Source organism: Burkholderia sp. MSMB0856, from assembly GCF_001524645.2.
GTDB classification, from domain to species: domain Bacteria; phylum Pseudomonadota; class Gammaproteobacteria; order Burkholderiales; family Burkholderiaceae; genus Burkholderia; species Burkholderia diffusa.
In genome coordinates, this window is the sequence record NZ_CP013427.1 from 1,140,273 (window position 1) to 1,597,394 (window position 457,122).

The window sequence follows — 457,122 nt, forward strand, 5'->3', positions numbered from 1 at the left end:
TGCACGGCAACCTGCGCACCAACGCGGCGGGCGCGAACCTGAACCGCGAGTGGATGGCGCCCGATGCCGAGCGCAGCCCCGAAGTGCTGGCCGTGCGCGATGCGATCCATTCGATCGGCTGCGACATGTTCTTCGACATTCATGGTGACGAGGATCTGCCGTACGTGTTCGTCGCGGGTTCGGAAATGCTGCCGAGCTTCACGGAGCAGCAGGGCAAGGAGCAAACCGCATTCATCGATGCGTTCAAGGTCGCGAGCCCGGATTTCCAGACCGAGCACGGTTATGCGGCGAGCAAGTACAAGGAGGACGCGCTCAAGCTTGCGTCGAAGTACATCGGCCATCAATTCGGCTGCTTGTCACTGACGCTCGAGATGCCGTTCAAGGACAATGCGAACCTTCCGGACGAACGGGTCGGCTGGAACGGCGAGCGGAGCGCCGCGCTCGGCGCGGCGATGCTGGCGGCAATCCTGGTGCACGTCGAGACGTTCGCATAAGCGTACCGTCGTCGATATGAAAAAGCCGGCGCATCGTGCGATGCGCCGGCTTTTTTGCTTCTGTCGTTGCCGCTCCGTCGGATCAGGACTTCTTCGCGGTTTTCTTCTTCACGGCTTTCTTCTGGCCGCTTGATTTCTGCGTTGCGACGGCTTTCTTGCCGGTGCGGCCGGATGCCTTGGCCTTGACCTTGCCGCGGTGCGACTTGCCCTTGAACTTCTTCGTCGACGACGACGGGCGTTCGACACGCGGCTTCAGTGGCGGCACCGGATCGTTCCAGCTGAACGCCAGCATTTGCTGGCCGACATAGCCGCAGCGGAATTTCAGCGGTGTCGGGTCGCTGCCGTCGCTGTGGACGCCGAGGCCGTCCACGGTGACGATGTTGTCGACTTTCACGCGCTGCTTGCCCTGATCGAACGAATCGTTCCACGGCGTAATCGTCGCGTTGCCGCTTTCGAACGCGTTCGGCGCGAAGTCGACGCGGTCGAAGGCCGTCGATGTGCTGGCGATGAAGCTTCCGTGCGCCGCACAATCGGCGACGATCGGATCGGCATGCATCTCGTTGACGAATTTGTTGATCAGTTCGGAGCGCTGGTCGAGGAGGTCGGCGAATACCGGTGCCGGAAGCGCAAGCGACAGGCCCGCGACACAGGCTGCCAGCTTGCCGAACGCCCGGAAGATCCGGAGCGAGGCAGGTGAGCTGTCCATCTGGTTATTGGTGAGGAGCGAATGAGACATCGGGCACGTATAGATGCCCGATGAAGATCAGGAGTTCAATCTTAGCGTAAAAAAGTTGTGCGGCAGTAGATGTCGCACTCTCCCGCGCTGCGGAAGCGGATCGTCACGCGCGCCGATCGCACCGGGACCGGCACGTTCAAGCGCGCGGACCGCCGAGGCGATAGCGCCGAACGTCGAACGTCGTGACCCACGCCGGACGATAGACGGCGATGAGCGCGGTGGCCATGCCGGTGAACCACGCTTCGCCGAGCGCGAGCAGCGCAGTGTTCAGCAGATAGCCTGCTGGAATGACGACGGGAACGCCGTCCGCGAGAGCGAGCTGGACTCCGGCTGCGGCCGCTGCGACTGCGACGATCGCGATGGCCGGTGACAGGAATCCCTGGCCGGTGATGAACGACGCGAGATTGTGCGGGAGCCACGCGATCGCGGCGCGTTGCAGCAACGCGGACACGGCGACCGGTAGCGCACCGTAGATCAGATAGGTCACGCCGACGCCTTGCCACGGCGCATCGAAGACGATAGCGGCGACGGCTGTGACGGCACCCATCGCGATCAGCGCAAGCGTCCAGTCGAACAGCGTGACGAGCAGCGTCGCGCCGAGCAGGTGCATGACGATGCCGTCCTCGAGCCACGCATTCGAGGCCCAGAGCACCGTGATCGCGGTGACGAGCGCGAGCCACACGTGCTGGAGCGTTGCGTCCTGGAGACGGACGAAGGGACGATTCCAGAGCGCGAGCGCGAGCAACGCCACGGTGGCGATCCAGCCACCGATGCCAACCCAGAGCGGAAGCGGTGTGAAAAGAAAACCCATGCGTTCATATTACTCGTTGAGCATCGAAGGTGGGAATCCGCACATGTCGACCGTCGCAATATCGATACTGTCCGATCAGCGCTCGCGCCGAAACCGCGCTGGCGGTTCGGCCGCGAGCGGCAGGTCCCGGGTATCGGTGTTCGCGGCGGGCAGCGGGTATGGGCGGTCGTTCCGTTGCATGCGCAGCGGAACCGGGCCGCGTTCGCCGATGACGGGCTTGCTTGCACGATCACGGTTTGCCAGCAACACCTCGAGATGCGGCGACAGCCATCCGTTGTAGATCGCGACTGCGGCGGCGCGGTTTGCCGCGCCCAGCTGCTGGAAGATGCTGGCGAGGTGGATCTTTACGGTGCCTTCGCTGATGCCGAGCGTGCGAGCGATCATCTTGTTGGTGCTGCCCATATGGACGAACCGCATGATCTGCGCCTGTCTGGGCGACAGGAGACCACTTGGCGGGCGGCGCGGCAGCGATCCGGCGAGCGTCTGGAAATGGGCGTCGTGGCATACCGCGGCAGTGGAGGGCAGCAGGCTGAGTGCGATGGGCGGGATGTAATGGCCGCCCAGCAGAACCATTTCGAGCGCCCGCACGATCAGGTGCGGCCGTGTGGAGTGCGGGATCACACCCGCGACGCCATAGTTGTAGAAGCGCTGGATGGCTTCCGGCGTGGATTCGTCGATCAGTACCGCGACGGGCGTTGGCGAGCAGGCGCTGCAGAGCGCCTGGAGTTCGCAGAGGCGGCCGACGTCCAGCCAGTCGATGGCAACGAGGTCGAAGCGCTGGGTGCGCAGCAGCCGGCGCGCCTGGAAGCCATCGGGCGCATCGTTGATGCTGGCGTGACGGTCGATCTGCCGCAGCAGGGCCTTCAGTCCGTCACGCCGTTCGGCGTCTGAGTTCAGCACCAGGAACCGCATATTCAACCTCCGTAAGGTGAGTCATTGAGCTGCCGTTGGCATGCGTTGGATCCGATAATGACAAAAACCTTACACGAAGTCTGCTTGGCTGAAAGGCTTAGGAGAAGTCTGAAATTTCGAATGACGGAAATGCAGACCAAAAAAAGCCGCTCCGGCTGGAACCGGGAGCGGCTTCGTCGGGCAGGCGCTGCGGGCCTGCGGTGTACGATCAGTGAAAGTGCGGTTGGGCGGGCGAGGCGTCTTCTGGCATTTCCGCGTGGACAATTTCGCCGAGCGGATCCGCATAGAGCGGCACGCCGCAGTCGTCGCAATATTCCGGCTCGAAGCGGCCCGCGTGCCGGCGGACGTCGGTTACGCCGCATTCCTTCAGCAGACTCACTATCTCCTCGAGCGGCCCTTCGATCGGTGCTTCGCCTTCGAGCGTCGCGCTGTCGATCGACACGTCGCCGTTTTCGCGGCCGTAGAGCGGCCACACGACACCATAGATCACGTCGTTGCTGGCGCGTCGCGTGAAGCCGACGCGATACTCGTCGATCCGTCGCTCGCCGAAGCCTGCGACCACGGCGCGCAGCTCTTGCGGTGCCGTACCAAGTGTGTCGAAAAGATAACGGATCGCCGTTCGGACCGTGTGCGGACGGATGCGCTCGTCCGCATCACGGCAGGCCGAATAGTATGCGTCCGGGAGCAGGCATTCGAACTCGCAGCCGGGGAGAGCAATCGACAGGTTCGGACCGCCCTGCGCGGTCCATTGCTCGAGACACTGGCCGCGTTCGATCCGATTGCCGTGCTCTTCTTCCTGCCAGCGGAACAGCGGAGCGCCGGCTGGCGCGGCGACGACGGCGAGGAGAAAGCGTGGGTCTGCCAGGATCGGCGAGGTTTCGGGCAAGTCTCCGAAGCTGAGCTTGGCGGCGTGCTGGCCGAGCGCCGCGTGCGCGAGCTGCTGGGCGAGCCGGTAGGTCTCGACGTGGTGGCGCGGCAGTTGGTCGATGCTGTACAGGAACGGGGCGAGGCCGACCAGCGTGCCGGTGGCGAGCACGTGCGCTTGCAGGTGCGTGCGCAGTGCGTCGGCGACGTCGCCTTTCAGCGGGCCCGACGGAATCATGTAGCGCGTCCAGGCAAGAACGGGAACGGCGACCAGCAGCGCATCGTACGGCTGGCCGTCGTGCTCGATCACCATCGATTCACTATGCGTCTCGGCCATGTCGGCGAGCGCGCCATAGGCATCAGGGTGGTTCTGCTGCAGATGGTCGAGTGCCGCGTCGAGCGTGGTCTGGTTGCCGTTGCGAACGATCTTGGCGAGTAGCGCATCGAGCTTCGCTTCCCAGAAGCGATCCTCGATGCGGCTGCCCGAGGCGAAGAGCGCAAGCGACAGGCCGACCAGTTTGTCGGCGTCGGGGGGGAGGCGTTTGGCGATTCGCTGGCGCATATTAAATACGTATAGAAAGGGGCGAAGAACCTCACATTCTAGTCCGTTCTTTGCACCATAAGCGGTCTCGTGCTCCGGCATGGCCGGAAGGCTGAATCGGCGAGGATGAAGAAAAATCCATCAAACCCTTGCGCGATCGCCGGGAGCTGCTTAGAATCACGCCTCTTTCGCGCTAACGGAAACGCAGCGCGGAGGAAGAAGGGAAGCGGTGCAGTCGAGGGTAGGTTGTGGAACCCCGGCGCACACGAAGTTGAACCCCCGCCGTCGCAACGAAGCAGTTCGGAAAGTTGTTGACGAGCTGAAAAAGACGGTTCATAATCTCGCTTCTCTGCTGCTGAAAACGCAGCGCTGCTGGGAAACTTCAGGTTTCTCGCAGAAATGCTCTTTAAAAATTAACAGCCGATAAGTGTGGGCGCTTGATGGCCGCGAGCTGATCTTCGGATCAGAAAGCGAAAGTATCAAGAGTCTCACACTAAAGTAAGTCAGGTTTATGAAGTGATTCATATACCTGTCAGCTTTGAGTGAGCGACCGGTTCTTAACGGAACCGAAAACAGTAACAGGTTTAAACTGAAGAGTTTGATCCTGGCTCAGATTGAACGCTGGCGGCATGCCTTACACATGCAAGTCGAACGGCAGCACGGGTGCTTGCACCTGGTGGCGAGTGGCGAACGGGTGAGTAATACATCGGAACATGTCCTGTAGTGGGGGATAGCCCGGCGAAAGCCGGATTAATACCGCATACGATCTACGGATGAAAGCGGGGGACCTTCGGGCCTCGCGCTATAGGGTTGGCCGATGGCTGATTAGCTAGTTGGTGGGGTAAAGGCCTACCAAGGCGACGATCAGTAGCTGGTCTGAGAGGACGACCAGCCACACTGGGACTGAGACACGGCCCAGACTCCTACGGGAGGCAGCAGTGGGGAATTTTGGACAATGGGCGAAAGCCTGATCCAGCAATGCCGCGTGTGTGAAGAAGGCCTTCGGGTTGTAAAGCACTTTTGTCCGGAAAGAAATCCTTGGTCCTAATATGGCCGGGGGATGACGGTACCGGAAGAATAAGCACCGGCTAACTACGTGCCAGCAGCCGCGGTAATACGTAGGGTGCAAGCGTTAATCGGAATTACTGGGCGTAAAGCGTGCGCAGGCGGTTTGCTAAGACCGATGTGAAATCCCCGGGCTCAACCTGGGAACTGCATTGGTGACTGGCAGGCTAGAGTATGGCAGAGGGGGGTAGAATTCCACGTGTAGCAGTGAAATGCGTAGAGATGTGGAGGAATACCGATGGCGAAGGCAGCCCCCTGGGCCAATACTGACGCTCATGCACGAAAGCGTGGGGAGCAAACAGGATTAGATACCCTGGTAGTCCACGCCCTAAACGATGTCAACTAGTTGTTGGGGATTCATTTCCTTAGTAACGTAGCTAACGCGTGAAGTTGACCGCCTGGGGAGTACGGTCGCAAGATTAAAACTCAAAGGAATTGACGGGGACCCGCACAAGCGGTGGATGATGTGGATTAATTCGATGCAACGCGAAAAACCTTACCTACCCTTGACATGGTCGGAATCCTGCTGAGAGGCGGGAGTGCTCGAAAGAGAACCGGCGCACAGGTGCTGCATGGCTGTCGTCAGCTCGTGTCGTGAGATGTTGGGTTAAGTCCCGCAACGAGCGCAACCCTTGTCCTTAGTTGCTACGCAAGAGCACTCTAAGGAGACTGCCGGTGACAAACCGGAGGAAGGTGGGGATGACGTCAAGTCCTCATGGCCCTTATGGGTAGGGCTTCACACGTCATACAATGGTCGGAACAGAGGGTTGCCAACCCGCGAGGGGGAGCTAATCCCAGAAAACCGATCGTAGTCCGGATTGCACTCTGCAACTCGAGTGCATGAAGCTGGAATCGCTAGTAATCGCGGATCAGCATGCCGCGGTGAATACGTTCCCGGGTCTTGTACACACCGCCCGTCACACCATGGGAGTGGGTTTTACCAGAAGTGGCTAGTCTAACCGCAAGGAGGACGGTCACCACGGTAGGATTCATGACTGGGGTGAAGTCGTAACAAGGTAGCCGTATCGGAAGGTGCGGCTGGATCACCTCCTTTCCAGAGCTATCTCGCAAAATTGAGCGCTCACGCTTATCGGCTGTAAATTTAAAGACAGACTCAGGGGTCTGTAGCTCAGTCGGTTAGAGCACCGTCTTGATAAGGCGGGGGTCGTTGGTTCGAATCCAACCAGACCCACCATTGTCTGGCGGTAGGTACCTGAGGCAAATCTGTACTCATGGGGGCATAGCTCAGCTGGGAGAGCACCTGCTTTGCAAGCAGGGGGTCGTCGGTTCGATCCCGTCTGCCTCCACCAATCTTCAATGACAAGCGTTCGAGGTGCTCGAGTGTTTGTCATTGGCGATTGAGCCAGTCAGAGCGGTACGGAGTATGTATCGGCTGTCGTTCTTTAACAATCTGGAAGAAGTAAGTAATTTGGATAGCGGAAGCGTCTTGAGATGGACGTGGAAACTATCCGGGTTGTGATTGTATCGATGTATCTCAAGATGATTCGAACTCTATGTTTGACTCAATTGGAATGCGGCACAACGCGAGAACTCAACCTGTAACGAGACAGACTCGTTATAGGGTCAAGCGAACAAGTGCATGTGGTGGATGCCTTGGCGATCACAGGCGATGAAGGACGCGGTAGCCTGCGAAAAGCTACGGGGAGCTGGCAAACGAGCTTTGATCCGTAGATGTCCGAATGGGGAAACCCACTCCTTTTGGAGTATCCATGGCTGAATACATAGGCCATGCGAAGCGAACGCGGTGAACTGAAACATCTAAGTAACCGCAGGAAAAGAAATCAACCGAGATTCCCAAAGTAGTGGCGAGCGAAATGGGATGAGCCTTGCACTCTTTATTTGTATTGTTAGCCGAACGCTCTGGAAAGTGCGGCCATAGCAGGTGATAGCCCTGTAGGCGAAAACAGTATGAAAGAACTAGGTGTGCGACAAGTAGGGCGGGACACGTGAAATCCTGTCTGAAGATGGGGGGACCATCCTCCAAGGCTAAATACTCGTGATCGACCGATAGTGAACCAGTACCGTGAGGGAAAGGCGAAAAGAACCCCGGGAGGGGAGTGAAATAGATCCTGAAACCGCATGCATACAAACAGTCGGAGCCTCGTAAGGGGTGACGGCGTACCTTTTGTATAATGGGTCAGCGACTTACGTTCAGTAGCAAGCTTAACCGTATAGGGCAGGCGTAGCGAAAGCGAGTCCGAATAGGGCGTTCAGTTGCTGGGCGTAGACCCGAAACCAGGTGATCTATCCATGGCCAGGATGAAGGTGCGGTAACACGTACTGGAGGTCCGAACCCACTAACGTTGAAAAGTTAGGGGATGAGCTGTGGATAGGGGTGAAAGGCTAAACAAACCTGGAAATAGCTGGTTCTCTCCGAAAACTATTTAGGTAGTGCCTCGTGTCTCACCTTCGGGGGTAGAGCACTGTCATGGTTGGGGGGTCTATTGCAGATTACCCCGCCATAGCAAACTCCGAATACCGAAGAGTGCAATCACGGGAGACAGACATCGGGTGCTAACGTCCGGTGTCAAGAGGGAAACAACCCAGACCGCCAGCTAAGGTCCCCAAATATAGCTAAGTGGGAAACGAAGTGGGAAGGCTAAAACAGTCAGGAGGTTGGCTTAGAAGCAGCCACCCTTTAAAGAAAGCGTAATAGCTCACTGATCGAGTCGTCCTGCGCGGAAGATGTAACGGGGCTAAGCTATATACCGAAGCTGCGGATGCGTGCTTTGCACGCATGGTAGGAGAGCGTTCCGTAAGCCTGCGAAGGTGCCTTGTAAAGGGTGCTGGAGGTATCGGAAGTGCGAATGCTGACATGAGTAGCGATAAAGGGGGTGAAAGGCCCCCTCGCCGTAAGCCCAAGGTTTCCTACGCAACGTTCATCGGCGTAGGGTGAGTCGGCCCCTAAGGCGAGGCAGAAATGCGTAGCTGATGGGAAGCAGGTCAATATTCCTGCACCATTGTTAGATGCGATGGGGGGACGGATCGCGGAAGGTTGTCCGGGTGTTGGAAGTCCCGGTCGCTGCATTGGAGAAGGCGCTTAGGCAAATCCGGGCGCAGGATTCAAGGGTGTGGCGCGAGCTCCTTAGGGAGCGAAGCAATTGGAAGTGGTTCCAAGAAAAGCCTCTAAGCTTCAGTCTAACGATGACCGTACCGCAAACCGACACAGGTGGGCGAGATGAGTATTCTAAGGCGCTTGAGAGAACTCGGGAGAAGGAACTCGGCAAATTGGTACCGTAACTTCGGGATAAGGTACGCCCTTGTAGCTTGACTGGCCTGCGCCAGGAGGGTGAAGGGGTTGCAATAAACTGGTGGCTGCGACTGTTTAATAAAAACACAGCACTCTGCAAACACGAAAGTGGACGTATAGGGTGTGACGCCTGCCCGGTGCCGGAAGATTAAATGATGGGGTGCAAGCTCTTGATTGAAGTCCCGGTAAACGGCGGCCGTAACTATAACGGTCCTAAGGTAGCGAAATTCCTTGTCGGGTAAGTTCCGACCTGCACGAATGGCGTAACGATGGCCACACTGTCTCCTCCCGAGACTCAGCGAAGTTGAAGTGTTTGTGATGATGCAATCTACCCGCGGCTAGACGGAAAGACCCCATGAACCTTTACTGTAGCTTTGCATTGGACTTTGAACCGATCTGTGTAGGATAGGTGGGAGGCTATGAAACCGGAACGCTAGTTTCGGTGGAGCCGTCCTTGAAATACCACCCTGGTTTGTTTGAGGTTCTAACCTTGGCCCGTGATCCGGGTCGGGGACAGTGCATGGTAGGCAGTTTGACTGGGGCGGTCTCCTCCCAAAGCGTAACGGAGGAGTACGAAGGTACGCTAGGTACGGTCGGAAATCGTGCTGATAGTGCAATGGCATAAGCGTGCTTAACTGCGAGACCGACAAGTCGAGCAGGTGCGAAAGCAGGTCATAGTGATCCGGTGGTTCTGTATGGAAGGGCCATCGCTCAACGGATAAAAGGTACTCTGGGGATAACAGGCTGATACCGCCCAAGAGTTCATATCGACGGCGGTGTTTGGCACCTCGATGTCGGCTCATCTCATCCTGGGGCTGTAGCCGGTCCCAAGGGTATGGCTGTTCGCCATTTAAAGAGGTACGTGAGCTGGGTTTAAAACGTCGTGAGACAGTTTGGTCCCTATCTGCCGTGGGCGTTGGATATTTGAAGGGGGCTGCTCCTAGTACGAGAGGACCGGAGTGGACGAACCTCTGGTGTACCGGTTGTCACGCCAGTGGCATCGCCGGGTAGCTATGTTCGGAAGAGATAACCGCTGAAAGCATCTAAGCGGGAAACTCGCCTTAAGATGAGATATCCCTGGGGACTAGATCCCCTTGAAGGGTCGTTCGAGACCAGGACGTTGATAGGTCAGGTGTGTAAGCGCAGTAATGCGTTCAGCTAACTGATACTAATTGCCCGTAAGGCTTGATCCTATAACAAGTCTGTCTCGCGCTGACTACAGCGCGTCGGACTGGTTGATTCTCGTGTGTGATACACACAACTCAAAATTACTGCTTCTTCCCAGATTGGTTCTGTTGGCCACGCCAGCAGGACAACCCCCTTTGCCTGATGACCATAGCGAGTCGGTCCCACCCCTTCCCATCCCGAACAGGACCGTGAAACGACTCTACGCCGATGATAGTGCGGATTCCCGTGTGAAAGTAGGTAATCGTCAGGCTCCCTCAAGCCAAGAACCCCCGCCCGACAAGGCGGGGGTTTTTGCATTGGCGCGGCGGAAATGCGCGAGATGACAGAGAACCGTCCACATCTTGCAAACTGCATGCTCTCCCGAGCTGGCAGATCTCGCCGCAACTTACCTCAATAAAATCATCTGGATTGCCGTCGATTCCGTCGTCACCGCCCGCGCCGGAACGAAATCTCCCGATTTGATACGATAGAAGCGTCGTCGACGGGTTGCTTGCCTCGACGTTCATGTTCGAACCAGTGCTTGATGGAGAGAGAGGGCAGCGAATGAATATCGGCGACGCGTCGCGCGAATCCGGCGTCAGCGCAAAAATGATCCGATACTACGAACAGGTTGGTCTTCTTGCGCCCAGCAAGCGTAGCGACGCTGGATACCGGATCTACGGTTCGGACGAAGTCCATATCCTGCGCTTCATCCGCCAGGCGCGGCGGCTCGGTTTTCTCGTCGAGGATATCCGCAAACTGCTGATGCTTTGGCAGGACCGCGCCCGCGCCAGTGTCGAAGTGAAGTCAATCGCCCTCGAACACGTGGCTGAACTCGACAAACGCATCGCGGAATTGAGCGATATGCGCAATACGCTCGCCGATCTCGCCGCGCACTGCCATGGTGACGAACGACCTGAATGCCCGATCTTGGCGCGCCTGGCCGAACCGATCGGTGAACCAGATTAGTGCATACTCTCCAGGCCGAAAAGTGGCCACGACTCGATATTCATAAAAATCAATGAGTTAAAGCGGATATTTCACAAGCCATTCCAAAACGGAATGGTTGCCATGCAAGCATTTCACTAGCATCTTGGTGCGGCATCGCTATAATTCGGGATAACCCTATACGGGAAATCCCTGAATCTCGATTCGCCAGGGGTCCCCCTTCCTTGGAGAACATCATGATCGCCTACATCGTTGAAAAGCTGAGCAACTGGTTCGAATCCGCAGAACGTGAGCGCCGTGAGGCATACCTCGCCACGTCGTCGGACATCGTCCAGCTCGAGAGCCGCATCCGCTCGCTCGAAACCAACGGCTACTCGCTGTAATCGGAGTCACCGTCAGGTGCCGTGTGGCACCGAACGAAAAGCAAGCCCCGTGTTGACGGGGCTTTGTTTTTTGTGCGCTTGATCTGGCGAAATCGTCGGCGCGGCGCTATGGTATGGGCCTGTTTTTAACCGGAAGAATACGACCATGCGCTTGCGTCTCGATGTGCGTCACGTTTCTCGCGTGCGTCTCGTTCTGGGGGCTGTCGTGCTCGCTCACGGCGTGGCGGCCGGGGCGGCGACGTCGTCCAAGCCGCTGATTCTCGATACACAACGTGGGATCCAGGATGGCAAGGGCGGCCTGGTGTTGCAAACGGCTCCGTTATCGTCCGAGCCGATCGTCGAGCCCGCAGGCATGCGAGCGCCGGCCGGGCAGGGGTCGAATTCATCGATCCCGCTGTTTGTCGCGCCGTATATCAATGTGCCCGGTTGGGGCGTGTCGCCAGCCAATCAGCAGAGACCCACGCCCAGACCGCAGCCATAACGGCAAGACGTCCGCTCAGTTCCCGCGCTGCTCGATCTGGCACCGGGCGCCACTATCCTGCCCCAGGCGTTCGACGAGATAGGGCAGCGCTTCGTTCATGCTCTGCGCGAGTGTGTACGGCGGATTCAGGATGAACATTCCGCTGCCGTAAAGGCCCAGGCCGTCTGCCGGCGGATTCGATACCGTCAGCGTGAGGTGCAGCCAGTTGTTCGGTTGCAGGCGCTTGAGCTGCTCCGGAAAACGCTGCGATTCCACCCGTGCAACCTGCGGATACCAGATCGCGTAACAGCCGGTCGCGAAACGTTTGAGGCATTCCGTTACGCAAGTCACCGTGCGCGCGTAGTCCTTCTTGTCCTCATAGGACGGATCGATCAGCACCAGCGCGCGTCGCGGCGGCGGCGGCAGCAGCGCCTTGATGCCCTCGAAGCCGTCACCGGCGAAAATCATTGCACGGCGCCCCGCATCGCGGAAGTTGTGACGCAGCACGTCGATTTCCGTCGTATGCATTTCGAACAGGCGCATTCGATCCTGCTCGCGCATCGATCGCCATGCGAGATACGGCGAGCCCGGATAGTAGCGAAGCTCGCCGTCGTCGTTCAGCGCGCGCACCTCGTCGACGTAATCACCGAGCGCCTCGGGCAGGTTCTTTTCGTTCCATAGCGGCCCAATGCCGGTGTCGAATTCCCCTGTCTTGGCGGCATAACCGTCGCGCAGCGAATACACGCCGGCGCCGGCGTGCGTGTCAATGTACCAGTACGACTTGTCTTTCTTGTTCAGGTAGCGCAGCAGCTGGACGACGACGGCGTGCTTGAGCACATCCGCGTGGTTGCCTGCATGAAAACCGTGACGATAACTGAGCATGGCGGGCTGCCTGAAACGAAGGAGGAATCGATGAAAACGGACGATTGCGCGTGGCCGTCGGGCCGCGCGCCAATGCGGCCGCGTATTGTACGCGAGTGGGCGTGAGTCGCCTTACTCGAATGCGTCGCCGACGGCCTCCTCGATACGTTGCTTGACCTCCGGCGTCAGCTTCGCGGCGACGTCGAGCGCGCGCATGTTGTCGCCGATCTGCTCGATCCGCGACGCGCCCGTAATGACAGAGCTCACGCGCGGATTCGCGAGTATCCATGCGATCGCCAGTTGGGCGGTGCTGCAGCCGAATTCGGCCGCGATCGCGCCGAGCCGTTCGACCACGTCGTTGCTGGCCGAATCCGTCAGCCGGGCGCGGAGCCAGTCGTAGCCCGGCAGTTGCGCGCGGCTACCCGGCGGTACCCCGTTCCGGTACTTGCCGGTGAGCAGCCCCGATGCCAGCGGGCTCCAGGTCGTCAGGCCGAGGCCGTAGTCTTCATAGAGCCGCGCGTATTCCTGCTCGACCCGGGTACGATGGAACAGGTTGTACTGAGGCTGCTCGACGACCGGCTTGTGCAGATGGTGCCGCTCGGCAATTTCGTACGCGGCGCGGATCTCGTCGGCGCTCCATTCGGACGTGCCCCAGTACAGCGCCTTACCGCGTACGATCATGTCGCTCATCGCCCAGACGGTTTCCTCGATCGGCGTGTTCGGGTCGGGGCGATGGCAGTAGACGAGGTCGACATAGTCGAGCTGCAGCCGGCGCAGCGAGCCGTCGATCGCATTCAGCAGATATTTCCGGTTTAGCGTGTGGTATTGGTTCGGCGCTTCCGCGAGTCCCCAGAAGAACTTGGTGGACACGAGATAGCTGACGCGCGGCCAGCCGAGCGACTTGAGCGCCTGGCCCATGATTTCCTCCGATTTGCCGCCCGCATAGACCTCGGCGTTGTCGAAGAAATTGACGCCCGCATCGCGGGCCGCCGCAAGGCATTCACGGGCAACCCGCTGGTCGACCTGGTTGCCGTAGGTGACCCACGAGCCGAGCGAAAGCGCGCTGATCTGCAGGCCGGAGCGGCCTAGTCGTCGATAGTGCATGGGCGTCTCCCGCGACTCGGAACCGACCTTAAGCTTAGACGTTTTGCGCGCGAACGGCGGGGCCGATCGTGCACAATAGCGGCTGGCCTGTCTGCACGACCGCGCGACGAAAGCGGATGCAGCGGGGCGCGCTTTTTCGATCCGATAACGGAAGGAGACGGACATGGCAGCAGATCTGAGCGGCAAGACCGCAGTCGTCACGGGCGCCGCAAGCGGCATCGGCAAGGAAATCGCACTGGAGCTGGCCAAGGCGGGCGCCGCGGTCGCGATCGCCGACCTGAACCAGGACGGCGCAAACGCGGTTGCCGACGAGATCAACAAGGCAGGCGGCAAGGCGATCGGCGTCGCGATGGACGTGACCAGCGAAGAAGCGGTCAACAGCGGCATCGACAAGGTGGCGGAAACGTTCGGCTCGGTCGACATCCTCGTGTCGAACGCGGGCATCCAGATCGTCAATCCGATCGAGAACTACTCGTTCGCCGACTGGAAGAAGATGCAGGCGATCCACGTCGACGGCGCGTTCCTGACGACCAAGGCCGCGCTCAAGCACATGTATAAGGACGATCGCGGCGGCGTCGTGATCTACATGGGTTCGGTGCACTCGCACGAGGCGTCGCCGCTGAAATCGGCGTACGTGACGGCCAAGCACGGGCTGCTCGGCTTGGCACGTGTGCTGGCGAAGGAAGGCGCGAAGCACAACGTGCGCTCGCACGTCGTGTGTCCGGGCTTCGTGCGCACGCCGCTGGTCGACAAGCAGATTCCGGAGCAGGCGAAGGAGCTCGGGATCAGCGAAGAGGAAGTGGTGAAGAAGGTGATGCTCGGCAACACGGTCGACGGCGTGTTCACGACGGTGCAGGACGTCGCGCAGACGGTGCTGTTCCTGTCGGCGTTCCCGAGCGCCGCGCTCACGGGCCAGTCGGTCGTCGTCAGCCACGGCTGGTTCATGCAGTAACGGTAACGGCCTTCGGTACGGGCGGCCGCGCCGCTCGTGCTGCAGGGAGCATTCGCCGGCAGTGAAGCGGCATAAAAAAACGCGCTCCAAGGAGCGCGTTTTTTGCTTCGGCAGGGCGGGCTGCTGCCGCCGACGCCGGCTTACTTCAGGACCGCCGCGACCGCATTGGCGACCGCATCGAGGTTGCGCGTGTTCAGCGCCGCAACGCAGATCCGGCCGGTGCCGACCGCGTAGATGCCGAACTCTTCGCGCAGGCGATCGACTTGCGCCGAGGTCAGGCCCGAATACGAGAACATCCCGCGCTGCGCGTTGATGAAGCTGAAGTCGCGATCGACGCCGCTCGCCTTCAGGCGCTCGACGAGGCCGTTGCGCATCGCGCGGATGCGATCGCGCATTTCGCCGAGTTCCTGCACCCACGACGCGTGCAGTTCCGGCGACGCGAGCACGGCCGCGACGACGGCGCCGCCATGGGTCGGCGGGTTCGAGTAGTTCGTGCGGATCACGCGCTTCAGTTGCGACAGCACGCGCGTCGCTTCTTCCTTGCTCGACGTGATGATCGACAGCGCGCCGACGCGCTCGCCGTAAAGCGAGAACGACTTCGAGAACGACGACGACACGAACGCATTCAGGTCGGCAGCGGCAAACAGACGCACCGCGGCGGCATCGGCCTCGATGTTCTCGCCGAAGCCCTGGTAGGCCATGTCGAGGAACGGCACGAGGTTGCGCGCCTTGACGACCTCGACGACCTGCTGCCATTGCGCTTCGGTCAGGTCGACGCCGGTCGGGTTGTGGCAGCATGCGTGCAGCACGACGATCGTGCCCGCCGCATAGCCGTTCAGCGCCGACAGCATGCCTTCGAAGTTCACGCCGTTGGTGGCGGCGTCGTAGTACGGGTATGCGACGACTTCGAAGCCGGCCGCTTCGAACAGTGCGCGGTGGTTTTCCCAGCTCGGATCGCTGATCGCGACCTTTGCGTTCGGGTTCACGGTGCGCAGGAAATCGGCGCCGATCTTCAGTGCGCCCGTGCCGCCCAGTGCCTGCGCCGTGACGACGCGGCCCGCGGCGATCAGCGGCGAATCGTTGCCGAGCAGCAGCTTCTGCACTGCTGCGTCATACGCGGCGATCCCGTCGATCGGCAGGTAGCCGCGCGGCAGGCCGGCGTCGACACGCGCCTTTTCCGCTTCGCGAACGGCGCGCAGCAGCGGAATCTTGCCTTCTTCGTTCGTGTACACACCGACGCCGAGGTTGACCTTGGTCGGACGCGTATCGGCGTTGAAGGCTTCGTTCAGGCCCAGGATCGGGTCGCGGGGAGCAAGCTGGACAGCGGAGAAGAGCGACATGATGATTCGGCAGTAGTGAAAAGAGGGTCAGGCTTTCAGCCGGCGGGGCGGGCGCAGCAGACCGCGCGCCAACGGGCACGGCGCCGGAAAGCGCAGCAGCGTGACATTGTAGCGAATTCACGCTGCCGAAGGCGGCGATCGAACGGCGAATTGCGATTTCGGGCGGTTGCTGCGCGTCAGGAGCCGTCAGCGGTTCGCAACGCCGCGAAGCGCTAGAATAGTTTTTTTGCCCTCGCTCCGGCCGCACTCCATGTCCGAACATCACGCCGAAGTCGGCGACGCGCTCGACGAATCGAAATTCGTGACCTTCGAAGGGTCGCCGTTCCAGTTGTACCAACCGTATCCGCCCGCAGGCGACCAGCCGACCGCGATCGAAACGCTCGTCGAAGGTGTCGGCGACGGCCTCGCATTCCAGACGCTGCTCGGCGTCACCGGTTCGGGCAAGACCTTCACGATGGCCAACACGATCGCGCGGCTCGGCCGCCCGGCAATCGTGTTCGCGCCGAACAAGACGCTCGCGGCGCAGCTCTACTCGGAATTCCGCGAGTTCTTCCCGCGCAACGCGGTCGAGTATTTCGTGTCGTACTACGACTATTACCAGCCGGAAGCGTACGTGCCGCAGCGCGATCTGTTCATCGAGAAGGATTCGTCGATCAACGAGCACATCGAGCAGATGCGGCTGTCGGCGACGAAGAGCCTGATGGAGCGCCGCGACGTGGTGATCGTCGCGACGGTGTCGGCGATCTACGGTATCGGCAACCCGTCCGAATATCACCAGATGATCCTGACGCTGCGCACCGGCGACAAGCTCGGCCAGCGCGACGTGATCGCGCGGTTGATCGCGATGCAGTACTCGCGCAACGAACAGGACTTCCAGCGCGGCACGTTCCGCGTGCGCGGCGACACGATCGACATCTTCCCGGCCGAGCACGCGGAGTTGGCCGTGCGCGTCGAGCTGTTCGACGACGAAGTCGAGACGCTGCAGCTGTTCGACCCGCTGACCGGGCGCGTGCGCCAGAAGATCCCGCGCTTCACCGTGTATCCGTCGTCGCACTACGTGACGCCGCGCGACACCGTGATGCGGGCGGTCGAGACGATCAAGGACGAATTGCGCGAGCGCCTCGAGTTCTTCCACCGCGACGGCAAGCTCGTCGAGGCGCAGCGCCTCGAGCAGCGCACGCGCTTCGACCTCGAGATGCTGCAGGAGCTCGGCTTCTGCAAGGGCATCGAGAACTACTCGCGGCACTTCTCGGGCGCCGCGCCCGGCGAGCCGCCGCCGACGCTCGTCGACTACCTGCCGCCCGACGCGCTGATGCTGCTCGACGAATCTCACGTGCTGATCGGCCAGTTGAACGGCATGTACAACGGCGACCGCGCGCGCAAGGAAAACCTCGTCAACTATGGCTTCCGGCTGCCGTCGGCGCTGGACAACCGACCGCTCAAGTTTCCTGAGTTCGAACGCAAGATGCGCCAGGTGGTGTTCGTGTCGGCGACGCCGGCCGACTACGAGCAGCGCGTGACGGGGCAGGTCGCCGAGCAGGTGGTGCGGCCGACCGGGCTCGTCGATCCGGAAATCGAAGTGCGCCCGGCAAGCTCGCAGGTCGACGACGTGCTGACCGAAATCAACGCGCGCGTGAACGCCGGCGAACGCGTGCTGATCACCGTGCTGACGAAGCGGATGGCCGAGCAGCTCACCGAGTTCCTGGCCGACCACGGCGTCAAGGTCCGCTACCTGCACAGCGACATCGACACGGTGGAGCGGGTCGAGATCATCCGCGACCTGCGGCTCGGCACGTTCGACGTGCTGGTCGGGATCAACCTGCTGCGCGAAGGCCTCGACATTCCGGAGGTGTCGCTCGTCGCGATTCTCGACGCGGACAAGGAGGGCTTCCTGCGCGCCGAGCGCTCGCTGATCCAGACGATCGGCCGCGCGGCGCGCAACGTGAACGGCAAGGCGATCCTCTATGCCGACAACATGACCGAGTCGATGAAGCGCGCGATCGGCGAGACCGAGCGGCGCCGCGCGAAGCAGATCGCGCACAACGAGAAGATGGGCATCACGCCGCGCGGCGTCGTGAAGCGCATCAAGGACATCATCGACGGCGTGTACAACGCCGACGACGCGCGCGCCGAGCTGAAGGAAGCACAGCAACGCGCGAAGTTCGAGGACATGTCGGAAAAGCAGATCGCGAAAGAGATCAAGCGTCTCGAGAAGCAGATGGCCGACTACGCGAAGAACCTCGAGTTCGAAAAAGCCGCGGCCACGCGCGACCAGCTTGCGTTGCTGCGTGAGCGCGTGTTCGGCGCGAACGTGGGCGACCACGTCAACGGCGTCCGGTAAATCTTTCCAAACGTCACTGAAATCTTCCGGTAACACCGTTGTAAGCCTTGTTGGATCAGGGGTTTACACGGTGTCTCGTTTGTTCCGAAGCCGGTTCGGTGCTAAACTCCACAAGTATTGAGAATAGTTCGCATTAACGTTATTCGTTGCGTTAGTGTTTCCAGCACGCGGTTCTGATGGACGGCGCGCAAGTCACCAGACAAATAACAAGGAGTGTCCATGTTGGGTTCTTCGTTCATCCGCACGTCGGTTGCGGTAGCGGCGGCGCTTGCCGCGATGTCGGCTTCGGCGGCCGAATATCCGATCGGCAAGCAGCAGATCCAGGGCGGCATGGAAATCGGCGCGGTGTACCTGCAGCCGATCACGATGGATCCGGAAGGGATGATGCGCAAGGCGTCGGATTCCGATATCCACCTTGAGGCGGACATCCACGCGGTCAAGAACAACCCGACGGGTTTCGCGGAAGGCGACTGGATGCCGTACCTGCAGGTCACGTACAAGCTGACGAAGCAGGGCGACACGAAGTGGAAGGCCGAAGGCGACCTGATGGGCATGGTCGCGAGCGACGGCCCGCACTATGGCGACAACGTGAAGCTGGCCGGCCCGGGCAAGTATCACCTGACGATGACCGTCAAGCCGCCGATGCAGTCGGGCCACATGGCGTTCGGCCGTCACGTCGACAAGGAAACGGGCGTGGGCGCATGGTTCAAGCCCATCACCCTCGAATATGACTTCCCGTTCGCCGGCATCGGCAAGAAGGGCGGGTACTGATTGGTGGCATCACGGACGGCGCGCTTCGGCGCGCCGTCGGCGCAGAGAACCCAGAATGAAATTTCCCCAGAAAATCGTCGCCGCAGCCGCCGCGCTGTGGCTCGCCGGCGCGGCGCATGCCGCCGATCTGCCGACGTTCAAGCTCGAAATGACGGACGGCAAGCTGAACCCCGCCCGCATCGAAGTGCCGGCCGGCCAGCGCTTCAAGATCGAGATCAGGAATACCGGCAAGGGCGCCGCCGAATTCGAGAGCGTGCAGTTGCGCAAGGAGAAGGTGCTCGCGCCGGGCGCCGATTCGTTCGTGGTCGTCGCCCCGCTGTCGCCGGGCGAATACAAGTTTTTCGATGATTTCCACCAGCAGGCGCAGGGCGTGATCGTCGCGAAGTAATGCGTTTTATCTGCGTGCGGGCGTACGAGTGTCTTGCCCCGCGCGTCAGGAGGATTCAATGGGTCAGATCTTGTTCATCGTCTGGCGGGAGAGCGTCGAAGCGCTGCTCGTCGTCGGCATCCTCTATGCATGGCTGAAGAACGGCGACGACGACGCGCGCCGCGGCCTGCCGTTTCTGTGGACGGGCGTGGCAGTCGGTCTGCTGATGGCGATCGGTCTCGGTGCCGCGCTCGTCGGCTTCACCGAAGTGCTGTCCGGCGACGCGCAGGACTATTTCCAGACGGCGATGGTGCTGATCGCGTGCGTGCTGATCGTGCAGATGGTGCTGTGGATGCGCCGGCACGGCCGCACGCTGAAACGTGACATGGAGCAGTCGCTGCAGCAGAGCACGCGCGATTCGAACTGGTGGGGCGTCGCCGTGCTGGTCGCGCTCGCGATCGCTCGCGAAGGCAGCGAGACGGTGATCTTCCTGTACGGCCTCGGTTTCGGTCAGTCGGGGCACGTGGACGCCAGCCAGATGCTCGCGGTCGTGATCGGCCTGGGCCTTGCGTTCTTCACGTTCTATCTGCTGCAGCTCGGCGGCAAGTACTTCTCGTGGCGGCATTTCTTCCGCGTCACCGAAGTGATGCTGCTGTTCCTCGGTGCAGGCCTGTTCCAGACCGGTGTCGACAAGCTGATCGACAAGGAAATCCTGCCGCTCGGCATTTCGCAGGTGTGGGATACGTCGTCGATTCTCGACGACTCCGGCACGTTCGGTTCGCTCGTCGCGACGCTGACGGGCTACCGCGCGCACCCGGCGCTGACCAACCTGATCGCCTATGCGGTGTACTGGGCGGTGGTCTGGCTGCTGATGAAGCGCGCGAGCCGTCGTCCGGTCGTCCCTGCAGGTCGCGCGGCATGAGTGTTGTGGCCGCAGCCAAGCCGGGCTGGCTCGCGCAGGCCGGTCAGTGGATGCAGCGCCACGGCGCGGTGATCCGCGGCATCCAGTGGGTCGTCGTCGCCGTCTACGCGTTCCTGATCATCGTGCCCGCGGTATTGCCGCTGCCGGACGATTCCGCGCATCTGTGGAGCAATCTCACGCTGATCGCGCAGTTCGTGTTCTGGGGCATCTGGTGGCCGTTCGTGCTGCTGTCGATGGTGATGCTCGGCCGCGTCTGGTGCGGCGTGCTGTGCCCGGAAGGCGCGCTGACCGAATATGCGAGCAAGTTCGGCCGCGGCGGCGCGATTCCGCGCTGGATGCGGTGGGGCGGTTGGCCGTTCGTCGCATTCGGGCTCACGACGATCTACGGGCAGATGGTGAGCGTGTACCAGTACCCGCTCGCCGTGCTGTTCGTGCTCGGCGGCTCGACCGTCGGCGCGATCGTGATCGGCGTGCTGTACGGCCGCGAGAAGCGCGTGTGGTGCAAGTACCTGTGCCCGGTCAACGGTGTGTTCGGGCTGCTCGCGCGGCTCGCGCCGATGCGCTACAAGGTCGATGAGGATGCCTGGCGTCGCTCGTACAAGAACGGCGAGCACGGGCATCGCGTGATTCCGATCAATTGCGCGCCGCTCGTGCCGTTGCGCAACATGAAGGGCGCCGCCGCATGCCATATGTGCGGCCGTTGCAGCGGGCACCGCGACGCAATCGCGCTGTCGTGGCGCTCGCCCTCCGACGAGGTCGTGAGCCTCGGCGCGCAGCAGGCGAATCCGTGGGACACGGCGCTGATCCTGTACGGCCTGCTCGGCGTCGCGATCGGTGCGTTCCACTGGACCGTCAGCCCGTGGTTCGTGCAGATCAAGCAATGGCTCGCGGGCTGGCTCATCGATCGCGACATCACGTGGCCGCTCGAGACGAATGCACCGTGGTTCCTGCTCACGCACTATCCGGATCGCAACGACGTGTTCTCGTGGCTCGACGGCGGGCTGATCGTCAGCTACATCGTCGGCACGGGGCTTGTGTATGGCACCGCGCTGCTCGTGCTGCTGGCCGGCGCGACGCTGATGCTCGGCCGTTTCGACCGCGTGCGTCTCCATCATCTCGCACAGGCGCTGATCCCGATTGCGGGAGCCGGCGTATTCCTCGGGCTATCGGCGACGACGCTGTCGCTGCTGCGGGCCGAGCACGTGCCGCTCGGCTGGGCGACCGACGTTCGCATCGCGATTCTGGTCGGCGCGAACGCATGGAGCGCCTGGCTCGCATGGAAGGTGACGGGGCGCTATGCGGCATGGCCGCGTCGACTGGCGGCATTCGCGTGGTTCGCGGCAGGCCTGGCCGTGGTCGACAGCGCATGGTGGTTGATGTTCTGGGGTTTCTGACGCGGTCTTGACGGCCTTGTGGCCGGGCTCCGGAGCAGCAGGCGAGCGTATTTCGCTGTCGGGCTCCGGAACCCGCCGAAGCTGAAGTGCCGACAGCCGCGATGTCTTTCTCTTTGCATCCAGACGCCCCAACAAAAAAGCGACACGTCGAAGGACGTGTCGCTTTTTTTCTTCCTTGTGCGAGAACCAAAAAAGTGGCTTGGCTTGCTGCAACGGCTGCTTGAGTGTGTTTGCACGAAGGGGTCTAGATCTCGCGTGCAAGCCGTTACGCTGGCTACTGCCCAACACCTCTCAGGGAGGTGGTCCCCACAATACTCTGTCGTTACTTCGTCAGGATCAGCTTGCCGAGCCGCGTGGCACGCAACTGATACGTCTCTCCGTTATGCGCGATGCTGATGTGGCTGTGGCCTTGCAGCAGCGCATCGCTGCTGAGGGTCCGGGTGCCGGCATCGCGGCTGCCGGCAGGTTTCGCCGGCGTCGTGACCGCTGCCGTCTTCTGACGGTTGGCGCTTGCGGTGCCGGTCGTGCGGCGCAAGCTCAGCGTGGTCGGGCGCGTGGTGTCGGTCATTCGGTTGATCGGTGACTGTCGATACGATGGAATGAATTCTAAATGATAACTATTCCCATTTACAAAAACTCTTTATCGATCAGTATGACAAATTCGATAGCTTGAATCAAAGGGGCGGCCCGCAGGCCGCCGCCGACGTCAGTGGAGCGGATCGGGGTCCTTGCGTCCCTGTGCGTATTCGCGGATCAGGCGCACCGTGTCGATGTCCGACGTGCGATACGCTTCCTTGACGATGCCGTGCGTCTGGCGTGCTTCCTCGCTGTCGTCCGTCACGGTCAGCGTCGTGTGGTACTCGAAGCGCAGGAACAACTCGTGGTCGTCGCGTTCCTCGATCGTCATCGTCAGCGAGCCGCCGATTTCGCCGCCGGCCGCATGGATGTCGTAGCGCACTTGCTGGTTCGGGGTGAACGTCACGCGGTCGCGCACGGTTGCATGCCCGTAGTGCAGCTCGCGTTCGAGCGTGGTGTCCGTCCGTTCATGGACAACACAGCTGTCGAGGCCGATCACGAACAGCTGCGGCTGTTCGGCGCGCAGCACGAGGCCTTCCCAGAGCTGGTCGCGGGTGAGGGACGGCACGGCCGGATCGTCGGAGTTGATCTGGATCAGATGTTCGAAGTTCAAGGGGACGGGTTCCTTCTGGTGGCGGGCGGCCACATGGTTCAAGAAGTTATTGTGACGCAAAACGCGCGGTTTCGCGGTCCCTGCGGCCCCGTTCGGACGTCATGCGTCGATGCAGCCCATGCGGCCGGTCTGGTAGTCGACGACGGCCTGCCGGATCTCTTCCTCGGTATTCATCACGAACGGGCCATAGCGGACGATCGGCTCGTTGAGCGGCACGCCGCCGATCAGCAGCAACTCGAGCGGCGTATCGCCGGCTTCGAACGTCACCGCGTCGCCATCGTCACCGTAGACGATCATCTGCCGTGCGTCGACTTGCTGCCTGTCGGGCCCGTAGCGGCCGGCTCCGTCGAGCGGATAGGCGAACACGCGATAACCTGCCGGCACCGGCTGGGTGACCGTTGCGCCCGGTTGCAGCGTGAAATGCTGGTAGAGGATCGGCGTGCGTGTCTCGATCGCCGCGCGTACCCCGAACGCTTCGCCGGCGATCACGCGGACCTGCGCCCGGCCGTCGGGCGACGTCGCGGTCGGGATGCGGGCGGCCGGGATCTCCTGGTAGCGCGGTGCGATCAGCTTGTCGCGCCGCGGCAGGTTGACCCACAGCTGAAAGCCGTGCGAACGTCCGCCAGCCTGCGCGAACGCGGGATCCGGCATTTCGCTGTGCACGACGCCCGCGCCGGCCGTCATCCACTGCACGTCGCCGGGGCCGAGCGTGCCGGCATGGCCGGCCGAGTCGCGATGACGAAAGCGCCCGTCGAGCACATAGGTGACGGTCTCGAAGCCGCGATGCGGATGGTCGGGCGCACCCTTGGCTTCGCCAGGGGCATAGTCGACGGGGCCCATTTCGTCGAGCAGCAGGAACGGATCGAAATCCATCAGCAGCCGGGTCGGGAACGGGCGGTGAACCACGAAGCCGCCGCCTTCGGTCGTGCGAAGCGCGGGGTACGTGCGGTCAGGCGAGCGAGCAGTCGTCATGCAGAAGCCCTCGGCATCATCGGAATAGCGTCATTTTTGAAACATAGCGCTATTATATTGGGCGTTTTACGGTCCGATTTGCGGCGGTTCGCAATGGATTGTTCTGAAATTGGAACGATGACATGAACATCGATGCACACAACCTGAACGACCTCATGTACTTTTCGCAGGTCGTCGAACACGGCGGTTTCTCGGCTGCGGAACGCGTGCTCGGTATCTCGAAATCGCGCCTGTCGCGGCGCCTGACCGAACTCGAGGCGGCGCTCGGCGTGCGCCTGCTGCAGCGCTCGACGCGCAAGCTCGCGCTGACCGAGGCGGGGGAGCTGTTCTACCAGCATTGCCAGGCGATGCTCGCCGAAGCCCAGGCCGCGATGAACGCCGTGCAGCAACTGCGCGCGTCGCCGCGCGGCTCGGTGCGCGTGAGCGTCCCGGTGACGTTGTCGCAGACGATGCTGTCGCGCATCCTCCCCGAATTCCTCCACCGCTATCCCGAGGTGAAGGTGCACATTCGTGTGACGAATCGCGTGATCGACCTGTTCGAGGATTCGGTCGACGTTGCGTTGCGCGTGCGCTCGGAGCCGCCGCAGAACGCGAACATCGTGGTGCGGCCGCTGTGGCGGACCGAGCAGATGCTGGTCGGCGCGCCGAGCCTGCTGAACCAGAATGCGCCGCCGCTCGTGCCGGACGATCTGGCGCACTTCGAGACGCTCGATACGCCGAGCGTCGACGGACGGCACGTGTTCAACCTGATCGCGCCGGACGGCACGCGGCATTTGCACGAGCACGATCCGCGGCTCGTGACGGCCGATCTGATGACGATCCGCGAGGCCGTGCTCGACGGCCTCGGCATCGCGGCGCTGCCCGAGATGATGTACGGCAATGCGTTGCGTGCGGGGCAGTTGTCGCCGGTGATGCCCGGCTGGACGCTGCCGGTGCCGCAACTCTATGCGGTGTTCGTGTCGCGGCAGGGCATGCCGCCCGCGGTGCGCGCGTTCGTCGACTATCTGGTCGAGAAGCTCGACCACGGCGAATACAAGCAACCGGGGTGCCCTGAGCGCGCGAAGCAGGACGCGACGGCGGCCGATGCTTCGGCCACCTGAATGCAAGATGCGCGTCGTGGCAAATTTGTTTTGTCATTGAAGCGCCGCCGGCAATCGCAAGTTTCAATCGCCGGGACCTTGAATGCATACGCGGGCAGGCCTATATTGAAATCCCATTTCGCGAAGGAAGTTCTGAGCGGAATCAGGTGGTCGCATATGTTGCGAGCCAGATAGGGCAGAACGCGCAGTCCGTGCAGACCACGGTAGCCGCATTTGCGTTGCTCGAGGCGCAACCGATACCGCCGAAGAGCCCGCCGCCCGAAGGCGCCCGCGTGCGCATGAAAAAAGGCCTTCATCTGGCGATGAAGGCCTTTTACTTTGTGCGCGGCCGGCTAGGTGCGGCCGGCTAGGTGCGGCCGGCTAGGTGCGGCCGGCGAGGTGCGGCCGGCGAGGTGCGGCCGGCGAGACAACCGCGCGTGCGTTACTTCGCCTTCGCAGTCGGCTCCGTCACGAAGCCGAGCTTCGTCAGGCCGCCGGCCTGCGCATCGGACATCACTTCGGCCACACGCTCATACGCAACCTTGCGGTCGGCACGCAGGTGCAACTCCGGTTGCGGCTGATGCTGTGCCGCTTCCGCGATGTGCGCCTGCAACTGCTCGCGCGTGACCGTCTGGTCGTTCCACAGGATCGTGCCGTTGCCCTGGATCGCGACGTCGACCGTCTGCGGCTTTTCGTCGACGGGCTGGCTGCTCGCGTGCGGCAGGTCGATCTTCACCGCGTGCTGCATCGCCGGGATCGTCACGAGGAAAATGATCAGGAGTACGAGCATGACGTCGACGAGCGGCGTCATGTTGATCTCGCTCATCACGCCATCGTCGTCGTCATCGCTGAAGCCGGTGTTCATTGCCATGGTTCACCCCGTCTCAGCTGGCGCGCGAAGCAAGGCGCAGGCCGTCGCGGGCCGACGACGACGCGAGGCGCGCACCCGTCACGAAGTATGCGTGCAGGCCGTGCGCGAAGCGGCGCAGCTTGCTGACGACACCCTTGTTCGCACGGGTCAGTGCGTTGTAGCCGAGCACGGCGGGAATCGCGACGAACAGGCCGAAGGCCGTCATGATCAGCGACTCGCCGACCGGGCCCGCGACCTGGTCGATCGACGTCTGGCCGGTTGCGCCGATCGCGAGCAGCGCGTGGTAGATGCCCCAGACCGTGCCGAACAGGCCGACGAACGGCGCCGTGCTGCCGATCGACGCGAGGATCGCGAGACCGGCCTGCATGCGCGAGATGCCTTCGTCCATCGTGTCCTTCAGGCAGCGCGTGACCCAGTCCGACACGTCCATGCGGTCGTGCAGGTGCGGTTGCGTCTGATGGTGGTGATCGGCGGCTTCCTTGCCCGACAGCGCGAGCGCGAGGAACGGGTTGTCGCTCGGCGTCGATGCGGCGAGTCCGAGCTTCTTGATGCCGTCGTCGAAATCGTCCGAATGCCAGAACGCCTGCTCGGCATTCTTCGTGAGACGGTTCAGGCGAACCACGTTCCAGCCCTTGACGATGATCACAATCCAGGACAGGACCGACATCACGAGCAGCGTGATCGCGATGGCGCGCGTGACGAAATCACCTTGCGCCCAGACGTGCGCGATACCGTAGCTTTGCATTTTTGTTTCCTTTGAATCTTTCGAATGAGGCGGGTTAATCGTCGAGCGTGAAGTTGAAGGGCAGCGTATGGGCGGCGCGGATCGCTTGCCCGTTCTCGAGGTATGGCGGGCACGTGCTGGCGCGTGTCGCATCCAGCGCTGCCTCGTCGAGGCGCGGGTAGCCGCTGCTCTTTTGCAACTCGACACTTTCGATCTTGCCCGTCAAGCCGATGACGAAGTGAACATAGGCCGTGCCCGTTTCGCCGCGGCGACGCGACATCGACGGATAGGTGGGCTTCACGAAACTGCACTTGAGCGCCGATACGTTCTTCGGCGCGCTGACTTGCATCGTCTCACGGGCCGGACCGGGCGTGGCCGCCGGCGCGGCGGGTGCGGCGGCGGGTGTGGTGGGCGCGGGTGACGGATCGGCTGCGGGGGCGGGCGTCGGAGACGGCGATTGTGCGACCGGCTGAGGCGTCGGCTTGACTGCTTTCTGTACCGGTTTCGGTTCGACCTTCGGCTTGACGCGCGGCGTGGGCTTCGGTGGCGCGGGTTGCGCAACCGATTCGACCGCAACCGGCTGAGCGGCCGGCGCAGGCGGGATCAACTGCGCGGTGATCGACTGGACTTCGACCGTCTTCGGCGGCGGCGCGTTGCGATGGAGCCACGCGGCCGTCAGCATGATCGCATGTGCGGCAAGCACACCGACCGCGACGGTGATGACCCGGGGATTCATACGTGGGGCAGCCGGCAGGACGCCGGCAGGAGCGGATTGCGAAGCCTGCATGTTAGCTTGAAAGAACGACGTCGCACCCGGGGCGCGGCGGGTGAATCGGTATTACTTGCGGAAGATCAGCAGCGAGATGCACACGGTGGTCACAAATCCGATCAGCAATTCCATGACAGGCTCCTTGGCAGGTAAGCCGCTGGCTCGCGCGGAAGGTGGCTTGCTGACGGTCGGACATCAAATGCGGCCGCAGCCGCACAGGTACGCTCGGCGCCGCTCAGGCGGCCTTGCGGTCGTAGAACGTCACCGGAATCGGATGAGCGTGATGCTCGACGCCGCACCGGCTCGCGCAGACGCCTTGCTCGGCCATGAGGTCGCGGACGGAATCCTCGCACTTGCCGCAGCACGTGGCCACGCCGAGTTCGAACTGGAGTTCATCGAAAGAACTCACGCCCTCGGCGAGGGACGCGCGAATCTTGCGGTCGGAAACAGACTTGCACACGCAGACGATCATGATGAGTTGCGATAGCTAACGTTAATGCGAATTATTATCATTAAATTTGCGGGCGTTGACAAGCCTGGTTCGGCTTTTTTTAAGGTCATCGGACCCTTGAACCGGGAAGCGGAGCGGGAGAGAACGAACCGGCGGCGTGCCGGCCCGCGTCAGACGGTCGCGCAGGCGCGCGCGTTCGGCGAGGAAATGGTGACGGATTCGACCGGCGCGTCGATGCCGAGCAGCGACGACGCGAGGGCGCGCAGTTGCAGGCCGTCGCTCGTCGAGCAGAAGCGTGGCGGCGCGGCACGCGTGCCGGCCGGCGCGCGCAGGCCGCGTTCGTCGAGCACCCGCGCGAGTTGCCGGGCGATGGCATCGCTCGTATCGACGATCGTCAGCCGGTCGCCGACAAGGTCACGGATCGTTTCTGTGAAGAACGGGTAATGCGTGCAGCCGAGCACCAGCGTATCGGCACCGTCGTCGAGCATCGGCTGCAGGTAGCGCGCGAGCAACGCGCGCAACGCGGGTGAGTTCGTGTCGCCGCGTTCGATCGCTTCGACGAGCCCGTGGCCGGGCTGGCAGATGAAGCGCCGGCCCGCGCCGTAGCGGTCGAGCAGTGCCTGGAAGCGCGGGCTGTTCAGCGTCGATTGCGTGGCGAGCACGCCCGCGACGCCGGTCGCGGACAGCGCGGCGGCCGGCTTGATGCCCGGCTCGACGCCGACGAGCGGTATCGACAGGCGCTCGCGGATGGCCGCGATCGCGCGCGCCGTCGCGGTGTTGCACGCGATCACGAGCGCTTTCGCGCCTTCGCGGGCGAGCCACTCGCCGATGGCCAGCGTGCGCTCCGTAATGAATGCTTCGTCGCGTGGACCATACGGTGCATGGTGCGAATCGGCGACATAGACGAACGACTCGCCGGGCAGGTGCGCGCGCACGGCACGCAGCACCGACAGGCCGCCGAGCCCCGAATCGAAGATGCCGACGGGGGCGGCGGGGCGGACCGCGGAAGCGGCTGGCGGGTTCGTCGTCGTCATGCAGAAGGCGAGGTGGCGATCGTGGCGGGCGTGGCGATTACTCGGGCGAACCCATCATCGTCTGCTGGTAGTTCTGCAGGCCGACCTTGCCGATCAGGTCGATCTGCGTCTCCAGCCAGTCGATGTGCTCTTCGGTGTCGTCGAGGATCTTTTCGAAGATCTCGCGCGACACGTAGTCACGCACCGATTCGCAGTAAGCGATCGCTTCCTTGCACGTGGATTGCGAGATCTGCTCGAGCTTCAGGTCGCACTTCAGGATCTCTTCGGTTTCCTCGCCGATCAGCAGCTTGTGCAGGTCCTGCAGGTTCGGCAGGCCGTCGAGCATGAACACGCGCTCGATCAGCCAGTCGGCATGCTTCATTTCGCCGATCGATTCGTCGTATTCGTGCTTGCCGAGCCTTTCGAGGCCCCAGTGCTTGTACATGCGCGCATGCAGGAAGTATTGGTTGATCGCCGTGAGTTCGTTCTTCAGTTGGGCGTTCAGGTATTCGATGACTTTCTTGTCGCCTTGCATGGCTGTTCCTTGTTCAGTGGGGCTTCAGAAACCGAACGATAATCGCTCGAACGAGAAAAGCCAAGCCTCGAAGCCTTGTCGGGCCTGCCTTTTGCGTGTAATGAGAATCGGCCCCGGATAGCGGGCCGAGCGCGATAACGAGAATGAGAAGTAAAAAGGCCGGACATCCGTCCGGCCTTTCGTGCGAGCGCGCTTAAGCGGTTGCGACCGGGATCTTGCCGATCTTCGCCTGCCACTCCTTCGGACCAGTCTGGTGCACCGACGTGCCCGACGAATCGACCGCCACCGTCACCGGCATGTCCTGCACGTCGAACTCGTAGATCGCTTCCATGCCGAGATCTTCGAATGCGAGCACCTTCGCGCCGCGGATCGCCTTCGACACGAGGTAAGCCGCACCGCCGACTGCCATCAGGTACGCCGCCTTGTGCTTCTTGATCGCGTCGATCGCGACCGGGCCACGTTCGGCCTTGCCGACCATCGAGATCAGACCCGTCTGGGCGAGCATCGTTTCGGTGAACTTGTCCATCCGCGTGGCCGTCGTCGGGCCTGCCGGGCCGACCACTTCGTCACGCACCGGATCGACCGGGCCGACGTAGTAGATCACGCGGTTCGTGAAGTCGACCGGCAGCTTCTCGTCCTTCGCGAGCATGTCGGCGATGCGCTTGTGCGCGGCGTCGCGGCCCGTGAGCATCTTGCCCGACAGCAGCAGCGTCTGGCCCGGCGTCCAGCTCGCGACTTCTTCCGGCGTCAGCGTGTTCAGGTCGACGCGCTTGCTCGTTTCCGTGTTCGGTTCCCACTGGACCTTCGGCCACGCGTCGAGCGACGGCGCCTCGAGCTTCGCGGGGCCCGAGCCGTCGAGCACGAAGTGCGCGTGGCGCGTGGCCGCGCAGTTCGGGATCAGTGCGACCGGCTTCGACGCCGCGTGCGTCGGTGCGGCCATGATCTTCACGTCGAGCACGGTCGCGAGGCCGCCGAGGCCCTGCGCGCCGATGCCGAGCGCGTTGACCTTCTCGTGCAGTTCGACGCGCAGTTCCTCGACCCAGTCCTTCGGGCCGCGCGCGATGATTTCCTGGATGTCGATCGGCTCCATCAGCGATTCCTTCGCCATCAGCATCGCCTTTTCGGCGGTGCCGCCGATGCCGATCCCGAGCATGCCCGGCGGGCACCAGCCCGCGCCCATCGTCGGGACCGTCTTCAGCACCCAGTCGACGATCGAGTCGGACGGGTTCAGCATCACGAACTTCGACTTGTTCTCCGAGCCGCCGCCCTTCGCCGCGACCTGCACGTCGACCTTGTCGCCCGGCACGATCTCGTAGTGGATCACGGCCGGGGTGTTGTCCTTCGTGTTCTTGCGGGCGCCTTCCGGCGGATTGACGATCGATGCACGCAGCACGTTGTCCGGGTGCGTGTAACCGCGGCGCACGCCTTCGTTGATCATGTCGGTGAGACCCATCGTCGCGCCGTCCCAGCGCACGTCCATGCCGACCTTCACGAAGATCGTGACGATGCCGGTGTCCTGGCAGATCGGGCGCTTGCCTTCCGCGCACATGCGGCTGTTCGTGAGGATCTGCGCGATCGCGTCCTTCGCGGCCGGGCTCTCTTCCAGCTCGTACGCGCGGCCGAGGGCCTGGATGTAGTCGAGCGGGTGGTAGTAGCTGATGTACTGCAGCGAATCCGCGATGCTCTGGATCAGGTCTTCCTGTTTGATGACGGTCATGGCTGAGACTCTGTGAGGACTGAGGGGAATACGTTTATGCGTTGGCGGCGGCTTCGACCGATTTGCGGGACACGGCCGGGGCGGGCACATGCGTCTCGTGGAAATGGGCCGGGTGCGTGTGGGTCGTCAGGCGGTCGACCCACGCCATCACGAGCGCCGACACGAGGAACGACACGTGGATGATCACCTGCCACATGATCGCGTGCGTTGTGTGCTGGTCGGGGTTGATGAAGGTCTTCAGCAGGTGGATCGACGAAATGCTGATCAGCGCCATCGACAGCTTGACCTTCAGCACGCCCGCGTTCACGTGGTCGAGCCACTCGGGCTCGTCGGGATGGCCCTCGATGCCAAGACGCGACACGAACGTCTCGTAGCCGCCGACGATCACCATGATCAGCAGGTTCGAGATCATCACGACGTCGATCAGGCCGAGCACTGCAAGCATCACGCTGATCTCGTCGAGGCTCGTCGCGTGCGACAGCAGGTGCCAGACTTCCTTCAGGAACAGGAACACATAGACGGCCTGCGCGACGATCAGGCCCAGATAAAGCGGAACCTGGAGCCAGCGGCTCATGAAGATCAGCGCGGGCAGCGGGCGCAGGGGACGACGGGTGGAGCCGGGCGAATGCGGGGCAGACATGGTGGAGGGTCGGGCGCTGGGCGCAGGTATCGGGGGTAATCTTGAAAAGGCGCGCTATTGTAACGCGTCGGCCGGCGCGACTGCAGCGACGCGCCGGGGCTGCCGGGGACGGATCAGGACGCGGCGGCCGGCACGCGCTTCACGCGCAGGCTCGCGAGCACGATGCCGGTGACGACGCATGCGAGCGCGATGCCGTGCGCGAGCGTCGGGCGTTCGCCGAGGAACGCGATGCCGTACGCGGCGGCCGCGACCGGCAGCACCGCGCTGAACACGCCGGCGAGGCTGCCCGGCACGTGCCGGATACCTTTCATCCACAGCCAGAACGAGAAGATGCTGGCCGACAGCCCGTACCAGACGACGAGCGCCCACGTACCGGCCGGCACGCTCGCGTAATCGAAATGCCACAACGCCGTCGCGCCGAGCGGCAGCATCAGGCACAGGCCGAACAGATGCGTGTATGCGCAGATGTCGATCGGCGCGAGTGTCTGCGTGAGCCGGCGCGACAGGATCACGTAGATCGATTCGCAGCACACGGCGCCGAGGATCAGCAGGTTGCCGGTCAGCGAGCCGGCCGAGGTGCCGCCGGCACCGTGCGCGGACGCGCTGCCTGCGCTGCCGTTGGCGAGGTTGATCGTCACGACGCCGGCGATCGCGAGCGCGATCGACACCAGCGCACGGCCGTTCGGTTTTTCACGCAGGATCAGCCACGCGAACAGCGCGACGATCGCCGGGATGGTGCTCGTGATCACGCCGGCCGCGACCGCGCTCGTGCGCTGCACGCCATTGAGCATCAGCAGCGTAAACATGAAGGTGCCGAAGAACGCCTGCAGGAACAGGTTCAGCCATTCCGCGCGCCGGACGGCACGCATCTTCACCGGGCTGAACAGCGGCCACAGCACGGCGATCGCGATCACGAAGCGCAGCGTGGCGAGGATGGCGACCGGGACGAAGACGACGATGGATTTGCCGATACCGACGTTGCTGCCGACAAACAGCATCGACAGGATGAGGAAGAGGGCGTAGCGATTCAAGCTGGAATCCGGGAGGCGAGTTCAGTTAGGATTGTAGGGTCGCGGTTGTAACAGCGTAAAGCAGACCGCAAGGCGCCGCCGCGCGGCGTGCGGAACGGCGGTGTCGCGTAAGTGACGGGTAAGTTCGAGCGCTTATCGTGGATATCGCCGGGCCGTACATCCACCGTCTTGTGACGTGGTGCGGCGCAGCATCGCGCGCAGCCTTCGGGCCGCGCGCGGGTGAGTGGGAGACAGCGGCGCGCAAGCGCCGGCCAAGACGCGGCGCGCACGATCGCGCCGCCATGCAGAGGATTCATGTTCACCAAGGGGTAGTCGATGTCTGCGATTGAATCGGTTCTTCACGAAACCCGTCAGTTTGCGCCGCCCGAGGCGCTCGAGAAGGCGGCGACCATTTCCGGCATGCCGGCCTACCGCGCGCTGGCCGCCGAAGCCGAGCAGGATTACGAAGGCTTCTGGGCGCGTCTCGCGCGCGAGGGCCTCAGCTGGCACAAGCCGTTCACCAAGGTGCTCGACGAGAGCAATGCGCCGTTCTACAAGTGGTTCGACGACGGCGAACTCAACGCGTCGTACAACTGCCTCGACCGTCACGTCGAAGCCGGCAACGGCGAGCGCGTCGCGGTGATCTTCGAGGCCGACGACGGCACCGTCACGCGCGTCACCTATGCCGATCTGCTCGCGCGCGTGTCGCGCTTCGCGAATGCGCTGAAGAAACGCGGAATCGGCAAGGGCGATCGCGTCGTCATCTACATTCCGATGTCGATCGAAGGCATCGTCGCGATGCAGGCCTGCGCGCGCATCGGCGCCACGCACTCGGTCGTGTTCGGCGGCTTCTCCGCGAAATCGCTGAACGAGCGGCTCGTCGACGTCGGCGCGGTCGCGCTCATCACCGCCGACGAGCAGGCGCGCGGCGGCAAGACGCTGCCGCTCAAGAGCATCGCCGACGAGGCGCTCGCGATGGGCGGCTGCGAAGCCGTCAAGAGCGTGATCGTCTATCGCCGCACCGGCGGCACGATCGACTGGCACGCCGGGCGCGACCTGTGGATGCACGAGATCGCCGACAGCGAATCCGACACGTGCGCACCGGAATGGGTCGGCGCCGAGCATCCGCTGTTCATCCTGTATACGTCGGGCTCGACCGGCAAGCCGAAGGGCGTGCAGCACAGCACCGGCGGCTATCTGCTGTGGGCCGCGCAGACGATGAAGTGGACCTTCGACTGGAAGCCCACCGACGTGTTCTGGTGCACGGCCGACATCGGCTGGGTCACGGGCCACACGTACATCACCTACGGCCCGCTCGCGTGCGGCGGCACGCAGGTCGTGTTCGAAGGCGTGCCGACCTACCCGGACGCAGGCCGCTTCTGGAAGATGATCAACGATCACAAGGTCACGGTGTTCTACACCGCGCCGACCGCGATCCGCTCGCTGATCAAGGCCGCCGAGGCCGACGACAAGGTTCATCCGAAGAGTTACGACCTGTCGAGCCTGCGCATCATCGGCACGGTCGGCGAACCGATCAATCCGGAAGCGTGGATGTGGTACCACAAGCACGTCGGCCAGGAACGCTGCCCGATCGTCGACACGTGGTGGCAGACCGAAACCGGCGGCCACATGATCACGCCGCTGCCGGGCGCGACGCCGACGGTGCCGGGTTCGTGCACGCTGCCGCTGCCGGGCATCATGGCCGCGGTGGTCGACGAGACGGGGCAGGACGTACCGAACGGGCAAGGCGGCATTCTCGTCGTCAAGCGTCCGTGGCCGGCGATGATCCGCACGATCTGGGGCGACCCGGAGCGCTTCAAGAAGAGTTACTACCCGGAAGAACTCGGCGGCACGCTCTACCTCGCCGGCGACGGCACGGTGCGCGACAAGGACACCGGCTACTTCACGATCATGGGCCGCATCGACGACGTGCTGAACGTGTCGGGTCACCGGCTCGGCACGATGGAGATCGAGTCGGCGCTGGTTTCGCACGAGCTGGTTGCGGAAGCGGCGGTGGTCGGCCGTCCGGACGACACGACGGGCGAGGCGGTGGTCGCGTTCGTGGTGCTGAAGCGTTCGCGTCCGGAGGGCGAGGAGGCAGCGGCGCTCGCGAAGACGCTGCGCGACTGGGTCGGCAAGCAGATCGGGCCGATCGCGAAGCCGAAGGACATCCGCTTCGGCGACAACCTGCCGAAGACGCGCTCGGGCAAGATCATGCGGCGCCTGTTGCGCTCGCTCGCCAAGGGCGAGGCGATCACGCAGGACACGTCCACGCTCGAGAACCCGGCGATCCTCGAGCAGCTCGCCGAAGTGCGCTGACCGCGCCTGTTGCGCACGTTGCGCGCACGAGCCCCTGCGCGGCAATCCCGATTGCCCGCGCAGGGGCTTTTTGCTAAATAACGGCATGACCGTTCCGTCCCGTCCGGCGCCCGCCGCGCCGCCGCCCGTTCCCGAGACGCTCGCGCGTGCCCATGCGCGCTATTGGCGTTTCAACGTCGTGCTGATCGTGGTGCTGATGGCGATCGGCTTCACGGTGTCGTTCGTCGTGCCGTTCTTCGCGCCCGCGCTCGCGGGCATCCGCTTCGCCGGTTTCAGCCTGCCGTTCTATGTCGGCGCGCAGGGCGCGATTCTCGTGTATCTCGTGCTGATCGTCGTCTACATCGGCCTGATGCAGCGCGCGGACCGCGTGCTGCGGCGCGCGTACGACGAACATGCGGCGCAGGCGGGCAATGCGCACCATGCCGCTGATCCATGCTGACGCATCGACTGATTCGCGCGTACGCGCTTTACACGCTCGGCTTTCTCGGGTTCGTGCTGCTGCTGTGGCGGATCGAGCGCGCGACCGGTTCCGGCGTGTGGATCGGCTACGTGTTCCTGTTCGTGCCGATTGCCGTGTATGCGGTGATCGGGCTGCTGTCGCGCACGTCCGATCTCGTCGAATACTACGTGGCGGGGCGGCGCGTGCCGTCCGCGTTCAACGGGATGGCGACGGCGGCCGACTGGCTGTCGGCGGCGTCGTTCATCGGTCTCGCCGGCTCGCTCTACGCGACCGGCTACGATGCGCTCGCGTACGTGATGGGGTGGACGGGCGGGTTCTGCCTCGTCGCGTTCCTGCTCGCGCCGTACGTGCGCAAGCTCGCGCGCTACACGATTCCCGATTTCCTCGGCACGCGCTTTTCGAGCACCGCAGTGCGCGCGCTCGCGGCCGGCGCCGCGATCTTGTGCTCGTTCGTCTACCTGGTCGCGCAGATTCAGGGGATCGGGCTGATCGCGACGCGCTTCATCGGCGTCGACTTCGCGATCGGGATCTTCTGCGGGCTCGCGGGCATTCTCGTGTGCTCGTTTCTCGGCGGGATGCGCGCGGTCACGTGGACGCAAGTCGCGCAGTACATCATCCTGATCAGCGCAATCCTGATTCCCGTGTCACTGATCGCGATGAAGAACGGCCTCGGACCGGTGCCGCAATTCAATTACGGCAGGCTGATGGAGCGCGTGGCGGCGCGCGAGGCGCAACTGCGCGACGCGGCCGAGGAGCAGCAGGTGCGCGATGCGTATCGCCGGCAGGCCGCGGTCGTGCAGGCGCAGCTCGATCGCTTGCCCGCATCGTATGCGGACGCTCGCCGGCAACTCGTCGACCAGCTCGCGGACCTGCGGCGCCACAACGGGCCGCTGCGCGAGATCAACCAGCGCGAGCGCGAGCTGGCCGACTTCCCGCGCGACCCGACGGCGGCGCGCGTGACCTGGACCCAGGCGCGCGACGATCTGCTGGCACGCGCCGAGCCACCCGTGCCGATGCACGAGCCGTTTCCCGCGGCGAACGACGACGACCGCAAGCCGCGCGAGCGGAATTTCCTCGCGCTGCTGCTGTGCCTGTCGCTTGGCACTGCGAGCCTGCCGCATATCCTCACGCGCTACAACACGACGACGTCGGTCGCATCGGCCCGGCGTTCGGTCGGCTGGACGCTGTTCTTCATCGCGCTGTTCTACCTGAGCGTGCCGGTGCTCGCGGTGATGATCAAGTACGAGATTCTCACCAGCCTCGTCGGGCGGCCGATCGCCGAGCTGCCCGCATGGGTCACGCAGTGGCACCACTTCGAACCGGACCTGATCAGCGTCGTCGAGGTGATTCGCGACGGCATCGTGCACTGGTCGGAAATCCAGATGCAGCCGGACATGGTCGTGCTGGCCGCGCCGGAGATCGCGGGGCTGCCGTATGTCGTATCGGGGCTGATCGCGGCCGGAGCGCTGGCCGCGGCGCTGTCGACCGCGGACGGGTTGCTGCTGACGATCGCGAATGCGTTGTCGCACGACGTCTATTACTGCATGGTCGCGCCGAATGCGTCGAGCCAGCGGCGCGTGACGATCTCGAAGGTCTTGCTGCTTGGTGTCGCGCTGTTCGCGTCGTATGTCGCGTCGCTCAATACGGGGAAGATTCTGTTTCTGGTCGGGGCGGCGTTTTCGCTCGCGGCGTCGAGCTTCTTTCCGGTGCTGGTGCTCGGGGTGTTCTGGAAGCGCACGACGACGCGCGGGGCGATCGCCGGGATGGTGACGGGGTTGGCGGTGTGCGTGTACTACATCGTGTCGACGTATCCGTACTTCACGCAGCTGACGGGGTTCGCCGGGCGGACGTGGTTCGGGATCGAGCCGATCAGTTCAGGCGTGTTCGGCGTGCCGGCGGGGTTCGCGGTGGCGATCGCGGTGAGTTTGCTTGATCGACAGCCGGATGAGTATACGAGGGCGTTGGTGGATTACATTCGGCATCCGTGAGGGGCAGGCAGCCGTTAGGCCGCGTTCGTTATCAATGGCTCCGCTTGATGCGCGTACATTCCATAGAGCGTTATAGTGTCCGTTAATGAATAGAAGGCCTTCGAATAGAGGGCAAGAAATGATCGGGGGAAGTCATGGAACCAGTACAGGGGCAAGTCGCGTCTGCGGCAGGTGAAGATCAATCCATTTTCCAGAGTAACTTGCCGCTCACCGAAAAACTGGAGCGAGCTCGGGTCGAGTTACTCGATTTGTCTGCGCGCAACCGTCTGCTTAATGTGCCACGGGGTGCGCGAGGAGGCCGTTTCATCGAAATCATCGATGAGAAAGTCGGTGAGGTATTTCGGTTGCTCGTCCGAGAGGGGAAAACTTTCACTTTTTTGGCGGGACGCGTCGCAGAGACCAAGAATCCAGAATCTGACGAGGCTTCGAAACAAATACTAGTCGAACCCGATGAAATTGAGGAGTTGGCCCAACCAGAAGATGACAGCATAGACGAACGAGGTGTTTTGCGACGACACTCTGATACTCGCCTGCAAACCCGTTTGACAAGCAAGGGCCTTCAGAAGCGTCTCTTGGAACTTTATCTCGATGCACGCACGCTGGAGGAGGAGCAGGGTGTCAACGTGCTCTTCTTGGCGTTGGGTGCCCTGAAATGGGTCGATCCCAATAATGCGGAGAACACTCGTTACGCGCCGCTCCTACTCGTCCCTGTTCAGCTTGACCGGGGCAATGCCGGTGAGCGCTTCAATTTGAAGGCAAGGCAGGAGGACTTTGCGTCCAACCTTTCCCTTGAAGCCTACCTCGATAGAGTGCATGCGCTCCGTATGCCGGTCTTTGAGGCGAGCGACATATTCAATCCGCTCGACTATATAGAGTCGGTTCGGCAAAGTGTTGAGACGAAGGATGGGTGGGAGGTATTCCCCGACCAGATGTCGCTGGGATTCTTTTCCTTTGCAAAGTTCTTGATGTATCGGGATTTGGATCTAGAGGTTTGGCCTAAAGGCGCCGCGATAGGTGACCACCCGTTGGTTCGTTCGTTGCTGGCAGAGGGATTTGACGGTGGCGAGGATCTCGCACACGAGGACGCTAACATCGATGCGTTGATCCCTCCATCCGAAATGATCCATATTCTGGATTGCGACAGCTCGCAGGCACTGGCGATCCATGAAGTGCGGCGGGGCAAGAACCTAGTCATCCAAGGGCCACCTGGTACAGGCAAGAGCCAGACGATCGCCAACATCATCGCCGCCGCAGTCAAGGACGGAAAGAGCGTGCTTTTTGTGGCCGAAAAGATGGCCGCATTGGATGTGGTAAAACGCCGGCTCGATGACAAAGGTGTCGGCGACGCTTGCTTGGAGCTGCACAGTAACAAAGCGAACAAGCGCGCGGTGTTGGATGAATTGCGGCGCACGTGGGAATTGGGTGCTCCCAAGCTTGCGGACTCGAGAACCCTTTTCACGCGGCTGACTGAGGCGCGCGACGGTCTCAATACCCATGCAAGAAATTTGCATACCGTCGATTCGAAATCGGAGCTCTCTCCGTTCCAGGTAATTGGTCACTTGGTCCGCCTGCGCGAGCAGGGGGAGCGTCCGAATGATATTCAACTAGAGAGTCCGGAGCAGTGGGGTAAGGATGGCTTCGCTGCTCGACAGGATTTGCTGGCAGATTTGGCAAGCCGTGTGACGGAGATTGGTCGGCCGGCCGATCATGCTTGGGTGGGTGTGGGATTGGCTGCGATCTCACCGATGGATGCTGAGCGTTTGGTTACGCGTGTCGAGCAGCTACTCGAACAAGTCACCGCGGAGCAGCAGCAGTTCAACGCTGTCGCAGAACTCTTGGAACTCGAACCGCCGCTTCGATTGTCCGACCTTCCTCCGATGGTGGAATTGCTCCAGCGCGTTGCAACGGCACCCAAACTATCCGCGTCGGCCTTGGGAAATGACAGTTGGGAGACCCCGGATCCCATCTTGCATTTGCTTGAGTTGGGTCAACGGTATGAGGTACAACGACAGACCCTGACCGGACGAGTTGTCGAGGACGCATGGGATACCAGCCTCGATGATGCTCGCGGCGCCTTCACAGAGCTTCCCGAGACTTTTGGTGTGGAGCAGTTTCAACGTCTCGCCCGGGTATCCGAAGAACTGCCCCGCTTGCTGACTGAGGCGGCGGCGCTCGCTCGCCAATTGGGACGGGAGTCGGGATCCACGTTGGAAGACTTCCGGACGCTGGCCCGTATCGGTGAGCGAGTGGCGTCTGCGCCGCCTGCCAGCCCGGAAACTTTCGCTGCGGATCTCTGGGATGGCGGTGTCGAGCATGCAGGAGAGGTCGCTCAAGCCGTTGCAGACTTGGAAGCTGCCAAAGCCGCTGTTGGAGTTCAACTGACCGAGATGGCATGGTCTCTCAGCCTGACGCCCGCACGTGCGACATTGGCATCGCGTGGCACGAGCATTTTTCGTTTTTTGAGCGGTGAATGGCGTGCGGCCAATCGATTGGTCGGATCCGTTCTCGCGACTCCTAATCAGCCGCTTCCCGTTGTATTGGGATTGCTGGATGCGCTGGCTAAGGGGCAGGACGCGAAGAAGATCATTGAGACGGATGATGCTTTCGGGCGTAGTGCGTTTGGCGATGACTGGCGTGGGACGAAGTCACGGTCAGCGCCGCTCTTGGCGTTAGTCGAATGGATGCGGTCCTTGAAAGGGCTGGGCGCTGAGCCGAGATTGATTGCTGCACGCAGCCCGGAAAAGACGGAGGTGGCGGCGCGTGCCAAGCAACTGTCGTCTGTCTGCCAGGAGGTCGAACGTGGGCTAATTGAGGTATGGGCGGATCTCGGGGTAGCCCGGGATGCAGTATTTGGCGAAATCGCAGCGGTGGAGCGTGCTGACTTAAGTTCGCTGCTCCAGCTCGCGGTGAGATATACGGGCGCGTATTCGACTACACGTGCGCTGATCCTTGATGGAGTCGCCAACGTTGGTGAAATCCGCGCTGTCTTGGAGGTGCTGGTCACCGGTCAATGCGATCGCGAGGCCGTGCGCGCGGGATTAACGCAAGGGCGGGCCGCCTTTGATGGCGAGTGGCAAGCGGAACAGTCGAATTGGACGAGGCTGCACTCGGCTGCGGACTGGATTGGACGGAACCCCGACATCCGAGCTTTAGCTGGCCGGATTGGCGAACGAGAGAGTCTGGCGCTTCGCGCAGAGGCATTGGCGGCATCGCAGGCGCTCATCCAGACAAGATTTAAGTCATTGGCTGATGAACTCCAATTGGACTTGGAGGCTTCAATTGGCGGCGCGATCCTAGATGCAAGGCTTGATGTCCTTGTTTGGCGACTGCGACGCTGGAGCGAGGAGCATGAACAGCTCTTCCGCTGGGTGAACTACCGGGATCGCTCGGCGCGGGCCCGGGCTCAGGGTTGCAGCGATTTAGTGGCGCGTCTGGATGATGGCCGACTTGCACCGGAAGCGCTGGCTTGCACGTTCGAGATGGCCTATTTTGAGGCGACTTATGCGCGCATGGTTCGCCTTCAACCCGATCTTGCCCGGTTTGATGGGGCTAGTCATGGACGCCTTGTTCAGGAGTTTGTCGCCCTGGATCGGCAGCGGATTGTTGCCGCAAGTGCGGAAGTCGTGCGGGCACATTACCAGAACGTTCCGCCGCGGGATGGTGGCGCTCTGGGCCCGCTTGGGGTGCTGAGGGGAGAGATTCAAAAAAAGAAGGGGCATATATCGCTGCGCAAGCTCGTGGAGAGAGCCGGTCCAGCCCTGCGGGCGCTCAAGCCGGTATTCATGATGAGTCCGCTCTCGGTGGCGCAGTTCCTTGTACCGGGCGCTATGGAGTTCGATTTGCTGGTGATGGATGAGGCCAGTCAGATTCAGCCGGTTGACGCCTTGGGAGCGATCGCGCGCTCAAGACAGGTCGTTGTGGTTGGTGATCCAAAGCAGCTTGTAGTGGTCTAATGAATCCGGACACTGATTTAGGCGAGAATGTTCGCCATGAAGAGGTGTCTGATGAGCAAGCAACGACGTACGTTTTCCCCGGAGTTCAAACAGCAAGCCGCCTGTCTGGTGCTCGACCAGGGTTATAGTCATATGGAAGCAAGCCGCTCGGTCGGCGTCGGCGAGACGGTGCTGCGCCGCTGGGTGAAGCAACTTCAGATGGAACGCCAGGGCGTCACGCCGCAGGGCAAGGCAATCACGCCGGATCAACAGCGTATTCAGGAACTCGAGGCGCGTATCGAACGCCTCGAGCGTGAGAAGGCCATTTTAAAAAAGGCTACCGCGCTCTTGATGTCGGAAGGCATCGAACGTACGAAGTAATTGATCAGATTGGCGCAAGCGAATCGGTCGAGCTGATCTGCGCGGTATTCGACGTGTCGCGGTCTTGCCTGTATGCCCACCGAGGGCGAGCCCGACGCGTTGATGCCGAGCGCATGGCACTGCGTAGCCGGGTACACGAGCTGTTCATCGAGAGTCGAAGCTCTGCTGGCAGTCGCAGCATCATGGGCATGATGCGCGAGGAAGGTACGGCGATTGGCCGCTTCAAGGTCAGCCGCTTGATGGAAGAACTCGGGTTGATCTGCAAGCAGCCGGGCCGCCATGCCTACAAGCAGGCCACGGTCGAGCGGATCGATATCCCGAACCATCTCAATCGCGAATTCGAGGTTGGTAGGCCGAATCAGGTGTGGTGTGGTGACATCACGTATGTCTGGGCGCAGGGACGTTGGCATTATCTGGCCGTAGTACTCGACCTGTTCACGCGTCGGGTTGTTGGCTGGGCGTTCTCGACACGCCCTGATGCCGATCTGGTCGTGCAGGCGTTGGAGATGGCCTATGAGCAACGTGGCCGACCGCAAGGCTTGCTGTTTCACTCGGATCAAGGCGGCCAATATGCAAGCCGGAAATTCCGTCAGCGCCTCTGGCGCTATCGGATACAGCAGAGCATGAGCCGTCGAGGAAATTGTTGGGATAACTCCCCGATGGAGAGGCTGTTCCGCAGCTTCAAGACCGAATGGCTACCGTCAGTGGGCTACATGTCGGCGCAGGAGGCACACCGGGACATCAGCCACTACCTGATGCACCGGTACAACTGGATACGGCCGCATCAGTTCAATGACGGACTGGCTCCGGCGGTTGCGGAAGAAAAACTTAACGCAGTGTCCGGGATTAGTTGACCACTACAGCTACCGCCCACCGCCTTCTTTGCCAAGATGACCTCAAGCAGCGAAGACGAGGATGACGAAGGAGCGACTGCGGTCGCCGATATCGAGAGCATCCTCGGCCTATTCACCGCTCGTGGTCTGCCTACCAGGATGTTGCGCTGGCACTATCGCAGCCGCCACCAGTCTTTGATTGCGGTCAGTAATCGCCAGTTTTACGAGAACAAGCTTTATATCGTGCCGAGTCCCTACACCGCGCAAGGTGGGCGAGGGTTGCGATTTCACCATATTCACGAGGGACTGTTCGACGCGGGAAACAAGCGTACTAACACGATCGAAGCGAAGGCGGTGGCGCAGGCGATCGTTGCCCACGCGCGCACGTACCCAAAGCTCTCCCTGGGCGTAGCAGCCTTCTCTGCCGCACAGCGTCGCGCCATCATTGACGAGCTTGAGCTTTTGCGCCGCGGGTTGTCCCCGGAGGTTGAGGAGTTCTTCAAGGCGCATCGCTCGGAGCCGTTCTTCGTTAAGAACCTGGAAAACGTCCAGGGTGACGAGCGGGATGTAATTTTCATTTCTGTCGGATACGGTCGATCTGTGCCTAACGGTCGCGTACCGATGCGCTTTGGCCCGTTGGGTACAGCGGGTGGCGAGCGACGCCTGAATGTTTTGATTAGTCGCGCCAAGCAGCGATGCGACGTGTTTGCGTCCATGACAGACGAGGACATCGACCCGGCCTATGCGGCGGAGCGAGCGGGGGTCAACGCGTTCCGAATATTCCTTCAGTATGCCCGCACGGGACGCCTGCCAATGGCGGAGGTCACGGGGCGCGACCATGACAGCATTTTCGAAGCGCAGGTGGCCAACGCGCTCCGAGCGAGAGGTTACGAGGTTCAGGCGCAAGTGGGTCTGGCTGGTTTCTTCATTGATCTGGCTGTCCTTGATGCTGAGCGACCGGGACGATTTTTGTTGGGTATCGAATGTGATGGCGCGGCTTACCACAGTGCACGCTCGGCTCGAGATCGCGACCGACTGCGGCGTATGCGGTCTTTTAACGACGCCCATCAGAGGTTGGGAGTGGCAGGCATGCTCCATGGCATGAGGGCGGCATAGTCGTCGGCGGTTGCGGCGAGCGGCAACCTGGTGAACAGCCAGACCAGATAGCGATACGGCTCGACGCCGTTCGCCTTGCACGTCTCGACGAGGGAGTACAGGTTGGCGCTGGCCTGCGCGCCAGCGACAGTATCGGAGAACAGCCAGCCCTTGCGGCCGACGACGAACGGCCGGATCGCGTTCTCGCACAGGTTGTTCGAGATCGGCCAGTTGCCGTTACCGACGTATCGGACCAGCTTGGGCCACTGTCCGCTCATGTACTGCAATGCCTTGCCGAGCAGACTCGACGGCACGACGCCCGGCAGATGCTCAACCAGCATGCGCTCGATGATGGCGAGCACGCGGGCGCTGTACCGAGCGCGCAGTCGTTGCCGACGTTCAGACTTCCACTTCGCGCTGCGCACCTCGGCCGCGAACAGCTTGCCGATCAGCACGACGAAGCGCGTGGCCAGCAGATCCGGCGAGCGTGCCGCCTTCGGCACCGACTCCTCGGCCTTGATGAAGCTGCGGCGCACGTGTGCCCAGCATCCGAGATGCACGAGCTGGTGATCGTGGGCGATTCCGTTGTAGAGCTCGTACCCGTCAGTCATCAGCACGGTGCCAGGCTGCACGCCAGCATAGAGCTTCTGCGCATGCTGGGCGCCGCGCCCCGGCGAGTACGAGAACATCCGTACTGGTGGCCCCGAGCCGTTGACCTGCGCCCACAGGTAACTCTTCGCCTGCGGCCTTCGTCCCGGTTCCTTCAGCACCTGGAACGTTGTCTCGTCGCCGTAGATCAGGTCCGACTCGAGCAGCGCGTCGCGCATCAGGTTGATCACCGGCTGCGTGGCCAGTCCCACCCGCACCACGCTGGCGGCCAGCGTGTTGGACGAGATGTCGCCGCCGAAGCGACGCAGCAGCGTGGCTTGGCGATACAGTGGCATACCGTACTGGTACTTGCCAGTGATGATCCACGCCAGCGCGGATTCCGTGAGCAACCCGCGCGGGATGATACGCGCTGGCGCCGGCGTGACCTTGATGCCGAGATCACAGCACGGGCACGCGTACTTGACGCGCTGGTGCTGAACGACGCGGACCTGCTCGGGAATCACGTCAAGCTGTTCGCTCGTCTCGACGCCGATCTCGACGAGAGCCTGGCCATCATGCGCGCAGAATCGTTCAGACTCGGGTAGTTCGTGCCGCACGACCTCGCGCGGCAAGTTCGGATCGAGTGGTTTGCGTCCGCGCTTGCCTCGCGTGTGGGCGGCGACAGACGTGCCGGGCGCGTCCTCGCGCGCGGGCGCATCGGTAGTGGTGGCCAATGCTTCAGCTTCGTTGAACAGGCCGAGTTGGTCGGCATGGCGCGCCTCGCTAGAGGCACCGAACAGTTCGTGCTTGTAGGCCCGCAGCTTCTCTTCGGCCAGATCGCGCTGGGCCGTCACGAGTCGAAGCTCACCGCGCAGCGCGTCGCGTTCGGCGCTCGCGGCAATCAGCGCTTCGTATTCCTCCGCGCTCAACATGACGGGGCTATTCGGCATGGCCGATTAGACCATGCCATCTGCGTAGTGTTCAGCTCATCCGCGCGTAATATCGCTGGGGATGCTTCTGGATCACGGCCAGGTCGATGCCGTCGAGCAGCCAGTGCAACTGCTCAGTGCTGAGCGTGATCGTGTCGCCGCCGTTCGGCCAGACGAAGCGGTCGGCTTCGAGTCGCTTGAGCAGCAACCAGAAGCCGTTGCCGCCCCAGCCGAGGATCTTGACTCGATCACGACGGCGGTTGCCGAAGACGAACAGCGCCGAGGTCATTGAGTTCAGGCGCATCGCCTGTTCGACCAGGATCGACAGCCCGTTGATGCCCATGCGGAAGTCGACGGGATCGCGATGCAGGTAGACCTTCAGCCCTTCGTCGAACCGGAACACGGCAGCCTCCCGAGCATCTGGATCACCGTGGCCAGCTCATCGACACTCGCCTCGCCGAGATCGAATTCGACACCATTGGACAAGCGCACATGTAACGAGAGCGCCATCAACGACGGGGCTGGTGGCAATACTGGGGAAGCGGCAGGCACAGTCGACGCAGTCGTGACGACAGGAACGAATGCTCGCGCTTCACTCATTGGAACCCGATGTGCAGTGCCCGGAATGTCGATCGATACGCCGTCGATCACCAGCGGGTCCGGCCTCGTCGGGGTTTGCAGCGTATGCTGCTGATGGCGCGAGATCCAGCGACGCAACTGGTTCGGATTAACGTCATGGTCCATGGCCGCCCGGGCGATCGATACCCCCGGCCTCAGGCAAAACTCGACCAGCTCCCGCACGGCATCTTCATCAAATTCCCGCCGGCCATCCCGTCTGCGGCCAACCACCAGTCTGCTTCGAAGGTCCTGTTTCTCTGTCATCACGGTCTGAGTGCATGTGTCCACGCGGACACTTAGCATCTGACCTTCTGCCTACCATTGGTAGGGCGTCGTTTATTGACGGCTTACACTGCGGCAGACAATCTTGGAGGAGCACGGTTGGACTATCCACCGGATTTGGAGTACGGACTGGTTTCAGCGCCCGACCGAGCAATTGGACGCATTGATTCGCCGTATTGAGGCTATCAAGGTCGACTTCGATGAGTTGCAGGAGGACGTTGCGCTAGCGGAGCAGTTGGATGCGGAGGCGCCCTACGTGGAGCGTGAGGCCGTGACCGACGCAGAGGACGCCGCCGGTTTTGCGCCATATGAAGAAGTGACGTTGGTGCGTCCAAGTCATCTCGTCGGAGAACTCCACGAGGCGCCACAGGGAGCGTTGACGGAATTAGTAGTCCAGGCTGTCCAAGTTGAGGGGCCAGTACATCGAGATCACATCGTCACTCGGATGCGAGAGGCGTGGGGCTTGAAGCGGACCGGCGGTCGAATTGAAGACGTGGTCGGGCGGTCTATTGACATTGCAACGAAGACGGGGCGCATCACTCGATCGGGAGAGTTCCTGTCAACGCCTAATAGTGTACCCGTGCCTCGTGATCGTTCGGGGGTAAATGCCATCGCCCTTCGTCGAGCCGACATGCTGCCGCCAGCGGAGATCGAAGCTGCCGCCCTTCAACTGATTGAAAGAAGTTTTGGTGCGACGCGAGATCAGGTTATTCAGGCCGTGTCGCGTGGATTCGGCATCCGCAACACGAGCAATCAGGTACGAAGTGTGCTGGAACAGGCGGTCGATGCCCTGATTTCTCGACAGCAATTGAAGGAGGTTGCAGGGGTACTGACCACCACGGATGAATCGAGGCGGTCAATTCAATAACGAACGAGGGGGTATTTCAGCGTACCGGGCTAATCGCGGGGGAATCGGTTCAATCCGCCGCGGTTGCTTTACGGCAGACATATGGTTTTTGTGGAGTTCGCATGCCAACGCTAGGGGTCTCTGTGAACTCGCTGACATCGAACCTCTGAATCGCCGTCCGGAAGTCCTCGCGAGACTCGCGCGTCGTTTGCTGGGCCGGGAATGTTGGGGCAGTTTACAAGCAACATGACCGCGGCATTTGGGGCACGAGGCCGAACTGGCTATGTCAGGGCGCGATATGGCGACGCCATAGATGTCCGTCTCTGGCGGGACGAAAGGAAACCGTGAGGAATGTTGTCGTTTTCGACGGGTGTCGTCTGAGCATCGACAGTCACGCCGATGACTGCGCGGGCTCTTTGGTCAGATAGAACGAAAAACGGGCCGAGAGCCCGTTTTTTACTACTAGTGTCCTGGCGGAGAGAGGGGGATTCGAACCCCCGATAGGCGATTAACCTATACACGCTTTCCAGGCGTGCGACTTAAACCACTCATCCATCTCTCCGGAAGAGCGAGAGTATATCAAACTCTGGCGGATGGTCGCCACCCCCTTTGGCGATCCGCCAAAATCGGCCGGGAAGCCGCCTCCCGCGGCTCGCACGGCGGCCCTGCGTCGTTTCGAATGCGGCCGTGCAGAAGGACCGCGCCCCCATTCACGCCCGTGCCGGGACCCACGGCCGCGCGAGTCTGCTATCTTCCCGGGCATTCCATCGCTTTCCCGCCTCTCCATGACCGACCGCATCGTCGCCGCATTCGATTTCGACGGCACCATCACCACCACCGACAGCTTTCGCCATTTCGTCCGCTACGCGGTCGGCACGCCGCGTTTCGCATGGGCCGGGCTGCGCGCGCTGCCGTGGATCGTCGCGATGAAGGCGGGCCTGTTGTCGCGCGGCGATGCGAAAGCGAAGTTCGCGTGGTTTGCGCTCGGGCCGATCCGCGAGGACGCGCTCGACGGATTGGCGCGCAGCTTCGTCGACGGCTACCTGCCGAACCTCGTGCGCCCGGACATGCTGGAACGGGTGCGCGAGCATCAGGCGCGCGGGCATGAAGTCGTGCTGGTCAGCGCATCGCCGTCGCTGTATCTGGAGAAATGGGCGAAGACGGCCGGTATCGACACGGTGCTCGCGACGCGCCTCGCATTCGAGCGCGGCACGTTCACCGGACGGCTGAACGGCGAGAACTGCTGGGGCCCGCAGAAGGTCGTGCGCTTGCGCGGCTGGTGGGGCAACCGGCTGCCCGCGAAGCTGTTCGCCTACGGCGACAGCCGCGGCGACAAGGAAATGGCCGAACTCGCGAACTGGGCGTGGATCCGTGGGCAGGGGCCGATGCCGCCGATCGGCGACTGATGGACTGACGGGACCGGCGCGGCGAGCGACGCCGCGCGCTGCCGTCAAGCGTCGGCCCGCCGCGTGCCGCGCACACCGCGAACCGGACGATACGCGCCCCACCGATTCGCACGCCTGAACGTACCGACGTCGTTGAACCGCACGCCGACTTCACGCAGTGCCTGATGCGCGGTGCGCGCGGTGAGCTGCCGGATGTAGAACGGATCGCGCACCACGAAGTGATGGATCGCGTGCGTGCTGCCGAAGTTGAAGCAGAACAGCTGGAACGGCAGCATCCACCATGGATTCAGCACCTGCGTCTGCTGGATCACGTTGCGCGAATCGATGTCGCCGAAGTAATGCATGTTCGAGCTGACGAAATTGATGCAGAAGCTGCGCACGAAGTTCGGCTCGAGCCACACGACCGCGAGGAAATCGACGACGTGCATCACGCGCTCGACGACGGCCGGCACGGTCACCGCATAGCCGAGCGCATGCAGCGCGAACAGGCCGGCGTGATAGACGATGAACGCGTGCCACAGCGCGTAGTACACGTGACCGATCGGCATGTAGGACGACACCTGCTCGATGCGCAGTTGCACGCGTTCGGCCGCATCCTGCACCGGCTGCGCGGCCACGTACTGCTTGACCTTGCGGCGCATCGCATCCGGCCGCAGCACGACCGCGAGCATCCCGTCCGCAATCATCAGCAGCCGCTTCACGCCCCAGCGTTCGCCGTTGGTGATGCCGAATTCCTCGAGATCCGAGTCGCCGCCCGACACCTTGTGGTGATGCAGGTGCATGCGCCGGCGCGTCCACGGGTTGATCGTGCCCGGCCGCGTGAGCCAGCACAGCGCCATCATCAGATGATAGGCCCACGGCGTCTTCTTGAAGTACATCAGGTGGATCAGGTCGTGCTCGAGCTCGTGGATCAGCGACGTGACGAACGCGGCGAGCGGCAGCGCGACGTACCACGCGATCGCGCCGCGCGCATACAGCCAGGCGATCGCGAGCATCGCGCTCACCGACACGGCCATCACGGTCGCGCCGACGAGGTTCTGGTTGTCGAGCAGCGGAAAGCGCACGCGGATCGCGTCGCTCGCGGCGTTGACCTCGCGGCGGACGTACGCGACCTTGTCGGCGTCGTGGCGAAAGACGGTTCGTGCAGATTGGCTCATCGACCGGAATCCGTGCGGAAAGAGTGGGGCGCAATGCCGATGTGACAAGCATAGGTGCGCGTCGTGGCGCATGCGAGGGCCGCCGGTGCCATTGATGGTGTCATTTCGGGCCACATGGGCCCGCCCGCCGGCGCGCGATGCGGCGGCATGCGGCTAGAGTGCCGCCGTGGTGTCATTGCGGGCCAGCGACGCTACAATCCGCCGAAACCGCTCCGGAGTCCGCCGCATGGCCCTGTCCGTCCCGGATGCCGCGCGCCAGCTGAACAAGGCGACGGTATCGTCCGCGTATGCGCTGTTCATGCTGATGCTCGCCGAGGAGCGCGGCATCGACGGCGGCCGGATTCTCGCCGGGTCGGGCGTCGAGCGCGACCGGCTTGCCCGGCCCGACGCGCGCATCACGCCGCTGCAGCAGGCGGCGATCGTGTTCAACCTGCTCGAGGCGACGGACGATCCTTCGATCGCGATCGAGATCGGCCTGCGCAGCAGTCTCACGAAATCCGGGCTGATCGGCTTCGGGCTGATGAGCTGCGCGACGCTCGGCGAGGCGATCTCGCTCGGGATCCGCTATCTGCCGACGCGTGTGCCGTTTTTTTCGGTGCGACTCGCGCAGCTCGACGGGATCGTCGATATCGACGTGCTCGAGGCGTTTCCGCTCGGCCGGCTGCGCCAGTTCGCGGTGGAAAATTTCCTGGTCGAGACGGCGATCCTGTTCAACTCGCTGCTCGATCCCGCGCCGGGTCGCACGCTGCAGTCGCGCGCGGAGCTGCATTTCGAATGGCCCGAACCACCGTGGTTCGAGCGCTATCGCGCGCGGCTGCCGCGCTGTCATTTCGACGCGAGCGCGAACCGCATCCGCTGCGACGCCGCGCTGCTCGACGAGCCGATCGGCACCGCGAACGCGCAGACCGCGCAGATGATCGTCCAGCAATGCGAGGCCGAGCTCGCGCGGCTCGGCTATGCGGAAAGCATCGTCGAGCGCGTGCGCAACCTGCTGATCTGCGGCGACGCCGGTTATCCGTCGGTGGACGAAGTCGCGCGCGAGCTGCACGTGTCGGCGCGCACGCTGAAACGCAAGCTCGCGGAATTCGGCGCGACCTATTCGGCGCTGCTCGACGAGATCCGGCTGCGCGATGCGCTCCGGTTGCTCGAGGGCACGCGCCTGCCGGTCGACGAGATCGCGGCGCGGGTCGGCTATACCGACCGCGCCAATTTCACGCGTGCGTTCAAGCGCTGGACCGGCGTCGCGCCGAGCGAGCGGCGCTGAGGGCGCGCAGGGCGGCGCGGGCCGGTGTCGGTCGTGCGCCCTGCGTCGATCCATCGATCATTCGACCCGTCAGACGATCGCAACCCAGTTCGCGCCGCGACCGCCCGGCACGCGCGCATGCAACGACAGCGTGCCGTCGTCTGGCTCGATCGCGTAGACCGACACGTATGCCGACTGCTCGCCGCATGCGACGAGCCAGCGTCCCGACGGATCGATCGCGAAGCCGCGCGGCTGCGTTTCGGTGGCCGTCGCGTGCGCGGGTTCGAAGGTGCCGTCCGCATGGCGGCGATAGCAGAGCAACTGGCTCGACGTGCGTTCGCTGACATACGCGAAGCGCTCGTCGGGCGTCAGGTGGAGATCGGCGGCCCACACGGCGGGTTCGGTCGGCGCGGGCGGGCGCGCATGGCCTTGCGCGAGGTCGGCGACGGCCGGGTGACGCGCGCTGACCTGTGCGTCGCCGAGGCGGCCGCTGTCGACGTCGCGCGGGAAGGCCGCGAGCGTGGCCTGGAATTCGCTGACCGCGACGAGCGTGCGGCCGTCGCGCGCGAAGCGCAGGTGACGCGGGCCGAAGCCGCCCGGCACGCGCGTTTCGCCGTGCTCGACCGCGCGCAGGCCGCCGGCATTCTCGACCAGCGCGAACGTGAAGATCCGGTCCGAGCCGAGCGAGCTCACGTATGCGAACCGATTGTCCGGCGATACGACGACGGCATGCGCGTTCGCGATGCCGTCCGCGACCTGCAGCGGCTCGCCGTCGCCGTCGCGCACGCGCGCGGCGTCGTAGAGGCTCAGCGCGTTGCCGCCGTACGACGCGCCGAGCAGCCAGCGGCCGCTGCGATCGAGCGACAGGTACGCATGGCTCGCGTCGATCGCGGTCGCGCCGATGCGGGCGAGCGCGCCGGTGCCCGTCGCGACGCGGAATGCGACGATCGTCGGTTCTGCGCCGCGCGTCGCGACGTACAGCCGCGCGCGATCGGGCTGCACGGCGACCGGCATCGCGACGTCGCCGGCCGGGTAGCGGGCGAGCGGCGCGAGCGTGCCGTCGGACGTGAGCGAGAACGTGGCGAGGTCGCCGTCGACGGCATTCGAGACGACGACGGTCAGGCGGTCAGTGTTCGGCATGACGGAGCATGGTGGTGTTCGTGAAGGACTCGTCGGCCGGCAGGCCGCGCGGCGGATCGCTGCGCCGGTGCGTGCGGGCGAACAGCGCGGCGACCGCGGCGACGAGGGAGGCGATCGCAAGCGCATACAGGCCGCCCGTGATCGAACCCGTATGTTGCTTCAGATAGCCGAAGGCCGTTGGCGCGACGAAGCCGCCGAGGTTGCCGACAGAGTTGATCAGCGCGATCACGGCCGCGGCCACGCGTGTGTCGAGGTAGCCCTGCGGGATCGGCCAGAACAGCGACGCCGCGGCCTTGAAGCCAAGCGCGGCGAAGCAGATCGACGCGAACGACCAGACGGGATCGTGCGACGTCGACGCGAACAGCCCGCACGCTGCGAGCACGAGCGCGAACGACAGCCAGCGCTGCGGATGCTTCCACTTCGCGGACAGCACCGCGAAGCCGTACATCGCGCCGATCGCGATCATCCACGGAATCGTGTTGTAGAGGCCGACCTGGAAATCGGTGAGGCCGCCCATCTTGCGGATGATGGTCGGCAGCCAGAAGGTGGCCGCGTAGATCGTCAGCTGGATCGCGAAATACAGGAAGCAGAACAGCATGATCTGCGGGTCGCGCAGCAGCGTGGCGGCGGATACGTGCACTTTCGAGCGCACGTCGCGGGTCGCGCGTTCTTCATCGAGCGCGTTCTGGAGCGCCGCGCGTTCGTCGGCGGTGAGCCACGTCGCGTCGCGGATGTGCGACTTCAGCAGCAGCCAGCTCGCGCCGCACAGTGCGACCGAGAACATCCCTTCGATCAGGAACATCCACTGCCAGCCTTGGAGGCCGAAGCCGTGGATCGACAGCAGCGCGCCGGTGATGGGCCCGGACAGCACCGACGCGAACGCGGAGCCGCCGAGGAAGATCGCCATCGCCTTGCCGCGCTCCTGTGGCGGCAGCCATTGCGACAGGTACAGCACGACGCCGGGGAAGAAGCCGGCCTCGGCCGCGCCGAGCAGGAAGCGCAGCACGTAGAACGACGTGTCGTTCCACACGAACGCCATCGCGGCGGCGACGATGCCCCACGTCGCCATGATCCGCGCGAGCCAGATGCGCGCGCCGTAGCGCTGCATCAGCAGGTTGGACGGCACTTCGAACAGCGCGTAGCCGACGAAGAACAGGCCGGCACCGAGCCCGTACGCGGCCGCGCCGATACCGATCGACGCTTCGAGGTGGCGATCGACGAAGCCGACGTTCACGCGGTCGATGTAGTTCGCGATGAACATGATCAGCACGAGCGGCAGCACGTGCCATTTCACTTTCGAGACGGCGGACGCGAGCGGGTCGCGGCCGGGCAGGGCAGGCGTGGTCAAGGGAGTCTCCGGTCGGGCGGCGGACGAGGGCGGCGGCCCGCGTCGGCGTCGGGTGGTGATCTAAGTAGTATGTCGTCGTATGACATGGTACGCCTGAGATTCTGCGATGGCGTCGCGGGTTTACCCGGAAAATGCGCAAATATTGGGCGATATCATGAGGATCTCATCAGCCCTCATCACATCCGATGACGTATGACATGGGTGGCGGCTAGACGAACGACAACCGGCGCTCGGCGGGCTGCTTCGCACCGCCAGCGGCGTCACCCCGGGGGCGGCGCCGCTACGCCATCGACACGACGCTGTTCAGCAGCATTTTCACGAGCACGGCCTGGCGCGTGGCGCCCGTCTTCGCGAAGATGCCGCGCAGGTGCGCGCGGGCGGTGTTCTTCGTGATGCCGGTGGCGGCGGCCGCTTCGTCGAGTGTCAGGCCGTCGACGAGCAGCAGCGCGATCTCGGTTTCCATCGGCGTGAGGCGAAACAGCCGGTGCAGCATGTCGCGCGAGGTCTGCGGCGACGACGCCGGATCGCGGACGAACACCGCGACGGCCGGCCGATGCTGGCGGTCCTCCGCGCCGCGATAGGGCGCGAGCGGGCGCAGCAGCACGTTCAACGGCATCGCGCCGCCGGGGCGCGACAGCGTGGTGGCCTCGATGCGCCCGAGCGCGCCCGTGCGGAAATGCTCGAGCGCGGCCTGCAGCGCCTTCTGCAGCCGGCGCTCGTCGAGCGGGCACGACGCGTGGAGCCGCTCTTGGCGCAGGCACAGTCCGTCCTGCTGCGCGATCAGCCGTTCGGCGATGCGGTTGTGCTTGATCACGCGGCCGTCCTCGTCGAGGATCGCGGTGCCGACGTCGAGCCGGTCGACGGTGCCCGCGTACAGCGCGCGCTCGGCGTCGAGCACGTCGAGCGCCGCATGCAGCTCGACCGCGCGCTGCAGGTGGGGCAGCAGCGTCGCGACCTGCGCGCGTTCGGCCGCGTCGAAATCGCGGGCATGATGCGCGCGGCTCACGAAGAATGCGCACTCGACGCCGCGCTCGCCGCGCAGGTTCGCGCCGAGAATGAAGCGCAGGTCGAGCGGCTGCAGGTACTGCCGGTAGAAATCGTGCGCGCGCCAGCGGGCGGCGCCGAACAGCCCGTCGGCCGTGAACACCAGGCCGGGCGTCTGGTCGAGAAACGGGCACAGCGCATAGAACTGCTCGCTGTACGACGGCTCGCCGGGCAGCAGCGGGCCGTCGGCCGATGCGTTGATGATGAGCCCGCGCCGCGAGCCGCCGGGGTTGCGCAGCACGAGCGTCGTGAAGCGCGCGTCGAGCCGCACGCGGATCGCTTCGAGAAAGCCCGCCCACGGCGTCGTTTCGGACAGGCCCTGATAGACGAGCCCGAGCCACGCGCTGAGTTCGCGGGCCGTCCATGCCGCGTCGTCGAAACCGTCGTGCGCGGCCGTGTCGTCGGGCGCCAGCGCGATCCGCATGCTCGAGTTCTCCTGGGGCGGGGTGAATGCTTCCGGCCCAGCATACCGGCCGGCCGGCGGCCCGCGTCATCCGAACGGAGTAGACGACGCGGGCCGTGCCCGTGCGACGCGGCCGGCGAGGGTCAGGCGACGCGCTCGCGCAGCAGGTACGCGACGATGCGGTCCGCCGCCGCTTGCGGCGACTCGGCCACCGTGTCGATGCGCAGTTCCGGCTGCGCGGGCGGCTCGTACGGCGAGTCGATGCCCGTGAAGTGTTTCAGTTCGCCCTTGCGCGCCTTCTTGTACAGCCCCTTCGGATCGCGTTCCTCGGCAACCGCGAGCGGCGTGTCGACGAACACCTCGACGAACTCGTCGGCACCGACCAGCGCGCGCGCCATGTCGCGTTCCGCGCGGAACGGCGAGATGAACGACACGAGCGTGATGAGCCCGGCGTCGAGCATCAGCCGCGCGACTTCGGCCACGCGCCGGATGTTCTCCACGCGATCGGCCTCGGTGAAGCCGAGATCGCGGTTGAGCCCGTGCCGCACGTTGTCGCCGTCGAGCAGGTACGTGTGATTGCCGAGCGCATGCAGCCGCTGCTCGACGAGGTTCGCGATCGTCGACTTGCCCGCGCCGGACAGCCCGGTCAGCCATACGATGCGCGGTGTCTGCGACTTCTGCGTCGCGCGCGCGTCGCGGTCTACGTCGACGGCCTGCCAGTGCACGTTGTGCGCGCGGCGCAGCGCGAAGTGCAGCATCCCGGCGCCGACCGTGTCGTTGGTGAAGCGGTCGATCACGATGAAGCCGCCCGTGTGACGGTTCCGGTCGTACGGATCGAACGCGACGGGCCGGTCGAAGCTCAGGTTGCACACGCCGATCTCGTTCAGCGCGAGCGTGCGCGCGGCGAGGTGCTCGCGCGTGTTCACGTCGATCTTGTACTTCGGCGTCGCGCAGGTCGCGCCGACCGTCTGCGTGCCGAGCTTCACGAGATACGGCCGGCCGGGCAGCAGCGGTTCGTCGTGCATCCACACGAGCGTCGCCTCGAACTGATCGGCCACCTCCGGCGGCGCGTCGGCGCGCGCGATCATGTCGCCGCGGCTGATGTCGATTTCGTCGGCGAGCGTGAGCGTCACCGCTTCGCCGGCACGCGCGACGTCGGCTTCGCCGGCCGGCGTGATCACCGACGCGACGCGGCTTTCCCGGCCGGACGGCAGCACGCGCACGCGTTCGCCGACGCGCACTTCGCCGGACGCGATGCTGCCGGCATAGCCGCGGAAGTTCAGATGCGGACGGTTGACCCATTGCACCGGCAGGCGGAACGGTTCGTCGCGCGTCACGCGCTCGACGAGCGGCAGCGTGTCGAGATGCTGCATCAGCGGCGGGCCCGCGTACCACGGCATCCGCGTGCTCGACGCGATCACGTTGTCGCCGCGCAGCGCGGACATCGGAATGCTGACGATCCCGTCGAGACCGAGCTCGGCCGCGAACGCGCGATAGTCGGCGTCGATGCGCTCGAACACCGCGCGGTCGTAGTCGACCAGATCCATCTTGTTGATCGCGAGCACGACGCGCCTGATACCGATCAGCGCGACGAGATGGCTGTGGCGGCGCGTCTGCGTGAGCACGCCCTTGCGCGCGTCGATCAGGATCACCGCGAGGTCGGCGGTCGACGCGCCGGTGATCATGTTGCGCGTGTATTGCTCGTGGCCGGGCGTATCGGCGACGATGAACTTGCGTCGCGCGGTCGCGAAGAAGCGGTACGCGACGTCGATCGTGATGCCCTGTTCGCGCTCGGCCGACAGGCCGTCGACGAGCAGCGCGAAATCGAGGTCGCCGCCTTGCGTGCCGACTTTCTTCGAATCGGCTTCGAGCTGGGTCAGCTGGTCGTCGAACAGCATGTTCGATTCGTAGAGCAGGCGGCCGATCAGCGTGCTCTTGCCGTCGTCGACGCTGCCGCACGTGATGAAGCGCAGCAGGTCTTTCGTCCGGGCATCGTCGGCGTGCGGGACGGGAGTCGGGTGCGCGAGCGCCTCGGGCGCGGTGAGAGCGTGTGCCATCAGAAATATCCCTCCTGTTTCTTCTTTTCCATCGAACCGGCCGAATCGCTGTCGATCAGGCGTCCCTGGCGCTCGGACGAGCGCGTGTCGCGCATCTCCTGCAGGATCTCGGCGAGCGAGCTCGCGTCGCTGTCGATCGCGCCCGTGAGCGGATAGCAGCCGAGTGTGCGAAAGCGCACCTTGCGCAACTGCGGCACTTCGCCATCGCGCAGCGGCAGGCGTTCGTCGTCGACCATGATCAGCGCGCCGTCGCGCTCGACCACCGGCCGCTCCTTCGCGTAGTAGAGCGGCACGATCGGAATGTCGTGCAGCCGGATGTATTGCCAGACGTCGAGCTCGGTCCAGTTGGAAATCGGAAACACGCGCAGGCTTTCGCCGCGGCGCTTGCGCGCGTTGTACAGCGACCAGAGTTCGGGCCGCTGGCGCTTCGGGTCCCAGCGGTGCTGCGCCGAGCGCAGCGACACGATGCGCTCCTTCGCGCGCGATTTCTCCTCGTCGCGGCGCGCGCCGCCGAACGCGGCGTCGAAGCCGAAGTGGTCGAGCGCCTGCTTGAGCCCTTGCGTCTTCCACACGTCGGTGTGCACGGCCGAGCCGTGCGTGAACGGATTGATGTCGTTCGCCACGCCGTCGGGGTTCACGTGCACGCGCAGGTCGAGGCCGAGACGCTCGGCGGTCGCGTCGCGAAACGCGATCATCTCGCGGAACTTCCACGTCGTATCGACGTGCAGCAGCGGAAAGGGCGGCTTCGCCGGGTAGAACGCCTTCATCGCGAGATGCAGCATGACCGAGCTGTCCTTGCCGATCGAATAGAGCATCACCGGGTTTTCGCTTTCCGCGACCACCTCGCGCATGATGTGGATGCTTTCGGCCTCCAGTCGCTCCAAGTGGGTCAACATCGTTCGTCTCCTTGTTGCATGCCGGCGCCGCGCGACATGTGCGGCGTTTCGTGCATGACGCCAACGGTATCGAGCGACGGCGGTGCCGCTCTTCGTCCGGGTGGACTAAACCGCGGCACGGCGGCGCAGCGGATCTTTCCTTAGTCCACCCGGACGAAGTGGCGCGTGGAGCGCTCGCTTAAGGTGAGCGCTCGACCACCGGCGGAGACGACACATGACGGACGACACACGTGCCACGCAACTGCTTTCGGGCCAGACCTGGGCCGATTTCTGCGACACCCTGAAACGCAGCGGACAGCAGATCCTGCGCGCCGAGGCGCCGGGCGATCCGCTCACGCGCGCGGAAGGGTTCCGCTACCTGAGCCGGCTGTTGCGCATCGCGCTCGAAATGCACGTCGAGTTCGCGGACGGCGCATGGCCCGGCTTCTTCTCGCCGTCGCACGAGACCGCGAAGATCGGCGCCGACAATCCCGACAACCTGTACCAGTACGCGCGCCTCGACGGCCGCTGCGACTATCGCGTGACGGGGCGGCGCGGCACGGTCGCGTACCTGAGCTTCGGCACGCAGAAGGGCGGCTACGAGACGGACGGCAAGATGCTGCAGACCGGGTTTCTCGATGCGAAGCAGCTCGAGATCGCGCCGGACGGCAGCTTCGAGATCGTGCTGAGCGCGACGCCGCGCGCGGGCAACTGGGTACGCATGGAGCCGGATACGAACGCGCTGCTGGTGCGCCAGACCTTCCTCGACCGGCGCGCCGAGACGCCCGCGCAACTGAAGATCGAGCGCATCGGCGCGCACGAGCGCCCGGCGCCGCTCGACCCGCTCGTGCTGCAGGGCGGCCTCATGCGCGCCGCGCGGTTCGTCGAGCAGACGTCGAAGCTGTTCGCTGACTGGGCCGCGAGCTACGGGGCGCACGTGAACGCGCTGCCGCCCGCGGACCAGGCGCTGTGCCAGTCGGTCGGCGGCGATCCGAACATCTACTACTACCACTCGTGCTGGTCGCTGGCCGACGACGAGGCGCTCGTGATCGACGTCGACACGGTGCCCGACTGCGACTTCTGGAACGTGCAGCTCAACAACTACTGGATGGAGTCGCTCGACTACCGGCACTTCGACATCTGTGTGAACAAGCACGGCGCGCGCTTGAATGCCGACGGCGGCGTGACGGTGGTGGTCGCCGCGTCGCGGCCGGGCGACGCGAACTGGCTCGATACGGCCGGGCATCGCACCGGCACGATCTGCTGGCGCTGGGTCGGCGCCGCGCGGCCGGTGCATCCGCGCACGCGCGTCGTCAAGCTCGCCGCGCTGAAGGAGGCCGCATGAACGCGCCGCTCGACCGGATCCGCACGCTGCTCGATGCCGACGGGCTGATCGCCGAGGCCGTGTCGCGCACGGGCGGCCTCGCCGCGTTCGGCGACGGCCCGTATCGCGAGGCGCTCGACGTGATGTGCGCATCGCTGATCGACGAGGCGCAGCTCTCCGCGCGCGGCGCGGAGATGATGCGCGAGAAGCTCGTCGGCCAGCTCGCGAACCGGCTCGTCGTCGAGGATTACTGCCGTCGTCATCCGGAGATCGCCGACATCGAGATCGACGATCCGCTCGTGATCGTCGGGCTGCCGCGCACCGGCACGACGCTGCTGCAGCGGCTGCTCGCGGTCGACACGCGCTTTCATTCGGCCGCGTGGTGGGAAACGCGTTATCCGGCGCCGCTCGCTGGCGAGACGCTCGACGCGCCGACCGTGCGCATCGCGCGCGCGCAGGCCGAGGTCGCGACGATGATCGACTGCATTCCGCAGATCCTGACGATCCATCCGCTCGACGCGATGCTCGCCGACGAGGAGTTCATGCTGATGGAGCATTCGTTCGTGTGTGCGATGGATTCGTACGCGAACGTGCCGGGCTATACGGCGTGGCTCGCGAAGCAGGACCTGACGCCCGTCTATACGTATCTGAAGCGGATGCTGCAGTTCCTGCAGTGGCAGAAGGCGCGGCGCGGCGTCGCGCCGGCCGAGCGCTGGCTGCTGAAGACGCCGCAGCACCTGCATGCGCTCGACGTGCTGTGCCGCGTGTTTCCGCGCGCGCAGGTGGTGCTCACGCATCGCGATCCGGCGCAGACGATTCCGTCGATGGCGAGCATGGCACACACGCTGTGGCGGATGTACGCGGACGACCCGGATCCGCGCACGGTCGGCGCGCAGTGGAACGCGGGGATGGCGCGCGCGATCGGCGCGGCGATGGCGGCGCGCGACGCGCTGCCGCCCGAGCGGTTTCTCGACGTGCGTTTCGAGGACACCGTGTCGAATCCGCTCGGCGTCGCGCAAGCCGTGTACCGCTTCGCCGGCATGCCGCTCGATGCACGGCAGCGCGCGGCGATGACGGACTGGATCGCGCGCAACGGCCGCGACAAGCGCGCCGCGCACGACTATTCGATCGCGCGCTTTGGCTTCACCGATGCGCAACTGGCGCACGACTTCGCCGCGTATCGCGCGCGGCACCTGCGGGCGGCCGGCTGACGGCGCACCCGTGAGACCAACGATAACCAGGAGACAACTCATGTTGCTGAAGGACAAGATCGTCGTGATTTCCGGAATCGGGCCGGGGCTCGGCGTGAAGCTCGCCGTCGAGGCGGCGCGCGAGGGCGCGCGCGGCGTGGTCGTCGCGGCACGCACGATGGAAAAGCTCGACGACGCGGAAACGCGGATCCGCGCACTCGGCGTCGCGTGCGACGTGCTGAAGGTGCGAACCGACATCGCCGAGCGCGCGCAGTGCCGGCAGCTCGCGACGCAGGCGGTCGAGCGCTTCGGCCGGATCGACGCGCTCGTGAACAGCGCCTTCGTGCACGGCACGTTTCCGGAGGCGGTCGAGGAAGCCGATCTCGATGGCTGGCGCGCGGTGTTCGACACCAACGTGTTCGGCACGATGACGCTCACGCAGGAAATCGTCCCGCACATGAAGCGGCAGAAACGCGGCGCGATCGTGATGATCAACACGCAGGCGACCCGCAAGCCGTTTGCAGGGGAATCGGGCTACGCTATGTCGAAGGGCGCGCTCGCGGTTGCGGCAAAATACCTGGCACGCGAGCTCGGCGTGCACGGGATCCGCGCGAACAGCATCCACATGGGCTGGATGTGGGGCGTGCCGACGCAGACGTATTTCCGGCAGGCGGCAGCCGAGTACGGGATGACGGAGGAGGAGATCATCGCGCCGATTGCATCGAACATCGCGCTCGCGAAGTTGCCGACCGACGACGACTGCGCGCGCGCGGCGCTGTTCCTCGCGTCGGATTACGCGAATGCGGTGACCGGCGCGACGCTGGACGCGAACGGCGGCGACTTCATGCCCTGAGGACGGAGCGACGGATGATGCAGGAACGGCAACCCCGGCGGGGACGACATTTCTTCGCGTTCAACGGCGACGCGGACGGCCTGTGCGCGCTGCAGCAACTGCGGCTCGCGGAGGGCGAACGCGGCACGCTCGTGACCGGCGTGAAGCGCGACATCAGGCTGCTCGAGCGAATCGACGCGCGAGCCGGCGACCGCGTGACCGTGCTCGACGTGTCGCACGACCAGAACCGCGACGCCTGCGCGCGGCTGCTGCGCGACGGCGCGGCGGTCCGCTACTTCGACCATCACTTCGCGGGCGAGCTGCCGGGCGATCCGCGCTTCGACGCGTATATCGATACGGCCGCCGACGTCTGCACGAGCGCGCTCGTGAATCGCCATCTCGGCGGCCGCCATGTGCGCTGGGCGATCGTCGCGGCGTTCGGCGACGAACTGCCGGCGCTCGGCGACGCGCTTGCGCGCGAATACGCGCTCGACGAGGCCGAGCGCGGCACGCTCGCCGAACTCGGGCTCTACCTGAACTACAACGCATACGGCGACTGCGTCGACGACCTGCATTTCGATCCGGCCGTGCTGGCCGATGCGATGCTGCCGTGCACGGATCCGCTCGACTTCGTGCGCGGTACGCCGGTGTTCGCCGCGCTGCGCGACGGCTATCGCGACGACATGGCGCGTGCATGCGCGCTCGCGCCGCTGCGCGACGTGCCGGGCGCGACGCTGATCAGGATGCCGGATCATCCGTGGGCGCGGCGCGCGACGGGGATGCTCGCGAACGAGCGGATGCGCAATGCACCGCATGCGGCGCTCGCAGTGCTGTCGCCGCGTGCGCAGGGCGGGCTCGTCGTCAGCGTGCGCGTGCCCGACGGCCGGCCGCTCGGCGCCGACGAATTCTGCCGCGGTTTCCCGACCGGCGGCGGACGCAAGCGCGCGGGCGGCATCAACCATCTGCCGGAAAGCGAGTTCGACGCGTTCGCCGAGCGTTTCGAGGCGGCCTTCCGTCTCGACTGAACGCGGGGGCCTGGACGCGCGCGCCGTGCAGCGACGCCACGGCGCGCGCGGACATCGGCCGTTCTCCGTCACGCGCTTTTGCGCCGACGTGACGCGTACAGCGCTTCCGCGCGCCGCTTCACGTCGCGCGCGCACTGGTCGAACCCCTGTTTCACCCAGCCGCCGTGCTCGCGCATGATCGTTTCCGCGTTGATGCCGAGAAACTGATCGGTCGTGAAGTAGCGGCAGCGTTCGGCGCCGTCGGCTGCGACGTACTGGTCGCGGCGCGCGGCGTCCTTGTTGTCGTCGGTCGGGCGCTGCTCCCACGACAGCAGACGCTCGGGCTCGCACGCGACGAGGATTTCGTTGACGGGAATCACCGTCTCCGTGCCCGGGATGCGCACCTGCATGTACACGAAGTCGCCGATCCGGCCGGTCGTTTCGAGGCCGACGCAGAAGGTGTTCCATTCGCCGTAGCGCGGGAAGTCGGTCAACACTTCCCAGACGACGGCAGCGGGGGCGTCGATCGCGACGGTGATCGAGGTGACGAGATTGGCGGGTTTGGTCATGGCGGGTATCGGGTGAGATTGACGGTGAGGACGGAGCCGCGGGCGCGCCCGGGCGGATGCGTCGCGCGGTGCGCGTGGCCGACCGGCGGCTGGCGCGTGCCGCGCATCGCGGCGAACCCGACATCGAGCGTAGGCCGGCGCGTGCGGCGAAGAATCGTCGGAATGGACTAAGGCGTTTCACCGGGCTCGCGATCCGGCGGGGCGTCGTCGTCGGTACGCGACGCGTTTGCGCGCGCCGTCTGCGCGTCGGACATCGACATCGCGCGACCGTGCCGCGACAATACCGGTCACTTTTCCGTTTCCTGCCCCGAGGTGCCCGTGCCAGCGAAGTCGTCCGTTGCTCCTGCCGTCGTGTGGTTCCGCGACGATCTGCGCGTGACCGACCAGCCCGCGCTGACGCGCGCGGTCGCGTCGGGCCGGCCGCTCGTGTGCGTGTACGTCGACGACACCGGCGAAAGCGCGGGGCGCGCGCTCGGCGGCGCGGCGCGCTGGTGGCTGCACGGGGCGCTCGCCGGACTCGACGCGGCGCTCGCGCGTCATGGCGGCCGCCTGCTGCTGCTGCGCGGCGATGCGCCGCGCGAGATCGAGCGCGTCGTGCACGACACGGGCGCGGCGGCGGTGTACTGGAACCGACGCTACGCGCTGCCGCAGCGCGATGCCGATGCGGCGTTGAAGGCGTCGCTGAAGGCGCGCGGCCTTGAGGTCGAGAGCAGCAACGGCAGCCTGCTGAACGAGCCGTGGGACGTGCTGACGGGCGCCGGCACGCCGTTCCAGGTGTTCACCGCATACTGGCGCGCGGTGCGGCGCGATCGCACGGTGGCGGCGCCGTTGCCGGAGCCCGAAAGGATCGCCTTTCACCCGTGGCCGGCCGGTGTGCGTGAACGTGCGCTGGCGCTCGACGCGCTCGCGTTGCGTCCGGACGCGCCGGACTGGGCGAGCGGCCTGCGCGACGCATGGCCGGCACCCGACGAGGCCGGCGCGCATGCGCGGCTCGACGCGTTTTCAGTCGAGTCGCTGGCCGGCTACGCCGATACGCGCGACCGGCCCGACCGGCCGGCGACGAGCCGGCTGTCGCCGTTCCTGCGCTTCGGCAACGTGTCGCCGCGCCAAGTGTGGCATGCGGTGCAGGGGGCCGCGCAGGCGGGCGGCGCAGCCTGCGCGGCCGGCGCCGAGAAATTCCTGAGCGAGCTCGGCTGGCGCGAATTCAGCCACGTGCTGCTGTATCACTTCCCGGCGCTCGCGACCGACAACTTCCGCGCGCAGTTCGACGCGATGCCGTGGCGCGACGATCCCGCCGCGCTGCGCGCCTGGCAGCGCGGGCTGACCGGCTATCCGCTCGTCGACGCGGGGATGCGCGAGCTGTGGGCGACCGGCTGGATGCACAACCGGGTGCGGATGGTCGTCGCATCGTTTCTCGTCAAGCATCTGCTGATCGACTGGCGGGCCGGCGAGCGCTGGTTTTACGACACGCTCGTCGACACGGACGTCGCGAACAACCCGGCGAACTGGCAATGGGTCGCCGGCTGCGGCGCCGACGCCGCGCCGTATTTCCGCATCTTCAATCCGGTGACGCAGGGCCGGAAGTTCGATCCGCAGGGCGCCTACGTGCGCCGCTGGGTGCCGGAACTCGCGGGCCTCGACGCGGCGACGATCCATGCGCCGTGGGAGGCGTCGCCGGTGGAACTCGCGGCGGCCGGCGTGCGGCTCGGTGTCGACTTTCCGGCGCCGATCGTCGATCACGACGGCGCGCGGCGGCGTGCGCTCGATGCGCTGGCCACGCTGCCGAAGCGTCACTAGACGTCGCGGGGCGCAGCCGTCACACCCGTGCGCGCGGTGCGGCTTGCCATGTCAGTCGCAGAACGCCGCGTGCTCGAGCAGTGCAAGCGCGACGCCCGCATCGAAGTAGGCCGCGCCGCACCAGGCGACGAACGCGAGCGCGCCGACGGCCAGCGCCGCGCGCATCACGCCCACGCGGCCTTGCCCGGCACCGGACGCGCGATGCGCGCGTCGTCGATCGGCAGGTGCAGCAGCGCGGCCAGCACGCCGAGCGCGATCGAGCCGATCCACAGCGGCAGATACGAATGCGTCGCGTCGTAGACGAGCGCGCCGAGCCATACACCGAAGAAGCTGCCGAGCTGGTGCCCGAAGAAGACGAAGCCGAACAGCGTCGCGATGTAGCGCACGCCGAACACCTGCGAGATCACGCCGTTGGTCAGCGGCACGGTGCCGAGCCACGTGAAGCCCATCACGGCCGCGAACACATAGACGCTCGCGGGCGACAACGGCGCGGCGACGAACGCGGCCATCGCCAGCGCGCGGACGAGATACAGGACGGACAGCACATACTTGCGCCGCAGCAGGCCGCCGAGATGGCCGCATGCGTAGGTGCCGGCCACGTTGGTCAACGCGATCAGCGCGAGCGCGACGCTGGCATGGCGCGCCGGCAGACCGTGATCGAGCAGGTAGGAGGGCAGGTGGGTCGCGATGAACGCGAGCTGGAACCCGCAGGCGAAGAACCCCGCGTTCAGCAGCCAGAAGCCGCGATGCGTGAACGCTTCGCGCACCGCCGCGCCGATCGACTGGTCGGGGCCGTCCGCGCGACTCGCGGCCTGCGCGGGCCGGTCGCGCACCAGCACGGCGAGCGGCGCGAGCAGCCCGGTGACGAGCGCGAGCGCGACGAATGCATGCTGCCAGCCGATGCCGCCGATCAGCACCTGCGCGACCGGCACCATGCAGAACTGGCCGAGCCCGCCGATCGCGCCGGCGACACCGAGCGCCCAGCCGCGCCGGTCGGGCGGAAACAGCCGGCTCAGCGCGCCGTAGATCGACGCGAAGGCCGACCCCGACAGCGCGACGCCGATCACGAGTCCCGAGCCGACCGTGAACACGCCGGCCGACCCGGCGAACGCCATCGTGACGAGCCCGGCCGCATACAGCAGCATGCCGGCGACGATCACGCGCACCGACCCGAAGCGGTCGGCGATCATCCCGGTGAACGGCTGCGCGATGCCCCAGATCAGGTTCTGCAGCGCGAGCGCGAGGCCGAACGCTTCGCGCGACCAGCCGTGGTCGAGCGTGACGGGAGAGAGGAACAGCCCCTGCACGTGGCGGATGCCGAGCGCGGCGCCCATGATGAGGCCGCCCGCGAGCACCGGCAGCCAGCGGCGCCCGGTGTCTTGTTCGATCGGGGTCATGCGGGTCTCCGGATGAATGCGTGCGGCACGACGCCGCGTTCGATCCGATTAGACGATCCGGTCGCGGCGCGCTCAAGCGATCATTCGGTCGCGTTCGCATGCGCGTGGGGAATGCGGTGCTGATGACGAGGGTGGCGTGGGCCGGAGGGTGGAGCATATGAGACACATGCAGCCGGCGTGACTCGCGGCCGATGCAGCGGAGTCGGGGCGCCAGTGCGTCGCCTGCGGCGGCGCGATTCCGCGCGCAACGGCGTGCCGGCATCGGCTCGATGCGGAAATTCGCTCGCCGCTTACCGCTGCGCCACGTCGTACGCGCGCATCGCCGCGTCGCATTCGGCCGCTTCCGCGAGAATCCAGTCGCGCACGTCGGCGACTTCGCGGCGCGGCGCCGGATCGTGCCGGAACAGCCAGTAGCCGTACGCATCCGACAACGCCTGCGAGTGCGGGCCGAGCACCGCGAGCCGGCCGTCCGCGAGCATCGGCGCGACGAGCGCGAGCCGCCCGAGCGCGACGCCCTGGCCGGCGATCGCGGCGTGGATCACCTGGTCGTACTGGTTGAAGCGCAGCACGCCCTTCGGGCGCGCGTCGCCGAGCCCGGCCGCGTGCAGGTGCGCGCGCCATTGCAGTGGCGTTTGCGGCGGCCCGTCGAATTCGAGCAGCACGTGGTCGGCGATCGCGGCCGCGTCGGTGACGGGCCGCGCGGCCAGCGCCGGGTGCGCGACCGGCGCGACGACTTCGTCGAACAGGTGCAGCGCGCCGGCCGGCGCGCGCTCGCGCGGGCAGTAGCGGATTCCGAGGTCGATGCCTTCCGCGCGCAAATCGAGTACCTTGTCGTTCGCGGCCACGCGCAAGTCGACGTCGGGCAGGCGCGCCTGCAGGCGTCCGAGCCGCGGCAGCAACCACAGCGCGGTGACGCCGATGCTCGCGGTGATCGTGACGGGCTGGCGCTCGCGCGCGGCGGCGAGCGACGCGACGGTGTCCTGCAGGGTGAGCAGCGCCGCGTCGGCGGCGCGAAACAGCCGCTCGCCTTCCGGCGTGAACGCGATCTTGCGATAACCGCGCTGCAGCAGCGCGACGCCGAGGTGCGCCTCGAGTGCGTGCACCTGGCGGCTGACCGCCGACTGCGTGACGCACAGGTCCTGCGCGGCGAGCGTGATGCTCATGCGGCGGCCGACGGCGACGAAGCCGCGCACGAGGTCCAGCGACGGGAGACGGACGAGCGGCGTTGACATGCGTAGGGCTCATGCGAACGGAGCAGCAAGATTGGTTGAGAACGCCGGGCGCGTCAAGTTCAATGGGGGCTGGCCGATCGGGCGGGCGCCGGATGACGCGGCGCCGCACAGGAGACAGGATGACGATTTCGAACGAAGCAGCCGGGGCGGATCAGGCGGCCGGGCGCGCGGCGGGTGCGTTGCCGCCGGAGGCCGTGACGCTGACCGCGGCCGACGGTTACCAACTGCGCGGCTACGTGTGGCGGCATCGCGGCGGCGCCGCCGCGCGGCCCGTGACGGTCGTCAATTGCGCGACGTCGGTGCGCTGCGACTATTACTTCCGCTTCGCGGCCTGGCTGTTCGCGCAAGGGCGTGACGTGCTCGTCTACGACTATCGCGGGATCGGCGGCTCGCGCCCCGCGCGGCTCGCGAAGCTGCGCGCGAACTGGCTCGACTGGGGGCGGCTCGATTGCGAGGCCGCGCTGCAGTATGCGCGCGACGCGTTTCCCGGCCAGCCGCTCGACGTGGTCGCGCACAGCATCGGCGGCTGCGTGCTCGGGCTGGCGGCGTCGAACGCGTACGTGCGTCACGCGGTGACCGTCGGCGCGCAGTATGCGTACTGGCGCGACTATCGGCCGGAAGAGCGGCGGCGCATGTGGTGGAAGTGGCACGTCGCGATGCCGGCGCTCGCGGCCGTGTTCGGCTACGTGCCCGCGAAGCGGCTTGGCTGGATGGAGGATACGCCGCGTGGCATCGCGCTGTCGTGGGTGCGTTCGCAGGCGCGCTTCGAGGATGCCTACACGCATGGCCCGCTCGCCGAAACCGCCGCGAGTCGCGCCGCGCTGCCGGCGCGCTTCGCGCGGCTGCCGGCGCCGATGCTCGCGATCGGCCTCGACGACGACGGGTTCGGCACGGTCGACGCGATCGAGCGGCTGGTCGGCTACTACACGGGCAGCGACGTCACGCATCTGCGGATCGCGCCGCGCGACATCGGCGTCGACGCGATCGGTCACTTCGCGTTCTTCCACAGCCGTTTCACCGACACGCTCTGGCCCGTTGCGCTGTACTGGCTGCAGCATGGCGCGTTGCCGGCCGATGCGCCGGGCCGCGTCCACGCGCGCCATCCGGCGCAGCGCGCGCGGCTGGCGGCGAGCGGCGCGCCGGGTGTCGTCGCGCACGGGTGATCGCGCACGCGCGTGCGACCCGGCCGTCGCGTCGATGCGGCGGCCGCGCCGCGTCGGCCTCCGCGCCGCACGATCGATTAACATCGGACGTTTCATTCGACTGGCTGCCCCGTGCCGATGTCCATTCCGCCCGATTCCGAGATTCCCGCCGACCTGTCCCGCGCGTGGCGCATGCACCTGCTCGACGTGCCGCCGGCCGCGTCGCGGGCCGGCGTGCAGGTCGCGCGCATCGATTTCGACTGGCACGTGCCGCTCGCGTCGCCCGCCTATGCGGCGCTGAGCGATGCAGAGCGCGCGCGTGCCGGGCGCTACCTGCGGCATGAGGATGCGGTGCGCAGCGCCGCGACGCGCGCCGCGCTGCGCGATGTGCTCGGCGCGACGCTCGACGTGGCGCCGAAGGACATCGCGATCGTCGTCGACGAATCGGGACGGCCGTCGCTCGACCCCGCGCATCGTGCATCGCTGGATTTCAACGTGTCGCACGCGGGCGATCACGCGCTCATCGCGTGGACCGGGGCAGGCCGTGTCGGCGTCGATATCGAAAGCTGCAATCGGTCGACCGACTGGCGTGCGCTGACACGCGAGGTGTGCGCGACCGCCGAGGCCGCGTATCTCGACGGCCTGCCGCTCGCCGCGCGTGCCGACGCGTTCATGCGCGTGTGGTCCGCGAAGGAGGCGTTGCTGAAGGCGCTCGGCACCGGCATCGTCGGCGGGCTGCGCGCGTTCGCGGTCGTGCCGCCGCGCGATGCCGCGACGCCCGCGACGACGATCGTCGATCCGGCCGCGCCCGCCGCCGGCGTGGCCGCGTTCGACGCGGGCTGGCTCGACGCGGCCCCCGGCTACGCGGCGTGCGTCGCGTGGACGCGCTGAACCCGTTTCAGCACGCGACGCTCACTCGAGCGGCACGTCGTTCGGCGCCGCGTAGCGCGCCTTGATCACGTCGCTCATCGGGAAGTCGAACGCGAGCCCTTTCGGCGGCACCGGCTTCATGAACCACTTGTCGTACAGCGCGTTGATCTCGCCGCTCTTCATCAACTGCACGAGCACGCCGTCGACGAGCGCCTTGAACTGCGGATCGTCCTTGCGCAGCATGAACCCGTACGCTTCCGACGACTGCGGCGTGCCGACGATCGTCCAGTCGGCCGGCTTCGCCGCGAGCTGGCGCACGCCGGCGAGCAGCACGTCGTCCATCATGTAGGCGGCCGCGCGGCCCGATTCGAGCGTGAGGCGTCCTTCGCCGTAGTCCTTCGCGCTGATGATCTGCATGTTCATCTTCTTCTCCTCGTTCATCTTGCGCAGCAGGCGTTCGGACGTCGTGCCCTGGTTCGTCACGACCGTCTTGCCGGCCAGATCGGGGAAGTCGCGGATGCCCGAGCTCGTGCGCGTGAGCAGGCGCGTCGTCGCGACGAAGAAGGTGGTCGAGAACGCGACCTGCGCGTGACGCGCGGCGAGGTTGGTGGTCACCCCGCATTCGAGATCGACCGTGCCGTTCTGCACCAGCGGGATGCGGTTCTGCGACGTGACCGGGACGAAGCGCACCTGCAGGTCGGGCTTGCCGGTGCGCGCCTTCACGGCGGCGATCACGCGGTCGCACAGGTCCTGCGAGAAGCCGATCACCTTGCCGCTCGCGTCGACGTAGGAGAACGGCACCGACGTCTCGCGATGGCCGATCGAGATCAGGCCGCCTTGCCGGATCTTTTCGAGCGTGCCGGACAGCGGTTCCGCGGCGAGCGACGCGCCGCACGCGAGCGCGCATGCGGCGACGAGCAGGCTGCGGCCGAGGAGGGCGGTCAACCGGGGCGGGATGGTCATGGCAGGTCTCCGTGGACGGATCGTGGGAAAGCGTCGATTCGTATGTTGCCAAATACAAAATAATTGCAACATATGTTAATTACGGAGTCTGTCGGGCAACGGCGGCGGGCCGCGCCGGACATCAGGGAAACTCCCGAGTCGAAATCGTGAAAAACGGGGTTGTCTAGACAAGTTGCGATGGCTACACTGCAATCCATCACGAACTTGTCTAGACAGGATTGCTCACATGATTACGTTGACCCCCGGCCACCTGACCCTTCCGCAACTGCGCAAGATCGCTCGCGAATCCGTGCAGCTCAAGCTCGACCCGGCGAGCTTCGCGAAGATCGACGCAGGCGCGAAAGCCGTCGCCGACATCGCGGCAAAGGGCGAGCCGGCATACGGCATCAACACGGGCTTCGGCCGTCTGGCCAGCACGCACATCCCGCACGACCAGCTCGAACTGCTGCAGAAGAACCTGGTGCTGTCGCACGCGGTCGGCGTCGGCGAGCCGATGGCGCGCTCGTCGGTGCGCCTGCTGATGGCGCTGAAGCTGTCGAGCCTCGGCCGCGGCCACTCGGGCATCCGCCGCGAGGTGATGGACGCGCTGATCACGCTGTTCAACGCTGACGTGCTGCCGCTGATCCCGGTGAAGGGCTCGGTCGGCGCATCGGGCGACCTCGCGCCGCTCGCGCACATGTCGGCCGTGCTGCTGGGCGTTGGTGAAGTGTTCATTCGCGGCGAGCGCGCCAGCGCGCTCGACGGTCTGCGCGTCGCGGGCCTCGCTCCGCTGACGCTGCAGGCGAAGGAAGGCCTCGCGCTGCTGAACGGCACGCAGGCCTCGACGGCGCTGGCGCTCGACAACATGTTCGCGATCGAAGACCTGTACCGCACCGCGCTCGTCGCGGGTGCGCTGTCGGTCGATGCGGCCGCCGGCTCGGTGAAGCCGTTCGACGCCCGCATCCACGAACTGCGCGGCCATCAAGGCCAGATCGACGCGGCCGCGTCGTACCGCGACCTGCTCGAAGGCTCGCCGATCAACCAGTCGCACCGCGACTGCGACAAGGTGCAGGATCCGTACAGCCTGCGCTGCCAGCCGCAGGTGATGGGCGCGTGCCTGGACCAGATGCGCCACGCGGCCGACGTGCTGCTGGTCGAAGCGAACGCCGTGTCGGACAACCCGCTGATCTTCCCGGATACCGGCGAAGTGCTGTCGGGCGGCAACTTCCACGCCGAACCCGTCGCATTCGCGGCCGACAACCTCGCGCTCGCCGCATCGGAAATCGGCGCGCTGGCCGAGCGCCGCATCGCACTGCTGATCGACGCGACGCTGTCGGGCCTGCCCCCGTTCCTCGTGAAGGACGGCGGCGTGAACTCGGGCTTCATGATCGCCCACGTGACGGCAGCCGCCCTGGCTTCGGAAAACAAGACGCTCGCGCATCCGGCGTCGGTCGACTCGCTGCCGACCTCGGCGAACCAGGAAGACCACGTGTCGATGGCGACGTTCGCCGCGCGCAAGCTCGCCGACATCGCGGACAACACGAAGCACATCCTCGCGATCGAACTGCTGGCCGCCGCCCAGGGCGTCGACCTGCGCGCGCCGCACCACACGAGCCCGAAGCTCGCGCCGGTGATGGAAACGATCCGCAGCAAGGTCGCGCACTACGAACTCGACCACTACTTCGCGCCGGACATCGCCGTGATCGCGAAGCTCGTCGGCGAGCGTGCGTTCGCGAAGATCGCGCCGTTCTCGTTCGCATCGGAACAGTAAGCCCATGAGCGCGCCGGTCTACCAGGAGATCAAGGATTTCATCCTGGGCCGCATTCACGCCGGCGAGTGGGCGGAGGGCGATCAGGTGCCCTCCGAGAACGAACTGGCCCGTGAGTTCAAGGTCGCGCGCATGACCGTCAACCGCGCGTTGCGCGAGTTGACGGCCGAGCAGGTGCTGACGCGCATGAAGGGCGCCGGCACCTACGTCGCGCGGCCGAAGTACGAGTCGACGCTCGTCGCGATTCGCAGCATCTCGGAGGAGGTCGACGCGCGCGGGCATGCGTACCGCGCCAGCGTGCTCGGCCTCGAGACGATCCGCGCCGACGAGGCGCTCGCCGACGAGATGCAGATGACCGTGCGCGCGAAGCTGTTTTATTCGCAGGTGTTGCACTTCGAGAATGACGAACCCGTCCAGCTCGAAGAACGGTGGGTGAATCCGGCGGTCGCGCCGGATTATGCCGAGCAGGATTTCACGAACACGACGCCGAACCTGTATCTGATGCGCGCGGCACCGCTGCAGCGCGTCGAGTACCGGATCGAAGCGGCGGCCCCGGCGCCCGAGCGGCGCGAGCAGCTGCGGATGGACGACGTCGAGCCGTGTCTGGTTTTACATCGGCGCACCTGGTCGCAGGGCGTCGTCGCCTCGGTGGCGAATCTGTGGCACCCCGGCAGCCGTTATCGCTTCACCGGGCATTTCTGATTCCTATTTGAATATTCACTTTCCCTCGGGAGCAGCCGTCATGAACCATCCGAAACACATCGATCCCCGTCTCGATCCGACGCGCACGATCCGCGCGCCGCGCGGCAGCGAGAAGGTCTGCAAGACCTGGCTGGCCGAAGCGGCCTACCGGATGATCCAGAACAACCTGGATCCGGAAGTCGCCGAGCATCCGCACGCGCTCGTCGTGTACGGCGGCATCGGCCGGGCGGCGCGCAACTGGGAATGCTACGACCAGATCCTCGCGTCGCTGAAGGAGCTCGGCGAAGACGAGACGCTGCTCGTGCAATCGGGCAAGCCGGTCGGCGTGTTTCGCACGCACAAGGATGCGCCGCGCGTGCTGCTCGCGAACTCGAACCTGGTGCCGCACTGGGCGACCTGGGAGCACTTCAACGAGCTCGATCGCAAGGGTCTGATGATGTACGGCCAGATGACGGCCGGCAGCTGGATCTACATCGGCAGCCAGGGCATCGTGCAGGGCACCTATGAAACGTTCTTCTCGGTCGCGAACCAGCACTTCAACGGCGACCCGTCGGGCCGCTGGATCCTGACGGGCGGTCTCGGCGGCATGGGCGGCGCGCAGCCGCTGGCGGCGACGATGGCCGGCTTCTCGATGATCGCGGTCGAGTGCGACGAGACGCGCATCGACTTCCGCCTGAAGACGCGCTACGTCGACAAGAAGGCGACGACGCTCGACGAGGCGCTCGGCATGATCGAGGAAGCGAAGCGCACCGGCAAGCCGGTGTCGATCGGCCTGCTCGGCAATGCGGCCGACGTGTTCACGGAGTGCGTCGAGCGCGGCATCACGCCGGACTGCGTGACCGACCAGACGAGCGCGCACGACCCGATCAACGGCTACCTGCCGCAAGGCTGGAGCGTCGCGCAATGGCGCGAGACGCAGAAGGTCGATCCGGAAGGCATCGTGCATCCGGCGAAGCAGTCGATGGCCGTGCAGGTGCGCGCGATGCTGACGCTGCAGGAGCGCGGCGCGGCCACGCTCGACTACGGCAACAACATCCGCCAGATGGCGCTGGAAATGGGCGTCGAGAACGCGTTCGACTTCCCGGGCTTCGTGCCGGCTTATATCCGCCCGCTGTTCTGCGAAGGCAAGGGTCCGTTCCGCTGGGTCGCGCTGTCGGGCGATCCGGAAGACATCTACAAGACCGACCAGAAGGTGAAGGAGCTGATCCCCGACGATCCGCACCTGCACAACTGGCTCGACATGGCACGTGAGCGCATCGCGTTCCAGGGCCTGCCGGCACGGATCTGCTGGGTCGGCGTGAAGGATCGCTATCGCCTCGGCCAGGCGTTCAACGAGATGGTGAAGAACGGCGAACTGAAGGCCCCGATCGTGATCGGCCGCGACCACCTCGACACCGGTTCGGTCGCGAGTCCGAACCGCGAGACGGAATCGATGAAGGACGGCTCGGACGCCGTGAGCGACTGGCCGCTGCTGAACGCACTGCTGAACACCGCGGGCGGCGCATCGTGGGTGTCGCTGCATCACGGCGGCGGCGTCGGGATGGGCTTCTCGCAGCACTCGGGCGTCGTGATCGTCGCCGACGGTACCGCCGACGCGCACGAGCGTCTCGGCCGCGTGCTGCTGAACGACCCGGCCACGGGCGTGATGCGCCATGCGGATGCCGGCTACGAACTCGCGCAGCAGACGGCCCGCGAAGCCGGCCTGAAGCTGCCGATGCTCGGCCGCTGAGCATGACGGCGCTCGATCAGGCGCCGGTGCACGCAACGATGATCCGCGCGGCGGATCTCGTTGCGACGCCGTGGAAGAACGGCGGCGGGGTGACGCGCGAAATCGGCGCGTTTCCGCCGGGCGCCGCGCTCGACGCGTTCGCCTGGCGCGTGAGCGTCGCGGACGTCGGCGCGGCCGGGCCGTTCTCGCGTTTCGACGGCATCGACCGCACGCTCGTGTTGCTGTCCGGTGCGGGCATGACGCTCGCGGAAGCGGGCGGCGCGCGCCACGTGCTCGACGCGCCGCTCGCCCGCGCGGATTTCGCCGGCGAAACGGCGATCGACGCGACGCTGCACGACGGCGCCACGCGCGACTTCAACCTGATGACGCGCCGTTCGGCCGCGCGCGGGACGGTCGACGTGTGGCCCGAAGGCACGCACCGCGTCGAGCGCGCCGATACTGTGCTGCTGTTCTGCGCGACCGGCGCCGTCGGCATCGACATCGACATCGACGGCGCGCACTATGCACTGCAGGAAATGGACACGCTGCGGCTCGACGGGCCGCGGCGTGCGTTTGACGTCGTCGTGAGCGGAGGCGGCGCGCTGCTCGCCGTGTCGCTCGCCGTCGGCGAACGAGACTGAACGCATGAAACCGATTGTCTGGCATCACCTGAGGCTGTGTCCGCACGGCCATCCCGACGAAACGATCGACGACGCGGCGATCGCCGTCGACGAAACCGGCACGATCGTGTGGCTCGGCGCGTTTTCCGCGCTGCCGCACGGTTATGCGCACTGGCGGCGGGAAGACCTGCACGGCGCGTGGGTGACGCCGGGCCTCGTCGACTGCCATACGCACCTCGTGTACGGCGGCACGCGCGCCGACGAGTTCGCGCAGCGTCTCGCGGGCGTCAGCTACGAGGAGATCGCGCGGCAGGGCGGCGGGATCGTGTCGACGGTGCGCGCCACGCGCGCGGCCGACGAGACGGCGCTGTTCGTGCAGGCGGCCGCACGCCTGCAGCCGCTGCTCGCCGAAGGCGTGACCGCGATCGAGATCAAGTCGGGCTACGGGCTCGACCTCGCGAGCGAGCGCAAGATGCTGCGCGTCGCGCGCCAGCTCGGCGAGCGCTTTCCGGTCACGGTGTACACCACGTTCCTCGGCGCGCACGCGCTGCCGCCGGAATACGCGGGCCGCGCGGATGACTACATCGACGAAGTGTGCGGACGGATGCTGCCGGCGCTCGCCGACGAAGGCCTCGTCGATGCGGTCGACGTATTTTGCGAGCGCATCGGCTTCTCGCTCGCGCAGACCGAGCGCGTGTTCGAGGCCGCGACGCGGCGCGGCCTGCCGGTGAAGCTGCACGCGGAGCAGTTGTCGAACGCGGGCGGCACCGCGCTTGCCGCGCGGTATCGCGCGCTGTCCGCCGACCACCTCGAATTTCTCGACGAAACCGGCATCGAGGCAATGAAGGCGGCCGGCACGGTCGCCGTGCTGTTGCCCGGCGCGTATTACTTCATTCGCGAAACGCAATTGCCGCCGATCGAGCTGCTGCGCAAGCACGGCGTGCCGATCGCGCTCGCGACCGACCACAACCCCGGCACGTCGCCGCTCGAATCGCTGCTGCTGACGATGAACATGGGCTGCACGCTGTTCCGCATGACGGTGCCCGAGGTGCTGCAGGGCGTGACGCGCCATGCGGCCGCGGCGCTCGGCCGCGCGGATCGTCACGGCGCGCTCGAGGTCGGTCGCCAGGCCGATTTCGCGGCCTGGTCGGTCGGCTCGCTGTCGGAGCTCGCTTACTGGATCGGCCGGCCGCTGTGCGAGCAGGTCGTGCGCGGCGGTACGACGGTGTTTCGCCGGATCAACGGCTAGCCTTGCAACAGACGAGACTCACGATGACCGAAATGACGCTGTTCGCGGACCATGCCCGGCTGCCCGATGGCTGGCGCCGCAACGTGCTGCTGCGCTGGGACGCGGCCGGCACGCTGACCGACGTGACGCCCGATGCCGACGCGCCGGCCGGCGTCGCGCGCGCGGCAGGGCCCGTGCTGCCCGGCATGCCGAACCTGCATTCGCACGCGTTCCAGCGCGCGATGGCGGGGCTCACCGAATACCGCGCGAATCCTGCCGACAGCTTCTGGAGCTGGCGCGACCTGATGTACCGTTTCGCGCTGAAGATCACGCCCGACGCGCTCGCGGCGATCGCGCGCTGGCTGTACGTCGAGATGCTGAAGTGCGGCTACACGTCGGTGTGCGAATTCCACTACGTGCATCACGCGCAGGACGGCTCGCGCTATCCGCAGATCGCGGAACTCGGCACGCGCGTGATCGACGCGGCCCGCTCGGCCGGCATCGGCATCACGATGCTGCCCGTGTCGTACCAGTTCGCCGGCTTCGGCAACAAGCCGCCGCGCGACGACCAGCGCCGCTTCATCAACACGCCGGACGGGCTGCTCGAACTGCTCGACGCGATGCGCCGCGTCGCGCCCGAGCATGGCGGACTGCGCTACGGCGTCGCGCCGCACTCGCTGCGCGCGGTGTCCGAGAGCGGATTGCGCGTGCTGCTCGACGGCCTGCCCGACGACGCGTCCGTGCATATCCATATCGCCGAACAGACGGCCGAAGTCGACGATTGCGTGCGTGCTTACGGCACGCGTCCCGTGCAGTGGCTGCTCGATCGCTTCGACGTCGATGCGCGCTGGTGCCTCGTGCACGCGACGCACGTCGATGCGGCCGAAACGGCCGCGCTCGCGAAGCGTCGCGCGGTGGCCGGCCTGTGCCTGACCACCGAGGCGAACCTCGGCGACGGCGTGTTCCCGGCCGTCGACTATCTCGCGCAGGGCGGCGTGATCGGCGTCGGCTCGGACAGCCATGCGTCGGTCGACTGGCGCTCGGAGCTGCGTCTGCTCGAATACGGGCAGCGGCTCGTGCATCGCGCGCGCAACGTGCTCGCGAGCGACACGCAGGCGCATGTCGCCGACCGGCTGTTCGACGCGTCGCTCGCGGGCGGCGCGCAGGCCAGCGGGCGGCGCATCGGCGCACTGCGTGAAGGCTGCCGCGCCGACTGGCTCGTGCTCGATCCCCATCATCCGGCGATCGCCGAACACGACAGCACGGCGTGGCTGTCGGGCGCGGTGTTCGCCGAGCATGGCGACACGCCGGTGCTCGACGTCTACACCGGCGGCGAACGCGTCGTGAGCGGGCGCCGCCATCGCGACGAAGCCGTCGCGTATGCCGACTACCGCGCCGCGCTGGCGCAACTGCTGCGCTGAACGCGCGGCACCCGGCGCGCCGCGTGCGCGCGCCGGCAGACTCTTACGGTGATGCGACATGACTGAACAACCGGCTGTTTTCACGCTGAAGCAGGGCACGCTGCCGCTGCTGATCTCGATTCCGCACGCAGGCACCCACATTCCCGACGACATCGCCGCGACGATGACGCCCGATGCGCGCTTCGTCGACGATTGCGACTGGCACCTCGAGCGGCTGTACGGGTTCGCGGCGACGCTCGGCGCGTCGATCCTCGTGCCGTCGCACGCGCGTTACGTCGTCGACCTGAACCGTCCGCCCGACAACGAGAACCTGTACCCGGGGCAGGACACGACCGGGCTCGTGCCGGTCGACACGTTCGACAAGGCGCCGCTGTATCCGGCGAACGCGCTGCCCGGCAACGACGAGATCATGCGCCGTCGCGACCGCTACTGGCGCCCGTATCACGACGCGCTGCAAGGCGAGATCGCGCGCCTGAAGCGCGAGCACGGCCGCGTGCTCGTGTGGGAAGCGCATTCGATCCGCTCGCACGTGCCGCGCTTCTTCGAAGGCCGCCTGCCGGACTTCAACTTCGGTACGTCGGGCGGCGCGAGCGCCGCGCCCGGCCTCGCCGAGGCGCTGGCGGCATGCGTGAGCGCGCACGGCGGCTATACGGCCGTCGCGAACGGGCGTTTCAAGGGCGGTTACATCACGCGTCATTACGGCGTGCCCGCCACCGGCGTCGAAGCCGTGCAGCTCGAGCTGTCGCAGATCACCTATATGGAAGAGACGCGTCCGTACGCGTACGACGAAGCGCGTGCCGCGCGGATCGTGCCGCTGCTGCAGACGCTCGTCGAAACAGCCCTCGCGCATCGCTGAGCCGCCGGCGCGCGTGGCGTGCGGCGGCGCGGTGCCGCCTCGCGTCACGGCCTGTCAGCGGGCACTGCACGCGCCGACGCAGCGCACAAAACGGCATCGACCGGTCGGGTCGATGCCGTTTTTTTTCGTCTGATCGATGTCGGGATCGATACCTGAAAATTTGACGCAATTTTTAGGTGATATAAGCTGAATGTCAGGAAGTCGTCACGCGCGCCGGCCGCGACGGCGTCGATCAGCGCCGCACCGCGCCGGAATCCGTTGCGAAACACCTTGCCGACGTGTCGCCGCGCGGCATTGCCGCCTCCGCTTCATCGCGACACGTGTCCTGTCTTCACCAGTCAGTCGAGTACGATCGTGAAAGCCGCCAGCCCTTCGATATGCCGGACCCGAAGTCCGTCGGCGGGCGCGTCGCCTCAGGCCGGGCCGATCCGGCATGCTGATCGCGGCACGCGCGCCGCCCTCATACGCGAGCCTCGTCTCTTCGCTGTGTCCCATCGCGGCCTGCGCCGCTTCAACCTCGTGACCGCGCACGTGTTCAGCGCGGTGCAGTGCGACGGCAGCGCTTCATTGTTGCCCTAGCGTCCGTTTCCGCTTTCGCATCGGGTCGCACCGTCCGTTGCCGCGCCGTTCGCCCGGCAGGATCGCGCATGGGCGCGTGCGGCGCGACCGCGCGTGGCCATCGCCCCGCGCGGATGCCCGCGTCGCACGTTCATCCTGGAGGCGATCATGCGACCGCGCCCGCTCGTAGCCGTCACCGCCGACCGCGTGATGCGCGGCGCCCATCCGAACCACACGGCCGGCGAGAAGTATCTCGTCGCGCTGGTCGATGGTGCCGGCGCGCTCGCCGTCGTGCTGCCCGCGCTCGGCACGCGCCAGCCGGTCGACGCGATCGTCGCGTCCATCGACGGGCTGCTGCTGACCGGCAGCTATTCGAACGTCGAGCCGCATCACTACGGCGGCCCGGCGAGCATGCCCGACACGCTGCACGATCCCGCGCGCGATGCGACCGCGCTGCCGCTGATCCGCGCGGCGATCGACGCGGGCGTGCCCGTGCTCGCGATCTGCCGCGGCATGCAGGAGCTGAACGTCGCGTATGGCGGCACGCTGCATCAGCGGCTGCATGCGAGCGCGGGCTTCCACGATCATCGCGAGCGCGACGGCGATCCGCTCGAGCGGCAGTACGGCCCCGCGCACCGCGTGCAGCTCGCGCCGGGCGGCCTGCTGCAACGGGTCGCGCGCGGCGCGCATGACGCGATGGTCAATTCGCTGCACGACCAGGGCATCGCGCGGCTCGGTGCGGGGCTCGCGGTCGAAGCGAGCGCGCCCGACGGGCTGATCGAGGCCGTCAGCGTGCGCGGCGCGCGCGCGTTCGCGCTCGGCGTGCAGTGGCATCCGGAATGGCGCTTCGCGGAACAGCCGCTGTCGCGCGACATCTTCGCGGCATTCGGCGCGGCGTGCCGCGCGCGCATGACGCACCGTATTCATGCGGCCGGCGGCACCATGCCGTCGCCGGCCGCATCCGACATCGACTGAACGAGGCCGATCATGCAACCCGAACTGAGCGAATTCCTGCGTCAGCACCGCATCACCGAAGTCGAGGCGATCATTCCCGACATGGCCGGCATCGCGCGCGGCAAGATCATTCCGCGCAACAAGTTCGAGTCCGGCGAATCGATGCGCCTGCCGCAGGCCGTGATGGTGCAGACCGTCACCGGCGACTATCCGGAAGACGGTTCGCTGACCGGCGTGACCGATCCCGACATGGTGTGCGTGCCCGATCCGTCGACGATATGCCTGATTCCGTGGGCCGTCGATCCGACCGCGCAGGTGATTCACGATTGCGTGCATTTCGACGGCTCGCCGGTCGAGATTTCGCCGCGCTACGTGCTGCGCCGCGTGCTCGACCTGTACAAGGCGAAGGGCTGGAAGCCGGTCGTCGCGCCCGAACTCGAGTTTTATCTGGTCGACATGAACGCCGACCCGGACCTGCCGTTGCGTCCGCCGGTCGGGCGCACGGGCCGCGCGGAGACGGGGCGTCAGTCGTATTCGATCGAGGCCGTCAACGAGTTCGATCCGCTGTTCGAGGACATCTACGAATACTGCGAAATGCAGGGCCTCGACATCGAGACGCTGATTCACGAGGTCGGCGCCGCGCAGATGGAGATCAACTTCGTGCACGGCGACGCGCTGTCGCTCGCCGACCAGGTGTTCCTGTTCAAGCGCACGGTGCGCGAGGCCGCGCTGCGTCACAACATGTACGCGACGTTCATGGCCAAGCCGATGGAAAACGAGCCAGGCTCCGCGATGCATATCCACCAGAGCCTCGCCGATGCGCGCACCGGCCACAACCTGTTCGCCGACGAGGGCGGCGTCGTCTCGCCGATGTTCCACAGCTATCTCGCGGGGCTGCAGAAATACACGCCCGCATTGATGCCGATCTTCGCGCCGTACATCAACTCGTACCGCCGGCTGTCGCGCTTCATGGCCGCGCCGATCAACGTGCAGTGGGGCTACGACAACCGCACCGTCGGCTTTCGCATCCCGCAGTCCACGCCGGTCGCGCGGCGCATCGAGAACCGGATTCCGGGCGTCGACTGCAATCCGTACCTCGCATTCGCGGCGACGCTCGCGGCCGGATATCTCGGTCTCACGCAGCAGCTCGCGCCGACCGAACCGATCGCGTCCGACGGCTACGACCTGCCGTACCAGTTGCCGCGCAATCTCGAGGAGGGCATCTCGCTGATGGCCGCGTGTGCGCCGCTCGCCGACATTCTCGGCAACAAGTTCGTGAAGGCGTATCTGGCGCTGAAGGAAACCGAATACGAAGCGTTTTTCCGCGTGATCAGCTCGTGGGAACGTCGCCATCTCCTGCTGCACGTGTGAGCGTGCGGCACCGACCTGCGGAGGCAACATGACAGAACGAAGCGAAGCCGTCGCCGCGCGCTCGACCGCCGAATACCGCGCGCTCGACGCCGCGCACCACATTCACCCGTTCTCCGACATGGGCGCACTCAACCGCGCGGGCAGCCGCGTGATCGTGAAGGCCGACGGCGTCTACCTGTGGGACTCGGACGGCAACAAGGTCATCGACGGCATGGCCGGCCTCTGGTGCGTGAACGTCGGCTACGGCCGCCAGGAACTCGCCGACGCCGCGTATCGCCAGCTCCAGGAACTGCCGTTCTACAACACGTTCTTCAAGACCACGCACCCGCCGGTGATCGAACTGTCGGCGATGCTCGCCGAAGTCACGCCCGCCGGCTTCAACCACTTCTTCTATTGCAACAGCGGCTCGGAAGGCAACGACACCGTGCTGCGTCTCGTGCACCAGTACTGGCGTGTGCAGGGCAAGCCGCAGAAGAAGGTCGTGATCTCGCGCAAGAACGGCTATCACGGCTCGACGATCGCGGGCGGCACGCTCGGCGGGATGGGCTACATGCACGAGCAGATGCCGTCGAAGGTCGAGAACATCGTGCACATCGACCAGCCGTATTTCTTCGGCGAAGCGCAGGCCGGCGAGACGCCCGAAGCGTTCGGCCTCGCACGCGCGCAGCAGCTCGAGGCGAAGATCCTCGAACTCGGCGCGGAAAACGTCGCGGCATTCATCGGCGAGCCGTTCCAGGGCGCCGGCGGCGTGATCTTCCCGCCGTCGACGTACTGGCCGGAAATCCAGCGGATCTGCCGCAAGTACGACATCCTGCTCGTTGCCGACGAAGTGATCGGCGGCTTCGGTCGCACCGGCGAATGGTTCGCGCATCAGCACTTCGGCTTCGAGCCGGACCTGATCACGATGGCCAAGGGCCTGACGTCGGGCTACGTGCCGATGGGCGCGGTGGGCATCCACGAACGCATCGCGCGCCCGATCATCGACAACGGCGAATTCAATCACGGCCTCACGTACTCGGGCCATCCGGTCGCGGCGGCGGTGGCGGTCGCGAACCTGAAGCTGCTGCGCGACGAGGGGATCGTCGAGCGCGTGAAGCACGACATCGGGCCGTATTTCCAGCGTCGGTTGCGGGAAGCGCTCGGCGATCATCCGATCGTTGGCGAGATCGCCGGGGCGGGGCTGGTCGCGGGTGTCCAGCTCGCGCGCGATCGCGCGCGGCGCGAGCGGTTCGACGCCAGCGTCGATATCGGCACGATTTGCCGCGACTTCTGCTTCAACGGCAATCTGATCATGCGCGCGACCGGCGACCGGATGCTGCTGTCGCCGCCGCTGGTGATCCGGGAGGTGGAGATCGACGAGATCGTCGACAAGGCGAAGCGCGCGTTCGATGCGACGGCGGAGCGGGTGGGGCGGGCAGGGTAGTCAGTCGTCGCGGCGCTGCGATTGCATGTGGTCGGAGCGTCGTTGCCCGTCGAACGGGTTCGCGAGCGCAAGGAAGCGTGCAGGGGAGACGGGCCGCAGCAGAAAGGCGGCCGCAAAACGAAAAGGGCCTGCGTCGTGAGACGCAGGCCCTTGAATTCTTTGGTGGGCGGTACTGGGATCGAACCAGTGACCCCTGCCGTGTGAAGGCAGTGCTCTACCGCTGAGCTAACCGCCCAAAGAAGCTGAAATTATGTCAGAGCTTTTCGGGTTCGTAAAGCACTTTCTTCAAATATTTTTCAGCCGGTGCAAAAGATTCGTCAGCCGGCCGTCGACGGCTCGACGAGATCGAGGATCGAGCCGTCGCGCTTGAGCGTCGCGAGCACGATGCTCGAATTGATCGACATCACGCCCGTCGCGCGGTGCAGGCGGTTGATCACGAAGTCGGAATAGTGGTCGAGGTCGCGCGCCCGCACCGTCAGCACGTAGTTCGAGCCGCCCGTCACGATCTGCGCGGCGATGACTTCCGGCCACTGCTGGATCGCCTCCACGAACCGGTCGTGCCATTCGGGCACGTCCGGCCGCATCGACACGTGCACGAGCGCCTCGAATGCGACGCCGACCTTCTTCGGATCGATCGTGCAGCGGTAGCCCGAAATGGCGCCGCGTTCCTCGAGCAGCTTCACGCGCCGCAGGCACGCCGACGGCGACAGCGCGACCGCATTCGCGAGGTCCTGATTGCTGATGCGTCCGTCCCGCTCGAGATGCCGGAGGATCCGCATATCGGTTCGATCCAGATTCATTTCGCAGAATCCCATATTTTTTGAGATGACAAGCGCAGACTCTACTGCAATGGCGGCGATTCGTCATCGAAAAGTGAAGCTCATTCTATTTCGTCCTCGATAACATGCGCCCCATGCCTCGACCGCACGGCCTGACGCGCTGTCACGCCGCCGGTCGACTCGCCGCCTTCAACTTCCAGCGTCATTCCGCCATGTACGAACACATTCCCGCCTATCCGGGCGACCCGATCCTGTCGCTGTTCCAGGCGTTCCAGCAGGATGCCCATCCGCACAAGGTCAACCTCAGCATCGGTCTCTACTACGACGAAGCGGGCCGCATTCCCGTGCTGGAGAGCACGCGTCTCGCGGCCGAGCGAGTGCGCGAAGCCGGCGCGCCGCATACGTATCTGCCGATGGAAGGGCTCGCCGCGTATCGGCAGGGCGTGCAGCGCCTCGTATTCGGCGCCGACTGCGCGGCGCTCGCGCAAGGGCGCATCGCGACGCTGCAGACGCTCGGCGGCTCGGGCGCGCTGCGGCTCGGCGCGGAGTTCGTGAAGCGCTATTTCCCCGACAGCGCGATCTGGATCAGCGATCCGACGTGGGACAACCATCGCGTGATCTTCGCGGCGGCCGGCCTCGACGTGCACACGTATCCGTACTACGACGAAGCGCGCAACGACCTGCGCGTCGACGCGATGCTCGCAGCCCTCGACGCGCTGCCCGCGCGCAGCATCGTGCTGCTGCAGCCGTGCTGCCACAACCCGACGGGCCTCGACCTCGGCCGCGACGCATGGCGCGCGGTGATCGACGTGCTCGCGCGCCGCGGGCTGATTCCGTTCCTCGACATGGCGTACCAGGGCTTCGGCGACGGACTCGACGACGACGCATGGGCCGTGCGCGCGATCGTCGAAGCGGGACTGCCGGCGATCGTCAGCAACTCGTTCTCGAAGAACTTCTCGCTGTACGGCGAGCGCGTGGGCGGCCTGTCGATCGTCTGCGCGAGCGCGGGCGAAGCGGCGACGGTGTTGAGCCAGTTGCAGGCCGGCGTGCGCCGCACCTATTCGAGCCCGCCGCTGTTCGGCGCGCAGCTCGTGTCGGCCGTGCTGAACGACGACGTCCTGCGGTCGTGCTGGGAAGACGAGGTGGCCGAGGTGCGCACGCGCATCAAGCGCATGCGCGGCGCGCTGAAGGCGCGGCTCGACGCGCGCCTGCCGGCGAGCGCGTTCGATGCGCTCGTCACGCAGCGCGGCATGTTCAGCTACACGGGCATCGCCGCGACCGACGTGGACCGGCTGCGCGCGTCGCACGGCGTCTACCTGCTGCGCTCGGGCCGCATGTGCATCGCGGGCCTGAACGACGCGAACGTCGACCACGTCGCGAACGCGATCGCCGACGTGCTCGGCGGCACGTCGCGCCAGGCCGCCTGAGCGGCCGGTCCCGAACCGAAGGAGGACACGATGGCAGACACGATCCCGGTCGACTTGCCGCAACTCGCGCAGCCGTTCTCGTGGGCGACCCGCGCGAGCGGGCTGATGTTTACCGGCCACGGGCCGGTCGATGCGTCCGGCGCGATCGCCGGCGATACGATGACCGAGCAGGCGCGCATCACGCTCGGCAATCTCGCGAAGGCCGTCGCGGCGGCCGGCGCGACGATGGACGACGTCGCGCAGGTGCTCGTCTATCTGTCCGACGTGAAGGCGATGCCCGAATTCGACGCCGAATACCGGCGCCACTTTCACGAACCGTACCCGAACCGCACGTGCGTGGGCGTGCAGGGCTTCGCGCACCCGGACATGCGCGTCGAACTCGTCGCGTACGTCGCGCTGCCGGCGGCACGCGGCTAGCCGGCACGCGACTTCGCGACGATCGCAGCACCCACGATTAACGACAAGCATCAACCCCCCCCGACGAACATCAAATATTCAGACAAGGATGGAGACGAAGATGAGGCGTATCACTCGATTCGCAGTACCGACGATGGCGGGCCTGCTCGCCGCGAGCGGCGCGATGGCGCAGAGCAGCGTGACGCTGTACGGCATCGTCGACCAGAGCATTCGCTATACGACGCACGCGAACGCGTCGAACGACGCGAGCGTGCAGATGACCAACGGCGCGATCACCAACAGCCGCTGGGGCCTGAAGGGCAGCGAAGCGCTCGGCGGCGGGCTGAAGGCGATCTTCCAGCTCGAAAGCGGCTTCGAGCCGCAGAACGGGCAGCTCGACGGCGCGCTGTTCGGCCGCTACGCGTATGTCGGCCTGGCGAGCGACTGGGGCACCGTGAAGCTCGGCCGGCAGGCGACCGAGGCGTTCAACCTGTTCGGCGATCTCGATCCGCTGACGGTCGGCAACTATACGGCCAACATGTGGCCGTACTTCCTCACGCAGGGCCGCGCGAGCAACGTCGTCAGCTACGACGGCACGTTCGGCGGGCTGAACGTCGGCGCGAGCTACGGCTTCGGCGGCGTCGCGGGCAGCCTCGGCGCGAATGCGTACTGGGGCACGCACGTGTCGTACACGCTCGGCGGGCTGATGGTCGGCGCGACCTACCAGCAGGCGCGCGACCTGAACAGCCGTGCGCAGCAAGCATGGGGCGCGGGCGCACGCTACGCGTTCGGCGCGGCGACGCTGTACGCGGGCTACCTCGGCGGCATCGACCGCACGGGCATGCTCGACCGGCAACTGCTGAACGCGCCGGGCCGCGACGTGACCTACGGTTCGTTCGCCGACAATCCGCGCCGCGACGCGATCTTCTATACCGGCGCGAGCGTGAAGGTCACGCCGGCGGTGTCGGTGACGGGCGTCGCGTACTACGACGACATCCGCAACGTCAACGGCGTCGCAGGTAGCGGCGGGAAGCGCTATACGGGCGTGCTCGAGGCCGAGTACGCTCTGTCGAAGGCGACGCAGGTCTACGCGACGGTCGACTACAACCGGGTGACCGGCGGCGCGTTCACCGAAATGCCCGGACGCGGCAACCAGACGGGTATCGCGGCCGGCTTGCGCCACATGTTCTGAGCACGCGGCGCGCGGTGGCCGGTGCGGTCCGGCACCGGTCCGTGCGCCGTCGATGTTTCGACCGGACACACGTTTTCGAACGAGGTCATTCGATGCAACCAGAAGGACAATTCCAGCACATCGCGGCGCGCGAGCAGGGTCTGCGCCGCACGCTTTCCGCACGGCAGATGGCGATGATCGCGATCGGCGGTGCGATCGGCACGGGTCTCTTTCTCGGCAGCGGGTTCGCGATCGGCTTTGCCGGCCCGAGCGTGCTCGTCAGCTACGCGATCGGCGCGTTCATCTCGCTGCTGCTGATGGGCTGTCTCGCGGAGATGACGGTCGCGCACCCGACTTCCGGGTCGTTCGGCGCGTACGCCGAACATTACGTGAGCCCGTGGGCCGGGTTCCTCGTGCGCTATGCGTACTGGGCGTGCATCGTGCTCGCGGTCGGCACCGAAGTCACCGCGATCGCGCTGTACATGAAGTACTGGTTCCCGGGCGTGCCGGGCTGGCTGTGGATCGTCGGCTTCTCGGCGCTGCTCGTGTTCGTCAACGCGCGCAGCGTCGACGTGTTCGGCGCGGTCGAATACGGCTTCTCGGTCGTGAAGATCGCCGCGATCGTCGGCTTCATCGTGCTGGGCGCGTACGTCGTGTTCGGCAATCCGGCGCTGGTCGGCGACGGCGCGGCGCGCGCGGGTTTCCATCATTACACCGATCACGGCGGCTTCTTTCCGAAGGGCATGTGGGGGATGTGGGTCGCGGTGATCGTGTCGATCTTCAGCTACCTGAGCATCGAGATGATCGCGGTCGCGGCGGGCGAGGCGGAAGATCCCGAGCGCGCGGTGACGCGCGCGTTCCGCTCGACGATCGTGCGGCTCGTGCTGTTCTACCTCGTCACGCTCGCGCTGATGCTCGCGATCGTGCCGTGGACGGCGGCGGGGCGCGACGAAAGCCCGTTCGTGAAGGTGATGGAGGCGATCCACCTGCCGGGCGCGGCCGGGCTGATCAACTTCGTCGTGCTGATCGCCGCGCTGTCCGCGATGAACAGCCAGCTCTACATCACGACGCGGATGATGTTCAGCCTGTCGCGCGCGGGTCATGCGCCGAAGGCGCTCGGCGAGGTGAACGCGCGTGGCGTGCCGTTCGGCGCGCTGATGCTGTCGACGCTCGGCATCGCGCTCGCGACGGTCCTGAGCGTGCTGTATCCGGACGCGTCGTTCACGATCATGATGTCGGTGTCGATGTTCGGCGCGCTGTTCACGTGGATGATGATCTTCGTCACGCATTACTGCTTCCGGCGGCGTCGCGCGGCGCTCGGCCTGCCGGCGCCCGCGTTCCGGATGCGCGGCTTCCCGCTGCTGACGCTGCTCGGCGCGGCGCTGATGCTCGCGGTGATGGTGACGACGTACTTCACGGCCGAATTCCACATGACGCTGATCTTCGGCATTCCGTTCTTGGCCGCGCTGTCCGTTGTGTATGCGGTGTGGTATCGGCGCGCGCAGCCGGTGCTGCAGCCGGAAGCGAAATAGCGGGGAAGTAGCGGCGCGGCGTACCGGCGCGCCGGCTCAGCCCGCGAGCGCGGGCAGCGCGTCGATCGACGCGCGCACGTAGTCGGCGAAGCGCAGCGCGACCGGTTCGGCGGTGCCGCTGCGCTTCAGCTCCAGCGTGCGCGATTCCAGCGACGCATCCTTCAGCGGCCGGAACGCGAGCCGGTCGCTCTTCACCTGCTGCAGCACGCGCGGCACCAGCGCGATGCCCATCCCGAATTCGATCATCGACAGGATCGTCTGCCAGAGCCGCGCCTCGTGACGGATCAGCGGGCTGAATCCCGCGTTCACGCATTGCGCGATGATCAGGTCGTGATAATGCGGCGCCGCGTCGCGCGGAAACAGGATGAACGGTTCCGCGGCCAGCGCGGCGAGTGCGACCTGCCGGCGCCGCGCGAGCGGATGCGCGGCCGGCAGGCAGCACACGAACGGTTCCGCGTAGACGGGCGTCGATTCGACCTCGGGCGGGCAGTGGCCCCAGTGCGCGTAGCCGAGATCGATCTGGCCGCGCTGGATCGCCTGCACCTGCGCCTGCGTGTTCATCTCGCTCAGCACGATCTCGACGCCAGGATAATCGGCCTCGAAGCGTCGCACGGCGTCGGGCAGCCCGCGATACAGCATCGAATGGACGAAGCCGATCCGCAGCCGTCCCGCGAGACCGGACGCCGAGCGCACCGTGAGCCGCTCGGCCTCGGCCGCCTGCAGCAGCAGCCGGCGCGCTTCGCCGAGCAGCACCGCGCCCGCGTTGGTCAGCGCGACCGTCTTGTTGGTGCGGGAAAAAAGCTGCACGCCGAGCGCATCCTCGAACTTGCGGATGTCGAAGCTCAGCGCCGGCTGCGAGATGAACAGACGCTTCGCCGCGCGCCCGAAATGCAGTTCCTCGGCGACCGCCACGAAGTAGCGCAACTGCCTCAGTTCCATGGTGCGTCCTCCCCGCATCGGCATCGATAAGCATCGTCTATCGTACCGGATAAATCCTGTATTGGACGCTTATCGATCGCGCGCCTACGCTCTGCTGAACGCCTGGCACCAGCCGGCCGCGCCGCCACGGCGTGGGCACCGGCCGGCAGCCGGGCCACCATGGAGACGCATGCATGAACGACACCGCTCGCACGCCGGACACAGGCGCGGCCAACAACATCCCCGATAGCCGGGGCATCAACTTCTTCACGACCGATCCCGATCTCGGCGCGTTGCTGAAACTGCATCTCGGCGCGACCCGCTACGCGGAACTCGAACCGCAGCTGCACGCGCTCGGCGCGCGCGTGTCGGGCGAACTCGACGCGTGGGCGTCGCGCGCGGACAAGCATCCGCCCGTGCTCGAGCATCGCAACCGGCGCGGCGAAGCCGTGCAGCGGATCGACAAGGATCCCGCGTATGTCGCGCTCGAACGGGTCGCCTACTCGGAACTCGGGCTCGCGGCGCTGAGCCACCAGCCCGAGGCGGTGGCGCCGCTCGTCAAGTACGCGCTGACGTTCCTGTTCGTGCAGGCGGAATTCGGGTTGTGCTGCCCGGTCAGCATGACCGATTCGCTGACGCGCACGCTGCGTCGTTTCGGCGACCCGGCGCTCGTCGAACACTATCTGCCGAGGCTCGCGTCGCGCGATTTCGATACGCTGTTCCAGGGCGCGATGTTCATGACCGAGCAGGCGGCCGGCTCCGACGTCGGCCGCATCGCGACGCGCGCGGTGCGCGAAACCGACGCGCAGGGCGGGGCGGTGTGGCGCCTGTACGGCGACAAGTGGTTCTGCTCGAACGCGGACGCCGACCTGGCGATGGTGCTCGCGCGGCCCGACGGCGCGCCGGACGGCATCAAGGGCCTCGCGCTGTTCCTGCTGCCGAAGACGCTGCCGGACGGCACGCGCAATCGCTACCGGATCGTGCGGCTGAAGGACAAGCTCGGCAGCCGTTCGATGGCGAGCGGCGAGATCGCGCTCGAAGGCGCGCAGGCCTGGTTGATCGGCGAGATCGGGCGCGGCTTTCACCAGATGGCCGACATGATCAACATGTCGCGGCTGTCGAACGGCGTGCGCGCGGCGGGCCTGATGCGGCGCGCGCTGAACGAGTCGCTGCACGTGGCCGCGCATCGCGCCGCGTTCGGCCGCAAGCTGATCGAGATGCCGCTGATGCAGCGTCAGTTGATGAAGATGCTGCTGCCCGCCGAGGCCGCGCGCGCGATGTTCATGCAGATCGCGCTGCTGCTGCCGCAAGCGGACGCGGGCGACGAGCAGGCCGCGCGCTGCGTGCGCATCCTGACGCCGCTGATCAAGTTCCGCGCGTGCCGCGATGCGCGCCGCGTGACGGGCGACGCGATGGAGGTGCGCGGCGGCACCGGCTACATCGAGGAATGGAGCGATGCGCGGCTCGTGCGCGACGCGCATCTCGGCTCGATCTGGGAAGGCACCAGCAACATCGTCGCGCTCGACGTCGCGCGCGCCGCGCAGCGCGAGCAGGCGCTCGACGCGCTGCGCACGTTCCTCGGCGACCGGCTCGGCGCGGCGCCGCTGCCCGACGCGAGCCGCGCGGCGCTACGGCGCATTCTCGCGCGCGCGTGCGATGCGCTCGCGCGGGTCGCGGCGGAAGGCGACGACGCGCGCGTGCGGCAGGCCGCGTCGGCGCTTTACTACGCGAGCGCGGCCGTGCTGATGGCGTGCGAGGGCGCACAGCTCGCACCCGATTACCGTCGCCTCGCGCTCGCGCACCTGGTCGTGCGTCACAAGCTGCTGCCGGTCGACCCGCTCGCACCGGCGTCGCGCGACGACGAAGCGGCGGCGTTCGACGCGCTGCTGCGCGGCACACCGGTGCCGCTCGACATGGCGCTCGACCTGCTGCCGGAGGTCGAGCGATGAGCGCGACGGAAGCGATGAACGCGCCGCGCGGCGCACTTGACGGGCTCAAGGTGGTCGACCTGAGCCGCGTGCTCGGCGGTCCGTACTGCACGCAGGCGCTCGCCGATCACGGCGCGACCGTGATCAAGATCGAGCCGCCGGACGGCGACGAGACGCGCGGCTGGGGGCCGCCGTTCCTCGGCGACACCGCGTGGTATTTCATGGGCGTGAACCGCAACAAGGAGGGGCTCGCGCTCGACCTGTCCCGCGACGAAGGGCGCGCGATCCTGTGGCGCCTGCTGGAGGACGCCGACGTGCTCGTCGAGAATTTCAAGCCCGGCACGCTCGCGCGCTGGGGCATGGACTATGCGCGCGACCTGCAGTCGCGTTTCCCGCGCCTGATCCACTGCGCGGTGACGGGCTTCGGCGAGGACGGCCCGCTCGGCGGGCTGCCCGGCTACGACGCGGTGATCCAGGCGATGGCCGGGCTGATGAGCGTCAACGGCGAGCGCGACGGCGACGCGATGCGTATCGGATTGCCGATCGTCGACATGGTCACGGGGCTCAACGCGCTTGCCGGCATCCTGCTGGCGCTCGCGGAGCGCGAGAAGAGCGGGCAGGGGCAGTCGATCGACATCGCGCTGTACGACTGCGGCGTGTCGCTGCTGCATCCGCACCTGCCGAACTTCTTCGGCTCGGGGCGCGTGCCCGAACGCAGCGGCAACGCGCATCCGAACATCGCGCCGTACGACAGCTATCGCACGGCGACGGTGCCGATCTTCCTCGCGGTCGGCAACGACCGGCAGTTCGCGCGCCTCGTCGCGCATCTTGGGGCGCCGGCGCTCGCGGGCGATCCGCGCTTCGCGGACAACCGCAGCCGCTGCGCGCACCGGCCCGAACTGAAGGCCGAGCTCGAGGTACGGCTCGCCGCCCATCCGTGCGAGCCGCTGGCGCGCGACCTGATGGCGGTGGGCGTGCCGTGCGGGCCGGTGCGCACGGTCGCCGACGTCGCGCGCGACCCGCATGCGCTGCACCGCGAATTGTTCGTCGAGATCGGCGCATATCGCGGCACGGCATCGCCGGTGAAGCTGTCGCGCACGCCGGCGACCTATCGTTCGCCGCCGCCCGCGCTCGGCCGCGACACACGCGCGGTGCTCGACCGCCTCGGCGTCGATCCCGCGCTCCAGCAACGATTGCTCGATGCCGGCGTGCTGAAGGTCGCGCCGGACCCGGCGTGACCGGCCGAGTGGTGCTCGCACGCGAGCATCCTCGGCCGGCGCATCGCAGGGATAAGACCCTCAACGCAAGGCAATGAAAGCGACGTAAAGCGACGTAAAGCACCACCGCCAGCCGGCGGCGCAAGGCCGGCCATCCGGCAAGGCGCGCGACAGTCGCGCCGCCGATCACAAACATGGAGACATCGATGAGCCGTCCGCAATCCCCGTCCGCCGCGCAGCCGCGGCCCGGCCGCGCCGCCCTCGCGGCGTTCGTCGGCACCACGATCGAGTGGTACGACTTCTACATCTACGGCACCGCCGCCGCGCTCGTATTCGGCAAGGTGTTCTTTTCGAGCACGATGGATCCCGGCGTCGCGACGCTGCTTGCATTCGTCACGTTCTGGGCCGGCTTCGCCGCGCGGCCGCTCGGCGGAATCGTGTTCGGACATCTCGGCGATCGCGTCGGCCGAAAGACCGCGCTCGTGATCACGCTGGTGATGATGGGGCTGGCCACGACGGGCATCGGCCTGCTGCCCGGCTATGCGTCGATCGGTGTGTGGGCGCCGGCGGGCCTCGTCGTGCTGCGCGTGTTGCAGGGCATCGCGGTCGGCGGCGAGTGGGGCGGCGCGGTGCTGATCGCGAGCGAGAACGCGCCGAAGCATCGCAGCATCCTGTACGCGGCGTTCGCGCAGCAGGGTTCGCCCACCGGCAACCTGCTCGCCACCGCCGCCTTCTTCGCGCTGAGCGCGCTGCCGACGCCGTCGTTCCTGATGTGGGGCTGGCGCATTCCGTTCCTGCTGTCGGCGGTGCTCGTGATCATCGGGATGGTGATCCGGCTGCGGCTCGAGGAATCGATCGACATGCAGCGCGTGCTCGCGCGCAAGCGCACGGTGAAGCTGCCGCTGCGCGACGTCGTGCGCGACCACTGGCCCGTCGTGCTGCTCGCGGCCGGCACGCTGCCGGTGATCAACGTCACGTATTTCCGCAGCACGTTCGCGCTGTCGTGGGCGACGAAGGAGCTCGGCTATGCGCAGGGCACGTTTCTCGGCATCCTGTCGATCTCGCTCGTCGTGCAGTTCCTGATGCAGCCGGTCGGCGCGTGGTTCGTGTCGAAGGTCGACATGCGACGCGCGATGTGCTGGATCCTGATTCCCGAGATCGTGCTGATGCCGGTGATGTTCCATGCGCTCGCGACGCGTTCGTACTGGATCGCCGTCGCCGGGATGTGCATCTCGACGATCCCGTCGGCGATGTTCTACGGCGCGGTCGGCGGCGTGCTCGCGCGCGTGTTTCCGGCCAACATCCGTTACACGGGCCTGTCGCTCGCGTATCAGTTGAGCGCGCTCGTCGTCGGCGGCGGCACGCCGGTGCTCGCGCAGGCGATCCTGAACGCGACCGGCAGCATCGTCGGCGTCGCGATCGCGTCGGGGCTGTACGCGCTCGTGTCGCTTGCGTGCATGCTCGCGCTGCTGAATCGCACCGGCTACCGCGCGGACGAGTTGTCGACGGCCGAGCGCAGCGATGCGGCCGAATGGGGTGCCGAAGGCGCGAGCGCTGAAAGTGCGACCGGCGAGACCGCGCAGGCGGGCGACCGCGGTGCGTTGAATCCGGCGGGTTGAATCCGCCGGGCCGGCGCGACTTGCCGATTCGGCGGCAGCGCACGCGCCGGCCGGATCGCATCGACCCGATTCCGCCCTCCCAAAAGCAAACGGCACCGTGCGATACACGGTGCCGTTTGCCTTGCTTCGCTTCGCAACGCGGCCGGCGCGACCGGCCCGCGCGATTCGCGGTGCTTCAGCCTTCCGTCGGCGGCACGTAGCCGGACGCCTGGTCCGCGCCGTCGCCGAAGAAGTACTTCTCCGTCTGCTTCATCAGGTACTGGCGCGCGCGCGGGTCGGCCATGTTCAGGCGGTTCTCGTTGATCAGCATCGTCTGCTGCTTGAGCCAGCCTTGCCACGCTTCCTTCGACACGCTTTCGTAGATGCGCTTGCCGAGTTCGCCCGGCAGCGGCGGGAAATCGAGACCTTCGGCTTCCTTGCCGAGCTTCGCGCATTGGATCATTCGAGCCATCGTGTACTTCTCCTGTAATCGGTCTGGGGGAGGGCAGTCGTGCCTGCGCTCAGAGCTGCTTCATCAGCACGAGCGACTTGCGCTGCCAGTTATAGAGTTTGCGGCGGTCTTCCGGCAGGTCGTCGACGCTGACCTTGACGAAGCCGCGCTTGAGGAACCAGTGCTCGGTGCGCGTCGTGAGCACGAAGATGTGCGTGAGGCCGCGCGCGCGGGCGCGCTGCTCGATGCGCTTGAGCAGGCGTTCGCCGTCGCCCGAGCCTTGCGCTTCCGGCGCGACCGTCAGGCACGCCATCTCGCCGATCTTCTCCTGCTGATACGGATACAGCGCCGCGCAGCCGAACAGCACGCCATCGTGCTCGATCACCGAGAAGTGGTCGATGTCGCGTTCGATCTGGTGGCGGCCGCGCCGCACCAGCGTGCCGTCCGACTCGAGCGGCTCGATCAGCGACAGGATGCCGCCGACGTCGTCCGGCGTCGCTTCGCGCAGGCTCTCGAGGTTCTCGTACGAGATCATCGTGCCGACGCCGTCGTGCAGGAACAGTTCGAGCAGCATGCTGCCGTCGAGCGACTGCGGAATCAGGTGGGCCCGGGTCACGCCGCCGCGGCAGGCGCGGATCGAGTGCTTCAGGAAGAACGCGTCGTCGCCCTGGATGTTGCCCGAATCGAGCAGCTCGGCGGCCGCGTCGAGCGACATTTCGCGGATCAGGCCGCCTTCGTCGTCGACGATGCCGGGCGCCTCGGTCAGGAAGATGATCTTGTCGGCGCGCAGCGCGATCGCGGCGGCCGACGCGACGTCTTCCATCGACAGGTTGAACGCCTCGCCGGTCGGCGAGAAGCCGAGCGGCGACAGCAGCACGAGCTTGCGGCTCGCGAGCGAATGACGGATCGATTCGGCGTCGATCTTGCGCACGATGCCCGTGTGCGCGAAATCGACCCCGTCGAGAATCCCCACCGGCCGGGCGGTCACGAAGTTGCCGGACACGACGCTGATGTGCGCGTGCGCCATCGGCGAGTTCGGCAGACCCTGGCTGATCGCGGCCTCGATGTCGAGACGCACTTCGCCGGCCGCTTCCTTCGCGGATTCGAGCGCGCGCGCATCGGTGATGCGCAGCCCGTGCGAAAACTCGGATTCGACACCATGCAGGCTCAGCTGCTCCTCGACCTGCGGCCGCGAGCCGTGCACGAGCACGATCTGGATGCCCATCGCCTGCAGCAGCGCGATGTCGGACACGAGCGCGTTCAGCAGCCCCTGCTGCACCACCTCGCCGCCGAACCCCACGACGAACGTGCTGTTGCGGAACTTGTGGATGTAGGGCGCGACGGAGCGCATCCAGTCGACGAACTGCGCGTGGCTGGCGGCCGAATCGTCGGCGGCCGGCGGCGTCGCGGCGCCGGTCTGGGCGGGTGGGAGGTCGGTTTGGGAATTCATGGGCGGGATTATAATGCGCCCCCATGTCGAATGTACCTAAAAGTCCCGCGCCGACGCGGGCCAAAGCGCCGTCGGCCCGGCACCCGGAGGGGGCGGCCGATGCGCGTCAGCAGCAGGGCCAGCCGCCGCGCCAGCAGCAACAGCAGGCGGGTCAGCCGCCGCGCGGGCCGCGCGGCGACGAGCGGCGCCGCGAGCCGGGCCAGCCGGCCGCGCAGGGCGCGCCCCAGGCCGCCGGCGAGCGCGCGCCGCGCCGCGAACGTCCGCCGCGCGCGGCCGTCACGCCCAATCCCGTTCCGCCGATCACCTACCCCGAAAGCCTGCCCGTGTCGGGCAAGCGCGACGAAATCGCGCGCGCGATCGCCGGTCATCAGGTCGTCATCGTCTGCGGTGAAACGGGTTCGGGCAAGACCACCCAGCTGCCGAAGATCTGTCTCGATCTCGGCCGCGGCCTCGGCGCCGGCGGCACGGGCCTGATCGGCCATACGCAGCCGCGGCGCCTGGCCGCGTCGTCGACCGGCCGGCGCATCGCCGAGGAGCTCGGCACGCCGTTCGGCGAGGTGGTCGGCTACAAGGTGCGCTTCACCGACAATCTCGCGCCGGGCGCATCCGTCAAGCTGATGACGGACGGCATCCTGCTCGCCGAGACGCAGACCGATCCGCTGCTGAAGGCGTACGACACGCTGATCATCGACGAGGCGCACGAACGCAGCCTGAACATCGACTTCCTGCTTGGCTACCTGAAGGAAATCCTGCCGAGGCGGCCGGACCTGAAGCTGATCGTCACGTCCGCGACGATCGACGCCGATCGCTTCGCGCGCCATTTCGGCACCGACGCGCGCCCGGCGCCCGTGATCGAGGTGAGCGGGCGGCTGTATCCGGTCGAGATGCGCTATCGCCCGGTGGCCGAGGATCGCCCGGCCGTGAAGAACGCCGAAGGCACGGGCGGCCGCGATCGCGTGAAGACCGCGCGTGAGGCCGAACGCGACCTGATGGACGCGATCGTCGACGCGGTCGACGAACTGTGCCGCGAAGGCCCCGGCGACGTGCTGGTGTTCCTGCCCGGCGAGCGCGAGATCCGCGAGGCGGCCGAGGCGCTGCGCAAGCATCATCCGCCGCATACCGAGATCCTGCCGCTGTTCGCGCGGCTGTCGGCGGCCGACCAGGACAAGGTGTTCAAGGCGTCGAACGCACGCCGCATCGTGCTTGCGACCAACGTGGCCGAAACGTCGCTGACGGTGCCGGGCATCCGCTACGTCGTCGACACCGGGCTCGCGCGCGTGAAGCGCTATTCGTACCGGAACAAGGTCGAGCAGCTGCAGGTCGAGTCGATCTCGCAGGCCGCCGCGAACCAGCGCGCGGGTCGCTGCGGCCGGGTGGCCGACGGCGTCTGCATCCGCTTGTACGAGGAAAGCGACTACCAGGCGCGCGCGCGTTTCACCGATCCGGAAATCCTGCGCTCGTCGCTCGCGTCGGTGATCCTGCGGATGAAGTCGCTGCACCTGACCGCGATCGAATCGTTCCCGTTCCTCGAGCCGCCGCCCGGCCGCGCGATCGCGGACGGCTATCAGCTGCTCAACGAACTCGGCGCGGTCGACGACGACAACGCGCTGACGCCGCTCGGCCGCGAACTCGCGCGGCTGCCGCTCGATCCGCGCGTCGGCCGGATGATTCTCGCCGCGCGCGACCAGCAGTCGCTGCGCGAGGTGCTGATCATCGCGAGCGCGCTGTCCGTGCAGGATCCGCGCGACCGTCCGATCGAGGCGCAGGAGCAGGCCGACCAGGCGCACCGCCGGTTCGCCGACGAGCGCTCCGAATTCCTGCAGTGGCTGAAGATCTGGGCGTGGTTCGAGGAAGCCGTCGCGCACAAGAAGTCGAACCGCCAGCTGATCGACGCGTGCCGGCAGAACTTCCTGTCGCACCTGCGGCTGCGCGAATGGCGCGACGTCCATTCGCAGCTGCTGACGGTCGTGCGCGAGCACGGCTGGCGCCTCAACGAGGTCGAGGCGACCTACGAGCAGGTCCATCTGGCCCTGTTGACGGGCCTGCTCGGCAACCTCGGCATGAAGGCCGACGACGATCCGCACTACCTCGGTGCGCGCGGGATCAAGTTTTACCTGTGGCCGGGCTCGGCGCTCGCGAAGAAGGCCGGCCGCTGGGTGATGGCGGCCGAACTCGTCGAGACGAGCCGGCTGTATGCGCGCTGTCTCGCGAAGATCGAGCCGGAGTGGGTCGAGAAGATCGGCGCGCACCTGCTGAAGAAATCGCTGTCGGAGCCGCATTGGGAAAAGCGTCCCGCGCAGGTCAGCGCGTTCGAGCGCGCGACGCTGTACGGGCTGCCGATCTACCACCGCCGGCGCGTCGCGTTCGGCAAGCAGGATCCGGCGCGGGCGCGCGAGCTGTTCATCCGCGGCGCGCTGGTCGAGGGCGAATTCGACACGAAGCTGCCGTTCTTCGCGCACAACCGCAAGCTGCTCGCCGACATCGAGCAGCTCGAGCACAAGTCGCGCCGCCAGGACGTGCTGGTCGACGACGAGCTGATCTACGCGTATTACGACCAGGCGATTCCGGAGGGCATTCACACCGGCGCCGCGTTCGAGCGCTGGTATCGCGACGAGGTGAAGAAGGGCGGTCAGGCGGAGGAGAAGCAGCGCCTGCTGTACCTGTCGCGCGACGACCTGATGCGCCACGAGGCGGCCGGCGTGACGACCGAGCTGTTCCCGAAGCGCGCGACGATGGCCGGCGTCGAGATGGCGCTCACGTACCATTTCGAGCCCGGCACGCCGCGCGACGGCGTGACGCTCGCGGTGCCGCTGTACGCGCTGAACCAGGTCGACGCGCGCCGCTGCGAATGGCTCGTGCCGGGGATGCTGAAGGAAAAGGTGCAGCTGCTCCTGAAGTCGCTGCCGCAGAAGCTGCGACGGCACTGCGTGCCGCTGCCCGAATACGCGGCCGGCTTCGTCGAGCGCATGGGCCGCGAGCGCTTCGGCGCGGGCGGCCTTGTCGAGGCGCTGATCGCCGACGTGCGCGGCGAGACCCAGGTCGCGATGAAGACGGCCGACTTCAAGCTCGAGACGTTGCCCGCGCACCTGTTCATGAACTTCAAGGTGATCGACGAGCACGGCCGTCAGCTCGCGATGGGGCGCAATCTCGCGCAACTGCGTCAGGAGCTCGGCGCGCAGGCGCAGCAGCAGTTCCAGAAGATCGCGGCGGCGTCGACGATCGCGCCGGGCGGCGAAGCGGGCGACGGCGACGCGGGCGGCGCGCCGGCGCTCGCCGCGGCGGCGGGTTCGACGGCGAAGGGCGGCAAGCCGGGCAAGGGCGCGGCGCCGCACACGGCCGCCCCGGCGGAAGCCGGCGCGACCGCGCTGTACGAGAACCTGACGACGTGGAACTTCGGCAAGCTCCCCGAGCTGCTGGAGATCCGCCGCCGCGGCCAGACGCTGTACGGCTATCCGGCGCTCGTCGATCGCGGCACGCATTGCGACGTCGAAGTGTTCGACTCGCCGGAGGAGGCCGCGCGGATCCACCGGGCCGGCTTGCGGCGGCTGTTCGCGCTGCAGCTGAAGGAGCCGATCAAGTTCCTCGAGAAGAACCTGCCGGGGCTGCGCGAGATGGCGATGCAGTACATGTCGCTCGGCACGCAGGACGAGCTGCGCGACCAGTTGATCGACACGGCGCTCGACCGCGCGTGCCTGCAGGATCCGCTGCCCGACGACGACGCGACCTTCCACGCGCGCCGCGACGAGGGCAGGAGCCGCCTGAACCTGCTCGCGCAGGAGATCGCGCGGCTGGTCGGGCAGATCCTCGCCGAATATGCGGGGCTTGCGAAGAAGCTCGCGCAGGCGAAGCCGTTCGCGCAGGCCCATGCGGATCTGCAGCAGCAGCTCGCCGCGCTGGTCGGCAAGCGCTTCGTGATCGACACGCCTTACGTGCAGCTTGCACACTTCCCGCGTTACCTGAAGGGCATCGCGCTGCGGATTGACAAGCTGAAGGCCGACCCGGCGCGCGACGCGAAGCAGTCCGGCGAGCTGCTGCCGCTCGTCCAGCAGTATCAGCGCGCGGTGTCGCAGCGCGGCGGCGTCGCCGATTCGCGCCTCGCGGAATTCCGCTGGCTGCTGGAGGAGCTGCGAATTTCGCTGTTCGCGCAGGAACTGCGCACGCCGATGCCTGTCTCTGTCAAGCGTCTGCACAAGGTGTGGGAGTCGATGCAGCGTTAGCGCGACGGCGATTGGCCGGGCCGCACCGGTTGCGGGTCCCGGCCGCCCCGAGGCGCCGGCCGTACGGCGGCCGCGACCTGCGTCGAAGTGGCGCAACGCCGTCTCCCGTCAACCGGTGGGGCCCGCCGAGCGTTTTACAATGACTGCTGTTCCACGACGTGAGTCTTCATGCGCACTTTCCTTTCCTTCGGCCGCACGCTTGCGCTGGCCGCCGCCGTGCTGGCGCCCGCCGCACACGCCAATAACGTAATCATCCTCAATTCGGCCGAGGCGACGCTTTCCCTGATCGACCAGCAGACCCGCCAGGTCGTCGGCACGATGCCGACCGGCAAGGAGCCGCACCACCTGATGGCGACGCCGGACAATTCGTCGCTGATCGTCGCGAATTCGGTCTCGAACAGCCTGATGTTCGTCGATCCGAAGACGGGCAAGCTGCAGCGCACGGTCGAAGGCATCGAGGATCCGTACCAGCTCGGCTTCTCGCCCGACAACAAGTGGTTCGTGTCGACCGGGCTGCGCCTCGACCGGCTCGACATCTACGGCTACGACGGCCGCGACCTGCATCTCGTGAAGCGCTTGCCGCTCGCGGTGATGCCGAGCCACATCGCGTTCACGAAGGACAGCAAGACCGTGCTCGTGTCGCTGCAGGTGTCCGGCGAAATCGCGGCGGTCGACCTCGCGACGCAGACGGTCAAGTGGAAGATGAAGGTCGGCAAGGTGCCGGCGGGCCTGTGGCTCACGCCGGACGACAAGTTCCTGCTGGTCGGGATGACCGGCGCGGATTACGTCGCGGTGGTCGACTGGCGCAACCAGAAGATCGTCAAGCAGATCCACACGGGCAACGGCGCGCACAACTTCCGCTCGCTCGCCGACGGCACGCACGTCGCGGTCACGAACCGGGTCGCGAACACGATCAGCATCATCGACGAGAACACGCTCACCAACGTCGGCGACATCACCGGCCTGCTGCCGGGACCGGACGACATGGAACTGTCCGCCGACAAGAAGACGCTGTGGGTGACGTTCCGCTTCGCGAAGAAGGTCGGTATCATCGATCTCGCATCGCGCAAGCTGGTGCAGACGATCGCCGTCGGCCGTTCGCCGCACGGGATCTACTTCTACGACCGCGCGCCGTGGAAGGCTGCGAACGGCGCGTGACGGGCGGAGGCGAGCGATGCTGCACCTGATCGATGCGTTCGTGTCGGACATCCAGACCTGGCTGTACGTCGACGTCGTGCAGCCGCTCCTCTTCAAGTTCAACCTGATGGGCTATGACGAGGACACCTACGACGCGCTGTACTGGGTGATCATCGGCGCGCTGCAGATGGTGCTGATGTTCGTGCTGCTGCGCCCGCTCGAGGCGCTGCTGCCGGTCGAGCGCTGGCAGAACCGCCGCGCGGTGCGGGTCGACGTGATCTATACGGCGATCGCGAAGCTCGGCATCTACGCGCTGTTTTTCTTCTTCGCGCTGCAGCCGGTGTTCGACGGCTTCCAGGCATGGCTGCGCCTGCACGGCGTCGTGAACGTCAACCTCGACTATCTGTGGCCCGGCGTGACGTCGCGGCCGATCGTCGCGTTCGCGATCTACCTCGTCGTGCTCGACTTCGCTGGCTACTGGTATCACCGCTGGCAGCACAAGTTCGGCATCTGGTGGGAACTGCACGCGGTGCATCACAGCCAGCGGCAGATGTCGCTGTGGTGCGACGACCGCAACCACCTGCTCGACGACGTGATCCAGTCGTGCTTCTTCGCGTCGATCGCGCTCGTGATCGGCGTGACGCCGTCGCAGTTCGTCGTGCTGACCGCGGTCACGAACTTCATGCAGAGCATCCAGCATACGAATGCGCGGCTGTCGTTCGGCCGGCTCGGCGAGCGCCTGCTCGTGAGCCCGACCTTCCACCGGCGCCACCACGCGGTCGGCTACGGCCACGAAGGCACCAAGTACGGCTGCAACTTCGGCGTGCTGTTCCCGTGGTGGGACATGATGTTCGGCACCGCGTCGTGGAACCGCACGGTCGAGCCGACCGGCATCCGCGAGCAGATCGAAGGCGTGTCCTACGGCGACGGCTTCTGGGCGCAGCACGGCCTCGCGTTCGTGCGCATCTTCCGGCGCCTCGTTCCCGCGAAGCGCGGCGCGGCGTCGGCCTGACCCCGTCGCTTTCCCGTTGAACGGCTCTCCCGCACGGCCCGCATGCGCTTTGGCGCATGCGGGCCGTGTGGTTTATCCTTTCCCCGTTTTTCTTCGTCGATACAGGTTCGCATGAACGACTTGCTGCGCTCCTTCGTCCGGGCCTTCGTCAGCGCGCTGCATCCGCGCATGCTGTGGCTCACCCTGATGCCGTTCGTCGTCTCGGCGCTGCTGTGGGGCGTCGTGCTGTGGTTCTCGTGGCAGACGCTGATCGACGCCGCGCGCGGCGCGCTCGACGGCTTCGTGCTCACGGCCGTGCTGTACCGCATGTTCGACGCGATCGGGATGTCGCAGCTGCATGCGGTCGTCGCGCCGTTCGTCGTCGTATCGCTCGCGATTCCGCTGATCGTGCTGACCGTGCTGCTGCTGATCGCGACGATCTCGATGCCGGTCGTGATCAAGCACCTGTCGAACCGGCAGTTCGCCGCGCTGGAGGCGAAGCGGGGCGGCACGTTCTTCGGCAGCGTGTTCAATTCGCTCGGCGCGGCCGTCGTCGGCGTCGTGCTGCTCGTCGTCACGATCCCGCTGTGGCTGATTCCGCCGTTCTTCGCGCTGCTGCCGCCCGTGATCTGGGGCTGGCTGACCTACCGCGTGATGACCTACGACGCGCTCGCGCAGCACGCGAGCCGCGACGAGCGCCGTGCGCTGGTGCGGCAGCATCGCTGGCCGCTGATCGGCATCGGCGTCGCGACCGGGCTGCTCGGTACCGTGCCGACCTTCGTGTGGGTGTCGTCGGTCTGGATGATGGTGCTGTTTCCATTCGTGGCGGCGGCCATGATCTGGGTTTACGCTTTCATCCTCGTCTTTTCGGCGCTGTGGTTCGGGCACTATTGCCTGCGCGCGCTGGACGACCTGCGCGCGAGTTCGCGCGCCACCGCAATCGACATGGGGCAGGCATGAGCATCGGCATCATCATCATCGGCGACGAAATCCTTTCGGGCCGCCGGCAGGACAAGCACCTGGCCAAGGTCATCGAGCTGCTCGGCGCGCGCGGCCTCGCGCTCGACTGGGCCGAATACGTCGGCGACGACCCGGCGCGGATCACCGCGACGATCGCGCGCGCGGTCGCATCCGGCGACATCGTGTTTTCCACGGGCGGGATCGGCGCGACGCCGGACGACCACACGCGCCAGTGCGCGGCCGCCGCGCTCGGCGTGCCGCTCGAGCTGCACCCGGAAGCGAAGGCGCTGATCTCGGAGCGCATCCGCGAGACGCACACCGATCCGGCCAGGCCGGTCGATTTCGAATCGCCGGAAAACCAGCACCGCTTCAACATGGGCGTGTTCCCGGCCGGCGCGACGATCATCCCGAACGGCTACAACCGGATTCCCGGGTTCTCGGTCGGCGATCTCCATTTCGTGCCGGGCTTTCCGGTGATGGCGTGGCCGATGATCGAATGGGTGCTCGATACGAAGTACCAGCATCTCCATCACGCGACGCCGCACGCGGAGCGCTCGCTGTACGTGTTCGAACTGCCGGAATCGACGCTCACGCCGCTGATGGAGAAGATCGAGCGCGATTTCCCGGGCGTGCGCGTGTTCAGCCTGCCGAGCGTCGGCGATGCCGAGCGCGGCGGGATCTACGCGCGCCGGCATATCGATCTCGGCGTGAAGGGCGAGCCGGAGGCGGTCGCGGCCGCGTTCGTGAAGCTGCGCGAAGGCGTGCACCTGCTCGGCGGCGACGTGGTCGAACCGGACGTGCCGCGCACCTGAGGGCCGCGCAACGGCCGCACAAAAACCACGGGCCGCGCAATGCGGCCCGTCATCGGGATGTCATCGCCCGGCTCGACGATGTCGCAGTCGGGCGTCCTTGGGTGGATGCGCCGTCAGGCGCCGATCCACGGCAGTTTCCGGAAGCACCAGCCGTCGACCGTCTTGCGGTGGCCTTCGGCATCCTTGCCGCCCTCGAAGCCTTCGAGCAGGTCGAAGGCCTTCGTGAAGCCGGCCTGCGTCGAGGCGACCGCGGCGAGCTTCGAGCGCGCCGCGCTGCGGCACAGGAACAGGATGGGCGTATCGGCCGGGAGGGCCGCTTTCAGTTGATCGACGAATTCGGCGTTCGGCACGCCGCCCGGATAGCGCGTCCATTCGAGGTGCAGGTACTGGCCGTCGCCGACGAGCGGGCGGCCGATCCAGTCGAGCTCGGCGCGGGTGCGCACGTCGACGAGGCGTGCCGACGGGTCGAGCTGCAGCAGTTCGAATGCCTCGACCGGCAGCAGTGCGCCGGCATAGTGGAGCGCGCCCTGGGCGCGGCGTTCTTCGGCCTTCGCGTAAAGCTGGTCGAGCGTACTCATGGCAGGAGGTCTCCGTATCGGTCAAACGATCATTCTAGCGCGGCGCCGCCGCGCGGATGTCCGGTTGCCCGGCAGGGTATGCACCGCCCACGCATTCACCAAAAAAGTGCAGAATGGCGTGCGTGCACCAGAATGAATCTGCAGCATGGGCATGTTTCGCCATTTGCACCATGGAGGTGCGGTCATGCGATCGCCGATGCGGCGCCTGGCCCCGGAATCGCGCAGCCGGGCCCTGCCGTGGCGCGGTCTGGCGCGATTCATGTCGCTTCTGTGCATGGCTGGCACGGTTGCTGCTATATAGAATTCGGTCGACCCGGGGCGCGCTGCGCCAAAGCCAGACTCCGGGCAGCTCGATAAACGAGGCGGTTCCCAGTCCGCCGGAATTGTTCAATCAGGAGAAGAGGTTATGAGTAAAACCGTCGCCGACGTCATGCAGCTCGTGAAGGACGAGGACGTCAAGTTCGTCGATTTCCGCTTCACGGATACGCGCGGCAAGGAACAGCACGTGTCGGTGCCGGTTTCGGCGTTTGACGAAGACAAGTTCGAAAGCGGTCATGCATTCGACGGCTCGTCGATCGCCGGCTGGAAGGGCATCGAGGCGTCGGACATGCTGCTCATGCCGGACCCGACCGCCGCATTCATCGACCCGTTCTACGAAGAGTCGACGCTGGTGCTGACCTGCGACGTGGTCGAGCCGGCCGACGGCAAGGGTTACGAGCGCGACCCGCGTTCGCTCGCGAAGCGCGGCGAAGCGTACCTGAAGAGCACGGGCCTGGGCGACACCGCCTACTTCGGTCCGGAGCCGGAATTCTTCATTTTCGACTCGGTCCAGTGGAACACGGACATGTCGGGCTGCTTCGTGAAGATCAACTCGGAAGAAGCGCCGTGGTCGGCAGGCAAGGAATTCGAAGGCGGCAACACGGGTCACCGTCCGGGCACGAAGGGCGGCTACTTCCCGGTCGCGCCGGTCGACACGTTCCAGGACATGCGTTCGGAAATGTGCCTGCTGCTCGAACAGCTCGGCATCCCGGTCGAAGTGCACCACCACGAAGTGGCGGGCCAGGGCCAGAACGAAATCGGCACGAAGTTCTCGACGCTGGTGCAGCGCGCCGACTGGACGCAATGGTCGAAGTACATCATCCATAACGTCGCGCACTCGTACGGCAAGACGGCGACGTTCATGCCGAAGCCGGTCGTCGGTGACAACGGTTCGGGCATGCACGTTCACCAGTCGATCTGGAAGGACGGCCAGAACCTGTTCGCGGGCAACGGCTACGCCGGCCTGTCGGAATTCGCGCTGTTCTACATCGGCGGCATCATCAAGCACGCCCGTGCGCTGAACGCGATCACGAACCCGACGACGAACTCGTACAAGCGTCTGGTTCCGCACTTCGAGGCACCGGTCAAGCTCGCCTACTCGGCACGCAACCGTTCGGCATCGATCCGCATTCCGCACGTGTCGAACCCGAAGGGCCGCCGTATCGAAACGCGCTTCCCGGACCCGATGGCCAACCCGTACCTGTGCTTCACGGCACTGATGATGGCCGGTCTCGACGGCGTGCAGAACAAGATCCACCCGGGCGAAGCCGCGGACAAGAACCTGTACGACCTGCCGCCGGAAGAGGATGCAAAGATCCCGACCGTCTGCGCAGGCCTCGACCAGGCACTGGAAGCGCTCGACAAGGATCGCGAGTTCCTGACGCGCGGTGGCGTGTTCACCGACGGCATGATCGATGCGTACCTCGCGCTGAAGGAGCAGGAGCTGGCGAAGTTCCGCATGACGACGCATCCGATCGAGTTCGAGATGTACTACTCGCTGTAATCGGCGATGGCGCTTCGATTCAGCGCCGTCATGCCGGTTCGTTCCCGTCGCGCGGCTTGCGGCGGGAACCGCGGAGTCTGAAAGGGGACGGCGTCCAGCCGTCCCTTTTTTGTTCCGAGCATTTCCATTTTCCGACCCGCTGAGGCGCGACGACACGCACGATGGCTCTGAAGAATCTGATCAAGGCGAGGACGGGGCAGCCCGAGCGACTGACGGACGACGAGCGGCTCTCGCGCTCGGGCCTGCTTGCCGGGCTGGAAGCGCTGCCGACGGTCGTGATCGTGCTCGACCGCAAGACGCTGCGGGTCGCGTTCGCGAACCCGTCCGCGGAGGCGATGCTCGACATCTCGCGCCGGCAGCTCGCGCAGCGGCCGTGGGGCGAGATTTTCCCGAACGCGAACGAGCTCGCGTCGACGATCACCGCGATCGGCGAGGAGCGCTTTCACGCGACGCATCTCGATACCGTGCTCGACCGGCCCGGCCGGGAACCGCTGCACGTGCATGCGATCGTCGGCTTCCTCGAGACCGCGCCCGATTTCGTGCTCGTCGAGCTGTTCGAGAACGAACGGCAGTCGCGCACCGATCGCGAGGAGCGCATCCACGACCTGACCGCGGTCAACAAGCAACTGATTCGCAACCTCGCGCACGAAATCAAGAACCCGCTCGGCGGCATTCGCGGCGCAGCCCAGCTGCTCGAATTCGAACTGAGCGAGCGCGAGCGCGGCGAGTTGCGCGAATACACGCAGGTGATCATCAAGGAGTCCGATCGGCTGCAGACGCTCGTCGACCGGTTGCTGGAGCCGCACCGACATCCGCACATCGTCGGCGACGTCAACATTCATGAAGTGTGCGAACGCGTGCGCGCGGTGATGCTAGCGGAATTTCCGCGCGGGCTCACCATCGAGCGCGATTACGACGTGAGCGTGCCGGACCTGCGCGGCGACAAGGAGCAGCTGATCCAGGCGCTGCTGAACATCGTGCGCAACGCCGCGCAGGCGCTGCGCGAACGGATCGCGCAGGGCGACGCGAAGATCGAGCTGCGCACGCGCGTCGCGCGCAAGGTGACGATCGCGAAGCGCCTGTACAAGCTGGCACTGGACTTGCACGTGGTCGACAACGGGCCCGGCATTCCGGAGGAGATCCGCGACCGGATCTTCTACCCGCTCGTGTCCGGGCGCGACGACGGCAGCGGCCTCGGCCTCACGCTCGCGCAGACCTTCGTGCAGCAGCACGACGGGATGATCGAGGTCGAGAGCCGGCCCGGCCGTACCGAATTTCAGATCCTGCTGCCGCTCGATCACTGAGCGACGGCATGGCGATTCACCGGATTCACCCATACCTGACCGACCTATGAAGCCGATCTGGATAGTAGACGACGACCAATCGATCCGCTGGGTGCTCGAAAAGGCACTCGCCCGGGACAGCTTCGCGACGAAGAGCTTCGCGAACGTGCGCGACGCGCTGGCCGCGCTCGACCACGAGACGCCGCAGGTGCTCGTGTCCGACATCCGGATGCCGGGCGGCTCCGGCCTCGAGCTGTTGCAGGCGATGCACGAGCGTTTGCCGGGCCTGCCCGTCATCATCATGACGGCGTTCTCCGATCTCGACAGCGCCGTCGCGGCGTTCCAGGGCGGCGCGTTCGAATATCTCGCGAAGCCGTTCGACGTCGACAAGGCCGTCGAGCTGATTCGCCGCGCGGTCGAGGAGAGCCTGCGCGGCGGCGCGCCGCAGGACGAGCGCGTCGCCGAGGCGCCCGAGATGCTCGGCCAGGCGCCCGCGATGCAGGACATGTTCCGCGCGATCGGCCGCTTGTCGCATTCGGCCGCGACCGTGCTGATCACCGGCGAATCGGGCACCGGCAAGGAACTCGTCGCGCGGGCGCTGCACCGTCACAGCCCGCGGGCGAACGGCCCGTTCATCGCGCTGAACACGGCGGCGATTCCGAAGGACCTGCTGGAATCCGAACTGTTCGGCCACGAGCGTGGCGCGTTCACCGGCGCGCAGACGACGCGCCAGGGCCGCTTCGAGCAGGCCGAGAACGGCACGCTGTTCCTCGACGAAATCGGCGACATGCCGTTCGATCTGCAGACGCGCCTGTTGCGCGTGCTGTCGGACGGCCAGTTCTATCGCGTCGGCGGCCACAATCCGCTGCGCGCGAACGTGCGCGTGATCGCCGCGACGCACCAGAATCTGGAGGCGCGCGTGCGGCAGGGGCTGTTCCGCGAGGACCTTTACCACCGGCTCAACGTGATCCGGCTGCGGCTGCCGCCGCTGCGCGAACGCAGCGAGGACATCGCGCTGCTCACGCGTCACTTCCTGCAGAAGAGTGCGCGCGATCTCGGCGTCGAGCCGAAGCGCGTGTCGGACGAAGCGCTCGCGTATCTGACGTCGCTGCCGTTTCCCGGCAATGTGCGGCAGCTCGAGAACCTCGCGAACTGGCTGACCGTGATGGCGCCCGCGCAGACGGTCGAGATCAAGGACCTGCCGCCCGACCTCGTGCCGGCAGGCGCGCCGGTGACCGCGACGGCCGATGGCGCGGATGCACTCGGCGGCGTGAGCGGCGGCGTCGCGGGCGACGCGGCGCGCGCGCAGCTGGCGGCCGGTGTCGTGCCGTTGACGGCGGCGCCCGTCGCGGCCGCACCGAACGGTGCGCCGGCCGGCTATCCGATGTGGGAAAGCGGGCTGCGCACCGAAGTCGCGCGGCTGCTGCGCGAGAATTCGGCCGACGTGATGGACGAGCTCGCGCGCCGCTTCGAGGCAGCCGTGATTCGCGAGGCGCTCGACTTCACGCGCGGCCGCAAGGTCGAGGCGGCGGAGCGGCTCGGCATCGGCCGCAACACCATCACGCGCAAGATCCAGGAACTGCATCTGGAGCCGTAAACCTCTGTCGCGGCATGCGCGGACGTCGCGCATGCCGTGATCGGACATAATCGCGGTTTGCCGTCAGGTGCGTTCCGTCATGTCCGATTCCTTCCGCTGGCCCGCCGGGGCCGATCCCTTCCGCTTTCTCGAAGCGCTCGACAGCAAGCGTGCCCGCGCTTGGGTCGACGAGCAGAACGCGCGCACGCGTGTCGCGCTGCGCGACGACGATGCGTATCGCGCGCTCACCGCGCGGCTTGCGCAGGCGTATCTGCCGCGCGAACGCCCGGTGATTCCGACCCGCTGGCGCGACTGGGCGTACGACCTGTGGCAGGACGATCTCCATCCGAAGGGACTGTGGCGCCGCGCGCGCTGGGACGACTGGCGCGCCGGCCGGCCCGAATGGGAAACGCTGCTCGACGTCGACGCGCTCGGCGCGCAAGAGGGCGAGTCGTGGGTGTTCGAGCAGGACGCGATCCTGTACCCCGACGGTGACCGCGCGCTGCTGTCGCTGTCGCCCGGCGGGGCCGACGCCGTCGTCGTGCGCGAGTTCGATCTCGTGCAGCGTCGTTTCGTCGACGGCGGTTTCACGATCGACGAGCCGGGGCATCACACGGTCGGCTGGATCGACCGCGATACCGTCTACGTGAGCTGGGATCGCGGCGAAGCGCATGCGACCGCGGCCGGCTATCCGTACGACGCGCGCCGCTGGGTGCGCGGCACGCCGCTCGCCGATGCGCCGGTCGTGTTTCGCGGCGAACCCGACGACATCAGCGCGGGCGCGTGGTTCGACCCGATCGATGGCCGTCACGTCGCGTGGCGCAGCGTGGATTTCTTCGACGCACACGCGTACTGGCTGACCGACGCGGGCGAGTGGGCGCGCTACGACGTGCCGACGCATGTCGAGGTCGGCTTCTGGGAAGGCTGGCTCGTGCTGGAGCCGCGGCTCGACTGGGACTGCGGCGGTGTGCATCACGCGGGCGGCTCGCTGCTCGCGATCCGCGAGCAGGCGTTCCTGGCGGGGTCGCGCGAGCTCACGACGCTGTTCGCGCCGCGGCCGTCGACGTCCGCCTGCACGTGGACGCACACGCGCACGATGCTGATCGCGAGCTGGCTCGACGACGTGCACAACCGCACGATGCTGTGGCAGCCGCGTCAGGGCGAGGACGGCGCGTGGACGTGGGACGCGCGGCCGTTCGACTGGCCGGGCGATGCGCAGATCGACGTCGAGCCGGTCGAGTCGACGCTGAACGACGACGTGTACGTGGACGTCGATACCTATCTCGATCCGCCCGAATGCTGGCTCGCCGACCTGACCGATCGCGCGGCCGATGCGCCGTCGCGCCGCGTGCTGCTCGACCGGCCGCCGGTGCGGTTCGATGCGGCCGGGCTCGTCGTGCGCCGCGCGAATGCCCGTTCGCGCGACGGCACGGTGGTGCCGTACACGCTGATCGGGCCGCGTGACGCGCTCGATGCACTCGATGCGCCGGAGCGCGCCGACGGCCGCACCCGCGTCGCGCGCCCGTGCCTGCTGTCAGGCTATGGCGGCTTCGCGATTCCGAACCTGCCGGGCTACAGCGATGCACTCGGCATTGCGTGGCTCGAACGCGGCGGTGTCGCGGCGTTCGCACACATCCGGGGTGGCGGCGAATTCGGGCCGGGCTGGCACGTCGACGCGCAGCGCGAACATCGGCAGCGCTCGTTCGACGACTTCATCGCGGTGGCCGAGGACCTGATCCGCACCGGCGTGACGACGGCCGCGCAGCTCGGCATCGAGGGCGGCAGCAACGGCGGGCTGCTGGTGGGCGCCTGCATGGTGCAGCGTCCGGAACTGTTCGGCGCGGTGCTGTGCCGCGTGCCGCTGCTCGACATGCGGCGCTATCCGAAGCTGCACGCGGGCGCCGCATGGCTCGACGAGTACGGCGACCCGGACGATGCGCGCGAGGGCGCGGCGCTTGCCGCCTACTCGCCGTATCACCGCGTGCGCGACGGTGTCGTGTATCCGCCGCTGCTGCTGACGACGTCGACGCGCGACGACCGCGTGCATCCCGCGCATGCACGCAAGATGGCCGCGCGCATGCATGCGCTCGGACACGAACGCGTGTGGTACTGGGAGAACACCGACGGCGGTCACGGCAGCGCCGACGATCTGGAGCGCGCCGAATCCGATGCGGCGGAATTCGGCTTCCTGTGGGCCCATCTCGGGCCCGCGCCCGCGCGCGATTGAGCGCGGGCGTGAGCGGGCAGGGGGCTCAGCCGACGATCGCGACGACGGGCGTGTGGTCGGACGGCTGGTCCCACGTGCGCGGCACGCGGTCGACTTCGCACGACGTGCAGGTGGCGGCGAGCGCCGGCGACAGCAGGACGTGGTCGATACGCAGCCCCGCGTTGCGGCGGAACGCGAACATCCGGTAGTCCCACCACGTGAAGGTCTTCTCCGGCTGTTCGAAACGGCGGAATGCATCGACGAAGCCGAGTTCGATCAGCTTCGCGAAGTGCGCACGCTCCTGCGGCGACACGAGGTTCTGGCCTTCCCATTTCGCCGGGTCGTGCACGTCGCGGTCTTCCGGCGCGATGTTGTAGTCGCCGAGCAGCGCGAGCTTCGGGTAGCGCTGCATCTCGGTGCTCAGCCACGCATGCAGCGCGTCGAGCCACTGCATCTTGTAGACGAACTTGTCGGAGTCGGGCGCCTGGCCGTTCGGGAAATAGGCGGACACGATGCGCACGCCGTCGACCGTCACGGCGATCACGCGCTGCTGCGGATCGTCGAAGCCGGGGATGTTGCGCACGACGTCCGATTCGTCGACGGCGAGCGTGTCGCGCACCAGGATCGCGACGCCGTTGTAGGTTTTCTGGCCCGTGAACCAGCTGCGGTAGCCGGCAGCCTCGAGATCGGCGCGCGGATACTTCTCGTCGGGCAGCTTCAGTTCCTGCAGGCACAGCACGTCGGTTCCGCTTTGCGCGAGCCAGTCGAGCACGTGCTGCTTGCGGACGTTGAGCGAGTTGACGTTCCAGGTGGCGATTTTCATGAACGGGAATGCGTGCGGGGTGAATGCGAAGGCCGCCATCTTACCGCGAGCAAGGGGCGCGAACGCGCGCGACACGCGACGCGAAGCAGGCGCGATGCATTGCGTTATCGACGACCTGCAAAGAAATTGTGACAAAAGTGTTGACGTGAGTACTTCATCACCCTATAATTTATTTCTCTGACGCGGGGTGGAGCAGTCTGGCAGCTCGTCGGGCTCATAACCCGAAGGTCGTAGGTTCAAATCCTACCCCCGCAACCAAGCACACCAGACGATGTGCAGCGCAAGTGACCGATGCGCGCTTCGTCGACAGGAACCCGGCCTCGTGCCGGGTTTTTTGTTTTCAGCCCGCCGCCCACTCGACCGCCGCCTTCGCATGCAGCGCGGTCGTATCGAACACCGGCAGCGGCGAATCGTCCGCACCGATCAGCAGCGTGATTTCCGTGCAGCCGAGTATCACCGCCTGCGCGCCGCGTGTTGCCAGTTCGTCGATGATGGCCACGTAGGTCGCGCGCGACCCGGCATCGATCACGCCATGACACAGCTCGTCGTAGATGATCCGGTGCACGTCGCCGCGCGCGGATTCGTCCGGCACCAGCACGTCGAGGCCGAATTTGTCGCGCAGACGCGCCGCGTAGAACGGCAGTTCCATCGTGTAGCGCGTGCCGAGCAGCGCGACGCGCTCGACGCCCGCTGCACGCAGCGCGGCGCCGGTCGGATCGGCGATGTGCAGGAACGGCAGCGCCACCGCAGCCTCGATCGCGCCGTGCACGCGGTGCATCGTGTTGGTCGTCAGCACGATGAGGTCGGCGCCGGCCGCTTCGAGCCGGCGCGCGGCATCGGCCATCCGCTCGCCGAGCGCGGCCCAGTCCTGCGCGCGCTGCAGCGCTTCGATCTCCGCGAAATCCACCGTGACCAGCACGCTCTTCGCATTGTGATGGCCGCCGTGCAGCGCCTTCGAATGGCGATTGATCATCCGGTAGTACTCCGCCGACGATTCCCAGCTCATCCCGCCGATCAGTCCGATCGTCTTCATCCGTCACCCGTGCGTTGCGTAACCTGTGGCAGACGAGTATAGGGGGCGGTCCTTGCGCGCGGCGGTACAATCCGCGCGAAGCGGACCGGTACGGTGCGGCCGGCCGGAACGTGCCGGAACTGCGTGGAGGCGACCGAACGCGACAGCACGCGACAGTTGAAACGACCACTGTGTTTTTGTACAGTATCGGCACCGTGAATCCGACCATCATCCCGCCTGCCGATCCGCGCGTGCCGCCACCCGGCGACGCGCCGTCGCGCGTGCGCAAGATCATCCATTGCGATTGCGACTGCTTTTACGCATCGGTCGAGATGCGCGACGACCCGTCGCTGCGCAACCGGCCGCTCGCGGTCGGCGGCCGGCCCGACCAGCGCGGCGTGATCGCGACCTGCAATTACGAGGCGCGGCGCTACGGCGTGCATTCGGCGATGTCGTCGGCGCTGGCGATGCGCAAGTGCCCGGACCTGCTGATCCTGCCGTCCGCGATGGACAAGTACCGCGCGGCGTCGCGGCAGATCATGGCGATCTATCGCGACTACACGCGTGACGTCGAGCCGCTGTCGCTCGACGAGGCGTACCTCGACGTCAGCGGCTCCGAACTGTGCCAGGGCAGCGCGACGCTGATTGCGCGGGAGATTCGCCAGCGCGTGTACGACACGGTCGGCGTGACGGTGTCGGCGGGCGTCGCGCCGAACAAGTTCATCGCGAAAATCGCGTCCGACTGGAACAAGCCCGACGGCCTGTTCGTCGTGCGCCCGCATGAGGTCGATGCATTCGTCGCGGCGTTGCCGGTGCGCAAGCTGCACGGCGTCGGCCAGGTGACGGCCACGCGGCTCGACCGGCTCGGCATCCAGACCTGCGCGCAGCTGCGCGACTGGTCGCTGATCGACCTGCATCGCGAGTTCGGCGCGTTCGGCCGGCGGCTCTACCAGCTGGCGCGCGGAATCGACGAGCGGCCGGTGCAGGCCGATCAGGAGCGCAAGTCGGTCAGCGTCGAGACGACCTACGTGACCGACCTGACGACGCTCGAGCAATGCGCGGACGAGATCCGCCGCCTGGTCGTGCAGCTCGACGCGCGCATCGCGCGCGCGGGCGCGGCCCGTGCGATCCGCAAGTTGTACGTGAAGATTCGCTTCGCCGATTTCCAGCGCACGACGGTCGAGTGCGTGGCCGACGCGACGAATGCGCAAACGGCCGTCACGCTGCTCGCGAAGGGGCTGCAGCGGCGCGCGCAGGCCGTGCGGCTGCTCGGCGTCGGCGTGCGCATCGACGAGGACACGGCCGAGCGTCACGGGCAGTTTTCGCTGTTCGACGATGAGGCCGACCGCAACACCGACAACACGGTCGAAGCCGGCGGCGAGACGCCGGCACCATGAAAAAAGGCACCGCCGAAGCGGTGCCTTTCGATGCTGCCGGACGAGCCGGGCAGCGCATGCTCAGTGCGCGGGGGAAGCCATCCCGTTGTGGCGCAGCAGCGCGTCGATTTCCGGCTCGCGGCCGCGGAACGCCTTGAACGAATCCATCGCCGGCCGGCTGCCGCCGACCTCGAGGATCTCGCGGCGATAGCGCGTGCCGGTCGCCGCGTCGAGCACGCTGCCGCTTGCGGCAGCCGCTTCCTCGAACGCCGCATACGCGTCGGCCGACAGCACCTCCGCCCACTTGTAGCTGTAATAGCCGGCCGCATAGCCGCCCGCGAAGATGTGGCTGAACGTGTTCGGCCAGCGCGAGAACGCCGCCTGCGGGATCACGTGGTAGCGCTCGTTGATCTCGCGCGCGAATGCGTTCACGCCGGTCGTGCCGGCCGGGTCGAAGTCGACGTGCAGCAGCATGTCGAACATCGAGAACACGATCTGGCGGAGCGTGCCGAGGCCGCTCTGGAAGTTCTTCGCGGCGATCATCTTGTCGAACAGCTCGCGCGGCAGCGTGGCGCCCGTATCGACGTGCGACGACATCGACGACAGCACGTCCCATTCCCAGCAGAAGTTTTCCATGAACTGCGACGGCAGTTCGACCGCATCCCATTCGACGCCGTTGATGCCCGACACGCCGAGTTCGTCGACGCGCGTGAGCATGTGATGCAGCCCGTGGCCAAATTCATGGAACAGCGTGATGACTTCGTCGTGCGTGAAGCATGCAGGCTTGCCGCCGACCGGTGCCGAGAAGTTGCAGGTCAGATACGCAACCGGCGTCTGCACGGCGTTGCCGCGCTTCGCGCGCGCACGCGCATCGTCCATCCACGCGCCGCCGCGCTTGCCTTCGCGTGCATACAGGTCGAGATAGAACTGCGCGACGAGCGAGCCGTCGCGGTTTTCCACGCGGAAGAAGCGCACGTCCTTGTGCCACACCGGTGCGTCGTCCGGCTTGATCCGCACGCCGAACAGCGTTTCGGTGACGGTGAACAGGCCTTTCAGCACGGCCGGTTCCGGGAAGTACTGCTTGACCTCGTTTTCCGAGAACGCGTAGCGCTGCTGGCGCAGCCGCTCGGCCGCGAACGCGACGTCCCACGGCGCGAGCTCGGCCAGACCGAGTTCCTTCGCGGCGAACGCGCGCAGTTCGTCCCAGTCCTTGTCAGCGTGCGGGCGCGCGCGCGTCGCGAGATCCTCGAGGAACGCGATCACCTGCTGCGGCGATTCGGCCATCTTCGGCGCGAGCGACACTTCGGCGAAGTTGCGGTAGCCGAGCATCTGCGCTTCTTCGCGGCGCAGCTTCAGTTCGTCGGCGACGATCGCCGTGTTGTCCCACTCGGCCTTGCCGCCGCCGTACTGCGGGCCGAGTTCCGATGCGCGGGTCGCATATGCGCGGTACAGCGTCTCGCGCATCGCGCGGTTCTCGGCGTACTGCAGCACCGGGAAGTAGGACGGGAAGTGCAGCGTGAACTTCCAGCCTTCCTTGCCTTCCTTTTGCGCGGCTTCGCGGGCCGCTTCGATCGCGTCGCCCGGCAGGCCGGCCAGCTCGGCTTCGTCGTGCGCGAAATACGCATACGCGTTGGTCGCGTCGAGCACGTGGTCGGAGAACGCCTTCGACAGCGCGGCCTGCTGCTCCTGCAGTTCCGCGAAGCGCGGCTTCCGGTCCTCGGGCAACTCGGCGCCCGACAGGCGGAAATCGCGCAGCGCGTTGTCGAGGATCTTCTTGCGTTCGGCGGACAGCGTCGCGTATTCGGCGCTCGCGGCGATCGCCTTGTACTTCTCGTACAGCGCGAGGTTCTGGCCGACGCTCGACCAGAACTCGGTCACGCGCGGCAGGTTTTCGCCGTAGGCGGCGCGCAACTCCGGCGTATCGGCGACCGCGTTCAGGTGGCCGACGACGCCCCATGCACGCCCGAGCGGCTCCGTCGCCTGCTCGACCGTCTCGACGATCGCGGCCCACGTCGCCGGCGTCGCCGGCGCGCTCGCGGTGTCGACCGCGCGGTTGGCGGCATCGAGCAGCGTGTCGAGCGCGGGCGTCACGTGTTCCGGACGAATCTCGCCGAAGCGGGGCAGGCCGGAGAAATCGAGGAGCGGATTGGTGTTGGCGCTGGCGGACATTAAGACTCCCTGTCTGTTGCCGGATGAACCGGAGTGAAAAGGGTGAGGCGCGATGCGGCGGCGCCCGATATCGACATTATTGGGGCGCATCGCGCGCTTTCCAATCGTTAGTTTCTAACGACGCGATTGGTTGTGCTCGGTGCGGGGTCGGATACGGGGGAGTTTGGTGCAACGGCGCGGCCGCGACGGCGGCCGGCCAGACGCCGGCGCACGAATGCGCGCCGGCTGGGCGGGCAGGGGCGATCGCGTTGCGATCAGGCGGCCGCGGCGGCGCGCTCGGCGGCTTCGATCGTGTTGATCAGCAGCATCGTGATGGTCATCGGGCCGACACCGCCCGGCACCGGCGTGATGTGACCGGCGACTTCCTTCACGCCGGCGAAGTCGACGTCGCCGCACAGCTTGCCCGCGTCGTCGCGGTTCATGCCGACGTCGATCACCGTCGCGCCGGGCTTGACCATGTCGGCCGTCAGGATGTTGCGCTTGCCGACCGCGGCGACCACGACGTCGGCCTGGCGCGTGTGCGCGGCGAGGTCGCGGGTCTTGCTGTGGCAGATCGTCACGGTCGCGCCGGCCTCGAGCAGCAGCATCGCCATCGGCTTGCCGACGATGTTCGAGCGGCCGATCACGACGGCGTTCGCGCCTTGCAGCGGGATGTCATGTGCTTCGAACATCTTCATCACGCCGTACGGCGTGCACGGGCGGAACAGCGGCTTGCCCGTCATCAGCGCGCCGGCGTTCGCGACGTGGAAGCCGTCGACGTCCTTCTCCGGCGCGATCGCCTCGATCACCTTGTGGCTGTCGATGTGCTTCGGCAGCGGCAGCTGGACCAGGATGCCGTGGATCTTCGGGTCGCGGTTCAGTTCGTCGATGCGCGCCAGCAGGTCGGCTTCCGACAGCGTGTCCGGGTACGCATCCTTCAGCGAGAAGAAACCGTTGTCCTCGCACGCCTTGATCTTGTTGCGCACGTAGACTTCGCTCGCCGGGTTGGCGCCGACGAGGATCACCGCGAGACCGGGCTGGTGGCCGCGTGCGGTCAGGGCGGCGGCGCGTTCGGCGGCCTGCGCGCGCAAGGTCTTCGAGAGGGCGTTGCCGTCGATGAGGAGGGCTGTCATGGTGGTGGTCCTGCCGGGAAGTTGGAATGCGGGCGTGCGGCGCGCGAAGCGCCGCAGCAAAACACGCAATTATACCGGTCGCCTGCCGTCGTCCGACAGCGAATACAAGGAAAGCGTCATGGCGGCGGTGCCGGCGCGCCGGGAGGAAGCGCCGGGCCGCTCCGCGCGAGTGGGCCGCATCGCACGGCGCGGCAGGGCGACGGTGCGGCCGCCCGGGCAGGTGCCCGGCGGCCGCGCGCGACGTTCAGGCCTGCTTCTTCGACAGCGCGAGGCGCAGCAGATCGGCGACCGTGTTGACGTTGAGCTTTTCCATGATGTTCGCGCGGTGCGCTTCGACCGTCTTGATGCTGATCCCGAGATCGTCGGCGATCTGCTTGTTCAGGCGGCCGGCGATGATCCGCTCGAGCACCTGCTGCTCGCGCGCGGTCAGCTTCGACAGGCGCTCGCTCGCGGCGCGCTGTTCCTGGACGCTCTTGCTTTCGCTTCGGGCCTTGTCGAGCATCCGCTCGACGAGCTTGCGCAGCTCGGCCTCGTCGAACGGTTTCTCGATAAAGTCCATCGCACCCTTTTTCATCGTCGACACCGCCATCGGCACGTCGCCGTGGCCCGTGACGAAGATGATCGGCAGCGCGGCGTTGTCCGCGATCAGGCGTTCCTGCAGTTCGAGGCCGCTCATGCCAGACATCCGCACGTCAAGGATCAGGCAGGCGATCTGGCCGGCCTGCTGCGCCGGCTGATAGGCATCGAGGAACTGCTCGGCGCTCGAGAAGCATTGCACGCGATAGCCGTTCGCCTCCAGCAGCCAGCGCAGCGAGTCCCGTACGGCCTCGTCGTCGTCGACGACGAAGACAGTTTCCTGAGTGGTGGTGACAGGGCTATTCATAGTTCTCCCGTAACGGTATGTGATGCCGATGCCTCGCGCCCCCCTTGGCCGAGATCAGCGGGTTCCCCAATGGGCAGGCTGCAGTGGAATGTCGCGCCGGAAATGCGGCCGTCCGGTTCGACATTGTTGACCACCCACAGACGCCCCCGATGCGATTCGATGATCGAACGGCAGATGTTCAGCCCCATGCCCATGCCGTCGGACTTGGTGCTGTAAAACGGTTCGAACAGGCGTTCGGCGGTCGCTTCGTCCACGCCCGGACCCTGGTCGATCACGCGGATGTCGACGAAACCCGCGTCAATGTCGGCGACGACGCGGATCACGCCGTCCGCCGACGCCGGCTTCACGTCGGCCATCGCCTCGGCCGCGTTCTTCATCAGGTTCACGAGCACCTGCTCGATCAGCACGGGGTCGACATAAATAATAGGCATTCTTGCGAGGATTTCCGTGACGATCCGGATCCTGCGCTTCCTGGCCTCGATTTCGGCGAGCCCGACCGCGTCGGCGACGATGTCCGCGACCCGCGCCGGCTGGCGTTTCGGCTCGCTGCGCTTCACGAATTCGCGGATCCGCTTGACGATCATCCCCGCGCGCAGCGCCTGCTGCGCGGTCTTTTCCAGCGCGGGCTGCAGCGTTTCGGGCGTGCCGCGGCCGCTCTTCACGAGCGCGAGCGTGCCCGAGCAGTAGTTGTTGATCGCGGCGAGCGGCTGGTTCAATTCGTGAGCAATCGACGACGCCATTTCACCCATCGTCATCAATCGGCTCGTGAACTGCAGCTTCTCTTCCTGCTGGTGCGCGAGTTCCTGCGCCTTCTTGCGGGTCGTGATGTCGGTCGCGATCTGCATCTGCGCGAGGTGGCCGTCCACCCACTGGATGTACTGGCGGCGCACCTCGAACCACTTCTGGATGCTCTCGACGTACACCTCCTGCGCGTCGGCCGTGCTGCTCGTCAGCGCGGCGGCCGGCAGGCCCGCGAACGCGTCGACCATGTCGATCGAGTCGGACGACGCCTGCGCGCGGTCGAAGCCGCCGCCGGACAGCTCCAGGTGGCCGTCCGGGCGGATCCCGAACAGATGGCGGTAGTAGCGGTTCGCGAACAGCAGCTCGGCTTCGTCGGCGGCGAGCACCGACACGGCGGCGTCGAGGCTTTCGAGCACCGTCGTGAAGCGCTCGTGCGCGGCCGCGAGTTCCTCGCGCGCGCGCTTCGGCTCGGTGATGTCGGTCATCGACGACATCCAGCCGGTCTGGCGGCCCGAGCTGTCGATCAGCGGCGACACGTAGAGGCGCGCATGGAACAGCGTGCCGTTCTTGCGCCGCACGCGCAGCTCGAAGCCCGAACTCGGCGCCTTGCCGCGCAGCGTCATGTCGAGCTGGCGCTGCATTTCCGGGTAGGCGTCGCGCGGCCAGTACGGGAACGGCGCGACCTTGCCGACGAGGTCGGTCTCGTCCCAGCCCGTCATCCGGCAGAACGCGGGGTTCACGTGCGTGATGCGGCCGTGCATGTCGAGTACGCGCATGCCGATCAGCACCGAGTTTTCCATCGCGCGGCGGAAGAATGCTTCCGCGTACAGCGCCTGCTGCGCCTCGAAGCGCTGGCGCGTGTGCTTCCACAGGCTCCAGAGGCTCCACAGCACGAAGCACGACAGGCCGGCGACCAGCCACACGAGCGTGTTGTTGGTCAGGTTCGTGAGCTGCGGGAATGCGTACACGCGCACGGTCAGCCCCTGGCCGGGCGGATCGAGCGGCAGGTCGTAGTGGGAGTCGCGCGGCAGGCGCGGGCGCGTCGACGTGGACGACAGCTCGCGGTTGTTCGAGTCGGTGATCGAGATCTTGTACTTCGACGACAGCTCCTGCGGGATGTCGTGCTTCAGGATCCCTTCGACCGAGAACACCGCGGCGATCGAGCCGAGATATTCGCGGTCGCCGCGCATCACGGGCGTCTGCAGCGTGATGAAGCCGTTGCCGAAGTCGTCGTAGATCAGCGGCGAATAGGCCTGGCGGCGCGTGCTGCGCGCCTCGTCGTACGCGCCGCGCACGGCGTCCTGCATCTGCGCGTCGCCGGGCTTCGCGAGCCGCTGGCCGAGCAGCGGCGGGTGCACGGTCGGCCAGCGCTGCACGCCGGGCGCGGTGTACCAGTTCAGATAGAGGATTTCCGGATGCGTCTGCATCACGTCCGCGACGGCCATCTGGAATGCATTCTGGTCGAGGCGGCCGGACGCGAGATCGCGCGACAGCGCCTGCAGCTGCTCCTGCGCGCCCGTCATCGACAGGCGGATCTGCTGCTGCGCCCACGCGACGTTACGGAACAGGGTGTCTTCCTGCTGCTGCTGTTCGCGGCGATTGAGGCTCCATAGAATCAGGCTCATCACCACGAGGAACACGAGGATCGACAGCAGCGGCGTCAGCAAATAGGAGTTGGACCACCACGGTCCGTGGTGCCAGCGGGACGGCTGCGACTCCGCCGGCGGGCCCGACGGTCGCGCCGAGCGTGCGAAAAGCCGATCGGTCAACATGGCAGGATTGTAGCGCAGCGCAATACATGGAAAACCCATACCGGATATGTTGAACGGAAACGGATTTGTGCTCGCGGCGCGTGCCGGAGAGGCCCGATACGAGGGTGCAGCGCAGCAATATTCCGCATTGCGAGAAAAGATCTCACAATTCGAAAATTTTGTTGCGCGTGGCCGTACACGATCATTACAATCCGTCGGAGCTTGCCCGCAGCCGGCCGCGTCGCGTCGTCTGCACGAGAGCGATCCTCACATTCCAGGACCCAGGAGACGAGAATGTCCGCTGTACCGAACGAAGTGATGAAATATGTCGCCGCCGATCGTGACGACGACCCGCAAGAAACCGTTGAATGGCTCGAGTCGCTCGACGGCGTGATCTCCTCCGTGGGCACCGGCCGCGCGCACTACCTGATCGAAAAGCAGATCGAATTCGCCCGCATGCACGGCGAACACCTGCCGTTCTCCGCCAACACCCCGTACATCAACACGATCCCGGTCGAAGCCCAGGCGAAGATTCCGGGCGACCAGGACGTCGAGCACCGCATCCGTTCGTACACGCGCTGGAACGCGCTGGCGATGGTGCTGCGCGCAGGCAAGGACACGAACGTCGGCGGCCACATCGCGTCGTTCGCATCGGCCGCGACGCTCTATGACGTCGGCTACAACCACTTCTGGCACGCGGCGTCGGACCAGCACGGCGGCGATCTCGTGTTCGTGCAGGGCCACTCGTCGCCGGGCGTGTACTCGCGCGCGTTCCTGCTCGGCCGCCTGTCGGAAGAGCAGCTCGACAGCTTCCGCCAGGAAGTCGACGGCAAGGGCATCTCGTCGTACCCGCACCCGTGGCTGATGCCGGACTTCTGGCAGTTCCCGACCGTGTCGATGGGTCTCGGCCCGATTATGGCGATCTACCAGGCACGCTTCATGAAGTACCTGGAATCGCGCGGCATCGCGAAGACCGCCGGCCGCAAGGTCTGGGCGTTCCTCGGCGACGGCGAGACGGACGAGCCGGAATCGCTCGGCGCGATCGGCATGGCGAGCCGCGAGAAGCTCGACAACCTCGTGTTCGTGATCAACTGCAACCTGCAGCGTCTCGACGGCCCGGTGCGCGGCAACGGCAAGATCATCCAGGAACTGGAATCGGAATTCCGCGGCGCCGGCTGGAACGTGATCAAGGTCATCTGGGGCAGCCGCTGGGATGCGCTGTTCGCACGCGACAAGACGGGCGCGCTGATGCGTCGCATGATGGAAGTCGTCGACGGCGAATACCAGACGTACAAGTCGGAGTCGGGCGCGTTCGTACGCGAGCACTTCTTCAACACGCCTGAACTGAAGGCGCTCGTCGCCGACTGGTCGGACGACGACATCTGGGCGCTGAACCGTGGCGGCCACGATCCGCACAAGATCTACGCGGCGTTCCACGAAGCGACCAACACGAAGGGCGCGCCGACCGTCATTCTCGCGAAGACCATCAAGGGCTACGGGATGGGCGAGTCGGGCCAGGCGATGAACATCACGCACCAGCAGAAGAAGCTGCCGGTCGAGCAACTGAAGAAGTTCCGTGACCAGTTCCGCCTGCCGATCACCGACGAGCAGATCGCCGACGTGCCGTACCTGAAGTTCGAGGAAGGTTCGAAGGAACTCGAATACATGCGCCAGAAGCGCATGGACCTCGGCGGCTACCTGCCGCATCGCCGCGAGAAGGCGACGTCGCTGCCGGTGCCGGCGCTCGACGCATTCGAGCCGCTGCTGAAGGGCACGGGCGAAGGCCGCGAGATCTCGACGACGATGGCGTTCGTGCGGATCCTGAACATCCTGCTGAAGGACAAGGCGCTGGGCAAGCGCGTCGTGCCGATCGTCCCGGACGAATCGCGTACGTTCGGCATGGAAGGCCTGTTCCGCCAGATCGGTATCTGGAACCAGGAAGGCCAGAAGTACGTGCCGGAAGATTCCGACCAGCTGATGTTCTACAAGGAATCGGAAACCGGCCAGATCCTGCAGGAAGGCATCAACGAAGCGGGCGGCATGTGCGACTGGATCGCGGCGGCGACGTCGTATTCGACGCACGGCGAGATCATGGTGCCGTTCTACATCTTCTATTCGATGTTCGGCTTCCAGCGGATCGGCGACCTGGCATGGGCGGCGGGCGACATGCGCTCGCGCGGCTTCCTGCTCGGCGGCACCGCGGGCCGTACGACGCTGAACGGCGAAGGCCTGCAGCACGAGGACGGTCACTCGCTCCTGTGGGCGGCATCGGTGCCGAACTGCGTGAGCTACGACCCGACGTTCGGCTACGAACTCGCGGTGATCATCCAGGACGGTCTGCGCCGCATGGTGCAGGACCAGGAAGACGTGTACTACTACATCACGGTGATGAACGAGAACTACGAGCACCCGGCGATTCCGCAGGGCGAGCACGTGGCGGCCGACATCATCAAGGGCATGTACGCGTTCAAGAAGGCGGACGCCGACCAGAAGGCGCCGCGCGTGCAGCTGCTCGGCGCGGGCACGATCTTCAACGAAGTAATCGCCGCCGCCGACCTGCTGAAGAACGACTGGGGTGTCGCGGCCGACCTGTGGAGCGTGCCGAGCTTCACCGAACTCGCGCGTGAAGGTCACGAAATCGAGCGCTGGAATCTGCTCCATCCGACCGAAGAGCGTCGCCTGTCGCACGTGCAGAAGTGCCTGAAGGACACGCAAGGCCCGGTCATCGCATCGACCGACTACGTGCGCGCGCTGGTCGACCAGATCCGCGGCCAGATCGATCGCCGCTTCGTCGTGCTGGGCACGGACGGCTTCGGTCGTTCGGACACCCGCGAGAAGCTGCGTCACTTCTTCGAAGTCGACCGTCACTGGGTCACCGTCGCCGCGCTGAACGCGCTGGCCGACGAAGGCACGATCGAGCGCAAGGTGGTCGCGGACGCGATTGCCAAGTACAACCTCGATCCGTCGAAGCCCAACCCGATGACCGTTTAACGCACACGCGCCGTGTGATGCCGCGCGCCGCTTCCGGGAGGGGCGCGCGCGGCCATGGAGACACAAAAAGATGAGTCAAGCGATCGAAGTGAAGGTGCCGGATATCGGCGATTACAAGGACGTGCCCGTCATCGAGGTGCTCGTGAAGGTGGGCGACACGGTCGAGCCCGAGCAGTCGCTCGTCACGCTCGAGTCGGACAAGGCGACGATGGACGTCCCGAGCCCGGCAGCCGGCACGGTCAAGGAAGTGAAGATCAAGGTGGGCGATTCCGTATCGGAAGGCTCGCTGATCATCCTGCTCGAAGGCGGCGCCGCGGCGCAGGTGAACGGCGCGGCCGCGCCGGCAGCAGCTCCGGCTCCGGCTCCGGCGGCAGCGCCGGCACCGGCAGCAGCCGCGTCGGCTGCCGCTCCCGCTGCGTCGGGCGGCACGCTCGAGGTGAAGGTGCCCGACATCGGCGACTACAAGGACGTCCCGGTGATCGAGATCGGCGTGAAGGTCGGTGACACGGTCGAGAAGGAGCAGTCGCTCGTCACGCTCGAATCGGACAAGGCGACGATGGACGTGCCGAGCCCGGCCGCTGGCGTCGTGAAGGAAATCAAGGTCAAGGTGGGCGATTCGGTGTCGGAAGGCACGCTGATCGTGCTGCTCGACGCCGCTGGCGGCGCGCCTGCCGCCGCGCCGCAGGCGAGCGCACCGGCTCCGGCCGCTGCCGCGCCGGCACCCGCCGCCGCACCGGCTCCCGCGAAGGCCGCACCGGCTCCGGCTGCTGCCGCGCCGGCCGCCGCACCGTCGGGCGAGTATCGCGCGAGCCACGCATCGCCCTCCGTGCGCAAGTTTGCGCGCGAACTCGGCGTCGAAGTCGCACGCGTGCAGGGTAGCGGTCCGAAGGGCCGTATCACGAAGGAAGACATCACGGGCTTCGTGAAGGGCGTGATGACGGGCCAGCGCGCAGCGCCGGGCGCGGCAGCCGCGCCGGCAGGCGGCGGCGAGCTGAACCTGCTGCCGTGGCCGAAGGTCGACTTCGCGAAGTTCGGCCCGTTCGAGGCGAAGCCGCTGTCGCGCATCAAGAAGATCTCGGGCGCGAACCTGCATCGCAACTGGGTGATGATCCCGCACGTCACGAACAACGACGAAGCGGACATCACCGAGCTCGAAGCGCTGCGCGTGCAGCTGAACAAGGAGCACGAGAAGGCCGGCGTGAAGTTCACGATGCTCGCATTCGTGATCAAGGCGGTCGTCGCCGCGCTGAAGAAATTCCCGACCTTCAACGCGAGCCTCGACGGCGACAACCTGGTGTTCAAGCAGTACTACCACATCGGTTTCGCCGCGGACACGCCGAACGGTCTCGTCGTGCCGGTGATCCGCGACGCGGACAAGAAGGGCCTCGTCGACATCGCGAAGGAAATGGCCGAGCTGTCGAAGGCCGCGCGCGACGGCAAGCTGAAGCCGGACCAGATGCAGGGCGGCTGCTTCTCGATCTCGTCGCTCGGCGGCATCGGCGGCACCAACTTCACGCCGATCATCAACGCGCCGGAAGTCGCGATCCTCGGGTTGTCGCGCGGTCAGATGAAGCCGGTGTGGGACGGCAAGCAGTTCGTGCCGCGTCTGACGCTGCCGCTGTCGCTGTCGTATGACCATCGTGTCATCGATGGCGCGGAAGCCGCGCGGTTCAATGCGTATCTCGGTGCGTTGCTCGCCGATTTCCGTCGCATCATTCTTTGATGAGCGGGGAGCGTGCTCGCGGGGCGTGGGTTTTCTTTCGGTGATCCACGCCCTGTCGTTGAACTGGCTTTCTTGACGGTGTGCTAGCGTCGCCCCTGCGCGGGGCGGCGGTCACTTTTCTTTGTCTTCCAAAGAAAAGTAACCAAAAGAAAGGCGCGTCCTTGGGCGGACGGCAAAGGTGGTCCTGCCCAAGTGTGCGTTCTCTTGTCAGGCCGTAGTTCTTCCGCGAGCGGCTCCCTCTCTGTCTGCAGCTAATCAAGAAGGGGACAGTAATGAGTCTCATCGAAGTCAAGGTTCCGGATATCGGCGATTTCAGCGGCGTCGATGTCATCGAAGTCAACGTCAAACCCGGCGACGTGATCGAAAAAGAGCAAACGCTCATCACGCTCGAATCGGACAAGGCCTCCATGGAAGTGCCCAGCGACGTCGCCGGCACGGTCAAGGAAGTCAAGGTCAAGGCCGGCGAGAAAGTCTCGCAAGGCACGGTCATCGCCATCGTCGAAGCTTCGGCAGGTGCCGCCGCTCCGGCGAAAGCAGCCGAACCCGCGAAGGCCGCAGCACCGGCTCCGGCCGCTGCGCCCGCCGCCGCTGCGGCACCCGCGCCGCAAGCCGGCAGCTACGGCGGCTCAGCCGACATCGAGTGCGACATGCTCGTGCTCGGCGCCGGCCCCGGCGGCTATTCGGCCGCGTTCCGCGCAGCCGACCTCGGCATGAAGACGGTGCTGGTCGAACGCTACTCGACGCTCGGCGGCGTCTGCCTGAACGTCGGTTGCATTCCGTCGAAGGCGCTGCTGCACACGGCGCTCGTCGTCGAGGAAGCCGAAGCGCTCGCGGCGCACGGCATCTCGTTCGGCAAGCCGCAGGTCGATCTCGACAAGCTGCGCGACTTCAAGGGCGGCGTCGTCAAGAAGCTGACGACGGGCCTCGCCGGCATGGCGAAGGCGCGCAAGGTCGAAGTGGTCACCGGCGTCGGCGCATTCGTCGATCCGTATCACATGGAAGTGCAGGGCGAAAACGGCAAGAAGGTCGTCAAGTTCAAGCAGGCGATCATCGCCGCCGGCTCGCAGGCAGTGAAGCTGCCGTTCATGCCGGAAGACCCGCGCGTCGTCGATTCGACGGGCGCGCTCGAACTGCGTCAGCTGCCCAAACGCATGCTCGTGATCGGCGGCGGCATCATCGGCCTCGAAATGGCGACGGTGTACTCGACGCTCGGCACCGAGATCGACGTCGTCGAAATGATGGACGGCCTGATGATGGGCGCGGACCGCGATCTCGTGAAGGTCTGGGAAAAGTACAACGCGAAGCGCTTCGGCAACGTGATGCTGAAGACCAAGACGGTCGGCGCGGAAGCGAAGGAAGACGGCATCTACGTGAAGTTCGAGGGCGAGAAGGCGCCGGCGGAAGCGCAGCGCTACGACCTCGTGCTCGTCGCGGTGGGCCGCAGCCCGAACGGCAAGAAGATCGGTGCCGACAAGGCCGGCGTCGCGGTCACCGACCGCGGCTTCATCGACGTCGACAAGCAGATGCGCACGAACGTCCCGCACATCTTCGCGATCGGCGACGTCGTCGGTCAGCCGATGCTCGCGCACAAGGCCGTGCATGAAGGCCACGTCGCAGCGGAAGCCGCACACGGCGAGAAAGCATACTTCGACGCGCTGCAGATCCCGTCGGTGGCGTACACGGACCCGGAAGTGGCCTGGGCCGGCAAGACGGAAGACCAGTGCAAGGCCGAAGGCATCAAGTACGGCAAGGCCGTGTTCCCGTGGGCCGCATCGGGCCGCGCGATCGCGAACGGCCGCGACGAAGGCTTCACGAAGCTGATCTTCGACGAGGAAACCCATCGCGTGATCGGCGGCGGTATCGTCGGCCTGAACGCGGGCGACCTGATCAGCGAAGTGTGCCTCGCCGTCGAGATGGGCGCGGACGCGGAAGACATCGGCAAGACGATCCATCCGCACCCGACGCTCGGCGAATCGGTCGGCATGGCCGCCGAGCTGTACGAAGGCGTCTGCACGGACCTGCCGCCGCAACGCAAGAAGTAACGCGACCGGCATGGCCGGCCTCGTGCCGGCCACGAAAAAACGCCGCCGCCCGGGATATCCGGACTGCGGCGTTTTCTTTTGCCGCAGCCGACGGCAGTGCCCCAACGCGCCGGCGACGACCGGATGCCCGGATGTTCCGACGCCGGAAACGAAAAAAAGCCGCGCAGTGCGCGGCTTTTTCAGGAGCAGGGGACGCTTACGCGGCCGGCTTCCTCGAACGGCGCGATGCAGCAGCGCTCGCAGCCTTCGTCGCGACAGCGGCAGCCGCGTTGAAGTTCGTTTCGGCGATCTCGACGGCTTGCTTGGCAGCCTTCTGGACCGTTTCGTACGTCGTGTTCGCTGCGTTCAGTGCCGACTTCAGGGCGGCGACAGCCGTTTCCGAACCGGCCGGGGCGTTCTTCGCGACGTTGTCGACGAGCGCCTGGACCTTCTTGTTCTGCTCTTCGAATTGCGCTTCGGCAACCTTCGCGAACTCGGCTTGCGTCGACGAGGCGATTTCATACAGGTGACGGCTGTACGACAGCACCTTTTCCGCGACCGGCTGCGACAGGCTCGCTTGCAGCGCGATCAGTTCCTGCGCGTCCTTCACCGACAGCAGGCGCTGCGCGTTTTCCTGGCTTTCCGCCAGCGACGACTTCACGACCTGCAGGTTGAGTTCGATCAGCTTTTCGACGCCTTCGAACGCCTTGGTCGTCAGACCGAACAGGCTTTCGAGGTTGGCTTTCTGTGCGGCGGCGATTTGCTCGGGGGTCAGCAAGGACATGTCAAGCTCCTGAAAAGCGATCGCGTCGATCGCAGGGTAAGGGGCACTACGCTGGGGAACCACGGATCCGCGTGCTTTGTGCAACGCAGCAATGAGTCGTATTTTAGGGCAGAGAAAACGCTTGTCAAGTACTTTTTGTGCGTTGCACAATCGCGACAAATTATCGATAAAACAACGAGTTATCAGGCCCATCCGGAATCGGTTTCAGGCGTGATCCCACATGGTGCGCACCGGGCCGGGGAAGGCGCGGCGCACCATGATCATGCACAGGTAAACCTGACAGGCATGTGGAACGTTATGGTTCTGTTCCTGTCGAAAAGCGCGCCGTTTCACTGCGCGTGCCGTGGCGATGTGCCGCCGCCGCGGTCGACACCGGTGCCGCAGGCACACCGAGCGCCGGGTACGTACTTTCCCCGCTTTAATTCGTCGCCAAAGTGACGTTATCTCAATTAACCGTGTGGTAATCGGGAGACGGGTGCTGTCGGGCAGCGCATCTCATCAATTTTTTCGATGGGAGCGGGAGGGTTGATCGACTCGTCGTTGGTCAACTCTTACATTCCGGTTTAACGACGATCGGTAAGTGCCTAATATTGCTCTTTTTTTCAGCTTTAACTACACTTGCGGAAACTCCCGCCCGCTTTGTCCAGACCCCAATGAAAGCCGAATCGTTTTCACCGCGCAGATTGTTGCAGAGCATGACGCTCGGCACGGCTGTGTCGGTCGCCGTCGCCTTGCTGGCGACCGCTGCGTCCGTCGCACCCGCTGACGCCTTTGCCGCCACTGCGAAGACACACCAGGCCGCCAAGAAAGCCGCTTCCACTTCTTCGGCGAAGAAGAAGACGGTGAAGGCCGCCTCCGCGAAATCCGCCAACGTCGCGTCGGCCGATGCGCCGAAGGCAACGCGCAAGCGCGCGACGCTCGCGTCGAACGTGCACGGCCACCGCGGTGCGGTGCGCAAGGTCGCGTTCCAGCCGCGTCGCCCGACGGTCGGTCAGGCATTCGGCCTGCACGACACGCCGGACGCGCTTGCGCTGCGCTCGAGCGTCGCGTACGTCGTCGACCAGAACACCGGCGAGCCGCTGTTCGACAAGAATTCGCACGCCGTCGTGCCGATCGCGTCGATCTCGAAGCTGATGACGGCGATGGTCGTGCTCGACGCGAAATCGCCGATGACCGACCAGCTCGAAGTCACCGACGAAGACCGCGACTACGAGAAGGGCACGGGCTCGCGCCTGTCGGTCGGCTCGGTTCTGTCGCGCGAGGACATGCTCCACATCGCGCTGATGGCGTCGGAAAACCGTGCCGCTGCCGCGCTGTCGCGCTACTACCCGGGTGGCCGTCCCGCATTCATCGCCGCGATGAACGCGAAGGCGAAGTCGCTCGGCATGAACGACACGCACTTCGAGAATTCGACGGGTCTGTCGAGCTCGAACGTGTCGAGCGCGCGCGACCTCGTGAAAATGGTCAACGCGGCGTACCAGTACCCGATGATTCGCCAGTTCTCGACCGACCGCACGTACGACGTCAATACGGGCAAGCGCAATCTGGTCTACAACAGCACGAACGCGCTGATCCGCGGCAACGGCTCGTGGGACATCGGCCTGCAGAAGACGGGCTTCATCAACGAGGCAGGCGAATGTCTCGTGATGCAGGCGACGATCCACGGCCGGCCGATGGTGATGGTGCTGCTGGATTCGTTCGGCAAGTACTCGCGTTTCGCCGACGCGGCGCGCCTGCGCAACTGGCTCGACGCCGGCGGCGGCGAGCGCTTGACGGCGGCCAACACGGCGAGCGGCGGCACCTGATCGCGCCACGGCGGTTCGCCGCCGTACCGTCGCCGCAAAGAAAAAGCCCCGCAATCGCGGGGCTTTTTTTCGTCCGGCCGCCGTGCGGCGGGCGGTGCGGGTCATGCGTGCCGTTGCAGCCCTTCGGCGTCCTTCGCGGGCTCCGGCCGATAGCCGAGCGATTCAGAAATGGTGAGGGCGGTGCGGCTCAACTGGCCGAGCCACGCGTCCTGCAGGCGATCGGCCGGTGCCGACAGCGAGAGGCCCGCGACGAGCTTGCCCGAGTCGTCGTAGATGCCGGCCGCGATACATCGCACGCCCAGCTCCAGTTCCTCGTTGTCACGCGCGCACGATTGCTGGCGCACGAGCGTCAGTTCGCGCTCGAGCTTCGCGATGTCGGTAATGCTGTTCTGCGTATGGCCGGACAGCCCGGTGCGCGTCGCGTAGGCGCGCACGCGCGACGTTTCGTCGACCGCGAGAAACAGCTTGCCGACCGACGTCAGGTGCAGCGGCGCGCGGCCGCCGATCGCGCGGACGACCTGCATCCCCGAGCGCTCCGAATACGCACGCTCGATATAGACGATCTCGTCGCCCTGGCGCACTGACAGGTTCACGGTCTGCCCGGTGAGACGGTGCAGCTCGCGCATCGGCATCAGCGCGGCGTCGCGTACCGACAGGCGCGCCTTCACGAGGTTGCCGAGCTCGAGCAGCCGCATGCCGAGCCGGTACGTGCCGGGGTCGGAGCGGTCGACGAGGCGGCAGGTCACCATGTCGTTGAGGATGCGGTGCGCGGTCGACGGATGCAGCTCGGTGCGCTGCGCAAGCTCTTTCAGGCTGACGGGGTCGCTGTGCGCGGCGAGCGCGTCCAGCAGCCGCATCATGCGTTCGATCACCTGGATCGACGTTTTGGAATCCGGGGTGGGTTGGCTCATGTCGGGGGAGAATCGGTTGACGCATCAAGCGGTGGTTGCGTCGATTGTATCTCGTATCGTGAAAAAAGCGAACGCCGTTCGAGGAAGTCCTCGTTTCCGGCCGTGCGTGCTTGCGCGCGCGCCGGCGTTGGTCTTGCCGGCCAAACGGCGGATAATGAGAGCCGTTTTCTCGAAGGAGCGCATATGCGAGTCGGTTTGTTCGTGACCTGCCTGGTCGACCTGATGCGTCCGGAAATCGGTTTTTCCGCGCTGAAACTGATTCGCGAAGCCGGCTACGAGGTGTTCGTGCCGCCCGCGCAAACCTGCTGCGGCCAGCCGGCCTACAACTCGGGCGACCGCGCGCTCGCACGCGATCTCGCCGAAAAGACGCTGCGCGAGTTCGAGCAGTTCGACTACGTCGTCGCGCCGTCGGGCTCGTGCGGCGGCATGATCCGCGCGCACTACGGCGACCTGTTCCGCGACGACCCCGAACTGATGGGGCGCTATGCGCGATTTCAGCAGAAAGTCTATGAACTGACCGATTTCCTCGCGAACGTCGCGAAGGTGACGCTCGCGCCCGGCGAATTCACGGGGCCCGTCACCTATCACGACTCGTGCTCGGGCCTGCGCGAGCTCGGCGTGAAGGCGCAGCCGCGCGCGTTGCTCGCGCAGCGCGGCGTGGCCGTCACCGAGATGAAGGACTGCGAGCACTGCTGCGGCTTTGGCGGCACGTTCGCGGTCAAGTACGGCGACATTTCGGCGGCCATCGCGGACGAGAAATGCGCGAACGTGCGCGCATCGGGCGCGGGCGCCGTCGTGCTCGGCGATCTCGGCTGCATGTTGAACATCGAAGGGCGGTTGCGCCGCACGGGCGACCGCGACACGCGCGTGCTGCACGTCGCGCAGGTGCTGGCGGGCGACGTCTGACGCCCGGTTCCGCTCACTTTTCCCGATACCGCGATGCAAGTCCAATCGATGCATTTCAAGGCCCGTGCCGGCCAGAAGCTGGCCGACCAGCGCCTGCAGCAGAACCTGAAGAAGCTGTCGACGAAGTTCGTGTCCGCACGCGCCGACGCGATGACCGCGATCGACTTCCAGGCGACGCGCGCCGCGCTGAAGGCGCGCCGCGACCGTGCGCTGGAGAATCTCGACGTGTGGCTCGAGGCGTTCGAACGCGAGGCGACGCGGCGCGGCACGACGGTGCTGTTCGCGGAAACGACCGCCGACGCCGCGCGGCTCGTCGCCGACATCGCGCGACGCCACGACGTGAAGAAGGTCATCAAGACGAAGTCGATGGTGTCCGAGGAAATGCGCCTGAACGCGGTGCTCGCCGAGATGGGCGTGCAGTCGATCGAGACGGACCTCGGCGAATACATCCTGCAGATCAACGACAACGAGCCGCCGAGCCACATCATTGCGCCCGTCGTGCACAAGGACAAGGACGAGATTGCGGACCTGTTCGCGCGCACGCACCACCGCGAGCGGCTGACCGAAATTCCCGACATGACGCGCGAGGCGCGTGAGGTGCTGCGTCCGCATTTCCTGTCGGCCGACATGGGGGTGACGGGCGGCAACTTCGTGATCGCCGAGACGGGGTCGGTCGCGGTCGTCACGAACGAAGGCAACGAAGGGATGTGCACGGTGATGCCGCGTGTGCATGTCGCGGTGACGGGCATCGAGAAGGTGCTGCCGACGCTCGAGGATCTCGCGACCGCGATGCGTCTGTTGCCGCGCTCGGCGACCGGGCAGAAGACCTCGAACTATTTCTCGCTGCTCACCGGGCCGCGCGGCCCCGGCGACGAGGACGGTCCGGAGCACAACTACGTGGTGCTCGTCGACGGCGGTCGCACGGGACTGATCGGCGGCCAGTTCCAGGAGATGCTGCGCTGCATCCGCTGCGGCGCCTGCATGAACCACTGCCCGGTATATCAGAAGGTCGGCGGGCACGCGTACGGGTGGGTCTATCCGGGCCCGATGGGCTCGGTGCTGACGCCGAGCTACGTGGGGCTCGACCGAGCGCTCGACTTGCCGCAGGCCGCGACGCTGTGTGGCGAATGCGACAGCGTGTGTCCGGCCGGGATCCCGTTGTCGCACTTGCTGCGCACGCTGCGCGAGAAACAGGTCGAGCGGCATCTGAGGCCGTGGCGCGAGCGCGCCGCGCTCGCCGCGTGGGGCTTTGTCGCGCGCCGGCCGATGCTGTACGCGCTCACGACCAAGCTCGCGGTGCGCATCCTCGAGCGGCTGGGCGGCAGCGGCGGCACGCTGCGGCGCCTGCCGATGATGGGCGGCTGGATGGATACGCGCGACATGCCGACGCCGACCGGACGCACCTTCCGCGAACTGTACGCGGCATCGCAAAGCCACCTCGGCTGACGACTGTTCATCGAGCGACAACAGTGCGTTCGCTATTCATGTATTTATCTCGATAGGTGCGGTCTATAGAATCCTGCCTGTAGTCCCCGGAATCGGGTTTCGGGGCATGAGGTCAAGGAGCCGCATCATGAGAAAGACAATATCGATGTACTGGCCGCTGGCAATCGTCGTTCCGCTCGCCGCGGTCGCTTATCTGCACGCGATGGCCGACGCGCCGTCGCGTGGCCCGCTCGCCGTTCATCAGGCATCGGCCGAGCTCGCGCGCGCGGTGTCGTTCGGGCTGGTCGGCGACGCGGCGAAGCCGTTGCCGGCCGTATCCGGCGACGTCGTGCTCGCCGCACCCAAGGCGCTGTAAGGCACGCCGCCGTCGCTTTGCGCGGCGGCGCGATTCCGGGCGCCTTTGTATAATGGCGCGTTCTTCTTCCGCGCGGTTCGCCGCGGCTTTTCGATAGTGCGATGACCCGCGTTGCGATCTGTTTCGTCTGTCTCGGCAACATCTGCCGTTCGCCCACGGCCGAAGGCGTGATGCGCCACCAGGTCGATGCGGCCGGGCTGGCCGATCGGATCGCGATCGACTCGGCCGGGACCGGCGACTGGCACGTCGGCGAGCCGCCCGACACGCGTGCGCAGGCGGCGGCCCGCACCCGTGGCTACGACCTGTCGGCGCTGCGGGCGCGGCAGGTGAGCGCGGTGGATTTCGAGCGGTTCGATCTGCTGCTGGCGATGGATGAAGCCAATTTCGCGGAATTGCGGCGGCGCTGCCCGCCCGAGCATCGCGGCAAGGTGCGCCTTCTGATGGAATTCGCGCCGGGCGCGACCGAGACCGAAGTGGCGGATCCTTATTTCGGCGGCGCGCAGGGCTTCGAACAGGTGCTCGACCAGGTCGAGTGCGCATGCGCGGGCCTGCTGGACATCCTCCAGAGCGGCGCCGCACGCTGATCGCGGCGGGGTGTATTCAGCGATCTGCGAATACCCTGTCGAAGACATGGATACTTGACTAAAATCGTCAAATATTTATACTTGACCAAAATCGTCAAGATTGCAGTCCCCTAGACACCATGAGACTCACCACCAAAGGCCGTTTCGCCGTCACGGCGATGATTGACTTGGCACTGCGCCAGGAGCAGGGCCCGGTGACGCTTGCAGGCATCAGCCAGCGCCAGCGGATTTCGCTCTCGTATCTCGAACAGCTGTTCGGCAAGCTGCGCAGGCATGAAATCGTCGAATCCGTGCGCGGCCCGGGCGGCGGCTACAACCTCGCGCGCCGCGCGCAGGACGTCACCGTCGCCGACATCATCATCGCGGTCGATGAACCGCTCGACGCCACGCAGTGCGGCGGCAAAGGCACGTGCGACGGCTCGAAGCAGCCCGACGGCCATTGCATGACGCACGAACTGTGGTCGACCCTGAACCAGAAAATGGTCGAATACCTCGATTCGGTATCGCTGCAGGATCTCGTCGATCAGCAGCGCGCACGCGAAGGCGCACCCGCGGTGCTGCGCGATCGGCGCACGCCGGAGCCCGTCGCGGCGCCGGCCGAACCGGTGCGCACGATGCCGCTCGGTCCCAATTCGGTGTTCAACATCGCGAGTTCGTGAGCGCGAACGCGCCGCACACCCCATAACGCACATAGTCCCTGCACAGAATTCCCGGAGCGACAGATGACCCAAGAGACTCTCCACCTGCCCATCTATATGGATTACAGCGCGACGACGCCGGTCGACCCGCGCGTGGTCGACAAGATGGTGCCGTATCTGCGCGAGCAGTTCGGCAACCCGGCGTCGCGCAGCCACGCATACGGCTGGGACGCGGAACGCGCGGTCGAGGAAGCGCGCGAGCAGGTGGCCGCGCTCGTGAACGCGGATCCGCGCGAGATCATCTGGACGTCCGGCGCGACGGAATCGGACAACCTCGCCATCAAGGGTGCCGCGAACTTCTACAAGGGCAAGGGCAAGCACATCGTCACGGTGAAGACCGAGCACAAGGCCGTGCTCGACACCTGCCGCGAGCTCGAGCGCGACGGCTTCGAAGTCACCTATCTCGACGTGAAGGAAGACGGTCTGATCGACCTCGACGTGTTCAAGGCCGCGCTGCGCCCGGACACGATCCTCGTATCGGTCATGCACGTGAACAACGAGATCGGCGTGATCCAGGACATCGAGACGATCGGCGAGATCTGCCGCGAGAAGGGCATCGTGTTCCACGTCGACGCCGCACAGTCGACCGGCAAGGTCGAGATCGACCTCGCGAAGCTGAAGGTCGACCTGATGTCGTTCTCGGCGCACAAGACCTACGGCCCGAAGGGCATCGGCGCGCTGTACGTGCGCCGCAAGCCGCGCGTGCGCATCGAAGCGCAGATGCACGGCGGCGGCCACGAGCGCGGCATGCGTTCGGGCACGCTGGCGACGCACCAGATCGTCGGCATGGGCGAAGCGTTCCGCATCGCGCGTGAAGAAATGGCGACCGAGAACGAGCGCATCCGCATGCTGCGCGACAAGCTGCTGCGCGGCCTGTCGCAGATCGAGGAAACGTACGTGAACGGCGACATGGAGCACCGTGTCCCGCACAACCTGAACATCAGCTTCAACTTCGTCGAAGGCGAGTCGCTGATCATGGCGATCAAGGACGTCGCGGTGTCGTCGGGCTCCGCGTGCACGTCGGCGTCGCTGGAGCCGTCGTACGTGCTGCGTGCACTCGGCCGCAACGACGAACTCGCGCACAGCTCGATCCGCTTCACGGTCGGCCGCTTCACGACGGAGCAGGACGTCGACTTCGTGATCGCACTGCTGAACAGCAAGATCGCGAAGCTGCGCGAACTGTCGCCGCTCTGGGAAATGCACCAGGAAGGCATCGATCTGTCGACGATCGAATGGGCCGCACACTGAACACCGCATTGAATACATTCGCGGGCGGATTTGCGCACGCAGACGTAACGAGTCAAGGAGTCTGAGTCATGTCATACAGCAACAAGGTTCTGGATCACTACGAAAACCCGCGTAACGTCGGTTCGTTCGCGAAAGACGACGACGCGGTCGGCACGGGCATGGTCGGCGCGCCGGCCTGCGGCGACGTGATGAAGCTGCAGATCCGCGTCGGCGCGGACGGCGTGATCGAAGACGCGAAGTTCAAGACGTACGGCTGCGGTTCGGCGATCGCGTCGAGCTCGCTCGTGACCGAATGGGTGAAGGGCAAGACCCTCGACGAGGCGCTGTCGATCAAGAACACGCAGATCGCCGAAGAGCTGGCCCTGCCGCCGGTGAAGATTCACTGCTCGATTCTCGCGGAAGACGCGATCAAGGCAGCCGTGGCCGACTACAAGAAGCGCCACGACACGAAGGAAGGCGATCAGGCAGCGGCCTGAGCGGCATCGAGCGGCTTGTGAAGGAACGCGGCGGCCCCGGGTGGCGCGCCGCGGCAAGGACATCATGGCAATTACACTGACCGAAAAAGCAGCACAGCACGTCCAGAAATACCTCGTCCGTCGCGGCAAGGGTGTGGGCCTGCGGCTTGGCGTTCGCACGACCGGGTGCTCGGGGCTCGCGTACAAGCTCGAGTATGTCGACGAGCTGGCCCCCGAGGATCAGGTGTTCGAGAGCCATGGCGTGAAGGTCGTCGTCGACCCGAAGAGCCTCGCGTACATCGACGGCACCGAGCTCGACTTCGCACGCGAAGGCCTGAACGAAGGGTTCAAGTTCAACAACCCGAACGTCAAGGACGAGTGCGGTTGCGGCGAATCGTTCCGCGTGTGACGCGGGTATCCGCGCGATGCGGGCAAGAGGCGGCACGAGCCGCCTTTTTAATGTGCGGCGTTTGCCGCGCGACGAACCGGAATTGAACGCGACGATGGTTTCGCTGAAAGACAGCCACTTCGATCTGTTTCACCTGCCGGCGCAATTCGCGCTCGACGAGGCTGCGCTCGACAGCGCGTATCGCACGGTGCAGACGCAGGTTCACCCGGACCGCTTCGCGGCGGCCGGCGACGCGCAAAAGCGCATCGCGATGCAATGGGCGACCCGTGCGAACGAAGCCTACCGCACGCTGCGCGATCCGCTGAAGCGCGCGACCTATCTGCTGTCGCTGCGCGGCGTCGATATCGGTGCCGAAAACAATACCGCGATGGAGCCCGCGTTCCTGATGCAGCAGATGGAGTGGCGCGAAGGCATCGAGGATGCCGCGGCCGCCCGCAACGTCGACGCGCTCGATGCGCTGCTCGCCGAGCTGCGCGACGAAAAGCGCGTGCGCCTCGAGCGCCTCGGCACGCTGCTCGACAGCGCCGCCGATCAGGCCGCCGCCGAAGCCGTGCGTCAGCTGATGTTCATCGAACGGGTCGCGTCGGAAGTGGGCGCGCAGATCGAGCGCCTCGAAACTTAACCGCGTGCCTCGCGGCACGCGCAGCAAACGGGCCGAGCGCCCGAACGAACCAAGATGGCTTTACTGCAAATTTCCGAACCGGGCATGGCGCCGGCGCCGCACCAGCGGCGACTCGCTGTCGGGATCGATCTCGGCACGACGAACTCGCTCGTCGCGGCCGTGCGCAACAGCGTGCCCGAAGTGCTGCCGGACGAGGCAGGCCGCGCGCTGCTGCCGTCGGTGGTCCGTTATCTGGAGCAGGGCGGCCGCCGCATCGGCCACGAAGCGAAGGAACAGGCCGCGACCGATCCGCGCAACACGATCGTGTCGGTCAAGCGCTTCATGGGCCGCGGCAAGGCGGAAGTCGAAGGCGCGGCGAACGCGCCTTACGAATTCGTCGATGCGCCGGGCATGGTGCAGATCCGCACGATCGACGGCGTGAAGAGCCCGGTCGAAGTATCGGCCGAGATTCTCGCGACGCTGCGTTACCGAGCGGAAGACACGCTCGGCGACGAACTGGTCGGCGCGGTGATCACGGTGCCCGCGTACTTCGACGACGCGCAGCGCCAGGCGACGAAGGACGCCGCGCGTCTTGCGGGCCTCAACGTGCTGCGCCTGCTGAACGAACCGACCGCGGCCGCGATCGCCTACGGTCTCGACAACGCGGCCGAAGGCCTCTACGCGGTGTACGACCTCGGCGGCGGCACGTTCGACCTGTCGATCCTGAAGCTGACCAAGGGCGTGTTCGAAGTGCTGGCCGCGGGCGGCGATTCCGCGCTCGGCGGCGACGATTTCGACCACGCGCTGTTCGATCACGTACTTGCGCAAGCCGGCATCGATGCGAAGACGCTCGCGCCCGAGGACGTGCGCCTGCTGCTCGATCGCGTGCGCGTGCTGAAGGAAGCGCTGTCGTCCGCGCCGCAGGCGTCGCTCGACGTGACGCTGTCGAGCGGTGCCCGGATCGAGCAGACGATCTCGCACGACACGTTCGCCGCGCTCGTCGAGCCGCTCGTGCAGCGTACGCTGACGCCGACCCGCAAGGCATTGCGCGATGCGCAGGTGAGCCCGGCCGACATCAAGGGCGTCGTGCTCGTCGGCGGCGCGACGCGCATGCCGGTGATCCGCGAGGCGGTCGCGAAGCATTTCGGCCAGCCGCCGCTCGTCAATCTCGATCCGGACCAGGTCGTCGCGCTCGGCGCGGCAATCCAGGCCGACCTGCTCGCCGGCAATCGCGGCAGCGGCGACGACTGGCTGCTGCTCGACGTGATCCCGCTGTCGCTCGGCGTCGAGACGATGGGCGGTCTCGTCGAGAAGATCATTCCGCGCAATTCGACGATTCCGATCGCGCGTGCACAGGAATTCACGACCTTCAAGGACGGTCAGACCGCGATGGCGATCCACGTCGTGCAGGGCGAGCGCGAGCTCGTCGCCGACTGCCGGTCGCTCGCGCGGTTCGAGCTGCGCGGCATCCCGCCGATGACGGCCGGTGCGGCGCGCATCCGCGTGACCTACCAGGTCGATGCGGACGGGTTGCTGTCGGTGTTCGCGCGCGAGCAGCATTCGGGCGTCGAGGCGTCGGTCGTCGTGAAGCCGTCGTACGGCCTCGCCGACGACGACATCGCGAAGATGCTCGAGGACAGCTTCAAGACCGCCGAGATCGACATGCGGGCGCGCGCGCTGCGCGAAGCGCAGGTCGAGGCCGAGCGGATGATCGAGGCGACGCAGGCGGCGCTGGCGGCCGACGGCGAATTGCTCGACGACACCGAACGCACGCAGGTCGACGCGCTCGTCGCGGCGCTGCGCACGATCGCGCAGGGCGATGACACGGACGCGATCGAAACCGCGACGAAGACGCTGGCCGCCGGCACCGACGAATTCGCGGCGCGCCGGATGGACAAGAGCATCAAGCGCGCACTGTCGGGCCGACGGCTCGACGAGATCTGAACGAACTGCGCGCGGGCCGGCGACGGCCCGCGCGATATTGAACCGTGCGGCGCCAGTCGCCGCACCCTGACTGACGGAACGGACATGCCTCAACTGGTGGTGCTGCCTCACGTCGAACTGTGCCCGGACGGCGCAGTGATCGACGCGACGCCCGGCAAGAGTATTTGCGACAACCTGCTCGACAACGGGATCGAGATCGAGCATGCGTGCGAGAAGTCGTGCGCATGCACGACCTGCCACGTGGTGATCCGCGAGGGCTTCAACGATCTCGACCCGTCCGACGAGGACGAAGACGACCTGCTCGACAAGGCGTGGGGCCTCGAGCCGACGTCGCGCCTGTCGTGCCAGGCAATCGTGAAGGAAGATTCTGACCTGGTGGTCGAGATCCCGAAGTACTCGATCAACCACGCGAAGGAAAATCACTGACGGATCGGCGGGGCGGACTCGCCGCGCACACGGGAGAGCAGGCCATGAAATGGACCGATTCGCGCGAAATCGCCATCGCGCTGGCAGACAAGCATCCGGACGTCGATCCGCAGCGGATCAATTTCGTCGACCTGCGTCAATGGGTCATCGAACTGGACGGCTTCACCGACGACCCGGCGCACTCGGGCGAGAAGATCCTCGAAGCGATCCAGGCCCACTGGATCGATGAATCCGACTTCGACGACGAAGACTGAGATTCCCTGTGGCGCCTCGCGCCATGCGGCTCCGGCAACGCTCCCGCAAAAAGAAAAGGCTCGTGAAGCATCACGAGCCTTTTTCATTTCCGGCGCGGCGCAAGGGCCGCCCGGCGAGACGTCAGGCGTTACGCGCCGACCAGCGTCCCGTTCTCGATCCGCACGCGCTGGCCCTGGCCGAACGGCGGCGGGTTGTGGTACGTGAACGTGCGCGTCGCGCCGCTTTCCATCTGGACCTGCACCTGGTAGTCGGTTTCCGCGCGCACCTGCTTCTCGACCTGATTGCCGGCGAGACCGCCGCCGAGCGCGCCGATGATCGTCATCGCCGTGCGGCCGTTGCCGTGACCGAACTGGTTGCCGAGCAGGCCGCCGGCCGCTGCGCCGCCGACCGCGCCGATCCCCGAGCTCTGGCCCGGCGTACGCGTCTGCGTGATCGCGACGACGGTGCCGCAGGTCTGGCAATAGGCCGGCTGTGCGGGCGCGGACGGCTGCTGCGCGTATTGCGGCGGTTGCGGCGCCGGCGTATGGCGGCGATGCGTGGCGGCAGGGCGCGGCGCGGGCTTCGGTTCGGCCTGGGCTGCCGCCGCTTTCTCGGCCGCCGCCTTCTGCTGCGCGGCCTGTTCGGCTGCCTGCTGCTGCGCTTGCGCGGCGAGCGCGGCGCTGGCCGCAGCGGCCGTATCGACGGCCGGCTGCGACGCGATCAGCGCGGCCTGGGTCTGGCCGTTCTGCGCATTGTTGCTGTTCGCCTTCGGGAAGATGCCCGTGATCGCTGCGGTGGCCGCGAGGCTCGCGACGATCACGGCGCCTGCCGCGGTCGCGATGAGCGGGTGAAGGCGTTGCTTTTGCGGCGTGGTTTGATTCTGGTTGTCCATTTTGTTCTCCGGTGTCGACCTGGCTTCGCACGTTGGTGCCGGCCGGATCCCACGCTCGGGAGCGAGCAGACTCGGCGTTCCGGCGCCGCGTTCTGGTCCCGTGGTCATGCGTGGTGACGCAACAGGAGTGTCATTCACGGGCGAGGGTCGCACCGTATCAAGGTGTAACGAATTGCTGCAGCGGGGCGGCGGGCGTTACAGGGAAAACCCGGAGAAGGCCGCCGCGACGAGGAGATAAAGCGGGGGAGGATCAAAAACCGGCGAACGCCGGCGGGCGGGATTTACGCGTGGTTACAAAGCTGACGCGTGCGCGCCGCAGGGCGCGGCGCACACGCGGGATCGGCCGTCAGTCTTCGCGGCGCAGGTGCGGGAACAGCAGCACGTCGCGGATCGTCGGGCTGTCGGTCAGCAGCATCACGAGACGATCGATGCCGATCCCGCAACCACCCGTCGGCGGCATCCCGTGTTCGAGCGCGCGGATGTAGTCGGCGTCGAAGAACATCGCTTCCTCGTCGCCTGCATCCTTCTGCTCGACCTGCTTCTTGAAGCGCGCGGCCTGGTCTTCCGGATCATTCAGCTCCGAGAAGCCGTTCGCGATCTCGCGGCCGGTCATGAACAGCTCGAAACGCTCGGTGATGCCCGGCACCGTATCCGATGCGCGTGCGAGCGGCGACACCTCGACCGGGTAATCGATGATGTAGGTCGGCTCCCACAGCTGCGATTCGGCGGTTTCCTCGAACAGCGCGAGCTGCAGCGCGCCGATGCCGGCGTTCAGGAAGGCCGGCTGCGACACGTCCACGCCGAGGCGCTTCAGTTCGGAGCGCAGGAACGCGTCGTCCGACAGCTGGCCGTCGGTGTACTGCGGCGCGTACTTCTGGATCGCCTGCGTGATCGTCAGGCGGTGGAACGGCTTCGCGAGGTCGAGCTCGCGGCCCTGGTACTGGATCGTCGCGGTGCCGAGCGCATCGATCGCCGCCTGGCGGATCAGCTGCTCGGTGAAGTCCATCAGCCAGCGGTAGTCGGTGTACGCGGCGTAGAACTCCATCATCGTGAATTCCGGGTTGTGGCGCGGCGACACGCCTTCATTCCGGAAGTTGCGGTTGATCTCGAACACGCGTTCGAAGCCGCCGACGATCAGGCGCTTCAGGTACAGCTCCGGCGCGATGCGCAGGAACATCTGCATGTCGAGCGCGTTGTGGTGCGTGACGAACGGCTTCGCCGCGGCGCCGCCCGGGATCGGGTGCAGCATCGGCGTTTCGACTTCCATGAAGTCGGCGTTGTCCATGAACTTGCGGATCGACGCGATGGTCTTGGTGCGCGCGCGGAACGTGTCACGCGTTTCCGGCGTGACGATCAGGTCGACGTAGCGCTGGCGATAGCGCATTTCCTGGTCGGCGAGGCCGTGGAACTTGTCCGGCAGCGGACGCAGCGCCTTCGACAGCAGGCGCAGCTCCTTGCACTGGACCGACAGCTCGCCCTTGTTGGTGCGGAACAGCACGCCGCGCGCGGCGACGATGTCGCCGAGATCCCACTTCTTGAATGCGTCGTAGGTTTCCGCGCCGACGTCGTTCGGCGTCACGAAGAACTGGATCTGGCCCGAACCGTCCTGCACCGTCGCGAAGCTCGCCTTGCCCATCACGCGCTTGAGCATCATGCGGCCGGCGACCGATACCTCGACCGGGTTCGCCTCGAGCGCGGCCTTGTCCGAGTCGGCGAATTTCGCCTGGAGATCGGCGGCGTGATGCGTCGGCCGGAAATCGTTCGGATAGGCGACGCCTTGCTCGCGCAATGCGCGCAGCTTCTCGCGGCGCTCGGCGATGATCTGGTTTTCGTCCGCCGCGACGGCGGGCTGCGTTTGGGTCGGTTCGGTCATGATGGTCGGAATTCGGAGTGGGTGCGGCAACGCAACGGGAAGGGCGGCGCGACCGCAGGGGCCGCGCCGCGGCGCTTACACGCCCTGTTTGAGGCTCGCGCTGATGAAGTCGTCGAGATCGCCGTCGAGCACGGCCTTCGTGTTGCTCATTTCGACGTTCGTACGGAGGTCCTTCACGCGGCTCTGGTCGAGGACGTACGAGCGGATCTGGTGACCCCAGCCCACATCGGTCTTGCTCGATTCGAGCTTGTCCTGCTCGGCCTGGCGCTTGCGCATTTCGGCTTCGTACAGGCGCGACTTCAGCATGGCCATCGCTTCGGCGCGGTTGCGGTGCTGCGAGCGGTCGTTCTGGCACTGCACGACGATGCCGGTCGGCATGTGCGTGATCCGCACGGCCGAGTCGGTCTTGTTGATGTGCTGGCCGCCCGCGCCCGATGCGCGGTACGTGTCGATGCGCAGGTCGGCCGGGTTGACCTCGACTTCGATCGAGTCGTCGATTTCCGGATACACGAACACCGACGAGAACGACGTGTGGCGGCCGCCCGACGAGTCGAACGGCGACTTGCGCACGAGGCGGTGGATGCCGGTTTCGGTGCGCAGGAAGCCGTACGCGTATTCGCCCGACACCTTGATCGTCGCGTTCTTGATGCCCGCTACGTCGCCGTCGGACTCTTCGAGCACTTCGGCCTTGAAGCCCTTGCGTTCGCAGTAGCGCAGGTATTGGCGCAGCAGCATCGACGCCCAGTCGCACGCCTCGGTGCCGCCGGCGCCGGCCTGAATGTCGATGAAGCAGTTGTTCGGGTCGGCCGGGTTCGAGAACATCCGGCGGAATTCGATGTCGCCGACGCGCGCTTCGAGCTTCTTCGCGTCGTCTTCGGATGCGACGAGGGTGTCTTCGTCGCCTTCCTCGCGTGCCAGCTCGAACAGGTCGAGCGCATCGCGCAGGTCGCTATCGAGTGCCGTCAGCGTCGTGACGACGCCTTCGAGCAGCTTCTTCTCGCGGCCGAGTGCCTGAGCGTTCTTCGAATCGTTCCAGACGTTCGGGTCTTCGAGTTCCTTGTTGACTTCGGTCAGACGCGCAGATTTGGCGTCGTAGTCAAAGATACCCCCGAAGCTCGCCCGCGCGCGTGCGCAGGTCGAGCAGGGAGCTTTCGATCGCGTTGAGACGTTCCGCTTCCATGATCGTTCGCTATTCTTGCTTCGTAAAAAAGCGGAATTATAGCCGATCGGCGGGGTTTCCCGGTGACGCGGAACGTGCTTGCATGCGCGCCGCGGCCCCGTTCGGCGCGGCGCGCATGCGGCCCGCGCGTGCCGCGGGCGGGTTGGCCGGGCGGGCGGCGCTCAGCCGGCCGCGTGTTCGACGATCAGCTGGACGCGCGTCACGCCGTTCCACGTGTCGGCCACGAGGCGGTACGCGATCAGCGCGCTCGCCGGAAGCGGCTCGGTGTGGTTGAACCAGATCGCGTTGAAGCGCTGGCGGCCGCGCGCCAGCTGCAGCTTCAGGTGCTTTTCCTTCACGAGCGACTGCGACACGACGTCGAATTCGCCGGAGAAAAGCGGGGCCGGAAAGCCCTGACCCCAGACGGCTTCGTCGAGCAGCCCGACGAACTGCGGCGTGAAATACGCTTCTTCGAGTTCGCCGTCGGTCTCGATCACGCGCGCCAGCGCGTCGTCGGACAACCACTCGCGCGCGACGGCCTCGAACGCGGCCGCGAAGCGCGGCACGTTGTCGGTGTCGAGCGTGAGGCCGGCCGCCATCGCGTGGCCGCCGAACGCGACGATCAGGTCGGGTTCGCGCTTCGATACCAGGTCGAGCGCGTCACGCAGGTGGAAGCCGGGAATCGAGCGGCCCGAACCTTTGACCCGCGTGCCGGCTTCGTCCGCATGCGCGAACGTGAACGACGGGCGGTGGAATTTCTCCTTGAGCCGCCCGGCGACGATGCCAATCACGCCCTGGTGCCATTCGGGGTTGAACAGCGTGATCGTGCACGCATCGGCCGGATCGACGTCGGCGAGATCGGCCAGCGCCTGCTGCTGCATGCCGGCCTCGATCTCGCGGCGCTCGCGGTTCATCGTGTCGAGCTGCTGCGCGAGGTCCCACGCGCGGCCGATGTCGTCGGTGATCAGGCACTCGATGCCGAGCGACATGTCCGAGAGCCGCCCGGCGGCGTTCAGGCGCGGGCCGAGGCCGAAGCCGAGGTCGAAGCCCGATGCGGTGCGCGCCTCGCGGCCGGCCGCGCGGAACAGCGCGGCGATGCCCGGCTGCATGCGGCCGTTGCGGATGCGCTGCAGCCCCTGCGCGACGAGCACGCGGTTGTTGCCGTCGAGCCGCACGACGTCGGCGACGGTGCCGAGCGCGACGAGGTCGAGCAGCCCGTCGAGGCGCGGTTCGGCCTCCTTGCTCGCGAACGCGCCGCGGCGGCGCAGCTCGGCGCGCAGCGCGAGCAGCACGTAGAACATCACGCCGACGCCGGCGATGTGCTTGCTCGGGAATGCGCAGCCGGGCTGGTTCGGGTTGACGATCGCGCGCGCGGCGGGCAGCGCGTCGCCGGGTAGGTGGTGATCGGTGACGAGCACGTCGATGCCGCGCGCGTTCGCGGCTTCGACGCCCGCGACGCTCGCGATCCCGTTGTCGACGGTGATTAGCAGGTCGGGCTTGCGCGCGGCCGCGAGTTCGACGATCTCGGGCGTGAGCCCGTAGCCGTATTCGAAGCGGTTCGGCACCAGGTAGTCGATCTGGGCGCCGAACATCCGCAGGCCACGCACTGCGACCGCGCACGCGGTCGCGCCGTCGCAGTCGTAGTCGGCGACGACCAGCAGGCGCCGCTTGTCGGCGATCGCGTCGGCGAGCAGCGCCGCGGCGTCTGCGCAGCCTTTCAGTTCGGTGGGCGGGACGAGGCGCGCGAGGGCCGTCTCGATGTCGGTCGGGGACTGCACGCCGCGCGACGCATAGAGGCGCGCGAGGACGGGATGCAGGCCGTGGCGCGCGAGCGCTTCGGCGTCGGCGGGCGCGACGGGGCGGGTAACGATCCGGGTCATACAGGTCGGGTTATTCGAACAGGGATGCCAGCGCGCGGCGACGCCAGAACTTGCGCAGGTCGCCGCGCGTCGCGTGCAGCGTCACGGAGCTGGTGTCGCCGCACAGCGTGAAATCGACGCCGGCCAGCTCGCCGTTCTGCAGCGCGGCGAGGGACGGCGCGAACCAGTCGCGCTCGAGCGCGGCGAGCGCATCGTGCCAGCGTGGCCAGTCCTGCTCGATGTACGGGGCGGACAGCGTGGGCAGCTCGACGAGCGTCGCGCCGGCGGCGGCGGGCAGTGCGTCGAGTGCGGCCGGCACGCCGCCGGCTTCGGCTTGCGCGGCGCGCGCGAGGCCGAGCGCCGCGGGCGACGCGGACAGCACGCGCGCGAACGGCTTGCCGACCGGCTTCAGCGTGCCTTGCGCGTGGAACCAGATCGAATTGACGGCGGGCAGCCCGCGCGCTTCGCGCGCTTCGTTGACCGGATGCTGGAACCACGCCATCTGCACTTCGTTCTGCAGCTTCATCCACATCCGCGAGCGTTCGCCGGTGTGCGCTTCGTGCGGCAGCCAGATCTCGATGTTGCGGCCGCTCGCGCGCAGCGGCGCTGCGCCGGCGAGACGGGCGAGCTGCTCGCTGGACAGGTACCAGCGCGCCGGCTGCGGCGCCTCCAGCCGCACGCCGAGCTCCTCGATCAGCGGGCGCGCGACCGCCAGCAATGCGGCGGCGTCGCCGTCGTCGAGCGCGAGGCTCGCCGGGTCGACGAGCACGAGGTGATCGTGCGCGATTTCGACGTGGACGGGTTCGACGCACGCCCAGGCCTGGGTGCCCGGGTCGCCGCCGTCCGCCAGCAGCATGTAGGGCGCGAGCGGCGCCTCGTCGGCGGCGTTGCCCTGGGTCGCGCCGAACTGGCGGGCCAGCCAGCGTTCGTGTGGCAGCGTGCGCTGGAAGTCCTCGCCGGCCACGCGCTCGACGAGGCTTGCGCGGGCGAGCAACTTTTCGAGCGCGGGGCTGTCCAGCGTGTGCAGGGACGAGGTCGCATCGGCCGCCGACGGCAGCGCGAACGGAACGAGAAAATGGAGGCGTCGGTCGTGCATGATGGTGCGCATTGTATGGCAAACTGCGCGCGTGATCGGGCCGGCGGACGGCCCGATTGCGTCCGGCGACCGTTTTTTCGGCCGTGCCCGGGCGGTCGGCCGCCGCCGGACGGCGCTCCGGCCACGGGCCGCCATCCCCGCCGTAACCAGCAGAAAGGATTCGCTTGAAACTTCCGTACGAATGGCAGATCGGCTGGCGCTACACGCGCGCCGGCAAACGCACGACCGGCAACGGCTTCATTTCCTTCATCGCGCTCGTTTCGATGCTCGGGATCGCGCTCGGCGTCGCGGCGCTGATCGTCGTGCTGTCCGTGATGAACGGCTTCCAGAAGGAAGTGCGCGACCGCATGCTGTCGGTGCTTGCGCACGTCGAGGTATTCTCGCCGACCGGCTCGATGCCCGATTGGCAATTGACCGCGCAGGAAGCGCGCCGCAATACGTCGGTGATCGGCGCGGCGCCGTACGTCGACGCGCAGGCGCTGCTCACGCGCCAGGACGCGGTGAGCGGCGTGATGCTGCGCGGCGTCGAGCCGTCGCTCGAACCGCAGGTGTCGGACATCGGCAAGGACATGAAGGCGGGCCAGCTCGCCGCGCTCGTGCCCGGCCAGTTCGGCATCGTGCTCGGCGACGCGCTCGCCGGCAACCTCGGCGTGACGGTCGGCGACAAGGTCACGCTCGTCGCGCCCGAAGGCACGATCACGCCGGCCGGGATGATGCCGCGGCTCAAGCAGTTCACGGTGGTCGGCGTGTTCGAGTCGGGCCACTACGAATACGACAGCACGCTCGCGATGATCAACATCCGCGATGCGGAGGCGCTGTTCCGGATGTCCGCGCCGACCGGCGTGCGGCTGCGGCTCACCGACATGCAGAAGGCGCCGCAGGTCGCGGTCGAGCTGTCGCATACGCTGTCGGGCAGCCTGTACATCCGCGACTGGACCCAGCAGAACAAGACCTGGTTCTCGGCCGTGCAGATCGAGAAGCGGATGATGTTCATCATCCTCACGCTGATCATCGCGGTGGCCGCGTTCAACCTCGTGTCGTCGCTCGTGATGACGGTGACCAACAAGCAGGCCGACATCGCGATCCTGCGCACGCTCGGCGCGCAACCAGGCTCGATCATGAAGATCTTCGTCGTGCAGGGCGTGACGATCGGCTTCGTCGGCACCGCGTCGGGCGTCGCGCTTGGCTGCCTGATCGCGTGGAGCATTCCGTGGCTGATCCCGATGATCGAGCATCTGTTCGGCGTGCAGTTCCTGCCGCCGTCGGTGTACTTCATCAGCGAGCTGCCGTCGGAGCTCGTCGCGGGCGACGTCATCAAGATCGGTCTGATCGCGTTCGTGCTGTCGGCCGTCGCGACGCTCTATCCGAGCTGGCGCGGCGCGAAGGTGAAGCCGGCGGAGGCGCTGCGCTATGAATGATCGCGCGACCGCATTGGCGGATTCACGACAACCCATCAGACAGGATTCGGCAGGTATGCAGGAATACGTGCTTCAGGCGCGCGGGATCACGAAGGCGTTCGTGCAGGGCGGCTTCAACGTGCAGGTGCTCAACAACACCGAGCTGACGGTGCGGCGCGGCGAGAAGCTCGCGGTCGTCGGCGCGTCGGGCTCGGGCAAGAGCACGCTGCTGCACGTGCTGGGCGGCCTCGACGAACCGAGCGCGGGCGAAGTGTCGCTGCTCGGCAAGCCGTTTACGCAACTCGCCGAGCGCGAGCGCAACGAGCTGCGCAACCGCGCGCTCGGCTTCGTCTACCAGTTCCATCACCTGCTGCCGGAATTCACCGCGCTCGACAACGTCGCGATGCCGCTGCGCATCCGCCGGATGACGACCGAGGATGCACGCGCGCAGGCACAGGCGATGCTCGAACGCGTCGGTCTCGGGCCGCGTGCGAAGCATCGGCCGGGCGAGCTGTCGGGCGGCGAGCGGCAGCGCGTGGCGATCGCGCGTGCGCTGGTGACGAAGCCCGCGTGCGTACTCGCCGACGAGCCGACCGGCAACCTCGACGGCACGACCGCCGACACCGTGTTCAACCTGATGCTCGAACTGTCCGAGACGCTCGAAACGAGTTTCGTGATCGTCACGCACGATCCCGAGCTCGCGGCGCGCTGCGACCGCATCATGCGCCTGCGCGACGGCGTGCTGCACGAGGAGCCGGCGCTGCCGGTGTGAACGAACGCCCCGCCGTGCCGCCGGGCGAGTCCCGGCACGGCGGCGAGGGCGCAGGAAAGCCGCCATGTGGATCGATACGCATTGCCATCTCGATGCCGCCGAGTTCGACGCCGACCGCGACGCCGTCGCGCACGCGGCGCGCGCGGCCGGCGTGTCGCGCATCGTGATTCCGAGCATCGGACGCGACAATTTCACGACCGTGCGCGAACTGGCGCAGCGCACGCCGGGTGCCGTCTACGCGCTCGGCATCCATCCGATGTATACGCCGCACGCGCGCGACGAGGATCTCGACCGCCTGCGCATGGAGATCGAGGCATGCCTCGATGATCCGCGCTTCGTCGCGATCGGCGAGATCGGTCTCGACTACTTCGTGCCGGGCCTCGACGAGGATCGCCAGCAATTCTTCTATCAGGGGCAGCTCAAGCTCGCGCGCGAATTCGACCTGCCGGTGTTGTGCCACGTGCGCAAGTCGCAGGACCGCGTGCTCGCCGGGCTGCGCCGCTTCGGCGTGCGGCGCGGCATCGCGCATGCGTTCAACGGCAGTTTCCAGCAGGCCGATGCGTATCTCGCACAGGGGCTGCATCTCGGTTTCGGCGGCAACGTGACGTTCGGACGCGCGCTGCAGATCCGGCGGCTCGCCGCGCAGTTGCCGCTCGACGCGATCGTCGTCGAGACGGACGCGCCCGACATCGCGCCCGAGTGGGCGTACAAATCCCGCAACGCGCCCGACCAGGTGCCGCGCATCGGCGGCGTGCTCGCCGAACTGCGCGGGATCGACGCGCACGCGCTGTCCCTATGCACAACGGCTAACGCGCTCGCCGCGCTGCCGCGCCTCGCACTTTCGTCCGCATAATCGTTGCCGGAAGGTGCCGCATCGACGGCGGCGCCAGGTCGACGAGGAGGTGCGATGCGCGTGTGGTGGATCGCGTTTGCGCTCGGCGTCGTCGTGCTGCAGCGGCAGGCGGCGTTGCCGGGCATGGGCGGCTGGGTAGGCGGGGCGGTCGTTCTGGCCGGTTGCGGCGCGCTGCTCGCAGGGTGTGCGCGGCGCCGTCGAACCCGCGCGATCGTCGCGCTCCGGTGGATGCTGTGCGCATGCGCCGCCGGTGCGATCGGATTCGGCTATGCAGCCGCACGTGCCGAATGGCGGCTGCGTGACAGCCTGCCTGTCGAGCGGGAAGGGCGCGATATCGTCGTCACGGGCGTGATCCGCGGGTTGCCGGTGATCGACGATACCGGCGCGCGACTGCTGTTGGCCGTCGAATCGAACGATGCGGGGCTGGCCCGTTTCCCTCCGCTGATCCGGTTGTCGTGGCGCACGTACGGCGCGCGCGCCGCACGCGACGCGATGCCCGATCTGCGCGCAGCGCAGCGCTGGCGTCTCGTCGTGCGCCTGAAGCGCCCGCATGCCGAGGCGAATCCCGGCGTGCGCGACAGCGAGGCGGCGTGGCTTGCCGCGGGCATTCGCGCGATCGGCTATGTGGTCGCGCCCGAGCGGGCGGAGCTGCTCGACGCGAGGGCATCGGGATGGCGCGCATCGATCGATCGGCTGCGCGACGCGCTGCGCAACGATATCGGCGACGCGCTCGGCAGCGACGCGCGCCATCGCGGCATCGTGACCGCGCTCGCGGTCGGCGATCAATCCGGCATCGGCGACGACGCATGGCGCGTGCTGCGCAATACGGGCACGAGTCATCTGGTCGCGATTTCGGGCCTGCACGTCGGGCTCGTCGGCACGATCGCGGGCGGGATCGTATCGTGGGTCTGGCGGCGTCTGCGCTGGCGCGGACACGCCGCGGCACTCGCGATGCCTGCGCCATATGCGGCTTCGGTGGCGGCGCTGACGGCCGCTGCCGGCTATGCGGCGCTTGCCGGCTTCAACGTGCCGGCGCAGCGCGCGTGGTGGATGATCGCGGCCGGGGCGGCTGCCTATCTTGCCGGACGCAGCGTGCCGCCGTCCGCCGTGTTGTCCGCGGCGCTCGGCGGCGTGCTGCTGGTCGATCCGTGGGCGGTGGTGTCGGCCGGGTTCTGGCTGTCTTTTGGCGCGGTCGCCGTGATCCTGATGGCCGTGGCGGGCTGGCGCGCGGTGCGCGAATTCGACGGCGGCGACGACCGTGGGACGGACGGCGTTGCCACGGTCGACCGCTGGCACCGCCTGTGCGCGTGGTGCAGGCGTGCCGGGCGCCGTGTCGCGGAGGCGACACGCGTGCAGTACGCGGTGACGATCGGTCTTGCGCCGCTGACGGCCGCGTGGTTCGCTCAGATCTCGGTATCGGGCCCGTTCGGCAATGCGTTTGCGATCCCGTGGGTCAGCGCAGTCGTGACGCCGATCGTGCTCGCGGGGATCGGGTTGCCCGCGCCGTTGGACGCGTATGCGTTCCGGCTCGCGCATGCGGCGCTCGAACCGATGATGGCGCTGCTCCGGCACCTTGCCGACTGGCCGGCCGGCGTGTTCTGGCTGCGCATGCCCGACTGGCCGGTTCTGGCGCTTGCGTGCGTGGGTGTCGCGTGGGTTTTGATGCCGCGCGGCTGGCCGCTGCGCTGGGCGGCGCCGATGACATGGCTGCCGCTGGTCGCGCCTGCACCCGATGCGCCGCCGCCTGGCGGCTTCCGGCTGACCGTGCTCGACGTCGGGCAGGGCGCGTCGGTGCTGGTGGAGACCGCGCGCCGGACCTTGCTGTTCGACGCGGGACCGGGGGCGGAGTCGACCCACGCCGGTGCGCGGATCGTCGCGCCGACGTTGCGCGCCCGCGGAATCCGTACCGTCGATTCGCTCGTCCTGAGTCATGCGGACGCCGATCACGCGGGCGGCGCGGCGGCCGTCTATGCGGCCGCCGAGGTCCGCCAGCTGCTCGCCGGCATTGCGCCGCGGCACCGGCTGTGGCGCGACGCGCAGGCGGCCGGCGTGGCGGATCGGCTGCCGTGCGCGGCCGGGCAGCGGTGGACCTGGGACGGCGTCGTATTCACGATGTTGTGGCCGCCAGGAGTTGCCGGCGCGGGTTCCTCGAACGAGAAATCGTGCGTGCTGCGCGTCGATGCGGGCGGCACGTCGGCGCTGCTGACGGGCGACATCGAGGCGCGCGCCGAGCGCCGGCTGGTGGACGATGCGCGCGACGCGCTGGCCGCGCAGATTCTCGTTGTGCCGCACCATGGCAGCCGTACGTCGTCGGTCGAGCCTTTCCTCGATTCGGTCGGGCCGCGCGTCGCGGTATTTCCTGTAGGCTATCGCAATCGATTCGGGCATCCGCACCGGACGGTCCTCGCGCGCTACGAAACGCGCGGGATTCCGCTGCCGCGCACCGATCGCGATGGGGCCGTGAGGTTCGACATCGCCCCGGCGGGCGGCGGCTTCGCGTTCGAGCGTCATCGCGATGCGCAGCGGCGGTACTGGATGGACCGGTGAGCGGCGCGACGGCGCGGGTCAAGAAGGCGGAGGCCGGAGGTGGCGCTGAAGGGCCAGCCCCGGCGACCGCGAAGCATGGGACGGGAGTCAGCTCGAGCGCGCTGACTCCGGTCGACAAAGGAGACATCGGCGTTTGAAGGACATCCTCCATTTCTCGCACGCGAACGGTTTTCCGGCATCGACGTACCGGACGATCTTCGCCGAGCTGGCAGACGACTACGAGCTGCGCTACATCGAGCGCATCGGTCACGACCGCCGCTACCCGGTGACGCGCGACTGGCCGCATCTCGTCGAGCAGCTGCTCGACGACATCGGCAGCCGCTACGAGCGCCCGGTCTGGCTCGTCGGCCATTCGCTCGGCGGCTACCTGTCGCTGATGGCCGCGCTGAAGAAGCCGCACTGGGTGCGCGGCGTGGTGATGATCGATTCGCCGATCATCGCGGGATGGCGCGCCGGCGCATTGCGCGCGAGCCAGTGGGCCGGGCTCGACGAACGGCTGTCGCCGGCGGCCGCGACGCGCAACCGGCGCACGCGCTGGGTGAGCCGCGACGAAGCCTGGCGGCACTTTCACGAGAAACCCGCGTTCGCGCGCTGGGACGAGCGGATGCTGTCCGACTACATCGACTACGGCATTCCACAGGCGGGCGCCGACGGCGAACGCGTGCTCGCGTTCGACCGGCAGGTCGAATACCTGATCTACCGGACACTGCCGCATACGCTCGGTCCGCGGCTCGCGCACGGCGCGCCGGTGCCGCTCGGCTTTCTCGCCGGCACGCGCTCGCGCGAAGTGCGGCAGGTCGGGCTCGATGCGACGCGTCGCGCGGCGTGCGGGCGCATCGAATGGCTCGAGGGCAGCCACCTGTTCCCGATGGAGCGGCCGATCGAGACGGCCCGCGCATTGCAGCGGATGCTGAGTTCGCTGAAAACGGCGGAGGGCGGCGTGCCGCGCGACAGCGCGGCGCTCGCGAAAAGCGCCTGACGGATCGGCCCGGTGCACCGGGCCGGTGTGCGCGGTTGCACCGACCGGCCGGCCGGTTCGCCCCGGCGCGCACGGCTGGCGCGGCACAGCGCGAAAGGGCGCGATCATCGCGTCAATTGCTGAGAGAAGGGCGGGCTTTACGGTATAATCCGTTTTTCCCGCGAGCATCCAGCGATGACCAAATATGTTTTCGTCACCGGCGGCGTAGTTTCTTCCCTCGGCAAGGGTATTGCCGCCGCCTCTCTCGCCGCGATCCTCGAATCGCGCGGTCTGAAAGTCACCCTCCTCAAACTCGATCCCTACATCAACGTCGACCCCGGCACGATGAGCCCGTTCCAGCACGGCGAAGTGTTCGTGACGGAAGACGGAGCGGAGACCGACCTCGACCTCGGCCACTATGAGCGCTTCATCAGCACGAAGATGCGCAAGGCCAACAACTTCACGACCGGCCAGATCTACGAATCGGTGATCCGCAAGGAACGCCGCGGCGACTATCTCGGCAAGACCGTGCAGGTGATTCCGCACATCACGAACGAAATCCAGGCGTTCATCGAGCGCGGGGCGGCATCGGCCACCTGCGGCGAGCCGGACGTCGCGATCGTCGAGATCGGCGGCACGGTCGGCGACATCGAGTCGCTGCCGTTCCTCGAGGCCGCGCGCCAGATGAGCCTGCGCCTCGGCCGCAACAGCGCGTGCTTCGTGCACCTGACGCTCGTGCCGTACGTCGCGACGGCCGGCGAGCTGAAGACCAAGCCGACCCAGCACAGCGTGCAGAAGCTGCGCGAGATCGGCATCCTGCCGCACGTGCTGCTGTGCCGTGCGGATCGCCGCATCCCCGACGACGAATCGAAGAAGATCTCGATGTTCTCGAACGTGCCGGAAGACGCCGTGATCTCGGTGTGGGACGCCGACAGCATCTACAAGATTCCGCAGATGCTGCACGACCAGGGCCTCGACCGGATCATCTGCGAGGAACTGAAGCTGTCGCCGAAGGACGCCGACCTGAGCATGTGGTCGGAGCTCGTCGAGAAGCTGGAAAATCCGAAGCACGAAGTCACGATCGGCATGGTCGGCAAGTATGTCGACCTGACCGAGTCGTACAAGTCGCTGATCGAGGCGCTGCGCCACGCATCGCTGCACACGTCGACCAAGGTCAACATCGAGTACATCGACTCGGAAGAGATCGAGACGAACGGTGTCGACAGCCTGAAGCATCTCGACGCCGTGCTGGTGCCGGGCGGTTTCGGCCGTCGTGGCACGGAAGGCAAGATCGCCGCGATCCGCTACGCGCGCGAGTCGAAGGTGCCGTACCTCGGCATCTGCCTCGGCATGCAGCTCGCGGTGATCGAATTCGCACGCGACGTCGTCGGCATGAAGCAGGCGAACAGCACGGAATTCGATCCGGACACGCCGGAACGTGTGGTCGCGCTGATCACCGAGTGGTACGACCGCGAAGGCAAGGTCGAGACGCGCACCGAGGAATCCGATCTTGGCGGCACGATGCGCCTCGGCTCGCAACGTTGCCCGATCAAGCCCGGCACGATGGCCGAAGAGATCTACGGCAAGGACGTGAACGAGCGCCACCGCCACCGTTATGAAGTCAATAACCGCTTCGTGCCCCAGCTCGAAGCCGGCGGCCTTATCATCAGCGCCCGTACCCCGAGCGAGGATCTGCCGGAAATGATGGAGCTGCCGCGTTCGATGCACCCGTGGTTCGTTGGCGTCCAGTTCCACCCGGAATTCACGTCCACGCCGCGTGACGGTCATCCCCTGTTCAAGTCGTTCGTCGAAGCCGCGCTCGCCAACAAGCAGGCGCGTGGAGTGCAAGCATGAAGCTGTGCGATTTCGAGGTCGGTCTCGACCAGCCTTTCTTCCTGATCGCGGGTACCTGTGTCGTCGAATCGGAGCAAATGACGATCGACACGGCGGGCCGCCTGAAGGAGATCTGCGAGAAGCTGAACGTTCCGTTCATCTACAAATCGTCCTACGACAAGGCGAATCGCAGCTCGGGCAAGTCGTTTCGCGGCCTCGGAATGGACGAGGGGCTGCGGATCCTCGGCGAGGTGAAGCGCCAGCTCGGCCTGCCGGTGCTGACCGACGTGCATTCGATCGAAGAGATCGAGCAGGTCGCGTCGGTCGTCGACGTGCTGCAGACGCCCGCGTTCCTGTGCCGCCAGACCGACTTCATTCACGCGTGCGCGCGCTCGGGCAAGCCCGTCAACATCAAGAAGGGCCAGTTCCTCGCGCCGCACGACATGAAGAACGTGATCGACAAGGCGCGCGACGCGGCGCGTGAAGCCGGTCTGTCGGAAGACCGCTTCATGGCGTGCGAGCGCGGCGTCTCGTTCGGCTACAACAACCTCGTGTCCGACATGCGTTCGCTCGCGATCATGCGCGAGACGAGCGCGCCGGTCGTGTTCGACGCGACCCACTCGGTGCAGCTGCCGGGCGGGCAGGGCACGAGCTCGGGCGGCCAGCGCGAATTCGTGCCGGTGCTCGCGCGTGCCGCGGTCGCGACGGGCGTCGCGGGCCTGTTCATGGAAACGCACCCGAATCCGGCCGAAGCGAAGTCGGACGGCCCGAACGCGGTGCCGCTGAACCGGATGGGCGCGCTGCTGGAGACCCTCGTCACGCTCGACCAGGCGGTGAAGCGCAATCCGTTCCTGGAAAACGATTTCAACTAAAGATCGAATGAACCTTGCGGCGGCTTCGCGCGTCAGTAGCGTAGGCGGTTTCGGCGCGCGTGCCATCGCAGTTTGAAGAATCCATCGTCATTCTCAGAGGAAACCCATGAGTGCAATCGTAGATATCATCGGCCGCGAGATTCTGGATTCGCGCGGCAACCCCACCGTCGAATGCGACGTGCTGCTCGAATCGGGCACGATGGGCCGCGCGGCGGTGCCGTCGGGCGCGTCCACCGGCTCGCGTGAAGCGATCGAACTGCGCGACGGCGAAGCCGGCCGCTACAACGGCAAGGGCGTGCTGAAGGCAGTCGAGCACATCAACACCGAAATCTCCGAAGCCATCATGGGCCTCGACGCGTCGGAACAGGCGTTCCTCGACAAGACGCTGCTCGAGCTGGACGGCACCGACAACAAGTCGCGCCTCGGCGCGAATGCGATGCTGGCCGTGTCGATGGCCGTCGCGAAGGCAGCGGCTGAAGAAGCCGGCCTGCCGCTGTACCGCTACTTCGGCGGCTCGGGCGCGATGCAGCTGCCCGTCCCGATGATGAACATCGTCAACGGCGGCGCGCACGCGAACAACAGCCTCGACATCCAGGAATTCATGATCGTCCCGGTGAGCCAGCCGACGTTCCGTGAAGCCCTGCGTTGCGGCGCGGAAGTGTTCCACGCGCTGAAGAAGATCCTGAGCGACCGCGGCATGAGCACGGCAGTCGGCGACGAAGGCGGCTTCGCACCGAACTTCGGCAGCAACGACGAGTGCCTGTCGACGATCCTGCAGGCGATCGAGAAGGCCGGCTACCGTGCGGGCGAAGACGTGCTGCTCGCGCTCGACTGCGCCGCATCCGAGTTCTACCACGACGGCAAGTACCAGCTCGCGGGCGAAGGCCTGCAACTGTCGTCGGCCGAATTCACCGACTACCTCGCGACGCTCGCCGACAAGTTCCCGATCGTGTCGATCGAGGACGGCATGCACGAAGGCGACTGGGACGGCTGGAAGCTGCTGACCGAGCGCCTCGGCAAGAAGGTGCAGCTCGTCGGCGACGACCTGTTCGTCACGAACACGCGCATCCTGAAGGAAGGCATCGAGAAGGGCATCGCGAACTCGATCCTCATCAAGATCAACCAGATCGGTACGCTGACCGAAACGTTCGCGGCAATCGAAATGGCGAAGCGCGCGGGCTACACGGCCGTGATCTCGCACCGCTCGGGCGAAACGGAAGATTCGACGATCGCGGACATCGCGGTCGGCCTGAACGCCGGTCAGATCAAGACGGGTTCGCTGTCGCGCAGCGATCGCATCTCGAAGTACAACCAGCTGCTGCGCATCGAGGAAGACCTCGGCGATATCGCGAGCTACCCGGGCAAATCGGCTTTCTATAACCTGCGCTAACGCGCTACTATCGGGTTCGTCATCTCGACGCCGCTCTGTGCATGTTGCGCGGAGCGGCGCTTCTTATATCTGCGTCTCCTACATGCGGCTTGTCACTGTCGTCCTGATTGCCTTGCTGGCGCTCATTCAGTACCCCCTATGGTGGGGACACGGCGGCTGGTTGCGGGTGCACGAATTGCGCCAGCAGCTCGGCGATCAACTGCAGAAGAATGCGGACGAGAAGCTGCGCAATGAACGGATCGCGGGCGAAGTGCAGGATCTGCAGGGCGGTACCGCGGCCATCGAGGAGCGCGCGCGCTACGAGATGGGCATGGTGAAGGACGGCGAAGTATTCGTGCAGTTCGTGTCGCCGAATGCGCCGGCCGCACCGCTGAACAACATGCCTTCGAGCATGTCGACGCGCGGTACGGTGTCCTCGGCGCCCGTGCGCGTCGTGCCGAACCCGCAATCGATCGCGAAGCCGTCGCGGCATCACGGCGGCGAGAAGGGCAAGGCCGCGCATCACTGAGCGCGGGAGTCCGAACCATTGAAAAAGCGCGGGAAATGCCGCGCTTTTTTATTTCCTGTCAGTCTTCAATCGAGTCGGTCGACGCGATCACGCGTCACCACCACCAGCCCGGGTAACCGTAGCCATAACCGATGCCGGTGCCCCACCGGTTTCCCCAACCGCCGCCGTAATAGCCGCCGTAGACGGTCACGGGGGGCGGCGAGTAATACGCCCAGGCGCGCGCGGCGGCCTCGGCCGCCATCGCGTCGTTCTGCTCGCGCAGCACCTGCCGGTCGATTTCGTCGTAGCGTTTGCGCTCCGCGCTCGACAGTGCGGGCGGCTGTCCGCCCGATGCGCCCGGTTCGGGCAGCCGGCTCAGGATCGTCGACGAAGGCGGCTGCACCGCGCAGCCGGCGAGGGCCAGTGTGCCTGCTGCGACACTGGTCAGGACGAGGGTGCGGAATGGGCGATTCATGAATTTCTCCAGCAGCGCGCCGACAGCGGAAAGCGGTTTGCGCCGAAGGCCGGACCTCCGGCGCCTGAGCCGTGCGTGCGACGCTCGTGCGTCATTATGCGCCCGCGCGCGCATGGCTCGCACGGGCGCGCCGCTCACTCAGTGACGCTGATCGGTCGCGGGCGTGATGCCGGTCGCGAGTTCCGGCGCGGCGAACAGCTGCGCGACGTCGACGGGATCGAACTCGTAGCGCTGGTTGCAGAACTCGCAGTGGATCTCGACGTGACCGCGCTCGACGATCACGCTGTCGACTTCGTCGCGGCCGAGCATGCGCAGCATCGCGCCGACCTTCTCGCGCGAGCACGAGCACTGGAAGCGCGTACCGGCCGGGTCGAAGTGCTGCACGTTTTCCTGCCAGAAGAGCCGGCGGAACACGACTTCCGGTTCGACCTCGAGCAGTTCCTTCGCGGACAGCGTGCCGCCGAGCGTGCAGACGCGCTCCCACGTGTCGGCGTCGGTCTCGGCGTTGCGCGGCACGATGCCGCCGTCGCCCGGCAGCTTCTGCAGCAGCATGCCGACCGCGCGGTCGCGATCGGCCGCGAGCCACAGCCGCGTGTCGAGCTGCTCCGAGTGATGCATGTAATGCTCGAGCACTTGCGACACCGATTCGAGCGGACCGTCGACGCCGTTCAGCGGCACGATGCCCTGATACGGCTGCTGGCCCGGCAGCTTCTCGGCCGGGTCGAGCGTGATCACGCAACGGCCGTGGCCGCTCGCGTTGACGAGCGACGCGAAGTGCGTGTCGTCGCCGATCGTCTGCGCGACGTCGCCGGCGAACTTGGCCGTGGCGCGCATCGACAGGTCCGAGCCGCACTGGACGACCAGCATCTGGACCGGCCCGTCGCCGAAGATCTGCATGATCAGGGTGCCGTGAAATTTCAGGTTCGCGGACAGCAGCGCACACGCGGCCATCATCTCGCCGAGCACCGTGCGCACCGGGGCAGGGTAGTCACGGCGGGAAAGCACCTCTTGCCACGTGTTGCGCAGCGACACGATCTCGCCGCGCACGGGTGCCGAATTGAACATGAATTTCTGTAACTGGTCGCTCACTCTTCTTCCTTGAAATCCGCGCGAATCAGCCGATCCGCACGAGTTGCTCCTTGAAATGCGCGCGTCGTTCGACGTACGTCTTCGCATTTGCGCGCAGCCGCGCGATGTCGTCTGCCGACAGCTCGCGCACGACCTTCGCCGGGGCGCCGAGAATCAGCGAATTGTCCGGGAACGTCTTGCCTTCCGTCACCACCGCGCCGGCACCAACCAGACAGTTGCGGCCGATCACCGCACCATTCAAGACCACGGCCTGAATCCCGATCAGCGAACCTTCGCCGATCGTGCATCCGTGCAGCATCGCCTGGTGCCCGATCGTCACGTTCTCGGCAATAGTCAGAGGAAAGCCGGGGTCCGTATGCAGGACCGCGCCTTCCTGGACGTTGCTGCCGGCACCGACTGCGATCGTCTCGTTGTCGCCGCGAATCGTCGCGCCGAACCATACGCTCGCGTTTTCCTCGAGCACGACCTTGCCGATGATGGCCGCCGTATCGGCGACGAATACGCTTTCGTGGATCGTCGGGGCCGTCTCGCCCAGTTTGTAGATCGTCACGGAGTCTCCTGGTCTCTTCGATGATGGGCGCCGGTAGAATGGCGCGTCTGGCGTGCCGGGCGCATTGCGTGACGGCACAAACGCATATTGTAAACCGTCGCGTGCATGCGCTCCCGCGATGCGCACGGGCGGTGCCCCCGCTTGATGAACATGGAGCCTTCTACTTTCATGGCTGCGCCGTACTGCGTGCGACGCACCGCGCTCGACGCGCTGCGGATGTCCGAGCCGGCCGCGAAGGCCGCTCGGGTCCGCGCGCTGCATGACGCGCTGCTGGCCGGGCAGGCCGCGATCGCACCGGCGCTCGATCTGGACGAACCGACTGACCTGCCCGGCCGTCCGGCGCGCCCGCCGCTCGTCGAGCCGCGCCAGCTCGAGCGCCGCAGCATGCGCTCGCCCGCGGGGCGCGCGGTGCTGCTGCACGCCCTCGCGCATATCGAATTCAACGCGATCAACCTCGCGCTCGATGCCGTGTGGCGCTTCGCCGGGATGCCCGACGCATTCTATGCGGACTGGCTGAAGGTCGCGGCCGAGGAGGCCCATCACTTCACGCTGCTGTCCGAGCGGCTTGCCGGGTTCGGGCATGCGTACGGTGACTTTCCCGCGCACAACGGGCTGTGGGAGATGTGCGAACGGACCAAGACCGATGTGCTCGCGCGGATGGCGCTCGTGCCGCGCACGCTCGAGGCGCGCGGGCTCGACGCGTCGCCGCCGATCCGCGCGCGGCTCGTGCAGGCGGGCGACGACTCGTCGGCGGCGATCCTCGACGTGATCCTGCGCGACGAGATCGGCCATGTCGCGATCGGGAATCGCTGGTTCCGGTACTTGTGCGACGAGGCAGGCCGTGATCCGGTGCCGGCCTACCGCGAGCTCGCCGAGCAGTACCATGCGCCGCGACTGCGCGGCCCTTTCAATTTCGACGCACGTCGCATCGCGGGGTTCGAGCAGGCGGAGCTGGACGAACTCGCCGCGCAGGACGCGGCGGGCGGCAAGGCGGACGGTTAGCGCGGCCGGCCGCCGCGAGTTGCCGACGGGCGGGCGAAGGCTGTCGCCGTGCCGGCCTCGTGGATCGTTCGGCGGCATGTCCGCGGTGTCCGCATGCCGATTCCATACGCCGGCGCTAGAGAGCTGCCTCGACTGCCGGGCGCCGGAACGGAAGCGCCATCGCCATAATCGAACGATCATTCTTTTTTTGGCGGCTGCAATGAGTGCCTCGAGTTCTGTTTCCGATTTCGTCACGGTGCGCGGCGTCAAGCTGCATGTGCGGCGCTGGGGCCGGCCCGATGCGCCGACGCTGTTCATGCTGCACGGCTGGATGGACGTCGCGGCATCGTTCCAGTTCGTCGTCGACGCACTAGCGGGCGACTGGCAGGTGATCGCGCCGGATGCTCGCGGCTTCGGCCAGTCCGACTGGCCGGTCGCGAGGCAGGGCGGCGGTCATTACTGGTTCCACGAATACCTGGGCGACCTCGATGCGCTCGTCGATCACTATGCGCCCACCGGCGAAGTCAATCTGATCGGGCACAGCATGGGGGCGAACGTCGTGTGCCTGTACGCGGGCGCGCGCCCGGAGCGCGTGCGGCGCGTGGTCGACCTCGAAGGGTTCGGGCTCGCCCCCGCGCGGGCCGAGCAGGCGCCGCGCCGGCTGCGCGGCTGGCTCGACGAGCTGCGCGAGCCGCCGGTGTTGCGCCCTTACGCGTCGCTCGACGATGTGGCGGCCCGGCTGATCAAGACCAATCCGCGGCTCGAACCGCGCAGGGCCGCATTCCTTGCCGCGCACTGGTCGAAGCGTGGCGACGACGGCCTCTACCACCTGCTGGCGGATCCCGCGCACAAGATGGCGGGCCCGCAGCTGTACCGGCTCGACGAGGTGATGGCCGTCTGGAAGCAGGTGCGCGCGAAGGTGCTGCACGTCGAGGCCGTCAATTCGCCGACGCTCGCGTATCTCGCCGGCGACATCCCGCTGCCAGAATTCAAGGCGCGCTTCGGCGCGTTCCCCGACTGGCGCGAAAAGCTCGTCGAGGATGCCGGCCACATGGTTCATCACGACCAGCCGGAGCAGATCGCGGCGCTGATCGAGGCGTTCTGCGCGTAGGCCGGCGGCAGCGGCGGCGGGGCAGGCGGGCGGCGCAATTGCCGCATTGCAGTAGAATGAAGCTTCACCTGCCATACCGACAATGAACGCTGATCTCCACTGCCATTCGAATGTTTCCGACGGGTTGCTGTCGCCTGCCGACGTCGCGCGCCGCGCCCATGCCGGCGGCGTGACCCTGTGGGCGCTGACCGACCACGACGAAGTCGGTGGCCAGGCGGCGGCGCGCAGCGAGGCGGAGGCGCTGGGGATGCGCTACCTGAGCGGCGTCGAGATTTCGGTCACGTGGGCGTCGCGCACCGTGCATATCGTCGGGCTGCACATCGATCCGTCGAACCCGACGCTCGTGGACGGCCTCTACCGCACGCGCCACGGCCGCGCCGCCCGTGCACGGGCGATCGCCGCGCAACTCGAGACGCTCGGCATTCCCGGCGCGTACGAAGGCGCACTCAAGTACGTATCGAATCCCGACCTGATCTCGCGCACCCACTTCGCGCGCTTCCTGGTCGAGAACGGTCATGCCGAATCGACCTCCGATGTGTTCGACCGCCTGCTCGGCGACGGCAAGCCCGGATTCGTCCCGCACCGCTGGGCGACGTTGTCCGACGCCGTTGCATGGATTCGCGCGGCGGGCGGCGAGGCCGTGGTCGCGCACCCGGGCCGCTATCGCTACACGCCGGTCGAATTCGATGCGTTTTTCGGTGAATTCATCGATCTGGGCGGCCGCGCGATCGAGGTCATTACGGGCAGCCACACCCCCGACCAATACCGCGAATACGCGGACGTCGCGCGCCGCTTCGGCTTCGAGGTGTCGCGCGGCTCGGATTTCCATGCGCCGGGCGAGGGCCGCATCGAGCTCGGTAGCCTGCCGCCATTGCCGCCCGACCTGAAACCGCTCTGGGAGCGCTGGCTCTGACGTACCGCGGCCGCTTGCCGCTGGCGCTGCCGCCGAGGCGCGCATCCGACTTCTCCCTCTTTACGTGTCCCCATGTCCCAGTTCTTCAGGATTCATCCGGATAATCCGCAGCCGCGCCTGATCAAGCAGGCCGCGGACATCGTCAGCAAGGGCGGCGTGATCGCGATGCCGACCGATTCGAGCTACGCGCTCGCGTGCCACCTCGACGACAAGGACGCGGTCGAGCGCGTGCGCCGCATCCGTGGCCTCGACGAGAAGCAGCATCTTTCGCTGCTCGTGCGCGACCTGTCGGAACTGGCGAACTTCGCGATGGTGGACAATCGTCAGTACCGGCAGATCAAGTCGGTGACGCCGGGCCCGTACGTGTTCATCCTGCAGGCGACGAAGGAAGTGCCGCGCCGGCTGTCGCACCCGTCGCGCAAGACGATCGGGCTGCGCGTGCCCGACCACGCGATCACGCTCGCGCTGCTCGAATCGCTCGGCCAGCCGCTGCTCGGCACGACGCTTATCCTGCCGCCGGACGACGAGCCGCTCAACGATCCCGACGACATCCGCGCGCGGCTCGAGAAGCAGGTCGATCTCGTGATCGACGGCGGCGCGTGTCCGCGCGAGCCGTCGACGGTGATCGACCTGACGGGCGACGAGCCGCAGCTCGTGCGCGCGGGGCGCGGCGCGCTCGAACCGTTCGGGCTTTCGGCCGCGTAAGCGCCTTTCATTTTTGCGCGAGTGCGCTTGTTACAATAACGCGATATGGACGCTTCCCTGATACAGACCATCGCCGTCTACGCGCTGCCCGTGATCTTCGCGATCACGCTGCACGAGGCCGCGCACGGCTATGCCGCACGCCTGCTCGGCGACAACACCGCCTACATGATGGGGCGCGTGTCGTTCAACCCGATGCGCCACATCGATCCGCTCGGCACGATCGCGATCCCGCTCGCGATGTATTTCCTGACGGGCGGCGCCTTCCTGTTCGGCTATGCGAAGCCGGTGCCGGTGTCGTTCGGCAACTTGCGCAATCCGCGCTGGGGCAGCCTGTGGGTGTCGCTGGCGGGGCCGGCCTGCAACTTCGTGCAGGCCCTGATCTGGGGCGTGCTGACCATCGTGCTGCCCGCTGCCGGCATCGACGAGCCGTTCTTCACGCGGATGGCCTACGCAGGCGTCAGCGCGAACCTGGTGCTCGGCGTGCTGAACCTGTTTCCGCTGCCGCCGCTCGACGGCGGCCGCATCCTGGCGGCGCTGCTGCCGCCGAAGCAATCGATCGCGCTGTCGCGCATCGAGCCGTATGGATTCATCATCGTCCTCGTGCTGGTCATGACGGGCGTGCTGACGAACTTTTGGCTGCGTCCGCTCGTGAACGCCGCGGCCGGCGTGTTGAGCGCCATCCTGTCTCCCTTCGCCTCGCTTTTCTAACGACAATCATGTTCCCAGATCGTATTTTCTCCGGCATGCGACCCACCGGGTCGCTGCACCTCGGCCACTACCACGGCGTGCTGAAAAACTGGGTGAAGCTGCAGTCCGAGTACCCGTGCTTCTTCTGCGTGGTCGACTGGCATGCGCTGACGACGCACTACGAAACACCCGAGGTCATCGAGAAGAACGTGTGGGACGTGCTGATCGACTGGCTCGCGTCCGGCATCGATCCGGCGCAGGCGACGCTGTTCATCCAGAGCAAGGTGCCCGAGCATGCGGAACTCGCGCTGCTGCTCGGCATGAGCACGCCGCTCGGCTGGCTCGAACGCGTGCCGACCTACAAGGAGCAGATGGAGAAGCTGAAGGACAAGGACCTGTCGACCTACGGCTTCCTCGGCTACCCGGTGCTGATGGCGGCCGACATCCTGCTGTATCGCGGCTCGCTCGTGCCGGTCGGCGAGGACCAGGTGCCGCACGTCGAGATGACGCGCGAGATCGCGCGCCGCTTCAACTACCTGTACGGCCGCGAGCCGGGCTTCGAGGAGAAGGCGCTCGAAGCCGCGAAGAAGCTCGGCGGCAAGCGCGCGAAGCTTTATCACGAGCTGCGCAACGCGTATCAGCAGGAAGGCGACGACGAGGCGCTCGAACAGGCGCGCGCGATGCTGCAGGAATCGCAGAGCCTGTCGATGAGCGACCGCGAGCGCCTGTTCGGCTATCTCGAAGGCGCGCGCAAGATCATCCTGGTCGAGCCGCAGGCGATGTTGACCGAAGCGTCCCGGATGCCGGGCCTCGATGGCCAGAAGATGTCGAAGTCGTACGGCAATACGATCGGCCTGCGCGAGGATGCGGAGACGATCACGAAGAAGGTCCGCACGATGCCGACCGATCCGGCGCGCGTGCGCCGCACGGATCCGGGCGATCCGGACAAGTGCCCGGTGTGGCAGCTGCATCAGGTCTATACGGACGAAACGACGCACCAGTGGGTGCAGAGCGGCTGCCGCTCGGCGGGCATCGGCTGCCTCGACTGCAAGCAGCCGGTCGTCGAAGGGATCCTGCGCGAACAGCAGCCGATGCTCGAGCGCGCACAGAAGTACATGGACGATCCGTCGCTGCTGCGCGCGATCGTCGCGGACGGCTGCGACAAGGCGCGCAAGCACGCGGTCGAGACGATGCGCGACGTGCGCGAGGCGATGGGCCTGTCGTACACCTGACCTGACGGCATGCGCGAACCTGTCAATGCCGCCGCGGGCGGCCACGTCGTCCAGACCGAACCGTCGCGCTGGGTCGCCCGCTGGTCGCGACTCGTCCCGGCGGGCGGCGCGGTGCTCGACGTCGCCGCGGGCGGCGGCCGCCATGCACGCTGGTTTGCGTCGCACGGGCATCCGGTCGTCGCGCTCGACCGCGATCCGGCCGCGCTGGCCGCATTGCGCGCGATTCCCGGTGTCGATGTGCGCGACGCCGATCTCGAGGGCGCACCCTGGCCGCTGCCGGCCGGCGCGTCGTTCGCGGCAGTGATCGTCACCCATTATCTGCATCGCCCGCTCTGGCCCCAACTGCTCGATGCGGTGGCGCCGGGCGGCGTGCTGATCTACGAAACCTTCGCGCAAGGAAACGAAACGGTCGGCAAGCCGTCCAATCCCGCGTTCCTGCTCGCCCCGGGCGAGCTGCTGGACGCGGTGCGCGGCCGCCTGCGGGTGGTCGCGTACGAGGACGGATTCGTCGCCGCGCCGCGCGAGGCGTTCGTGCAGCGCGTCTGCGCGGTACGCGAGGGCGCGACCCCGACGGCGGGGGCGGGAATTCCACGTTACGAACTGCCCGGCTAATCCGCTACAATCTCAACGTTTACCGGTACATCAATCAATCGCGTTTCATGGCTAACGGCACCCAAGACGGCATTCAAATCCGCGGCAGCATCCCCGCGATCGTCACCCCGATGCTCGAAGACGGCAGTCTCGACCTGCCGGCGTTTCGCAAACTGATCGACTGGCACATCGCGGAAGGCACCGACGCACTCGTCGTGGTCGGCACGAGCGGCGAGTCGGCAACGCTCAACGTCGAAGAGCACATCCTGATGATCCGCACGGCGGTCGAGCATGCGGCGAAGCGCATCCCGATCATCGCGGGCGCGGGCGGCAATTCGACCGCCGAGGCGATCGAACTGACGAAGCATGCGAAGGCCGTTGGCGCCGACGCGACGCTGCAGGTCGTGCCGTACTACAACAAGCCCACGCAGGAAGGGATGTACCGGCACTTCAAGACGATCGCCGAAGCGGTCGACCTGCCGGTGATCCTGTACAACGTGCCCGGCCGGACGGTCGCGGACATGGCGCACGAGACGACGCTGCGCCTCGCGCAGGTGCCGGGCATCATCGGCGTGAAGGACGCGACCGGCAACATCGATCGCGCCGCGCACCTGATCAAGGCCGCGCCGAAGCATTTCGCGATCTACAGCGGCGATGATCCGACCGCGATCGCGCTGATGCTGCTCGGCGGCCACGGCAACATCTCGGTGACGGCGAACGTCGCGCCGCGCGCGATGAGCGACCTGTGCCGCGCGGCGCTGGCCGGCGACGTCGCAACGGCGCGCGAGCTGCACATGAAGCTGCTGTCGCTGCACAAGAATCTGTTCGTCGAGGCGAACCCGATTCCGGTGAAGTGGGCGCTGCAGGCAATGGGCAAGATGCAGGGCGGCATCCGCCTGCCGCTCACGCCGCTCGACGAGCGCTGTCACGATGTCGTGCGTTCGGCCCTCGTCGAGGCCGGCGTCCTCTGATGCTCAGGCGGCCGTGTCCTGCGGCCGCCGGCTCGACCCCTCATCAACCCGCACCGGCCGGCTCCGTCCGGCGCCGCTCCTGACGAGCGTTCTAGCAAGACGAAGGATTTCATGAAACGTTTCGCCTTTTCCTCTCGCGCCATCCAGGTTTCGGTGGTGGCGCTGGCGCTGGGCGCGCTCGCCGGCTGCGATACGCTGAACGATTATCTGGCTCCTGACCGGGTCAACTACAAGAACACGGGTTCGGCGCCGCCGCTCGCGGTGCCGAGCGACCTGAAGCCGGTGCCGACGACCCAGCAGTTCGTCGCGCCGCCGAGCAACGCCGGTCTCGGCACGCTGCCGCCGCGGGCGACGACGGCCGCCGGCAACGCGACCGACGGTGTCCCGAGCGCACAGGATCCGCTCGGCATGCATATCGAGCGCGATGGCGACCGCCGCTGGCTCGTCGTGGACGGGCGCACGCCCGAGCAGCTTTGGCCGATCCTGAAGGAATTCTGGCAGGAGAACGGCTTCTCGCTGAAGACCGACGCACCGTCGACCGGCATCATGGCCACCGACTGGGCCGAGAACCGCGCGAACATTCCCGACGACTGGTTCCGTCGCACGATCGGCAAGGTCATCGACTTCGCTTACTCGTCGGGCACGCGCGACCGTTTCCGCACCCTCGTGAACCGCACGCCGGACGGCAACACCGACATCTCGATCACGCACAGCGCGATGGAGGAAATGATGGTCGGCCCGCAGGGTGGCACGTCGTCGCGCTGGGAAGAGCGTCCGCGCAATCCGGTGCTCGAGGCCGTATTCCTGTCGAAGCTCATGCAGAAGTTCGGCCTGAGCGACGCGCAGGCGAAGCAACTGCTGACCGATGCGCGTCCCGCGACGGCACCGGCGCAGGTCAGCGATACGAGCAGCGGTGCCGCGACGCTGCAACTGGCGGAATCGTTCGACCGTGCATGGCTGCGCGTCGGTCTCGCGCTCGACCGTACCAACTTCGCGGTCGACAATCGCGACCGCGAGAAGGGCGTGTACACGGTCCGTTATGCGAACACGATGGAAGAGCTCAAGCGCGACGGGCTGTTCGGCAAGCTGTTCTACGGCGGCCCGTCGGCGGCCAAGCCGGGCAAGGAATACCTGGTCAACGTGCGCGCGCAGGGCAGTGGCGGCACGCAGGTCGCGGTGGTCGACGCGAACGGCAAGGTCGACAACTCGTCGGACGCGCAGCGGATCATTTCGCTGCTGCACGCCCAGTTGAACTGATCGCGTGCGCTTCGCCAGCCTCGGTAGCGGCAGCGAAGGCAACGCGCTGGTCGTCGAGGTCTCGAGCGGCACGACGACCACCCGCGTGCTGCTCGACTGCGGTTTTTCAGCGAAGGAGGTCGAGCGCCGCCTCGGCCGCCTGAATCTCGCCATCGACGATCTCGATGCGATCCTCATCACCCACGAACACAGCGACCACGTCGGTAGCGCGCTGACGCTCGCGCGGCGCGGGTCGCTGCCGCTCTACATGAGCTGGGGCACGGCACGCGCGGTGGGCGCGGACGAAGCCGATGTCGATCTCCACGTGTTGTGGGGCGACGAGACGGCCGCGATTCGCGATCTGGCCGTGATGCCTTATACGGTGCCCCATGACGCGTGGGAACCGCTCCAGTTCGTCTTCATGGACGGTTGCAGCCGGCTCGGCGTGCTGACCGACGTCGGAATGGCCACACCGCATATCACGGCCGTACTGAGCGGTTGTGACGCGCTGGTGCTCGAATCCAACCACGATACCGAGATGCTCGCCGGGAGCCGCTATCCGCAGTCGTTGAAGGCGCGGATCGGCGGCAATCACGGCCACCTGAGCAACGCCGCCGCCGCGGACATCCTCGCATCGCTCGAACGCAGCCGCCTCCAGCACTTGGTCGCGGCGCACCTGAGCCAGCAGAACAACCGGCCCGAGCTGGCCCGCCAGGCATTGGCCGGCGTGCTGGGAACGGACGGGGAGGAAGTGGTCGTGGCCACGCAGGACGCGGGCTTCGACTGGCTGACGCTCGGCTGAGCGGGGCGCAGGATAGGGCGTACAGGACGGCTCCTGGCCGGCCTGGCTGCCGGAAATGATGCGCGTAACCGACAGACGTAAAAAAACCGGCCCGAAGGGCCGGTTTTTTTTCAGCTGATGCTGAGGCTTACTGGCTTGCGCCCGAAGCCGGAGCAGCCGTCGCTGCCGAAGCAGCCGACGCCACAGCAGCAGCTGCGTCGCTCGCAGCAGCCGTCGCCGACGAAGCAGCAGCCGAAGCGTCGCTCGCAGCACCAGCAACTGCCGAAGCAGCCGACGAAGCAGCAGCCGATGCGTCGCTAGCAGCCGACGAAGCAGCTTGATCAGCGCTCTTGTTGCAAGCAGCCAGTGCAACAGCAGCCAACAGGGAAGCTACGAGGAGGGATTTCTTCATGATCACGTCCTTTTATGGTTAAAGGTAAGCAACAGCGCGAAACAATACCGGTAATGTGCTCCAACACCGACCTGGGCCGCTGGTGGAGACGCACTTCTAGAGCGTGAATCTTCCCTACGGCTTGGGCGGAAATTATATGCACTTTCCTATCGACCGTCGACAAATGCGGGGTCAATACGTTGTCTTTCCCATACAGAATTTGATCTGCACGGGCATACGGGGAGGCTCACTAAATCCGGTTTCCGACCCGTATCCAGCCCGCACAATACCACTCGTGCAGCAAGGCTGTCATTGAGGGAACCCGGGATAGTGTTACAAACCGTTTCGCCTCCATGTGGCGCAGATTGGCCAGTTCGGGCAGCCATTCGCCGGCCTGCTCGAGCGGTTCTTCCTCGCCATTAATGAAGTACGAGCGCGCGTTATACATCAATGCGGCCCGTCTGTCGAGATACACGCCCCGGCGCGACGCCTGCGCGACGAACGCGGCCTCCGACAGCGGACGCGCGGGCGGCTCGAATACGACGTTTGATTTGGGTTCGCTCAGGTAGCAACCGAGGAATTCGGCGACGTCGCGCTTGCGCCAGCGGATCGCATCGACGATCTCGGTGACGCGATCGACCATCGCCGGCGGCAGTTGCGCAGGGGTGTCGACCGCCGGCTGCTTCGGGTCGCGGTAAAGCGCGTCGCCACGCTCGTCGCGCAGGCCGCCGCGTTCCGCGAGGTAGTACAGGAATTGCGCGCCCAGCTCCCCGGCGGACGGCGCCCGAAAGCCGATCGAGCAGGTCATGCATTCGCCTTCGGCCACGCCGTCGTGCGCGATGTGCGGCGGCAGGTACAGCATGTCGCCCGGCTCCAGCACCCATTCGTCGCTCGGCTCGAAGTGCTCGAGGATCTTCAGCGGGACGTCCGGCTGCAGCGACAGGTCCTTCTGCGCACCGATGCGCCAGCGGCGCCGGCCCTCGACCTGCAGCAGGAATACGTCGTACGAGTCGAAGTGCGGGCCGACGCCGCCGCCGTCAGTCGCGTACGAAATCATCAGGTCGTCGAGGCGCGCGTCCGGGATGAAGCGGAAGCGGTCGAGCAGCGCGCGTGCCGCGTCGACGTGCAGGTCGAGCCCCTGCACGAGCAAGGACCAGGACTTGCGCGAAACGGCAGGCAGCGCGCCCAGCTCGAACGGACCGTGGGCCAGTTGCCACTTGTTACGAAAATGGGTGATCAGTCGCGATTCGGCGTCATAGTCGGCTGCGAGCTCGAACAGGGCGTCGCGCGTGACCGGCGGCTTCACGCCGGGGATCGCCTGGCGGATCAGCAGCGGCTTCTTCTGCCAGTAGCGGCGCATGAATTGCGCCGGCGAGAGGCCGCCGAGCAGCGGTGTGGGAAGATCGGAAGGCGGCGCGCCGTGCGGGGCGGCAGCGGTATCCCGCGGTTCGGCTTGAGACCGGTTGCGCATCGTATAATGAGACTTGTATTTGGGAGAATTGGATGAAAATCGCAAAAAACACCGTCGTGTCGGTCACTTACAAGCTGTCGGATGCGCAAGGCAATCTGATCGAGGAAAGCGACGAGCCGATGGTTTATCTGCACGGCGGCTATGATGGCACGTTCCCCAAGATCGAGGAACAGCTCGACGGCCAGGAGCCTGGTTACCAGGCGCAGATTCAGCTCGAGCCGCAGGACGCGTTCGGCGACTACGATCCCGAACTCGTGAAGATCGAGCCGCGCGATCGTTTTCCCGAGCCGATCGAAGTGGGCATGCAGTTCGAAGGCACGCCGGAAGACGGCGACGAGGAAGTGGATTCGCTGATCTACACGGTCACCGACATCGCCGAGGACAAAGTCGTGCTCGACGGCAACCACCCGCTCGCGGGCATGGCGCTGCGTTTCGCGCTGACGGTCAAGGACGTTCGCGAAGCGACCGAGGACGAGATCGAGCATGAGCACGCGCATGGCGCGGAAGGCCTCGAAATCGTCGACGAGGACGAAGACGAGGACGGTGACGCGCCGTCAGGGCGTACCCTGCACTGAGCTGGCGGGCAGGCCCGGCGCCGGCCCTGAAGCAGGGGGCGGCGCGGGCCACGAAGCGCCGCCCGGAGTCGTGCCGTCGCCCTGCAGCGGCGGCGCGACCGACGACGAGTCCGGCAATGCCGGCAAGGCCGGGATCTCCGGCATCTGCGGCAGCGGGACCTCGTCGCGCGGCACGGCCGGCAGCGCGGGTGGAATCGGCAGATTCTTCGGGACGTCCTGGACGCTCACGTTGAAGATGGTCTGCCGCGCCGGCGACACGTTGACCTTCACCCACTGATTCGCCGGATGACGCGGTCCGATCGCGACACGCGTCACATTTCCCACCAGCACGCCATCGTCCGCATGCAGCGGGCGATCGATCAGGAAGCCGTTCGCAAGCGGCTCGCTGCTCGCGTGCATCACCAGGATCGGGCCGCGGAATGTCGCTGCCGCCTTCACCAGCGTTCGTTTCAGTTCACGAAAGCCGTCGCGGACGCGCGGCCGGTTGAAACGCAACCACGCAAAGCGTTCGGCACGCTCATAGCGATCGAACTGCGGATCGCCTTCGAAAATCACCACCATCGCGCGCGCTTCGCGCCGCTTCGCATATTCGGCCGCATGGTCGATCCAGAAGCCGTTCGCGATGATGCGGTCCTCGAATTCGCCGTTGCGCCCGCCGGCCGTCAGATAGTGATTGTTCGGCGCCGGTGCGTTCAGCGCGACGTAGACGACGTCGTCATGCAGCCAGCGCGCGTTTTCACGATAGGGCCGGAAGCGGGCGACTTCGCTTTCGCGCGTGATCTGCAGCGCGCCGGGGTCGGGCAGCGCCGCGTCGGCCAGTAGCGTTTGACGCAGGAAGTCCAGGCGTTCGACCGGGTCGTAGCTGCCGCCTGCCGTCGTGTTGCACGTCACCCAGTCGTCGTGACCGGGAATGAACACGAGCGGCACGCGCGATGCATCCAGGATCGCGCTGCGCTGCGTATACAGCGAATCGCGGCACGCTTCCTTCGCACCCTTGATGTTGCCTGCATAGACGACGAAGGCCAGATTGCGTTCGCGCGCGATCGATTCGAACAGCCGCTGTGCGGCAGGTTCGTCGGCCGGCGCGTCGATGACGCCCGACACGACCGCGAACGAATAGGGGGCGGCGGCACGTTTGGGCGGCGCGGCCAGCGCGCCGGCCTGCGCCAGCGCGAGCATCGCCGCGACCAGCGCAGCGGTGGCCCGGGCCGGCCAGCCCGACGGGGTGCGTTTATGCGTGCCCGTCGGCATCGTGCGAGCGGACGAGCGTGCGCAGTTCGTACAGCAGGTCGAGCGCGTCGCGCGGCTTGAGGTCGTCGGGATCGATGTCGCGCAGCCTTTCGAGTGCCGGATGCGAAGTGTCGGCCGGCGCGGGCGCATCCGCGCATTCGAGTTCGTCGGTCGCGGCGGGCGGCGCGCTGAACAGATCGAGCTGCGGCGTATGCTGCGTGGCCGACTGTTGTTCGAGATACGCGAGATGCTTGCGCGCGGCGCGGATCACCGGTGCCGGCACGCCCGCGAGTTGCGCAACCTGCAGCCCGTAGCTCTGGTTCGCCGGGCCTTCGTTGACCGCGTGCAGGAACACGATGCCGTGACCGTGCTCGACGGCCGACAGATGGACGTTGGCCGCTTGCGGGAATTCCGCGGGCAGTTGCGTCAACTCGAAGTAATGCGTCGCGAACAGCGTGTAGCAGCCGTTTTGCGCCAGCAGATGGCGCGCGATGGCCCATGCGAGCGCGAGGCCGTCGAACGTCGACGTGCCGCGGCCGATTTCGTCCATCAGCACGAGGCTCTGCGGTGTCGCGTCGTTCAGGATCGCAGCCGCTTCGGTCATCTCGACCATGAAGGTCGAGCGGCCGCCGGCGAGGTCGTCGGCCGCGCCGATCCGCGTGAAGATCCGGTCGATCGGGCCGAAGCAGGCCGACTTCGCCGGCACATAGCTGCCGACGTACGCCATCAGCGCGATCAGTGCCGTCTGCCGCATGAAGGTCGACTTACCGCCCATGTTCGGGCCGGTGATCAGCAGCAGTTTGCGCTCGGCGCCGAATCGGCAGTCGTTCGCGATGAACTGCTCGACCTGCGCTTCGACGACGGGGTGACGCCCCTGTTCGATCTCGATGCCGATTTCGTCGGTGAAGGCGGGCGCAACCCAGTCGAGCGTGCGGGCGCGCTCGGCGAACGCGGCGAGCACGTCGAGCTCCGCGAGCGCCGACGCGACGCGCTGACACTCGGCAATGAACGGCAGCAGTGCCTGCAGCACGCCGTCGTACAGCGCGCGCTCGCGGGCCAGCGCGCGTTCCTGCGCGGACAGCGCCTTGTCCTCGAAAGTCTTCAGTTCGGGCGTGATGTAGCGCTCGGCGTTCTTCAGCGTCTGGCGGCGGCGATAGTCGTCCGGCACCTTGTCGGTCTGGCCGCGCGTGACTTCGATGTAGAAGCCGTGCACCTTGTTGTATTCGACGCGCAGGTTCGCGATGCCCGTGCGGGTACGCTCGCGCGCCTCGAGATCGATCAGGAACTGCCCGCAGTTCTCGGAGATGTCGCGCAGCTCGTCGAGCTCCGCATCGTAGCCGCGCGCGATCACGCCGCCGTCGCGCACCATCGCGGCAGGCTCGGGGGCGATCGCGCTTGTCAGCAGGTCGAGACATTCGGCGGGCGGCGCGAGCGCCGCATCGACGCGCGCGAGCGCATCCGCGTTCGCGACGATCGCGCTGATGCGTTCGCGCAGCGCGGGCAGCGCCGCGAACGTGTCGCGCAGGCTCGACAGATCGCGCGGGCGCGCGGACAGCAGCGCGAGACGCCCGGTGATCCGTTCGACGTCGGCGATCTGACGCAGGGCGGTTCGCAGCGCGTCGAGGCTCGCGTTCACGGGCGCCTCGAGCAGTGCGCCGATCGCTTGCTGGCGAGACTGCGCGGCGACGGACGCGCGCGGCGGGTGATGCAGCCAGTGGCGCAGCAGGCGGCTGCCCATCGTCGTGCAGCAGGTGTCGAGCAGCGAGTACAGCGTCGGCGATTCGGTGCCGCGCAGCGTTTCGGTCAGTTCGAGGTTGCGGCGCGTTGCCGGATCGAGCCCGATGTATTCGGTTTCGTTCTCGACCTTCAGACTGCGCACGTGACGCAGTTGCTGACCCTGTGTAGCGGCCGCGTACAGCAGCAGCGCGCCGGCTGCGCCGCATGCGCTCGTCAGCGAATGCGCGCCGAAGCCGTCGAGGCCCGCGACGTCGAGCTGGTCGCACAGGCGCTGCGTGCCCGACGCGATATCGAAGTGCCATGCCGGCACGCGCTTGATCGCGCCGGCGCCGGCGGGCACGGCGTCGGTCGCGCCGTCCGCCGTGAGGATCTCGGCCGGCCGGATGCGTTCGAGCGCGGCACCGAGCTGCTCGGGTTCGATTTCGGCGAGCCGCAGCGCGCCGCTTGCGAGGTTCAGCCACGCGAGGCCGATGTTGACCGCCACTCCACGCTTGTTGTGCCCCGTGCACATCGCGAGCAGGTAGACGTCGTTCTTGTCGGACAGCAGCGCCGCGTCGGTCAGCGTGCCGGGCGTGACGACGCGCACGACCTTGCGTTCGACCGGCCCCTTCGACGTCGCAGGGTCGCCGATCTGCTCGCAGATCGCGACCGATTCGCCCATCTTCACGAGCTTCGCCAGATACTGTTCGACCGCGTGATGCGGGACGCCGGCCATCTTGATCGGCGTGCCGGCCGATGCGCCGCGTTGCGTGAGGGTCAGATCGAGCAGACGCGCCGCTTTCTCCGCATCCTCGAAGAACAGCTCGTAGAAGTCGCCCATCCGGTAAAAGACGAGCGTGTCGGGGTGATCGGCCTTGATGCGCAGGTACTGCTGCATCATCGGAGTGTGGCCTGCAAAGGCCTCGGGCGACAGCGTGGTCATAGATCCGGCATGAATTTGTTGCTTGAGTTGCCCCGAGTTTACCAGTGGCTTCGACGAATACGATCGAAGTTGGCCGATAGGCCAGCAGATCGCGCGATACGACTCCATGTCCGGCATCGATTCCTGGCCGCTCGGATGGTCCCAAGGGATGGCACCGGTGTTTGTCTTACCGGCGTGACACTGATGAATCAGCCAAGGCGGGCAGGCGGCCTGTCGGCCAACCGGAGCTCGATACGATTTGTTGCGTCGTGCTGAAACCCTCTCCGGGCACTCGTTCCAAGACGGCCGCGCTGTTGACCTGAATCAATCGGGGGCGATCGACTCCGCTTAAAGTGAATTCACGTCGGAATCGATGGACGCGCGGCAAGGGATACGACGTGCGGTCCGCTACTGACGGAGACGGCTCGGCAAATCGAGCTTCTGCAGAGAAAGCGTCGTGAAAGAGGCATCATGAGATCCCCATCGTTTGCCATGCTCGCCGCATTATTCGCGGGGTACGCCGTGTCGATGACTGCCAATGCGCAGACGTTGGACAAAATCTCCCGGTCCAATCAAATCGTTGTTTCGTACAGGGAAGCCGCCGTGCCGTTCAGCTACCTGCTGACACCGCATAAAGCCGTCGGCTTTTCGATGGACGTAACGGAAGCAATCGTCGACGACGTTCGCAAGGCACTTCGCAGACCGGATCTGAAGATCGCTTACGTGCCGGTCACAGGTCAAAATCGAATTCCGCTGCTCGTCAATGGCACCTACGATCTGGAGTGCGGGTCGACCACAAATACGTCGGCGCGTGGCAAGGACGTCGCGTTTTCGATCAATTACTTTTATGCCGGCACGCGGCTGATGGCCAAACGGGCGTCAGGCATTGGCGACTATGCCGACCTCGCGCATAAGTCCGTCGCGACGGTCGGCGGGAGTACGAACGAAAAAACGCTGCGGCGCCAACTCGAAGCGCAGCACATCGATGCCGAAGTCGTGCTGACAAAGGACTATGCCGACGCACTAAAAATCGTCGCGGACGACAAAGCGGCAGCGCTCGCCCTCGATGACGTGCTGCTTTACGGGCTCAGGGCCAACGCGGACGACCCGGGTACGTGGGCCGTGGCAGGAGACGCGCTGCAGGTGGAGCCGTACGCATGCATGGTGCGCAAGGACGATCCGGCGTTCAAGCGACTCGTCGATGGCACGCTCACTCGGCTCATGAAGAGCGGCGAATTCACTCGGCTGTACGCAAAGTGGTTTGAATCGCCGATTCCGCCACGCGGCGCGAATCTCGACATGCCGATGAGCGCGGCACTAAAGGGAAATCTGGTCACGCGCAGCGATCGACCTGCACAGTGACGATCCATCGGCCGGGCGCAGGTCGTGGCGGAGCTTCGTGTGCCAGGACTTGTCGAATCATGCCGGAGAACGAGGAAATACCCGCTTGCGACAGCGGGGCGTTGCTCCTGCGATCCTCAAGCGTTGTCCGTGCGCCAACGACGCGGTGTCACGCCGGTGACGCGCGTGAATGTTCTCGTGAAGTGGCTCTGGTCGGCGAAGCCGCATGCGTCCGAGATCATTTGCAGGGGCATGGACGACGTGCGCATGTACATCATCGCTCGCTCAATACGCTGGTTGATCAGCCAGCGATGGGGCGGTAACCCGGTGGTCTGATGAAAGGCTTTGACGAAATGGCCGCGAGACAGGCCGCATGCTCTCGCCACATCGGCAATCGAGATGTTCCCGGTAAGGTGTTCGAGAAGAAGTCCCTTCGCCATTCGCTCCTGCCACGCAGTGAGTTTGCAGGTCGACTTCTCCCGGCGCTCGCTGACGCCGCCATACAGGCGCGCGACATGCGCCTGAAAGGCAAGCGCGACGTGGTCGATAAAGAGCTGAGACGCATGCTCGGGCCGCGCTAAAGCGGGGAGCAGAGCCTGGCCCAGGCGGTGGATGATCGGATCCGTCGCGCTCAAGTGCGGCGGCAAGTAGAGCTGTGGTCGCTGTCTGCCGCCGATTTCATCGACTGTCTCCTCCAGCGTTCGGCGAGGGAGGTGAAAATGGATGCAGTCGAACGCCCCCTTGAGGTCGGAAACCCATCTGCGATCAAGGTCATGAATCGTGACGGTCCCCGCATCGTAGGGGACGAAACGGGCAACACGTCCATCAAGCCACAATTCCTGTTCGCCGAACGCGCGCAATTGCAGCACGATGAGATCGGCGTCTTCAAGTTCATATGGCGCAGTTCGGCCAATATTTCTACGAGATGTCTTCAGTCGGCTGATGCCGACCTGGGAATGCGGCAACGTCTGCGTGACCACGCTTTGCCTGAGGTCAGCCGGCATGAAATCAGATGACGCGTTGTCCGACTGTGCGGCGGCCATGGATGCGGGGAAACGTAGAGGGCTTGGCCGCGAAGTATACCAAAGCGAAATTTGGCTCGGCGTCAGTCGTGTCCGGCACATCGGCCTCTGAATGGCCGCGGTGCATCGCAAAGGCGGGGCGATCGAGATCGGAGAGCGTCGGTCCGATGCGGCGATTTGAGCTCGCCCCGGGCGGGCATTGAAAATGCCGGCTTCACTCGGCGCACGGGCGTACGTGCGCCGAGTCCGTCCTGCAATATCAGGACGTGTGCGCCGACATCAGATCGAGCGCCACCGCCTGCGCGACTTCGATACCGTCGATCGCTGCCGAATAGATGCCGCCCGCATACCCGGCGCCTTCGCCGGCCGGATACAGCCCTTCGACGTTCACGCTCTGGTAATCGTCCTTGCGCCGGATCCGGATCGGGGACGACGTGCGCGTCTCCACGCCGGTGAGCACCGCGTCGTGCATCGCGAAGCCAGCGATCTTCTTGTCGATCTGCGGCAGTGCTTCACGAATGGCTTCGATCACGTAGTCGGGCAGCGCGGTGCTGAGATCGGTCGGGCGCACGCCCGGTTTGTACGACGGCACCACGGAGCCGAGCGACGTCGACGGCCGGCCCGCGATGAAATCGCCGACCAGCTGCCCGGGCGCGCTGTAATCGCCGCCGCCGAGCTCGAACGCGCGTTCTTCCCATTTGCGCTGGAACGCGATGCCCGCCAGCGGGCCGCCCGGATAGTCTTCCGGCGTGATGCCGACGACGATGCCCGCATTCGCGTTGCGCTCGGCGCGGGAATACTGGCTCATGCCGTTGGTGACCACGCGGCCCGGCTCGGAGGTCGCCGCGACCACCGTGCCGCCGGGGCACATGCAGAAGCTGTAGACCGCGCGTCCGTTGCTGCAGTGGTGAACCACCTTGTAGTCGGCCGCGCCGAGTTGCTTGTGACCGGCGAACTTGCCGAAGCGGCTGCGATCGATCAGCCCCTGCGGATGTTCGATCCGGAAACCCAGCGAGAACGGCTTCGCTTCGACATACACGCCGCGGTCGTGCAGCATCTGGAACGTGTCGCGCGCGCTGTGGCCCACGGCCAGCACCACGTGATCGCACCGGAGCGTTTCGCCGTTCGACAGCGTCAGCGAGCGCACCTTGCCCTGGTCGATTTCGATGTCCTCGACCCGGGTTTCGAAGCGCACTTCACCGCCCAGTTCGTGGATGGTCGCACGCATCTTTTCCACCATGCTGACGAGGCGGAACGTGCCGATGTGCGGTCGGCTCAGGTACAGGATGTCTTCCGGTGCACCGGCCTTGACGAATTCGTCGAGCACCTTGCGGCCGTAGTGGTGGGGATCCTTGATCTGGCTGTAAAGCTTGCCGTCGGAAAACGTCCCGGCGCCGCCTTCGCCGAACTGCACGTTGGACTCGGGATTGAGGACGCTCTTGCGCCACAGGCCGAAGGTGTCCTTGGTGCGCTCGCGCACGGCCTTGCCGCGCTCGAGGATGATGGGGCGGAAACCCATCTGCGCGAGGATCAGGCCGGCAAACAGGCCGCACGGCCCCATGCCGATGACGACCGGGCGCAGGAAGTCGCCGTGCTCGGGCGCCTTCGTAACGAAGTGGTACGCCATGTCGGGCGTCACGCCGCAATGCGGCGTGCCGGCGAGTCGCGGAAGCACGGCCGCTTCGTCCTTGACTTCGACGTCGACGATATACGTGAGCTTGATGTCGGCGCGTTTGCGCGCATCGTGCGCACGGCGGAACACCGTGTAACGGAGGAGCCCGTCTGCCGGCACGCCAAGCTCCGCGAGGCGCGCGCGGATCGCGGCCTCGAGGGCGCTCTCGGGGTGGTCGAGCGGGAGTTTAAGTTCGCTTAGCCGTAACATGAGTATTCGGATACGGTCGCCACGAAGTCGTGGCGGTGTTGAGACGGGCGGGGCGGCGCGCTGGCGGCAGGGGTGCTGCGTCAGCCGCGCCGCGCGGGCGCGGCCCGGATTTACTCCGCTGCCGGATGCACGCGGCTGTAGCGGTTCAGGATCGGGATCATCTGCGCGTAGATCTTCGGGTTCGCCGCGACGATCTCATGACGATGCAGGAAGTCGGCGTCGCCCGTGTAGTTGCCGACGAGGCCGCCGGCTTCGGTGATCAGCAGGCTGCCCGCCGCCATGTCCCACACGTTGATACCCTGCTCGAAGAATGCGTCGAGACGGCCGGCCGCGACGTTCGCGAGATCGAGCGCAGCCGCGCCCGGACGGCGCAGCCCCGTGCAGGCCTGCGTCATTTCGGTGAACAGGCGCGCATATGCGTCGAGGCCGTCCTTCTCGCGGAACGGGAAGCCGGTGCCGACCAGCGCGTCCGCCAGGCGGTCGCGACGGCCGACGCGGATGCGGCGGTCGTTCAGGTACGCGCCGCGGCCGCGGGTGGCCGTGAACAGGTCGTTCTTGTTCGGATCGTAGACGACGGCCTGCGTGACGACACCCTTGTGCTCGAGCGCGATCGACACGCAGTAGTACGGGAAGCCGTGGATGAAGTTGGTCGTGCCGTCGAGCGGATCGATGATCCACTTGAATTCGGATTCGTTCTCGGATTCGCCCGATTCTTCCGCGAGGATCGCGTGGTCGGGGTAGGCGGTCTTCAGCGTCTCGATGATCGCCTCTTCGGCGGCCTTGTCCACTTCGGTGACGAAGTCGTTCTGCTGTTTCTTGCGGATCTCGATCAGGTCGAGGTCGAGCGAGGCACGGTTGATGATCTGTCCGGCGCGGCGCGCAGCCTTGACAGCGATGTTGAGCATGGGATGCATGAGCCTGGATCCTGTAGCCGGCGGCACGGGCCGCCACGAAGTGGAACACACCGCCCGGAACGGCGCAAACGTGCCGGGCGAGATGAGACGCGAATTGACAAAGAGCAGGGTACGACCCGTGTCGCACGGGATGCGACACGTAAACGCATGATTTTACCCGATTTTCGAGAGTTTCAGGTGGCCGGAATGCGGGGAAACCCCACTGGCCGTCCGGACGAGTGGGTTTGCCGGGGCGATGGCGATACCATACTGCCATTCTGATGAACCGAGTCGTATGTAGTGGAAACCCCGCAGAACCCTGCCGCGCCGTCCGAATCGGGCGCGGCCTCGTCCCCGCCGCCGTCCGGCGGCTTCACGTCCACCCGCTTCGTGCTCGTCGAGCCGAGCCATCCCGGCAATGTCGGGGCGGCCGCCCGCGCGCTGAAGACGATGGGTTTCTCCAGGCTCGTACTGGTCGCGCCGCGCGTGCCGCACGTGCAGAGCGACCCCGAGGCGATCGCGATGGCGAGCGGCGCGGATGACGTCCTCGCGTCCGCGCATGTCGTGCCGACGCTCGGCGACGCGCTGTCCGGCGTCCAGTGGTCGATCGCGCTGACTGCCCGCGCGCGCGAATACGGGCCGCCGCGCCTTGCGCCGCGCGCGGCCGCCGAACAGGCGCGCGCGCAGGTCGGCACCGGCGACATCGCGCTCGTGTTCGGCAACGAGCGCACGGGCCTCGCGAACGAGCACGTCGAGCAGTGCAGCGCGCTCGCGCACATCCCGGCAAATCCGGCTTACAGTTCGCTGAACCTCGCACAGGCCGTGCAGGTGCTCGCGTATGAACTGCGCGTCGCGCTCCTGGAGCAGGGGAGCGGGCCGTCGCATCGAACGCAGGCCGAAGCCGGCACGCTCGCGCAGAGCGACGAGATCGAGCGGATGTACGCGCACCTCGAGAACGCGCTGATCGCGCTCGATTTTCTCGATCCGCGCAACCCGAAGAAGCTGATGCCGCGGCTGCGGCGCCTGTTCGCACGCACCGGTCTCGAGCGCGAGGAAGTCAACATCTTGCGCGGCATCGCGAAGCACATCCTGCTGAAATCCGGCACGCCAGACGGCGACGCGTAAGCGGCTAGGCACGCCGGTTGCCGGCCACTCGCGCGCTGCACGGCCGCGTCCCCGCCCGCGAACGCCGCATTGCATCGACCGCTCGATGTCGGTGACCTGACGCGCGCCGATCCAACGGAAGGCCACGTCGATCCACCGCGACGGGCATTCCGCGCGAATACCCGTGCCGCCGGCGGGGTGAACGCGCGACGCCGTGCGGCCGCGCGCGAGTGGCCCTACAATCGCCGGACGTCATAAGCAAATTACCCGGTGCGATAACGGCCGGCCTTTGCCGGCGGGGCACGCCGGCCTTTTCCCCAGCCCAGACCAGATCATGTTCACTAGACTGCGCGAAGACGTTGCGACGATTCGCGAGCGGGATCCCGCCGCTCGCAGTGCCTGGGAAGTGCTGACCTGTTATCCGGGGCTGCACGCGCTCGTGCTGCATCGCTTCGCGCATGCGTGCTGGCGCGCGAAGCGCTACTGGCTCGCACGCTTCGCGTCGCAAGCCGGGCGCTTCCTGACGGGTATCGAGATTCACCCGGGCGCGACGATCGGCCGGCGCGTGTTCATCGATCACGGGATGGGTGTCGTGATCGGCGAAACCGCGGTCGTCGGCGACGACTGCACGATCTATCAGGGCGTGACGCTCGGCGGCACGTCGCTCACGCGCGGCGCGAAGCGCCATCCGACGCTCGAGGCCGGCGTGATCGTCGGCGCGGGCGCGAAGGTGCTCGGCGGTTTCACGGTCGGCGCGGGTGCGAAGATCGGTTCCAACGCGGTTGTCGTGAAGCCGGTGCCGGCAGGCGGTACCGCGGTGGGCAATCCGGCGCGCATCGTGATGCCGGCGCAATCGAAGCCGCAGCCCGAGCGCGCCGCGTTCTGCGCGTACGGGATCACGCCGAACGCGGACGACCCGATGTCGCTCGCGATTCACGGCCTGATCGACCACGCGGCGAAGGAAAGTCGGCGCGTGGACGAGATCGTCGCGGCGCTCGAGCAACTCGGCACGCATCTGGAAACGCTGCAGGGCGCGGACGCGGCGCGTCTCGACCTGCGCAGGCTGTCGGCGGTGCTGGAAGGCAAGGCGCTCGAGCGCCAGTCGTAACGCGGCGCATGCCGGCGGCCGCCGGCAGCGCCGATCGCGTCAGTCGAGCGGCATCGCGTGGATGCCTTCGGCGTCGACGCGCAGATAGCCGCCGCGCGGCATGCCGTGGTCGAGATCCCAGTCGGGCAGTACCCAGCGAATCCCGCCCGGTTCGGCGTGGCTTGCGGGGCGATGCGTGTGGCCGTGAATGATCACGCTCGCGCGGCTCTTCCGGAACAGCGCGGCGATGCCTTCACGCGTGACGTCGTAGAGCGGCGAGGCGGGGCGCATCCGGCCCGCTTCGCTGTTCGAGCGCATCCGTTGCGCGAGCGCGCGGCGCCAGCGGAACGGCCACGCGAGAAACAGCGCCTGCGCGATGCCATTGCGGGCAAACCGCCGAAATATCTGGTAGCCGCGATCGGCCGTGCATTGCGCGTCGCCGTGGGCGAGCACGATGCGCTGGCCGAACGACGTGATCAGCGCCGGATCGGGCAGCAGCATCGCGCCGGCCGCCTTCATGAAGCGCCGGCCGAGCAGGAAATCGCGATTGCCGTGCATCACGTAGAGCGCGATCCCGCGTTCCGAGAACGTATGCATCAGCGCGGCCATGCGCGCCGCGAACGGATCGTGGTCGAGCACGTCGTCGCCGATCCAGTATTCGAACAGGTCGCCGAGGATGAACACCGAGTCGGCGCTGTCGGCCGTGTATTTCACGAAATGCTCGAACGCGGCGACCGTCTTCGGAATCGCCTCGCTCAGGTGCAGATCGGAGAGAAACAGGAACGGGCGTGCGGCTTGCGCGTATTCGCGCTCGCCCGGCACGCCCGCGGAGACGCTTCGCGGCGGACTCTCCTGCAACATCGAAGTGCCTCCGTAACGGACTATGCGTCAGACCACCACGGCCTTTTCGATCACGACGTCGTCGGTCGGGACGTCCTGGTGGAAGCCCGCGTTGCCCGTCTTGACGCCCTTGATCTTGTCGACCACGTCCTGGCCTTCGACGACCTTGCCGAACACGGCGTAACCCCAGCCCTGCGGCGTCGGCGACGAGTGGTTCAGGAAGTCGTTGTCGTTCACGTTGATGAAGAACTGGGCGGTCGCCGAGTGCGGATCGTTCGTGCGCGCCATCGCGATCGTGTAGTTGTCGTTCTTCAGGCCGTTGTTCGCTTCGTTGTCGATCGGCGCGTCGGTCGGCTTCTGCTTCAGGCCCGGCTCGAAGCCGCCGCCTTGAATCATGAAGCCGTTGATCACGCGGTGGAACACCGTGCCGTCATAGTGACCCTTCTTCACGTAGTTGAGGAAGTTCTCGACCGTCTTCGGTGCCTTGGCGGCGTCCAGCTCGAGCTTGATCACGCCGTGGTTCGTGTGCAGTTCAACCATGATGAATTCCTTCGGTAAGGCGGTTTAAATGGCACGCGGCCGGTCGTGCGACGCGGCCGCGTGTGGCGCCGGACGTGCCGGCAGGTGCTTATTTCGAGACGATGCTGGCCGATTCGATCAGGACCGGCTGAGCCGGCACGTCCTGCATCGGGCCGCGCGAGGTCGTCACCACGCCTTCGATCTTCTTCACGACGTCGAGGCCCGACACGACCTTGCCGAACACCGCATAGCCGTTGCCGTCCGGGTTCGGGTAGTCGAGGCCGCTGTTGTCGACCGTGTTGATGAAGAACTGCGCGGTGGCCGAATTCGGATCGCTGGTACGCGCCATCGCGATCGTGCCCGTCAGGTTCTTCAGACCATTGCGGCTTTCCAGCGGGATCGGCGCGCGGGTCGGCTTCTCCTCGAAGTTGGTCTTGTAGCCGCCGCCCTGGATCATGAAGCCCTTGATCACGCGATGGAAGATCGTGCCGTTGTACTGGCCGGCCTTCACGTAATCGAGGAAGTTGGCGACCGTCTTCGGCGCCTTCTCCGGATAGAGCTCGACGCGGATGTCGCCCTGCGAGGTCTTCAGCTGCACGACGGGGTGCGCGGTGGCCGATTGCGCGAACGCGGGCGCGGTCGCGAGAAGGGCGGCGCCGCCAAGCGCCAGCAACAGACGTTTCATTGCGATCCTCAGATTGGGAGGGAAGAAAGGTTGCGCCGCTTACTGCGACGGCGCGACGTACGGCGCTGTCAGCGCGCCGGACGGACCGTTGAACTGGAACGTCGGCGACATCGGCAGCGTGGTGGTGCTCACGTTCGCGGCGGCGCGATCGGTGTACGCGCGCGTCGCAGGCGTGACGGCGCGTGCATTCGCCGCCACCTTCGGCGGCGACACGATCTTCTGCAGGTCGGCGAGGCGCTGGGCAGTCGCGCCGCTCGTGCGGCCGAGCGATTGCGCGCGCTTGTACGATTCGGCCGCGAGGCGCAGATAAAGGTCGCCGAGGTTCTCGTACGCGAGCGAGTAGCTCGGGTTCGATTGCGTCGCGGTGACGAGCGCGCTGCGCGCTTCGTCGTAGCGGCCGTGCTTCGCGTAGAGCGCCGCGAGGTTGTTGTACGGTTCGGGCAGTTCGGGGTAGGCCTGCGTGATTGCGACGAACTGCTGGATCGCGTCGTCGTCGCGGTTCAGGCGGGCGAGCACGGTGCCGCGCTTGAACTGCGCCTGCACGTCGTGCGGATTCGACGCGATGCGCGCGTCGAGTTGCGCGAGCGCCTGTTTCCACTGCTTGCCGGCGATCGACCCGTCGATTTCGGGCGTGCCGTCGGCGGTGGCCGGGGCCTTTTGCGCGTATGCCGCGGGGGCCGCGAAAAGCGTCAGTGCGACGCCCATGACGGCGGTCGCAACGAGGGTCGCAGCGCTCGGCGCGCGGCCGCGATGAGGTTTCATAGGCGTAAATCGGAATGTTATACTCCGACCCATTCTAACAAAACGTCTGCGCGTTCCGGCGAGCCGCAGATAGTCTTTCTTTGCCTCTCGTGGCCGTCACCGCTGTGCTTGCAGCCTGACCGCCCCATGTGATACCGAGGACGCGCGGCGTCGTGCCGCGGCAGGTGGTCCGTCCGTTTCGCATGCTGGGCGAGCTTCGCCAGGGCGGTTTCCTTCGGCTCACGGTTCATCTCTATGGAATCACTGCGCATCTACAACACGCTCGCGCGTGACAAGCAAGTTTTCGTGCCGCGCCAGACAGGCGAAGTGCGGATGTACGTATGCGGGATCACCGTCTACGACTATTGTCACGTGGGCCACGCGCGCATGCTGGTCGTGTTCGACCTCGTCCAGCGCTGGCTGCGTGCGATCGGCTATCGGGTCACGTACGTGCGCAACATCACCGACATCGACGACAAGATCATCCGCCGCGCGGTCGAGAACGGCGAGACGATCAAGTCGTTGACCGACCGTTTCATCGGCGCGATGCACGAGGATGAAGCGGCGCTCGGCATCCAGCGGCCGGACATCGAGCCGCGCGCGACGCAGTTCATTCCGCAGATGCTCGGGATGATCGAGCAGCTCGAGGCGAACGGCTACGCGTACCAGGCGACCGACGGCGACGTCAATTATTCGGTGCGCAAGTTCGCGAACTACGGGAAGCTGTCGGGCAAGTCGCTCGACGATCTGCGCGCGGGCGAGCGCGTCGCCGCGAACGATGCGAAGGAAGATCCGCTCGATTTCGTGCTGTGGAAGCGCGCGAAGTCGGACGACCCGGAAGGCGCGTCGTGGGCATCGAAGTACGGGATGGGCCGGCCGGGCTGGCACATCGAGTGCTCCGCGATGGGCTGCACGCTGCTCGGCGAGCATTTCGACATCCACGGCGGCGGCCAGGACCTGCAATTCCCGCACCACGAGAACGAGATCGCGCAGAGCGAAGGCGCGACCGGCCAGACGTTCGTCAATTACTGGATGCACAACGGCTTCGTGCAGGTCGACAACGAGAAGATGTCGAAATCGCTCGGCAACTTCTTCACGATCCGCGAAGTGCTCGAGCGCTACGACGCCGAGGTCATGCGCTTCTTCATCGTGCGCACGCACTACCGGTCGCCGCTCAACTACAGCGACGTGCATCTCGACGATGCGCGCGCGTCGCTCACGCGCCTGTATACCGCGCTGAAGGATGTCGGGCCCGACGCGCTCGCGCTCGACTGGAACGAGCCGCATGCGCAGCGTTTCGCGGCCGCGATGAACGACGACATCAACACGCCGGTCGCGGTGGCGACGCTGTTCGAGCTGGCGGGCGAAGTCAACCGCACGCGCGATGCATCGCTCGCGCGGCAACTGAAACAGTTGGCTGGCCTGCTGGGCCTGCTTGGCCGCGAACCGCGCGCGTTCCTGCAGCAGGGCACGGGTGCCGCGCAGGCAGGCGGGCTCGCAGCCGACGAAATCGAAGCGAAGATCGCCGCGCGTGTCGCGGCGAAGCAAGCGAAGGACTATGCCGAAGCGGACCGGATTCGGGCGGAACTGCTCGACGCCGGCATCGCACTTGAAGACAAACCGGGCGGATCGACCGAATGGCGTCGCGTATGAGCGCGGTGCGTTCCACTGACCGATCCGTCAGGTAGGAGGCAAGATGGCAACGGCCAGAAAAGCGCCGGTCAGGCGCGCGACTCCGCTCGCCGCGCGTCCGGCGGCCAAGCGCGCGCCAGCGGCGAAGGCGGACGCGACGCGCGCCGTGCCGAACGGCGCGCTCAACGGTCATGCGAAGCCCGCACGCGGGAAGGGCGCGGACGCGGCGCAGCCGGAGGTCGCGATGGCGGCCGCCGACGCGGCCCGCAAGGTGCGTGCAGCCGATGCGGCAGTCGACGGCGCCGATGGTGTCGTGCGCCCCGCATACTGGGATAAGGCGTGCGCCGATCTCGTCAAGCGCGACCGCATCCTGAAGAAACTGATCCCGAAGTTCGGCCCCGCGCATCTCGTGAAGCGCGGCGACCCGTTCGTCACGCTCGCGCGCTCGGTCGTCGGCCAGCAGATCTCGGTGCCGTCCGCGCAGGCGCTGTGGGCGCGCATCGAGGATGCGTGTCCGAAGCTCGCGCCGCAGCCGGTCATCCGGCTCGGGGCGGACAAGCTGATCGCGTGCGGACTGTCGAAGCGCAAGACGGAATATATTCTCGACCTCGCGCAACACTTCGTGTCCGGCGCGCTGCACGTCGACAAATGGACGTCGATGGACGACGAGGACGTGATCGCCGAACTCACGCAGATCCGCGGCATCAGCCGCTGGACGGCCGAGATGTTCCTGATCTTCAACCTGTCGCGGCCGGACGTGCTGCCGCTCGACGATCCGGGCCTGATCCGCGCGATCAGCGTCAATTACTTCAGCGGGGAGCCCGTCACGCGCAGCGAGGCGCGCGAAGTGGCCGCCAACTGGGAGCCGTGGCGTACCGTCGCGACCTGGTACATGTGGCGCAGCCTCGACACGCCGGACGCCGACGCCGATTGACGGCTATCGGGTTTTAAACATCAATAGTTGAGAACCGGTCTTGCACGTCGCCCGCGCGGGTAGAATACGCGCTGCCGCAAGACCCAAGGATTCGAACACATGAAGACCACGTTTCTGGATTTCGAACAGCCGATCGCCGAACTCGAGGCCAAGATCGAAGAGCTGCGATTCGTGCAGGACGACTCGGCTGTCGATATTTCGGAAGAAATCGAGCGTCTGTCGAAGAAGAGCCAGCAACTGACGAAGGACCTCTACGCGAACCTGTCGCCGTGGCAGGTCTCGCAGATCGCGCGGCATCCGCAGCGTCCGTACACGCTCGATTACGTTGCGGAACTGTTTACCGATTTTCACGAACTGCATGGCGACCGCGCATTCGCGGACGATCTTTCGATCGTCGGCGGTCTCGCGCGCTTCGGCGGGCATCCGTGCATGGTGATCGGCCATCAGAAGGGGCGCGACACGAAGGAACGCGCGGCGCGCAACTTCGGGATGCCGCGTCCGGAAGGCTATCGCAAGGCCGAACGCCTGATGCGTCTCGCCGAGAAGTTCGGGCTGCCGATCTTCACGTTCGTCGACACGCCGGGCGCGTACCCGGGCATCGGCGCGGAAGAGCGCGGCCAGTCGGAGGCGATCGGCCGCAACCTGTACGTGATGGCCGAACTGAAGACGCCGATCATCACGACCGTGATCGGCGAGGGCGGTTCGGGCGGCGCGCTCGCGATCGCCGTGGCCGACACCGTGATGATGCTGCAGTTCTCGACCTATTCGGTGATCTCGCCGGAAGGCTGCGCGTCGATCCTGTGGAAGAGCGCGGCGAAGGCGCCCGAGGCAGCGGAAGCGCTGGGCCTGACCGCGCATCGCTTGAAGGCGCTCGGCCTGATTGACAAGATCATCAACGAGCCGCTCGGCGGTGCACACCGCGATCCGAAGGGCATGGCCGCGCTGCTGCGCCGTGCGCTCGCCGATTCGCTGCGCCAGTTCCAGGGCATGAGCATCGATGCGCTGCGCGAGCGCCGCTTCGAGCGCCTGATGGCCTACGGCAAGTTCAAGGAAACCACGCCCGGCGCATGACCGGCGTGTTCGCATCGCGCGCCGTCCGGCGCGCGTCTGTCTCGTGATCCCCTCGACCGAATTCTCCGCCGACCGCGTCGTTCTCGACGCGGTCGGCGTTGCGCTTGCCGATCTGCCGGCCGATGCACGCATCGCGATCGCGTACAGCGGCGGCCTCGACTCGACCGTGCTGCTCGACGCGGCCGTGCGCGTGGCGGGTGCGTCGCGCTGCGTCGCGCTGCACGTGCATCACGGCCTGAGCGCGAATGCCGACGCTTGGGTCGCGCATGCGCAGGAGGCGGCCGAGCGACTCGGCGTCGCGTTCGAATCGGAGCGTGTCGACGTGCCGCGCGACAGCGGCCTCGGCATCGAGGCGACCGCGCGCGAGCGCCGCTATGCGGCGCTCGACGCGATGTGCGAACGTCATGGCGTGGCCGCGCTCTGGGTCGCGCAGCATGCCGACGACCAGGCGGAGACCGTGCTGCTGCAGTTGCTCCGCGGTGCGGGGATCGCCGGCCTGGCCGCGATGGCGCCGCGTTATCGCCCTGACGGTGCGAGCGTCGAGCGCGTACGACCGCTGCTGCGATTGTTACGCGCGCAACTGGAGCGCTACGCGGTGCAGCGTAAGCTGACGTGGATCGACGACGAATCGAATGCCGATACGCGCTATGCGCGCAATGCGCTGCGCCTTGACGTGCTGCCGGCGCTCGCCGTGCATTTCCCGGGCTTTCGCGATGCGCTGGGGCGCGCGGCCCAGCATGCGGCGGCCGCGCAGCGGCTGCTCGACGATCTCGCCGAACTGGATTTCGCCGGCGCCGCGCGTGACGACGGCCGCGCGCTGTCGCGCGATGCGCTGGTCGCGTTCGATGACACGCGCGGCGCGAACCTGCTGCGTTTCTGGATGCGCCGGCTCGGCTTGCCCGGTGCATCGGCAGGGCGGCTCGCGAACATGATGCGGCAACTGCGCGCCGCGCACGACGCGCATGCGCTGCGGGTCGATCATGCCGGGCAGTGTCTGCGGCTCTATCGCGACACCGTGTACTGGGAGGCGGGCGACAGCGCCGAGCCGGCCGACGACGGCACCGGAACACCGCATCCCGAATCCTCGCTTGCGTGGGACGGCCAGGAAGTCTGGCACGTACCGGCATGGCGCGGCACGTTCGTATTCGCACCGGCCGAAGCCGGCAGCGACGGTGCGGTGCCGGAGGCGCTGCTGCGAAGCGCCGCGCTTGCCGCGCGCGCCCGCGCGGGCGGCGAGCGGCTGCGTACGTCACCTGGTGGCCCGAGTCGCACGCTGAAGAATCTGTTCCAGGAGCGCGGCGTGCCGGCCTGGCAGCGCGACGTACCGCTGTTGTTCGCGGGCGACCGGCTCGTCTACGTGCCACGGCTCGGCGTGAATCATGGCGACGGGCTGTCCGGCGATGGCGGGTGGCGCCGGATCGAGTGGCGTCCCGATCTGCTGATCGCGTAGCGGCGGCACGCTTCCGGCCGCGCAATCGCGCGCCGGTTTTCACCATTTGGTAAACAGCGCCGGAACGCTTGCCAAACCGGCGGGCGGCTTGTCAAGCGGGCCTCTATCGGGTACGCTCGGTCGTTTGCTCGGCTCGATTTTTGAGCGATTTGTGCAGGTTTTCCCGCGTGACGTACCCGGTTTGCGCGGCCTGATCGGCCTTCCGGGCAAAATCCGTCACGCTTGCGTGCTGCGTCCCAGCCGTCCCCCTCGTCGTCCGTCCACAGCCACAAGCCGCGTGACCGAACGGCAACTCGGCCTGCCCTGCGCGCCCGTGCGGCTTCTCCTTCAGTTCAGAACGACAATGGCACTCATCGTACACAAATACGGCGGCACTTCGATGGGCTCGGTCGAGCGCATCAAGAACGTCGCGAAACGCGTCGCAAAATGGCATCAGGCCGGGCACCAGATGGTGGTCGTGCCGTCCGCGATGTCCGGCGAAACCAACCGCCTGCTCGGTCTCGCGAAAGAGATTTCGAGCCAGCCGAGCCCGCGCGAGCTCGACATGATCGCGTCGACCGGCGAGCAGGTCAGCGTCGGCCTGCTGTCGATCGCGCTGCAGGAAATCGGCGTCGAAGCCGTGAGCTATGCCGGCTGGCAAGTGCCGATCAAGACCGACAGCGCGTTCACGAAGGCGCGTATCCACTCGATCGACGACGAGCGCGTGAAGGCCGATCTGAACGCCGGCAAGGTCGTGATCATCACGGGCTTCCAGGGCGTCGATCCGGATGGCCACATCACGACGCTGGGCCGTGGCGGCTCGGACACGTCGGCGGTGGCGGTGGCGGCCGCGCTGGATGCCGAAGAGTGCCTGATCTACACCGACGTCGACGGCGTCTACACGACCGACCCGCGCGTGGTCGAAGAGGCGCGACGCCTCGATCGCGTGACGTTCGAGGAAATGCTGGAAATGGCCAGCCTCGGCTCGAAGGTCCTGCAGATCCGCTCGGTCGAATTCGCCGGCAAATACCAGGTGAAGACGCGCGTGCTGTCGAGCCTGACCGATCCGCTGATTGCGCTCGACGAAGAAATGCGCTCGGGCACCCTGATTACTTTTGAAGAAGACGAGACCATGGAAAAGGCAGTCATTTCCGGCATCGCGTTCCAGCGCGACGAAGCCCGCATTGCGGTGATGGGCGTGCCCGACAAGCCGGGCATCGCGTATCAGATCCTCGGCCCGGTCGCCGACGCGAACGTCGACGTCGACATGATCATCCAGAACCAGAGCGTCGAAGGGAAGACGGACTTCACGTTCACGGTCGGCCGCGGCGACTACCAGAAGGCAATGGATATCCTCACCAACCAGGTGCAGGGCCATGTGAGCGCCGAGCGCGTGCAGGGCGACCCGAAGGTGTCGAAGGTGTCGGTCGTCGGCGTCGGCATGCGTTCGCACGTGGGCGTCGCGAGCAAGATGTTCCGCACGCTGTCGGAAGAGGGCATCAACATCCAGATGATCTCGACGTCCGAAATCAAGATTTCGGTGCTGATCGACGAGAAATACATGGAGCTGGCCGTCCGCGCGCTGCACAAGGCATTCGAACTCGACCAGGCAGCGTGAATTTTTTGTGATGCATTAAAGAAAATGCATCACGGAAATTGACGCACGGTTCGAAACCCTATATTATTTCGTTCTCGTCGCACTGCCTCCCTGGTGCGAGCGAAAGTTTGGGAGACGTGGCCGAGAGGTCGAAGGCACTCCCCTGCTAAGGGAGCATCTGGGCCAAAACCTGGATCGAGGGTTCGAATCCCTCCGTCTCCGCCAAAAGCGGTGACAAAGCCCCGCAAGTTCTCGGACTTGCGGGGCTTTTTCTTTTGCCGCTCCGATTACGGACCTGCCGCCCGGCGCCACGCTTCGTCCGGACAGCCAATCAATGCTCGACTTGAGCGGCGCTCATGCGCTAAATAGGCGTATCGCCTCGCGCGGCTCAATCCGGAGTTCCGGCACGCATGCATTCCGTACTGACCATCCTTTCGCATCGACCCGTCGACGGGCTCGTCGACAATCACGAACGCTACGCGCGGGGCCGCGGTTACCGGCACGCGATCGTCGACGGCACGCACGTATATGGCGAGCGCCAGCAGGTGCTGCACAAGTACCACGCGATCATCGCGCAGCTCGTCGCGATGGAGCAGGGCGCGTTGCTGCTCGTGCTCGATCCGTTCTCGGTGGTGTTCGGGCAGCATGCGTTGCCGGATGTCGCCGACGGTTATGACGCGATCGTTACGACGCAGACGTCGAAATCGCCGCTGCCCGCCGCAAGCGGCATGATCTTTCGCAACGTGCCCGACGTGCGCGAGCGCTTGCGCAAGCTGGTGGTCGAGCTGGGCAAGTGGGCGATGCGCTTGCCCGAGCGGCACCATGCGTGCGAGGCGACGCTGCTTGCCGAGCACTTCCCGCCGCTGCCGTTCGATCAGCCGCTCGCGACCGGTTATTTCGCGTCGGCCCAGACCGTGTGGGGCGACGGCCTTGCGATCGACGGCGTCGTTGGCGCGCAACCGCTCGTGGCGCACCACGCGCCGGAATGGCAGCAGATCGATGGCGTATGGGCGCCGACGCCCGACTACGACTTTCGCTATGTGCTCGCGCTCGTCGACGATGCGGCGCGCGTTCAGCGAGGCGAGCAGCCGCGCGCAATGGACGACTGGCGCGCCGCGCAGCAACGAACGCGCGAGCCGGCGCGGCACCTGAACCCGCATGCAGACATCGCGTTCGTGAGTCTGCACACGTCGCACATCGCCGGTTACGGCGATCTTCACGAAGAGAACTTCATTCGCTATTGCACGCGACACGGCTATGCGTACCACGCGTATCGCGAACCGCCCGCGTTCCTGCCGGCCGGCGTCGATGCAAACTGGGCGAAGCTGCACCTGATTCGCGAACATCTGCCCGATCACGCGTTCGTGTTCTGGGTCGACGCCGACATCCTCGCGATCGACCAGCGGCAGACGGTCGACAGCGTGATCGACGGCCGCGATTTCGTGATCGGCACCGACCACACGGCCTGGGCGATCAACTCGTGCATGATCGGCGCGCGCAACGTCGCGCCGATGCGCGAACTGGTCGAGCGCATATGCGCGCGCATCGAGAGCTTCGACGATCGGTCGTCAGTCTATGCAAGCGGCGGCGACCAGCAGGCGATCTATGTCGAACTGCTGGAGGCGGGCATGATCGACGCGCGCTACATCGTCGATGCGACGTCGCTCGCGTCGTCGCCCGTCTATGCGACGCAAGACAGCCGTTTCGTCCATTTCCCCGCGCAACACAACCACTATCGCGCGGTGACGATGCGCGTGTGGGACCGGCTGAGCCATCAGCGCTGACGGAGCGGAATGCGCCGCGATTTCCGGTTTCCGGATCGCGGCGATCGTCTGTCATTGAAGTAAAAATGAAAGCGTCGATGTAAGGATTGAATCGGTTCCGTTCATCCTTCCCCGCATTCACCTCCTTGCGCTCCGAAGCATCGGCTTCCGACAAAAATGCGGCGTCGCACCGATTCACGCGAGCGACGCCGCGTCGCAATACGAAAAATTACTCATAAAAATCAGCGGCGTATCTGAGCATCGTAAAACAAAGCTTTGCTGCGATGCAAAAAATAATCAGTCGCCTTATGCTGGTTAACCCGATTGCGCTTGAGCGGCGTCAAACTTTGCGCTGATTCCGCTTTACATTTTACCAACAATGGCGATCCACGAAATCTATCTGTCGATTTGATTTCGTTCCCTTCGTCACGCCTGTTCCCAATGCAGTGCGCGACCTTCTCAAGGCCTGTTGACATGCATGATTTCCCCTTTCTGAGCCTGGCGATCTGGGTTCCGATCCTGTTCGGCGCGTGCCTGCTGCGTGCCGGTTCCGACCGTCATCTCCGGCGCACGAGGCTGATCGCGCTCGTCGGCGCGTTCGCGGGGCTCGCCGCCGTCGCGCCGCTCGTCGCCGGCTTCGATTCGCACTCGGCCGCGATGCAGTTCGCCGAAACCCGCAACTGGCTGGCGGCGTTCAACGCCGGCTGGCGCGTCGGGATCGACGGCGCGTCGCTGTGGCTCGTCGTGCTGACCGCTTTCACGACGCTCGTCGTCGTGATCGCGTCGTGGGAGTCGGTGACGGTGCGCGTCGCGCAGTACTACGCGTCGTTCCTCATCCTGTCGGGGCTGATGGTCGGCGTGTTCGTCGCGCAGGACGGGCTGCTGTTCTTCATCTTCTTCGAGGCGACGCTGATTCCGCTGTATCTGCTGATCGGCACGTGGGGCAGAGAGCACCGCGTCTACGCGGCCGTGAAGTTCTTCTTCATCTCGTTCGCGGGTTCACTGCTGCTGTTGATGGCGATGCTGTACCTGTACGCGAAGTCGCATACGTTCGATATGAGCGCATGGCGCACGCTGCAGCTCGGCTTCGCACCGCAGTTGCTGGTGTTCCTCGGTTTCTTCGCGGCATTCGCGGTCAAGGTGCCGATGTGGCCGGTGCATACGTGGCTGCGCGACGTCTACACGGACGGCCCGACGGGCGCGGCGCTGATGCTCGCGATGCTCAAGCTCGGCGGCTACGGCTTCCTGCGCTTCGCGCTGCCGATCACGCCGGACGCGAGCCACTTCTTCGCGCCGGCCGTGATCGCGCTGTCGCTGTTCGCGATCGTCTACGCGAGCCTGATCGCGCTCGCGCAGACCGATCTCGGCAAGCTGCTCGCATATTCGACGGTCGCGCACATGGGGATCGTCACGCTCGGGCTGTTCCTGTTCAACCAGATCGGCGTCGAAGGCGCGATCGTGCAGCTCGTGTCGTACGGCTTCGTCGCGGGCGCGATGCTGCTGTGCGTGAGCGTGCTGGTCGATCGCACGAAGCAGCGCGAGATCGCCGCGTACGGCGGCGTGGCGGGTGTCATGCCGCGCTTCGCGACGTTCGCGCTGCTGTTCGCGATGGCCAACGTCGGCCTGCCGGGCACGTCGGGCTTCGTCGGCGAGTTCATGGTCATCATGGGCGCGATCCGCGTCAACTTCTGGATCGGCGCGATCGCGGCGCTCACGCTGATCCTCAGCGCGTCGTACACGCTGTGGATGATCAAGCGCGTCGTGTTCGGCAAGGTCGCGAGCGCGCGCATCGCGAAGCTCGCCGATCTCAGCCGTCGCGAGATCGTGATGTTCGCGTCGCTCGCGCTGATCGTGCTGATGGTCGGCGTCGATCCGAAGCCGTTCACCGACGCGATCGACCCGACCGTCGCGCGGCTGATCGACGACGCCAGCCATTCGAAGCTGCCGGCCGGGGAGGGCGGCGCGCCCGCGCAGGCGTACATGGCAGCGACGCACGGCTGAAGGCGTGACGTCGCGAGCAACGGCCGCATCGCACGACGACGCGATCGTTGCACGCACATTCATCCGGTCAGGCGCGGGCGGCGTCCGGCCGGCTCGTGCCCGCCTTCCGGATGCGTGAAATTGCCCCGCGACAATCTGACTCACAGCAGATTTTGCAATGATGATTTGCCGCATCCACCGGTTTTTCGTCGCACCCGCGCGACGTATGATTCGGCCACTTTCGTGGATCGAATGCGCATCGGGCATACGCAACGGATTCAATGACCCTCGGGCTGTGTGATGAAAAGAAAAGCTTCAAGAGGCTGGACGGCGCTGATATCGATCGGCGCGGCGCTGAGCCTGTCAGGCTGTAATTTAGATGTACTAAATCCGAAAGGAAGCGTCGGCGCCGCGGAAAAGGCGCTGATCGCGACGTCGACCTGGGCGATGCTGATCGTCGTCGTGCCGGTGATCCTGCTCACGCTGTGGTTCGCGTGGCGTTATCGCGCATCGAACCGCAACGCCGCGTACGCGCCGAACTGGTCGCACTCGACCGCGATCGAGGTTGTGATCTGGACGGTGCCGACGCTGATCATCCTGTTTCTCGGCGTGCTCACGTGGAAAACCACGCACGAGCTCGATCCGTACAAGCCACTCGAGTCGTCGGTGAAGCCGATCGATGTCGAGGTCGTCGCGCTCGACTGGAAGTGGCTGTTCATCTATCCGGAACTCGGCATCGCGTCGGTGAACCAGCTCGCGATTCCGGTCGGCACACCGGTGAACTTCCGCATTACGTCGGATTCGGTGATGAACTCGTTCTTCATTCCGCAGCTCGGCGGCCAGGTGTACGCGATGGCCGGCATGCAGACGCGCCTGCACCTGATCGCCGACGAAGCCGGCGACTACGCGGGCACGTCCGCCAACTTCAGCGGCCGCGGCTTCTCCGACATGAAGTTCCGCACGCTCGCCGAGCCGCGCGAGCAGTTCGACGCCTGGGTGCAGAAGGTGAAGGCGTCGCCCGACCGGCTCGACGCGACCGTGTACGGCACCGTCGCGCAGCCCAGCGAGAAGGCGCCCGTGCGCTACTTCTCGTCGGTCGATCCGCGGCTCTTCCACAACATCATCGCGAAATACAACGATGGCCACGTCCTCGACCTGAAGGACGCCGCCTGCGGCACGAAGGGGTAACGCATGTTCGGCAAACTCACACTATCGGCGATCCCGTTCGATCAGCCCATCATCATGGGGGCCGGCGCCTTCATGGGGCTGGTCGTGCTGGGCATCCTCGCCGCGCTGACGATCACCGGCCGCTGGAAGTGGCTGTGGACGGAATGGCTGACGACGGTCGACCACAAGAAACTCGGCGTGATGTACATCATCGTCGCGCTGATCATGCTGCTGCGCGGCTTCGCCGACGCGATCATGATGCGCATGCAGCTCGCGCTCGCGTACAACGCGCCCGGCTACCTGCCGCCGCACCACTATGACCAGATCTTCACGGCACACGGCGTGATCATGATCTTCTTCATGGCGATGGTGTTCATGGTCGGCCTGATGAACCTCGTCGTGCCGCTGCAGATCGGCGCGCGCGATGTCGCGTTTCCGTTCATCAACTCGCTGTCGTTCTGGATGACCGCGGTCAGCGCGATCCTGATCAACGTGTCGCTCGTGATCGGCGAGTTCGCGCAGACAGGCTGGCTCGCGTATCCGCCGCTGTCGGAGCTGCAGTTCAGTCCCGGGGTAGGGGTCGACTACTACCTGTGGGCGTTGCAGATCTCGGGTGTCGGCACGCTGCTGACCGGCGTGAACTTCTTCGTGACGATCATCAAGATGCGCGCGCCGGGCATGACGCTGATGAAGATGCCGGTGTTCACGTGGACGGCCCTCTGCACGAACGTGCTGATCATGGCGTCGTTCCCGATCCTGACCGCGACGCTCGCGCTGCTCGGCCTCGACCGTTACCTCGGCATGCACTTCTTCACGAACGAAGCCGGCGGCAACGCGATGCTGTATCTGAACCTGATCTGGGCGTGGGGCCATCCGGAGGTGTACATCCTGATTCTGCCGGCGTTCGGCATCTTCTCGGAAGTCATCGCGACGTTCTCGAAGAAGCCACTGTTCGGCTACAAGACGATGGTGTACGCGACCTGCGCGATCATGGTGCTGTCGTTCCTCGTGTGGCTGCATCACTTCTTCACGATGGGTTCCGGTGCGAACGTCAACGCGTTCTTCGGGATCATGACGATGATCATCGCGATCCCGACCGGCGTGAAGGTGTTCAACTGGCTGTTCACGATGTACCGCGGCCGGATCGAATTCACGACGCCCGTGCTGTGGACGATCGGCTTCATGGTCACGTTCACGCTCGGCGGCATGACCGGCGTGATGATGGCGATCCCGGGCGCGGACTTCGTGCTGCACAACAGCCTGTTCCTCATCGCGCACTTCCACAACGTGATCATCGGCGGCGTGCTGTTCGGGTATCTCGCGGGCTTCAACTACTGGTTCCCGAAGGCGTTCGGCTTCAAGCTGAACGAGAAGCTCGGCAAGGCCGCGTTCTGGTTCTGGCAGGTCGGCTTCTACGTCGCGTTCGTGCCGCTCTACGTGCTCGGCTTCATGGGCATGACGCGCCGTCTGAACCACTACGACAACCCGGCGTGGCATCCGTGGCTGCTGGTCGCCGCGTTCGGCGCCGTGCTGATCGCGATCGGCATCGCATGCCAGCTGCTGCAACTGGTCGTCAGCATCCGCAACCGGAACCTGCCGGCATACCGCGACACCACGGGCGATCCGTGGGGCGGTCGCACGCTGGAATGGGCGACCTCGTCGCCGCCGGCCGAGTACAACTTCGCGGTGATCCCGCAAGTGCGCACGCTCGACGCGTACGCCGACATGAAGGCGCGCGGCGACGGCCGGCCGAACCCGGCGACGATCCGCGACATCCACATGCCGTCGAATACGTGTGCGGGTCTCGTGGTCGCGATCTTCAGCCTGGTTCTGGGCTTCGCGCTCGTGTGGCACATCTGGTGGATGGCCATCGGCGGCCTGGTCGGCATCGTCGCGACGCTCGTGGTCTACAGCTCGCGCGACAACGACGGCTACTACATCCCGGCGTCGAAGGTGCGCAGGATCGAAGAGAAGCAACCGGCGGCACGCGTGGCCACGCATGTCGACGACGTGGAACTGGAGGCCAACTGATGTTGCAGAAAACCTTGAGCGCAGCCCTGCTCGAGCACGACGACCATCCGCCGTCGCACTCGGTGTTCGGCTTCTGGCTGTACCTGATGACCGACTGCGTGATCTTCGCGGCGCTGTTCGCGACGTTCGCGGTGCTCGGCAACCAGTACGCGGGCGGTCCGACCGCGAAGGACCTGTTCGACATTCCGGGCGTCGCGGTCGAGACGGCCGCGCTGCTGCTGTCGAGCATCACCTACGGTTTCGCGATGCTGGCCGCGTACAAGCAGCGGCGCGGCGCGCTGCTCGCGTGGCTCGCGGTGACGTTCGTGCTCGGCGCGGCGTTCCTCGCGATGGAACTGCGCGAGTTCTCGCACCTGATCGCGGAAGGCGCGGGCCCGCAGCGCAGCGCGTTCCTGTCGGCGTTCTTCACGCTGGTCGGCACGCACGGGCTGCACGTGACGGCCGGCCTGGTGTGGATGATCGTGCTCGCCGGGCAGATCGTATCGCGCGGCGGCGACCTGACCGATCGCGACCTGCGGCGCCTGACGTGCCTGAGCCTCTTCTGGCACTTCCTCGACATCGTGTGGATCTGCGTGTTTTCCTTTGTCTATCTCGCGAGCGTGATCTAAATGGCTCATTCGCATTCGTCTCAACTCGAAGAAGGGCATGGCAGCGTCGGCGGCTATGTCGCCGGCTTCATCCTGTCGGTGCTGCTCACCGCCGCGTCGTTCGGCCTCGTGATGGGCGGCGTGCTGTCGCCGCACGCATCGCTGATCGCGCTGGCCGTGCTCGCATTCGTGCAGATCGTCGTGCACCTCGTGTACTTCCTGCACATGAACGGCTCCTCCGGCCAGCGCTGGAACGTGATGGCGTTCAGCTACACCGTGCTGACCGCGGCGATCCTGATCGTCGGCACGCTGTGGGTGATGCACAACGTCAGCATGAACATGATGTCGCGCTGAACGTCATCGTGGCGCAGCGGACGATCTCCATGCGCTTCGTGCAAAAAAAGGCGGCACGCAAGTGCCGCCTTTTTCTCATTTCGCGGCCCGATACCGCATGACGTCAGCGTAGGCGGCGCGCGGGGCCGGGCGGGCGACGCACGGATGAAACATGTTTCATCCGCGTTCGCCCGATGCCGGATGAAGCTATTTTCATCTAACGCCGGATGGCGATCGGGGCGTCTACGATACTCGCGCGCGCATCGGATGCGCGCGTCGTGACATCCATTGCGAGGACAGGCATGCGAGTACTGACGGTCGAAGACGATGCGGCGACCGCGAACGAGATCGTTGGCGAACTGACCGCGCGCGGATGTCGGGAAAAATGTCGGTCGGCGTGCGCAGTGCCGCGAGCGGCCCGGCGATCAGGATCAGCAGGGCAAGGACGATGAACGTATAGGGGCGCGCGAGCGCGAGTCGGACGAGTTTCAGCATCGGCGAGGTCTCCGCCGGCGCGGGGTGCCGGCCTGTCAGCGAGATGCCGACGCGTGGCGCGAGCACGCATCGGCTCGCGCAGTGTGCGTGGCGCCGCTTAACGCCGGGCGCGGGCCAGGATGAAAGACGTTTTAGGAAGGGCGGAGCGGGCTCGCGGCCCGTGCGGCAAGGCGGGCCGGGGAGCGAGGCGCGACGGCCGGGCGCCAATTGTTACAAGACGTTAGCGCGCGGTTCCCGTTGCGACGCTGCGCATCAGTTCTTACAAACTTGAAATATGCCGGGACGGCGCTTGTCGCTATAGTCGAATCACACATGAAACAACTCGAAGAGGAATCCATGAAGACTTTGCGTGTTGCCTCGCTCATGACCGGTATGACGGCCTTGCTCGTGTCGGGCGCAGCAATGGCGGGAGTCAATGTCGGGATCAACGTCGGCGTGCCGGCTCCGGTCTACGTCGCGCCCGCGCCCGTGTATGCGCCGCCGCCTCCGCCGGTCGTCTACCAGCCGGCGCCCGTGTATGCACCGGCGCCCATCTACGCGCCGGCACCGGCGATCGTGATCGGCTGGCACGGCGATCGTTACTGGGACGGCCGCCGCTACTGGGGCCGCGACGAGTGGTATCGCCATCATGGCCGCGGCTGGGACCGCGATCGCGGTCACGGCCATTGGGATAACGGCCGCCACAACGGCTGGCGTTGATCGACATGCGACGCACGCGTGTCGCGTGCGCGCATGAGACGAAGACCGCCCGCGTGGCGGTTTTCTTTTGCCTGCACGGGCCGCGCGCGGCGCTCGCGATGCGCCGGCGCCACGCACCAAAAGCCGCAGGCTGGCTCGACGTCGAATTGAATGGGTAGAATCGACCCACGTTCCATCCCTCAATCGACCGACAGGGCCTCTATGACGAAGGGTTCGCCTCGGGCCGCCGCCGCGCGTACCCGCTTCGGCGCCGCGCGTGCAGTACGTGCCGCCGGCCGCACGGCGGCAGCATGGGCAATACAGGCGGTACTCGCCGCGACGGCCGCGCACGCGGCCCATGCGATCGCGCAGTATGGCGAGCCGAAATATCCGCCGGGCTTCAAGCATTTCGACTACGTGAACCCGGACGCGCCGAAGGGCGGCACGCTCGTGCTCGCGAACCCGAACCGGCTGACATCGTTCGACAAGTTCAATCCGTTCACGATGCGCGGCAACCCTGCGCCGGGCATCGACATGCTGTTCGAGAGCCTTGCGACCGGCAGCATGGACGAGCCGTCCTCCGCCTACGGGCTGCTCGCCGACGACATCGCGATCGCGCCGGACCGCCGCTCGGTCACGTTCCACCTGAACCCGCGCGCGCGCTTCTCGAACGGCGATCCGGTCACGGCCGAGGACGTCAGGTTCTCGTTCGACACGCTGAAGAGCAAGCTGGCCGCACCGCAGTTCGGCGCGTACTTCGCCGAAATCGCGAAGGCCGTGGTGATCGATCCTGCGACGGTGCGCTTCGAATTCCGCAGCGCGAACCGCGAGCTGCCGCTGATCGCCGGCGGCGTGCCGGTGTTCTCGCGCAAGTGGGGGCTGCGCGCGGACGGCTCGCGGATTCCGTTCGACCAGCTTGCGTTCGAGCAGCCGATCGGCAGCGGCCCGTACCTGATCGAGCGCTACGACAACGGCCGCACCATTACGTACCGGCGCAATCCCGCGTACTGGGGCGCCGATCTGCCGGTGCGGATCGGCACCGACAACTTCGAGCGGATCGTCTACAAGCTGTACGGCGACGGCGTCGCGCGCCTCGAGGCGTTCAAGGCCGGCGAGTACGACGTGCTGGTCGAATACATCGCGCGCAACTGGACGCGCCGCGACGTCGGCAAGCGCTTCGACAGTGGCGAGCTCGTCAAGCGCGAATTCCGCCAGCACAACGGCGCGGGCATGCAGGGCTTCTTCATGAACCTGCGCCGGCCGCAGTTTCGCGACGTGCGCGTGCGCCAGGCGCTCGATCTCGCATTCGACTTCGAATGGCTGAACCGCCAGCTGTTCTATAGCGCGTACACGCGCCTCGACAGCTATTTCGCCGATACCGACCTGCAGGCGACCGGCACGCCGGGCCCGGGTGAGCTGAAACTGCTGGAGCCGTTGCGCGCGCAGCTCGACCCGGCCGTGTTCGGGCCGATGGTCACGCAGCCGAACACGAACCCGCCGGGCTCGCTGCGCGCGAATCTGCTGAAGGCGCGTGCGCTGCTCGCGCAGGCCGGCTGGACCTACCGCGACGGCGCGTTGCGCAACGCGCAGGGCGAGCCGTTCACGTTCGAGATCCTCGACGATTCGGGCGCGGCGATGGAAGGCGTCGTGACCGCCTATCAGCGCAACCTCGCGAAGCTCGGCATCGACGCGCGCTTTCGCACGGCCGATTACGCGCTGCTGCAGAAGCGGCTCGACGCATTCGACTACGACATGACGACGGTCCGCCTGCCGGGCGTGCAGGTGCCGGGCGCCGAGCAGTTCTCGCGCTACGCCAGCAAGTTCGCCGACGAGCCGGGCTCCGACAACATCATCGGCCTGAAGTCGCCGGCCGTCGACACGCTGCTGCATGCGCTCGGCGCCGCACAGACGCGTGACGACCTGCTTGACGCGACGCATGCGCTCGATCGCGTGCTGATGCACGGCTATTACGCGGTCCCGCAGTGGTACAGCACCACGCACCGGATCGCATACAAGCGCACGCTCGGCTATCCGCAGACGTTGCCGCTGTACTATTCGGCCGAGGGCTGGGTCGTGTCGACCTGGTGGGCCAAGCCCGATCACTGAAGCCTGCCGGCCCTTCGTTCAACCCAGCCTATCGATCGCGAGTCGACGCCCTATGTGGAGCTACATCCTCAAACGCCTGCTGCTGATGATCCCGACGCTCGTCGGCGTGCTCACGCTCACGTTCGCGGTGATCCAGTTCGTGCCGGGTGGCCCGGTCGAACAGGCCGTGCAGGAACTGCGCAAGGGCGCGACGGAGCAGGGCGCGGCGCCGTTCGGGATGCGTGCGCATACCGGCGTCGACGCGCAGCAGCTCGCGCAGCTCAAGGCGCTGTACGGCTTCGACAAGCCGCCGCTCGAGCGTTACTGGCTGATGCTGAAGCGCTTCGCGCGCTTCGATCTCGGCGACAGCTACTTCCGCCACCAGAGCGTGTGGTCGCTGATCGTGCAGAAGCTGCCGGTGTCGATCAGCATCGGGTTGTGGACGTTCTTCGTCACCTATCTGATCTCCGTGCCGCTCGGCATCGCGAAGGCCGTGCGCAACGGCTCGCCGTTCGATGTCGCGACGAGCCTCGTCGTGCTGGTCGGCTACGCGATTCCGGGCTTCGTGCTCGGCGTGCTGCTGCTCGTGCTGTTCGGTGGCGGCTCGTTCTGGCAGTTGTTCCCGCTGCGCGGGCTCACGTCGGACAACTTCGCCCAGCTGTCGCTCGCCGGCAAGGTGCTCGACTATCTGTGGCACATCGCGCTGCCGATCACCGCGTCGGTCGTCGGCAGTTTCGCGGTCATCACGATGCTCACGAAGAACGCGTTCCTCGACGAAATCCGCAAGCAGTACGTGCTGACCGCGCGAGCGAAAGGGCTCGCCGAGCGCACCGTGTTGTGGAAGCACGTGTTCCGCAACGCGATGCTGCCGCTGATCGTCGGGTTTCCGGCCGCGTTCATCGGCGCGTTCTTCACGGGCAGCCTGCTGATCGAGACGCTGTTCTCGCTCGACGGCCTCGGGCTGCTGTCGTACGAGTCGGTCGTGCGCCGCGACTATCCGGTCGTGCTCGGCACGCTGTACCTGTTCACGCTGATCGGACTCGCGACCAAGCTGATCTCCGACCTCTGCTACGTGTGGGTCGACCCGCGCATTCAATTCGACAATCTGGAGCGCTGACATGAATCCGTCCGCCAGCACGCCGCTCGCCGGCGCGCCCGTCCGCCTGCCCGCGCTCGCCGGGCGAGGTGCGCGATGAACCGGGCCGTCGTGTCGTCCCGCATCGACGCGGCGCGCGCGCGCGTGTCGCCGTCGCCCGCGCGCCGTGTCTGGCAGCGCTTTCGCCAGCAGCGTCTCGGCTACTGGAGCTTCGTGATCTTCGTCGTCGCGTTCGCCGCGAGCCTCGCGGCGCCGCTGTGGTCGAACGACAAGCCGCTCGTCGTCCGCTACGACGGCCAGACCTATTTCCCGATGTTCCATGCGTATCCGGAGACAACCTTCGGCGGCGACTTCCCGACGCCGGCCGACTATCTCGATCCGTACGTCCGCAAGCGGCTCGAGGCGCCGGGCAACTTCGTCATCTATCCGCCGAACCGCTATTACTACGACACGCTGAATTACTTTTCGACCGTGCCGAACCCGGCGCCGCCGTCGCGCGCGAACTGGCTCGGCACCGACGCGCAGGGGCGCGACCTGCTCGCGCGGCTCGTGTACGGGTTCCGCGTGTCGGTCGAGTTCGGGCTGATCCTGACCGCGATCGGCACGCTGCTCGGGATCGCCGCGGGCGCGGTGCAAGGCTTCTTCGGCGGGCGCATCGACATCGTCGGGCAACGGCTGATCGAGATCTGGAGTTCGCTGCCCGAGCTGTACCTGCTGATCATCTTCGCGTCGATCTTCGAGCCGAGCTTCCTGCTGCTGATCGTGCTGCTGTCGTTGTTCGGCTGGATTGGCCTGGCCGACTACGTGCGCGCCGAATTCCTGCGCAACCGCACGCAGGACTACGTGCGCGCGGCCCGGGCGATGGGCCTCACGGACTGGCAGATCATCTGGCGCCACGTGCTGCCGAACAGCATGACACCCGTGATCACGTTTCTGCCGTTCCGGATGAGCGGTGCGATCCTCGCGCTCACGAGCCTCGACTTCCTCGGGCTCGGCGTGCCGCCGCCGACGCCGAGCCTCGGCGAGCTGCTCGCGCAGGGCAAGGGCAATCTCGACGCGTGGTGGATTTCGTTGTCGACGTTCGGCGTGCTGGTCGCGACGCTGCTGTTGCTGACCTTCATGGGCGACGCGCTGCGCAATGCGCTCGACACGCGGATCGCCGACTCGGTGCGCGCGGCGGGAGGCCAGCGATGAGCGATACGGTCGTATCGAACGCGGGCGAACCGCTGCTGTCGCTCGAGCATCTGCACGTGCGCTTCGGCGACACGGTGGCCGTCGACGACGTGACGCTCGCGATCGGTCGCGGCGAGCGCGTCGCGCTCGTCGGCGAGTCGGGGTCGGGCAAGAGCGTGACCGCGCTGTCGATCCTGCGGCTGCTGCGCGACGCCGACGTGAGCGGCACGATCCGCTTCGCCGGGCACGACCTCGCCGGCAAGAGCGAGCGCGAGATGCGCGGGCTGCGCGGCTCGGACATCGCGATGATCTTCCAGGAGCCGATGACGGCGCTCAATCCGCTGTACACGATCGGCGCGCAGATCGGCGAGACGATCGTGCTGCACGACGGCGTGGCGGCGGGGGAGGCGCGCAAGCGCGCGATCGCGCTGCTCGCGCGCACCGGCATCGCGGAGCCGGAGAAGCGGGTCGACAGTTACCCGCATCAGTTGTCGGGCGGCCAGCGGCAGCGCGCGATGATCGCGATGGCGCTCGCGTGCCGTCCGCGCCTCTTGCTCGCGGACGAGCCGACCACCGCGCTCGACGTGACGATCCGCGCGCAGATCGTCGATCTGCTGCTCGAGCTGCAGCGCGAGGAGGCGGAAAAGCGCGGGATGGCGATCCTGCTGATCACGCATGACCTGAATCTCGTGCGGCACTTCGCCGAGCGGGTCGCGGTGATGGAGCGCGGCAAGCTGGTCGAAAGCGGGCCGGTCGAGCGGATCTTCGCGGAGCCGGAGCATCCGTATACCCGGCGGCTGCTGAACAGCCGGCCGCAGCGCACGGTCGCGCCGGTGCTGCCGATCGCGCCCGTCGTGCTCGATGCGCGCCACGTCAGCGTGCAGTTCGCGCGCAAGCGGCCGGGCTTCGCGGGCTGGTTCGGCACGATGCCCGTGACGGCGGTCGCGGATGTGTCCGTGTCGGTGCGGCAGGGCGAGACACTCGGGATCGTCGGCGAATCCGGCTCCGGGAAGTCGACGCTCGCGATGGCGCTGCTAGGACTGCAACGGACGGTGCACGGCGAGATCGAATTCCAGGGGCGCGCGCTGTCGACCTATCGCGGTCGCGAACAGACCGCGCTGCGCTCGAACATGCAGGTCGTCTTTCAGGATCCATTCAGCTCGCTGTCGCCGCGTCACACGATCGAGCGGATCGTCGGCGAGGGGCTCGAACTGCATCGCCCGGAATTGACGCCGGACGCGCGTCGCGCGAAGTCGCTGGCCGTGCTGCGCGAAGTCGGCCTCGACCGCACGGTGCTGCATCGCTATCCGCACGAATTCTCGGGCGGGCAGCGCCAGCGGATCGCGATCGCGCGCGCGCTCGTGCTGGAGCCGCGCATCCTCATCCTTGACGAACCGACTTCCGCGCTCGACGTGTCGATCCAGCAGCAGGTGCTGAAACTGCTCGCGAATTTGCAACAGAAATACAACCTCGGCTATGTATTCATCAGCCACGATCTGGAGGTGATCGGCGCGATGGCGCACCGGGTCGCGGTGATGCAGGGCGGGGCGATCGTCGAGTCCGGCGACGTGGCCGATATCTTCACGAAACCGTCACATCCTTACACACAAAAGCTGTTGAAAGCGGTCTGGAAAGCGTGATAGGCGTCCAATGGTCTGACTATCTCGATTGTATTTTTTAATTTGTTTTGACAAACGATTACGCGCTAGCTAGTATCGACCGAAATTTTCCGCCAATCAGCTGATTTTTAAGCACATTCCATCGACCAATGCAGCATCGATCCCTGACCCAGGCATGCGCGCGCACCCTCGCCGGGCTGTTCATCGGCGCCCTGTTCGCAGCAGCTCCCGGCGCGTTCGCCGACGAAGTCAGCAGTTTTAACCAGAATGTCACGAATTCGACTCAAATCGGGGCGAATTCCTCCCTCCAGCAGACCAGCGCCCAGCCGTCGAGCGGCGGCGCGAAGTCGTTCCTCGCCGGCATGGCCGGCAAGGCAGGCGACGTGGTCGTCGGCGCGCTGAACATGATCGGCGTGCGCTACCGCTGGGGCGGCAACTCGCCGGATTCCGGCCTCGACTGCAGCGGTTTCGTGCGCTACGTGTTCCAGGACACGCTCGGCATGTCGCTGCCGCGTCGCGCGGAAGAGATGAGCCGCGTCGGCGAGAAGGTCAGCATGAGCAACCTGAAGCCGGGCGACCTCGTGTTCTTCAACACGATGCGCCGTACGTTCTCGCACGTCGGCATCTACATCGGCGACAACAAGTTTGTGCATTCGCCGTCGACGGGCAGCACGGTTCGCGTCGACGATCTCGACAGCGGATACTGGGAAAAGCGTTTCACCGGTGCGCGCCGGATCGAATCGGCCTTCCCGATGAAGGCCGACGACCTGCGCCAGCGCGTGCGCGCGACGCTCGGCGACGACGCGGCGAACGGCAGCAACTGACGCTCGCCGGCGATCGGCCGGATCAAAAAACCCTGTCACCGAAAGGCGGCAGGGTTTTTTGCTTTGGGGCGCGCGGAAGTGGCGGGGATGCGGTGTCATCGTCGGCGCCGACCCCCGCGATGCGTCCGCTTATGCCGCTACTGCCCCGCGGGCTGCGGCAAGCTTGCGCTGCAACTCGGGCATGATGCGCGCGACCGCTTCCTCGCCGGCGAGGATGGCCGCGTTGCGCTGGTTGAAGTCGCTGCCGCCCATCGCCGCGAGGTTCGGGCGGATCACGACGTCCGCGTATTTGTCGAGCTCGTAGGTCTTGATCGTCTGGCCCATGATCGTGAAAGTCTGCAGCAGCATCTCGATCGGGTTGGTGGTCGCCGCGCCGTCCGGTCGCGACGAGATGTCGACCGCGATCACGAAGTTCGCGCCCATCTTGCGCGCGAACGACGCGGGCACCGGGCTCACGAGGCCGCCGTCGACGTATTCGCGGTTGCCGATCTTCACGGGCTCGAACACCGACGGCACGCTGCACGACGCGCGCACCGCAAGCCCCGTATTGCCCTGCTGGAACAGGATCGGCTGGCCGTTCTGCAGGTCGGTCGCGACGACGCCGAGCGGCTTCGCCATCTTTTCGATCGGCCGGTTGTTGAGCGTCTTGTTCAGGAAGTTCTGCAGCGCGATGCCCTGCAGCAGCCCGCGCGAGCGGAACGGCAGCGCCCAGTCGCTGATCGCCGCCTGATCCATGTCGAGCGCGATCTTGTTGATCTGCAGTCCGCTCATCCCCGACGCGTACAGTGCTCCGACCACCGAGCCCGCGCTCGTGCCGGCGACGATCTCGACCGGGATGCCGCGCGCCTCCAGCGCCTTCAGCACGCCGATGTGCGAGAAGCCGCGGGCGGCGCCGCCGCCGAGCGCGATGCCGATCTTCACGGGCTTCTCGCGCGACTGCGCGGGATTCGCGGCGTTGTCGGGGCGGGACTTGTCGCCGAACGACGTGCAGGCGGCGAGGCTGGCGGATGCGCATGCGATCGTGAAGTGACGGCGCGACAGGCGAGGGGACGACATCGAGTGGTTCTCCGGCGGCTTGGCGGCGGGCCGGATGGCCCGCGGCGGCGATAGGTTCCGAGCGGCCGTGCGGCGGAAACCGGGCGGCCGGCGCGGCGCCGGCTGGCGGCCGCGGCGCGCACATCATAAAGCAAGCGGCGCGCTTGGCGCGAAGACCGGCGCGAGTATAATTCCGGCTTCTTTCCCGTTCCGGGCGCGGCCGGCCCCATTGCTGTCCGGGCTGTCGCCGTCGATCCCGCGTCGAATCAATCATGCGCCCCAGGCGTTCGAGTTACCGTTTATGACCCGTCCTGTCCGTACCCGCTTCGCGCCGAGTCCCACCGGCTTCATCCACCTCGGCAACATCCGCTCCGCGCTCTATCCGTGGGCGTTCGCGCGCAAGATGAAAGGCACGTTCGTGCTGCGTATCGAGGATACCGACGTCGAGCGCTCGTCGCAGGAAGCCGTCGACGCGATCCTCGAAGGGATGCAGTGGCTCGGCCTGGATTTCGACGAAGGCCCGATCTACCAGATGCAGCGGATGGACCGCTATCGCGCGGTGCTCGCGCAGATGCTCGAGCAGGGGCTCGCGTACCCGTGCTACATGTCGGCCGAGGAACTCGACGCGTTGCGCGAACGCCAGCGCGAGGCCGGCCTCAAGCCGCGCTATGACGGCACGTGGCGTCCGGAGCCGGGCAAGGTCCTGCCCGAGCCGCCGGCCGGTGTGAAGCCCGTGCTGCGGTTCCGCAACCCGTTGACCGGCACGGTCGTGTGGGACGACGCAGTGAAGGGCCGCGTCGAGATCTCGAACGAGGAACTCGACGACCTCGTGATCGCGCGTCCGGACGGCACGCCGATCTACAACTTCTGCGTGGTCGTGGACGACATGGACATGAACATCACGCACGTGATCCGCGGCGACGACCACGTGAACAACACGCCGCGCCAGATCAACATCCTGCGCGCGCTCGGCGGCGAGCCGCCCGTCTACGCGCACCTGCCGACCGTGTTGAACGAGCAGGGCGAGAAGATGAGCAAGCGGCATGGCGCGATGAGCGTGATGGCGTACCGTGACGCGGGCTTCCTGCCGGAGGCCGTCGTCAACTACCTCGCGCGTCTCGGCTGGTCGCACGGCGACGCCGAAATCTTCTCGCGCGAGCAGTTCGTCGAATGGTTCGACCTCGAGCATCTCGGCAAGTCGCCCGCGCAATACGATCACAGCAAGCTGAGCTGGCTGAACGCCCATTACATCAAGGAAGCGGACAACGCGCGCCTCGCCGCGCTGGCGAAACCGTTCCTCGACGCGCTCGGCATCGACGACGCGGCGATCGCGACGGGCCCGGCGCTCGACGCGGTGGTCGGCCTGATGAAGGACCGCGCGACGACGGTCAAGGAGATCGCCGAAGGCGCCGCGATGTTCTACCGCGTGCCGGCGCCGGACGCCGACGCGCTCGCGCAGCACGTGACCGACGCGGTGCGCCCGGCGCTGGCCGACCTCGTCGCCGCGCTGAAGGCGGCCGACTGGACGAAGGAAGCGGTGTCCGCCGCGTTGAAGGCGACGCTCGGCGCGCACAAGCTGAAGATGCCACAGCTTGCGATGCCGGTGCGCCTGCTGGTGGCGGGCACGACGCATACGCCGTCGATCGATGCGGTGCTCGTGCTGTTCGGTCGCGACGTCGTGGTGTCGCGTATCGAGGGTGCGCTGGCCTGAGGTTGGGGCGGGGCGAAGCCGCCCGTGCGTGATGCCGCAGCGGCTTCGCAAAAAATTTCGCTCGAATCGCAAAAAGGGTATTTACAAGTTCAAATTCGGTCCATATAATCTCACTTCTGTTCTGCAAGGGGGTATAGCTCAGCTGGGAGAGCGCTTGCATGGCATGCAAGAGGTCAGCGGTTCGATCCCGCTTACCTCCACCATCAGAGCAGAATAGATTGATTTGCGAAGCAGTGGTGGTAGTAATAAATGCTTCACAAAATGATTTAAAGCAGTTAGAATTTCGGCCTTCGCTGTTGATGGTGAATGAATAGCGAAAGTCAGACAGATCTGAAAAGATTATGTCCCCTTCGTCTAGAGGCCTAGGACATCACCCTTTCACGGTGAGTACAGGGGTTCGAATCCCCTAGGGGACGCCAGATTCAGCGGCGTTTCGTAGTAGAAGTGTCGCGAGGCTTGCAGGAACGTAACCGACGTCCTGCAGGTAACGGTGCAGAAAGTTGGAGCGGTAGTTCAGTCGGTTAGAATACCGGCCTGTCACGCCGGGGGTCGCGGGTTCGAGTCCCGTCCGCTCCGCCAGAACGAAGCCCGTTCAAGACGTTTTTGAGCGGGCTTTTGTATTAAAGATGTAAGCAGTACGTTGTCCCCTTCGTCTAGAGGCCTAGGACATCACCCTTTCACGGTGAGTACAGGGGTTCGAATCCCCTAGGGGACGCCAGATTCAGCGGCGTTTCATAGTAGAAGTGTCGCAACGCTTGCAGGGCGTGAACGAGGTCCTGCGGGTGAGAGTGAAGAAAGCTGGAGCGGTAGTTCAGTTGGTTAGAATACCGGCCTGTCACGCCGGGGGTCGCGGGTTCGAGCCCCGTCCGCTCCGCCAGAACAAGGCCCGTTCAAATGAACGTTTTGAACGGGCTTTTGCATTAAAGATGTAAGCAGTACGTTGTCCCCTTCGTCTAGAGGCCTAGGACATCACCCTTTCACGGTGAGTACAGGGGTTCGAATCCCCTAGGGGACGCCAGATTTCGGCGTCGTTCGAACAAACGATGCGCCGGCAGGAAGTAACCGACGCCTGCCAGGCAAGAAGCAAGACTGGAGCGGTAGTTCAGTCGGTTAGAATACCGGCCTGTCACGCCGGGGGTCGCGGGTTCGAGTCCCGTCCGCTCCGCCAAAAAATGAAGAAGCCCGCCTCGTGCGGGCTTTTTCGTTTGCATTGCCGGTCCGCGTGTCGCTACGAGAAATTCGCGATTGCATCCGCCCGCGACTGCGCTATCTTTGCGGGATGCGTACTTGACCCCCGCGCGATGCTCGATCCGACCGACCTGCGATTGCTGTATCAGCTCCGGCCAGCGGAGCCTGGCGATTTTCCCTTTGCCGAGGCGCTCACGCACGGCAACATGGGCGGCTATTACAAGCGCCATGGGCTCGTCTGGCGCAGCGACCTGTTCTATGCAAGCTGGCGCGAATCCGAAAACTTCATCCTGGAAGCCGACGGCGAACGCATCGGCGTGCTGCGCGTGACCGAGGAGGGCGATTCGCTGCACATCCGCGACGTGCAGATCGCAGCGGGCCATCGCGGGCAGGGTGCAGGCACCTACCTGCTCGACATGTCGCATCGCTGGGCGCGCGCCCGCGGGCTGCACGAACTGCAGCTGCGCGTGTTCGTCGACAATCCGGCCGCGAAGCTATACCAGCGCATGGGGTACCGCGTTACCGGGCCGAGGCTGGCACAGCTCGGATCGATCCGCCATATGGTGCGCGCGGTCTGAACGCGTAACGGCACAATGCCGCAGGCAACATGGCGACGTCAGCGTGCGGTGCCGATCGCGTCATCGTCGGGGATGTCGCTGGTGGCGATGTCGTCTTCCGCGCCGCGATGCTCGTAGCCTCGCAGCATGAATGCGCGTGGACTTTCGCCGAACGCGCGCCGGAACATCGCCGAAAACGCGCTCTGGCTCTGGTAGCCGAGTTCGCGCGCGATATGCGATAGCGGACGCCCCTGGTTCAACAGCGGAATCGCGCGCGCGAGCAGCGCCTGCTGCCGCCACTGTGAAAAACTCACGCCCAGTTCCTGCTTGAACAGCCGCGAAATCGTGCGCGTGCTGGCGCCGACCTCACTCGCCCAGTGTTCGAGCGATTCCGCGTGCGCGGGTTGTGCGAGCACCGACTCGCACAGCAAGCGCAGCCGCTTCTCGTCGGGCATCGGCACCGCGAGCGGCAGCGGTTCGGCGCGGCTCAATTCGTCGAGCACGAGCCCGCACAGCAGCCGTTCGCGCTCGCCGCTCAGGTCGCGCGCATCGAGTGCGACGATCAGTTCGCGCAGCAAGCCCGTCACCTCGACGACCCGGCACGCGTCGAGCCCGTCCGGCACGACCGACTCGTCGATATACAGCGTGCGCAAGTACGCTTCCTCGACGATCACGACCTCGTGCGTGACGTGCGGCGGCACCCAGATCGCGCGGGAGGGCGGCACCATCCAGGTCGTTCCGGTCGTCGCGACGCGCAGCACGCCGCGCGACGCATACGCAAGCTGCGCCCACGCGTGCGTGTGCAGCGGGATCCGGCGGCCGGCATCCACCTGCCGCGCCCGGACGCGCATCGGGTGGACGCGGGTCGGCGCGAACTCGGGCGGGATGTCGATGACGTCGTAGGGATTCGATGCGTCGGCTTGGGCAGGCGGATTCATGGGCGATTCGGTCGGCGCGGCGGCGATGCCGTTATTTTAGAAGGCGCCGCGCAGACGCATGCGGCGGTTTTTCGGCCGATAATGCACCGTTCAAATGAACTTTGTATGGGGCCGCACGCGTTCCGGCCCACGCAGCCGGGTTCAGGACGAGCGCGCCGCGTCATGCCGAAAGAACCATCGGGCCGCCGGCGCGGTCTATCGATGCGGGCGCGTCCTCGTGAGAGCGGCGCCCCGGCGACGCCGGCGCCCGCGGCGCGGCCGCGACGGCCCGGCACGGCAACACCTGAATCAAAGAGGAGAACCACAATGCGCTACGTATTCGTCTACGGCACGTTGAGAGCGGGAGAAGCCAACGACATCGGCCATGCGGCCGCGCGGCACGGGATCGCCGCGCCGACGCTGCTCGGTGCGGCCGCGCTGCCGGGCGAACTGTACGATTTCGGCACGTATCCGGGCATGGTCGCCGGGCCGGCCGGCCAGTCGCTCGTATGGGGCGACGTCTACGAGATCGACGAACAACTGGTGCCCGTGCTCGACGAGATCGAGCGCGTCTATCCGGGCGTCGACACGCTGTTCCGGCAGGAGCCGGTGACCGTCGAGCTCGGCGGCCGTACGTATGCGTGCGTCTACTATCCGGTCGCGGCGCATGCGGCAGCCGACCGTCCGCGCATTGTGTCGGGCGACTGGGTTCAGCACCGGCGCGAGCGGGAAGCCGCCTGAGCGTCCGTGCGGCGAACGACTGCACGGCAAAAAGAAAAAGCGCCCCGCGGGGCGCTTTTTTCATGCCGCCGTGTCGCGCGTCGCGCGACCGGCGGGCAGGACGGGGCGAGCAGGTCGACCCGGTCGGCGTCGTCAGATTTCCTCGTACAGCGGCAGCGTCAGGAATTCGGTGAAGCCTTCCGACGTCGACATCTGTTCGAAGATCGCCGCGGCACGCTCGTACGGCTGCGTGTTGCCGCCGACCGAACGCTTCACGTTCTCAAGCTCGACCTTCGCGAATTCGCGTACGAGCTCGGCGGTGACCTTGCGGCCGTCGTCGAGCACGCCCTTCGGCGAGCGGATCCACTGCCACACCTGCGAGCGGGAAATCTCGGCGGTCGCCGCGTCTTCCATCAGGTTGTGGATCGGCACGCAGCCGTTGCCGTCGAGCCAGGCGCCGAGATAATGGATGCCGACGTTGATGTTGTTGCGCAGGCCGGCTTCGGTGATCGGCGCTTCGGGCTGGAAGTCGAGCAGGTTCTTCCCTTCGATCTGGACGTCGTCGCGCTGCTTCGCGATCTGGTTCGGCTTGTCGCCGAGCACCTTGACGAATTCTTCCATCGCGATCGGCACGAGGCCCGGGTGCGCGACCCAGCCGCCGTCGTAGCCGTCGGTCGCGTCGCGCTGCTTGTCCGACCGCACGCCGCCCATCGCCTTGTCGTTCGCTTCCGGATCGTTCTTGATCGGAATCAGCGCGCTCATCCCGCCGATCGCCGGCGCGTTGCGCTTGTGGCAGGTCTTCAGCAGCAGCAGCGCGTATGCGCGCATGAACGGCACCGTCATCGTGATCTTCGAGCGGTCGGCCAGGCAGAAGTCGCGGTCGTTCTTGAACTTCTTGATCGCCGAGAAGATGTAGTCCCAGCGGCCGGCGTTCAGACCCGAGCTGTGTTCGCGCAGTTCGTACAGGATCTCGTCCATCTCGAACGCCGCGAGGATCGTCTCGATCAGCACCGTCGCGCGGATCGTGCCGCGCGGCACGCCGACTGCCTCCTGTGCGGCGACGAAGATGTCGTTCCACAGGCGCGCCTCGAGATGGCTTTCCATCTTCGGCAGGTAGAAGTACGGGCCCGAGCCGCGCGCGATCAGTTCCTTCGCGTTGTGGAACAGGAACAGCGCGAAATCGAAGATGCCGCCGGACACGCGCTGGCCGTCGACCGTCACGTGCTTCTCGTCGAGGTGCCAGCCGCGCGGACGCACGATCAGCGTCGCGACCTTGTCGTTCAGCCGGTACGACTTGCCGTTCTGCTCGAGCGAAATCGTGCGGCGCACGGCGTCCTTCAGGTTGATCTGGCCGTCGATCTGGTTCGTCCAGTTCGGCGCGTTCGAATCCTCGAAGTCCGTCATGTACGAATCGGCGCCGGAGTTCAGCGCGTTGATGATCATCTTGCGCTCGACGGGGCCGGTGATCTCGACGCGGCGGCATTGCAGGTCGGCCGGCAGCGGCGCGACCTTCCAGTCGCCTTCGCGGATCGCCTTCGTATCGGCCAGGAAATCGGGGCGTTCGCCGGCGTCGAGGCGCTTGGTGCGGTCGACGCGGGCCTGCAGCAGTGCCTGGCGGCGCGGCTCGAACGCGCGGTGCAGCGCCGCGACGAGTGCGAGCGCTTCAGGCGTCAGAATCGCTTCGTAACCCGGCTTGATTTCGCCGGTGATCGCCATGCCTTGCGGCAGCGTGATCGGGGTGCTCATGAGTCTCATCTCCTTGGTCGGTCAGTTGCGGTTTCGGTGAAGGGGGAGGACGGCAGCGCTGCGAACGTCATGCGCCCGGGCCGGGGCGCGCGCGGTTCGCGGGTCTGCCGGACGGAGCCGGGGTGGCGAGGAATGCGAGCAGGTCGGCCATGCCGCTGCCGGTGCCGTCGGGCGGCGCGCCGAGTTCCTCGGCGGGCGCGCCCGTGCGGTTGAGCCAGAACGTCGTGTAGCCGAACCAGGCGGCGCCCGCGACGTCCCAGGCGTTCGACGACACGAACACGATGTCGCGCGGATTCGCGCCGAACGCGGCGGTGCCGAGCGCGTACGCGACCGGGCTCGGCTTGTACGCGCGCACCGCGTCGGCCGATAGCACACGATCGAACAGGCCGGTCATGCCGGCGCTCTTGATCGCGATGTCGAGCATCTCCGGGTTGCCGTTCGACAGGATCGCGAGCGGCGGGCGCGGTTCGAGCGCGCGCAGCTTGCGCAGCGCGGGCACCGTGTCGGGATAGGTGGACAGGCACGCGTATTCGTCCATCAGCCGCTTTTCGGCCGCGCTGTTGAGCGCGAGGCCGAGCAGGCGCGCGGCGAACCGCAGCGCGTCCAGCGTGATGTCGCGGAACGGCCGATAGCGGGCGCCGGACGGATCGGCGAGCGTGCGCAACTGCGAGTATTCGATTTGCTTGCGTCGCCACAGCTGCGACAACCGCTCCCCGTGACCGGGAAACATCTGCTCTGCCGCGGCCACGACCGCATGCACGTCGAACAACGTGCCGAATGCGTCGAAGAGGATTGCGTCGGGAGAGGAGAGTGTCGTTGTGGCCGACATAGCCTTGCGCTCCAGTTTCAGAGGTCGGGTCGATTCTATTCGTGATAACAGGTGCTAAAAAAGACGCTAATCATCACTTGATCTTTTACTTTCATATACATAATCTTGACCGCTCAAGCTATTTGGAGGGCGGGAGCGCCGCCCTGGCGAGTCATGGACCGGTTCAAACAGATCGAAACGTTCGCCGCGGTCGCGGCGAAGGGCAGCCTGTCGGCGGCCGCGCACGCGGAAGGCGTCGCGCCGGCGATCATCGGCCGCCGCCTCGACGCGCTCGAGGAGCGGCTCGGCGTCAAGCTGCTGGTGCGCACGACGCGCAAGCTCACGCTGACCTTCGAGGGTTCGGCCTTCCTCGAGGATTGCCAGCGGATCATCAACGACATGCAGAACGCGGAGGCGAGCGTGTCCGCCGGCGGCGTGAAGGCGAGCGGTCACCTGCGCATTTCCGCGCCGGCCGGCTTCGGCCGGCGCCACGTCGCGCCGCTCGTGCCCGAATTCAGCGGCGCGCATCCGGACGTGTCGGTCACGCTCGACCTGTCCGACCGGATGGTCGATCTGGTCAACGAAGGGTTCGATTGCGCGGTGCGGCTCGGCGAGCTGCCCGATTCGTCGCTGGTGTCGCTGAAGCTCGGCGAGAACCGGCGCGTGTGCGTCGCGTCTCCCGCGTATCTCGCGCGGCGCGGCACGCCGGCCACGCTCGCCGAACTCGCGCGCCACAACTGCCTCGCGCTTGCCGCGAACGCGAACCAGCAGCGCGGCTGGGCGTTCCAGGAGGACGACAAGGTCGTGTCGATTCGCGTAAACGGCACGATGGAATGCTCGGACGGCGCGGTGCTGCACGAGTGGTGCCTCGCCGGGTACGGCCTGGCATGGCGCTCGTGGTGGGAGGTCGGCGACGACATCGCGGCCGGGCGCCTCGTCAGCGTGCTCGATGCGTTCGCGGCGCCGCCGATCGGCATCCACGCGGTATTTCCGCAGCGCCGCCACCTGCCGCTGCGCGTGCGCCTGTTTCTCGATTACCTGAAACATACGTACGAGCGGCCCGGGTATTGGGGCGAGTAGGGCGCGCCCGCCCGCGCGTTTCCGATATGAGGGCGAACCCGCTGCCGGCGCCGGTCGCCCGGTTTCGCGCACTACAATCGAAACTGGCATGCGCGACGCGCCGGGGTCGGCCCGCATGGGGTCGCGGCGCGCGCGGTGCGTCTGACGCAGGAGGGCGCGATGTTCCGGCACATCCTCGTTCCAACCGACGGTTCCGAGCTGTCGCAGAAGGCGATCGACGGCGCGATCGACCTGGCGCGCGCGGTCGGCGCGCAGGTCACGGCGTATGCGTGCCTGCCGCAGTATCCATACTCGCCGTTTTCCGAAGTGATCATCGAACCGCCCGCCGATTTCCGGGCGCGGAGCGAGCGCGAGGCGCGCGCGCACCTGGACGACGTGCAGGCGGCCGCGAAGGCGGCCGGCGTCGTCTGCGACAGCTGGACCAGCGTGCATCCGTCGCCGTACCTCGGCATCATCGAGGCAGCCGAACGCGGTGGCTGCGACGTGATCTTCATGGCGTCGCACGGACGCCGCGGGCTCGGCAGTCTGCTGATCGGCAGCGAAACGCAGCGCGTGCTGACCCATACGAAAATTCCGGTGATCGTCTATCGGTAGCCGCGGCGCCGTGTAGGGCCGCGCGGGCGGCGGCACGGCAGCGCCGCTGAAAAAAAGCGCGCCGGACGAAGCCGGCGCGCGTCGTTGCTGGCGGCCGCAGGCCGCGCGGCGGGTCGCACGGGTCACCGCGCGCCAGCCGTCTCCTCCCTGATTGTTGTCCCATGCCGCCGATGCCGCGCCGTCGCAGGACGGGCGGGCATCGGCGTGACGCTTGCTTTCACGTGTTATGCGACCTTCTTGCCGTCGAAGAACTGTTCGTCTTCGGTCGAGCCGTGCAGCGCGGTCGTCGAGGCTTCACGCTCGACCGTCTGCGTGACCGCGTCGAAGTAGCCGGTGCCGACTTCGCGCTGGTGCTTGACGGCCGTGAAGCCCTTGTCCGCCGCCGCGAACTCGGCCTGCTGCAGTTCGACGAACGCGCTCATCTGCGTGCGGGCATAGCCGTGCGCGAGGTTGAACATCGAGTAGTTCAGCGCATGGAAGCCGGCCAGCGTGATGAACTGGAACTTGTAGCCCATCGCGCCGAGCTCCTTCTGGAACTTCGCGATCGTCGCGTCGTCGAGGTTCTTCTTCCAGTTGAACGACGGCGAACAGTTGTACGACAGCATCTTGCCCGGGAACTGCTTGTGGATCGCTTCGGCGAATTTCTTCGCGTACTCGAGATCCGGCTTGCCCGTTTCGCACCAGACGAGATCGGCGTACGGCGCATAGGCGAGGCCGCGCGAGATCGCCTGCCCAATGCCCGGCTTCGTCCGGAAGAAGCCTTCGACCGTGCGCTCGCCCGTGAGGAACGGCTTGTCGTTGTCGTCGATGTCGGATGTGATCAGGTCCGCCGCTTCGGCGTCGGTCCGCGCGACCAGCACGGTCGGCGTGCCCATCACGTCGGCCGCCAGACGCGCCGCCGACAGTTTCGCGACCGCTTCGCGCGTCGGCACGAGCACCTTGCCGCCCATGTGGCCGCACTTCTTCACCGACGCGAGCTGGTCCTCGAAGTGGACGCCCGATGCGCCTGCCTCGATCATCGCCTTCATCAGTTCGAACGCGTTCAGCACGCCGCCGAAGCCGGCTTCCGCATCGGCAACGATCGGCGCGAAGAAGTCGACGTAGCCTTCGTCGCCCGGGTTCTTGCCTTCGGACCACTGGATCTGGTCGGCACGCGTGAGCGTGTTGTTGATGCGCTTGACGACGAGCGGCACCGAGTTCGCCGGGTACAGCGACTGGTCCGGGTACATTTCGCCCGCCACGTTCGCGTCGCCGGCCACCTGCCAGCCGGACAGGTAGATTGCCTTGAGGCCGGCCTTCACCTGCTGCATCGCCTGATTGCCGGTCAGCGCGCCGAGTGCGTTGACGAACGGCTCTTCGTTGATGAGGCTCCACAGCTTTTCCGCGCCGCGCTTGGCCAGCGTGTGCTCGACGACGATCGAGCCGCGCAGGCGAACCACGTCCTCAGCCGTGTAGCTGCGCTTGATACCCTTCCAGCGCGGATCGGTTTCCCATTGCTTTTGCAGTTCCTGTGCCTGTTGCTGTCGCGACATGATGAGCTCCTTGATGCGATGTGTTGCCAGATCGGTCGAATCGGTCGGTACTGATGCCGTTCTCGAAACGGGGGCAGGGTGTGCGCCGTTTTCGGGAAGTCTTGTATAAGAGTTTAGGCAAGCCGATCGGAGCAAAACAGGGGGTGGCTCAGGAAGTTTTGATTTTTTTAATCGTTATTAATCAATGTGTTGTGCATTCTGTTTCGCAATGGGAAACGATTTTTCCCATCTCGCAATTGTAAGGTTGTGCCGCGCAGCATGATTTTTTACGACTCAAAAAAATTTTCCGTATCGTGAAATCAGCGCGGGACGAAAAAAAACCGGCGCGGGTGCGCCGGTCTGCCGGATGGGCGGGGCGGCGCGGGGCCGCCCGGGCGTGCTTACGACGCCGAATTGCTGCGACGCGGGCCGCCGCTGCGCTGGCCGTCGCGACGCGGGCCGCCATCACGGCTGCCGCCCGGCTTGCCGCTCCAGCCGCCGCCATTGCCGCCGCCGTAGCTGCGGCCGTTGCCGCCATGACCGCCGCCCGGCTTGCCGCCGAAACGACGACCGCCGTTACCGCCGCCCGGACGGCCGCGGCCGCCGGTGCCGCGATCGTTGCGCGGGGGTGCCTTGCGCGGCTCGAAGCCTTCGATCACGTTGACCGGCAGCGGCGAACGCACGAAGCGCTCGATGCGCTTGAGCGCGCCTTGTTCGGCGTGGTGCACGAGGCTCACCGCGGTGCCCGAACGGCCGGCACGGCCCGTACGGCCAATACGGTGCACGTAGTCTTCCGCGAACTTCGGCAGGTCGTAGTTGAACACGTGCGTGATGCCCGGGATGTCGATGCCGCGGGCCGCGACGTCGGTTGCGACCAGTACGCGCACGCGGCGCTCGCGCAGCGCACGGATGGTGCGGTTGCGCGCGCCCTGCGGCAGGTCGCCGTGCAGCGCGGCCGACTGGAAGCCGGCGTCGGCGAGACGGCCGGCGAGCTGGTCGGCGTCGATCTTGGTCGCCGTGAAGATGATCGCCTGGTCGAGCGCGTCGTCGCGCAGCAGGTGATCGAGCAGACGATCCTTGTGATCGCGGTCGTCGACGTAGTGGACGGTCTGCGCGATGTTCGCGCGCGACTCGATCTTCGCCGTGATCTCGATGCGCTCCGGATCCTTCAGCAGGCGGCTCGTCAGCGAACCGATCTTGCCGTCGAGCGTGGCCGAGAACAGCATCGTCTGGCGCGACTCGGGCGTCGCGGCGACGATCGTCTCGATGTCGTCGATGAAGCCCATGTCGAGCATGCGGTCGGCTTCGTCGAGCACGAGCATCTTCAGTTCGGACAGGTCGATACGGCCGCGCTCGAGGTGGTCGAGCAGGCGGCCCGGCGTGGCGACCAGGATCTCGGGGTTCTTCGCGAGCAGCATCAGCTGCTGGCCGTAGGCGACGCCGCCGAGGATGCTGACCGTACGCAGACGCTTCAGGTGCTTGCCGTAGGTCGACGCGGCCGTGGTGACCTGCATCGCGAGTTCACGGGTCGGCGTCAGCACGAGCAGGCCCGGGCGGGCGACGGGTTGCGGGCGGCGCGCACGGCGGTCGCCCTGGTTCGGTTCACGCGGCGCACGCGGTTGCTGCGCCTGCGTCTTCTGAAGCTGCGCGAAACGTTCGATCGCGGGCAGCATGAATGCGGCCGTCTTGCCCGAACCGGTCGGGCTCGACACCAGCAGGTCACGGCCGGCGATGCCGGCCGGAATCGCGCGCTGCTGGACCGGCGTCGGCTTGGCGTAGCCGGCGGCCTGCAGCGCGGAGACGATCTCCGGCGACAACCCGAGCGACGCGAAAGTAGGCTCGTCCGACGCCGGTTCGACCGCGGCCGGTGCGGCGGCGTTCTCGAGACCGAGCGCCTGGTCGGCGATCGCGTTGAGCGGGCTGGAGTTGATGCTCGAAGTCATAACAATCCTTGAAACACAGTGGGTGAAACGTCGGCGCCAATCGCGCATACCCAAGTCGTCGGATTCAGCGAGCAAATCGGGAAACGGGTGCAATCCGCCGAACCGTCGGCGGATGAGGCATTAGAAGCTGTTTTGGGTGCGGCGCGCTTCTGGAGCGGGGCCGCCAGCCTGATAAGTGACGACCGCGAGGGTCGAAGCAGGAGGGGACAGGTTCTAAACCGGATTGGAGCTTAACGCTACGAGGCGTCGGGCCGGAACGGCTTGCGAGCCGAGCGCGGGAGATGACGCAGCCAGCATTATAAAGATATTTGCTGCGCTGCGCCACTGATTTGATTGCCTATTGCGGCGGGCGGGGCAGGTCAGGACGCCGTGCCGTTCTTCAGCGATTCGACGAGCTCGATGTATTGCTGCTTCGCCGCATCCTGGGTCGTGCCCTTCAGCGCTTCCCATGCGTCGTACTTGTACTTGCCGACGATATCGGTGAAGCCGGGCTTGTCGCCGTGCGCGTCGCCGTCGGTCGCCTGCTTGAAGAGCGCGTACAGGCGCAGCAGCGTCAGGTTGCCCGGTCGCTCGGTCAGTTGCTTGACGTCGATCTGGGCCTGGTCGAATTGGGCGGTGAGTTCGCTCATCGTGTGTCTCCGTAAGGGTTTCAAGTCGGCCGATCTTAACAAGCGCCGCGCCGCGCGGGGTCGAGCGATCCTTCCAAACCGCCGGCCGGGCGGCGTGCGCAACGCGATCGGGTCCGATCGCCCGTGGGAGCGGGGCGCCGCATTACAATGTCGGCCATGACGCAAACAGTGCTCCTCGCCATCGATACGTCGACCGAATACTGCTCGGTCGCGCTGCTGCGCTCGGCTTCGGCCGATGACGCCGTTTCCACCCCGCAAACCTGGGTCCGCCACGAGCTGACGGGCGCCGTGTCGAGCACGCGCGTGCTGCCGGCCATCCAGGAACTCTTCGCCGAATCGGGCCTCACGTTCGCCGATTGCGACGCGATCGCGTTCGGCGCGGGCCCCGGCTCGTTCACCGGGTTGCGTACCGCGACCGGCATTACCCAGGGGCTCGCGTTCGGGCGGGGGCTGCCGGTCGTGCCGGTCGGCACGCTGCTCACGTGTGCCGAGCATGCGCGACTGCGCGCGCCCGGCACGACGCGCGTGCTGGCCGCGCTCGATGCGCGGATGGACGAAGCGTACTGGGCCGATTTCGCGTGGGACGACCAGGCAGGCGACTGGCGAACGTTGCATCCGGCGTCGCTCGATGCGCCGGGCGCCGTCGGCGTGCCCGACGCGCCGTTCACGCTCGCGGGCAACGCGGCGGCCGCATTCGGCGCGCAGCTGCCGGCCGCGGCCGCCGCGGCCGTGATCGACGGCGACGCGTTGCCGCATGCGCTGGCGGTCGCGCATGCCGCGCTGCGGGCGTTCCGCGCCGGCCGTACGGTGCCGGCCGACCAGGCTGCACCGGAGTACGTGCGCGACAAGGTCGCGCAGACCACCGCCGAGCGCATTGCGGCCCGCGCCGCGCAGACGGGCGGAGCGAAAGGATGACGGGCGTATTGTTGAGCGACCGCTATCTGTCGCCGATGACGGATACCGATCTCGATGAAGTCGTCGCGATCGAGCAGGTCGCGTACGAATTCCCGTGGAGCCGCGGCAATTTCGAGGATTCGCTGCGCAACGGCTATTTCGGCGTGTGCCTGCGGCACGTGACGGGCGCGCTCGTCGGCTATTGCGTGCTGATGCCGGTCATCGACGAGATGCACCTGCTGAACTTGTGCGTCGCCCCGGCGGCCCAGCAGTCGGGCGCGGGCCTCGCGCTGCTGCGCGAAGCCGTGCGCATCTCGCGCGCCGAACGGCTCGACGGCGTGTTGCTCGAGGTGCGGCCGTCCAATCCGCGCGCGATCCATCTGTACGAGCGCTTCGGTTTCGTGACGATCGGCCGGCGCAAGAACTACTATCCGGCGCGGCATCGCAGCCGGGAGGACGCGATCGTGATGCGTCTGACGCTGAACAAGGACGAAGGGGACGCGCATGGCGTGGGCTGAAGCAGCGCTCGAGGAAATGGGGCTCGCGCAAATATGGGTGCGGCGCGGGCAGCGTGCGGAAGGCGATGAAGCGGGCGCTACGCCGACGGCTGCGTCCGGCGCGGGGGGCGAGGTGTCCGCCGTTGCGGCCGCAACCGTCGCGGCAACGCCTCGGCCGGTCGCGGAACAGCCTCGCGACACGCAGCCGCCTTCGACGCGTGCGTTCGCACGTGACGATACGCCGCCGGTCGGCGCAATCGCACGCGATGCGGCACCGGCGGGCGAGGCCGGTTCGGCCGCACGTGTCGCGAGCGATGACGACCGCGCGCCCACCACGCCCGCGCCGGCCGCTGCCGCGGACGACATGCCGCCCGTCACCGAGGACGATTTCGCCTGGTTCGACGCGGCGCCGCCCGGCGATCCGCTGCCGCCGGCAGAATCGCGTCCCGCCGCAACCCCGGTGGCGATGCTCGACTGGGATGCGCTGGCCGACCGCGTTGCCGGCTGCACGAGCTGCCGCCTGTGCGAGAAGCGCACCAATACCGTGTTCGGTGTCGGCGATCGCGAGGCGGACTGGATGCTGATCGGCGAGGCGCCGGGCGAGAACGAGGACAAGCAGGGCGAGCCGTTCGTCGGCCAGGCCGGCAAGCTGCTCGACAACATGCTGCAGTCGCTCGCGCTCAAGCGCGGCGACAACGTCTACATCGCGAACGTGATCAAGTGCCGCCCGCCGGGCAACCGCAATCCGGAACCGGACGAGGTCGCGCGCTGCGAGCCGTACCTCCAGCGCCAGGTCGCGCTCGTGAAGCCGAAGCTGATCGTCGCGCTCGGCCGTTTCGCCGCGCAGACGCTGCTGAAGACGGACGCGAGCATTGCCTCGCTGCGCGGCCGCGTGCACACGTATGAAGGCGTGCCGGTGATCGTTACCTATCACCCGGCGTACCTGCTGCGCAGCCTGCAGGACAAGTCGAAGGCGTGGGCCGACCTGTGCCTGGCGCGCGACACGTTCCAGCGGCCTGAGGGTGACGACGCGAACGGGCCGGCCGGACAATGACGCGCGGCGCGGCGTTCGCGTTCGTCGATACGCTGCACGATGCCGCGGTCCGCGATCTGGGCTGGCTTCTCGCGAGCCCGAGCTTGCTCACCGCGGCGCCCGGCGCGCCGCTCGCGCATCCGTGGTCGGACGCGGTCGAGCGGGTGGCCGTCGAAGCGTGGCTCGTCGCGCTCGATGCCGCGCCGGCGCCGCTGCACCGCGCACTCGACGGGCTGCGGCCCGTGCGACTCGGCCGCTATGCCGAGTGCCTGCTCGAGTATTTCCTCACGCACGGGCCGTCGCTGCGGCTCGTCGCCGCCAATCTGCCGCTGCGCAGCAACGGCAAGACGCTCGGCGAAGTCGATTTCCTCGTCGATGCGCCGGGCGGGCAGCGCCTGCACTGGGAACTCGCGGTGAAATGCTATCTGTGCGCGCCGGTGGACGGCGACGCAACGCTCGCGGATTTCGTCGGGCCGAATCTTGTCGACCGCCTCGACCGCAAGCGCAGCCGGTTGCTCGAGCATCAATTGCGGCTGAGCGATCGCCACGGATTCGCGCTGCTCGGCTACGGCGCGCCGTCCGATGCGCAGATGTTCATCAAGGGCTGGCTGTTCTATCCGCACGGCGTGCCGCTGCCGCCGGTGGCCGCGGAAATCGCGGCCGATCATCCGCGCGGGTTCTGGCTCACGCATGCGCAGTGGCCGGCCTGGGCGGCCGCGCAACCCGGTGGAGCGGCGTGGAACGTGCTGCCGCGGCTGGCGTGGCTCGCGCCGCGGCGGGCGGCGGTGGACGCCGCGCCCGAAGCGCTGGCGCAGTCGCTCGCGCTGCCGTCCGTATTGACGGCGCGCCAGGCGCCTGCGTTGATCGGTGTGCATCGACAGGACCGCGACGGCGTATGGCGGGAGACGGCACGCGGCTTCATCGTCCCGGACGACTGGCCGGCGCGTGCGCGGGTGTTCGCCGCGCAGGACCACTGACGCCGCGTCAGCCGGCGCTTACCACCAGCGATGGAAGTGATGGACGGGGCCGACGCCGTGGCCGACGTCGAGCTGACCACTCGCGGCGATCGCGCCGGTCAGATAGGCCTTTGCTTCGCGCACCGCGCTCTCGAGATCGGGCTGTTGCGGCAGCAGCGCGGCGATCGCCGACGACAGCGTGCAGCCGGTGCCGTGCGTGTTGCTGACCGGCACGCGCGCACCGTCGAACCGCACCGTATGCGCCGCGTCGACGAGCCAGTCGGGGCTCGCGGCGGCATCGGGCAGATGGCCGCCCTTCATCAGCACGGCGCGCGCACCGGTCTTCAGCAGCAGTTGACCTTGCCGGACCATCTCGTCTTCGGTCGTCGCGGGCGTATCGCCGAGCAGGGCGGCCGCTTCGGGCAGGTTCGGCGTGACGACGGTCGCGAGCGGCAGCAGCGCGTCGCGCAACGCGTCGACCGCATCGGGCGCGAGCAGCGCATGCGAGCTCTTCGAGATCATCACCGTGTCGAGCACGACGAAGCGCGGCGCATGGCGCCGCAGCGCATCGCCCACAGCGTGCACGATCGCCGCGTTCGCGAGCATGCCGATCTTGACCGCGTCGATGCGGATGTCGTCGAACACCGCGTCGAGCTGCGCGGTCACGAACGCGGCGTCCGGCGCGTGCACGCCGGTTACGCCGCACGTGTTCTGCGCGGTCAGCGCGGTGATCACGCTCGCGCCGTACGCGCCGAGCGCGGAGAAGGTCTTGAGGTCGGCCTGGATGCCCGCGCCGCCGCCCGAGTCGGAGCCGGCGATCGTCAGGACGTTGGGTATCGGGTGCGTCATGATGGCAAGGCGCCGGTTCGAATACCGGCGCCGACGGACGAAAACGGGAAGTGTAGCGTCAGTGCCGCGACTCGCCGATCAGCGCGACCGAGTCGAACTGACGCTGGTTCGCCTGGTGGCGGCGCATCACGAGCCACATCGTCAGGCAGACGAACGTGCCGAACAGCACGATCACGACGCCGACCGGCACGTCGAGCCAGACCAGCACGGCATACAGGCACAGCATCACGAGCACCGACAGGTTCTCGTTGAAATTCTGCACCGCGATCGAGTGACCGGCCGACAGCAGCACGTGGCCGCGATGCTGCAGCAGTGCGTTCATCGGAACCACGAAGTAGCCGGACAGCGCGCCGACGCAGATCAGGAAGATGTACGCGACGATCAGGTACGCCGGCAGGCGCAGGTGGCCGAAGTGCACGGCCCAGTGCGACGGGAACAGGTCACGCGTGTAGAACGCCATCAGCATGACCGCGATGCCCATGATGATGCCGACGGGCAGCACGGTGAGCGACTTCTTCAGCGGGATCCGCGCGGCGGCGGCGATCGCGCCGCCCGCGACACCGACCGCGACTACCGCCTGCAGGATCGCGCCTTCGGACAGCGACATGTTGAGCGAGACTTCGGCCCACTTCAGCACGATGAACTGCAGCGTCGCGCCGGCGCCCCAGAACAGCGTCGTGACCGCGAGCGAGATCTGGCCGAGCTTGTCGCGCCAGAGCACCATGAAGCAGTCGGCGAAGTCGGTGAGGAGCTTGACCGGGCCACGCTCCTGCTTCGGGTAGCGCGCGCCCGTATCGGGGATCCGCAGGTTGAAGATGGCGGCGATCACGTAGATCGCCATGATGATCACCATCGCCGCTTCGGCGGGCGTGGCGATCCAGGCTGGCGTGTGCGCGATCACGTGCGACGCGATGTGCGGGCTGATCAGCGCGCCGCCGAGCACGGTGCCGAGGATGATCGAGCTGACGGTCGTGCCTTCGATCCAGCCGTTCGCGGCGACGAGCCTGTCGGCCGGCAGCAGCTCGGTCAGAATGCCGTATTTCGCGGGCGAGTAGGCCGCGGCGCCGAAGCCGACGATCCCGTACGCGATCAGCGGATGAGCGCCGAGCAGCATGATCAGGCAGCCGACCACCTTGATCGAGTTGGTGATGAACATCACTCGGCCCTTCGGGCGCGAGTCGGCGAACGCACCGACATACGCCGCCAGCACCACGTAGGACAACACGAAGAACAGCTTGAGCAGCGGTGTCATCCAGTTGGGGGCGTGGAGGTCTTTCAGCAGGGCGATGGCGGCGATGAGAAGCGCATTGTCGGCCAACGACGAGAAAAACTGCGCGGCCATGATGGTGTAAAAACCTTTTTTCATCTGATGCGATGCTTTCGTCGCTGCGGCAGGGCCGCGTAGGCCGCCTGGTATGCGATCGGCTTATTCCGTTCGAAATGGGTTGTGCGCACGGCTTTATAACACGAAAATACGGCAATTCGGACTAGCAAGATTCCCCGATCGTTCCGCAAATTGTCGGCTTCGGTGCTCAAAAGGCGCGGTAAGCTGATGATTCGCAAGCGTCTTTACGTAAATTTCCCATGCCGCGCCCGATCTCCGCCACCATCCACACCGCCGCTCTCGCGAACAATCTCTCCGTCGTCCGCCGATTTGCCGGCCCGTCCAAGGTCTGGGCGGTCGTCAAGGCCAACGCGTACGGCCACGGTCTCGCGCGCGTGTTTCCCGGCCTGCGCGGCACCGACGGCTTCGGCCTGCTCGACCTCGACGAGGCCGTGAAGCTGCGCGAGCTCGGCTGGGCCGGCCCGATCCTGCTGCTCGAAGGGTTCTTTCGCTCGACCGACATCGACGTGATCGACCGCTACAGCCTCACGACCACCGTCCACAACGACGAACAGATGCGGATGCTGGAGACGGCGCGGTTGTCGAAGCCCGTCAACGTGCACCTCAAGATGAACAGCGGGATGAACCGGCTCGGCTACGTGCCGGAGAAATACCGCGCCGCGTGGGAGCGCGCCCGCGCGTGCCCCGGCATCGGCCAGATTACGTTGATGACCCATTTTTCGGACGCGGACAACGAGCGCGGTGTGGCCGATCAGCTCGCGACGTTCGAGCGCGGTGCGGAAAACATTGCCGGTGCGCGCAGTCTCGCGAATTCGGCTGCCGTGCTGTGGCATCCGGATACGCACTTCGACTGGGTGCGCCCGGGGATTGTGCTGTACGGCGCGTCGCCGTCGGGGCTGTCGGCCGACATCGCCGACACGGGCCTGAAGCCCGCGATGACGCTCGCGTCCGAGCTGATCGCCGTGCAGACAATCGCGAAGGGGCAGGCGATCGGCTACGGCTCGACGTTCTCCGCGCAGGCGCAGATGCGCATCGGCGTCGTCGCGTGCGGCTATGCGGACGGCTATCCGCGCGTCGCGCCCGAAGGGACGCCGGTGATCGTCGACGGCATCCGCACGCGGATCGTCGGCCGCGTATCGATGGACATGATTACCGTCGACCTGACGCCGTGCCCGCAGGCCGGCGTCGGCGCGCGGGTCGAGCTGTGGGGCGACGCGCTGCCGATCGACGACGTCGCGCGCCATTGCGGGACCATCGGCTATGAACTGATGTGCGCGGTCGCCGGCCGCGTGCCGGTGCGCGCGGAATAAGGGCAGCACGCGTGGCAAAACAGAAAACCGTCTACGTCTGCAGCGAGTGCGGCGGACAGACCCCGAAGTGGCAGGGGCAATGCCCGTCGTGCCAGGCCTGGAATACGCTCGTCGAATCGGTCGCCGAGTCGCCGGCCGCCCATCGCTTCCAGTCGCTCGCGAAGCGGGCGCCCGTGCAGCGGCTCGTCGACATCGAGGCGGCCGACGTGCCGCGCTTCTCCACCGGCATCGGCGAATTCGACCGCGTGCTGGGCGGCGGGCTGGTGCCGGGCGGCGTCGTGCTGATCGGCGGCGATCCGGGCATCGGCAAGTCGACGCTGTTACTGCAGTCGCTCGCGGACATCGCCAGCGAGCGCCGTGCACTCTATATCAGCGGCGAGGAATCGGCCGCGCAGATCGCGTTGCGCGCGCAACGGCTCGCGCTGCTCGACGGCGGCGCGCCGGCGGCCGAGCTGAAGCTGCTCGCCGAAATCCAGCTCGAGAAGATCCAGGCCGCGATCGACGCGGAACGGCCGGACGTCGCCGTCATCGACTCGATCCAGACCGTCTATTCCGAAGCGCTGACGTCGGCGCCCGGCTCGGTGGCCCAGGTGCGCGAGTGCGCGGCGCAGCTCACGCGCATCGCGAAACAGTCCGGCACCGCGATCATCATGGTCGGGCACGTGACGAAGGAGGGCAACCTCGCCGGCCCGCGCGTGCTCGAGCACATCGTCGACACGGTGCTGTACTTCGAAGGCGACACCCATTCGTCGTTCCGGCTCGTGCGCGCGTTCAAGAACCGCTTCGGTGCGGTCAACGAACTTGGCGTGTTCGCGATGACCGAGCGCGGGCTGCGCGGTGTCGCGAATCCGTCCGCGCTGTTCCTGTCGCAGCACGAGCAGGTCGTGCCGGGTTCCTGCGTGCTCGTCACGCAGGAGGGCACACGCCCGCTACTCGTCGAAATCCAGGCGCTCGTCGATACGGCCCACGTGCCGAACCCGCGCCGGCTAGCGGTCGGCCTCGAGCAGAACCGGCTCGCGATGCTGCTCGCGGTGCTGCACCGGCATGCGGGCATCGCGTGTTTCGATCAGGACGTGTTTCTGAACGCGGTGGGCGGCGTGAAGATCACCGAACCGGCCGCCGACCTCGCGGTGCTGCTCGCGATCCATTCGTCGATGCGCAACAAGGCGCTGCCGAAGGGCCTGATCGTATTCGGCGAAGTGGGGCTGGCGGGCGAGATCCGGCCGTCGCCGCGTGGCCAGGAACGGCTGCGCGAGGCGGCGAAGCTTGGTTTCACCGCAGCGCTGATCCCGAAGGCGAATGCGCCAAAACAGCCGATCGAAGGGCTGAACGTGATGGCCGTCGAGCGGATCGAGCAGGCGATCGACCGCGTGCGCGATCTCGAATGACCGTGGTGGCCGGCACCCGCGCGTGCCGGCCGGCCGCGATCTGTCGCGTAATTCGTTGTAAAGAATATGTAGGCTGATGTAACCTGCCGGACATCGCTTTTCCCTATCCTTTGCCGGATTGTCGAACCGCGCAATGCGAAGGGAACCTATGTTCAAACAGTATGGGGAAACGCCGGGCGGACGCAGTTACAACCTGCGCGGCTGCCGCGTGTCGGAGCCGATCGTTCAGCCGTGGGGCGGTGGATGTCGGATCGTCGAGTGGATCGACGACGAAGGGCGCATCGCGCGCCGGGTCGTGTCCGAGGACGTGACGGAAGCGGAGGTCGCGGCGGCGATCCGCCGGCCGACCGAAGGGCGGCGTCATCTGATGGACGACGACGAGCAGATGCCGCGCGATACGTTGCCGCGGCGTTGAGCGGGTGGCGGGGCTGACGAACGGCCGACGCGACAACGGCGAACGCGACAATGACGACAAGGCCGGGCCTGAGTGCCCGGCCTTGTCGTTTCCGGGCCCGGCGCAACCGGGCGGTGCGTCGGGCGTTGACGCATCCCGGGGGTGCCGCGCGTGGCAGATGAAGCGATCGGCCGACGGCGCCCGGGCCGTGGTCAGCCGATCTGCTCGAGCTCTTCCTGCACGGCGAGCCAGTCCGCCTCGACGGTTTCGAGCCGGGTATTGACCTCACCGAGCTTGCGGATCGCGTCGGTCAGTTCCGTCTTGCGCGCGGCCTCGTAGCTCGCCGGATCGGCGACGAACGCGTCGAGGCGAGCCTTCTCCGCGTGCAATGTTTCCATTTCCTTTTCGAGCTTCGTGATGCGGTTCTGCAGCGGTTTCTTCAACTGCGACAACCGCTGGCGCTCCTCGGCCGCCTGACGTTTCTGATCCTTGCGGTTGACGCCCGGATCCACACCCGCTGCCGCCGCGCTGTCGGCCTTCGCGGCCGCGCGTTGCTCGGCCGCATGCTGCAGGAGCCAGTCGCGGTAATCGTCGAGATCGCCGTCGAACGGCTGCAGACGGTGTTTCGCGACGAGCATGAACTGGTCGGTGGTCGCGCGCAGCAGGTGGCGGTCGTGCGAGACGAGGATCAGCGTGCCTTCGAACTGCGCGAGCGCCATCGTCAGCGCGTGACGCGTTTCGAGGTCGAGGTGGTTGGTCGGCTCGTCGAGCAGCAGCAGGTTCGGCTTCTGCCAGATGATCAGCGCGAGCGCGAGCCGCGCTTTCTCGCCACCCGAGAACGGGCCGACCGGGCTCGTCGCCATGTCGCCCGAGAAATTGAAGCCGCCGAGGAAGTCGCGCAGTTCCTGCTCGCGCGTATCGGGGGCGAGCCGGGCGAGATGCGCGAGCGGCGAATCGTCCTCGCGCAGCGTTTCGAGCTGGTGCTGCGCGAAATAGCCGATCGTCAGCCCCTTGCCGTCGCGCACGTGGCCCGACAGCGGCGCGAGCGTGCCGGCCAGCGTCTTGATCAGCGTCGACTTGCCCTGGCCGTTCGCGCCGAGCAGGCCGATGCGCTGGCCGTTCTGGATCGACAGCGCCACGCGTTCGACGATCGGGATGTCCGTTCCGTCGTCGGCGTGGTAGCCGCAGCGGACGTCCTCCATCACCATCATCGGATTCGGCGCCGCATCGGGCGTGCGGAACTCGAAGGTGAACGGCGATGCGATGTGCGCGGGCGCGATCAACTCCATCTTCTCGAGCGCCTTCATCCGGCTTTGCGCCTGCTTGGCCTTGGTCGCCTTGGCCTTGAAGCGGTCGACGAAGCTCTGCAGGTGCTCGATCGTCTTCTGCTGCTTTTCGTATGCGCTTTGCTGCAGCGCCAGTTGTTGCGCGCGCAGCACTTCGAATTGCGAGTAATTGCCGCCGTAGCGCTTCACCTGGCGATTTTCCAGATGCAGCGTGACGTTGCAGATCGAGTCGAGGAATTCGCGGTCGTGCGAGATCACGACGAGCGTGCCAGCGTAGCGGTGCAGCCAGTCTTCGAGCCAGACGATCGCGTCGAGGTCGAGGTGGTTGGTCGGTTCGTCGAGCAGCAGCAGGTCGGAGCGGCACATCAGCGCCTGCGCGAGGTTCAGCCGCATGCGCCAGCCGCCGGAGAAGCTGGCGACCGATTCGCGCGTCTGCGCGAGCGTGAAGCCGAGGCCGAGCAGCAGTGCTTCGGCGCGCGCCGGCGCGGTATAGCCATCGGCGTCGGCGAAGGCCGCATGTGCGTCGGCCTCGGCTGCGCCGTCATGCGCGGCCGAGGCGGCGGCGATGCGCGCTTCGATCTCGCGCAGCGCGGTGTCGCCGTCGAGCGTGTAGTCGAGCGCCGAGCGGTCGACGGCGGGCGTTTCCTGCGACACGTGGGCGATCCGCCACGACGGCGGCATCGCGAAATCGCCGGCGTCGGAATGCAGCTCGCCGCGCAGGACCGAGAACAGCGTCGATTTGCCGGCGCCGTTCGCGCCGATCAGGCCGGCCTTTTCGCCGGGATTGAGCACGAACGAGGCCGACTCGAACAGCGGCTTGGTGCCGCGCGCAAGGCTGAACTGATTGAAACGGATCACGGCGGGAATGACTGGCCAAAACCGCTATTCTAGACTGCGCGCGCGTCGCCCCGGATATCGGCCGTTCGGCAGGTGCCGCAACGGCACGATTTGGCCTAGACTCCACCTCGATCCGGTTTCGTAAAAGGAGTGCCCGATGTCCACCCTGTATTCGTTCAGCGCAGAGACGCTCGCCGGTGAGCCGGCGTCGCTCGATGCGTACCGCGGCAAGGTGCTGCTGATCGTCAATACCGCGAGCGAGTGCGGTTTCACGCCGCAGTATGCGGGCCTGCAGAAGCTGTACGACCAGTACGCGGCGCGCGGTTTCTTCGTGCTCGGCTTCCCGTGCAACCAGTTCGGCAAGCAGGAGCCGGGCGACGCCGCGCAGATCGGCGCGTTCTGCGAGCGCAATTACGGCGTCACGTTCCCGATGTTCGCGAAGATCGATGTGAAGGGCGACCACGCGCATCCGTTGTACCGCTACCTGACCGACGAGGCGCCCGGCATCCTCGGCCTCAAGGCGATCAAGTGGAATTTCACGAAATTCCTGATCGACCGTGACGGGCGGATCGTCAAGCGCTATGCGCCGTCGACGAAGCCTGAGGACATCGCCGCGGATATCGACAAGCTGTTGTAACGTCGAGAAGCGGCGGGGGGGCTGTTCGGACCGAGCGGGCAGTGGCGGCCGCGCCGAGCCGAATCCCGCGAAAGCGTGTGCCGTCATCCAGGCAGCGCACGTTCGGCGCTCGCGCGGCCGCTACAGGATCGGCGCGAACAGGCGCGCGACGTGCATCGCGATGCGTCGCCACGCGGGCGAGTGCCGATACTCGTTCGCATCGACTTCGTAGGCCAGTGCGAAATCGGCGTCGAGCATGGTCTCGACCTCGTCGGCGAACGTGCGATCGACGGTCAGCACCATGATTTCGAAGTTGAGCCGGAACGAACGGTTGTCGAGATTCGCGCTGCCGATCGCGGCGGCGACGCGGTCGATCAGCACGACCTTCTGGTGCAGGAAGCCGGGCCGGTAGCGGAACACCTTGACGCCCGCGTCGACGAGATCGCGCGCATAGAGCCTGGACGCCTCGAACACGACGTAGTGGTCGCGCCGGCTCGGGATCAGGATGCGCACGTCGACGCCGCGCATCACCGCGAGCTTCAGCGCGGCGATCACCGCTTCGTCGGGTACGAGATACGGCGTCGTGATCCAGATCCGTTCGCGCGCGGCGTTGATCGCCTCGACGAAGAACAGCGAGCCGGTTTCCTGTTTGTCGGCCGGCCCCATCGGCACGGCGAGGCAATGCATCGCGTCGTCGGGCAGCGCCTCCGGCGGTGTGGCGAGCGCCGGCAGCGTCTGCGTGGCCCAGTGCCAGTCTTCGGCGAACACGTACTGAATGCTGGCCACCACCGGGCCCCGGATCTCGATATGGGTGTCGCGCCACGGCGACAGGCGCCGGTTCGCGCCGAGATATTCGACGCCGACGTTGAGGCCGCCGACGAACGCGCGATTGCCGTCGACGACGACGATCTTGCGATGGTTGCGGAAGTTGAGCTGGAAGCGGTTGACGAACTTGCGGTGGGTCGCGAACGGATGGACCTCGACGCCGCCGCGGCGCAGCGTGTCGACGTAGCTGTGCGGCAGGTCGAAGCTGCCGATGCTGTCGTACAGCAGGTAGCAGCGCACGCCGGCCGCCGCGCGGGCGAGCAGCGCGTCGCGCAGCATCTGGCCGAGCGCGTCGTCGCGCACGATGAAGAACTGGACGATTACGTAGTCGCGCGCGGCGTCGATCGCCGACAGGATCGCCGAGAAGGTCGCGTCGCCGTTCACGAGCGTGCGCACCGCATTGCCGCCGACGAACGGCATTCCGCCCAGCCGCGTAAGCGCCAGCACGGCGGCCCGGCCGATCGCGTCGGCGGCCGGCCCGTCGGTTGCGTTCGCATCGGGCCACGGCGCGCGCGGCGTGTGCGTGCGCAGCGCTTCCATCTCGTGGCGCCGCGCGTCGACGTAGCCGGAGAACTTGCTGCGGCCGAGGAACAGATAGGGAATGAGCGTCAGGTATGGCATCGCGGCGAGCGATACCGCCCACGCGATCGCGCCTTGCGACGTGCGCGTGTTCAAGATCGCGTGACACGCCGCGATGATCCCGAGCACATGGATGGCCAGGATCAGGGTGCCGAGGTGTAACCAGTCGAGGGTCATGGGCGCGTGACGGACTCCTGAAGTCGTGCGGCGCGACGGCCGCTTACGCGCATCTTACCGAACCGTGCGGGACAGCGGTGTGCCGTACCGCACGGTTCGGTCGTGGGGTGCCGTCAGGCCTTGCGCGGCAGGTCCGACGCCTGGATCAGGAACACGGCGTCGTCGCCCGCGCTGGTGGGCAGCCACGTGAGCTCGAGGCCGCCGAACGCGGCTTCGACGTGCTCGCGCTCATTGCCGATCTCGACGACGAGCACGCCATCGTCGTGCAGCCACTTGTGCGCTTGCCCGATGATGCGTCGCACGATGTCCATGCCGTCGTCGCCGCCCGCGAGCGCCATCTCCGGCTCGTGCCGGTATTCGGGCGGGAGGGCCGCCATCGACGTTGCGTTCACGTACGGCGGATTCGTCAGGATCACGTCGTAGCGTGTGTCGGGCTCGGCGCGGAACGCGGGCAGCGGCGCGTAGAGGTCGCCGTGATGCAGCGTGATGCGATCGTCGAGACCATAGTCGTGCACGTTGATCCTGGCGACTTCGAGTGCCTTCTCGGACAGGTCGACCGCGTCGATCTCGGCATTCGGGAACGCGCTGGCCGCGAGAATCGCGAGGCAGCCGGAGCCGGTGCACAGCTCGAGCACCGCGCCGACTTGTTCGGGATCGGCGACATACGGCTGCAGCCCGTCGTCGAGCAGCTCGCCGATGAACGAGCGTGGCACGATCACGCGCTCGTCGACGTAGAAGCGGTGGCCGTGCATCCACGCTTCATGCGTGAGATAGGCGGCCGGCACGCGGTCGGTTGCGCGTCGTTCGATCACCGCGAGCACTGCCGCGATTTCGTCGGGCAGCAGGCGAGCATCGAGGAACGGCTCGAGCGTGTCGAGCGGAAGGTCGAGCGTGTGCAGCACGAGGTAGGCGGCTTCGTCGTACGCGTTGTCCGAGCCGTGGCCGAACGCGAGCTTCGCCTTCGAGAAGCGCGTGACCGCATAGCGCAGCAGGTCGCGAACGGTTGCAAAAGGTGTCGTCATGCGAGGCTCCGTCAGGCAATCAGTTGTTCGAGCACGCGGCGGTACACGTTCTTCAGCGGGTCGACGAAGCGCACGTCGATGTGTTCGTCGATCTTGTGGATGCTGCCGTTCGGCGGACCAAACTCGATCACCTGCGGGCAGATGCGCGCGATGAAGCGCCCGTCGGACGTGCCGCCCGTTGTCGACAGTTCGGTCGTGAGGCCGGTTTCGGCGCGGATCGCGTTCTCGAGCGCGTTCGACAGGTCGCCGCGCGGCGTGAGGAACGGCAGGCCGCTCACCGACCACTTCAGCGTGTACTCGAGGCCGTGCTTCTCGAGGATCGCATGCACGCGTGCCTGCAAGCCCTCGACGGTGCTCGCCGTCGAAAAGCGGAAGTTGAACATCAGGTCTGCGTGGCCGGGGATCACGTTGGTCGCGCCGGTGCCCGCATGCAGGTTCGACACCTGCCAGGTGGTCGGCGGGAAGTATTCGTTGCCTTCGTCCCACTGTTCGGCGGCGAGCTCGGCGAGCGCCGGCGCGAGCAGGTGGATCGGGTTCTTCGCGAGGTGCGGGTACGCGATGTGGCCCTGCACGCCCTTGACGATCAGTTCGCCCGACATCGAGCCGCGGCGGCCGTTCTTCACGACGTCGCCGAGTTCGGCGGTCGACGTCGGTTCGCCGACGATGCAGTAGTCGAGGCGTTCGCCGCGCGCTTCGAGCAGCTCGACGACCTTCACGGTGCCGTCGGTGGCCGGTCCTTCCTCGTCGCTCGTGATCAGGAACGCGATCGCGCCGCGATGGCCGGGGTGGGCCGCGACGAATTCCTCGGAGGCGACGACGAACGCCGCGAGCGACGTCTTCATGTCGGCCGCGCCGCGGCCGTACAGCTTGCCGTCGCGATGCGCGGGAATGAACGGCGGCGAAGTCCACTGCTCGAGCGGGCCGGTCGGCACGACGTCGGTGTGGCCCGCGAACGCGAGCAGCTTGCCGTCGCGGCCGTCGGTACCGCGCTTGACGGCCCACAGGTTGGTCACGCCGTGCGACGCGATGGTCTCGCATTCGAAGCCGAGCGCGGCGAGGCGCTCGGTCATGATCTGCTGGCAATGCTGGTCGTCGGGCGTGACGGACGCGCGGGCGATCAGCTGTTCGGTAAGGGCTAGGGTGGCGGACATGGTTCGGACCACTTTCGATAAAAAATGCCGGCGCGGTGGCCGGCAGCGATGGGGCGTCGTGCGCGGCGCGGGCGCAGCGCGGGCGGCCCTAGGCGGCAAACAGGGCCGCGTACTGATCGGCCACGAAACCGAGCGATTTCACGCGGCCGTTGACGACGAGCACGGGGCGCTTGATGACCGACGGCTTGTGGATCATCAGCGCGACCGCGCCGGACTTCGTTTCCGCGGCCGCCTTCATGGCGTCGTCCAGGCCGCGCCACGTCGTGCCGCGCTTGTTCACGAGCGCGTCGAGCGACACGTCCTTCAGCCAGTCCTCGACGAGCGGTGCGCTGACGCCGAGCTTCTTGAAGTCGTGGAACTCGAACTCGACGCCGTGATCGTCGAGCCACACGCGGGCCTTCTTCACGGTGTCGCAGTTCGGAATGCCGTAGACGACCACGGTGCGCGGCTTGGCCATCAGTCGCCTCGCAGCAGCTCGTTCAGGCCGACCTTCGCGCGGGTCTTCGCGTCGACCTTCTTCACGATCACCGCGCAGTACAGGCTGTGCGAGCCGTCCTTCGACGGCAGGTTGCCGGCGACGACGACCGAGCCGGCCGGGATGCGGCCGTAGCTGACTTCACCCGTTTCGCGATCGTAGATCTTCGTGCTCTGGCCGAGGTACACGCCCATCGAGATCACCGAGTTCTCCTCGACGATCACGCCTTCGACGACTTCCGAGCGCGCGCCGATGAAGCAGTTGTCTTCGATGATGACGGGGTTCGCCTGCAGCGGCTCAAGCACGCCGCCGATGCCGACGCCGCCCGACAGGTGCACGTTCTTGCCGATCTGCGCGCACGAGCCGACGGTGGCCCACGTGTCGACCATCGTGCCTTCGTCGACGTACGCGCCGATGTTGGTGTACGACGGCATCAGCACGACGTTCTTCGCGATGAACGAGCCGCGGCGCGCGATGGCCGGCGGCACGACGCGGAAGCCGCCCGCGGCGAAGTCTTCGGCCGTGTAGTTCGCGAACTTCGACGGCACCTTGTCGTAGAACTGCGAGTAGCCGCCGGCCGGCATCGGTGCGTTGTCCTCCAGGCGGAACGACAGCAGCACGGCCTTCTTCAGCCACTGGTGCACGGTCCAGTTGCCGTCGATCTTCTCGGCGACGCGCAGTGCACCCTTGTCGAGTTGCTCGATCGCATGAGCGACGGCTTCGCGGATGTCGGCGGGCGCGGCCTTCGGCGACAGCTCGGCGCGGTTTTCCCAGGCGGTATCGATGATTTGCTGAAGTTGTTGCGACATGTTCGTTTTCGCAGGAGATGAATGGAATTGATCGGGATGGACGTCTTACCGCGCGAGAGCCCGGCAGAAATCGACGATGCGTTGCGCGCCCTCGACGCATTCGGGGGTGCCCGCGACGAGCGCGATCCGGATGAAATCGCGGCCCGGATTCGTGCCGTGCGCATCGCGCGCCAGGTACGAGCCGGGCAGAACCGTCACATTATAGTCGGCGTACAGGCGGCGGGCGAACTCGGTATCCGACAGGCCGGTGCGCGCGACATTGGCCCATAGGTAGAACGCGGCGTCGGGCAGCTTCACGTCGATCACGTCGGCCAGCATCGGCGTGACCGTGCTGAACTTCTGCAGGTACAGCGCGCGGTTCTCGCGCACGTGCGCCTCGTCGTTCCACGCGGCGATGCTCGCGTGCTGCCAGACCGGCGACAGCGCGGCGCCGTGGTACGTGCGGTAGAGCAGGAATTTCTTCAGCAGCGAGGCGTCGCCGGCGACGAAGCCCGAGCGCATGCCCGGCACGTTCGAGCGCTTCGACAGGCTCGACAGCATCACGAGCCGCTCGAAGCCGCGACCGAGGCGGTGCGCGGCCTCGAGGCCGCCGAGCGGCGGCGCCGCTTCGTCGAAGTAGATCTCCGAATAGCACTCGTCGGATGCGATCACGAAGCCGTGGCGGTCGGACAGCGCGAACAGCTCGCGCCAGTCGTCGAGCGTCAGCACGGCGCCCGTCGGGTTGCCCGGGGAGCACACGTACAGCAGCTGGGTGCGCGCCCAGACTTCCTCGGGCACGGCCGCGTAGTCGCACGCGAAGTTACGCGCCGGGTCGCTGTTCGCGAAATAGGGTTCGGCACCGGCCAGGAGCGCCGCGCCTTCGTAAATTTGATAGAACGGATTCGGACAGAGTACGATCGCTTTCTCGCCGTCCGCGGTCGGGCGCGCGTCGATCACCGTCTGCGCGAGCGAGAACAGCGCCTCGCGCGACCCCGACACGGGCAGCACCTGCGTGGCCGGGTCGATCGCCGGCAGCCCGTAGCGGCGCTCCAGCCAGTGCGCGATCGACGTGCGCAGCGCGTCCGAGCCGGCCGTGGCCGGATATGACGCGAGGCCGTCGAGCGAAGCCACCACGGCGTCGCGGATCAGCGCCGGAGTCGGGTGCTTGGGCTCGCCGATACCGAAGCTGATCGGTTTCAGGCCGGCGGAGGGCGTCACGTCCTTGAACAGGGCGCGCAGCTTTTCGAAGGGATAGGGCTGGAGCGAGTCGAGTCGAGGGTTCACGGGCGAAGCGGCCATCGCGGCCGGTTGGAGCGAAAGGGGCGGCGCGGGTGCCGCACGGCTGCGAGCGGGCGCCGACGGCGCGCGGGTCGCAACGGGCGATTATAGCGTGATGCAATGCGGTCACGGCCCGCCGGAACGGCGGCCGGGCCGGTCGAATAAAGGGTATCGAACCAAATGAATAACGCGGTACGCGGCAGCCTGCCGACGCTGGCCATCCTGATCGGCGCGTCGGTATGGGGCCTGATCTGGTATCCGCTGCGGATCCTCGCGTCGCTCGGGCTCACCGGCACGCTGGCGAGCGCGCTGACGAGCGCCGTTGCTTTCCTGTTCGTGGTGGTCGTGCGGCACCGCACGATCGCCACGCTGCGCTGGCACTGGGTGCTGCCGGGCATCGCGATCACGGCGGGCGTGACGAACCTGGGCTTCGTATGGGGCACGATCCACGGAGAAGTGCTGCGCGTGATGCTGCTGTTCTACCTGACGCCCGCCTGGACCGCGATCTACGCGCATTTCCTGCTGCGCGAGCGGCTGACCTGGGCCGGCGTGGGGCTTGCGGCGCTGTCGATCGGCGGCGCGATGCTGATGCTGTGGTCGCCGAAGCTCGGCATGCCGCTGCCGGCCAACCCGGCCGAATGGGCGGGGCTCGCGGCCGGCCTGAGTTTCGCGATGAGCAACGTGCTCGTGATCAAGGCGAGCCGCGAGCTGCCGGACATGCGCGCCGAAATGCGCACGGCGACGCTGTTCGGCGGCGCGGCGGTGTTCGGCGCGATCGCATCGCTGTTCGAGGGGCTGCCGGCCGCGCCGGCGGGCGGCCAGCTCGGCGTCGCCGCGCTGATCGTCGCCGCGATCGGCGTGACGATGGCGGCGAACAACCTGCTCGTGCAATACGGCCTCGCGCGCGTGCCGGCGAACCGCGCGTCGATCATCATGCTGTTCGAGATCGTGATCACCGCGCTGTCCGCGTGGGTGTTCGCGAACGAACTACCGACGGCGCGCGAGTGGGCGGGCGGCGCATGCATCGTGCTGGCGACGCTGCTGTCGAGCCGGGTCCATCGTGCCGCGCCGGCATCGGGCAAACCCGGCGACGGGCGGGACGGCGCACGCGCGATGGTATGATGGAAGCCGTTTGCGGGGCCCAACGCTGGATGCGCGCGGCCCCGCTTTTGAATTCCGGGGCGCATCGCGCGCATGGGCCGTCCGGCCCCGCGCGTCGCGGCCCCGTCCGTTTCACACCTTCTTCACATCCGATACCGCCGTGCGTCTGAGCTCGATCAAACTCGCTGGCTTCAAATCCTTTGTCGATCCCACGCATTTCCAGGTTCCGGGCCAGCTTGTCGGCGTGGTGGGCCCGAACGGGTGCGGCAAGTCCAACATCATCGATGCCGTGCGCTGGGTGCTCGGCGAGTCGCGCGCGTCCGAGCTGCGCGGCGAGTCGATGCAGGACGTGATCTTCAACGGCTCGACCGCACGCAAGCCCGGTAGCCGGGCCAGCGTCGAACTGATTTTCGACAACTCCGACGGCCGCGCGGCCGGGCAGTGGGGCCAGTACGGCGAGATCGCCGTGAAGCGCGTGCTGACGCGCGACGGCACGTCGAGCTACTACATCAACAACCTGCCGGCGCGCCGCCGCGACATCCAGGACATCTTCCTCGGCACGGGCCTCGGCCCGCGCGCGTACGCGATCATCGGCCAGGGCATGATCGCGCGGATCATCGAGGCGAAGCCGGAAGAGCTGCGCGTGTTCCTCGAGGAAGCCGCCGGCGTGTCGAAGTACAAGGAGCGCCGCCGCGAGACGGAGAACCGCCTGCACGACACGCGCGAGAACCTGACGCGCGTCGAGGACATCGTCCGCGAGCTCGGCGCGAACCTCGAGAAGCTCGAGGCGCAGGCCGTCGTCGCGACCAAATACAAGGAACTCGTCGCCGACGGCGAGGAGAAGCAGCGCCTGTTGTGGCTGCTGCGCAAGAACGAGGCCGCGAGCGAGCAGCAGAAGCAGCAGCGCGCGATCGAGCAGGCGCAGATCGACCTCGAGGCGCAGACGGCAAAGCTGCGCGAGGTCGAGTCGCAGCTCGAGACGTTGCGGGTCGCGCATTATTCGGCGAGCGACGCGATGCAGGGCGCGCAGGGTGCGCTCTACGAGGCGAACGCCGAAGTGAGCCGCCTCGAGGCCGAGATCAAGTTCATCGTCGAATCGCGCAATCGCGTGCAGGCGCAGATCGCCGCGCTGAACGCGCAGCGCGAGCAATGGCGCGCGCAGGCCGAGAAGGCGCAGGACGAGCTCGAGGAAGCGGAAGAAGCGCGGGCGATGGCCGACGAGAAGGCCGCGCTCGCGGAAGACAACGCGGCTGCGAAACACGACGCGCTCCCGGCGCTCGAGGCGAAATGGCGCGATGCGCAGGCGCAGCTCAACGACGAGCGCGCGCGGATCGCGCAGACCGAACAGTCATTGAAGCTCGAGGCGGCGCACCAGCGCAATGCCGACCAGCAGCTCCAGCAGCTTCAGCAGCGCCATGAACGCCTGAAGTCCGAGGCGGGCGGGCTCGATGCACCGGACGAAGCGCAGCTCGAGGAGTTGCGCATGCAGCTCGCCGAGCAGGAAGAGATCCTCGCCGAAGCCCAGGCACGCCTGACCGATGCGCAGGACGCGCTGCCGCGCCTCGACGGCGAACGCCGCGCCGCACAGGAGCGCGTACAGGCCGAAAGCGCGCAGATCCACCAGCTCGAGGCGCGGCTCGCCGCGCTCAAGCAGCTGCAGGAGAACGTGCAGACCGAAGGCAAGATCCAGCCGTGGCTCGACAAGCACGAGCTCGGCGCGCTGCCGCGTCTCTGGAAGAAGCTGCACGTCGAGGCGGGCTGGGAAGCGGCGCTCGAGGCCGTGCTGCGCGAGCGTCTGGCTGCGCTCGAAGTGTCGAATCTCGACTGGGTGAAGGCGTTCGCGACCGACGCGCCGCCCGCGAAGCTCGCGTTCTACGCGCCGCCCGCGGCCGGTGAATCGCCGGCCGCCGCGGCCGGGCTGCGCCCGGTGCTGTCGCTCGTACGCATCGACGATGCGGGCATCCGTGCGGTGCTGAACGACTGGCTCGGCAACGTGTACGTCGCCGACGACGTCGCGCAGGCGCTCGCGACGCGCGCGCAACTGCCGGCAGGTGGCGCGTTCGTCGTCAAGGCCGGCCACATCGTCACGCGTGTCGGCGTGCAGCTGTACGCGGCCGATTCGGAGCAGGCCGGGATGCTGGCTCGCCAGCAGGAAATCGAGAACCTGACGCGCCAGGTGCGCGCGCAGGCGCTGCTCGCCGACGAGGCCCGCACCGCCGCCGTGCGGGCGGAGGCCGCGCACACGCAGGCCACGCAGGCGCTCGGCGACGTGCGCGCGCAGGCCGAGCGCGCGACGCAGCGCGTGCACGCACTGCAGATGGACGTGCTGAAGCTCGCGCAGGCGCATGAGCGCTACACGCAGCGCAGCACGCAGATCCGCGAGGAGCTCGAGGAAATCGGCGCGCAGATCGACGAGCAACGCGCGCTGCGCGCGGAATCCGAAGCGAACTTCGAGCGTTTCGACGGCGAACTCGCGGAACTGCAGGCGCGCTTCGAGGACAACCAGCTCGCATTCGAGGCGCTCGACGAATCGCTGACGCAGGCGCGCCAGGAAGCGCGCGATCTCGAGCGCGGCGCGAACGACGCACGCTTCGCCGCGCGCAACGCGGTCACGCGGATCGACGAGCTCAAGCGCAGCATCCAGGTTGCGCACGAGCAGAGCGAGCGCGTCGCCGCGTCGCTGGAAGACGCGCGCGCCGAACTCGAAACGATCAACGAACAGACCGCGCACACGGGCCTGCAGGACGCGCTCGAAATTCGCGCGGTGAAGGAAGAGGCGTTGCAGGCCGCGCGGATCGAACTCGACGACCTGACGGCTAAGCTGCGCGCCTCGGACGAGCAGCGTCTCGTCGCCGAGCGTTCGCTACAGCCGTTGCGCGACCGCATCACCGAGCTGCAGCTGAAGGAGCAGGCCGCGCGCCTGTCCGTCGAGCAGTTTGCCGAGCAGCTCGCGGCGGCCGAGGTCGACGAGCAAGCGCTGCGCGAGAAGCTGACGCCCGACCTGAAACCGTCGTACCTGCAGGGCGAGGTCACGCGCCTGAACAACGCGATCAACGCGCTGGGGCCGGTCAACATGGCCGCGCTCGACGAGCTGAAAGCCGCGAGCGAGCGCAAGGTGTTCCTCGATGCGCAGTCGGCCGACCTGACCGACGCGATCACGACGCTCGAGGATGCGATCCACAAGATCGACCAGGAAACCCGCACGCTGCTGCAGGGCACGTTCGACGAGGTCAACCGTCACTTCAGCGACCTGTTCCCGCGCCTGTTCGGCGGCGGCCAGGCGAAGCTGATCATGACGGGCGACGAGATCCTCGACGCGGGCGTGCAGGTGATGGCGCAGCCGCCGGGCAAGAAGAACGCGACCATCCACCTGCTGTCGGGCGGCGAAAAGGCGCTGACCGCCACCGCGCTGGTGTTCGCGATGTTCCAGCTGAACCCGGCACCGTTCTGTCTGCTCGACGAGGTCGACGCGCCGCTCGACGACGCGAACACCGAGCGTTTCGCGAATCTCGTGCGCGCGATGTCCGACAAGACGCAGTTCCTCTTCATCTCGCACAACAAGATCGCGATGGAGATGGCGCAGCAGCTGATCGGCGTGACGATGCAGGAGCAGGGCGTGTCGCGGATCGTCGCGGTGGACATGGAAACCGCCGCGGGTTTTGCCCAGAATTGACGTTTGACGAAACCGGACCGCGTTCGCGCGGCGCATGGGCGCCCGTTCGCGAGTCCGACGAACAAGAATTGCTGATGGAGCGTGCATGGACGAGTTGACACTCGGATTGATCGGCGCGGGCGCCGTCGTGGTGGGCGGCGTCGTGGTCTACAACGCGTGGCAGGGCGCGAAGGTGCGGCGCAGGATGCCGCGTCCGATGCCGGAAGAGACGGCCGAGGCGATGAATCGCCCCGAGCGCGATGAAGAGCTGCCGTTCATCGAGCCGGTGCGCCAGCCCGTGCGCCGCGAATCCACGGCGCCGGCACCGGCCGCCGCTGCCGCGAGCGCGTCGGCCGACGCCGCGCGCGTCGAGCCGACCTTCGGTGGCGTGGCGCCTGCCGACACGCCGGCCGACCTGCAGGCCGAGGCCACCGGCGTCGACGCGCCGTCGGCGTCGACCGAGCAGGCCGTCGACGAAGGTGCGGTCGCCGCCACGCAGGAAGCACCGGCCGCGGATGCATCGAACGAACCGGCTGAACCCGTGCTGCCCGCCGCGACGACGATTTCGTCGGCACCGCCCGCGATCGTCGACCGCCGGATCGACTGCATCGTACCGATTCGCCTCGGCGCGCCGCTGCCGGGCGACAAGATCCTGCCGGTCGCGCAGCGGCTGCGCCGCGCGGGCAGCAAGCCCGTGCATATCGAGGGCAAGCCGGAAGGCGGCCAGTGGGAACTGCTGCAGAACGGCGTGCGCTATGAAGAGCTGCGTGCTGCCGCCCAGCTCGCGAACCGCAGCGGCGCGCTGAACGAACTCGAATTCTCCGAATTCGTGACGGGCGTCCAGCAATTCGCCGACGCGATCGACGGCGCACCGGAATTCCCGGACATGATGGAGACGGTCGCGATGGCGCGCGAACTCGACGGCTTTGCCGCGCAGTGCGACGCGCAGTTGTCGATCAACGTGATGTCGGACGGCGCGCCGTGGTCGGCGAACTACGTGCAGGCCGTCGCTTCCCAGGACGGGCTGCTGCTGTCGCGCGACGGCACGCGCTTCGTGAAGCTCGATGCGAAGCAGAACCCCGTGTTCATGCTGCAGTTCGGCGACACGAACTTCCTGCGTGACGACCTGACCTACAAGGGCGGCAACATGATCACGCTGGTGCTCGACGTGCCGGTTGCCGAAGAGGACATCCTGCCGTTCCGGCTGATGTGCGACTACGCGAAGTCGCTGTCCGAGCGGATCGGTGCGCGGGTCGTCGACGATTCGCGCCGGCCGCTGCCGGAGTCGACGCTGGTGGCGATCGACCAGCAACTCATGAAGCTGTACGCGAAGCTCGAGGAAGCGGGCATCCCGGCCGGTTCGCCGGTCACGCGCCGCCTCTTCAGCCAGTAACGCGTTCACGGGCGACGGCCTGCGATGCCGTCGCCCGTTGTCGTTGCAGCGCCGCACACACCGTCCGTGTGCACCGCAGCGGGCCTGCGCGGCATGCATCGCGTGCCCCCGCCGCGGCGTCAAACTGAGATAATCGAACATCCGATTTTTCAGAGCGAATTGCCGCCAGCATGGCCCGAACCCAAGCCGAACCGCCAGCCAGCCACCCCGACGCGCGTGCCGCGTGGCTGCGCGATCAACTCGAGCGGGCGAATTACGCCTATTACGTGCTCGACCAGCCGGATCTGCCCGACGCCGAATACGACCGGCTCTTCGGCGAGCTGCAACAGCTCGAAACCGATCATCCCGAACTCGTGACGCCCGATTCGCCGACGCAGCGCGTCGGCGGCGAAGTGGCGAGCGGTTTCACGCCGGTCGTCCATGACGCGCCGATGCTGTCGCTGAACAACGGCTTCGCCGACGAGGACATCGCCGCGTTCGACAAGCGCGTCGCCGATGCGCTCGGCAAGACGACCGATCTCGCCGGCTCGGTGACGGATCCTGTCGAATACGCATGCGAGCTGAAGTTCGACGGGCTTGCGATCTCGCTGCGCTACGAGCGCGGCGTGTTCGTGCAGGCATCGACGCGCGGCGACGGCACGACCGGCGAGGACGTGACGGAGAATGTCCGCACGATCCGTTCGATCCCGCTGAAGCTGAAGGGCGCGCACGTGCCGGCCGTGCTCGACGTGCGCGGCGAGGTGCTGATGTTCAAGCGCGATTTCGCACGCCTGAACGAACGCCAGCGCGCGGCCGAGCAGCGTGAATTCGCGAATCCGCGCAATGCGGCGGCCGGCAGCCTGCGCCAGCTCGACCCGAAGATCACCGCGCAGCGTCCGTTGTCGTTCTTCTCGTATGGGATCGGCGTGCTCGACGGGATGCCGATGCCGGACACGCACAGCGCGCTGCTCGACTGGTACGAGTCGCTCGGCCTGCCGGTGAACCGCGAACGCGCGGTCGTGCTCGGCGCCGAAGGCCTGCTCGGTTTCTTCCGCAAGGTCGGCGAGAAGCGCGAATCGCTGCCGTACGATATCGACGGCGTCGTGTACAAGGTCAACCGGCGCGACGAGCAGGACCGCCTCGGCTTCGTGTCGCGCGCGCCGCGCTTCGCGCTCGCGCACAAGTTCCCCGCGCAGGAAGCATTGACGAAGCTCGTCGCGATCGACGTGCAGGTCGGCCGCACGGGCGCGATCACGCCGGTCGCGCGGCTCGAGCCGGTGTTCGTCGGCGGCGCGACGGTAACCAACGCAACGCTGCACAACGAGGACGAAGTGCGCCGCAAGGACATCCGGATCGGCGATACCGTGATCGTGCGGCGCGCGGGCGACGTGATTCCCGAAGTCGTCGGCGCGCTGCTCGATCGCCGGCCGGCCGATGCGGCCGAGTTCGTGATGCCGACCGAGTGCCCGGTATGCGGCTCGAAGATCGAGCGCCTGCCCGACGAGGCGATCGCGCGCTGCACGGGCGGCCTGTTTTGCCCGGCGCAGCGCAAGCAGGCGCTGTGGCACTTCGCGCAGCGCCGCGCGCTCGACATCGACGGGCTCGGCGAGAAGATCATCGATCAGCTCGTCGAACTGAACCTCGTGCGCACGCCGGCCGACCTGTTCAATCTCGGTTTCGCGACGCTCGCGGAACTCGACCGGTTCGCCGAGAAGTCCGCACAGAATCTGCTCGACTCGCTCGAAAAGGCGAAGCACACGACCCTCGCGCGCTTCATCTACGGGCTCGGGATCCGCCATGTCGGCGAATCGACCGCGAAGGATCTCGCGAAGCATTTCGGGTCGCTGACGCCGATCATGGACGCGTCGATCGAGGAACTGCTCGAAGTGAACGACGTCGGGCCGATCGTGGCCGAGTCGCTGCACCAGTTCTTCGCGGAAGAGCACAACCGCACGGTGATCGAGCAGTTGCGCGCGCCCGGCAAGGTCACGTGGCCCGAAGGCCCGCCCGCGCCGAAGGCGCCGCAGGGCGTGCTCGCCGGCAAGACGGTCGTGCTGACGGGCACGCTGCCGACGCTCACGCGCGACGCGGCGAAGGAGATGCTCGAAGCGGCGGGCGCGAAAGTCGCGGGCTCGGTATCGAAGAAGACGGATTACGTGGTCGCGGGCGCTGACGCCGGCAGCAAGCTCGCGAAGGCCGAGGAACTCGGCATCCCCGTGCTGGACGAAGACGGACTGCACCAACTCCTGGAGGGCAACACGCCATGATTCGCGAGATCCTGAAGATGGGCGATCCGCGCCTGCTCGAAGTCGCCAAGCCGGTCGAGCGGTTCGATACCCCCGAACTGCACGAGATCGTCGCGGACATGTTCGAGACGATGCATCACGCGAACGGTGCGGGGCTTGCCGCGCCGCAAATTGGTGTCGGTCTGCAGATCATCATCTTCGGCTTCGGCAGCAACAACCGTTATCCGGACGCACCGCCCGTGCCCGAGACGGTGCTGATCAACCCGAAGCTCGAGTACATGCCGCCGGACATGGAAGAGGGCTGGGAGGGCTGCCTGTCGGTGCCGGGCATGCGCGGCGTCGTCAGCCGCTATGCGAAGGTGCGCTACAGCGGCTTCGATCAGTTCGGCGCGAAGCTCGACCGCGTCGCCGAAGGCTTCCACGCGCGGGTCGTCCAGCACGAATACGATCACCTGATCGGCAAGCTGTATCCGATGCGGATCACCGACTTCACGCGCTTTGGCTTCACCGAAGTGTTGTTTCCGGGGCTTGATCCGGCCGACGACGACTGACCTTCATGCGGCCGCGCGCGCCGTCGCCGTACCGAAACGAAAAAAGCCCGCTCGCGCGGGCTTTTTGCATTGCGCGGCACGCAGTGCGTGCCCGCCGTCAGAACGACTCGTCAGCCGACAGATAGCGCCATTGCCCTTGCGGCAACGCGCCGAGCATCACGCGGCCCATCCGCACGCGTTTCAGGCCGATCACTTCGAGACCGACCAGTTCGCACATGCGGCGGATCTGGCGCTTCTTGCCTTCGCGCAGCACGAAACGCAGCTGTTCGCCGTTTTGCCAGCTCACCATCGCAGGCTTCAGCGGGACGCCGTCGAGCTCGAGACCGTGGCGCAGCTTCGCGAGCGATTCCGCGGGGAAGTGCTGGTCGATGTCGATCAGCCGTTCGCCGAAGCGCACGCGCACCAGGTATTCCTTGTCGATGTCCGACTGCTCGCCGATCAGCTGCTTCGCGATCCGGCCGTTCTGCGTCAGCACGAGCAGGCCGGTCGAATCGATGTCGAGCCGCCCGGCCGGTGCGAGCGCATGCAGATGCTGTGGCGAGAAGCGCAGTTGCGAGCGGTCGCCGCTCCACTGGTTCGCGCGCGTGATCAGTACCGATGCCGGCTCGTAGCCGTCTTCCGCCTGACCCGACACGTAGCCGACCGGCTTGTGCAGCAGGATCGTCACCTGCGCGGCCTGCGCGGCGCTCGCGCGCTCGTCGATCTCGATCTTCTGGTCCGGGCGGACCTTGGTGCCGAGTGTGTCGATGCGTTCGCCGTCGACGAGCACCCAGCCCTTTTCGATCCATTCGTCCGCTTCGCGGCGCGAGCACAGGCCGAGTTCGGACATGCGCTTCGACAGGCGCATCAGGCCCGTCTCGTCGCCGTGGTCGACGTCGGCGGCGCGGCGCTTGACCGGTTGCGCAGTCTTTAGCGCGGCGCCGGTCGAGCGGCGTTCGGTGCCGCTACGTTCGTTGTCGCGTGCGGGGCGCGCCGGGCGATCGGACGACGTGCGGCGTTCGCCGAAGCTTCGCTTTTCGCCGTAGCCGGCTGCCTTGTCGCGGTAGGGTGCGCGTGCAGCGCCTTCGGCGCCTGCGCGGCGCGGGCGCGTATCGTCGTCGCTGCGACGGGCGGGGCGGTCGGAGGTCGTGCGGCGTTCGCCGAAGCTGCGCTTTTCCCCTGCGCCGGCTGCCTTGTCGCGGTAGGGTGCGCGTGCAGCGCCTTCGGCGCCTGCGCGGCGCGGGCGCGTATCGTCGTCGCTGCGACGGGCGGGGCGGTCGGACGACGTACGGCGTTCGCCGAAGCTGCGCTTTTCGCCTGCGCCGGCTGCCTTGTCGCGGTAGGGGGCGCGTGCGCCGCCTTCAGCGCCTGCGCGGCGCGGGCGTGCCTCGTCATCATTGCGACGGGCCGGGCGGTCGGACAACGTACGGCGTTCGCCGAAGCTGCGCTTTTCGCCTGCGCCGGCTGCCTTGTCGCGGTAGGGGGCACGTGCGCCGCCTTCAGCGCCTGCGCGGCGCGGGCGTGCCTCGTCATCATTGCGACGGGCCGGGCGGTCGGATGTCGTGCGGCGTTCGCCGAAGCTGCGCTTTTCGCCTTCACCGGCTGCCTTGTCACGATAGGGCGCACGTGCACCGCCTTCGGTACCCGCACGGCGCGGCCGCGCATCGGGCTTGCCGTCGGTGCCGCGATACGGACGGGCGTCGCCGCGTTCGGCGCGGCCGCCAGGCTTCGCGTCACTGCGATAGCCGCGCTCGGCGCCGCCGTCACGCGGTGCGCGCTTCGCCGGAGCGCGTTCCGCACCCGGGCCCTCCGCGCCGCGCGGCTTGAACGCGCGCTCGCCGGCGGCGGCCGGTGCGGCGGCCTTCTTCGGGCGCGGCGGCTTGTCGGCCGCGGACGGCGCGGCGGGGCGCACCGCCTTGCGGGCGACGAGGCTGCCAGAGCGGACAGGTGCGCGGGTCGGCGACGCCGGCCGCGGATTCTTGACGGTCAATTTGGTGCGCATAAACGCTGGGATTCATTCAGACTGCGATCGCGCGCAGCAATTCGGTTTCGAGCTGGATCTGCAAGCGGTTGTCGGACAGGCCGGCACCGTCGAGCAGGAAGATGTCCTCGACGCGTTCGCCGAGCGTATTGATCCGCGCCGCGTGGACGCCGACCCGATGCTCGGCCAGGACGCGCGCGATCGAATAGAGAAGGCCCGGCCGGTCGTTGGCGGACACGGACAGGATGTAGTACTGACCGCGCTCGTCGGCCCGGAGGTCGACGCGCGGCGTAATCGGAAACGTCCGGGACAGCCGCGACAGGCGACCCTTGGACGGCTCAGGCAGCGACGCGGTTTCGGCAAGGCGCGTCGCGAGTTGCTGTTCGACGAGATTCGCGATGTCGCGGTAGCGCACGTCGCGTTCGGTCTGCGTGACGATGAAGTTGTCGAGCGCATAGCCGTGCCGCGTCGTGCTGACGCGCGCATCGAGCACCGACAGCCCGTTGCGGTCGAAGTACGCGCAAATGCCCGCGAACAGGTCGGGGCGGTCCTTCACGTACACGAGCACTTGCAGCGCGTCGCCGATCGGCGACGGCCGCGCGCGGACGATCGCGGTCTCGGCGTTCACGTGCCGGTACAGCACGCGCGTCTGCCATGCGATGTCGGCCGCGTCGTGGCGCAGGAAAAAGCCGATGTCGAGCTGATCCCACAGCGCGCGGTGCGCGTCGTCGGGCACGGTCTCGAGGCGCAGCAGCGCGAGCGCCTGCTCCTGCCGCGACTTCAGTTCCGAATGCGCGTCGGGATTGGCGCCGCCGAGCACTGCCAGCGTAATCCGGTAGAGGTCTTCGAGGAGCTTGCCCTTCCAAGTGTTCCACACCTTCGGGCTCGTGCCGCGGATATCGGCGACGGTCAGCAGGTAGAGGGCGGTGAGGTAGCGCTCGTTGCCGACGACTTCGGCGAAGCGCTTGATGACCTCCGGGTCGCTCGTGTCCTGCTTCTGCGCGACCTGGCTCATCGTCAGGTGATGCTGGACGAGCCACACGATCAGCGCCGCGTCGTCGCCGGCGATCCCGTGCTCGCGGCAGAAACGCCGCGCGTCGGCCATCCCGAGCGTCGAGTGGTCGCCGCCGCGGCCCTTCGCGATGTCGTGGAACAGCGCCGCGACATACAGCACCCACGGGCGCTCGAAATTGCCGATCAGCTGGCTGCAGAACGGGTACTCGTGCGCATGCTCGGCCACCGCGAAGCGGCGAATGTTGCGCAACACCATCAGGATGTGCTGGTCGACCGTGTACACGTGGTAAAGGTCGTGCTGCATCTGGCCGACGATGCGGCGGAAATTCAGCAGATAGCGGCCGAGCACGCTCGTCTGGTTCATCAGCCGGAACGCATGCGTGATGCCTTCGGGCTGCTGCAGGATCTGCATGAACGTGCGGCGGTTCTGCGGATCGCGCCGCCACGTGTCGTTCATGATCTCGCGCGAGTTGTACAGCGCGCGCAGCGTGCGGGCGGACAGACCCTTCACGCCGCGGGTTGCCTCGTACAGCAGGAACGCTTCGAGGATCGCGTCCGGATGGCGTTCGAACACGCCGTCGTCGACGATCTCGAGCATGCCCTGCTTCTCGACGAAGCGATCGGGTGACAGCACGCGCGTGATGCCGCTCGTCGCGGGAAACAGCTGCGCCTCGATGTTCTGGATCAGGATCGTCGCCAGCTGCGTGACCGCTTTCGCGGCCCAGTAGTAACGGCGCATCAGCTGCTCGCTCGCGCGCTTGGCCTGCGTCGGCTGGTAGCCGAAGCTCTCGGCGGCCTGCGTCTGCAGGTCGAACACGAGCATGTCCTGGCGGCGTCCGGCGATCACGTGCAGCCGCGCGCGCAGCGTCTTCAGGAATCCTTCGTTGCGGCGCAGCTCGCGCGCCTCGCGATCGGTGATGAGGCCGCGCGTGTCGAGTTCGCGCCAGCTGCTGCCGAAGCCGGCCGCGCGCGCGATCCAGAGGATCGTCTGCAGGTCGCGCAACCCGCCCGGGCTTTCCTTCACGTTCGGCTCGAGGCTGTACGGCGTGTCCTGGAACTTCGCGTGGCGCTGGCGCATCTCGAGCACCTTCGCGGTGAAGAACGCGCGCGCGTCGAGCGCCTCGTGATACCGCACGGTGAAGCGCTCGAACAGCGCGGTGCTGCCGACGATGCGGCGCGCCTCGAGCAGCGAGGTCTGCACGGTGACGTCCTGCGATGCTTCCTCGATGCATTGGGCGACCGTGCGCACGCTGCTGCCGATCTCGAGGCCGAGATCCCATGCCATCCCGATGAAGCGCTCGATGCGCGCGTCGAGCGCCGGGTCGTGCGCATCGGGCAGCAGCACGAGGATGTCCACGTCGGAGTAGGGCGCGAGCTCGCCGCGCCCGTAGCCGCCGACGGCGACGAGTGCGAGCGTCGCGGGCAGCCCGCAGTCGTCCCACACGCGCTTGAGCACGTCGTCGGTGAGTTTCGACAGCGCGTGCATCAGCGACGCGACGTTCGTCGCGCTGCGAAAGCGCTCGAGCATGTCGGCCTTGGCGGCCTTGAATTCGGCGCGCCGCGACAGCGCTTCGGGCGAGGGGGCGGCGTGAGCGCTCATGGGCGGGCCGTTCAGGTCAGCAGGTCAGGGGCGGGTGGGGCGGGCTGGCGCGGCGGCGCTCAGACCGCGGCGGCCGGTTGCGCGAACACCGGGCGCGCGGGCGTGCCGGCGGACACGGTCAGCACCTCGTAGCCCGTCTCGGTGACGAGCACCGTATGCTCCCACTGCGCGGACAGGCTGCGGTCGCGCGTCTTGACCGTCCACTGGTCGGGCATCGTGCGGATATCGCGCTTGCCGGCGTTGATCATCGGCTCGATCGTGAAGATCATCCCGGCCTTCAGCTCGATGCCGGTGCCCGGACGGCCGTAGTGGACGACCTGCGGATCCTCGTGGAACACCGTGCCGATGCCGTGGCCGCAGTATTCGCGCACGACGCTGTAGCCCTGCGCTTCCGCATGTTTCTGGATCGCGTAGCCGATGTCGCCGAGGTGGGCGCCGGGCTTGACCTGGTCGATGCCGAGCCACATGCACTCGTAGGTGGTCTGTACAAGGCGCTTCGCGAGGATCGAGCCCTCGCCGACGATGAACATCCGGCTGGTGTCGCCGAAGTAGCCGTTCTTGATCACGGTGATGTCGATGTTCAGCGCGTCGCCGTTCTTGATCACCTTCTCGCCCGGAATGCCGTGGCAGATCACGTCGTTGACGGAGATGCAGGTGGCCTTCGGGTACGGCGGATAGCCGGGCGGCTGATAATTCAGCGGCGCGGGGATCGTGCCCTGCTCGTTGAGCATGAATTCGTGACAGAGCCGGTCGAGTTCGGCGGTCGTGACGCCCGCGACGACGTGCGGCGTGATGAAGTCGAGCACTTCGCTCGCGAGACGGCAGGCGACGCGCATCTCGGCGATGTCGTGTTCGTTTTTGAGCGTAATAGCCATCGAGGTATGCCTGGAATGCGGTGAATTGACGGATTATCGCACCTTATGGCGGGCCTCGCAGCCCCTGCCGGCGGTGCCGATGCGGGTTTTCGCGGATTGTCCGGCCGACTGCCGCGCGGCAAGCGAAAGTGCCGGGCGACTTGAGAGCCGACAAATCGGCGTGCTATACTCTCTGGCTAAGTCGACATCCAAATGCTGAACATGTCCGTCATCGGGCGGTGCAGGGCGGCATGGCGATGAAAGGCTTGCGGCACGGGCATTTTCGCACGTGCCGAATCGCAAGTCGGCGCAACCAGGGTGCCGGCCGCGCGGAACGAGGGTCCTTCGGGGCGCGTTCGCGCGGCGGTACGGCAGCCGGCTTAAGACCCAACCCTCGTGGAGAATTTACATGGCAGTCACGATGCGCCAAATGCTGGAAGCGGGTGTCCACTTCGGTCACCAGACCCGTTTCTGGAACCCGAAGATGGCTCCGTTCATTTTCGGTCACCGCAACAAGATTCACATCATCAACCTCGAAAAGACGCTGCCGATGTTCACGGACGCACAGAAGTACGTGCGCCAGCTGGCAGCGAACCGCGGCACGATCCTGTTCGTCGGCACGAAGCGTCAGTCGCGTGACACGATCGCCCAGGAAGCGCAGCGCGCGGGCATGCCATACGTCAACGCACGCTGGCTCGGCGGCATGATGACCAACTTCAAGACGCTGAAGGTTTCGATCAAGCGCCTGAAGGACATGGAAGCGGCAGTCGAGGCGGGCGAGCTCGAGAAGATGAGCAAGAAGGAAGCGCTGCTGTTCGAACGCGAAATCGCCAAGCTGCAGAAGTCGATCGGCGGCGTGAAGGACATGGGCGGCATTCCGGACGCAATCTTCGTCGTCGACGTCGGCTACCACAAGATTGCCGTGACGGAAGCGAACAAGCTGGGCGTGCCGGTCATCGCCGTGGTCGATACGAACCACTCGCCGGAAGGTGTGGATTACGTGATCCCGGGTAACGACGACTCGAGCAAGGCAGTCGCGCTGTACGCCGAAGGCGTGGCCGACGCGATCCTGGAAGGCCGTGCGAACGCGGTCAACGAAGTGGTCCAGGCAGCGCGTGGCGACGACGAGTACGTCGAGGAAAACGCGTAACTGGCCCCGAGCCGGCGCAAAAAGGGGGCTCTCAACAGGCCCCCTTTTTTTAAGCTTGTGCGCCGGACCTGATCGCGCCGAGTCGGCGCGGGTCCGGAAACGATTTTCGGCCGTTCGCGTCCAAGCGGGCGGCGTTGTGAATACAGACTCAAGGAGCGAATGATGGCGGCAATTACCGCAAGCATGGTGGCAGAACTGCGCGCAAAGACCGACGCACCGATGATGGAGTGCAAGAAGGCGCTGACGGAAGCCGACGGCGATCTGGCCAAGGCTGAAGAGCTGCTGCGCGTGAAGCTCGGCAACAAGGCGAGCAAGGCGGCATCGCGCGTGACGGCCGAAGGCGTCGTCGCATCGTTCGTCGGCGGCAACGCGGGCGCGCTGGTCGAACTGAACTGCGAAACCGACTTCGTCGCGAAGAACGACGACTTCCTCGCATTCTCGAAGACGGTCGCGGAACTCGTCGCGACGCAAAACCCGGCCGACGTGGCAGCGCTGTCGGCACTGCCGCTCGACGGCTCGACGGTCGACGCAGTGCGTCTGGCCCTGATCGGCAAGATCGGCGAGAACGTGTCGATCCGCCGTTTCGTCCGTTTCGAAACCGCGAACAAGATCGCAACGTACCTGCACGGCGCGCGTATCGGCGTGATCGTCGAGTACACGGGTGCGGAAGAGCAGGTCGGCAAGGACGTCGCGATGCACATCGCCGCGATGAAGCCGGTCGCGCTGTCGTCGGCCGACGTGCCGGCGGAACTGATCGAGACGGAGCGCCGTGTCGCCGAGCAGAAGGCTGCCGAATCGGGCAAGCCGGCTGAAATCGTCGCGAAGATGGTCGACGGCAGCGTCCAGAAGTACCTGAAGGAAGTGTCGCTGCTGAACCAGACGTTCGTGAAGAACGACAAGCAGACGATCGAGCAGATGCTGAAGGCGGCGAATGCGGCAGTGCAGAAGTTCGCGCTGTTCGTCGTCGGCGAAGGCATCGAGAAGCGTCAGGACGACTTCGCCGCCGAAGTGGCCGCGCAAGTCGCAGCAGCAAAGCAGCAGTAAGCAGTCAGGCAGTATCCGCGGCGGGCGTCCGCTCCGCCGCGGCCGGCGCCGCCGCCGGCCGGCCGGGAACCCCCCGTCCGACCGTCGGCGCTTGCCCGAATCAGTATTTCGCCCCTACAGTTCGTGGTTGTCATCCTCTCGTCGCTCGGAAGCCCCTATGTCCAATGCCTATAAACGCGTCCTCCTCAAACTCTCCGGCGAAGCGCTGATGGGCGACGATGCCTTCGGCATCAATCGCGCGACGATCGAGCGGATGGTGGCGGATATCGCCGAAGTCGTGGGTCTCGGCACGCAGCTCGCGGTCGTGATCGGCGGCGGTAACATTTTCCGCGGTGTCGCGGGCGGCGCGGCCGGCATGGACCGCGCGACGGCCGACTACATGGGGATGCTGGCGACGATGATGAACGCGCTGGCGCTGCAGGACGCGATGCGTCACGCCGGCATCGTCGCGCGCGTGCAGTCCGCGCTGCGCATGGACCAGGTCGTCGAGCCGTACATCCGGCCCCGCGCGATCCGCCAGCTCGAGGAAGGCAAGGTCGTGATCTTCGCGGCCGGAACGGGCAACCCGTTCTTCACGACGGATACGGCCGCCGCGCTGCGCGGTTCGGAAGTGGGCGCCGAGGTCGTACTGAAGGCGACCAAGGTCGATGGCGTTTATTCTGCCGATCCGAAGAAGGATCCGTCAGCCACGCGCTACACGACGATCAGCTTCGACGAGGCGATCAGCCGCAATCTGCAGGTGATGGACGCGACGGCCTTCGCGCTGTGCCGCGACCAGAAGCTGCCGATTCGCGTGTTTTCGATCAACAAGCCGGGCGCGCTCAAGCGTATCGTGCTGGGCGAGGACGAGGGTACGCTCGTCCACGTGTAAACTCCCGCGGATGCGGGCAAGCGGCGTGGGTCGCCGGCCGCGGTGCGTGGCGCGCCGGGCGGGGCCCGCGTTCTTTGAAGGTTGGAAGGTTTGGAGGTTGAAATGAGTGTCGCTGATGTCAAGAAGGGCGTGGAGCAGAAGATGCAGCGCTCGATCGAAGCGTTCAAGAACGATCTGGCGAAGATCCGTACGGGCCGTGCGCATACCGGTCTGCTCGATCACGTGCAGGTCGACTACTACGGTTCGATGGTGCCGATCTCGCAGGTTGCGAACCTGACGCTCGTCGATGCACGCACGATCGGCGTGCAGCCGTGGGAAAAGAACATGGTCGCGAAGGTCGAGAAGGCCATCCGCGAAGCGGATCTCGGCCTGAACCCGGCGACGGCCGGCGACCTGATCCGCGTGCCGATGCCCGCGCTGACGGAAGAGCGCCGCCGCGAACTGACCAAGGTGGTCAAGAGCGAAGGCGAAACGGCCAAGGTTGCGATCCGTAACCTGCGCCGCGACGCAAACGAAGCGCTCAAGAAGCTCGTGAAGGACAAGGAAATCTCGGAAGACGACGAGCGCCGTGCGAGCGACGACGTGCAGAAGCTGACCGACAAGCACGTTGCCGAAGTCGACAAGCTCGTGCAGAGCAAGGAAGCCGAGATCATGACGGTCTGACGACCGTCCTCGCGCGCCGCCTTCTTCCCGCATTACTGTCTCAACGGCCATGACCTATACCAGCTCTACCGTTCGCGTGCCTGACGTCGGCGCCGTGCCGCGTCATATCGCGATCATCATGGACGGCAACGGCCGTTGGGCGACCGAACGCCGCTTGCCGCGCGTCGCGGGGCACACCCGCGGCGTGGATGCCGTGCGGGCGGTGGTCGAAGGCTGCGCGCGCGCCGGCGTCGAATACCTGACGCTGTTCGCGTTCAGTTCCGAAAACTGGCGCCGGCCGAACGACGAAGTGTCGTTCCTGATGCGGCTGTTCATCACCGCGCTCGAGCGCGAGATCGGCAAGCTGCATGCGAACGGGATCCGGCTGCGGGTGGTGGGCGATCTCGAGCGCTTCGAGCCGCGCATCCGCGAACTGATCCGCCGCGCCGAAACCAAGACGGCGCGCAACACCCGTCTCACCCTGACGATCGCCGCGAACTACGGTGGCCGCTGGGACATCCTGCAGGCGACGAAGAAACTCGTCGAGCAGGCCGTGCGCGAGGGACGCGAGGTCGACGTGACCGAAGACGCGTTCGCGCCGCACCTGGCGATGGCCTATGCGCCGGAGCCCGATCTCTTCATCCGCACCGGCGGTGAGCAGCGCGTCAGCAATTTCCTGCTGTGGCAGCTCGCATACGCCGAATTCTATTTCACCGACAAATACTGGCCGGACTTCGACGGCGCGGCGCTAGCCGACGCGATCGCGTCGTATACCGAGCGCGAGCGCCGTTTCGGGCGCACCAGCGCGCAGCTCGAACCACAATCGCAGAACGCCGACTCCCTTTCATGCTGAAGACCCGTGTGATCACGGCGGTCGTGATGCTGGCAGTGTTGCTGCCGGTGACGCTGTTCGCGCCGCTCGCCGCGTTCGGCGCGCTGATCGGCGTCGTGCTCGTGTTCGCCGCGTGGGAGTGGGCGCGCCTGCTCAAGCTCGGCGCGACCGGTTCCGTCGTCTACGCGATCGTCGCGGCGCTGGCGCTCGCGGCGACCGCGCCGCTCGGCGTCGAGGCCGCTTCGCCCCGTCCCCTTTTCATGGCGGCCGGCGTGTTCTGGCTGCTGGTCGGCCCGTTCTCGCTGCGGCGCAAGCCGGAGCTCGCGGGCGGCGTGTGGCGGCCGTTCCTGCTCGCCGCCGGGCTCGTGGTGTTCGCGGCCTGCTGGCACGCAGTCGTCGCGGCGCGCGCGCAGGGCGTTGCGTTCGTGCTGTCGCTGCTTCTGGTCGTCTGGCTGGCCGATATCGGCGCATACTTCGCGGGCAAGGCCTTCGGAAAGCGTAAACTGGCCGTTACGATCAGTCCCGGCAAGAGCTGGGAAGGCGCGATCGGCGGCTGGCTCGTCGTGATGGTCGTCGCGGGTGTCGCGATGGCCGCACACTGGTTCGAGCCGACCCTGTTTTCCGCATTCGCCGCGCGCTACGGGATGCCCGGCGCGTGGGCCGCGCTGACGCTGCTGGTCGTCTACAGCGTGATCGGCGACCTGTTTGAGTCGCTGCTGAAGCGTCAGGCGGGCGTGAAGGATTCGAGCGGCCTGCTGCCCGGTCACGGTGGCGTGCTCGACCGCGTCGACGCGCTGCTGCCGGTGCTGCCGCTCGCAATGCTGCTGCTTGGTTAAACCACTATTTCTGCTATGCAAAAACGTCTGACACTGCTCGGTTCCACGGGCTCGATCGGAGACAGCACGCTCGACGTGGTCGCCCGCCATCCCGAGCGTTTCTCGGTCTACGCGTTGACCGCGCACCGCAACGGCGACAAGCTCGTCGAGCAGTGCCTGCGATTCGCACCCGAAATCGCGGTGGTCGGCGATGCGAACACGGCGGCGCACGTCGAGGCGAAACTGCGCGCGGCGGGCAGCAAGACCACGGTGCTGTACGGGCCGCAGGCGCTCGTCGACGTGTCGAAGAGCGACGGCTGCGATACGGTCGTCGCCGCGATCGTCGGCGCGGCCGGCCTCGCGCCGAGCCTCGCGGCCGCGCGCGCCGGCAAGCGCATCCTGCTCGCGAACAAGGAATCGCTCGTGATGTCGGGCGCGATCTTCATGGACGCCGTGCGCGACCATGGCGCGATCCTGCTGCCGGTCGACAGCGAACACAACGCGATCTTCCAGTGCATGCCGCGCGACGAGAATGAGCACGGCGGGATCTCGAAGATCATCCTGACTGCGTCGGGCGGCCCGTTCCGCACGCGTGAGCCGGCCACGCTCGTCGACGTGACGCCGGACGAAGCATGCAAGCACCCGAACTGGGTGATGGGCCGCAAGATTTCCGTCGATTCCGCGACGATGATGAACAAGGGCCTCGAAGTCATCGAGGCGCACTGGATCTTCGGCCTGCCGGGCGACCGGATCGACGTGCTGATCCACCCGCAGAGCGTGATCCATTCGCTTGTGTCGTACCGCGACGGCTCGGTGCTCGCGCAGCTCGGCAACCCCGACATGCGCACGCCGATCGCGCACGCGCTCGCGTTCCCGGAGCGCGTCGACGCCGGTGTCGACCAGCTCGACCTCGCGCAGATCGCGCAGCTGTCGTTCGAGAAGCCCGACTACACGCGCTTCCCGTGCCTCGCACTCGCGCTGAAGGCGCTTGAGGAGGGCGGTATCGCGAGCGCCGCGTTGAACGCGGCGAACGAAATCGCGGTCGAAGCATTTCTCGAGCGCCGGATCGGCTTCATGGCGATCGCGGCGACGGTCGATGCGGTGCTCAACGCACTGCCGAACCGTAACCCGAACGGGCTCGACGACGTCCTTGCGGCGGACGCCGAGGCACGCCGCCTCGCCGCCGAGATCATTGCGAAAGCGCCTGCGCCACGCGTGGAGCGCGCTGTCTGAATGAGGTGCTCATGAACGTGCTGGTTGAACTGATCGCGTTTGCGGTGGCGATCGGGGTGCTGGTCGTCGTGCATGAGTACGGACATTATCGCGTCGCGCGCTGGTGCGGCGTGAAGGTGCTGCGTTTCTCGATCGGTTTCGGCCAGCCCGTCGCGCGCTGGGTCAGCCGCAGGACGGGCACCGAATGGACGCTCTCGGCGTTGCCGCTCGGCGGTTACGTGAAGATGCTCGACGAGCGCGAGCCGGGGGCGGGCGTCAAGCCCGAGGAGCTCGATCAGGCGTTCAACCGGCAATCAGTGTTCAAGCGCATCGCGATCGTCGCCGCCGGCCCGATCGCGAACTTCCTGTTGGCAATCGTCCTGTTTTCCGTCGTATTCGCAACCGGTGTGACCGAGCCGGCGGCGGTGCTCGCGCCGCCGGCCGCCGGCACGGTGGCGGCCCACGCGGGCTTCGACGGCGGCGAAACGATCGTGTCGATCCGCGACGCGCGCGTAGGTGACGCGCAAGGTGGCGAGGCCGTGCCGGTGCGCTCGTGGTCGGACCTGCGCTGGAAGCTGCTGTCCGCCGCGTTCGATCATCGCGAGGTCGTGCTCGGCGCGCGCGACGGCGGCGCGTCGACGTTCGACTTCCGCGTCGACTTGCGCAATGTTCCCGAAAGCCAGCTCGACGACGATTTCATGATGCACCTGGGCTTCGAGACCGGCGGCGGCACGCTGTCGGTGGCGTCGGTGCAGCCCGGCAGCGCGGCCGAGCAGGCGGGCCTGAAGGCCGGCGACAAGCTGCTGGCGCTCGACGGCAATCCGATCGGCGGCGCGTCGCGCTTCATCGACGCGGTGAAGCACCATGCGGGCCAGGCGGTCGAACTGCAGGTCGAGCGTGGCGGCGCCGCCCGGACGGTGTCGATCGTGCCGCAAGCGCAGCGCGACGATGAAACGGGGCAGCAGATCGGCCGCATCGGCGCGGCGCTGTCGATGCACACGCCGTCGGTCGACGTGCGCTATGGGCCGATCGAGAGTCTGCGGCTCGGCGCGCACCGCACGTGGGACATCGCGGTTTACTCGCTGAAGATGTTCGGACGGATGATCACGGGCGATGCGTCGCTGAAGAATCTGTCCGGCCCGGTGACGATCGCCGACTACGCCGGCAAGAGCGCGCGGCTCGGTCCGTCGGCCTTCCTGTCGTTCCTCGCCCTTGTCAGCATTAGCCTCGGGGTGCTGAACTTGCTGCCGATTCCCGTTTTGGACGGGGGGCATCTGTTATATTATCTGGTTGAAGCCGCGACCGGGAAAGCCGTCTCGGAGCGCTGGCAGCTGATTCTGCAAAGAGCCGGGTTGATCTGCATCGTCGCGTTGTCGGCGATCGCGCTGTTCAACGACCTGGCTCGGTTAATCCATTTCTGAAGCGTCAGGCGGCGGCCAGTCGGCCGCCGCCTGATTTGATGCAGCTAAATATTGGGGATGCACGTTGTTCAAACCTCATCGCTTTGTACCTAAGACAGTTGCAGCGGCCGCGCTCGCCGCGCACGGCCTCGCGGCGCATGCAGCGGCACCGTTCGTGGTGCAAGACATCAAGATCGAGGGGTTGCAGCGCGTCGAAGCGGGTTCGGTGTTCGCCTACCTGCCGATCAAGCAGGGCGATACCTTCACCGACGACAAGGCATCCGAAGCAATCCGCGCGCTGTACGCCACGGGTTTCTTCAACGACGTGCGCATTGCCACCCAGGGCAACGTCGTGATCGTGCAGGTGCAGGAGCGTCCGGCCATCGCGTCGATCGACTTCACCGGCACGAAGGAATTCGACAAGGACAACCTGACGAAGGCGCTGCGCGCGGTGGGCCTGGCCGACGGCCGCTACTACGACAAGGCGCTCGTCGACAAGGCGGAGCAGGAGCTCAAGCGTCAGTACCTGACGCGCGGCTTCTATGCGGCCGAGGTCAAGACGACGGTCACGCCGGTCGACGCGAACCGCGTGTCGATCCTGTTCGCGGTCGCCGAAGGCCCGAGCGCGAAGATCCGCCAGATCAACTTCATCGGCAACAAGGCGTTCAGCACCAGCGCGCTGCGCGACGAGATGCAGCTGTCGACGCCGAACTGGTTCTCCTGGTACACGAAGAACGACCTGTACTCGAAGGAAAAGCTCACAGGCGACCTCGAGGCCGTGCGCTCGTACTACCTGAACCGCGGCTACCTCGAGTTCAACATCGAGTCGACCCAGGTGTCGATCTCGCCCGACAAGAAGGACATGTACCTGACGGTCACGCTGCACGAAGGCGAGCCGTACACGGTGTCGGGCATCAAGCTGTCGGGCAACCTGCTCGATCGCGAAGCCGAACTGAACAAGCTGATCAAGATCAAGCCGGGCGATCGCTTCTCGGCCGAAAAGCTGCAGCAAACGACGAAGTCGATCGTCGACAAGCTCGGCGAATACGGCTATGCGTTCGCGACCGTCAACGCGCAGCCGGACATCGACCAGGCAAACCACAAGGTGAACCTGAATCTCGTCGTCGATCCGAGCCGCCGCGTGTACGTGCGCCGCATCAACGTGGTCGGCAACACGCGTACGCGTGACGAAGTCGTGCGCCGCGAAATGCGCCAGCTCGAAAGCTCGTGGTTCGATTCGAACCGCCTCGCGCTGTCGAAGGACCGCGTGAACCGTCTCGGCTACTTCACCAACGTCGACGTGACGACGGTGCCTGTCGAAGGCACGAACGACCAGGTCGACGTGAACGTGAAGGTCGATGAAAAGCCGACCGGCGCGATCACGCTGGGCGCGGGCTTCTCGTCGACGGACAAGGTGGTGCTGTCGGCGGGCGTGTCGCAGGACAACGTGTTCGGCTCGGGCACGAGCCTGTCGGTGAACGTCAACACCGCGAAGAGCTACCGCACGCTGACCGTCACGCAGGTCGACCCGTACTTCACGGTCGACGGCATCAAGCGGATCACGGACGTCTACTACCGCACGTACCAGCCGCTCTACTATTCGACGAGCTCGAGCTTCCGGATCATCAGCGCGGGCGGCAACCTGAAGTTCGGCATTCCGTTCTCGGAAGTCGACACCGTCTACTTCGGCGCGGGCTTCGAGCAGAACCGTCTCGACGTCGACTCGAACACGCCGCAGAGCTACCAGGATTACGTGAACGAGTTCGGCCGCGTGTCGAACACGGTGCCGCTGACGGTCGCGTGGTCCCGCGACGCGCGTGACAGCGCGCTGATCCCGAGCCGCGGCTACTTCACGCAGGCGAACGTCGAATACGGCGTGCCGGTCGGCAAGATCCAGTACTACAAGGCCGACCTGCAGGCGCAGTACTACTATTCGTTCTCGCGCGGCTTCATCCTGGGCCTGAACCTGCAAGGCGGCTACGGCAACGGTATCGGCAACCCGTACCCGATCTTCAAGAACTACTACGCGGGCGGTATCGGCTCCGTGCGTGGCTATGAGCCGAGCTCGCTGGGCCCGCGCGACACGAAGACGAACGACCCGATCGGCGGTTCGAAGATGTTGGTCGGCAACATCGAGCTGACGTTCCCGCTGCCGGGTACCGGCTACGACCGCACGCTGCGCGTGTTCACGTTCCTCGACGGCGGTAACGTGTGGGGCAACGCCCCGGGCGGCACGAGTACCGGCGCGAACGGCCTGCGTTACGGCTACGGTGTGGGTCTCGCGTGGATCTCGCCGATCGGCCCGCTGAAGCTGAGCCTCGGCTTCCCGCTGCAGAAGCATGAAGGCGACCAGTACCAGAAATTCCAGTTCCAGATCGGGACGGCGTTCTGATCGAACGCATGACAACAGCAACGAGAGGGTAATTTTGCTAACCGGTACGTTTTCGAAACGAGTGATGTGTGCGCTGACCGTTGCGCTGGCCTTGGGCGCGGCGACGGCACATGCTCAGGACGTCGCCCGCATCGCGGCGGTCAATTCGGATCGGATCCTGCGCGAGTCCGCGCCCGCCAAGGCGGCGCAGACGAAGCTCGAAGCCGAGTTCGCGAAGCGCGACAAGGATCTGCAGGACCTCGCCGCGCGTCTGAAGTCGATGTCCGATTCGCTGGACAAGAACGGCCCGTCGCTGTCGGCGGCCGATCGCGCACAGAAGCAGCGTGATCTCGCACAGCTCGATACCGACTTCCAGCGCAAGCAGCGCGAATTTCGCGAAGACCTGAACCAGCGCCGCAACGAGGAACTCGCGGCTGTGCTGGAGCGTGCGAACAAGGTCATCAAGCAGATCGCCGAGCAGCAGAATTACGACCTGATCGTGCAGGAAGCCGTGTACGTCAGCCCGCGCATCGACATCACCGACAAGGTGCTCAAGGCGCTCGCGTCCGGCTCGACGAACTGAACGGAGCAGACGACGAATGGCATTGACGCTTGAGGCACTCGTAAAGCGGTTCGGCGGCGAGATCGTCGGCGACGCCCAGTGCAAGGTGGGCGGCCTCGCGCCGCTCGACCAGGCAGGCCCTCAGCAACTCGCGTTTCTCGCGAATCCGAAGTACCTGTCGCAGGTCGAGGCGACCCGCGCCGGCGCGGTGCTGATCGCGCCGAAGGATCTCGAAAAGCTGGGCGCGGCCGCTGATGGCCGGACGGCCGGCTCCCGCAATTTCATCGTGACGCCGAATCCGTACGCGTACTTCGCACGCGTCGCGCAGATGTTCATCGATCTCGCCACGCCGCCGCGCGCGGCCGGCGTGCATCCGAGCGCGACGATCGATCCGGCCGCGCAGGTCGCCGCGAGCGCGGTGATCGGTCCGCACGTGACGATCGAGGCCGGCGCGGTGATCGAGGACGGCGTGCAGCTCGACGCGAACGTGTTCGTGGGGCGCGGCACGACGATCGGCGCGGGTTCGCACCTGTATCCGAACGCATCGGTGTACCACGGCTGCAAGATCGGCCCGCGCGCGATCGTCCATTCGGGTGCCGTGATCGGTTCCGACGGGTTCGGCTTCGCGCCGGATTTCGTTGGCGACGGCGAGGCGCGCACCGGCAGCTGGGTCAAGATTCCGCAGGTCGGCGGCGTGTCGGTCGGCCCGGACGTCGAGATCGGCGCGAACACGACGATCGATCGCGGCGCGATGGCGGACACCGTCATCGAGGAATGCGTGAAGATCGACAACCAGGTGCAGATCGCCCACAACTGCCGGATCGGCGCCTACACGGTGATCGCCGGCAAGGCGGGCATCGCGGGCAGCACGACGATCGGCCGCCACTGCATGATCGGCGGCGCGGCCGGGATCGCCGGCCACGTGACGCTTGGCGACTATGTCATTATCACCGCGAATTCGGGCGTGTCGAAGTCGCTGCCGAAGGCAGGCATCTACACGAGCGCGTTCCCGGCCGTCGACCACGGCGAATGGAACAAGAGCGCCGCGCTCGTGCGCAACCTCGACAAGCTGCGCGACCGCATCAAGGCGCTCGAAACCGCGCTGGCCGCCCAGGGCGGCACGGACGCCTGACCGCACCATGCGAGACCACGAACCGGGCACGGCCAGCGCATCCGGCCCGGTTTGCCAGACTGGGCCGCGCGGCGGCCCGCTTCAGCCTTTGCATCACCACCGCGCAGCTTCTGCGTGAGACGAACCATCATGAGCACTGAAAAAATCAATCTCGACATCCACAAGATCCTCACGCTGCTGCCGCATCGCTACCCGATTCTGCTCGTCGATCGCGTGCTCGAACTCGAGCCGCACAAGGGAATCAAAGCGCTGAAGAACGTGTCGATCAACGAGCCGTTCTTCCAGGGGCACTTCCCGAAGCGGCCGGTGATGCCGGGTGTGCTGATCCTCGAGGCGCTCGCTCAGGCGGCCGCGCTGCTGACGTTCGCGGAAGAGCAGCCGAAGGATCCCGAGAACACGCTGTACTACTTTGTCGGCATCGACGGCGCACGCTTCAAGCGTGTGGTCGAACCGGGCGACCAGCTGATTCTGAACGTGACGTTCGAACGCTACATCCGCGGCATCTGGAAGTTCAAGGCGGTGGCGGAAGTGGACGGCAAGGTGGCGGCGGAAGCCGAATTGATGTGCACGGTCAAGACGGCCGACGCGGCGCCCTGAGCGACGCGGCACGCATGGGTAACGTAACGCGAGCAACGCGAGTAACGCGAGCAACGCGACACATCACATCGAGAGGCAACGGCGCATGACCAGGATTCATCCTACCGCGATCGTCGAACCGGGTGCGCAGATCGACGAGACCGTCGAGATCGGGCCGTACGCGATCGTCGGGCCGCACGTCACGATCGGCGCGCGTACGACGATCGGTTCGCACAGCGTGATCGAAGGTCACACGACGCTCGGCGAGGACAACCGCATCGGCCATTACGCGTCGGTCGGCGGCCGTCCGCAGGACATGAAGTACAAGGACGAACCGACGAAGCTCGTGATCGGCAACCGCAACACGATCCGCGAATTCACGACGATCCACACCGGCACCGTGCAGGACGTCGGCGTGACGACGCTCGGCGACGACAACTGGATCATGGCCTATGTGCACATCGGTCATGACTGCCGCGTCGGCAACAACGTGATCCTGTCGAGCAACGCACAGATGGCCGGTCACGTCGAGATCGGCGACTGGGCGATCGTCGGCGGGATGTCGGGCGTGCACCAGTTCGTGCGCATCGGTGCGCACTCGATGCTGGGCGGCGCCTCGGCGCTCGTGCAGGACGTGCCGCCGTTCGTGATCGCGGCCGGCAACAAGGCCGAGCCGCACGGTATCAACGTCGAAGGCCTGCGCCGGCGCGGTTTCTCGCCCGACGCGATCTCGGCGCTGCGCAGCGCGTACCGCCTGCTGTACAAGAACGGCCTGTCGCTCGAGGAAGCGAAGGTGCAGTTGCGCGAATTGGCGGCCGCGGGCGGCGAAGGCGACGCAGCTGTTGGCGCGCTCGTTGCGTTCATCGACGCGTCCCAACGCGGCATCATCCGCTAAGCGATGTCGCTCCCGACCAATCAGCTCCGGCTCGCGATGGTGGCCGGCGAGCCGTCGGGCGATCTGCTCGCGGCGTCGCTGCTCGGCGGGCTTCAAGAGCGGCTGCCCGCGTCGACCCGCTACTACGGGATCGGCGGGCAGCGGATGCTCGCGCACGGCTTCGACTCGCACTGGCAGATGGACAAGCTGACGGTGCGCGGCTACGTCGAGGCGCTGGGCCAGATTCCCGAAATCCTTCGGATTCGCGGCGAACTGAAGCGCCAACTGCTCGCGGAGCGGCCCGACGCATTCATCGGCGTCGACGCGCCCGACTTCAACTTCAACGTGGAGCAGGCTGCGCGCGACGCGGGCATCCCGTCGATCCACTTCGTATGCCCATCGATCTGGGCTTGGCGCGGGGGGCGGATCAAGAAGATCGCGAAGTCCGTCGACCACATGCTGTGCCTGTTCCCGTTCGAACCGGCGATCCTTGACAAGGCGGGCGTCGCGTCGACGTATGTCGGCCACCCGCTGGCCGACGAGATTCCGCTCGAGCCCGACACGCATGGCGCGCGCATCGCGCTGGGCTTGCCGGCGGACGGCCCCGTGATCGCGGTGCTGCCGGGCAGCCGGCGCTCGGAGATCGGGCTGATCGGCCCGACGTTCTTCGCGGCGATGGCGCTGATGCAGCAGCGCGAGCCCGGCGTGAGGTTCGTGATGCCGGCGGCGACGCCTGCACTGCGCGAGCTGCTGCAGCCGCTTGTCGACGCGCATCCGCAGCTTGCGCTGACGATCACCGACGGCCGCTCGCAGGTCGCGATGACGGCCGCCGACGCGATCCTCGTGAAGAGCGGCACCGTCACGCTGGAAGCCGCGCTGTTGAAGAAGCCGATGGTGATCTCGTACAAGGTGCCCTGGTTGACCGGGCAGATCATGCGCCGGCAGGGCTACTTGCCGTACGTCGGCTTGCCGAACATTCTGGCGGGGCGCTTCGTCGTGCCCGAGCTGCTGCAGCATTTCGCGACGCCCGAGGCGCTCGCCGATGCGACGCTCACGCAGCTGCGCGACGACGCGAACCGTCGCACGCTGACCGACGTGTTTACCGAAATGCATCTTTCGCTGCGGCAGAACACGGCCGCGAAAGCGGCCGAAGCGGTCGTGCGCGTGCTCGAGCAACGCAAGGGGCGCGCATGACGGCCGCCCGTACACCACGCCGCCGCGCGTCGACCGACGTGCAGGGCGGCTTCGACTTCAGCCGGCCCGACGAGATCGTCTGTGGCGTCGACGAAGCGGGCCGCGGCCCGCTCGCGGGGCCGGTGGTCGCCGCCGCGGTGATCCTCGATCCCGCGCAGCCGATCGACGGGCTCGACGATTCGAAGGCGTTGTCCGCGAAGAAGCGCGACGCGCTGTACGAGCTGATCGTCGCGCGCTCGCGCGCGTATTGCGTCGCTTCGGCGAGCGTCGACGAGATCGATACGCTCAACATCCTGCACGCAACGATGCTCGCGATGAAGCGGGCCGTCGAAGGCCTGTCGGTGCTGCCGACGCTCGCACAGATCGACGGCAACCGCTGTCCGACGCTGACGGTGCGTGCCGAGGCGATCGTCAGCGGCGACGCGCTCGTGCCGAGCATTTCCGCCGCATCGATCCTCGCGAAGGTCACGCGCGACCGCATGCTCGTCGACCTGCACGAACGCTTCCCGGTATATGGCTTCAACGTGCATGCGGGCTACGGCACCGAGAAACATCTTGCCGCGCTGCGCGAGCATGGCCCGTGCGAAGCCCATCGGCGCTCGTTCGCGCCGGTGCGTGCGGCACTTGACCTGATTCGATGAAAAGCATTACTTCCCGCGACAACCCGCTGTACAAGCGCCTGAAGGCGCTCGCGGGTTCGACGTCCCAGCAGCGGCGGGGCGGCCAGGCGCTGCTCGAGGGTTTCCACCTCGCCAGCGCGTATCTCGATACGGGCGCAACCCCCGAGCTCTGCGTCGCGACCGAAGGCGCGCTCGCGCACGACGAAGCGCAGGCGATCATCGCGCGCGTCGACGCGCAGCGGGTCGTTACGCTGCCCGACGCATTGTTCGGGCAACTGTCGAACGTGGTCAGCGGCGTCGGTTTCCTGTTGCTCGTCGACCGGCCCGCGCAGCCGCTGCCGGAGCGCGTCACGCACACGTCTGTCGTGCTCGACGGCGTGCAGGACGCCGGCAACGTCGGTTCGATCTTGCGCAGCGCGGCGGCCGCCGGCGTGCGGCACGTATTCTGTGCGCCGGGCACTGCCTATGCGTGGTCGTCGAAGGTGCTGCGTTCGGCGATGGGCGCGCATTTCCTGCTGTCGATCCACGAGGACGTCGAGCCTGACGCACTCGCCGCGCGTCTCGACGTGCCGGTCGCGCTCACCGATTCGCACGGCGCGCGGGCGGTCTACGACTGTGACCTGGCCGGGCCCGTCGCATGGGTGTTCGGCAACGAGGGCGCCGGCGTGTCGGCGTTCTGGCGCGACGCGGCCACGCATCGCGTGACGATCCCGCAGCCGGGCGGCATGGAGTCGCTGAACGTCGCGGCGGCGGCGGCGGTGTGCCTGTTCGAGCAGGTGCGGCAGCAGCGGCGCGCGTGACATGACGACGTGACGCACGGCGTTGTCCGCGCGCGCGTATCCCGACCATGAAAAAAGGCCGCGTTCGACGCGGCCTTTCTGCTTCTGGCGGCGGCTGGCGGCCGCGCCGGCGGGCAAGTCGTCAGTACGACTGCCGGTCGAGACGGATTTCCTGCAGGATCGTCGTCGCGATCTCCTCGATCGACTTGTGCGTCGACGACAGCCACTTGATCCCTTCGCGACGCATCATCGCCTCGGCCTCGTTGATCTCGTAGCGGCAGTTCTCCGGCGCCGCGTACTTGCTGCCCGGGCGGCGCTCGTTGCGAATCTCAGACAGGCGTTGCGGGTCGATCGACAGGCCGAACAGCTTGTCGCGATGCGGCGACAGCGCTGACGGCAGCTTGCCGCGCTCGAAGTCTTCCGGAATCAGCGGATAGTTGGCTGCCTTCACGCCGTACTGCATCGCGAGATACAGGCTCGTCGGCGTCTTGCCGCTGCGCGACACACCGACCAGGATCACGTCGGCCTCCGACAGGTTGCGATTCGATTGGCCGTCGTCGTGCGCGAGCGAGAAGTTGATCGCCTCGATCCGCGTCTTGTATTCCTCGGTGTCGGCGTTCTGGTGGCCGCGGCCCATCGCGTGGCTCGACTTCAGCTCCAGTTCCTGCTCGAGCGGCTCGACGAAGCGCTGGAACATGTCCAGCACGAGCGCGTTCGAGCGCTTGACGATGTCGTTCGACTCGCTGTCGACGAGCGTCGTGAACACGATCGCGCGGCGGCCGTCGTGCACCGCGGCTTCGTTGATCTTCTCGACGGTCGCAAAGGCCTTGTCGAGCGAGTCGACGAACGGCAAGCGCACGAGGCGGAATTTCTGGTCGAACTGGGAGAGGATCGAGTGCGCGAAGGTTTCGGCAGTAATCCCGGTGCCGTCGGAGACGATGAAAACGGTAGGCAGCATGAATCTGGGCGTCGAACGTGAAGGGCGGTTGCGCGGGCGGCTGGAGGTTCGCCTCCAGCCGCAGTGACAAGGTCGCGCCACATCCGGCAGCCGGCACGGTAGAATAGCGGCAACCTGTTGGATAAGCAATTGCGGGGGCAGGGTGCGAACGGCACCCCGGGCTTGCCGCGAGCGATCTAAAACTCCCGGCAAGTTCGGCGATTCGTCTGACTATATCGCCCTTCTGCCGGGATTTTTGCAAATCGGGTCGGAAGATTTTCCGCCGCTGCGATTGTTTCTCCAACAGGTTGCGCAAGACGCGCCGCGCCTTTTTGCAAGCGCCCGCGTCCGAGCCCACTTGCGCAATCGAGCATTTTTTTCACACTTAGGGGCTTGTATGACTAACGCAGCAAACGTCGCAAAGGACCAGGCGTATGTAATCCCGTTCGAGCAGTTGCGGATGACCGATGTGGAGATCGTGGGCGGCAAGAATGCGTCGCTCGGCGAGATGATCAGCCAGCTTTCCGAAGCAGGCGTTCGTGTACCCACCGGTTTCGCCACGACCGCGCTCGCATTCCGTGATTTCCTCAAGCACAACGATCTGACCGATCGCATCGCCAAGCGTCTCGAGTCGCTCGACATCGACGACGTGAAGGCGCTCGCCGAAGCCGGTGCCGAAATCCGCAAGTGGATCGTCGATGCACCGCTGCAGGCGCGTCTCGAGCAGGAAATCCGCGCACAGTTCGAAATCCTGAAGAACGGCTCGCCGGGCGAGCTGTCGTTCGCCGTGCGTTCGTCCGCGACCGCGGAAGACTTGCCCGACGCGTCGTTCGCCGGCCAGCAGGAGTCGTACCTGAACGTCGTCGGCATCGACGACGTGCTCGACCGCATGAAGCACGTGTTCGCGTCGCTGTACAACGACCGCGCGATCTCGTACCGCGTTCACAAGGGCTTCACGCACGCCGAAGTCGCGCTGTCGGCCGGCGTGCAGCGCATGGTCCGCTCGGACGTCGGCGCGGCCGGCGTGATGTTCACGATCGACACCGAATCGGGCTTCAAGGACGCCGTGTTCATCACGTCGAGCTATGGCCTGGGCGAAACCGTCGTGCAGGGCGCCGTGAACCCGGACGAGTTCTACGTTTTCAAGACGACGCTCGCACAGGACAAGTACCCGATCATCCGCCGCTCGATCGGCTCGAAGCTGATCAAGATGGAATTCACGCAGCCGGGCGAGCCGGGCCGCGTGAAGACGGTCGACGTGCCGCACGAGCAGCGCAACCGCTACTCGATCACCGACGAAGACGTGATCGAGCTGGCAAAGTACGCGGTCATCATCGAGAAGCACTACCAGCGTCCGATGGACATCGAGTGGGGCAAGGACGGCCGCGACGGCAAGATCTTCATCCTGCAGGCGCGTCCGGAAACGGTGAAGAGCCAGGCGTCCGGCAAGGCCGAGCAGCGCTTCAAGCTGAAGGGCCAGTCGCAGGTGCTGGCGACGGGTCGTGCGATCGGCCAGAAGATCGGCGCGGGCCCCGTGCGCGTGATCCAGGATCCGTCGGAAATGGAACGCGTGCAGCCGGGCGACGTGCTGGTGGCCGACATGACCGACCCGAACTGGGAGCCGGTGATGAAGCGTGCGGCGGCGATCGTCACGAACCGTGGCGGCCGGACCTGCCACGCGGCGATCATCGCGCGTGAGCTCGGCGTGCCGGCAGTCGTCGGCTGCGGCGACGCGACCGACATCCTGAAGGACGGCGCGCTCGTCACGGTGTCGTGCGCGGAAGGCGACGAAGGCAAGATCTACGACGGGCTGCTCGAGACGGAAGTCACGGAAGTGCAGCGCGGCGAACTGCCGGAAATCCCGGTCAAGATCATGATGAACGTCGGCAACCCGCAGCTCGCGTTCGACTTCTCGCAACTGCCGAACGGTGGTGTTGGCCTCGCGCGTCTCGAGTTCATCATCAACAACAACATCGGCGTGCACCCGAAGGCGATCCTCGAGTACCCGAACATCGACCAGGATCTGAAGAAGGCGGTCGAGAGCGTCGCGCGTGGCCACGCGTCGCCGCGCCAGTTCTACGTCGACAAGCTGACGGAAGGCGTTGCGACGATCGCCGCGGCGTTCTATCCGAAGCCCGTGATCGTGCGTCTGTCCGACTTCAAGTCGAACGAGTACAAGAAGCTGATCGGCGGTTCGCGCTACGAGCCGGACGAGGAAAACCCGATGCTGGGCTTCCGCGGCGCGTCGCGCTACATCGCCGAAGACTTCGCGCAGGCGTTCGAGATGGAGTGCCGTGCACTGAAGCGCGTGCGCGACGAGATGGGCCTGACCAACGTCGAGATCATGGTGCCGTTCGTGCGGACCGTGAAGCAGGCGGAGCGCGTCGTCGGCCTGCTCGAGAAGTTCGGCCTGAAGCGTGGCGAGAACGGCCTGCGCCTCGTAATGATGTGTGAAGTTCCGACCAACGCGATCCTCGCCGAAGAGTTCCTCGAGCACTTCGACGGTTTCTCGATCGGTTCGAACGACCTCACGCAGCTCACGCTCGGCCTCGACCGCGACTCGGGCATGGAACTGCTGGCCGTCGACTTCGACGAACGCGACCCGGCCGTCAAGTTCCTGCTCAAGCGGGCGATCGATACCTGCCGCAAGATGGGCAAGTACGTCGGCATCTGCGGTCAGGGCCCGTCCGATCACCCGGACTTTGCGCAATGGCTGACTGACGAAGGCATCGTGTCGATCTCGCTGAACCCGGACACGATCATCGATACGTGGCAGGCGCTCGCCAACCGGAAGTAACGGTCGGTAATGGCCGTTCGGCGCAAGTGCGGTACCGCCGCGCTTGCGTTGAAGGCAAAATGCAAGGTTCGTGTTATAAACACCCCGGTAAGCGCCGGGGTGTTTTTGTTTGTCGGTACGTAACGGGGTGACCCGGCCGACCCGGGCGTGCCGGTCGCGTCCGCTTGCGGCAGCGAAGAATATAGTGAGCGTACGGGACCGTTTTTCTGGAGACCACAATGATGTCGGGGCATCTGTTCTGGTGGGTCGCGGTGGGTGTGCTGGTCGTGGCCGAGTTGCTCACGGGCACGTTCTACCTGCTGATGATTGCGCTCGGCTTTCTCGCGGGCGGATTGCTGCAACTGGCCGGTTTCGCGCCGCACGTGCAGTTTGGCGTGGCCGCCGTGGTCGCGATCATCGCGATGATCGTGCTGCGCCGCTCGGGGCTCGGGCGCAAGCAGAAGCGCGACACGTCGACGAATCCCGACGTCAATCTCGATATCGGCTCGACCGTCACGGTCGACGCGTGGCATGACGGCCGCGCGCGCGTGCAATACCGCGGCGCCGACTGGGATGTCGAACTCGCGCACGGCGAGCGCGACGATGTGCGCGTGTATCAGGTGCGCGCCGTGCGCGGCAACTGTCTCGTGGTCGTAGCGAAACCTGCGGGCTGATCGTCCGCTGATACAACAAGGAGAGAACATTTCATGGATTCGCTGATCATCTGGGTCGTCCTGCTCGTCATCGCCATCGTGATCGTGTCGAAGACGGTGAAGATCGTCCCGCAGCAGCATGCGTGGGTGCTCGAACGCTTCGGGCGCTATCACGCGACGCTGTCGCCCGGTCTCAATATCGTGCTGCCGTTCGTCGACCGGATCGCCTACCGACACGTGCTGAAGGAAATTCCGCTCGACGTGCCGAGTCAGGTCTGCATTACGCGCGACAACACGCAACTGCAGGTCGACGGCGTGCTGTACTTCCAGGTGACCGATCCGATGAAGGCGTCGTACGGATCGAGCAACTTCGTGCTCGCGATCACCCAGCTCGCGCAGACGACGCTACGGTCGGTGGTCGGCAAGCTCGAACTCGACAAGACCTTCGAGGAACGCGACTTCATCAACCACAACATCGTGTCGGCGCTCGACCAGGCTGCCGCGAACTGGGGTGTGAAAGTGCTGCGTTACGAGATCAAAGACCTGACGCCGCCGAAGGAAATCCTGCACGCGATGCAGGCACAGATCACCGCCGAGCGGGAAAAGCGCGCGCTGATCGCCGCATCCGAAGGCCGCAAGCAGGAGCAGATCAACCTCGCGTCGGGCGCGCGCGAGGCGGCGATCCAGAAGTCGGAAGGCGAGCGGCAAGCCGCGATCAACCAGGCGCAGGGCGAGGCGGCCGCGATTCTCGCGGTGGCCGAGGCGAACGCGCAGGCCATCCAGAAGATCGCGAACGCGATCCAGTCGCAGGGCGGGATGGATGCCGTGAACTTGAAGGTCGCCGAGCAGTACGTCGGCGCGTTCTCGAACCTCGCGAAACAGGGCAATACGCTGATCGTGCCGGCGAACCTGTCGGATCTCGGCACCGCGATCGCGTCGGCGCTGACGATCGTCAAGAACGCGACGCCAGCCGCGGGCGGAAAGGGTTGAGCGCACGCGCGGCTCGATGAGCCGTACGGCCGTTGCGTGCGGCCGGCGTGCGGCGAATCGTCGCATCATGGAATTGCGATGCTGCTCGCGACGATAAGCGGCGCAGGGATTCATCAGGAACCGTGAGCGGCTGCTCGATCGGCGCATCGACGCATCGCGGCTCACAAAAGCACACGGCCCGCTTCGAGCGGGCCGTGTCGTTTGCGATGCGTGATGTTGCGCGTCAGGTACCGGCGCGCATGATGCGGGCCTTTTCGCGCTCCCAGTCGCGCTTCTTCTCGGTTTCGCGCTTGTCGTGCAACTTCTTGCCCTTCGCGAGCGCGATGTCGCATTTCACGCGACCGCCCTTGTAGTGGAAGTTCAGCGGCACGAGCGTGTAGCCGCGCTGCTCGACCTTGCCGATCAGTTTCTTGATTTCGTCGCGATGCAGCAGCAGTTTGCGCGTGCGGACCGGATCAGGCTTGATGTGCGTCGAGGCTTCGGGCAGCGGGCTGATGTGGGTGCCGATCAGGAAGATCTCGGCGTTCTTGACCACGACGTAGCCTTCCTTGATCTGGCCGCGCCCGGCGCGCAGCGCCTTGACTTCCCAGCCCTCGAGCACGAGCCCCGCCTCGTAGCGTTCCTCGATGTGATAATCGAAGTGCGCTTTCCTGTTGTCGATGATGCTCATGAAAGGATCGGGCCAACTCGTTTAAAATCACGATTTTAGCAAAGCGGGGCGAGAATCGCCCGGCTTGCGTTCTTACCTCGAGCGATGCCGCGCGATTTATGGCAGATGTCCAGAAAACCGTATTGATCCGTCATTCGGCGGAACAGATGTTCGACCTCGTCACCGACGTGGCCGATTACCCCAATTTCCTGCCCTGGTGCGGCGGCGTCGAGATTCGCCGTCAGGACGACAGCGGGATGGAAGCGCGCATCGACATCAACTTCAAGGGCATCAAGCAGCATTTCGCGACGCGCAACACGCAGCAGCGCCCGACACGGATCGACATGGAGTTCGCGGACGGCCCGTTTCGGAAGTTCACGGGTTCGTGGCGCTTCATCCCGCTGCGCTCCGACGCATGCAAGATCGAATTTGCGTTGCACTACGAGTTCTCGAGCATCCTGCTCGAAAAGATCATCGGGCCGGTGTTCAGCCATATCGCGAACACGTTCGTCGATTCGTTCGTCAAGCGCGCCGACCAGCGCTACGGGAAGGGGTGACGCGATGCTGTCGATCGAAGTCTGTTACGCGCTGCCGGATCGCCAGACGCTGATTCCGGTGTCGCTGCCCGAAGGCGCGACCGTGCGCGCGGCCATCGATGCGAGCGGCGTGCTCGCGCTGCACCCGGAAATCGACCTCGCGCACGCAAAAACCGGCGTGTTCGGCAAGCTCGCGCCGCTCGACGCGCCGCTCGCCGATCATGATCGTGTCGAGATCTACCGCCCGTTGATCGTCGATCCGAAGCTCGCGCGCCAGCGGCGCGTCGACAAGACCCGTCGCGAGGGCTCCATCGAGGGCCGCAAGTGGATGCACAAGGACGCGCGCTGACGCATCGCGCCAGCATCGCTCCATTCCTTTTGTCCCGATTCGTCAGACCAGGCTCGCCCGCGCTCAGTGGGCCGTGATGTTCGCGTTCGCGGCTGCACGGCCGGGCGTCTTGCCGCTCGTGTGCGTGTCGCCGTGCCGGCGCACCGACCCGTACACGCCCGCCAGCAGCAGCGCGAGCGCTGAGATTTCAAGCACGCGCGGCATCCGGTGGTCGTAGACGAATGCGTAGAGCATCGCGAACACGGTCTCGAACACGATCAGCTGGCCCGACAGCGTGAGCGGCAGCCGCTTCGATGCCGCGTTCCACAGCCCGTTGCCGAGCCACGACGCGCCGATCGCGAGCGCGAGGTTCAGCAGCCAGAACAGTTGCCAGCGCGATGCCGGGACTGCCGCCTGGACCGTGCCGGCCGGCAGCGCGAGGATCGCGACCCAGCAGAGGCCGCCGATCAGGCCCGTCACGACACCCCACAGCACCGACCATTCGTTGCCGCCGAAATGATGGTGGCGCTGCAGGTAGCGCGTATTCGCGACCGCGTACCAGGTCCAGCTCGCGAGCGCGCCGGTTGCGCACGCGATGCCGGCGAGCTTCTGGCCGAGCGTCGTCGCATGCGCGGCTTCCGATGTGAAGAGGTCGACGTTGATGCAGACGATGCCGGCGATCACCAGCGCGAGCGGGGCGACGAGGCGCCGCAGCGGCATCGCGCCTTGGTCGCCGAGGCCGGCGAGCGTGACGGTCACGGGCAGCACGCCGACGATCAGTGAGCTGGGCGCGATGCCGATCAGGTGCACGGCGCCGGACAGCAGCATGTAGTACGCGACGTTGCCGATCAGCGCGAGCTTCGCGAGCGCGACGAGATCCTCGCGGGTCAGCCGCACGAGCAGCGAACGGGCGGCCGGCAGTGCCGCCGCCAGCGACACGAGGCCGTACATCGCGTAGCGGCCTGCGCTCAGCAGCAGCGGCGAGAAGTCGGTCATCAGCCGCGGCACGAGAAAGACCATCCCCCACAACGCGCCCGCAAGGACGCCATACACCACACCGCGCTGCATCGACTGCTCCGAACGAATGACTGACGAGCGCGCATCTTAACGACGGCGGCGCGACAGCGTCTTGTTCATTCCTGCACTCGGGAGCGGACGCGGTTCGGAATCGGCCGGGAGCGCCATCGCGATTCGTTCCGGCGTTGACCGGGGATGGCGGCGGGCCGGGTGACCCGTCGATGATCGGCGATCAGCGCTCGACCGGTTCGGATGCCGCCGCACTGTCGCCCTCCGCGCGTGCTCGCGCAGGACGCCGCACGGCGCGCAGCTTGCCGCTGTTGCCGCCGCCGCAGTAGAAGAGGTCGCGACCGTCGGATTCCAGCCCCGACACACCGACACCGGGCGGCATGTCGACCTGTTCGAGCACCTGGCCGGTGCGCGGGTCGATTCTCCGCAACGCGCTCTCGTCCGCTTCCCAGGTGCCGTGCCACAGCTCGCCGTCGACCCACGTCACGCCGGTGACGAAGCGGTTCGACTCGATCGTGCGCAGCACGGCGCCCGATTGCGGATCCACCTGATGAATCTTGCGCTCGCGATACTGGCCGACCCACAGCGTACCTTCGGCCCACGCGAGCCCCGAATCCGCGCCGCCGCCGGGCGCGGGGATCGTCGCGAGCACGCGGCCCGAATCGGGATCGATCTTCTCGATGCGGTCCTCGACGATCTGAAACAGATGACGCCCGTCGAACGCGGTGCCTGCGTGTGCGGCGACGTCGAGTGCGCGCACGGTCGTGCCGCGTTCCGGATCGAGCGCGTTCAGCTTGTCGCCGGATGCGAACCAGACGCGCTGTCCGTCGAACGTGACGCCGTGCACGCCGTCGACGCCCGGAAACGGGCCGTATTCGCGGAGGATGTCTGCGGTGGAGCGTTTCATGTCTGTCACCTCGTCGTTGGTGTGCCCATCCTAGTCGCCCGGCAGCGGTGCGGGGAGTAACAAGGTCGTCGCGAATCCGGGTAGCGGCGGCGTCATCCAGCGGCGCGCGCGACCGCGGCCGAGCGCCTGCACCTTGTCCGCTTCGGCGAGCGCGTCGAGCGCGCGCTGCACGGTGCGCTGGCTCGCGCCGAGCGCGAGTGCCAGCGCGGAGCTCGACCATGCCTCGCCGTCTGCGAGCAGCGCGAGCACGGCCGCATGGCGATCGTCGACCGGACGCGCGAGCACGACGGTCTCGCGTGGGCCGAGCGGCTCGAGCGCGAAGCCGCGCGGCGTCGCGGTGACGTTCGCGAGCGGGCGCAGCATCGCGCGCAAGCGGCCGATCTCGACGCGCAGGCGTGCGCGATGCGATTCGTCCGCGTGTCTCGCGCGAAACGCCGCGGCAACGAGCGCGTTTCTCGACACGTCGCCGGGCCACGCCTCGCCCAGCGCGCGGGCGAGCACGAACAGCACCGGGCGGCGCGCGAGCGACACGGTCGTGCGTGCGTCGCGCACGGCGTGGCGGCATGCATCGACGACCAGCGCATTCGATTCCAGCAGCGCCTCGACCTCGTCGAGCAGCACGAGCCGCGACGCACCGCGCGCGATGAGCCGCGCGGCCGGCGTATCCAGCATGCGTGCGGCCGTCTCGACTTCGGCCGTCAGCGCAGCGATGCCGGCGTCCTGTGCGGCCGCGCGGGCACGGGCGAGTGCCGTACGCGCGAAGTGCGGGCGGATGCGGCGCATCGCGATGCCGGCCGCGATCAGTTCGTGGGCTGCGCGCGATGCGGCCGGCAGTGGTGCGGGATCGAGGTTCGCGAGCTGCCGTTCGGCTTCGTCGACGTGCCCGATCAGCAGCAGTCGACGCACGCCGAGATAGCGCGCATGCGCGGCGTTCGCGCGGTCGCCGAGTGCGTCGAGCGTCGCGCAGGCGGTTTCGAGGGCGCGCGACGGCCAGCCGAGGTCGCGGGACGCCAGCGCGATTTCGGCTTCCGCGACGACGCAGCGCGCCCGCGCGACCGCTTCCTTCGCGCCGAACGCACGTGCCGCGCCGCGCACGAGCGCCCGCGCGCGCTCGAAATCGCCGAGTTGCGCCATCGCGATTCCGCGCAACGCGAGCGCCGGCGCGTCGTCGCGCAGTGCGACGCGGTTCAGCGCGCCGAGCGGGTCGCCCGCCGCGAGCGCCCGCGCGGCGGCCGTGATCAGCGAATCCATCCGAATCCCGACACAGTTGTCACTCCCTCCGATCCGATGCCCGGCCCTAATCTAGCACCACGCACACGGCAGAGGCGCCGTGCCCGGATATCCATCGAAAGGAGGAACCTGCAATGACGAACCATCTCACCGGAACGCGCGCCGAATGGCTGACCGCGCGCCGCGCGCTGCTCGATGCGGAAAAAGCATTGACGCGGCAAAGCGACGAACTCGCGCGACGGCGCCAGGCGCTGCCGTGGGTGCGCGTCGACAAGGCCTACCGGTTCGACACCGAGGACGGCCCGGCGACGCTCGACGACCTGTTCGGCGGCCGTTCGCAACTGCTCGTCTATCACTTCATGTTCGGCCCCGACTACAAGGCTGGCTGCCCGTCGTGCTCGGCGCTCGCCGACGGTTTCGACGGTTTTGCGGTCCACCTCGCGAACCACGACGTGACGCTCGCGGCGGTGTCGCGCGCGCCGCTCGCGAAGCTGCTCGCGTACCGGCAGCGGATGGGCTGGCACTTTCCGTGGGCGTCGTCCGACGGCGGCGAGTTCAATTTCGACTTCAACGTGTCGTTCACTGAAACGCAGCAACGCACCGGCGACGTCGAATACAACTATGCGCGGGCCGGCCACGCGATGGACATGGACCCGCCGCCGGCGGCCGTCGCCCAGTTCGCGGCGACCTGCGGCACCGACGCCGCCACGTATGCGCGCGACCGGCCGGGGATGAGTGCGTTCGTGCGCGAGGATGGCGTCGTCTATCACACGTATTCGACGTACGCACGCGGGCTCGACGGGCTGTGGGGGATGTACCAGTGGCTCGATCGTGCGCCGCTCGGGCGCAACGAGACGGGCGTGTGGTGGCGCCGCCATGACGAGTATGCTGCGCGCGGCTGAGCGCGCGCCGGCGAGCGGCGGGAGCGGGCGATGAGCGCCACGACGAAACCGGCCGCGACCGGCGCGCCGGGCAATGGCCGGCGGGCATTCGGCGCCGCGCTCGTCGCGGTATTTGGCGCCGGCGTCTGGGCGACGCTCGCGCAGCACGCATCGATGGACGCGATCGGCGGCATGCCGATGGCGGGCGGCTGGACGTTGTCGGCTGGATGGCTCCGGCCGTGCGGATGGGAGGCAGGGCGCGCGTTCGCCGCGTTCGCAGGCATGTGGGGCGCGATGACAGTGACGATGATGCTGCCGGTGCTGGCGCCGGTGCTCTGGCGATACCGGCGGAGCCTCGGCCCGTTGGGCGAGGCGCGCGCGGCGTGGTTGGTCGCGGTCGCGGGCGCCGGGTATTTCTCCGCGTGGATGGCGCTCGGTGCGCTGGTGTTTCCTGGCGGCACCGCGCTGGCGGCGGTCGCCGCGCGGTTGCCCGCGCTCGCCGCCGCGATGCCGTTCGCGTCCGGCACGGTCGTGCTCGGCGCGGGCGTGCTGCAGTTGTCCGGCTGGAAGGCGCGCCGGCTCGCTTGCTGCCGGCATGCACAGGACGACGCATGTGCGCGGCGGGCGCGAGCCGCGGCCGCGGTTGCTTGGTGGTACGGCGTGCGAGCCGCGCTACGTTGCGGCGCCTGCTGCGGGAACCTGATGGCCGTTGCTCTGGCGGCCGGCATGATGGATCTACGCGTGATGGCCGTCGTGACCGGGGCGATCGCCGCCGAGCGGCTGGCGCCGGGCGGCGAGCGCGTTGCCCGGATCGTCGGCGGCGGCGCGATCGGTGTCGGCGCGGCGATGATCGCGTGCGCCGCGGTCGGGCAGACCTAGCAGCGCCCGGGGCCGCATGGAGGTGCCGAGCGGGGCTGGCCGAGGCCCCGCCGGAAGGGGCGCCGTCGTGCGGCCACGACGTTCGATCGGCCCGATTCCGGCCGACTGCGCGAATGGGTCGATGCGGGGGTGAAACGAAAGGCGATCGAAAACGAACCGAACGGCGATCCGAACGATTCGGCCCCCGAACGCTTGAAAACGCCTAACCCGTTGTTCGTGTTGTGAAAATTCGCAGCGCTTCGCGTATAATTCGCTTTTGCGCCCATAGGATTTGCCATGCGTCTGATCCAAAAAGCACTCACTTTCGATGATGTGCTCCTCGTTCCCGCCTTCTCCGACGTTCTCCCGCGCGACACCAGCCTGAAGACCAAGCTGACCCGCAACATCTCCCTGAACATGCCGCTCGTGTCCGCCGCGATGGACACGGTCACCGAAGGTCGCCTCGCGATCGCGATGGCGCAGCAGGGTGGTGTGGGTATCGTCCACAAGAACCTCACGCCGGCCGAGCAGGCCCGCGAGGTCGCGAAGGTCAAGCGTTTCGAATCGGGCGTCGTGCGCGACCCGATCACGGTTCCGCCGCAGATGAAGGTGCGCGACGTGATCGCGCTGTCGCGTCAGCATGGCATCTCGGGCTTCCCGGTCGTGGAAGGCCCGCAACTCGTCGGCATCGTCACGAACCGCGACCTGCGTTTCGAATCGCGCCTCGACGAACCGGTCAAGTCGATCATGACGCCGCGCGAGCGCCTCGTCACGGTCAAGGAAGGCACGCCGCTCGCCGAAGCGAAGGCGCTGATGCACAGCCACCGCCTCGAGCGCGTGCTGGTCGTCAACGACGCGTTCGAACTGCGCGGCCTGATGACCGTCAAGGACATCACCAAGCAGACCGAGCACCCGGATGCGTGCAAGGACGAACACGGCAAGCTGCGCGCAGGCGCGGCGGTCGGCGTCGGCCCGGACAACGAAGAGCGCGTCGAGCTGCTGGTGCAGGCCGGCGTCGACGTGATCGTCGTCGATACCGCGCACGGTCACAGCAAGGGCGTGCTCGAGCGCGTGCGCTGGGTCAAGCAGAACTTCCCGCACGTCGAGGTGATCGGCGGCAACATCGCGACGGCAGCGGCCGCGAAGGCGCTCGTCGAATACGGCGCGGACGCGGTCAAGGTCGGCATCGGCCCGGGCTCGATCTGCACGACGCGGATCGTCGCGGGCGTCGGCGTGCCGCAGATCAGCGCGATCGCGAACGTCGCGGAAGCGCTGAAGGGCACCGGCGTGCCGTGTATCGCCGACGGCGGCGTGCGTTTCTCGGGCGACGTGTCGAAGGCCCTCGCGGCCGGCGCGAACGCGGTGATGATGGGTAGCATGTTCGCGGGCACCGAAGAGGCGCCGGGCGACGTGTTCCTGTATCAGGGCCGCCAGTACAAGTCGTACCGCGGCATGGGTTCGGTCGGCGCGATGAAGGACGGCGCGGCTGACCGCTACTTCCAGGACAACTCGGCGAATATCGACAAGCTCGTGCCGGAAGGCATCGAAGGTCGCGTCGCGTACAAGGGTTCGGTCAACGCGATCCTGTTCCAGCTGGTCGGCGGCGTGCGCGCGAGCATGGGCTACTGCGGCTGCCGCACGATCGACGAGCTGCATGACAAGGCCGAATTCGTCCAGATCACCGCGGCGGGCATGCGTGAGTCGCACGTGCATGACGTGCAGATCACGAAGGAAGCACCGAACTACCACGTGGACTGATCGCCGATGAAACCGTTGCTGCGAGCCGTGCTGATCGTCGATGCCGTGCTGCTGCTGGCGTTCGGCGTGCTGTTCGTGCTGACGCCCTGGCAGGCGCTGTTCAACGCGCTGCAGCTGGCGAACATCCAGCCGGCGATGCTCGGCCAGGCGTTCGGCATCGCGCTGCTCGGCCTCGCGTGGCTCGCGTTCCATGCGGCGGTCAACGGCGATCTCACGGCGCCCGTCGCGCGTGCGGTCGGCCATGTGAACTGGCTGATCGGCGTGCTGGCGGTGGTGTGGTCGTTCGGCACCGGCAACGGTCCCGCGCTCGCGGCCGCCGGCCGCGTGCTGTCGGCGATGGCCGGTGTCGCGCTGATCGTGCTCGGCGTCGGCGGCGTACGCCTCGCCTCGGCCGTGCGGCGGCGCGAGAAGGCGCAGGCGCTCGAGGCGCGGGACGCGCAGCGTCCGGCCGCACCGGCGCCGGCCTCCGCCCCGCAGCAACGGGTCGAACCGGTCGTCGGCCGTCCGGCGGCGCCGTCGGCAGCCACGCCGGCCGCATCCGACCGATTGTCAGGCAGCGTCGCGTTCGACGCACGTCCGCCGTCGCAGGATTGACCGGCGATGCGTCGCGCGAGCCGCCTGCCGCCCGACGCCGTTGTCCATGCTATTGACGCAGCGCTTCATGCGCTGCTTTTCTTATTCTCTTCATCCTGTCCGCAGCCATGCACGACAAAATCCTGATTCTCGACTTCGGTTCGCAAGTCACCCAACTGATCGCGCGCCGCGTGCGCGAAGCGCACGTCTACTGCGAAATCCATCCGAACGACGTGTCCGACGACTTCGTCCGCGAGTTCGCGCCGAAGGCGGTGATCCTGTCGGGCAGCCATGCGAGCACGTACGAAGACCACCAGCTGCGTGCGCCGCAGGCCGTGTGGGATCTCGGTGTGCCGGTGCTCGGCATCTGCTACGGCATGCAGACGATGGCCGTGCAGCTCGGCGGCAAGGTCGAGTGGAGCGACCATCGCGAATTCGGCTACGCGGAAATGCGCGCGCACGGCCATACGCGCCTGTTCGACGGCATCGAGGATTTCAAGACGGCCGAAGGCCACGGGATGCTGAAGGTCTGGATGAGCCACGGCGACAAGGTTGCCGAGTTGCCGCCGGGCTTCGCGCTGATGGCGTCGACGCCGAGCTGCCCGATCGCCGGCATGGCCGACGAGGCGCGCGGCTACTACGCGGTGCAGTTCCACCCGGAAGTCACGCACACGGTGAAGGGCCGCCAGATCATCGAACGCTTCGTGCTGCAGATCGCCGGCGCGAAGCCCGACTGGATCATGAAGAACCACATCGAGGAAGCCGTCGCGAAGATCCGCGAGCAGGTCGGTGACGAGGAAGTGATTCTCGGCCTGTCGGGCGGGGTGGATTCGAGCGTCGCGGCGGCGCTGATCCATCGCGCGATCGGCGACCAGCTCACCTGCGTGTTCGTCGACCACGGCCTGCTGCGCCTGAACGAAGGCAAGATGGTGCTCGACATGTTCGAGGGCCGCCTGCATGCGAAGGTCGTGCACGTCGACGCGTCCGAGCAGTTCCTCGGCCATCTGGCCGGCGTGACCGATCCGGAAGCGAAGCGCAAGATCATCGGCCGCGAGTTCGTCGAAGTGTTCCAGGCGGAAGCGAAGAAGCTGTCGAAGGCGAAGTGGCTCGCACAGGGCACGATCTATCCGGACGTGGTCGAGTCGGGCGGCACGAAGACGAAGAAGGCGACGACGATCAAGAGCCACCACAACGTCGGCGGCCTGCCGGAAACGCTCGGCCTGAAGCTGCTCGAGCCGCTGCGCGACCTGTTCAAGGACGAAGTGCGCGAACTGGGCGTCGCGCTCGGCCTGCCGCCGGAGATGGTGTACCGCCATCCGTTCCCGGGCCCGGGCCTCGGCGTGCGGATTCTCGGCGAAGTGAAGCGCGAATACGCGGACCTGCTGCGTCGCGCGGATGCGATCTTCATCGAGGAACTGCGCGGCACGATCGCCACCGCGCAGGACGCGGCAGCGGGCCTGTGCGGCGAGGCCGACGTCGGCAAGACCTGGTACGACCTGACGAGCCAGGCGTTCGCGGTGTTCCTGCCGGTGAAGTCGGTCGGCGTGATGGGCGATGGCCGCACGTACGACTACGTGACGTCGCTGCGCGCGGTGCAGACCACCGACTTCATGACCGCGCACTGGGCGCACCTGCCGTACGCGCTGCTCGGCCGCGCGTCGAACCGGATCATCAACGAGGTGCGCGGGATCAACCGCGTGGTGTACGACATCTCGGGCAAGCCGCCGGCGACGATCGAGTGGGAATGACGAGGCGTTTGGCACCGGCCAGCATCACGTCACAGTAAGATGCAGGAAGCCCGCAGTTTTGCGGGCTTTTTGCATTTGTTTTGGCGATGCCTTGCAACTTCCTGTGTCCTCGGTCACAGTCTTTTTTGTTGTGTGGGCGATGGTGTCGTTGCTCCATGATGCACCGACGAGATCATACCCTTGCGCTTCAGGTGGTCTGGTATTGAGTCTACCTATATTATTAATTGAATACTTACGAAACGTGGACGATGCCTGGCGCATGACATTTGAATTAAAATTGAGCTACAAACCGTTGTCGATAGGAAAATTGAGTCATTCTTTTTCGACAGTGGAGATGTTTGATTTTGGCGTTGGAAGATTGTTTGGTGATGCGCGACATAATCGATCGAAACGTGAAAGCAGCGAAAACGAATGATCACATTGACGTGTATCTGATCGTGGCGAAGAAAAATTGTCAATGGTGCATGGTCGCAATTAGATGAATTGAAATTTCATGTCGTGATAATTTGCTGTGGTTGGTGCGAGGACAACAAACTTAGGATGGCAAGAAAAATGGTGGCTGCACAACAGGAACTCATCGTTCGCGGTGAACAGGTAGAGCGGGTTTTTATCAACTTCCTAGACAATAAATATGTTGTGAACCGGCGGTATCAGCGCAAGCTGATTTGGACCATCGAAGAGAAACAAAGCTTTATTGATTCTATAATCCAGGGATTCCCGATCCCCATCATTTTGCTAGCGGAACCGCTCGGAAGGCAAGATGGGACTTTAGAAATTATTGACGGGATGCAGCGTATGAATGCCATCACGTCATTTATCAGTAACGATTTCTCGGTGGACGGTGGTTATTTCGATTTGAATACTTTTGCAACCACAAAAGATCTACTTGATCGCAACGTGATTGAACAGAAGATGCCGGTCCTCGACCGAGAACGATGCCTTGCAATTGCGTCTTATCCGGTCCCGCTGTCGATCTATGAGGCGGCGCACAGAGAGTCGGTTGAGGAGGTTTTCCGACGAATCAACTCTGGTGGTCGTCAGCTCTCTCGACAGGAACTCCGGGCTGCCGGCGCGACGGATGCATTCGCTGAATGCATCCGCAAAGTTTCTGCGCGCGTGCGCGGCGATACATCGAACTCTGATCTCTTGCTGTTAGGTGAGATGAAAAAAATTAGCATCACCAACCGGGAGCTGGATTACGGCATCAGCGCAGACAGTGTTTTTTGGGTCGCCAACGGTATCCTGACGATCGCCAGAGTCGTGACGAGGAGATGGTCGCGGACATTGTTGCCTACATGGTTTCGGAGGGTCCAGTGGCGTCCCGCACGGAGTTTCTTGATGATTACTACGGCGCAACAGTTCCGGTGACGGTGAACAGCAAGGCCCGATTCGACGAAATGGATCAGGCTGTTAGAAAGCGAAGCCTAGAACTCGTCGACCTAGACTATCAACGAGTACATGACGCCATAGTCCTTCTTCTTGGTCAGGCGAAGACGACGTTCACCGGACTCATTTTTCCGGACGGGAACGGTGGTAACCCGGTACCTCGCTACTTCCAAGCGGTCTTCCTCGCACTCCACGACTTGATCGTCAAGAAGAGTATGGTGGTATCGAACAGTGCAGGTTTAATCGCACGGCTAAGGGATTGTGGGAAAAATATCCAAGTTCAAGATGGTGGGAGATGGGGGGCGGATAACCGCAGCAAGACGATCGACTCGGTCGTAGGCTGGATCCAAGGCTTTTTTGAAGACGACAAAAATCCGGATCCGGCAAAGGTGCACTGGGTTACCAAATTCCAGAACCTGCTCACTAACTCAATTACTGAACAGGCTGCCTACGATTTTAAGCAAGGGTTCTATACCCTTAACCAACCACCTTCCTTTGATGAAGGTTCCTTCGACAAGATCATGGAGACCTGCGCTGCTATTGCCAACATTGGCAAGGGCCACAAGGGCTACGTGCTAGTTGGTGTTGCAGAAAATGCTCAGACTGCGGCAAGGGTGCAAGAAGTCTTCGGAAGCCAACCGCTGTCCTTCAAAGGGTTCCATGTAACTGGCGTGGATCATGAAGCGAGGCATGCTGGAAAGTCTCTCGACGAAATGTTCCAAGAAATTACTGACCGCGTTGGTCGCTCAGCACTCTCCGAACCTCTGAAGTCCTACATAAACTCTCACCTAAAGTGCGTTCAGTATTACGATAAGACAGTCTTTATCTTCGAAATCCTAGATCAGGACAGTCCATCACACTGGGGCGAAAAGTGGCCAGAGCGGCAAGGTCCCCAGGTCAAAGATGTTTCCCCGGAGCGTATGGGTGCACTGTTCGAGCGTTTCAGATGAGAGCCTAGCCTTTCGAGGCCGGTATGCGCAGCGACCATCTGGCAGTAAGCTTTGGCGGGAATGACTTTGAGTCGATTATCACCACTCCGGCCGGAGTGATGTGGCGCTGAGGCGTGCATTGGCGGGGAATCGCGGCATCGGACGATGCGAACGCCCGGGGCGAGAACAGCCGGGCGTTTTTGTTGGGGCTTGCGGGTCGTTGGCGGATCCGTTCGCGATCGACGCGTTCGGATGTTGCCGGTGGACGGACGGCGGCCTGTCAGGCGGATCTTCATGCCAGGACGCTCGGTTTCCGCTGCCATCTTGGATAAGCGGTTCGAGGCCGCCGGCAATGTTTCATGCTCGTAAATGATGCTAGCGCGTCCCGGCCTACGTCCGTTTAACGGCACGAAGTGTCACTTCCCACACATCGGACGTCATCGGTAAATCGTCCCGATCGAATTCGCCGAACTCAAACCAGTGCGCGTCGAGTGCATCGTCGCCGGCAGCCGGCGTTCCCGCAGCCATTGGCGCAACGCCGCGAATATCAGAAATGAAGCCGTTCGCAGGCTCGCGTCGTCGCTCGGCAGGGCGCCGACGCGGCCGATGCAATCCAGCTCCGAATTGCCGGCGGTCAACTTCAACTCACCGAATGGTCTGGGCGGGTGGATTGGGGGATCCGGTTTCCGCGTCCAACTCGCTCCTACTGAGCCCCGCGAGATACGGCCACGAATAGATCCCGCGCACATGTCCATCCGCGAACAGCAAGCGAATTCCATAACCGGCTGCTTCGACACCGTCCAGCGTCAGGCCCGCTTGCGCGGCGACCCGGCCGCCACCGAGCCGGATCTTCCGGCACGCCGCGCATGGGCAGGCGCTGCGCAATCGCGCATAGCCGATTCGCTGCATGTCGCCGTCCGGCCAGCGCAGCGTCAATACCTGCGCCGCATGGTCGACGAGGATCTCGGTCGGCGCAATCATCGAGCGTCTGCTTCGATCTGCGCAATGGCGATCCGCACGGCCTTGCGTACTTCGGGATCGCGATCGTTCAGCGCATCGTGCAGCACGGGCAACGTCGCGGGGTCGCGCAATTCGCCGAGCGCGAGCGCCGCCTCCTTCCGGAGGTTGCTGATCGGATGCGACAGCAGCGCGGCGACGGCCGCAGCCGCAGCGGCGTCGCGCAACTGCCCGAGCGCACGCACGGCGCGCAAGCGAACCTGCCAGTAGTCGTCCTCGAGTGCGGCGACGAGCGGTGCGCGCGCGGTCGCGACCCGCAGCTTGCCGAGCGTCGCGGTCGCTTCCTCGCGCACCTGCCATTCGGTGTCGCGCAATGCCGCGAGCAATGCGGTGACGACGGACGTTTCGTCCGGCGCCGCGAATCCGATCGCACCCACCGCGACGCGTCGTACGTCCGCATGTGTATCGTTCGTCGCGATGCGTGCGAGCGGCGCCAGCGCGCGCACGTCCTTGAGCCAGCCGAGCACGGCGACGGCCTCGGCGCGCACGGCTGGCGTCGGCGCGTCGAGTGCGCGCAGCGCCGGTGCGAACGCCCTCGGGTCGCGCAGTTCGCGCAAGCCGCGCAGCGCCGCACCGCACACGAATGGCTCGGCGCGTTCGGCCCAGCGGCACAGCACGGCGCCGGACGCGACATCCTTCAGTTCGGACAGGCTTTGCGCGGCCGTGGCACGCACCTCGTCGTCGGCGTCGAGCAGTGCGCGGCATAGCGCATCGACGACATCTGGCTGTTCCCACGCGGCGAGCACGCGTGCGGCTTCGCGGCGCACATCGGCGGACGGATCGGCGTGTAGCGCCGTGACGAAGACCGGCACGAGGCCGGGATCCTCGAGATCGTCGAGCTCCAGCAGCGCAATGCGGCGCACCGATGGGTCAGGCGCGGCCACTCGCGCAATGAGCGAAGCGGGGCCGGGATCGTGCGCGCCCGGCGGCGGGAAGGCAGGGGAAGAAGCGGTCATGGGTAAAAACTCGCAGCAGAAAGGTGACGTGCGATCAGGCTGGAATCGCGCAAGTGTGTGAGGCAGCGACGCTCGATGTCGATGAACGCAGGTTCGGTGGCGCTGTCGCGGATACGCGGCCGCGAGCGCGGCACGCGAATGCCGGCGACGCGCACGCGAGACGGGGCACAGCCGGCGCGAGCGACGCGGCAAACGACAAACCGGCGCAGCGGTCGTTGCTCGGGTTTCATGTGTCGTGAGTCCGCAAGGCGGGAAGCGACGCACCGGTCAGCGCAACAGGTACGGGATGTCGACCTTGACCGCACCGGTCGGGCAGTCGCGTTCGCACGGCATGCAGTACCAGCATTCGTCGAACTGCATGTAGGCCTTGCCTTTGGTCACGTCGATCGCGAGCAGGTCGAGCGGGCATACGTCGACGCAGACGGTGCAGCCCTTGTCGGCGATGCAGCGGTCCTCGTCGATTGTCACGGGCGCGCTGCTGCGCAGAAAGATGTCTTGCGGGGTATGGGGCACGGTTAGGCTCCTCGGAGTCAGAGGGTGGCCGCGAGGGCGGCCGGTTCGCGGATGCGCAGGTGCGCGTAGGCGCTGCGTTCGTCGTCGGCGAGCGGCACGACATAGGGCTCGACCGGCCGCTTCTCGCTACGCATCGCGCCGTCGGCATCCTTGCGCAACCATGTGTGGCAGAACCATTCGGTGTCGTCGCGCTGCGGAAAATCGTCGCGATGGTGATATAGCCCCCAGCGGCTCTCGGTGCGGAACAGCGATGCACGCGCGGCCATTTCGGCGCAGTCGCGGATCGCGCGCACTTCGGCCGCGCGCATCAGTTCATGAGGGTGGTTCGCCTTGAGTTCTTCGATATCCTCAATAATGGCGTCAAAACGTTGCAGCCCGATTTCCATCTTGCGCGTCACCTTCGGCGGTTGCAGATGATCGTTCACCATGCGGCGCAGCTTGTATTCGACCTGCGCCGGCGCGAGGCCATGCTCGCGCGTGAGCGGCGCGAGCACGCGGGTGCGTTCGGCCGCGACCTGTTGGTCGTCCACCGGCGCGTGATCGCGGCCGGCCACGTAGTCGGCCGCGTTCTGCCCGGCGAACCAGCCGTAGGTGAATGCGCCGAGCATGTAGTTGTGCGGGACGGCCGCCATGTCGCCGGCCGCGTAGAGCCCCGGCACGGTCGTTTCGGCGCGGGCGTTCACGTACACGCCGGACGCGCTGTGGCCGCTGCAGAAGCCGATCTCGGAGATGTGCATCTCGACCATCTGATGCCGGTAGTCGGTGCCGCGTCCTGCGTGGAAGCGACCGCGGCTCGGTCGCTCGTTCGTGTGCAGGATCTGCTCGATGGTCTGGATCGTTTCCTCCGCGAGGTGGTCGAGCTTCAGGAACACCGGGCCGTTGCCGCTTTGAAGCTCCTGGTAGAACTCCCACATCATCTGGCCGCTCCAGTAGTCGCACTCGATGAAGCGTTCGCCCTTGCCGTTCGCGGTGAAACCGCCGAGCGGGCCGGTCACGTACGCGCACGCCGGACCGTTGTAGTCCTTGATCAGCGGATTGATCTGGAAGCATTCGAGGTTCGCGAGCGCCGCGCCGGCGTGGTACGCCATCGCGTAGCCGTCGCCCGCGTTGGTCGGGTTTTCGTACGTGCCCATCAGGTATCCGGACGCCGGCAGGCCGAGACGGCCGGCGGCGCCGCAGCACAGGATCACGGCCTTCGCGCGGATCACGTGAAAATCGGCCGTGCGGCAGTCGAAGCCGAGCACGCCGCTCGCGCGGCCTTGCGCGTCGGTCAGCACGCGCGTCGCGACGATCCTGTTCGTGATCGCGATGCGGGCACGTTTCAACTGCCGGTACAGCACCTTCTTGATGTCGTGACCTTCCGGCATCGGCAGCACGTACGAACCCATGTGGTGGACCTTCTTCACCGCGTAGTCGCCGGTGCCGTCCTTTTCGAACTTCACGCCCCAGCGGTCGAGTTGCTCGATCGTCGCGAAGCTGTGCGTCGCATACGCATAAACGGCCTCCTGGTCGACGATCCCGTCGTTGGCGATCGTGATTTCGCGCGTGTACTGCTCGGGCGTCGCGTGGCCGGGAATCACCGCGTTGTTCAGGCCGTCCATCCCCATCGAGATCGCGCCGCTGCGCTTCACGTTGGCCTTCTCCAGCAGCAGCACGCGCAGCGACGGATCGCGCTCCTTCGCCTTGATCGCCGCCATCGGGCCGGCCGTGCCGCCGCCGACCACGACGATGTCGTATTCGAGTACATGGGTGTTCATTGCGGATTCCTTAAGGGTTGGTGCGTTTTCTGCCGGTCGATTCGCAGCCGGTACTGGAACGCGTCGCCGCGGAAGTAGAGGTGTTCGTAGTCGATTGGCGCACCGGACGCGTCGTGCGTCAGGCGCTCGATCCGCAGCACGGGGCTGCTTTCCTCGACGCGCAGCGCATCGACGATTTCATCGTCGGCGAGGATTGCTTCGATCGACACGTCGGCGTGACCGAGCGGCACGCCGCAGTCGTTCTCGAGAATCAGGAAGATGTCGCGGGTTGCGAGATCGGCGCCCGCGAGCCGCTTGCCGAGCGCCGCGGGCACCCACGTCTGCTCGAGCGACACGGGCTCGCGATTCAGCAGCCGCACGCGGCGGATCTCGACGAGCGGCGCGCCTTCCGGCACGTTCAGCTTCGTCGCGAGATGGCTGTCGGCCTTCACGGTGCGAAAGCTGCGCAACTGGTTGACGATCTCGTAGCCCATCGACGACATCGCCTCGGCGAAGCCCTGCAGCGACGTCACGTTCTGGAACGCCTTCGGCTTCGACACGAACGTGCCCTTGCCGTGCAGCCTGAACAGCAGGCCTTCCTTCTGCAGGTCGCCGAGTGCCTGGCGCACCGTGATGCGGCTCACGTCGAACATCGCGCAGAGTTCGTGCTCGGACGGCATCCTGCTGTGCGGCGCATAAGTGCCGTCGAGGATACGCGTGCGCAGCGTGTCCTTGATCTGCACGTAGAGCGGGGCCGCCGATAGCGGCACGACGTTGGATGAGGTCATCGGTCAACTTGTCATGACAAGAGGACTCGAGTGTAGTGAGCGCGCTCGCGCGCCCAAACCAACGATTTCTGATTTCGACTTTCCGATTCCGGAAAAGCGCGGGCGGCTGCGTGGCCGAGCTTCGTCCGGATCTGCCTCTTGTCGGCTGCCCGAATCGGCAGACAATCGGAGATTCGCGCTCGCATGTGCCGCGCATGTCGATTTCACGCCGCGTCGTTCGTCGTATCGATGTCGACCGGATTCGCGACGGCGTCCGCAGTCCGGTTCCGCATCAATGCCTGACCGACAGAGAGAAAGGAGGTGCCAGATGCCTGATTCCCGCTATCGCTGGGTGATCGTCGCCGCGGGCGGCCTGATGGGCTGCATCGCGATCGGCGCGATGTTTTCGCTGCCCGTGTTCCTGCGGGCCATCGCACGCGACACCGGCTGGTCGATGACCGGCATTTCCGCCGCGATGACGCTCGGCTTCATCGCGATGGCCTTCGCGAGCATCGGCTGGGGCAGCCTGTCGGACCGGATCGGCACGCGTGCGGTGGTCGTGACGGGCGCCATGCTGCTGTCGGCGAGCCTGGCGCTTGCGAGCCGAGCGCCGTCGCTGCTCGCGTTCCAGCTGATTTTCGGGCTGGCCGTCGGCAGCGCGACGGCCGCGGTGTTCGCGCCGATGATGGCCTGCGTGACGGGCTGGTTCGACACGCATCGCAGTCTCGCGGTGTCGCTGGTGTCGGCCGGCATGGGCATGGCGCCGATGACGATGTCGCCGCTGGCGGCGTGGCTCGTGTCGGGCCACGGCTGGCGCACGTCGATGCTGCTGATCGCCGCGCTCGCGGCCGCCGTGATGATTCCGGCGTCGCTGCTCGTGCGCCGCGCCCCCGCGCTCGACGGGCCGCACGCCGAGCCGGCGCCGGCCGGCGGGCCCGGGGCCGCGCCGCTGTCGGTCGGCGGCGCGCTGCGTTCGCCGCAGTTCATCGTGCTGTTGCTAACCAACTTCTTCTGCTGCGCGACGCATTCCGGCCCGATCTTCCATACGGTCAGCTACGCGGTGACGTGCGGAATTCCGTTGATCGTCGCGGTATCGATCTACAGCGTCGAGGGGCTTGCCGGCATGGGCGGGCGCATCGCGTTCGGGCTGTTGGGCGACCGCCTCGGTGCGAAACGCATGCTGGTGGCGGGGCTGCTCGCGCAGGCGCTCGGGGCGCTCGGCTATTACTTCGTGCGCACGCTCGACGGGTTCTACGCGGTCGCGATGCTGTTCGGTTTCATCTATGCGGGCGTGATGCCGCTCTATGCGGTGCTCGCGCGCGAGAACTTCCCGCTGCGGATGATGGGCACCGTGATCGGCGGCTGCGCGATGGCCGGCAGCCTCGGGATGGCGGCCGGGCCGGTCGCGGGCGGTTTGATCGTCGATGCGCTGGGCAGCTATGGCTGGCTGTACCTCGGATCGTTCGCGATCGGCATCGGCGCGTTCCTCGTCGCGATGATGTTCCGGCCGTTTCCGAAGGCGCGGTCGCACGTGGTCGCCGCATGACCCGGCAGTCGCGAAACGGCGATTTCCACGGGACGACGAACGCCGACCGACCGGGGCGAAAATAAAAAAACAGGGCCGGACGTCGCCCGCGCAGGCGACGCGAAATCGGCGCGGAGCCTGCTGCGGCGCAGCACAGCGGCAAGTCGTGGCGATCGGCGCGCATGCGCGCCGATTCGGCCCCTAAAAACACAATATCGAGCATACCTTCGAAGGGCCTGTCATACGCACGTCACCCTGCTAGAATTCGGCTGCCGCATTTGTTCCGATTGACTGATGAGATTGCTTGACGCACTGGTCGAACAACGCATTGCCGCCGCCGCCGCGCGGGGCGAGTTCGACGATTTGCCGGGTACCGGCGCGCCGCAGGCGCTGGATGACGACCTGCTCGTACCCGAGGAGGTGCGGGTGGCCAACCGTATCCTGAAGAATGCGGGCTTCGTGCCGCCGGCCGTCGAGCAACTGCGCGCGCTGCGCAACCTGCAGGACGAACTGCAGGCGGTCAGCGATCGTGCCGCGCGCTGCCGGCTGCAGGCGAAGATCCTCGCCCTCGACATGGCGCTCGAATCGCTGCGCGGCGGCCCGATGGTGATGCCGCGCGACTATTGCCGGCGCATCGCGGAACGTCTGTGCGAGCGCGGGCTCGACGACGCGTCCGCCGAAGCGGGGCCGATGTGAGCGCCGACGCGCTGCATGACGCCGCAGCCGGATCGGCCGCAGCTCCCGATTCCCCCATTCCCGAAGCCGTGCCCGTGTCGGCGCGCGACCTGCATTTCATGCGGCTCGCGCAGGCCGCCGCCGAAGAGGCGCGCGCGGCCGGCGAAGTGCCGGTCGGCGCGGTGCTCGTGCGGGGCGACGAAGTGATCGCACGCGGCTTCAACCATCCGATCGGCGGGCACGACCCGTCGGCCCATGCGGAAATGGCCGCGTTGCGCATGGCCGCTCAGCATTTGGAGAATTACCGGATGCCCGGCTGCGAGCTGTACGTGACGCTCGAGCCGTGCCTGATGTGCGCGGGCGCGATCATGCACGCGCGCATCGCGCGAGTCGTCTACGGCGCCGCCGATCCGAAGACGGGCGCGTGCGGCAGCGTGATCGACGCGTTCGCGAATCCTCAGCTCAACCACCATACCGACGTGACCGGCGGCGTGCTCGCCGACGAGTGCGGCGCCGCGCTGAAGTCGTTCTTCGCGGAGCGCCGTCGTGCGCTGCGTGAGGCGCGGCTCGCACGCGACGCCGAATCCGGCGCGCCGTAACCCCTGCCGCGCCCGTCGCCTGGAGCGGGGCGGGCAGCAAGGTTCCGTGAACCGGAGACGGTTCGGACCCTCTAAGCAGGTTTGACGATCCCGATACCTTTCGCCATGTCCCTCCAGCCCGCTGCGTCCTACACCATCCGCCTGCTGGCGCCGTCCGGCTATCCGCACGACCCCGATGCGATCAACCGCGCGCTCGAGCGCTTGAGCGGCTCGCAACATCGCATCGAGAACATCGAGGCGACGCAACGCCGCTTCCAGCGATTTGGCGGCACCGACGGCGAGCGGGCCGGCGACCTGAACCGCCTCGCGGATCCGGAGCGTGCGCTGCCGGACATCGCACTCGCGGTGCGCGGCGGCTACGGCGCCGCACGCATCCTGCACGGGCTCGACTATCGCGGGCTCGAGCGCCGCCTGCGCGACCAGCCGATCGCGCTCGTCGGCCACAGCGACTTCACCGCGATCCAGCTCGCGCTGTACGCGAAGGCGCGCATCAAGACGTTCGGCGGCCCGATGCTGTCGGCCGACTTCGGCGCCGAAACGCCGAGCGATTTCACGATACAGCACTTCTGGCGGACGTTGTCGCAGCCGACCACGACGGTCATCGCCGAGGCGCCGCAAGTGCAGACCGTGAACGTGACGGGCACGCTGTGGGGCGGCAACCTGGCGATCCTCACATCGCTCGTCGGCACGCCTTACATGCCCGACATCGAGGGCGGCATCCTGTTCGTCGAGGACGTCAACGAGCAGCCGTTCCGGATCGAACGGATGATCTACCAGTTGCACCTGTCGGGCGTGCTCGCGCGCCAGCAGGCGCTCGTGCTCGGCCAGTTCACGGGTGCGCGGCCGTTCGAGTACGACAACGGCTACGACATGCAGGCGATGATCGACCAGGTGCGCTCCGTGGTCGGCATTCCGGTCGTTACGGGTTTGCAGTTCGGCCACGTTCCCGACCTGCTGACGTTGCCGTTCGGTGCGCAGGCGCAGCTCGTCGCGAATGCGCACGGTTTCCGGCTTACGCTGTCGGACTATCCGCATCTCGGCTGAGCCGGGCAGGTACGATCGAAAGGCGGGGCTTCCCGCCTTTTTCTTTAAGTAAATGCGCAACTAACGGTCATAAATTTTTGTCGCCGTTGATCGGGTTGGCGGCATCGCGTGCACCAGTTTTGTCAACAAAATGACCGGAAGGGTATACACCGTAAGCCGCCATGGGAAAGCAGTAGAGGCTTGTCATGCCTGGATTTGGTGTGCCGCGCACCGTGCTGACACAGAGGAATGCACGCAGATTGTGCGCATTCCGGGAAAAGAATTGTTGACAATCTTTATGTCCGTCCTAGGATGAGGACCATCACGCGATGCAGAACATGAACGACTCCGATACCCATCCGTCCGGCGCTGCCGGTCCCGAAGCGATCGCCGAGCGGATCCGCACGGCGATCCTCGAGCATCGGCTCGCGCCCGGCGCGAAGCTGACGGAGGCGCAGCTCTGCGACGTGTTCGGGGTGAAGCGCGGAACGATCCGGCAGGCGCTCTCGCAGCTCGCGGCCGACAAGCTGGTCGATCTCGAGCCGAACCGCGGTGCGTTCGTCGCGAGTCCGACGCTGCAGGACGTGCACGAGGTGTTCGAGATGCGCCGGATCATCGAGCTGGCCGTCGTCGAGCGGCTCGCGACGGGGCCGGGCGCGAAGCGGCTGAAGGGCGTTGCGGCGCTGATCGACAAGGAACGCAAGGCGTTCGAACGGCACGACTTCGCGGCGTGGATCCGCCTGTCGGGCGAATTCCACACGGCGCTCGCGGCGCTGACGGGCAATGCGACGCTCTGCGAGTGCCTCGACGGGCTCGTCGCACGCTCGACGTTGATGTCGGCGCTGTATGAATCGCACGGGCGCAGCCCGTGCTCGTGCGACGACCATGACGAGATCCTGACCGCGCTGGAAGCGGGCGATTCGAAGCGGGCGGTGACGCTGATGGCGCACCACCTGCAGCATGTCGAACTGAAGATGCTGGACCGGCCCGCGCAAGGGCAGGTCGATTTGCGCGAAGTGTTCGGCGGCGCCTGAGCGGCGACGCGAATCCGGCCGCGCGCCACACGACGAGAGCAATGCAGGCCGGCGGTTTGCACCGCCGGCCGCCAGTCCGACTCCGGGCGATGATCCGGAGCGATATTGATGACGGTGGAGCGGCTGGTTGGCCGCGTCAAGGAGAAGTCATGGCTCAGTTCAGTGTGGCGCACGACAGTGCGTATCCGGCGGAAGAAGGCGGCGAGGGCGGCGGGCCCATGTTGCCGGACGGTTACAGTCAACGTTTGTACAACGAAGATTTGGCACCCCTTAAGAATCAGACTTGGGGCGCTTACAACATCTTCGCATTCTGGATGTCGGACGTGCATAGCGTTGGCGGCTACGTGTTCGCGGGCAGCCTGTTCGCGCTCGGGCTGACGAGCTGGCAGGTGCTGATCGCGCTGATCGTTGGCATCACGATCGTGAACCGGCTGTGCAATCTGATCGCGCGGCCGAGCCAGCAGATCGGCGTGCCTTATCCGGTCGCGTGCCGCGCGACGTTCGGCGTGCTCGGCGCGAACGTGCCGGCCGTGATCCGCGGGCTGATCGCGATCGCGTGGTACGGCATCCAGACCTATCTCGCGTCCAGCGCGCTCGTGATCGTCGTGCTGAAGTTCTTTCCGCAATGGCTGCCATATGCGGACGTCCATCGCTACGGCTTCCTCGGGCTGTCGGCGGTCGGCTGGGCCGGCTTCATGCTGCTGTGGGTGCTGCAGGCGCTCGTATTCTGGAACGGGATGGAGACGATCAAGAAGTTCATCGACTTCGCGGGCCCGGCTGTATACGTCGTGATGTTCATCCTGGCCGGCTACATGGTGTGGCGCGCGGGCTGGCGCAACATCGGCATCAACCTCGGCGGCGTCAAGTATCACGGCGCGGAAGTGATTCCGGTGATGATCACGGCCGTGTCGCTCGTCGTGTCTTACTTCTCCGGGCCGATGCTCAATTTCGGCGACTTCTCGCGCTACTGCCGCTCGTTCGGCGACGTGAAGCGCGGCAACTTCTGGGGGCTGCCGGTCAACTTCCTCGCGTTCTCGCTCGTCACGGTGATCACCACCGCCGCGACGCTTCCGGTGTTCGGTGAACTCATCACCGATCCCGTCGAGACGGTCGGCCGCATCGACCATCCGACCGCCGTGATCCTCGGCGCGCTGACGTTCACGATCGCGACGATCGGCATCAACATCGTCGCGAACTTCGTGTCGCCCGCGTTCGACTTCTCGAACGTCGCGCCGCGGCTGATCAGCTGGCGCGCGGGCGGAATGCTCGCGGCCGTCGCGTCGATCTTCATCACGCCGTGGAACCTGTTCAACAACCCGGCCGTGATCCACTACACGCTCGACGTGCTCGGCGCGTTCATCGGCCCGCTGTACGGCGTGCTGATCGCCGACTTCTACCTCGTCAAGCGCGGCCGGCTCGTGCGCGACGACCTGTACACGATGTCGGAGCGCGGCACGTACTGGTACACGGGCGGCGTGAACCGCCGCGCACTCGCCGCGCTGCTGCCGGCCGCGGTAATCGCCGTCATCTGCGTGATGGTGCCGGGCTGGCAGGCCGCCGCGAACTTCTCGTGGTTCATCGGCGCGGGGCTCGGTTTCGTGTTCTACCGGCTGCTCGTGAGCACGAAGGCCTGAGGAGCGCGCGATGAAGATCAAGCTGATCAATCCGAACACGACGCAGCGGATGACCGATGCGATGGGCCGCTGCGCGCGTGAAATCGCGGCGGCAGGCACCGAGATCGTCGCGGTGAGCCCGCCGATGGGGCCGCCGTCGATCGAAGGCTATTACGACGAGGCGCTCGCGACGCCCGGGCTTCTGGCCGAGATCGCGCAGGGCGAGCGCGACGGCTGCGACGCATATGTGATCGCATGTTTCGGCGACCCGGGCCTTTATGCGGCGCGCGAACTCGCGCGCGGGCCGGTGATCGGGATCGCCGAGGCGGCGATGCATGCGGCGAGCGTGCTCGCGCCGGGCTTCTCGGTCGTCACGACCCTCGCTCGCACCTGCGGGATGGCGTGGCATCTCGCCGAGCGCTACGGGATGAAGCGGTTCTGCCGCAACGTGCGGGCAACCGACGTCGCGGTGCTCGAACTCGACCGGCCCGGTTCGGCCGCGCGGCGGATCATCGTCGACGAATGCCGGCGCGCGCTCGACGAGGACGGCGCCGACGCGATCGTCCTCGGCTGCGCCGGGATGGCCGAATTCGCGCACGAGATCGAGCAGCAGATCGGCGCGCCGGTCGTGGAGGGCGTCACGGCGGCCGTCAAGTGGGCCGAGGCGCTCGTCGCGCTGCGCCTCGCGACCGCGAAGCGCGGCGATTATGCGCGGCCGCTGCCGAAGCGCTACGACGGCGAATTCGCGCGTTTCAGCCCGCCGGAGGACGCGCCCGCGCCCGCGTCGGCCGCCGCCACGGCGCGAAGCGGGAGCGCCGCGTCGGAACCGGTCCCGAATTTGCCGCAACCGCACATACACGCCGTCTGACATGCACTATCTGCGCCGCTGTATGGGCGCGTATGAACGTTTTCGCTACACTGGGCCGTCATCGCATCGGCCCGTGCGGCCGGCCTCCGGCACCCGCGCGGGTCGATGCGAACCCATTACTTCCGCAAGCTTTCGCCGCACTTCGAACCCATGTCACTCGATCCCAACTATCCTCGCGACCTGATCGGCTACGGCCGCCATCCCGTGCAGGCGAACTGGCCCGGGCGTGCCCGCGTCGCCGTGCAATTCGTGCTGAACTACGAGGAGGGCGGCGAGAACTGCGTGCTGCACGGCGACCCGGGCTCCGAGCAGTTCCTGTCCGAAATCGTCGGCGCGGCCGCGTATCCGGACCGCCACATGAGCATGGAATCGATCTACGAATACGGTTCCCGTGCCGGCGTGTGGCGCATCCTGCGCGAATTCGAGAAGCGCGGGCTGCCGCTGACGGTGTTCGGCGTGGGCATGGCGATCGAGCGTCATCCGGAACTCGCGCGCGCATTCGTCGAGCTCGGCCACGAGATCGCGTGCCACGGCTGGCGCTGGATCCACTATCAGAGCATGACGCCCGAGCTCGAGGCCGAGCACATGCGCCTCGGGATGGAAGCGATCGAACGCGTGACGGGCGAGCGTCCGCTCGGCTGGTACACCGGCCGCGATAGCCCGAACACGCACCGTCTCGTCGCGGAATACGGCGGCTTCCTGTACGACTCCGACAACTACGGCGACGACCTGCCGTTCTGGATGGACGTCGAGGTGTCGGGCGGCGGCACGTCGCCGCAGCTGATCGTCCCGTACACGCTCGATACGAACGACATGCGCTTCGCGACGCCGCAGGGCTTCAACACCGGCGACCACTTCTTCGACTACCTGCGCGACGCGTTCGACGTGCTGTACGCGGAGGGCGACGACGCGCCGAAGATGCTGTCGATCGGCATGCACTGCCGTCTGCTCGGCCGGCCGGGGCGTTTCCGCGGGCTGCAGCGTTTCCTCGATCACATCGAGAAGCACGATCGCGTATGGGTGACGCGCCGTGTCGATATCGCGCGTCATTGGCGTGAACATCATCCGTATCAGCCCAATCATCGAAACGAAGGGAAAGCATGAAGGCGATGCGTTACACGTTGGAGCAACTGAACACGATGGCGCCGAGCGCATTCGTCGCGGCGCTGTCGGGGATCTTCGAACATTCGCCGTGGGTGGCCGAGGTCGCTGCGGGCGAGCGGCCGTTCGCGAGCATCGACGCGCTGCACGAGACGATGTCGAACGCGGTGGAGACGGGCGGCGAAGTGCGCCAGCTCGCATTGATCAACGCTCACCCGGAGCTGGCCGGCAAGGCTGCCGTGCGCGGCGAGCTGACGGCCGAGTCGACGCGCGAGCAGAGCGGCGCGGGTCTCGACCAGTGCACGCAGGAAGAGTTCGACAAGCTGCTGACGCTGAACCGCACGTATCGCGAGAAGTTCGGCTTCCCGTTCATCCTCGCGGTGCGCGGCTACGACCGGCACGGCATCATCGCGAACTTCGAGTCGCGCGTGAATCATTCGCGCACCGAGGAACTGCGCGCGAGCCTCGACCAGATCTACCGGATCGCGCGCTTTCGCCTCGACGACCTGATCGACGCCTGACACCTCACGACGGCCTGCTGCGTCGCGGCGGCTGATCGCATCACTGAAACAAGGAAACATCATGGCTGTTCCGCTTCTCGATCCCGACGCTCCCGACTTCACGCGGCGCTACGTGAACCTCGCCGACCCGCGCCTCGGTGCGCAGGCGCTCGAGGCCAGCGACGATTTCTTCGCGCCGAAGGACCGGATGCTGAACCCCGAGCCGGCGGTGTTCATCCCCGGCAAGTACGACGACCACGGCAAGTGGATGGACGGCTGGGAGACGCGCCGCAAGCGCACGACGGGCTATGACTGGTGCATCGTCAAGCTCGCGCGGCCGGGCGTGATCAAGGGCTTCGACATCGACACGAGCCACTTCACCGGCAACTTCCCGCCGGCCGCATCGATCGAGGCGGCATACGTGGCCGACGGCGCACCGACGCATGCGACGGAATGGGTCGAGATCGTGCCGTCGACGACGCTGCAGGGCAACAGCCATCACTACGTCGAAGCGCGCGACGCGCGTGCGTTCACGCATCTGCGCGTAAACATCTATCCGGACGGCGGCATCGCGCGCCTGCGCGTGTATGGTCAGCCGCAGCTCGACTGGGCCGGCGCGAGCGCGACCGACCAGTTCGACCTCGCGGCGATGGAAAACGGCGGCTACGTGGTGGCCGCGAACAACCAGCATTTCGGCGTCGCGTCGAACCTGCTGCTGCCGGGCCGCGGCGTGAATATGGGCGATGGCTGGGAAACCCGCCGCCGCCGCGAACCGGGCAACGACTGGGCGATCATCGCGCTCGCGCAGCCCGGCGTGATTCGCAAGATCGAAGTCGATACCGCGTTCTTCAAGGGCAACTATCCGGACCGCTGCTCGATCCAGGCCGCGTACGTGTCGGGCGGCACCGACAGCTCGCTGATCACGCAGTCGATGTTCTGGCCGGTGCTGCTCGGCGAACAGAAGCTGCAGATGGACAAGCAGCATTACTTCGAGCACGAGATCGCATCGCTGGGCCCGGTGACCCATGTGCGCCTGAACATCATTCCGGACGGCGGCGTGTCGCGCCTGCGTCTGTGGGGGACGCTCGACAAATGAAGACGCTCGCAATCGAACCGCTGACCAAGGACGCGTTCGCGCCGTTCGGCGACGTGATCGAAACGGACGGCGCGAAGCAGATTCCGATCAACCTCGGCACGACGATCCGCTTTCACGATCTCGCGAAGGTCGACGTGACCGACGAAGACGGCCGCACGCTCGTCAATCTGTTCCGCGGCCAGCCGCGCACGCTGCCGTTCGAGGTGAAGATGCTCGAGCGTCATCCGCTCGGCAGCCAGGCGTTCGTGCCGCTGAACGACCAGCCGTATCTCGTCGTCGTCGCGCCGGCGGGCGATCTCGATCCGTCGAAGATCCGCGCGTTCGTGACGAGCGGGTGGCAGGGCGTGAACTACGCGAAGGGCGTGTGGCATCACCCGCTGATCGCGCTCGGCGGCGTCAGCGACTTCATCGTCGTCGATCGCGGCGGCGACGGCCTGAATCTGAACGAGCAGGACCTGCAGGAATCGCTATGGCTCACCGAGGACGCGCTGGATGCACTGACGGCCTGAGCCGCATTTCGGCAGTATCGTTTCATCGAAGAGACCCGCGCGATCTGCGCGGGTTTTTTTATGCTCGCCGCGCGCACAGGCCCATGACGTTGCCGCTACGTCGAAGACGTCGATCGCGTGCTATCGTGCCCGCATCGCCACCGCACGACGCCCGGTTCCCGGGCCGTACCACGATGAGCCAACCTGAAAACGACCTCGCGATCCTGCTGCGCACGATGCAGCCCGAACTGCATCGCGGTGCGTTCGCGTTCGTCGCGCTGCCGGCCGATGCCGACATATCGTTATCCGAAGCGATTGCAACGTTCCGCGAAACGGAAGGCATGACCGTCGTCGTCGACGAGGCAACGGCCGTACGTCGCGGCTGGCCGGTGCTGTTCCGCGCCGCGTGGATCACGCTGACGGTGCATTCGGACCTCGCGGCGGTCGGCCTGACGGCCGCGTTCGCGAGCGCCCTCGGCGCGGCCGGCATCAGCTGCAACGTGATGGCCGCCGCGTATCACGATCACATCTTCGTGCCGTTCGACGACGGCCCGCGCGCGCTCGATGCGCTCGTCGCGCTGCAGCGCGACGCGATGCGGGGCTAGCGGGAGACACGTTCCGCGCGGGCAAAAAAAACGGGCCCGTTTCCGGGCCCGCGAACGGAGAGGACTGCACCGACCAACCAACCAAGCGGCGGCGGGCGCAGGGCGGCTTACTTGACCGCGCCACCCTCGAACCAGGCGGCGAGCTTCACGCGCTCGTCGTCGGTCATGTGCGTGACGTTGCCGATCGGCATCGCCTTCAGGCGCACGGCCTGTTCGTAGATGCGTTGCGCGTTCTTCGACACCTCGTCCGGCGTGTCGAACATCACGCCGGCGGGCGCGCTGCCCATCAGCGTCGGCTTCGACGAGTGGCACTCGACGCAGCGCTGCTGCAGGATCGGCATGATGTCGTTGATCACGATCTTCGGTGCGTTCGCCGCCTGCGCTTCCGGTGCGACCGGCTTCGGCATCGTCCACACCAGTGCGCCCGACAGCAGCGCGACGCCGCCGATCGGCAGGTACCACAGCTGCTTGCCACGGTGACGCATCACGAAGAACTGACGGATCAGCGCGCCGGCCAGCATGATCAGCACGAGCACGACCCAGTTGAACTTGTTCGTGTACGTCATCGCATAGTGGTTCGACAGCATCGCGAACACGACCGGCAGCGTGAAATACGTGTTGTGCACCGAACGCTGCTTGCCGCGCTTGCCGTAGATCGGGTTCGGCTCTTCGCCCTTGAGCATCTTGTCGACCATCTTGCGCTGGCCCGGGATGATCACGAAGAACACGTTCGCCGACATGATCGTCGCGAGCATCGCGCCGACGATCAGGTACGCCGCACGGCCCGAGAAGATGTGGCACGCGAGGTACGCGGCGACGACGACGTAGAGGCCGACGCAGATGCCCAGCACGCGATCGTTGGTGCCGAGGATGCGGCACAGCGAGTCGTAGACGATCCAGCCGGCCGCGAGGAAGCCGAGGGCGGACGCGACGGCGACCACGGGGCCCATGTCGAGTACGCTCTTGTCGATCAGATACGTGTTCGGTGCGAGCAGGTACAGCACGAAGAACAGCGAGAAGCCCGACAGCCAGGTCGTGTACGACGGCCACTTCGACCAGTGCAGGTCATCCGGCATTTCCGGCGGGGCGACCGTGTACTTCTGCATGTTGTAGAAACCGCCGCCGTGGACGTGCCACAGCTCGCCGAACACGCCGCGCTTGCGCTGGTTCGCGTCGGTCGGCGGTTTCAGGCTGTTGTCGAGCGCGACGAAATAGAAGGACTCGCCGATCCACGCAATGGCGACGATGACGTGCAGCCATCGCAGCGCGAGGTTCAGCCAGTCGGTGATGAAGCCTTCCATGAAACTCCTCCAGACTCAGATCGTTGTCTTTGATGCGGGCGCCGATGCGTGTGTCAGCTGCCGCGATAGGTGCTGTACGACCACGGCGACACGAGCAGCGGCACGTGGTAGTGCGATGCGGTGTCGGCGATGCCGAAGCGCAGCACGACGCGGTCGACGAAGCGGGGTTCGGGCACCTTCACGCCGAGCGACGCGAAGTAGTCGCCGGCATGGAACACGAGTTCGTATTCGCCGGCGGCGAGCGCGGCGCCTTCGAGCAGGGGTTCGTCGCAGCGGCCGTCGCTATTGGTCAGCACGGTCTTGATCGCGCGGCGCGATTCGCCGTCCAGCGCGTAGAGGTCCACCTTGATGGCAGCGCCGGGGCGACCGTGTGCCGTATCGAGTACGTGGGTAGTGAGCTTTCCCATTCGCAATTGTCCTTGTGTGAATGCGAGGTTCGGCGGCGACTCGATCCATTGACTGTGCGGCGGATCGAGGCTCCACGTCACGTGGCTACATACCCGTCGGCGAGATTGAAGCGAGCGCCGTGCAGGCATTGTAAAAAGGTTCCCCGCGCAAATACGGGCGCGATATCAAAGATAATGCGCCGCGCATGAACCGCTGTCGACGCCCCGCCGGAAGCGGCCGGCGGCCCGGGATTCCAGCGCCTGGCAGGGGCGTGTGCGGCGTACCATATCGAAACCGTGAAGCGCGGTATTCCGGATCGCGCATTGTGCGTCGCGCGCGCTTGGGCGATGCTCCCGCCGTGCGCGTCGGGCGTCGAGCCCGCGCGTACCCCGAAGACGGCATTCACGCCGGGTAACCGGGCCAGCGCGTTCGAACGGACGCAGGCACCGGGGCGTGCCGCGAATCAGCGTTCGAACGGCCTTGTGACGGTCTCCGGGAGCGGCTCCCGGGGGCAGAACCACGCGGAGAACGCATGAATCTCGAGCAGCACGCCGGCGCACGCGCGCCGCACCCATTCTCATCCCGCCCGACGACCCTGCTGGTCAAGCACGCCGACGTGCTCGTGACCATGGACGACACGCGCCGCGAATTGCGCGACGCGGGCCTCTATATCGAAGACAACCGGATCGTCGCGGTCGGCCCGAGCGCCGAGTTGCCCGATACCGCCGACGAAGTGCTCGACCTGCGCGGCCACCTCGTGATCCCGGGGCTCGTGAACACGCATCACCACATGTACCAGAGCCTCACGCGCGCGGTGCCGGCCGCGCAGAACGCCGAGCTGTTCGGCTGGCTCACGAACCTGTATCGGATCTGGGCGCACCTGACGCCCGAGATGATCGAGGTGTCGACGCTGACCGCGATGGCCGAGCTGCTGCAGTCGGGCTGCACGACGTCGAGCGACCATCTGTACATCTATCCGAACGGCAGCCGGCTCGACGACAGCATCGGCGCCGCGCAGCGAATCGGCATGCGCTTTCACGCGAGCCGCGGCGCGATGAGCGTCGGCCAGCGCGACGGCGGGCTGCCGCCCGATTCGGTCGTCGAGCGCGAGCCCGACATCCTGCGCGACGCGCAGCGCCTGATCGAGACCTATCACGACGAAGGCCGCTACGCGATGCTGCGGGTAGTCGTCGCGCCGTGCTCGCCGTTCTCGGTGAGCCGCGGCCTGATGCGCGACGCGGCCGTTCTGGCACGCGACTACGGCGTGTCGCTGCACACGCACCTGGCCGAGAACGTCAACGACATAGCGTACAGCCGCGAGAAGTTCGGGATGACGCCTGCCGAATACGCGGAAGATCTCGGCTGGGTCGGCCACGACGTATGGCACGCGCACTGCGTGCAGCTCGACGATGCGGGCATCGGCCTGTTCGCGCGCACCGGCACCGGCGTGGCGCACTGTCCATGTTCGAACATGCGGCTCGCGTCGGGTATCGCGCCGGTGAAGAAGATGCGTCTCGCGGGTGTGCCGGTCGGGCTCGGCGTCGACGGTTCCGCGTCGAACGACGGCGCGCAGATGGTCGCGGAAGTGCGGCAGGCGCTGCTGCTGCAGCGGGTCGGTTTCGGGCCCGACGTGATGACCGCGCGCGAGGCGCTCGAGATCGCGACGCTGGGCGGCGCGAAGGTGCTGAACCGCGACGACATCGGCGCGCTGAAGCCCGGCATGGCCGCGGACTTCGCCGCATTCGACCTGCGCCAGCCGCTGTTCGCGGGCGCGCTGCACGATCCGGTCGCGGCGCTCGTGTTCTGCGCGCCGTCGCAGACGGCGTACACGGTGGTGAACGGGAAGGTGGTGGTGCGGGAAGGGCGGCTCGCGACGCTCGACCTGCCGCCGGTCATCGAGCGTCACAACGCGCTGGCGCAGGCACTCGTGGAGGCGTCGCGCTGACGCATCGATGTGAAGGTCGCGCCGCGCGCCGCGGATCGGGCGTGCGGTGGCGGTAGCGGCCGCCACACGCCGCGCATCGCACCGCGACGGCATGGCCGGCGCGTGCGTCGTGCGCGCTTACGCCTCGATCAGCGTGCGGGTTGCTTCAGCGACGAGGCTGCGCAGCCAGCGCACCTCGTCGGAGTAGTGGCAGCGTTCGTGCCACAGCTGGTAATACTGCATCGGCGGAAAGTCGAGCGGCGCCGGCACGACCGACAGCGGCAGGAACTTCGCGTAGTGATCGGCGAACAGGCGCGTCGTCGTGAAGATCAGGTCGGACTTCACCAGCACGTACGGCGCGAGGTTGAAGTACGGCAGCGTGACGACCACGTGACGCTTGAGCCGTTCGCGCGCGAGATGCACGTCGATCGCGCCGCGCTGGCCGACCGAGTACGGCGTCGGCGCGAGATGCGGCGCGTTCAGATACTGGTCGAGCGTGAGCCCGCCGCGCTTCGCGAACGGATGCGTGTTGCTCATCAGGCAGACGATTTCGTCGACGAACAGGTTCGACAGGTGCAGTTGCTCGGGCGGCTCGGGCCAGTTCCCGACGACGATGTCGAGCTTGCCGTCTTCCAGCGCGAGCTCGTAGTCGAATGCGGGGCCGAGCGAGTGGAACTCGAGCGTCGCGTTCGGCGCCGCCTGGCGGAAGCGTTCGACGACGGTCGGCACGAACAGCACGTTCAGGTAGTCGGGGCAGCCGATCCGGTAGCAGCGGATCGACGTGGCCGGGTCGAAATTGTGCTGCTGGAACTTGATGCGCTCGATTTCGCGCAGTGCGTTCTGCACCGGCTCGAGCAGGCGCAATCCGTATTCGGTCGGAACCATGCCGGACTTGCCGCGCACGAGCAGCGGGTCGCCGGTGATGTCGCGCAGGCGCCGCAGTGCGGCGCTGATCGCCGGTTGCGACTGGTTCAGTTTGACGGCCGCGCGCGTGACGCTGCGCTCCATCAACAAGGTATGCAAGACGCGCAAGAGGTACGTGTCGATCGCCTCGCGTTGCTGACTCATGATTTCTCCAGTTTATATGGCTGGGCTGATCGAGGGGTGATGTGGGTATATGGTTTTTAATATGAACGAAAGTCAGCGTCAAGAGATGGATACCCGCAGACGCGCGTCGGCCCGACCTCGCGAAGGGGCTGAAAGGGACGTGATGCGGGTGGGCGCGGCACCGCGCGGATGCGCATTGCACGCATCCGGTGGCAAGGGCACCGCGCGTGACGCGCGTGCGTCAGTCGTCGATGCGCATGCCGACTTTCAGCGTGACCTGCCAGTGGATGACCTGGTCGCCTTCGATGTGGCCGCGCGTTTCGGTGACCTGGAACCAGTGCAGGTTGTGCAGCGTCTTGCCGGCTTTCGAGATCGCGTTGCGGATGGCGTCGTCGCACGATTGCCGCGACGAACCGGTCAGTTCGATCAGCTTGTAGACGTGGTCGCTCATGATGCGCTCCCTGGGATGTCGGTGTGTGCGCCGGCGCAAGCGGCGGGCCCGAGACGGCGCCGTGCGTGTCCGGCTTCTTGAGTGATAGGTATGATGGGCGGCAAGTGCAACCCCAATTGGAGACGAGGAACATCGTGGAAGTCGGATTTTGCGGACCGGGATTGATGGGCGCGCCGATGATTCGGCATTTGCTGGCGGCGGGCCATCGGGTCAGCGTATGGAACCGGACGCGCGCCAAGGCCGAGGCGCTTGAAAAGGATGGTGCGCAGGTGGTCGACACGCCGCGCGAACTGGCCGAGCGTGTCGACACGGTGTTCGTGTGCGTGCTCGACGGCCGCGCGGTCGGCGACGTCGCGTTCGGCGAGCACGGGCTCCTTGCCGGCGATGCGAATGCGCGCCGCCTGAAGCGCATCGTCGATCATTCGAGCATTCCGCCCGCGGCGACGCGCGACTACGCGGCGCGTGCGGCCGCGCTCGGCGTCGGCTGGATCGACGCGCCGGTGTCGGGCGGCGTGCCCGGCGCGCAGGCCGGCACCCTCGCGGTAATGGCGGGCGGCGGCGCGGCCGACCTCGACGCGGTGCGGCCGCTGATCGATACCTACGCGTCGCGCATCACGCACATGGGCGACGCGGGCGCGGGCCAGACCGCGAAACTCTGCAACCAGGCGATCGTCACCGCGACGGTGACCGCGATTGCGGAAGCGGTCGGCCTCGCCCAGGCGAGCGGCATCGACGCTGCGCGTCTGGCCGACGCGCTGGCGGGCGGGTGGGCCGATTCGGTGCTGCTGCAGACCTTCGTGCCGCGCATGACGTCAGGCGGTCATCCGCCGATCGGCGCGCTGAGCACGTTCCAGAAGGACGTCGACGCGATCGCCGACGCCGCGCGCGACACCGGCGCGGTGATGCCCGTGTCGGCCACGGTGCAGCAGGTGCTCCGGCTGGGCGCCGCGCAGGGGCTCGCCGGTGCCGATTTCGCCGCGTTCATCGACATCGTCCGGCCCGACAACGGGCGCGCGACGGCGCGGTGATCGCGCGGCGACGGTGAAGCGGGAAGCCTGAATGGCCGATGGGCCGCCCGGAGGCGGCCCATCGTGTCGGTGTCGGTTCAGCCGAGGGAGCGCGGTGTCGTATCGCCGGCGTTCTGGCGTCCGAGGCCGCCGCGCAGGCTCGCCTTCGTGCCTGCACCAAATTCGGGCAGGATGCGCGCCCGGGCGCGGCTCGCGAACACGAGGAAGCCGAAACCGTTCGCCTCGTACCAGTACCCGCCGTTCTCGAGGCCGTCGAGCGGTTGCTCAAGTGCGTTGGCGATCGATTCGATGCAGCGCTTGCGCAGTTCGGCGATGGCCGGATAGGGCGGCTGAGCGCCGCGCACGCTGCACAGGAGCACGTCGAGGCCGGGCAGCACATGCGCATAGAGGACGGGCTCGTCCTGCGCACGGGCGCGGGCAATCTTGGTGTCGAGCTGCGCGAACGGTTTCGAGTGGCGCAATACCGCGAGGAACGACTCCTGGCCGTCCTGTTGCGCACGTCGACGTTTTTTCGGGAAGGACATAAACACTCGCCTCAAAAACAATTGCAAGAAATGCGGCACTTTCATGCGACCCACTCCCGGCTATGTACGCCGCATGTCGATCCTTTATAGCACACGAAAATGCTGCACTCGTGCGGTACGACGATCAATGTCTCCCGTCGACCCGCTTGCCACGATGATCGACACAGCCAGCGTCTTGGCGCCCGTACTGTCGTTTAGTCTCCATCATAGACCTGCTTTTCCCGCGCGTGCATTCGCGCGTCACAAAAAAGTGAGACAGGCCGCGCACGGCGCGCGCCCATGAAAAAGGCCCGCACTTGGCGGGCCCGGCGGATGCTGCGTTACGCAGTGCTCAGCGTTGCTTGAGCGAATCGCGGATCTCGCGCAGCAGCACGGTGTCTTCCGGCGTCGCAGCCGGCGCGGCTTCTTCAGGCTTGCGCAGCTTGTTGATGAATTTCACCATCAGGAAGATGATGAACGCGAGGATCACGAAATTGATCGCCACGGTGATGAACGAGCCGTAGCCGAATGCGGCGACGCCCGCGGCCTGCAGGTCCTTGAACGAATCGGGATTACCCTTGAACGACGGAGGGATGGTGCCGAGCAGAACGAACTTGTTCGAGAAATCCAGACCGCCCGTCAGCACGCCGATGACCGGCATGATGAGGTCTTTCACGACCGAGTCGACGATCTTCGAGAATGCGCCACCGATGATCACGCCGACGGCGAGATCCATCACATTGCCTTTGACGGCGAACTCCTTGAATTCCTTGATTATGCTCATGAGCGGCTTTCTCCTGGTTGGGCGAGGGGAGGCGTGCCGCGACGCGCAGGGCTGCGAAGCGTCTGGCGGGTCGGAGGGGGATCGGAGGCACGCCGATGGCCGCATGATAGCGAACGTGCCCCATTGCCGGTAGCCCATCTTGAAATGATTAACAAATCACGGACGGGGCCGGCGCGAGCGGAAATGAAAGGAATCGCGGTGTGACGGGGCGGGCGCGGCGCGATGCGTCGACGCCCGCGTGTGCACGGCTCAGGTGTTGTCGTCGGTCCAGCCGTCGTCGTTGCTGCCGAGATCGACGCCGCCACCGCCGTTGCCGTCGCTCCAGTTCGAGCTGTCGCCGCGGCCGAAGTCGAAGCCCGGATCGTTGTTCTCCTGGCGCCGGCGCTGGTCGTCGACGATCACGTCGCGTTCGACCACGCGTTCGCGGCCGCCGGACATCGCCTCGCCGAGCAGCACGCCCGTCAGCAGCCCGCCCATTCCGCCGCCGAAACCACCGCCTTGCTGGACCACGACGGGCGGCTGCTGTTGCGGATACGGCTGCTGCGGGTACGGTTGCTGCTGATATGGCTGGCCTTGCGTGCCGGTCATGCGATCGGCTTCCTGCGCATACACGGAGCCGCCGCCGTTCGCGGGCGCCGCAGGCTGCGCGCTCGGATCGGGGCGGCCCTCGACGCGCGCCTTCACGCTCGCATGGCGCTGTTCGAGTTCGTCGATGCGATACGGCGGCACCGGGTTCTTGCCGTTCGACAGCGTCTCGACGAGCGTGCGTGCATCGGTCTCGATGCCTTCGAGTTCGCCGGTGAGCGCGGCGGCGCCCGGCGCCGTCGACAGCTTCGCGTCGAGTTTCAGCGGACGGATGTCGTTCAGCACGTCGGTCGCGCGCTTCAATTGCGTGCGGCGTTCGTCGTCGGCGCGACTGTTGTCGGCGGAGCGCGCGCGTCGCAACGTCCAGCGCAGCACCAACGCGATGATCGCGACGATCAGCCCGAGGCCGATCCACATGCCGGTCGACGGACCGTGTTTCGCGACCGGCGCGGCGGGCGCGAGCGACGATTGCAACGAACCGGCCTGGGTGGCCGACGGTGCGTTGCCGCCGGTGCGCGCGGCGTCGGCGCGAATGCGCGATTCGGTCTGCGCGAAACGCGACGCGTCGGTGAAGCGCAGTTGCGGATCGAGCGACTTCGCCCGCTGCAATTGCGCGAGCGCGTCGGACGCGCGGCCTTCGCGGTCCAGCACCTGGGCGTACAGGTAGCGCGCATGCGCATTGTTCGGATGCGCGTCGATGACTTGCGACAGTTGCGTGTCGGCTTGCTGCCAGTTGCGCTGCGCGATCGATTGCTCGACCTGCTGCAGCGACGGGACCGCAAACGCGGCGGACGACAGCAGCATCAGCGAAAGGCCGAGAGCGGCGAGAGATTTCTTCATGGTCGAACCGGGCGCGAGCGCCCGTCTCCTGACGATCGGTGCGCGCCGCGGGCCCGGCGGGCCGCGGCGCGGTTGCCGTTACTGCGCGGGCGTGTCGAGTTGCTTCTTCAGCGCGGCGAGGCGGTCCTCGACCGACGGGCCCTTGTTCAGCGCGGCGAGCTTGTCGTCGAGCGCCTTGCCGCTCGACGTGTCGGCCGAATTCAGGCGGGCGTCCGAGCGCGCGTTCTGCAGCGCGACCTTGTCCTCGAGCTTCTGGAAGTCCTCGGACAGGTTCTTGCCGCCGATGCCGCCCAGCGCGCTGGCCGCGACGTCCTTCGCCTGCGCGATTTCCTGCTTGGCCTGCAGGATGTTCGAGCGCGCGTTCAGGTCGTTGCGGCGCTGACGCATGTCGGCGATCTGCCCCTTCAGCTTGTCGACCGACGGCTCGAGCGTCGTCAGTTCGGCCGCGAGCGCATCGCGCTCGGCTTCCGCGTTCGACTGCGCGGCGAGCGCCTCGCGTGCGAGCGCTTCGTCGCCGGCCTGCAGCGCGCGCTTCGCGCCGTCTTCGTACTTCTTCACCTTGTCGTCGGCCGCATCGCGCTTGCTGCGCTGGGTCGCGACTTGTGCCTCGATCTCGATCAGCGAATTCTCGGCACGGCCGATGCTGTCGTCGAGCTCCCGCACGATCTGCCGTGCGTCGCGCGACGGATCCTGTACCGAGTCGGCCGCATCGTTCAGCAGGCCTTTGATCGTGCGCGAAACAGAGTCGAAAAGCGACATGAAATCCTCCGTGGTTGAAAGGTGCCGCGTCGGCGGCAATGCCCGTCGCGAATCGGTTCCGACCCGCGTGAGCTGGCGGATATTACACCGCCGGCCCCTTAAATACGGCTTAAGTGCCGGAGTTCAAGCGCGGCGTGTGCGGACTTCCACCTTTCGCATCTGAAAGAAACGGCGCGGCGCGCACCGGGTTGCGAGTCCATGATAGGCGGAGCATGGCGCCAATACGTTCCGCAATTCACGCTTGTGCGGGAATTTTTACAAAAAATCGCGAAGCCGATCGGTCGATTTCATTAAAATGCGCTGTCACGTCGCGGGAACGGATCGCCGCGCGGCGGGGTCTGTCGACGTGACAGTTGCCACGATGCACCCACTCTGATTCATCCGCTTGCATTTTCCGCATGCGTCCGAGGGCGCCACGCCGCCCGCCATTCCGACATGCCAATTATCAAACGACCGTCTTCTTCTTCCGATCGGAACGAACCTCACTACACGTTGCGCCGTTCGCCGTCGGGAGCCTATTACCCCGATGACGACGACCGCGGCGACGACCGGCGCGCGCAGCGTCGCGGCGGCGGGGGCGGCGATCGCCGTTCGTTCGGCTCGCGCGTCGCGCTGTGGTTCGTCGGCCTGTTCGCGACGCTCGCGATCGTCGGTGCGCTGATCGTCGGCTACGCACTCGTCGTGATGGCGCCGCAGCTGCCGTCGCTCGATGCGCTGACCAACTACCAGCCGAAGGTGCCGCTGCGAGTGTTCACCGCCGATCACGTGCTGATCGGCGAGTTCGGCGAGGAGCGCCGCAGCCTCGTGCGCTTCCAGGACATTCCCGACGTGATGAAGAAGGCGGTGCTCGCGATCGAGGACTACCGCTTCTACGAGCACGGCGGCGTGGACTTCCTCGGCATCCTGCGCGCGGGCGTCGCCGACCTGATGCACGGCGGCGCGCGCCAGGGCGCGAGCACGATCACGATGCAGGTCGCGCGCAACTTCTTCCTGTCGAGCGAGAAGACGTATACGCGCAAGATCTACGAGATGCTGCTCGCGTACAAGATCGAAAAGGCCCTGACGAAGGACCAGATCCTCGAGCTGTACATGAACCAGATCTACCTGGGCCAGCGCTCGTACGGTTTCGCGGCCGCCGCGCGCGTGTATTTCGGCAAGGACCTGAAGGACATCACGCTCGCGGAAGCGGCGATGCTCGCGGGGCTGCCGAAGGCGCCGTCCGCGTATAACCCGGTCGTCAATCCGAAGCGCGCGAAGGTGCGTCAGGAGTACATCCTGAAGCGCATGCTCGAGATCGGCTACATCACGCAGCCGCAGTACGACCAGGCGGTGAAGGAAGAGATCCACGTGCGCACGCCGGGCAACCAGTACGCGGTGCACGGCGAATACGTCGCCGAGATGGTGCGGCAGATGATGTACCAGCAATACAAGGACGAAACCTATACGCGCGGGCTGACCGTCACGACGACGATCAACTCGGCCGACCAGGAAGCGGCGTACCAGGCCGTGCGTCGCGGCATTCTCGACTACGAGCGCCGCCACGGCTATCGCGGGCCGGAAGGCTCGATCAACCTGCCGGCGGCCGGCGACGATCGCGACGAGGCGATCGACGACGCGCTGGCCGATCACCCGGACAACGGCGACCTGCAGTCGGCGGTGGTGCTGGCCGCGTCGCCGAATGCGGTTGAGGTGCAGTTCGTCGGCGGCGCGACGACGACGATCGGCCCGGGCGGGCTGCGCTTCGTGTCGGCCGCGCTGAGCCCGCGCGCGAACGCGACGCTGCGGATTAAGCCGGGCTCGATCGTGCGGGTGCTGAAGGACGGCAAGACGGGCTGGCAGGTCGTGCAGCTGCCGCAGGTCGAAGGCGCGCTCGTCGCGATCGCGCCGCAGGACGGTGCGATCCGCTCGCTCGTCGGCGGCTTCGACTTCAACAAGAGCAAGTTCAACCACGTGACGCAGGCGTGGCGCCAGCCGGGTTCGTCGTTCAAGCCGTTCATCTATTCGGCATCGCTCGACAAGGGCCTTGGACCGGCGACGATCATCAACGATGCGCCGTTGTACTTCCCGCCGAGCGTGCCGGGCGGCACCGCGTGGGAGCCGAAGGACGATGATCAGCCCGACGGCCCGATGTCGATGCGCACGGGCCTGCAGCGTTCAAAGAACCTGGTCTCGATCCGGATCCTCGCGTCGATCGGCACGCAGTACGCGCAGGAGTACGTGACGCAGCGCTTCGGCTTCGATCCGGCGAAGACGCCGCCGTACCTGCCGATGGCGCTGGGTGCCGGCCTCGTGACGCCGCTGCAGCTCGCGACCGGCTACGCGGTGTTCGCGAACGGCGGCTACAAGGTCGATCCGTACCTGATCGCCGAAGTCGACGACGCGCGCGGCCAGCCGCTGCAGAAGTCGCAGCCGGTGATCGCCGGCGGCACCGCGCCGCGCACGATCGAAGGCCGCAACGCATACGTGATGAACAGCCTGCTGCACACGGTCGCGACGGCCGGCACGGGCGCGGGCACCAACGCGCTCGGCCGAAGCGACCTGCAGGGCAAGACGGGTACGACGAACGATGCGAAGGACGGCTGGTTCGCCGGCTATCAGCAGTCGCTCGTCGCCGTCGCCTGGATGGGCTTCGACCAGCCGAAGAGCCTCGGCAGCCGCGAATTCGGCGCGCAGCTCGCGCTGCCGATCTGGGTGAACTACATGCGCACCGCGCTGAACGGCGTGCCCGAGCAGCAGATGCCGATGCCGGACGGGCTGACCTCGATCGACGGCGAGCTTTACTACGCTGATCGCACACCGGGCAACGGCTTCGTCGCGAGCGTGGACATCAACCCGGCCGCGAACGCGATCAGCGCGAACGACGCGCTCGGCTCGGCCGGCTCGGAGGGGCTCGCACCGCCGCCCGTCACGCAGCAGGAGAAGCAGCAGATCATGGACATGTTCCAGAACAAGTAAGCGATACGCGGATGTTTCGCATGCGACGGGCGCCTTCGGGCGCCCGTTTTCTTTTGCGTGTCGCCGTGCGCCGGCGATGAAGACGAATCAGAACGACGCGCAGGCCGGCACGAGCGTGATGCCGACGGACTCCTGCCGGAAGCGCTCGCGGTACGCTTGCCGGATCTCGGCAAGCCGCGCGTGCGTGTTGGCCGTATCGTCGGCGACGATGCGGACCACGAAACTCGCTTCGCGGATGATCCGGCCGGTGGCGCGGTCGCGCCATTGGCCGCGGGTGTCCCAGTAGGTGAAGCCGTCCGGAAAGCGCGGCGTGACGACGTCGGCGAGGAACGCCGCGCGTTCCGCATCGGTGACGGGGCCGCGTCCGGCGATATCGCGCCCGAACAGCAGGTCGGCCTGCAGCATCCGGTGCGCGTCCGGCGGCTGCACGCAGGCCGCGGGCGTGTCGACGACGGGCGAGGGCGGCGCCGCGCAACCGGCGAGCAGCGCGATGGCGGCGATGCCGATCGCGTGGTGCGCGCGACGTCGCCACGTCGCGGGACGGGCGTTCGAAGGCGGCATCTGCCTATTTCGCGTCCGGCGTGCTTCGCGCGCGTAAAACGCTGCGCGCTCAACCACTTGCGTGCATGTCCGGCGGGTTATCAACAGGGCTGTCAACATAAACTGGGGATAACCCGGGGTGCCGTGCACGGCGTCAGTGCTGCAGTTTCGCGTGCGCGAGATGCATGCCGAGCGTCGCGGGGTCGGTGTTCGTGCCCGACAGCAGCACGCCGACCCGCTTGCCCTGCAGCGTTTCGCGCAGCGGGCCGAGCAGCGCCGCGAGCGCGGCCGCGCACGCCGGTTCGACCGCCAGCTTCAGGTGAGAAAACAGGAACAGCATCGCCGCGCGCAGCGCGTCGTCGGACACCGTGACGATGCGGTCGACGTGGCGCCGGCACAGCTGGTAGCTGTATTCCTCGGTGTGCGGCGCCATCAGCGAGTCGGCGATGGTCTGCATCGCACTCATCTTGATCGTGTGATTCGCCGCGAAGCTGCGGCTCATCGCGTCGGCGCCTTCCGGTTCGACGCCATACACGTGCACGCGCGGATTCGCGAGCCGCAGCGCGGTCGCCATGCCGGCCGCGAGCCCGCCGCCGCCGATCGGCACGATCACCGCGTCGAGATCGGGCGTCTGCGTCGCCCATTCGTAGCCGAGCGTCGCGGTGCCGAGAATCGTGTGATAGCCGTTGAACGGATGGATGAAGAAGCGGCCTTCCTCGGCCTCGATCCGCCGCACGAGGTCGAATGCCTGCGACGCGCTGCCGGCGAGCACGACTTCCGCGCGGTACTGCTTGCACTGCGCGATGCGCGCCGGGCTCGCGGTATGGAACATCACGACCTTCGCGCTGCTGCCGAGCCGCATCGCCGCGTACGCGACGGCTGCCGCGTGATTGCCGGCCGACACGCACGTGACGCCGGCGTTCTTGCGCGCTTCGTCGAGGGCCAGGAGGTGCGTGAACGCACCACGCACCTTGAAGCTGCCGCTCACCTGCAGCAGCTCGAACTTGAAGTTGACGTGCGTGCCCTCGAGGGACGGCAGGTCGGCGCGCTCGAACACGGGCGTGCGCGCGACCCACGGCGACAACGCGAAATGCTGCGCGGCGATTTCGTCGAGCGTCGGAATCGGCTCGCCGTCGATCGTCGTATGGGCGGTGCCCTGTTGTTCAGTCGACATGACGTGGCGGATGGCGGGGTGGGCCGGCCCGCGCACGCAGGCCGGCGTGGCGGGGGGCAGTCAGTGTGCGTCGACCGACATGCTGCGGATGAACTTGCGCAGGAACTGCTCGCAGGCGGCGAGCTGCGCGAGTTCGACATACTCGTTCGGCTTGTGCGCCTGTTCGATGTTGCCGGGCCCGCACACGATGCTCGGAATGCCCGCGCGTTCGAACAGGCCGGCCTCGGTGCCGTATGCGACCTTGCGCTTGTCCTGGTCGGCCGTCAGCGCGCGCACGAGCTGCGTGATCGCGGCCTGTTCGGTCGCATCGAGCCCGGGTGCGGCGGCGATCTTCGAGAACTCGATCGCCGCGTTCGGATGCTCGCGACGCATCTGCGGCAGCAGCGTTTCCTGCGCATACGCTTCGATGCGGGTGAAGATCTGCTCGGGATCGAGCGTCGGCAGGTTGCGGAACTCGAAGTCGAACCGGCATTCCGCCGGCACCGTGTTGATCGCGTTGCCGCCCTGGATCGTGCTCGTCTGCGCGGTCGTGAACGGTACGTCGTACAGCTCGTCGAACGGGCCCTCGGCGCGGAAGCGCTCGGCGATGTCGCGGATGTGGCAGATGAGGCGCGCCGCGTATTCGATCGCGTTCAGGCCCTTCGGCGTCAGCGACGAGTGCGCCGCGTGGCCGCGCACGCAGCAGCGGTACGCGTTGATGCCCTTGTGCGCGATGATCGGGCGCATGCTGGTCGGCTCTCCGACGATGCAGCCGGACGGCTTCACGCCGCGCTTGACGAGATCGGCGATCAGAAGCGGTGCGCCCGCGCAGCCGATTTCCTCGTCGTAGGACAGCGCGAAATGGATCGGCTTCGCGAGCTTCGTCGCCTGCATCTCCGGCAGCAGCGCGAGCGCCGCGCCGATGAAGCCTTTCATGTCGCACGTGCCGCGGCCGTACAGGCGGCCGTCGCGCAGCTCCGGAGCGAACGGGTTGCTGTCCCACTGCTGGCCGTCGACCGGCACGACGTCGGTGTGCCCCGACAGCACGATGCCGCCGTCGGTCGAGCCGTCGTGCGCGGGCACGGTCGCGAACAGGTTGGCCCAGCCTTCGCGCGGATCGTGCGTGAGCGTCGACACGATGCCCTTCGCGGCCAGTGCGTCGCGCACCGTTTCAATCAGGCCGAGGTTCGGCACGCGGCTCGTCGTGTCCATCGACACCAGCTGCTTGATCCAGGGCAGGCTGACGAGCGAAGCGTCGCCTTGGGTTGCGGCGGACGGCGCCGGCGCGTCGAGAGTGGACATGGCAAAACTCCGTCTGATGAATGGGAAAATCATACTCAAAAACGCGTTCGCCCGCCTTCGCCGGCCGCGATGCGGTGCAGCATCGCGGCCATGCCGTCAGCGTGCCGCGCTCGCCGTGTCCGCGCGCGGTGCGAGTGCGCGCAGCGTCTCCTTGATCGTCGACACGCGGATCGCGAGGTCGGGCGAGCGCGTCTCGATGCGCAGCTTGTCCTGGCCCGCGAGCTTGATGTGCCGATGTTTCTGCACCATCTCGATGATCCGCATCGGATCGATCGGCGGGTTCGGCTCGAACTGCAGCCCGATCGCCGCCTCGCTCGCGTCGATCTTGACGATGCCGAGCGGCTTCGCGGCCAGCCGCAGCCGGTGCGTCTCGACGAGCGCGTGCGCCTGCGGCGGCAGCTTGCCGAAGCGGTCGATCAGCTCTTCCTGGATGCCGTCGATCGCGTCGCCGTGTTCGCAGTTCGCGAGACGCTTGTACAGCGACAGCCGCTCCTGCACGTCCGCGCAGTAATCGGCCGGCAGGATCGCGGGCGCGTGCAGGTTGATTTCCGTCGTCGCGGCGAGCGGGGCGGTGAGGTCGGGCTCCTTGCCGTTCTTCAGCGCCTTCACCGCGTCATTCAGCATGTCGGTGTAAAGCTGGAAGCCGATCTCGTGGATCTCGCCCGACTGCTTGTCGCCGAGCACCTCGCCGGTGCCGCGGATCTCGAGATCGTGCATCGCGAGATAGAAGCCCGAACCGAGTTCCTCCATCTGCTGGATCGCCTCGAGCCGGCGCTGCGCCTGCTTGGTCAGCGACTGCGGGTCGTGGACCAGCAGGTAGGCATACGCCTGGTGATGCGAACGGCCGACCCGGCCGCGCAACTGGTGCAGCTGCGCGAGGCCGAACTTGTCCGAGCGATGCATGATGATCGTGTTCGCGCTCGGCACGTCGATGCCGGTCTCGATGATGGTCGTGCACAGCAGCACGTTCGCGCGCTGCGCGACGAAATCGCGCATCACGCGTTCGAGTTCGCGCTCGTGCATCTGGCCGTGTGCGATCACGATGCGCGCCTCGGGCACGAGTTCCTCGAGCATCGCCTTGCGGTTCTCGATCGTCTCGACCTCGTTGTGCAGGAAGTACACCTGGCCGCCGCGCTTCAGTTCGCGCAGCATCGCCTCGCGGATCACGCTTTCTTCCTCGCGGCGCACGAAGGTCTTGATCGCGAGCCGCTTTTGCGGCGCGGTCGCGATCACCGAGAAATCGCGCAGCCCCTCGAGCGCCATCCCGAGCGTGCGCGGGATCGGCGTCGCGGTCAGCGTCAGCACGTCGACCTCCGCGCGCAGCGCCTTCAGCGCTTCCTTCTGGCGCACGCCGAAGCGGTGTTCCTCGTCGATGATGACGAGGCCGAGGCGCTTGAACTGCACGTCCGACGACAGCAGCTTGTGCGTGCCGATCACGATGTCGACGCTGCCTTCGTTGATCTGCGCGATCGCCGCGTTCACTTCCTTCGCGGTCTTGAAACGCGACAGCTCGACGATGCGCACCGGCCAGTCCGCGAAACGGTCGGCGAAGGTCTGCGTGTGCTGCTCGGCGAGCAGCGTGGTCGGCGACAGCAGCGCGACCTGCTTGCCGCCCATCACCGCGATGAACGCGGCGCGCAGCGCGACCTCGGTCTTGCCGAAGCCGACGTCGCCGCACACGAGGCGGTCCATCGGCTTGCCGCTCGTCATGTCGCCGATCACGGCCGCGATCGCCGCGGCCTGGTCGGGCGTTTCCTCGAAGCCGAAGCTTTCCGCGAACTTCACGTAGTCGCGCGGCTCGAGCGCGAACGCATGGCCTTCGCGGGCCGCGCGGCGCGCATACAGGTTCAACAGCTCGGCGGCCGTGTCGCGGATCTGCTGTGCGGCCTTGCGCTTCGCGCGCTCCCACTGGCCCGAGCCGAGCGCGTGCAGCGGCGCGCTGTCGGGATCGGCGCCGCTGTATCGCGAGATCACGTGCAGTTGCGCGACCGGCACGTAGAGCTTGCTCTCGCCCGCGTATTCGAGATGCAGGAATTCGGTCTCGCCTTCGCCGAGATCCATCGACACGAGGCCCATATAGCGGCCGATGCCGTGCTGCGCATGCACGACCGGATCGCCGACCTTCAGCTCCGACAGGTCGCGCACCATCGCATCGACGTTGCTCGCCTGTTCCTGGCGGCGGCGCCCGGCGCGGCGGCCGAGCGCACCGTACAGCTCGGTTTCGGTGACGATCGCGTAGCCTTCGCCCGGCACCGCGAAGCCGCTCGCGAGCGGCGCGACGCCGAGCGCAAAGGGCGCGTCGCTTTCGAGCCAGCCTGCGAAGTGGTCGTTCGACGCGGGGCGCAGGTGATGCTCGGCGAGCAGTTGCAGGATCGTTTCGCGGCGGCCGGCCGATTCGACCGTCAGCAGCACGCGCTTGCCCGACGATTCGACGAACGTGCGCAGCGCGGCGAGCGGATCGTCCGCATGACGATCGACCGTGAGCTCGGGCAGGCCCGTCGCCCAGCCGCCGGCCGGCTGCGCGGGCAGCACGACGCGCGCGAACGGCTTCGCGAACGCGAAGAAATCCTCGTCGGACAGGAACAGGCGCTGCGGCTCGAGGATCGGCCGCTCGCGATCGTGTGCGAGGAACGCATGACGCTGCTTCGTATCGGCCGTGAAGCGTCGGATCGACGCTTCGAGGTCGCCGGTGAACACGAGGTGCGCATCCTGCGGCAGGTAGTGGAACAGCGTGGCCGTCTCGTCGAAGAAGAGGGGCAGGTAATACTCGATGCCGGCCGACGGCACGCCGTTGCCGATGTCCTTGTAGATCGGCGCGCGGCTCGGGTCGCCTTCGAAGGTTTCGCGCCAGCGGCTGCGGAAGGCCGTGCGCGCGGCTTCGTCGAACGGAAACTCGCGGCCGGGCAGGAGGCGCACGTCGCGCACCGGATAGAGGCTGCGTTGCGTATCGGGATCGAACGCACGGATCGAGTCGACCTGGTCGTCGAACAGGTCGATCCGGTAGGGCAGCGGCGAGCCCATCGGGTACAGGTCGAGCAGCGAGCCGCGCACGCAGTATTCGCCGGGGCGCACGACCTGGCTCACGTGCTCGTAGCCGGCCAGCGTGAGCTGCGCCTTCAGTTTTGCCTCGTCGAGCCGCTCGCCCTGCGCGAACGCGAACGTATATGCGGCCATGAACGATGCGGGCGGCATCCGGTACAGCGCCGTGGTCGCGGGCACCAGCAGGATGTCGCAGCGGCCCTCGCCGAGGTCGTGCAGCGTCGCGAGGCGCTCGGAGACGAGATCCTGGTGCGGCGAGAACGTGTCGTATGGCAGCGTTTCCCAGTCCGGCAGCAGGCGCACGCGCGCGTCGGGCGAGAAATAGCGGAGTTCCTGCGACAGCCGCTGCGCGTCGACCGCGTTCGCGCAGATCACCGCGAGGAGCGGGACCGCGTCGCGGTTGTCGGCGAGATAGCGGGCGATGGCGAGTGCGTCGGCGGAGCCGTGCGCGCCGTCGAAGGCGAACCGCTGGCCCGGTTTGACGCGGGCGACGGGCGAGGCGAACGGGGTGGAAGCGTTGTCTGGCATAGGGACGGCAGGGGTGGCGGGCACGGGCGCATCGCGGTGCGCCGGTCGAGACGAAAGACCTATTATAAAATCCGCTTCTCGATTTCATCTTTCCGGCGTTTCCCCTTCGTGACTCCCCGACTTTTCGCCCTGATTCCTTGCGCCGGCACAGGCAGCCGTTCCGGCTCTGCCGTGCCGAAGCAATACCGCACGCTGGCCGGCCGCGCGCTCCTGCATTACACGCTCGCCGCGTTCGACGCGTGCAGCGAATTCGCGCAGACGCTCGTCGTCCTCGCACCCGACGACACGCACTTCGACGCGCGCCGCTTCGCGGGCCTGCGTTTCGCGGTGCGCCGCTGCGGCGGCGGCTCGCGGCAGGCGTCGGTGCTCAATGGGCTGCTCGAGCTGGCCGAATTCGGCGCGACCGACCAGGACTGGGTGCTGGTGCACGACGCCGCGCGCCCGGGCATCACGCCGGAGCTGATCCGCACGCTGGTCGCAACGCTGAAGGACGACCCGGTCGGCGGCATCGTCGCGCTGCCGGTGGCCGATACGCTCAAGCGCGTGCCGGCCGGCGGCGACGCGATCGCGCGCACCGAATCGCGCGACGCGCTGTGGCAGGCGCAGACGCCGCAGATGTTCCGCATCGGCATGCTGCGCGACGCGATCCTGCGCGCGCAGCGCGAAGGGCACGACCTGACCGACGAGGCCAGCGCGATCGAATGGGCCGGCCATACGCCGCGCGTCGTGCAGGGCAGCCTGCGCAACTTCAAGGTCACGTACCCGGAAGATTTCGCGCTTGCGGAAGCGATCCTCGCGCGCTCCACGAACGCTTCCTGACTTTCACCTCATCTCAACCGGAATACGCATGGATTTCAGAATCGGACAAGGCTACGACGTGCACCAGCTCGTCGCGGGGCGCCCCCTCATCATCGGCGGCGTGACGATTCCGTACGAGCGCGGCCTGCTCGGTCATTCGGACGCGGACGTGCTGCTGCACGCGATCACCGACGCGCTGTTCGGCGCGGCGGCGCTGGGCGACATCGGCCGCCATTTCTCCGACACCGACGCGGCGTTCAAGGGCGCGGACAGCCGCGTGCTGCTGCGCGAGTGCGTCGCCCGCGTGAAGGCGGCCGGCTTCGCGATCCAGAACGTCGACAGCACGGTGATCGCGCAGGCGCCGAAGCTCGCGCCGCACATCGACGGGATGCGAGCGAACATCGCGGCCGATCTCGGGCTGCCGCTCGAGCGCGTGAACGTGAAGGCGAAGACCAACGAGAAGCTCGGCTATCTCGGCCGTGGCGAGGGCATCGAGGCGCAGGCCGCCGCGTTGCTGGTGAAGCAGGGCGCGTGAGCGTCTGAAGCCGATCCGACGCGGCGCGCCGGTCGCGCCGCCGGAATGAAAAATGCCACGCGCTTGCGTGGCATTTTCGTTTTGCGGTGCGGTGCCGCGCGCATGGCCGCCGCAGTGCACCGCGCTGCCGCTTGCGCGACGGCTTATTCGCCTTCGGCGGCGATCACCTGTGCGGCGGCGTTGATCACCGACGCGATACGGCCGACGTCGCGCAGCTGCGTCGTCGTCATGCCTTGCTCGTTCTTCAGCAGCGCATAGTGCGACTTCACGCAGAAGTGGCACTTGCCGACGATCGATGCGGCGAGCGCGTACATCTCGAACCTGCGCTTGTCGACGCCGCCGTGCGACGCATACGCGCCCATCCGCAGCTCGGCGCGCTGCGTCTTCAGGTCGGCGTCGTCGGCCATCTCGACATACGGATACCAGGTGTTGTTCATCCCCATCAGCGCGGCCGCCGTCAGCACGGCGTTCGTCTCTTCGGGCGACAGCACGCCGGCTTCGCGGATCGTCTTCACGAGCACGGTGCTCTTTGCCGCGACCGCCGCCGCCAGCGCGACGCCGACTGCATCGGTGCCTTCGAGCGACGAGCGCGAGATCGTGCCGTCGAGGTTCAGGCGAATGTCCTTCGCGTAGTCGGGGATACGTGCCTTAATCGAGTCGATGAATTCCATTGATATCTCCTATGGGTTGGCCGTTAAAAAAGCCCGCAGGCAGGACGTGCGCCGCGGGCTTCGTGCATCGATGCGCTTACAGCGTTGCGCCGCCGACTGCGCGGTTGCACGGGCACAGTTCGTCCGTTTGCAGGCCGTCCAGAATGCGCAGGACTTCTTCCGGGCTACGGCCGACGTTCAGGTTGTTCACCGAAACGTGCTGGATCGTGTTGTCCGGATCGACGATGAACGTCGCGCGCAGGGCCACGCCGGCTTCCTTGTCGCGCACGCCGAGTTGGTCGATCAGCTCGCCCTTGACGTCGCCGAACGAGTAGTGGTTCAGCTTGTTCAGGTCCTTGTGCTCACGGCGCCATGCGAGCTTCACGAATTCGTTGTCCGAGCTGCCGCCGAGCAGGACGGCGTCGCGCTCTTCGAACTGCTTCGTCAGCTTCGCGAACTCGACGATTTCCGTCGGGCACACGAACGTGAAATCCTTCGGATAGAAGTAGATGATCTTCCACTTGCCCGGGAACGACGCTTCGGTGACGGTCTCGAACGCCGACTGGCCGTTTTCCTCGTGATTGTTGAAGCCCGGCTTCGCGGCTACGACGGTGAATGCTTCGAGTTTATCGCCCACGGTTTTCATGCGGATACTCCTGTATGAGTTGGGAAGAAGACTGAGTCAAGCTACCTCGGTGCTGCAACGTTGGTGTGACAGCATGGGCAGGACTATAACACTATTAACAAAACGCTTCAATAGATTTTGGCTAACGATCCCCATAGTTTTTTTCAACCGCGCCGATAGTGTGACGCGCAAGAAGCGTGCGCGAACGCGTCACGCCGTCGCACGCGCCTTGCCGGCGCCGGGAAATTCGAGGGTGACTTCGAGGCCCGCTTCGGGGCTGCGGTTGCGCAGGCGCAGCGCGCCGCGATAGCGGCCGACCAGGCGCAGCACGATCGCCATGCCGAGCCCCGTGCCGTCCGCCTTGGTGCGCGCCGTGTCGACACGGTAGAACGGCCGCATCACGAGCGGCAATTGGTCCTCGGGGATGCCGGGGCCCTCGTCGCTCACCGACAGCTCGACGCGCGCGTGCGTCACGCGCGTCTCGAGCGTGATGCGCGATACGCCGTCGTCGCGGCTCTGGCCGTATTTGCGCGCGTTCTCGACGAGGTTGCCGATCACGCGGCGCATGTCGGTCTCGTCGGCTTCGATCACGGCGGTCGCCGCGAGCCGCGTGCGGATCTCGACGCCGTCCTCGCCCGCCACGCGCGCGGCGACTTCCTGCGCGATCGACGACAGGTCGACGGGCTCGGGCTTGCGTTGCGACGGGCGCGCGTAATCGATGAAGGCCGCGATGATGCGGTCCATCTGCTCGATGTCGTCGACCATCGCGTCCTTGGTCGCCTGGTCGGACGGGCTCATCTCGGTCTCGAGGCGCAGCCGCGCGAGCGGCGTGCGGAGGTCGTGCGAGATGCCCGCGAGCATCAGCGCACGGTCGGCCTCGAGCTGTTCGAGATCGCGCACCATCTGGTTGAAGCTGCGGTTGGTCTCGGCCGCGACGCCCATCCCGCGCTCGGGCAGCAGCTCGGGCGTCTGGCCCGAGCCGATCTGCCGCGCGGCGAGCGCCAGCCGCGAGAACGGCCGGTTCACGAGACTCGTGATGAACGCCGAGCCGAACAGCGACAGCGCGAGCGCGAACAGGCCCCAGCCGGCCCACTGCAGGCCGGTGACGCTGTCGAGCTGGTCGCGGTCGAGCGCGACCCAGTAGTCGTCGTCGTCGATCTTGAAACTGATCCACACGCCCGGGATGTCGTTGACCGACTGCGCGATCACGGTGTCGTCGCCGAGACGGCTGCGGATGTCGTGTTCGATCAGGCGGTTCAGCGATTCGTCGGGCTGCAGCTTGAACTTGTCGGTTTTTTCGCGCGGGTACACGCGCACGCCCTCGTTGCTCTCGAGATCCTGCAGCAGCGCGCGCCGCAAATCGGGATCGGAATAGAGCAGGGCGGTGCGCGTGAGCTTCACGATCGCGACGAGCTGGAGCGCGACGCGCTGCGCGCGCGGCTCGCGCTCGATCACGCGAAAGCTCTGAAACCACGCGGCGAGACTGACCGAGATCAGCAACGCGATCAGCAGGAAGGTGCGCCAGAACAGCCCGCCGAACGCGAGCTGCAGGAGGCGCCGGTCGATACGCATGGGACGGGCCGAGGACGGGCGAAACCGGAAAGGAGAAAGATCAGGCGGCGCCGTCCGGAATGAACACGTAGCCGAGGCCCCAGACGGTCTGGATGAAGCGCGGGCTGCCCGGATCAGGCTCGATCAGCTTGCGCAGGCGCGAGATCTGCACGTCGAGGCTGCGGTCGAACACTTCGTATTCACGGCCGCGCGCGAGCTCCATCAGCTTTTCGCGCGACAGCGGCTGGCGCGGATGACGCGCGAACACCTTCAGCACCGAGAATTCGCCGGTCGTCAGCGGAATTTCCTGGCCGGACTTCGTCAGCGTGCGCGTCGCGAGGTTCAGCGAGAACTCGCCGAACTCGAACACCTCGGTGGTTTCCGACGGCGCGCCCGGCAGCTCGGCCGGCGCCTGGCGGCGCAGCACCGCGTGAATGCGCGCGACGAGTTCGCGCGGATTGAACGGCTTCGGCAGGTAGTCGTCGGCGCCCATCTCGAGGCCGACGATGCGATCGACGTCCTCGCCCTTCGCGGTGAGCATGATGATCGGCGTGCGGTCGTTGCTGCCGCGCAGGCGGCGGCAGATCGACAGGCCGTCCTCGCCCGGCAGCATCAGGTCGAGCACGAGCAGGTCGAAGCGCTCGCGCACCCAGAGCTTGTTCATCGCGGTCGCGTTTTCCGCGACGTACACGTTGAAACCCTGCTCGCCGAGATAGCGGCGCAGCAGATCGCGCAGGCGCGGGTCGTCGTCGACGACGAGAATCTTGGAGGGGTTTTTCGTTTCCATGAGCGGCATCTTATCGCGAATGGGAAATTACGCACGGTCGCGTATTTTCGCGCGTTACAGTCCGTTACAAAATTTACCCGTAGTGTCGCGCGGAGTAAAGGCAGGCTATAGAGATTCCTTTACTCGAAGCCGAAATTCGGTAGATACTCCCCTGCACTCCATCTTTCATCTTTGTACGCCCGAATTCCGCAGGGTTTTTCAAGTACCAGAGGTAACCGGTTGCCGCGTGACGAAGGGAACAAATCGACCAAAGAAGCGAGGACGGTCATGCGATCTGCCCGGATTGCACTGATGCTGACGATCGCACTTGCCGGTCCATATGCGTCGAACTTCGCGTATGCGCAGCGCCCCGAGCAGGGCGCCTCGTCGCGCAAGCTGCCGCGCGGCAAAGCGCCGCAGCCCGACCGCGCCGCCGACATGGCGGTCCGTTCCGCCGTGCCTCCCGATCTCGAACAGCGACGCCGCGACGGGCACATGACGCCCGAGGAGCGCCACCTGTTGCGCCAGCACATCGAGGACGCCGTTCGCGAGCTGTACAAGCGCTGATCCGCACGCGCCCACGCGCGGCGCGGAAAGATTCCGTAGCAATTTTTCCGTCAACTTTCGGATGCCTGCTGCCGTTGTACCGGCATCCGCACCGCCGGTGCGTTCCGGGAGTCCACGACGATGAAAGCGAACGCTGCCGCCCCGGCATCGCCCGCGATGCAGGCGCCGCTCGACGCCGACGATGCGCTGTTCTTCCTGAGCCGCACCGGCTTTTCTCCCGCACCGGCCGAGGTCGCCCGCATCGTCGGGATGACGCGCGCGCAAGTCGTGGCCGACACGCTCGGCAACGTGCGTCGCGACCCCGTGACGCCCTGGCCCGACTGGCTCGCCGAGTTGCCGCCGACCCGCGCGCAGCGCCAGGCGCTGACGCCCGACATGCGGCGCGACGAGCAGGGCGAGCGCAATCGCTGCTACGATGCGTTGCGTGCGGCGTGGGTCAACGAGATGGTCGTGACGCCGTCGCCGCTCACCGAGCGCATGACGCTGTTCTGGCACGGGCATTTCACGTCCGGGCAGGATAAGGTCCCGTATCCGCAGACGATGGCTGCGCAGAATGCGCTGTTTCGCCGCGAGGCGCTCGGCAACTTCGGCACGCTCCTGCATGCGGTCGCGAAGGATCCGGCGATGCTTCAGTATCTCGACGGCGCGAGCAACCGCAAGGGCCGTCCGAACGAGAACTTCGCGCGCGAGGTGATGGAGCTGTTTACGCTCGGCGAAGGGCATTACACGCAGCACGACGTCACCGAGGCCGCGCGCGCGATGACCGGCTGGAGCGTCGATCCCGATACGCTGCGCTTCGTGGTGCGGCCCGAATGGCACGACGCGGGCGACAAGACGATACTCGGCGAGACCGGTGCGTTAGACGGCGACGGCTTTCTCGACATCCTGTTGAAGCGGCCCGACACCGCACGCTTCATCGCCGGCAAGCTGTGGCGCGAGTTCGTATCCGATACGCCCGACGCCGGCGCGCTCGATGTCGTCGCCGAACGGTTTCGCGCGAGCGGCTACGACATACGCGCGGCGCTCGCCGCGCTCTGGTCGACCGACGAATTCTGGGATCCACGCAATCGCGGCGTGCTCGTGAAGTCGCCGGCCGAGTTCGTCGTCGGATCGGTGCGGTTGTTCGACGTCGCATACGGCGATCCTCAGATGCTCGCGAACACCGTGCGCACGCTCGGGCAGAACCTGTTCTATCCGCCGAACGTGAAGGGCTGGCCCGGTGGTGCGATGTGGATCAACAGCACGACGCTGCTTGCGCGCAAGCAGTTCGTCGAGCAACTGTTCCGCGCGACCGAGACCGCCGGCATGCGGGCGCCGGCGCATGCAATGGCGGCACCGTCGCCGAATAATGCGCACGCGATACCGGTTGCCGACGCCGCGTCGGTTGCCGGCATGCGCGGCGCGCCGGCCCGGCCCGCGCGCGGCGGCCTGCGATTCGACCTCGAACGCTGGCTTGCGCAGTATCGTGCGCGGCCGCAGTCGATTGCCGGACTGTCGACCGAGCTTCAACTGCAGCACGCGGTGCTGCCGGTGTCGCCGGTCGCGGCCATCGATACGGACTCGACCGGCAGCGCGTATCTCGAGGCGCTGCTGATGGATCCGGCCTATCAACTGAAATGACCGAAACGACGATGAACAGGTGCGCTGCCGCGGCGGCCATGCCGCGCGGCGAACCGAAGGATGCACGATGAACCGACGTGATTTTCTGACGCTGACGGGCGCCGCGGCCGCGGCGGGCGTGTCGTTGTGGCAGCCGCCCGCGCAGGCGGCGACATCGATCGCCGCGGCGGGGCGGCAGCCGGCGGCCGGCTATGCGAACGTGCTGATCCTCGTCGAGCTGAAGGGCGGCAACGACGGCCTCAACACCGTGGTGCCGTATGCCGATCCGCTCTACTACCAGTTTCGCCGAAGCATCGGCATCAAGCGAGACCAGGTGCTGCAGCTCGATGCGCATACGGGGCTGCACCCGTCGCTCGCGCCGTTGATGCCGCTGTGGCGCGACGGGCAGGTCGCGGTCGTGCAGGGTGTCGGCTATCCGCAGCCGAACCTGTCGCATTTCCGCTCGATCGAGATCTGGGATACCGCGTCCCGCTCCGACCAGTACCTGCACGAAGGCTGGCTCACGCGCACGTTCGCGCAGGCGCCGGTGCCGCCCGGCTTCGCGGCCGACGGCGTCGTGCTCGGCAGCGCGGAGATGGGGCCGCTCGCGAACGGCGCGCGCGCGATCGCGCTCGTCAATCCGGCGCAGTTCATCCGTGCGGCGCGGTTGGCCGAACCGTCGTCGCTGCGCGAGCGGAACCCGGCGCTCGCGCACATCATCGACGTCGAGAACGACATCGTGAAGGCGGCCGACCGGCTGCGCCCGCGCGGCGGCATGCGCGAGTTCAGGACCGCCTTTCCGGCCGGTACGTTCGGTACGTCGGTGAAGACCGCGATGCAGGTGCTCGCGGCATGCGAGGCGTCGGGGCCCGGCGCGCAGGACGGCGTCGCGGTGTTGCGGCTCACGCTCAACGGTTTCGATACGCACCAGAACCAGCCGGGGCAGCAGGCTGCGCTGCTCAAGCAGTTCGCGGAAGGGATGAGTGCGATGCGCGGCGCGTTGATCGAACTCGGGCGCTGGAACCAGACGCTCGTGATGACGTATGCGGAATTCGGGCGGCGCGTGCGCGAGAATCAGAGCAACGGCACCGATCACGGCACCGCCGCGCCGCATTTCGTGATGGGCGGGCGCGTGGCGGGCGGGTTGTACGGCGCGGCGCCGGCACTCGGGCATCTCGACGGCAACGGCAACCTGCCGGTCGCGGTCGATTTCCGCCAGCTGTATGCGACCGTGCTCGGGCCGTGGTGGGGGCTCGATGCGACGCACGTGCTGCAGCAGCGCTTCGATACGCTGCCGCTGCTGAAGGTGTGATGCCGGGGAGGGTGACGGCGCGGGTCAGCGGCGGCGCGCGGCGCGCCACGCGATCCACAGCTTGCGGATCGGTGTCAGGGCGATGCGCTGGTGCAGCACCTGGTAGCCATCGCGCTCGATTTCGTCGAGCAGCGCGCCGGCCAGTGCAATCTGCGCGCGCAGCGTGCGTTGCGCGCGGCGCTCGGATGCGGGGACCGCTGCGTCGGCGGCGGCCAGCGCTTCGCGTGCGCGGCCCGTCTGAAACTGCAGCAGCTCGGTGAAAGCCGGGCTGTAGCGGCGGTTCAGCAGGTCGGCAGCGGTCACGTTGTAGCGTTGCAGTTCGTCGATCGGCAGATAGATGCGGCCGTGCCGCGCGTCGTTGCCGAGTTCCTGCACGAATTGCGCGAGCATCAGCGCGCGGCCGGCATCCGCGGCCCACGGTTGCGGGTCGGCCGGATTCGCGGCACTTGCGCGCGCGACCAGCGACGCGAAGGTGCCGCCCACCTGCGCGATGTAGCGCTGCAGGTTCGCGAAATCCAGGTAACGCGCCTGTTCGAGATCCATCCCGTAACCGTTGACGAGTGTGCGCAGCGCGTCGGATTCGGCCCGGATCGCCGGGTGGTGTTGCGCGAGCGCCTTCGTGACCGGATGCGACGGTTCGCCGGCGGCGAGCGCCGCGAGTTCCTTGTGCCACCACGCGAGCTTCGTGTGTCCGACGGTCGGATCGCTGGTTTCCTTGACGGTTTCCTCGAGTTCGCGGCGCAGCGCGAACAGGGCCGTCAGCCGCGGTTCGGCGGCGAGCGGCGCCTGGCGCAGCGCGTAGTAGACGCTGGAGCCTGCGGGGGCGGCCTTTTGCTGACAGTAGTCGTCGAAGTTCACGGGTGGGATCGTGGCGGAGGCGGGTTCGGGGACGCGCGCCGGCGCATGGCCGGCACGTCGAGCGCGGCATTCTAGCACCGCTCTTCGACGGGCGCCGGTGGGGCGAGACAATGCTGCACAGATCAGGTAGAATCTCGCGCTCGCCTGATCGGGTGTGCCGGTTTTCGGTTCGGCATGAAGTCCCGGGCGCGTGGAGAACGCATCTTGCGTGCCACGCGATGAGGCGACAGAAATCCGCGTGAGTGGCGAAATTGGTAGACGCACCAGGTTTAGGTCCTGACGCCCGCAAGGGTGTGCCGGTTCGAGTCCGGCCTCACGCACCACGAAGTTGAACGTGCCCCGCCAAGGGCCGTTCCCGAGAAAGCGCTGCCGGTTGGCTGACCGGCAGCGCTTTTTTGTTGGTGTGGTTCCGCGGGGGAGTGCGCACGCTTTCGCAGGCACGGAAAACCGGCTGCGCATATCATCATGAACAGCGCCATTCATTCACGTGGGTTGTTCGACCGGGGACCATCGATGACCAACCTCGCACGCATGCTGATTTCCCTTCTTCCTCTGACGCTGGCAATACCGGCGTATGCCGCCACGCCTGCCGACAACGTCGCATGGAGCGCACGGCCCGTGCAGGCGATCGCGCCGTCACCGGGGTGCATGGCCTACTCGGGGCGGCCCATCTCGAGCGGTGAGCCCACGACGACGGAAGCCATGCTGAAATCGCTCGGCACGGTGCTGGTGGGTTCCGCGCTGAGCGCCATCCACGGCTATCAGGGGCCGGTCCCGAATCCGTGCGCACGCGCGGGCCTGTGAACGGTTCCAGGCCGAACGGGGAGGCTTGCTGCTCGCCGCAGATACCTGTACTGGACCTGAAAAAGAAGCGCCGCGCGTCCACCGACCGCGGCGCTTCGTCGTTTCGAGCGTGCCTAGTCCCAGAAACTCCGCACCGCGACCGCCACGATCACCGGCACCGAGAACACCAGCGGAATCGCGAAATACTGCGCTTCGCGATCGACGATCCAGCTATAGATCAACCACGCCGCGCCGATTGCGAACGTGACGAGCCCGACCAGCACGGCGGCGATATTCAGTGCGAGCTTCGAAGGCTGGCGGCGCGCTTTGTCGTTGGTGTCGGGGTCGCGCGGAGACGATTTCATCTGAAGAGGGGGCCGGGCCTGGCAGGTGTAAAGGCACAGGAAACCCCATCCGCACCGATCGCGCAAGGGCCGGCCCCGCATCGTTGGTGAGCGCGCGTTACAAGCCGAACGACACGGCCAGTTCGTCGAGCAGTTCGCGCTGGAACGCGACGAACCGCTCGCCCGGCTGCTGCGCGATCGCGAGATCCAGCATCGGATCGGCGACATCGGTTCGGATACCGGCCAGTTCCTCGACGATCGCGAGTCCGCAGAACGGCACGTACGCTTCCGAATAGCCGCCCTCGTGGACGATCACGAGCCGCCCGCCGCAATGGCGTTGCGCCGCCTCCTTTACCGCGCGCGTCATGTACCGGTAACTGTCCGTATGCAATTGCATGCGCGCGAGCGGATCGACCGCGTTCGCATCGAGGCCGCTCGCGACGACGATCAGTTCCGGCCGGAACCGCTCCAGCGCCGGCAGCACGATCCGCTCGAACGCATGGCGATACGCGTCGTCGCCGCTGCCCGCGAGCAACGGCACGTTCAGGTTCGCGCCGATGCCCGCGCCTGTGCCGCGCTCGTCACCGCCGCTGTAGCCGGGCGGAAAGCAGCGGTCCTGATGCAGCGAGATCGTCAGCGTGTCCGGATCGTCGTAGTAGATCGACTGCGTGCCGTTGCCGTGATGCACGTCCCAGTCGATCACCGCGACGCGGTCGATGCGATGCTTCGCGCGTGCGGCCTCGATCGCGATCGGGATGTTCGCGAGCAGGCAGAAGCCCATCGGGCGATCGCGCAGGCAGTGATGGCCGGGCGGCCGCGACAGCGAAAACGCGTTCGCCGCGCGCTCGGCGACGACGGCGTCGACCGCCGCGATCGCGAGACCCGCGGACAGCGCGGCGATCTCGTAGCTACCCTTGCCGAACGGCGCGAGATCGCCGAGGTCGCCCCCGTTCGCATCGCTGAGCGCGCGGAACGCATCGAGATAGCTCGCCGGGTGGATGCGCAGCAGATCGCCGGTGGTGGCCGGCGCGGCACCGCGCATGTCGAGGTGGTTGGCCAGGCCCGACGCCTGCACGAGCGACAGGAGGCGGCGCTTCGAATCGGGCGATTCCGCGTAGCCGGTGCTCGACGGCGGCTGGACCCAGCCGCCGACCGGGAAGAACAGCGCGTGCGTGCCGCCGGTGTGCCAGAAGGTGCGTTCGTCGGTGAAGAAGGCAGTGCGATTCATGGATCGGTTGACCTGTCACGGTTGGGAAGAAACGGAAGTGATGGAAGACCGCGCGCGCCGATCGATATGGCGCAGCGCGGCAAACGACGCGATCGCGACGGCCGTCGCGGCCGCGAACAGCGTGTGCATCGTGCCGCCGGCATCGAGCAACAGCCCGGCGAGGAGCGGGCCGGCCGCGAGGCCCGCGCCGATCACGAAATTGAGCGTCGCGACGAGCCGCCCGGACGTGTCGATCTGCGCGACGGTCGCGAGAATGAACGGCAGTACGAACGTCCACGCAAACTTGAACGCGAAGATCGCGGCGCCGTAGCCGCTCGCATGCGGCAGCGCGGAGAGTGCGACGAGCGACGCCGCGAGCAGCGCGTAACCGGCGGCCAGCATCGTGCGCCGCGCAAGCCGGCCGCCCGCGCACGATGCGAGCGCCGCGCCGGCTATCCCCATCACGCTCGCGATCGCGAGCACGTTGCCGGTCGATTGCGGGTCGAGTCCGGCTTCCGCCGCCGCGCGGCTCGCGAACGTCCACACGCTGCCGATCGCGAGATAGAAGCTCAGTACCGCGCCGATCGCGAGCGCGACGAAGAGCCGTGGTGCATCCGTCGCGGCGCCGCGCGCGGCCCGGGCCGACGCGGTCCGCGCACCGAGCGTCGCCGGAAAGCCGCGTGACAACGGCGCGGCAACCAGCGCGAGCGCGGCGAGCGCGACGTACAGCGCGCGCAGCCCGAACGCGGCGAACACGTGCGGCAGCACAAACAGGCCTACCGCACCGGCGACCAACTGGCCGACGACCCACAGCCCGTACACGCGATCGCTGTTCTCGCTCGTGGCCGCGCTGGTCATGCAGAGCACCATCAACGAGCCGCCGCCGAGCGCGGTGACGGCTCGCAGCGCGAGCAGCGGGCCAAAGCCGGGCATCCACAACGCGGTCAGGAGATTGCCCGCGCCGAACAGCGCGATCGCGCACGCGGCGACGCGGCGCGCATCGACGCGGCCGAGCCACAGGTACGACGGCACGGTCGCGAGGCTGAACGCGCCGAGTTCGACGAAGAAGTAGGTGCCGATCTGCGACGCGGACAGCCCGAGCTGCGTCGCCAGTTGACCGGCGACGGCCGGCGCGACGAGCAGCAGCAGCGGCGTGATGGCCGCGAACACGACGAGCGCGACGAGCGTCGAGCGCGCGAAAGGCGCCGCGCGGCCGTCGGACGGCGGCGCGGCATCGGAGCAAAGGGTTTTCATGGCGGGATCTCGCTGGACGGAATCAGAACAGGTGATACATGCCGACCATCGCGCCGAACTGCGATGCGCCGGCGAGCGGTGTCGGGTCGTATTCGTAGACGGTCTGCGAACTCTGGCCGCTGTTGCGCGCATAACCGAGGTTCATGTAGGCGACGGTGCGTTTGGACAGCGCGTAGGTGGTGCTGGCGATGAAGAGCGTCGGGTGACCGATCGTCGGCGTGTGCGAATCGGTGTGGTAGACGCCCGCGTTCAGCCCGATTCCGCCCAACGTCAGATAACGGGCGCCGCCCCAGACGATCGTGCGCGCCGCTTCGAGGTCGCCGGTCAGGCGTTCGACGCCCGCGTAGACGGTGAGCGGCAGCGTCGCGAACGCGTAACGCGCGGCGAGCGTGCCGAGTTCGCGGCGGCGCGCGGACGCGTCCTCTGCGGCCGACGCGTCGCCGTGCGCCTGATGCAGCACCGCGCTGACCGACAGTCCGTTGCTGGCGTACTGACCGCCGAGCTCGAGCACGCGCCCGGCGCGCGTGTTGCCCGCGACGCCGGCGGTCGCGGCGAGGGCCTCGACATCGAAGCCGGCGAACGTCGGAGACTGGTACTTGATCGAGTGGTCGATGAAGTTCGCGTTCATCGGCACGAGCACGCCCTGGCCGCTGTACGACGCGTACCACAGCGGGTCGTAGAACAGCGTCTTGTCGAACAGCACGCTGAACTGCCGGCCGAGCGCCACGGTGCCGACGGGCCCCGCGATGCCGACATACGCGCCGCGGAAAAACGCGTAGCCCGGCACGGTCGAGGTGCCGTCGTTGATGTTGAGGCCTTGTTCGAGCTTGAACAGCGCGCGCCAGCCGCCGCCAAGATCCTCGGTGCCCTTCAGCCCGACCTGCGACGGCAGGATGCCGTAGTTCTGCAACTGCACGGCCGCGTGCCGTCTGTCGGCATGCGTCAGGTACTGCACGCCGGCGTCGAGCGCGCCGTACAGCGTGAGAGTCGATTGCGCGTGCGCGGCAAGGCTGCACGCAGCGAGCGCCGCGGTGGCCGTGGCCGTGCTGATGAAGCGGGGTGTCATCACGTTGGGATCTCCATTCCGTCCTGCATCGCTTGTCGTTGGTGTTGTCGCGACGCAGTGTCGGCAGCGGGAAAACCGCTGAACAGTCGTGCAGATGAACGGTGAGGAAAACCCGCGGTGCACGGGGTAGACGGACCGCGACACCGCAGCGCGGCGTGCTGCGCAGCAGCAACGGGCGGCGCACCGTTCAAATGGATGGGGTTGCCGCGTGTTCTGGCGGCTGGGCCCGCCAAAAATGCCGGTCGCTATAATCGGCCGGTCTGCATTGCGCGCATCAGCGGCCCGATCGGGCAGGGGAGCGGAAGGTGAGGATCACCACGGATATCAGGCAGGATCCCGATGCGCTGCGCGATGTGCCGGCCGCGATCGTGCTCGACGAATCCGCATGGCCGCCGCTGCCGTCGCGCCGCGCGGATTTCGACGGCGTGACGCGCGGCGACGCGGCGCGACGCGAACTCGGCCTGATGCTGCTCGACCTGTACGCGCTCGCCGCGCAGTCGAGCATCGGCGAATTCGAGTGTCGCTTCTTTTCGCTGCTGCAGGGGCTCATCCCGTTCGACGCCGCATGGACCGGCGTCGCGACGCACGTGCCGACCGGCCCGGTGATGCACAACAGTTTCCTTTACCGTCTTCCGCACGCGTTCTTCGGCGACTGGAAACGCGTGCGCGACTGCGATCCGCTCGCGCAGCGCACGCTGCTCGGCGCGTATGGTCGCGCGGTGCGCTTGTCGGTTGTCGAACCCGGGTTCGACGCGCGGTTTCGCGACTGGTGCGTGAAGTACGGGCTGGCGCAACTGATGTGCGTGTGTACGCTCGATCGCCGCTTCGGGCTGACGACGTTCATGTCGATCTACCGCCAGGGCCTGAACCGTCCGTTCAGCGACGACGATGCGAGCCGCTTTGAGGAAGTGATTCCGCATCTGGCGGCCGCGCTGACGATCAACCGTGCGGCACAGCTCACGCGCGAGCGTGCCGATGCGGTGGTGCCGGCGGCGCGCGCGCTGTGCGACAACTTCGGCGTGCTGCATCACGCTGACCACGGCTTCGACGACGTGCTGCGGACTGAATGGCCGGCGTGGACGGGCCCGCGCGTGCCGGAGCCGCTGGTCGCGCATGTGCGGCGCCAGTCGGGCCAGCCGTACATCGGCGACGCGCTGCGCATCCAGTGCGTGCCCGTCGCGGGACTGTTCCAGATCGAGGCGCGGCCGCGCTCGCTGCTCGATCGGCTGAGCCCGCGCGAGCTGGCGGCGATCCGCTATTACGGTGCCGGCCGTTCGCACAAGGAGGTCGCGCAGCAGATGGCGATTTCGCCGACGACCGTGCGTCACTATCTGCGCTGCGCGTACCGCAAGCTCGGCATGCACGACAAGAGCCAGATCGCCGGCGTGCTCGGCGCGACGGGCGGCTCGGCCGACGACGAGCCTGTGGAGGCGGGCATCGCACCGCGCTGAATCGCTCATGCGACACGGCGACGAAGATGCTTGCGTGAATGGTTGTATCCGCAACCATCTGGCGCTATGCTCGTCAGCTCCCGGTAGACGGATTTCCATCATGAACGATACGAATTCAGGGGCGGTGCGCGCGGCGGTGGTCGGTGTCGGCGCGATCGGCGGGTTGCTCGCGGCCGCGCTGTCGCGGGCCGGCATGACGGTGAGCGCATTCGCGCGCGGCGCGACGCTCGATGCCCTGAACGCGCACGGCGTGCGCGTGATCGACGAAGCGGGCGCCGAGTCGTCGGTCCCGGTGCGTGCGAGCGACGACGCGGCCGCGCTCGGCGTGCAGGACTACGTGGTGATCGCGCTCAAAGCGCAGGCATTGCCGGCGCTGGCCGCGCGCATCGCGCCGCTGGTCGGGCCCGGCACGGTGATCGTCGCCGCGATGAACGGGCTGCCGTGGTGGTTCACGCACGGGTTCGCGGGCCCGCTCGACGGCGTGCCGCTCGATGCGGTCGATCCGGCGGGGGCGGTCTCGGCGGCGCTGCCGCCCGCGCAGGCGATTGGCTGCGTTGTGCACCTCTCGTCGAGCACCGACGCGCCCGGTATCGTGCGCCGCGGTCGCGGCAACCGTCTGATCATTGGCTCGCCCGATCCGCGGCTCGATGCGTCGACCGCGCGATTCGCGGCGGCGCTCGTCGCGGGCGGCTTCGACGTCGAGTCGACCGCGGCGATCCGCACCGAAATCTGGGCAAAGCTGTGGGGCAACATGAACATGAACCCGTTGAGCGCGCTGACGGGTTCGACCGCCTCGCAACTGCTTGACGATCCGTTCACGCACGACCTCGCGTTGCGGATGATGGAGGAGGCGGCCGCGATCGGCGCGAAGCTCGGTCTCGATACGGGAATGAGCGGGCCGGAGCGGATTGCCGTGACGCGCAAGCTCGGTGCGTTCAGGACATCGATGCTGCAGGACTTCGAGGCCGGGCGAGCGCTGGAAATCGGACCGATCCTCGGCGTGTTTCCGGAACTGGGACGCAAGCTCGACGTGCCGACGCCGTATTGCGACGCGGTGCTGGGATTGCTGCGTCAGCGTGCGGCAAACAGCGGGCTATAACGGAGGCGAATGGCCGCGCCGATGGCCGGCACGAGAAGAAGGATGAAGAAGTGCCGGGCAGTCGTCCGGTAGCCATGGCAAGGGAAGCCGGGCACGCTGCCCTTGGGCTTGCCCTTGCGCGACTCGGGTGGTCCGAAGGCACCCGTATTGCGATTCAGTCGTCGCGTTCGACCGCGTTCGCGACGACCTTGTCGAGCAGTCGCTCGAACGTCTGGCGCTCGCTGTCGGACAGGCAAGCGAGCAGGCCGTCATTCCACTTGCGCACGATCGGCATGATCTTGCGATGCAGCGCGCGGCCGTCGGCGGTCAGCGCGATCAGCACGATCCGGCCGTCTTCCTCGCTCGCGCTGCGCTGGAGCAGCCCCTGGCGCAGCAGCGCTTCCGCCGCGCGGCTCGCCTGGCTCTTGTCGAGGTTGGTGTGGCGAGCGAGATCCATGATCGAAAACGGACCGAAGGCGCCGACGGCGGCGATCACCCGCGCCTCGGGCAGCGAGATGTCCAGCTTGTGCCGGTACACGTCGGCGATCCCGCGGTCGGATCGCTTCGTGAGCGCATGGAGGCGATAGGTCAGAAACTGATCGAGCCCGGCTTGGCGGCCTTTCATGTCGAATCCTGAAGAAAAAGGGCGGGCCCGATTGTTCCTGTATCGCGCGCTCGGGTCAACGGTCAGTGTGCGCCGTACTTCAGCCGTGTCAACTGTTCGGCTTCGTTCGCGAGCAGGTTCGCCGCGTCGCGGATTGCGACGTCGAGCGTAATCGGGCCGGGCGCGGGCGAGAAGCAGCCGGAAAAGTGTTCGGACAGGCGCGGCAGCGCGGCCGGGTCGACCGCGCCCGACAGCAGCGACGCGGGCACGCCCGCGACCCGCGCATGACGGCAGGCGATGAACGGTGCCTTGCCGTGCAGCGTCTGCACGTCGGAGCGGCCTTCGCCGGTGATCAGCCAGTCGGCGCCGGCGAGCGCGGCATCGAGCCCGATCTGCCGCGCGACGACTTCCGCACCGGCTTCGAATTGTGCGCCCAGCATGTGGAGCGCGAATCCGAGGCCGCCCGCGGCGCCGGCGCCTGGCAGCTCACGGCCTCGCCGGTCGAGCGCGGCCTCGAGCAGGTCGGCGAAACGGCCGAGCGCGGCGTCGAGGGTCGCAACCTGCTCGGGCGTCACGCCCTTTTGCGGACCGAACACCGCGGTCGCGCCGTGCGCGCCCGTCAGTGGGTTGTCGACGTCGGACATGCCGATGAATTCAGTTTCCTTCAGGCGCGGATCGAGCCCCGACGCGTCGATCCGCGCGATATCGGCGAGCCGCGCCGGGACGGGTTCGACCGGCTGGCCGGCCGCGTCGAAGCATTGCAGGCCGAGGCCCGCGAGCAAACCGGCGCCCGCGTCGTTGGTGCTGCTGCCGCCGAGCGCGACGAAGAAGCGGCGCACACCCTCGTCGAGCAGCGTGCGGATCGCTTCGCCCATGCCGCGCGTGCTGCGCGCGTCGACGGGCACGCTCATGCCGACCGCGTCGGTGATCCCGACGATCTCGGCCGTCTCGACGATCGCGGTGCGCGCGTCGATCACGCCGACCGCCGCGTCGCGTGCCGCGAGCGATGCGCCGGCCACCCGCACCGTGCGCCGCGTGCCGCCGCTCGCCAGCATCGCGTCGAGCGTGCCTTCGCCGCCGTCGGCCATCGGGCAGCAGCGCACGACCGCGTCGGGACGGGCACGGCGGATGCCGGTGGCGATCGCGTCCGCGACCTGCTCGGCGGAAAGCGAGCCTTTGAACGAATCGGGCGCGATGACGACGACAGGCGCGGACGGGTGTTGCGGCATGGTGTCTCCGGAAGGCGTGATTGGTGTGAAGAATGGCGGCCGCGATCGCGGCGCATCCTCATTCGGAGCTTACAGGATGGCGGGCCCGCGGTGGATACGCCGTTCGGCATAGCGGCGATCCGCGCGCATTGCCGTGCGCGGGAGCGGGCGGCATGGCCGGTCGGCATCGTTGTCGTACCGATCTGGCGGTACGAGGAAAATTGTTTGCTAGAATAGTCGATTCTTCCGGCCAAAGCCGTGCTCCGAGCCGCTTGCGCTAGCCATCCGGCGCGTGCAGGGATGGCGTGGCGCTCCGGCGCGGCGTGTGCATGCGATGCACCTCACGCCGCAGGCAGGCACGGCAAGGAAAACCCGATTCGCTCGAATAATTTTAGGACGATTGAAGCCATGGCTAACGTTGTTGAGAACCTCGGCAAGCTTGAACGCCGCGTGACGATTTCCCTGCCGAAGGACACCGTGCAGAAGGAAATCGACGCCCGTATCCAGAAACTCGCGAAGAACGTTCGCATGCCGGGTTTCCGCCCGGGCAAGGTACCGCTCAAGATGGTCGCCCAGCAGTACTCGGGTCAGGTCGAGGCGGAAGTGCTGAGCGACAAGATCGGCCAGGAATTCTTCACGATCAGCCGCGCGGAAAACCTGCGCGTCGCCGGCCAGCCGAGCTTCGAGCCGAAGCAGGAGCAGGCTGAGGACGCATACGCGTTCGACGCGACGTTCGAGGTTTACCCGGAAGTGAAGATCGGCGATCTGGCGACGGCTGAAGTCGAGCGCTCGACGACGTCGATCGGCGACGCCGAAATCGACCGCACGCTGGAAATCCTGCGCAAGCAGCGCGTGCACTACCACGCTCGCGGCGAAGCCGGCGAGCATGGCGACGGCGGCGCGGACACCGCAGCGAAGAACGGCGACCGCGTGACGGTCGACTTCGTGGGCAAGATCGACGACGTCGCGTTCCAGGGCGGCACGGCCGAAGACTTCCCGTTCGTGCTCGGCGAAGGCCGCATGCTGCCGGAATTCGAAACGGCGGCGCTGGGCCTGAAGGCTGGCGAACAGCGTACGTTCGACCTGAAGTTCCCTGACGATTACCACGGCAAGGACGTGGCGGGCAAGACGGCGCAATTCACGGTCACGATGAAGAAGATCGAGTGGCCGCACATGCCGGAAATCGACGGCGAATTCGCGAAGTCGCTCGGCATCGAAGACGGCGACCTGACGAAGATGCGCGCCGAAATCAAGGAAAACCTCGAGCGCGAAGCGAAGCGTCGCACGCAAGCCATCGTCAAGAACCAGGTGATGGACGCGCTGCTGAAGATTTCCGAACTCGACGTGCCGAAGGCGCTGATCGAGCAGGACCAGCAACGTCTCGTCGAAATGGCTCGCCAGGATCTGGCGCAGCGCGGCGTGCCGAACGCGAAGGACGCACCGATCCCGGCCGAGATGTTCGCCGAGCAGGCAGAGCGTCGCGTGAAGCTGGGCCTCGTGCTGGCCGAGCTCGTGAAGTCGAATAGCCTCGAAGCGAAGCCGGAGCAGATCCGCGCGGAAGTCGACGAGTTCGCGAAGAGCTACGAAGACCCGAAGGAAGTGGTCCGCTGGTATTATTCGAACCAGCAGCGCCTCGCCGAGATGGAAGCGTTCGTCGTTGAAAGCAACGTCGTCGACTTCGTGCTGGGCAAGGCAAAGGTGACGGACAAGGAAGTGAGCTTCGAGGCACTCGCGAGCGCATCGGCGCAAGCGTAAGTGTCGCTCTAGCGGCGTGCCGGCTGTCGGAGCGACGGCCCGCACGCCGTTTTTACGTCAAGCGCACGGTTGCCATTAATATGGCGATTGAGCGGGCGGCTTCCCTCCGTTCAATTTTCCATTCGAACAAGGTTCATTGAATGATCACTCGCGCTGAATTGCTGGACATGCTTGCTTCGAACGCGCCGCAGGGTTTCGAGGCGCAAGCGCTGGGGCTGGTGCCGATCGTCGTCGAAACGAGCGGCCGCGGCGAGCGTTCGTACGATATCTATTCGCGTCTCCTGAAGGAGCGCCTGGTGTTCATGGTCGGTGAAGTGAACGACCAGACCGCCAACCTCGTGGTCGCGCAACTGCTGTTCCTCGAGAGCGAGAATCCTGACAAGGACATCAGCCTCTACATCAACAGCCCGGGCGGCTCGGTGTCGGCCGGCATGGCGATCTACGACACGATGCAGTTCATCAAGCCAGACGTGTCGACCCTCTGCATGGGCCTCGCGGCCAGCATGGGCGCGTTCCTGCTCGCGTCGGGCGCGAAGGGCAAGCGTTTCGCGCTGCCGAACTCGCGCGTGATGATTCACCAGCCGCTCGGCGGCGCGCGCGGCCAGGCGTCCGATATCGAGATCCAGGCGCGAGAAATCCTCTACCTGAAGGAACGGCTGAACAACCTGCTCGCGCAGCATACGGGTCAGGACGTCGAGCGCATCGCCCGCGACACCGACCGTGATAACTTCATGTCGAGCGAAGATGCGAAGGCGTACGGGCTGATCGATCAGGTGCTGCTGAAGCGCCCGTGAGCTTAAGTGGGGTGCCGCCCCGATTCGTGCGGTGCCCCTGCAACGTCCCGAGTGCTCTGAGCATCTGCGGCAAGCGCATCCAGCCGGCTCCGGTCGCGCCCTAGGCGCGGCGTCCGGAGCATTCGGCGTATCATGTCATTTACCTGTCCGGAGGCTCTACATTCATGGCGGACAAAAAAGGTTCGAACAGCGAGAAGCTGTTGTATTGCTCGTTTTGCGGGAAGAGCCAGCATGAGGTGAAGAAACTCATCGCGGGCCCGTCGGTATTCATCTGCGATGAGTGCATCGACCTCTGCAACGAGATCATTCGTGACGAGGCGGCTGCCGCCGGCGTCGAGGCCAGCCTGTCCCGGTCGGATCTGCCGAGCCCGCAGGAAATTCGCGACATCCTCGATCAGTACGTGATCGGCCAGGAGCGCGCGAAGAAGATCCTCGCCGTGGCCGTGTACAACCACTACAAGCGCCTCAAGCACCTCGACAAGAAGGACGACGTCGAGCTGTCGAAGAGCAACATCCTGCTGATCGGCCCGACGGGCTCCGGCAAGACGCTGCTCGCGCAGACGCTCGCGCGGTTGCTGAACGTGCCGTTCGTGATCGCCGATGCGACGACGCTGACCGAAGCCGGCTACGTCGGCGAGGACGTCGAGAACATCATCCAGAAGCTGTTGCAGAACTGCAACTACGAGGTCGACAAGGCCCAGCGCGGGATCGTCTACATCGACGAAATCGACAAGATCAGCCGCAAGTCGGACAACCCGTCGATCACGCGCGACGTGTCGGGCGAGGGCGTCCAGCAGGCACTGCTGAAGCTCGTCGAGGGCACGATGGCGTCGGTGCCGCCGCAGGGCGGCCGCAAGCACCCGAACCAGGATTTCATTCAGGTCGACACGACCAACATCCTGTTCATCTGCGGCGGTGCGTTCGACGGTCTCGAGAAGGTGATCACCGATCGTACCGAAAAGACGGGCATCGGCTTCGGCGCGACGGTCAAGAGCAAGCAGGAACGCGATGCGGGCGAAGTGCTGCGCGAAACGGAACCGGAAGATCTGATCAAATTCGGTCTGATCCCCGAATTGATTGGCCGTCTGCCGGTGGTCGCGACGCTCGGCAAGCTCGATGAAGCCGCGCTGATGAAGATTCTCGTCGAGCCGAAGAACGCGCTCGTCAAGCAGTATCACAAGCTGTTCGCGATGGAGCGCGTCGAGCTGGAAATCCGGCCGGGCGCGCTGCAGGCAGTCGCCCGCAAGGCGATCCGCCGCAAGACCGGCGCGCGCGGTTTGCGTTCGATCATCGAACAGGCATTGCTCGACGTGATGTACGAGCTGCCGGCGATGAAAGGGGTCAGCAAGGTCATCATCGACGAGAACGTCATCGATGGCGACGGCAAACCCCTGCTGATCTATGAGGACACGCCGAAGGTGGCGGGTTCGAACTGACCGGCTTGCCGACGATGTTCTGCGAAAAAGGCCGTTCATGAGTCCGTGGGCGGCTTTTTTTCGTTTATCTTGTGGGTAACTCTGACTCGACACGCGGTGGTTACTTTCTTACCGAATATTTCCCGCACTTGAAGGCTTGCAATTCGTTGTGGCGGCCTCAATTACCGAACAATTGATTCCACTCATGGGGAAATGAAATGTCAGGCACCCAACTTCTCCCGCCGGAACGCATCACGCTCCCGCTGCTGCCGCTGCGGGATGTCGTCGTTTTCCCGCACATGGTGATTCCGCTCTTCGTGGGCCGGCCGAAATCGATCAAGGCCCTCGAAGCAGCGATGGAAGGCGGCAAGCACATCATGCTCGTCGCCCAGAAAACCGCGGCCAAGGACGAACCGACCGAAAAGGACATGTACGAGGTCGGTTGTATCGCCAACATCCTGCAGATGCTGAAGCTGCCGGACGGCACCGTGAAGGTGCTCGTCGAGGGCCTGCAGCGTGCGAAGGCGTTGTCGATCGAAGAGCAGGAGACGCAGTTCTCCTGTGAAGTAATGCCGCTCGAGCCCGATCATGCCGACAGCGCGGAAACGGAAGCGCTGCGCCGTGCGATCGTGTCGCAGTTCGACCAGTACGTGAAGCTGAACAAGAAGATCCCGCCGGAGATTCTCACGTCGCTGTCGGGCATCGATGAAGCCGGTCGCCTTGCGGACATGATCGCCGAGCGTCTGCCGCTGAAGCTCGATCAGAAGCAGCACATCCTCGAGATGTTCCCGGTCATCGAGCGCCTCGAGCACCTGCTCGCGCAGCTCGAAGCCGAGATCGACATCCTGCAGGTCGAAAAGCGCATCCGCGGGCGCGTGAAGCGCCAGATGGAAAAGAGCCAGCGCGAGTACTACCTGAACGAACAGGTCAAGGCGATCCAGAAGGAACTGGGCGAAGGCGAAGAGGGTGCGGACCTCGAGGAACTCGAGAAGCGCATCAACGCCGCGCGCATGCCGAAGGAAGCGAAGAAGAAGGCCGATGCCGAGCTCAAGAAGCTGAAGCTGATGTCGCCGATGTCGGCGGAAGCGACCGTCGTGCGCAACTACATCGACACGCTGATCGGCCTGCCGTGGCGCAAGAAGAGCAAGGTCAACAACGACCTGTCGAACGCCGAGCAGGTGCTCGACGAGGATCACTTCGGCCTCGAGAAGGTGAAGGAGCGTATCCTCGAGTACCTCGCGGTGCAACAGCGCGTGGACAAGGTGAAGGCGCCGATCCTGTGCCTCGTCGGGCCCCCGGGCGTCGGCAAGACCTCGCTCGGCCAGTCGATCGCTCGTGCGACGAACCGCAAGTTCGTCCGGATGGCGCTTGGCGGCGTGCGTGACGAAGCCGAGATCCGCGGTCACCGCCGCACGTACATCGGCTCGATGCCGGGCAAGATCCTGCAAAGCCTGGCGAAGGTCGGCGTGCGCAATCCGCTCTTCCTGCTCGACGAAGTCGACAAGATGGGCATGGATTTCCGCGGCGATCCGTCGTCGGCGCTGCTCGAAGTGCTCGATCCGGAACAGAACCACACGTTCGCCGACCACTACATCGAAGTCGACTTCGACCTGTCGGACGTGATGTTCGTCGCGACGTCGAACTCGCTGAACATCCCGCCGCCGCTGCTCGACCGGATGGAAGTGATTCGTCTGTCGGGTTACACGGAAGACGAGAAGGTCAGCATCGCGCAGCGCTACCTGCTGCCGAAGCAGAAGAAGAACAACGGTCTGAAGGACGGCGAGATCGAGGTCACCGAGCAGGCGATCCGCGACATCATCCGCTACTACACGCGCGAAGCCGGTGTGCGTTCGCTCGAGCGGGAAGTGTCGAAGATCTGCCGCAAGGTCGTGAAGATGCTGTTGCTGAAGAAGGCATCGGGCGCGATCAAGGTCGATGGCGAGAACCTCGATACGTTCCTCGGCGTGCGCAAGTACGACTTCGGCCTCGCGGCGAAGGAAAACCAGGTCGGTCAGGTGACGGGCCTCGCGTGGACGGAAGTCGGCGGCGACCTGCTGACGATCGAAGCCGCGGTGATGCCGGGCAAGGGCAACGTGATCCGCACGGGTTCGCTCGGCGACGTGATGAAGGAGTCGGTCGAGGCCGCGCGTTCAGTCGTGCGCTCGCGTTCGCGCCGTCTGGGTATCAAGGACGAGGCGTTCGAGAAGCAGGACATCCACATCCACGTGCCGGAAGGCGCGACGCCGAAGGACGGTCCGTCCGCCGGCGGTGCGATGACGACCGCGCTGGTGTCGGTGCTGACGGGGATCCCCGTGCGTGCCGATGTCGCGATGACGGGCGAGATCACGCTGCGTGGCGAAGTGCTGCCGATCGGCGGGCTGAAGGAAAAGCTGCTGGCTGCGCATCGCGGCGGCATCAAGCTCGTGCTGATCCCGGAAGAGAACGTGAAGGATCTCGCGGACATTCCGGACAACGTGAAGAACGCGATCGAGATCGTGCCGGTCCGCTGGATCGACAAGGTGCTCGAGCTCGCGCTCGAACGTACGCCGACCCCGCTGCCGCCGGAAGAAGAGGCGAAGGCTGCGGCACCGGTCGGCGAGGCGGCGAAGGATGCCGGCTCGACGGAAGTCGTCAAGCACTGAAAACCTGAACGCCGTCTCTGACGGTTGTTCACGAAACCCGCGGCATGTCCGCGGGTTTTTTTATGTGCTTCGACATCGCGGGTTGAGCGGCGCGTTAAAATTTTTCGCGCGCGGGCTTGGCAAAATGATCGGGGATGAATTAAACTTGCGGGCTCGCTGGTTGTTGATGCCGAAACGCAGATCGCAGCCAGAACGAATCGGAAACGGGTGCTTAGCTCAGCTGGTAGAGCGGCGCCCTTACAAGGCGTAGGTCGGGGGTTCGAACCCCTCAGCACCCACCAGTTTCCTGATTCAGCCAGACCAAGGAGCGGTAGTTCAGTCGGTTAGAATACCGGCCTGTCACGCCGGGGGTCGCGGGTTCGAGTCCCGTCCGCTCCGCCAGAAAATGAGAAAGCCCGCCTTGTGCGGGCTTTTTCATTTGCGTCGTCGGTTGCGCCCGTTCGTTGCGCACCTGCTTTTCTCCCGTGCCATCCCGTATGTTGTAATATCGGACGTTTTGTCCAATTTTCCCGTCACGCATGCTCGATTTCTTCCGTAATCACCAGCGCCTGATGATGGCGCTCCTGCTCCTGATCGTGTTGCCGGGGCTGGGTTTCGTCGGGATCCAAGGTTTCCGCGGCTTCTTCGACGACAGCGCGAACGTCGCGGCGATCAACGGGCACAAGATCACGCGGGTCGAATTCGACGGCGCGTTCCGCCAGCAGATCGACCAGGCGCGCCAGGCGCTCGGCGGGCAGTTCGACATCAAGGCATTCGACACGCCCGAACATCGCAAGCAAGTGCTCGACGGCCTGATCCAGCAACGCGTGCTGGCCGACGAGACGCAGCGCCTGCACCTGACCGCATCCGACAATGCGGTGCGCGACGCGCTGATGAGCGACCCGATGATCGCGTCGCTGAAGAAACCCGACGGTACGATCGACGTCCAGCGCTACGCGCAACTGTTGTCGTTCCAGGGGATGACGCCCGAGCAGTACCAGGAACGCGTGCGCTACAGCCTCGCGCTGCAGCAGATTCCGGCGAGCATCGTGGCGAGCGCATTTACGCCGAAGGGGCCGGCGCAACGGCTGTCGGAACTGGCTGCGCAGCAGCGAGAAGTGCAGGCGCTCGTGCTGAAGACGAGCGACTACGCGCCGAAGGTGCAGCCGACCGACGCACAGCTCACCGCATACTACGACGCGCACAAGCAGGGCTTCGCGACGCCGGAAACCGCGACGATCCAGTATCTCGTCTATTCGCCGGCAGCTGCCGCCGCGAGCGCGCAGCCGACCGATGCCGACATCAAGAAGTTCTACGACGACAACCCGACGCACTTCCGCTCGGAAGCGCAGGTGCGCGTGAGCCACATCTTCATCGCCGCGGCGAGCGACGCAAGTGCAGCCGACAAGGCGGCCGCGAAGGCGAAGGCCGAGCAGCTGCTGGCCGACGTGAAGGCGCATCCGGACCAGTTCGCGCAGATCGCGCAGAAGAGCTCGCAGGACGCACCGTCGGCGGCGAAGGGCGGCGATCTGGGCTTCATCACGCGTGGCTCGACGGCGGGCGGCAAGGCGTTCGACGATGCCGCGTTCGCGCTGAAGCAGGGCGACGTGAGCGGTATCGTGCAATCGGATCTCGGGTTCCACATCCTGAAGGCGACGGAAGTGAAGCCGTCGGTGGTCAAGCCGTTCGCGGACGTGAAGGACCAGATCGCAGTCGACCTGAAGCAGCAATACGCGGCGAAGGCGTTCTCGGACAACGCGGAAGGCTTTACGTCGACCGTCTATGAAAAGGCGAAGACGCTGCAGCCGGCCGCTGACAAGTACAAGCTGACGATCCAGACGGCCACCGTCACGCCGACGCCGAATCCGCAACTGCCGCCGACGAGCCCGCTGAACAATCCGAAGTTCCTCGCTGCGGTGTTTGCGAACGACTCGGTGAAGAGCCAGAACAACACGCAGGCGATCGACGTGGGCAACAACACGCTGATCTCGGCGCGCGTGACCGACTACAAGCCGGCGGCCGTGCCGGCACTCGATACGATCAAGGACGTGGTGCGTCAGAAGGTCATCGCCGAGCAGGCCGCGGAACTCGCGAAGAAGGACGGCGCGGCGAAGCTGGCCGAGCTGCAGAAGTCGAAGTCGGTCGATGGCTTCACGGCCGCGCAGAAGGTGTCGCGCACGCAGTCGCAGGGCTTGACGCCGGCGGCGCTGAGCGCCGTCTACAAGGTCGATGCGAAGACGCTGCCGGCATACGTCGGTGTCGATCTCGGCGCGGACGGCTACGCGATCTATCGCGTGAACGCGGTGATCCCGGGCACGGCCGTCGATCCGCAGCAGCTCGCGGCCGCGCAGCAGCAGATGGCGCAGGTCGAAGCGCAAAGCGAAGGCGAGGCGTATCTCGCCGCGCTGCGTGACCGCTCGAAGGTGAAGCTGTACGGCACCACGCAGAGCCAGTCGCAGGATGGCGGCAACTAAGTCACAGCCAAGCGACAACCAAGCGAAGCGCCGTTCCCGGTTTCGCGTGCAGCAACACAAAGCCCCGCTCGAAGCGGGGCTTTTTGCTTTCCGGCGATGGCGCGCCGCGAGGTCAGCCGCGCGGCTTGCCGAGCAGCGGCTTCAGCGCCGGCCAGACGTTGTCAAGCAGGATGCCCTGTGCCTGCTGCGCGGGATGCATCTGGTCCGACTGGAACATCTCCGGCTTGTTCTCGATGCCGGCCAGCAGGAACGGCACGAGCGGTACGCCGAGTTCCTTCGACAGACGCGTGTAGACCGCATGGAATTTCTGCGTGTAATCGGGCCCGTAGTTGGGCGGCACATACATGCCGACCAACACGACCTTCGCGCGCGCTTGCCGCGCATCGGCGATGATGTCGCGCAGGTTCTGTTCGGTCGTCGCGAGCGGCACGCCCCGCAGCGCGTCGTTCGAGCCGAGTTCGACGACGACGATCGACGGCTTGAGCCGTTGCAGCACCGCAGGCAGTCGCGCGCGGCCGCCGCTCGTGGTGTCGCCGCTGACGCTTGCGTTCGCGACGCTATAATCGATTCGCTCGGTCGCGAGCCGTTGCCGCAGCAACGCAACCCAGCCGGTGTCGCGTGGCAACCCGTATTCGGCCGACAGGCTGTCGCCGAGCACGACGAGCGCGGGCTGGCCCGATGTCGAGGCCGCCGCCGTCGCGGCGCGTGCGGGCACGTTTGCTGCAAGCAGGGTACCCAGCAGCGCGGCGAACGCCGCGCGTCTTTTCCAGCGGAATGTCGTGTCCATGTTCAAGATTACCGATCCGATCATCGAAGTCCATGACGTGTGCAAGCGGGTCGCCGACGCAACGGGCGAGCTGACGATCCTCGACGGCATCACGTTCGCCGTGCGGCCCGGCAGCAGCCTCGCGATCGTCGGCGCATCGGGGTCGGGCAAATCGACGCTGCTCGGCCTGCTTGCGGGATTGGACAGCGCGACGAGCGGCACGGTTCGCCTGCTCGGCCGCGCGCTCGACCAGCTCGACGAGGACGAGCGCGCCGCGCTGCGCAACGGCGCGGTCGGATTCGTGTTCCAGTCGTTTCAGTTGATGCCGCACCTGACGGCACTCGAGAACGTGATGCTTCCGCTCGAGCTGCAAGGCGGCATCAACGCGCGCGACGCCGCCGATCGGGCACGCGCGTTGCTCGTGCAGGTCGGTCTCGGCGAGCGCACCGCGCATTATCCGAAGCTGCTGTCGGGTGGCGAGCAACAGCGCGTCGCGCTTGCGCGCGCGTTCGTCACGCATCCCGCAATCCTGTTCGCCGACGAACCGACCGGCAGCCTCGATGCAGCCACCGGCCACGCCGTCATCGACCTGATGTTCAAACTGAACCGCACGCACGGCGCGACGCTCGTGCTCGTCACGCACGATGCCGAACTTGCGCGGCGCTGCGCGACGACGATCACCATCGACGCCGGCCGCATCGTCGCGCCGCACGCGGCATAGCGCGAGACCGAATTTCTTGCCGGCCGCGCAGGGTGGCTCACCCGGTGCGGCCGGCGTGCGTTCGACGCTGTCGCGTCAGCGCTTGAGTGCCGCACGCGCGCGCTCGATCAGCGCGGTCGTCGACGAATCGTGCTTCGCGGGATCGACCGCTTCGGCCGACAGGTCGGCTTCGACGACCTTGCCGAGAATCTTGCCGAGCTCGACGCCCCACTGGTCGAACGGATTGATGTCCCATACCGTTGCCTGCACCAGCACCTTGTGCTCGTAGAGCGCGATCAGCGCGCCAAGCGTGCGCGGCGTCAGCGCATCCACCAGCAGCGTCGTCGTCGGGCGGTTGCCGGGGAAGGTCAGGTGCGGCGCAAGCGCTTCCTTGCCGGGGCCGGCGACCTTGCGCGCTTCGTCGAGCGTGCGGCCGAGCATCAGCGCTTCACTCTGCGCGAAGCAGTTCGCGAGCAGCTTCGGATGATGGCTCGCGAGCGGATGCTCGGGTGTCAGCACCGCGATAAAGTCGATCGGCACGATCGTCGGGCCCTGGTGCAGCATCTGGAAAAACGCGTGCTGGCCGTTGGTGCCCGGCTCGCCCCACGTGACGGCCGACGTCGGGTAGTCGACGAACGTGCCGTCCAGGCGTGCGGACTTGCCGTTGCTTTCCATCTCGAGCTGCTGCAGGTACGACGGCAGGTAGTGCAGCGCTTCCGAATACGGCGCGACGAGATAGCTCTGCGAGCCGAAGAAGTTGCGGTACCAAATGCCGATCAGGCCGAGCAGCACCGGCAGGTTGCGCTCGAGCGGCGCTTCGCGGAAATGGCGGTCCATGTCGTTCGCGCCGACGAGGAGTTCGTCGAACTGCTCGGGCCCGATCGCGATCATGATCGACAGGCCGACCGCCGACCACAGCGAATAGCGGCCGCCGACCCAATCCCACATTTCGAACACGTTGTCGGCGGAGATGCCGAACTTCACGACTTCGGCCGGGTTCGCCGACACGCCGACGAAGTGCTTCGCCAGCGCATCTTCCGGGCAGCCGCGCGCGACGAACCAGTCGCGCAGCGAGCGTGCGTTCGTCATCGTCTCGAGCGTCGTGAAGGTCTTCGACACGATGATCGCGAGCGTTTCCTCCGGGTCGACCTGTTCGAGCACGCGCGCGAGATCGGCGCCGTCGACGTTCGACACGAAGTGGGTCGAAATGTCGGGCGTCGCGACATGGTGCAGCGCATGCGTGACCATCTTCGGTCCGAGATCCGAGCCGCCGATGCCGATGTTGATCACGTGGCGGATGCGCTTGCCGGTGTAGCCGGTCCACGCGCCGCTGCGCACGGCGCGTGCGAAGGTCGCCATCTTCGCGCGCTCGGCGCTGACCTGCGCATGGAACGGCGCGTGCGGGTCGGTCGCGCGCAATGCCGTGTGCAGCGCGGCGCGGCCTTCGGTCGGGTTGACGATCTCGCCGGCGAACATCGCGTCGCGGCGCGCCTCGACGCCCGCTTCGCGGGCCAGCTGCACGAGCAGGCGCAGCGTGTCGTCGTTGATGCGGTTCTTCGAGAAGTCGGCCGCAAGGCCCCCGCCGGGGATCGTGAAGCGTTCGGCGCGGGTCGGCGCGCGGTCGTTTTCCGGCGCGAACCAGTCGCGCAGCCGCGCGTGGCGGATTTGTTCGAAGTGGGATTGAAGGGCAGTCCAGGCGGGGAGCGAATTCAGCGTCATGGCGGTTCGAGTGAAGCGTGAATCGGGAGGAATGCCGCGCCGGCGCATCGGGATCGGAACGCCGGCGGACGAGCGGGCCCGCCGTGCGGCGGGGCACCCAGTATAGCGGCGTTATATGTCGGCGCGCGCCGACGGGTAAAAAAGGCGATTGATCAGCGTGCGCACCATCGGCGCGAGTTCGCCCGCGGTGAGGCCGGCCGGCCCCGTGCCGTTCGCGGTCAGCGTGTCGGCCGCGAGGCCGTGCAGGTATACGCCCGCAAGCGCGGCTTCGTACGGCGCGACGCGCTGCGCGAGCAACGCGCCGATCAGGCCGCCGAGCACGTCGCCGGTGCCGCCGGTGGCGAGCGCCGCATTGCCGGTCGGATTGATCGTGAGGCGGCCGTCGGGCGCCGCAATCACCGTGCCCGAACCCTTCAGCACGACGATGCTCGCGTAGCGCGCGGCCAGCGTCTGCGCCGCGGCCAGCCGGTCGTGCTGCACCGTCGCGGTATCGCTGCCGAGCAGCCGCGCTGCCTCGAGCGGATGCGGTGTCAGCACGCACGCGTTGCCCCGGGCGCCGCGGGCGGCGACGGCGGCGGCGAGGTCGGCGTGCGTCGCGACGAGGTTCAGCGCGTCGGCGTCGAGCAGCGTCGTGGCGTCGTGCGCGAGCACGTCGCGCACGAGGGCGACCGCGGCCTCGCGCGCGCCGAGGCCGCAGCCTGCCGCGATCGCGGACATCGCATCGAGCTCGAGGCTGTCCGCGGGATGCAGCATCAGTTCGGGAAACGGCGGGTCGTACGGCGGCGCGCCGGCGCCGAGGAAGCCGACATGCACCTTGCCGGCGCCGGCGAACAGCGCGGCACGCGCGGCGAGGATCGGCGCGCCGCACATGCCGGTGTCGCCGCCGAGCACCGCCAGGCTGCCGAACGTGCCCTTGTGCGAAGCGAACGCGCGGGCGGGCAGCGCGGCGGCAAACTGTGCTGGTGCATTCAGCACGACGGCCGGCGCGGCGGGCGGTGCGACGTCGAGCGACGCGATGTCGATCTCGCCGGCGAGGTCGCGGCCGTCGCCGGTATAAAGCCCCGGCTTCGCGCCGATGAAGGTGAGCGTGTGCGTCGCGGTGACGGCCACGCCCGCGCCGACGATCCGGCCCGTGTCGCTGTCGAGCCCGCTCGGTACGTCGAGCGCGAGCACGCGGCCGCCGCTTCGGGCATGTGCGGCGATGCGCGCGGCCTGGGCGGCGAACGGTCCGTCGAGTGCGCGCGCGAGGCCGATGCCGAACAACCCGTCGACGACCCACGCGTAATCGTCGAGCGAGGCGGGCGGTTCGGTCGACAGCGGCACGCCGGCCGCGCGCGCGAGGCCGAGCGCCCATTGCGCATCGTCGGGCTTGACCGGCACCGGCATCCAGGCCTGCGTCGCGACGCCGAGCTGCTGCAGTTGTGCGGCGGCTACCAGCGCGTCGCCGCCGTTGTTGCCGGGGCCGACCGCGAACCAGACCGGGCGGTCGTCTCCGGCCACCCGTTCGGACAGCCAGCGCGCGGCGGCGGCGCCCGCGCGGCCCATCAGCGTGTGCGGCGGCAGTTCGGCGGTCGCGGCGGCCTCGGCCGCGCGCAGGTCGGCGACGCGCAGCAGCGCGAGCGGGGCGGAGTCGGGAAGCGGGCGGGGATTCGTCATCGCGGGGTCATGGCGGCGGGAGGAGGCCGCGCCGGGACGGGCCCGTGGCGGTCAGGTCGTGAAGCGCGCGGGACTCAGCGCGGCGAGCGTGTCGGCGGGCCACTGCTGCGTGTCGCCGCTCAGACAGTCTGTCACCACTTTAGCAGACCCGCACGCGAGGCCCCAACCGGCCGGGCCATGCCCGAAATTGACGAACACGCGCGGATGCGGGGTCGGACCGACGACCGGCAGGCCGTCCGGCGACAGCAGCTGCGTGCCTTGCCACGACAGCGCGGCGGAAATCTTCGCGGCGCCCGGCACCCAGTCGTGGACGGCCTGGCCGAGCAGCGCGAGCGCGGCCTCGGACAGCGGCTCGGGGAGCGGCTTCGCGGTGTCGGCGAGGCTCTGCAGCACGGCGCCGCCGCCGATGCGCAGCCGCTGGTGGGTGCGCGTGATCGAAATCCGCTTGATCGAATCGACGACGCTCAGGTGCGGCGCATGTTCTTCGTACGCGACCGGGGCGGTCAGCGTATGCGTGCGCACCGGATGCAGCGGCAGCCGCCAGCCGAGCCGCTCCAGCAGCGGCAGGCTGCCGGCGCCCGCGGCGACCACGATCGCGTCGGCCGACATCACGTCGACCTCGTGCGCCTTCGTCGCGTGCCGGCCGCCGGCCGGCGCGAGCTCGACCGCGGCCCGGCCGGTGTCGACGCGGATCGCGGCGACGTCCGCGCCGAAGCGGAACTGCACGCCGTGCTCGTCGAGCGTCTGCTTGATCAGTTTCGCGAACAGCGGGCAATTTCCGGTGCGCTCGCTCTCGAGCAGCACGCCGCCGGCAAAGCCGGGCTCGGCCGGCACCGAAGGCTCGAGCGCCGCGCATTCGTCGGCCGTGAGCACCCGGTACGGTTGGTCGAGCGCACGCAGCAGGTCGAGTGCCGGTTGCAGCGCTTCCCAGTCGCGCGGGTCGCGCACGACGTGCAGGATCCCGGGTTTCTGCTCGAATTCGATCTGGAGGCGCGCCTCGATGTCGGCGAGCGACTCGCGCGACGCGTCGATCAGCGGGCGCAGCCGCGCATACTGCGCGGCGAATGCGTCAGGCTCGCGCAGCGCGGCGAGCTGCTTGACGAAGCGGCGCACGCCGCCGTTGAAGCCCGGCTTGTAGACGATGCCGGCGTCACGCGGCTGGCGCTGGCGCATGAAGGTCGGCCCGAACCAGACGTCGAGCGGGCTCGGCAGCAGCGTGCCGCCGTCGCCGTAGGTCGCGCCCTGCGCGACGGTCGCGTGGCGTTCGACCACGCACACACGATGGCCGGCCGCGCGCAGCTGGTAGGCGGTGGCGACGCCGCTGATTCCGCCGCCGATGACGATGACATCCATGGATTGCTTCGATGACGGGCGGCATGCATGCCGCCCGGTGAGGATTCGCTGACGGGCTCCCGGCCCGGTGAACCGGGAATGATAGCGCCAAAATCGCGCGAACCGGCGTCGCGCGACCTCGTCCGATTCCGCCATCGCGTGGTCGCCGGCCGCCGCGGCCGTGCGTGCCGGTCCGGCGGCCGGCTGTGCGCCGCGGATGCCGCCGCACCGTTGCGGTGCGTGACGGGTGCCGATCAGCCGGTCTGGGACGGCCGACTTCCGGGTATAATTACGGCCTTCCTTTCGCCCCACGTCGCCACCTCGCGCGACTCATCGACGTCAGTCCAGCCCATGGCTCACTTCTCGTGTTTTCCCGGCGCTTCGGCCCTCTCCGATTTCCGTCAAACCCGTCTGCTCGACACGCTCAGGCAAATCGACGCCAACATCGTCGCGGTGCGCGGCCAGTTCCTGCACTTCGTCAATGCGGCCGAGCCGCTGTCGGCCGACGACAGCGCACGCATCGACGCACTGATGCACTACGGCGCGCCGTTCGAGCCGGCGGCCGAGAAGGGCACGGCCGAGACGTTCGTCGTGCTGCCGCGCTTCGGCACCGTTTCGCCGTGGGCGAGCAAGGCCACCGATATCGCGCAGCACTGCGGCCTCACGCAAGTGCGCCGCATCGAACGCGGCGTCGAATTCACGGTCACGCTGAAGTCGGGCCTGCTCGGCGGCAAGAAGGCGCTGTCCGACGACGCGCGCGCAGCCGTCGCGGCCGCGCTGCATGACCGGATGACCGAAAGCGTGGTCGCCGCGCGCGACGACGCGAAGCACCTGTTCGACGAGTTGCCGGCCAAGCCGCTCGCGACCGTCGACGTGCTGGGCGTCGGCCGCGCCGCGCTCGAGCGCGCGAACGTCGAGCTGGGCCTCGCGCTCGCCGACGACGAGATCGACTACCTGGTCGACGCGTTCCGCAAGCTCGAACGCAACCCGACCGACGTCGAACTGATGATGTTCGCGCAGGCGAACAGCGAGCATTGCCGCCACAAGATCTTCAACGCGCAGTGGACGATCGACGGCGAAGCGCAGGACATGTCGCTGTTCGCGATGATCCGCAACACGGAGAAGCTGAGCCCGCAAGGCACGATCGTCGCGTATTCGGACAACTCGTCGATCATGGTCGGCGCCGAAGCCGAGCGCTGGTTCCCGCGCAACGCGGGCGCGGCCGGCGAGCCGGGCGAACGCTACGGTCGTCACACCGAGCTCACCCACACGCTGATGAAGGTCGAGACGCACAACCACCCGACGGCGATCTCGCCGTTCCCGGGCGCGGCGACCGGCGCGGGCGGCGAGATCCGCGACGAAGGCGCGACGGGGCGCGGTGCGCGTCCGAAGGCCGGCCTCACGGGCTTCACCGTGTCGAACCTCGATCTGCCGGACGCACGCCAGTCGTGGGAAAACGCACGCGACGCGGCGCAGCCGGTCGGCGAGCGCAACCCGAACGATGCGCACGGCCCATACGGCCGCCCGGACCGCATCGCGTCGCCGCTGCAGATCATGATCGACGGCCCGCTCGGCGGCGCCGCGTTCAACAACGAATTCGGCCGTCCGAACCTCGGCGGCTACTTCCGCGTGTACGAGCAGAACGTCGGCGGCCAGGTGCGCGGCTATCACAAGCCGATCATGATCGCGGGCGGCCTCGGCAACATCGCGGATCAACACACGCACAAGCACGACGTGCCGGCAGGTTCGCTGCTGATCCAGATCGGCGGCCCAGGCATGCGGATAGGCATGGGCGGCGGCGCGGCGAGCTCGATGGCGACCGGCGCGAACACGGCCGAACTCGACTTCGACTCGGTGCAGCGCGGCAACCCGGAAATCGAGCGGCGCGCGCAGGAAGTGATCAACGGCTGCTGGCAGCTCGGCGCGGAAAACCCGATCCTGAGCATCCACGACGTCGGCGCGGGCGGCCTGTCGAACGCGTTCCCCGAAATCGTCGACGGCGCGGGCAAGGGCGCGCGCTTCGAACTGCGCAAGGTCGCGCTCGAGGAATCGGGCCTGTCGCCGCGTGAAATCTGGTCGAACGAGGCGCAGGAGCGCTACGTGCTGGCGATTGCGCCGGCCGACCTGCCGCGCTTCGAGGCGATCTGCGCACGCGAGCGCTGCCCGTTCGCGGTGGTCGGCGTCGCGACCGACGAACGCCAGCTGAAGCTCGTCGACGACGAAGCAACGGGCATCGAGGAATTCCCGGTCGACATGCCGATGGAAGTGCTGCTCGGCAAGCCGCCGCGCATGCACCGCGACGTCGCGCGCGTCGCGACCGAGCGCGCGCCGGTCGAGGTGACGGGCATCGCGCTGTCGGAAGTCGCGGTCGACGTGCTGAAGCACCCGACGGTCGGCAGCAAGTCGTTCCTGATCACGATCGGCGACCGTTCGGTCGGCGGCACGTCGGTGCGCGACCAGATGGTCGGCCCGTGGCAGGTGCCGGTGGCCGACTGCGCGGTGACCGCGCTCGACTACGCGGGCTTCAAGGGCGAGGCGATGACGATGGCCGAGCGCACGCCGCTCGCGGTGATCGACGCGCCGGCATCGGGCCGCATGGCCGTCGGCGAGGCGATCACGAACATCGCGAGCGCGCCGATCGCGTCGCTCGACAAGCTGAAGCTGTCGGCGAACTGGATGGCCGCGTGCGGCACGGCCGGCGAGGACGCCGCGCTGTTCGACACGGTCAAGGCGATCGGCATGGAGCTGTGCCCGGCGCTCGGGATCGGCATCCCGGTCGGCAAGGATTCGCTGTCGATGAAGACCAAGTGGGACGAGCAGGGCGTCGCGAAGGAAGTGGTGTCGCCGGTGTCGCTGATCATCTCCGCGTTCGCACCGGTCGAGGACGTGCGCCGTCACCTGACGCCGCAACTGCGCCGCATCGCCGACGCGGGCGACAGCGTGCTGATCGCGATCGATCTCGGCCGCGGCAAGAACCGGATGGGCGGCAGCATCTTCGCGCAGGTCACGCAGCAGGTCGGCGATACGACGCCGGACGTCGACGATCCGGAAGACCTGAAGCGCTTCTTCAACGCGATCCAGTCGCTCAACGCGCAAGACAAGCTGCTCGCGTACCACGACCGCTCGGACGGCGGCCTGTGGGCGACGGTGTGCGAAATGGCGTTCGCGGGTCACGCGGGCGTGTCGCTGAACGTCGACATGCTGACGCTCGACCCGAATCACGAATCGGACTACGGCGACGCGAAGGACTGGGCAAAGCAGACGAGCGGCCGTCGCGAGGATCGCACGCTGCGCGCGTTGTTCTCGGAAGAACTCGGCGCCGTCGTGCAGGTGCGCGCGGCCGATCGCGACGCGGTGCTCGGCGCGCTGCGCGAGTTCGGTCTGTCGGCGTGCTCGCACGTGATCGGCACGGTCAACGATCGCGACGTGATCGAGGTGTACCGTGACGCGAAGAAGGTGTTCGACGCGCCGCGCGCTGAACTCCATCGCGCGTGGAGCGAAGTGAGCTGGCGCATCGCGCGCCTGCGCGACAACCCCGCTTGCGCGGACGCCGAATACGACGCGCTGCTCGACGCGGCCGACCCGGGCATCTCGCCGGTGCTGAGCTTCGATCCGGCCGACGACATCGCAGCACCCTTCATCGCGACGGGCGCCCGCCCGCGTGTCGCGATCCTGCGCGAGCAGGGCGTGAACTCGCATCTCGAAACGGCCTACGCGTTCGACCGCGCGGGCTTCGATGCGCACGACGTGCACATGAGCGACCTGCTGGCCGGCCGCGCAACGCTCGCCGATTTCGCGGGCGCGGTGGCATGCGGCGGCTTCTCGTACGGCGACGTGCTGGGTGCGGGCGAAGGTTGGGCGAAGACGATCCGCTTCAACGCGAATCTCGCCGACATGTTCTCGGCCTTCTTCGCGCGTCCCGACACGTTCGCGCTCGGCATCTGCAACGGTTGCCAGATGCTGTCGAGCCTCGCGTCGATGATTCCGGGCGCGGAGGCATGGCCGAAGTTCACGCGCAACAAGTCGGAGCAGTTCGAGGCGCGTTTCTCGTTCGTCGAAGTGGAAAAGTCGCCGTCGATCTTCTTCGCGGGGATGGAAGGCTCGCGGATTCCGGTGGCGGTCGCCCACGGCGAAGGCTATGCGGACTTCTCGCAGCAGGGCGACATCGATCGCGTCGCGGTCGCGATGCGCTACGTCGACCACCGTGGCGAGGCGACCGAGCGTTATCCGTTCAACCCGAACGGCTCGCCGGCCGGCATCACGTCGGTCACGACGGCCGACGGCCGCTTCTCGGTGCTGATGCCGCACATGGAGCGCGTGCACCGCACGGTCACGATGAGCTGGCATCCGGAAGGCTGGGGCGAAGCGAGCCCGTGGATGCGCGTGTTCCGTAACGCACGCCGCTGGATCGGCTGATGTTCGATCCGCACGCACCGGTCGAGATCGTCACGCTGCGCGATGAACGCGCGAGCGATGTCGATGCGATCGGTCGCGTGATCGTGGCCGCGTTCGCGGACGAGCCGCAGCACGGTCAGTTCGAACGGCACATCGTCGATGCGCTGCGCGCGGAGGGTGTGCTCAGCGTGTCGCTCGTCGCGGAGCGCGACGAGCGCGTGATCGGTCACGTCGCGTTTTCGCCGGTGTCGATCGGCGGCGAGCCGGCTGGCAGCCAGCAATGGTACGGGCTCGCACCGCTCGCGGTGCTGCCCGAATGCCAGCGGCAAAGCATCGGCGTGGGGCTCGTGCGCACGGGGCTCGACGCGTTGCGCCGGCTCGGTGCGCGCGGCTGCGTCGTGCTCGGCGATCCCGCGTATTACGCGCGTTTCGACTTCGTGCAGTCCGGCGATCTGGTGTTCCCGGATGCGCCGCCCGAGTATTTTCTCGCGCTGGCGTTCGACGAAGCTGCGCCGCGGCCGTCGGGCGAAGTCCGCTACCACGATGTGTTTTATCCGGCATAGCGGCTCGCCGCGCAGCCCGAACGTTATCCCGCAGTCCTGAAAAGCCGCCTCGAAGCGGCTTTTTCTTTGCGCGGCCACCGCGTGGGCTGGCCGACCGCAAGCGAGCATGACAAAGAAAAAGGCCGCTCCGGGGAGCGGCCTTTGCGTGGGCGATCGTCGCCGACGTTACTGGATCTTCGCCTGCTGGCGCAGGCCTTCCTCGAACGCCTGCAGCTTCTGCTGCACGAGCTGTTGCGCGATCTGCGCCTTCACCTGGTCGAACGGCGGCGGGGCGATGTCGCGGACGTCGTCGACACGGATGATGTGCCAGCCGAACTGTGTCTTTACCGGCGCGTCGGTCATCTGGCCTTTCTGGAGCTTCTGCGCAGCGGCCGCGAATTCCGGCACGTACGCCTTCGGATCCGACCAGTCGAGGTCGCCGCCGTTCTTGCCCGAGCCCGGATCCTTCGAGTACTGCTTGGCCAGATCCTCGAACTTCGCGCCGGCCTTGATCTTCGCGATCAGATCCTTCGCCTGCTGCTCGCTGTCGACGAGGATGTGGTGCAGGTGATACTCGCGGTTGCCGCCGGCACCTTTCACGAGATCGTCGTAGCGCGCCTTCACTTCCGCGTCGGTCGGCTGGTTCTTCTTCAGGAAGCTCTCGATCATCGAGCGCAGCACGACGGTCTGTTGCGCGACGGCGACCTGCGCCTTCACGTCCGGACGGTTCGGAATGCCTTCGCGGATCGCTTCCTGCATCAGGATTTCGCGGTTCACGAGTTCCTGGCGCACGGCTTGTTGCAGTTGCGGGCTGTCGGTCTGGCCTTGCTGGACGAGCTGCGCGACCATCGCATCGGCGCGCGACTTCGGAATCGGCGTGCCGTTGACGACGGCGATGTTCTGGGCGAATGCCGGTGCCGCTGCGAATGCAGCCGCCGCGACCCACAGGCGGGGGGATTTCAGGATCATCGGGAATTCCTGTTGAGACTAGATTGAAGATTCGTTGAATTCTTCGGGCGTATAAGCCACGATCGCGAGCGCGTGAATGCCGCGCTGCATCGCATCAGCGAGCGCATCATACACCAGCCGGTGCCGCGCGACGCGCGGCTTGCCCGCGAAGGCGGCCGACACGATCGTCACCGTGTAGTGGCCGCCGGCGGCCGCGCCGGCGTGGCCTGCGTGCTGCGCGCTGTCGTCGCGCACCGCGAGCGACAGCGGCGCGAGCGCTGCGCTCAGGCGCGCTTCGATCAGCGCGATGCGTTCGTCGGGAGAGGCGGCGAGAAAGGCGTCGGTCATGTCATTCGTCCTTCAGGTACTTCGTGAGCCACAGGCTCTGCAGGATGATGAACACGACCATCGCGCCCGTCGTGCCGAACAGCTTGAAGTTCACCCACTGCGATTCGGTGAAGTTGTGCACCACGTACAGGTTCGCGACGCCGAGCACCGCGAAGAACAGCGCCCACGCGACGTTCAGCTTGTCCCACACGGGGTGCGGCAGCGTGAGCTGCTTGCCCATCATCTTCTCGATCAGGTTGTTGCCGAACGCATAGCGTGCGGCGAGCAGCCCGATCGCAAACAGCCAGTACAGCACAGTCGGTTTCCATTGAATGAATTTCTCGTCATGCAGGACGAGAGTGGCGCCACCGAAGACGACGATCACGCCGAGACTGACCCACAGCATCGTGTCGACCTTCCGGTGCCGGAAGGCCACCCACGCGACCTGGGCCAGTGTCGCGACGATCGCGACGGCGGTGGCGGTGAAGATGCCCCAGACCTTGAAGGCGGCGAAAAACAGGATGATCGGAAACAGATCGAACAGGAATTTCATGGCGCTCGCAGCTGCGTGAAAGGCCGCATCGTGCGGCCTTTCACCGTTGTGGGGACCCGCCAGGCGCCACCGTCCGGGATCGGGGCAGCCGGGCAGGCTGTCCGACCGATCCGTCCGGTGCCGCTCATTCGTTTTCGGGTCGGGACTCGAAGTTTAACGCAGCCGAATTGATGCAGTACCGCAAACCGGTCTTGTCGCGCGGTCCGTCCTCGAACACGTGGCCGAGATGCGCGCCGCAATGGTTGCAGCGGACCTCGACGCGCACCATGCCGTGCGAGCGGTCGATCTTCTCGTCGATCACCTCGCCGTTGAGCGGCTTGAAGTAGCTGGGCCAGCCGCAGCCCGAATGGAACTTGGCGCCGGATTCGAACAGCGGCGTGCTGCAGACGACGCATTTGTAGATGCCGGCGTCCTCGGTGTCGGTGTATTCGCCGGTGAAGGCGCGCTCGGTCGCCGCATGCTGCGTGACCTCGTACTGCATCGGCGTGAGCCGGCGGCGCAGTTCGGCGTCGTCCTTCTGGTACGGGAAGGTCTTGTCGTCGGAATCGTGTGACATGTGGATGTTCTCCTGATCGGTCGGTCGGGTCGTGCGGGTCACGACGAGCAGCTCACTTCGAGCGACCCGGCCCAGTCGGGCGGCAATGCCGCATACGTTTCGTGTTCCGGTTGTTCGTCGAATGGCCGGCGCAGCACCTGCGCGAGTCGCTCGACTTCGGAAAAATCCTTTTCCTTCGCGCGCCGGATCGCGACTTCGGCCAAATGGTTGCGCAGCACGTATTTCGGATTCACGCGATTCATCGCGGCCGCGCGGGCCGCGTCGTCGCGCGTTTCCTCGGACAGCCGTGCGCGATAGAGGTTCGCCCACGCGTCGAATGCGTCGCGATCGATGAACAGGTCGCGCACCGGCGCGTCGCGGCTCGCGTCGTGCTTCGACAGCTGCGCGAGCCGGCGGAACGTCAACGTGAAGTCCGCATGGCTCGCGTGCATCGTTTCGAGCAGCTTGTTCGCGAGCTCGGCGTCGTTCTCGCGCTCGAGCTCGAGGCCGAGCTTCGCGCGCATCGCGCGTTCGAGCACGGGGCCGAAGCGTTCGGGAAACTTCGCGAGCACGGCCTGCGCGTCGTCGACCGCGCGCTCGGCGCGCGCATCGTCGTCGGCGATCCCGTGCTGCAGCCCGATCAGCGGCAGCAGCGCCTGCGCGAGGCAGTAGCAGTTCCAGTGCGCGATGCGCGGCTGCATCCGGTACGCGTAGCGGCCGCTCGTGTCGGAGTGGTTGCAGATGTGGTTCGCGTCGAACGCGTCGACGAAGCCGAATGGGCCGTAGTCGATCGTCACGCCGAGGATCGACATGTTGTCGGTGTTCATCACGCCGTGGCAGAAGCCGACCGCCTGCCACTGCGCGACGAGGTCGGCCGTGCGCAGCATTGCGGCTTCGAGCAGCGCGAGGTACGGATCGTCGGCGTCGCGGCATGCGGGATAGAAGCGGTCGATCACGTGATCGGCGAGCTGGCGCAGCAGGTCCGGGCGATCGTTCGAGAAGAAATGCTCGAAGTGGCCGAAGCGCACGAAGCTCTCCGAAACACGCGTGACGACAGCCGACGTCTCGATCTCCTCGCGCACCACCGGCTGGTCGGAGCCGATCACCGTGAGCGCGCGGGTGGTCGGGATGCCGAGGTGATGCATGGCTTCCGAGCACAGGAATTCGCGGATCGACGAGCGCAGCACCGCGCGGCCGTCGCCCATCCGCGAATACGGCGTGCGGCCGCCGCCCTTGATCTGCAGTTCGTAGCGCTGGCCGTCCGCGCCGGGGAGTTCGCCGATCGTCAGCGCGCGGCCGTCGCCGAGCTGGCCGGCCCACACGCCGAACTGGTGACCGGAATACACCGACGCATACGGCATCGCGCTCGCCGGCCAGTCGCGCGTCGGGTTGCCGGCGAACAGCTCGGCGAACCCGGGCTGCAGGCCGAGCGACACCGGCAGCCCGAGCAGGTTCGCGACTTCGTCGGAAAAGCCGACGACGTACGGCGCGGGCAGCGGCGCGGCCGGCAGCCGCGTATGAAACGCGTCGCCGAGCGTGACGAACGCGCCGGTGGCCGGCGCGCCGAGCGTCGCGGCGAGGTCGGGGAGAGTGTCAGCCGTATCGGCTGCGCTTCGGGAAAACGACATGTTGAGCGCCTCTGGGTAAGCCGATATTGTAAGGCGGCGCCGCGCCGCCCGCATGGCGGCCCGCGCGCCTTGCGCCAGGCCTGTCCGGGCCGTGGACAGGCTGCAAGCTGGCGCACCGTTTCGAGGCTGGTCACCGATTCGCGTCCTTCCGGGAGAACAAGACGATGGGTAAGCCGTTGCTGGGCCAGATGATGGACATGCCGTTGCTGGTGTCGTCGCTGATCGCGCACGCCGCGCGTCATGCGGGCGACACGGAGATCGTGTCGAGGCGCGTGGAAGGCGACCTGCATCGCTACACGTACCGCGACTGCGAGCAGCGCGCGAAACGGCTCGCGCAGGCGCTCGCGCGGCTCGGCGTCGAATCGGGCGACCGCGTCGGCACGCTGGCCTGGAACGGCTACCGGCATCTGGAGGCGTATTACGGGATCGGCGGGATGGGTGCCGTGTGCCATACGATCAACCCGCGTCTCTTTCCCGAGCAGATCGCCTACATCGTCAATCACGCGGAAGACCGCTACGTCTGTTTCGACATCAATTTCGCGCCGCTCATCGACGTGATCGCGCCGCAATGTCCGCACGTGAAAGGCTGGATCGCGATGACCGACGCCGCGCATCTGCCGTCCGGCGCGACGCCGCTCCTGTGCTACGAAACGCTCGTCGACGCCGAGGACGGCCGCTACGACTGGCCGCGTCTCGACGAATTGCAGGCGTCCGGCCTGTGCTACACGTCGGGTACGACCGGCAACCCGAAGGGCGTGCTGTATTCGCATCGCTCGACGGTGCTGCACGCATACGGCGCCGCGCTGCCCGACGCGATGAACCTGTCGGCGCTCGACGCCGTGCTGCCCGTCGTGCCGATGTTCCATGTGAACGCGTGGGGGCTGCCGTATGCGGTGCCGCTCACGGGCGGCAAGCTCGTGCTGCCCGGCAAGGATCTCGACGGCAAGTCGCTGTACGAACTGATGGAGGCCGAGCGCGTGACGTTTTCCGCGGGCGTGCCGACTGTGTGGCTCGGGCTGCTGAACTACATGCGCGAGGCCGGCGTGCGTTTCTCGACGCTGAACCGCACGGTGATCGGCGGCTCCGCGTGCCCGCCCGCGATGCTGCGCACGTTCGAGGACGAATACGGCGTGCGCGTGATCCATGCGTGGGGGATGACCGAGCTGTCGCCGCTCGGCACGCTCGCGACGCTGAACTGGGCGCAGTCGCAACGGCCGCTCGACGCGCAGCGCCGGTTGCTGGAAAAGCAGGGTCGCGTGATCTGCGGTGTCGACATGCGGATCGTCGGCGACGACGGCAACGAATTGCCGTGGGACGGCGTCGCGTTCGGCGAACTGCAGGTGCGCGGGCCCTGGGTGATCGATCGCTACTTCGGGAGCGATACGTCGCCGCTGTCGAATGGCTGGTTCCCGACCGGCGACGTCGCGACGATCGATCCCGACGGCTTCCTGCAGATCACCGACCGCAGCAAGGACGTGATCAAGTCCGGCGGCGAATGGATCAGCTCGATCGACATCGAGAACGTCGCGATCGCGCACCCGGGTGTCGCCGAAGCCGCCTGCATCGCGTGCGCGCACCCGAAATGGACCGAGCGTCCGCTGCTCGTCGTGGTGCCGCGCGAAGGGGCGAACCTGACGCGCGACGCGCTGCTCGCGTTTTACGAGGGCAAGGTCGCGAAGTGGTGGGTGCCCGACGACGTCGTGTTCGTCGAATCGCTGCCGCACACCGCGACCGGCAAGCTGCAGAAGCTGAAGCTGCGCGAGACGTTCCGCAACTACGTGCTGCCGACGGCGGTCGGCGAGCCGTAAGCCGCGGCCGGCGACGGCCCGCCGCGCGGTCTCCCGATCCGGCCCCGGATCGGGAGAAAATCAAATTGAACGACCGTGCTTTTTCGTTGTATGCTGCCTCCGTTCGATCCGGACATGCGGCCGTTCGACCGCGCACAATGAAGCGCAGCCACCCCGGCGCGCGATGCATGGAGGCAGGCAGATGGCAGTGGATTACTCGACTCGCGACGGCGTGGCCGTCATCACGCTCAACAATCCGCCCGTCAACGGGCTCGGCCTGTCGACACGCCAGGGCGTCATGGACGCGCTCGATCGCGCCGCGCAGGATCCGTCGGTCACGGCGATCGTGCTGACCGGCGCGGGCCGCGCGTTCTCGGGCGGCGCCGACATCACCGAATTCAATACCCCGAAGGCCCTGCAGGAACCGACGCTGCACACCGTGATCCGCGCGGTGGAGGCGAGCGCGAAACCGGTCGTCGCGGCGCTGCACAGCGTCGTGATGGGCGGCGGCCTGGAGCTCGCGCTCGGCGCGCACTATCGCGTCGCGGCGCCCGGCGCGCAGGTCGCGCTGCCGGAGGTGAAGCTCGGCCTGCTGCCGGGCGCGGGCGGCACGCAACGCCTGCCGCGCGCGGTGGGCCTCGAAACCGCGCTGAACATGATCGTGTCGGGCGCGCCGGTGCCGTCGGAGCAGCTCGCGACGAGCGGACTGTTCGACGAGATGGCCGACGGCGACCTGCTCGACGCGGCCGTCGCGTTCGCGCGCCAGGTCGGCGCGCGGCAGGGGCCGCATCCGCGCGTGCGCGATCGCAGGATCGTCCACGAGAATGCGGCGGGCTTCATCCAGTTCGCGCGCAATTCCGCACGGGCCGCCGCGCCGAACTTCCCCGCGCCGCACAAGTGCATCGACGCGATCGAGGCCGGCGTGCTGAACGGTTTCGACAAGGGCAGCGTCGCCGAGCGCGACGGTTTCGTCGCGCTGATGATGACGCCGGAAAGCCGCGCGCTGCGCCACGCGTTCTTCGGCGAGCGCGCGGCGAGCAAGATTCCCGACGTGCCGGCCGATACGCCGGTGCGCGAGATCCGCCGCGTCGGCGTGATCGGCGCGGGCACGATGGGCGGCGGGATCGCGATGAACTTCATCAACGCGGGCCTGCCCGTCACGCTGCTGGAGACGAAGCAGGACGCGCTCGACCGCGGGCTGGCCACGATCCGCAAGAACTACGACGCGCAGGTGAAGAAGGGCAAGCTCACGCAGCAGAAGCTCGACGCGCGCATGGCGCTGATCACGCCGACGCTGTCCTACGACGACCTGAAGGATGCGGACCTGATCATCGAGGCCGTGTTCGAGGAACTCGGCGTGAAGGCGCAGGTGTTCGGCCAGCTCGATGCGGTGGCGAAGCCCGGTGCGATCCTCGCGTCGAACACGTCGACGCTCGACGTCGACAAGATCGCCGCGTTCACGAAGCGGCCGCAGGACGTGGTCGGCACGCACTTCTTCAGCCCGGCGAACGTGATGAAGCTGCTCGAGGTCGTGCGCGGCGCGCAGACCGCGAAGGACGTGCTCGCCACCGTGATGGCGGTGGCGAAGAAGATCCGCAAGACGGCGGTCGTGTCGGGCGTGTGCGACGGCTTCATCGGCAACCGGATGATCGAGCAGTACATCCGCCAGGCACTCTTCATGCTCGAGGAAGGCGCGCTGCCCGCGCAGATCGACCGCGCGATCGAGAAGTTCGGTTTCGCGATGGGCCCGTTCCGGATGAGCGACCTCGCCGGCAACGACATCGGCTGGGCGATCCGCAAGCGCCGCTATGTCGAGCAGCCCGATCTGCATTACTCGAAGATCGCAGACCGCCTGTGCGAACAGGGCCGCTTCGGCCAGAAGACGGGCGGCGGCTGGTACGACTACGTGCCGGGCGAGCGCAAGGCGAAGCCGTCGGCGCTCGTCGACGAGATGGTCGTCGCGTATTCGAAGGAGCGCGGCGTGGAGCGGCGCAAGATCGGCGACGACGAGATCGTCGAGCGGCTCGTGTTCGCGCTCGTCAACGAAGGCGCGAAGATTCTCGAGGAGAAGATCGCGTCGAAGGCGTCCGACATCGACATGGTCTATCTGACCGGCTACGGTTTTCCGCTGTGGCGTGGCGGCCCGATGCTGTATGCGGACATGGTCGGCCTCTACAACGTCGAGCGCGCGATCCGCCGCTATGCGGCCGCGCCGAACGGCGATGCGTGGCAGCTCGCGCCGTCGATCGTCGAACTGGCGAAGGCCGGACGCGGGTTCAACGGCTGACGCCGGGCGTGACGGCGCGACCGGGCTTGCAAGGAGAAACGCAATGAAACGCACTGACGACGTGTTGCTCGTGATCGACGTGCAGTACGACTTCATGCCGGGCGGCGCACTCGCGGTGCCGGACGGCGACGCGGTCGTACCGGTAATCAACGCGCTCGCGCGACGCTTCGACCAGGTCGTGCTGACGCAGGACTGGCACCCGCGCGACCACGTGTCGTTCGCGGCGAATCATCCGGGGCGCGAGCCGTTCTCGACGCTCGCGCTGCCGTACGGCGAGCAGGTGCTGTGGCCCGTGCATTGCGTGCAGGACACCGAAGGCGCGGCGCTGCATCGCGACCTCGACATCCCGCATGCGAGGCTCGTGATCCGCAAGGGCGGCGACGCGCAGGTCGACAGCTATTCCGCGTTCGTCGAAGCCGACCGCACGACGCGCACGGGGCTCGCCGGCTATCTGCGCGAGCTCGGCGCGAAGCGCGTGTGGTGCTGCGGGCTCGCGACCGACTATTGCGTCGCGTGGTCCGCGCTCGATGCGCGCGCGGCCGGCTTCGAGGCCGCCGTGATCAACGATGCGTGCCGTGCGATCGACCTGAACGGGTCGCTCGCGCACGCATGGCAACAGATGCAGGCGGCGGGCGTCGCACACGTGACGTCCGCGGGCGCGCGCCCGACGGCGTAGCGCATTCCCATCCCCGATTCAGGACATGAAGCAGGACCGAAGGAGACTCGCATGACCGAAGCCGTAATCGTATCGACCGCACGCACGCCGCTCGCGAAATCGTGGCGTGGCGCATTCAACATGACGCACGGCGCGACGCTCGGCGGCCACGTGGTCGCGGCCGCGCTCGAGCGCGCGAAGCTCGACCCCGCGCGCATCGAGGACGTGATCATGGGCTGCGCGAACCCCGAAGGCGCGACCGGCGCGAACATCGCGCGGCAGATCGCGCTGCGCGCCGGGCTGCCGGTAAGCGTGCCGGGGATGACGGTGAACCGATTCTGCTCGTCTGGGCTGCAGACCATCGCGCTCGCCGCGCAACGGATCATCGCGGGCGAGGGCGACGTGTATGTCGCGGGCGGCGTCGAATCGATCTCGTGCGTGCAGAACGAGATGAACCGGCACATGATCCAGGAGGGCTGGCTCGTCGAGCACAAGCCCGAGATCTACTGGAACATGCTTCAGACGGCTGAGAACGTCGCGAAGCGCTACGGAATCTCGAAGGAGCGGCAGGACGAGTATGGCGTGCGGTCGCAACTGCGGGCCGCGGCCGCGCAGGAAGCCGGGCGCTTCAACGACGAGATCGTGCCGATCACCGTACGCGCGGGCATCGCCGACAAGGCGACGGGCCGGCTGTTCACGCAGGACGTGACGGTGTCGGCCGACGAAGGCATCCGGCCCGACACGACGCTCGACGGCGTCTCGAAGATCCGTTCGGCCGTGCCGGGCGGCGTGATCACCGCGGGCAACGCGAGCCAGTTCTCGGACGGCGCGTCGGCGTGCGTGGTGATGAACGCGGATGTCGCACAGCGCGAAGGGCTGCAGCCGCTCGGCGTGTTCCGCGGTTTCGCGGTCGCCGGTTGCGAGCCGGACGAAATGGGCATCGGCCCGGTGTTCGCGGTGCCCAGGCTGCTGAAGCAGGCGGGGCTGAAGGTCGACGACATCGGCCTGTGGGAACTGAACGAAGCGTTCGCGGTGCAGGTGCTGTACTGCCGCGATACGCTCGGGATTCCTGACGACCGCCTGAACGTGAACGGCGGCGCGATCGCGGTCGGCCATCCGTACGGCGTGTCGGGTGCGCGCCTGACGGGCCATGCGCTGATCGAAGGCAAGCGGCGCGGCGTGAAATACGTGGTCGTCACGATGTGCATCGGCGGCGGGCAGGGCGCCGCCGGCCTGTTCGAAATCGTCTGATTTTTTGCATGCCGGCCGACGGCCGCCGCTTGCGCCGACGCAAGCCGCGGCCGTCGAATGCGATTCGAAAGGATCGGGAAGCAAACGGTGCCGGTTCGATGCTGCCGTTTCCCCTTACTTGTCAAACGAATTGCCGCACCTATACTTGCTCTGACATTTGCCTTTCGGCGGGATGGGGCAACGCGTGCATCGCACCGACGCACGTGATGCGTTTCCGGTAGCCGGCGCAGTCGATGCATCGCGCGTGTCCGGCACCGTGAACGTTCGAACCACGCAGCAGACCGAACGGGGACCGAATTGAGCACGACCTATGCAGCCGGGGAACCGCCGCGCGTCGTCAGCGCGGCCGCGAGGCTCTATGCGAAATGCCTGCTGGTCGGCTTCGCATTGCTGCCAGCCTATCTGATCGCCTATCTGTGGTTCTTCAGCGACCCGCACGTCGTGTTCGAGAGCCACGCCTTCCATGAAATCGCGATCGCCGCCGCGACCCTCGAGGGCGCATTCGTCACCTACGTGACCTGGGTGTGCTACCGGTCGTCCGGCGAGCCGCTGTTGCGCTGGCTGACACTCGGCTTTCTGGGCTTCGCGATGATCTATGCGATGCACGGCCTGTTCACCGGGATGGCGCATCACAACATCTGGCTGTTCCTGCTGTACGGGCCCGCATCGCGCCTCGTGATGTCGATCCTGCTGCTGACGGGGCTGCTGTCGTATTCGCAGCCGCCCGATCGGTTCGAGAAGCGTACGCGCGCGCGAACGTGGCTGCCGTGGATCGTGTTGTTCCTGGTCGTCAACGTGGCGGTCGCATACATCGCGTATTCGCCGGTCGCGGGCGCGCTGGGCACGCGACTGTCGATGGAAGGCGGCGCGCTGGTGTTTTCGCTGCTCAACGTCGGCGTGCTGCTCGCGCGGCGCATCCGTTCGCCGCTGATGGTGATCTACGGCGTGTCGATCATGGCGTTCGCGCTGTCGTCGCTCGCGTTCATCCTCGGCAAGCCCTGGAACCACATGTGGTGGCTCGCGCATGCGATCTTCGCGGGCGGGTTCTTCCTGCTCAGCTACGGCGTCGTGCAGGCGCTGCAGACGACGCGCTCGTTCTCGGCGATCTACAGCCAGGAAGATCTGATGAGCCGGCTGTCGGAATCGATGGCGCGCACCGAGAGTGCGTTGCAGGAGTTGCGGCGCACGAACCAGAAGCTCGAATACATGGCCGCGACCGATCCGATGACGGGGGCGTCGAACCGCCGCCAGTTCATCGCGCAGGTCGAGCGCGAGATCGTGCGCGCGGAGCGCGACGGCACGCCGTTTTGCCTGCTCGCGCTCGATCTCGACAACTTCAAGAACATCAACGACGCGTACGGGCACCAGATCGGCGACGAGGTGCTGCGCGGCGTCGTGCGCCAGTGTCTCGAGGCGATTCGTCCGGCCGGTGCGCTCGCGCGGGTCGGCGGCGAGGAATTCATGGCGCTGTTGCCCGAGATGCCGCTCGAAGGCGCGCGCATGACGGCCGAGCGCGTGCGTTCGTCGATCGCGAGTTCGCCGTTCGGGCTGGATTTCAAGCGCGTGCAGGTGACGGTCAGCGTCGGCGTCGCGCAGTATGGTGTCGACGGGAGCACGGTCGATGCGTTGCTGCGAGCGGTCGATGAACGGCTGTACCAGGCGAAGCGCGACGGGCGCAATCGCGTGGTCGCGCACTGAAGAGCGGCCGTCGCGCATTCGACTACGTAGTGCGCGCGGCCGCAACATGATGGCGCGACGCGAGGCAGGTTCGTCTCGCACGCATTCGGAATGAAGCCCCGCACGAGCATGAGCGTGCGGGGCTTTCGTTTTACTGGCGCATCGGCTAACGCGACGCGATGGCCGCCGCACGCTCCGGCTGCGCGTCCTGCATCCGCTGCGACGCCTGCCACCAGTACTTGCCCGCGCGCAGTTGCGGATCGCGGATCGCGAGATACGTCGTGCTCCACAGCTGTGCCGCGTTGGCCTCGGTTGCATCCGCGCTGCGGGTGCCGAATGCATCGGTCTGGTACCGGCCGTTCACGTACGACCAGGTCCACATTTCCGACGTGCGCATGTCGCGTCCGTTCGAGATCACCTGCCAGATCGTCTGCCGAGCCTGCGTCAGCAGCGTGCGCGTCGTGTCCGACAGATCCTGGCGCGCGAGCTGGCGGTCGAGCCCGGCGACCCACATCGCCTGCTGCCACGACCAGATCACCGTGCCGTGATACGCGGAACTCGTGAATTTGGGCCACAGCGCCTGGTTCGCATACGCGGGGTTCGCGATCAGCATCCCGACATCGGTGACGAGCCCGGTCGGGAACGGCCGCGTGACGTCGGCGACGATCCGCTGAAGCTGGTCGTCCGGCGGCGTGCCGAACAGCAGCGCGAAGCCGCCGTCGGAATTCATCACCGGGATCGGCGTACCTTGCTGGTCGAGCGACAGCGCGTAGAACATCAGCGGCGCGCTCGGCGCGGTGCCGGCCGGCACACCGGCAGACGGCGCATAGGCCGATATGTCGGTCGCAGCCTGCGCGGCCGGCACGCTCACCTGGAACAGCGGCGGCGCCTGCTGCTCCCAGGTCGCCGCTTCGGTCGACGTGTTCGCGAGCGCTGCGCGTTGCCCGGCGTCCAGGTAAGGATCGAGCAGGCCGCGCGCGAGGAACGCATTCGCCGCGCGCAGCGCGGCCGGCACGAGCACCGCATTCACGTCGTACGGATAGACGCCGCCGCCGAGCCCGTCGGTGCTGTCACGCCAGTTGCCGACGATCTCGCCGGGCCGCAGGTGGATCAGGTTCGCGACCGACGGCTGCTGGGCAAACGGCTGCGCAGTCGCCGCGACGTGCAGCAGGTTGACGACGAGCCGGCTGCCGTTCGTCTGGCCGTCGCTGCCGCGTTGCGCGAGATAGGCGGCCGCGCGCGCCTGGCCGCGCGCGTCGTCGATCAGCCAGGCCGCCGCGATCGGCGCGAGCAGGTAGTCGCTGTCGATCATCTTGTAATCGTAGGTCGGCGTTGCATCGTTCGGCCGGCCGTGCTTCGCGTTGTCGACCAGCGCGAATTCGCCGATGCCTTCCTCGTGCGCGACCTTGCCGTCGTTCGACAGGCGACTCAGCACCGACGTCAGCCCGGCCTCGATCGCCGCGGGCTCGAGCACCGGCATCAGCATGCGCACCGAGATCAGCGTGTCGCGGCCGAAGTACGTGTCGTATTGCCACGAGCCGGCCAGCAGCTTGTCGTGGAAGCTCAGGAATTCGAGCACGTTCTGGCTGACCGGGTCGGGATTCACGGACGGCGCGAGCAGGTCCGCGCGCAGGATCGGCGACAACGGCGTCTCGCCCGACAGCGCGTCGACGTGCAGTTTCAGCGTATGCGCGCCGGGCGCCGCGCGCAGCACGAGCTTGCCGCCCGCGGCCGTCGCGATGCTGCCGCCGTCGCGCAGCGTGATGCGCAGCATTTGGCCGGGCGCGCCGTCGATCCGGTCGCGCTGCCATTGTGCGGCGCTGCCCTGGGCCGTCGGGGCGGTTACGATCTCCGGCGGAATCGTCGCGCCGCCGTTGAAGTCGCGCAGGAAGCGCACGTTGCCGAGCAGGCCCTGGCGGATCGTCAGCGTGTCGGTGTCGACCGACACGTCGGCGCCGATGCCGTACAGCGCGCGACCGCGCGGGTCGGGCGCCGACAGCGCGGACGGCGGCGTGTCGAGACTCCAGTTCACCGGCTGAGCGACGTCGTCGAACCACAGCCCGGTGCCGCTATTGCCGGCCGGAAACACTACGAGCAGACGCGGTTTCGTCGACGAGCGCACCAGCAGGTGCGCGGCGACCTTGTCCTGCCGGTAGAACGCATTGATTTGCCCGCCGGCGTCCATGCGGAACGACAGTGCGGCGCTATTCGACGGCGTACCGCTCGACTGGACGTCGTCGTCGTTGCAGGCGGCGAGCAGGCCCGCGCAGACGAATCCGAGACACAGCGATTTCGTGAAGCGGTGCACGTTCATGACGACCCTCCTGATGCATGTGATTTTTATCGGAATGCTGAATGAGCGGACGGTTTGATCCGCTTTGTGCCGCGTCGCGGGCGTTCTGAAAATGTCCGGATTAATCGTCGCGTGATGCTCGGGGGGCGAATTGAACGGTATTAATCGAATGGACGATCAATGCCGAAAAGTGAAGGCAAAAGGACGCGCCGCCCGTTTTGATGCGGGTGTAGTCACTGGAGAAAGCCTTCGCGAAGGCGAAGGGCGATGGTCGTGCGGTTCTGAAAAATCGGACGAAAGACGTTGTATGGGATTCTAAATTTCGATGAAAGTCAAAGTCAATGATGTTTTATGAATTATCGAATATTTAATTGCCTGTTAAATCGCAATTATTACTCCTCCAGCCGGTAAAACGTACGATATATGAAAATATGAATAACGAATCCGGATAACGATCGATCAAATAGTTGGTAATGGCGCTTCAATCCGGTGATCCGGCGATTGATGCCGGACCGGAGTCGAGTCAAGAGCAACGTGAAGCCGGGCGATTCGGCCGAGCAATGCGCGTTCCTGCCATTCGGCCGCAGACGGACGCCATTGCCGCCGCACGCCAACCGATGCGGGCCGCCCGCTGCATGATCGCCCCATCGCGGTCGTCAAGTTTGGTAGGCTTGGTGCCTGCCGCCGTTTCCCGGATCGCGTCGTCGAATATCGATGCGGTGAAAAATCGCGTATCGTCGTCGGAACGACCGGACGACGGTCGATATTCGACTCGTTTCGTCCCGGCCCGCCCGCGCCCGCGGGCAAACAGCGCAGACCGACAACAGACGGGGTGCGTCGTCCGCCGCCCCAGCGGCGCGCCGGCAGCACGCACGCCAACGAACAGGAGCAACGGAAGTGATCAGACATATCGTGATGTGGAAGCTGAAAGAATCGGCGGAAGGCGGCACGCGTGCGCAAAACGCGTTGAAGCTGAAGGAAAAGCTCGAAGGCTGCCGCGACCTCGTGCCGGGCATCCTGCAACTCGACGTCGGCATCGCGACGCCGGGCCTGGAAGCCACGTCCGACGTCGTGCTCGTGTCCGATTTCACGGACCAGGCCGCGCTCGATGCGTACCAGGTGCACCCGGTTCACCAGGAAGTGAAGAAATTCGTCGTTGCCGTGGCCGAATCGCGCCAGTGCGTCGACTACCTGTCCGACAGCGCACGATGAGCGACGCGGCATCCCCGACGGACGGCCCGTCGATCGAAAGCCCGTTCGTCGATCTGCTCGGCGTGCGGCTCGTGTCCGCGAAGGATGGCGCGAGCGAGATCGTGCTGCCGCTCGACGAGCGGCACATGAACACGTGGAGCATCGCGCACGGCGGCGTGACGATGACGCTGTCGGACATCGCGCTCGCGATGGCCGCCCGGAGCCTGACCGACGACGGCGTCGGCGTCGTCACGGTCGAGATGAAGGTGAATTTCATGCAGCCCGGGCGCGGCGAGTTGCGCGCATACGGGCGCGTGATGCATCGTTCGACGACGATGGCGTACTGCGAAGGTGAAGTGCGCGACAGCGACGGCAACTTCGTCGCGAAGGCGCTCGGCACGTTCAAGTACATGCGGCGGCTCGCGGTCGGCCGCGACATCAAGCGACAACGCACGCGTACGGCGCCGGATGCCCACCCCGGCCCGAGCGACGCGTAAGCGCCGGAACGCGCGGCCCTGCCTGGTTACGGGCAGGGCCGTTTTGTTTTGCGGCACGGATTCTCAGCGGGCCCGTGTCACGCTGCGAACGGAGCCAAGGAGACAGCCATGAACACGATCAATCGCCAGATTCTGCTCGTGTCACGCCCGCAAGGCGCCGCGAGCGCCGACAACTTCCGGCTCGTCGAAACGCCGCTCGTGCCGCTCGCCGACGGCGAGCTGCGGGTTCGCAACCATTTCCTGTCGCTCGATCCGTACATGCGCGGACGCATGAACGACGCGAAGTCGTACGCGGTGCCGCAGCCGCTGAACGAGGTGATGATCGGCGGCACGGCGGGCGAGGTGATCGAATCGCGTCACCCGGATTTCGATGTCGGCGAGCACGTGGTCGGCCAGTTCGGCTGGCAGGAATACGGCACGTCGAACGGCAACGGGCTGCGCAAGGTGGACACGTCGCGGGTGCCGCTGTCCGCCTGGCTCGGCGTGACCGGCATGCCGGGCGTGACGGCGTGGGTCGGGCTGAACCGGATCATCGCGCCGAAAGCCGGCGAAACGATCGTCGTCAGTGCGGCGAGCGGCGCGGTCGGCAGCGTCGTCGGCCAGCTTGCGAAGCGCGCCGGATGCCGTGCGGTCGGTATCGCGGGCGGCCCCGACAAGTGCCGCTACGTGGTCGACACGCTCGGCTTCGACGCGTGCGTCGACTATAAGGCCGGCCGGCTGGCCGACGATCTGGCTGCTGCGACGCCGGACGGCGTCGACGGCTGTTTCGAGAACGTCGGCGGCGCCGTGCTCGACACGACGATGGCGCGGATGAACGCATTCGGCCGGATCGCCGTGTGCGGGATGATTGCCGGCTACGACGGCGTGCCCGTGCCGCTCGCGAATCCGGGCCTGATCCTGCGCTCGCGGCTGACGATGCAGGGTTTCATCGTGTTCGAATACCCTGACGCATGGCCGCCCGCGCTGGCCGAACTCAGCGAACTCGTCGCGACGAAGCAGCTGCATTACCGGGAGACGATCGCATACGGACTCGAGCGGGCGCCGGACGCGTTCCTCGGGCTCCTGAAAGGCCGCAATTTCGGCAAGCAGCTCGTGCAGCTCGTCTGATCCGCGCGTGGCATCATGTGACGCTTGTCCGTTCGCGGCGCCGCACGCGCCGTCCTCACCGATGCCGCTGAATCCGAAGATCGCCCAGATACTCGACATGGTCGAGCGCGCGAAACGCCCGTCCTATCACCACCAGACGCCGCAGCAGGCGCGCGCCGCGTACGAGAAGAGCGCGCCGATCCTCGATGTCGCGCCCGCGCCGATGCATTCGGTCGAGGCCTGCGTCGTGCCCACGCGCGATGGCCGCACGATCGGCGCGCGGCTGTACTTGCCAGCCGAGCCGAGCCTCGCCGAACCGCTGCCGGCGTTCGTCTATTACCACGGCGGCGGTTTCACGGTCGGCAGCGTCGACACGCACGACGCGCTGTGCCGCATGTTCGCGCGCGACGCGCAGTGCGCGGTGCTGTCGGTCGACTACCGGCTCGCGCCCGAGCACCGGTTCCCGACCGCGGTGAACGACGCCGACGACGCATTGCGCTGGCTGCATCGCGAGGCCGCCGTGTTCGGCATCGATGCGGCGCGGCTCGCGGTCGGCGGCGACAGCGCGGGCGGCACGCTCGCGACCGTCTGCGCGGTGCTCGCGCGCGACGCGGGCATCGACCTTGCGCTGCAGCTGCTGATCTATCCGGGCGTGACGGGCTACCAGGACACCGAATCGCACGGACGGCTCGCGAACGGCTACCTGCTGACGCAGGACACGATCCAGTGGTTCTTCACGCAATACGTGCGGGATCGATCCGACCGCGACGACTGGCGCTTCGCGCCGCTCGACGGCACGCGCGGCGCGCCGTCGTTCGCCGGTGTGGCCCCGGCCTGGATCGCGACGGCCGAATACGACCCGCTGAGCGACGAGGGCGCCGCGTACGCGAACAAGCTGCGCGCGGCCGGCAATGCGGTTACGCTGGTCTGCTATCCGGGGATGATCCACGAGTTCTTCAAGATGGGCGGCTACGTGCCGGAGGTGCGGGCCGCGCATGCCGACGCGGTGGCGGCGCTCAAGGCCGCATTCGACGACGTTTGACGGCGGCGGCGCCCGGCGCCGCGCGGAGGAAGCGATGACCGACGGCTGGGTGGAAACGGGTGACTGGGCCGTGCTGGGCGGCGATGCCGCGCGTATTCGCGATGCGGTGTTCGTGCGCGAGCAGCGGATTCCGCCGGAATGGGAGCTCGACGACGAGGATCCGCTGTCGCTGCACGCGGTGGCTTACCGTGTCGATGAGGCGACCGGCGCGCGCCGCGCGGTCGCGACGGGACGGCTGCTGCGCACCGGCACGATCGGCCGCGTCGCGGTGCTGGCCGACGCGCGCGGGCAGGGCGCGGGATCGGCCGTGCTGCATGCGCTGCTGGACGCGGCGCGGCATCGCGGCGAGCCGGTCGTGCGGCTCTACGCGCAGGATGCCGCGGTGTCGTTCTACGTGCGGCACGGCTTCGCGGCGATCGGCGAACCGTTCGTCGAAATCGGCGTGCCGCACGTCGAGATGGCGCGCGCGCCCTAGTGCCGCGCGGTCGGCAGGCTTAGCGCGGTTGCGTCGCGTCGATGTCGAACGAGAACGCGCGCTCGAAACTGCCCGGGCGAACGGTGCGGTGCGAGCCGTCGTCGTCGCAGCGTTCCTTGATGTCGACCGTCAGCCGCACGCCTTCCTTCATCGTCACGCGCAGCGCGGTCGTGCCGCGCGTGCCGTATTCGGGCGTCTCGATGAACGCAGCCGACAGCGCCCGCTCGCGCTCGACCGGAATGCCGGTATGCGGCAGCGCGTCGTCGTCCGCGACATGCGGATCGCGCATCAGATCGATCAGCTCGTCGAGCGACGGAGTCGGGTTGTCGGTCAGCAGCGTGCCGAGTTCGGCGCGCTTGCGCACGACTTTCGGCCAGGGCGTATCGAGCCGCGCGTTCGACAGCGCATGCACGCCGGCGCCGATCGCGACCGGCGCGGCGATCCCGGTTTCACCTTCGGCCGCGCGATTGCAGAGCCACGCGAGTTCGCGCCGCTTCCAGTCGCCGACCAGCAGGTTGAAGCCGTTGTAGACAGCCGCGTGCTCGGCCAGCTCGCCGAGGTAGTCGAGCGGCGCGACGGACGGGCCGCGGAGGAAATCGGACACGAGCTTGCCGCGGGTCGGCGCGCCTGCGCGAATGTCGAACGGCGCGCGGTAATTGGTCAGCGCCGCGAAGCGGCCGTCGCGCGACACGCCGAGCCACGTGCCGCCCGCTTCGAGATCGCGGCCGGCGAGCACGCCCGGCACATCCTCCCACCACGAAAGCGGCGCACTCGTGCGGCGAAAGAATTCGTCGCGGTTGGCGGTCAGGGTAAAGACTGGACCGGCGGCGGCATCAGGCTGCCAGTCGAAGGCGATCAGACACATCGGGCGAATCTCTCGCAGGAAACGTCGGGCGCCGGCTCCCATGTGCGAGCCGGCGTGCGAACGGGTTGTCAGTGCGTCACGCTTCCGTCGGCCATGCGTACGGCAGCGCGTCGAACGCGAGCGCCGGACCGTCGGCAGCACCGAGGTGCACCGTGCCGTTGTCGAGTGCGGCCAGCTTGATCTCGACGAGTGCGTCGACGCCGCCCGCTGGCGCGGCCGCCGCGTTGACGATCATTCCGCACGGCTGGCCCGGGTCGTCGCTGTGGAACAGCTCGATGCCTGCATGCACGGTGTCGGTCTCGCCGGCGACGTGCGCGAGCGCGGTACGGCGCTTGATCGTGCCGCGGTACTGGCTGCGCGCGACGATTTCCTGGCCCGGGTAGCACCCCTTGCGGAAGTTAACGGCGCCGATCACGTCGAAGTTGACCATCTGCGGCACGAACTGTTCGACGGCCGGCTGCGTGATGCGCGGCTCGCCCGCGCGCACGTCGAGCCAGTCCCACACGGCCGGCGACACGACCGGCAGCGTGCCGGCGAGCGCGGCGAGACGCGCGTCGACTTCCGCGCGCGGCCCGATCCACAGGTAGCGCTTGCGGCCGGCCGCGTCCGGCACGCGAATCAGCGCCCCGGCCGGGCCGTCGACCTTTACGTGCACGCCATCCGGCAGCGCGTCGAAGATGCCCGACAGCGCGTCGCGCACGTCGCCCGCGAAGCCGACCACCGCGAGCGCGTCGCTCGCGTCCGTCAGTTTCGCTTTCGCGCGCAGCACGAACATCGACAGCCGTTTCTGCACGGCGGCCTGGACGTCCTTCGAGACGAGCAGGCGCACGCCGTGACCGGCGCGCCACGCGAGGAACGACGCGAGCAGGCGGCCCTTCGGCGAGCAATAGCCGGACAGGCGCGCGCTCGCGGCATCGAGATGCTCGATGTCGTTGGTGAGCTGGCTGTGCAGGAACGTCGCGGCGTCGTCGCCGGCCACGTCGATCACGCCGAACTGCGCAAGCGGCATGCAGGCGCCCGGCGCGTCGAAATCGGCGGCGGACGGGCGGGAGAAAACGGGGAGCGAGACGGATGCGGGCTGGGCAGCCGGTGAAGCGAACGGTGTGCTCATGGAATGAGGGAACAGTCAACCCTGACTTTGACGAAGGCGAGCAAGTATTATATGGGTCTTACCTGAGTCACGTTTCCATGTCCCTACTGAAGAAATGCGCCGCGACTGTCGTGGCGCTGGCCGTCGTTGTGGCCGCTGCCGGCGCGGGCGGCGGGTATTACTGGGCGACCCGGCCGCTGCTGCTGGGTGCCGCGTCGCTCGACGTCACGATCAAGCCGCGCAGCAGCGTGAAGAGCGTCGCGCTGCAGCTCAAGCGCGGCGGCGTCCCGGTCGAGCCGCTCGGCTTCGTCGCGATGACGCGCCTGCTCGGGCTGTCGAGCCGGCTCAAGTCCGGCAACTACGAATTCAAGACAGGCATCACGCCGTACGACGTGCTGCAGAAGATCGCGCGGGGCGACGTGAACGAATACGTCGCGACGGTGATCGAAGGCTGGACCTTCAAGCGGATGCGCGCGGAACTCGACGGCAATCCCGATCTCGCGCACGCGACGGCCGGCATGAGCGACGCCGAACTGTTGCGCGCGATCGGTGCGCCGGACAATGCGATTCAGCGCGGCAGCGGCGAGGGGCTGTTCTTCCCCGACACCTACCTGTTCGACAAGGGCACGAGCGATCTGAACATCTACCGGCGTGCGTACCACCTGATGCAGACGCGTCTCGACGAGGCGTGGGCCGCGCGCGTGCCCGGACTGCCGTACAAGACGCCTTACGAAGCGCTGACGATCGCGTCGATCGTCGAAAAGGAAACGGGCCACGCGGCCGATCGCGCGTTCGTCGCGGCGGTGTTCGCGAACAGGCTGCGCATCGGGATGCCGCTGCAGACCGATCCGTCGGTGATCTATGGCCTGGGGGATGCGTACGACGGCCGCCTGCGCAAGCGCGACCTGCAGGCCGACACTCCCTACAATACCTACACGCGCCGCGGGCTGCCCCCGACGCCGATCGCCCTGCCGGGCGTCGCCGCGCTGCAGGCGGCGATCAATCCGGCCCAGACGAGCGCGCTCTATTTCGTCGCGAAGGGCGACGGCACGAGCGTGTTCTCGGACACGCTCGGCGACCACAACAAGGCCGTGGACAAGTACATACGAGGTCAATAATGGCGAGCGGTAAATTCATCACGTTCGAAGGCATCGACGGGGCGGGGAAGACCACCCACCTGCAATGGTTCTGCGAACGTCTCCAGGCCAGGCTGGCCGCGAGCGGCCGGCAGGTTGTCGTGACCCGCGAGCCGGGCGGCACGCAACTGGGCGAGAAGCTGCGCGAAATCCTGCTGAACCAGCCGATGGATCTCGAGACCGAAGCGCTGCTGATGTTCGCCGCGCGCCGCGAGCACCTCGCGCTCGTGATCGAGCCCGCGCTCGCGCGCGGCGACTGGGTCGTGTCCGATCGCTTCACCGATGCCACGTTCGCGTATCAGGGCGGTGGCCGCGGGCTGCCGCGCGACAAGCTCGAGACGCTCGAGCGCTGGGTGCAGGGCGGTTTCCAGCCCGACCTGACGGTGCTGTTCGACGTCGCGCCGCAAGTGGCGAGCGAGCGCCGCGGCGCCGCGCGCATGCCCGACAAGTTCGAAAGCGAGTCGGACGCATTCTTCGCGCGCACCCGCGGCGAATACCTGCGGCGCGCGGAAGAAGCGCCGCATCGCTTCGCGATCGTCGACGCGACGCAGACGATTCCCGAAATCCGCCAGCAGCTCGAACGCGTGCTCGCCGCGCTGTAACACGAAGGAACGCACCACATGATCTATCCGTGGCAGACCGACGACTGGAACCGCCTGCAGCAACTGCGTGCGCAGTGGCCGCATGCGCTGCTGCTGCACGGCCAGGCCGGGATCGGCAAGCTGCAGTTCGCGCAGCATCTCGCGCAGGGCTTCCTGTGCGAGGCGCCGCAGCCGAACGGCGAGCCGTGCGGCACCTGCGCGGCCTGTACGTGGTTCGCGCAGGGCAACCATCCGGACTACCGGATCGTGCTGCCCGAGGCGCTCGCGGGCGAGGCGCCGGGCGCCACCGACGACGCGAAGCCGGCCGACGCGGACGAAGGCGGCAAGAAGACGCGCACGCCGAGCAAGGAAATCAAGATCGAGCAGGTGCGTGCGTTGCTCGACTTCTGCGGGGTCGGTTCGCACCGCGGCGGCGCGCGTGTCGTCGTGCTGTATCCGGCCGAGGCGCTGAACGTCGCCGCGTCGAACGCGCTGCTGAAGACGCTGGAGGAGCCGCCGTCCGGCGTCGTGTTCCTGCTGGTGTCGGCGCGCATCGACCGGCTGCTGCCGACCATCATCAGCCGCTGCCGGCAGTGGCCGATGACCGTGCCGGCGCCCGACGCGGCCGCGGCGTGGCTGGCGGCGCAGGGCATCGACGATGCGCGCGCGCTGCTCGCCGAAGCCGGTGGCGCGCCACTCGCCGCGCTGGCGCTCGCGAGCGACGAGAACCGCCCGCTGCGCGATTTCACGCTCGGCCAGCTCGCGGCCGGCGCCGCGTGCGATCCGTTCGCGTGCGGCGAGACGCTGCAGAAGCTGCCGGTGCCGCTGGTGCTCGGCTGGCTGCAGCGCTGGCTGTACGATCTGCTCGCGCAGCGGATGGCCGGCGCGCCGCGCTACTTCCCGATGCAGGCGGCCGCGCTCGCGCGGTGCGCGGAAGGCGTCGACGCGAATGCGTTCGCGCGCTTCATGAAGGCCGTGACGCGCCAGCGGACGGTCGAGAACCATCCGCTCAATGCCCGGCTCGTATTCGAGGAACTGTTTCTCGGTTATCGGGAAATGTTCGCGTGAGCGCGTATTGTTTCCTTCGTGTGAGGAAACGATTGCCGGCGAGCGCATGAGCGCCCGCCAACCGTATTCAGGAACCACGATGTTCGTCGACTCTCACTGCCACATCAATTTCAAGGGTCTCGCCGACCGCCTGCCTGCCGTGCTGGAGAACATGCGCGAGCACGACGTCACGCACGCGCTGTGCGTGTCGGTCGACTTCGAGACACTGCCCGACGTGCTCGCCATCGCGCAGGCGCACGACAACGTGTACGCTTCGGTCGGCGTGCACCCGGATCACGAGGACGCGCGGGAGCCGACGCTCGCGGAACTGATCGAGCTGGCCGCGCACCCGAAGGTTGTCGCGATCGGCGAGACGGGCCTCGACTACTATCGCCTCGAGGGCCGCGCGATCGCCGACATGGAGTGGCAGCGCGAACGCTTTCGCACGCACATCCGCGCGGCGACCGCGACGATGAAGCCGCTGATCGTCCATACGCGCTCGTCGTCGGAAGACACGCTGCGGATCATGGCCGAGGAGCGCGCGGACGTGCCGGGCGGCGTGATGCACTGCTTCACCGAGCCGTGGCCCGTCGCCGAGCAGGCGCTCGCGCAGAACTTCCATATCTCGCTGTCGGGGATCGTCACGTTCAAGAATGCGACCGACGTGCAGGACGTCGCGCGGCGCGTGCCGCTCGACCGGCTGTTGATCGAAACCGACTCGCCGTACCTCGCGCCGGTGCCGTATCGCGGCAAGCCGAATGAACCTGCGTACGTCAGCCATGTCGGACGCTTTATCGCATCCGAGCGCGGGATTGCCGTCGAGGCGCTCGCCGATGCGACGACACAGAACTTTTTCCGGCTGTTCAAGATCGCCCGCTAACGACGCGCGGCCAGCCGACAACTCAGGGAAGGAGCCCACAACAATGACGAAGCCGACCACATATCTGCCCAAGCGCGCACTCGTCGCCGCCGCGCTCGTCGCGAGCGGCCTCTTCGCCGCCGCCGGCGCGCATGCCGAGTCGCTCGACGCGATCGTCAAGGCGGTCAAGTTCGACGACATCGCCGACATCGGCAAGCAGCTCAAGAGCGGCAAGCTCGATCCGAACACGCTCGCGCCGAACGGCGACCCGATCCTCGTGATCGCCGCGCGCGAGAAGTCCGACAAGGTTGCCGCCGCGATCGCCACGACGCCGAACGTCGACCTGGAGAAGGAAGACAAGGCCGGCGAGAACGCGCTGATGCTCGCATCGCTGAACGGCGACGTCGGGCTCGTCAAGCTGCTGATCGACAAGGGCGCGGAAGTCAGCAAGAAGGGCTGGGCGCCGCTGCATTACGCGGCGACCAACGGCCAGGACGAGGTCGTCAAGATCCTGCTCGACCACGACGCGTATATCGACACCGCATCGCCGAACGGCACGACGCCGCTGATGATGGCCGCGCGCGGGAACCACGCGACGACGGTCAACCTGCTGCTCGACCAGGGTGCCGATCCGCAGGTGAAGAACCAGCTCGGCATCACCGCGCTCGAGTTCGCGAAGCACTACAAGGCGCCGGACGCGATCGACATCCTGAGCAAGCGGACGGTGCGCGTCGGTGCGTCGGCGCCGGCAGATGCCCAAAAGAGTGCAAAATGACGGTTTCGGCGCGGTGGCGCAGCGCCCGGACGGCCGGAATCCGGCCGTCCGCGTGCGTCCGGCCGCCGCGCCGGTCAGCGCAGCAAGCGGCCCCCGGGCCGCATTGACATAAGGAACACCATGTTGCGGGCTATGTTTTGTGCCGCGGCGTTCGCCGTGCCGTTGTCGGCGGCGGCTTTCACGGGCGCGGATCTCGACCGGCTGTGCGCGAAGACGGACGTCAAGTCGCGGGCGTCGTGCGCGGCCTACATCGAAGGCGCCGCCGATGGCGTCTACAACACGATCGACGCGATCGGCGGCACCACGGGGCCGCGCGTCGGGCAGTATTTCTGCCTGCCGCCCGACATCCGGGCGCAGCAGATGACCGACGCGGTGCGCAAGTACATCGCGGAGAACCCGAAGCTGGCCGACTACAACGCGAGCACCGCGGTGTCGCTCGGTCTCGGCAAGGCGTTCCCGTGCAGGGGCGGCAGCTGATCTGACGCCGCGGCCGGGCGCGCGCGTTGCCCGGACGTCGCCGACGCATCCAGGACGAGGCCGCCGCGCCTCATAACCGAAGCATCCCGGGCGCCGATGATTTCAATCGAGGAATTGCAGCGCATCGCCGATGCGCCATTGCATGTGTGGCTCGGCACGCTGGGCGTGTCGGTCATCGTCGTGCTTGTCGTCGTGATCGTGCACCGTGTCGGCGCACGCATCGTCAAGCGCATCGCGCAACCGTATCCGTTGATGAGCGTGATCCTGCGCTACATCGACAAACCGTCGCTCGTCACGCTCGCGCTGCTCGCGCTCGAGTTCCTGTGGATCCAGGCGGACGAAGGCATGTCGTTCGTGGGCGGGATGCGCACCGCGGCCGCGGTCGGTTCCATCGTGTCGCTGACCTGGCTGCTGGTGCGGCTCGCGGCCGGCGTCGGCGACGCGATCATCCAGGCCCATCCGATGGACGCGGCCGACAATCTCCACGCACGACGCGTCCACACGCAGGCCAAGGTGCTCGTGCGAACCGTCATGGTGCTGATCGTGATCATCGGCACCGGCGCCGCGCTGATGACGTTCCCGAACGTGCGCCAGGTCGGGGCGAGCCTGCTGGCGTCGGCCGGCGTCGCGGGGCTGGTTGCCGGCATCGCCGCGCGGCCGGTGCTCGGCAACCTGATCGCCGGGCTGCAGATCGCGCTCACGCAGCCGATCCGGCTCGACGACGTCGTCGTGATCCAGGGCGAGTGGGGCCGCATCGAGGAAATCACGGGCTCGTTCGTGTCGGTGCGGTTGTGGGACCAGCGCCGGCTCGTCGTTCCGCTGCAGTGGATCATCGAAAACCCGTTCACGAACTGGACGCGCAGCAGCTCGGAGATCATCGGCACGGTGTACCTGTCGGTCGACTACCGCACGCCGCTCGCGCCGCTGCGCGAGGAGCTCGCGCGGCTCGTCCATGCGGCGCCCGAGTGGGACGGCCGCGTGCAGGTGCTGCAGGTGACCGACGCGACCGAGCGCACGATGCAGTTGCGCGCGCTCGTCAGCGCGGCCGACTCGTCGGCGTGCTGGGATCTGCGCTGTCGCGTGCGCGAGGGCTTGATCGCCTACCTGCAGGCGCGTTTTCCGCAATGCCTGCCGCGCAGCCGGATGGAGCTGTATCCGCACGATGCGGCGCTGGACGAGCCGAACCCTGAACGGCCGCACGCGCGGCCGCCCGCCGCCAGCACGGCGGCCAACACCGCGGCCGATCCGAAGGCCACCGAAGGCCGCTGAACGCGTGCCGATACCCGCCGCCATTTCCTTTACATGACCGCGCTGAACACGCTCGCCATCGCCAACTACCGCTCGCTGCGCGAGCTGATCGTGCCACTCGCGGCGCTCACCGTCGTCACGGGGCCGAACGGCAGCGGCAAGTCGAGCGTGTACCGCGCGCTGCGGCTGCTCGCCGATACGGCGCAGGGGCGCGTGATTCCGTCGCTCGCGCGCGAAGGCGGGCTGCCGTCGACGCTGTGGGCCGGCCCCGAGCGCTTTTCGCGCGCCATGCTGAGCGGCGAAATGCCAGTGACCGGTACGGTGCGCAACGGGCCCGTGAGCCTCAAGCTCGGTTTCGCGGGCGACGATTTCGGTTATGCGATCGATCTCGGCCTGCCGGTCCCGAGCCGTTCGCAGTTCTCGCTCGATCCCGTCGTGAAGCGCGAATGCATCTGGGGCGGCGCGCTGCTGCGCCCGTCGACGCTGCTGGTCGACCGGCAGGGCGCGCAGATTCGCGCGCGCACCGGGTCGGGCGACTGGCACACGGTGCCGCAGCCGGTCGCGAGCTTCGACAGCATGATGACCGAGTTCGCCGATCCGGTCGGCGCGCCGGAGATGATCGCGGTGCGCGAGCGGATCCGGTCGTGGCGCTTCTACGACCATTTCCGCACGGATGCGCAGGCGCCGGCCCGGCAGTCGCACATCGGCACCCACACGCCGGTGCTCGCGGACGACGGCGCCGACCTGGCCGCCGCGCTGCAGACGATTCGCGAAATCGGGGATGCCGCCGCGCTCGATGCGGCGATCGACGACGCGTTTCCCGGCGCCTCGATCGACATCGACAACCCGGGCGGCCGCGGCCGCTTCGACGTGCTGATGCGCCAGCCGGGGCTGCTTCGGCCATTGTCGGCCGCCGAGCTGTCGGACGGCACGCTGCGCTATCTGCTGCTCGCGGCCGCGCTGCTGACGCCGCGGCCGCCCGCGCTGATGGTGCTGAACGAACCGGAGACGAGCCTGCACCCCGATCTGCTGCCGGCGCTCGGCCGTCTGATCGCGCAGGCCGCGCAACGTTCGCAGGTGCTGGTCGTGTCGCACGCGGCGCGGCTCATCGCGACGCTCGAACGCGAGGCCGGCTGCGAGTCGCTGGTGCTCGACAAGCAGCTCGGCGCGACCGTGCTCGTCGACGCGGATACGCGCGACCTGCCGCCGTGGAAGTGGCCGTCGCGCTGACGGGCGGGGCGGTGTGCGCGGCCCGCCGGCAGGCCGTCGGTCGCCCGCCGCCGGATGCCCGTCGCGCCGGTCCGGCCACCCCGAAGCGGTATGGGCGGCTTGCGGGCGAATGTATCCTGTCTGTAACAACACCCATAAAATGAAAGCCCGGTGCTTCCGGGCATCGGGATCGCGAATAATAATGAGATATTCGGCCGGCGCGATGCCGGCCGCATGCCGCACGCAGCGCGGTGTGCATCTGCCCCCCGTGCCGGCCGACCGAGGACACAGGAGACGTGGACCATGAGAATTGCCCAGATCGCCCCGCTGACCGAATCCGTGCCGCCGAAGCTGTACGGCGGCACGGAACGCGTCGTGTCCTACATCACCGAGGCGCTCGTCGACCTCGGCCATGACGTGACGCTGTTCGCCAGCGGCGATTCGACGACCCGGGCCAGGCTCGAACCGGTGTGGCCGCGCGCGTTGCGGCTCGACTCGTCGATCCGCGATCGCGTCGCCCCGCACATGCTGCTGATGGAGACGGTCGCACGCCGCGCGAAGGATTTCGACGTGCTCCATTTCCACATGGACTACTACTCGTTTTCGGTTTTCAACCGGCAGGACACGCCGTACGTGACGACGCTGCACGGCCGGCTCGACCTGCCGGAGCAGCAACCGGTGTTCGACACGTTCAACACCGCGCCGGTGATCTCGATCTCGAATTCGCAGCGCCAGCCGCTGCCGCAGGCGAAATGGCTGACGACCGTGTACCACGGGCTGCCCGACGCACTGTACCTGCCGCAGCCCGTCGAGCCGCGCTATCTCGCGTTCCTCGGCCGGATCTCGCCGGAGAAGCGGGTCGACACGGCGATCCGCATCGCACGCCAGTGCGGGCTGCCGATCCGGATCGCAGCGAAGATCGACGCGGCGGACCAGGAATACTTCGAACGCGAGATCAAGCCGCTGTTCGCCCTCCCGCACGTCGAATACATCGGCGAGATCGCCGACCATCAGAAGGCCGAGTTCCTGTCGGGCGCGCATGCGCTGCTGTTTCCGATCGACTGGCCGGAGCCGTTCGGGCTGGTGATGATCGAGGCGATGTCGTGCGGCACGCCGGTGATCGCGTTCAATCGCGGCGCGGTGCCGGAGGTGCTGGACGAAGGCGTGTCGGGCTTCATCGTCGAAGACGAGATCAGCGCGGTGGCCGCCGTGAACCGGCTGCACCTGCTGCCGCGCGCACGCGTGCGGCAGCGCTTCGAGGAGCGCTTCACGTCGCGGCGGATGGCGCAGCAGTATGTCGACGTGTACCAGTCGCTGATTCGCGCGCAGAAGCGCTCGCGCTTCAAGGTGATTGATTCGACGACCTGACGCGTCACGCGCGCGGATAAAAAAACGGCGATGCCCGCAAGGACATCGCCGTTTGCATATCGCCCGCGCGCGGTGCGCACGGGCGAGGACGCCTCGGCGTCAGATCTTCAGCTTCGAGACCTTCGTGCCGTTGATCGACACATCGCCCATCAGGCCGGCATTGGTCAGCACGATGACCTGGACCGGCGCGGTGGCCGTGGTCGTGTCGACCGCGCCGTTCGCGCCCATCTTCACGAGCGCGACCGATGCACCGGCGCCGGCTGCCCAGCCATCCGAGCCGCGGAATTCGTCGAGCGCTTCCTGCGTCATGAATAGGAACACGATCGCCTTCGACTGTGCGCCGGCCTGCAGGCCGACCGACAGCGACGACGTGTTGTAGTAGCCGACCGTGCTGCCGCCGACGCGCAGCGCGCCGTTGCCCGTCTGGCCGCCGACGATGAAGCCTGCCTGGATCACGTCCGGGAACACGAGCACGCCGCGCGACTTCGCGACGAGTTCGCGCGAACCCTTGACCGTGGAATACATGCGCGACAGCGTTGCATCGACGCTCGAGTCGATCGCCTGACGCTTCGACGCGTTGGTCGCGGCATTGTCGGGCTTGTCGGGGGTGGTGGTGCAACCGGTGAGCGCAAGGCTGCCGACGATGAGCGCAGCGGCGGCTTTCAGCACAAGGTTCCGTTTTTGCATCGTTCTTCTCCATCGGGTGATGTTCGGAGTGAGTCTCGCTCAAGGAGCGGATCACGTCGGCAGTTATATCACAGTGGATTACAACCCCTTTTCATTCGTGCATGAAAAGGCGTCAAATCGTTTTGGGGTGTCGCGGCGCGCCAACGGACGGACCGGCGCGCGTACGGCGATACGTCGCGCGGCCGGCCGGGAACGGCAGGAAAAGGGAAGGGGGCGTTGCTGCGCGTCAGTGCGGCGTGACGGGCGGTGCCGGCGGGGCGGGCGGCTTGATCGGCGGGCGCCGCAGCGCGCGGCGGATCAGCGCGATCACGACCCCGCACGCGAACAGGAACGCACCCGGCACGACCCAGTAGCCGACGAATGCGTGCCACAGATAACCGGCGAGCGTATTGCGGCGCACCACGTATTCGTCCCGGGCCGCCTGCTGACGTGCCGCGTTGGCGGCCAGCACGTCGGCCGGGCAGCCGGCGGCGCGCGCCGCGTCAGGATCGCCGTGGCACTTCGCGGCGGCGCCTGCCGCCTGCTGTGCATCGGTGAGCTGCCAGGTGGTCAGCGCGAGCTGCAGGTCGGCCTTGTTGTACGCCATTTCCTCGCGGATCTCGCGCACGGCGACGATCGCGACGGGCACGGCCCAGAACACGATCACGATCAGCCAGCGGCGGAACCAGCGGTGTTGTCTCCATGCCATCCATGCCTCCGTTTGACGCGGCGTGCGCGTCCGTCTCGAGGGCGGCCCGATGGCGCTTCTTGTACTTGGGTGGGCCGCGTTGCAGCCATCATAGAAGAAATCGCGGCGAATTGCCGCACCATGTGGCGGCATTCGTACGGCTCGCGGGAGAGTGCGGCGGGAGGGCGGTGGAGCATATGGCGACGGCGGCGATGCCGTCGGCCGGACGGCACGGCAACGCATCCGGCGTCATCGCGCGCGTCGATGCGCGTGCAACGAAAATAAAAATGCCGCGCCCGCCGAAGCGGTGCGCGGCATTCGCGCGGGAGCGCCGGAACTCAGGCGGCCGGCTGGCTGCTCAGGCAACTCTTCATGAACGCCTTGCGGTCGTCGCCCTTCTTGTCGGCGGCCTGGGTGTTGCAGGCCTTCATCTTTTCCTGCTGCGACATCTTCTTCGCGGGCTTGGCCGACAGGCAGTCCTTCATGAACGCCTTGCGTTCGTCGCCCGTCTTGCCGGCGGCCTGGGTGTTACAGGCCTTCATCTTGTCCTGCTGGCTGTTCGCCGCGAAAGCGGGGGAAGCCAGCATGCCGCCGAGAAGCACTGCGGCTACGAGCGATTGGATTTTCATTTCGACACTCCCATGGGGTGAATTGCGTTTTATATCGACGCCGTCACGAAGCCCGGCGCAACGGAACAGGGTCACATCGCGCCGCGCGCTCCGATTATGGCAAATCAATGTGAAAACACCAAAACGGCATTCCTATAACGCGGCGGGCGGCGTGGCCGTTGACGACGTGCGCTCGCCGGCGATCGGGACAAACCATGACGCGACGCGTTCGGCTCCGGTCTCGCGCACGTGACCTACCGGATGCCCGCCGCGAGCCATTACAATCGCGGCCATGAATACTCCGAACTCCGCAACTTCTTCGTCCGCGCCGGCGCTGCCGCGCATCGCCGTACTCGCCACCGGCGGCACGATCGCCGGCGCCGCGCCGGACGCCGCCAGCACGGCCGGCTATCAGGCCGGCGCGCTCGGCGTCAATTTCCTGCTCGACGCGGTGCCGGCGCTCGCGTCGGTCGCGCGCATCGATGCCGAGCAGGTCGCCAGCATCGACAGCAAGGATCTCGCGCTGCCGCTGTGGAATACGCTCGCCGCGCGCATCGACGCGCTGATGGCCGATCCGGCGATCGACGGCATCGTGATCACCCACGGTACCGACACGCTCGAGGAAACCGCGTACGCGCTGCATCTGGTCGTGACCGGCGACAAGCCGGTCGTGCTGACGGCCGCGATGCGGCCGGCCACCGCGCTGTCGTCCGACGGGCCGCTGAACCTGCTGAACGCGGTGACGGTCGCCGCTCACCCGGCCGCGCGCGGGCAGGGCGTGCTCGTCGCGTTCAACAACCGGATCCACGGCGCGCGCGACGTCGTGAAGACGAGCACTTACGCGGTCGACGCATTCCAGTCGCCGGAACTGGGCGCGCTCGGCTGGGTGCAGGACGGCCGCGTCGAATTCGCGCGCCGCGTGACGCGTTCGCGCGATGCGCACCTGGCGATCGCGGCCACGTGGCCGCCGGTCGAAGTCGTCGCGAGCTATGCGGGCGTGACGCGTACGGCCGTCGACGCGCTCGTCGCGGCCGGCGTGCGCGGCCTCGTCGTCGCGGGCACCGGCAACGGGTCGATCCACGCGACGCTGCAGGCGGCGCTCGCCGATGCGGCGAAAGCGGGTGTCGCCGTGGTGCGTGCGTCGCGCGTCGGCTCGGGGCACGTGATGCGCAACGGCGCCGCGAACGACGACGCGCTCGGTTTCGTGAGCGCCGGGTCGCTGAGCCCGTTCAAGGCACGCGTGCTGCTGATGCTCGCGCTCGCGAACGGCATGCACGGACGCGACGCGCTGCAACGCGCATTCGACACGCTGTGACCGCTGGCCGCCGATCGGGCGGCGCGCATGAAAAAAAGGCAGGCCATCGGCCTGCCTTTTTTGCGTCAGCGCTGCGCGAATGCTCAGGACTGCGGCGGAATCACGAGCTTCTGGCCCGGATAGATCCGGTCCGGGCTCGACAGCATCGGCTTGTTCGCCTCGAAGATCGCCGGGTACTTGTTCGCGTCGCCGTACACTTCCTTGGCGATCGCCGACAGCGTGTCGCCCGGCTTCACGTCGTGGTACTGAACTTCCGGATCGTCCGGCTGCAGATCGTCGTCGTTGACGCCCGCGACGCCTTGCACGTTGCCGGCCGCGACCTTGACCTTCGCCTTCGTGTCGAGGTCGGCGACGCTGCCCGACAGCGTGACGGTGCGCGATGCGCCGTCGAACGCGACCGTCAGGTTCGACGTGTCGAGACCTTGCGTGTTGATGTAGTTCTTGATCGCATCGGCCGCGGTCTGGTTCGCGGCATTCGGATCTTCCGCTGCTTGCGCATCGGCGTGACCCAGCAGTTTTTCACCCGCCTCTTTGATAAACGAAAGAAGACCCATCGCTGCACTCCCTAGGTGGTTGAAAAGAAAACGCGCCGTGAAGTGGCGAAAAAAACACCGCGCTGGGTGCGATCACCGGAGTGAGCGCAGGCGCGGCGGATTTCTCGAAAGGCGTGGCGAAAGTGTAGGCGTTCATCGCGACGATTGCATGAAAAATCGCACGCCCGAACGTAAAGAAGTGTAATACGCGAAATCCGACAGGCGGACACCCGACGACGACGTCTGACCGACCAAGGCTTCCCCGGCGTCGCCGGGTGCCGCTGCGGACCCCACCACGCCGCTCTCAGCCCAGAGCGGCGTTTTTCGCCCCGCCATGCACGCATTTCAGCAATGCGCGGCGGGGCGCCCCATCGTGATGCACGCGCAGGCGCGCATCGATGCGACCGGCCGCAGCCGGATCGCGTGTATGCGTCACGCGTTCGCCGTTGCAGCGATACGCGCGTCGTTGCGTCGGCGTTACGCGGCCGGCGTCTGGCCGATCTCGAAGTTCGACATGATCTCGAGCGCACGCACGAGTGCCGAGTGATCCCACGCCTTGCCGCCGTGCGATGCGCACACGCTGAACAGCTGCTGCGCGCTCGCCGTGTGCGGCAGCGCGAGGCCGAGCTTGCGTGCGCCGTCGAGCGCGAGGTTCAGGTCCTTCTGGTGCAGCTCGATGCGGAAGCCCGGATCGAACGTGCGCTTCGTCATGCGCGCGCCGTGCACTTCGAGGATGCGCGAGGCGGCGAAGCCGCCCATCAGCGCCTGGCGCACGCGCTCCGGATCGGCGCCCGAGCGGGCGGCGAACAGCAGCGCTTCGCCGACCGCTTCGATGTTCAACGCGACGATGATCTGGTTCGCGACCTTGCAGGTCTGGCCCGCGCCGTTGTCGCCGACGAGCGTGATGTTCTTGCCCATCTTCTCGAACAGCGGCTTCGCGCGCTCGAAGGCCTTCTCCGGGCCGCCGACCATGATCGTCAGCGTCGCTTCGCGGGCGCCGACTTCGCCGCCGGACACCGGCGCGTCGAGGTAGTCGCAGCCGAGCGCGTTGATCTGCTTCGCGAATTCCTGCGTGTCGAGCGGCGAGATCGAGCTCATGTCGATCACGAGCTTGCCGGCCGTCAGACCCTTCGCGACGCCGTCGTCGGCGAACAGCACGTTACGCACGTCGGGCGTGTCCGGCACCATCGAGATGATGATGTCGGCGTTCTGCGCGACTTCGGTCGAGTTCGCGACGACCTTCGCGCTGGCGCGCAGGTCGTCGGGAATCGGGAACGCACCGTTCACGACGAGCTGATGATCGCCCTTGAGCAGGTTGCGCGCCATGTGCGCGCCCATGATGCCGAGGCCGATGAAACCGATGGTTGCCATGTGTGAAAGTCTCCTATTGGGGCGTATGTGGGAAAACCGCGGGAAGGGCGGATCTCAGGCGGCGCGACGCGCCGAGCCCGGTGCGCAGCCGGCGACGCTTTGCAGCCAGCCGAGCCCTTCCGTCGTGGTGGTGCGGGGCTTGTATTCGCAGCCGACGTAGCCGGCGTAGCCGAGCCGGTCGAGCAGCGCGAACAGGAACGCGTAATTGATCTCGCCCGTACCCGGCTCGTTGCGGCCCGGGTTGTCCGCGAGCTGGACGTGGCCGATCGATGCGAGGTTGCGTTCGATCGTCGCGGCCAGTTCGCCTTCCATGCGCTGCATGTGATAGATGTCGTACTGCAGGAACAGGTTGTCCGAGCCGACCGCGCGGATCACGTCGAGCCCTTCGGACGAGCGGTTCAGCGCGAAACCGGGGATGTCGAAGCTGTTGCACGGCTCGACCAGCAGACGGATGCCTTCGCGCTTCAGCGCGTCGGCGGCGAAGCGCAGGTTGTCGACGATCGTGACGAACGTCTTGTCGCGCGCCGTGCTCGCCGACGGAATGCCGACGAGGCAGTTCAGCTGCGGCACCTTCAGCGCCTTCGCGTACTCGATCGCACGGCCAACCCCTTCCTGGAACTCGCCGACGCGATCGGGCAGGCACGCGATGCCGCGCTCGCCCTGGTCCCAGTTGCCGGCGGGCAGGTTGTGCAGCACGAGGCGCAGGCGGTGCGTCTCGAGCCGTTCGGCGAGTTCCTCTTTCGCGTACGGGTACGGGAACAGGAACTCGACGGCGTCGAAGCTCGCGTCCGCGGCCGCCTTGAAGCGGTCGAGGAACGGCACTTCGTTGAACAGCATGGTCAGGTTTGCAGCAAACTTCGGCATGAGCTAAGCCTCTTCGGTCGGTCAGTCAAAAAATGTCGTGCGGATCAGTCGAGCATCGAGATCGCGGTCGGCGCGTGTTCGGCCTTCTCGGCGAGTTCCTCGAACTCGTTGATCGCGTCGATTTCGGTGCCCATCGAGATGTTCGTCACGCGCTCGAGGATCACTTCGACGACGACCGGCACGCTGAACTCTTCCGCGAGCGCCTGCGCCTGCTTCAGCGCCGGTTCGATCTCCTCCGGCTTGAACACGCGCAGCGCCTTGCAGCCGAGGCCTTCGGCGACCGCCACGTGGTCGACGCCATAGCCGTTCAGCTCCGGTGCGTTGACGTTGTCGAACGCGAGCTGCACGCAGTAGTCCATGTCGAACGCACGCTGCGCCTGGCGAATCAGGCCGAGGTACGAGTTGTTCACGACGACGTGCACGTACGGCAGCTTGAATTGCGCGCCGGCGGCCAGCTCCTCGATCATGAACTGGAAGTCGTAGTCGCCCGACAGCGCGACGATCGGACGGCGCGGGTCGGCCGCACGCACGCCGAGCGCGGCGGGGATCGTCCAGCCGAGCGGGCCGGCCTGGCCGCAATTGATCCAGTTGCGCGCCTTGAACACGTGCAGGAACTGCGCGGCGGCGATCTGCGACAGGCCGATCGTGCTGACGTAGCACGTGTCGCGGCCGAACACCTTGTTCATTTCTTCGTACACGCGCTGCGGCTTGACCGGCACGTTGTCGAAGTGGGTCTTGCGCTGCAGCGTGCGCTTGCGTTCCTGGCACTCGGACACCCATGCGCTGCGGTCCTTCAGCTTGCCGGCGGCCTTCCATTCCTGTGCGACGGCGACGAACAGCTCCAGCGCGGCCTTCGCGTCCGACACGATGCCGAGATCCGGGCCGAACACGCGGCCGATCTGGGTCGGCTCGATGTCGACGTGCACGAACTTGCGGCCCTTCGTGTAGACCTCGACGCTGCCCGTGTGGCGGTTCGCCCAGCGGTTGCCGATGCCGAGCACGAAGTCGGACGCGAGCATCGTCGCGTTTCCGTAGCGGTGCGACGTCTGCAGGCCGACCATGCCGGCCATCAGCGGGTGGTCGTCCGGAATCGCGCCCCACGACATCAGCGTCGGGATCACGGGCACGCCGATCGTTTCGGCGAACTGGACGAGCAGGTCTTCGGCCGCCGCGTTGAGCACGCCGCCGCCCGATACGATCAGCGGCTTGTCCGCGTCGTTGAGCATCGCGAGCGCCTTCTCGATCTGCGCGCGGGTCGCCGCGGGCTTGTAGACCGGCAGCGGTTCGTACGTGTCGATGTCGAATTCGATTTCGGCGAGCTGCACGTCGATCGGCAGGTCGACCAGCACCGGGCCCGGGCGGCCCGAGCGCATCAGATGGAACGCCTGCTGGAACACGCGCGGCACCAGCGCCGGCTCGCGCACGGTGACGGCCCATTTGGTGACGGGCTTCGCGATCGACTCGATGTCGACGGCCTGGAAGTCTTCCTTGTACAGGCGCGCACGCGGCGCCTGGCCCGTGATCGCGAGGATCGGAATCGAGTCGGCCGATGCGGAGTAGAGACCGGTGATCATGTCGGTGCCGGCGGGGCCCGACGTGCCGATGCACACGCCGATGTTGCCCGGCGCGGCGCGCGTGAAGCCTTCGGCCATGTGCGATGCACCCTCGACGTGGCGGGCCAGCACGTGGCTGATGCCGCCCGACTTGCGCATCGCGGAATAGAACGGGTTGATTGCCGCGCCCGGCACGCCGAATGCGGTCTGGATGCCTTCCTTCTCGAGCACGAGTACGGCTGCGTCGACGGCTCTCATCTTGGCCATGAATGTCTCCTTGAATGTGCGGATCTTGCGAATCGGTCTGTTGGGAACACTTTAGGGACGCAGGAAAGGTTTGATAAGATCAGCCGAAGTCGCTTATTTCGAAACTAAAAGTATGGAATGACGGCCGGACGGGGCTTCCCCGCCGGTGTCGGAGCCGGGACGGAGACGGGAGATGGATCGTTTCAAGCAGATCGAGACGTTCGTGCGGGTCGCGGACGCGGGCAGCCTCGCGGCGGCCGCGCTCGAGGAGGGCGTGTCGCCGGTGGTGCTCGGGCGGCGCATCGACGCGCTGGAGAAGCGCCTCGGCGTGAAGCTGATGTACCGCTCGACGCGGCGGCTGGTGGTGAGCGAGGAGGGCGCCGCGTTCCTCGAGCGCTGCCGCGGGCTGCTGTCCGAATGGGACCAGGCCGAGAACGAGCTGGCCGCCGGCCGCCGCGCGGTCAGCGGGCACCTGATCGTATCCGCGCCGGCCGCGTTCGGCCGCAAGCACGTGGCGCCGCACGCGCCCGGTTTCCTCGTCGACAAGCCGGAAATGCAGCTGTCGTTCAACCTGACCGATCGCGTCGTCGATCTCGTGCGCGAAGGCTACGACTTGTCGATCCGGATCGGCGGCTCGGTCGATCCGAACTTCGTCGCGGTAAAGCTCGCGTCGAACCGGCGTGTCGTGTGCGGCACGCCCGACTATTTCCGTCGCCACGGCCGGCCGAAGTCGCTCGACGACCTGCTCAGGCACAACTGTCTCGCCTTCAACCTGCAGGGGGGCCAGAACCGCGGCTGGTATTTCCAGCGCCACGGCAAGATCGTGACGATGCGGGTGGCCGGCAATCTCGACTGCAACGACGGCGAGCTGCTGCACCGCTGGGTGGCGGAAGGCCTCGGGCTCGGCTGGCGCTCGACTTGGGAAATTGCCGCGCAGCTCGAGACGGGCGAACTCGAGACGGTGCTCGACGAATATGCGCTGCCGGACTACGACATCCTCGCGGTCTATCCGCAGCAACGCTACGTGCCCGCGCGCGTGCGCTACTTCATCGACTACCTGCGCGAAGCGTATGCGCGCCCAGGCTACTGGAGCACCACGCCGTAACGGGCGCGGCAGGCTCCGGCATTTTTTTGCGCATCGTCGGCTGCATGCGGGAATAAACTCGACGCAGCGGCGGTAAGGTCATCGAGTGCGCACGCTGCCGGTCTGTCCGGGCACCGGGCGCGGAACGGGCGCGGCTTCGGCCGCCGGGACGAGGGAGGCCATGTGGGGCAAGCCGGACAGGCGGTCGACGAACGGACGGAGGACGACGCGGTCGCGCGCGGCGAGCGGTTTCGCGCGCTCGTGCTGCCGCATCTCGACGCCGCGTACAACCTCGCGCGCTGGCTGAGCGGCAATGCGGGCGACGCGGACGACGTCGTCCAGGACGCGTGCATGCGCGCGCTGCGCTTCGTCGACTCGTGCCGCGGCGACAACGCGCGGCCGTGGCTGCTGACGATCGTGCGCCACACCTGGTACACCGAATGGCGCCGCCGTACCCACGCGCACGAGGTTGCATTGCCGGATACGCTCGACGACACGGAGGTGCCCGACGACTGGCAGCCGGCGACCGAGGATCCGCTCGCGCAGTTGCTGCGCGGCGAGAACGTGCGGCTCGTGAATGCGGCGCTCGCGAAGCTGGCGCCCGAATATCGCGAGGTGCTGGTGCTGCGCGAGATGGAGGATTTGAGTTACCGCGAGATCGCGGCGATCGCCGACGTGCCCGTCGGCACCGTGATGTCGCGGCTTGCGCGCGGCCGGCGCAGGCTCGCCGCGCTGCTGGGCGACACGGCGGCGCCGGCGTCGACGTCCAAACCCGCGCCGGGACGAGCGTCGGCAAGCGGAACCGCATCGGAGGCGATCGATGGACTGTAACGAAGCGCGAGCGTTGCTGGACGCGGACGTCGACCGCGAGCTGTCGGCGCCCGATGCATTGCGCATCCAGCGGCATGTCGAAGGGTGCGACGCGTGCCGCCGCGAACGCGAACGAATCGTCGCGCTGGGGCGGATCGTGCGGCAGGCCGACTATCATCGCGCGCCGAATGCGCTGCGGGCGAGCATCCTCGCGGGGCTGCCGGCGGCGGGCGGCGCGGGAGAGCGCAGCCAGGCCCACGCGGCACCTGGGCCTGACGTGGCGGCGCGGCCGCGGTCTCGACCGAACGGTCGCCGCTGGTTTTCATGGCCGACCGGGCGCGGCGAGCCGGCTCGCCCGGCGCCTGCCGGGCCGGGGCCGCGTGTCCCGGCGCTGCCGGGACTCGGCTGGGGCATGGCGCTGGTGATCGCGCTGGCCGCGGCCGCCGGGATGGTGGTGTCCACGCGCCACGCCGAAACCGGCCAGACGGTCGACGAACTGGTCGCGAGCCACGTTCGGGCCGGCCTGTCGGCGCGCGACATCGACGTGATCTCGACCGACCGGCATACGGTCAAGCCGTGGTTCAACGGCCGACTCGACTATGCGCCGCCGGTCGAGGATCTGTCGGCGAGCGGTTTCCCGCTGGCCGGGGGGCGGCTCGACTATGTCGGGCGGCGTCGCGTCGCAGTGCTCGTCTACCGGTATCGGCAGCACGTGATCGACGTGTACGTGTGGCCGGCCGGCGTCGGGCGGCAGGCTGCGCCGTATGCGGCCGTGTCGCAGGGGTACGCGCTCGACCGCTGGGATGCGGCCGGGATGACGTGGTGGGCCGTGACCGACGCCGAGCCGTCGGCGCTGGACGCGTTCAGGACGGCGCTCGACGCGCGGCTGGGCGGGGCGCGCAGCGAGTGACGGCAGGCCGCGTCGCCGGAACGTTATCCCATGCGCGATGCTCCGTCCCCGATTCATGAACAGGCGCGCCGACGGCCTTTTCGGCTGTCGGCGCCGTTCAAGTCTTTGAAAACATGGCCGAATCCGGTCGGAAATCGTCGATCGGTGTTGCATGCGCCCCGTATCCGGGTTAGAATCTTCGGCTTCTCACTTGCCACACCGGTTCAGACGCCCGGGTGGCTTTAATCCACAAGGAGTGTGTAATGCGTCATTACGAAATCGTATTCATCGTGCACCCCGATCAGAGCGAGCAAGTGCCCGCGATGATCGAGCGTTACAAGACCACGATCACGACGCACGGCGGCCAGATCCACCGTGTCGAAGACTGGGGCCGTCGCCAGCTGGCCTACATGATCGAGAAACTCGCGAAGGCTCACTACGTCTGCATGAACATCGAGTGCGACCAGACGACGCTCGACGAACTCGAACACGCGTTCAAGTTCAACGACGCCGTGCTGCGTCACCTCATCGTCAAGATGAAGAAGGCCGAGACCGGCCCGTCGCCGATGATGAAGGAAGTTCAGCGCGAAGAAGCCAAGAAGGCGGCTGCAGCTCAGCCGACCGAAGCGCAGGCTTAAGTTCGTCACTCATTAAGCCATCAAGGAGCGCGCCACTCACGTGAACAGGTTGCAATTGACGGCGAGCGTCGTCGAACGCGCACCGGTGCGATATACGCCGGCAGGTGTTCCGATCGCAAGCGCCACGTTGCATCACCGCACGGAAGTCGTCGAAGCAGGCATTCCCCGTCAGATCGAAATGACGATCGAGGCGGTGGCGGCCGGTGAGGCGAGCGGCAAGCTGGAAAGTCGTGAGATGGGCGTCGAAACGCTGTTCACGGGCTTTCTGGCAAAGAAGAGCCGCAACGCGAGAACCTTGGTGTTTCACATCACTGCATTGCAGGACATAGGAAAGGACTGAAATCATGGCCCGCCCGACTGGTAAGAAATTCGACAAGCGTCGTCAGCAACAAAACCCGCTCTTCAAGCGCAAGAAGTTCTGCCGTTTCACGGCTGCCGGCGTCGAGCAGATCGACTACAAGGACACGGAAACGCTGAAGGACTTCATCGGCGAAAACGGCAAGATCACGCCGGCTCGTCTGACGGGTACGAAGGCGCACTATCAGCGTCAGCTGGACACGGCAATCAAGCGTGCGCGTTTCCTCGCGCTGCTGCCGTACACCGATCAGCACAAGGCGTAATCAGGCGACGCAATAAGGAGAATTCGAATGCAAATCATTCTGTTGGAAAAAGTCGCCAATCTGGGCAACCTGGGCGATATCGTCAAGGTCAAGGACGGTTACGCTCGCAACTTCCTGATCCCGAACCGCAAGGCTCGCCGTGCAACGAAGGAAGCGATCGCCGAATTCGAAGTTCGCCGCGCTGAACTCGAAAAGATCGCCGCTGAAAAGCTGGCGGCATCGCAGGCAGTCGGCGAGAAGCTGAACGGCCAGTCGTTCGAAATCACGCAGAAGTCGGGCGTTGACGGCCGTCTGTTCGGCTCGGTCACGAACGGCGACGTCGCGGAACTGCTGAAGAAGGCAGGTTTCGAAGTCGAGAAGCTGCAAGTTCGTATGCCGGAAGGCCCGCTGAAGATGATCGGCGAGCACAACGTTCAGGTCGCGCTGCACACGGACGTCGTCGTCGACGTCACGGTCAACGTGATCGGCGACCACGCGTAAGCGTATGCAAGCTTTCCGGGCGGCTTCCGCCGTCCGGACAAGGGCAGGCGCCCGGGCAACCGGGGCCTGCCTTTTTTATTGCCCGATCGCCGGAGCGGTAGCGCTGCCGCGATCAATTCGCGATAATCCCAACCCATGAACGCGCCGCAAGATCCTCAAATCGAATCGCTGAAAGTCCCGCCGCATTCGGTCGAAGCCGAGCAGTCGGTGCTCGGCGGCCTGTTGCTCGACAACGCGGCATGGGACCGGATTGCCGACTTCCTGTCGCAGGGCGACTTCTATCGCTACGACCATCGGATCATCTACGAGCACATCGGCCGGTTGATCGCGTCGACGCGCCCGGCCGACGTCGTGACCGTGTACGAAGCGCTGACCACGTCCGGCAAGGCCGACGACGTCGGCGGCCTCGCGTACCTGAACGCACTCGCGCAGAATACGCCGAGCGCCGCGAACATCCGTCGCTACGCGGAAATCGTGCGCGACCGCGCGGTGCTGCGTCGGCTCGTGTCGGTCGCCGACGAAATCTCGGCCGACGCGTTCAATCCGCAGGGCAAGGAAGTTCGCCAGCTGCTCGACGAGGCCGAGTCGAAGGTGTTCTCGATCGCCGAAGAGGGCGCGCGCGGCAACCAGGGCTTTCTCGAGATCGGCCCGCTGCTCACGCAGGTCGTCGAGCGCATCGACACGCTGTATCACACCGCGAACCCGAGCGACGTCACGGGCACGCCGACGGGCTTCGTCGACCTCGACCGGATGACGTCCGGGATGCACGGCGGCGAACTGATCATCGTCGCAGGGCGGCCGTCGATGGGTAAGACCGCATTTTCGATGAACATCGGCGAATACGTCGCGGTCGAGTACGGGTTGCCGGTCGCGGTGTTCTCGATGGAAATGCCGGGCACGCAGCTTGTGATGCGTATGCTCGGTTCGATCGGCCGGCTCGACCAGCACCGGATGCGTACCGGCCGGCTGACGGACGAAGACTGGCCGAAGCTGACGCACGCGGTGCAGAAGATGAGCGAGGCGCAGCTCTTCATCGACGAGACGGGCGGCCTGAACCCGATGGAATTGCGCTCGCGCGCGCGGCGTCTGGCTCGCCAGTGCGGCAAGCTCGGCCTGATCATCGTCGACTACCTGCAGCTGATGTCGGGCTCGTCGCAGGGCGAGAACCGCGCGACCGAAATCTCGGAAATCTCGCGATCGCTGAAGAGTCTGGCCAAGGAGCTGGACGTGCCGGTGATCGCGCTGTCGCAGCTGAACCGCGGGCTGGAACAGCGTCCGAACAAGCGTCCGGTGATGTCCGATTTGCGTGAATCGGGCGCAATCGAACAGGACGCGGACGTGATCCTGTTCATCTATCGTGACGAGGTCTACAATCCGGACAGCCCGGACAAGGGTACGGCCGAAATCATCATCGGCAAGCAGCGTAACGGCCCGATCGGACCCGTTCGGCTCACGTTCCTGGGCCAATACACGAAGTTCGACAACTTTGCGGGGGCGCAGAACTTCTACGGCGAGTAACACTTCTTCGCCAGATGTAAACCGTTATTTCACCAAGCGTTGTATCCAATCCCGGCGCGCGCATATGCGCGCGTCGCGTCGCAACCGAAAACGGTACAATATCGCCCGTTTTCGTGACAGTCGTTTGACAATCTCTCAGGAATCCCATGTTCGGTCGATTCATGCCCACCGAGGGCAAGTTCTTTGAACTCTTCAACGCGCACGCGAAGCACATCGTTTCCGGTGGCCGCGAGCTCGAACTGCTGATCGACAATCTCGCCGACGCCGAGATTCACAAGCAAAACGTGCAGACCGCCGAGAAGGCCGCTGACAAGCTGACGCATGAAGCGATCGATCTGCTGCACAAGACCTTCATCACGCCGCTCGATCGCGACGAGATCCACAAGCTGATCACGACGATGGACGACATCCTCGACCTGATGGAGGACGTCGCGACGGCCGTATCGCTGTACGACGTGCAATCCGTCACGTCCGAGGCGAGCCAGCTCGCACACATCGTCACGCAGTCGGCGCAGCACGTGCAGCAGGCCGTCGGATTGCTGTCCGACATGAAGCAGTCGGCTCAGATCCTCAAGCAGTGCGAGGAGATCGACCGCTGGGAGTCGGAGGCCGATCGCGTGCTGCGCGCGGCGATGTCGAAGCTGTTCCGCGAGGAAGACGACGTGAAGACGCTCATCAAGCTGAAGGCGATCTACGAACTGCTCGAGGAGATCACCGACAAGTGCGAGGACGTCGCGAACATCATCGAAGGCATCGTGCTGGAAAACGCCTGAGCGGATCACGATGCATTCGATACAACTCGCCCTATGGATGGTCGCGACGCTGGTGCTCGTCGCGCTCGTATTCGATTTCATGAACGGCTTTCACGACGCGGCGAACTCGATCGCCACCGTCGTGTCGACCGGGGTGCTGAAACCCCAGCAGGCCGTGGTGTTCGCGGCCGCGTTCAACGTCATCGCGTATTTCATCTTCCACCTGAAAGTCGCGCAGACGGTCGGTAAAGGCACGATCGATCCCGAGATCGTCGACCACTATGTCGTGTTCGGCGCGCTGGTCGGTGCGATCGGCTGGAACGTGATCACGTGGTATTACGGGATTCCGTCGAGCTCGTCGCATGCGCTGATCGGCGGCCTCGTCGGCTCCGCGCTCGCGAAGTCCGGCTGGAGCTCGCTGAACATCGACGGCCTGATGAAGACCGTCGCGTTCATCTTCATCTCGCCGCTGCTCGGCTTCATCCTCGGCTCGCTGTTCATGCTCGGCGTGTCGTGGCTGTATTTCCGTACCGCACCCAGCAAGGTCGACCGGCGCTTCCGCCGGCTCCAGCTGCTGTCGGCCGGTCTGTACAGCCTCGGTCACGGCGGCAACGACGCCCAGAAGACGATCGGTATCATCTGGATGCTGCTGATCGCGTCGGGCTATGCGTCGGCGACGTCCGACGCGCCGCCCGCGTGGGTGATCGGCGCGTGCTACCTGTCGATGGGTCTCGGCACGCTGTTCGGCGGCTGGCGCATCGTTCGCACCATGGGCCAGAAGATCACGAAGCTCAAGCCGGTCGGCGGTTTCTGTGCCGAAAGCGGCGGGGCGATCACGCTGTTCATCGCGTCGTTCCTCGGCATTCCGGTGTCGACCACGCACACGATCACCGGTGCGATCGTCGGCGTCGGCGCGACGCAGAAGCTGTCGGCCGTGCGCTGGGGCGTTGCCGGCAATATCGTGTGGGCCTGGGTGCTGACGATTCCGGCGTCCGCGCTGATCGCCGCGGGCGGATGGTGGGTCGGGCATCAGATCTTCTGATTCCGACGCTCACTGACGACGCGACATGCGCCGCACACCGAAAGGTTGCGGCGCATTTTCTTTGGAGATCGGGAAAGGCGCAGATGGGCCGGGAATGGCGGGGTTGCCGCCGGGATGGGGCCGGTCAGTAATTGCCGTTCGCGAAGCGGGCGGTCGGATCGTCCGCAGTGCCGGTGCGCGGGCCGAGCGGTGCAGATTGCGTCGACGCACGCAGCACCTGCACGGGCTCGATGCCGCGCGGCGACGTCGCGGCGGCGGCGGGCGGGGGCTCCGCATCGAACGCGGCCGCCTGGGCGGCCGTCAGTGCCGTCGTCGGAATCTGCGTGCCGGTCTCCGTCGGGGCTGCGTTCGCCGTCATCGCGGTCATCTCGCCATTCGCGGACGCCGCCTGCTGCTGGGCTGCCGGCACGCGCGGCGGCGGAGGTTCGTACGGATCGGCGGTCGTGGCGGCTGCCGGGGCGACCGCTGCGGTCGATACGACCGGCACTGCCTGGATGACTGGAGCCGGCGACGGTGCCGCGCCGGCTTGTGACGAAGCGTAGGCCGGCTGTCGCGGCGAGGCGGCTGCAACGACCGGGGCCGGCGCGGCCGTCGGCGCATCGCGCCGTGCCTCGTAGGTCGGTGCATCGAACGGCGTCGGCGTGCCGCGCGGCGGCGCGACGCGGCGAATGCCGTCGAAGCGCTTGGCCCAGTACGGGTTCGTCAGGTAGTCGAGCCGCACGGTGCCGCCGGTCGACGGTGCGTTGACGAAGCGCAGCTTGCCGACGTAGATACCAACGTGCGAATGCGGGCGGCCGGTCGTATTGAAGAAGATCAGGTCGCCCGGCGCGACTTGGTCGGGGTCGATCGAGACGCCGCGGCTGCTCATGTCGGCGGTCGTGCGCGGCAGGTTCACGTCGGCCGCGCGGCCGATCACGTAGCGCACGAGCCCGCTGCAGTCGAAGCCGCTCGTCGGCGTGTTGCCGCCCCAGCGATACGGCACGCCGACGAGGCTCATCGCCTGGATCGAAATCTCTTCCTGACCGACGCTGTGATCGACGAATTTCGGGAAATTGGCGGGCGCCGGGAACGCGCGCGGCGTCGTGATCTTCATGCCGGAGGTGCGCGAGGCCGACTGCGGCGGCACGCTGGAGCAAGCCGCGAGCAGTGAAACGACGGCGACGGGAACCCAGATTCGAAGCATGACAAGGCGGACGAGCGCGGAACGCTCGCGAATCGTATGACAACAGACAGACCCGATGGTAGACGTTCCGGCGGGGCTTAGGCAACCATTCCTGAGAATTTACTTGAAGTTTCGCGCGTAAGTGAGGCTGTTGCGTAACGAAGCGTGACCAACGTTTCCGACCCCAAAAATAAAAACGGCGCTCCGGAAACGGAGCGCCGCATGGCGTTGACGGCTGGCGGGCAGCCGGTCGCGCGTTAGAGGATGTCCGACGCGTAGTCGGCGAGCCGCGAGCGTTCGCCGCGCGCGAGCGTGACGTGGCCGCTATGGCCCCAACCCTTGAAGCGGTCGACGACGTAGGTTAGGCCCGAGCTGCCTTCGGTCAGGTAAGGCGTGTCGATCTGCGCGATGTTGCCGAGGCACACGATCTTCGTGCCGGGGCCCGCGCGCGTGACGAGCGTCTTCATCTGTTTCGGCGTGAGGTTCTGCGCTTCGTCGATGATCAGGTACTTGTCGACGAACGTGCGCCCGCGCATGAAGTTCATGCTCTTCACCTTCAGGCGCGAACGGATCAGCTCCTGCGTCGCCGCGCGGCCCCATTCGCCGGCTGCGTCGTCGGTTTTCTGCAGCACTTCGAGGTTGTCGTCGAATGCGCCCATCCACGGCTGCATCTTCTCTTCCTCGGTGCCGGGCAGGAAGCCGATGTCCTCGCCGACGGGCACGGTCGCGCGCGTCACGATGATCTCGTTGTAGCGCTTGTCGTCGAGCACCTGCGCGAGGCCGGCCGCGAGCGCGACGAGCGTCTTGCCGGTGCCGGCCTGGCCGAGCAGCGTGACGAAGTCGATCTCGGGGTTCATCAGCAGGTTCAGCGCGAAGTTCTGCTCGCGGTTGCGCGCGGTGATGCCCCACACGTTGTTCTTGTGGTGGCTGTAGTCGCGCAGCGTCTGCAGCAGCGCCGTCTTCCCGTTCAGCTCGCGGACGATCGCATGGAACGTCGGTTCGCCGTTCTGCGGCTCGAGATAGACGAACTCGTTGACGAGCATCGACGCGACGAGCGGGCCCGTCACGCGGTAATACGTGGTGCCCGTCTTCGTGTCCTGCCAGCTCTCCATGCCCTTCGCGTGCCGGGTCCAGAAGTCCTGCGGCAGTTCGCGCACGCCGGTATAGAGGAGGTCCTTGTCCTCGAGTACCTGGTCGTTGAAGTAGTCTTCCGCGGGCAGGCCGAGCGCGTGCGCCTTGATCCGCATGTTGATGTCTTTCGACACCAGCACGACCTGACGGTCCGGCCGGTCGCGCTGCAGCGCGCGCACGACGCCCAGGATCTGGTTGTCGGCCTTGCCTTCCGGCAGGCCTTCGACGGGCGGAATGTTGGTGAGCGTCGTCTGGAAGTGCAGGCGGCCGAGCGCCTCGCGGCTGCCGAGGCGCGACAGCGGAATGCCGTTCGTGATCAGGCCCGCGTCGGCGACCAGCGCGTCGAGCGTGCGGCTCACTTGGCGCGCGTTGCGCGCGACTTCCGACATCCCCTTCTTGTGGTTGTCGAGTTCCTCGAGCGTCATCATCGGCAGATAGACGTCGTGTTCCTCGAAGCGGAAGAGGCTGCTCGGGTCGTGCATCAGCACGTTGGTGTCGAGCACGAACAACTTTTGCAGTTCGGCCTCGGCTGGCTTGCGGCTGCGCGACTTCGTCGCGGCGCCCGCATCGCGTGCGGGTGCCGCGGCCGGTTTCCCGGCGGCGGGCTTGTCGTGGCGTGCCTCGACCGGCGTGGCGGGCGCTGCTTCGACCGGCGCCTGCATCGGCTGCAGCAGCGCCGCGGTCTGTTTGGTCTTGCGGCCGCGCGCGGGTGTGCTCGCGGCTTCTTGCGCCGACGACGCGACGGCGCGCAGCGGCGCGGCCGTGTTCGCGGCTTCGGTCATCGGTTGGGCCACGCTGGCCGGGCCATAGTCACCGGCTGTGGATGCGTCCCCTTCGGCGGATTTCTTCGCGGCTTTCGCGGGCCGCGCTTTCGCCTTGTATTCGTCGGGCGGCAGCAGGCTGCCGAGCTTGCTGGGGGGGGTAGGCAAAGGCATGGTGTCCCTCGGGAGGAATCGTGTCGCATGAAGTGCGCCGCTGATCGCATCCTGCGTGACGTACACGCATGCAGTTTGCGCGCGGTGGCGCACAGGAATATCGTCTAGCCGGTTCGCCTAAGTGTCGATCAGCTCCTTGACGGGGTGAGGGCCGGACCGAGGGCCGGCGCGCAGTCCATAAAAAAAGCCGCTGCCCCGTCGACAGGGACATGCGGCTCGGCTGATACCGTCGTAATGCGCGTCAGGTGCCGGAAAGCATCGCAACGGGCACCGGTGCAGCTACGAGAAATATGGGGCGAACTGGCATTCATTGCGGCCCAATATAACGCGGCTCAAAGCGCTTGTACAGCACTTAGCACGTCGTCCACGTGACCGGGCACCTTGATGCCGCGCCATGCCTGGCGAAGCACGCCGTCGGCGTCGATCAGGAACGTCGAACGCTCGATTCCGCGCACTTCCTTGCCATACATTTTCTTCATCTTGATGACATCGAACAGCGCGCACAGCGCTTCGTCGGCGTCGGAGATCAGCGGGAACGGCAGTTCGAGCTTTGCCTTGAAGTTGTCATGCGAGCGCAGGCTGTCGCGCGATACGCCGATGACTTCGGCGCCGGCCTTCTTGAACTTCGGATAGAGATCGCGGAACTGCAGGCCTTCGGTCGTGCAGCCCGGCGTGTTGTCCTTCGGATAGAAATACAGGACGAGCTTCTTGCCCTTCAGGTCGGACAGCGAAATGTCGCCGCCCGTAGCCGGTGCGGTGAAATCGGGAACTTGACGGTCAACTTCGACGGACACGTGTTTCTCCTGTTGTTATGGAAAGGCGCCGCTCGGGCGGCGCGGTACGGCGGGACGTCGCGGCGGCACGCCGCAAGGGCGGGGCCGGCGGCGCCGGCGCGCGCGAACTCAGTCGGGCTGGACGATCAGTTCGCCGGAGCGGCCGGGAATCTCGCCCCACGTGACAGGGTACGATGGCAGCGAGTCGCGGTCCAGCGTCGCGTGGTAATCGCCCATCGTCGCAAACGTATGGCCCTGCGCACGCCACCCGGCGAGCAGTTGCTCGAACACCGGCGCGAGCTTCTGGCCTTCCAGTTCCGCATGCAGCGTGAACACCTGGTCGTGCGGATTGGTCTCCGTGAACTTCAGGATATGCGCGGCGACGTTGTGCGTGTCGATGCCGTCGATGCCGAGCACTTCGTCGAGCGTCGGCAGCGTGGTCGGCATCTGCACGTGCGACAGCGTGCGGCCCCCGACCACGGGCAGGTACGGCGAATGGCCGCGACCGTCGGATGCATAGCGCATCCCCCATGCGTCGATCTGCTCGAACGCCGCGTCGTTCATCTGCCAGCCGGCCGCGCCGTGCGTGACGGGCGGCGCGCCGAAGACGTCGACGAAGCGCGCGTGGCTCTTCTGCATTTCACGCGCGGTCCAGTCGCGATCGCGCACGCGCACGTTGTCCTGCCAGTACACGTGATCCCACGTGTGGATCCCGCATTCGAAGCCGGCCTCGTGGATCGCGCGCATGTCCGCGATCGCGCGGCGGCCGATGTCGGGGCCCGGCAGCAGCACGCCGTACATCAGCTGCTTCACGCCGTAATGCTCGACCACCGACGTGCGCGACACCTTCTTCAGGAAGCCGGGCCGGAACACGCGCCGCAGCGCCCAGCCCGTGTGATCGGGCCCGAGGCTGAAGAGGAAGGTCGCGCGCGCACTGAAGCGGTCGAAGATGCGCGCGAGGTTCGGCACGCCTTCGCGCGTGCCGCGCAGCGTGTCGACGTCGATCTTGAGGACGATACGAGCCAAGCGAGCGTCCCGTCAGTTCTGCTGCTCGACCAGCGCGCGCGCGTCGGCGACATGGCCGCGATACGCTTCGAAGATCTTGCGCAGCGCGTCGTCGAATGTCGATTGCGGCGCCCATGCGAGCTCCTGCATCGTGTTGTCGATCTTCGGCACGCGGTTCTGCACGTCCTGATAGCCGTTGCCGTAGTAGGCGCCCGACGTTGTTTCGACGAGCTGCACCTGCTTCGCGGAGCCGGCGTATTCGGGGTATTCGGCGGCCAGTTCGAGCATCTTGTGCGCGAGCTCGCGAACCGAGAAGTTGTTCTTCGGATTCCCGATGTTGTAGATCTTGCCCGACGCGACGCCGTTCTTGTTCTCGATGATCTTCATCAGCGCGCTGATGCCGTCGTCGATATCGGTGAACGCGCGCTTCTGCGAGCCGCCGTCCACGAGGCTGATGTTCTCGCCGCGCACGATGTGGCCGAGGAACTGCGTGACGACGCGCGAGCTGCCTTCCTTCGGCGTGTAGATCGAGTCGAGGCCCGGGCCGATCCAGTTGAACGGACGGAACAGCGTGAAGTTCAGGCCTTCCATCCCGTAGCCCCAGATCACGCGGTCCATCAGCTGCTTCGAGCACGCGTAGATCCAGCGCGGCTTGTTGATCGGGCCGTAGGTGAGTGCCGATGCATCCGGGTCGAACTGCTCGTCCGAGCACATGCCGTAGACCTCGGAGGTCGACGGGAACACGAGGTGCTTGCCGTACTTGACGGCCGAACGCACGATCGGCAGGTTCGCCTCGAAGTCGAGCTCGAACACGCGCAGCGGCTGCTGGACGTAGGTCGCGGGCGTCGCGATCGCCACGAGCGGCAGGATCACGTCGCACTTCTTCACGTGATACTCGACCCACTCCTTGTTGATCGTGATGTCGCCTTCGAAGAAGTGCATCCGCTCGTGGTTGACGAGGTCGCCCAGCCGATCGGTCTGCATGTCCATGCCGAACACTTCCCAATCGGTGGTTTCAAGAATGCGCTTCGACAGGTGATGGCCGATGAAGCCGTTCACACCCAGGATCAGGACTTTTTTTGCTTTCATGAATGACGGGAAGAATGAATGAACTGCGCGAATTCCGCGGGCGTCACGACGGTTTCGCTGCCGTCGCGCTGCTGCCACAGCTCGAGAATGGATAGGGCGCGGCTGTCGCCGCAGACGCCGAATAGCGCATTATCGCTTACGTGCAGGCCGGGCGGCAAATCCGCCGCGGCCGCGGCGACCGCGCTGCCGGGCGCCGCGAGGCGCGCGCGGGCGATCACGAACCGCGTGCCGCCGACGTCGGTGAACGCGCCCGGATACGGGGGCGCGACCGCGCGAACCAGGTTGTAGACCTGCGCGGCCGGCTTCGACCAGTCGACGCGGCCGTCCTCCGGCTTGCGTCCGCCGTAGTAGCTGCCGTTCGAGAGATCGTTCGGCAGATGCGGCGCATCGCCCGCGAGCAGCGCGGGCAGCACGCGCCAGAGCGTCTGCTCGGCGGCCACCGTCACCTTGTCGAACACCTGCGTGGCCGTGTCGTCCGGCAGGATCGGCACCGCGGTCTGGCCGATGATCGCGCCGGCGTCGGGCTTCGCGGCCATCTCGTGCAGCGTCGCGCCGGTTTCCGTTTCGCCGTTCAGCACGGCCCAGTTGGTCGGTACCCGACCCCGGTATTTCGGCAGCAGCGAACCGTGCATGTTGTACGCGCCGCGCGGCGCGATCGCAAGCAGGTCCACCGGCAGCATGTGGCGGTAGTAGAACGAGAAGATGAAGTCCGGCTGCGCGTCGGCTACCGCGCGGCGCAGTGCCGGATCGGCGGGGTCGGCCGGCGTGACGACCGGGATCCCGTGCTCGGCGGCGACGGATGCGACGCTGCCGAACCAGATGTTCTCGTTCGGGTTGTCCTCGTGCGTGACGACGAGCGCGACGTCGACGCCGCGTGCCAGCAACACCTGCAGGCACCGCACGCCGACGTTGTGATACGCGAAGACGACGGCGCGCGGCTTCATTGCGACACCCCCGCGCGATTCGTGCCGGCCGGCACCGCCGGCATGCCGTCATGCTGTTCGAGCACGGCCTGGATCAGGTAGCGCGGCCGCGCACGCACCTGCTGGTAGATGCGGCCGACGTATTCGCCGAGCAGGCCGAGCGCGAAGATGATCACGCCGAGCAGGAAGAACGTGATCGCGAACAGCGTGAACACGCCTTGCACTTCCGCGCCGACGATGAAACGGCGTACGAGCAGCAGCACGAACAGCGCGGCGGAGCCGAGCGACAGGATCACGCCGATGAACGACAGCCACTGCAGCGGCACGACCGAGAAGCCCGTCACGAGGTCGAAGTTCAGCCGGATCAGGCTGTACAGCGAGTATTTCGACTCGCCCGCGAAGCGTTCTTCGTGCGCGACCTCGATTTCGGTCGGGTTTTGCGCGAACGTATAGGCCAGCGCGGGGATGAACGTGTTGACTTCGCCGCACACGTTGATCGTGTCGATGATGCGGCGGCTGTACGCGCGCAGCATGCAGCCCTGGTCGGTCATCTTGATCCGCGTGATGCGCTCGCGCAGCCGGTTCATCATCTGCGATGCCTTGCGCCGCCACAGGCTGTCCTGACGCTGCTTGCGGATCGAGCCGACGTAGTCGTAGCCCTCGCGCATCTTCGCGATCAGCTTGCCGATTTCCTCGGGCGGGTTCTGCAGGTCGGCGTCGAGCGTGATGACGATGTCGCCGCGCGACTGCGCGAAGCCGGCGAGGATCGCCATGTGCTGGCCGTAGTTGCCGTTGAGCAGCACGACGCGCGTCGTGTCGGGGCGCACGTGGAACTGGTCCGCCAGCATCGCGGCCGAGCGGTCGCGGCTGCCGTCGTTGATCAGGATCACTTCGTACGACGTGCCGAGTGCGTCGAGTGCCGGGTACAGGCGCGCGAACAGCGCGGCCAGGCCCTCTTCCTCGTTGTACACGGGGATGATGACCGATACCTCCGGGTTCGCGGCGCCCGGATGCCCGGCGCGTGCTTCAAGGTGATTCATGTACGCTTATTTTCCGTATTGTTCGCAAATCTGGTTGACGGCGTCGGCCACGCGACGCACGTCGTCTTCCGTCATCTGGGTGAAGAGCGGCAGCGTGACGGTCGATGCGCCGTATCGTTCGGCGTGGGGGAACATGCCCTCCTTGAAGCCGCGTGCACGATACAGCGTGAAAAGATGGATGGCCGGGTAGTGGACGCCCGTGCCGATCCCGCGTTCCTTCATCTGCGCCATGAAATCGGCGCGCGAGATCGACAGACGGTCGAGCGGCAGCGTGACCTGGAACATGTGCCAGTTGCTGTTCTCGAAATCGGCGACGGGCAGGCCGAGCCCCAGCTTCACGGCCGGGCCGCCGTCGAGCGCGGCGAAGTATGCGCGCACGAGAGCGCGGCGCTGCGCGGTGAAGCGCTCGAGATGCGGCAGCTGGCCGAGGCCGACGCGCGCGGCGACGTCGGTCAGGTTGTACTTGCCGCCGAGCACGTCGCAGTCCATCCCGTCGAAGCCGGTGCGCGTGATGCCCTGCAGGCGGTACTTCTGCGCGAGCGTCGCCTCGTCCTCGTTGTTCAGCACGAGCGCGCCGCCTTCGATCGTCGTCAGGTTCTTGTTCGCGTGGAAGCTGAACGACACGATGTCGCCGATTGCGCCGATGCGCTTGCCTTTCCAGGTCGAGCCGAGCGCCTGCGCGGCGTCCTCGATCACGCGCAGGTTGTGTGCGCGCGCGATTGCGTACAGGCGGTCCATGTCGACCGGCCGGCCGGCCAGGTAGACCGGGATGATCGCCTTCGTGCGCGGCGTGATCGCCTGCTCGAGCTTGTCGAGGTCGATGTTGCGCGTGACGGGGTCGATGTCGGCGAATATGGGCGTCGCGCCCGTCTCGAGAATCACGTTGCTGGTCGACACCCACGACGCCGGCGTCGTGATCACCTCGTCGCCGGGGCCGACGCCCGCGATGCGCAAGCCGATCTCGAGCGTGCAGGTGCCCGAATTGAACGCGCGGACCGGACGGCCGCCGCAGTACTCGGACAGCGCTGCCTCGAATTTCTGGCTTTGCGGGCCGGTGGTGATCCAGCCCGAGCGCAGCACTTCGACGACACCCTGGATGGTTTCCTCGTCGATCTCGGGGCGGGTGAACGGCAGGAACGGAGCGGTAGTCTGGCTCATGAACGCTTGTGGCCTGTAATGGCTGGTAATAAAGGGGGCGGGCGATCCGGCCCGAAACCGGCATTAAACACCGGTTGCCGGATTCGTACCGTGATTTTTTGTAGGCGGACGCTTAATGCCGCCGGGCCGGGGCGCGCTCAACTGCGCGCGAGCACGAGCACGCCGATCAGGATGATGCCGATGCCGACGAGCCGCTGGACCGACAGCACCTCGCCGAACAGGTACCAGGCGGCAAACGCGTTGACCACGTAGCCGAGCGACAGCATCGGGTACGCGATCGACACGTCGACCCGCGACAGCCCGAGAATCCAGACGACCACGCTCAGCACGTAGCAGCCGAGGCCGCCGATGATCGGCAGCTGGGTCGCGATCTTCAGGCCGACCGGGATGATGTTCGCACGGCTGAATTCGAAGTGTCCAACGGCGTTGACGCCGGCTTTCAGCAGGAGTTGCGCACAGGCGTTGAGCATCACGCCGGTGATGATGCAGACGAACGAAACGGGATTCATGCGGCGGGCGTCCTTACGATTGCGGTTTCTCGACGATCACGCGGCGGTTGTCGCGCGCGATCACGCGCATCGGCACGCCTTGCTTGACCAGCGTGTCGTACTGGCCGGGCGGCATGATCGCGAGCGCATGGGTTTCCTGCTTCCAGCGTTCGATCCATTGGTCGACGGTCGGGATCCACTTGTTCGGCTCGACCGAGATTCCGAATGCGAGTTCGTCCTGGCGCTGGACCATGATCGTCGTGTGGCCCATATAGAACGGGAACGTGTGATCGAGCATCTCGATCGAGTAGAACGGCGTGTCGGGCGGCAGCTTCGCCAGTTCGGCGCGCACGGCGGGCGCGAGCAGCGCGCCCGAGCTGTAGCGCCCGAATTCGTCGTGACCGGTGCCGCCGATCGTGCCGAACGCGAGCCACGCGGCGCCGAACGCGGTGATCGCGGCCGCGACGCCCACGCGACGGTTCAGCCATGCGGCCGCGAGCGTCAGCGCGCCCGCGACCGCGAGGCCGGCGTACAGCCACAGCTGGAACGCGCGGTACAGCGCATTCGGCGTGCGGGCGTCGCCCTGATACGCGAGGAAAATGATCCCGAACGCCGCGACGACGAAGAACACGAGGTAGCCGAGCAGGTGACGGCGGAATCGGTCGGCGCTCATCAGCGGCAGGTACGCGCCGATCATCAGCGCGAGCGCGGGCGCGACCGGCAGCACGTACGAGATCAGCTTCGAATGCGATGCGCTGAAGAACAGGAAGATGAACGCGCTCCAGATCAGCAGCACGAGCATCGGGGAGAAGCCGTTCGGCTGACGCGGCATGCGCAGTGCATGGCGGATGCTCTGCCACGCGACCGACAGCCATGGCAGGAAGCCGACCAGCAGCACCGGCACGAAATAGTAGAGCGGGCCCGGGCGGTTCTGTTCCGGGGTCAGGTACCGGCGGAACTGCTGGACGATGAAGAAGAAGTTGAAGAACTCGGGGTTGCGCTGCTGGACGAGCACGAACCACGGCGTGACGATCGCGAAGAAGATCACGAGCCCGCTGACCAGATACAGCCGCTTCCACAGCGCCCAGTCGCGGGCGATCAGCGTATAGAGCACCAGCACGGCGCCGGGCAGGATCAGGCCGACAAGGCCCTTGGACAGCACGGCGAACGCCATCGCGGCCCAGCACGCCCACATCCAGCCGCGCGCCGCGCCCGCCTGCAGCCCGGGCCGCTGCGCGAGCAGCAGCGAGCAGAGCGACAGCGTCATCCAGAACGCGAGCCCCATGTCGAGCGCGTTGAAGTGGCCCATCAGGTTCCAGTACGGCGAGCACGCGAGCACGACGGCCGCGAGGAAGCCGGACAGCGGGTTGAACAGGCGCGCGCCCGTGAAGCCGACCAGCAGCACGCCGGCGAAGCTGGCGAGGCCCGTGTAGAGGCGCGCCTGCCATTCGCCGATGCCGAACCACGCGAACGTCAGCGCGTTCAGCCACGTTTGCAGCGGCGGCTTCTCGAAGTACTTGTAGCCGTTGTAGCGCGGCGTGATCCAGTCGCCGGTGACGAACATTTCCCGCGCCATTTCCGCGTAGCGGCCTTCGTCGCTCGGGATCAGGTGGCGCAGCCCGAGCGGCGCGAACCAGACGATCGCGAGTGCGACGAGCAGGAGGACGAGCGTGATGCGGTTGAGCGGTAGCCTCGACGGCGTATCGTTCATGGATTTTCAGCCTGTTGGTTGTTGTGAGAGCCGCCGGCGGGTTGCGCCGGGGCGGTCGGCTTGCCGGTCATCGACGATCCGGGGATCGACCCGGTGTGCCGGCCCGAGTTTTACCGCAACAGTGATTAACGTTCAATTAAGAGCGCGGCGGCGACCTTGCGGCCCTCGGCCATCAGGATGTTGTAGGTGCGGCAGGCGGCCTGGAAATCCATCGTCTCGACGCCGATCCGCTTGGCCGTGAGCGCGGCCACGAGGCGCGGGTGCGGGAAGCGCAGCCGCGCGCCGCTTCCGAAGATCACGAGCTCGGGCGCCGGGTCGAGCAGCATCGCGAAATGCTCGGGCGCGAGCGCGTCGAACGACGACACGGGCCAGTCCCGCACCGGTGCGCCGGGCAGCACGATGACGCTTCCTTCGTGGCGTTGGAGGTTGACGTCGACATAATCGGGGCCGTAGCCGGTGACGGTGTTGAGCGCGCCGCTCGCGTCCTGGTGCAGTTTCAAATCGGTATTCCGCGGTTCCGTGGAGGGAGTGTCTGGCAAGGGCCGCACGGGCCCGGGCGGCCGGTTTCGCGACCGCCGCGCGCGGGACGCCTGACGGCGCGGGCCCGGAGCGGCCATGGTGCATTGCGAAAGTCGGCCAAAATCCGCTAAATTATAACTTTTTGGTCGCCCCCGGGCGCCACTTGCATCGTGCGTCGCCACAAGCCGCGTCCGACCGCCCGCATTTTCCCCAGTCTAGACAGCGCGCACAGACCGGCCGCTCTCCAGTTTTGATCCCGTCCCCCGGCCGCAAGGCCAACCCAGGAACCGTGTCGTCGTGAAACCGATTCAGAAGTCGAACAAGCTGCTCAACGTCTGCTACGACATCCGTGGCCCGGTGCTCGAGCACGCGAAGCGCCTCGAGGAAGAAGGCCACCGCATCATCAAGCTGAACATCGGCAACCTCGCGCCGTTCGGTTTCGACGCGCCGGACGAAATCATCCAGGACATGATCCGCAACCTGCCGGCGTCGTCCGGCTATTCGGATTCGAAGGGCGTGTTCTCGGCCCGCAAGGCCGTGATGCACTACACGCAGCAAAAGGGTGTCGTCGGCGTCGGCCTCGACGACATCTACATCGGCAACGGCGCGTCCGAACTGATCGTGATGGCGACCCAGGCGCTCCTGAACGACGGCGACGAAGTGCTGCTGCCGGCGCCCGACTACCCGCTGTGGACGGCCGCCGTGAGCCTGTCGGGCGGCACGCCCGTGCATTACGTGTGCGACGAGCAGAACGCGTGGATGCCCGACCTCGACGACATCCGCCGCAAGATCACGCCGAACACCAAGGCGATCGTCGTGATCAACCCGAACAACCCGACCGGCGCGCTTTATTCCGACGAATTGCTGCGCGATCTGCTCGAGATCGCGCGCCAGCACGGGCTGATCGTGTTCGCCGACGAGGTCTACGACAAGATCGTCTACGACGGGTTCGAGCACACGGCGCTGGGCTCGCTGTCGGAAGACGTGATCACCGTCACGTTCAACAGCCTGTCGAAGAGCTATCGCTCGTGCGGCTATCGCGCGGGCTGGATGGCCGTGTCGGGCCTCGGCGGCGACAACCGCCGGCGCGCAAAGGATTACCTGGAAGGGCTCGGGATCCTGTCGTCGATGCGCCTGTGCGCGAACGTGCCCGGGCAGTTCGCTATCCAGACCGCGCTCGGCGGCTACCAGAGCATCACGGAGCTGATCGTGCCGAGCGGGCGCCTGTACAAGCAGCGCGAGCTGGCGTACGACATGCTCACGTCGATTCCGGGCGTGACCTGCGTGAAGCCGCAGGCCGCGCTGTACATGTTCCCGCGCCTCGATCCGAAGCTTTATCCGATCCAGAACGACCAGCAGTTCATCCTCGACCTGTTGCTCGAGGAACGCGTGCTGCTCGTGCAGGGGACGGGCTTCAACTGGGCGGCGCCGGATCACTTCCGCGTGGTCTTCCTGCCGAACCTCGACGACCTGACCGATTCGATCAACCGGATCGCGCGCTTCCTCGACGGCTACCGCAAGCGCCATTCGGTCTGAGCGGACAAGGTCCCCGGCATTCATTCATTCTTACTCATCGATCACACGCAGCATGGAACCGATCAAAGTTGGCCTGTTGGGCTTCGGCACCGTCGGCAGCGGCACCTTCACGGTGCTGCACCGCAACCAGGAAGAAATCAAGCGACGCGCGGGGCGCGGCATCGAGGTCGCGCGCATCGCGGTGCGCAACCCGGCCAAGGCGCAGGCCGCGCTCGGCGGTAACGCCGGCGCCGCGCTGATCACCGACGATTTCAATGCGGTCGTCGACGATCCGTCGATTTCGATCATCGCCGAGATGATCGGCGGCACGGGCATCGCGCGCGAGCTCGTGCTGCGCGCGATCGCGAACGGCAAGCACGTCGTGACGGCGAACAAGGCGCTGCTCGCGGTGCACGGCACCGAGATCTTCGAGGCCGCGCGCGAAAAGGGCGTGATGGTCGCGTTCGAGGCGGCCGTCGCCGGCGGCATTCCGATCATCAAGGCGCTGCGCGAAGGCCTGACCGCGAACCGCATCCAGTACATCGCCGGCATCATCAACGGCACGACGAACTACATCCTGTCGGAAATGCGCGACCGCGGCCTTGACTTCGCGACCGCGCTGAAGGCCGCGCAGGAGCTCGGTTACGCGGAAGCCGATCCGACCTTCGACATCGAAGGCGTCGACGCCGCGCACAAGGCGACCATCATGAGCGCGATCGCGTTCGGCGTGCCGGTCCAGTTCGACCGCGCGTACGTCGAAGGCATCAGCAAGCTCGACGCGACCGACATCCGCTACGCGGAAGAGCTCGGCTACCGGATCAAGCTGCTCGGCATCACGCGCCGCGCCGAAAACGGCATCGAGCTGCGCGTGCATCCGACGCTGATTCCCGAGAAGCGCCTGCTCGCGAACGTCGAGGGTGCGATGAACGCGGTCGTCGTGCACGGCGACGCGGTCGGCACGACGCTGTATTACGGCAAGGGCGCGGGCGCGGAACCGACCGCATCGGCGGTCGTCGCGGATCTCGTCGACGTCACGCGCCTGCACACGGCCGACCCCGAGCATCGCGTCCCGCATCTCGCGTTCCAGCCGGACAGCCTGTCGAACACGCCGATCCTGCCGATCGAGGAAGTGACGAGCGGCTACTACCTGCGCCTGCGCGTGGCCGACCAGACGGGCGTGCTCGCGGACATCACGCGCATCCTCGCCGCGACGGGCATTTCGATCGACGCGCTGCTGCAGAAGGAATCGGAGCAGGTCGACGACGCGAACGGCGAAACCGACATCATCCTGATCACGCACGAGACGCTGGAGAAGCACGTGAACGCGGCGATCGCGCAGATCGAAGGCCTCGCGACGGTGGTCTCGAAGGTGACGAAGCTGCGCATGGAAGCGCTGAACTGAGGACCAGGAACGACATGAACTACATCTCCACGCGCGGCGCCGGCATCGGCGAGCGCCACACGTTCTCCGACATCCTGCTCGGCGGTCTCGCGAAGGACGGCGGGCTGTACCTGCCGGCCGAGTACCCGAAGGTGTCGGCCGACGAACTGGCCCGCTGGCGCACGCTGCCGTACGCGGATCTCGCGTTCGAGATCCTGTCGAAGTTCTGCGACGACGTGCCGGCCGACGACCTGCGCGCGATCACGCGCCGCACGTATACGGCCGCCGTGTACAGCAACACGCGCCACGGCGAGAACGCGTCCGACATCACGCCGCTGAAGACGCTCGGCACCGAGAACGGCGCGCCGATCTCGCTGCTCGAACTGTCGAACGGCCCGACGCTCGCGTTCAAGGACATGGCGATGCAGCTGCTCGGCAACCTGTTCGAGTACACGCTCGCGAAGCACGGCGAAGCGCTGAACATCCTCGGCGCGACGTCGGGCGACACGGGCAGCGCGGCCGAGTACGCGATGCGCGGCAAGGCCGGCGTGCGAGTGTTCATGCTGTCGCCGCACAAGAAGATGAGCGCGTTCCAGACCGCCCAGATGTTCAGCCTGCAGGATCCGAACATCTTCAACCTCGCGGTCGAAGGCGTGTTCGACGACTGCCAGGACATCGTGAAGGCCGTGTCGAACGATCACGCGTTCAAGGCGCAGCAGAAGATCGGCACGGTCAACTCGATCAACTGGGCGCGTGTCGTCGCGCAGGTCGTGTACTACTTCAAGGGCTATTTCGCGGCGACGACGTCCAACGACGAGCGCGTGTCGTTCACGGTGCCGTCGGGCAACTTCGGCAACGTCTGTGCGGGTCACATCGCGCGGATGATGGGCCTGCCGATCGCGAAGCTCGTGGTCGCGACCAACGAGAACGACGTGCTCGACGAGTTCTTCCGCACCGGCGCATATCGCGTGCGCAGCGCGGAAAACACGTATCACACGAGCAGCCCGAGCATGGACATCTCGAAGGCGTCGAACTTCGAGCGCTTCGTGTTCGACCTGCTCGGCCGCGATCCGGCACGCGTGATGCAGCTGTTCCGCGACGTCGAGGAGAAGGGCGGTTTCGATCTCGCGGCGAGCGGCGACTTCGCGCGCGTCGCCGAGTTCGGCTTCGTGTCGGGTCGCAGCAGCCACACGGACCGCATCGCGACGATCCGCGACGTGTTCTCGCGCTACGACACGATGATCGATACGCACACGGCCGACGGCGTGAAGGTCGCGCGCGAGCACCTCGACGCGGGCGTGCCGATGATCGTGCTCGAGACGGCCCAGCCGATCAAGTTCGGCGAGACGATCCGCGAGGCGCTCGATCGTGAGGCCGAGCGGCCGGCCGCATTCGACGGGCTCGAGGCGCTGCCGCAGCGTTTCGAGGTCGTGAAGGCCGATGCGCAGCAGGTGAAGGACTTCATCGCCGCGCATACGGGCGCATAACGTAGCACCCGGAGCAGCGCCGGGCCGCGGGGTCGCAAGCTCCGCGACTCAGGACGGCCGGAATGCCGATTCGTCGCACGGATCGGGGTTCCGGCCGTTTCGCTTGGTGGCGGCCGCGCGCGGGCGCGTTGCCGGATGGCGCGCGAAACAAGTGCCAGTGCAGCGCGATCGCGCCGATCACAGTTGCCGCATGTCCGGCATATCGCGCGTGGGCGCGATGGCGTCGCTACAATGACGTATTGATTCCAACGATCCCCGATTCCATCGATGTCGAACCCGAATCCCGCGGCGCCGCGCGCGCCGATGCTGTCGACCGCCGAAGCGCTCTCCGCGCTGCTCGAAGCCGCGAAGCCGCTGCCCGGCGCCGAAACCGTCGCCACGCTCGACGGTCTCGGCCGCGTGCTGGCGGCCGACGTGAGCTCGCCGCTCGACGTGCCGCCGATGCATACGAGCGCGATGGATGGCTATGCGGTGCGCGTCGCGGACCTGCTGCACGGCGAGCGGCGCCTGCCGGTGTCGCAGCGGATCCCGGCCGGCCACCCGGCCGCGCCGCTCGCGGCGGGCACGGCCGCGCGGATCTTCACCGGCGCGACGGTGCCGCCCGGCGCCGATGCCGTCGTGATGCAGGAGCAGACGTCGGCCGACGGCGATGCGGTCGAAATCCTCCACACGCCGAAGGCCGGTGAATGGATCACCGCGCAGGGCGCGGACATCCGCCAGGGCTCGGTGATCCTGCCGGCCGGGACGCGGCTCACCCCGCAGGCGCTCGGGCTGGCCGCGTCGGTCGGCTGTGCGCAGTTGTCGGTCGCGCGACGGATTCGCGTCGCGGTGTTCTTCACCGGCGACGAACTGACGATGCCGGGCGAGCCGCTGAAACCCGGCGCGATCTACAATTCGAACCGCTTCACGCTGCGCGGGCTGCTTGAGCGGCTCGGCTGCCATGTGACCGACTTCGGGATCGTGCCCGACTCGCTCGCCGCGACCCGCGACACGCTGCGCGAGGCCGCGCGCGATCACGATGTGATCCTGACGAGCGGCGGCGTATCGGTCGGCGACGAGGATCACGTGAAGCCGGCCGTCGAGGCCGAGGGGCGGCTCGCGCTGTGGCAGATCGCGATGAAGCCGGGCAAGCCGCTCGCGTTCGGCGCGGTGCGCCGCGGCGACGCGCGTCCCGACGCGCATTTCATCGGGCTGCCGGGCAATCCCGTGTCGAGCTTCGTCACGTTCCTGTTGTTCGTGCGGCCGTTCCTGCTGCGCCTGTCCGGCGTGCGCGACGTCGCGCCGCGTGCGCTGTCGCTGCGCGCGGACTTCTCGCAAAGCAAGGGCGATCGGCGCAACGAATTCCTGCGCGCGCGCGTCAACGCGGCCGGCGGCCTCGACCTGTTCCCGAACCAGAGCTCGGCGGTGCTGACGTCGACGGTCTGGGGCGACGGCCTGATCGACAATCCGCCGCAGCACGCGATCAGCGCGGGCGAGACCGTGCGTTTCATTCCGTTTTCCGAACTGCTGTCGTAACGCGACGGCTTCCTGACCCATGAAGATTCAACTGAAATTCTTTGCAAGCGTGCGCGAGGCGCTGGGCGTGTCCGACGAACAGGCTGACGTGCCGGACGGCGTGACGACCGTCGGCGACGTGCGCGCGTGGCTGCGCCTGCGAGGCGGCGCGTGGGCCGAGACGCTCGCCGAAGGGCGCGCGTTGCGCATGGCATGCAATCACGAGATGACCGACCCCGATACGCGGCTCACCGACGGTTGCGAGGTCGCATTTTTTCCGCCCGTGACGGGCGGTTGAGCTTTGCGTGGGACTAGAGTAAAGCGCTGAAGCGCCAACTCTGGTCGACCGCGAAGCATGGGACCAGAGTAGAGCGGAGCGCTAAAGCGCTAACTCTGGTCGACAGAGGCAGACGATGGCTACGGTACGAGTACAGACTAACGATTTCGACCTGAACGCCGAGGTGGCGGCGCTGCGCGCGCGCAACCCGAAGATCGGCGCGGTCGCCTGCTTCGTCGGCACCGTGCGCGACCTGAACGAAGGCGATTCGGTCGCCGCGATGGAACTCGAGCACTATCCGGGGATGACCGAGAAGGCGCTCGAGAAGATCGCCGCCGAGGCCGCCCGGCGCTGGCCCGGGATCGACGTCGCGATCGTGCATCGCGTCGGCCGGCTGCTGCCGCTCGACCAGATCGTGATGGTCGCGACGGTCGCATCGCATCGCGGCGACGCGTTCGCGTCGTGCGAGTTCGTGATGGACTACCTGAAGACCGAGGCGCCGTTCTGGAAAAAGGAAACGACGCCGGACGGCGAGCGCTGGGTCGACGCCCGCAGCACCGACGATGCGGCGCTCGCGCGCTGGGGTGTCGAATCGGGCAACACGCCGCCGCTTTGAGCGTGGCGTTCGTGTCGTGCGGCGATGTGCCGCAGGCACACAAGCGCTCCGGCGCTGCGAATCGTCGTGTCAGGCGTCCGGATCGGTTCCGCGCCCGATGATCTTCGTCGGAAACGGCTCGCCGCGGGCGCGTGACGGCAGCGCATGCGAATCGTCGCCCGTGTCGCGACGGCGTGGCGCGATCGCGTCGAGCAGCGCCTGCTGCTCGGGCGGAATCTGATAATCCCAGCCGAAGCGGCTCAACTGCAGGCTCTGCGCGATGCGCAGCGCGGGCTCCATGAAGCGGATGGCCGCGGGCGGCGTGTAGCGCCCCTCGACGGTCTTCAGGAACAGCGACAGCCAGCGGCTGAAATGCGCGGGCTCGATCCCGTCGAGTGGCTGGTGCGCCTGCTGCACGTTGCCGCGATAGCCCTTGGTGCCGAGCACGAGGCTCGACCAGAAGCTCACCATCTTCGGCAGATGATCGTCCCAGCGGCCGTCCAGCTTCGCGTCGAACACGGGGCCGAGCAGCGGATCGGCGCGCACGCGGTCGTAGAACGCGTACACGAGGTCACGGATGTTGTCTTCGGTCGGTTCGGCGTCGCGAGGGCGGGCCGGGGCGGTTTCGGGCGAGGCGGGCAGGGCGGTCATGGCAAAAAGGGCCGGGAAATCAGGGCGTCGGCGTCGTGACGGCGGAACGGCAGCGTGGGCAACGCGCAGGACGCCGACAGAATTTTCACGCAAAATAGCGTCCACCGATGCCTGAAAAATGCGTAGGTGCCATGCATCTTATTGCGCGCCGGCCGTCCCGGCAACCCGGCGCCGTCAAGCGGCCTCGAGAACCGTCCCGACGCGCGTTTCGATTGATCCGGCCCGCTTGATCGGGGCGCGATCGATCATTTTCCGTATTCGCTCATGAGACTCACCGACTACACCGACTATTCGCTGCGCGTCATGCTGTACCTGGCCGTGCGCGGCGAGGGGCTCGCGACGATCCAGGAGATCTCGGACGCCTACGGCATCTCGAAGAACCATCTGATGAAAGTCGTGCAGCAGCTCGGCGAGCTCGGCTGGGTCGATACCGTCCGCGGCCGTAACGGCGGGCTGCGGCTGTTTCCCGATTCGCTGAAGCTAACGGTCGGCCAGGTGGTGCGCGCGACCGAGAACGATTTCGCGCTGGTCGGCTGCTTTGCGCCCGACGGCGACGAATCGCGCGGCTGCGTGATCGAGCCGCAGTGCCGCCTGAAGGGCGTGCTGGCGGCCGCGCGCGACGCATTCTTCGCCGAACTCGACCGTCACACGCTCGGCGAACTGACCGTGCCCGCGTCGCCGCTCATGGCGCTGCTGGGCATTCGTCCGATCGCGCTGGTGCGTGCCGAGCCGTCCGGGGATGACGCGCCGGCATCCGCCGGCTCGCCGTCGAAGGTCGGCTGACGCGCCGGCACCATCGCCGCCATCCGGGCGGCGGCCGGCCCGCAGGCCGTCGCATCGCCAGCCGGCGATTTTTGCGCTGAATCAACCCGAATTTCGCTTGAAACCCGTATAACCATCCACATCTTGGTGTTAATCGAAAATTGGAGGTCTCGCCAAATGAGAATCGACAAGCTCACCACCAAGTTCCAGGAAGCACTCGCGGACGCCCAAAGCCTCGCGGCAGGCCGCGACAATCAATACATCGAACCCGTTCACGTGCTGGCGGCGCTGGTCGCGCAGCAGGACGGCTCCGCCCGCTCGCTGATGTCGCGCGCGGGCGTTCACGTGCAGGCGCTGCAAGGCGCGCTGAACGAAGCCATTTCGCGCCTGCCGCAAGTCACGGGCACGGGCGGCGACATCCAGATCGGCCGCGAGCTGGCCGGGCTGCTGAACCAGGCCGACAAGGAAGCGCAGAAGCTCAACGACACGTTCATCGCGAGCGAGATGTTCCTGCTCGCCGTGTCCGACGACAAGGGCGACGCCGGCAAGCTCGCCCGTCAGCATGGCCTCACGCGCAAGGCGCTCGAAGCCGCGATCGCCGCGGTGCGCGGCGGCTCGCAGGTGCACAGCCAGGACGCGGAAAGCCAGCGCGAGGCGCTGAAGAAATACACGGTCGACCTGACCGAGCGCGCCCGCGCGGGCAAGCTCGATCCGGTGATCGGCCGTGACGACGAAATCCGCCGTTCGATCCAGATCCTGCAGCGCCGGACCAAGAACAACCCGGTGCTGATCGGCGAGCCGGGTGTCGGCAAGACCGCGATCGTCGAAGGGCTCGCGCAGCGTATCGTCAACGGCGAAGTGCCCGAGACGCTGAAGGGCAAGCGCGTGCTGTCGCTCGACATGGCCGCGCTGCTCGCCGGCGCGAAGTATCGCGGCGAGTTCGAGGAGCGCTTGAAGGCCGTGCTCAACGACATCGCCAAGGACGAAGGCCAGACGATCGTGTTCATCGACGAGATCCATACGATGGTCGGTGCCGGCAAGGCCGAAGGCGCGATGGACGCAGGCAACATGCTGAAGCCGGCGTTGTCGCGCGGCGAGCTGCACTGCATCGGCGCGACCACGCTCGACGAATATCGCAAGTACATCGAGAAGGACGCCGCGCTCGAGCGCCGCTTCCAGAAGGTGCTCGTCGACGAGCCGAGCGTCGAGGCGACGATCGCGATCCTGCGCGGGCTGCAGGAGAAGTACGAACTGCACCACGGCGTCGACATCACCGACCCGGCGATCGTCGCCGCGGCCGAGCTGTCGCACCGCTACATCACCGATCGTTTCCTGCCGGACAAGGCGATCGACCTGATCGACGAGGCTGCGTCGAAGATCAAGATGGAAATCGATTCGAAGCCCGAAGAGATGGACAAGCTCGATCGCCGTCTGATCCAGCTGAAGATCGAGCGCGAGGCCGTGAAGAAGGAGCAGGACGAGGCGTCGCAGAAGCGTCTGCAACTGATCGAGGAAGAGATCGATCGTCTCGGCCGCGAATATGCGGACCTAGAAGAGATCTGGACCGCCGAGAAGGCCGCGGTGCAGGGCAGCGCGCAGCTCAAGGAAGAGATCGAGAAGGTGCGGGCCGACATCACGCGTCTGCAGCGTGAAGGCAAGCTGGAGAAGGTCGCCGAGCTGCAGTACGGCAAGCTGCCGCAACTCGAGTCGCAACTGAAGCAGGTCACGCAGGCCGAAGAGCAGGAGCAGCACAACCCGACGCGTCCGCGTCTGCTGCGCACGCAGGTCGGCGCGGAAGAAATCGCGGAAGTCGTGTCGCGCGCAACCGGGATTCCGGTGTCGCGGATGATGCAGGGCGAACGCGAGAAGCTGCTGCACATCGAGGAAAAGTTGCACGAACGCGTGGTCGGCCAGCACGAGGCGATCGGCGCGGTCGCGGATGCGATCCGTCGTTCGCGCGCCGGTCTCGCCGATCCGAACCGCCCGTACGGCTCGTTCCTGTTCCTCGGCCCGACGGGCGTCGGCAAGACCGAGCTGTGCAAGGCGCTGGCGGCGTTCCTGTTCGATTCGGAAGAGCATCTGATCCGCATCGACATGAGCGAGTTCATGGAGAAGCACAGCGTCGCGCGGCTGATCGGCGCGCCGCCGGGCTATGTCGGCTACGAGGAAGGCGGCTACCTGACGGAAGCCGTGCGCCGCAAGCCGTACAGCGTGATCCTGCTCGACGAGATCGAGAAGGCGCACCCGGACGTGTTCAACGTGCTGCTGCAGGTGCTCGACGACGGCCGCATGACCGACGGGCAGGGGCGTACGGTCGACTTCAAGAACACGGTGATCGTGATGACGTCGAACCTCGGCTCGCAGGTGATCCAGGCAATGACGGGTGCACCGCAGGAAGAGATCAAGGACGCCGTGTGGCTCGAAGTGAAGCAGCACTTCCGCCCTGAGTTCCTGAACCGGATCGACGACGTCGTCGTGTTCCACGCGCTCGATCGCAGCAACATCGAATCGATCGCGAAGATCCAGCTCGCGCGCCTGCACGACCGGCTCGCGAAGCTCGACATGGCGCTCGACGTGTCGCCGGCGGCGCTCGAACAGATCGGGAAGGTCGGCTACGATCCGCTGTTCGGCGCGCGGCCGCTGAAGCGCGCGATCCAGCAGGAGATCGAGAACCCGGTCGCGAAGCTGATCCTCGCGGGCCGCTTCGGTCCGAAGGACGTGATCCCGGTCGACGTCAGCGACGGCAAGTTCGTGTTCGACCGCGTCGTGCACTGATCGCCGGTGATCGGCCGCACGCCCGGTTCGCGCCGGGCGCGCAAAAACAAACACCCCGCTCAGGCGGGGTGTTTGCATATGGGGCGGCCGAAACCGCCGTCGAGGCCGTCAGCCGGCGCGGTGCGGGCTCAGGCCTGCTTGCCGCCGAACATGCCGGCGAGCTGCGTGAGCGTGCCGAGCACGTTCGACGTATCGACCTGGCCGCCGGCCGGCACTTCGCCGTTCGGCGTCGCGCCGTTGACGACGTGCGGCAGCACCTGCGCGAGGATCGACGATGCCTGGGACGGATCGATGCCGACCTTGCTCGCCAGCGAGCCGACGACGTCGGAACCGAGCACGTTCTGCAGCGTGTCGGCCGAGATCGGCTGGTTTTCGCCGTTGCCGACCCACGAGCCGATGATGTCGCCGGCGCCGCCGGCCTTGAACTTCTCGATCAGGCCGTTCAGGCCGCCCGGCTGGTTGTTGATGAATTCGAGTGCGGTCGTGATGAGCGCGCTTTGCGAGTTGCCGCCGGCCTGGCCGCCGATCAGACCGCCAACGATGTCGAGGAGACCCATGGTTCTTCACCTTCACTGAAAAGGGCGCCGCAACGACGGCGCCCGTTGATCGAATGCCGCGCGCACGCGATCGCACGCGCGGCGCACATCAGGCGCCCGACGCCGCGGCGGCGGAGGCTGCCTTGTCCTTCTTGCTCTTCTTCTTCGAACCCTTCGTCGCCTTCGTGGACGACGCTGCGGCCGGCGCGCTCGCTCCCGCGTCGGCGGATGCCGCCGCGGCCGCGGCCGCCTTTTCCTTCTTCGACGCACGCTTGCCCTTGGCCGGCTTCGACGCCGCTTCCGGCGCGCTGGCGGCCGGGGTCGGCGCCGGCGCTGCGGTCGTCGGCGCCGTGCCTGCCGACGTCGTGGCCGACGTGGTTGCGGCCGGCTTCGACAGCTTCACGCCCTTCGGCGGCGTCGACGAGCCGCCGATCGTCAGGCCGTTTTCCTCGAGATGCCCGACCGACTTCGTGCCGAGACCCTTCACGCGGTTCGCGAGATCGTCTGCGTCCTTGAACGGGCCGTTCTTGGTGCGTTCGTCGATGATCGCCTTCGACTTCACGGGCCCGAGGCCCTTCACCGATTCGAGCGCGGCCTGGTCGGCCGAGTTGACTTCGACGGCCGCGGCGAGACCGGCGGCAAGCGACAGCGATAGCGCGACGAACAGCATCAGCAGCTTTTTCAGCATGGCAAAGGCTCCCTGGTTCTGACGGATGAATGGCTGTTGCAACGGACGGCGGGGCGAGGCTTCGCCGGGCGTCGCCGTTAAGCATAGGACAAATGCGTGCCCTTTTTGAGACAGGCTGACCGAATCTTGCTGAAGGCTTGCGTCGCTGTAAAGACAGAAAGTCGCGCCGTGCGGTGGTTTTGACCATTCTTTACGGTGTCAGCGGCGGTGATTTCAGATCGTTGTACTTGGCCGATCGATAACGCTTGACTTAGAGTGAACTCTAACTCCTAACCTTGATCCTGCCATGTCGAAAACCGTATCCAGACCTTCCGCCGCCGGTCCGCTGACGATCGGGCAAGTCGCCGAACTGACCGGCGTGTCGACGCATACGCTGCGGTATTACGAGCAGGCCGGCTTGCTGCGCGCGATTTCGCGCACGGCGGCCGGGCATCGGCTCTATGCGCCGGCCGACCTTGACTGGCTTGCCTTCGTGATGCGCCTGAAGGCGACCGGTATGCCGATCGCGCAGATGCAGCAGTTCGCGGCGCTGCGTGCGCAAGGCGAGTCGACGTTCGGTGCGCGGCGGCGCTTGCTGGCCGAGCATCGCGACGCGGTGCGCGCGCATATCGCGGAACTGCAGGCGAGCCTCGACGCGATCGGCGACAAGATCGCGTATTACGAGACGCAGGAGCGCGAGACGGAACGACGGGCGACCCCTTCTCACTCTTTATCGGAACAGGACGGACACCATGGAACAACGCGTTGACGATCGCTATGCGCGGGGCTGGGACAAGCTGAAGGAAATCGACGGTGAAGCGGGCGAGCGCGTGATCGCCTCGCTTGCGTCGATCGCGCCGGATTTCGGCCGGATGGTGATCGAATTTCCGTTCGGCGACGTCTACAGCCGGCCGCAGCTCGACCTGAAGTCGCGCGAAATCGCGACGATCGCGGCGCTGGCCGCGCTCGGCAACGCGCAGCCGCAGCTGAAGGTGCATATCGAGGCCGCGTTGAACGTTGGCTGCACGCGCGACGAGATTGTCGAGGTGTTCATTCAGATGGCCGTCTACGCGGGGTTTCCTGCTGCGCTCAACGCGTTGTTCGCGGCGCACGAGGTGTTCACGCGGCGCGATGAAGCGGCTGGCCGGGACGGCGGCACGACCGAAGCGGTCGCGCACGCCGCGTGATGCGGCGCGTGCCGGTGCGTCAGACGCGGTGCGGCGCGACGATCCGGTGTTTCGCGATCCGCCGGTACAGCGTCGCGCGCGAGATGCCGAGCGCCTGCGCGGCCGCGTCGGGCCGCCAGCGATGCGCGGTGAGCGCCGCGACGATGCGGCCGCGTTCGTCGTCCGGCAGCGCGCCGGCCGGACCGGCGCCGAGCTGCGCGGCGAGATCGGTCGGCAGGTCGCGCCGCGTCACGCGTGCGGCGTCGCATACCGCGCACGCATAGCGCAGCACGTTGCGCAGCTGCCGCACGTTGCCGGGCCACGGGTACGAGGCGAGTTGCTCGGCGAGCGACGCGTCGAGCGTGAGCACGTGGCCGGTCGCCTGCGCTTCCTCGGCGAATACCGCGGCGATCACGTCGCGCACGTCCGCGCGCTCGCGCAGCGGCGGCAGTTCGAACGTCGCGCCGCTCAGCCGGTAATACAGATCCTCGCGGAACGTGCCGTCGGCCACCATGCGCGCGAGATCGCGGTGCGTCGCGCAGATCACGTCGAGATCGACGCGTACCGGCGTATCGCTGCCGAGCGGCACGACCTCGCCGTCGGCGAGCACGCGCAATAGGCGGGTCTGCAGCGTGAGCGGCATGTCGCCGATTTCGTCGAGGAATAGCGTGCCGCCGTCCGCGAGCGCGATCTTGCCGCGCGCGCCGTGCTTGCGCGCACCGGTGAACGCGCCGGCCGCATAGCCGAACAGCTCGCTTTCGATCAGCGCCTCCGGCAGCGCGCCGCAGTTGACCGCGACGAACGGCCGTGCGCGTCGCGCACCGGCATCGTGGATCGCGCGGGCGAATACTTCTTTTCCTGCACCGGTTTCGCCCAGCACGAGAATCGGCAGCCGCTTGCTCGCGACACGCAGCGCGAGTTCGGCCTGTTGAGCGACGCGCGCGTCGCTGCTGTGCAGGAACGGCGTCAGCGCGCCGACGTGGCGCTGCGCGGTGCCGGGGCGGCGCGACGCCGTGCCGGTTTCGCGGCCGGTGCGCCGGAGCGGCGCGCGCAGCCGTGCATAGAGCGGGGCGCCGGTCGCGCGCAGCCGCAGCGCGACGATCGCGTCGAGCCGCGCGGCGTCGCGCAGCGGCATCTCGGTTGCGTCGAAGATCTCGTCGATATGGCGCGGTTCGCGCAGCGCCGGCAGCGCGTCGCGCGCTTGCCGGTTCGCGACGACGATGTTGCCGCACTCGTCGAACGCGATCAGCCATTCGGGCTGTGCCTCGACGTAATGACGATTCGGATGCCCGAACAATATCCAGTGCTGCGCGGTGCTGTGCACGAAATAGCCGTCCTCGATCAGCGCCGCGCTCTGCCGCACGAGCTGGTACACGAGCCGCTGGCTGTCGCGGCCGTCCGGCGACTGGACGGCCGATGCGTCGAGCACGCCGATCAGTTCGCCGCCCGGCGCGAAGATCGGGGCCGCGCTGCAGGTGAGCGTGGTGAACGCCGCGCGGAAGTGGTCGGTCTTGTGCACGGTGATCGGCGCGAGATCGGTCAGCACGCTCGCGACCCCGCAGGTGCCTTCCTCGCTTTCCGACCAGCACGAGCCGATGTGCAGCCCCGCATGACGGAAGTCGTTGCGGCGTTCGCGGTCGATCCGGTAGTCGATCGTCACGCCGTGCGCGTCCGTCAGCATCACGCAGTAATCGGCGACGCGAATCATGTCGTGCAGGCGCGTCAGGCACTGGCCCGATGCGCGCAGGAAGGCTTCCTCCTTGTCGCGGACCTCGCGCAGCTCGGCCGCGGTCAGTACGCGCGGGCCGATCGACGAGGCGGGGTCGAGCGCGTAGCGCTCGAGCGAGCGCTGCCACGACGACACGAGACGCGCGGAATCGGCCGGCGCGGGCAGGCGTCCGGCGAGCGCGCCGAGCACACGGTCGGCGTGCTGGGCCTGGGGGACGGCATAGGGCATGGTCGGCTCCGGTTCCGTACGGCGGGGAATTCGATGTTCTTGTAGCACATCCGTCTGCGCGGATCACATTGCATCGCAGCACGCGCGCGGCGTGAGACGTTCGTCTCAGCGACATCTCAGCCGGTCTCGCGCGGTTGAGACGCGCGGGCGTGCCACGTGCGACGGCGGCCCGGAGCATGGCGGTGCGCGCCGCGCCGCGATGCGCGTGGCTTGCCGGGCAGATCGCAACCCGGATGACGTTGCTGAAACCGGCGCACCGGGAGATCGACCGCGTGAGACGCACGGACGTTTTCGCGGGGCGTCGGGCCGTCGCGGCCGCAAATGGCGATGGCCCGCATAGCCGCCGCGCCAGTCTGCAAGGGGGTTCCGCGGTTGTTTCACGCACGGTGGCACGCCGCTTGCAGATGTCACGGGCAAGCTCGGCGCGGTCGCGTCGGCGACGACGATCCGCTGCCCTCGATGACGGCGGACGACACATGCAGGGCCGGCTCGAGCGCCGGTCCACTGGATGGAGACAAGCCCGTGACGACGCCCGTGACCGTCGGCGTGATCGCGAACCCCGCATCGGGGCGCGACATTCGCCGCCTGACGACGCATGCATCCGTGTTCCCGACGGCGGAAAAGGCCAACATGGTCGTGCGCCTGCTCGCCGGCCTCGGCGCGATGGGCGTCGAGCGCGTGCTGACCTTGCGCGACAAGACGGGCATCGCGACGCTGCTGATGCGTGCGCTCGACACGCATCGCGCGGTCGCGCCGCGCGAGCGCTGGCCGGACGTCGAATTCGTCGACCTGCCGATCTCCGATACCGTCGCCGACACGCACGCCGGCGCCGCATACATGCACCGGATGGAAGTCGCGCTGATCGTCGTGCTCGGCGGTGACGGCACCCATCGCGCGGTCGCCGCGCATTGCGGCGCGACGCCGCTCGTCGCGCTGTCCACCGGCACCAACAACGCGTTTCCCGAACATCGCGAGGCGACCGTCGCGGGCGTCGCGGCAGGACTCGCCGCGACCGGCGTCGTGCCGGCCGAGGTCGCGTTCGCGCGCAACAAGCGGCTCGTCGTGCGCTGCGCGGCGGGCGCGAACGCGGGGCGCGAGGAGATCGCGCTCGTCGACGTGTGCGCGGCCCGCCAGCGCTTCATCGGCGCGCGCGCGATCTCGGGGCCCGACGACATCGACACGCTCTATCTGACTTTCGCGGAGCCGGACGGCATCGGCCTGTCCGCGCTCGGCGGCGCGTGGGCGCCGCTCGAGCGCGGTGCGCCGCACGGGCTCGCGATGCGTTTCGCCGTCGACGGCAAGACCGCCGGCACGCCGCTCGTCGCGCCAATCGCACCCGGGCGCGTCGATCGCGTCGTGATGCGCAGTTGCGAGCGGCTCGAGCCGGGTGCGTGGCAGACGATCCCGTTCGAGCACGGCACGCTCGCGTTCGATGGCGAGCGCGAGATCGAGGTCGCGCGCGGCGACCGCTACGAGATCGCGCTCGACTGGCGCGGGCCGCTGACGGTCGATGTCGGCCGCACGCTGCGTTACGCGTCGTCACGGCAGTTGTTGCGCGATGCCGGCGCGTGGCGCGACTGACGATGGCTTCACGTTTCACCGACGGCCGGGCCGTCGTGCAATCCGTCGCCGGGGCGTTGCCGCGGCGGCATTCGCAGTCAGACCTACCCAGGAGACACACATGACCGTTTCGACACAGCTCAGCAGGGACACGCTGCTGGACGCCTACCGGCTGATGCGCACGATTCGCGAATTCGAGGAGCGCCTGCACGTCGAGTTCGCGACCGGCGAAATCCCCGGCTTCGTTCACCTGTACGCGGGCGAGGAGGCCTCCGCGGTCGGCACGATGCTGCACCTCGGACTTGAAGACTATGTCGCCACTACGCACCGCGGGCACGGCCACTGCATCGCGAAAGGCGTCGACGTGCACGGGATGATGGCCGAGATCTACGGCAAGAAGACGGGCGTCTGCCACGGCAAGGGCGGCTCGATGCACATCGCCGACCTGTCGATGGGGATGCTCGGCGCGAACGGGATCGTTGGCGCGGGCGGCCCGCTCGTGTGCGGCGCGGCGCTCGCGGCCAAGCACAAGAAGACGGGCGGCGTCGGCGTGTGCTTCTTCGGCGACGGTGCGTCGAACCAGGGCGTGATCTTCGAATCGATGAACCTCGCGTCGGTGTGGCGGCTGCCGGCGATCTTCGTGGCCGAAAACAACGGCTATGCGGAAGCGACGTCGTCGAGCTGGTCGGTCGCGACCGACAACATCGCCGATCGCGCGAACGGCTTCGGGATGCCGGGCGTGATCGTCGACGGTTTCGATTTCTTCGCGGTGCACGAGGCGCTCGGCGAAGCGGTCGCGCGCGCACGCAACGGTGGCGGCCCGACGCTCGTCGAAGTGAAGTTCACGCGCTATTTCGGTCACTTCGAAGGCGATGCGCAGACCTATCGCGCGCCGGGCGAAGTGCAGAAGCTGCGCGACGAGAAGGACTGCCTGAAGCATTTCGAAGCGCGCGTCGTGCGTGCCGAGGCGCTGACGACCGACGAGCTGCGCGCGGTCGATGCGCAGGTGAAGGCGCTGATCGACGACGCGGTCGCGCAGGCGAAGGCCGCGCCGCTGCCCGACGCGGCCGACCTGCTGACCGACGTGTACGTGTCGTACCCGTGAGCGCGATGTGACACAGCGGCCGCCGGCCCGAAGCCGGCACGGCGAACCCAATATTCCAGGAGACGGACATGGCAAGGAAGATCACTTATTCGCAGGCGATCAACGAGGCGCTCGCGCAGGAAATGGCGCGCGACGACAGCGTGATCGTGATGGGCGAGGACAACGCGGGCGGCGCGGGCGCGCCGGGCGAGGACGACGCATGGGGCGGCGTGCTCGGCGTGACGAAGGGGCTGTTCCACAAGTTTCCGGGCCGCGTGCTCGATACGCCGCTCTCGGAAGGCGGCTACATCGGCGCGGCGGTCGGCGCTGCCGCGTGCGGGATGCGGCCCGTCGCGGAGCTGATGTTCATCGATTTCATGGGCGTGTGCTTCGACCAGATCTTCAACCAGGCCGCGAAATTCCGCTACATGTTCGGCGGCAAAGCCGTGACGCCGGTCGTGATCCGCGCGATGTACGGCGCCGGCCTGCGCGCGGCCGCGCAGCATTCGCAGATGCTCACGTCGCTGTTTACGCACATTCCGGGGCTGAAGGTCGTGTGCCCGTCGACGCCCTACGACGCGAAGGGGCTGCTGATCCAGTCGATCCGCGACAACGATCCCGTGATCTTCCTCGAACACAAGCTGCTTTACACCCGCGAAGGCGATGTGCCTGAGGAATCCTATGCGATTCCGTTCGGCGAGGCGAACGTCGTGCGCGACGGCGACGACGCGACGATCGTCACATACGGACGCATGGTGCATCTCGCGACCGACGCGGCCGCGAAGCTCGCGAAGGACGGCATCCAGGTCGACGTGATCGACCTGCGCACGACGTCGCCGCTCGACGAGGAAACGATCCTCGAAAGCGCGGAGCGCACCGGGCGCGTGGTGGTGGTCGATGAAGCGAACCCGCGCTGCTCGATCGCGACCGACATCGCCGCGCTCGTCGCACGGCGCGCGTTCCGATCGCTCAAGGCACCGATCGAGCTCGTGACCGCACCGCACACGCCCGCGCCGTTCGCCGGCGTGCTGGAAGACCTTTACATCCCGTCCGCCGACGCGATCGCGCAGGCGGTACTCAAGACGAGGAGCTGACACGATGTCGATTCACATGATCACGATGCCCAAGTGGGGGCTGTCGATGGAGCAGGGGCAGGTCAACGGCTGGCTGAAGGCGATCGGCGAACGCGTGACGAAGGGCGACGAAGTGCTCGACGTCGAGACCGACAAGATCTCGTCGGGCGTCGAATGCGCGTTCGACGGCACGCTGCGCCGTCAGGTCGCGCAGGAAGGCGAGACGCTGCCGGTCGGTGCGCTGCTCGGCGTGGTGGCTGCAGCCGAGGCAAGCGATGCCGACATCGACGCGGCGATCGCCGAATTCCAGCGCGACTTCGTGCCGACCGCGGCCGCCGACGACGCGGCCGGCCCGCAACCCGAGAAGGCGCAGATCGGTGGACGCACGGTCCGGTTCCTGAAACTCGGCGACGGTTCGGGCACGCCAGCGGTGCTGATCCACGGCTTCGGCGGCGACCTGAACAACTGGCTGTTCAACCACGCGGAGCTCGCCGCGCATCGGCCCGTATGGGCGCTCGACCTGCCCGGGCACGGCGAGTCGGGCAAGGCGGTCGACACCGGCAGTCTCGACGAACTGGCCGACGCGGTGCTCGCGCTGCTCGATGCGCAGCACATCGAGCGTGCGCACCTGATTGGGCATTCGATGGGCGGCGCGGTCGCGATGGCGGCGGCGGAGCGCGCGCCGCAACGCGTGGCCTCGCTGACGCTGATCGCGAGCGCCGGGCTCGGCGTCGACATCAACCGCGGCTACATCGACGGCTTCGTCGCCGGCAACAGCCGCAATACGCTGAAGCCGCACCTCGGTGCGTTGTTCGCCGACAACGCGCTCGTCACGCGGCAACTGGTCGAGGATCTCGTCAAGTACAAGCGGCTCGAAGGCGTGCAGGCCGCGCTGGAGAAGATCGCGAACGCCGCGTTCGACGGCGCGTCCCAGCGGCGCGTGTTCCGCGACCGCGTCGGGGCGCTCGCGCCGCGCACGCTCGTGATCTGGGGCGAGCGCGACCAGGTGATTCCGGCGCAGCATGCGCAGGGCTTGCCGGACGGCGTGCGGGCCGAGGTGATCGCCGGCAGCGGTCACATGGTGCAGATGGAGGCGGCTGCCGACGTGAACCGCCTGATCGTCGCGTTTCTCGGAGACTGACGATGGCCGCCGCGCTCGAACGACCCAGCCTCACCGCGCTCGGCCAGCCGGGCGCGAGGAGCCGCGACAAGCTCGCGCGCATCCCGGTGCGCGTCGAACCCGCGGCCGGCGCGGCGCTGCCGAAGCCGCCGTGGCTGCGGGCGCGGCCGATGATGAGCGGGGCGGTCGCCGACATGGCGGCCGTGCTGCGCGATCACCGGCTGCATTCCGTCTGCGAGGAGGCGATGTGCCCGAACATCGGCGAATGCTTCGCGCAGCGCACCGCGACGTTCATGATCATGGGCGGACTGTGCACGCGGCGCTGCCCGTTCTGCGACGTCGCGCACGGCCGCCCCGAGCCGCTGGATCCCGACGAGCCCGCGCGGCTCGCCGACGCGGTCGCGGCGCTCGGGCTGCGCTACGTCGTGATCACGTCGGTCGATCGCGACGACTTGCGCGACGGCGGCGCCGCGCATTTTGCGGCCTGCATCGAGGCGGTGCGCGCGAGCGTGCCGGGCATCGGCGTCGAGGTGCTGACGCCCGACTTCCGTGGCCGCGTCGCGCGGGCGCTCGATGCGTTGTCGTCGGCGTGGCCGGACGTGTTCAATCACAACATCGAAACGGTGCCGTCGCTGTATCGGGCGGCGCGGCCGGGCGCCGATTATCGCGGTTCGCTCGACCTGCTTGCGCAGGCGAAGGCCGCACGGCCGACGCTCGTGACGAAATCGGGCTTGATGCTCGGGCTCGGCGAGCGCGACGACGAGGTGCGGGACACGCTGCGCGACCTGCGCGCGCACGAGGTCGACGTGCTGACGCTCGGCCAGTATCTCGCGCCGTCCGCGCATCATCTGCCGGTGCGCCGCTACGTGAGCCCCGATGCGTTCGCCGCGTGGCGCGACGAGGGGTTGGCGCTCGGTTTCAGGGAAGTCGTTGCCGGCCCGCTCGTGCGGTCCTCGTACCACGCGGCCGACGTGCTGGAGGACGCGTAGGCCGCGCGCCGTGCGTCATGCGCTGTATGCGCTGACGGCCGGTTGCGCGCGGCTGACGTGGCGCAGGTAGAGCGCGAGGCCTGCGCCCGCGAGCATCAGGCTGATCGTGTTCGCGAACCAGAAGCCGCGCGCGCCGGTCAGCCAGGCCGGTGCGATGCCGCCGACGTCGAAGCCGAGCACGTAGCCGCCGCCGAGCCCGACGCCCCACAGCGCGACCGCATAGATTACGGTCGGCACGACCGCGACCTTGTACGCGCGCAGCACGAAGGCGGACGTGATCTGCAGCGCGTCGAAGAAGTGGTAGCAGGTGACGATCGCGACCAGCGGCAGCGCGGCGGCGGCCACGGCCGGGTTCGGTGTGTAGCCGCCGACAATCAGCGGACGCAGCGTGAACACGAGCACGCCGTACGCGGCCGCGATTCCGCACGCGAGCATCACGCTGTGCCGGCCGAGCAGGCGTGCCTCTTCCGGGCGGCCGGCGCCGAGTGCGCGCGCCACCAGCGTCGACGCCGCGACGCCGATCGACAGCGGCGTCATGTACAGCACTGCGCCGATGTTGCCGGCGATCTGGTGGCCGGCGAGCGTCGTCGTGCCGAATTGCGCGATGAAGAGCGCCATGCACGTGTACGACGTGACCTCGATCAGGTACGACAGGCCCATCGGCACGCCGAGCTTCAGGATCGCCTTCTGGCGTGCCCAGACGGGCCAGCAAAAGCGAGAGAAGATCGAAAGCGGCGAGAACACGTCGAGCTTCGCGAGCAGCGTGAAGCCGATCAGCGCGAGCGCCCAGTTGATCAGCGTGCTGGCGAGCCCGCAGCCGGGGCCGCCGAGGGCCGGCACGCCGAGGCCGCCGAAGATGAACCACACGTTGAGCGGAAACTTGAGCAGCAGCGCGCCGACCTGCAGGATCATCGCGAGGCGCGGCTTGCCGGCTGCGTTGGTCAGCGCGTTGTAGATCCGGAACACGAGGCTCGCCGGCAGGCCGTACGACAGGATCCGCAGGTAATCGACCGTGCGGTCGTGCAGCGCGGGCGGCGCGTGGGCGATGTGCAGCAGCGGTTCGGGAAAATGCAGCAGCAGGAAGCCGGGCACCGCGAGCATCAGCGCGAGCCACAGCGCCTGGCGGACTTCCTCGCCGATTTCCGCGTAGCGCCGCGCGCCGTACAGTTGCCCGGTGATCGGCTGCAGCGCGGACAGGATGCCCGTCATCCCGATGTAGACCGACACGTAGATCGACGAACCGAGCCCGAGTGCGGCCAGGTCGATGGCCGAATAGCGGCCGACCATTGCCGTGTCGATCACGCCGAACGCGATGATCGCGAGCTGGCCGACGAGCACTGGCCATGCGAGACCGACGATCCGGCGGATGTCGGCGAACATTGTCAATCGACCGTCCGGTGGCGCGCGCCGCGGCGCTTGACGGGCGCGGTCGGTCGCTCGATGCGCTCGTACAGGCGGAAGCGTTCGTCGCGGTCGGCGACGCGGCGGCCTTCCCACACGAGACGCCACACGTATTGCGACATCGCGCTCGGCTCGCCGAAGTCCGCGCGATCCTGGCGCAGGATCACGTCGCAGTCGCCCGAGAACTCGAAGTGCATGTCGCCGAAGTATGCGAAGGTCGCGATCTGCGCATCGCCGAGCCGCACGGGCGAGATGCACTCATAGTCTTTGGGCAGATGCGACGCGATCTGCTGCGCGACGTCGCTGTAGGTCCGGCCGTAGTTGACGATCGGCAGCCACAGCGTCATCAGCAGCACCCACATCAGCGTGGTGCCCGCGCCCGACAGCACGACGCTGCGCCACAGCACCTTCGGCTGGCGCGAGATGCGCCAGCGCGCCAGCAGGCACCAGCACACGGTGACGATCACCGCGCAGATGAACGACAGGATCTTGAAGTGCGGTTCGTAGCCCGGCACGAGGCGCGCGAGGTTGCGCGCGAGCGGGTGCGGGAAGCCGGTGAGCGACGCGAGCCATACGAGCCACACGAAGGTGCCGAGAATCGTGAAGCTCAGCACCGCGAACCAGTCGAATGCGTTGATCGCGCCGCGCTTGAGCGTCGGCAGCGCGAAGGTGGCGAGCACCGCGAGCGGCGGCAGCAGCAGCATGTACATGCGGTTCGACTGCTGGCTCTGCAGGATCACGAGCGCGACGAGCGGCACCACGACCGACAGCGGAATCGCGATGTGCGCGCGGCGGCGCATGCCGGCCCAGCTCCACCAGGCCCAGATCGCGAGCGGCCACGCGGGCCACGTGAACAGCGGCAGGTTCTTCGCCGCGTAGGCGAGCACCGCGGTCGGCGGGCCCGAGAAGCGCATCAGGCTGCCATGGATCCACTGGTTGAAGAACCACGCGGCGTCGTCGGGTGCCGCGTGGAACGCGGCGAGCGGCCATAGCGCGAAGATCGCGGCCGCGAGCGGCAGGCCGATCAGCGGCAGGCGCAGGTTGCGCATCTCCGGCGTGACGAGCCACAGCGCGGCGGTGCCGGCGAGCAGCGCGACGACGAGCACCGGGTTGCCGGACAGCGCGACGAGACCGATCGCGATGCCCCACCACAGCGCACCCTGCATCGGCTTGTCGATGCCGCGCACGATGCCGTACACGAACATCGCGATCCACGCGAACTGCGCGAGTTGCGGCGTCGTTTCGTGGCCGCGCTCCGCGAGTCCGAAGCACGCGACGAGGACCAGCAGCGCGCCGTCGGCGAGCGTGCGGCCGTAGTCGCGCGGCTCCGGCTCGCCGCCGAATGCGTACTTGAACGGCTGGACCTCGGCGCGCCGGCCGAGCAGGTAGGCGGCGTACCAGACGAACGCGCACGCGACGCAGAACAGCACGCCCGTGTCGACGCGCGACGCGTTGCTCGCGTCGACCCACGGCGCCAGCGCGCGGATCGACAGCGCGCCGAGCCAGTAGCCGAGCGGCCCGTCGGTCGTGATGAACTTGCCGACGAGATTCGGCAGCAGCCAGTCGTGCCAGCCGCCGGTGGCCATCGTCCACATCACGCCGAAACCCGCCGCGTCCTCGTTCTTCCACGGGTCGCGGCCGAACAGGCCGAACGCCGCGTAGACGAGGCAGAGCGTGAGCAGCAGCCAGCGCGGCAGCGCGCGCGTGGCGGAGGCGGTGAGACGAACGACTGGCTTCATGCAGATGAGCGATTTGTTATGGGCGGGCGGCCGGCGCGGTCACGCGCCCGCCGACGGCGCCGGATTCGAGCATCCGGCATTGTAGACGCGCCGGCCGTTGCGCGTCGGACGATTGCCCCGGCACCGGCCTGCGTGCGGTGTTTTCCCGGCGAGCGGAGACAAAAAAGGGCAGCCTGGGCTGCCCTTTCGTGCGGTACCGGTGCGTTGCAACCACCGGATCGGTGCGAAGCTTACTTCGCGACCTTGCCGCTGGCGCGTGCGCCGAACTTGTTCTTGAACTTCTCGACACGGCCTGCCGTGTCCATGATCTTTTGCTGACCCGTGTAGAACGAGTGCGATTCCGACGACACTTCGATCTTGGCGAGCGGGTAGGTCTTGCCTTCGTGTTCGATGGTTTCACGCGTCTGGATCGTCGAGCGCGTGATGAACTTGAAGCCGTTCGACATGTCTTGGAAGACGACTTCGCGGTAGTCCGGGTGAATGCCAGGTTTCATGATGTTCCTTGGTGAGAGCGGTAGCCAACCCGCCGCTTGCCGTGCCGGACCGCACGCATTTGCGCGATTCAGCCGACGTCAAGCCCGGCGCGAGCCACTTGCCTAAGGTCGAAAAACGGCGATTATGCCAGAAAATCAGACGGTTGACGAATAATTTTCACCGCGCGTCGAGGGCGCCCGTCCGGGCCGGATCCTGCCGATAGTAGCGGGCGAGCAGCCGGTAGAGTTCCGGAAATTCGGACTCGAACGCACGCGGTCGCACGAACAGCGCCTCGCTGCACACCGCGAAGAACTCCGACGGGTGATCGGCCGCATAGGGATCGATCAGCGAGTCGCGCTCGAAGCGCGCCCACGCACGATCCGGCACCGCATCGACGCGCGCGCAGAACTGGTCGTACGCATGCTCGAACACGTCGGCCCACGCCTGCGCGTCGAGGTGCGGCGCGTGCCAGCGGCGAAAAAGGGGCGGATAGCCGTCGGCTTCTCCGTTGACCATGTCGATCTTGTGCGCGAACTCGTGGATCACGACGTTGTACGCGTCGCGGCCGTCCGTCATCTGCGCGTCTTCCCACGACAGGATCACCGGGCCGCCTTCCCACGCTTCGCCGCTCGCATCCTGCTCGACTTCATGGACGACACCGTCCTCGTCCTGCACGGTCTTGCGGATGACGAATTCGCCCGGATACACGACGACGCCGACCCAGCCGTCGTACAGCGACAGATCGAGGTTCAGCACGGGCAGGCACGCCTGCGCGGCGATCGCGACGATCATCTCGTCGGTCAGCTCGAGCCCGTGCGCGGTCGAGAACGATTTCTTCGCGATGAACAGGCTCGTCAGCTCGCGCAGCCGGCCCAGGTCGCCGGGCGACAGCGCGTCGAGGAACGGCAGGCGTGCGACGGTGTCCTGCCACAGCGCATCGGGAATCGGATGGCTGCGCAGCGCGCGGTCGCGGCGGCGGTCGTCGAACCAGCGGGTCAGTTTCGAGAGCATGGAGGCAGCGCGGGAGAATCCAAAGCCTGTCTTTTAACTCAATCGATCTCTTTTTGCCATGCCGCGAAGAGGCCGCCGACGAGCGCGACACCCGCGAGGAAATAGAAGCCGTCGAGCGACGCGAGAAACGACGCCTGTTGCGCGACCATCCGGGCGATCGATGCGATCGCGAGGGCGTGCGCCTCGTTCAGTGCATGGCCGGCGGCCGCATAGCTGTGCGTGAGAGCGTCGACCGTTTGCTGGAACAGCGGATCGAACACGTTCGCGCGCTCCACGAGCCGCGTCTGATGTACCGCCAGCCGGTGCTGCTCGACGATGATCACCGACGACGTCGCGAACGAGATCGTCAGTTGCCGCACGATGTTCTTCAGCCGGTAGCCATGCGTGTATTCGTCGATCGCGAAGATGCGGAACGTCAGGTTCGCGACCGGCAGCACGATGAACAGCAGCAACAGCCCGCGCAGCAGCAACGGGACGATCAGCGCGGCCTCGCCGACCTGGGGCGTCATGCGCGTCATCCATAGCGCGGCGACGATCGCGATCGCGAACCCCGGCACGACGAACCATTTCTTGTGCGTGACGCGCTTCGCATGGCGCAGGTAGGCGAACAGCGCGGTGGCCGAGATCAGCGACATCGTGCCGACCAGGCGTCCGGCGTTCTCGACCGGATAGCCGAGCCCGCCTTCGAGCAGGCGGGAGGTCAGGTAGCTGAAGCCCGTCGACTCGTAGTAATAGAACATGTACAGCAGCAGCCCGACCTGGAACGTGCGCTCGCGAAACGCATGCAGTCGCACGAGCGGCGTCGGATGGTTCCACTGGTGATACGCGAACCACGCGAGCGCGCCGAGGCCCGCGATCGTCAGCAGGATCAGCATCGGCGAGCCGCTGTAGAGCTGGTAGTGCACCTGCTGCAGCACGATCTGCAGCGCGCCTTGCGCGAGCGCGAACACGACGTACGGCCAGAAATGCCCGGAGCCGCGTTCGTCGTCGGGCGTCCTGCCCGAATCGGGCAGCGTGACGAGCGCGAGAATCGCGAACGCGATGCCCGCGGGCGCGGTGCACGCGAACAGCGCGCGCCACGTCGAATGCGCGACGAGCAGGCCGCCGACGATCGGTGCAAGCGCGCTGCCGAGCAGGATCATGATCAGGAACGCGCGCGTGGCGGGCGGCCGCTCCTGCGGCTTGAAGCTGATCTGGATCAGGATCCGGCATGCACCCATCATCGGGCCGATGAAGTAGCCCTGGAAGCCGCGCGCGAACGCGAGCTCGAGCGACGTGTCGGCAAGCGCCGCCGCGATCGCTCCGAACGAGAACATCAGCATGCAGCCGGCGACGTAGCGGCGATGCCCGAGCCGATCGACCCACCATTGCTGCTGCAGGATGCCGAGCACGGCCGTGACCGCATACGCGCTCGACGACCACACGAGTTCGTCGGGCGATGCGTTGATGCCGCCTGCGATATAGCTCGCGAAGAACGAGAAGGCCGCGTTGTCGAAGTAGTCGATGCCGGTGACGAGCGCGAGCGCCCACGGGAACAGGTCCGCGCGCAGGTTCGCGCGGCTCCACAGTGGCGGGCGACCTGGCGCGACGTTCATTCCCGGTCCTTGCGCGCGCGCCGCGTGCCGGCTTCGGCTTGCCGCTGCGCGATCAGCGTGTCGGGGTTTTCGCCGGCGAGGCGCCGTTCGATGTAGTCGATGTCGTGCTGCAGTTCCTTGCGCAGCGCGACGGCTTCCTTCAACTCGCGCTGGACGGCCGCGATCCGCCGATCGAGCGTGTCGATTTGCCCGGCGAGCCCCGAGCGGATGTCGCGCAACGACCCGTCCGAATAACGGCGCCGGCCGTCGCCCGTTTCTTCCAGCGGGCGCTTGAGCATCTCGGTGATGCCGTGTAGCGAAAAGCCGAGCGCGCGCAGCCGCAGGATGCGGGCGAAGCGTTCGAGATCGGCTTCGTCGTAAAGGCGATAGCGGCCGCCGCTGCGTGACGGCGTGACGAGCCCGCGCTCTTCGTAATACTTCAGTGTGCGCGGTGTGACACCGAGCCGCGACGCGGCGTCGCTCACGGTCAGCAGCGAGGGGGAAGTGTCGTTCGGCATCGGGATGACGGGGCCTGGGTCGGGGCAATGGCGCGATTATAGATCAACCTGTACGTTTACGTTCAGGTTGGCATGAAAAAACGGCCGCCGGGCGAAACGCGCGGGCGGCCGTTCGTTGCGGGGCGGGGCGATCAGCCGCCGCGGCGCATCAGGTCGAAGAACTCGGAGTTGCTCTTCGTCTGGCGGATCTTGTCGAGCAGGAATTCCATCGCCTCGACTTCGTCCATGTCGTGGATGAACTTGCGCAGCACCCAGATCTTTTGAAGGATCTCGGGTTTGATCAGCATTTCTTCGCGGCGCGTGCCCGACTTGTTCAGGTTGATCGACGGATAGACGCGCTTTTCCGCGAGACGACGCTCGAGGTGCACTTCCATGTTGCCGGTGCCCTTGAATTCTTCGTAGATCACGTCGTCCATGCGGCTGCCGGTTTCGATCAGCGCGGTGCCGATGATCGTCAGCGAGCCGCCTTCCTCGATGTTGCGCGCCGCGCCGAAGAAGCGTTTCGGACGCTGCAGCGCGTTCGCGTCGACACCGCCCGTCAGCACCTTGCCCGACGCCGGGATCACGGTGTTGTATGCGCGTGCGAGACGCGTGATCGAGTCGAGCAGGATCACGACGTCGTGCTTCATTTCGACGAGGCGCTTGGCCTTCTCGATCACCATTTCGGCGACCTGCACGTGACGCGTGGCCGGTTCGTCGAACGTCGAGGCGATCACTTCGCCGGCGACGGAGCGCTGCATTTCGGTCACTTCTTCGGGGCGCTCGTCGATCAGCAGCACGAACAGGATGACGTCCGGATGGTTCTGCTTGATCGCGTGTGCGATGTGCTGGAGCATCACGGTCTTGCCCGACTTCGGCGACGCGACGAGCAGGCCGCGCTGGCCCTTGCCGATCGGCGCGATCATGTCGATGATGCGGCCCGTGACGTTCTCTTCGCCGCGCATTTCGCGTTCGAGCGACAGCGGCTTGTTCGGGTGCAGCGGCGTGAGGTTCTCGAACATGATCTTGTGTTTCGAGGCCTCGGGCGGCTGCCCGTTGACTTTGTCGACCTTCACCAGCGCGAAGTAGCGCTCGCCGTCCTTCGGCGTGCGGACTTCACCTTCGATGGTGTCGCCGGTGTGCAGGTTGAAGCGGCGGATCTGCGACGGGCTGATATAGATGTCGTCGGTGCTCGCGAGGTACGACATTTCCGGCGAGCGCAGGAAGCCGAAACCGTCCGGCAGCACTTCGAGCGTGCCGTCGCCGAAGATCGTCTCTCCCGTCTTGGCGCGCTTTTTGAGAATGGCGAACATCAGCTCCTGCTTGCGCAGGCGGTTCGCGTTTTCGATCTCCAGGCCATTGGCCATTTCGATCAGTTCGGACACGTGCAGAGACTTGAGCTCGGATAAATGCATACGGAGAACCCGCCAGGGAGGAGAAGCGACGAAAAGGAATAAGGGAGGAGGGCGAGCGGAAGCGCTCTGAGACTTAATGCGTCTTGTAGACGTTTTTTGATTCTAGCATACGCCGATTCGCGCCTGAGCGGCCGATCGGCGGCTTGACGGCGGACGTGTTGTCGGTTGACAACACGTCCGCGGAACGGCCGGTATTACAGGTGGCTGTCCAGGAATGCGGTGAGCTGCGACTTCGACAGCGCGCCGACCTTCTGTGCGGCGGCCGCGCCGTTCTTGAACAGGATCAGCGTCGGGATACCGCGCACGCCGAACTTCGCGGGCGTTGCCTGGTTGTCGTCGACGTTGATCTTCGCGATCTGCAGCTTGTCGCCGTAATCCTTCGCGACTTCGTCGAGGATCGGGGCGATCATCTTGCACGGGCCGCACCATTCGGCCCAGAAGTCGACGAGCACGGGCTTGTCGGATTTGACGACGTCCTGTTCGAACGATGCGTCGCTGATGTGTTTGATCTGTTCGCTCATTGGGTCAATACCTCTTACGGTTCGGGGACTGCCTGCTCGGCGCGTTGCGGCGCTCCGGCGGCCTTATTGGCTACCGGCCGCTGCGGCAGGTCACTCCGCTCTCCGAAGGAAGGGCGTAAGCGCTGCATGGCGCGGCTCGCGGGTCGTTCGGGCGTCATATTAGCCTAAATTGCTATCTGCTGCGGGCAGCGATAGTAGCCGCTACGCGAGTAGGGGTACGACGCGCCGTTCGACCGTTGTGTCCCGAAGGTGGAGGCCGGCGCGCAAAATGCAAGAGTCACCAAGCGTCACGATATATATATCCGCAAGCCCGCGCTGGATCGGCGTGCCCGTACGCGCGTCGGTTTGCTCGATCTTTCGCTTTGTTGCGAACAAACGGTCGCATTCGGCAGGAAGCGGTGATAGAATATGCCGTGACGGGCCTCCTCGCATGGTGGGGCGGTGAACCTGGTCAGGTCGGGAACGAAGCAGCCACAATCGTTTTCCGCCAGTGCCGAGGGTCGGGCTCGTCACCTTTCCTCTCGCCCCGTTCGCCGGGCGTTTTTTATTTCTGCGTCATTCTCCGTTTTACCTGCGTGTTGCCCGTTTTCCGCACCGCTTCGCGTGTCGGCGCAACGCAGCGTTACTGATACAATTTCCCGATGACCTATCAAGTTCTCGCACGCAAGTGGCGTCCGAAGGATTTCGCTTCGCTCGTCGGCCAGGAGCACGTCGTCAGGGCGCTCACGCACGCGCTCGACGGCGGGCGTCTCCATCACGCCTATCTGTTTACCGGAACCCGCGGCGTCGGCAAGACGACGCTGTCGCGGATCTTCGCGAAGGCGCTCAACTGCGAAACCGGCGTCACGTCGCAGCCGTGCGGTGTGTGCCGCGCGTGCCGCGAGATCGACGAAGGCCGCTTCGTCGATTACGTCGAAATGGACGCGGCGAGCAACCGCGGTGTCGACGAAATGGCCGCGCTGCTCGAGCGCGCGGTGTACGCGCCCGTCGATGCGCGCTTCAAGGTCTACATGATCGACGAAGTGCACATGCTGACGAACCATGCGTTCAACGCGATGCTGAAGACGCTCGAGGAGCCGCCGCCGCACGTCAAGTTCATCCTCGCGACGACCGATCCGCAGAAGATTCCCGTCACCGTGCTGTCGCGCTGCCTGCAGTTCAACCTGAAGCAGATGCCGGCCGGGCACATCGTGTCGCATCTCGAACGGATCCTCGGCGAAGAGCGCATCTCGTTCGAGCAACAGGCGCTGCGCCTGCTCGCGCGTGCCGCGCAAGGCAGCATGCGCGATGCGCTGTCGCTGACCGATCAGGCGATCGCGTATTCGGCGAACGAAGTGACCGAATCGGCCGTGTCGGGCATGCTCGGCGCGCTCGACCAGACCTACATGGTGCGCCTGCTCGATGCGCTCGCGGCCGGCAACGGCCCGGAGATTCTCGCGATCGCCGACGAGATGTCGCTGCGCAGCCTGTCCTTTTCCACCGCGCTGCAGGATCTTGCGAGCCTGCTGCATCGGATCGCATGGGCGCAGTTCGCGCCGGGCTCGGTCCTTGACGAATGGCCGGAAGCGGCCGAACTGCGCCGCTTCGCGGAGACGCTGAGCCCCGAGCAGGTTCAACTGTTCTATCAGATCGCGACGGTCGGGCGCGCGGAGCTCGGCCTCGCGCCGGACGAATACGCCGGCTTCACGATGACGTTGCTGCGGATGCTCGCGTTCGAGCCGGCCGTCGGCGCCGGCAGTGCGCCGGGCGGTCAGCCGGCCGTGCCGCGTGCCGTATCCGCGCCCGCGTCGCGTGTGGCTGCTGCCGCTCCGGTCGCGCCTGCTGCGCGTCCGTCGCCGGCCCGGTCTGACGATGCCGTGACTCCGCCTGCCGTGAAGCCTGTTTCGACGCCGGCAGCGGCCGCGGCACCGGTCTCGCCGCAGCCGGAAGCGAACGCGGCACCGCAAGCGGCGCCGACGAGCGATGCGTTGCCCGCTGTCCGCAACGAACCCGAATTACCTGCTGCCGCCAAGCGCAACGACGAACCGGCGCCGGCTGCCGAACAGGCGCCGCGTGCAGTGCCGGCCGAGTCCGCCGCGCGCCCGTCGGCCCGCGGGGGTGCGGCTGCCGCACTCGACGTGCTGCGCAATGCCGGCATGCGCGTGTCGTCCGAACGCTCGCGGACGGGCGGCGCGTCGAAACCGGCGCCGGCCCAACCGGCCCCGGAGAAATCGGCGGCATCGCGACCTGCCGTGCAGGTGCCTACGCCGCGCGCGGCGGCACGCGCGCCGCAGCCGGCCGACACGCGTCAGGCCCCGCCGCCGTGGGAAGACATTCCGCCGGACGAATACGTGCCGCTCAGCGCCGATGAGATGTTCGGCGGTGCGGCGGACGACGGCTTCGTGCCGGTGTTCGACAGCGGCCCCGACGACGTGCGCATTGCGCCGAAGCCGGCGGAGGCCCGTCCGTCCGCGCCGGTCGACACGCGCCCGCTGCCACCCGCGATCGCGCTCGATCCGGTCGGCTTCGACGGCGAATGGCCGGCGCTGGCCGCACGGCTGCCGCTGAAGGGCGTCGCATATCAGCTCGCGTTCAACAGCGAGCTGACGGCCGTCGACGCGACGACGTTGAAACTGTCCGTGCCGGTGCCGCAGTATGCGGACGCCGCCCAGGTGGCGAAGCTGAAGGCCGCCCTGGCCGACGCGCTCGGCAAGCCTGTCGAGGTCGCGGTCGAGGTCGGGCCCGCACGGCGCACCGCGGCGGCGCTGGATGCGGCTGCGCGTGCGGCACGCCAGCGCGAGGCCGAGCAGGACATCCATGGCGATCCGTTCGTCCAGCAGCTCGTGCGTGACTTCGGCGCGCGTATCGTCGAAGGCTCGGTGCGGCCGCTCGCCGATTCGGCGCCGGACGGCACGCCCCCGACGCTGCATTGAACGAATCGCACCGCGACAGGCACAATCACGCCCGCACACATTGACCGGCACGCGCCGCGTGCCGGTTTTCACACGATCAAGAAGGAGTATTCCCATGTTGAAAGGCAACCTCGCCGGACTGATGAAGCAAGCGCAGCAAATGCAGGAAAACATGAAGAAGATGCAGGAGCAGCTTGCGCAGATCGAAGTCGAAGGGCAGTCGGGTGCCGGCCTCGTCAAGGTGACGATGACCTGCCGCAACGAAGTGCGTCGCGTGGCGATCGACCCGAGCCTGCTCGCGGACGACAAGGACATGCTCGAGGATCTGGTCGCAGCCGCGTTCAACGATGCCGTGCGCAAGGCCGAGGCGACGTCGCAGGAAAAGATGAGCGGCATGACGTCGGGCCTGCCGCTGCCCCCGGGCTTCAAGCTGCCGTTCTGAGCGCAGCGTCTGTTCAGCTTTCAGCCGCCGTATGAAACAGCCGTCCGCCCTGTCCGCGCTCGTCGAAGCGTTGCGCGTATTGCCCGGCGTCGGGCCGAAATCCGCGCAGCGCATGGCGTACCACCTGATGCAGCACGATCGGGAGGGCGCGGAGCGGCTCGGCCGGTCGCTGCTGTTCGCGACCGAGCACCTGCAGCACTGCGAGAAGTGCAATACGTTCACGGAAGCGCAGATCTGCGAGGTGTGCAGCGACGAGGAGCGTGATCCGACGCTGCTGTGCGTCGTCGAGACGCCGGCCGACCAGATCATGCTCGAGCAGACGATGACGTATCGCGGGCTGTATTTCGTGCTGATGGGCCGGCTGAGCCCGCTCGACGGGATCGGCCCGAAGGAAATCCATTTCGACCGCCTCGTGCGGCGCGCGTCCGACGGGATCGTCAAGGAAGTCGTGCTCGCGACTAACTTCACGAACGAGGGCGAAGCCACCGCGCACTACCTCGGCCAGACGCTGAAGGCGCGCGGGCTTGCGGTCACGCGCCTCGCGCGCGGCGTGCCGGTGGGTGGCGAGCTCGAATACGTCGACGCGGGCACGATCGCCCGCGCGATGCTCGACCGCCGCACGATGTAAGCCGGGCGCCGCCGGCCGGCGGCGCCGTTCCTCATGTCAGGGAGACACATGAGCACCAGCCAGGGCCCCCTCGCGGGCGTCAAAGTGCTCGAATTCGGGACGCTGATCGCGGGGCCGTTCGCGTCGCGCCTCTTTGCTGAATTCGGCGCGGAAGTGATCAAGATCGAGGATCCGAACGGCGGCGACCCGCTGCGCAAGTGGCGCAAGCTGCATCCGGAGCAGGGTGGCACGTCGTTGTGGTGGTCGGTCCAGGCGCGCAACAAGAAATCGGTCACCCTCAACCTGAAATCCGATGCCGGCAAGACGATCGCGCGGCAGCTCGCGCGCGAGGCCGACATCGTGATCGAAAACTTCCGCCCGGGCCTGCTCGAAAAGCTCGGGCTCGGCTACGACGTGCTGTCGGCCGACAACCCCGGTCTCGTGATGGTGCGCCTGTCCGGCTACGGGCAGACGGGCCCGTACCGCGACCGGCCCGGTTTCGGCGCGATCGCCGAATCGATGGGCGGGTTGCGCCACATCACCGGCTATCCGGACCTTCCGCCGCCGCGCATCGGCATCTCGATCGGCGATTCGATCGCCGCGCTGCACGGCGTGATCGGCGCGCTGATGGCACTTCATCACCGCAAGGTGAACGGCGGCGCGGGGCAGGTGGTCGACGTTGCGCTGTATGAAGCGGTGTTCAACATGATGGAAAGCGTGGTGCCCGAGTACGGCGTGTACGGGATGGTGCGCGAGCGCACCGGCGCGTCGCTGCCGGGCATCGTGCCGTCGAACACCTACGCGTGCCGCGACGGCAGCATCGTGATCGGCGGCAACAGCGACCCGATCTTCAAGCGACTGATGAAGGCGATCGAACGCGACGATCTCGCCGACGATCCGGCGCTTGCACGGAACGACGGACGCGTGCCGCGCACGCAGGAGATCGACGATGCGATCGCCGCGTGGCTCGCGCCGCGCACGATCGACGAGGCGCTCGTCGTGCTCAACGCGGCCGACGTGCCGGCCGGGCGCATCTACAGCGCCGCCGACATGTTCACCGATCCGCAGTTCGTCGCGCGGCAGATGATCCAGCGTTTCAAGCTGGCCGACGGCACCGACATTCCGCTGCCGAACATCACGCCGAAGCTGTCCGACACGCCGGGCGAAACGCGCTGGCTCGGGCCCGAACTCGGCGAGCATACGGACGAGGTGCTGCGCGGGCTCGGCTACGACGCACAGGCGATCGCCGCGCTGCGCGAGGCCGGCGCGATCTGAGCACCCCAAGGCCGGGCGCTTCGCGTCGGGCCTCCGCGAGGGCAGCCTCTCCCGACGGGCACCCTTCGGGGCGGAAAACGCTAGGCGGCATAACGTTGTCTCGCGCCTGCGGAACGCCGCCGTGCAATGCGCCGCCGCACCGCGCACGCACCGCGCACGCACCGTGCACGCACCGTGCACGCAGGCCCGTCCGCAGCCGCCTGACTGTCGCTCTCGCGCCATCTTTCCTCGGTTACAATCGCCGGATGCGAATCCTACTCAGCAACGACGACGGCTATCTCGCCCCCGGTCTCGCCGCGCTCAGCGACGCGCTGCAGCCGCTGGCCGACCTCACGGTGATCGCGCCCGAGCAGAACTGCAGCGGCGCATCGAATTCCCTCACGCTGTCGCGACCGCTGTCGGTGCAGCGCGCGACGAATACGGGTTTCTTCTACGTGAACGGCACGCCGACCGATTCGGTGCACGTCGCGTTGACGGGGATGGCCGACGCGAGGCCCGACCTCGTCGTGTCCGGGATCAACAACGGCCAGAACATGGGCGAAGACACGCTCTATTCAGGGACAGTTGCGGCCGCCACCGAAGGCATCATGTTCGGCGTGCCGGCCATCGCGTTTTCGCTGGCCGAGAAGGGCTGGGCGCATCTGACGGACGCGGCGCGCGTCGCCGCGGAAATCGTCGAACACTATCTCGCGCATCCGCTGCCCGGTCAGCCGCTGCTGAACGTCAATATTCCGAATCTGCCGTACGACGAACTGAAAGGCTGGCAGGTCACGCGCCTCGGCAAGCGTCACCCGTCGCAGCCGGTGATTCGCCAGACCGACCCGCGCGGCGAGCCGGTCTACTGGATCGGTGCCGCAGGTGCGGCGCTGGACGCGAGCGAAGGCACCGATTTCCACGCCGTCGCAAACGGTTTCGTATCGATCACGCCGCTGCAGCTCGATCTCACGCATACGCAAATGCTGCCTGCGACGCGCGAGTGGGTGCGCGCAGGAGGGCGGGCTTCATGAGCGGCGAGCGCGCGAAGCGGTTTCCGCTCGCGCTCGAAGATCTCAAGCGAGCGCCACGCAAATCGGAAGGTCGGGCCGGCGAACGCCATGCGGCGGGCGCGGTGCCGAAGGCCGTCGACAAGTCCGCCGCCGTGCTGAAGCCGGTGGCGGTGAAGACGGGCGTCGCCCGCCCGGTGCACGGCACGACCGCCGCGAAGCCGGCGACCGCGCCGAAACCGACCGTGCCGAAGCCCGCGATGCCCAAGCCGGCTGCGCCGAGCGTCGCGCCGGCCGGTGCGTTCGCGCTGACGTCGGAACGTGTGCGCGAGCGCATGGTCGAACGCCTGCGCGCGAACGGCGTGACCGATGCGCGCGTGCTGGATGCGATGGCCGCGGTGCCGCGCCACATGTTCGTGGATCCGGGGCTCGCGACGCAGGCCTATGAGGATGCCGCGCTGCCGATCGGCCACCAGCAAACGATTTCAAAGCCGTCGGTCGTCGCGCGCATGATCGAGCTCGCGATGGCCGGCCGCACGCTCGAGCGCGTCCTCGAGATCGGCACCGGTTGCGGCTACCAGGCCGCGGTGCTGAGTCACGTGGCGCGCGACGTGTATTCGATTGAACGCATCAAGCCGCTCTACGAGCGCGCGAAGCTGAACCTGCGGCCGCTGCGCGTGCCGAACATCCGTCTGCATTACGGCGACGGGCGTGTCGGCCTGCCGGCAGCGGGCCCGTTCGACGCGATCGTGATCGCGGCGGCGGGGCTTGACGTGCCGCAGGCGCTGCTCGAGCAACTCGCGATCGGCGGGCGGCTCGTCGCGCCGGTCGGCGCGCAGAGCGGGCAGCCCCAGGTGCTCACGCTCGTCGAGCGCGTCGCGCACGCGCAATGGCGGGAGTCGCGGCTTGATCGCGTTTTCTTTGTCCCTTTAAAATCCGGAGTGATTTGAAACCGATGAGTATGTTGCGCGCGATGCAAAACAACCGAACCAGGGAACCGCTCACGTTCGCCCAGCGCGCGATCTGTGTGGCTGCGTTCTCCACGCTACTGGCCGCCTGTGCGACGCGGCTCGACAACGCGCCCGTCGTCGACCGCTCCGGAACGCTCGGCACGGCCGCCGCCGCGCAGCCGGCGGTGCCGCTCGGCCCACCGCCGCCCGGCTTCTACCGTGTGAAACCGGGCGATACGCTGTACCGGATCGCGCTCGAAAACGGGCAGAATTATCGCGACATCGCCACGTGGAACAACCTGGCGAACCCGAACCAGATCGAAGTCGACCAATTGCTGCGCGTCGCGCCGCCGGGCGGTGCCGCGGTTGCCGGCTCGCCGGCTGCCGCGCCGATCGCCGGCGCTGCCGTCGCGACCGCACCGCTCAACAGCGGTCCCGCGACGCCGGCCGCGGGCTCGTCGTCCGCTAGCACGCCGCCGGCTGCCGCCGCATCGAGCGATACGGCCGCAGCGCCCAGCGGCCCCGTGACGTTTGCATGGCCCGTGCGCGGCCCGGTGCTGAACGGTTTCGACGACGCGAAGAACAAGGGCGTCAATATCGGCGGCACGTCCGGCGAGGCCGTGAAGGCGGCGGCCGACGGCCGCGTCGTCTACTCGGGCAACGGCCTGCGTGGTTACGGCAACCTCATTATCATCAAGCACGATGCAACTTACCTCACAGCGTATGCACACAATCGCGCTTTGATGGTAAAA

Annotated in this window: 401 protein-coding genes, 16 tRNA genes, 3 rRNA genes, 1 other RNA gene and 3 pseudogenes (2 of these 424 running past the window's edge); 260 read left to right on the forward strand and 164 right to left on the reverse strand. The window is 66.6% G+C overall.

The genetic code is table 11. The features are described 5' to 3' along the window. On the forward strand, nt 1-494 hold the 3' portion of the coding sequence (locus WS87_RS06435) for a M14 family metallopeptidase (RefSeq protein ID WP_059820672.1). 661 nt of this gene lie to the left of the window's left edge; only the last 494 of its 1,155 coding nucleotides appear in the window; its start codon lies off the left edge, out of view; its stop codon occupies nt 492-494. An 82-nt stretch (nt 495-576) separates the two neighbouring features. Here the strand turns inward: WS87_RS06435 and WS87_RS06440 are convergent, their stop codons facing one another. From WS87_RS06440 to WS87_RS06455, 4 genes are all read right to left on the reverse strand, one after another. After that, complete coding sequence (locus WS87_RS06440) at nt 577-1,230, reverse strand: BspC domain-containing protein (RefSeq protein WP_059533169.1); 654 nt, start codon at nt 1,228-1,230, stop codon at nt 577-579. 136 nt (nt 1,231-1,366) lie between these two features. Further along, nucleotides 1,367-2,041, reverse strand: a complete 675-nt coding sequence (locus WS87_RS06445; RefSeq protein WP_059820673.1) for an energy-coupling factor ABC transporter permease — start codon at nt 2,039-2,041, stop codon at nt 1,367-1,369. Nucleotides 2,042-2,116: 75 nt separating this feature from the next. Continuing rightward, nucleotides 2,117-2,953: a response regulator transcription factor gene (locus WS87_RS06450; protein ID WP_059820674.1), complete on the reverse strand. Its 837-nt coding sequence runs from the start codon at nt 2,951-2,953 to the stop codon at nt 2,117-2,119. Nucleotides 2,954-3,161: 208 nt separating this feature from the next. Continuing rightward, nucleotides 3,162-4,379 carry a DUF2863 family protein gene (locus tag WS87_RS06455; protein WP_059533163.1) on the reverse strand — a complete coding sequence of 406 codons (1,218 nt, stop codon included), beginning with the start codon at nt 4,377-4,379 and terminating at the stop codon, nt 3,162-3,164. A 565-nt stretch (nt 4,380-4,944) separates the two neighbouring features. Here WS87_RS06455 and WS87_RS06465 point away from each other — a divergent pair. From WS87_RS06465 to WS87_RS06505, 8 genes are all read left to right on the forward strand, one after another. Beyond that, nucleotides 4,945-6,477 (forward strand): 16S ribosomal RNA (locus tag WS87_RS06465). Between the two features lie 64 nt (nt 6,478-6,541). Further along, nucleotides 6,542-6,618, forward strand: a tRNA-Ile gene (locus tag WS87_RS06470). Nucleotides 6,619-6,657: 39 nt separating this feature from the next. Then, nucleotides 6,658-6,733: transfer RNA gene (locus WS87_RS06475), tRNA-Ala, on the forward strand. Between the two features lie 272 nt (nt 6,734-7,005). Next, nucleotides 7,006-9,887, forward strand: a 23S ribosomal RNA gene (locus WS87_RS06485). A gap of 132 nt (nt 9,888-10,019) precedes the next feature. Continuing rightward, a 5S ribosomal RNA gene (gene rrf, locus WS87_RS06490) occupies nt 10,020-10,132 on the forward strand. Together the 16S, 23S and 5S rRNA genes with 2 tRNA genes alongside form the textbook arrangement of a ribosomal RNA operon. A 293-nt stretch (nt 10,133-10,425) precedes the next feature. Then, on the forward strand, nt 10,426-10,830 hold the full coding sequence (gene cueR, locus WS87_RS06495; protein WP_059820591.1) for a Cu(I)-responsive transcriptional regulator: 405 nt from the start codon (nt 10,426-10,428) through the stop codon (nt 10,828-10,830). 215 nt (nt 10,831-11,045) lie between these two features. Beyond that, nucleotides 11,046-11,192 carry a DUF3563 family protein gene (locus WS87_RS06500; RefSeq protein WP_006478295.1) on the forward strand — a complete coding sequence of 49 codons (147 nt, stop codon included), beginning with the start codon at nt 11,046-11,048 and terminating at the stop codon, nt 11,190-11,192. Between the two features lie 145 nt (nt 11,193-11,337). Continuing rightward, nucleotides 11,338-11,673: a hypothetical protein gene (locus WS87_RS06505; protein WP_082750753.1), complete on the forward strand. Its 336-nt coding sequence runs from the start codon at nt 11,338-11,340 to the stop codon at nt 11,671-11,673. A 15-nt stretch (nt 11,674-11,688) separates the two neighbouring features. On the opposite strand, the gene WS87_RS06510 is transcribed toward WS87_RS06505, so the two are convergent. Both WS87_RS06510 and WS87_RS06515 read right to left on the reverse strand, forming a co-directional pair. Continuing rightward, on the reverse strand, nt 11,689-12,534 hold the full coding sequence (locus WS87_RS06510; RefSeq protein ID WP_059530620.1) for a 23S rRNA (adenine(2030)-N(6))-methyltransferase RlmJ: 846 nt from the start codon (nt 12,532-12,534) through the stop codon (nt 11,689-11,691). A 111-nt stretch (nt 12,535-12,645) separates the two neighbouring features. Continuing rightward, nucleotides 12,646-13,617, reverse strand: coding sequence for a potassium channel beta subunit family protein (locus tag WS87_RS06515; protein WP_059820590.1), 972 nt, complete (start codon nt 13,615-13,617; stop codon nt 12,646-12,648). Nucleotides 13,618-13,780: 163 nt separating this feature from the next. Between WS87_RS06515 and WS87_RS06520 the strand changes: the two genes are divergently transcribed. Next, a complete protein-coding gene (locus tag WS87_RS06520) occupies nt 13,781-14,569 on the forward strand; it encodes a 3-hydroxybutyrate dehydrogenase (RefSeq protein ID WP_107938115.1) in 789 nt (262 codons plus the stop codon). A 140-nt stretch (nt 14,570-14,709) separates the two neighbouring features. Here WS87_RS06520 and WS87_RS06525 read toward each other — a convergent pair whose 3' ends face one another. After that, on the reverse strand, nt 14,710-15,909 hold the full coding sequence (locus WS87_RS06525) for an amino acid aminotransferase (protein WP_059535557.1): 1,200 nt from the start codon (nt 15,907-15,909) through the stop codon (nt 14,710-14,712). Between the two features lie 250 nt (nt 15,910-16,159). Here WS87_RS06525 and uvrB point away from each other — a divergent pair, with 250 nt between their 5' ends. From uvrB to WS87_RS06555, 5 genes are all read left to right on the forward strand, one after another. Then, nucleotides 16,160-18,250, forward strand: a complete 2,091-nt coding sequence (uvrB, locus tag WS87_RS06535) for an excinuclease ABC subunit UvrB (protein WP_059535554.1) — start codon at nt 16,160-16,162, stop codon at nt 18,248-18,250. Between the two features lie 219 nt (nt 18,251-18,469). After that, nucleotides 18,470-19,021, forward strand: a complete 552-nt coding sequence (locus WS87_RS06540) for an iron transporter (protein WP_057929472.1) — start codon at nt 18,470-18,472, stop codon at nt 19,019-19,021. A gap of 55 nt (nt 19,022-19,076) precedes the next feature. After that, nucleotides 19,077-19,409 carry a cupredoxin domain-containing protein gene (locus tag WS87_RS06545; protein ID WP_006760846.1) on the forward strand — a complete coding sequence of 111 codons (333 nt, stop codon included), beginning with the start codon at nt 19,077-19,079 and terminating at the stop codon, nt 19,407-19,409. A 58-nt stretch (nt 19,410-19,467) separates the two neighbouring features. After that, the gene (locus WS87_RS06550; protein ID WP_059820945.1) at nt 19,468-20,310 is read left to right on the forward strand and encodes an FTR1 family iron permease; all 843 of its coding nucleotides are present in this window, start codon (nt 19,468-19,470) and stop codon (nt 20,308-20,310) included. Next, nucleotides 20,307-21,704, forward strand: a complete 1,398-nt coding sequence (locus WS87_RS06555) for a 4Fe-4S binding protein (RefSeq protein ID WP_059690425.1) — start codon at nt 20,307-20,309, stop codon at nt 21,702-21,704. Before WS87_RS06550 ends, WS87_RS06555 begins: the two co-directional genes overlap by 4 nt. Before the next feature lie 322 nt (nt 21,705-22,026). Here WS87_RS06555 and hemP read toward each other — a convergent pair whose 3' ends face one another. The 3 genes from hemP to WS87_RS06575 form a co-directional block, all read right to left on the reverse strand. Next, on the reverse strand, nt 22,027-22,272 hold the full coding sequence (hemP, locus tag WS87_RS06565) for a hemin uptake protein HemP (protein ID WP_059820944.1): 246 nt from the start codon (nt 22,270-22,272) through the stop codon (nt 22,027-22,029). A gap of 138 nt (nt 22,273-22,410) precedes the next feature. Further along, complete coding sequence (locus WS87_RS06570; protein WP_059535558.1) at nt 22,411-22,893, reverse strand: SRPBCC family protein; 483 nt, start codon at nt 22,891-22,893, stop codon at nt 22,411-22,413. A gap of 99 nt (nt 22,894-22,992) precedes the next feature. After that, nucleotides 22,993-23,865, reverse strand: coding sequence for a pirin family protein (locus WS87_RS06575; RefSeq protein WP_059820943.1), 873 nt, complete (start codon nt 23,863-23,865; stop codon nt 22,993-22,995). A 122-nt stretch (nt 23,866-23,987) separates the two neighbouring features. On the opposite strand from WS87_RS06575, the gene WS87_RS06580 reads away from it, so the two are divergent. Continuing rightward, complete coding sequence (locus WS87_RS06580) at nt 23,988-24,965, forward strand: LysR family transcriptional regulator (protein ID WP_059535546.1); 978 nt, start codon at nt 23,988-23,990, stop codon at nt 24,963-24,965. 421 nt (nt 24,966-25,386) lie between these two features. Here the strand turns inward: WS87_RS06580 and WS87_RS06590 are convergent, their stop codons facing one another. The 9 genes from WS87_RS06590 to WS87_RS06630 form a co-directional block, all read right to left on the reverse strand. Further along, nucleotides 25,387-25,815 carry an ExbD/TolR family protein gene (locus WS87_RS06590; RefSeq protein WP_006754473.1) on the reverse strand — a complete coding sequence of 143 codons (429 nt, stop codon included), beginning with the start codon at nt 25,813-25,815 and terminating at the stop codon, nt 25,387-25,389. Between the two features lie 13 nt (nt 25,816-25,828). Continuing rightward, a complete protein-coding gene (locus WS87_RS06595; protein ID WP_059449473.1) occupies nt 25,829-26,560 on the reverse strand; it encodes a MotA/TolQ/ExbB proton channel family protein in 732 nt (243 codons plus the stop codon). A 34-nt stretch (nt 26,561-26,594) separates the two neighbouring features. After that, nucleotides 26,595-27,326: an energy transducer TonB gene (locus WS87_RS06600; RefSeq protein WP_059820941.1), complete on the reverse strand. Its 732-nt coding sequence runs from the start codon at nt 27,324-27,326 to the stop codon at nt 26,595-26,597. Nucleotides 27,327-27,543: 217 nt separating this feature from the next. Next, nucleotides 27,544-27,780 carry a (2Fe-2S)-binding protein gene (locus WS87_RS06605; protein ID WP_059820940.1) on the reverse strand — a complete coding sequence of 79 codons (237 nt, stop codon included), beginning with the start codon at nt 27,778-27,780 and terminating at the stop codon, nt 27,544-27,546. Between the two features lie 149 nt (nt 27,781-27,929). Next, a complete protein-coding gene (gene murI, locus WS87_RS06610; protein ID WP_059820939.1) occupies nt 27,930-28,793 on the reverse strand; it encodes a glutamate racemase in 864 nt (287 codons plus the stop codon). 37 nt (nt 28,794-28,830) lie between these two features. Next, nucleotides 28,831-29,307, reverse strand: a complete 477-nt coding sequence (bfr, locus tag WS87_RS06615) for a bacterioferritin (protein WP_059820938.1) — start codon at nt 29,305-29,307, stop codon at nt 28,831-28,833. A gap of 193 nt (nt 29,308-29,500) precedes the next feature. Beyond that, a complete protein-coding gene (locus WS87_RS06620; protein WP_059820937.1) occupies nt 29,501-31,024 on the reverse strand; it encodes a fumarate hydratase in 1,524 nt (507 codons plus the stop codon). A gap of 34 nt (nt 31,025-31,058) precedes the next feature. Continuing rightward, nucleotides 31,059-31,664 (reverse strand): TIGR00645 family protein, encoded by a 606-nt coding sequence (locus WS87_RS06625; protein WP_059820936.1) that lies wholly within the window; start codon nt 31,662-31,664, stop codon nt 31,059-31,061. Between the two features lie 113 nt (nt 31,665-31,777). Beyond that, nucleotides 31,778-32,695: a DMT family transporter gene (locus tag WS87_RS06630; RefSeq protein ID WP_059820935.1), complete on the reverse strand. Its 918-nt coding sequence runs from the start codon at nt 32,693-32,695 to the stop codon at nt 31,778-31,780. Between the two features lie 315 nt (nt 32,696-33,010). Here WS87_RS06630 and acs point away from each other — a divergent pair, with 315 nt between their 5' ends. From acs to WS87_RS06665, 6 genes are all read left to right on the forward strand, one after another. Then, on the forward strand, nt 33,011-34,993 hold the full coding sequence (gene acs, locus WS87_RS06640; RefSeq protein WP_107938117.1) for an acetate--CoA ligase: 1,983 nt from the start codon (nt 33,011-33,013) through the stop codon (nt 34,991-34,993). Nucleotides 34,994-35,078: 85 nt separating this feature from the next. Then, nucleotides 35,079-35,432: a DUF4212 domain-containing protein gene (locus tag WS87_RS06645; protein ID WP_059820852.1), complete on the forward strand. Its 354-nt coding sequence runs from the start codon at nt 35,079-35,081 to the stop codon at nt 35,430-35,432. Beyond that, nucleotides 35,426-37,441 (forward strand): sodium:solute symporter family protein, encoded by a 2,016-nt coding sequence (locus WS87_RS06650; protein WP_059820851.1) that lies wholly within the window; start codon nt 35,426-35,428, stop codon nt 37,439-37,441. The genes WS87_RS06645 and WS87_RS06650 overlap by 7 nt, the downstream gene beginning before the upstream one ends. Before the next feature lie 134 nt (nt 37,442-37,575). Beyond that, nucleotides 37,576-41,394 carry a DUF4011 domain-containing protein gene (locus WS87_RS06655; protein WP_236873212.1) on the forward strand — a complete coding sequence of 1,273 codons (3,819 nt, stop codon included), beginning with the start codon at nt 37,576-37,578 and terminating at the stop codon, nt 41,392-41,394. A 51-nt stretch (nt 41,395-41,445) separates the two neighbouring features. Beyond that, nucleotides 41,446-42,608 (forward strand): IS3 family transposase gene (locus WS87_RS06660; RefSeq protein ID WP_107937997.1). Its coding sequence is split into 2 segments (ribosomal slippage): nt 41,446-41,701 and nt 41,701-42,608, totalling 1,164 coding nucleotides; the frame shifts between segments, so codons are not numbered across the junction. Between the two features lie 36 nt (nt 42,609-42,644). Then, nucleotides 42,645-43,703: an AAA domain-containing protein gene (locus WS87_RS06665; RefSeq protein ID WP_059820915.1), complete on the forward strand. Its 1,059-nt coding sequence runs from the start codon at nt 42,645-42,647 to the stop codon at nt 43,701-43,703. On the opposite strand, the gene tnpC is transcribed toward WS87_RS06665, so the two are convergent. Genes tnpC through WS87_RS06680 form a run of 3 tightly spaced genes read right to left on the reverse strand, consistent with a single transcriptional unit; the run spans nt 43,655 to nt 46,120 of the window. Next, the gene (gene tnpC / locus WS87_RS06670) at nt 43,655-45,220 is read right to left on the reverse strand and encodes an IS66 family transposase (protein ID WP_059820731.1); all 1,566 of its coding nucleotides are present in this window, start codon (nt 45,218-45,220) and stop codon (nt 43,655-43,657) included. The genes WS87_RS06665 and tnpC overlap by 49 nt on opposite strands. Nucleotides 45,221-45,251: 31 nt before the next feature. Then, nucleotides 45,252-45,602 (reverse strand): IS66 family insertion sequence element accessory protein TnpB, encoded by a 351-nt coding sequence (gene tnpB / locus WS87_RS06675; protein ID WP_059531434.1) that lies wholly within the window; start codon nt 45,600-45,602, stop codon nt 45,252-45,254. Then, entirely contained in the window at nt 45,578-46,120 is a 543-nt protein-coding gene (locus WS87_RS06680) for a transposase (RefSeq protein ID WP_059531437.1), read from the reverse strand. Before WS87_RS06680 ends, tnpB begins: the two co-directional genes overlap by 25 nt. 133 nt (nt 46,121-46,253) lie before the next feature. On the opposite strand from WS87_RS06680, the gene WS87_RS06685 reads away from it, so the two are divergent. Then, complete coding sequence (locus tag WS87_RS06685) at nt 46,254-46,967, forward strand: DUF3320 domain-containing protein (protein ID WP_236873214.1); 714 nt, start codon at nt 46,254-46,256, stop codon at nt 46,965-46,967. Nucleotides 46,968-47,417: 450 nt separating this feature from the next. On the opposite strand, the gene WS87_RS06690 is transcribed toward WS87_RS06685, so the two are convergent. Next, nucleotides 47,418-47,508, reverse strand: a tRNA-Ser gene (locus tag WS87_RS06690). A 223-nt stretch (nt 47,509-47,731) separates the two neighbouring features. Here WS87_RS06690 and WS87_RS06695 point away from each other — a divergent pair. Then, entirely contained in the window at nt 47,732-48,352 is a 621-nt protein-coding gene (locus tag WS87_RS06695; protein ID WP_059535722.1) for an HAD family hydrolase, read from the forward strand. 44 nt (nt 48,353-48,396) lie between these two features. Here the strand turns inward: WS87_RS06695 and WS87_RS06700 are convergent, their stop codons facing one another. After that, nucleotides 48,397-49,509, reverse strand: coding sequence for a fatty acid desaturase (locus WS87_RS06700; protein ID WP_059817922.1), 1,113 nt, complete (start codon nt 49,507-49,509; stop codon nt 48,397-48,399). A 226-nt stretch (nt 49,510-49,735) separates the two neighbouring features. On the opposite strand from WS87_RS06700, the gene WS87_RS06705 reads away from it, so the two are divergent. Beyond that, the gene (locus WS87_RS06705; RefSeq protein WP_059817920.1) at nt 49,736-50,773 is read left to right on the forward strand and encodes an AraC family transcriptional regulator; all 1,038 of its coding nucleotides are present in this window, start codon (nt 49,736-49,738) and stop codon (nt 50,771-50,773) included. Nucleotides 50,774-50,842: 69 nt separating this feature from the next. On the opposite strand, the gene WS87_RS06710 is transcribed toward WS87_RS06705, so the two are convergent. The 5 genes from WS87_RS06710 to cysD form a co-directional block, all read right to left on the reverse strand. Continuing rightward, nucleotides 50,843-51,892: a lactonase family protein gene (locus tag WS87_RS06710; protein ID WP_059817919.1), complete on the reverse strand. Its 1,050-nt coding sequence runs from the start codon at nt 51,890-51,892 to the stop codon at nt 50,843-50,845. After that, complete coding sequence (locus tag WS87_RS06715) at nt 51,879-53,240, reverse strand: MFS transporter (protein WP_059817917.1); 1,362 nt, start codon at nt 53,238-53,240, stop codon at nt 51,879-51,881. The genes WS87_RS06710 and WS87_RS06715 overlap by 14 nt, the downstream gene beginning before the upstream one ends. A gap of 280 nt (nt 53,241-53,520) precedes the next feature. Continuing rightward, on the reverse strand, nt 53,521-54,708 hold the full coding sequence (locus WS87_RS06725) for a helix-turn-helix transcriptional regulator (RefSeq protein ID WP_059817915.1): 1,188 nt from the start codon (nt 54,706-54,708) through the stop codon (nt 53,521-53,523). A gap of 122 nt (nt 54,709-54,830) precedes the next feature. Beyond that, nucleotides 54,831-56,744 carry a sulfate adenylyltransferase subunit CysN gene (gene cysN, locus WS87_RS06730; protein ID WP_059817914.1) on the reverse strand — a complete coding sequence of 638 codons (1,914 nt, stop codon included), beginning with the start codon at nt 56,742-56,744 and terminating at the stop codon, nt 54,831-54,833. Beyond that, on the reverse strand, nt 56,744-57,640 hold the full coding sequence (cysD, locus tag WS87_RS06735) for a sulfate adenylyltransferase subunit CysD (RefSeq protein WP_059817912.1): 897 nt from the start codon (nt 57,638-57,640) through the stop codon (nt 56,744-56,746). The genes cysN and cysD overlap by 1 nt, the downstream gene beginning before the upstream one ends. 214 nt (nt 57,641-57,854) lie before the next feature. Between cysD and WS87_RS06740 the strand changes: the two genes are divergently transcribed. The 4 genes from WS87_RS06740 to WS87_RS06755 are packed head-to-tail and all read left to right on the forward strand — an operon-like array spanning nt 57,855 to nt 61,990. Then, nucleotides 57,855-58,964, forward strand: a complete 1,110-nt coding sequence (locus WS87_RS06740; protein ID WP_059817910.1) for a DUF1214 domain-containing protein — start codon at nt 57,855-57,857, stop codon at nt 58,962-58,964. Further along, nucleotides 58,961-60,154: a sulfotransferase family protein gene (locus WS87_RS06745; protein ID WP_059817908.1), complete on the forward strand. Its 1,194-nt coding sequence runs from the start codon at nt 58,961-58,963 to the stop codon at nt 60,152-60,154. The genes WS87_RS06740 and WS87_RS06745 overlap by 4 nt, the downstream gene beginning before the upstream one ends. A gap of 40 nt (nt 60,155-60,194) precedes the next feature. Continuing rightward, nucleotides 60,195-60,986, forward strand: a complete 792-nt coding sequence (locus WS87_RS06750) for an SDR family oxidoreductase (RefSeq protein ID WP_059817906.1) — start codon at nt 60,195-60,197, stop codon at nt 60,984-60,986. Between the two features lie 14 nt (nt 60,987-61,000). After that, the gene (locus WS87_RS06755; protein WP_442861404.1) at nt 61,001-61,990 is read left to right on the forward strand and encodes an acetyltransferase; all 990 of its coding nucleotides are present in this window, start codon (nt 61,001-61,003) and stop codon (nt 61,988-61,990) included. Between the two features lie 68 nt (nt 61,991-62,058). Here the strand turns inward: WS87_RS06755 and WS87_RS06760 are convergent, their stop codons facing one another. Continuing rightward, complete coding sequence (locus tag WS87_RS06760) at nt 62,059-62,538, reverse strand: SRPBCC domain-containing protein (RefSeq protein ID WP_059817904.1); 480 nt, start codon at nt 62,536-62,538, stop codon at nt 62,059-62,061. Nucleotides 62,539-62,856: 318 nt separating this feature from the next. Between WS87_RS06760 and WS87_RS06765 the strand changes: the two genes are divergently transcribed. Then, nucleotides 62,857-64,335, forward strand: a complete 1,479-nt coding sequence (locus WS87_RS06765) for a cryptochrome/photolyase family protein (protein WP_059817937.1) — start codon at nt 62,857-62,859, stop codon at nt 64,333-64,335. 51 nt (nt 64,336-64,386) lie between these two features. Here WS87_RS06765 and WS87_RS34450 read toward each other — a convergent pair whose 3' ends face one another. From WS87_RS34450 to WS87_RS06775, 3 genes are all read right to left on the reverse strand, one after another. After that, nucleotides 64,387-64,509: a hypothetical protein gene (locus WS87_RS34450; protein ID WP_059817902.1), complete on the reverse strand. Its 123-nt coding sequence runs from the start codon at nt 64,507-64,509 to the stop codon at nt 64,387-64,389. Continuing rightward, entirely contained in the window at nt 64,500-65,732 is a 1,233-nt protein-coding gene (locus tag WS87_RS06770) for an MFS transporter (protein ID WP_059817900.1), read from the reverse strand. Before WS87_RS06770 ends, WS87_RS34450 begins: the two co-directional genes overlap by 10 nt. Nucleotides 65,733-66,022: 290 nt before the next feature. Beyond that, nucleotides 66,023-66,964 carry a LysR substrate-binding domain-containing protein gene (locus WS87_RS06775; RefSeq protein ID WP_059817898.1) on the reverse strand — a complete coding sequence of 314 codons (942 nt, stop codon included), beginning with the start codon at nt 66,962-66,964 and terminating at the stop codon, nt 66,023-66,025. Between the two features lie 119 nt (nt 66,965-67,083). Here WS87_RS06775 and WS87_RS06780 point away from each other — a divergent pair, with 119 nt between their 5' ends. Beyond that, nucleotides 67,084-68,127 (forward strand): alpha/beta hydrolase family protein, encoded by a 1,044-nt coding sequence (locus WS87_RS06780; protein WP_059817896.1) that lies wholly within the window; start codon nt 67,084-67,086, stop codon nt 68,125-68,127. 117 nt (nt 68,128-68,244) lie between these two features. After that, nucleotides 68,245-68,997, forward strand: coding sequence for a 4'-phosphopantetheinyl transferase family protein (locus WS87_RS06785; protein WP_059817894.1), 753 nt, complete (start codon nt 68,245-68,247; stop codon nt 68,995-68,997). A gap of 21 nt (nt 68,998-69,018) precedes the next feature. Here the strand turns inward: WS87_RS06785 and WS87_RS06790 are convergent, their stop codons facing one another. Beyond that, a complete protein-coding gene (locus tag WS87_RS06790) occupies nt 69,019-69,939 on the reverse strand; it encodes a glutamate/aspartate ABC transporter substrate-binding protein (protein ID WP_059817892.1) in 921 nt (306 codons plus the stop codon). A 226-nt stretch (nt 69,940-70,165) separates the two neighbouring features. On the opposite strand from WS87_RS06790, the gene hutH reads away from it, so the two are divergent. The 10 genes from hutH to WS87_RS06845 all read left to right on the forward strand — a co-directional run bounded on the left by hutH (nt 70,166) and on the right by WS87_RS06845 (nt 82,528). Beyond that, entirely contained in the window at nt 70,166-71,689 is a 1,524-nt protein-coding gene (gene hutH / locus WS87_RS06795) for a histidine ammonia-lyase (RefSeq protein WP_059701623.1), read from the forward strand. Nucleotides 71,690-71,693: 4 nt separating this feature from the next. After that, nucleotides 71,694-72,389, forward strand: a complete 696-nt coding sequence (hutC, locus tag WS87_RS06800) for a histidine utilization repressor (protein ID WP_059599060.1) — start codon at nt 71,694-71,696, stop codon at nt 72,387-72,389. Between the two features lie 40 nt (nt 72,390-72,429). Next, nucleotides 72,430-74,118 carry a urocanate hydratase gene (gene hutU / locus WS87_RS06805; protein ID WP_059817890.1) on the forward strand — a complete coding sequence of 563 codons (1,689 nt, stop codon included), beginning with the start codon at nt 72,430-72,432 and terminating at the stop codon, nt 74,116-74,118. 2 nt (nt 74,119-74,120) lie between these two features. After that, a complete protein-coding gene (locus WS87_RS06810) occupies nt 74,121-74,738 on the forward strand; it encodes a HutD/Ves family protein (protein ID WP_059817888.1) in 618 nt (205 codons plus the stop codon). A gap of 4 nt (nt 74,739-74,742) precedes the next feature. Further along, entirely contained in the window at nt 74,743-75,966 is a 1,224-nt protein-coding gene (hutI, locus tag WS87_RS06815; RefSeq protein ID WP_059817887.1) for an imidazolonepropionase, read from the forward strand. 23 nt (nt 75,967-75,989) lie between these two features. Beyond that, entirely contained in the window at nt 75,990-77,366 is a 1,377-nt protein-coding gene (locus WS87_RS06820; protein WP_059817884.1) for a formimidoylglutamate deiminase, read from the forward strand. A gap of 58 nt (nt 77,367-77,424) precedes the next feature. Beyond that, on the forward strand, nt 77,425-78,222 hold the full coding sequence (gene hutG, locus WS87_RS06825) for an N-formylglutamate deformylase (protein WP_059817882.1): 798 nt from the start codon (nt 77,425-77,427) through the stop codon (nt 78,220-78,222). Between the two features lie 726 nt (nt 78,223-78,948). Continuing rightward, complete coding sequence (locus WS87_RS06835; RefSeq protein WP_059817880.1) at nt 78,949-79,755, forward strand: gamma-glutamyl-gamma-aminobutyrate hydrolase family protein; 807 nt, start codon at nt 78,949-78,951, stop codon at nt 79,753-79,755. 12 nt (nt 79,756-79,767) lie between these two features. Continuing rightward, on the forward strand, nt 79,768-81,105 hold the full coding sequence (locus WS87_RS06840) for a glutamine synthetase family protein (protein ID WP_059689197.1): 1,338 nt from the start codon (nt 79,768-79,770) through the stop codon (nt 81,103-81,105). Between the two features lie 28 nt (nt 81,106-81,133). Next, nucleotides 81,134-82,528: an aspartate aminotransferase family protein gene (locus WS87_RS06845; protein WP_059817878.1), complete on the forward strand. Its 1,395-nt coding sequence runs from the start codon at nt 81,134-81,136 to the stop codon at nt 82,526-82,528. A 160-nt stretch (nt 82,529-82,688) separates the two neighbouring features. Here the strand turns inward: WS87_RS06845 and WS87_RS06850 are convergent. Beyond that, nucleotides 82,689-82,763, reverse strand: a tRNA-Val gene (locus WS87_RS06850). Between the two features lie 82 nt (nt 82,764-82,845). Further along, a complete protein-coding gene (locus tag WS87_RS06855) occupies nt 82,846-83,328 on the reverse strand; it encodes an Lrp/AsnC family transcriptional regulator (RefSeq protein ID WP_059535916.1) in 483 nt (160 codons plus the stop codon). A gap of 191 nt (nt 83,329-83,519) precedes the next feature. Between WS87_RS06855 and WS87_RS06860 the strand changes: the two genes are divergently transcribed. The 4 genes from WS87_RS06860 (at nt 83,520) to WS87_RS06875 (ending at nt 87,833) form a co-directional block, all read left to right on the forward strand. Then, nucleotides 83,520-84,734, forward strand: a complete 1,215-nt coding sequence (locus WS87_RS06860; protein ID WP_059817875.1) for an amino acid aminotransferase — start codon at nt 83,520-83,522, stop codon at nt 84,732-84,734. Between the two features lie 30 nt (nt 84,735-84,764). Then, nucleotides 84,765-85,151 carry a RidA family protein gene (locus tag WS87_RS06865; protein ID WP_059535912.1) on the forward strand — a complete coding sequence of 129 codons (387 nt, stop codon included), beginning with the start codon at nt 84,765-84,767 and terminating at the stop codon, nt 85,149-85,151. A 100-nt stretch (nt 85,152-85,251) separates the two neighbouring features. Then, entirely contained in the window at nt 85,252-86,322 is a 1,071-nt protein-coding gene (locus WS87_RS06870) for a porin (protein ID WP_442861406.1), read from the forward strand. A gap of 92 nt (nt 86,323-86,414) precedes the next feature. Continuing rightward, nucleotides 86,415-87,833, forward strand: coding sequence for an amino acid permease (locus tag WS87_RS06875; protein WP_059817871.1), 1,419 nt, complete (start codon nt 86,415-86,417; stop codon nt 87,831-87,833). Nucleotides 87,834-87,869: 36 nt separating this feature from the next. Here the strand turns inward: WS87_RS06875 and WS87_RS06880 are convergent, their stop codons facing one another. After that, nucleotides 87,870-88,772: a LysR family transcriptional regulator gene (locus tag WS87_RS06880; protein ID WP_059817870.1), complete on the reverse strand. Its 903-nt coding sequence runs from the start codon at nt 88,770-88,772 to the stop codon at nt 87,870-87,872. A 173-nt stretch (nt 88,773-88,945) separates the two neighbouring features. Here WS87_RS06880 and WS87_RS06885 point away from each other — a divergent pair, with 173 nt between their 5' ends. From WS87_RS06885 to WS87_RS06895, 3 genes are all read left to right on the forward strand, one after another. After that, nucleotides 88,946-90,700, forward strand: a complete 1,755-nt coding sequence (locus tag WS87_RS06885; RefSeq protein WP_059817868.1) for an acyl-CoA dehydrogenase family protein — start codon at nt 88,946-88,948, stop codon at nt 90,698-90,700. Between the two features lie 14 nt (nt 90,701-90,714). After that, nucleotides 90,715-91,917 (forward strand): CaiB/BaiF CoA transferase family protein, encoded by a 1,203-nt coding sequence (locus WS87_RS06890; RefSeq protein ID WP_059817935.1) that lies wholly within the window; start codon nt 90,715-90,717, stop codon nt 91,915-91,917. Nucleotides 91,918-92,102: 185 nt separating this feature from the next. Next, entirely contained in the window at nt 92,103-93,515 is a 1,413-nt protein-coding gene (locus WS87_RS06895; RefSeq protein ID WP_059817934.1) for an MFS transporter, read from the forward strand. Between the two features lie 175 nt (nt 93,516-93,690). On the opposite strand, the gene WS87_RS06900 is transcribed toward WS87_RS06895, so the two are convergent. After that, nucleotides 93,691-93,966 carry an oxidative damage protection protein gene (locus WS87_RS06900; protein ID WP_006478357.1) on the reverse strand — a complete coding sequence of 92 codons (276 nt, stop codon included), beginning with the start codon at nt 93,964-93,966 and terminating at the stop codon, nt 93,691-93,693. Between the two features lie 49 nt (nt 93,967-94,015). After that, nucleotides 94,016-95,395: an amino-acid N-acetyltransferase gene (gene argA / locus WS87_RS06905; protein ID WP_044847668.1), complete on the reverse strand. Its 1,380-nt coding sequence runs from the start codon at nt 95,393-95,395 to the stop codon at nt 94,016-94,018. 23 nt (nt 95,396-95,418) lie between these two features. On the opposite strand from argA, the gene hrpA reads away from it, so the two are divergent. The 5 genes from hrpA to WS87_RS06930 all read left to right on the forward strand — a co-directional run bounded on the left by hrpA (nt 95,419) and on the right by WS87_RS06930 (nt 103,512). Then, entirely contained in the window at nt 95,419-99,612 is a 4,194-nt protein-coding gene (gene hrpA, locus WS87_RS06910) for an ATP-dependent RNA helicase HrpA (protein WP_059817866.1), read from the forward strand. Nucleotides 99,613-99,780: 168 nt separating this feature from the next. After that, on the forward strand, nt 99,781-100,770 hold the full coding sequence (locus tag WS87_RS06915) for a YVTN family beta-propeller repeat protein (protein ID WP_059535900.1): 990 nt from the start codon (nt 99,781-99,783) through the stop codon (nt 100,768-100,770). Between the two features lie 16 nt (nt 100,771-100,786). Beyond that, nucleotides 100,787-101,761, forward strand: coding sequence for a sterol desaturase family protein (locus tag WS87_RS06920; protein ID WP_059690959.1), 975 nt, complete (start codon nt 100,787-100,789; stop codon nt 101,759-101,761). A 111-nt stretch (nt 101,762-101,872) separates the two neighbouring features. Next, nucleotides 101,873-102,700 (forward strand): EI24 domain-containing protein, encoded by an 828-nt coding sequence (locus tag WS87_RS06925; RefSeq protein ID WP_059535897.1) that lies wholly within the window; start codon nt 101,873-101,875, stop codon nt 102,698-102,700. Further along, nucleotides 102,697-103,512, forward strand: coding sequence for a competence/damage-inducible protein A (locus WS87_RS06930; RefSeq protein ID WP_059817864.1), 816 nt, complete (start codon nt 102,697-102,699; stop codon nt 103,510-103,512). Before WS87_RS06925 ends, WS87_RS06930 begins: the two co-directional genes overlap by 4 nt. Nucleotides 103,513-103,625: 113 nt before the next feature. Here WS87_RS06930 and WS87_RS06935 read toward each other — a convergent pair whose 3' ends face one another. After that, the gene (locus WS87_RS06935; protein ID WP_059535893.1) at nt 103,626-104,090 is read right to left on the reverse strand and encodes a rhodanese-like domain-containing protein; all 465 of its coding nucleotides are present in this window, start codon (nt 104,088-104,090) and stop codon (nt 103,626-103,628) included. Between the two features lie 406 nt (nt 104,091-104,496). Here WS87_RS06935 and glnA point away from each other — a divergent pair, with 406 nt between their 5' ends. The 4 genes from glnA to WS87_RS06955 all read left to right on the forward strand — a co-directional run bounded on the left by glnA (nt 104,497) and on the right by WS87_RS06955 (nt 110,998). Then, entirely contained in the window at nt 104,497-105,912 is a 1,416-nt protein-coding gene (glnA, locus tag WS87_RS06940; RefSeq protein ID WP_059535891.1) for a type I glutamate--ammonia ligase, read from the forward strand. A 161-nt stretch (nt 105,913-106,073) separates the two neighbouring features. Then, nucleotides 106,074-107,216, forward strand: a complete 1,143-nt coding sequence (glnL, locus tag WS87_RS06945) for a nitrogen regulation protein NR(II) (protein ID WP_059817862.1) — start codon at nt 106,074-106,076, stop codon at nt 107,214-107,216. Between the two features lie 46 nt (nt 107,217-107,262). Beyond that, nucleotides 107,263-108,792 carry a nitrogen regulation protein NR(I) gene (gene ntrC / locus WS87_RS06950; protein ID WP_059535886.1) on the forward strand — a complete coding sequence of 510 codons (1,530 nt, stop codon included), beginning with the start codon at nt 107,263-107,265 and terminating at the stop codon, nt 108,790-108,792. 79 nt (nt 108,793-108,871) lie between these two features. Then, nucleotides 108,872-110,998, forward strand: coding sequence for a prolyl oligopeptidase family serine peptidase (locus WS87_RS06955; protein WP_059817860.1), 2,127 nt, complete (start codon nt 108,872-108,874; stop codon nt 110,996-110,998). A 25-nt stretch (nt 110,999-111,023) separates the two neighbouring features. On the opposite strand, the gene xth is transcribed toward WS87_RS06955, so the two are convergent. Beyond that, nucleotides 111,024-111,800: an exodeoxyribonuclease III gene (gene xth / locus WS87_RS06960; protein ID WP_208456622.1), complete on the reverse strand. Its 777-nt coding sequence runs from the start codon at nt 111,798-111,800 to the stop codon at nt 111,024-111,026. Nucleotides 111,801-111,981: 181 nt separating this feature from the next. On the opposite strand from xth, the gene WS87_RS06965 reads away from it, so the two are divergent. Beyond that, nucleotides 111,982-112,058, forward strand: a tRNA-Met gene (locus tag WS87_RS06965). 82 nt (nt 112,059-112,140) lie between these two features. Here WS87_RS06965 and WS87_RS06970 read toward each other — a convergent pair. Continuing rightward, entirely contained in the window at nt 112,141-112,833 is a 693-nt protein-coding gene (locus tag WS87_RS06970) for an aspartate/glutamate racemase family protein (protein ID WP_059535880.1), read from the reverse strand. 170 nt (nt 112,834-113,003) lie between these two features. Here WS87_RS06970 and dinB point away from each other — a divergent pair, with 170 nt between their 5' ends. Beyond that, a complete protein-coding gene (gene dinB / locus WS87_RS06975) occupies nt 113,004-114,209 on the forward strand; it encodes a DNA polymerase IV (RefSeq protein ID WP_059817855.1) in 1,206 nt (401 codons plus the stop codon). Nucleotides 114,210-114,269: 60 nt separating this feature from the next. Here dinB and WS87_RS06980 read toward each other — a convergent pair whose 3' ends face one another. The 4 genes from WS87_RS06980 to fixL form a co-directional block, all read right to left on the reverse strand. After that, the gene (locus WS87_RS06980; RefSeq protein WP_059817853.1) at nt 114,270-116,357 is read right to left on the reverse strand and encodes a M3 family metallopeptidase; all 2,088 of its coding nucleotides are present in this window, start codon (nt 116,355-116,357) and stop codon (nt 114,270-114,272) included. 254 nt (nt 116,358-116,611) lie between these two features. Then, nucleotides 116,612-117,469 (reverse strand): bifunctional methylenetetrahydrofolate dehydrogenase/methenyltetrahydrofolate cyclohydrolase FolD, encoded by an 858-nt coding sequence (folD, locus tag WS87_RS06985; protein ID WP_059464202.1) that lies wholly within the window; start codon nt 117,467-117,469, stop codon nt 116,612-116,614. 244 nt (nt 117,470-117,713) lie between these two features. Then, nucleotides 117,714-118,352 (reverse strand): oxygen response regulator transcription factor FixJ, encoded by a 639-nt coding sequence (fixJ, locus tag WS87_RS06990; RefSeq protein WP_006493245.1) that lies wholly within the window; start codon nt 118,350-118,352, stop codon nt 117,714-117,716. Continuing rightward, nucleotides 118,349-120,865 carry an oxygen sensor histidine kinase FixL gene (gene fixL, locus WS87_RS06995; protein ID WP_059464201.1) on the reverse strand — a complete coding sequence of 839 codons (2,517 nt, stop codon included), beginning with the start codon at nt 120,863-120,865 and terminating at the stop codon, nt 118,349-118,351. Before fixL ends, fixJ begins: the two co-directional genes overlap by 4 nt. A gap of 273 nt (nt 120,866-121,138) precedes the next feature. Here fixL and aceE point away from each other — a divergent pair, with 273 nt between their 5' ends. The 3 genes from aceE (at nt 121,139) to lpdA (ending at nt 127,600) form a co-directional block, all read left to right on the forward strand. After that, nucleotides 121,139-123,835, forward strand: a complete 2,697-nt coding sequence (aceE, locus tag WS87_RS07000) for a pyruvate dehydrogenase (acetyl-transferring), homodimeric type (protein WP_059535874.1) — start codon at nt 121,139-121,141, stop codon at nt 123,833-123,835. Nucleotides 123,836-123,905: 70 nt separating this feature from the next. Further along, entirely contained in the window at nt 123,906-125,558 is a 1,653-nt protein-coding gene (gene aceF / locus WS87_RS07005) for a dihydrolipoyllysine-residue acetyltransferase (protein ID WP_059817851.1), read from the forward strand. A 272-nt stretch (nt 125,559-125,830) separates the two neighbouring features. Continuing rightward, nucleotides 125,831-127,600: a dihydrolipoyl dehydrogenase gene (gene lpdA, locus WS87_RS07015; RefSeq protein ID WP_059817849.1), complete on the forward strand. Its 1,770-nt coding sequence runs from the start codon at nt 125,831-125,833 to the stop codon at nt 127,598-127,600. A 196-nt stretch (nt 127,601-127,796) separates the two neighbouring features. On the opposite strand, the gene WS87_RS07020 is transcribed toward lpdA, so the two are convergent. Then, the gene (locus WS87_RS07020) at nt 127,797-128,363 is read right to left on the reverse strand and encodes a phasin family protein (RefSeq protein ID WP_059817847.1); all 567 of its coding nucleotides are present in this window, start codon (nt 128,361-128,363) and stop codon (nt 127,797-127,799) included. 653 nt (nt 128,364-129,016) lie between these two features. On the opposite strand from WS87_RS07020, the gene pbpG reads away from it, so the two are divergent. After that, the gene (gene pbpG / locus WS87_RS07025) at nt 129,017-130,168 is read left to right on the forward strand and encodes a D-alanyl-D-alanine endopeptidase (protein WP_059535869.1); all 1,152 of its coding nucleotides are present in this window, start codon (nt 129,017-129,019) and stop codon (nt 130,166-130,168) included. A 101-nt stretch (nt 130,169-130,269) separates the two neighbouring features. Here pbpG and WS87_RS07030 read toward each other — a convergent pair whose 3' ends face one another. After that, entirely contained in the window at nt 130,270-131,079 is an 810-nt protein-coding gene (locus WS87_RS07030) for an IclR family transcriptional regulator (RefSeq protein ID WP_059535866.1), read from the reverse strand. 183 nt (nt 131,080-131,262) lie between these two features. Between WS87_RS07030 and WS87_RS07040 the strand changes: the two genes are divergently transcribed. The 12 genes from WS87_RS07040 (at nt 131,263) to iscX (ending at nt 140,405) form a co-directional block, all read left to right on the forward strand. Then, nucleotides 131,263-131,985 (forward strand): (Fe-S)-binding protein, encoded by a 723-nt coding sequence (locus WS87_RS07040; protein WP_044848195.1) that lies wholly within the window; start codon nt 131,263-131,265, stop codon nt 131,983-131,985. 33 nt (nt 131,986-132,018) lie between these two features. Beyond that, entirely contained in the window at nt 132,019-133,431 is a 1,413-nt protein-coding gene (locus WS87_RS07045; protein WP_059817845.1) for a lactate utilization protein B, read from the forward strand. A gap of 127 nt (nt 133,432-133,558) precedes the next feature. Then, nucleotides 133,559-133,786: a hypothetical protein gene (locus WS87_RS07050; RefSeq protein WP_059817843.1), complete on the forward strand. Its 228-nt coding sequence runs from the start codon at nt 133,559-133,561 to the stop codon at nt 133,784-133,786. Between the two features lie 101 nt (nt 133,787-133,887). Then, a complete protein-coding gene (locus WS87_RS07055) occupies nt 133,888-134,370 on the forward strand; it encodes a low molecular weight protein-tyrosine-phosphatase (RefSeq protein WP_059817841.1) in 483 nt (160 codons plus the stop codon). Nucleotides 134,371-134,489: 119 nt separating this feature from the next. Next, a complete protein-coding gene (iscR, locus tag WS87_RS07060; protein ID WP_009691731.1) occupies nt 134,490-135,029 on the forward strand; it encodes a Fe-S cluster assembly transcriptional regulator IscR in 540 nt (179 codons plus the stop codon). A 63-nt stretch (nt 135,030-135,092) separates the two neighbouring features. After that, nucleotides 135,093-136,316, forward strand: a complete 1,224-nt coding sequence (locus WS87_RS07065; protein ID WP_059535854.1) for an IscS subfamily cysteine desulfurase — start codon at nt 135,093-135,095, stop codon at nt 136,314-136,316. A 68-nt stretch (nt 136,317-136,384) separates the two neighbouring features. Further along, nucleotides 136,385-136,792, forward strand: a complete 408-nt coding sequence (gene iscU / locus WS87_RS07070; RefSeq protein ID WP_009691729.1) for a Fe-S cluster assembly scaffold IscU — start codon at nt 136,385-136,387, stop codon at nt 136,790-136,792. 64 nt (nt 136,793-136,856) lie between these two features. Beyond that, nucleotides 136,857-137,180, forward strand: a complete 324-nt coding sequence (iscA, locus tag WS87_RS07075; protein WP_011885413.1) for an iron-sulfur cluster assembly protein IscA — start codon at nt 136,857-136,859, stop codon at nt 137,178-137,180. Between the two features lie 94 nt (nt 137,181-137,274). Then, complete coding sequence (gene hscB / locus WS87_RS07080; protein WP_034176899.1) at nt 137,275-137,802, forward strand: Fe-S protein assembly co-chaperone HscB; 528 nt, start codon at nt 137,275-137,277, stop codon at nt 137,800-137,802. Between the two features lie 54 nt (nt 137,803-137,856). Then, nucleotides 137,857-139,725, forward strand: coding sequence for a Fe-S protein assembly chaperone HscA (hscA, locus tag WS87_RS07085; protein WP_059817839.1), 1,869 nt, complete (start codon nt 137,857-137,859; stop codon nt 139,723-139,725). Between the two features lie 84 nt (nt 139,726-139,809). After that, nucleotides 139,810-140,151 (forward strand): ISC system 2Fe-2S type ferredoxin, encoded by a 342-nt coding sequence (gene fdx / locus WS87_RS07090; RefSeq protein WP_059464189.1) that lies wholly within the window; start codon nt 139,810-139,812, stop codon nt 140,149-140,151. Nucleotides 140,152-140,195: 44 nt separating this feature from the next. Further along, the gene (gene iscX / locus WS87_RS07095; RefSeq protein WP_040144569.1) at nt 140,196-140,405 is read left to right on the forward strand and encodes a Fe-S cluster assembly protein IscX; all 210 of its coding nucleotides are present in this window, start codon (nt 140,196-140,198) and stop codon (nt 140,403-140,405) included. 128 nt (nt 140,406-140,533) lie between these two features. On the opposite strand, the gene WS87_RS07100 is transcribed toward iscX, so the two are convergent. The 5 genes from WS87_RS07100 to WS87_RS07120 all read right to left on the reverse strand — a co-directional run bounded on the left by WS87_RS07100 (nt 140,534) and on the right by WS87_RS07120 (nt 147,276). Then, complete coding sequence (locus tag WS87_RS07100) at nt 140,534-141,277, reverse strand: glycine zipper 2TM domain-containing protein (RefSeq protein ID WP_059817837.1); 744 nt, start codon at nt 141,275-141,277, stop codon at nt 140,534-140,536. A gap of 346 nt (nt 141,278-141,623) precedes the next feature. After that, nucleotides 141,624-143,150, reverse strand: a complete 1,527-nt coding sequence (gene lysS / locus WS87_RS07105; RefSeq protein WP_059535844.1) for a lysine--tRNA ligase — start codon at nt 143,148-143,150, stop codon at nt 141,624-141,626. A gap of 75 nt (nt 143,151-143,225) precedes the next feature. Further along, nucleotides 143,226-144,330, reverse strand: a protein-coding gene (prfB, locus tag WS87_RS07110) for a peptide chain release factor 2 (RefSeq protein WP_107938119.1) whose coding sequence is annotated in 2 segments (ribosomal slippage) — nt 143,226-144,248 and nt 144,250-144,330 — 1,104 coding nt in all. Because the reading frame shifts where the segments join, the coding sequence is not laid out codon by codon here. A gap of 161 nt (nt 144,331-144,491) precedes the next feature. After that, nucleotides 144,492-146,189 carry a single-stranded-DNA-specific exonuclease RecJ gene (gene recJ, locus WS87_RS07115; RefSeq protein WP_059817835.1) on the reverse strand — a complete coding sequence of 566 codons (1,698 nt, stop codon included), beginning with the start codon at nt 146,187-146,189 and terminating at the stop codon, nt 144,492-144,494. A gap of 10 nt (nt 146,190-146,199) precedes the next feature. Then, complete coding sequence (locus WS87_RS07120; protein ID WP_059817833.1) at nt 146,200-147,276, reverse strand: hypothetical protein; 1,077 nt, start codon at nt 147,274-147,276, stop codon at nt 146,200-146,202. Between the two features lie 152 nt (nt 147,277-147,428). Between WS87_RS07120 and WS87_RS07125 the strand changes: the two genes are divergently transcribed. The 9 genes from WS87_RS07125 to ftsB all read left to right on the forward strand — a co-directional run bounded on the left by WS87_RS07125 (nt 147,429) and on the right by ftsB (nt 158,394). Beyond that, nucleotides 147,429-148,682, forward strand: a complete 1,254-nt coding sequence (locus tag WS87_RS07125; RefSeq protein WP_059535838.1) for a lipoprotein-releasing ABC transporter permease subunit — start codon at nt 147,429-147,431, stop codon at nt 148,680-148,682. Between the two features lie 55 nt (nt 148,683-148,737). Then, nucleotides 148,738-149,433: a lipoprotein-releasing ABC transporter ATP-binding protein LolD gene (gene lolD / locus WS87_RS07130; RefSeq protein ID WP_059450449.1), complete on the forward strand. Its 696-nt coding sequence runs from the start codon at nt 148,738-148,740 to the stop codon at nt 149,431-149,433. A gap of 64 nt (nt 149,434-149,497) precedes the next feature. After that, nucleotides 149,498-150,286: a TatD family hydrolase gene (locus tag WS87_RS07135; protein WP_059817831.1), complete on the forward strand. Its 789-nt coding sequence runs from the start codon at nt 149,498-149,500 to the stop codon at nt 150,284-150,286. 54 nt (nt 150,287-150,340) lie between these two features. Continuing rightward, nucleotides 150,341-152,833 (forward strand): DNA internalization-related competence protein ComEC/Rec2, encoded by a 2,493-nt coding sequence (locus tag WS87_RS07140; protein ID WP_059817829.1) that lies wholly within the window; start codon nt 150,341-150,343, stop codon nt 152,831-152,833. Nucleotides 152,834-152,966: 133 nt separating this feature from the next. Beyond that, entirely contained in the window at nt 152,967-153,812 is an 846-nt protein-coding gene (locus tag WS87_RS07145) for an alpha/beta hydrolase (protein WP_059817827.1), read from the forward strand. A gap of 174 nt (nt 153,813-153,986) precedes the next feature. Next, a complete protein-coding gene (locus WS87_RS07150) occupies nt 153,987-155,645 on the forward strand; it encodes a CTP synthase (protein WP_059690943.1) in 1,659 nt (552 codons plus the stop codon). Next, entirely contained in the window at nt 155,642-156,496 is an 855-nt protein-coding gene (gene kdsA, locus WS87_RS07155; protein ID WP_014896643.1) for a 3-deoxy-8-phosphooctulonate synthase, read from the forward strand. Before WS87_RS07150 ends, kdsA begins: the two co-directional genes overlap by 4 nt. 106 nt (nt 156,497-156,602) lie before the next feature. Beyond that, nucleotides 156,603-157,886, forward strand: coding sequence for a phosphopyruvate hydratase (gene eno / locus WS87_RS07160; RefSeq protein ID WP_011885396.1), 1,284 nt, complete (start codon nt 156,603-156,605; stop codon nt 157,884-157,886). A gap of 82 nt (nt 157,887-157,968) precedes the next feature. Beyond that, nucleotides 157,969-158,394 (forward strand): cell division protein FtsB, encoded by a 426-nt coding sequence (gene ftsB, locus WS87_RS07165; protein ID WP_059817825.1) that lies wholly within the window; start codon nt 157,969-157,971, stop codon nt 158,392-158,394. A gap of 94 nt (nt 158,395-158,488) precedes the next feature. Here ftsB and WS87_RS07170 read toward each other — a convergent pair whose 3' ends face one another. From WS87_RS07170 to WS87_RS07180, 3 genes are all read right to left on the reverse strand, one after another. Next, nucleotides 158,489-158,848 carry a hypothetical protein gene (locus tag WS87_RS07170; RefSeq protein WP_059817823.1) on the reverse strand — a complete coding sequence of 120 codons (360 nt, stop codon included), beginning with the start codon at nt 158,846-158,848 and terminating at the stop codon, nt 158,489-158,491. Between the two features lie 138 nt (nt 158,849-158,986). Beyond that, complete coding sequence (gene hslO / locus WS87_RS07175; protein ID WP_059535822.1) at nt 158,987-159,937, reverse strand: Hsp33 family molecular chaperone HslO; 951 nt, start codon at nt 159,935-159,937, stop codon at nt 158,987-158,989. A 25-nt stretch (nt 159,938-159,962) separates the two neighbouring features. After that, complete coding sequence (locus WS87_RS07180; RefSeq protein ID WP_059817822.1) at nt 159,963-160,487, reverse strand: gamma carbonic anhydrase family protein; 525 nt, start codon at nt 160,485-160,487, stop codon at nt 159,963-159,965. Between the two features lie 144 nt (nt 160,488-160,631). On the opposite strand from WS87_RS07180, the gene WS87_RS07185 reads away from it, so the two are divergent. From WS87_RS07185 to WS87_RS33890, 11 genes are all read left to right on the forward strand, one after another. Continuing rightward, nucleotides 160,632-161,489 (forward strand): ferritin-like domain-containing protein, encoded by an 858-nt coding sequence (locus WS87_RS07185; RefSeq protein WP_059817819.1) that lies wholly within the window; start codon nt 160,632-160,634, stop codon nt 161,487-161,489. 199 nt (nt 161,490-161,688) lie between these two features. Beyond that, a complete protein-coding gene (locus tag WS87_RS07190; protein WP_059817817.1) occupies nt 161,689-162,579 on the forward strand; it encodes an alpha/beta fold hydrolase in 891 nt (296 codons plus the stop codon). Between the two features lie 82 nt (nt 162,580-162,661). After that, the gene (locus tag WS87_RS07195) at nt 162,662-163,492 is read left to right on the forward strand and encodes a 3',5'-nucleoside bisphosphate phosphatase (RefSeq protein WP_059690938.1); all 831 of its coding nucleotides are present in this window, start codon (nt 162,662-162,664) and stop codon (nt 163,490-163,492) included. 72 nt (nt 163,493-163,564) lie between these two features. Further along, nucleotides 163,565-164,197 carry an L-threonylcarbamoyladenylate synthase gene (locus WS87_RS07200; RefSeq protein WP_059535812.1) on the forward strand — a complete coding sequence of 211 codons (633 nt, stop codon included), beginning with the start codon at nt 163,565-163,567 and terminating at the stop codon, nt 164,195-164,197. A gap of 45 nt (nt 164,198-164,242) precedes the next feature. Continuing rightward, nucleotides 164,243-164,905 (forward strand): site-2 protease family protein, encoded by a 663-nt coding sequence (locus WS87_RS07205; RefSeq protein WP_059817815.1) that lies wholly within the window; start codon nt 164,243-164,245, stop codon nt 164,903-164,905. Between the two features lie 8 nt (nt 164,906-164,913). Continuing rightward, nucleotides 164,914-166,116: a tryptophan--tRNA ligase gene (locus tag WS87_RS07210; protein WP_059690935.1), complete on the forward strand. Its 1,203-nt coding sequence runs from the start codon at nt 164,914-164,916 to the stop codon at nt 166,114-166,116. Nucleotides 166,117-166,125: 9 nt separating this feature from the next. Further along, nucleotides 166,126-166,728, forward strand: a complete 603-nt coding sequence (locus WS87_RS07215; RefSeq protein WP_059817812.1) for a class I SAM-dependent methyltransferase — start codon at nt 166,126-166,128, stop codon at nt 166,726-166,728. A gap of 47 nt (nt 166,729-166,775) precedes the next feature. Then, nucleotides 166,776-167,678 (forward strand): 4-hydroxy-tetrahydrodipicolinate synthase, encoded by a 903-nt coding sequence (dapA, locus tag WS87_RS07220; RefSeq protein WP_059464169.1) that lies wholly within the window; start codon nt 166,776-166,778, stop codon nt 167,676-167,678. 111 nt (nt 167,679-167,789) lie between these two features. Continuing rightward, nucleotides 167,790-168,935 carry an outer membrane protein assembly factor BamC gene (gene bamC / locus WS87_RS07225; protein WP_059535804.1) on the forward strand — a complete coding sequence of 382 codons (1,146 nt, stop codon included), beginning with the start codon at nt 167,790-167,792 and terminating at the stop codon, nt 168,933-168,935. A 4-nt stretch (nt 168,936-168,939) separates the two neighbouring features. After that, on the forward strand, nt 168,940-169,716 hold the full coding sequence (locus WS87_RS07230; protein ID WP_059817810.1) for an MBL fold metallo-hydrolase: 777 nt from the start codon (nt 168,940-168,942) through the stop codon (nt 169,714-169,716). A gap of 117 nt (nt 169,717-169,833) precedes the next feature. After that, nucleotides 169,834-170,016: a hypothetical protein gene (locus tag WS87_RS33890; protein ID WP_162499716.1), complete on the forward strand. Its 183-nt coding sequence runs from the start codon at nt 169,834-169,836 to the stop codon at nt 170,014-170,016. 20 nt (nt 170,017-170,036) lie between these two features. On the opposite strand, the gene WS87_RS34675 is transcribed toward WS87_RS33890, so the two are convergent. Beyond that, nucleotides 170,037-170,282: a hypothetical protein gene (locus tag WS87_RS34675; protein ID WP_011657350.1), complete on the reverse strand. Its 246-nt coding sequence runs from the start codon at nt 170,280-170,282 to the stop codon at nt 170,037-170,039. A 54-nt stretch (nt 170,283-170,336) separates the two neighbouring features. Beyond that, nucleotides 170,337-171,557: a cupin domain-containing protein gene (locus WS87_RS07245; protein WP_059817808.1), complete on the reverse strand. Its 1,221-nt coding sequence runs from the start codon at nt 171,555-171,557 to the stop codon at nt 170,337-170,339. 32 nt (nt 171,558-171,589) lie between these two features. Here WS87_RS07245 and WS87_RS07250 point away from each other — a divergent pair, with 32 nt between their 5' ends. Beyond that, nucleotides 171,590-172,132, forward strand: coding sequence for an FKBP-type peptidyl-prolyl cis-trans isomerase (locus WS87_RS07250; RefSeq protein WP_059817806.1), 543 nt, complete (start codon nt 171,590-171,592; stop codon nt 172,130-172,132). Here the strand turns inward: WS87_RS07250 and WS87_RS07255 are convergent. Further along, complete coding sequence (locus WS87_RS07255) at nt 172,112-173,383, reverse strand: hypothetical protein (protein WP_059817804.1); 1,272 nt, start codon at nt 173,381-173,383, stop codon at nt 172,112-172,114. The genes WS87_RS07250 and WS87_RS07255 overlap by 21 nt on opposite strands. Further along, nucleotides 173,364-176,021 (reverse strand): DNA mismatch repair protein MutS, encoded by a 2,658-nt coding sequence (gene mutS, locus WS87_RS07260; protein ID WP_059817803.1) that lies wholly within the window; start codon nt 176,019-176,021, stop codon nt 173,364-173,366. Before mutS ends, WS87_RS07255 begins: the two co-directional genes overlap by 20 nt. 450 nt (nt 176,022-176,471) lie before the next feature. Between mutS and WS87_RS07265 the strand changes: the two genes are divergently transcribed. After that, a complete protein-coding gene (locus WS87_RS07265) occupies nt 176,472-177,362 on the forward strand; it encodes an amino acid ABC transporter substrate-binding protein (RefSeq protein WP_059817801.1) in 891 nt (296 codons plus the stop codon). 116 nt (nt 177,363-177,478) lie between these two features. On the opposite strand, the gene WS87_RS07270 is transcribed toward WS87_RS07265, so the two are convergent. The 3 genes from WS87_RS07270 to WS87_RS07280 all read right to left on the reverse strand — a co-directional run bounded on the left by WS87_RS07270 (nt 177,479) and on the right by WS87_RS07280 (nt 181,159). Then, a complete protein-coding gene (locus WS87_RS07270; RefSeq protein WP_059690927.1) occupies nt 177,479-178,384 on the reverse strand; it encodes a helix-turn-helix transcriptional regulator in 906 nt (301 codons plus the stop codon). Between the two features lie 238 nt (nt 178,385-178,622). After that, on the reverse strand, nt 178,623-180,245 hold the full coding sequence (locus WS87_RS07275) for an NAD(P)/FAD-dependent oxidoreductase (RefSeq protein ID WP_059817799.1): 1,623 nt from the start codon (nt 180,243-180,245) through the stop codon (nt 178,623-178,625). Nucleotides 180,246-180,355: 110 nt separating this feature from the next. Continuing rightward, nucleotides 180,356-181,159, reverse strand: coding sequence for an inositol monophosphatase family protein (locus tag WS87_RS07280; protein WP_006751612.1), 804 nt, complete (start codon nt 181,157-181,159; stop codon nt 180,356-180,358). Nucleotides 181,160-181,438: 279 nt separating this feature from the next. On the opposite strand from WS87_RS07280, the gene WS87_RS07285 reads away from it, so the two are divergent. Both WS87_RS07285 and cysE read left to right on the forward strand, forming a co-directional pair. Beyond that, nucleotides 181,439-182,263: an RNA methyltransferase gene (locus WS87_RS07285; protein WP_059817798.1), complete on the forward strand. Its 825-nt coding sequence runs from the start codon at nt 181,439-181,441 to the stop codon at nt 182,261-182,263. Between the two features lie 313 nt (nt 182,264-182,576). After that, on the forward strand, nt 182,577-183,350 hold the full coding sequence (gene cysE, locus WS87_RS07290; RefSeq protein ID WP_059817796.1) for a serine O-acetyltransferase: 774 nt from the start codon (nt 182,577-182,579) through the stop codon (nt 183,348-183,350). A 39-nt stretch (nt 183,351-183,389) separates the two neighbouring features. Here the strand turns inward: cysE and WS87_RS07295 are convergent, their stop codons facing one another. The 4 genes from WS87_RS07295 to WS87_RS07310 form a co-directional block, all read right to left on the reverse strand. Then, the gene (locus tag WS87_RS07295; RefSeq protein WP_059817794.1) at nt 183,390-184,190 is read right to left on the reverse strand and encodes a UDP-2,3-diacylglucosamine diphosphatase; all 801 of its coding nucleotides are present in this window, start codon (nt 184,188-184,190) and stop codon (nt 183,390-183,392) included. A 27-nt stretch (nt 184,191-184,217) separates the two neighbouring features. Next, entirely contained in the window at nt 184,218-184,709 is a 492-nt protein-coding gene (locus WS87_RS07300; RefSeq protein ID WP_006483987.1) for a peptidylprolyl isomerase, read from the reverse strand. Nucleotides 184,710-184,797: 88 nt separating this feature from the next. After that, entirely contained in the window at nt 184,798-185,373 is a 576-nt protein-coding gene (locus tag WS87_RS07305; protein WP_059817793.1) for a peptidylprolyl isomerase, read from the reverse strand. 39 nt (nt 185,374-185,412) lie between these two features. Continuing rightward, a complete protein-coding gene (locus WS87_RS07310) occupies nt 185,413-186,135 on the reverse strand; it encodes a tetratricopeptide repeat protein (protein ID WP_059817792.1) in 723 nt (240 codons plus the stop codon). 234 nt (nt 186,136-186,369) lie between these two features. Here WS87_RS07310 and cysS point away from each other — a divergent pair, with 234 nt between their 5' ends. The 4 genes from cysS (at nt 186,370) to tilS (ending at nt 191,201) form a co-directional block, all read left to right on the forward strand. Continuing rightward, nucleotides 186,370-187,767: a cysteine--tRNA ligase gene (gene cysS, locus WS87_RS07320; protein ID WP_059817790.1), complete on the forward strand. Its 1,398-nt coding sequence runs from the start codon at nt 186,370-186,372 to the stop codon at nt 187,765-187,767. A 43-nt stretch (nt 187,768-187,810) separates the two neighbouring features. After that, a complete protein-coding gene (locus WS87_RS07325) occupies nt 187,811-188,680 on the forward strand; it encodes a DNA-3-methyladenine glycosylase family protein (RefSeq protein WP_059702212.1) in 870 nt (289 codons plus the stop codon). A 99-nt stretch (nt 188,681-188,779) separates the two neighbouring features. After that, nucleotides 188,780-189,751: an acetyl-CoA carboxylase carboxyltransferase subunit alpha gene (locus tag WS87_RS07330; protein WP_006478433.1), complete on the forward strand. Its 972-nt coding sequence runs from the start codon at nt 188,780-188,782 to the stop codon at nt 189,749-189,751. A gap of 43 nt (nt 189,752-189,794) precedes the next feature. Further along, nucleotides 189,795-191,201: a tRNA lysidine(34) synthetase TilS gene (tilS, locus tag WS87_RS07335; protein WP_059817788.1), complete on the forward strand. Its 1,407-nt coding sequence runs from the start codon at nt 189,795-189,797 to the stop codon at nt 191,199-191,201. 122 nt (nt 191,202-191,323) lie between these two features. Here the strand turns inward: tilS and WS87_RS34680 are convergent. Further along, nucleotides 191,324-191,562, reverse strand: a pseudogene (locus WS87_RS34680) (hypothetical protein); the annotation flags it as partial. Between WS87_RS34680 and WS87_RS07345 the strand changes: the two are divergent. The 15 genes and pseudogenes from WS87_RS07345 (at nt 191,545) to WS87_RS07415 (ending at nt 208,608) form a co-directional block, all read left to right on the forward strand. Next, nucleotides 191,545-192,798 (forward strand): aspartate kinase, encoded by a 1,254-nt coding sequence (locus WS87_RS07345; protein WP_040144529.1) that lies wholly within the window; start codon nt 191,545-191,547, stop codon nt 192,796-192,798. The pseudogene WS87_RS34680 and the gene WS87_RS07345 overlap by 18 nt on opposite strands. A 110-nt stretch (nt 192,799-192,908) precedes the next feature. Next, nucleotides 192,909-193,002 (forward strand) — tRNA-Ser (locus WS87_RS07350). Between the two features lie 185 nt (nt 193,003-193,187). Beyond that, on the forward strand, nt 193,188-194,561 hold the full coding sequence (locus WS87_RS07355; RefSeq protein ID WP_059817785.1) for a hypothetical protein: 1,374 nt from the start codon (nt 193,188-193,190) through the stop codon (nt 194,559-194,561). Between the two features lie 453 nt (nt 194,562-195,014). Then, nucleotides 195,015-196,541: an NADH-quinone oxidoreductase subunit M gene (locus WS87_RS07360; protein ID WP_059817783.1), complete on the forward strand. Its 1,527-nt coding sequence runs from the start codon at nt 195,015-195,017 to the stop codon at nt 196,539-196,541. A 279-nt stretch (nt 196,542-196,820) separates the two neighbouring features. Next, entirely contained in the window at nt 196,821-197,708 is an 888-nt protein-coding gene (cyoA, locus tag WS87_RS07365) for a ubiquinol oxidase subunit II (protein WP_059450408.1), read from the forward strand. 3 nt (nt 197,709-197,711) lie between these two features. Further along, nucleotides 197,712-199,718 carry a cytochrome o ubiquinol oxidase subunit I gene (gene cyoB / locus WS87_RS07370; protein WP_059702205.1) on the forward strand — a complete coding sequence of 669 codons (2,007 nt, stop codon included), beginning with the start codon at nt 197,712-197,714 and terminating at the stop codon, nt 199,716-199,718. Then, nucleotides 199,718-200,326, forward strand: coding sequence for a cytochrome o ubiquinol oxidase subunit III (gene cyoC, locus WS87_RS07375; RefSeq protein WP_059817781.1), 609 nt, complete (start codon nt 199,718-199,720; stop codon nt 200,324-200,326). The genes cyoB and cyoC overlap by 1 nt, the downstream gene beginning before the upstream one ends. After that, nucleotides 200,327-200,659 carry a cytochrome o ubiquinol oxidase subunit IV gene (cyoD, locus tag WS87_RS07380; protein WP_011352504.1) on the forward strand — a complete coding sequence of 111 codons (333 nt, stop codon included), beginning with the start codon at nt 200,327-200,329 and terminating at the stop codon, nt 200,657-200,659. A gap of 281 nt (nt 200,660-200,940) precedes the next feature. Next, nucleotides 200,941-201,012, forward strand: a pseudogene (locus tag WS87_RS34560) (DNA-binding response regulator); the annotation flags it as partial. A gap of 457 nt (nt 201,013-201,469) precedes the next feature. Then, nucleotides 201,470-201,832 (forward strand): hypothetical protein, encoded by a 363-nt coding sequence (locus WS87_RS07390; protein WP_059817931.1) that lies wholly within the window; start codon nt 201,470-201,472, stop codon nt 201,830-201,832. A 201-nt stretch (nt 201,833-202,033) separates the two neighbouring features. Further along, a complete protein-coding gene (locus tag WS87_RS07395; protein ID WP_059817779.1) occupies nt 202,034-203,917 on the forward strand; it encodes an extracellular solute-binding protein in 1,884 nt (627 codons plus the stop codon). 52 nt (nt 203,918-203,969) lie between these two features. Next, a complete protein-coding gene (locus WS87_RS07400; RefSeq protein ID WP_059535752.1) occupies nt 203,970-205,013 on the forward strand; it encodes a microcin C ABC transporter permease YejB in 1,044 nt (347 codons plus the stop codon). Nucleotides 205,014-205,088: 75 nt separating this feature from the next. Continuing rightward, nucleotides 205,089-206,186: an ABC transporter permease gene (locus WS87_RS07405; protein WP_059817776.1), complete on the forward strand. Its 1,098-nt coding sequence runs from the start codon at nt 205,089-205,091 to the stop codon at nt 206,184-206,186. Then, complete coding sequence (locus WS87_RS07410) at nt 206,183-207,805, forward strand: ABC transporter ATP-binding protein (RefSeq protein WP_059817775.1); 1,623 nt, start codon at nt 206,183-206,185, stop codon at nt 207,803-207,805. The genes WS87_RS07405 and WS87_RS07410 overlap by 4 nt, the downstream gene beginning before the upstream one ends. Before the next feature lie 128 nt (nt 207,806-207,933). Beyond that, nucleotides 207,934-208,608 carry a C40 family peptidase gene (locus WS87_RS07415; protein ID WP_059535746.1) on the forward strand — a complete coding sequence of 225 codons (675 nt, stop codon included), beginning with the start codon at nt 207,934-207,936 and terminating at the stop codon, nt 208,606-208,608. 129 nt (nt 208,609-208,737) lie between these two features. Here WS87_RS07415 and WS87_RS07420 read toward each other — a convergent pair whose 3' ends face one another. Further along, nucleotides 208,738-209,664: a patatin-like phospholipase family protein gene (locus WS87_RS07420; protein ID WP_059817773.1), complete on the reverse strand. Its 927-nt coding sequence runs from the start codon at nt 209,662-209,664 to the stop codon at nt 208,738-208,740. Nucleotides 209,665-209,944: 280 nt separating this feature from the next. Between WS87_RS07420 and gltX the strand changes: the two genes are divergently transcribed. The 9 genes from gltX to WS87_RS34685 all read left to right on the forward strand — a co-directional run bounded on the left by gltX (nt 209,945) and on the right by WS87_RS34685 (nt 213,120). After that, on the forward strand, nt 209,945-211,354 hold the full coding sequence (gltX, locus tag WS87_RS07425; protein ID WP_059702199.1) for a glutamate--tRNA ligase: 1,410 nt from the start codon (nt 209,945-209,947) through the stop codon (nt 211,352-211,354). 127 nt (nt 211,355-211,481) lie between these two features. Further along, nucleotides 211,482-211,557, forward strand: a tRNA-Ala gene (locus WS87_RS07430). Between the two features lie 140 nt (nt 211,558-211,697). Further along, nucleotides 211,698-211,773, forward strand: a tRNA-Glu gene (locus WS87_RS07435). Nucleotides 211,774-211,856: 83 nt separating this feature from the next. Continuing rightward, a tRNA-Asp gene (locus WS87_RS07440) sits at nt 211,857-211,933 on the forward strand. Nucleotides 211,934-211,996: 63 nt separating this feature from the next. After that, a tRNA-Glu gene (locus WS87_RS07445) sits at nt 211,997-212,072 on the forward strand. Nucleotides 212,073-212,154: 82 nt separating this feature from the next. Further along, nucleotides 212,155-212,231: transfer RNA gene (locus WS87_RS07450), tRNA-Asp, on the forward strand. 65 nt (nt 212,232-212,296) lie between these two features. Then, nucleotides 212,297-212,372, forward strand: a tRNA-Glu gene (locus WS87_RS07455). A gap of 73 nt (nt 212,373-212,445) precedes the next feature. After that, nucleotides 212,446-212,522: transfer RNA gene (locus WS87_RS07460), tRNA-Asp, on the forward strand. 226 nt (nt 212,523-212,748) lie between these two features. Further along, a complete protein-coding gene (locus WS87_RS34685; RefSeq protein ID WP_415750092.1) occupies nt 212,749-213,120 on the forward strand; it encodes a GNAT family N-acetyltransferase in 372 nt (123 codons plus the stop codon). Nucleotides 213,121-213,158: 38 nt separating this feature from the next. On the opposite strand, the gene WS87_RS07470 is transcribed toward WS87_RS34685, so the two are convergent. After that, nucleotides 213,159-214,037 carry an AraC family transcriptional regulator gene (locus WS87_RS07470; protein ID WP_059529248.1) on the reverse strand — a complete coding sequence of 293 codons (879 nt, stop codon included), beginning with the start codon at nt 214,035-214,037 and terminating at the stop codon, nt 213,159-213,161. A 306-nt stretch (nt 214,038-214,343) separates the two neighbouring features. Here WS87_RS07470 and WS87_RS07475 point away from each other — a divergent pair, with 306 nt between their 5' ends. After that, nucleotides 214,344-214,757 carry a gamma-glutamylcyclotransferase family protein gene (locus WS87_RS07475; RefSeq protein ID WP_059817771.1) on the forward strand — a complete coding sequence of 138 codons (414 nt, stop codon included), beginning with the start codon at nt 214,344-214,346 and terminating at the stop codon, nt 214,755-214,757. A 132-nt stretch (nt 214,758-214,889) separates the two neighbouring features. Here WS87_RS07475 and aceB read toward each other — a convergent pair whose 3' ends face one another. Further along, on the reverse strand, nt 214,890-216,482 hold the full coding sequence (aceB, locus tag WS87_RS07480; protein WP_059817928.1) for a malate synthase A: 1,593 nt from the start codon (nt 216,480-216,482) through the stop codon (nt 214,890-214,892). Between the two features lie 67 nt (nt 216,483-216,549). After that, nucleotides 216,550-217,311: a haloacid dehalogenase type II gene (locus WS87_RS07485; RefSeq protein ID WP_059529252.1), complete on the reverse strand. Its 762-nt coding sequence runs from the start codon at nt 217,309-217,311 to the stop codon at nt 216,550-216,552. 153 nt (nt 217,312-217,464) lie between these two features. Here WS87_RS07485 and WS87_RS07490 point away from each other — a divergent pair, with 153 nt between their 5' ends. Both WS87_RS07490 and WS87_RS07495 read left to right on the forward strand, forming a co-directional pair. After that, the gene (locus tag WS87_RS07490) at nt 217,465-218,370 is read left to right on the forward strand and encodes a LysR family transcriptional regulator (RefSeq protein ID WP_059529255.1); all 906 of its coding nucleotides are present in this window, start codon (nt 217,465-217,467) and stop codon (nt 218,368-218,370) included. Nucleotides 218,371-218,529: 159 nt separating this feature from the next. Beyond that, complete coding sequence (locus tag WS87_RS07495; protein ID WP_057929788.1) at nt 218,530-218,964, forward strand: universal stress protein; 435 nt, start codon at nt 218,530-218,532, stop codon at nt 218,962-218,964. Between the two features lie 224 nt (nt 218,965-219,188). Here WS87_RS07495 and aceA read toward each other — a convergent pair whose 3' ends face one another. The 3 genes from aceA to WS87_RS07510 form a co-directional block, all read right to left on the reverse strand. Further along, nucleotides 219,189-220,496: an isocitrate lyase gene (gene aceA, locus WS87_RS07500; protein WP_059529257.1), complete on the reverse strand. Its 1,308-nt coding sequence runs from the start codon at nt 220,494-220,496 to the stop codon at nt 219,189-219,191. Nucleotides 220,497-220,876: 380 nt separating this feature from the next. Continuing rightward, the gene (locus WS87_RS07505; RefSeq protein WP_059692009.1) at nt 220,877-222,418 is read right to left on the reverse strand and encodes a DEAD/DEAH box helicase; all 1,542 of its coding nucleotides are present in this window, start codon (nt 222,416-222,418) and stop codon (nt 220,877-220,879) included. 359 nt (nt 222,419-222,777) lie between these two features. Beyond that, nucleotides 222,778-223,047 carry an acyl-CoA-binding protein gene (locus WS87_RS07510; protein WP_059529263.1) on the reverse strand — a complete coding sequence of 90 codons (270 nt, stop codon included), beginning with the start codon at nt 223,045-223,047 and terminating at the stop codon, nt 222,778-222,780. 147 nt (nt 223,048-223,194) lie between these two features. Here WS87_RS07510 and tsaB point away from each other — a divergent pair, with 147 nt between their 5' ends. The 4 genes from tsaB to WS87_RS07530 are packed head-to-tail and all read left to right on the forward strand — an operon-like array spanning nt 223,195 to nt 226,448. Next, nucleotides 223,195-223,962: a tRNA (adenosine(37)-N6)-threonylcarbamoyltransferase complex dimerization subunit type 1 TsaB gene (gene tsaB, locus WS87_RS07515; RefSeq protein ID WP_059817769.1), complete on the forward strand. Its 768-nt coding sequence runs from the start codon at nt 223,195-223,197 to the stop codon at nt 223,960-223,962. After that, entirely contained in the window at nt 223,959-224,459 is a 501-nt protein-coding gene (rimI, locus tag WS87_RS07520) for a ribosomal protein S18-alanine N-acetyltransferase (RefSeq protein WP_059529269.1), read from the forward strand. Before tsaB ends, rimI begins: the two co-directional genes overlap by 4 nt. Further along, nucleotides 224,446-225,492: a uracil-DNA glycosylase gene (locus WS87_RS07525; protein ID WP_059817767.1), complete on the forward strand. Its 1,047-nt coding sequence runs from the start codon at nt 224,446-224,448 to the stop codon at nt 225,490-225,492. Before rimI ends, WS87_RS07525 begins: the two co-directional genes overlap by 14 nt. Further along, a complete protein-coding gene (locus WS87_RS07530; RefSeq protein ID WP_059817765.1) occupies nt 225,489-226,448 on the forward strand; it encodes a DUF1853 family protein in 960 nt (319 codons plus the stop codon). The genes WS87_RS07525 and WS87_RS07530 overlap by 4 nt, the downstream gene beginning before the upstream one ends. An 18-nt stretch (nt 226,449-226,466) precedes the next feature. On the opposite strand, the gene thiD is transcribed toward WS87_RS07530, so the two are convergent. Next, nucleotides 226,467-227,276, reverse strand: a complete 810-nt coding sequence (gene thiD / locus WS87_RS07535) for a bifunctional hydroxymethylpyrimidine kinase/phosphomethylpyrimidine kinase (RefSeq protein WP_059817762.1) — start codon at nt 227,274-227,276, stop codon at nt 226,467-226,469. A 58-nt stretch (nt 227,277-227,334) separates the two neighbouring features. After that, nucleotides 227,335-228,642, reverse strand: a complete 1,308-nt coding sequence (lplT, locus tag WS87_RS07540; protein WP_059817761.1) for a lysophospholipid transporter LplT — start codon at nt 228,640-228,642, stop codon at nt 227,335-227,337. Between the two features lie 218 nt (nt 228,643-228,860). Between lplT and alr the strand changes: the two genes are divergently transcribed. From alr to WS87_RS07555, 3 genes are all read left to right on the forward strand, one after another. Then, nucleotides 228,861-229,931 carry an alanine racemase gene (gene alr, locus WS87_RS07545; protein WP_059817759.1) on the forward strand — a complete coding sequence of 357 codons (1,071 nt, stop codon included), beginning with the start codon at nt 228,861-228,863 and terminating at the stop codon, nt 229,929-229,931. An 11-nt stretch (nt 229,932-229,942) separates the two neighbouring features. Continuing rightward, nucleotides 229,943-231,319, forward strand: a complete 1,377-nt coding sequence (gene radA / locus WS87_RS07550; protein ID WP_044847946.1) for a DNA repair protein RadA — start codon at nt 229,943-229,945, stop codon at nt 231,317-231,319. 148 nt (nt 231,320-231,467) lie between these two features. After that, the gene (locus WS87_RS07555; protein ID WP_059529286.1) at nt 231,468-231,734 is read left to right on the forward strand and encodes a DUF2866 domain-containing protein; all 267 of its coding nucleotides are present in this window, start codon (nt 231,468-231,470) and stop codon (nt 231,732-231,734) included. Nucleotides 231,735-231,925: 191 nt separating this feature from the next. Here WS87_RS07555 and WS87_RS07560 read toward each other — a convergent pair whose 3' ends face one another. After that, nucleotides 231,926-233,857, reverse strand: a complete 1,932-nt coding sequence (locus WS87_RS07560) for an ATP-binding cassette domain-containing protein (RefSeq protein ID WP_059817756.1) — start codon at nt 233,855-233,857, stop codon at nt 231,926-231,928. A gap of 136 nt (nt 233,858-233,993) precedes the next feature. Here WS87_RS07560 and WS87_RS07565 point away from each other — a divergent pair, with 136 nt between their 5' ends. Continuing rightward, nucleotides 233,994-234,473 carry a glutathione peroxidase gene (locus WS87_RS07565; RefSeq protein WP_059529292.1) on the forward strand — a complete coding sequence of 160 codons (480 nt, stop codon included), beginning with the start codon at nt 233,994-233,996 and terminating at the stop codon, nt 234,471-234,473. A 120-nt stretch (nt 234,474-234,593) separates the two neighbouring features. On the opposite strand, the gene cls is transcribed toward WS87_RS07565, so the two are convergent. The 6 genes from cls to dapC all read right to left on the reverse strand — a co-directional run bounded on the left by cls (nt 234,594) and on the right by dapC (nt 240,768). Next, the gene (gene cls / locus WS87_RS07570; RefSeq protein WP_059817755.1) at nt 234,594-236,033 is read right to left on the reverse strand and encodes a cardiolipin synthase; all 1,440 of its coding nucleotides are present in this window, start codon (nt 236,031-236,033) and stop codon (nt 234,594-234,596) included. A gap of 113 nt (nt 236,034-236,146) precedes the next feature. Continuing rightward, complete coding sequence (gene prmB, locus WS87_RS07575; protein ID WP_059529297.1) at nt 236,147-237,055, reverse strand: 50S ribosomal protein L3 N(5)-glutamine methyltransferase; 909 nt, start codon at nt 237,053-237,055, stop codon at nt 236,147-236,149. Nucleotides 237,056-237,066: 11 nt separating this feature from the next. Next, nucleotides 237,067-238,206 (reverse strand): succinyl-diaminopimelate desuccinylase, encoded by a 1,140-nt coding sequence (gene dapE, locus WS87_RS07580; protein ID WP_059817753.1) that lies wholly within the window; start codon nt 238,204-238,206, stop codon nt 237,067-237,069. Nucleotides 238,207-238,294: 88 nt separating this feature from the next. Next, the gene (locus WS87_RS07585) at nt 238,295-238,663 is read right to left on the reverse strand and encodes an ArsC family reductase (RefSeq protein WP_044847939.1); all 369 of its coding nucleotides are present in this window, start codon (nt 238,661-238,663) and stop codon (nt 238,295-238,297) included. Continuing rightward, on the reverse strand, nt 238,663-239,490 hold the full coding sequence (gene dapD / locus WS87_RS07590) for a 2,3,4,5-tetrahydropyridine-2,6-dicarboxylate N-succinyltransferase (protein WP_059817751.1): 828 nt from the start codon (nt 239,488-239,490) through the stop codon (nt 238,663-238,665). Before dapD ends, WS87_RS07585 begins: the two co-directional genes overlap by 1 nt. A 45-nt stretch (nt 239,491-239,535) precedes the next feature. Then, the gene (gene dapC / locus WS87_RS07595) at nt 239,536-240,768 is read right to left on the reverse strand and encodes a succinyldiaminopimelate transaminase (RefSeq protein WP_059817749.1); all 1,233 of its coding nucleotides are present in this window, start codon (nt 240,766-240,768) and stop codon (nt 239,536-239,538) included. Between the two features lie 159 nt (nt 240,769-240,927). Here dapC and WS87_RS07600 point away from each other — a divergent pair, with 159 nt between their 5' ends. From WS87_RS07600 to def, 5 genes are all read left to right on the forward strand, one after another. Then, entirely contained in the window at nt 240,928-241,869 is a 942-nt protein-coding gene (locus WS87_RS07600; protein ID WP_059701553.1) for a DMT family transporter, read from the forward strand. A 139-nt stretch (nt 241,870-242,008) separates the two neighbouring features. Beyond that, the gene (gene smc, locus WS87_RS07605) at nt 242,009-245,521 is read left to right on the forward strand and encodes a chromosome segregation protein SMC (protein ID WP_059817747.1); all 3,513 of its coding nucleotides are present in this window, start codon (nt 242,009-242,011) and stop codon (nt 245,519-245,521) included. Between the two features lie 85 nt (nt 245,522-245,606). After that, nucleotides 245,607-246,893 carry a cell division protein ZipA C-terminal FtsZ-binding domain-containing protein gene (locus WS87_RS07610; RefSeq protein WP_059817745.1) on the forward strand — a complete coding sequence of 429 codons (1,287 nt, stop codon included), beginning with the start codon at nt 245,607-245,609 and terminating at the stop codon, nt 246,891-246,893. A 170-nt stretch (nt 246,894-247,063) separates the two neighbouring features. After that, nucleotides 247,064-249,139 carry an NAD-dependent DNA ligase LigA gene (gene ligA, locus WS87_RS07615; RefSeq protein ID WP_059817743.1) on the forward strand — a complete coding sequence of 692 codons (2,076 nt, stop codon included), beginning with the start codon at nt 247,064-247,066 and terminating at the stop codon, nt 249,137-249,139. Next, nucleotides 249,136-249,669 carry a peptide deformylase gene (gene def / locus WS87_RS07620; protein ID WP_059511077.1) on the forward strand — a complete coding sequence of 178 codons (534 nt, stop codon included), beginning with the start codon at nt 249,136-249,138 and terminating at the stop codon, nt 249,667-249,669. Before ligA ends, def begins: the two co-directional genes overlap by 4 nt. Nucleotides 249,670-249,766: 97 nt before the next feature. Here def and WS87_RS07625 read toward each other — a convergent pair whose 3' ends face one another. The 3 genes from WS87_RS07625 to map are packed head-to-tail and all read right to left on the reverse strand — an operon-like array spanning nt 249,767 to nt 255,118. Then, nucleotides 249,767-251,650 (reverse strand): pseudouridine synthase, encoded by a 1,884-nt coding sequence (locus tag WS87_RS07625; protein WP_082750609.1) that lies wholly within the window; start codon nt 251,648-251,650, stop codon nt 249,767-249,769. Nucleotides 251,651-251,666: 16 nt separating this feature from the next. Then, entirely contained in the window at nt 251,667-254,243 is a 2,577-nt protein-coding gene (locus tag WS87_RS07630) for a [protein-PII] uridylyltransferase (RefSeq protein WP_059817742.1), read from the reverse strand. Nucleotides 254,244-254,302: 59 nt separating this feature from the next. After that, on the reverse strand, nt 254,303-255,118 hold the full coding sequence (map, locus tag WS87_RS07635; protein WP_012328760.1) for a type I methionyl aminopeptidase: 816 nt from the start codon (nt 255,116-255,118) through the stop codon (nt 254,303-254,305). Between the two features lie 388 nt (nt 255,119-255,506). Here map and rpsB point away from each other — a divergent pair, with 388 nt between their 5' ends. The 16 genes from rpsB to WS87_RS07720 all read left to right on the forward strand — a co-directional run bounded on the left by rpsB (nt 255,507) and on the right by WS87_RS07720 (nt 271,192). Beyond that, entirely contained in the window at nt 255,507-256,247 is a 741-nt protein-coding gene (rpsB, locus tag WS87_RS07645) for a 30S ribosomal protein S2 (RefSeq protein WP_006483818.1), read from the forward strand. 162 nt (nt 256,248-256,409) lie between these two features. Next, entirely contained in the window at nt 256,410-257,291 is an 882-nt protein-coding gene (tsf, locus tag WS87_RS07650) for a translation elongation factor Ts (RefSeq protein ID WP_034188848.1), read from the forward strand. Nucleotides 257,292-257,448: 157 nt separating this feature from the next. Continuing rightward, on the forward strand, nt 257,449-258,162 hold the full coding sequence (pyrH, locus tag WS87_RS07655) for a UMP kinase (RefSeq protein WP_011885142.1): 714 nt from the start codon (nt 257,449-257,451) through the stop codon (nt 258,160-258,162). Between the two features lie 102 nt (nt 258,163-258,264). Further along, the gene (gene frr / locus WS87_RS07660) at nt 258,265-258,825 is read left to right on the forward strand and encodes a ribosome recycling factor (RefSeq protein ID WP_006752152.1); all 561 of its coding nucleotides are present in this window, start codon (nt 258,265-258,267) and stop codon (nt 258,823-258,825) included. Between the two features lie 49 nt (nt 258,826-258,874). Then, the gene (gene uppS, locus WS87_RS07665; RefSeq protein WP_006758563.1) at nt 258,875-259,657 is read left to right on the forward strand and encodes a polyprenyl diphosphate synthase; all 783 of its coding nucleotides are present in this window, start codon (nt 258,875-258,877) and stop codon (nt 259,655-259,657) included. Continuing rightward, on the forward strand, nt 259,651-260,472 hold the full coding sequence (locus WS87_RS07670; protein WP_059817740.1) for a phosphatidate cytidylyltransferase: 822 nt from the start codon (nt 259,651-259,653) through the stop codon (nt 260,470-260,472). The genes uppS and WS87_RS07670 overlap by 7 nt, the downstream gene beginning before the upstream one ends. Nucleotides 260,473-260,487: 15 nt before the next feature. Then, nucleotides 260,488-261,684, forward strand: a complete 1,197-nt coding sequence (locus WS87_RS07675) for a 1-deoxy-D-xylulose-5-phosphate reductoisomerase (RefSeq protein WP_059450019.1) — start codon at nt 260,488-260,490, stop codon at nt 261,682-261,684. Between the two features lie 11 nt (nt 261,685-261,695). Next, nucleotides 261,696-263,084, forward strand: coding sequence for an RIP metalloprotease RseP (gene rseP, locus WS87_RS07680; RefSeq protein WP_059529326.1), 1,389 nt, complete (start codon nt 261,696-261,698; stop codon nt 263,082-263,084). Between the two features lie 64 nt (nt 263,085-263,148). Next, a complete protein-coding gene (gene bamA / locus WS87_RS07685; protein WP_059691997.1) occupies nt 263,149-265,455 on the forward strand; it encodes an outer membrane protein assembly factor BamA in 2,307 nt (768 codons plus the stop codon). A 64-nt stretch (nt 265,456-265,519) separates the two neighbouring features. Further along, the gene (locus WS87_RS07690; RefSeq protein ID WP_059529330.1) at nt 265,520-266,017 is read left to right on the forward strand and encodes an OmpH family outer membrane protein; all 498 of its coding nucleotides are present in this window, start codon (nt 265,520-265,522) and stop codon (nt 266,015-266,017) included. 16 nt (nt 266,018-266,033) lie between these two features. Beyond that, the gene (gene lpxD / locus WS87_RS07695) at nt 266,034-267,128 is read left to right on the forward strand and encodes a UDP-3-O-(3-hydroxymyristoyl)glucosamine N-acyltransferase (RefSeq protein ID WP_059817738.1); all 1,095 of its coding nucleotides are present in this window, start codon (nt 266,034-266,036) and stop codon (nt 267,126-267,128) included. Nucleotides 267,129-267,257: 129 nt separating this feature from the next. Further along, nucleotides 267,258-267,725 (forward strand): 3-hydroxyacyl-ACP dehydratase FabZ, encoded by a 468-nt coding sequence (gene fabZ, locus WS87_RS07700; protein ID WP_006495559.1) that lies wholly within the window; start codon nt 267,258-267,260, stop codon nt 267,723-267,725. An 85-nt stretch (nt 267,726-267,810) separates the two neighbouring features. Then, nucleotides 267,811-268,599 (forward strand): acyl-ACP--UDP-N-acetylglucosamine O-acyltransferase, encoded by a 789-nt coding sequence (gene lpxA, locus WS87_RS07705; RefSeq protein WP_059817736.1) that lies wholly within the window; start codon nt 267,811-267,813, stop codon nt 268,597-268,599. 3 nt (nt 268,600-268,602) lie between these two features. Then, entirely contained in the window at nt 268,603-269,772 is a 1,170-nt protein-coding gene (gene lpxB / locus WS87_RS07710; RefSeq protein ID WP_059817734.1) for a lipid-A-disaccharide synthase, read from the forward strand. Next, a complete protein-coding gene (rnhB, locus tag WS87_RS07715; protein WP_059817732.1) occupies nt 269,769-270,413 on the forward strand; it encodes a ribonuclease HII in 645 nt (214 codons plus the stop codon). The genes lpxB and rnhB overlap by 4 nt, the downstream gene beginning before the upstream one ends. Beyond that, on the forward strand, nt 270,410-271,192 hold the full coding sequence (locus WS87_RS07720; RefSeq protein ID WP_059529345.1) for a TrmH family RNA methyltransferase: 783 nt from the start codon (nt 270,410-270,412) through the stop codon (nt 271,190-271,192). Before rnhB ends, WS87_RS07720 begins: the two co-directional genes overlap by 4 nt. A 121-nt stretch (nt 271,193-271,313) precedes the next feature. On the opposite strand, the gene ppsR is transcribed toward WS87_RS07720, so the two are convergent. Then, nucleotides 271,314-272,129, reverse strand: coding sequence for a posphoenolpyruvate synthetase regulatory kinase/phosphorylase PpsR (ppsR, locus tag WS87_RS07725; protein ID WP_059450011.1), 816 nt, complete (start codon nt 272,127-272,129; stop codon nt 271,314-271,316). A gap of 376 nt (nt 272,130-272,505) precedes the next feature. On the opposite strand from ppsR, the gene ppsA reads away from it, so the two are divergent. The 3 genes from ppsA (at nt 272,506) to WS87_RS07745 (ending at nt 276,527) form a co-directional block, all read left to right on the forward strand. Beyond that, the gene (gene ppsA, locus WS87_RS07735) at nt 272,506-274,905 is read left to right on the forward strand and encodes a phosphoenolpyruvate synthase (RefSeq protein WP_059817730.1); all 2,400 of its coding nucleotides are present in this window, start codon (nt 272,506-272,508) and stop codon (nt 274,903-274,905) included. A 218-nt stretch (nt 274,906-275,123) separates the two neighbouring features. Then, entirely contained in the window at nt 275,124-275,558 is a 435-nt protein-coding gene (locus WS87_RS07740) for an NfeD family protein (protein ID WP_059529350.1), read from the forward strand. Between the two features lie 33 nt (nt 275,559-275,591). Then, nucleotides 275,592-276,527 (forward strand): SPFH domain-containing protein, encoded by a 936-nt coding sequence (locus WS87_RS07745; RefSeq protein WP_059817728.1) that lies wholly within the window; start codon nt 275,592-275,594, stop codon nt 276,525-276,527. 223 nt (nt 276,528-276,750) lie between these two features. On the opposite strand, the gene smpB is transcribed toward WS87_RS07745, so the two are convergent. Next, on the reverse strand, nt 276,751-277,197 hold the full coding sequence (gene smpB / locus WS87_RS07750) for an SsrA-binding protein SmpB (RefSeq protein ID WP_050012888.1): 447 nt from the start codon (nt 277,195-277,197) through the stop codon (nt 276,751-276,753). A gap of 98 nt (nt 277,198-277,295) precedes the next feature. On the opposite strand from smpB, the gene WS87_RS07755 reads away from it, so the two are divergent. Next, nucleotides 277,296-277,733: a type II toxin-antitoxin system RatA family toxin gene (locus tag WS87_RS07755; protein ID WP_059529356.1), complete on the forward strand. Its 438-nt coding sequence runs from the start codon at nt 277,296-277,298 to the stop codon at nt 277,731-277,733. A gap of 4 nt (nt 277,734-277,737) precedes the next feature. Next, a complete protein-coding gene (locus tag WS87_RS07760; protein ID WP_059450006.1) occupies nt 277,738-278,061 on the forward strand; it encodes an RnfH family protein in 324 nt (107 codons plus the stop codon). 63 nt (nt 278,062-278,124) lie between these two features. Here the strand turns inward: WS87_RS07760 and WS87_RS07765 are convergent, their stop codons facing one another. The 3 genes from WS87_RS07765 to WS87_RS07775 form a co-directional block, all read right to left on the reverse strand. After that, entirely contained in the window at nt 278,125-279,108 is a 984-nt protein-coding gene (locus WS87_RS07765) for a DMT family transporter (protein WP_059817726.1), read from the reverse strand. 181 nt (nt 279,109-279,289) lie between these two features. Then, nucleotides 279,290-279,973, reverse strand: a complete 684-nt coding sequence (locus WS87_RS07770; RefSeq protein WP_059817724.1) for a Vgb family protein — start codon at nt 279,971-279,973, stop codon at nt 279,290-279,292. A gap of 30 nt (nt 279,974-280,003) precedes the next feature. Beyond that, the gene (locus WS87_RS07775) at nt 280,004-281,224 is read right to left on the reverse strand and encodes a hypothetical protein (protein ID WP_059817722.1); all 1,221 of its coding nucleotides are present in this window, start codon (nt 281,222-281,224) and stop codon (nt 280,004-280,006) included. Nucleotides 281,225-281,337: 113 nt separating this feature from the next. Here WS87_RS07775 and WS87_RS07780 point away from each other — a divergent pair, with 113 nt between their 5' ends. From WS87_RS07780 to WS87_RS34135, 7 genes are all read left to right on the forward strand, one after another. Next, entirely contained in the window at nt 281,338-282,105 is a 768-nt protein-coding gene (locus WS87_RS07780) for a DUF899 domain-containing protein (protein ID WP_059817721.1), read from the forward strand. A 30-nt stretch (nt 282,106-282,135) separates the two neighbouring features. Then, nucleotides 282,136-282,963 carry a DUF2182 domain-containing protein gene (locus WS87_RS07785; RefSeq protein ID WP_059817719.1) on the forward strand — a complete coding sequence of 276 codons (828 nt, stop codon included), beginning with the start codon at nt 282,136-282,138 and terminating at the stop codon, nt 282,961-282,963. Between the two features lie 276 nt (nt 282,964-283,239). Next, entirely contained in the window at nt 283,240-284,700 is a 1,461-nt protein-coding gene (gene guaB / locus WS87_RS07790) for an IMP dehydrogenase (RefSeq protein ID WP_059464274.1), read from the forward strand. A 6-nt stretch (nt 284,701-284,706) separates the two neighbouring features. Then, nucleotides 284,707-285,294, forward strand: a complete 588-nt coding sequence (locus tag WS87_RS07795) for a hypothetical protein (RefSeq protein WP_059817717.1) — start codon at nt 284,707-284,709, stop codon at nt 285,292-285,294. Nucleotides 285,295-285,401: 107 nt separating this feature from the next. Further along, complete coding sequence (guaA, locus tag WS87_RS07800; RefSeq protein ID WP_059817714.1) at nt 285,402-287,021, forward strand: glutamine-hydrolyzing GMP synthase; 1,620 nt, start codon at nt 285,402-285,404, stop codon at nt 287,019-287,021. A gap of 552 nt (nt 287,022-287,573) precedes the next feature. Continuing rightward, complete coding sequence (locus WS87_RS34130; protein WP_218929480.1) at nt 287,574-288,389, forward strand: DUF262 domain-containing protein; 816 nt, start codon at nt 287,574-287,576, stop codon at nt 288,387-288,389. Further along, nucleotides 288,335-289,357, forward strand: coding sequence for a hypothetical protein (locus WS87_RS34135; protein ID WP_218929481.1), 1,023 nt, complete (start codon nt 288,335-288,337; stop codon nt 289,355-289,357). The genes WS87_RS34130 and WS87_RS34135 overlap by 55 nt, the downstream gene beginning before the upstream one ends. Before the next feature lie 416 nt (nt 289,358-289,773). Here the strand turns inward: WS87_RS34135 and WS87_RS07810 are convergent, their stop codons facing one another. Genes WS87_RS07810 through WS87_RS07835 form a run of 7 tightly spaced genes read right to left on the reverse strand, consistent with a single transcriptional unit; the run spans nt 289,774 to nt 294,346 of the window. Then, complete coding sequence (locus WS87_RS07810) at nt 289,774-289,980, reverse strand: hypothetical protein (RefSeq protein WP_059817712.1); 207 nt, start codon at nt 289,978-289,980, stop codon at nt 289,774-289,776. Between the two features lies 1 nt (nt 289,981). Next, complete coding sequence (locus WS87_RS07815; RefSeq protein WP_059817710.1) at nt 289,982-290,317, reverse strand: gamma-butyrobetaine hydroxylase-like domain-containing protein; 336 nt, start codon at nt 290,315-290,317, stop codon at nt 289,982-289,984. Continuing rightward, the gene (locus tag WS87_RS07820; protein WP_059817708.1) at nt 290,314-291,309 is read right to left on the reverse strand and encodes a HEAT repeat domain-containing protein; all 996 of its coding nucleotides are present in this window, start codon (nt 291,307-291,309) and stop codon (nt 290,314-290,316) included. Before WS87_RS07820 ends, WS87_RS07815 begins: the two co-directional genes overlap by 4 nt. Beyond that, a complete protein-coding gene (locus WS87_RS33500) occupies nt 291,306-291,539 on the reverse strand; it encodes a hypothetical protein (protein ID WP_159085642.1) in 234 nt (77 codons plus the stop codon). Before WS87_RS33500 ends, WS87_RS07820 begins: the two co-directional genes overlap by 4 nt. Nucleotides 291,540-291,576: 37 nt before the next feature. After that, nucleotides 291,577-291,822 carry a 4Fe-4S dicluster domain-containing protein gene (locus WS87_RS07825; protein ID WP_059529554.1) on the reverse strand — a complete coding sequence of 82 codons (246 nt, stop codon included), beginning with the start codon at nt 291,820-291,822 and terminating at the stop codon, nt 291,577-291,579. 17 nt (nt 291,823-291,839) lie between these two features. Continuing rightward, nucleotides 291,840-293,579, reverse strand: coding sequence for a fumarate reductase/succinate dehydrogenase flavoprotein subunit (locus tag WS87_RS07830; protein WP_059817706.1), 1,740 nt, complete (start codon nt 293,577-293,579; stop codon nt 291,840-291,842). Continuing rightward, the gene (locus WS87_RS07835) at nt 293,576-294,346 is read right to left on the reverse strand and encodes a GntR family transcriptional regulator (RefSeq protein ID WP_059817704.1); all 771 of its coding nucleotides are present in this window, start codon (nt 294,344-294,346) and stop codon (nt 293,576-293,578) included. The genes WS87_RS07830 and WS87_RS07835 overlap by 4 nt, the downstream gene beginning before the upstream one ends. Before the next feature lie 307 nt (nt 294,347-294,653). Between WS87_RS07835 and WS87_RS07840 the strand changes: the two genes are divergently transcribed. The 12 genes from WS87_RS07840 (at nt 294,654) to WS87_RS07895 (ending at nt 305,452) form a co-directional block, all read left to right on the forward strand. After that, on the forward strand, nt 294,654-295,871 hold the full coding sequence (locus tag WS87_RS07840; RefSeq protein ID WP_059817703.1) for an MFS transporter: 1,218 nt from the start codon (nt 294,654-294,656) through the stop codon (nt 295,869-295,871). Between the two features lie 273 nt (nt 295,872-296,144). After that, nucleotides 296,145-296,546 (forward strand): DnaJ family domain-containing protein, encoded by a 402-nt coding sequence (locus tag WS87_RS07845; protein ID WP_009694817.1) that lies wholly within the window; start codon nt 296,145-296,147, stop codon nt 296,544-296,546. After that, a complete protein-coding gene (gene tadA / locus WS87_RS07850; RefSeq protein ID WP_059817701.1) occupies nt 296,543-297,124 on the forward strand; it encodes a tRNA adenosine(34) deaminase TadA in 582 nt (193 codons plus the stop codon). The genes WS87_RS07845 and tadA overlap by 4 nt, the downstream gene beginning before the upstream one ends. 105 nt (nt 297,125-297,229) lie before the next feature. Then, the gene (ldcA, locus tag WS87_RS07855) at nt 297,230-298,168 is read left to right on the forward strand and encodes a muramoyltetrapeptide carboxypeptidase (RefSeq protein WP_059817699.1); all 939 of its coding nucleotides are present in this window, start codon (nt 297,230-297,232) and stop codon (nt 298,166-298,168) included. A gap of 308 nt (nt 298,169-298,476) precedes the next feature. Next, nucleotides 298,477-299,181, forward strand: a complete 705-nt coding sequence (locus WS87_RS07860) for a GntR family transcriptional regulator (RefSeq protein WP_059599950.1) — start codon at nt 298,477-298,479, stop codon at nt 299,179-299,181. Between the two features lie 149 nt (nt 299,182-299,330). Beyond that, nucleotides 299,331-300,815: an NCS1 family nucleobase:cation symporter-1 gene (locus WS87_RS07865; protein WP_059817697.1), complete on the forward strand. Its 1,485-nt coding sequence runs from the start codon at nt 299,331-299,333 to the stop codon at nt 300,813-300,815. 10 nt (nt 300,816-300,825) lie between these two features. Continuing rightward, the gene (locus WS87_RS07870) at nt 300,826-301,662 is read left to right on the forward strand and encodes an aspartate/glutamate racemase family protein (protein ID WP_059817695.1); all 837 of its coding nucleotides are present in this window, start codon (nt 300,826-300,828) and stop codon (nt 301,660-301,662) included. A 150-nt stretch (nt 301,663-301,812) separates the two neighbouring features. Next, nucleotides 301,813-302,766, forward strand: coding sequence for an allantoinase PuuE (puuE, locus tag WS87_RS07875; protein WP_059529581.1), 954 nt, complete (start codon nt 301,813-301,815; stop codon nt 302,764-302,766). After that, nucleotides 302,763-303,284 (forward strand): 2-oxo-4-hydroxy-4-carboxy-5-ureidoimidazoline decarboxylase, encoded by a 522-nt coding sequence (gene uraD / locus WS87_RS07880; RefSeq protein ID WP_059599954.1) that lies wholly within the window; start codon nt 302,763-302,765, stop codon nt 303,282-303,284. Before puuE ends, uraD begins: the two co-directional genes overlap by 4 nt. Before the next feature lie 61 nt (nt 303,285-303,345). Beyond that, entirely contained in the window at nt 303,346-304,359 is a 1,014-nt protein-coding gene (gene alc, locus WS87_RS07885) for an allantoicase (protein WP_059817694.1), read from the forward strand. Next, complete coding sequence (locus WS87_RS07890) at nt 304,356-304,868, forward strand: ureidoglycolate lyase (protein WP_059529590.1); 513 nt, start codon at nt 304,356-304,358, stop codon at nt 304,866-304,868. Before alc ends, WS87_RS07890 begins: the two co-directional genes overlap by 4 nt. Nucleotides 304,869-305,041: 173 nt before the next feature. After that, complete coding sequence (locus WS87_RS07895) at nt 305,042-305,452, forward strand: ACT domain-containing protein (RefSeq protein WP_059817692.1); 411 nt, start codon at nt 305,042-305,044, stop codon at nt 305,450-305,452. 107 nt (nt 305,453-305,559) lie between these two features. Here the strand turns inward: WS87_RS07895 and WS87_RS07900 are convergent, their stop codons facing one another. Both WS87_RS07900 and uraH read right to left on the reverse strand, forming a co-directional pair. Continuing rightward, entirely contained in the window at nt 305,560-306,753 is a 1,194-nt protein-coding gene (locus tag WS87_RS07900) for a urate hydroxylase PuuD (RefSeq protein ID WP_059698607.1), read from the reverse strand. 53 nt (nt 306,754-306,806) lie between these two features. Further along, nucleotides 306,807-307,160 carry a hydroxyisourate hydrolase gene (uraH, locus tag WS87_RS07905; RefSeq protein ID WP_011657188.1) on the reverse strand — a complete coding sequence of 118 codons (354 nt, stop codon included), beginning with the start codon at nt 307,158-307,160 and terminating at the stop codon, nt 306,807-306,809. A gap of 512 nt (nt 307,161-307,672) precedes the next feature. Here uraH and WS87_RS07915 point away from each other — a divergent pair. Further along, a complete protein-coding gene (locus WS87_RS07915; RefSeq protein ID WP_059817690.1) occupies nt 307,673-309,085 on the forward strand; it encodes an 8-oxoguanine deaminase in 1,413 nt (470 codons plus the stop codon). A gap of 117 nt (nt 309,086-309,202) precedes the next feature. On the opposite strand, the gene WS87_RS07920 is transcribed toward WS87_RS07915, so the two are convergent. Both WS87_RS07920 and WS87_RS07925 read right to left on the reverse strand, forming a co-directional pair. Next, the gene (locus WS87_RS07920; protein WP_006762467.1) at nt 309,203-310,132 is read right to left on the reverse strand and encodes a LysR substrate-binding domain-containing protein; all 930 of its coding nucleotides are present in this window, start codon (nt 310,130-310,132) and stop codon (nt 309,203-309,205) included. Nucleotides 310,133-310,352: 220 nt separating this feature from the next. Continuing rightward, a complete protein-coding gene (locus WS87_RS07925) occupies nt 310,353-310,562 on the reverse strand; it encodes a dodecin (RefSeq protein ID WP_006755984.1) in 210 nt (69 codons plus the stop codon). A gap of 134 nt (nt 310,563-310,696) precedes the next feature. On the opposite strand from WS87_RS07925, the gene WS87_RS07930 reads away from it, so the two are divergent. After that, the gene (locus WS87_RS07930) at nt 310,697-311,590 is read left to right on the forward strand and encodes an NAD(P)-dependent oxidoreductase (RefSeq protein WP_059817688.1); all 894 of its coding nucleotides are present in this window, start codon (nt 310,697-310,699) and stop codon (nt 311,588-311,590) included. A gap of 77 nt (nt 311,591-311,667) precedes the next feature. Here the strand turns inward: WS87_RS07930 and WS87_RS07935 are convergent, their stop codons facing one another. The 4 genes from WS87_RS07935 to WS87_RS07950 all read right to left on the reverse strand — a co-directional run bounded on the left by WS87_RS07935 (nt 311,668) and on the right by WS87_RS07950 (nt 315,061). Next, on the reverse strand, nt 311,668-312,114 hold the full coding sequence (locus tag WS87_RS07935; RefSeq protein WP_027784713.1) for a hypothetical protein: 447 nt from the start codon (nt 312,112-312,114) through the stop codon (nt 311,668-311,670). Between the two features lie 331 nt (nt 312,115-312,445). Continuing rightward, nucleotides 312,446-312,877: a large conductance mechanosensitive channel protein MscL gene (gene mscL, locus WS87_RS07940; RefSeq protein WP_034207569.1), complete on the reverse strand. Its 432-nt coding sequence runs from the start codon at nt 312,875-312,877 to the stop codon at nt 312,446-312,448. Between the two features lie 249 nt (nt 312,878-313,126). Then, nucleotides 313,127-314,302 (reverse strand): tetratricopeptide repeat protein, encoded by a 1,176-nt coding sequence (locus WS87_RS07945; protein WP_059817686.1) that lies wholly within the window; start codon nt 314,300-314,302, stop codon nt 313,127-313,129. Between the two features lie 78 nt (nt 314,303-314,380). Next, nucleotides 314,381-315,061: a PspA/IM30 family protein gene (locus tag WS87_RS07950; RefSeq protein WP_044843730.1), complete on the reverse strand. Its 681-nt coding sequence runs from the start codon at nt 315,059-315,061 to the stop codon at nt 314,381-314,383. 435 nt (nt 315,062-315,496) lie between these two features. On the opposite strand from WS87_RS07950, the gene WS87_RS07955 reads away from it, so the two are divergent. Further along, the gene (locus WS87_RS07955) at nt 315,497-318,016 is read left to right on the forward strand and encodes a penicillin-binding protein 1A (protein WP_059817684.1); all 2,520 of its coding nucleotides are present in this window, start codon (nt 315,497-315,499) and stop codon (nt 318,014-318,016) included. A gap of 87 nt (nt 318,017-318,103) precedes the next feature. On the opposite strand, the gene WS87_RS07960 is transcribed toward WS87_RS07955, so the two are convergent. The 4 genes from WS87_RS07960 to mfd form a co-directional block, all read right to left on the reverse strand. Then, on the reverse strand, nt 318,104-318,577 hold the full coding sequence (locus WS87_RS07960) for a DUF3574 domain-containing protein (protein WP_059817682.1): 474 nt from the start codon (nt 318,575-318,577) through the stop codon (nt 318,104-318,106). 133 nt (nt 318,578-318,710) lie between these two features. Continuing rightward, nucleotides 318,711-319,730, reverse strand: coding sequence for a threonine/serine dehydratase (locus WS87_RS07965; protein WP_059817680.1), 1,020 nt, complete (start codon nt 319,728-319,730; stop codon nt 318,711-318,713). 60 nt (nt 319,731-319,790) lie between these two features. Next, nucleotides 319,791-321,011, reverse strand: a complete 1,221-nt coding sequence (gene argE / locus WS87_RS07970; protein WP_059817678.1) for an acetylornithine deacetylase — start codon at nt 321,009-321,011, stop codon at nt 319,791-319,793. Nucleotides 321,012-321,107: 96 nt separating this feature from the next. Further along, complete coding sequence (gene mfd, locus WS87_RS07975; RefSeq protein WP_059817675.1) at nt 321,108-324,578, reverse strand: transcription-repair coupling factor; 3,471 nt, start codon at nt 324,576-324,578, stop codon at nt 321,108-321,110. A gap of 108 nt (nt 324,579-324,686) precedes the next feature. Here mfd and ispD point away from each other — a divergent pair, with 108 nt between their 5' ends. Beyond that, nucleotides 324,687-325,397 (forward strand): 2-C-methyl-D-erythritol 4-phosphate cytidylyltransferase, encoded by a 711-nt coding sequence (ispD, locus tag WS87_RS07980; protein ID WP_059693491.1) that lies wholly within the window; start codon nt 324,687-324,689, stop codon nt 325,395-325,397. 28 nt (nt 325,398-325,425) lie between these two features. Next, on the forward strand, nt 325,426-325,911 hold the full coding sequence (ispF, locus tag WS87_RS07985) for a 2-C-methyl-D-erythritol 2,4-cyclodiphosphate synthase (RefSeq protein WP_059817673.1): 486 nt from the start codon (nt 325,426-325,428) through the stop codon (nt 325,909-325,911). A 143-nt stretch (nt 325,912-326,054) separates the two neighbouring features. Here ispF and WS87_RS07990 read toward each other — a convergent pair whose 3' ends face one another. The 4 genes from WS87_RS07990 to ompR all read right to left on the reverse strand — a co-directional run bounded on the left by WS87_RS07990 (nt 326,055) and on the right by ompR (nt 329,533). Further along, on the reverse strand, nt 326,055-326,582 hold the full coding sequence (locus tag WS87_RS07990) for a carboxymuconolactone decarboxylase family protein (RefSeq protein WP_044843722.1): 528 nt from the start codon (nt 326,580-326,582) through the stop codon (nt 326,055-326,057). Nucleotides 326,583-326,658: 76 nt separating this feature from the next. Continuing rightward, nucleotides 326,659-327,207, reverse strand: a complete 549-nt coding sequence (locus tag WS87_RS07995) for a peroxiredoxin (protein ID WP_031399305.1) — start codon at nt 327,205-327,207, stop codon at nt 326,659-326,661. 189 nt (nt 327,208-327,396) lie between these two features. Beyond that, nucleotides 327,397-328,758 carry an ATP-binding protein gene (locus WS87_RS08000; protein ID WP_059693488.1) on the reverse strand — a complete coding sequence of 454 codons (1,362 nt, stop codon included), beginning with the start codon at nt 328,756-328,758 and terminating at the stop codon, nt 327,397-327,399. A gap of 40 nt (nt 328,759-328,798) precedes the next feature. Next, a complete protein-coding gene (ompR, locus tag WS87_RS08005) occupies nt 328,799-329,533 on the reverse strand; it encodes an osmolarity response regulator transcription factor OmpR (RefSeq protein ID WP_004192636.1) in 735 nt (244 codons plus the stop codon). Nucleotides 329,534-329,791: 258 nt separating this feature from the next. Here ompR and WS87_RS08015 point away from each other — a divergent pair, with 258 nt between their 5' ends. The 3 genes from WS87_RS08015 (at nt 329,792) to WS87_RS08025 (ending at nt 332,981) form a co-directional block, all read left to right on the forward strand. Next, on the forward strand, nt 329,792-330,070 hold the full coding sequence (locus WS87_RS08015) for a hypothetical protein (protein ID WP_059529638.1): 279 nt from the start codon (nt 329,792-329,794) through the stop codon (nt 330,068-330,070). Nucleotides 330,071-330,190: 120 nt separating this feature from the next. Further along, nucleotides 330,191-331,690, forward strand: a complete 1,500-nt coding sequence (locus WS87_RS08020) for a DUF1800 domain-containing protein (protein WP_059817671.1) — start codon at nt 330,191-330,193, stop codon at nt 331,688-331,690. A gap of 67 nt (nt 331,691-331,757) precedes the next feature. Next, nucleotides 331,758-332,981, forward strand: coding sequence for a DUF1501 domain-containing protein (locus WS87_RS08025; RefSeq protein ID WP_059693483.1), 1,224 nt, complete (start codon nt 331,758-331,760; stop codon nt 332,979-332,981). 24 nt (nt 332,982-333,005) lie between these two features. On the opposite strand, the gene hpnD is transcribed toward WS87_RS08025, so the two are convergent. Then, nucleotides 333,006-333,839: a presqualene diphosphate synthase HpnD gene (hpnD, locus tag WS87_RS08030; protein WP_059817669.1), complete on the reverse strand. Its 834-nt coding sequence runs from the start codon at nt 333,837-333,839 to the stop codon at nt 333,006-333,008. Between the two features lie 236 nt (nt 333,840-334,075). Here hpnD and WS87_RS08035 point away from each other — a divergent pair. Next, nucleotides 334,076-334,162, forward strand: a tRNA-Leu gene (locus tag WS87_RS08035). A 142-nt stretch (nt 334,163-334,304) separates the two neighbouring features. Next, nucleotides 334,305-334,643, forward strand: a complete 339-nt coding sequence (locus tag WS87_RS08040) for a hypothetical protein (RefSeq protein WP_236873216.1) — start codon at nt 334,305-334,307, stop codon at nt 334,641-334,643. Nucleotides 334,644-334,756: 113 nt separating this feature from the next. Here the strand turns inward: WS87_RS08040 and WS87_RS08045 are convergent, their stop codons facing one another. The 4 genes from WS87_RS08045 to WS87_RS08060 form a co-directional block, all read right to left on the reverse strand. Beyond that, nucleotides 334,757-334,987 carry a hypothetical protein gene (locus WS87_RS08045; RefSeq protein ID WP_059529650.1) on the reverse strand — a complete coding sequence of 77 codons (231 nt, stop codon included), beginning with the start codon at nt 334,985-334,987 and terminating at the stop codon, nt 334,757-334,759. A 97-nt stretch (nt 334,988-335,084) separates the two neighbouring features. Then, complete coding sequence (locus WS87_RS08050; RefSeq protein ID WP_059817665.1) at nt 335,085-336,194, reverse strand: class II histone deacetylase; 1,110 nt, start codon at nt 336,192-336,194, stop codon at nt 335,085-335,087. A 15-nt stretch (nt 336,195-336,209) separates the two neighbouring features. Further along, nucleotides 336,210-337,427 (reverse strand): MFS transporter, encoded by a 1,218-nt coding sequence (locus WS87_RS08055; RefSeq protein ID WP_059817663.1) that lies wholly within the window; start codon nt 337,425-337,427, stop codon nt 336,210-336,212. 22 nt (nt 337,428-337,449) lie between these two features. After that, nucleotides 337,450-338,496, reverse strand: a complete 1,047-nt coding sequence (locus tag WS87_RS08060) for a porin (protein WP_059817660.1) — start codon at nt 338,494-338,496, stop codon at nt 337,450-337,452. Between the two features lie 302 nt (nt 338,497-338,798). On the opposite strand from WS87_RS08060, the gene WS87_RS08070 reads away from it, so the two are divergent. Both WS87_RS08070 and WS87_RS08075 read left to right on the forward strand, forming a co-directional pair. Next, nucleotides 338,799-339,944: a helix-turn-helix transcriptional regulator gene (locus tag WS87_RS08070; RefSeq protein ID WP_059817658.1), complete on the forward strand. Its 1,146-nt coding sequence runs from the start codon at nt 338,799-338,801 to the stop codon at nt 339,942-339,944. Between the two features lie 100 nt (nt 339,945-340,044). Beyond that, the gene (locus tag WS87_RS08075; RefSeq protein ID WP_059817657.1) at nt 340,045-341,043 is read left to right on the forward strand and encodes a 2-dehydropantoate 2-reductase; all 999 of its coding nucleotides are present in this window, start codon (nt 340,045-340,047) and stop codon (nt 341,041-341,043) included. A gap of 154 nt (nt 341,044-341,197) precedes the next feature. On the opposite strand, the gene WS87_RS08080 is transcribed toward WS87_RS08075, so the two are convergent. Then, nucleotides 341,198-341,647: a MarR family winged helix-turn-helix transcriptional regulator gene (locus tag WS87_RS08080; RefSeq protein ID WP_059693366.1), complete on the reverse strand. Its 450-nt coding sequence runs from the start codon at nt 341,645-341,647 to the stop codon at nt 341,198-341,200. Between the two features lie 62 nt (nt 341,648-341,709). Further along, nucleotides 341,710-342,855 carry a glycerate kinase gene (locus WS87_RS08085; RefSeq protein ID WP_059817655.1) on the reverse strand — a complete coding sequence of 382 codons (1,146 nt, stop codon included), beginning with the start codon at nt 342,853-342,855 and terminating at the stop codon, nt 341,710-341,712. A gap of 387 nt (nt 342,856-343,242) precedes the next feature. Here WS87_RS08085 and tig point away from each other — a divergent pair, with 387 nt between their 5' ends. The 7 genes from tig to WS87_RS08120 all read left to right on the forward strand — a co-directional run bounded on the left by tig (nt 343,243) and on the right by WS87_RS08120 (nt 351,893). Beyond that, entirely contained in the window at nt 343,243-344,589 is a 1,347-nt protein-coding gene (gene tig / locus WS87_RS08090; RefSeq protein WP_059817653.1) for a trigger factor, read from the forward strand. Nucleotides 344,590-344,729: 140 nt separating this feature from the next. Continuing rightward, nucleotides 344,730-345,383, forward strand: a complete 654-nt coding sequence (clpP, locus tag WS87_RS08095; RefSeq protein ID WP_006496351.1) for an ATP-dependent Clp endopeptidase proteolytic subunit ClpP — start codon at nt 344,730-344,732, stop codon at nt 345,381-345,383. Between the two features lie 164 nt (nt 345,384-345,547). Continuing rightward, nucleotides 345,548-346,819, forward strand: coding sequence for an ATP-dependent Clp protease ATP-binding subunit ClpX (clpX, locus tag WS87_RS08100; protein ID WP_006754177.1), 1,272 nt, complete (start codon nt 345,548-345,550; stop codon nt 346,817-346,819). A gap of 197 nt (nt 346,820-347,016) precedes the next feature. Beyond that, nucleotides 347,017-349,440 (forward strand): endopeptidase La, encoded by a 2,424-nt coding sequence (gene lon, locus WS87_RS08105; RefSeq protein ID WP_044843675.1) that lies wholly within the window; start codon nt 347,017-347,019, stop codon nt 349,438-349,440. Between the two features lie 205 nt (nt 349,441-349,645). Next, nucleotides 349,646-349,721: transfer RNA gene (locus tag WS87_RS08110), tRNA-Val, on the forward strand. Nucleotides 349,722-349,744: 23 nt separating this feature from the next. Then, nucleotides 349,745-349,821: transfer RNA gene (locus WS87_RS08115), tRNA-Asp, on the forward strand. 137 nt (nt 349,822-349,958) lie between these two features. Further along, the gene (locus WS87_RS08120; RefSeq protein ID WP_059817651.1) at nt 349,959-351,893 is read left to right on the forward strand and encodes a SurA N-terminal domain-containing protein; all 1,935 of its coding nucleotides are present in this window, start codon (nt 349,959-349,961) and stop codon (nt 351,891-351,893) included. Nucleotides 351,894-352,005: 112 nt separating this feature from the next. Here WS87_RS08120 and WS87_RS08125 read toward each other — a convergent pair whose 3' ends face one another. Then, on the reverse strand, nt 352,006-352,680 hold the full coding sequence (locus WS87_RS08125; protein ID WP_059693358.1) for an arylesterase: 675 nt from the start codon (nt 352,678-352,680) through the stop codon (nt 352,006-352,008). Between WS87_RS08125 and WS87_RS08130 the strand changes: the two genes are divergently transcribed. Further along, nucleotides 352,679-353,380, forward strand: coding sequence for an ABC transporter ATP-binding protein (locus WS87_RS08130; protein WP_059529693.1), 702 nt, complete (start codon nt 352,679-352,681; stop codon nt 353,378-353,380). The two genes, WS87_RS08125 and WS87_RS08130, sit on opposite strands and share 2 nt — an antisense overlap. A gap of 75 nt (nt 353,381-353,455) precedes the next feature. On the opposite strand, the gene pgi is transcribed toward WS87_RS08130, so the two are convergent. From pgi to WS87_RS08145, 3 genes are all read right to left on the reverse strand, one after another. Continuing rightward, entirely contained in the window at nt 353,456-355,078 is a 1,623-nt protein-coding gene (gene pgi, locus WS87_RS08135; RefSeq protein WP_059817649.1) for a glucose-6-phosphate isomerase, read from the reverse strand. Nucleotides 355,079-355,189: 111 nt separating this feature from the next. After that, nucleotides 355,190-356,734 carry an NAD(P)H-hydrate dehydratase gene (locus tag WS87_RS08140; RefSeq protein ID WP_059817647.1) on the reverse strand — a complete coding sequence of 515 codons (1,545 nt, stop codon included), beginning with the start codon at nt 356,732-356,734 and terminating at the stop codon, nt 355,190-355,192. 51 nt (nt 356,735-356,785) lie between these two features. Next, nucleotides 356,786-358,087: an FAD-dependent oxidoreductase gene (locus WS87_RS08145; protein WP_059817645.1), complete on the reverse strand. Its 1,302-nt coding sequence runs from the start codon at nt 358,085-358,087 to the stop codon at nt 356,786-356,788. Nucleotides 358,088-358,417: 330 nt separating this feature from the next. On the opposite strand from WS87_RS08145, the gene purL reads away from it, so the two are divergent. Further along, nucleotides 358,418-362,482, forward strand: a complete 4,065-nt coding sequence (gene purL, locus WS87_RS08150) for a phosphoribosylformylglycinamidine synthase (RefSeq protein ID WP_059817643.1) — start codon at nt 358,418-358,420, stop codon at nt 362,480-362,482. Next, nucleotides 362,482-363,024 (forward strand): GNAT family N-acetyltransferase, encoded by a 543-nt coding sequence (locus tag WS87_RS08155; protein ID WP_059817642.1) that lies wholly within the window; start codon nt 362,482-362,484, stop codon nt 363,022-363,024. The genes purL and WS87_RS08155 overlap by 1 nt, the downstream gene beginning before the upstream one ends. Nucleotides 363,025-363,189: 165 nt before the next feature. Here the strand turns inward: WS87_RS08155 and WS87_RS08160 are convergent, their stop codons facing one another. The 5 genes from WS87_RS08160 to WS87_RS08180 all read right to left on the reverse strand — a co-directional run bounded on the left by WS87_RS08160 (nt 363,190) and on the right by WS87_RS08180 (nt 366,994). Continuing rightward, nucleotides 363,190-363,972: a peptidylprolyl isomerase gene (locus tag WS87_RS08160; RefSeq protein ID WP_059529712.1), complete on the reverse strand. Its 783-nt coding sequence runs from the start codon at nt 363,970-363,972 to the stop codon at nt 363,190-363,192. An 18-nt stretch (nt 363,973-363,990) separates the two neighbouring features. Then, nucleotides 363,991-364,299, reverse strand: coding sequence for a BolA family protein (locus WS87_RS08165; RefSeq protein ID WP_059529714.1), 309 nt, complete (start codon nt 364,297-364,299; stop codon nt 363,991-363,993). A 1-nt stretch (nt 364,300) separates the two neighbouring features. Continuing rightward, nucleotides 364,301-364,831 carry a septation protein A gene (locus tag WS87_RS08170; protein WP_011352350.1) on the reverse strand — a complete coding sequence of 177 codons (531 nt, stop codon included), beginning with the start codon at nt 364,829-364,831 and terminating at the stop codon, nt 364,301-364,303. A gap of 124 nt (nt 364,832-364,955) precedes the next feature. Then, nucleotides 364,956-365,387 carry a peptide-methionine (R)-S-oxide reductase MsrB gene (gene msrB / locus WS87_RS08175; protein ID WP_059529717.1) on the reverse strand — a complete coding sequence of 144 codons (432 nt, stop codon included), beginning with the start codon at nt 365,385-365,387 and terminating at the stop codon, nt 364,956-364,958. Nucleotides 365,388-365,425: 38 nt separating this feature from the next. Beyond that, nucleotides 365,426-366,994 carry a protein adenylyltransferase SelO gene (locus WS87_RS08180; RefSeq protein WP_059817640.1) on the reverse strand — a complete coding sequence of 523 codons (1,569 nt, stop codon included), beginning with the start codon at nt 366,992-366,994 and terminating at the stop codon, nt 365,426-365,428. A 164-nt stretch (nt 366,995-367,158) separates the two neighbouring features. Between WS87_RS08180 and WS87_RS08185 the strand changes: the two genes are divergently transcribed. The 5 genes from WS87_RS08185 to WS87_RS08205 all read left to right on the forward strand — a co-directional run bounded on the left by WS87_RS08185 (nt 367,159) and on the right by WS87_RS08205 (nt 374,672). Continuing rightward, on the forward strand, nt 367,159-368,802 hold the full coding sequence (locus WS87_RS08185) for a 3-(methylthio)propionyl-CoA ligase (RefSeq protein WP_059817638.1): 1,644 nt from the start codon (nt 367,159-367,161) through the stop codon (nt 368,800-368,802). A gap of 181 nt (nt 368,803-368,983) precedes the next feature. Beyond that, complete coding sequence (locus tag WS87_RS08190; protein ID WP_059817636.1) at nt 368,984-371,068, forward strand: 3-hydroxyacyl-CoA dehydrogenase NAD-binding domain-containing protein; 2,085 nt, start codon at nt 368,984-368,986, stop codon at nt 371,066-371,068. Nucleotides 371,069-371,111: 43 nt separating this feature from the next. Beyond that, nucleotides 371,112-371,744 (forward strand): bifunctional nicotinamidase/pyrazinamidase, encoded by a 633-nt coding sequence (gene pncA, locus WS87_RS08195; protein WP_059698553.1) that lies wholly within the window; start codon nt 371,112-371,114, stop codon nt 371,742-371,744. Nucleotides 371,745-371,795: 51 nt separating this feature from the next. Next, the gene (locus WS87_RS08200; protein WP_059693340.1) at nt 371,796-372,974 is read left to right on the forward strand and encodes an acetyl-CoA C-acyltransferase; all 1,179 of its coding nucleotides are present in this window, start codon (nt 371,796-371,798) and stop codon (nt 372,972-372,974) included. 297 nt (nt 372,975-373,271) lie between these two features. Then, nucleotides 373,272-374,672, forward strand: coding sequence for a sensor domain-containing diguanylate cyclase (locus WS87_RS08205; protein WP_059817633.1), 1,401 nt, complete (start codon nt 373,272-373,274; stop codon nt 374,670-374,672). Nucleotides 374,673-374,817: 145 nt separating this feature from the next. Here the strand turns inward: WS87_RS08205 and WS87_RS08210 are convergent, their stop codons facing one another. Then, the gene (locus tag WS87_RS08210) at nt 374,818-376,959 is read right to left on the reverse strand and encodes a hypothetical protein (RefSeq protein WP_059817926.1); all 2,142 of its coding nucleotides are present in this window, start codon (nt 376,957-376,959) and stop codon (nt 374,818-374,820) included. Between the two features lie 882 nt (nt 376,960-377,841). On the opposite strand from WS87_RS08210, the gene WS87_RS08215 reads away from it, so the two are divergent. From WS87_RS08215 to WS87_RS08235, 5 genes are all read left to right on the forward strand, one after another. Continuing rightward, nucleotides 377,842-378,156, forward strand: a complete 315-nt coding sequence (locus tag WS87_RS08215) for a Dabb family protein (protein ID WP_059529737.1) — start codon at nt 377,842-377,844, stop codon at nt 378,154-378,156. Then, on the forward strand, nt 378,153-378,632 hold the full coding sequence (locus WS87_RS08220) for a PaaI family thioesterase (RefSeq protein WP_011885047.1): 480 nt from the start codon (nt 378,153-378,155) through the stop codon (nt 378,630-378,632). The genes WS87_RS08215 and WS87_RS08220 overlap by 4 nt, the downstream gene beginning before the upstream one ends. Before the next feature lie 108 nt (nt 378,633-378,740). Then, complete coding sequence (locus WS87_RS08225) at nt 378,741-379,739, forward strand: NADP-dependent oxidoreductase (RefSeq protein WP_059817631.1); 999 nt, start codon at nt 378,741-378,743, stop codon at nt 379,737-379,739. 61 nt (nt 379,740-379,800) lie between these two features. Beyond that, the gene (locus tag WS87_RS08230) at nt 379,801-380,760 is read left to right on the forward strand and encodes an alpha/beta hydrolase (RefSeq protein ID WP_059817628.1); all 960 of its coding nucleotides are present in this window, start codon (nt 379,801-379,803) and stop codon (nt 380,758-380,760) included. A gap of 34 nt (nt 380,761-380,794) precedes the next feature. After that, nucleotides 380,795-381,235: a GNAT family N-acetyltransferase gene (locus WS87_RS08235; RefSeq protein WP_059817626.1), complete on the forward strand. Its 441-nt coding sequence runs from the start codon at nt 380,795-380,797 to the stop codon at nt 381,233-381,235. Between the two features lie 19 nt (nt 381,236-381,254). On the opposite strand, the gene WS87_RS08240 is transcribed toward WS87_RS08235, so the two are convergent. Next, nucleotides 381,255-382,100, reverse strand: a complete 846-nt coding sequence (locus WS87_RS08240; protein WP_059817624.1) for an NRDE family protein — start codon at nt 382,098-382,100, stop codon at nt 381,255-381,257. A 76-nt stretch (nt 382,101-382,176) separates the two neighbouring features. Further along, nucleotides 382,177-383,211, reverse strand: a complete 1,035-nt coding sequence (ygfZ, locus tag WS87_RS08245) for a CAF17-like 4Fe-4S cluster assembly/insertion protein YgfZ (RefSeq protein WP_059817622.1) — start codon at nt 383,209-383,211, stop codon at nt 382,177-382,179. 77 nt (nt 383,212-383,288) lie between these two features. Here ygfZ and mltG point away from each other — a divergent pair, with 77 nt between their 5' ends. The 9 genes from mltG (at nt 383,289) to WS87_RS08290 (ending at nt 391,890) form a co-directional block, all read left to right on the forward strand. Beyond that, entirely contained in the window at nt 383,289-384,308 is a 1,020-nt protein-coding gene (gene mltG, locus WS87_RS08250) for an endolytic transglycosylase MltG (protein WP_059529755.1), read from the forward strand. After that, nucleotides 384,308-384,928, forward strand: coding sequence for a dTMP kinase (gene tmk / locus WS87_RS08255; RefSeq protein WP_059529758.1), 621 nt, complete (start codon nt 384,308-384,310; stop codon nt 384,926-384,928). Before mltG ends, tmk begins: the two co-directional genes overlap by 1 nt. Before the next feature lie 18 nt (nt 384,929-384,946). Continuing rightward, on the forward strand, nt 384,947-385,975 hold the full coding sequence (locus WS87_RS08260; RefSeq protein WP_059817621.1) for a DNA polymerase III subunit delta': 1,029 nt from the start codon (nt 384,947-384,949) through the stop codon (nt 385,973-385,975). 79 nt (nt 385,976-386,054) lie between these two features. After that, nucleotides 386,055-386,834, forward strand: a complete 780-nt coding sequence (locus WS87_RS08265; RefSeq protein WP_059817618.1) for a TatD family hydrolase — start codon at nt 386,055-386,057, stop codon at nt 386,832-386,834. Nucleotides 386,835-386,877: 43 nt separating this feature from the next. Further along, nucleotides 386,878-387,588 carry an ankyrin repeat domain-containing protein gene (locus tag WS87_RS08270; protein WP_059817616.1) on the forward strand — a complete coding sequence of 237 codons (711 nt, stop codon included), beginning with the start codon at nt 386,878-386,880 and terminating at the stop codon, nt 387,586-387,588. Nucleotides 387,589-387,708: 120 nt separating this feature from the next. Next, a complete protein-coding gene (locus tag WS87_RS08275) occupies nt 387,709-388,065 on the forward strand; it encodes a Rap1a/Tai family immunity protein (RefSeq protein ID WP_006755340.1) in 357 nt (118 codons plus the stop codon). A 96-nt stretch (nt 388,066-388,161) separates the two neighbouring features. Beyond that, nucleotides 388,162-389,334, forward strand: a complete 1,173-nt coding sequence (locus tag WS87_RS08280) for a mechanosensitive ion channel family protein (protein ID WP_059817614.1) — start codon at nt 388,162-388,164, stop codon at nt 389,332-389,334. A 33-nt stretch (nt 389,335-389,367) separates the two neighbouring features. Continuing rightward, complete coding sequence (locus tag WS87_RS08285) at nt 389,368-390,543, forward strand: AAA family ATPase (RefSeq protein WP_059817612.1); 1,176 nt, start codon at nt 389,368-389,370, stop codon at nt 390,541-390,543. 282 nt (nt 390,544-390,825) lie between these two features. Then, entirely contained in the window at nt 390,826-391,890 is a 1,065-nt protein-coding gene (locus WS87_RS08290) for a glycosyltransferase family 4 protein (protein ID WP_059529776.1), read from the forward strand. A 99-nt stretch (nt 391,891-391,989) separates the two neighbouring features. Here WS87_RS08290 and WS87_RS08295 read toward each other — a convergent pair whose 3' ends face one another. The 3 genes from WS87_RS08295 to WS87_RS08305 all read right to left on the reverse strand — a co-directional run bounded on the left by WS87_RS08295 (nt 391,990) and on the right by WS87_RS08305 (nt 393,873). After that, complete coding sequence (locus WS87_RS08295) at nt 391,990-392,577, reverse strand: BPSL1445 family SYLF domain-containing lipoprotein (protein ID WP_059817611.1); 588 nt, start codon at nt 392,575-392,577, stop codon at nt 391,990-391,992. A 226-nt stretch (nt 392,578-392,803) separates the two neighbouring features. Continuing rightward, the gene (locus WS87_RS08300; protein ID WP_059817608.1) at nt 392,804-393,265 is read right to left on the reverse strand and encodes a hypothetical protein; all 462 of its coding nucleotides are present in this window, start codon (nt 393,263-393,265) and stop codon (nt 392,804-392,806) included. A gap of 317 nt (nt 393,266-393,582) precedes the next feature. Then, nucleotides 393,583-393,873 carry a PsiF family protein gene (locus WS87_RS08305; RefSeq protein WP_044843641.1) on the reverse strand — a complete coding sequence of 97 codons (291 nt, stop codon included), beginning with the start codon at nt 393,871-393,873 and terminating at the stop codon, nt 393,583-393,585. Nucleotides 393,874-394,144: 271 nt separating this feature from the next. On the opposite strand from WS87_RS08305, the gene WS87_RS08310 reads away from it, so the two are divergent. After that, nucleotides 394,145-395,167 carry an asparaginase gene (locus WS87_RS08310; protein ID WP_059817606.1) on the forward strand — a complete coding sequence of 341 codons (1,023 nt, stop codon included), beginning with the start codon at nt 394,145-394,147 and terminating at the stop codon, nt 395,165-395,167. Nucleotides 395,168-395,250: 83 nt separating this feature from the next. Here WS87_RS08310 and lysM read toward each other — a convergent pair whose 3' ends face one another. From lysM to gcl, 4 genes are all read right to left on the reverse strand, one after another. After that, nucleotides 395,251-395,721, reverse strand: a complete 471-nt coding sequence (gene lysM / locus WS87_RS08315) for a peptidoglycan-binding protein LysM (protein ID WP_021162125.1) — start codon at nt 395,719-395,721, stop codon at nt 395,251-395,253. A 456-nt stretch (nt 395,722-396,177) separates the two neighbouring features. Beyond that, on the reverse strand, nt 396,178-397,071 hold the full coding sequence (locus WS87_RS08325; RefSeq protein WP_059693297.1) for a 2-hydroxy-3-oxopropionate reductase: 894 nt from the start codon (nt 397,069-397,071) through the stop codon (nt 396,178-396,180). 54 nt (nt 397,072-397,125) lie between these two features. Next, nucleotides 397,126-397,935, reverse strand: a complete 810-nt coding sequence (gene hyi / locus WS87_RS08330) for a hydroxypyruvate isomerase (protein WP_059817604.1) — start codon at nt 397,933-397,935, stop codon at nt 397,126-397,128. 44 nt (nt 397,936-397,979) lie between these two features. Further along, nucleotides 397,980-399,755, reverse strand: a complete 1,776-nt coding sequence (gene gcl, locus WS87_RS08335) for a glyoxylate carboligase (RefSeq protein ID WP_059529790.1) — start codon at nt 399,753-399,755, stop codon at nt 397,980-397,982. A 172-nt stretch (nt 399,756-399,927) separates the two neighbouring features. Between gcl and WS87_RS08340 the strand changes: the two genes are divergently transcribed. The 10 genes from WS87_RS08340 (at nt 399,928) to WS87_RS08385 (ending at nt 407,567) form a co-directional block, all read left to right on the forward strand. After that, a complete protein-coding gene (locus WS87_RS08340; protein WP_059817602.1) occupies nt 399,928-400,839 on the forward strand; it encodes a LysR family transcriptional regulator in 912 nt (303 codons plus the stop codon). 162 nt (nt 400,840-401,001) lie between these two features. Then, on the forward strand, nt 401,002-401,649 hold the full coding sequence (locus tag WS87_RS08345) for an RNA polymerase sigma factor (protein ID WP_059817600.1): 648 nt from the start codon (nt 401,002-401,004) through the stop codon (nt 401,647-401,649). After that, nucleotides 401,639-402,538 (forward strand): zf-HC2 domain-containing protein, encoded by a 900-nt coding sequence (locus WS87_RS08350; RefSeq protein WP_059817597.1) that lies wholly within the window; start codon nt 401,639-401,641, stop codon nt 402,536-402,538. The genes WS87_RS08345 and WS87_RS08350 overlap by 11 nt, the downstream gene beginning before the upstream one ends. A gap of 242 nt (nt 402,539-402,780) precedes the next feature. Continuing rightward, nucleotides 402,781-403,155 carry a 30S ribosomal protein S6 gene (rpsF, locus tag WS87_RS08355; RefSeq protein ID WP_006755436.1) on the forward strand — a complete coding sequence of 125 codons (375 nt, stop codon included), beginning with the start codon at nt 402,781-402,783 and terminating at the stop codon, nt 403,153-403,155. 40 nt (nt 403,156-403,195) lie between these two features. Beyond that, a complete protein-coding gene (gene priB, locus WS87_RS08360) occupies nt 403,196-403,495 on the forward strand; it encodes a primosomal replication protein N (RefSeq protein ID WP_059817595.1) in 300 nt (99 codons plus the stop codon). A 4-nt stretch (nt 403,496-403,499) separates the two neighbouring features. Next, nucleotides 403,500-403,775 (forward strand): 30S ribosomal protein S18, encoded by a 276-nt coding sequence (rpsR, locus tag WS87_RS08365; RefSeq protein WP_004193360.1) that lies wholly within the window; start codon nt 403,500-403,502, stop codon nt 403,773-403,775. A 27-nt stretch (nt 403,776-403,802) separates the two neighbouring features. Then, nucleotides 403,803-404,255, forward strand: coding sequence for a 50S ribosomal protein L9 (gene rplI / locus WS87_RS08370; RefSeq protein ID WP_047900882.1), 453 nt, complete (start codon nt 403,803-403,805; stop codon nt 404,253-404,255). 135 nt (nt 404,256-404,390) lie between these two features. Continuing rightward, the gene (locus WS87_RS08375; protein ID WP_044847233.1) at nt 404,391-405,773 is read left to right on the forward strand and encodes a replicative DNA helicase; all 1,383 of its coding nucleotides are present in this window, start codon (nt 404,391-404,393) and stop codon (nt 405,771-405,773) included. Nucleotides 405,774-405,919: 146 nt separating this feature from the next. Continuing rightward, a complete protein-coding gene (locus WS87_RS08380; RefSeq protein ID WP_044847234.1) occupies nt 405,920-406,546 on the forward strand; it encodes a DUF47 domain-containing protein in 627 nt (208 codons plus the stop codon). 10 nt (nt 406,547-406,556) lie between these two features. Then, on the forward strand, nt 406,557-407,567 hold the full coding sequence (locus tag WS87_RS08385) for an inorganic phosphate transporter (RefSeq protein ID WP_059449911.1): 1,011 nt from the start codon (nt 406,557-406,559) through the stop codon (nt 407,565-407,567). A 124-nt stretch (nt 407,568-407,691) separates the two neighbouring features. Here the strand turns inward: WS87_RS08385 and WS87_RS08390 are convergent, their stop codons facing one another. Then, nucleotides 407,692-408,750: a C40 family peptidase gene (locus WS87_RS08390; protein WP_059817593.1), complete on the reverse strand. Its 1,059-nt coding sequence runs from the start codon at nt 408,748-408,750 to the stop codon at nt 407,692-407,694. A 236-nt stretch (nt 408,751-408,986) separates the two neighbouring features. Next, nucleotides 408,987-410,795, reverse strand: coding sequence for a PhoH family protein (locus tag WS87_RS08395; RefSeq protein WP_059817590.1), 1,809 nt, complete (start codon nt 410,793-410,795; stop codon nt 408,987-408,989). Here WS87_RS08395 and WS87_RS34690 point away from each other — a divergent pair. After that, nucleotides 410,691-410,935 (forward strand): annotated as a pseudogene (locus tag WS87_RS34690) (hypothetical protein); the annotation flags it as partial. The gene WS87_RS08395 and the pseudogene WS87_RS34690 sit on opposite strands and share 105 nt — an antisense overlap. 192 nt (nt 410,936-411,127) lie before the next feature. Here the strand turns inward: WS87_RS34690 and WS87_RS08405 are convergent. The 9 genes from WS87_RS08405 to WS87_RS08445 all read right to left on the reverse strand — a co-directional run bounded on the left by WS87_RS08405 (nt 411,128) and on the right by WS87_RS08445 (nt 419,482). Next, nucleotides 411,128-411,589, reverse strand: a complete 462-nt coding sequence (locus WS87_RS08405; RefSeq protein WP_006756046.1) for a peroxiredoxin — start codon at nt 411,587-411,589, stop codon at nt 411,128-411,130. Between the two features lie 108 nt (nt 411,590-411,697). Then, a complete protein-coding gene (locus WS87_RS08410) occupies nt 411,698-412,594 on the reverse strand; it encodes a polysaccharide deacetylase family protein (RefSeq protein WP_059529808.1) in 897 nt (298 codons plus the stop codon). 12 nt (nt 412,595-412,606) lie between these two features. After that, nucleotides 412,607-413,662 carry a bifunctional UDP-4-keto-pentose/UDP-xylose synthase gene (locus tag WS87_RS08415; RefSeq protein WP_059529811.1) on the reverse strand — a complete coding sequence of 352 codons (1,056 nt, stop codon included), beginning with the start codon at nt 413,660-413,662 and terminating at the stop codon, nt 412,607-412,609. Then, on the reverse strand, nt 413,659-414,606 hold the full coding sequence (locus tag WS87_RS08420; RefSeq protein ID WP_059693283.1) for a formyltransferase: 948 nt from the start codon (nt 414,604-414,606) through the stop codon (nt 413,659-413,661). Before WS87_RS08420 ends, WS87_RS08415 begins: the two co-directional genes overlap by 4 nt. Beyond that, nucleotides 414,603-415,625 (reverse strand): glycosyltransferase, encoded by a 1,023-nt coding sequence (locus tag WS87_RS08425; protein ID WP_059817589.1) that lies wholly within the window; start codon nt 415,623-415,625, stop codon nt 414,603-414,605. The genes WS87_RS08420 and WS87_RS08425 overlap by 4 nt, the downstream gene beginning before the upstream one ends. A gap of 6 nt (nt 415,626-415,631) precedes the next feature. Further along, nucleotides 415,632-416,783 carry a DegT/DnrJ/EryC1/StrS family aminotransferase gene (locus WS87_RS08430; protein WP_059817587.1) on the reverse strand — a complete coding sequence of 384 codons (1,152 nt, stop codon included), beginning with the start codon at nt 416,781-416,783 and terminating at the stop codon, nt 415,632-415,634. A 137-nt stretch (nt 416,784-416,920) separates the two neighbouring features. Beyond that, entirely contained in the window at nt 416,921-417,292 is a 372-nt protein-coding gene (locus WS87_RS08435) for an EamA family transporter (protein WP_014896865.1), read from the reverse strand. Nucleotides 417,293-417,305: 13 nt separating this feature from the next. Continuing rightward, nucleotides 417,306-418,982 (reverse strand): glycosyltransferase family 39 protein, encoded by a 1,677-nt coding sequence (locus tag WS87_RS08440; RefSeq protein ID WP_059817585.1) that lies wholly within the window; start codon nt 418,980-418,982, stop codon nt 417,306-417,308. 125 nt (nt 418,983-419,107) lie between these two features. Beyond that, nucleotides 419,108-419,482, reverse strand: coding sequence for an Mth938-like domain-containing protein (locus WS87_RS08445; protein WP_059817584.1), 375 nt, complete (start codon nt 419,480-419,482; stop codon nt 419,108-419,110). Nucleotides 419,483-419,798: 316 nt separating this feature from the next. Here WS87_RS08445 and WS87_RS08450 point away from each other — a divergent pair, with 316 nt between their 5' ends. From WS87_RS08450 to WS87_RS08480, 6 genes are all read left to right on the forward strand, one after another. Next, on the forward strand, nt 419,799-421,037 hold the full coding sequence (locus WS87_RS08450) for a pyridoxal phosphate-dependent aminotransferase (RefSeq protein WP_059817582.1): 1,239 nt from the start codon (nt 419,799-419,801) through the stop codon (nt 421,035-421,037). A gap of 52 nt (nt 421,038-421,089) precedes the next feature. After that, nucleotides 421,090-422,418: a homoserine dehydrogenase gene (locus WS87_RS08455; protein ID WP_059817580.1), complete on the forward strand. Its 1,329-nt coding sequence runs from the start codon at nt 421,090-421,092 to the stop codon at nt 422,416-422,418. A gap of 14 nt (nt 422,419-422,432) precedes the next feature. Next, nucleotides 422,433-423,884 (forward strand): threonine synthase, encoded by a 1,452-nt coding sequence (gene thrC, locus WS87_RS08460; RefSeq protein ID WP_059817578.1) that lies wholly within the window; start codon nt 422,433-422,435, stop codon nt 423,882-423,884. A 267-nt stretch (nt 423,885-424,151) separates the two neighbouring features. Continuing rightward, a complete protein-coding gene (locus tag WS87_RS08465; RefSeq protein ID WP_059817575.1) occupies nt 424,152-425,399 on the forward strand; it encodes a molybdopterin molybdotransferase MoeA in 1,248 nt (415 codons plus the stop codon). 19 nt (nt 425,400-425,418) lie between these two features. After that, the gene (moaD, locus tag WS87_RS08470; protein WP_006758354.1) at nt 425,419-425,676 is read left to right on the forward strand and encodes a molybdopterin converting factor subunit 1; all 258 of its coding nucleotides are present in this window, start codon (nt 425,419-425,421) and stop codon (nt 425,674-425,676) included. Nucleotides 425,677-425,791: 115 nt separating this feature from the next. Next, nucleotides 425,792-426,271, forward strand: coding sequence for a molybdenum cofactor biosynthesis protein MoaE (locus tag WS87_RS08480; protein WP_059817573.1), 480 nt, complete (start codon nt 425,792-425,794; stop codon nt 426,269-426,271). 69 nt (nt 426,272-426,340) lie between these two features. Here the strand turns inward: WS87_RS08480 and WS87_RS08485 are convergent, their stop codons facing one another. After that, the gene (locus WS87_RS08485; protein WP_059817571.1) at nt 426,341-426,901 is read right to left on the reverse strand and encodes a group III truncated hemoglobin; all 561 of its coding nucleotides are present in this window, start codon (nt 426,899-426,901) and stop codon (nt 426,341-426,343) included. A gap of 264 nt (nt 426,902-427,165) precedes the next feature. Between WS87_RS08485 and WS87_RS08490 the strand changes: the two genes are divergently transcribed. Then, nucleotides 427,166-427,684: an Rrf2 family transcriptional regulator gene (locus WS87_RS08490; RefSeq protein ID WP_059817569.1), complete on the forward strand. Its 519-nt coding sequence runs from the start codon at nt 427,166-427,168 to the stop codon at nt 427,682-427,684. Nucleotides 427,685-427,840: 156 nt separating this feature from the next. Then, nucleotides 427,841-430,438, forward strand: coding sequence for an ATP-dependent chaperone ClpB (gene clpB, locus WS87_RS08495; protein ID WP_059817567.1), 2,598 nt, complete (start codon nt 427,841-427,843; stop codon nt 430,436-430,438). Nucleotides 430,439-430,566: 128 nt separating this feature from the next. Here the strand turns inward: clpB and WS87_RS08500 are convergent, their stop codons facing one another. Next, a complete protein-coding gene (locus WS87_RS08500; protein ID WP_059529856.1) occupies nt 430,567-430,995 on the reverse strand; it encodes a YidB family protein in 429 nt (142 codons plus the stop codon). Nucleotides 430,996-431,083: 88 nt separating this feature from the next. Then, the gene (locus tag WS87_RS08505; protein ID WP_059817565.1) at nt 431,084-431,662 is read right to left on the reverse strand and encodes a ComEA family DNA-binding protein; all 579 of its coding nucleotides are present in this window, start codon (nt 431,660-431,662) and stop codon (nt 431,084-431,086) included. Nucleotides 431,663-431,948: 286 nt separating this feature from the next. Here WS87_RS08505 and WS87_RS08510 point away from each other — a divergent pair, with 286 nt between their 5' ends. Both WS87_RS08510 and WS87_RS08515 read left to right on the forward strand, forming a co-directional pair. Next, complete coding sequence (locus tag WS87_RS08510; RefSeq protein WP_059817564.1) at nt 431,949-432,410, forward strand: MerR family transcriptional regulator; 462 nt, start codon at nt 431,949-431,951, stop codon at nt 432,408-432,410. Beyond that, nucleotides 432,394-432,828, forward strand: coding sequence for a carboxymuconolactone decarboxylase family protein (locus tag WS87_RS08515; protein ID WP_059698510.1), 435 nt, complete (start codon nt 432,394-432,396; stop codon nt 432,826-432,828). Before WS87_RS08510 ends, WS87_RS08515 begins: the two co-directional genes overlap by 17 nt. Nucleotides 432,829-432,847: 19 nt before the next feature. Here the strand turns inward: WS87_RS08515 and WS87_RS08520 are convergent, their stop codons facing one another. Beyond that, complete coding sequence (locus WS87_RS08520) at nt 432,848-434,764, reverse strand: sigma-54-dependent Fis family transcriptional regulator (protein WP_059817562.1); 1,917 nt, start codon at nt 434,762-434,764, stop codon at nt 432,848-432,850. Nucleotides 434,765-435,286: 522 nt separating this feature from the next. Between WS87_RS08520 and WS87_RS08525 the strand changes: the two genes are divergently transcribed. The 5 genes from WS87_RS08525 (at nt 435,287) to lipA (ending at nt 440,590) form a co-directional block, all read left to right on the forward strand. Next, nucleotides 435,287-436,345, forward strand: coding sequence for an ATP-NAD kinase family protein (locus WS87_RS08525; protein ID WP_059817559.1), 1,059 nt, complete (start codon nt 435,287-435,289; stop codon nt 436,343-436,345). 100 nt (nt 436,346-436,445) lie between these two features. After that, on the forward strand, nt 436,446-437,429 hold the full coding sequence (locus WS87_RS08530; RefSeq protein ID WP_059529873.1) for a thiamine pyrophosphate-dependent dehydrogenase E1 component subunit alpha: 984 nt from the start codon (nt 436,446-436,448) through the stop codon (nt 437,427-437,429). A gap of 68 nt (nt 437,430-437,497) precedes the next feature. Then, nucleotides 437,498-438,502, forward strand: a complete 1,005-nt coding sequence (locus WS87_RS08535) for an alpha-ketoacid dehydrogenase subunit beta (protein WP_059529875.1) — start codon at nt 437,498-437,500, stop codon at nt 438,500-438,502. Between the two features lie 4 nt (nt 438,503-438,506). Next, nucleotides 438,507-439,622: an acetoin dehydrogenase dihydrolipoyllysine-residue acetyltransferase subunit gene (locus WS87_RS08540; RefSeq protein WP_059817557.1), complete on the forward strand. Its 1,116-nt coding sequence runs from the start codon at nt 438,507-438,509 to the stop codon at nt 439,620-439,622. Between the two features lie 2 nt (nt 439,623-439,624). Further along, complete coding sequence (gene lipA / locus WS87_RS08545; protein WP_059817549.1) at nt 439,625-440,590, forward strand: lipoyl synthase; 966 nt, start codon at nt 439,625-439,627, stop codon at nt 440,588-440,590. A gap of 15 nt (nt 440,591-440,605) precedes the next feature. Here lipA and WS87_RS08550 read toward each other — a convergent pair whose 3' ends face one another. From WS87_RS08550 to trxA, 8 genes are all read right to left on the reverse strand, one after another. Then, complete coding sequence (locus WS87_RS08550) at nt 440,606-441,970, reverse strand: MATE family efflux transporter (RefSeq protein WP_059817547.1); 1,365 nt, start codon at nt 441,968-441,970, stop codon at nt 440,606-440,608. A gap of 2 nt (nt 441,971-441,972) precedes the next feature. Beyond that, nucleotides 441,973-443,730 (reverse strand): ArnT family glycosyltransferase, encoded by a 1,758-nt coding sequence (locus tag WS87_RS08555; protein WP_059693257.1) that lies wholly within the window; start codon nt 443,728-443,730, stop codon nt 441,973-441,975. A gap of 230 nt (nt 443,731-443,960) precedes the next feature. Further along, a complete protein-coding gene (locus WS87_RS08565) occupies nt 443,961-444,224 on the reverse strand; it encodes a type B 50S ribosomal protein L31 (protein ID WP_040144297.1) in 264 nt (87 codons plus the stop codon). A gap of 157 nt (nt 444,225-444,381) precedes the next feature. After that, the gene (locus WS87_RS08570) at nt 444,382-445,215 is read right to left on the reverse strand and encodes a zinc-dependent peptidase (RefSeq protein ID WP_059529890.1); all 834 of its coding nucleotides are present in this window, start codon (nt 445,213-445,215) and stop codon (nt 444,382-444,384) included. A 38-nt stretch (nt 445,216-445,253) separates the two neighbouring features. Further along, nucleotides 445,254-446,810, reverse strand: a complete 1,557-nt coding sequence (locus tag WS87_RS08575; RefSeq protein WP_059817545.1) for an MFS transporter — start codon at nt 446,808-446,810, stop codon at nt 445,254-445,256. Continuing rightward, the gene (locus WS87_RS08580; RefSeq protein WP_059817543.1) at nt 446,807-447,307 is read right to left on the reverse strand and encodes a MerR family transcriptional regulator; all 501 of its coding nucleotides are present in this window, start codon (nt 447,305-447,307) and stop codon (nt 446,807-446,809) included. The genes WS87_RS08575 and WS87_RS08580 overlap by 4 nt, the downstream gene beginning before the upstream one ends. A gap of 131 nt (nt 447,308-447,438) precedes the next feature. Then, on the reverse strand, nt 447,439-448,701 hold the full coding sequence (gene rho, locus WS87_RS08585; RefSeq protein WP_006478662.1) for a transcription termination factor Rho: 1,263 nt from the start codon (nt 448,699-448,701) through the stop codon (nt 447,439-447,441). Between the two features lie 194 nt (nt 448,702-448,895). Next, nucleotides 448,896-449,222 carry a thioredoxin TrxA gene (gene trxA, locus WS87_RS08590; RefSeq protein WP_006402348.1) on the reverse strand — a complete coding sequence of 109 codons (327 nt, stop codon included), beginning with the start codon at nt 449,220-449,222 and terminating at the stop codon, nt 448,896-448,898. Between the two features lie 415 nt (nt 449,223-449,637). Between trxA and ffs the strand changes: the two genes are divergently transcribed. From ffs to WS87_RS08630, 8 genes are all read left to right on the forward strand, one after another. Continuing rightward, nucleotides 449,638-449,736: signal recognition particle sRNA small type (ffs, locus tag WS87_RS08595), an RNA gene on the forward strand. A gap of 127 nt (nt 449,737-449,863) precedes the next feature. Further along, nucleotides 449,864-452,134, forward strand: a complete 2,271-nt coding sequence (gene dnaX, locus WS87_RS08600) for a DNA polymerase III subunit gamma/tau (RefSeq protein ID WP_059817541.1) — start codon at nt 449,864-449,866, stop codon at nt 452,132-452,134. Between the two features lie 94 nt (nt 452,135-452,228). Continuing rightward, entirely contained in the window at nt 452,229-452,555 is a 327-nt protein-coding gene (locus WS87_RS08605; RefSeq protein WP_006755698.1) for a YbaB/EbfC family nucleoid-associated protein, read from the forward strand. A gap of 31 nt (nt 452,556-452,586) precedes the next feature. Then, a complete protein-coding gene (gene recR / locus WS87_RS08610) occupies nt 452,587-453,183 on the forward strand; it encodes a recombination mediator RecR (protein WP_014896897.1) in 597 nt (198 codons plus the stop codon). 48 nt (nt 453,184-453,231) lie between these two features. After that, nucleotides 453,232-454,437 (forward strand): CaiB/BaiF CoA transferase family protein, encoded by a 1,206-nt coding sequence (locus WS87_RS08615; protein ID WP_059529902.1) that lies wholly within the window; start codon nt 453,232-453,234, stop codon nt 454,435-454,437. A gap of 245 nt (nt 454,438-454,682) precedes the next feature. Next, nucleotides 454,683-455,444, forward strand: a complete 762-nt coding sequence (gene surE, locus WS87_RS08620) for a 5'/3'-nucleotidase SurE (RefSeq protein WP_059817539.1) — start codon at nt 454,683-454,685, stop codon at nt 455,442-455,444. Beyond that, a complete protein-coding gene (locus WS87_RS08625; RefSeq protein WP_059817537.1) occupies nt 455,441-456,370 on the forward strand; it encodes a protein-L-isoaspartate(D-aspartate) O-methyltransferase in 930 nt (309 codons plus the stop codon). The genes surE and WS87_RS08625 overlap by 4 nt, the downstream gene beginning before the upstream one ends. 5 nt (nt 456,371-456,375) lie before the next feature. Next, nucleotides 456,376-457,122 carry the 5' portion of a peptidoglycan DD-metalloendopeptidase family protein gene (locus WS87_RS08630; RefSeq protein WP_059817535.1) on the forward strand. The gene runs 135 nt beyond the window's last position, so 747 of the gene's 882 nt are visible here — the first part of the coding sequence; the start codon lies at nt 456,376-456,378; its stop codon lies off the right edge, out of view.

What these genes read in the sequence shown, in the direction of transcription:
- WS87_RS06440 (WP_059533169.1), bottom strand. Translation starts at nt 1,230, where the DNA reads ATGTCTCATTCGCTCCTCACCAATAACCAGATGGACAGCTCACCTGCC.
- WS87_RS06445 (WP_059820673.1), bottom strand. Translation starts at nt 2,041, where the DNA reads ATGGGTTTTCTTTTCACACCGCTTCCGCTCTGGGTTGGCATCGGTGGC.
- WS87_RS06450 (WP_059820674.1), bottom strand. Translation starts at nt 2,953, where the DNA reads ATGCGGTTCCTGGTGCTGAACTCAGACGCCGAACGGCGTGACGGACTG.
- WS87_RS06455 (WP_059533163.1), bottom strand. Translation starts at nt 4,379, where the DNA reads ATGCGCCAGCGAATCGCCAAACGCCTCCCCCCCGACGCCGACAAACTG.
- cueR (WP_059820591.1), top strand. Translation starts at nt 10,426, where the DNA reads ATGAATATCGGCGACGCGTCGCGCGAATCCGGCGTCAGCGCAAAAATG.
- WS87_RS06500 (WP_006478295.1), top strand. Translation starts at nt 11,046, where the DNA reads ATGATCGCCTACATCGTTGAAAAGCTGAGCAACTGGTTCGAATCCGCA.
- WS87_RS06505 (WP_082750753.1), top strand. Translation starts at nt 11,338, where the DNA reads ATGCGCTTGCGTCTCGATGTGCGTCACGTTTCTCGCGTGCGTCTCGTT.
- WS87_RS06510 (WP_059530620.1), bottom strand. Translation starts at nt 12,534, where the DNA reads ATGCTCAGTTATCGTCACGGTTTTCATGCAGGCAACCACGCGGATGTG.
- WS87_RS06515 (WP_059820590.1), bottom strand. Translation starts at nt 13,617, where the DNA reads ATGCACTATCGACGACTAGGCCGCTCCGGCCTGCAGATCAGCGCGCTT.
- WS87_RS06520 (WP_107938115.1), top strand. Translation starts at nt 13,781, where the DNA reads ATGGCAGCAGATCTGAGCGGCAAGACCGCAGTCGTCACGGGCGCCGCA.
- WS87_RS06525 (WP_059535557.1), bottom strand. Translation starts at nt 15,909, where the DNA reads ATGTCGCTCTTCTCCGCTGTCCAGCTTGCTCCCCGCGACCCGATCCTG.
- uvrB (WP_059535554.1), top strand. Translation starts at nt 16,160, where the DNA reads ATGTCCGAACATCACGCCGAAGTCGGCGACGCGCTCGACGAATCGAAA.
- WS87_RS06540 (WP_057929472.1), top strand. Translation starts at nt 18,470, where the DNA reads ATGTTGGGTTCTTCGTTCATCCGCACGTCGGTTGCGGTAGCGGCGGCG.
- WS87_RS06545 (WP_006760846.1), top strand. Translation starts at nt 19,077, where the DNA reads ATGAAATTTCCCCAGAAAATCGTCGCCGCAGCCGCCGCGCTGTGGCTC.
- WS87_RS06550 (WP_059820945.1), top strand. Translation starts at nt 19,468, where the DNA reads ATGGGTCAGATCTTGTTCATCGTCTGGCGGGAGAGCGTCGAAGCGCTG.
- WS87_RS06555 (WP_059690425.1), top strand. Translation starts at nt 20,307, where the DNA reads ATGAGTGTTGTGGCCGCAGCCAAGCCGGGCTGGCTCGCGCAGGCCGGT.
- hemP (WP_059820944.1), bottom strand. Translation starts at nt 22,272, where the DNA reads ATGACCGACACCACGCGCCCGACCACGCTGAGCTTGCGCCGCACGACC.
- WS87_RS06575 (WP_059820943.1), bottom strand. Translation starts at nt 23,865, where the DNA reads ATGACGACTGCTCGCTCGCCTGACCGCACGTACCCCGCGCTTCGCACG.
- WS87_RS06580 (WP_059535546.1), top strand. Translation starts at nt 23,988, where the DNA reads ATGAACATCGATGCACACAACCTGAACGACCTCATGTACTTTTCGCAG.
- WS87_RS06590 (WP_006754473.1), bottom strand. Translation starts at nt 25,815, where the DNA reads ATGGCAATGAACACCGGCTTCAGCGATGACGACGACGATGGCGTGATG.
- WS87_RS06595 (WP_059449473.1), bottom strand. Translation starts at nt 26,560, where the DNA reads ATGCAAAGCTACGGTATCGCGCACGTCTGGGCGCAAGGTGATTTCGTC.
- WS87_RS06600 (WP_059820941.1), bottom strand. Translation starts at nt 27,326, where the DNA reads ATGCAGGCTTCGCAATCCGCTCCTGCCGGCGTCCTGCCGGCTGCCCCA.
- WS87_RS06605 (WP_059820940.1), bottom strand. Translation starts at nt 27,780, where the DNA reads ATGATCGTCTGCGTGTGCAAGTCTGTTTCCGACCGCAAGATTCGCGCG.
- murI (WP_059820939.1), bottom strand. Translation starts at nt 28,793, where the DNA reads ATGACGACGACGAACCCGCCAGCCGCTTCCGCGGTCCGCCCCGCCGCC.
- bfr (WP_059820938.1), bottom strand. Translation starts at nt 29,307, where the DNA reads ATGCAAGGCGACAAGAAAGTCATCGAATACCTGAACGCCCAACTGAAG.
- WS87_RS06620 (WP_059820937.1), bottom strand. Translation starts at nt 31,024, where the DNA reads ATGACCGTCATCAAACAGGAAGACCTGATCCAGAGCATCGCGGATTCG.
- WS87_RS06625 (WP_059820936.1), bottom strand. Translation starts at nt 31,664, where the DNA reads ATGTCTGCCCCGCATTCGCCCGGCTCCACCCGTCGTCCCCTGCGCCCG.
- acs (WP_107938117.1), top strand. Translation starts at nt 33,011, where the DNA reads ATGTCTGCGATTGAATCGGTTCTTCACGAAACCCGTCAGTTTGCGCCG.
- WS87_RS06645 (WP_059820852.1), top strand. Translation starts at nt 35,079, where the DNA reads ATGACCGTTCCGTCCCGTCCGGCGCCCGCCGCGCCGCCGCCCGTTCCC.
- WS87_RS06650 (WP_059820851.1), top strand. Translation starts at nt 35,426, where the DNA reads ATGCTGACGCATCGACTGATTCGCGCGTACGCGCTTTACACGCTCGGC.
- WS87_RS06655 (WP_236873212.1), top strand. Translation starts at nt 37,576, where the DNA reads ATGGAACCAGTACAGGGGCAAGTCGCGTCTGCGGCAGGTGAAGATCAA.
- WS87_RS06665 (WP_059820915.1), top strand. Translation starts at nt 42,645, where the DNA reads ATGACCTCAAGCAGCGAAGACGAGGATGACGAAGGAGCGACTGCGGTC.
- tnpC (WP_059820731.1), bottom strand. Translation starts at nt 45,220, where the DNA reads ATGCCGAATAGCCCCGTCATGTTGAGCGCGGAGGAATACGAAGCGCTG.
- WS87_RS06680 (WP_059531437.1), bottom strand. Translation starts at nt 46,120, where the DNA reads ATGCTAAGTGTCCGCGTGGACACATGCACTCAGACCGTGATGACAGAG.
- WS87_RS06695 (WP_059535722.1), top strand. Translation starts at nt 47,732, where the DNA reads ATGACCGACCGCATCGTCGCCGCATTCGATTTCGACGGCACCATCACC.
- WS87_RS06700 (WP_059817922.1), bottom strand. Translation starts at nt 49,509, where the DNA reads ATGAGCCAATCTGCACGAACCGTCTTTCGCCACGACGCCGACAAGGTC.
- WS87_RS06705 (WP_059817920.1), top strand. Translation starts at nt 49,736, where the DNA reads ATGGCCCTGTCCGTCCCGGATGCCGCGCGCCAGCTGAACAAGGCGACG.
- WS87_RS06710 (WP_059817919.1), bottom strand. Translation starts at nt 51,892, where the DNA reads ATGCCGAACACTGACCGCCTGACCGTCGTCGTCTCGAATGCCGTCGAC.
- WS87_RS06725 (WP_059817915.1), bottom strand. Translation starts at nt 54,708, where the DNA reads ATGCGGATCGCGCTGGCGCCCGACGACACGGCCGCGCACGACGGTTTC.
- cysN (WP_059817914.1), bottom strand. Translation starts at nt 56,744, where the DNA reads ATGGCACACGCTCTCACCGCGCCCGAGGCGCTCGCGCACCCGACTCCC.
- cysD (WP_059817912.1), bottom strand. Translation starts at nt 57,640, where the DNA reads ATGTTGACCCACTTGGAGCGACTGGAGGCCGAAAGCATCCACATCATG.
- WS87_RS06740 (WP_059817910.1), top strand. Translation starts at nt 57,855, where the DNA reads ATGACGGACGACACACGTGCCACGCAACTGCTTTCGGGCCAGACCTGG.
- WS87_RS06745 (WP_059817908.1), top strand. Translation starts at nt 58,961, where the DNA reads ATGAACGCGCCGCTCGACCGGATCCGCACGCTGCTCGATGCCGACGGG.
- WS87_RS06750 (WP_059817906.1), top strand. Translation starts at nt 60,195, where the DNA reads ATGTTGCTGAAGGACAAGATCGTCGTGATTTCCGGAATCGGGCCGGGG.
- WS87_RS06755 (WP_442861404.1), top strand. Translation starts at nt 61,001, where the DNA reads ATGATGCAGGAACGGCAACCCCGGCGGGGACGACATTTCTTCGCGTTC.
- WS87_RS06760 (WP_059817904.1), bottom strand. Translation starts at nt 62,538, where the DNA reads ATGACCAAACCCGCCAATCTCGTCACCTCGATCACCGTCGCGATCGAC.
- WS87_RS06770 (WP_059817900.1), bottom strand. Translation starts at nt 65,732, where the DNA reads ATGACCCCGATCGAACAAGACACCGGGCGCCGCTGGCTGCCGGTGCTC.
- WS87_RS06775 (WP_059817898.1), bottom strand. Translation starts at nt 66,964, where the DNA reads ATGTCAACGCCGCTCGTCCGTCTCCCGTCGCTGGACCTCGTGCGCGGC.
- WS87_RS06780 (WP_059817896.1), top strand. Translation starts at nt 67,084, where the DNA reads ATGACGATTTCGAACGAAGCAGCCGGGGCGGATCAGGCGGCCGGGCGC.
- WS87_RS06785 (WP_059817894.1), top strand. Translation starts at nt 68,245, where the DNA reads ATGTCCATTCCGCCCGATTCCGAGATTCCCGCCGACCTGTCCCGCGCG.
- WS87_RS06790 (WP_059817892.1), bottom strand. Translation starts at nt 69,939, where the DNA reads ATGACCATCCCGCCCCGGTTGACCGCCCTCCTCGGCCGCAGCCTGCTC.
- hutH (WP_059701623.1), top strand. Translation starts at nt 70,166, where the DNA reads ATGATTACGTTGACCCCCGGCCACCTGACCCTTCCGCAACTGCGCAAG.
- hutC (WP_059599060.1), top strand. Translation starts at nt 71,694, where the DNA reads ATGAGCGCGCCGGTCTACCAGGAGATCAAGGATTTCATCCTGGGCCGC.
- hutU (WP_059817890.1), top strand. Translation starts at nt 72,430, where the DNA reads ATGAACCATCCGAAACACATCGATCCCCGTCTCGATCCGACGCGCACG.
- WS87_RS06810 (WP_059817888.1), top strand. Translation starts at nt 74,121, where the DNA reads ATGACGGCGCTCGATCAGGCGCCGGTGCACGCAACGATGATCCGCGCG.
- hutI (WP_059817887.1), top strand. Translation starts at nt 74,743, where the DNA reads ATGAAACCGATTGTCTGGCATCACCTGAGGCTGTGTCCGCACGGCCAT.
- WS87_RS06820 (WP_059817884.1), top strand. Translation starts at nt 75,990, where the DNA reads ATGACCGAAATGACGCTGTTCGCGGACCATGCCCGGCTGCCCGATGGC.
- hutG (WP_059817882.1), top strand. Translation starts at nt 77,425, where the DNA reads ATGACTGAACAACCGGCTGTTTTCACGCTGAAGCAGGGCACGCTGCCG.
- WS87_RS06835 (WP_059817880.1), top strand. Translation starts at nt 78,949, where the DNA reads ATGCGACCGCGCCCGCTCGTAGCCGTCACCGCCGACCGCGTGATGCGC.
- WS87_RS06840 (WP_059689197.1), top strand. Translation starts at nt 79,768, where the DNA reads ATGCAACCCGAACTGAGCGAATTCCTGCGTCAGCACCGCATCACCGAA.
- WS87_RS06845 (WP_059817878.1), top strand. Translation starts at nt 81,134, where the DNA reads ATGACAGAACGAAGCGAAGCCGTCGCCGCGCGCTCGACCGCCGAATAC.
- WS87_RS06855 (WP_059535916.1), bottom strand. Translation starts at nt 83,328, where the DNA reads ATGAATCTGGATCGAACCGATATGCGGATCCTCCGGCATCTCGAGCGG.
- WS87_RS06860 (WP_059817875.1), top strand. Translation starts at nt 83,520, where the DNA reads ATGTACGAACACATTCCCGCCTATCCGGGCGACCCGATCCTGTCGCTG.
- WS87_RS06865 (WP_059535912.1), top strand. Translation starts at nt 84,765, where the DNA reads ATGGCAGACACGATCCCGGTCGACTTGCCGCAACTCGCGCAGCCGTTC.
- WS87_RS06870 (WP_442861406.1), top strand. Translation starts at nt 85,252, where the DNA reads ATGAGGCGTATCACTCGATTCGCAGTACCGACGATGGCGGGCCTGCTC.
- WS87_RS06875 (WP_059817871.1), top strand. Translation starts at nt 86,415, where the DNA reads ATGCAACCAGAAGGACAATTCCAGCACATCGCGGCGCGCGAGCAGGGT.
- WS87_RS06880 (WP_059817870.1), bottom strand. Translation starts at nt 88,772, where the DNA reads ATGGAACTGAGGCAGTTGCGCTACTTCGTGGCGGTCGCCGAGGAACTG.
- WS87_RS06885 (WP_059817868.1), top strand. Translation starts at nt 88,946, where the DNA reads ATGAACGACACCGCTCGCACGCCGGACACAGGCGCGGCCAACAACATC.
- WS87_RS06890 (WP_059817935.1), top strand. Translation starts at nt 90,715, where the DNA reads ATGAACGCGCCGCGCGGCGCACTTGACGGGCTCAAGGTGGTCGACCTG.
- WS87_RS06895 (WP_059817934.1), top strand. Translation starts at nt 92,103, where the DNA reads ATGAGCCGTCCGCAATCCCCGTCCGCCGCGCAGCCGCGGCCCGGCCGC.
- WS87_RS06900 (WP_006478357.1), bottom strand. Translation starts at nt 93,966, where the DNA reads ATGGCTCGAATGATCCAATGCGCGAAGCTCGGCAAGGAAGCCGAAGGT.
- argA (WP_044847668.1), bottom strand. Translation starts at nt 95,395, where the DNA reads ATGAATTCCCAAACCGACCTCCCACCCGCCCAGACCGGCGCCGCGACG.
- hrpA (WP_059817866.1), top strand. Translation starts at nt 95,419, where the DNA reads ATGTCGAATGTACCTAAAAGTCCCGCGCCGACGCGGGCCAAAGCGCCG.
- WS87_RS06915 (WP_059535900.1), top strand. Translation starts at nt 99,781, where the DNA reads ATGCGCACTTTCCTTTCCTTCGGCCGCACGCTTGCGCTGGCCGCCGCC.
- WS87_RS06920 (WP_059690959.1), top strand. Translation starts at nt 100,787, where the DNA reads ATGCTGCACCTGATCGATGCGTTCGTGTCGGACATCCAGACCTGGCTG.
- WS87_RS06925 (WP_059535897.1), top strand. Translation starts at nt 101,873, where the DNA reads ATGAACGACTTGCTGCGCTCCTTCGTCCGGGCCTTCGTCAGCGCGCTG.
- WS87_RS06930 (WP_059817864.1), top strand. Translation starts at nt 102,697, where the DNA reads ATGAGCATCGGCATCATCATCATCGGCGACGAAATCCTTTCGGGCCGC.
- WS87_RS06935 (WP_059535893.1), bottom strand. Translation starts at nt 104,090, where the DNA reads ATGAGTACGCTCGACCAGCTTTACGCGAAGGCCGAAGAACGCCGCGCC.
- glnA (WP_059535891.1), top strand. Translation starts at nt 104,497, where the DNA reads ATGAGTAAAACCGTCGCCGACGTCATGCAGCTCGTGAAGGACGAGGAC.
- glnL (WP_059817862.1), top strand. Translation starts at nt 106,074, where the DNA reads ATGGCTCTGAAGAATCTGATCAAGGCGAGGACGGGGCAGCCCGAGCGA.
- ntrC (WP_059535886.1), top strand. Translation starts at nt 107,263, where the DNA reads ATGAAGCCGATCTGGATAGTAGACGACGACCAATCGATCCGCTGGGTG.
- WS87_RS06955 (WP_059817860.1), top strand. Translation starts at nt 108,872, where the DNA reads ATGTCCGATTCCTTCCGCTGGCCCGCCGGGGCCGATCCCTTCCGCTTT.
- xth (WP_208456622.1), bottom strand. Translation starts at nt 111,800, where the DNA reads ATGAAAATCGCCACCTGGAACGTCAACTCGCTCAACGTCCGCAAGCAG.
- WS87_RS06970 (WP_059535880.1), bottom strand. Translation starts at nt 112,833, where the DNA reads ATGAAGACGATCGGACTGATCGGCGGGATGAGCTGGGAATCGTCGGCG.
- WS87_RS06980 (WP_059817853.1), bottom strand. Translation starts at nt 116,357, where the DNA reads ATGTCCGCCAGCGCCAACACCAATCCGCTCCTCGATTTCTCCGGCCTG.
- folD (WP_059464202.1), bottom strand. Translation starts at nt 117,469, where the DNA reads ATGACAGCCCTCCTCATCGACGGCAACGCCCTCTCGAAGACCTTGCGC.
- fixJ (WP_006493245.1), bottom strand. Translation starts at nt 118,352, where the DNA reads ATGAATAGCCCTGTCACCACCACTCAGGAAACTGTCTTCGTCGTCGAC.
- fixL (WP_059464201.1), bottom strand. Translation starts at nt 120,865, where the DNA reads ATGTTGACCGATCGGCTTTTCGCACGCTCGGCGCGACCGTCGGGCCCG.
- aceE (WP_059535874.1), top strand. Translation starts at nt 121,139, where the DNA reads ATGTCCGCTGTACCGAACGAAGTGATGAAATATGTCGCCGCCGATCGT.
- aceF (WP_059817851.1), top strand. Translation starts at nt 123,906, where the DNA reads ATGAGTCAAGCGATCGAAGTGAAGGTGCCGGATATCGGCGATTACAAG.
- lpdA (WP_059817849.1), top strand. Translation starts at nt 125,831, where the DNA reads ATGAGTCTCATCGAAGTCAAGGTTCCGGATATCGGCGATTTCAGCGGC.
- WS87_RS07020 (WP_059817847.1), bottom strand. Translation starts at nt 128,363, where the DNA reads ATGTCCTTGCTGACCCCCGAGCAAATCGCCGCCGCACAGAAAGCCAAC.
- pbpG (WP_059535869.1), top strand. Translation starts at nt 129,017, where the DNA reads ATGAAAGCCGAATCGTTTTCACCGCGCAGATTGTTGCAGAGCATGACG.
- WS87_RS07030 (WP_059535866.1), bottom strand. Translation starts at nt 131,079, where the DNA reads ATGAGCCAACCCACCCCGGATTCCAAAACGTCGATCCAGGTGATCGAA.
- WS87_RS07040 (WP_044848195.1), top strand. Translation starts at nt 131,263, where the DNA reads ATGCGAGTCGGTTTGTTCGTGACCTGCCTGGTCGACCTGATGCGTCCG.
- WS87_RS07045 (WP_059817845.1), top strand. Translation starts at nt 132,019, where the DNA reads ATGCAAGTCCAATCGATGCATTTCAAGGCCCGTGCCGGCCAGAAGCTG.
- WS87_RS07050 (WP_059817843.1), top strand. Translation starts at nt 133,559, where the DNA reads ATGAGAAAGACAATATCGATGTACTGGCCGCTGGCAATCGTCGTTCCG.
- WS87_RS07055 (WP_059817841.1), top strand. Translation starts at nt 133,888, where the DNA reads ATGACCCGCGTTGCGATCTGTTTCGTCTGTCTCGGCAACATCTGCCGT.
- iscR (WP_009691731.1), top strand. Translation starts at nt 134,490, where the DNA reads ATGAGACTCACCACCAAAGGCCGTTTCGCCGTCACGGCGATGATTGAC.
- WS87_RS07065 (WP_059535854.1), top strand. Translation starts at nt 135,093, where the DNA reads ATGACCCAAGAGACTCTCCACCTGCCCATCTATATGGATTACAGCGCG.
- iscU (WP_009691729.1), top strand. Translation starts at nt 136,385, where the DNA reads ATGTCATACAGCAACAAGGTTCTGGATCACTACGAAAACCCGCGTAAC.
- iscA (WP_011885413.1), top strand. Translation starts at nt 136,857, where the DNA reads ATGGCAATTACACTGACCGAAAAAGCAGCACAGCACGTCCAGAAATAC.
- hscB (WP_034176899.1), top strand. Translation starts at nt 137,275, where the DNA reads ATGGTTTCGCTGAAAGACAGCCACTTCGATCTGTTTCACCTGCCGGCG.
- hscA (WP_059817839.1), top strand. Translation starts at nt 137,857, where the DNA reads ATGGCTTTACTGCAAATTTCCGAACCGGGCATGGCGCCGGCGCCGCAC.
- fdx (WP_059464189.1), top strand. Translation starts at nt 139,810, where the DNA reads ATGCCTCAACTGGTGGTGCTGCCTCACGTCGAACTGTGCCCGGACGGC.
- iscX (WP_040144569.1), top strand. Translation starts at nt 140,196, where the DNA reads ATGAAATGGACCGATTCGCGCGAAATCGCCATCGCGCTGGCAGACAAG.
- WS87_RS07100 (WP_059817837.1), bottom strand. Translation starts at nt 141,277, where the DNA reads ATGGACAACCAGAATCAAACCACGCCGCAAAAGCAACGCCTTCACCCG.
- lysS (WP_059535844.1), bottom strand. Translation starts at nt 143,150, where the DNA reads ATGACCGAACCGACCCAAACGCAGCCCGCCGTCGCGGCGGACGAAAAC.
- recJ (WP_059817835.1), bottom strand. Translation starts at nt 146,189, where the DNA reads ATGACCCGGATCGTTACCCGCCCCGTCGCGCCCGCCGACGCCGAAGCG.
- WS87_RS07120 (WP_059817833.1), bottom strand. Translation starts at nt 147,276, where the DNA reads ATGCGCACCATCATGCACGACCGACGCCTCCATTTTCTCGTTCCGTTC.
- lolD (WP_059450449.1), top strand. Translation starts at nt 148,738, where the DNA reads ATGCAGGAATACGTGCTTCAGGCGCGCGGGATCACGAAGGCGTTCGTG.
- WS87_RS07135 (WP_059817831.1), top strand. Translation starts at nt 149,498, where the DNA reads ATGTGGATCGATACGCATTGCCATCTCGATGCCGCCGAGTTCGACGCC.
- WS87_RS07140 (WP_059817829.1), top strand. Translation starts at nt 150,341, where the DNA reads ATGCGCGTGTGGTGGATCGCGTTTGCGCTCGGCGTCGTCGTGCTGCAG.
- WS87_RS07150 (WP_059690943.1), top strand. Translation starts at nt 153,987, where the DNA reads ATGACCAAATATGTTTTCGTCACCGGCGGCGTAGTTTCTTCCCTCGGC.
- kdsA (WP_014896643.1), top strand. Translation starts at nt 155,642, where the DNA reads ATGAAGCTGTGCGATTTCGAGGTCGGTCTCGACCAGCCTTTCTTCCTG.
- eno (WP_011885396.1), top strand. Translation starts at nt 156,603, where the DNA reads ATGAGTGCAATCGTAGATATCATCGGCCGCGAGATTCTGGATTCGCGC.
- ftsB (WP_059817825.1), top strand. Translation starts at nt 157,969, where the DNA reads ATGCGGCTTGTCACTGTCGTCCTGATTGCCTTGCTGGCGCTCATTCAG.
- WS87_RS07170 (WP_059817823.1), bottom strand. Translation starts at nt 158,848, where the DNA reads ATGAATCGCCCATTCCGCACCCTCGTCCTGACCAGTGTCGCAGCAGGC.
- WS87_RS07185 (WP_059817819.1), top strand. Translation starts at nt 160,632, where the DNA reads ATGAACATGGAGCCTTCTACTTTCATGGCTGCGCCGTACTGCGTGCGA.
- WS87_RS07190 (WP_059817817.1), top strand. Translation starts at nt 161,689, where the DNA reads ATGAGTGCCTCGAGTTCTGTTTCCGATTTCGTCACGGTGCGCGGCGTC.
- WS87_RS07195 (WP_059690938.1), top strand. Translation starts at nt 162,662, where the DNA reads ATGAACGCTGATCTCCACTGCCATTCGAATGTTTCCGACGGGTTGCTG.
- WS87_RS07200 (WP_059535812.1), top strand. Translation starts at nt 163,565, where the DNA reads ATGTCCCAGTTCTTCAGGATTCATCCGGATAATCCGCAGCCGCGCCTG.
- WS87_RS07205 (WP_059817815.1), top strand. Translation starts at nt 164,243, where the DNA reads ATGGACGCTTCCCTGATACAGACCATCGCCGTCTACGCGCTGCCCGTG.
- WS87_RS07210 (WP_059690935.1), top strand. Translation starts at nt 164,914, where the DNA reads ATGTTCCCAGATCGTATTTTCTCCGGCATGCGACCCACCGGGTCGCTG.
- WS87_RS07215 (WP_059817812.1), top strand. Translation starts at nt 166,126, where the DNA reads ATGCGCGAACCTGTCAATGCCGCCGCGGGCGGCCACGTCGTCCAGACC.
- dapA (WP_059464169.1), top strand. Translation starts at nt 166,776, where the DNA reads ATGGCTAACGGCACCCAAGACGGCATTCAAATCCGCGGCAGCATCCCC.
- bamC (WP_059535804.1), top strand. Translation starts at nt 167,790, where the DNA reads ATGAAACGTTTCGCCTTTTCCTCTCGCGCCATCCAGGTTTCGGTGGTG.
- WS87_RS33890 (WP_162499716.1), top strand. Translation starts at nt 169,834, where the DNA reads ATGCTGAGGCTTACTGGCTTGCGCCCGAAGCCGGAGCAGCCGTCGCTG.
- WS87_RS07245 (WP_059817808.1), bottom strand. Translation starts at nt 171,557, where the DNA reads ATGCGCAACCGGTCTCAAGCCGAACCGCGGGATACCGCTGCCGCCCCG.
- WS87_RS07250 (WP_059817806.1), top strand. Translation starts at nt 171,590, where the DNA reads ATGAAAATCGCAAAAAACACCGTCGTGTCGGTCACTTACAAGCTGTCG.
- WS87_RS07255 (WP_059817804.1), bottom strand. Translation starts at nt 173,383, where the DNA reads ATGCCGACGGGCACGCATAAACGCACCCCGTCGGGCTGGCCGGCCCGG.
- mutS (WP_059817803.1), bottom strand. Translation starts at nt 176,021, where the DNA reads ATGACCACGCTGTCGCCCGAGGCCTTTGCAGGCCACACTCCGATGATG.
- WS87_RS07265 (WP_059817801.1), top strand. Translation starts at nt 176,472, where the DNA reads ATGAGATCCCCATCGTTTGCCATGCTCGCCGCATTATTCGCGGGGTAC.
- WS87_RS07270 (WP_059690927.1), bottom strand. Translation starts at nt 178,384, where the DNA reads ATGGCCGCCGCACAGTCGGACAACGCGTCATCTGATTTCATGCCGGCT.
- WS87_RS07275 (WP_059817799.1), bottom strand. Translation starts at nt 180,245, where the DNA reads ATGTTACGGCTAAGCGAACTTAAACTCCCGCTCGACCACCCCGAGAGC.
- WS87_RS07280 (WP_006751612.1), bottom strand. Translation starts at nt 181,159, where the DNA reads ATGCATCCCATGCTCAACATCGCTGTCAAGGCTGCGCGCCGCGCCGGA.
- cysE (WP_059817796.1), top strand. Translation starts at nt 182,577, where the DNA reads ATGTTCACTAGACTGCGCGAAGACGTTGCGACGATTCGCGAGCGGGAT.
- WS87_RS07295 (WP_059817794.1), bottom strand. Translation starts at nt 184,190, where the DNA reads ATGTTGCAGGAGAGTCCGCCGCGAAGCGTCTCCGCGGGCGTGCCGGGC.
- WS87_RS07300 (WP_006483987.1), bottom strand. Translation starts at nt 184,709, where the DNA reads ATGGTTGAACTGCACACGAACCACGGCGTGATCAAGCTCGAGCTGGAC.
- WS87_RS07305 (WP_059817793.1), bottom strand. Translation starts at nt 185,373, where the DNA reads ATGAAACGTCTGTTGCTGGCGCTTGGCGGCGCCGCCCTTCTCGCGACC.
- WS87_RS07310 (WP_059817792.1), bottom strand. Translation starts at nt 186,135, where the DNA reads ATGAAACCTCATCGCGGCCGCGCGCCGAGCGCTGCGACCCTCGTTGCG.
- cysS (WP_059817790.1), top strand. Translation starts at nt 186,370, where the DNA reads ATGGAATCACTGCGCATCTACAACACGCTCGCGCGTGACAAGCAAGTT.
- WS87_RS07325 (WP_059702212.1), top strand. Translation starts at nt 187,811, where the DNA reads ATGGCAACGGCCAGAAAAGCGCCGGTCAGGCGCGCGACTCCGCTCGCC.
- WS87_RS07330 (WP_006478433.1), top strand. Translation starts at nt 188,780, where the DNA reads ATGAAGACCACGTTTCTGGATTTCGAACAGCCGATCGCCGAACTCGAG.
- WS87_RS07345 (WP_040144529.1), top strand. Translation starts at nt 191,545, where the DNA reads ATGGCACTCATCGTACACAAATACGGCGGCACTTCGATGGGCTCGGTC.
- WS87_RS07355 (WP_059817785.1), top strand. Translation starts at nt 193,188, where the DNA reads ATGCATTCCGTACTGACCATCCTTTCGCATCGACCCGTCGACGGGCTC.
- WS87_RS07360 (WP_059817783.1), top strand. Translation starts at nt 195,015, where the DNA reads ATGCATGATTTCCCCTTTCTGAGCCTGGCGATCTGGGTTCCGATCCTG.
- cyoA (WP_059450408.1), top strand. Translation starts at nt 196,821, where the DNA reads ATGAAAAGAAAAGCTTCAAGAGGCTGGACGGCGCTGATATCGATCGGC.
- cyoB (WP_059702205.1), top strand. Translation starts at nt 197,712, where the DNA reads ATGTTCGGCAAACTCACACTATCGGCGATCCCGTTCGATCAGCCCATC.
- cyoC (WP_059817781.1), top strand. Translation starts at nt 199,718, where the DNA reads ATGTTGCAGAAAACCTTGAGCGCAGCCCTGCTCGAGCACGACGACCAT.
- cyoD (WP_011352504.1), top strand. Translation starts at nt 200,327, where the DNA reads ATGGCTCATTCGCATTCGTCTCAACTCGAAGAAGGGCATGGCAGCGTC.
- WS87_RS07390 (WP_059817931.1), top strand. Translation starts at nt 201,470, where the DNA reads ATGAAGACTTTGCGTGTTGCCTCGCTCATGACCGGTATGACGGCCTTG.
- WS87_RS07395 (WP_059817779.1), top strand. Translation starts at nt 202,034, where the DNA reads ATGACGAAGGGTTCGCCTCGGGCCGCCGCCGCGCGTACCCGCTTCGGC.
- WS87_RS07400 (WP_059535752.1), top strand. Translation starts at nt 203,970, where the DNA reads ATGTGGAGCTACATCCTCAAACGCCTGCTGCTGATGATCCCGACGCTC.
- WS87_RS07405 (WP_059817776.1), top strand. Translation starts at nt 205,089, where the DNA reads ATGAACCGGGCCGTCGTGTCGTCCCGCATCGACGCGGCGCGCGCGCGC.
- WS87_RS07410 (WP_059817775.1), top strand. Translation starts at nt 206,183, where the DNA reads ATGAGCGATACGGTCGTATCGAACGCGGGCGAACCGCTGCTGTCGCTC.
- WS87_RS07415 (WP_059535746.1), top strand. Translation starts at nt 207,934, where the DNA reads ATGCAGCATCGATCCCTGACCCAGGCATGCGCGCGCACCCTCGCCGGG.
- WS87_RS07420 (WP_059817773.1), bottom strand. Translation starts at nt 209,664, where the DNA reads ATGTCGTCCCCTCGCCTGTCGCGCCGTCACTTCACGATCGCATGCGCA.
- gltX (WP_059702199.1), top strand. Translation starts at nt 209,945, where the DNA reads ATGACCCGTCCTGTCCGTACCCGCTTCGCGCCGAGTCCCACCGGCTTC.
- WS87_RS34685 (WP_415750092.1), top strand. Translation starts at nt 212,749, where the DNA reads ATGGGCGGCTATTACAAGCGCCATGGGCTCGTCTGGCGCAGCGACCTG.
- WS87_RS07470 (WP_059529248.1), bottom strand. Translation starts at nt 214,037, where the DNA reads ATGAATCCGCCTGCCCAAGCCGACGCATCGAATCCCTACGACGTCATC.
- WS87_RS07475 (WP_059817771.1), top strand. Translation starts at nt 214,344, where the DNA reads ATGCGCTACGTATTCGTCTACGGCACGTTGAGAGCGGGAGAAGCCAAC.
- aceB (WP_059817928.1), bottom strand. Translation starts at nt 216,482, where the DNA reads ATGAGCACCCCGATCACGCTGCCGCAAGGCATGGCGATCACCGGCGAA.
- WS87_RS07485 (WP_059529252.1), bottom strand. Translation starts at nt 217,311, where the DNA reads ATGTCGGCCACAACGACACTCTCCTCTCCCGACGCAATCCTCTTCGAC.
- WS87_RS07490 (WP_059529255.1), top strand. Translation starts at nt 217,465, where the DNA reads ATGGACCGGTTCAAACAGATCGAAACGTTCGCCGCGGTCGCGGCGAAG.
- WS87_RS07495 (WP_057929788.1), top strand. Translation starts at nt 218,530, where the DNA reads ATGTTCCGGCACATCCTCGTTCCAACCGACGGTTCCGAGCTGTCGCAG.
- aceA (WP_059529257.1), bottom strand. Translation starts at nt 220,496, where the DNA reads ATGTCGCGACAGCAACAGGCACAGGAACTGCAAAAGCAATGGGAAACC.
- WS87_RS07505 (WP_059692009.1), bottom strand. Translation starts at nt 222,418, where the DNA reads ATGACTTCGAGCATCAACTCCAGCCCGCTCAACGCGATCGCCGACCAG.
- WS87_RS07510 (WP_059529263.1), bottom strand. Translation starts at nt 223,047, where the DNA reads ATGAGCGAACTCACCGCCCAATTCGACCAGGCCCAGATCGACGTCAAG.
- tsaB (WP_059817769.1), top strand. Translation starts at nt 223,195, where the DNA reads ATGTCGGCCATGACGCAAACAGTGCTCCTCGCCATCGATACGTCGACC.
- rimI (WP_059529269.1), top strand. Translation starts at nt 223,959, where the DNA reads ATGACGGGCGTATTGTTGAGCGACCGCTATCTGTCGCCGATGACGGAT.
- WS87_RS07525 (WP_059817767.1), top strand. Translation starts at nt 224,446, where the DNA reads ATGGCGTGGGCTGAAGCAGCGCTCGAGGAAATGGGGCTCGCGCAAATA.
- WS87_RS07530 (WP_059817765.1), top strand. Translation starts at nt 225,489, where the DNA reads ATGACGCGCGGCGCGGCGTTCGCGTTCGTCGATACGCTGCACGATGCC.
- thiD (WP_059817762.1), bottom strand. Translation starts at nt 227,276, where the DNA reads ATGACGCACCCGATACCCAACGTCCTGACGATCGCCGGCTCCGACTCG.
- lplT (WP_059817761.1), bottom strand. Translation starts at nt 228,642, where the DNA reads ATGAAAAAAGGTTTTTACACCATCATGGCCGCGCAGTTTTTCTCGTCG.
- alr (WP_059817759.1), top strand. Translation starts at nt 228,861, where the DNA reads ATGCCGCGCCCGATCTCCGCCACCATCCACACCGCCGCTCTCGCGAAC.
- WS87_RS07555 (WP_059529286.1), top strand. Translation starts at nt 231,468, where the DNA reads ATGTTCAAACAGTATGGGGAAACGCCGGGCGGACGCAGTTACAACCTG.
- WS87_RS07565 (WP_059529292.1), top strand. Translation starts at nt 233,994, where the DNA reads ATGTCCACCCTGTATTCGTTCAGCGCAGAGACGCTCGCCGGTGAGCCG.
- cls (WP_059817755.1), bottom strand. Translation starts at nt 236,033, where the DNA reads ATGACCCTCGACTGGTTACACCTCGGCACCCTGATCCTGGCCATCCAT.
- prmB (WP_059529297.1), bottom strand. Translation starts at nt 237,055, where the DNA reads ATGACGACACCTTTTGCAACCGTTCGCGACCTGCTGCGCTATGCGGTC.
- dapE (WP_059817753.1), bottom strand. Translation starts at nt 238,206, where the DNA reads ATGTCCGCCACCCTAGCCCTTACCGAACAGCTGATCGCCCGCGCGTCC.
- WS87_RS07585 (WP_044847939.1), bottom strand. Translation starts at nt 238,663, where the DNA reads ATGGCCAAGCCGCGCACCGTGGTCGTCTACGGCATTCCGAACTGCGAC.
- dapD (WP_059817751.1), bottom strand. Translation starts at nt 239,490, where the DNA reads ATGTCGCAACAACTTCAGCAAATCATCGATACCGCCTGGGAAAACCGC.
- dapC (WP_059817749.1), bottom strand. Translation starts at nt 240,768, where the DNA reads ATGGCCGCTTCGCCCGTGAACCCTCGACTCGACTCGCTCCAGCCCTAT.
- WS87_RS07600 (WP_059701553.1), top strand. Translation starts at nt 240,928, where the DNA reads ATGAATAACGCGGTACGCGGCAGCCTGCCGACGCTGGCCATCCTGATC.
- WS87_RS07610 (WP_059817745.1), top strand. Translation starts at nt 245,607, where the DNA reads ATGGACGAGTTGACACTCGGATTGATCGGCGCGGGCGCCGTCGTGGTG.
- ligA (WP_059817743.1), top strand. Translation starts at nt 247,064, where the DNA reads ATGGCCCGAACCCAAGCCGAACCGCCAGCCAGCCACCCCGACGCGCGT.
- def (WP_059511077.1), top strand. Translation starts at nt 249,136, where the DNA reads ATGATTCGCGAGATCCTGAAGATGGGCGATCCGCGCCTGCTCGAAGTC.
- WS87_RS07625 (WP_082750609.1), bottom strand. Translation starts at nt 251,650, where the DNA reads ATGCGCACCAAATTGACCGTCAAGAATCCGCGGCCGGCGTCGCCGACC.
- WS87_RS07630 (WP_059817742.1), bottom strand. Translation starts at nt 254,243, where the DNA reads ATGAGCGCTCACGCCGCCCCCTCGCCCGAAGCGCTGTCGCGGCGCGCC.
- map (WP_012328760.1), bottom strand. Translation starts at nt 255,118, where the DNA reads ATGGCTATTACGCTCAAAAACGAACACGACATCGCCGAGATGCGCGTC.
- rpsB (WP_006483818.1), top strand. Translation starts at nt 255,507, where the DNA reads ATGGCAGTCACGATGCGCCAAATGCTGGAAGCGGGTGTCCACTTCGGT.
- tsf (WP_034188848.1), top strand. Translation starts at nt 256,410, where the DNA reads ATGGCGGCAATTACCGCAAGCATGGTGGCAGAACTGCGCGCAAAGACC.
- pyrH (WP_011885142.1), top strand. Translation starts at nt 257,449, where the DNA reads ATGTCCAATGCCTATAAACGCGTCCTCCTCAAACTCTCCGGCGAAGCG.
- frr (WP_006752152.1), top strand. Translation starts at nt 258,265, where the DNA reads ATGAGTGTCGCTGATGTCAAGAAGGGCGTGGAGCAGAAGATGCAGCGC.
- uppS (WP_006758563.1), top strand. Translation starts at nt 258,875, where the DNA reads ATGACCTATACCAGCTCTACCGTTCGCGTGCCTGACGTCGGCGCCGTG.
- WS87_RS07670 (WP_059817740.1), top strand. Translation starts at nt 259,651, where the DNA reads ATGCTGAAGACCCGTGTGATCACGGCGGTCGTGATGCTGGCAGTGTTG.
- WS87_RS07675 (WP_059450019.1), top strand. Translation starts at nt 260,488, where the DNA reads ATGCAAAAACGTCTGACACTGCTCGGTTCCACGGGCTCGATCGGAGAC.
- rseP (WP_059529326.1), top strand. Translation starts at nt 261,696, where the DNA reads ATGAACGTGCTGGTTGAACTGATCGCGTTTGCGGTGGCGATCGGGGTG.
- WS87_RS07690 (WP_059529330.1), top strand. Translation starts at nt 265,520, where the DNA reads ATGTGTGCGCTGACCGTTGCGCTGGCCTTGGGCGCGGCGACGGCACAT.
- lpxD (WP_059817738.1), top strand. Translation starts at nt 266,034, where the DNA reads ATGGCATTGACGCTTGAGGCACTCGTAAAGCGGTTCGGCGGCGAGATC.
- fabZ (WP_006495559.1), top strand. Translation starts at nt 267,258, where the DNA reads ATGAGCACTGAAAAAATCAATCTCGACATCCACAAGATCCTCACGCTG.
- lpxA (WP_059817736.1), top strand. Translation starts at nt 267,811, where the DNA reads ATGACCAGGATTCATCCTACCGCGATCGTCGAACCGGGTGCGCAGATC.
- lpxB (WP_059817734.1), top strand. Translation starts at nt 268,603, where the DNA reads ATGTCGCTCCCGACCAATCAGCTCCGGCTCGCGATGGTGGCCGGCGAG.
- rnhB (WP_059817732.1), top strand. Translation starts at nt 269,769, where the DNA reads ATGACGGCCGCCCGTACACCACGCCGCCGCGCGTCGACCGACGTGCAG.
- WS87_RS07720 (WP_059529345.1), top strand. Translation starts at nt 270,410, where the DNA reads ATGAAAAGCATTACTTCCCGCGACAACCCGCTGTACAAGCGCCTGAAG.
- ppsR (WP_059450011.1), bottom strand. Translation starts at nt 272,129, where the DNA reads ATGCTGCCTACCGTTTTCATCGTCTCCGACGGCACCGGGATTACTGCC.
- ppsA (WP_059817730.1), top strand. Translation starts at nt 272,506, where the DNA reads ATGACTAACGCAGCAAACGTCGCAAAGGACCAGGCGTATGTAATCCCG.
- WS87_RS07740 (WP_059529350.1), top strand. Translation starts at nt 275,124, where the DNA reads ATGATGTCGGGGCATCTGTTCTGGTGGGTCGCGGTGGGTGTGCTGGTC.
- WS87_RS07745 (WP_059817728.1), top strand. Translation starts at nt 275,592, where the DNA reads ATGGATTCGCTGATCATCTGGGTCGTCCTGCTCGTCATCGCCATCGTG.
- smpB (WP_050012888.1), bottom strand. Translation starts at nt 277,197, where the DNA reads ATGAGCATCATCGACAACAGGAAAGCGCACTTCGATTATCACATCGAG.
- WS87_RS07755 (WP_059529356.1), top strand. Translation starts at nt 277,296, where the DNA reads ATGGCAGATGTCCAGAAAACCGTATTGATCCGTCATTCGGCGGAACAG.
- WS87_RS07760 (WP_059450006.1), top strand. Translation starts at nt 277,738, where the DNA reads ATGCTGTCGATCGAAGTCTGTTACGCGCTGCCGGATCGCCAGACGCTG.
- WS87_RS07765 (WP_059817726.1), bottom strand. Translation starts at nt 279,108, where the DNA reads ATGCAGCGCGGTGTGGTGTATGGCGTCCTTGCGGGCGCGTTGTGGGGG.
- WS87_RS07770 (WP_059817724.1), bottom strand. Translation starts at nt 279,973, where the DNA reads ATGAAACGCTCCACCGCAGACATCCTCCGCGAATACGGCCCGTTTCCG.
- WS87_RS07775 (WP_059817722.1), bottom strand. Translation starts at nt 281,224, where the DNA reads ATGGATTCGCTGATCACGGCCGCCGCGCGGGCGCTCGCGGCGGGCGAC.
- WS87_RS07780 (WP_059817721.1), top strand. Translation starts at nt 281,338, where the DNA reads ATGACGAACCATCTCACCGGAACGCGCGCCGAATGGCTGACCGCGCGC.
- WS87_RS07785 (WP_059817719.1), top strand. Translation starts at nt 282,136, where the DNA reads ATGAGCGCCACGACGAAACCGGCCGCGACCGGCGCGCCGGGCAATGGC.
- guaB (WP_059464274.1), top strand. Translation starts at nt 283,240, where the DNA reads ATGCGTCTGATCCAAAAAGCACTCACTTTCGATGATGTGCTCCTCGTT.
- WS87_RS07795 (WP_059817717.1), top strand. Translation starts at nt 284,707, where the DNA reads ATGAAACCGTTGCTGCGAGCCGTGCTGATCGTCGATGCCGTGCTGCTG.
- guaA (WP_059817714.1), top strand. Translation starts at nt 285,402, where the DNA reads ATGCACGACAAAATCCTGATTCTCGACTTCGGTTCGCAAGTCACCCAA.
- WS87_RS34130 (WP_218929480.1), top strand. Translation starts at nt 287,574, where the DNA reads ATGGTGGCTGCACAACAGGAACTCATCGTTCGCGGTGAACAGGTAGAG.
- WS87_RS07815 (WP_059817710.1), bottom strand. Translation starts at nt 290,317, where the DNA reads ATGATTGCGCCGACCGAGATCCTCGTCGACCATGCGGCGCAGGTATTG.
- WS87_RS07820 (WP_059817708.1), bottom strand. Translation starts at nt 291,309, where the DNA reads ATGACCGCTTCTTCCCCTGCCTTCCCGCCGCCGGGCGCGCACGATCCC.
- WS87_RS33500 (WP_159085642.1), bottom strand. Translation starts at nt 291,539, where the DNA reads ATGAAACCCGAGCAACGACCGCTGCGCCGGTTTGTCGTTTGCCGCGTC.
- WS87_RS07830 (WP_059817706.1), bottom strand. Translation starts at nt 293,579, where the DNA reads ATGAACACCCATGTACTCGAATACGACATCGTCGTGGTCGGCGGCGGC.
- WS87_RS07835 (WP_059817704.1), bottom strand. Translation starts at nt 294,346, where the DNA reads ATGACCTCATCCAACGTCGTGCCGCTATCGGCGGCCCCGCTCTACGTG.
- WS87_RS07840 (WP_059817703.1), top strand. Translation starts at nt 294,654, where the DNA reads ATGCCTGATTCCCGCTATCGCTGGGTGATCGTCGCCGCGGGCGGCCTG.
- WS87_RS07845 (WP_009694817.1), top strand. Translation starts at nt 296,145, where the DNA reads ATGAGATTGCTTGACGCACTGGTCGAACAACGCATTGCCGCCGCCGCC.
- ldcA (WP_059817699.1), top strand. Translation starts at nt 297,230, where the DNA reads ATGTCCCTCCAGCCCGCTGCGTCCTACACCATCCGCCTGCTGGCGCCG.
- WS87_RS07860 (WP_059599950.1), top strand. Translation starts at nt 298,477, where the DNA reads ATGCAGAACATGAACGACTCCGATACCCATCCGTCCGGCGCTGCCGGT.
- WS87_RS07865 (WP_059817697.1), top strand. Translation starts at nt 299,331, where the DNA reads ATGGCTCAGTTCAGTGTGGCGCACGACAGTGCGTATCCGGCGGAAGAA.
- WS87_RS07870 (WP_059817695.1), top strand. Translation starts at nt 300,826, where the DNA reads ATGAAGATCAAGCTGATCAATCCGAACACGACGCAGCGGATGACCGAT.
- puuE (WP_059529581.1), top strand. Translation starts at nt 301,813, where the DNA reads ATGTCACTCGATCCCAACTATCCTCGCGACCTGATCGGCTACGGCCGC.
- uraD (WP_059599954.1), top strand. Translation starts at nt 302,763, where the DNA reads ATGAAGGCGATGCGTTACACGTTGGAGCAACTGAACACGATGGCGCCG.
- alc (WP_059817694.1), top strand. Translation starts at nt 303,346, where the DNA reads ATGGCTGTTCCGCTTCTCGATCCCGACGCTCCCGACTTCACGCGGCGC.
- WS87_RS07890 (WP_059529590.1), top strand. Translation starts at nt 304,356, where the DNA reads ATGAAGACGCTCGCAATCGAACCGCTGACCAAGGACGCGTTCGCGCCG.
- WS87_RS07895 (WP_059817692.1), top strand. Translation starts at nt 305,042, where the DNA reads ATGAGCCAACCTGAAAACGACCTCGCGATCCTGCTGCGCACGATGCAG.
- WS87_RS07900 (WP_059698607.1), bottom strand. Translation starts at nt 306,753, where the DNA reads ATGGAAGGCTTCATCACCGACTGGCTGAACCTCGCGCTGCGATGGCTG.
- uraH (WP_011657188.1), bottom strand. Translation starts at nt 307,160, where the DNA reads ATGGGAAAGCTCACTACCCACGTACTCGATACGGCACACGGTCGCCCC.
- WS87_RS07915 (WP_059817690.1), top strand. Translation starts at nt 307,673, where the DNA reads ATGAATCTCGAGCAGCACGCCGGCGCACGCGCGCCGCACCCATTCTCA.
- WS87_RS07920 (WP_006762467.1), bottom strand. Translation starts at nt 310,132, where the DNA reads ATGAGTCAGCAACGCGAGGCGATCGACACGTACCTCTTGCGCGTCTTG.
- WS87_RS07925 (WP_006755984.1), bottom strand. Translation starts at nt 310,562, where the DNA reads ATGAGCGACCACGTCTACAAGCTGATCGAACTGACCGGTTCGTCGCGG.
- WS87_RS07935 (WP_027784713.1), bottom strand. Translation starts at nt 312,114, where the DNA reads ATGTCCTTCCCGAAAAAACGTCGACGTGCGCAACAGGACGGCCAGGAG.
- mscL (WP_034207569.1), bottom strand. Translation starts at nt 312,877, where the DNA reads ATGAGCATAATCAAGGAATTCAAGGAGTTCGCCGTCAAAGGCAATGTG.
- WS87_RS07945 (WP_059817686.1), bottom strand. Translation starts at nt 314,302, where the DNA reads ATGAAGAAATCTCTCGCCGCTCTCGGCCTTTCGCTGATGCTGCTGTCG.
- WS87_RS07950 (WP_044843730.1), bottom strand. Translation starts at nt 315,061, where the DNA reads ATGTCGCTTTTCGACTCTGTTTCGCGCACGATCAAAGGCCTGCTGAAC.
- WS87_RS07955 (WP_059817684.1), top strand. Translation starts at nt 315,497, where the DNA reads ATGCCAATTATCAAACGACCGTCTTCTTCTTCCGATCGGAACGAACCT.
- WS87_RS07960 (WP_059817682.1), bottom strand. Translation starts at nt 318,577, where the DNA reads ATGCCGCCTTCGAACGCCCGTCCCGCGACGTGGCGACGTCGCGCGCAC.
- WS87_RS07965 (WP_059817680.1), bottom strand. Translation starts at nt 319,730, where the DNA reads ATGTCGACTGAACAACAGGGCACCGCCCATACGACGATCGACGGCGAG.
- argE (WP_059817678.1), bottom strand. Translation starts at nt 321,011, where the DNA reads ATGTCCACTCTCGACGCGCCGGCGCCGTCCGCCGCAACCCAAGGCGAC.
- mfd (WP_059817675.1), bottom strand. Translation starts at nt 324,578, where the DNA reads ATGCCAGACAACGCTTCCACCCCGTTCGCCTCGCCCGTCGCCCGCGTC.
- ispF (WP_059817673.1), top strand. Translation starts at nt 325,426, where the DNA reads ATGGATTTCAGAATCGGACAAGGCTACGACGTGCACCAGCTCGTCGCG.
- WS87_RS07990 (WP_044843722.1), bottom strand. Translation starts at nt 326,582, where the DNA reads ATGGAATTCATCGACTCGATTAAGGCACGTATCCCCGACTACGCGAAG.
- WS87_RS07995 (WP_031399305.1), bottom strand. Translation starts at nt 327,207, where the DNA reads ATGAAAACCGTGGGCGATAAACTCGAAGCATTCACCGTCGTAGCCGCG.
- WS87_RS08000 (WP_059693488.1), bottom strand. Translation starts at nt 328,758, where the DNA reads ATGCGTATCGACCGGCGCCTCCTGCAGCTCGCGTTCGGCGGGCTGTTC.
- ompR (WP_004192636.1), bottom strand. Translation starts at nt 329,533, where the DNA reads ATGCCGCTCATGGAAACGAAAAACCCCTCCAAGATTCTCGTCGTCGAC.
- WS87_RS08015 (WP_059529638.1), top strand. Translation starts at nt 329,792, where the DNA reads ATGCGATCTGCCCGGATTGCACTGATGCTGACGATCGCACTTGCCGGT.
- WS87_RS08020 (WP_059817671.1), top strand. Translation starts at nt 330,191, where the DNA reads ATGAAAGCGAACGCTGCCGCCCCGGCATCGCCCGCGATGCAGGCGCCG.
- WS87_RS08025 (WP_059693483.1), top strand. Translation starts at nt 331,758, where the DNA reads ATGAACCGACGTGATTTTCTGACGCTGACGGGCGCCGCGGCCGCGGCG.
- WS87_RS08040 (WP_236873216.1), top strand. Translation starts at nt 334,305, where the DNA reads ATGAACAGCGCCATTCATTCACGTGGGTTGTTCGACCGGGGACCATCG.
- WS87_RS08045 (WP_059529650.1), bottom strand. Translation starts at nt 334,987, where the DNA reads ATGAAATCGTCTCCGCGCGACCCCGACACCAACGACAAAGCGCGCCGC.
- WS87_RS08050 (WP_059817665.1), bottom strand. Translation starts at nt 336,194, where the DNA reads ATGAATCGCACTGCCTTCTTCACCGACGAACGCACCTTCTGGCACACC.
- WS87_RS08055 (WP_059817663.1), bottom strand. Translation starts at nt 337,427, where the DNA reads ATGAAAACCCTTTGCTCCGATGCCGCGCCGCCGTCCGACGGCCGCGCG.
- WS87_RS08075 (WP_059817657.1), top strand. Translation starts at nt 340,045, where the DNA reads ATGAACGATACGAATTCAGGGGCGGTGCGCGCGGCGGTGGTCGGTGTC.
- WS87_RS08080 (WP_059693366.1), bottom strand. Translation starts at nt 341,647, where the DNA reads ATGAAAGGCCGCCAAGCCGGGCTCGATCAGTTTCTGACCTATCGCCTC.
- WS87_RS08085 (WP_059817655.1), bottom strand. Translation starts at nt 342,855, where the DNA reads ATGCCGCAACACCCGTCCGCGCCTGTCGTCGTCATCGCGCCCGATTCG.
- tig (WP_059817653.1), top strand. Translation starts at nt 343,243, where the DNA reads ATGGCTAACGTTGTTGAGAACCTCGGCAAGCTTGAACGCCGCGTGACG.
- clpP (WP_006496351.1), top strand. Translation starts at nt 344,730, where the DNA reads ATGATCACTCGCGCTGAATTGCTGGACATGCTTGCTTCGAACGCGCCG.
- clpX (WP_006754177.1), top strand. Translation starts at nt 345,548, where the DNA reads ATGGCGGACAAAAAAGGTTCGAACAGCGAGAAGCTGTTGTATTGCTCG.
- lon (WP_044843675.1), top strand. Translation starts at nt 347,017, where the DNA reads ATGTCAGGCACCCAACTTCTCCCGCCGGAACGCATCACGCTCCCGCTG.
- WS87_RS08120 (WP_059817651.1), top strand. Translation starts at nt 349,959, where the DNA reads ATGCTCGATTTCTTCCGTAATCACCAGCGCCTGATGATGGCGCTCCTG.
- WS87_RS08130 (WP_059529693.1), top strand. Translation starts at nt 352,679, where the DNA reads ATGTTCAAGATTACCGATCCGATCATCGAAGTCCATGACGTGTGCAAG.
- WS87_RS08125 (WP_059693358.1), bottom strand. Translation starts at nt 352,680, where the DNA reads ATGGACACGACATTCCGCTGGAAAAGACGCGCGGCGTTCGCCGCGCTG.
- pgi (WP_059817649.1), bottom strand. Translation starts at nt 355,078, where the DNA reads ATGACGCTGAATTCGCTCCCCGCCTGGACTGCCCTTCAATCCCACTTC.
- WS87_RS08140 (WP_059817647.1), bottom strand. Translation starts at nt 356,734, where the DNA reads ATGACGAATCCCCGCCCGCTTCCCGACTCCGCCCCGCTCGCGCTGCTG.
- WS87_RS08145 (WP_059817645.1), bottom strand. Translation starts at nt 358,087, where the DNA reads ATGGATGTCATCGTCATCGGCGGCGGAATCAGCGGCGTCGCCACCGCC.
- purL (WP_059817643.1), top strand. Translation starts at nt 358,418, where the DNA reads ATGGCTCACTTCTCGTGTTTTCCCGGCGCTTCGGCCCTCTCCGATTTC.
- WS87_RS08155 (WP_059817642.1), top strand. Translation starts at nt 362,482, where the DNA reads ATGTTCGATCCGCACGCACCGGTCGAGATCGTCACGCTGCGCGATGAA.
- WS87_RS08160 (WP_059529712.1), bottom strand. Translation starts at nt 363,972, where the DNA reads ATGATCCTGAAATCCCCCCGCCTGTGGGTCGCGGCGGCTGCATTCGCA.
- WS87_RS08165 (WP_059529714.1), bottom strand. Translation starts at nt 364,299, where the DNA reads ATGACCGACGCCTTTCTCGCCGCCTCTCCCGACGAACGCATCGCGCTG.
- WS87_RS08170 (WP_011352350.1), bottom strand. Translation starts at nt 364,831, where the DNA reads ATGAAATTCCTGTTCGATCTGTTTCCGATCATCCTGTTTTTCGCCGCC.
- msrB (WP_059529717.1), bottom strand. Translation starts at nt 365,387, where the DNA reads ATGTCACACGATTCCGACGACAAGACCTTCCCGTACCAGAAGGACGAC.
- WS87_RS08180 (WP_059817640.1), bottom strand. Translation starts at nt 366,994, where the DNA reads ATGTCGTTTTCCCGAAGCGCAGCCGATACGGCTGACACTCTCCCCGAC.
- WS87_RS08185 (WP_059817638.1), top strand. Translation starts at nt 367,159, where the DNA reads ATGGGTAAGCCGTTGCTGGGCCAGATGATGGACATGCCGTTGCTGGTG.
- WS87_RS08190 (WP_059817636.1), top strand. Translation starts at nt 368,984, where the DNA reads ATGGCAGTGGATTACTCGACTCGCGACGGCGTGGCCGTCATCACGCTC.
- pncA (WP_059698553.1), top strand. Translation starts at nt 371,112, where the DNA reads ATGAAACGCACTGACGACGTGTTGCTCGTGATCGACGTGCAGTACGAC.
- WS87_RS08200 (WP_059693340.1), top strand. Translation starts at nt 371,796, where the DNA reads ATGACCGAAGCCGTAATCGTATCGACCGCACGCACGCCGCTCGCGAAA.
- WS87_RS08220 (WP_011885047.1), top strand. Translation starts at nt 378,153, where the DNA reads ATGAGCGACGCGGCATCCCCGACGGACGGCCCGTCGATCGAAAGCCCG.
- WS87_RS08225 (WP_059817631.1), top strand. Translation starts at nt 378,741, where the DNA reads ATGAACACGATCAATCGCCAGATTCTGCTCGTGTCACGCCCGCAAGGC.
- WS87_RS08230 (WP_059817628.1), top strand. Translation starts at nt 379,801, where the DNA reads ATGCCGCTGAATCCGAAGATCGCCCAGATACTCGACATGGTCGAGCGC.
- WS87_RS08235 (WP_059817626.1), top strand. Translation starts at nt 380,795, where the DNA reads ATGACCGACGGCTGGGTGGAAACGGGTGACTGGGCCGTGCTGGGCGGC.
- WS87_RS08240 (WP_059817624.1), bottom strand. Translation starts at nt 382,100, where the DNA reads ATGTGTCTGATCGCCTTCGACTGGCAGCCTGATGCCGCCGCCGGTCCA.
- ygfZ (WP_059817622.1), bottom strand. Translation starts at nt 383,211, where the DNA reads ATGAGCACACCGTTCGCTTCACCGGCTGCCCAGCCCGCATCCGTCTCG.
- mltG (WP_059529755.1), top strand. Translation starts at nt 383,289, where the DNA reads ATGTCCCTACTGAAGAAATGCGCCGCGACTGTCGTGGCGCTGGCCGTC.
- tmk (WP_059529758.1), top strand. Translation starts at nt 384,308, where the DNA reads ATGGCGAGCGGTAAATTCATCACGTTCGAAGGCATCGACGGGGCGGGG.
- WS87_RS08260 (WP_059817621.1), top strand. Translation starts at nt 384,947, where the DNA reads ATGATCTATCCGTGGCAGACCGACGACTGGAACCGCCTGCAGCAACTG.
- WS87_RS08265 (WP_059817618.1), top strand. Translation starts at nt 386,055, where the DNA reads ATGTTCGTCGACTCTCACTGCCACATCAATTTCAAGGGTCTCGCCGAC.
- WS87_RS08270 (WP_059817616.1), top strand. Translation starts at nt 386,878, where the DNA reads ATGACGAAGCCGACCACATATCTGCCCAAGCGCGCACTCGTCGCCGCC.
- WS87_RS08275 (WP_006755340.1), top strand. Translation starts at nt 387,709, where the DNA reads ATGTTGCGGGCTATGTTTTGTGCCGCGGCGTTCGCCGTGCCGTTGTCG.
- WS87_RS08280 (WP_059817614.1), top strand. Translation starts at nt 388,162, where the DNA reads ATGATTTCAATCGAGGAATTGCAGCGCATCGCCGATGCGCCATTGCAT.
- WS87_RS08285 (WP_059817612.1), top strand. Translation starts at nt 389,368, where the DNA reads ATGACCGCGCTGAACACGCTCGCCATCGCCAACTACCGCTCGCTGCGC.
- WS87_RS08290 (WP_059529776.1), top strand. Translation starts at nt 390,826, where the DNA reads ATGAGAATTGCCCAGATCGCCCCGCTGACCGAATCCGTGCCGCCGAAG.
- WS87_RS08295 (WP_059817611.1), bottom strand. Translation starts at nt 392,577, where the DNA reads ATGCAAAAACGGAACCTTGTGCTGAAAGCCGCCGCTGCGCTCATCGTC.
- WS87_RS08300 (WP_059817608.1), bottom strand. Translation starts at nt 393,265, where the DNA reads ATGGCATGGAGACAACACCGCTGGTTCCGCCGCTGGCTGATCGTGATC.
- WS87_RS08305 (WP_044843641.1), bottom strand. Translation starts at nt 393,873, where the DNA reads ATGAAAATCCAATCGCTCGTAGCCGCAGTGCTTCTCGGCGGCATGCTG.
- WS87_RS08310 (WP_059817606.1), top strand. Translation starts at nt 394,145, where the DNA reads ATGAATACTCCGAACTCCGCAACTTCTTCGTCCGCGCCGGCGCTGCCG.
- lysM (WP_021162125.1), bottom strand. Translation starts at nt 395,721, where the DNA reads ATGGGTCTTCTTTCGTTTATCAAAGAGGCGGGTGAAAAACTGCTGGGT.
- WS87_RS08325 (WP_059693297.1), bottom strand. Translation starts at nt 397,071, where the DNA reads ATGGCAACCATCGGTTTCATCGGCCTCGGCATCATGGGCGCGCACATG.
- hyi (WP_059817604.1), bottom strand. Translation starts at nt 397,935, where the DNA reads ATGCCGAAGTTTGCTGCAAACCTGACCATGCTGTTCAACGAAGTGCCG.
- gcl (WP_059529790.1), bottom strand. Translation starts at nt 399,755, where the DNA reads ATGGCCAAGATGAGAGCCGTCGACGCAGCCGTACTCGTGCTCGAGAAG.
- WS87_RS08340 (WP_059817602.1), top strand. Translation starts at nt 399,928, where the DNA reads ATGGATCGTTTCAAGCAGATCGAGACGTTCGTGCGGGTCGCGGACGCG.
- WS87_RS08350 (WP_059817597.1), top strand. Translation starts at nt 401,639, where the DNA reads ATGGACTGTAACGAAGCGCGAGCGTTGCTGGACGCGGACGTCGACCGC.
- rpsF (WP_006755436.1), top strand. Translation starts at nt 402,781, where the DNA reads ATGCGTCATTACGAAATCGTATTCATCGTGCACCCCGATCAGAGCGAG.
- rpsR (WP_004193360.1), top strand. Translation starts at nt 403,500, where the DNA reads ATGGCCCGCCCGACTGGTAAGAAATTCGACAAGCGTCGTCAGCAACAA.
- rplI (WP_047900882.1), top strand. Translation starts at nt 403,803, where the DNA reads ATGCAAATCATTCTGTTGGAAAAAGTCGCCAATCTGGGCAACCTGGGC.
- WS87_RS08375 (WP_044847233.1), top strand. Translation starts at nt 404,391, where the DNA reads ATGAACGCGCCGCAAGATCCTCAAATCGAATCGCTGAAAGTCCCGCCG.
- WS87_RS08380 (WP_044847234.1), top strand. Translation starts at nt 405,920, where the DNA reads ATGTTCGGTCGATTCATGCCCACCGAGGGCAAGTTCTTTGAACTCTTC.
- WS87_RS08385 (WP_059449911.1), top strand. Translation starts at nt 406,557, where the DNA reads ATGCATTCGATACAACTCGCCCTATGGATGGTCGCGACGCTGGTGCTC.
- WS87_RS08390 (WP_059817593.1), bottom strand. Translation starts at nt 408,750, where the DNA reads ATGCTTCGAATCTGGGTTCCCGTCGCCGTCGTTTCACTGCTCGCGGCT.
- WS87_RS08395 (WP_059817590.1), bottom strand. Translation starts at nt 410,795, where the DNA reads ATGCCTTTGCCTACCCCCCCCAGCAAGCTCGGCAGCCTGCTGCCGCCC.
- WS87_RS08415 (WP_059529811.1), bottom strand. Translation starts at nt 413,662, where the DNA reads ATGAAAGCAAAAAAAGTCCTGATCCTGGGTGTGAACGGCTTCATCGGC.
- WS87_RS08420 (WP_059693283.1), bottom strand. Translation starts at nt 414,606, where the DNA reads ATGAAGCCGCGCGCCGTCGTCTTCGCGTATCACAACGTCGGCGTGCGG.
- WS87_RS08425 (WP_059817589.1), bottom strand. Translation starts at nt 415,625, where the DNA reads ATGAATCACCTTGAAGCACGCGCCGGGCATCCGGGCGCCGCGAACCCG.
- WS87_RS08430 (WP_059817587.1), bottom strand. Translation starts at nt 416,783, where the DNA reads ATGAGCCAGACTACCGCTCCGTTCCTGCCGTTCACCCGCCCCGAGATC.
- WS87_RS08435 (WP_014896865.1), bottom strand. Translation starts at nt 417,292, where the DNA reads ATGAATCCCGTTTCGTTCGTCTGCATCATCACCGGCGTGATGCTCAAC.
- WS87_RS08440 (WP_059817585.1), bottom strand. Translation starts at nt 418,982, where the DNA reads ATGAACGATACGCCGTCGAGGCTACCGCTCAACCGCATCACGCTCGTC.
- WS87_RS08455 (WP_059817580.1), top strand. Translation starts at nt 421,090, where the DNA reads ATGGAACCGATCAAAGTTGGCCTGTTGGGCTTCGGCACCGTCGGCAGC.
- thrC (WP_059817578.1), top strand. Translation starts at nt 422,433, where the DNA reads ATGAACTACATCTCCACGCGCGGCGCCGGCATCGGCGAGCGCCACACG.
- WS87_RS08465 (WP_059817575.1), top strand. Translation starts at nt 424,152, where the DNA reads ATGTCGAACCCGAATCCCGCGGCGCCGCGCGCGCCGATGCTGTCGACC.
- moaD (WP_006758354.1), top strand. Translation starts at nt 425,419, where the DNA reads ATGAAGATTCAACTGAAATTCTTTGCAAGCGTGCGCGAGGCGCTGGGC.
- WS87_RS08480 (WP_059817573.1), top strand. Translation starts at nt 425,792, where the DNA reads ATGGCTACGGTACGAGTACAGACTAACGATTTCGACCTGAACGCCGAG.
- WS87_RS08485 (WP_059817571.1), bottom strand. Translation starts at nt 426,901, where the DNA reads ATGACCGCCCTGCCCGCCTCGCCCGAAACCGCCCCGGCCCGCCCTCGC.
- WS87_RS08490 (WP_059817569.1), top strand. Translation starts at nt 427,166, where the DNA reads ATGAGACTCACCGACTACACCGACTATTCGCTGCGCGTCATGCTGTAC.
- clpB (WP_059817567.1), top strand. Translation starts at nt 427,841, where the DNA reads ATGAGAATCGACAAGCTCACCACCAAGTTCCAGGAAGCACTCGCGGAC.
- WS87_RS08500 (WP_059529856.1), bottom strand. Translation starts at nt 430,995, where the DNA reads ATGGGTCTCCTCGACATCGTTGGCGGTCTGATCGGCGGCCAGGCCGGC.
- WS87_RS08505 (WP_059817565.1), bottom strand. Translation starts at nt 431,662, where the DNA reads ATGCTGAAAAAGCTGCTGATGCTGTTCGTCGCGCTATCGCTGTCGCTT.
- WS87_RS08510 (WP_059817564.1), top strand. Translation starts at nt 431,949, where the DNA reads ATGTCGAAAACCGTATCCAGACCTTCCGCCGCCGGTCCGCTGACGATC.
- WS87_RS08515 (WP_059698510.1), top strand. Translation starts at nt 432,394, where the DNA reads ATGGAACAACGCGTTGACGATCGCTATGCGCGGGGCTGGGACAAGCTG.
- WS87_RS08520 (WP_059817562.1), bottom strand. Translation starts at nt 434,764, where the DNA reads ATGCCCTATGCCGTCCCCCAGGCCCAGCACGCCGACCGTGTGCTCGGC.
- WS87_RS08530 (WP_059529873.1), top strand. Translation starts at nt 436,446, where the DNA reads ATGACCGTTTCGACACAGCTCAGCAGGGACACGCTGCTGGACGCCTAC.
- WS87_RS08535 (WP_059529875.1), top strand. Translation starts at nt 437,498, where the DNA reads ATGGCAAGGAAGATCACTTATTCGCAGGCGATCAACGAGGCGCTCGCG.
- WS87_RS08540 (WP_059817557.1), top strand. Translation starts at nt 438,507, where the DNA reads ATGTCGATTCACATGATCACGATGCCCAAGTGGGGGCTGTCGATGGAG.
- lipA (WP_059817549.1), top strand. Translation starts at nt 439,625, where the DNA reads ATGGCCGCCGCGCTCGAACGACCCAGCCTCACCGCGCTCGGCCAGCCG.
- WS87_RS08550 (WP_059817547.1), bottom strand. Translation starts at nt 441,970, where the DNA reads ATGTTCGCCGACATCCGCCGGATCGTCGGTCTCGCATGGCCAGTGCTC.
- WS87_RS08555 (WP_059693257.1), bottom strand. Translation starts at nt 443,730, where the DNA reads ATGAAGCCAGTCGTTCGTCTCACCGCCTCCGCCACGCGCGCGCTGCCG.
- WS87_RS08565 (WP_040144297.1), bottom strand. Translation starts at nt 444,224, where the DNA reads ATGAAACCTGGCATTCACCCGGACTACCGCGAAGTCGTCTTCCAAGAC.
- WS87_RS08570 (WP_059529890.1), bottom strand. Translation starts at nt 445,215, where the DNA reads ATGCTCTCGAAACTGACCCGCTGGTTCGACGACCGCCGCCGCGACCGC.
- WS87_RS08575 (WP_059817545.1), bottom strand. Translation starts at nt 446,810, where the DNA reads ATGAACGTCGCGCCAGGTCGCCCGCCACTGTGGAGCCGCGCGAACCTG.
- WS87_RS08580 (WP_059817543.1), bottom strand. Translation starts at nt 447,307, where the DNA reads ATGCCGAACGACACTTCCCCCTCGCTGCTGACCGTGAGCGACGCCGCG.
- rho (WP_006478662.1), bottom strand. Translation starts at nt 448,701, where the DNA reads ATGCATTTATCCGAGCTCAAGTCTCTGCACGTGTCCGAACTGATCGAA.
- trxA (WP_006402348.1), bottom strand. Translation starts at nt 449,222, where the DNA reads ATGAGCGAACAGATCAAACACATCAGCGACGCATCGTTCGAACAGGAC.
- dnaX (WP_059817541.1), top strand. Translation starts at nt 449,864, where the DNA reads ATGACCTATCAAGTTCTCGCACGCAAGTGGCGTCCGAAGGATTTCGCT.
- WS87_RS08605 (WP_006755698.1), top strand. Translation starts at nt 452,229, where the DNA reads ATGTTGAAAGGCAACCTCGCCGGACTGATGAAGCAAGCGCAGCAAATG.
- recR (WP_014896897.1), top strand. Translation starts at nt 452,587, where the DNA reads ATGAAACAGCCGTCCGCCCTGTCCGCGCTCGTCGAAGCGTTGCGCGTA.
- WS87_RS08615 (WP_059529902.1), top strand. Translation starts at nt 453,232, where the DNA reads ATGAGCACCAGCCAGGGCCCCCTCGCGGGCGTCAAAGTGCTCGAATTC.
- surE (WP_059817539.1), top strand. Translation starts at nt 454,683, where the DNA reads ATGCGAATCCTACTCAGCAACGACGACGGCTATCTCGCCCCCGGTCTC.
- WS87_RS08625 (WP_059817537.1), top strand. Translation starts at nt 455,441, where the DNA reads ATGAGCGGCGAGCGCGCGAAGCGGTTTCCGCTCGCGCTCGAAGATCTC.